Origin of the sequence: Fictibacillus phosphorivorans (assembly GCF_001619875.1) — a bacterium.
GTDB classification, from domain to species: domain Bacteria; phylum Bacillota; class Bacilli; order Bacillales; family Fictibacillaceae; genus Fictibacillus; species Fictibacillus phosphorivorans_B.
Genome location: NZ_LRFC01000001.1, coordinates 460203 through 847161, shown reverse-complemented (window position 1 = coordinate 847161; position 386959 = coordinate 460203). Strand labels below are relative to the sequence as shown.

403 protein-coding genes, 7 pseudogenes, 9 riboswitches and 3 other annotated features (1 of these 422 running past the window's edge) are annotated in these 386959 nt (G+C 39.6%); of the genes and pseudogenes, 134 read left to right on the top strand and 276 right to left on the bottom strand.

Going from position 1 to position 386959, the window contains the following annotated elements; genetic code table 11:
- Positions 1-129 precede the first annotated feature (129 nt).
- The 5 genes from AWM68_RS04285 to AWM68_RS04265 all read right to left on the bottom strand — a co-directional run bounded on the left by AWM68_RS04285 (position 130) and on the right by AWM68_RS04265 (position 4870).
- A complete protein-coding gene (locus AWM68_RS04285; protein WP_066237316.1) occupies positions 130-666 on the bottom strand; it encodes a 1,2-dihydroxy-3-keto-5-methylthiopentene dioxygenase in 537 nt (178 codons plus the stop codon).
- Entirely contained in the window at positions 644-1309 is a 666-nt protein-coding gene (locus AWM68_RS04280; protein WP_066237313.1) for a methylthioribulose 1-phosphate dehydratase, read from the bottom strand. The genes AWM68_RS04285 and AWM68_RS04280 overlap by 23 nt, the downstream gene beginning before the upstream one ends.
- Positions 1306-1977, bottom strand: a complete 672-nt coding sequence (locus AWM68_RS04275; RefSeq protein WP_066237311.1) for a 2-hydroxy-3-keto-5-methylthiopentenyl-1-phosphate phosphatase — start codon at positions 1975-1977, stop codon at positions 1306-1308. The genes AWM68_RS04280 and AWM68_RS04275 overlap by 4 nt, the downstream gene beginning before the upstream one ends.
- Positions 1974-3215, bottom strand: coding sequence for a 2,3-diketo-5-methylthiopentyl-1-phosphate enolase (locus AWM68_RS04270; RefSeq protein WP_066237308.1), 1242 nt, complete (start codon positions 3213-3215; stop codon positions 1974-1976). The genes AWM68_RS04275 and AWM68_RS04270 overlap by 4 nt, the downstream gene beginning before the upstream one ends.
- Positions 3216-3292: 77 nt before the next feature.
- A riboswitch (SAM riboswitch) is annotated at positions 3293-3414 on the bottom strand.
- 289 nt (positions 3415-3703) lie between these two features.
- A complete protein-coding gene (locus AWM68_RS04265) occupies positions 3704-4870 on the bottom strand; it encodes a pyridoxal phosphate-dependent aminotransferase (protein ID WP_066237305.1) in 1167 nt (388 codons plus the stop codon).
- Positions 4871-4976: 106 nt separating this feature from the next.
- Here AWM68_RS04265 and AWM68_RS04260 point away from each other — a divergent pair, with 106 nt between their 5' ends.
- From AWM68_RS04260 to AWM68_RS04235, 6 genes are all read left to right on the top strand, one after another.
- Entirely contained in the window at positions 4977-5759 is a 783-nt protein-coding gene (locus AWM68_RS04260; protein ID WP_066237301.1) for a carbon-nitrogen family hydrolase, read from the top strand.
- Positions 5760-5863: 104 nt separating this feature from the next.
- A riboswitch (SAM riboswitch) is annotated at positions 5864-6031 on the top strand.
- Between the two features lie 84 nt (positions 6032-6115).
- Positions 6116-7333, top strand: a complete 1218-nt coding sequence (gene mtnK / locus AWM68_RS04255) for an S-methyl-5-thioribose kinase (RefSeq protein ID WP_066237298.1) — start codon at positions 6116-6118, stop codon at positions 7331-7333.
- A gap of 3 nt (positions 7334-7336) precedes the next feature.
- The gene (gene mtnA / locus AWM68_RS04250; protein ID WP_066237294.1) at positions 7337-8389 is read left to right on the top strand and encodes an S-methyl-5-thioribose-1-phosphate isomerase; all 1053 of its coding nucleotides are present in this window, start codon (positions 7337-7339) and stop codon (positions 8387-8389) included.
- Entirely contained in the window at positions 8389-9522 is a 1134-nt protein-coding gene (locus AWM68_RS04245; RefSeq protein ID WP_066237292.1) for a sugar ABC transporter substrate-binding protein, read from the top strand. Before mtnA ends, AWM68_RS04245 begins: the two co-directional genes overlap by 1 nt.
- A complete protein-coding gene (locus tag AWM68_RS04240; protein WP_066237289.1) occupies positions 9519-11024 on the top strand; it encodes a sugar ABC transporter ATP-binding protein in 1506 nt (501 codons plus the stop codon). Before AWM68_RS04245 ends, AWM68_RS04240 begins: the two co-directional genes overlap by 4 nt.
- Positions 11005-12042: an ABC transporter permease gene (locus AWM68_RS04235; RefSeq protein WP_082820556.1), complete on the top strand. Its 1038-nt coding sequence runs from the start codon at positions 11005-11007 to the stop codon at positions 12040-12042. Before AWM68_RS04240 ends, AWM68_RS04235 begins: the two co-directional genes overlap by 20 nt.
- 232 nt (positions 12043-12274) lie before the next feature.
- Here AWM68_RS04235 and AWM68_RS04230 read toward each other — a convergent pair whose 3' ends face one another.
- Complete coding sequence (locus AWM68_RS04230; protein ID WP_066237286.1) at positions 12275-15211, bottom strand: bifunctional diguanylate cyclase/phosphodiesterase; 2937 nt, start codon at positions 15209-15211, stop codon at positions 12275-12277.
- Positions 15212-15403: 192 nt separating this feature from the next.
- A complete protein-coding gene (locus AWM68_RS04225; RefSeq protein WP_066237284.1) occupies positions 15404-15760 on the bottom strand; it encodes a DUF1516 family protein in 357 nt (118 codons plus the stop codon).
- A gap of 147 nt (positions 15761-15907) precedes the next feature.
- On the opposite strand from AWM68_RS04225, the gene AWM68_RS04220 reads away from it, so the two are divergent.
- Positions 15908-17116 (top strand): ornithine--oxo-acid transaminase, encoded by a 1209-nt coding sequence (locus AWM68_RS04220; protein WP_066237279.1) that lies wholly within the window; start codon positions 15908-15910, stop codon positions 17114-17116.
- 297 nt (positions 17117-17413) lie between these two features.
- On the opposite strand, the gene AWM68_RS04215 is transcribed toward AWM68_RS04220, so the two are convergent.
- From AWM68_RS04215 to AWM68_RS04205, 3 genes are read right to left on the bottom strand one after another with little or no spacing between them, the layout of a single operon-like run.
- On the bottom strand, positions 17414-18202 hold the full coding sequence (locus AWM68_RS04215) for an SDR family oxidoreductase (protein WP_066237275.1): 789 nt from the start codon (positions 18200-18202) through the stop codon (positions 17414-17416).
- A 29-nt stretch (positions 18203-18231) separates the two neighbouring features.
- On the bottom strand, positions 18232-19656 hold the full coding sequence (locus AWM68_RS04210) for an NAD-dependent succinate-semialdehyde dehydrogenase (RefSeq protein ID WP_066237272.1): 1425 nt from the start codon (positions 19654-19656) through the stop codon (positions 18232-18234).
- 36 nt (positions 19657-19692) lie between these two features.
- Positions 19693-20580, bottom strand: a complete 888-nt coding sequence (locus AWM68_RS04205; RefSeq protein WP_066237270.1) for a fumarylacetoacetate hydrolase family protein — start codon at positions 20578-20580, stop codon at positions 19693-19695.
- Positions 20581-20769: 189 nt separating this feature from the next.
- Between AWM68_RS04205 and AWM68_RS04200 the strand changes: the two genes are divergently transcribed.
- Positions 20770-22530: a B12-binding domain-containing radical SAM protein gene (locus AWM68_RS04200; RefSeq protein ID WP_066237267.1), complete on the top strand. Its 1761-nt coding sequence runs from the start codon at positions 20770-20772 to the stop codon at positions 22528-22530.
- A gap of 454 nt (positions 22531-22984) precedes the next feature.
- Here AWM68_RS04200 and AWM68_RS04195 read toward each other — a convergent pair whose 3' ends face one another.
- Positions 22985-24061, bottom strand: coding sequence for an efflux RND transporter periplasmic adaptor subunit (locus AWM68_RS04195; protein ID WP_066237265.1), 1077 nt, complete (start codon positions 24059-24061; stop codon positions 22985-22987).
- A gap of 15 nt (positions 24062-24076) precedes the next feature.
- On the bottom strand, positions 24077-24748 hold the full coding sequence (locus tag AWM68_RS04190) for a hypothetical protein (RefSeq protein ID WP_066237262.1): 672 nt from the start codon (positions 24746-24748) through the stop codon (positions 24077-24079).
- A gap of 162 nt (positions 24749-24910) precedes the next feature.
- Here AWM68_RS04190 and AWM68_RS04185 point away from each other — a divergent pair, with 162 nt between their 5' ends.
- Genes AWM68_RS04185 through AWM68_RS04170 form a run of 4 tightly spaced genes read left to right on the top strand, consistent with a single transcriptional unit; the run spans position 24911 to position 28678 of the window.
- Positions 24911-26461, top strand: a complete 1551-nt coding sequence (locus AWM68_RS04185; protein ID WP_082820555.1) for a spore germination protein — start codon at positions 24911-24913, stop codon at positions 26459-26461.
- Positions 26458-27552 carry a GerAB/ArcD/ProY family transporter gene (locus AWM68_RS04180; protein ID WP_066237259.1) on the top strand — a complete coding sequence of 365 codons (1095 nt, stop codon included), beginning with the start codon at positions 26458-26460 and terminating at the stop codon, positions 27550-27552. Before AWM68_RS04185 ends, AWM68_RS04180 begins: the two co-directional genes overlap by 4 nt.
- Complete coding sequence (locus AWM68_RS04175) at positions 27549-27926, top strand: hypothetical protein (protein WP_066237257.1); 378 nt, start codon at positions 27549-27551, stop codon at positions 27924-27926. Before AWM68_RS04180 ends, AWM68_RS04175 begins: the two co-directional genes overlap by 4 nt.
- Entirely contained in the window at positions 27878-28678 is an 801-nt protein-coding gene (locus tag AWM68_RS04170) for a Ger(x)C family spore germination C-terminal domain-containing protein (protein ID WP_066237254.1), read from the top strand. The genes AWM68_RS04175 and AWM68_RS04170 overlap by 49 nt, the downstream gene beginning before the upstream one ends.
- Positions 28679-28927: 249 nt before the next feature.
- Here AWM68_RS04170 and AWM68_RS04165 read toward each other — a convergent pair whose 3' ends face one another.
- From AWM68_RS04165 to AWM68_RS21975, 10 genes are all read right to left on the bottom strand, one after another.
- Positions 28928-32329 carry an AAA family ATPase gene (locus AWM68_RS04165; protein WP_066237250.1) on the bottom strand — a complete coding sequence of 1134 codons (3402 nt, stop codon included), beginning with the start codon at positions 32327-32329 and terminating at the stop codon, positions 28928-28930.
- Complete coding sequence (locus AWM68_RS04160) at positions 32326-33507, bottom strand: exonuclease SbcCD subunit D (RefSeq protein ID WP_066237247.1); 1182 nt, start codon at positions 33505-33507, stop codon at positions 32326-32328. Before AWM68_RS04160 ends, AWM68_RS04165 begins: the two co-directional genes overlap by 4 nt.
- Positions 33508-33519: 12 nt before the next feature.
- The gene (gene addA / locus AWM68_RS04155) at positions 33520-37257 is read right to left on the bottom strand and encodes a helicase-exonuclease AddAB subunit AddA (protein WP_066237244.1); all 3738 of its coding nucleotides are present in this window, start codon (positions 37255-37257) and stop codon (positions 33520-33522) included.
- Positions 37254-40757 (bottom strand): helicase-exonuclease AddAB subunit AddB, encoded by a 3504-nt coding sequence (gene addB / locus AWM68_RS04150; protein ID WP_066237241.1) that lies wholly within the window; start codon positions 40755-40757, stop codon positions 37254-37256. The genes addA and addB overlap by 4 nt, the downstream gene beginning before the upstream one ends.
- 372 nt (positions 40758-41129) lie before the next feature.
- Complete coding sequence (locus tag AWM68_RS04145) at positions 41130-42203, bottom strand: GGDEF domain-containing protein (RefSeq protein WP_066237238.1); 1074 nt, start codon at positions 42201-42203, stop codon at positions 41130-41132.
- Between the two features lie 65 nt (positions 42204-42268).
- Entirely contained in the window at positions 42269-43213 is a 945-nt protein-coding gene (locus AWM68_RS04140; protein ID WP_066237235.1) for a GGDEF domain-containing protein, read from the bottom strand.
- A gap of 202 nt (positions 43214-43415) precedes the next feature.
- Positions 43416-43504: riboswitch (cyclic di-GMP riboswitch) on the bottom strand.
- A 78-nt stretch (positions 43505-43582) separates the two neighbouring features.
- A complete protein-coding gene (locus tag AWM68_RS04135) occupies positions 43583-44230 on the bottom strand; it encodes a serine/threonine protein kinase (protein WP_066237232.1) in 648 nt (215 codons plus the stop codon).
- A gap of 93 nt (positions 44231-44323) precedes the next feature.
- Positions 44324-44683, bottom strand: coding sequence for a hypothetical protein (locus AWM68_RS04130; RefSeq protein ID WP_066237229.1), 360 nt, complete (start codon positions 44681-44683; stop codon positions 44324-44326).
- A 16-nt stretch (positions 44684-44699) separates the two neighbouring features.
- Entirely contained in the window at positions 44700-44909 is a 210-nt protein-coding gene (locus AWM68_RS04125) for a hypothetical protein (protein ID WP_066237226.1), read from the bottom strand.
- Positions 44910-45002: 93 nt separating this feature from the next.
- Positions 45003-45833 (bottom strand): STAS domain-containing protein, encoded by an 831-nt coding sequence (locus tag AWM68_RS21975; protein ID WP_066237223.1) that lies wholly within the window; start codon positions 45831-45833, stop codon positions 45003-45005.
- A 128-nt stretch (positions 45834-45961) separates the two neighbouring features.
- On the opposite strand from AWM68_RS21975, the gene AWM68_RS04115 reads away from it, so the two are divergent.
- Positions 45962-46324, top strand: coding sequence for a DUF2243 domain-containing protein (locus AWM68_RS04115; protein WP_066237220.1), 363 nt, complete (start codon positions 45962-45964; stop codon positions 46322-46324).
- On the opposite strand, the gene AWM68_RS04110 is transcribed toward AWM68_RS04115, so the two are convergent.
- Positions 46321-46977, bottom strand: coding sequence for an N-acetylmuramoyl-L-alanine amidase (locus AWM68_RS04110; protein ID WP_066237216.1), 657 nt, complete (start codon positions 46975-46977; stop codon positions 46321-46323). The two genes, AWM68_RS04115 and AWM68_RS04110, sit on opposite strands and share 4 nt — an antisense overlap.
- A gap of 329 nt (positions 46978-47306) precedes the next feature.
- Here AWM68_RS04110 and AWM68_RS04105 point away from each other — a divergent pair, with 329 nt between their 5' ends.
- Complete coding sequence (locus AWM68_RS04105; RefSeq protein ID WP_066237213.1) at positions 47307-47744, top strand: MarR family winged helix-turn-helix transcriptional regulator; 438 nt, start codon at positions 47307-47309, stop codon at positions 47742-47744.
- A gap of 71 nt (positions 47745-47815) precedes the next feature.
- Positions 47816-49432 carry an MDR family MFS transporter gene (locus AWM68_RS04100; protein WP_066237208.1) on the top strand — a complete coding sequence of 539 codons (1617 nt, stop codon included), beginning with the start codon at positions 47816-47818 and terminating at the stop codon, positions 49430-49432.
- 208 nt (positions 49433-49640) lie between these two features.
- Here AWM68_RS04100 and AWM68_RS04095 read toward each other — a convergent pair whose 3' ends face one another.
- The 11 genes from AWM68_RS04095 to yfcC all read right to left on the bottom strand — a co-directional run bounded on the left by AWM68_RS04095 (position 49641) and on the right by yfcC (position 60763).
- The gene (locus AWM68_RS04095; protein WP_066237206.1) at positions 49641-50468 is read right to left on the bottom strand and encodes a GNAT family N-acetyltransferase; all 828 of its coding nucleotides are present in this window, start codon (positions 50466-50468) and stop codon (positions 49641-49643) included.
- A 136-nt stretch (positions 50469-50604) separates the two neighbouring features.
- Positions 50605-51243 carry a response regulator gene (locus tag AWM68_RS04090; RefSeq protein WP_066237203.1) on the bottom strand — a complete coding sequence of 213 codons (639 nt, stop codon included), beginning with the start codon at positions 51241-51243 and terminating at the stop codon, positions 50605-50607.
- A 1-nt stretch (position 51244) separates the two neighbouring features.
- Positions 51245-53065: a GAF domain-containing sensor histidine kinase gene (locus AWM68_RS04085; RefSeq protein ID WP_082820553.1), complete on the bottom strand. Its 1821-nt coding sequence runs from the start codon at positions 53063-53065 to the stop codon at positions 51245-51247.
- Between the two features lie 244 nt (positions 53066-53309).
- The gene (gene mgtE, locus AWM68_RS04080) at positions 53310-54668 is read right to left on the bottom strand and encodes a magnesium transporter (RefSeq protein ID WP_231868362.1); all 1359 of its coding nucleotides are present in this window, start codon (positions 54666-54668) and stop codon (positions 53310-53312) included.
- Positions 54669-54841: 173 nt separating this feature from the next.
- Positions 54842-55243: a DoxX family protein gene (locus AWM68_RS04075; protein ID WP_066237198.1), complete on the bottom strand. Its 402-nt coding sequence runs from the start codon at positions 55241-55243 to the stop codon at positions 54842-54844.
- A 155-nt stretch (positions 55244-55398) separates the two neighbouring features.
- Positions 55399-56148 (bottom strand): type I methionyl aminopeptidase, encoded by a 750-nt coding sequence (map, locus tag AWM68_RS04070; RefSeq protein WP_066237195.1) that lies wholly within the window; start codon positions 56146-56148, stop codon positions 55399-55401.
- 97 nt (positions 56149-56245) lie between these two features.
- Entirely contained in the window at positions 56246-56851 is a 606-nt protein-coding gene (locus tag AWM68_RS04065; RefSeq protein ID WP_066237192.1) for a TVP38/TMEM64 family protein, read from the bottom strand.
- 122 nt (positions 56852-56973) lie between these two features.
- Positions 56974-57360 (bottom strand): hypothetical protein, encoded by a 387-nt coding sequence (locus AWM68_RS04060; protein ID WP_066237189.1) that lies wholly within the window; start codon positions 57358-57360, stop codon positions 56974-56976.
- A gap of 141 nt (positions 57361-57501) precedes the next feature.
- Complete coding sequence (locus AWM68_RS04055) at positions 57502-57957, bottom strand: pyridoxamine 5'-phosphate oxidase family protein (RefSeq protein WP_066237186.1); 456 nt, start codon at positions 57955-57957, stop codon at positions 57502-57504.
- A 98-nt stretch (positions 57958-58055) separates the two neighbouring features.
- Positions 58056-59228 carry a beta-aspartyl-peptidase gene (gene iadA / locus AWM68_RS04050; RefSeq protein WP_066237183.1) on the bottom strand — a complete coding sequence of 391 codons (1173 nt, stop codon included), beginning with the start codon at positions 59226-59228 and terminating at the stop codon, positions 58056-58058.
- A gap of 32 nt (positions 59229-59260) precedes the next feature.
- A complete protein-coding gene (yfcC, locus tag AWM68_RS04045; protein WP_082820552.1) occupies positions 59261-60763 on the bottom strand; it encodes a putative basic amino acid antiporter YfcC in 1503 nt (500 codons plus the stop codon).
- 174 nt (positions 60764-60937) lie between these two features.
- On the opposite strand from yfcC, the gene AWM68_RS04040 reads away from it, so the two are divergent.
- The gene (locus AWM68_RS04040) at positions 60938-63007 is read left to right on the top strand and encodes a sigma-54 interaction domain-containing protein (protein ID WP_066237180.1); all 2070 of its coding nucleotides are present in this window, start codon (positions 60938-60940) and stop codon (positions 63005-63007) included.
- A gap of 216 nt (positions 63008-63223) precedes the next feature.
- Here AWM68_RS04040 and hpaD read toward each other — a convergent pair whose 3' ends face one another.
- Genes hpaD through AWM68_RS04010 form a run of 6 tightly spaced genes read right to left on the bottom strand, consistent with a single transcriptional unit; the run spans position 63224 to position 69601 of the window.
- The gene (gene hpaD / locus AWM68_RS04035) at positions 63224-64207 is read right to left on the bottom strand and encodes a 3,4-dihydroxyphenylacetate 2,3-dioxygenase (protein WP_066237176.1); all 984 of its coding nucleotides are present in this window, start codon (positions 64205-64207) and stop codon (positions 63224-63226) included.
- 12 nt (positions 64208-64219) lie between these two features.
- Positions 64220-65695: a 4-hydroxyphenylacetate 3-monooxygenase, oxygenase component gene (gene hpaB, locus AWM68_RS04030; RefSeq protein WP_066237173.1), complete on the bottom strand. Its 1476-nt coding sequence runs from the start codon at positions 65693-65695 to the stop codon at positions 64220-64222.
- Positions 65696-65707: 12 nt separating this feature from the next.
- Entirely contained in the window at positions 65708-67222 is a 1515-nt protein-coding gene (hpaE, locus tag AWM68_RS04025) for a 5-carboxymethyl-2-hydroxymuconate semialdehyde dehydrogenase (RefSeq protein ID WP_066237167.1), read from the bottom strand.
- Positions 67206-67997, bottom strand: coding sequence for a fumarylacetoacetate hydrolase family protein (locus AWM68_RS04020; protein WP_066237165.1), 792 nt, complete (start codon positions 67995-67997; stop codon positions 67206-67208). The genes hpaE and AWM68_RS04020 overlap by 17 nt, the downstream gene beginning before the upstream one ends.
- Positions 67998-68921 carry a 2,4-dihydroxyhept-2-ene-1,7-dioic acid aldolase gene (gene hpaI, locus AWM68_RS04015; protein ID WP_066237162.1) on the bottom strand — a complete coding sequence of 308 codons (924 nt, stop codon included), beginning with the start codon at positions 68919-68921 and terminating at the stop codon, positions 67998-68000.
- A gap of 20 nt (positions 68922-68941) precedes the next feature.
- Complete coding sequence (locus tag AWM68_RS04010) at positions 68942-69601, bottom strand: GntR family transcriptional regulator (RefSeq protein ID WP_066237157.1); 660 nt, start codon at positions 69599-69601, stop codon at positions 68942-68944.
- 212 nt (positions 69602-69813) lie between these two features.
- On the opposite strand from AWM68_RS04010, the gene AWM68_RS04005 reads away from it, so the two are divergent.
- Positions 69814-70104: a late competence development ComFB family protein gene (locus AWM68_RS04005; protein ID WP_066237155.1), complete on the top strand. Its 291-nt coding sequence runs from the start codon at positions 69814-69816 to the stop codon at positions 70102-70104.
- 201 nt (positions 70105-70305) lie between these two features.
- Positions 70306-70506: a cold-shock protein CspD gene (cspD, locus tag AWM68_RS04000; protein WP_066237152.1), complete on the top strand. Its 201-nt coding sequence runs from the start codon at positions 70306-70308 to the stop codon at positions 70504-70506.
- 236 nt (positions 70507-70742) lie between these two features.
- On the opposite strand, the gene AWM68_RS21260 is transcribed toward cspD, so the two are convergent.
- Complete coding sequence (locus AWM68_RS21260) at positions 70743-70886, bottom strand: hypothetical protein (RefSeq protein WP_156488292.1); 144 nt, start codon at positions 70884-70886, stop codon at positions 70743-70745.
- Between the two features lie 175 nt (positions 70887-71061).
- Complete coding sequence (locus AWM68_RS03995) at positions 71062-71937, bottom strand: hypothetical protein (protein ID WP_066237144.1); 876 nt, start codon at positions 71935-71937, stop codon at positions 71062-71064.
- Between the two features lie 135 nt (positions 71938-72072).
- Between AWM68_RS03995 and AWM68_RS03990 the strand changes: the two genes are divergently transcribed.
- On the top strand, positions 72073-73548 hold the full coding sequence (locus AWM68_RS03990) for a methyl-accepting chemotaxis protein (RefSeq protein WP_066237141.1): 1476 nt from the start codon (positions 72073-72075) through the stop codon (positions 73546-73548).
- Between the two features lie 54 nt (positions 73549-73602).
- Entirely contained in the window at positions 73603-74103 is a 501-nt protein-coding gene (locus AWM68_RS03985; protein WP_082820551.1) for an NUDIX domain-containing protein, read from the top strand.
- Positions 74104-74129: 26 nt separating this feature from the next.
- On the opposite strand, the gene AWM68_RS03980 is transcribed toward AWM68_RS03985, so the two are convergent.
- Together AWM68_RS03980 and AWM68_RS03975 are read right to left on the bottom strand one after the other, a co-directional pair.
- The gene (locus AWM68_RS03980; protein WP_231868361.1) at positions 74130-74528 is read right to left on the bottom strand and encodes a collagen-like protein; all 399 of its coding nucleotides are present in this window, start codon (positions 74526-74528) and stop codon (positions 74130-74132) included.
- A 398-nt stretch (positions 74529-74926) separates the two neighbouring features.
- Entirely contained in the window at positions 74927-76033 is a 1107-nt protein-coding gene (locus tag AWM68_RS03975; protein ID WP_066237132.1) for a hypothetical protein, read from the bottom strand.
- Positions 76034-76115: 82 nt separating this feature from the next.
- On the opposite strand from AWM68_RS03975, the gene AWM68_RS22120 reads away from it, so the two are divergent.
- A complete protein-coding gene (locus AWM68_RS22120) occupies positions 76116-76322 on the top strand; it encodes a toprim domain-containing protein (RefSeq protein WP_156488305.1) in 207 nt (68 codons plus the stop codon).
- A 99-nt stretch (positions 76323-76421) separates the two neighbouring features.
- Here the strand turns inward: AWM68_RS22120 and AWM68_RS03970 are convergent, their stop codons facing one another.
- The 3 genes from AWM68_RS03970 to AWM68_RS03960 all read right to left on the bottom strand — a co-directional run bounded on the left by AWM68_RS03970 (position 76422) and on the right by AWM68_RS03960 (position 79037).
- Complete coding sequence (locus AWM68_RS03970; RefSeq protein ID WP_066237130.1) at positions 76422-76796, bottom strand: VOC family protein; 375 nt, start codon at positions 76794-76796, stop codon at positions 76422-76424.
- 18 nt (positions 76797-76814) lie between these two features.
- Complete coding sequence (locus tag AWM68_RS03965) at positions 76815-78038, bottom strand: MDR family MFS transporter (protein WP_082820550.1); 1224 nt, start codon at positions 78036-78038, stop codon at positions 76815-76817.
- 366 nt (positions 78039-78404) lie between these two features.
- The gene (locus AWM68_RS03960; RefSeq protein WP_066237127.1) at positions 78405-79037 is read right to left on the bottom strand and encodes a DsbA family oxidoreductase; all 633 of its coding nucleotides are present in this window, start codon (positions 79035-79037) and stop codon (positions 78405-78407) included.
- A gap of 136 nt (positions 79038-79173) precedes the next feature.
- Between AWM68_RS03960 and AWM68_RS03955 the strand changes: the two genes are divergently transcribed.
- The 3 genes from AWM68_RS03955 (at position 79174) to AWM68_RS03945 (ending at position 80555) form a co-directional block, all read left to right on the top strand.
- Complete coding sequence (locus tag AWM68_RS03955; RefSeq protein WP_066237124.1) at positions 79174-79407, top strand: hypothetical protein; 234 nt, start codon at positions 79174-79176, stop codon at positions 79405-79407.
- A 224-nt stretch (positions 79408-79631) separates the two neighbouring features.
- Entirely contained in the window at positions 79632-80291 is a 660-nt protein-coding gene (locus AWM68_RS03950) for a deoxynucleoside kinase (protein ID WP_066237492.1), read from the top strand.
- Between the two features lie 45 nt (positions 80292-80336).
- A complete protein-coding gene (locus tag AWM68_RS03945) occupies positions 80337-80555 on the top strand; it encodes a hypothetical protein (RefSeq protein WP_066237121.1) in 219 nt (72 codons plus the stop codon).
- Between the two features lie 19 nt (positions 80556-80574).
- Here AWM68_RS03945 and AWM68_RS03940 read toward each other — a convergent pair whose 3' ends face one another.
- The 7 genes from AWM68_RS03940 to AWM68_RS03915 all read right to left on the bottom strand — a co-directional run bounded on the left by AWM68_RS03940 (position 80575) and on the right by AWM68_RS03915 (position 85560).
- Entirely contained in the window at positions 80575-80907 is a 333-nt protein-coding gene (locus tag AWM68_RS03940) for a hypothetical protein (protein ID WP_066237118.1), read from the bottom strand.
- 169 nt (positions 80908-81076) lie between these two features.
- Entirely contained in the window at positions 81077-82012 is a 936-nt protein-coding gene (locus tag AWM68_RS03935) for a magnesium transporter CorA family protein (protein ID WP_066237115.1), read from the bottom strand.
- A 92-nt stretch (positions 82013-82104) separates the two neighbouring features.
- Complete coding sequence (locus AWM68_RS03930) at positions 82105-82479, bottom strand: cupin domain-containing protein (protein ID WP_066237112.1); 375 nt, start codon at positions 82477-82479, stop codon at positions 82105-82107.
- Between the two features lie 11 nt (positions 82480-82490).
- Positions 82491-82913: a DUF1992 domain-containing protein gene (locus tag AWM68_RS03925; RefSeq protein ID WP_066237109.1), complete on the bottom strand. Its 423-nt coding sequence runs from the start codon at positions 82911-82913 to the stop codon at positions 82491-82493.
- 105 nt (positions 82914-83018) lie between these two features.
- Positions 83019-83186 (bottom strand): hypothetical protein, encoded by a 168-nt coding sequence (locus AWM68_RS21250; RefSeq protein WP_156488290.1) that lies wholly within the window; start codon positions 83184-83186, stop codon positions 83019-83021.
- Positions 83173-84234: an MFS transporter gene (locus AWM68_RS03920; RefSeq protein WP_066237107.1), complete on the bottom strand. Its 1062-nt coding sequence runs from the start codon at positions 84232-84234 to the stop codon at positions 83173-83175. The genes AWM68_RS21250 and AWM68_RS03920 overlap by 14 nt, the downstream gene beginning before the upstream one ends.
- Before the next feature lie 366 nt (positions 84235-84600).
- Positions 84601-85560, bottom strand: coding sequence for an ABC transporter substrate-binding protein (locus tag AWM68_RS03915; protein ID WP_066237100.1), 960 nt, complete (start codon positions 85558-85560; stop codon positions 84601-84603).
- A 189-nt stretch (positions 85561-85749) separates the two neighbouring features.
- Between AWM68_RS03915 and AWM68_RS03910 the strand changes: the two genes are divergently transcribed.
- The 6 genes from AWM68_RS03910 to AWM68_RS03885 all read left to right on the top strand — a co-directional run bounded on the left by AWM68_RS03910 (position 85750) and on the right by AWM68_RS03885 (position 90480).
- Positions 85750-86760, top strand: a complete 1011-nt coding sequence (locus tag AWM68_RS03910; protein WP_197468121.1) for a FecCD family ABC transporter permease — start codon at positions 85750-85752, stop codon at positions 86758-86760.
- Positions 86757-87800, top strand: coding sequence for a FecCD family ABC transporter permease (locus AWM68_RS03905; RefSeq protein ID WP_066237095.1), 1044 nt, complete (start codon positions 86757-86759; stop codon positions 87798-87800). Before AWM68_RS03910 ends, AWM68_RS03905 begins: the two co-directional genes overlap by 4 nt.
- A gap of 16 nt (positions 87801-87816) precedes the next feature.
- Positions 87817-88635, top strand: coding sequence for an ABC transporter ATP-binding protein (locus AWM68_RS03900; protein WP_066237092.1), 819 nt, complete (start codon positions 87817-87819; stop codon positions 88633-88635).
- Complete coding sequence (locus AWM68_RS03895) at positions 88610-89368, top strand: IucA/IucC family C-terminal-domain containing protein (protein WP_066237089.1); 759 nt, start codon at positions 88610-88612, stop codon at positions 89366-89368. Before AWM68_RS03900 ends, AWM68_RS03895 begins: the two co-directional genes overlap by 26 nt.
- Before the next feature lie 89 nt (positions 89369-89457).
- On the top strand, positions 89458-89742 hold the full coding sequence (locus AWM68_RS03890; RefSeq protein WP_066237086.1) for a hypothetical protein: 285 nt from the start codon (positions 89458-89460) through the stop codon (positions 89740-89742).
- A gap of 15 nt (positions 89743-89757) precedes the next feature.
- Complete coding sequence (locus AWM68_RS03885; protein WP_066237083.1) at positions 89758-90480, top strand: hypothetical protein; 723 nt, start codon at positions 89758-89760, stop codon at positions 90478-90480.
- Positions 90481-90527: 47 nt separating this feature from the next.
- On the opposite strand, the gene AWM68_RS03880 is transcribed toward AWM68_RS03885, so the two are convergent.
- The 3 genes and pseudogenes from AWM68_RS03880 to AWM68_RS03870 all read right to left on the bottom strand — a co-directional run bounded on the left by AWM68_RS03880 (position 90528) and on the right by AWM68_RS03870 (position 91518).
- A complete protein-coding gene (locus AWM68_RS03880; protein ID WP_082820573.1) occupies positions 90528-90890 on the bottom strand; it encodes a cupredoxin domain-containing protein in 363 nt (120 codons plus the stop codon).
- Between the two features lie 112 nt (positions 90891-91002).
- Positions 91003-91320, bottom strand: a pseudogene (locus AWM68_RS03875) (redoxin domain-containing protein); the annotation flags it as partial.
- Between the two features lie 15 nt (positions 91321-91335).
- Entirely contained in the window at positions 91336-91518 is a 183-nt protein-coding gene (locus AWM68_RS03870) for a hypothetical protein (protein ID WP_066237074.1), read from the bottom strand.
- 125 nt (positions 91519-91643) lie between these two features.
- On the opposite strand from AWM68_RS03870, the gene AWM68_RS03865 reads away from it, so the two are divergent.
- Positions 91644-92351 carry a thermonuclease family protein gene (locus tag AWM68_RS03865; RefSeq protein WP_066237069.1) on the top strand — a complete coding sequence of 236 codons (708 nt, stop codon included), beginning with the start codon at positions 91644-91646 and terminating at the stop codon, positions 92349-92351.
- A 47-nt stretch (positions 92352-92398) separates the two neighbouring features.
- Here AWM68_RS03865 and AWM68_RS22170 read toward each other — a convergent pair whose 3' ends face one another.
- The 4 genes from AWM68_RS22170 to AWM68_RS03850 all read right to left on the bottom strand — a co-directional run bounded on the left by AWM68_RS22170 (position 92399) and on the right by AWM68_RS03850 (position 94483).
- Positions 92399-92680 (bottom strand): HesB-like (seleno)protein, encoded by a 282-nt coding sequence (locus AWM68_RS22170; RefSeq protein ID WP_425590562.1) that lies wholly within the window; start codon positions 92678-92680, stop codon positions 92399-92401.
- Between the two features lie 125 nt (positions 92681-92805).
- Complete coding sequence (locus AWM68_RS03860) at positions 92806-93000, bottom strand: hypothetical protein (RefSeq protein ID WP_066237066.1); 195 nt, start codon at positions 92998-93000, stop codon at positions 92806-92808.
- Positions 93001-93151: 151 nt separating this feature from the next.
- Positions 93152-93736 (bottom strand): DedA family protein, encoded by a 585-nt coding sequence (locus AWM68_RS03855; RefSeq protein WP_066237060.1) that lies wholly within the window; start codon positions 93734-93736, stop codon positions 93152-93154.
- Between the two features lie 324 nt (positions 93737-94060).
- Entirely contained in the window at positions 94061-94483 is a 423-nt protein-coding gene (locus tag AWM68_RS03850; protein ID WP_066237059.1) for a CBS domain-containing protein, read from the bottom strand.
- A gap of 324 nt (positions 94484-94807) precedes the next feature.
- On the opposite strand from AWM68_RS03850, the gene AWM68_RS03845 reads away from it, so the two are divergent.
- On the top strand, positions 94808-95776 hold the full coding sequence (locus tag AWM68_RS03845) for a metal ABC transporter solute-binding protein, Zn/Mn family (protein WP_066237057.1): 969 nt from the start codon (positions 94808-94810) through the stop codon (positions 95774-95776).
- A gap of 33 nt (positions 95777-95809) precedes the next feature.
- On the opposite strand, the gene AWM68_RS03840 is transcribed toward AWM68_RS03845, so the two are convergent.
- The 3 genes from AWM68_RS03840 to AWM68_RS03830 all read right to left on the bottom strand — a co-directional run bounded on the left by AWM68_RS03840 (position 95810) and on the right by AWM68_RS03830 (position 100172).
- Positions 95810-97621: an ABC transporter ATP-binding protein gene (locus AWM68_RS03840; RefSeq protein ID WP_066237054.1), complete on the bottom strand. Its 1812-nt coding sequence runs from the start codon at positions 97619-97621 to the stop codon at positions 95810-95812.
- Entirely contained in the window at positions 97621-99384 is a 1764-nt protein-coding gene (locus tag AWM68_RS03835) for an ABC transporter ATP-binding protein (RefSeq protein WP_066237485.1), read from the bottom strand. Before AWM68_RS03835 ends, AWM68_RS03840 begins: the two co-directional genes overlap by 1 nt.
- 251 nt (positions 99385-99635) lie before the next feature.
- The gene (locus tag AWM68_RS03830; protein WP_066237052.1) at positions 99636-100172 is read right to left on the bottom strand and encodes a copper resistance CopC family protein; all 537 of its coding nucleotides are present in this window, start codon (positions 100170-100172) and stop codon (positions 99636-99638) included.
- A 221-nt stretch (positions 100173-100393) separates the two neighbouring features.
- Between AWM68_RS03830 and AWM68_RS20960 the strand changes: the two genes are divergently transcribed.
- Positions 100394-100480: a YjcZ family sporulation protein gene (locus AWM68_RS20960; protein WP_082820548.1), complete on the top strand. Its 87-nt coding sequence runs from the start codon at positions 100394-100396 to the stop codon at positions 100478-100480.
- Between the two features lie 342 nt (positions 100481-100822).
- On the opposite strand, the gene AWM68_RS03825 is transcribed toward AWM68_RS20960, so the two are convergent.
- Positions 100823-102913: a peptidoglycan D,D-transpeptidase FtsI family protein gene (locus tag AWM68_RS03825; protein ID WP_066237049.1), complete on the bottom strand. Its 2091-nt coding sequence runs from the start codon at positions 102911-102913 to the stop codon at positions 100823-100825.
- A 144-nt stretch (positions 102914-103057) separates the two neighbouring features.
- Entirely contained in the window at positions 103058-104113 is a 1056-nt protein-coding gene (locus AWM68_RS03820) for an EAL domain-containing protein (protein WP_066237042.1), read from the bottom strand.
- 94 nt (positions 104114-104207) lie between these two features.
- On the opposite strand from AWM68_RS03820, the gene AWM68_RS03815 reads away from it, so the two are divergent.
- Genes AWM68_RS03815 through AWM68_RS03805 form a run of 3 tightly spaced genes read left to right on the top strand, consistent with a single transcriptional unit; the run spans position 104208 to position 106757 of the window.
- Positions 104208-104987: an ABC transporter permease gene (locus AWM68_RS03815; protein WP_066237039.1), complete on the top strand. Its 780-nt coding sequence runs from the start codon at positions 104208-104210 to the stop codon at positions 104985-104987.
- 3 nt (positions 104988-104990) lie between these two features.
- Complete coding sequence (locus AWM68_RS03810; protein ID WP_066237036.1) at positions 104991-105776, top strand: ABC transporter permease; 786 nt, start codon at positions 104991-104993, stop codon at positions 105774-105776.
- Between the two features lie 12 nt (positions 105777-105788).
- On the top strand, positions 105789-106757 hold the full coding sequence (locus AWM68_RS03805; RefSeq protein WP_066237033.1) for an ABC transporter ATP-binding protein: 969 nt from the start codon (positions 105789-105791) through the stop codon (positions 106755-106757).
- Positions 106758-106969: 212 nt separating this feature from the next.
- On the opposite strand, the gene AWM68_RS03800 is transcribed toward AWM68_RS03805, so the two are convergent.
- From AWM68_RS03800 to AWM68_RS03785, 4 genes are all read right to left on the bottom strand, one after another.
- On the bottom strand, positions 106970-107827 hold the full coding sequence (locus AWM68_RS03800) for a patatin-like phospholipase family protein (RefSeq protein ID WP_082820546.1): 858 nt from the start codon (positions 107825-107827) through the stop codon (positions 106970-106972).
- 305 nt (positions 107828-108132) lie between these two features.
- Positions 108133-109725 (bottom strand): SH3 domain-containing protein, encoded by a 1593-nt coding sequence (locus AWM68_RS03795; RefSeq protein ID WP_066237031.1) that lies wholly within the window; start codon positions 109723-109725, stop codon positions 108133-108135.
- 216 nt (positions 109726-109941) lie between these two features.
- Entirely contained in the window at positions 109942-110718 is a 777-nt protein-coding gene (locus tag AWM68_RS03790) for a Cof-type HAD-IIB family hydrolase (protein WP_066237028.1), read from the bottom strand.
- 72 nt (positions 110719-110790) lie between these two features.
- Positions 110791-111729: an EamA family transporter gene (locus tag AWM68_RS03785; RefSeq protein WP_066237024.1), complete on the bottom strand. Its 939-nt coding sequence runs from the start codon at positions 111727-111729 to the stop codon at positions 110791-110793.
- 330 nt (positions 111730-112059) lie between these two features.
- Between AWM68_RS03785 and AWM68_RS03780 the strand changes: the two genes are divergently transcribed.
- Entirely contained in the window at positions 112060-112263 is a 204-nt protein-coding gene (locus AWM68_RS03780; RefSeq protein WP_066237019.1) for an alpha/beta-type small acid-soluble spore protein, read from the top strand.
- A 176-nt stretch (positions 112264-112439) separates the two neighbouring features.
- Here AWM68_RS03780 and AWM68_RS03775 read toward each other — a convergent pair whose 3' ends face one another.
- Positions 112440-114875, bottom strand: coding sequence for a DUF6359 domain-containing protein (locus AWM68_RS03775; RefSeq protein WP_066237016.1), 2436 nt, complete (start codon positions 114873-114875; stop codon positions 112440-112442).
- 203 nt (positions 114876-115078) lie between these two features.
- Entirely contained in the window at positions 115079-115720 is a 642-nt protein-coding gene (locus tag AWM68_RS03770) for an SOS response-associated peptidase (RefSeq protein WP_066237014.1), read from the bottom strand.
- A gap of 72 nt (positions 115721-115792) precedes the next feature.
- Between AWM68_RS03770 and AWM68_RS03765 the strand changes: the two genes are divergently transcribed.
- Positions 115793-116023: a hypothetical protein gene (locus AWM68_RS03765; RefSeq protein ID WP_066237012.1), complete on the top strand. Its 231-nt coding sequence runs from the start codon at positions 115793-115795 to the stop codon at positions 116021-116023.
- Here the strand turns inward: AWM68_RS03765 and AWM68_RS03760 are convergent.
- From AWM68_RS03760 to AWM68_RS03735, 6 genes are all read right to left on the bottom strand, one after another.
- The gene (locus AWM68_RS03760) at positions 115983-117116 is read right to left on the bottom strand and encodes a GerAB/ArcD/ProY family transporter (protein ID WP_066237010.1); all 1134 of its coding nucleotides are present in this window, start codon (positions 117114-117116) and stop codon (positions 115983-115985) included. The genes AWM68_RS03765 and AWM68_RS03760 overlap by 41 nt on opposite strands.
- Positions 117113-118333, bottom strand: coding sequence for a Ger(x)C family spore germination protein (locus AWM68_RS03755; RefSeq protein WP_066237007.1), 1221 nt, complete (start codon positions 118331-118333; stop codon positions 117113-117115). Before AWM68_RS03755 ends, AWM68_RS03760 begins: the two co-directional genes overlap by 4 nt.
- Positions 118330-120000 (bottom strand): spore germination protein, encoded by a 1671-nt coding sequence (locus tag AWM68_RS03750; RefSeq protein WP_066237003.1) that lies wholly within the window; start codon positions 119998-120000, stop codon positions 118330-118332. The genes AWM68_RS03755 and AWM68_RS03750 overlap by 4 nt, the downstream gene beginning before the upstream one ends.
- 260 nt (positions 120001-120260) lie before the next feature.
- Positions 120261-120779: an acyl-CoA thioesterase gene (locus AWM68_RS03745; protein ID WP_066237000.1), complete on the bottom strand. Its 519-nt coding sequence runs from the start codon at positions 120777-120779 to the stop codon at positions 120261-120263.
- Between the two features lie 112 nt (positions 120780-120891).
- Positions 120892-121788 (bottom strand): phosphogluconate dehydrogenase (NAD(+)-dependent, decarboxylating), encoded by an 897-nt coding sequence (gene gnd / locus AWM68_RS03740; RefSeq protein ID WP_066236997.1) that lies wholly within the window; start codon positions 121786-121788, stop codon positions 120892-120894.
- 310 nt (positions 121789-122098) lie between these two features.
- Entirely contained in the window at positions 122099-122941 is an 843-nt protein-coding gene (locus AWM68_RS03735) for a DegV family protein (RefSeq protein WP_066236994.1), read from the bottom strand.
- A gap of 226 nt (positions 122942-123167) precedes the next feature.
- Here AWM68_RS03735 and AWM68_RS03730 point away from each other — a divergent pair, with 226 nt between their 5' ends.
- The 4 genes from AWM68_RS03730 (at position 123168) to AWM68_RS03715 (ending at position 125828) form a co-directional block, all read left to right on the top strand.
- Complete coding sequence (locus tag AWM68_RS03730) at positions 123168-123611, top strand: MarR family winged helix-turn-helix transcriptional regulator (protein WP_066236990.1); 444 nt, start codon at positions 123168-123170, stop codon at positions 123609-123611.
- A 281-nt stretch (positions 123612-123892) separates the two neighbouring features.
- Positions 123893-124846, top strand: a complete 954-nt coding sequence (locus tag AWM68_RS03725; RefSeq protein WP_066236986.1) for a helix-turn-helix transcriptional regulator — start codon at positions 123893-123895, stop codon at positions 124844-124846.
- 67 nt (positions 124847-124913) lie between these two features.
- Positions 124914-125102: a cold-shock protein gene (locus AWM68_RS03720; protein WP_066236983.1), complete on the top strand. Its 189-nt coding sequence runs from the start codon at positions 124914-124916 to the stop codon at positions 125100-125102.
- Between the two features lie 138 nt (positions 125103-125240).
- Complete coding sequence (locus AWM68_RS03715) at positions 125241-125828, top strand: YtxH domain-containing protein (RefSeq protein WP_066236981.1); 588 nt, start codon at positions 125241-125243, stop codon at positions 125826-125828.
- A gap of 181 nt (positions 125829-126009) precedes the next feature.
- On the opposite strand, the gene AWM68_RS03710 is transcribed toward AWM68_RS03715, so the two are convergent.
- From AWM68_RS03710 to AWM68_RS03700, 3 genes are all read right to left on the bottom strand, one after another.
- Positions 126010-127881 (bottom strand): heavy metal translocating P-type ATPase, encoded by a 1872-nt coding sequence (locus AWM68_RS03710; RefSeq protein ID WP_066236978.1) that lies wholly within the window; start codon positions 127879-127881, stop codon positions 126010-126012.
- 203 nt (positions 127882-128084) lie between these two features.
- Positions 128085-128891, bottom strand: a complete 807-nt coding sequence (locus AWM68_RS03705) for an ABC transporter permease subunit (RefSeq protein ID WP_066236976.1) — start codon at positions 128889-128891, stop codon at positions 128085-128087.
- Entirely contained in the window at positions 128888-129775 is an 888-nt protein-coding gene (locus tag AWM68_RS03700) for an ABC transporter ATP-binding protein (protein WP_066236972.1), read from the bottom strand. The genes AWM68_RS03705 and AWM68_RS03700 overlap by 4 nt, the downstream gene beginning before the upstream one ends.
- A 144-nt stretch (positions 129776-129919) precedes the next feature.
- On the opposite strand from AWM68_RS03700, the gene AWM68_RS03695 reads away from it, so the two are divergent.
- From AWM68_RS03695 to AWM68_RS03685, 3 genes are all read left to right on the top strand, one after another.
- Positions 129920-130516, top strand: coding sequence for a TetR/AcrR family transcriptional regulator (locus AWM68_RS03695; RefSeq protein WP_066236968.1), 597 nt, complete (start codon positions 129920-129922; stop codon positions 130514-130516).
- A gap of 477 nt (positions 130517-130993) precedes the next feature.
- The gene (locus AWM68_RS03690) at positions 130994-131611 is read left to right on the top strand and encodes a DUF47 domain-containing protein (protein WP_066236965.1); all 618 of its coding nucleotides are present in this window, start codon (positions 130994-130996) and stop codon (positions 131609-131611) included.
- A 12-nt stretch (positions 131612-131623) separates the two neighbouring features.
- The gene (locus tag AWM68_RS03685) at positions 131624-132622 is read left to right on the top strand and encodes an inorganic phosphate transporter (protein WP_066236963.1); all 999 of its coding nucleotides are present in this window, start codon (positions 131624-131626) and stop codon (positions 132620-132622) included.
- 115 nt (positions 132623-132737) lie between these two features.
- Here the strand turns inward: AWM68_RS03685 and AWM68_RS03680 are convergent, their stop codons facing one another.
- Complete coding sequence (locus tag AWM68_RS03680) at positions 132738-133991, bottom strand: dicarboxylate/amino acid:cation symporter (protein WP_066236960.1); 1254 nt, start codon at positions 133989-133991, stop codon at positions 132738-132740.
- A 122-nt stretch (positions 133992-134113) separates the two neighbouring features.
- On the bottom strand, positions 134114-135544 hold the full coding sequence (gene proS / locus AWM68_RS03675; RefSeq protein ID WP_066236957.1) for a proline--tRNA ligase: 1431 nt from the start codon (positions 135542-135544) through the stop codon (positions 134114-134116).
- 46 nt (positions 135545-135590) lie between these two features.
- Positions 135591-135806, bottom strand: a binding site (T-box leader).
- A gap of 212 nt (positions 135807-136018) precedes the next feature.
- Here proS and AWM68_RS03670 point away from each other — a divergent pair.
- Positions 136019-137422 carry a LysM peptidoglycan-binding domain-containing protein gene (locus AWM68_RS03670; RefSeq protein WP_066236954.1) on the top strand — a complete coding sequence of 468 codons (1404 nt, stop codon included), beginning with the start codon at positions 136019-136021 and terminating at the stop codon, positions 137420-137422.
- 163 nt (positions 137423-137585) lie between these two features.
- Here the strand turns inward: AWM68_RS03670 and AWM68_RS03665 are convergent, their stop codons facing one another.
- From AWM68_RS03665 to AWM68_RS03645, 5 genes are all read right to left on the bottom strand, one after another.
- Entirely contained in the window at positions 137586-138554 is a 969-nt protein-coding gene (locus AWM68_RS03665) for a sugar phosphate isomerase/epimerase family protein (RefSeq protein WP_066236951.1), read from the bottom strand.
- A gap of 1 nt (position 138555) precedes the next feature.
- On the bottom strand, positions 138556-139611 hold the full coding sequence (locus tag AWM68_RS03660) for a Gfo/Idh/MocA family protein (RefSeq protein WP_066236949.1): 1056 nt from the start codon (positions 139609-139611) through the stop codon (positions 138556-138558).
- Complete coding sequence (locus AWM68_RS03655; RefSeq protein WP_066236946.1) at positions 139608-140642, bottom strand: Gfo/Idh/MocA family protein; 1035 nt, start codon at positions 140640-140642, stop codon at positions 139608-139610. The genes AWM68_RS03660 and AWM68_RS03655 overlap by 4 nt, the downstream gene beginning before the upstream one ends.
- A 515-nt stretch (positions 140643-141157) precedes the next feature.
- Positions 141158-141880 (bottom strand): ThuA domain-containing protein, encoded by a 723-nt coding sequence (locus tag AWM68_RS03650; protein WP_066236944.1) that lies wholly within the window; start codon positions 141878-141880, stop codon positions 141158-141160.
- A gap of 90 nt (positions 141881-141970) precedes the next feature.
- Complete coding sequence (locus AWM68_RS03645; protein WP_066236941.1) at positions 141971-142987, bottom strand: LacI family DNA-binding transcriptional regulator; 1017 nt, start codon at positions 142985-142987, stop codon at positions 141971-141973.
- A gap of 154 nt (positions 142988-143141) precedes the next feature.
- Here AWM68_RS03645 and AWM68_RS03640 point away from each other — a divergent pair, with 154 nt between their 5' ends.
- Positions 143142-144230 carry an AI-2E family transporter gene (locus tag AWM68_RS03640; protein ID WP_066236939.1) on the top strand — a complete coding sequence of 363 codons (1089 nt, stop codon included), beginning with the start codon at positions 143142-143144 and terminating at the stop codon, positions 144228-144230.
- 19 nt (positions 144231-144249) lie between these two features.
- Positions 144250-145104 (top strand): DUF1206 domain-containing protein, encoded by an 855-nt coding sequence (locus AWM68_RS03635; RefSeq protein WP_066236937.1) that lies wholly within the window; start codon positions 144250-144252, stop codon positions 145102-145104.
- A gap of 137 nt (positions 145105-145241) precedes the next feature.
- Here the strand turns inward: AWM68_RS03635 and AWM68_RS03630 are convergent, their stop codons facing one another.
- The 9 genes from AWM68_RS03630 to thiD form a co-directional block, all read right to left on the bottom strand.
- Positions 145242-146480: an MFS transporter gene (locus tag AWM68_RS03630; protein ID WP_066236934.1), complete on the bottom strand. Its 1239-nt coding sequence runs from the start codon at positions 146478-146480 to the stop codon at positions 145242-145244.
- Between the two features lie 274 nt (positions 146481-146754).
- Entirely contained in the window at positions 146755-147336 is a 582-nt protein-coding gene (gene clpP, locus AWM68_RS03625) for an ATP-dependent Clp endopeptidase proteolytic subunit ClpP (protein WP_066236931.1), read from the bottom strand.
- A gap of 15 nt (positions 147337-147351) precedes the next feature.
- Entirely contained in the window at positions 147352-147564 is a 213-nt protein-coding gene (locus AWM68_RS03620; RefSeq protein WP_066236928.1) for a hypothetical protein, read from the bottom strand.
- Complete coding sequence (locus tag AWM68_RS03615) at positions 147561-148163, bottom strand: winged helix-turn-helix domain-containing protein (RefSeq protein ID WP_066236926.1); 603 nt, start codon at positions 148161-148163, stop codon at positions 147561-147563. The genes AWM68_RS03620 and AWM68_RS03615 overlap by 4 nt, the downstream gene beginning before the upstream one ends.
- Positions 148164-148329: 166 nt before the next feature.
- The gene (locus tag AWM68_RS03610) at positions 148330-148569 is read right to left on the bottom strand and encodes a hypothetical protein (protein ID WP_066236923.1); all 240 of its coding nucleotides are present in this window, start codon (positions 148567-148569) and stop codon (positions 148330-148332) included.
- A 73-nt stretch (positions 148570-148642) separates the two neighbouring features.
- Entirely contained in the window at positions 148643-149161 is a 519-nt protein-coding gene (gene thiW / locus AWM68_RS03605) for an energy coupling factor transporter S component ThiW (RefSeq protein ID WP_066236920.1), read from the bottom strand.
- Positions 149162-149836, bottom strand: coding sequence for a thiamine phosphate synthase (gene thiE / locus AWM68_RS03600; protein WP_066236917.1), 675 nt, complete (start codon positions 149834-149836; stop codon positions 149162-149164).
- On the bottom strand, positions 149833-150741 hold the full coding sequence (gene thiM, locus AWM68_RS03595) for a hydroxyethylthiazole kinase (RefSeq protein ID WP_231868360.1): 909 nt from the start codon (positions 150739-150741) through the stop codon (positions 149833-149835). The genes thiE and thiM overlap by 4 nt, the downstream gene beginning before the upstream one ends.
- Entirely contained in the window at positions 150728-151543 is an 816-nt protein-coding gene (gene thiD / locus AWM68_RS03590) for a bifunctional hydroxymethylpyrimidine kinase/phosphomethylpyrimidine kinase (RefSeq protein ID WP_066237479.1), read from the bottom strand. The genes thiM and thiD overlap by 14 nt, the downstream gene beginning before the upstream one ends.
- Positions 151544-151652: 109 nt before the next feature.
- A riboswitch (TPP riboswitch) is annotated at positions 151653-151759 on the bottom strand.
- A 372-nt stretch (positions 151760-152131) separates the two neighbouring features.
- On the opposite strand from thiD, the gene AWM68_RS03585 reads away from it, so the two are divergent.
- Entirely contained in the window at positions 152132-152362 is a 231-nt protein-coding gene (locus AWM68_RS03585) for an IDEAL domain-containing protein (RefSeq protein ID WP_066236915.1), read from the top strand.
- Between the two features lie 132 nt (positions 152363-152494).
- Here the strand turns inward: AWM68_RS03585 and AWM68_RS03580 are convergent, their stop codons facing one another.
- Complete coding sequence (locus tag AWM68_RS03580) at positions 152495-153409, bottom strand: DUF4349 domain-containing protein (RefSeq protein WP_066236913.1); 915 nt, start codon at positions 153407-153409, stop codon at positions 152495-152497.
- Between the two features lie 194 nt (positions 153410-153603).
- Between AWM68_RS03580 and AWM68_RS03575 the strand changes: the two genes are divergently transcribed.
- Positions 153604-154644, top strand: a complete 1041-nt coding sequence (locus AWM68_RS03575) for an SEC-C domain-containing protein (RefSeq protein ID WP_066236910.1) — start codon at positions 153604-153606, stop codon at positions 154642-154644.
- A 188-nt stretch (positions 154645-154832) separates the two neighbouring features.
- On the opposite strand, the gene AWM68_RS03570 is transcribed toward AWM68_RS03575, so the two are convergent.
- From AWM68_RS03570 to AWM68_RS03540, 7 genes are all read right to left on the bottom strand, one after another.
- Positions 154833-156152: an APC family permease gene (locus AWM68_RS03570; protein WP_066236908.1), complete on the bottom strand. Its 1320-nt coding sequence runs from the start codon at positions 156150-156152 to the stop codon at positions 154833-154835.
- Between the two features lie 198 nt (positions 156153-156350).
- Positions 156351-156533 carry a hypothetical protein gene (locus tag AWM68_RS03565; protein WP_066236906.1) on the bottom strand — a complete coding sequence of 61 codons (183 nt, stop codon included), beginning with the start codon at positions 156531-156533 and terminating at the stop codon, positions 156351-156353.
- A 160-nt stretch (positions 156534-156693) separates the two neighbouring features.
- The gene (locus AWM68_RS03560) at positions 156694-157482 is read right to left on the bottom strand and encodes a DeoR/GlpR family DNA-binding transcription regulator (protein ID WP_066236903.1); all 789 of its coding nucleotides are present in this window, start codon (positions 157480-157482) and stop codon (positions 156694-156696) included.
- Between the two features lie 363 nt (positions 157483-157845).
- A complete protein-coding gene (locus AWM68_RS03555) occupies positions 157846-158169 on the bottom strand; it encodes a nucleoside triphosphate pyrophosphohydrolase (protein ID WP_066236900.1) in 324 nt (107 codons plus the stop codon).
- A 64-nt stretch (positions 158170-158233) separates the two neighbouring features.
- Complete coding sequence (locus tag AWM68_RS03550; protein WP_066236898.1) at positions 158234-159268, bottom strand: YkvI family membrane protein; 1035 nt, start codon at positions 159266-159268, stop codon at positions 158234-158236.
- Between the two features lie 104 nt (positions 159269-159372).
- Positions 159373-160482 (bottom strand): GGDEF domain-containing protein, encoded by a 1110-nt coding sequence (locus AWM68_RS03545; protein ID WP_066236896.1) that lies wholly within the window; start codon positions 160480-160482, stop codon positions 159373-159375.
- A gap of 178 nt (positions 160483-160660) precedes the next feature.
- The gene (locus AWM68_RS03540) at positions 160661-160942 is read right to left on the bottom strand and encodes a hypothetical protein (protein WP_066236894.1); all 282 of its coding nucleotides are present in this window, start codon (positions 160940-160942) and stop codon (positions 160661-160663) included.
- A 206-nt stretch (positions 160943-161148) separates the two neighbouring features.
- Between AWM68_RS03540 and AWM68_RS03535 the strand changes: the two genes are divergently transcribed.
- Entirely contained in the window at positions 161149-161562 is a 414-nt protein-coding gene (locus tag AWM68_RS03535; RefSeq protein WP_066236891.1) for a phage holin family protein, read from the top strand.
- 1 nt (position 161563) lies between these two features.
- Here the strand turns inward: AWM68_RS03535 and AWM68_RS03530 are convergent, their stop codons facing one another.
- Together AWM68_RS03530 and AWM68_RS03525 are read right to left on the bottom strand one after the other, a co-directional pair.
- Entirely contained in the window at positions 161564-161821 is a 258-nt protein-coding gene (locus tag AWM68_RS03530) for a flagellar biosynthesis anti-sigma factor FlgM (RefSeq protein WP_066236890.1), read from the bottom strand.
- Entirely contained in the window at positions 161818-162075 is a 258-nt protein-coding gene (locus AWM68_RS03525; protein ID WP_066236888.1) for a hypothetical protein, read from the bottom strand. The genes AWM68_RS03530 and AWM68_RS03525 overlap by 4 nt, the downstream gene beginning before the upstream one ends.
- Positions 162076-162314: 239 nt before the next feature.
- On the opposite strand from AWM68_RS03525, the gene AWM68_RS03515 reads away from it, so the two are divergent.
- Positions 162315-163604 (top strand): purine/pyrimidine permease, encoded by a 1290-nt coding sequence (locus AWM68_RS03515; RefSeq protein ID WP_066236885.1) that lies wholly within the window; start codon positions 162315-162317, stop codon positions 163602-163604.
- A gap of 46 nt (positions 163605-163650) precedes the next feature.
- Here the strand turns inward: AWM68_RS03515 and AWM68_RS03510 are convergent, their stop codons facing one another.
- Complete coding sequence (locus AWM68_RS03510) at positions 163651-164532, bottom strand: alpha/beta fold hydrolase (RefSeq protein WP_066236883.1); 882 nt, start codon at positions 164530-164532, stop codon at positions 163651-163653.
- Positions 164525-164926 carry a hypothetical protein gene (locus AWM68_RS03505; RefSeq protein WP_066236879.1) on the bottom strand — a complete coding sequence of 134 codons (402 nt, stop codon included), beginning with the start codon at positions 164924-164926 and terminating at the stop codon, positions 164525-164527. Before AWM68_RS03505 ends, AWM68_RS03510 begins: the two co-directional genes overlap by 8 nt.
- Before the next feature lie 116 nt (positions 164927-165042).
- Between AWM68_RS03505 and AWM68_RS03500 the strand changes: the two genes are divergently transcribed.
- Positions 165043-165591 (top strand): DUF402 domain-containing protein, encoded by a 549-nt coding sequence (locus AWM68_RS03500; RefSeq protein ID WP_066236877.1) that lies wholly within the window; start codon positions 165043-165045, stop codon positions 165589-165591.
- Positions 165592-165726: 135 nt separating this feature from the next.
- On the opposite strand, the gene AWM68_RS03495 is transcribed toward AWM68_RS03500, so the two are convergent.
- Positions 165727-165954 (bottom strand): hypothetical protein, encoded by a 228-nt coding sequence (locus tag AWM68_RS03495; RefSeq protein WP_066236875.1) that lies wholly within the window; start codon positions 165952-165954, stop codon positions 165727-165729.
- Between the two features lie 115 nt (positions 165955-166069).
- A complete protein-coding gene (locus AWM68_RS03490; RefSeq protein ID WP_231868359.1) occupies positions 166070-166645 on the bottom strand; it encodes a cysteine hydrolase family protein in 576 nt (191 codons plus the stop codon).
- A gap of 143 nt (positions 166646-166788) precedes the next feature.
- Between AWM68_RS03490 and AWM68_RS03485 the strand changes: the two genes are divergently transcribed.
- Positions 166789-167424, top strand: a complete 636-nt coding sequence (locus AWM68_RS03485; protein ID WP_066236872.1) for a LysE family transporter — start codon at positions 166789-166791, stop codon at positions 167422-167424.
- Positions 167425-167471: 47 nt separating this feature from the next.
- On the opposite strand, the gene AWM68_RS03480 is transcribed toward AWM68_RS03485, so the two are convergent.
- Positions 167472-168200 carry a TraR/DksA C4-type zinc finger protein gene (locus tag AWM68_RS03480; RefSeq protein WP_066236870.1) on the bottom strand — a complete coding sequence of 243 codons (729 nt, stop codon included), beginning with the start codon at positions 168198-168200 and terminating at the stop codon, positions 167472-167474.
- Positions 168201-168530: 330 nt separating this feature from the next.
- Here AWM68_RS03480 and AWM68_RS03475 point away from each other — a divergent pair, with 330 nt between their 5' ends.
- The 3 genes from AWM68_RS03475 (at position 168531) to AWM68_RS03465 (ending at position 171203) form a co-directional block, all read left to right on the top strand.
- Entirely contained in the window at positions 168531-170027 is a 1497-nt protein-coding gene (locus AWM68_RS03475; RefSeq protein WP_066236867.1) for an HD-GYP domain-containing protein, read from the top strand.
- 15 nt (positions 170028-170042) lie between these two features.
- A complete protein-coding gene (locus AWM68_RS03470) occupies positions 170043-170603 on the top strand; it encodes a GNAT family N-acetyltransferase (RefSeq protein ID WP_066236865.1) in 561 nt (186 codons plus the stop codon).
- Between the two features lie 237 nt (positions 170604-170840).
- Positions 170841-171203, top strand: a complete 363-nt coding sequence (locus tag AWM68_RS03465) for a hypothetical protein (protein ID WP_066236863.1) — start codon at positions 170841-170843, stop codon at positions 171201-171203.
- A 40-nt stretch (positions 171204-171243) separates the two neighbouring features.
- Here the strand turns inward: AWM68_RS03465 and AWM68_RS03460 are convergent, their stop codons facing one another.
- Complete coding sequence (locus AWM68_RS03460) at positions 171244-171660, bottom strand: hypothetical protein (RefSeq protein WP_066236861.1); 417 nt, start codon at positions 171658-171660, stop codon at positions 171244-171246.
- A 194-nt stretch (positions 171661-171854) separates the two neighbouring features.
- Between AWM68_RS03460 and AWM68_RS22115 the strand changes: the two are divergent.
- Positions 171855-172398 (top strand): annotated as a pseudogene (locus AWM68_RS22115) (site-2 protease family protein); the annotation flags it as partial.
- A 900-nt stretch (positions 172399-173298) separates the two neighbouring features.
- Positions 173299-174318, top strand: coding sequence for an NlpC/P60 family protein (locus AWM68_RS03450; protein WP_066236857.1), 1020 nt, complete (start codon positions 173299-173301; stop codon positions 174316-174318).
- A gap of 49 nt (positions 174319-174367) precedes the next feature.
- Here AWM68_RS03450 and AWM68_RS03445 read toward each other — a convergent pair whose 3' ends face one another.
- Positions 174368-176047 carry a hypothetical protein gene (locus AWM68_RS03445; RefSeq protein ID WP_066236855.1) on the bottom strand — a complete coding sequence of 560 codons (1680 nt, stop codon included), beginning with the start codon at positions 176045-176047 and terminating at the stop codon, positions 174368-174370.
- A gap of 350 nt (positions 176048-176397) precedes the next feature.
- On the opposite strand from AWM68_RS03445, the gene AWM68_RS03440 reads away from it, so the two are divergent.
- Entirely contained in the window at positions 176398-176823 is a 426-nt protein-coding gene (locus tag AWM68_RS03440) for a PH domain-containing protein (RefSeq protein ID WP_066236853.1), read from the top strand.
- 57 nt (positions 176824-176880) lie between these two features.
- On the opposite strand, the gene AWM68_RS03435 is transcribed toward AWM68_RS03440, so the two are convergent.
- The 4 genes from AWM68_RS03435 to AWM68_RS03420 form a co-directional block, all read right to left on the bottom strand.
- Positions 176881-177795, bottom strand: a complete 915-nt coding sequence (locus AWM68_RS03435; protein WP_156488288.1) for a YitT family protein — start codon at positions 177793-177795, stop codon at positions 176881-176883.
- 24 nt (positions 177796-177819) lie between these two features.
- The gene (locus AWM68_RS03430; protein ID WP_066236850.1) at positions 177820-178380 is read right to left on the bottom strand and encodes a tyrosine-type recombinase/integrase; all 561 of its coding nucleotides are present in this window, start codon (positions 178378-178380) and stop codon (positions 177820-177822) included.
- Between the two features lie 150 nt (positions 178381-178530).
- Positions 178531-179292, bottom strand: a complete 762-nt coding sequence (locus AWM68_RS03425) for a Nif3-like dinuclear metal center hexameric protein (RefSeq protein WP_066236849.1) — start codon at positions 179290-179292, stop codon at positions 178531-178533.
- A 109-nt stretch (positions 179293-179401) separates the two neighbouring features.
- The gene (locus tag AWM68_RS03420) at positions 179402-179638 is read right to left on the bottom strand and encodes a hypothetical protein (RefSeq protein WP_066236846.1); all 237 of its coding nucleotides are present in this window, start codon (positions 179636-179638) and stop codon (positions 179402-179404) included.
- Positions 179639-179794: 156 nt separating this feature from the next.
- Here AWM68_RS03420 and AWM68_RS21665 point away from each other — a divergent pair, with 156 nt between their 5' ends.
- Together AWM68_RS21665 and AWM68_RS03415 are read left to right on the top strand one after the other, a co-directional pair.
- On the top strand, positions 179795-179944 hold the full coding sequence (locus tag AWM68_RS21665; protein ID WP_197468120.1) for a hypothetical protein: 150 nt from the start codon (positions 179795-179797) through the stop codon (positions 179942-179944).
- Between the two features lie 12 nt (positions 179945-179956).
- Positions 179957-180310 (top strand): DUF2512 family protein, encoded by a 354-nt coding sequence (locus tag AWM68_RS03415; RefSeq protein WP_066236844.1) that lies wholly within the window; start codon positions 179957-179959, stop codon positions 180308-180310.
- 47 nt (positions 180311-180357) lie between these two features.
- Here the strand turns inward: AWM68_RS03415 and AWM68_RS03410 are convergent, their stop codons facing one another.
- Complete coding sequence (locus AWM68_RS03410) at positions 180358-180906, bottom strand: class I SAM-dependent methyltransferase (RefSeq protein WP_066236842.1); 549 nt, start codon at positions 180904-180906, stop codon at positions 180358-180360.
- A gap of 337 nt (positions 180907-181243) precedes the next feature.
- Here AWM68_RS03410 and AWM68_RS03405 point away from each other — a divergent pair, with 337 nt between their 5' ends.
- Positions 181244-182650 (top strand): alanine/glycine:cation symporter family protein, encoded by a 1407-nt coding sequence (locus AWM68_RS03405; RefSeq protein WP_066236840.1) that lies wholly within the window; start codon positions 181244-181246, stop codon positions 182648-182650.
- Positions 182651-182836: 186 nt separating this feature from the next.
- Here the strand turns inward: AWM68_RS03405 and AWM68_RS20955 are convergent, their stop codons facing one another.
- Entirely contained in the window at positions 182837-183001 is a 165-nt protein-coding gene (locus AWM68_RS20955) for a Fur-regulated basic protein FbpA (RefSeq protein WP_231868358.1), read from the bottom strand.
- A gap of 255 nt (positions 183002-183256) precedes the next feature.
- On the opposite strand from AWM68_RS20955, the gene AWM68_RS03400 reads away from it, so the two are divergent.
- Positions 183257-184750 carry a potassium/proton antiporter gene (locus AWM68_RS03400; RefSeq protein WP_066236838.1) on the top strand — a complete coding sequence of 498 codons (1494 nt, stop codon included), beginning with the start codon at positions 183257-183259 and terminating at the stop codon, positions 184748-184750.
- 150 nt (positions 184751-184900) lie between these two features.
- Here the strand turns inward: AWM68_RS03400 and AWM68_RS03395 are convergent, their stop codons facing one another.
- The 10 genes from AWM68_RS03395 to AWM68_RS03350 all read right to left on the bottom strand — a co-directional run bounded on the left by AWM68_RS03395 (position 184901) and on the right by AWM68_RS03350 (position 195837).
- Positions 184901-185698 (bottom strand): mechanosensitive ion channel family protein, encoded by a 798-nt coding sequence (locus AWM68_RS03395; protein WP_066237474.1) that lies wholly within the window; start codon positions 185696-185698, stop codon positions 184901-184903.
- A gap of 129 nt (positions 185699-185827) precedes the next feature.
- Positions 185828-186814 carry a biotin synthase BioB gene (gene bioB, locus AWM68_RS03390; RefSeq protein ID WP_066236836.1) on the bottom strand — a complete coding sequence of 329 codons (987 nt, stop codon included), beginning with the start codon at positions 186812-186814 and terminating at the stop codon, positions 185828-185830.
- Positions 186815-186829: 15 nt separating this feature from the next.
- Complete coding sequence (locus AWM68_RS03385) at positions 186830-187432, bottom strand: biotin transporter BioY (RefSeq protein WP_066236834.1); 603 nt, start codon at positions 187430-187432, stop codon at positions 186830-186832.
- Positions 187433-187554: 122 nt separating this feature from the next.
- Positions 187555-188571, bottom strand: a complete 1017-nt coding sequence (locus tag AWM68_RS03380; protein ID WP_066236832.1) for a phosphotransferase enzyme family protein — start codon at positions 188569-188571, stop codon at positions 187555-187557.
- Positions 188572-188827: 256 nt separating this feature from the next.
- A complete protein-coding gene (locus tag AWM68_RS03375; RefSeq protein ID WP_066236831.1) occupies positions 188828-189652 on the bottom strand; it encodes a carbohydrate ABC transporter permease in 825 nt (274 codons plus the stop codon).
- A 12-nt stretch (positions 189653-189664) separates the two neighbouring features.
- Positions 189665-190555 (bottom strand): carbohydrate ABC transporter permease, encoded by an 891-nt coding sequence (locus tag AWM68_RS03370; protein WP_066237471.1) that lies wholly within the window; start codon positions 190553-190555, stop codon positions 189665-189667.
- A gap of 29 nt (positions 190556-190584) precedes the next feature.
- Positions 190585-191838 (bottom strand): ABC transporter substrate-binding protein, encoded by a 1254-nt coding sequence (locus AWM68_RS03365; RefSeq protein WP_066236829.1) that lies wholly within the window; start codon positions 191836-191838, stop codon positions 190585-190587.
- Positions 191839-191880: 42 nt separating this feature from the next.
- Positions 191881-193971 carry an amylo-alpha-1,6-glucosidase gene (locus tag AWM68_RS03360; protein WP_066236828.1) on the bottom strand — a complete coding sequence of 697 codons (2091 nt, stop codon included), beginning with the start codon at positions 193969-193971 and terminating at the stop codon, positions 191881-191883.
- Positions 193972-194043: 72 nt separating this feature from the next.
- Entirely contained in the window at positions 194044-195060 is a 1017-nt protein-coding gene (locus tag AWM68_RS03355; RefSeq protein ID WP_066236824.1) for a LacI family DNA-binding transcriptional regulator, read from the bottom strand.
- Between the two features lie 438 nt (positions 195061-195498).
- Positions 195499-195837, bottom strand: a complete 339-nt coding sequence (locus AWM68_RS03350) for a LapA family protein (RefSeq protein ID WP_066236822.1) — start codon at positions 195835-195837, stop codon at positions 195499-195501.
- Between the two features lie 125 nt (positions 195838-195962).
- Here AWM68_RS03350 and AWM68_RS03345 point away from each other — a divergent pair, with 125 nt between their 5' ends.
- Positions 195963-196643: a haloacid dehalogenase type II gene (locus AWM68_RS03345; protein WP_066236819.1), complete on the top strand. Its 681-nt coding sequence runs from the start codon at positions 195963-195965 to the stop codon at positions 196641-196643.
- Between the two features lie 63 nt (positions 196644-196706).
- On the opposite strand, the gene AWM68_RS03340 is transcribed toward AWM68_RS03345, so the two are convergent.
- The 4 genes from AWM68_RS03340 to AWM68_RS03325 all read right to left on the bottom strand — a co-directional run bounded on the left by AWM68_RS03340 (position 196707) and on the right by AWM68_RS03325 (position 199708).
- Complete coding sequence (locus tag AWM68_RS03340) at positions 196707-197276, bottom strand: hypothetical protein (protein WP_066236817.1); 570 nt, start codon at positions 197274-197276, stop codon at positions 196707-196709.
- Between the two features lie 8 nt (positions 197277-197284).
- Positions 197285-197896, bottom strand: a complete 612-nt coding sequence (locus AWM68_RS03335) for a hypothetical protein (protein ID WP_066236814.1) — start codon at positions 197894-197896, stop codon at positions 197285-197287.
- Between the two features lie 246 nt (positions 197897-198142).
- A complete protein-coding gene (locus AWM68_RS03330) occupies positions 198143-199063 on the bottom strand; it encodes a CobW family GTP-binding protein (RefSeq protein WP_066236813.1) in 921 nt (306 codons plus the stop codon).
- Between the two features lie 69 nt (positions 199064-199132).
- Complete coding sequence (locus AWM68_RS03325) at positions 199133-199708, bottom strand: thioredoxin family protein (protein ID WP_066236810.1); 576 nt, start codon at positions 199706-199708, stop codon at positions 199133-199135.
- 427 nt (positions 199709-200135) lie between these two features.
- Here AWM68_RS03325 and AWM68_RS03320 point away from each other — a divergent pair, with 427 nt between their 5' ends.
- Positions 200136-200642 carry a cupin domain-containing protein gene (locus AWM68_RS03320; protein WP_066236809.1) on the top strand — a complete coding sequence of 169 codons (507 nt, stop codon included), beginning with the start codon at positions 200136-200138 and terminating at the stop codon, positions 200640-200642.
- A gap of 57 nt (positions 200643-200699) precedes the next feature.
- On the opposite strand, the gene AWM68_RS03315 is transcribed toward AWM68_RS03320, so the two are convergent.
- From AWM68_RS03315 to AWM68_RS03305, 4 genes are all read right to left on the bottom strand, one after another.
- Positions 200700-201794, bottom strand: coding sequence for an MBL fold metallo-hydrolase (locus tag AWM68_RS03315; protein WP_066236807.1), 1095 nt, complete (start codon positions 201792-201794; stop codon positions 200700-200702).
- Between the two features lie 257 nt (positions 201795-202051).
- Complete coding sequence (locus AWM68_RS21245; RefSeq protein WP_156488286.1) at positions 202052-202219, bottom strand: hypothetical protein; 168 nt, start codon at positions 202217-202219, stop codon at positions 202052-202054.
- A gap of 39 nt (positions 202220-202258) precedes the next feature.
- A complete protein-coding gene (locus AWM68_RS03310; protein ID WP_066236805.1) occupies positions 202259-203263 on the bottom strand; it encodes a S8 family peptidase in 1005 nt (334 codons plus the stop codon).
- Positions 203264-203627: 364 nt separating this feature from the next.
- Positions 203628-204788, bottom strand: coding sequence for a S8 family peptidase (locus tag AWM68_RS03305; RefSeq protein WP_066236802.1), 1161 nt, complete (start codon positions 204786-204788; stop codon positions 203628-203630).
- 517 nt (positions 204789-205305) lie between these two features.
- Between AWM68_RS03305 and AWM68_RS03300 the strand changes: the two genes are divergently transcribed.
- Entirely contained in the window at positions 205306-205800 is a 495-nt protein-coding gene (locus tag AWM68_RS03300) for a peroxiredoxin family protein (RefSeq protein WP_066236801.1), read from the top strand.
- Between the two features lie 158 nt (positions 205801-205958).
- Here AWM68_RS03300 and AWM68_RS03295 read toward each other — a convergent pair whose 3' ends face one another.
- Positions 205959-206408: a PaaI family thioesterase gene (locus AWM68_RS03295; protein ID WP_066236800.1), complete on the bottom strand. Its 450-nt coding sequence runs from the start codon at positions 206406-206408 to the stop codon at positions 205959-205961.
- Between the two features lie 141 nt (positions 206409-206549).
- Here AWM68_RS03295 and AWM68_RS03290 point away from each other — a divergent pair, with 141 nt between their 5' ends.
- The gene (locus tag AWM68_RS03290) at positions 206550-206975 is read left to right on the top strand and encodes a DUF4395 domain-containing protein (RefSeq protein ID WP_066236798.1); all 426 of its coding nucleotides are present in this window, start codon (positions 206550-206552) and stop codon (positions 206973-206975) included.
- Between the two features lie 50 nt (positions 206976-207025).
- On the opposite strand, the gene AWM68_RS03285 is transcribed toward AWM68_RS03290, so the two are convergent.
- Positions 207026-207895: an STAS domain-containing protein gene (locus tag AWM68_RS03285; protein ID WP_066236796.1), complete on the bottom strand. Its 870-nt coding sequence runs from the start codon at positions 207893-207895 to the stop codon at positions 207026-207028.
- A gap of 122 nt (positions 207896-208017) precedes the next feature.
- Positions 208018-208782: a class I SAM-dependent methyltransferase gene (locus tag AWM68_RS03280; protein WP_066236794.1), complete on the bottom strand. Its 765-nt coding sequence runs from the start codon at positions 208780-208782 to the stop codon at positions 208018-208020.
- A gap of 295 nt (positions 208783-209077) precedes the next feature.
- Here AWM68_RS03280 and AWM68_RS03275 point away from each other — a divergent pair, with 295 nt between their 5' ends.
- The 3 genes and pseudogenes from AWM68_RS03275 to AWM68_RS03265 all read left to right on the top strand — a co-directional run bounded on the left by AWM68_RS03275 (position 209078) and on the right by AWM68_RS03265 (position 211560).
- Entirely contained in the window at positions 209078-209806 is a 729-nt protein-coding gene (locus AWM68_RS03275; RefSeq protein WP_066236792.1) for an ABC transporter ATP-binding protein, read from the top strand.
- A pseudogene (locus AWM68_RS22110) lies at positions 209796-210834 on the top strand (ABC transporter permease). The gene AWM68_RS03275 and the pseudogene AWM68_RS22110 overlap by 11 nt, the downstream one beginning before the upstream one ends.
- 69 nt (positions 210835-210903) lie before the next feature.
- The gene (locus AWM68_RS03265; RefSeq protein WP_066236790.1) at positions 210904-211560 is read left to right on the top strand and encodes a TetR/AcrR family transcriptional regulator; all 657 of its coding nucleotides are present in this window, start codon (positions 210904-210906) and stop codon (positions 211558-211560) included.
- A 38-nt stretch (positions 211561-211598) separates the two neighbouring features.
- On the opposite strand, the gene AWM68_RS21240 is transcribed toward AWM68_RS03265, so the two are convergent.
- The 3 genes from AWM68_RS21240 to AWM68_RS03255 form a co-directional block, all read right to left on the bottom strand.
- Entirely contained in the window at positions 211599-211742 is a 144-nt protein-coding gene (locus tag AWM68_RS21240) for a hypothetical protein (protein ID WP_156488285.1), read from the bottom strand.
- A 99-nt stretch (positions 211743-211841) separates the two neighbouring features.
- Complete coding sequence (locus tag AWM68_RS03260; RefSeq protein ID WP_066236787.1) at positions 211842-212129, bottom strand: hypothetical protein; 288 nt, start codon at positions 212127-212129, stop codon at positions 211842-211844.
- Complete coding sequence (locus AWM68_RS03255) at positions 212126-212557, bottom strand: VOC family protein (RefSeq protein ID WP_066236786.1); 432 nt, start codon at positions 212555-212557, stop codon at positions 212126-212128. Before AWM68_RS03255 ends, AWM68_RS03260 begins: the two co-directional genes overlap by 4 nt.
- A gap of 135 nt (positions 212558-212692) precedes the next feature.
- Between AWM68_RS03255 and AWM68_RS03250 the strand changes: the two genes are divergently transcribed.
- Entirely contained in the window at positions 212693-213070 is a 378-nt protein-coding gene (locus AWM68_RS03250; protein WP_066236783.1) for a glyoxalase superfamily protein, read from the top strand.
- A gap of 159 nt (positions 213071-213229) precedes the next feature.
- Here the strand turns inward: AWM68_RS03250 and AWM68_RS03245 are convergent, their stop codons facing one another.
- On the bottom strand, positions 213230-214387 hold the full coding sequence (locus tag AWM68_RS03245) for an acyl-CoA dehydrogenase family protein (RefSeq protein ID WP_066236781.1): 1158 nt from the start codon (positions 214385-214387) through the stop codon (positions 213230-213232).
- A 323-nt stretch (positions 214388-214710) separates the two neighbouring features.
- Here AWM68_RS03245 and AWM68_RS03240 point away from each other — a divergent pair, with 323 nt between their 5' ends.
- The 3 genes from AWM68_RS03240 (at position 214711) to AWM68_RS03230 (ending at position 217912) form a co-directional block, all read left to right on the top strand.
- Positions 214711-215757: a hypothetical protein gene (locus tag AWM68_RS03240; protein WP_156488284.1), complete on the top strand. Its 1047-nt coding sequence runs from the start codon at positions 214711-214713 to the stop codon at positions 215755-215757.
- A gap of 69 nt (positions 215758-215826) precedes the next feature.
- Positions 215827-216510 carry a response regulator transcription factor gene (locus AWM68_RS03235; protein WP_066236777.1) on the top strand — a complete coding sequence of 228 codons (684 nt, stop codon included), beginning with the start codon at positions 215827-215829 and terminating at the stop codon, positions 216508-216510.
- Positions 216476-217912 (top strand): sensor histidine kinase, encoded by a 1437-nt coding sequence (locus AWM68_RS03230; protein ID WP_231868357.1) that lies wholly within the window; start codon positions 216476-216478, stop codon positions 217910-217912. Before AWM68_RS03235 ends, AWM68_RS03230 begins: the two co-directional genes overlap by 35 nt.
- A gap of 155 nt (positions 217913-218067) precedes the next feature.
- Here AWM68_RS03230 and AWM68_RS03225 read toward each other — a convergent pair whose 3' ends face one another.
- Complete coding sequence (locus tag AWM68_RS03225; protein ID WP_066236775.1) at positions 218068-218316, bottom strand: hypothetical protein; 249 nt, start codon at positions 218314-218316, stop codon at positions 218068-218070.
- Between the two features lie 151 nt (positions 218317-218467).
- Positions 218468-221893 carry a S8 family serine peptidase gene (locus tag AWM68_RS03220; RefSeq protein WP_197468119.1) on the bottom strand — a complete coding sequence of 1142 codons (3426 nt, stop codon included), beginning with the start codon at positions 221891-221893 and terminating at the stop codon, positions 218468-218470.
- Positions 221894-222260: 367 nt separating this feature from the next.
- Between AWM68_RS03220 and AWM68_RS03215 the strand changes: the two genes are divergently transcribed.
- Together AWM68_RS03215 and AWM68_RS03210 are read left to right on the top strand one after the other, a co-directional pair.
- On the top strand, positions 222261-223502 hold the full coding sequence (locus AWM68_RS03215; protein ID WP_066236770.1) for a helix-turn-helix domain-containing protein: 1242 nt from the start codon (positions 222261-222263) through the stop codon (positions 223500-223502).
- A 76-nt stretch (positions 223503-223578) separates the two neighbouring features.
- On the top strand, positions 223579-224763 hold the full coding sequence (locus AWM68_RS03210) for a DHH family phosphoesterase (RefSeq protein ID WP_066236769.1): 1185 nt from the start codon (positions 223579-223581) through the stop codon (positions 224761-224763).
- Between the two features lie 40 nt (positions 224764-224803).
- On the opposite strand, the gene AWM68_RS03205 is transcribed toward AWM68_RS03210, so the two are convergent.
- The 4 genes from AWM68_RS03205 to AWM68_RS03190 form a co-directional block, all read right to left on the bottom strand.
- Positions 224804-225892, bottom strand: a complete 1089-nt coding sequence (locus AWM68_RS03205) for a Ger(x)C family spore germination protein (protein WP_066236768.1) — start codon at positions 225890-225892, stop codon at positions 224804-224806.
- Positions 225889-226980 (bottom strand): GerAB/ArcD/ProY family transporter, encoded by a 1092-nt coding sequence (locus AWM68_RS03200; RefSeq protein WP_197468118.1) that lies wholly within the window; start codon positions 226978-226980, stop codon positions 225889-225891. Before AWM68_RS03200 ends, AWM68_RS03205 begins: the two co-directional genes overlap by 4 nt.
- A 21-nt stretch (positions 226981-227001) precedes the next feature.
- A complete protein-coding gene (locus AWM68_RS03195; protein ID WP_066236763.1) occupies positions 227002-228519 on the bottom strand; it encodes a spore germination protein in 1518 nt (505 codons plus the stop codon).
- A gap of 106 nt (positions 228520-228625) precedes the next feature.
- Positions 228626-229072 carry a MarR family winged helix-turn-helix transcriptional regulator gene (locus AWM68_RS03190; RefSeq protein WP_066236762.1) on the bottom strand — a complete coding sequence of 149 codons (447 nt, stop codon included), beginning with the start codon at positions 229070-229072 and terminating at the stop codon, positions 228626-228628.
- 158 nt (positions 229073-229230) lie between these two features.
- Here AWM68_RS03190 and AWM68_RS03185 point away from each other — a divergent pair, with 158 nt between their 5' ends.
- From AWM68_RS03185 to AWM68_RS03170, 4 genes are all read left to right on the top strand, one after another.
- A complete protein-coding gene (locus AWM68_RS03185; protein WP_066236760.1) occupies positions 229231-229653 on the top strand; it encodes an organic hydroperoxide resistance protein in 423 nt (140 codons plus the stop codon).
- Between the two features lie 414 nt (positions 229654-230067).
- Positions 230068-231444, top strand: a complete 1377-nt coding sequence (locus AWM68_RS03180) for a sigma-54 interaction domain-containing protein (RefSeq protein ID WP_066237468.1) — start codon at positions 230068-230070, stop codon at positions 231442-231444.
- 84 nt (positions 231445-231528) lie between these two features.
- Positions 231529-232872 carry an aspartate aminotransferase family protein gene (locus AWM68_RS03175; RefSeq protein ID WP_082820538.1) on the top strand — a complete coding sequence of 448 codons (1344 nt, stop codon included), beginning with the start codon at positions 231529-231531 and terminating at the stop codon, positions 232870-232872.
- A 43-nt stretch (positions 232873-232915) separates the two neighbouring features.
- On the top strand, positions 232916-234349 hold the full coding sequence (locus tag AWM68_RS03170; RefSeq protein ID WP_066236758.1) for a sodium:solute symporter: 1434 nt from the start codon (positions 232916-232918) through the stop codon (positions 234347-234349).
- 33 nt (positions 234350-234382) lie between these two features.
- On the opposite strand, the gene AWM68_RS03165 is transcribed toward AWM68_RS03170, so the two are convergent.
- From AWM68_RS03165 to AWM68_RS03155, 3 genes are all read right to left on the bottom strand, one after another.
- Positions 234383-234856: a hypothetical protein gene (locus AWM68_RS03165; protein WP_066236756.1), complete on the bottom strand. Its 474-nt coding sequence runs from the start codon at positions 234854-234856 to the stop codon at positions 234383-234385.
- Positions 234857-234917: 61 nt separating this feature from the next.
- The gene (locus tag AWM68_RS03160; RefSeq protein WP_066236754.1) at positions 234918-235202 is read right to left on the bottom strand and encodes a hypothetical protein; all 285 of its coding nucleotides are present in this window, start codon (positions 235200-235202) and stop codon (positions 234918-234920) included.
- A 97-nt stretch (positions 235203-235299) separates the two neighbouring features.
- Positions 235300-235620 carry a hypothetical protein gene (locus AWM68_RS03155; protein WP_066236752.1) on the bottom strand — a complete coding sequence of 107 codons (321 nt, stop codon included), beginning with the start codon at positions 235618-235620 and terminating at the stop codon, positions 235300-235302.
- A gap of 141 nt (positions 235621-235761) precedes the next feature.
- On the opposite strand from AWM68_RS03155, the gene AWM68_RS03150 reads away from it, so the two are divergent.
- The gene (locus tag AWM68_RS03150; protein ID WP_066236751.1) at positions 235762-236628 is read left to right on the top strand and encodes a YwqG family protein; all 867 of its coding nucleotides are present in this window, start codon (positions 235762-235764) and stop codon (positions 236626-236628) included.
- A 1-nt stretch (position 236629) separates the two neighbouring features.
- On the opposite strand, the gene AWM68_RS03145 is transcribed toward AWM68_RS03150, so the two are convergent.
- Entirely contained in the window at positions 236630-236956 is a 327-nt protein-coding gene (locus AWM68_RS03145; RefSeq protein ID WP_066236749.1) for a hypothetical protein, read from the bottom strand.
- A gap of 120 nt (positions 236957-237076) precedes the next feature.
- On the bottom strand, positions 237077-237571 hold the full coding sequence (locus tag AWM68_RS03140) for a competence protein ComK (RefSeq protein ID WP_066236746.1): 495 nt from the start codon (positions 237569-237571) through the stop codon (positions 237077-237079).
- Positions 237572-237843: 272 nt separating this feature from the next.
- Between AWM68_RS03140 and AWM68_RS03135 the strand changes: the two genes are divergently transcribed.
- On the top strand, positions 237844-238638 hold the full coding sequence (locus tag AWM68_RS03135; RefSeq protein ID WP_066236745.1) for a cyanophycinase: 795 nt from the start codon (positions 237844-237846) through the stop codon (positions 238636-238638).
- A 15-nt stretch (positions 238639-238653) separates the two neighbouring features.
- A complete protein-coding gene (gene cphA, locus AWM68_RS03130) occupies positions 238654-241281 on the top strand; it encodes a cyanophycin synthetase (protein ID WP_066236742.1) in 2628 nt (875 codons plus the stop codon).
- Positions 241282-241326: 45 nt separating this feature from the next.
- Here cphA and AWM68_RS03125 read toward each other — a convergent pair whose 3' ends face one another.
- The 5 genes from AWM68_RS03125 to AWM68_RS20950 all read right to left on the bottom strand — a co-directional run bounded on the left by AWM68_RS03125 (position 241327) and on the right by AWM68_RS20950 (position 243631).
- Positions 241327-241620: a hypothetical protein gene (locus AWM68_RS03125; protein ID WP_156488283.1), complete on the bottom strand. Its 294-nt coding sequence runs from the start codon at positions 241618-241620 to the stop codon at positions 241327-241329.
- Between the two features lie 72 nt (positions 241621-241692).
- Complete coding sequence (locus tag AWM68_RS03120) at positions 241693-242079, bottom strand: hypothetical protein (protein ID WP_066236738.1); 387 nt, start codon at positions 242077-242079, stop codon at positions 241693-241695.
- 4 nt (positions 242080-242083) lie between these two features.
- A complete protein-coding gene (locus AWM68_RS03115) occupies positions 242084-242665 on the bottom strand; it encodes a hypothetical protein (RefSeq protein ID WP_082820536.1) in 582 nt (193 codons plus the stop codon).
- Positions 242666-242957: 292 nt separating this feature from the next.
- A complete protein-coding gene (locus tag AWM68_RS03110) occupies positions 242958-243353 on the bottom strand; it encodes a hypothetical protein (protein WP_231868356.1) in 396 nt (131 codons plus the stop codon).
- A 125-nt stretch (positions 243354-243478) separates the two neighbouring features.
- Positions 243479-243631, bottom strand: coding sequence for a DUF3934 domain-containing protein (locus AWM68_RS20950; protein ID WP_082820535.1), 153 nt, complete (start codon positions 243629-243631; stop codon positions 243479-243481).
- Positions 243632-243932: 301 nt separating this feature from the next.
- Here AWM68_RS20950 and AWM68_RS03105 point away from each other — a divergent pair, with 301 nt between their 5' ends.
- Entirely contained in the window at positions 243933-244901 is a 969-nt protein-coding gene (locus AWM68_RS03105) for a nuclease-related domain-containing protein (RefSeq protein WP_066236731.1), read from the top strand.
- Here AWM68_RS03105 and AWM68_RS03100 read toward each other — a convergent pair.
- From AWM68_RS03100 to AWM68_RS03090, 3 genes are all read right to left on the bottom strand, one after another.
- A complete protein-coding gene (locus AWM68_RS03100; RefSeq protein ID WP_066236728.1) occupies positions 244894-245280 on the bottom strand; it encodes a hypothetical protein in 387 nt (128 codons plus the stop codon). The two genes, AWM68_RS03105 and AWM68_RS03100, sit on opposite strands and share 8 nt — an antisense overlap.
- Positions 245280-245846, bottom strand: coding sequence for a GNAT family N-acetyltransferase (locus AWM68_RS03095; RefSeq protein WP_066236725.1), 567 nt, complete (start codon positions 245844-245846; stop codon positions 245280-245282). Before AWM68_RS03095 ends, AWM68_RS03100 begins: the two co-directional genes overlap by 1 nt.
- 175 nt (positions 245847-246021) lie before the next feature.
- On the bottom strand, positions 246022-246267 hold the full coding sequence (locus AWM68_RS03090; protein ID WP_066236723.1) for a hypothetical protein: 246 nt from the start codon (positions 246265-246267) through the stop codon (positions 246022-246024).
- A gap of 290 nt (positions 246268-246557) precedes the next feature.
- Here AWM68_RS03090 and AWM68_RS03085 point away from each other — a divergent pair, with 290 nt between their 5' ends.
- A complete protein-coding gene (locus AWM68_RS03085; protein ID WP_066236721.1) occupies positions 246558-246929 on the top strand; it encodes a cyclic-phosphate processing receiver domain-containing protein in 372 nt (123 codons plus the stop codon).
- Positions 246930-246962: 33 nt separating this feature from the next.
- Here the strand turns inward: AWM68_RS03085 and AWM68_RS03080 are convergent, their stop codons facing one another.
- From AWM68_RS03080 to AWM68_RS03055, 6 genes are all read right to left on the bottom strand, one after another.
- Positions 246963-247706: a protein phosphatase 2C domain-containing protein gene (locus AWM68_RS03080; protein ID WP_231868355.1), complete on the bottom strand. Its 744-nt coding sequence runs from the start codon at positions 247704-247706 to the stop codon at positions 246963-246965.
- A 46-nt stretch (positions 247707-247752) separates the two neighbouring features.
- Positions 247753-248214 carry an HIT family protein gene (locus AWM68_RS03075; RefSeq protein WP_066236718.1) on the bottom strand — a complete coding sequence of 154 codons (462 nt, stop codon included), beginning with the start codon at positions 248212-248214 and terminating at the stop codon, positions 247753-247755.
- Between the two features lie 42 nt (positions 248215-248256).
- Positions 248257-248483: a binding site (T-box leader), on the bottom strand.
- 82 nt (positions 248484-248565) lie between these two features.
- A complete protein-coding gene (locus tag AWM68_RS03070; RefSeq protein WP_231868354.1) occupies positions 248566-249081 on the bottom strand; it encodes a GNAT family N-acetyltransferase in 516 nt (171 codons plus the stop codon).
- 200 nt (positions 249082-249281) lie between these two features.
- The gene (locus tag AWM68_RS03065; RefSeq protein ID WP_066236715.1) at positions 249282-251459 is read right to left on the bottom strand and encodes an FUSC family protein; all 2178 of its coding nucleotides are present in this window, start codon (positions 251457-251459) and stop codon (positions 249282-249284) included.
- A 315-nt stretch (positions 251460-251774) separates the two neighbouring features.
- Positions 251775-252434, bottom strand: coding sequence for a pyridoxamine 5'-phosphate oxidase family protein (locus AWM68_RS03060; RefSeq protein ID WP_066236713.1), 660 nt, complete (start codon positions 252432-252434; stop codon positions 251775-251777).
- The gene (locus AWM68_RS03055) at positions 252418-252708 is read right to left on the bottom strand and encodes a hypothetical protein (protein WP_066236711.1); all 291 of its coding nucleotides are present in this window, start codon (positions 252706-252708) and stop codon (positions 252418-252420) included. Before AWM68_RS03055 ends, AWM68_RS03060 begins: the two co-directional genes overlap by 17 nt.
- Before the next feature lie 331 nt (positions 252709-253039).
- On the opposite strand from AWM68_RS03055, the gene AWM68_RS03050 reads away from it, so the two are divergent.
- A complete protein-coding gene (locus tag AWM68_RS03050) occupies positions 253040-253360 on the top strand; it encodes a hypothetical protein (RefSeq protein WP_066236709.1) in 321 nt (106 codons plus the stop codon).
- Between the two features lie 300 nt (positions 253361-253660).
- Here AWM68_RS03050 and AWM68_RS03045 read toward each other — a convergent pair whose 3' ends face one another.
- Positions 253661-254926, bottom strand: a complete 1266-nt coding sequence (locus tag AWM68_RS03045; RefSeq protein ID WP_066236707.1) for an MDR family MFS transporter — start codon at positions 254924-254926, stop codon at positions 253661-253663.
- Positions 254927-255029: 103 nt separating this feature from the next.
- On the opposite strand from AWM68_RS03045, the gene AWM68_RS03040 reads away from it, so the two are divergent.
- Positions 255030-256685 (top strand): ABC transporter substrate-binding protein, encoded by a 1656-nt coding sequence (locus AWM68_RS03040; RefSeq protein ID WP_066236706.1) that lies wholly within the window; start codon positions 255030-255032, stop codon positions 256683-256685.
- 43 nt (positions 256686-256728) lie between these two features.
- Here AWM68_RS03040 and AWM68_RS03035 read toward each other — a convergent pair whose 3' ends face one another.
- The 4 genes from AWM68_RS03035 to AWM68_RS03020 all read right to left on the bottom strand — a co-directional run bounded on the left by AWM68_RS03035 (position 256729) and on the right by AWM68_RS03020 (position 259438).
- On the bottom strand, positions 256729-257211 hold the full coding sequence (locus tag AWM68_RS03035) for a DUF5662 family protein (protein WP_066236705.1): 483 nt from the start codon (positions 257209-257211) through the stop codon (positions 256729-256731).
- A 193-nt stretch (positions 257212-257404) separates the two neighbouring features.
- A complete protein-coding gene (locus AWM68_RS03030; RefSeq protein WP_066236703.1) occupies positions 257405-257686 on the bottom strand; it encodes a hypothetical protein in 282 nt (93 codons plus the stop codon).
- A gap of 51 nt (positions 257687-257737) precedes the next feature.
- Positions 257738-258652, bottom strand: a complete 915-nt coding sequence (locus AWM68_RS03025) for an aminoglycoside phosphotransferase family protein (protein WP_066236701.1) — start codon at positions 258650-258652, stop codon at positions 257738-257740.
- A gap of 12 nt (positions 258653-258664) precedes the next feature.
- A complete protein-coding gene (locus AWM68_RS03020) occupies positions 258665-259438 on the bottom strand; it encodes a serine hydrolase (RefSeq protein ID WP_066236700.1) in 774 nt (257 codons plus the stop codon).
- Positions 259439-259599: 161 nt separating this feature from the next.
- Here AWM68_RS03020 and AWM68_RS03015 point away from each other — a divergent pair, with 161 nt between their 5' ends.
- A complete protein-coding gene (locus AWM68_RS03015) occupies positions 259600-260538 on the top strand; it encodes a sigma-70 family RNA polymerase sigma factor (RefSeq protein WP_231868353.1) in 939 nt (312 codons plus the stop codon).
- Between the two features lie 41 nt (positions 260539-260579).
- Here AWM68_RS03015 and AWM68_RS03010 read toward each other — a convergent pair whose 3' ends face one another.
- Complete coding sequence (locus tag AWM68_RS03010) at positions 260580-261140, bottom strand: AAA family ATPase (RefSeq protein WP_066236696.1); 561 nt, start codon at positions 261138-261140, stop codon at positions 260580-260582.
- Positions 261141-261226: 86 nt separating this feature from the next.
- On the opposite strand from AWM68_RS03010, the gene AWM68_RS03005 reads away from it, so the two are divergent.
- Positions 261227-261652 carry an NUDIX hydrolase gene (locus AWM68_RS03005; protein WP_066236694.1) on the top strand — a complete coding sequence of 142 codons (426 nt, stop codon included), beginning with the start codon at positions 261227-261229 and terminating at the stop codon, positions 261650-261652.
- Entirely contained in the window at positions 261649-261960 is a 312-nt protein-coding gene (locus tag AWM68_RS03000; protein ID WP_066236692.1) for a hypothetical protein, read from the top strand. Before AWM68_RS03005 ends, AWM68_RS03000 begins: the two co-directional genes overlap by 4 nt.
- Positions 261961-261998: 38 nt before the next feature.
- Here the strand turns inward: AWM68_RS03000 and AWM68_RS02995 are convergent, their stop codons facing one another.
- From AWM68_RS02995 to AWM68_RS02980, 4 genes are all read right to left on the bottom strand, one after another.
- Positions 261999-262256 (bottom strand): hypothetical protein, encoded by a 258-nt coding sequence (locus AWM68_RS02995; protein WP_066236689.1) that lies wholly within the window; start codon positions 262254-262256, stop codon positions 261999-262001.
- Positions 262253-262576 (bottom strand): hypothetical protein, encoded by a 324-nt coding sequence (locus AWM68_RS02990; protein WP_066236687.1) that lies wholly within the window; start codon positions 262574-262576, stop codon positions 262253-262255. Before AWM68_RS02990 ends, AWM68_RS02995 begins: the two co-directional genes overlap by 4 nt.
- 109 nt (positions 262577-262685) lie before the next feature.
- Positions 262686-262889 carry a helix-hairpin-helix domain-containing protein gene (locus AWM68_RS02985; protein ID WP_066236684.1) on the bottom strand — a complete coding sequence of 68 codons (204 nt, stop codon included), beginning with the start codon at positions 262887-262889 and terminating at the stop codon, positions 262686-262688.
- A 230-nt stretch (positions 262890-263119) separates the two neighbouring features.
- Positions 263120-263392, bottom strand: a complete 273-nt coding sequence (locus AWM68_RS02980) for a hypothetical protein (protein ID WP_066236682.1) — start codon at positions 263390-263392, stop codon at positions 263120-263122.
- A 372-nt stretch (positions 263393-263764) separates the two neighbouring features.
- On the opposite strand from AWM68_RS02980, the gene cyoE reads away from it, so the two are divergent.
- Positions 263765-264679, top strand: coding sequence for a heme o synthase (gene cyoE / locus AWM68_RS02970; protein ID WP_066236678.1), 915 nt, complete (start codon positions 263765-263767; stop codon positions 264677-264679).
- 38 nt (positions 264680-264717) lie between these two features.
- On the opposite strand, the gene AWM68_RS02965 is transcribed toward cyoE, so the two are convergent.
- Positions 264718-265080: a group I truncated hemoglobin gene (locus tag AWM68_RS02965; RefSeq protein ID WP_066237462.1), complete on the bottom strand. Its 363-nt coding sequence runs from the start codon at positions 265078-265080 to the stop codon at positions 264718-264720.
- A 160-nt stretch (positions 265081-265240) separates the two neighbouring features.
- Between AWM68_RS02965 and map (AWM68_RS02960) the strand changes: the two genes are divergently transcribed.
- Entirely contained in the window at positions 265241-265987 is a 747-nt protein-coding gene (gene map / locus AWM68_RS02960; protein ID WP_066236674.1) for a type I methionyl aminopeptidase, read from the top strand.
- Between the two features lie 334 nt (positions 265988-266321).
- On the opposite strand, the gene AWM68_RS02955 is transcribed toward map (AWM68_RS02960), so the two are convergent.
- Positions 266322-267563 carry an MFS transporter gene (locus AWM68_RS02955; RefSeq protein WP_066236672.1) on the bottom strand — a complete coding sequence of 414 codons (1242 nt, stop codon included), beginning with the start codon at positions 267561-267563 and terminating at the stop codon, positions 266322-266324.
- Between the two features lie 149 nt (positions 267564-267712).
- On the opposite strand from AWM68_RS02955, the gene AWM68_RS02950 reads away from it, so the two are divergent.
- Positions 267713-268141 (top strand): MarR family winged helix-turn-helix transcriptional regulator, encoded by a 429-nt coding sequence (locus AWM68_RS02950; protein ID WP_066236670.1) that lies wholly within the window; start codon positions 267713-267715, stop codon positions 268139-268141.
- A 41-nt stretch (positions 268142-268182) separates the two neighbouring features.
- Here the strand turns inward: AWM68_RS02950 and AWM68_RS02945 are convergent, their stop codons facing one another.
- A complete protein-coding gene (locus tag AWM68_RS02945; protein WP_066236668.1) occupies positions 268183-269046 on the bottom strand; it encodes a 5'-methylthioadenosine/S-adenosylhomocysteine nucleosidase in 864 nt (287 codons plus the stop codon).
- Positions 269047-269198: 152 nt separating this feature from the next.
- Positions 269199-269302: riboswitch (purine riboswitch) on the bottom strand.
- Between the two features lie 261 nt (positions 269303-269563).
- On the opposite strand from AWM68_RS02945, the gene AWM68_RS02940 reads away from it, so the two are divergent.
- Entirely contained in the window at positions 269564-269860 is a 297-nt protein-coding gene (locus AWM68_RS02940) for a hypothetical protein (RefSeq protein WP_066236666.1), read from the top strand.
- A gap of 20 nt (positions 269861-269880) precedes the next feature.
- Here AWM68_RS02940 and AWM68_RS02935 read toward each other — a convergent pair whose 3' ends face one another.
- Complete coding sequence (locus AWM68_RS02935; RefSeq protein ID WP_066236664.1) at positions 269881-270426, bottom strand: GNAT family N-acetyltransferase; 546 nt, start codon at positions 270424-270426, stop codon at positions 269881-269883.
- Positions 270427-270555: 129 nt separating this feature from the next.
- Between AWM68_RS02935 and AWM68_RS02930 the strand changes: the two genes are divergently transcribed.
- Positions 270556-271635 carry a nitric oxide synthase oxygenase gene (locus AWM68_RS02930; RefSeq protein ID WP_066236662.1) on the top strand — a complete coding sequence of 360 codons (1080 nt, stop codon included), beginning with the start codon at positions 270556-270558 and terminating at the stop codon, positions 271633-271635.
- 108 nt (positions 271636-271743) lie between these two features.
- Positions 271744-272667 carry a S66 peptidase family protein gene (locus AWM68_RS02925; RefSeq protein ID WP_066236660.1) on the top strand — a complete coding sequence of 308 codons (924 nt, stop codon included), beginning with the start codon at positions 271744-271746 and terminating at the stop codon, positions 272665-272667.
- Between the two features lie 58 nt (positions 272668-272725).
- On the opposite strand, the gene tyrS is transcribed toward AWM68_RS02925, so the two are convergent.
- From tyrS to AWM68_RS02910, 3 genes are all read right to left on the bottom strand, one after another.
- A complete protein-coding gene (gene tyrS / locus AWM68_RS02920; protein WP_066236659.1) occupies positions 272726-273970 on the bottom strand; it encodes a tyrosine--tRNA ligase in 1245 nt (414 codons plus the stop codon).
- Between the two features lie 405 nt (positions 273971-274375).
- Positions 274376-274608, bottom strand: a binding site (T-box leader).
- An 8-nt stretch (positions 274609-274616) separates the two neighbouring features.
- Complete coding sequence (locus AWM68_RS02915; RefSeq protein WP_066237460.1) at positions 274617-275129, bottom strand: MarR family transcriptional regulator; 513 nt, start codon at positions 275127-275129, stop codon at positions 274617-274619.
- Between the two features lie 98 nt (positions 275130-275227).
- Complete coding sequence (locus tag AWM68_RS02910) at positions 275228-276337, bottom strand: DUF3626 domain-containing protein (protein WP_066236657.1); 1110 nt, start codon at positions 276335-276337, stop codon at positions 275228-275230.
- 128 nt (positions 276338-276465) lie between these two features.
- Between AWM68_RS02910 and AWM68_RS02905 the strand changes: the two genes are divergently transcribed.
- Positions 276466-277041, top strand: coding sequence for a hypothetical protein (locus AWM68_RS02905; RefSeq protein ID WP_066236655.1), 576 nt, complete (start codon positions 276466-276468; stop codon positions 277039-277041).
- A gap of 3 nt (positions 277042-277044) precedes the next feature.
- Here the strand turns inward: AWM68_RS02905 and modB are convergent, their stop codons facing one another.
- The 4 genes from modB to AWM68_RS02885 all read right to left on the bottom strand — a co-directional run bounded on the left by modB (position 277045) and on the right by AWM68_RS02885 (position 280579).
- On the bottom strand, positions 277045-277701 hold the full coding sequence (modB, locus tag AWM68_RS02900; protein ID WP_066236651.1) for a molybdate ABC transporter permease subunit: 657 nt from the start codon (positions 277699-277701) through the stop codon (positions 277045-277047).
- A complete protein-coding gene (modA, locus tag AWM68_RS02895) occupies positions 277702-278478 on the bottom strand; it encodes a molybdate ABC transporter substrate-binding protein (protein ID WP_156488301.1) in 777 nt (258 codons plus the stop codon).
- 178 nt (positions 278479-278656) lie between these two features.
- Complete coding sequence (locus AWM68_RS02890) at positions 278657-279481, bottom strand: MetQ/NlpA family ABC transporter substrate-binding protein (protein WP_066236649.1); 825 nt, start codon at positions 279479-279481, stop codon at positions 278657-278659.
- A gap of 127 nt (positions 279482-279608) precedes the next feature.
- Positions 279609-279725, bottom strand: a riboswitch (SAM riboswitch).
- A 47-nt stretch (positions 279726-279772) separates the two neighbouring features.
- Positions 279773-280579 (bottom strand): alpha/beta hydrolase, encoded by an 807-nt coding sequence (locus tag AWM68_RS02885; RefSeq protein ID WP_066236646.1) that lies wholly within the window; start codon positions 280577-280579, stop codon positions 279773-279775.
- A gap of 242 nt (positions 280580-280821) precedes the next feature.
- A riboswitch (SAM riboswitch) is annotated at positions 280822-280941 on the bottom strand.
- A gap of 156 nt (positions 280942-281097) precedes the next feature.
- Between AWM68_RS02885 and AWM68_RS02880 the strand changes: the two genes are divergently transcribed.
- The 3 genes from AWM68_RS02880 to AWM68_RS02870 are packed head-to-tail and all read left to right on the top strand — an operon-like array spanning position 281098 to position 284788.
- Positions 281098-282606, top strand: coding sequence for a spore germination protein (locus tag AWM68_RS02880; RefSeq protein WP_066236644.1), 1509 nt, complete (start codon positions 281098-281100; stop codon positions 282604-282606).
- A gap of 15 nt (positions 282607-282621) precedes the next feature.
- Positions 282622-283716 carry a GerAB/ArcD/ProY family transporter gene (locus tag AWM68_RS02875; RefSeq protein ID WP_066236642.1) on the top strand — a complete coding sequence of 365 codons (1095 nt, stop codon included), beginning with the start codon at positions 282622-282624 and terminating at the stop codon, positions 283714-283716.
- Entirely contained in the window at positions 283709-284788 is a 1080-nt protein-coding gene (locus AWM68_RS02870) for a Ger(x)C family spore germination protein (protein WP_066236639.1), read from the top strand. Before AWM68_RS02875 ends, AWM68_RS02870 begins: the two co-directional genes overlap by 8 nt.
- Positions 284789-285075: 287 nt before the next feature.
- On the opposite strand, the gene AWM68_RS02865 is transcribed toward AWM68_RS02870, so the two are convergent.
- The 3 genes from AWM68_RS02865 to AWM68_RS02855 form a co-directional block, all read right to left on the bottom strand.
- Entirely contained in the window at positions 285076-285588 is a 513-nt protein-coding gene (locus AWM68_RS02865) for a hypothetical protein (protein ID WP_066236636.1), read from the bottom strand.
- Between the two features lie 91 nt (positions 285589-285679).
- Entirely contained in the window at positions 285680-286234 is a 555-nt protein-coding gene (locus tag AWM68_RS02860; protein ID WP_066236634.1) for a class I SAM-dependent methyltransferase, read from the bottom strand.
- Complete coding sequence (locus AWM68_RS02855) at positions 286231-287637, bottom strand: bifunctional metallophosphatase/5'-nucleotidase (RefSeq protein ID WP_066236631.1); 1407 nt, start codon at positions 287635-287637, stop codon at positions 286231-286233. The genes AWM68_RS02860 and AWM68_RS02855 overlap by 4 nt, the downstream gene beginning before the upstream one ends.
- Before the next feature lie 104 nt (positions 287638-287741).
- Here AWM68_RS02855 and AWM68_RS02850 point away from each other — a divergent pair, with 104 nt between their 5' ends.
- Together AWM68_RS02850 and AWM68_RS02845 are read left to right on the top strand one after the other, a co-directional pair.
- Positions 287742-288290: a GNAT family N-acetyltransferase gene (locus tag AWM68_RS02850; protein WP_066236629.1), complete on the top strand. Its 549-nt coding sequence runs from the start codon at positions 287742-287744 to the stop codon at positions 288288-288290.
- A gap of 5 nt (positions 288291-288295) precedes the next feature.
- Positions 288296-288475 (top strand): hypothetical protein, encoded by a 180-nt coding sequence (locus AWM68_RS02845; RefSeq protein ID WP_066236626.1) that lies wholly within the window; start codon positions 288296-288298, stop codon positions 288473-288475.
- A gap of 295 nt (positions 288476-288770) precedes the next feature.
- Here AWM68_RS02845 and AWM68_RS02840 read toward each other — a convergent pair whose 3' ends face one another.
- The 4 genes from AWM68_RS02840 to AWM68_RS02825 all read right to left on the bottom strand — a co-directional run bounded on the left by AWM68_RS02840 (position 288771) and on the right by AWM68_RS02825 (position 291939).
- Complete coding sequence (locus AWM68_RS02840; protein WP_066236622.1) at positions 288771-289553, bottom strand: class I SAM-dependent methyltransferase; 783 nt, start codon at positions 289551-289553, stop codon at positions 288771-288773.
- A gap of 28 nt (positions 289554-289581) precedes the next feature.
- Complete coding sequence (locus tag AWM68_RS02835) at positions 289582-290328, bottom strand: class I SAM-dependent methyltransferase (protein WP_066236621.1); 747 nt, start codon at positions 290326-290328, stop codon at positions 289582-289584.
- 244 nt (positions 290329-290572) lie between these two features.
- A complete protein-coding gene (locus tag AWM68_RS02830; RefSeq protein WP_066236619.1) occupies positions 290573-291103 on the bottom strand; it encodes a competence protein ComK in 531 nt (176 codons plus the stop codon).
- A 329-nt stretch (positions 291104-291432) separates the two neighbouring features.
- A complete protein-coding gene (locus AWM68_RS02825) occupies positions 291433-291939 on the bottom strand; it encodes a DUF3231 family protein (RefSeq protein ID WP_082820534.1) in 507 nt (168 codons plus the stop codon).
- Between the two features lie 111 nt (positions 291940-292050).
- On the opposite strand from AWM68_RS02825, the pseudogene AWM68_RS22105 reads away from it, so the two are divergent.
- Positions 292051-292429, top strand: a pseudogene (locus AWM68_RS22105) (glutathione-dependent formaldehyde dehydrogenase); the annotation flags it as partial.
- A 153-nt stretch (positions 292430-292582) separates the two neighbouring features.
- The gene (locus AWM68_RS02820; RefSeq protein ID WP_066236616.1) at positions 292583-293425 is read left to right on the top strand and encodes an MBL fold metallo-hydrolase; all 843 of its coding nucleotides are present in this window, start codon (positions 292583-292585) and stop codon (positions 293423-293425) included.
- Between the two features lie 80 nt (positions 293426-293505).
- Here the strand turns inward: AWM68_RS02820 and AWM68_RS02815 are convergent, their stop codons facing one another.
- Entirely contained in the window at positions 293506-293790 is a 285-nt protein-coding gene (locus tag AWM68_RS02815) for a hypothetical protein (protein WP_066236614.1), read from the bottom strand.
- A gap of 231 nt (positions 293791-294021) precedes the next feature.
- Between AWM68_RS02815 and AWM68_RS02810 the strand changes: the two genes are divergently transcribed.
- Positions 294022-294882: a TVP38/TMEM64 family protein gene (locus tag AWM68_RS02810; RefSeq protein ID WP_066236613.1), complete on the top strand. Its 861-nt coding sequence runs from the start codon at positions 294022-294024 to the stop codon at positions 294880-294882.
- Positions 294883-295249: 367 nt separating this feature from the next.
- Here AWM68_RS02810 and AWM68_RS02805 read toward each other — a convergent pair whose 3' ends face one another.
- The 3 genes from AWM68_RS02805 to AWM68_RS02795 are packed head-to-tail and all read right to left on the bottom strand — an operon-like array spanning position 295250 to position 297183.
- Complete coding sequence (locus tag AWM68_RS02805; protein WP_066236611.1) at positions 295250-295780, bottom strand: GNAT family N-acetyltransferase; 531 nt, start codon at positions 295778-295780, stop codon at positions 295250-295252.
- Positions 295781-295811: 31 nt separating this feature from the next.
- A complete protein-coding gene (locus AWM68_RS02800) occupies positions 295812-296630 on the bottom strand; it encodes an MBL fold metallo-hydrolase (RefSeq protein ID WP_066236609.1) in 819 nt (272 codons plus the stop codon).
- 13 nt (positions 296631-296643) lie between these two features.
- Complete coding sequence (locus tag AWM68_RS02795; protein ID WP_066236607.1) at positions 296644-297183, bottom strand: GNAT family N-acetyltransferase; 540 nt, start codon at positions 297181-297183, stop codon at positions 296644-296646.
- Positions 297184-297405: 222 nt separating this feature from the next.
- On the opposite strand from AWM68_RS02795, the gene AWM68_RS02790 reads away from it, so the two are divergent.
- The 6 genes and pseudogenes from AWM68_RS02790 to AWM68_RS02770 all read left to right on the top strand — a co-directional run bounded on the left by AWM68_RS02790 (position 297406) and on the right by AWM68_RS02770 (position 301539).
- Positions 297406-297897 (top strand): DUF2975 domain-containing protein, encoded by a 492-nt coding sequence (locus AWM68_RS02790; RefSeq protein ID WP_066236605.1) that lies wholly within the window; start codon positions 297406-297408, stop codon positions 297895-297897.
- A 9-nt stretch (positions 297898-297906) separates the two neighbouring features.
- On the top strand, positions 297907-298128 hold the full coding sequence (locus AWM68_RS02785) for a helix-turn-helix domain-containing protein (RefSeq protein ID WP_066236603.1): 222 nt from the start codon (positions 297907-297909) through the stop codon (positions 298126-298128).
- A 321-nt stretch (positions 298129-298449) separates the two neighbouring features.
- A pseudogene (locus AWM68_RS21835) lies at positions 298450-299157 on the top strand (alpha-amylase family glycosyl hydrolase); the annotation flags it as partial.
- Positions 299158-299187: 30 nt separating this feature from the next.
- Complete coding sequence (locus AWM68_RS21830; protein ID WP_231868366.1) at positions 299188-299607, top strand: IPT/TIG domain-containing protein; 420 nt, start codon at positions 299188-299190, stop codon at positions 299605-299607.
- A pseudogene (locus AWM68_RS21235) lies at positions 299517-300465 on the top strand (alpha-amylase family glycosyl hydrolase); the annotation flags it as partial. The gene AWM68_RS21830 and the pseudogene AWM68_RS21235, both read left to right, overlap by 91 nt.
- A 231-nt stretch (positions 300466-300696) precedes the next feature.
- Positions 300697-301539 (top strand): mechanosensitive ion channel family protein, encoded by an 843-nt coding sequence (locus AWM68_RS02770; protein ID WP_066236597.1) that lies wholly within the window; start codon positions 300697-300699, stop codon positions 301537-301539.
- A 524-nt stretch (positions 301540-302063) separates the two neighbouring features.
- Here the strand turns inward: AWM68_RS02770 and AWM68_RS02760 are convergent.
- The 9 genes from AWM68_RS02760 to AWM68_RS02725 form a co-directional block, all read right to left on the bottom strand.
- Positions 302064-302504: an NUDIX hydrolase gene (locus AWM68_RS02760; protein WP_066236593.1), complete on the bottom strand. Its 441-nt coding sequence runs from the start codon at positions 302502-302504 to the stop codon at positions 302064-302066.
- Positions 302505-302625: 121 nt separating this feature from the next.
- A complete protein-coding gene (locus AWM68_RS22100; RefSeq protein WP_066236591.1) occupies positions 302626-302814 on the bottom strand; it encodes a DUF6980 family protein in 189 nt (62 codons plus the stop codon).
- Positions 302815-302874: 60 nt separating this feature from the next.
- Complete coding sequence (locus tag AWM68_RS21230; protein ID WP_156488282.1) at positions 302875-303030, bottom strand: tRNA U-34 5-methylaminomethyl-2-thiouridine biosynthesis protein; 156 nt, start codon at positions 303028-303030, stop codon at positions 302875-302877.
- A 98-nt stretch (positions 303031-303128) separates the two neighbouring features.
- A complete protein-coding gene (locus AWM68_RS22095; protein WP_156488281.1) occupies positions 303129-303374 on the bottom strand; it encodes a DUF2651 family protein in 246 nt (81 codons plus the stop codon).
- A gap of 148 nt (positions 303375-303522) precedes the next feature.
- Positions 303523-303849 (bottom strand): hypothetical protein, encoded by a 327-nt coding sequence (locus AWM68_RS02745; protein WP_066236589.1) that lies wholly within the window; start codon positions 303847-303849, stop codon positions 303523-303525.
- 130 nt (positions 303850-303979) lie between these two features.
- Positions 303980-304315 (bottom strand): hypothetical protein, encoded by a 336-nt coding sequence (locus AWM68_RS02740; protein ID WP_066236587.1) that lies wholly within the window; start codon positions 304313-304315, stop codon positions 303980-303982.
- Between the two features lie 136 nt (positions 304316-304451).
- A complete protein-coding gene (locus AWM68_RS02735) occupies positions 304452-305693 on the bottom strand; it encodes an ATP-binding protein (protein WP_066236584.1) in 1242 nt (413 codons plus the stop codon).
- A gap of 173 nt (positions 305694-305866) precedes the next feature.
- Positions 305867-306382, bottom strand: a complete 516-nt coding sequence (locus AWM68_RS02730) for an SRPBCC domain-containing protein (protein ID WP_066236582.1) — start codon at positions 306380-306382, stop codon at positions 305867-305869.
- Positions 306383-306653: 271 nt separating this feature from the next.
- Positions 306654-307856 carry a metallophosphoesterase gene (locus AWM68_RS02725; RefSeq protein ID WP_066236580.1) on the bottom strand — a complete coding sequence of 401 codons (1203 nt, stop codon included), beginning with the start codon at positions 307854-307856 and terminating at the stop codon, positions 306654-306656.
- 303 nt (positions 307857-308159) lie between these two features.
- On the opposite strand from AWM68_RS02725, the gene AWM68_RS02720 reads away from it, so the two are divergent.
- From AWM68_RS02720 to AWM68_RS02690, 7 genes are all read left to right on the top strand, one after another.
- Complete coding sequence (locus AWM68_RS02720; protein WP_082820532.1) at positions 308160-308471, top strand: hypothetical protein; 312 nt, start codon at positions 308160-308162, stop codon at positions 308469-308471.
- Positions 308472-308813: 342 nt separating this feature from the next.
- Positions 308814-310703, top strand: coding sequence for a hypothetical protein (locus AWM68_RS02715; protein ID WP_066236578.1), 1890 nt, complete (start codon positions 308814-308816; stop codon positions 310701-310703).
- Positions 310700-312646, top strand: coding sequence for a TOMM precursor leader peptide-binding protein (locus tag AWM68_RS02710; RefSeq protein WP_066236576.1), 1947 nt, complete (start codon positions 310700-310702; stop codon positions 312644-312646). Before AWM68_RS02715 ends, AWM68_RS02710 begins: the two co-directional genes overlap by 4 nt.
- 23 nt (positions 312647-312669) lie before the next feature.
- Positions 312670-314217: a SagB family peptide dehydrogenase gene (locus AWM68_RS02705; RefSeq protein WP_066236574.1), complete on the top strand. Its 1548-nt coding sequence runs from the start codon at positions 312670-312672 to the stop codon at positions 314215-314217.
- Positions 314218-314515: 298 nt separating this feature from the next.
- The gene (locus AWM68_RS02700) at positions 314516-315823 is read left to right on the top strand and encodes an ABC transporter substrate-binding protein (RefSeq protein WP_066236572.1); all 1308 of its coding nucleotides are present in this window, start codon (positions 314516-314518) and stop codon (positions 315821-315823) included.
- Positions 315824-315869: 46 nt separating this feature from the next.
- Complete coding sequence (locus AWM68_RS02695; protein ID WP_066236570.1) at positions 315870-316847, top strand: carbohydrate ABC transporter permease; 978 nt, start codon at positions 315870-315872, stop codon at positions 316845-316847.
- Positions 316844-317716, top strand: a complete 873-nt coding sequence (locus tag AWM68_RS02690) for a carbohydrate ABC transporter permease (RefSeq protein ID WP_331710021.1) — start codon at positions 316844-316846, stop codon at positions 317714-317716. The genes AWM68_RS02695 and AWM68_RS02690 overlap by 4 nt, the downstream gene beginning before the upstream one ends.
- 61 nt (positions 317717-317777) lie before the next feature.
- Here the strand turns inward: AWM68_RS02690 and AWM68_RS02685 are convergent, their stop codons facing one another.
- Together AWM68_RS02685 and AWM68_RS02680 are read right to left on the bottom strand one after the other, a co-directional pair.
- Positions 317778-318761 (bottom strand): helix-turn-helix domain-containing protein, encoded by a 984-nt coding sequence (locus tag AWM68_RS02685; protein ID WP_066236568.1) that lies wholly within the window; start codon positions 318759-318761, stop codon positions 317778-317780.
- Positions 318762-318952: 191 nt separating this feature from the next.
- Entirely contained in the window at positions 318953-319123 is a 171-nt protein-coding gene (locus AWM68_RS02680) for an imidazoleglycerol-phosphate dehydratase (protein WP_066236566.1), read from the bottom strand.
- A 165-nt stretch (positions 319124-319288) separates the two neighbouring features.
- Between AWM68_RS02680 and AWM68_RS02675 the strand changes: the two genes are divergently transcribed.
- Positions 319289-320341: an NAD(P)/FAD-dependent oxidoreductase gene (locus AWM68_RS02675; RefSeq protein ID WP_066236564.1), complete on the top strand. Its 1053-nt coding sequence runs from the start codon at positions 319289-319291 to the stop codon at positions 320339-320341.
- Between the two features lie 219 nt (positions 320342-320560).
- On the opposite strand, the gene AWM68_RS02670 is transcribed toward AWM68_RS02675, so the two are convergent.
- Positions 320561-320932 (bottom strand): hypothetical protein, encoded by a 372-nt coding sequence (locus tag AWM68_RS02670; RefSeq protein WP_066236562.1) that lies wholly within the window; start codon positions 320930-320932, stop codon positions 320561-320563.
- 268 nt (positions 320933-321200) lie between these two features.
- On the opposite strand from AWM68_RS02670, the gene AWM68_RS02665 reads away from it, so the two are divergent.
- Positions 321201-321647, top strand: coding sequence for a hypothetical protein (locus tag AWM68_RS02665; RefSeq protein ID WP_066236560.1), 447 nt, complete (start codon positions 321201-321203; stop codon positions 321645-321647).
- 85 nt (positions 321648-321732) lie between these two features.
- Here the strand turns inward: AWM68_RS02665 and AWM68_RS02660 are convergent, their stop codons facing one another.
- The 10 genes from AWM68_RS02660 to AWM68_RS02615 form a co-directional block, all read right to left on the bottom strand.
- Positions 321733-322203, bottom strand: a complete 471-nt coding sequence (locus tag AWM68_RS02660; RefSeq protein ID WP_066237448.1) for a DinB family protein — start codon at positions 322201-322203, stop codon at positions 321733-321735.
- Between the two features lie 269 nt (positions 322204-322472).
- The gene (locus AWM68_RS02655; RefSeq protein ID WP_066236557.1) at positions 322473-322970 is read right to left on the bottom strand and encodes a DinB family protein; all 498 of its coding nucleotides are present in this window, start codon (positions 322968-322970) and stop codon (positions 322473-322475) included.
- Between the two features lie 90 nt (positions 322971-323060).
- Entirely contained in the window at positions 323061-323819 is a 759-nt protein-coding gene (locus tag AWM68_RS02650; RefSeq protein ID WP_066236555.1) for a kanamycin nucleotidyltransferase C-terminal domain-containing protein, read from the bottom strand.
- A 10-nt stretch (positions 323820-323829) separates the two neighbouring features.
- On the bottom strand, positions 323830-324735 hold the full coding sequence (locus tag AWM68_RS02645; RefSeq protein ID WP_197468116.1) for an aminoglycoside phosphotransferase family protein: 906 nt from the start codon (positions 324733-324735) through the stop codon (positions 323830-323832).
- Positions 324686-325138: a GNAT family N-acetyltransferase gene (locus tag AWM68_RS02640; protein WP_066236550.1), complete on the bottom strand. Its 453-nt coding sequence runs from the start codon at positions 325136-325138 to the stop codon at positions 324686-324688. Before AWM68_RS02640 ends, AWM68_RS02645 begins: the two co-directional genes overlap by 50 nt.
- Before the next feature lie 13 nt (positions 325139-325151).
- Positions 325152-325817: a uridine kinase family protein gene (locus AWM68_RS02635; protein WP_066236548.1), complete on the bottom strand. Its 666-nt coding sequence runs from the start codon at positions 325815-325817 to the stop codon at positions 325152-325154.
- A 26-nt stretch (positions 325818-325843) separates the two neighbouring features.
- The gene (locus AWM68_RS02630) at positions 325844-326446 is read right to left on the bottom strand and encodes a GNAT family N-acetyltransferase (protein WP_066236546.1); all 603 of its coding nucleotides are present in this window, start codon (positions 326444-326446) and stop codon (positions 325844-325846) included.
- A gap of 59 nt (positions 326447-326505) precedes the next feature.
- Entirely contained in the window at positions 326506-326808 is a 303-nt protein-coding gene (locus AWM68_RS02625) for a hypothetical protein (protein ID WP_066236544.1), read from the bottom strand.
- 41 nt (positions 326809-326849) lie between these two features.
- Positions 326850-327686, bottom strand: a complete 837-nt coding sequence (locus AWM68_RS02620; protein ID WP_066236541.1) for an aminoglycoside adenylyltransferase domain-containing protein — start codon at positions 327684-327686, stop codon at positions 326850-326852.
- Between the two features lie 16 nt (positions 327687-327702).
- Positions 327703-328398 (bottom strand): hypothetical protein, encoded by a 696-nt coding sequence (locus AWM68_RS02615; protein WP_066236539.1) that lies wholly within the window; start codon positions 328396-328398, stop codon positions 327703-327705.
- A gap of 151 nt (positions 328399-328549) precedes the next feature.
- On the opposite strand from AWM68_RS02615, the gene AWM68_RS02610 reads away from it, so the two are divergent.
- A complete protein-coding gene (locus tag AWM68_RS02610) occupies positions 328550-328969 on the top strand; it encodes an SRPBCC family protein (protein ID WP_066236537.1) in 420 nt (139 codons plus the stop codon).
- Positions 328970-329296 (top strand): ArsR/SmtB family transcription factor, encoded by a 327-nt coding sequence (locus AWM68_RS02605; RefSeq protein WP_066236535.1) that lies wholly within the window; start codon positions 328970-328972, stop codon positions 329294-329296. It abuts the gene before it with no gap.
- A 36-nt stretch (positions 329297-329332) separates the two neighbouring features.
- Here the strand turns inward: AWM68_RS02605 and AWM68_RS02600 are convergent, their stop codons facing one another.
- The 7 genes from AWM68_RS02600 to AWM68_RS02570 form a co-directional block, all read right to left on the bottom strand.
- Positions 329333-329929 carry a flavin reductase family protein gene (locus AWM68_RS02600; RefSeq protein ID WP_066236533.1) on the bottom strand — a complete coding sequence of 199 codons (597 nt, stop codon included), beginning with the start codon at positions 329927-329929 and terminating at the stop codon, positions 329333-329335.
- Positions 329930-329935: 6 nt separating this feature from the next.
- Positions 329936-331180: an MFS transporter gene (locus AWM68_RS02595; protein ID WP_066236531.1), complete on the bottom strand. Its 1245-nt coding sequence runs from the start codon at positions 331178-331180 to the stop codon at positions 329936-329938.
- Between the two features lie 30 nt (positions 331181-331210).
- Positions 331211-332719: a sodium:solute symporter family protein gene (locus tag AWM68_RS02590; RefSeq protein WP_066236529.1), complete on the bottom strand. Its 1509-nt coding sequence runs from the start codon at positions 332717-332719 to the stop codon at positions 331211-331213.
- On the bottom strand, positions 332712-332978 hold the full coding sequence (locus tag AWM68_RS02585) for a hypothetical protein (protein ID WP_066236527.1): 267 nt from the start codon (positions 332976-332978) through the stop codon (positions 332712-332714). Before AWM68_RS02585 ends, AWM68_RS02590 begins: the two co-directional genes overlap by 8 nt.
- Positions 332979-333041: 63 nt before the next feature.
- Positions 333042-333665 (bottom strand): 3-isopropylmalate dehydratase small subunit, encoded by a 624-nt coding sequence (gene leuD, locus AWM68_RS02580; RefSeq protein WP_066236525.1) that lies wholly within the window; start codon positions 333663-333665, stop codon positions 333042-333044.
- Positions 333665-335089 carry a 3-isopropylmalate dehydratase large subunit gene (leuC, locus tag AWM68_RS02575; RefSeq protein ID WP_066236523.1) on the bottom strand — a complete coding sequence of 475 codons (1425 nt, stop codon included), beginning with the start codon at positions 335087-335089 and terminating at the stop codon, positions 333665-333667. Before leuC ends, leuD begins: the two co-directional genes overlap by 1 nt.
- Before the next feature lie 18 nt (positions 335090-335107).
- Entirely contained in the window at positions 335108-336307 is a 1200-nt protein-coding gene (locus AWM68_RS02570) for a CaiB/BaiF CoA transferase family protein (protein ID WP_066236521.1), read from the bottom strand.
- A gap of 218 nt (positions 336308-336525) precedes the next feature.
- On the opposite strand from AWM68_RS02570, the gene AWM68_RS02565 reads away from it, so the two are divergent.
- Positions 336526-337200 (top strand): GntR family transcriptional regulator, encoded by a 675-nt coding sequence (locus AWM68_RS02565; protein WP_066236520.1) that lies wholly within the window; start codon positions 336526-336528, stop codon positions 337198-337200.
- Entirely contained in the window at positions 337193-338074 is an 882-nt protein-coding gene (locus tag AWM68_RS02560; protein ID WP_066236518.1) for a hydroxymethylglutaryl-CoA lyase, read from the top strand. Before AWM68_RS02565 ends, AWM68_RS02560 begins: the two co-directional genes overlap by 8 nt.
- Positions 338075-338113: 39 nt before the next feature.
- On the opposite strand, the gene AWM68_RS02555 is transcribed toward AWM68_RS02560, so the two are convergent.
- The 5 genes from AWM68_RS02555 to AWM68_RS02535 all read right to left on the bottom strand — a co-directional run bounded on the left by AWM68_RS02555 (position 338114) and on the right by AWM68_RS02535 (position 346957).
- Positions 338114-340594: a restriction endonuclease-like protein gene (locus AWM68_RS02555; RefSeq protein ID WP_066236516.1), complete on the bottom strand. Its 2481-nt coding sequence runs from the start codon at positions 340592-340594 to the stop codon at positions 338114-338116.
- A complete protein-coding gene (locus tag AWM68_RS02550; RefSeq protein WP_066236514.1) occupies positions 340563-342608 on the bottom strand; it encodes an McrB family protein in 2046 nt (681 codons plus the stop codon). The genes AWM68_RS02555 and AWM68_RS02550 overlap by 32 nt, the downstream gene beginning before the upstream one ends.
- Positions 342609-342721: 113 nt before the next feature.
- Positions 342722-343228, bottom strand: coding sequence for a hypothetical protein (locus AWM68_RS02545; RefSeq protein ID WP_066236512.1), 507 nt, complete (start codon positions 343226-343228; stop codon positions 342722-342724).
- 11 nt (positions 343229-343239) lie between these two features.
- Entirely contained in the window at positions 343240-344715 is a 1476-nt protein-coding gene (locus AWM68_RS02540) for a DUF2357 domain-containing protein (protein WP_066236511.1), read from the bottom strand.
- The gene (locus tag AWM68_RS02535; RefSeq protein ID WP_066236510.1) at positions 344690-346957 is read right to left on the bottom strand and encodes an McrB family protein; all 2268 of its coding nucleotides are present in this window, start codon (positions 346955-346957) and stop codon (positions 344690-344692) included. Before AWM68_RS02535 ends, AWM68_RS02540 begins: the two co-directional genes overlap by 26 nt.
- A gap of 207 nt (positions 346958-347164) precedes the next feature.
- Here AWM68_RS02535 and AWM68_RS02530 point away from each other — a divergent pair, with 207 nt between their 5' ends.
- Positions 347165-347845 (top strand): GIY-YIG nuclease family protein, encoded by a 681-nt coding sequence (locus AWM68_RS02530; RefSeq protein WP_066236509.1) that lies wholly within the window; start codon positions 347165-347167, stop codon positions 347843-347845.
- 53 nt (positions 347846-347898) lie between these two features.
- Here the strand turns inward: AWM68_RS02530 and AWM68_RS02525 are convergent, their stop codons facing one another.
- A complete protein-coding gene (locus tag AWM68_RS02525) occupies positions 347899-348720 on the bottom strand; it encodes an alpha/beta fold hydrolase (RefSeq protein ID WP_066236508.1) in 822 nt (273 codons plus the stop codon).
- A gap of 115 nt (positions 348721-348835) precedes the next feature.
- Between AWM68_RS02525 and AWM68_RS02520 the strand changes: the two genes are divergently transcribed.
- A complete protein-coding gene (locus AWM68_RS02520) occupies positions 348836-349030 on the top strand; it encodes a hypothetical protein (RefSeq protein ID WP_066236507.1) in 195 nt (64 codons plus the stop codon).
- 113 nt (positions 349031-349143) lie between these two features.
- Here the strand turns inward: AWM68_RS02520 and AWM68_RS21225 are convergent, their stop codons facing one another.
- The gene (locus AWM68_RS21225) at positions 349144-349287 is read right to left on the bottom strand and encodes a hypothetical protein (protein ID WP_156488280.1); all 144 of its coding nucleotides are present in this window, start codon (positions 349285-349287) and stop codon (positions 349144-349146) included.
- Positions 349288-349466: 179 nt separating this feature from the next.
- Here AWM68_RS21225 and AWM68_RS02515 point away from each other — a divergent pair, with 179 nt between their 5' ends.
- Positions 349467-350453, top strand: coding sequence for a Gfo/Idh/MocA family protein (locus AWM68_RS02515; protein WP_066236506.1), 987 nt, complete (start codon positions 349467-349469; stop codon positions 350451-350453).
- Positions 350454-350499: 46 nt separating this feature from the next.
- Here AWM68_RS02515 and AWM68_RS02510 read toward each other — a convergent pair whose 3' ends face one another.
- From AWM68_RS02510 to AWM68_RS02430, 19 genes are all read right to left on the bottom strand, one after another.
- On the bottom strand, positions 350500-350781 hold the full coding sequence (locus AWM68_RS02510; protein ID WP_066236505.1) for a hypothetical protein: 282 nt from the start codon (positions 350779-350781) through the stop codon (positions 350500-350502).
- A 12-nt stretch (positions 350782-350793) separates the two neighbouring features.
- Positions 350794-351186: an SHOCT-like domain-containing protein gene (locus tag AWM68_RS02505; RefSeq protein WP_066236504.1), complete on the bottom strand. Its 393-nt coding sequence runs from the start codon at positions 351184-351186 to the stop codon at positions 350794-350796.
- Positions 351187-351198: 12 nt separating this feature from the next.
- The gene (locus AWM68_RS02500) at positions 351199-351564 is read right to left on the bottom strand and encodes a DUF2089 domain-containing protein (RefSeq protein ID WP_066236503.1); all 366 of its coding nucleotides are present in this window, start codon (positions 351562-351564) and stop codon (positions 351199-351201) included.
- Between the two features lie 209 nt (positions 351565-351773).
- A complete protein-coding gene (locus tag AWM68_RS02495; protein ID WP_066236502.1) occupies positions 351774-352214 on the bottom strand; it encodes a YybH family protein in 441 nt (146 codons plus the stop codon).
- Positions 352215-352345: 131 nt separating this feature from the next.
- On the bottom strand, positions 352346-352936 hold the full coding sequence (locus AWM68_RS02490) for a histidine phosphatase family protein (RefSeq protein ID WP_066236501.1): 591 nt from the start codon (positions 352934-352936) through the stop codon (positions 352346-352348).
- 35 nt (positions 352937-352971) lie between these two features.
- The gene (locus AWM68_RS21220; protein ID WP_156488279.1) at positions 352972-353136 is read right to left on the bottom strand and encodes a hypothetical protein; all 165 of its coding nucleotides are present in this window, start codon (positions 353134-353136) and stop codon (positions 352972-352974) included.
- Positions 353137-353288: 152 nt separating this feature from the next.
- Positions 353289-353660, bottom strand: coding sequence for a hypothetical protein (locus AWM68_RS02485; protein WP_156488278.1), 372 nt, complete (start codon positions 353658-353660; stop codon positions 353289-353291).
- Positions 353661-353736: 76 nt separating this feature from the next.
- On the bottom strand, positions 353737-353916 hold the full coding sequence (locus AWM68_RS21655; RefSeq protein ID WP_197468115.1) for a hypothetical protein: 180 nt from the start codon (positions 353914-353916) through the stop codon (positions 353737-353739).
- Positions 353917-354252, bottom strand: a complete 336-nt coding sequence (locus AWM68_RS02480) for an AAA family ATPase (protein ID WP_197468114.1) — start codon at positions 354250-354252, stop codon at positions 353917-353919.
- Between the two features lie 78 nt (positions 354253-354330).
- The gene (locus AWM68_RS02475; protein WP_066236499.1) at positions 354331-354897 is read right to left on the bottom strand and encodes a GNAT family N-acetyltransferase; all 567 of its coding nucleotides are present in this window, start codon (positions 354895-354897) and stop codon (positions 354331-354333) included.
- A complete protein-coding gene (locus AWM68_RS02470) occupies positions 354897-355337 on the bottom strand; it encodes a VOC family protein (protein ID WP_066236498.1) in 441 nt (146 codons plus the stop codon). Before AWM68_RS02470 ends, AWM68_RS02475 begins: the two co-directional genes overlap by 1 nt.
- A gap of 110 nt (positions 355338-355447) precedes the next feature.
- Complete coding sequence (locus AWM68_RS02465; protein WP_066236497.1) at positions 355448-355891, bottom strand: GNAT family N-acetyltransferase; 444 nt, start codon at positions 355889-355891, stop codon at positions 355448-355450.
- A 92-nt stretch (positions 355892-355983) separates the two neighbouring features.
- Positions 355984-356493, bottom strand: coding sequence for a GrpB family protein (locus tag AWM68_RS02460; RefSeq protein WP_066237446.1), 510 nt, complete (start codon positions 356491-356493; stop codon positions 355984-355986).
- A 102-nt stretch (positions 356494-356595) separates the two neighbouring features.
- A complete protein-coding gene (locus tag AWM68_RS02455; RefSeq protein WP_066236496.1) occupies positions 356596-357027 on the bottom strand; it encodes a hypothetical protein in 432 nt (143 codons plus the stop codon).
- Between the two features lie 30 nt (positions 357028-357057).
- Positions 357058-357933, bottom strand: a complete 876-nt coding sequence (locus tag AWM68_RS02450; protein ID WP_066236495.1) for an SMI1/KNR4 family protein — start codon at positions 357931-357933, stop codon at positions 357058-357060.
- A gap of 138 nt (positions 357934-358071) precedes the next feature.
- On the bottom strand, positions 358072-358503 hold the full coding sequence (locus AWM68_RS02445) for a hypothetical protein (protein WP_066236494.1): 432 nt from the start codon (positions 358501-358503) through the stop codon (positions 358072-358074).
- A 44-nt stretch (positions 358504-358547) separates the two neighbouring features.
- Positions 358548-359018: a hypothetical protein gene (locus AWM68_RS02440; protein WP_066236493.1), complete on the bottom strand. Its 471-nt coding sequence runs from the start codon at positions 359016-359018 to the stop codon at positions 358548-358550.
- A gap of 130 nt (positions 359019-359148) precedes the next feature.
- Complete coding sequence (locus AWM68_RS02435; RefSeq protein WP_066236492.1) at positions 359149-359664, bottom strand: DUF2199 domain-containing protein; 516 nt, start codon at positions 359662-359664, stop codon at positions 359149-359151.
- Positions 359665-359667: 3 nt separating this feature from the next.
- The gene (locus AWM68_RS02430) at positions 359668-360432 is read right to left on the bottom strand and encodes a DUF695 domain-containing protein (protein WP_066236491.1); all 765 of its coding nucleotides are present in this window, start codon (positions 360430-360432) and stop codon (positions 359668-359670) included.
- Positions 360433-360663: 231 nt separating this feature from the next.
- A riboswitch (Lysine riboswitch) is annotated at positions 360664-360840 on the top strand.
- A gap of 88 nt (positions 360841-360928) precedes the next feature.
- On the opposite strand from AWM68_RS02430, the gene AWM68_RS02425 reads away from it, so the two are divergent.
- Positions 360929-362341, top strand: a complete 1413-nt coding sequence (locus AWM68_RS02425) for an amino acid permease (protein WP_066237442.1) — start codon at positions 360929-360931, stop codon at positions 362339-362341.
- Positions 362342-362562: 221 nt separating this feature from the next.
- On the opposite strand, the gene AWM68_RS02420 is transcribed toward AWM68_RS02425, so the two are convergent.
- The 4 genes from AWM68_RS02420 to AWM68_RS02405 form a co-directional block, all read right to left on the bottom strand.
- Positions 362563-363792, bottom strand: coding sequence for a cation:proton antiporter (locus tag AWM68_RS02420; protein WP_066236490.1), 1230 nt, complete (start codon positions 363790-363792; stop codon positions 362563-362565).
- Positions 363789-364289, bottom strand: a complete 501-nt coding sequence (locus AWM68_RS02415) for a cation:proton antiporter regulatory subunit (protein ID WP_066236489.1) — start codon at positions 364287-364289, stop codon at positions 363789-363791. Before AWM68_RS02415 ends, AWM68_RS02420 begins: the two co-directional genes overlap by 4 nt.
- 142 nt (positions 364290-364431) lie before the next feature.
- Positions 364432-364749, bottom strand: a complete 318-nt coding sequence (locus AWM68_RS02410) for a hypothetical protein (protein ID WP_066236488.1) — start codon at positions 364747-364749, stop codon at positions 364432-364434.
- 107 nt (positions 364750-364856) lie between these two features.
- Positions 364857-366236 carry an amino acid permease gene (locus tag AWM68_RS02405; RefSeq protein WP_066236487.1) on the bottom strand — a complete coding sequence of 460 codons (1380 nt, stop codon included), beginning with the start codon at positions 366234-366236 and terminating at the stop codon, positions 364857-364859.
- A gap of 226 nt (positions 366237-366462) precedes the next feature.
- Here AWM68_RS02405 and gltP point away from each other — a divergent pair, with 226 nt between their 5' ends.
- Entirely contained in the window at positions 366463-367716 is a 1254-nt protein-coding gene (gltP, locus tag AWM68_RS02400; protein ID WP_419865569.1) for a glutamate/aspartate:proton symporter GltP, read from the top strand.
- A gap of 58 nt (positions 367717-367774) precedes the next feature.
- On the opposite strand, the gene AWM68_RS02395 is transcribed toward gltP, so the two are convergent.
- The 5 genes from AWM68_RS02395 to AWM68_RS02375 all read right to left on the bottom strand — a co-directional run bounded on the left by AWM68_RS02395 (position 367775) and on the right by AWM68_RS02375 (position 374728).
- Positions 367775-369601 carry an APC family permease gene (locus AWM68_RS02395; RefSeq protein WP_066236485.1) on the bottom strand — a complete coding sequence of 609 codons (1827 nt, stop codon included), beginning with the start codon at positions 369599-369601 and terminating at the stop codon, positions 367775-367777.
- 137 nt (positions 369602-369738) lie between these two features.
- Positions 369739-369876: riboswitch (cyclic di-AMP (ydaO/yuaA leader) on the bottom strand.
- Between the two features lie 168 nt (positions 369877-370044).
- Entirely contained in the window at positions 370045-370863 is an 819-nt protein-coding gene (locus AWM68_RS02390; RefSeq protein ID WP_066236484.1) for an STAS domain-containing protein, read from the bottom strand.
- 289 nt (positions 370864-371152) lie between these two features.
- Positions 371153-373363 carry a sensor histidine kinase gene (locus tag AWM68_RS02385; protein WP_066236483.1) on the bottom strand — a complete coding sequence of 737 codons (2211 nt, stop codon included), beginning with the start codon at positions 373361-373363 and terminating at the stop codon, positions 371153-371155.
- Positions 373341-374033, bottom strand: coding sequence for a response regulator transcription factor (locus AWM68_RS02380; protein WP_066236482.1), 693 nt, complete (start codon positions 374031-374033; stop codon positions 373341-373343). Before AWM68_RS02380 ends, AWM68_RS02385 begins: the two co-directional genes overlap by 23 nt.
- A gap of 473 nt (positions 374034-374506) precedes the next feature.
- On the bottom strand, positions 374507-374728 hold the full coding sequence (locus AWM68_RS02375; RefSeq protein WP_066236481.1) for a cyclase: 222 nt from the start codon (positions 374726-374728) through the stop codon (positions 374507-374509).
- A gap of 155 nt (positions 374729-374883) precedes the next feature.
- Here AWM68_RS02375 and AWM68_RS02370 point away from each other — a divergent pair, with 155 nt between their 5' ends.
- From AWM68_RS02370 to AWM68_RS02360, 3 genes are all read left to right on the top strand, one after another.
- Entirely contained in the window at positions 374884-375849 is a 966-nt protein-coding gene (locus AWM68_RS02370; RefSeq protein WP_066236480.1) for a nucleoside hydrolase, read from the top strand.
- Positions 375850-376020: 171 nt separating this feature from the next.
- Complete coding sequence (locus AWM68_RS02365) at positions 376021-376677, top strand: DsbA family oxidoreductase (protein ID WP_269446775.1); 657 nt, start codon at positions 376021-376023, stop codon at positions 376675-376677.
- 143 nt (positions 376678-376820) lie between these two features.
- Positions 376821-377534, top strand: a complete 714-nt coding sequence (locus tag AWM68_RS02360) for a hypothetical protein (RefSeq protein WP_066236478.1) — start codon at positions 376821-376823, stop codon at positions 377532-377534.
- 72 nt (positions 377535-377606) lie between these two features.
- On the opposite strand, the gene AWM68_RS02355 is transcribed toward AWM68_RS02360, so the two are convergent.
- Both AWM68_RS02355 and AWM68_RS02350 read right to left on the bottom strand, forming a co-directional pair.
- Entirely contained in the window at positions 377607-378785 is a 1179-nt protein-coding gene (locus AWM68_RS02355) for a thermonuclease family protein (RefSeq protein WP_066236477.1), read from the bottom strand.
- A gap of 346 nt (positions 378786-379131) precedes the next feature.
- Positions 379132-379614, bottom strand: coding sequence for an NUDIX hydrolase (locus AWM68_RS02350; protein ID WP_066236476.1), 483 nt, complete (start codon positions 379612-379614; stop codon positions 379132-379134).
- A gap of 177 nt (positions 379615-379791) precedes the next feature.
- Between AWM68_RS02350 and AWM68_RS02345 the strand changes: the two genes are divergently transcribed.
- Positions 379792-380352: a hypothetical protein gene (locus tag AWM68_RS02345; protein ID WP_066236475.1), complete on the top strand. Its 561-nt coding sequence runs from the start codon at positions 379792-379794 to the stop codon at positions 380350-380352.
- On the opposite strand, the gene AWM68_RS02340 is transcribed toward AWM68_RS02345, so the two are convergent.
- From AWM68_RS02340 to AWM68_RS02305, 8 genes and pseudogenes are all read right to left on the bottom strand, one after another.
- Complete coding sequence (locus AWM68_RS02340; RefSeq protein ID WP_066236474.1) at positions 380353-381798, bottom strand: PQQ-dependent sugar dehydrogenase; 1446 nt, start codon at positions 381796-381798, stop codon at positions 380353-380355.
- Between the two features lie 131 nt (positions 381799-381929).
- Positions 381930-382649 carry a hypothetical protein gene (locus AWM68_RS02335; RefSeq protein ID WP_156488300.1) on the bottom strand — a complete coding sequence of 240 codons (720 nt, stop codon included), beginning with the start codon at positions 382647-382649 and terminating at the stop codon, positions 381930-381932.
- Between the two features lie 70 nt (positions 382650-382719).
- On the bottom strand, positions 382720-383292 hold the full coding sequence (locus AWM68_RS02330; protein WP_066236472.1) for a histidine phosphatase family protein: 573 nt from the start codon (positions 383290-383292) through the stop codon (positions 382720-382722).
- A gap of 182 nt (positions 383293-383474) precedes the next feature.
- Positions 383475-384299 (bottom strand): prephenate dehydratase, encoded by an 825-nt coding sequence (gene pheA / locus AWM68_RS02325; RefSeq protein WP_066236471.1) that lies wholly within the window; start codon positions 384297-384299, stop codon positions 383475-383477.
- Positions 384300-384388: 89 nt separating this feature from the next.
- Entirely contained in the window at positions 384389-385471 is a 1083-nt protein-coding gene (locus tag AWM68_RS02320) for a hypothetical protein (RefSeq protein WP_066236470.1), read from the bottom strand.
- On the bottom strand, positions 385452-385982 hold the full coding sequence (locus AWM68_RS02315) for an RNA polymerase sigma factor (protein WP_066236469.1): 531 nt from the start codon (positions 385980-385982) through the stop codon (positions 385452-385454). Before AWM68_RS02315 ends, AWM68_RS02320 begins: the two co-directional genes overlap by 20 nt.
- Before the next feature lie 436 nt (positions 385983-386418).
- Positions 386419-386708, bottom strand: a pseudogene (locus AWM68_RS21825) (VOC family protein); the annotation flags it as partial.
- On the bottom strand, positions 386695-386959 hold the 3' portion of the coding sequence (locus AWM68_RS02305; protein WP_066236467.1) for a GyrI-like domain-containing protein. The gene runs 212 nt beyond the window's last position; 265 of the gene's 477 nt are visible here — the last part of the coding sequence; the start codon falls outside the window, past its right edge — the gene reads right to left on this strand; it ends in the stop codon at positions 386695-386697. The gene AWM68_RS02305 and the pseudogene AWM68_RS21825, both read right to left, overlap by 14 nt.

The following is a 386959-nucleotide window of genomic DNA, read 5'->3' as shown; positions in this document are numbered from 1 at the left end:
CTTATTTTCCGCTCGTAAATCTTATTTTCCGCTCGTTCAGCGAGCATAAATGCCCGCTGAACGAGCTTCTGACATCTTCTGATTAAAAAAAGCACACCTTTCAAAAAGAATAGGTGTGCTTCCATATGATTATTTTGCTTCTTGAGGCTCTTTATCGTAGATCGGTACCCAGCCTTCTTTTGATTTGAAGATTCGAACGGCTACAACTTTTCGATCTGCTTGTAGTGTGAAGTAGTGGCGGAAGTTTTCTGGAACCGAAATCAAATCTCCTGGCTCAAGTTCTACATCAAAAAATCTTCCGTTTGGCCCTTCGATGGCAAATATACCGTGTCCAGAAACGATAAAGCGTACTTCGTCATCTGTGTGGTGGTGTTCTGCCAAGAAATTTTTTAACAGTTCATCTAAGTTAGGTGTTGCATCAGAGAGAGAAATCACATCTTCAGTCACATAACCTCTGCGCTTAGAAATATCGTCGATCTCACTGCGGAAAGTTTGAATCACTTCTGCTTTATCTTCGTCGCTTAACGCATAGTTCTCACGTAGATGTGCTGGAAGCTTTTCAATGTCCCACTTTTCGTAAATAACTTCTTGAGAGTTTAGGTAAGCTTCTACTTCGTTTTGATTTTCAATTCTTTCGTTGTTATCATGAAATCTTAGTTGTGCCATTTTTAATTCCTCCAATTGATTTATTTTTTGTAAGTAAAGACAAAGTTTGCAGCTTTATATGATACGAGAACAAAAACTCAAAAGCTTCTAAATGTTTTTTGGCTTCAAATGCATTTTTGCCCCATACGGTTATACCGTGATTCCGAATAAGGACTGCTTTTGTATCAGATTTTATTACCTCGCCAACCGCTTCAGAGAGTCTTGTTAAATCTGCATAGTTTTCCACGATGGGTACAGAAATACTGCCGTCTTCTTCCCAAATTCCGAAGGCTTTGATCAGCTCCTGGCCTTGGAAAGTAATCTCCCCTTCATCCCCATATAGTTCTGAGATTAAGTTGTTATCTACGGTATGAACATGTAAGCAGCAGCCAGCATCTGTTAGGCGATAGACTTCACAATGTATGCCTGTTTCTGCTGAAGCTTTCAGGTGAGTTTCTTCAACTGGCCTGCCATTCTCATCAACAAGAAGAAAGTCTTCAGAAGTACGTTTCGTTTTATCTTTTCCGCTTGCTGAAACATAAAATGCCAGCGGAGATTCACTGACCTTTATAGAAACATTACCGCTCGTGCCAGGAAACCAGTCTCGAGCAGCGAGTTCATCTTTTACATCAGCAAGCTCATTCCAGCGCTGTTGTTTGCTCAACTTCGTACACCTCTTTTCTCTAATGCATGGATAATGTCATGAAACGTTTCAAAAGGTGTGTATGGAATTTGATTTTCCTCACATTTTTCGATCAGGTAGTCTCTTGCAAAAACAGAGTCAGCCAGTTTGGATGCTTGCAGATCAGTAATTGAATCGCCGATCACGATTTTCTCTGCATCTTCGTACTGATGTTTTAATCGACGAATGACAGAAGGCTTGCAGCAGCCGCAATCGTTCGTACACAAATCATCACATGCGTTTGGCCACAGAATTTTTATCGTGTCACCTGAAAAGTCACTAGCATTACAGATGATGTTTTCACGCTTTATTTTGTTTTCCAGAACAGGAAAGACGAAAAAATCAATCCCCCCGCTTACAATATATAGCGGTATGTTTTCAGCTTTGGTAAAATCAACAAACTCTTGAAAGCCGTCTCTAATCTTGGAACGGGTTAACACGAACTCGATAATTTCTTGCTTTTTTTCTGAAGAAATTCTCGAGAACATCCTTCCTACTCCTTCACGAATGGAGATGGTTTCATTCAAAATATCCTTTACGATCGGTTGCCAGCCATCAGGCGAAAATTCCTCCATGATCGCGACGATATTATCTTTTTCTGTCACTGTGCCGTCAAAATCGCAAAAGATTACAGATCCATTTTTCGTCATTTAACTGGCACCCCTCCCCATAATTCAAGGGCTTTTTGAAGTTCATGGTGTTTCTCTGCGTATTGTTCAAAGTCTTCACCTTTCACAACCGCATCTACAGCTTGACGGAACGCTCGAGCACCACCAGCTGCTCCATCAGGGTGTCCATGAATTCCCCCACCTGCATTGATAACGCTATCGATACCAAAGTCATTATATAAAATAGGTGTTAAACCGGGGTGAATCCCTGCTGATGGAACCGGGAATGATTTTTTCAGTGAAATTGCGTCTGTCGTTAATGAATTTGCTATGCTTAATGTTTCATTGCGATCGAGCGCGACACTGCCATATGGAGATGGGAACAACACCAAGTCAGCTCCTGCATAACGCAGAAGTTTTCCTAGCAGAACTGAATACCCGATTCCGTAAAGGGAAGATGAGCCGATCGCTCCCGATAAGGCGGGGTGCGCCATGATCGGAAGCGGAATGTCTTTATCCTCTGCCAATTCTTGGAGCACGTCCGGACCATAGGAAAGGACGTTGAACAATAAAGCATTAGCACCTAATTCTGCAGCGCGTCTTGCTTTATCCCGAAGTTCACTCGTTCTGCCTGTCAGGTTAACGGCGTATAGCGTCTTTTCACCAGTACGTTGCTGTACGGAATTCAGCACATCTTTTGCTGCCTTAATTCGTTCTTCAAAAGGAGTAAGAGGATTTTCAAACAAGATCTCGTCGTCTTTAACAAGGTCCACTCCTCCTAATGCCTGTTCATAAAGCTGCTGCTCGAAGAATGAAAGGTCTTTACCAAGAACTCCTTTAAAAATACTCATTACAAGTGGTCGGTCATAAACTCCTAGACTTTCTCGTATGCCAGAGATACCATATTTCGGCCCAGGAAAACTTTGTTCTAATTGTCTATCAAACTCTAAATCAACGAGCTTGATCTCACCGTCTAATGAAAGTTTTCCAAAAACAGTTGTTAAGATAGCTGGGAGATCGTTAGAAAAATTTGCTGATGGGTACGAAATCTTTAACAAACCTTTTGTTCTTTTGCTGCCTAAAAACTGATCAGCAGCCGAATCTCCGGGAAGTTCGGTTACTTCTTCTACGATTCCTTTATGTTTTAAAAGCTGATCCTGCTCGAGCTGAGGAAGATCTGTCCAGGAACCAACGGTCAAACCGAGTGCAATTCCTTCTGCTTTTTTCTCTAGGTTTTCTTTTTTGTCATGTACCAGATACGTAGCTGTAATTTTACTCATGCTGATTTAACTCCTTTCAAACGCGCAAAAAGCCCCTTCACGAGGAAGGGGCGTCATAATAGTGACAGTTCCGCTTCCTCTTATCTCTCAGCCTGATTTAATCAGGCTGCAAGAATTAGCACCGTTTTCAGCTAATGTAAATAGCTGAATGGTTGCCGGGTTTCATCGGGCTAGTCCCTCCACCTGCTCTTAATAAGAGTGCAAATTGTTAGAATATAATTTTAATTGTGATTATGACAGGGTATGAAGAATCTGTCAACTAAAATCTTTAAAAACTCTAGTAGTAATCATTGATGCTAGTGAACGAGGTTGATTTCTGTTCCAGGTGCTCGCTTTCCGGGGGGCGTGCGGTGAGCCACCTCTGCGCTATGCACATAGGTGTCTCACCTGTCCCGCTAATCCCCCAGGAGTCTCGCTCCTTGCACGTCAATCAACTGTCAATGAAGAACTAAACTTAAGCTTAAAGTTAAGTTAATAAAATACTTCTCCTAAAACAATTTAGTGATCCTGTCTGCGGCTTCAATCAAACGTTCTTCTGACGTTAAAAGACCTGCGCGGACGTATCTGTCACCTTCACTTCCGAATCCGATCCCTGGTGCAACCACAACATGGGCTTTTTCCAGCAGATAATCTGCAAATGTTTCAGATGTGTAGCCTCCTGGAACCGGCAGCCAGCAGAAGAATGATCCTTTTGGCGCTTCCACGTTCCACCCGTTTTCATTCAAACGGCTAATGAATGCATCACGGCGTCTTTCATAGGTTTCGACTAAATCATCCACACATTGCTGTGAACCATTCAGTGCTGCGGCTGCAGCATGCTGAACCGCTCCAAACAAACTCACATAAAGATGGTCTTGAAGAAGATTGATCGATTCGATAACAGATTCGTTTCCAACCGCAAAACCTACGCGCCATCCTGCCATGTTGTATGTTTTTGAAAGCGTATAAATTTCAATTCCTACGTCTTTCGCTCCTTCAACTTGTAAAAAGCTTACTGGTTTATTTCCGTCAAATCCAATCGCACCATATGCAAAGTCATGGCAAACTAGAATATCATGCTTTTTAGCAAGATCGATCGTCTCTTCAAAAAATGATTCTGTTGCTACTCCAGCTGTTGGGTTATTCGGGTAATTTAAAAACATAAGTTTCGCGTCACCAAGCACCGATTCTGATAGTTCATCATATCGCGGCAAAAAAGCATTTTCTTCGCGAAGCGGCATTGTTTCCATTTTTGCTCCTGCCATCGCTACACCAGACCAATAGTCTGGATAACCCGGGTCTGGAACGAGCGCAATATCACCTGGATTTAAATAGCACTGTGATAACTCTACTAAACCAACTTTTCCTCCAAAAAGAACAGCTACTTCTCTTTCAGGATCTAACGTTACGTTATACTCTCTTTTATAAAAATCAGCAGCTGCTTGTTTTAAAAATGCGTGACCACGAAAAGGAGAATATTTGTGATATTCAGGTTTGTCAGCACCTTCTTTTAGAGCTTCAACAATATGCTGAGGCGTGGGCTGATCAGGGTTACCTTGTCCAAGATTTATAATGTCATAGCCTTGTTCTGCATAATAAGATACTTTTTTTACAAGCTTTGCGAAAAATTGCTCTGGCAGCTTCCCCATTACATCTGCCTGCTCAAAACGTTTCACAGCAATCACTTCCAGTCTAATTTGAATGTTCTTGAAATTCTAATCAGTTATGTTATACGCTTAAGGAAATTCTGTAAAGACTTTTTTACACGACGGAGGTCCAATTATGAAAATTGCCTGTATACAAGCAGATGTCCAGTATGGCAATCCTGATAAAAACTATGAAAACATTGAGAATAAAATTCGTGAGGCGGTAAACGAGTTTCACCCCGATACGATTATTCTGCCAGAACTTTGGGATACAGCATATGACTTAACACGATTAGATGAGATTAGCGATCACAATGGAGATCGTGCGAAAAACTGGTTAAGCAAGCTTTCAAAAGAGCTAAATATTAATATTGTCGGTGGATCTGTTGCGTTTCGCGATGGTAACTCTGTATTCAATACATCACTCACCTACAACCGAAATGGAGAGCATATCGGCACTTATTCAAAAGCTCATCTGATTACGCTAATGGAAGAAGAAAAATATATCTCACCTGGAAAAAACAGCAGTCTGTTTACAATTGAAGGCAATCTTTCATCTGCTGCCATCTGTTATGACATTCGTTTTCCTGAGTGGATTCGTGCACCGTTTGTTAAGGGCGCAAAGATTTTGTTCGTTCCGGCGCAGTGGCCAATCCAAAGACAGACACACTGGAGATCTCTTCTTATCGCACGTGCAATTGAGAATCAATGCTATGTTGTCGCTTGTAACCGTGTTGGCAAAGATCCGAACAACACGTTCGCTGGCCAATCTATGATTATCGATCCTTGGGGCGATATCATTGCCGAAGCCTCCACGCATAATGAGGAGATTCTGATGGCAGATATTTCTCCGAGTTTAGTAGATGAGGTTCGTTTGAAGGTACCCGTATTTAATGATCGACGAACAGACCTTTATTAATTTTTTAAAAAAATTGTTATTGACAGACTTTACTTCTACGTTGTAGTATAACGATTATGAATTGCGCGAATATTAACACGCATTAATTAATCGAATAATTTGGTCTCTTATCAAGAGCAGGTGGAGGGATATGGCCCGATGAAACCCAGCAACCGACCGTAATACCATTGTGAGATGGGGCGCCCGCAATATAAGGGGAGCCGCTGTAATGAATTTCAGCGTATGGCACGGTGCTAATTCCGGCAAAACAATATGTTTTGCTAAGATAAGAAGCGCGGGATAACTAACTTTCCGAGCCTCTTTTCTTATACGAAAAGAGGCTCTTTTTATTTACAAACATTCCGGGGGGAACAAAAATGAGCATACAAGTAAAACCTACATACGAACCGTTAAACGAACAAACAGTTCTTGATGTCGTAAAACCATTAGATTTCTTTGATGCAGTTGAACAAAAAAGCTTGTTGGTTAAGGAAATCGGTGATGGCAACCTAAATCTGGTTTTCCATATTGAAGACCCAAGTTCAAATAAAGCATTGATCGTAAAACAAGCACTTCCATATGCAAAAGTGGTTGGTGAAAGCTGGCCACTTACGCTTGACCGAGCAAGAATTGAAAGTGAAGCTCTCTTAAGAGAAGCTGAATCCGTTCCGCACCTTGTTCCTAAAGTTTATTATTCGGATTCAACATTAGCTGTTACGGTAATGGAAGATTTATCAGACCATGTGATTCTTCGCAAAGGACTCATTGAAGGGCAAACATACCCAAATTTGGCTGAGGATATTGGAACTTTTACCGCTAAAACCGCTTTTTATTCCAGCGATTTTTATCTGCATCCGTTTGAGAAAAAAGAACAAGTTGGACGCTTTTCCAACCCAGAACTTTGTAAGATTACAGAAGACTTAGTATTTACAGATCCTTTTTTTAACCATGATACAAACGATTTTCCTGCTGAACTCCAAAACGAAGTCGAAAAAATATGGAACGACAAAGAATTGCTTAGAGAAGTAGCTCAGCTGAGATATGCATTCTTAACAAAAGCTGAGATCCTGCTTCACGGTGATCTTCATTCAGGGAGTATCTTCGTAAAACATGATTCTACGAAGGTAATCGATCCTGAGTTTGCTTTCTATGGACCTGCTGGTTTTGACATCGCTCACTTTATAGCGAACCTTGCTCTAAACCACCTGTCACAGAATGCACATGCGAAAGAGCCGTTCAATCGTGAATCTTTACAAACTTATCTTTTACAAACGATTGAGAAGACGTGGAATACGTACAGTGAAACATTTACTCAGCTGTGGAACGAGAAAGCAACTGACCCTTTTGCTAAGACAGAAGGTGTTCTAGAGAACTTCTTACAAAAAACGTTCCAAGAAGCAATTGGTTATGCAGGCTGTGAGATCATTCGAAGAACAATTGGTCTTGCTCATGTTGCTGACCTTGACTCTATTCCGCAAAAAGAAGTAGAGCTGTTTTATAAGAAAAAAGCTTTAGAGCTTGGTAGTGCTCTTATTAAGAACCAAGAAAAGATTACAAACATCAAAGAATTAACTGACTGGATTAGAGGTGCTTAAGAAATGACTGTAGCTGAAAAATGGGTCCCTTCTGTTCGTTATAGAGGCGACCATCTGCTTATTTTGGATCAACAACAACTTCCCCATCACACCGTCTACTTAAATGTAACGACGATTGAACATGTATGGGATGCGATTTCTAAACTTAAAGTGCGCGGTGCACCTGCGATCGGAATTGCTGCTGCTTTCGGTCTGGCTCTTTGGAGCAATACAGAAAAAGAAAATGACCTTCAGCAATTTTTAACAAAACTGCAAACGCAAAGAGACTATCTTGCTTCTTCTCGTCCTACAGCTGTTAATTTATTTTGGGCGATCGATCGTATCGTCGAGGCCGCTCAAGAGGCAGCAACTGTTACAGAAGCGCAGAAAAGAATTGAAGCAGAGGCTCTTTCCATTCAAGAGGAAGATGAGAATACGTGCCGCAAAATCGGTGAGTATGCATTGTCCCTTCTGCAAAACGGAGATGCGGTAATGACAATCTGTAATGCTGGCGCTATCGCTACCAGTAAATACGGTACAGCTTTAGCTCCGTTTCATCTCGCAAAAGAAAAAGGCTGGGACCTATCTGTTTACGCGAACGAAACAAGGCCAGTACTTCAGGGTGCCCGACTGACAGCTTGGGAACTTCAAGCAAATGATATCGATGTGACGCTCATTACTGACAACATGGCGGCACATACATTGAAAACAAAAAACATTAAAGCGGTAATCGTAGGCTGTGATCGCGTAGCTGCAAATGGTGATACGGCAAATAAAATTGGCACGTTCGGCCTTGCTCTGCAAGCTAAAGCTCTAGGCATCCCCTTTTACGTTGCCTGCCCGCTTTCTACCTTAGATCTTGGAACAGCAAGCGGTGATGACATACCTATTGAGGAACGTCCTGAAGAAGAAGTTACCCACCTAAATGGTATCCGCATCGCACCTGAAGGGATTAAAGTATTCAACCCTGCTTTTGATGTTACGCCAGCGGAATACATCTCAGCCATCATTACGGAAAAAGGCATCATCAGCGGTAATTATACAGAAGCATTATCAACACTAAAGGAGCAAAAATAATGAAGCCATACAAAGTACTAGCAACCGCTTTCTTGACAGCATCTCTACTTTTAACAGGATGTACAAGTGAACAAGATGCACTTACAAACAAAACAGAAACAAAAACTGCGTCAGCAACAGAATCAAAATCTAACAAAGCTAAGTCAGCAGCAACGAGTGAAGTTCCACAACAGCTTCAAAAACCGTTAAAGATTGCTTCTATCAATCAATTTTCAATTGGAACATTTTCTTCTCAATACATTAGCGGTGTGAAGAAACAGGTTGAAGAATTTGGTGGAGAGGTCCAAATCTACAACGCTGACAATGATCTTTCAAAAATGGCTGCTTACGTTGAAACAGCTGTTAATCAGCAGGTTGATGGCATTTTAATCGATCATGGCCGTGCCGATGCAATCGCTCCAAGTGTTAAAAAAGCGATTAAAGCTGGTATTCCTGTTGTCGCGTTTGACAGCGACCTCAACATTCCAGGTGTTACCGTAATCGACCAGGATGACTATAGCCTCTCTTGGAATGCTCTAAGATCCTTGGCTCAAGATCTAAATGGTAAGGGTGAGATCGTCTACGTGTGGGTTGGCGGTTTTACACCGATGGAAAGAAGAAACGTGATGTATGAGGCGTTTAAGAAACGTTATCCTTCTATAAAAGAAATCGCACGTTTTGGTACAGCAACACAGAATACAGCTCTTGATACACAATCTCAAATGGAAGCACTACTTCAAAAATATCCAAACAAAGGAGATATTGATGCGGTCTTTGCTCCATGGGATGAATTTGCTAAAGGTGTAACTCGTGCGATTCAGCAGGCTGGACGAGATGAGATCAAAGTGTACGGTATTGATCTTAGTGATGAAGATCTTCAATTGATGCAAGAAGAAAATAGCCCGTGGGTGTCTACTGCAGCTACAGATCCTACTGATGTTGGAAAGCTGCAAGTACGCTTCCTCTATCAAAAAGTGGCAGGTGAAGAAACACCGCAAATCTATAGCGTACAGCCACATCTTGTTGAAAAAGAAGATCTGCCAAATTCTAAAGTTTCCATGGATGAGATCGGTAAATATGTGGAAGGCTGGGGTAAATCAGAAGCTGGCACTTCACCGTGGATGGATAGCTTAAAGAAGGCGAATCAAAAATGACCATACTCTCATTAACTTCTATACAAAAATCGTTTGGTGATCAAACTGTACTAAAAGGAGTGGACTTTACCGTAGCTAGCGGTGAGGTCCATGCTCTTTTAGGAGCAAATGGTGCAGGAAAAAGTACGTTAATGAAAATATTGTCCGGAGATTATGAACGAGATGGTGGCATCATCACGATCGATCATAAGGAAAAGCAATTTAAGACCCCTGCTGATGCAAAGGAAGCTGGCATTGAAATGGTTGTACAAGAAGTAGACACTGCACTTGTTCCTTCTTTAAGCATTGCAGAAAACGTTACAATGAATGCGTTTATCACAGGACCTCCATTTTTTTCATGGAAAAAACGCCATAAACGCGCTATGGAACTTTTAAGAAGAGTTGGTTTGGATCTTGACCCCTCCCTTCCCCTTTCTCATTGTTCATTAGCTGAGAAACAATTAGTTCTTATCGCAAAAGCTCTATCTCGTGAGATTTCGTTTATTATTCTCGATGAACCTACAGCGGCACTTAGTACGAAAGAAGCTCAGCACCTTTTCAGCGTCCTTCGCGAGCTTCAAAATCAAGGCGTGGGAATTATCTATATTTCCCACCGCTTGCCTGAAGTAATGGAGCTTTCTACTCAAGTTACGGTTTTAAAAGATGGCTATGTTACGCTTCAAAAAGAAACGTCTGAGTGTACAACTGAAGAAATCGTACGGGCCATGTTAGGAAATGAACTTGTTGAGCTTTTAAACGATGATGAAGACCGTGTTCTCGGGAATACACTGTTAGATGTTAAGAACTTTAAGGTACCCGCTACAAATGAACGTGTTTCCTTAACGGTTCGAGAAGGAGAGGTCGTTGGTATAGCTGGCCTTGTTGGTGCAGGAAAAACAGAAACAGCAAGAGCTCTATTCGGCGCAGACCCATCAGGCGACTCGCTATCTATTAAAGGCAAGAAGATAAGAATAACGAGTCCTCAAAAAGCCATCTCTTCAGGAATTGGATTTGTTCCAGAAGAACGCCGCAAAGAGGGCATACTTGTTGATTTTAATGTAGTGGAAAACTTAACACTGCCGGTATTAAAACAGTTTACGAAATATGGTTTTATTCAAAAAAAACAAGAAAAAACGGAAGCTGAAAAATGGATCAAACAACTTGGCATTAAGGCACAAAAATCTTCACTATTGCTTAATCATTTAAGCGGTGGGAATCAGCAGAAAGCTGCAATTGGAAAATGGCTTCTAAATGATGGTGATGTTTTCATTTTTGATGAGCCAACAAAAGGAATCGATGTAGGAGCAAAACAAGATGTATTTCAATGCATCAAAGATTTAGCGCAAAACAATAAAGGTATCCTTTATTTCACAAGTGAGATTCAGGAGCTGCTTGCTTTTTGTGATCGGATCCTCATCATGTACGATGGAAAAATCGCGGGGGAACTGAGCAAGAAAGAAGCTACAACGGAAAAAATTATGCACTATGCAACAGGAGGTCATTATGGCACAGTACGTTCCTAAAGAACATGCAGAGAATGATATAAACAGAACAAAATACACATTTCAAGAAAAGGTCTTTCCCTTTCTCTACCGATACGGAACACTTCTTGTTATTTTATTAACCATTATTGGCTTTAGCCTTGCAAATGACAAGTTCTTAAGCTATCAAAACTTTACAGATATTCTGCGTTCCGTTTCGATCATTACCTTGCTGGCGATCGGGGTAACCATATCTCTCATTGTTGGAGGTTTTGATCTTTCTGTAGGTTCAACCGCTAGCTTAGCAACCGTTACAAGTGCGGCTGCACTCGTACTTTATCGTCAAGAAACGATTATCGCCATTCTCATCCCAATTGCAATCGGACTTTTAGTAGGTCTATTAAACTCATTTTTTGTTGTTAAGGTAAGACTCCCTGATCTTCTTGCAACACTTGCCGTGATGTATATTATCAACGGATTGCATTTGACGTTCACAAAAGGCTTTTCTATCTATAACAACATGCCCCTAACAGAGGGTGGAACAGCACCTGGCGTCTTTCTACCTTCGTTTCTTTTTATTGGGCAGGGCGAAATCTTATCCGTTCCTGTTCCTGTTATTATCATGTTGATCGCCGTTGTTGTTGTTCATATCATTCTTCAGCAGAGCCGTTTTGGCAGATTGCTATACATTACGGGTGGAAATGAAGAAGCTGCTCGGTTGTCAGGTGTTCCGGTTCAGCGCTATAAAATGTATGCCTATCTATTATCTGCATTCTTTGCCACTCTAGCTGGAATCCTACTGGCAGCTCGAATCGGTACGGGTCAAGTGTCTGCAGGAGCTCCTCTATTAATGGATGGTGTTGCTGCTGCCTTTATCGGTTTCTCGGTATTCGGAGCAGGTAAACCAAACGTGATTGGTACTTTTATTGGGGCTGTTCTTATTGGAATTCTATTAAATGGTCTAACCATGCTGAACGTGCCTTACTATGCACAAGATATCGTTAAAGGTTCCATCCTGATCGGTGCTTTAGCGTTTATGTATTACGAGAAGAAAAAATAATAGCTCTTTGAAGAGGTTGATCTCCATTTCAGGTGCTCGCTTTCCGGGGGGCGTGCGGTGAGCCACCTCGGCGCTTTGCTCTTAGGTGTCTCACCTGTCCCGCTGATCCCCCAGGAGTCTCGCACCTTCCACTCCAATCAACTTGTCAATGATGCAGTTGGAAGTATACTCCAAAAGCAACATTAAGAAAAGTATTGAAAGAAAAGTGACTAAAATAAAAACAGCACACCCCTTATAAGGATGTGCTGTTTTTTGATGTCATATATTTTTCTAAGAATTCCCCTGCTTCACATGCTGGCATTGGCTTTGAAATAATATAGCCTTGTGCGGTATGACAGCCGTACTCGCGCAGCAGTTTCATCTGCTCGTACGTTTCAACGCCTTCTGCTACCGTTGAAAGCGAGAGGCCTTCACACATCATAATAATCGCCTTAATGATGGCAGCGTCACTTGTGTTGAAGTAATCATCGCTTAAATGTCTGATAAAACTTTGATCAATTTTTAAGGAATCAACTGGAAAATCTTTAAGATAGCTAAGAGAGCTATAGCCCGTTCCAAAATCATCGATAGATAAACGAACACCTAATTCTCTTAATTCTTCCATAATGCTAATGCTGTATTGTACATTCTGAATCATGGTACTCTCTGTTAGCTCTAAATGAAGGTATTCTGCAGAAATTCCTGCCGTTTCAAGGGCTTCTTTTACTTCATAAACAAAGGATAATCTTTGAAACTGTCTGCCTGAAACGTTTACAGAGATGGATAGATGAGGCGCACCACCATCATGCCATCGTTTTAACTGTTTACACGATTCCATTAGCACAAAACGGCCGATTTCATCAATAAGTCCTATTTCTTCTGCTAACGGTATAAATTGCATAGGAGATATGAGACCGAGTTCAGGATGATTCCACCTTACTAGTGCTTCAAATCCTATAACCTTATCTGTCTTCAAGCAATATTGAGGCTGAAAATAAGGTTCAAGTTCACCTTTTTGCACCGCTTTTCTTAAATACCCTTCCAGCTTAAGCCGTTCAAGAGTAAAGGCATTCATTTCATCTGTAAAAAACTCACGTTTCCCGCGCCCTTTTTCTTTCGCTTTATGAAGTGCGGTATCTGCATTCTTTATAAGCACATCAGCACTTGTACTATCATTCGGATAGATGCTGATCCCGATTGATGTACTCACTGTATACTCTTGGCCATCTAAATAAATCGGCACTTTAAGTGCGTCCACAATTCGGTTTGCCGTATCAATAATATCACTTGGTTTATGAACTGATGTTAAAATCAGCGTAAATAAATCACCTGCAAAGCGGCTTAAAAGATCTTGGCTGTTGATGACTTGTCTTAGCTGGTTGCTGACATGTCTTAACACGACGTCACCGATATGATGCCCCATGCTTTCATTAATGATTTTAAAGTGATCAATATCAATAAACATTACCGCAAGTTTGTCTCTTGATTGATCGCTCTCTGAAACAAGCTCACGAAGTCTTTTTTCAAACAAACCACGGTTTGGTAGTCCGGTAAGAGAATCATGAAAGGCTAACTGTTCAATTTCTTCCTCTGCTTTCTTCTGCCATGTAATGTTTTTTCCTATTCCAAACACGCCTACTACCTTCTGATTCACTACGATCGGAATGTTTGTAATGCTGCTTAAAATTTGACTGCCGTCTTTTTTCTTGATACTCGTTACGAATGTTTGTGGCTTATCATGCACAGCGAGCCTGAAATGTTCAACAACACGTTTATGATCTTCCTCACACACGAAGTCAAGTGCGTGAGATTGAAGCATCTCTTCTTGTGAGAATCCTAATGATTGAACAAGAGCATGATTGACACTTGTAATGTAACCGTCCATATCCATGGAATAGATCATATCTGGATTATGATCAAACAAAGATTTGTAGCGCTGTTCCGATTCTAGCAGATTATCGTTTAGCTCTTCCATCTCTTTTGTGCTCGATTGGATCAGGTGGGAAAGTGCGAGTAAGTCATCGATTTCTTTTGATTGTTCAGGAATAGTCGAATCGAACTTTTTTTGAAGTGTCGCATCATTCGACTCACTTACAACGAGTATCGTTAAAGCATGAGAGAGCATCTGTAAAGTGGTGCCATCATGAAAGTATTCTCCATATGTAAAGAACCCAACAGTTGGGACAAACTGATCAATGACTAGAAATTCTTCTTCTAATGTACTTTTTAAATATCTCCTTCGCGCCATACATGAATAAAGGAATATTGCTTCAGCAGGCTTGTCTTGAATCTCTTTCGTTACAAGATCAATACTTCTTAAAGAAAGTGCTGCATCTCTATATCCGATTTGAATCTTGGTACCTACATTTACTTTCTGATGAAATAGAATAGGTTCTCCAGGGTTCGATGTTTTAATAGATAACGGTTGATAAGTTTTACCTTTTTTAACGATTAAGGGGTATTCAATTGCAGATGCTGGAAGTTTATCTGCAATTTCCTTACCCATGTAATGTTTATAAAGGTTATAAACTGATTTATCTTCAATCATTAATTCACCATCAAGAGACACATCTGTTACGGTGAATACTTTTCCTGCTGGTTTCCATTCTGTGTAAGAATGGGTATGAAGGTATAGTTCTTCACTATCAATAGCAGCAGCGACCACGCCATTGTCATAAACACCCTTCTCTGTAAAAAGAACAGCATTTTCATATTGTCCGTTGTCACCACCGTTTCCACCTGCGAGATATACATTTGGTGCTGTCTCATGAAATGCTTTCAGAAATGATGAGCTTTCCATGTGCATTCCATCACCGAATGCAAATACAAGCTTAGTCGAATTCTGAATGACTTCGTTAGCTAATCTTACACCTAAATCTCTGCTATTGTTATTTTCCTCAAGTGGAAAATAGAATGTTCTCGGTACAGAATTATTAAATGTAGAAACAGAAATAACCGTTTCACCTGTCGTGACACGGCCACTTAATATCTCACCATCTGTTGTAACACCGATTATCTTAGCTTGAGGTAAATGAAACAAAAGCTGTATACGCAGTTCGTCGATCCACTGCTTATCAACTTTGCCAGTGAAAACTTGAATGAATATATTCTCATATTTTTTAAGTTTATTTTTAACAATCCACTTTTGTAGGTCGATCTCACTTTTAAATAAATAATTATAGGTTTGCATGCTTACACCTCATCTGCCAAGAAAACGCAATTTAAGAAAAGTTATACTTGTCCTCTTTAATATCGGTGTAAACTCCGCTTTGTTAACAAAAAGCCATACTGGTTATTTTATCCAGTTACCCATTTACCAAAAAGAAAAGCACCTTCAACTTTTAGCCTGTGCTAAAAATGGAAGATGCAGTTTGTTTGTTTTTTATCCAAGTACAGCATAACCATAAAACAATACTAATACTAAAGATACCCAGAAGAATACCCAGTTCAGCAGTCGGCCTTCACCACGTTTTCTTTGAACAAGGATGATTTCCATCAAGCCGATTAATACAATTCCAAGTGTACCTTTAATGATGAGCGGCCCTTTATTAACAATTCCTGGGTCCGTTAAGTAGTTCGCGAGCATATGTCCACCCGTTGCAAGGATGGCTAAGTACAAAACTCGCAGAATCATGTGAAAAATTTTTGATTTTTTTTCGGCATTTTTTTTGTATAAGATATACGTTACAAAAAACAAAATTAACGCCAGAAACCATGATGTAACATGAGCATGAATCATAAATATATCCTCCTATGTATAATTCTCCATATTACTATAACACGAACTCCCCAGAACTAGGCAATGAAAAGAGTTACCCCTGTAAAGTAAGCACTTTCATTGCTATAATAGCAATGTGAGAAATCTTGCAGAATAGAGGTGTTTCCTTTGAAACAGACAGAAACGAAGAATACGGAAACTGTAATATCTAAGACGGAACAATATGGTGCACAGAACTATCATCCGCTTCCAATCGTAATTTCACAAGCTGAAGGTGTATGGGTAACAGATCCTGAAGGTAATCGATACATGGACATGCTTAGTGCTTACTCTGCGGTTAACCAAGGTCACCGTCACCCTAAAATCATTCAAGCATTAAAAGATCAAGCTGACAAAGTAACGCTTACTTCACGTGCATTCCACAATGATCAACTTGGTGATTTTTATGAAAAAGTATCAGCGTTAACAAAAAAGGACATGGTCCTTCCGATGAACACGGGTGCAGAAGCTGTAGAAACGGCAATTAAAGCTGTTCGCCGCTGGGCTTATGATGTAAAAGGTGTTGCTGATAATCAAGCAGAAATCATCGTTTGTGAAGGAAACTTCCACGGACGTACGATGACCGCGGTATCCATGTCATCTGACCCTGACTATCAGCGTGGATTTGGCCCGATGCTTCCTGGTATCAAGCTTATCCCTTACGGTGATCTTGATGCATTAAAAGCAGCGATCACTCCAAATACAGCTGCATTCATTTTAGAGCCAATCCAAGGTGAAGCTGGAATCGTTATTCCACGTGAAGGATTCTTAAAAGAAGCCCTTGACGTATGTAAAGCAGAAAACGTTCTTTTTGTAGCAGATGAAATTCAATCTGGTTTAGGACGTTCTGGTAAGATGTTTGCTTGTGACTGGGAAGAGATCGAGCCAGACATGTATATCCTTGGAAAAGCACTTGGCGGTGGTGTTATGCCGATTTCCTGTGTAGCGGCTAACCGCGAAGTACTGGGTGTATTCAACCCTGGTTCTCACGGATCTACATTTGGTGGTAACCCATTATCTTGTGCTGTATCTGTTGCTTCAGTAGAAGTTCTTGTAGAAGAGAACTTAGTTGATCGTTCCTTTAAGCTTGGCGAGTACTTCTTAGGTGAGTTAAAGAAGATTAATAACCCGGTTATAAAAGAAGTTCGCGGAAAAGGCTTGTTCATCGGTGTTGAATTGAACGAACCTGCCCGCTCGTATTGCGAACGTTTAAAAGAACAAGGATTGTTATGTAAGGAAACACACGAAAACGTCATTCGCTTTGCTCCTCCTCTAATTATTTCTGAAGAGGACCTTGAATGGGCAATCGAACGCATTAAAAACGTACTTTCTGTATGATTTTTTATTAAGAGCTGACTCTGAGTAGTCAGCTCTTTCTTTTTTAGCTTTCAACGCCCCCGAAACTGCCTATTAAGTGATACCACTTGGGGTATTAAGCTGTATCAGGTCTTTTAAATCCACAAAAAATAAGGTCCAATCCACGAGTTTTGGATGTCAATCCACGAGAATAACCTTCAATCAAAAAGTTTTTGCGATTTATCCGCGAGTTTACAAATCTCGACAAATGCCACCTCGCCTTATACCCCTACATAAATAAAAAAGAAGCAGCAACTGCTGCTTCTTTTATCGTACAACTTATAAAGCTTTAACCATACCTCCATCAATTAATAACGATTGACCCGTAATATATGTGTTAGCACCAGAGCATAAAAATACGACCATCTTCGCAAACTCTTCAGGCTCACCATAACGCCCTAGCGGAATTCCGCTTTCCATAGCAGCTTTTATTTCCTCTGCTGAAACTCCCTTTTTCTCAGCAACCATCTGATCTAATTCACCAACTCGATCTGTTCCAATGCGTCCTGGGCCGATCGTGTTGATTAGAATGCCGTCTTTGCCCAGCTCTTGCGAGAGACTTTTGGATAGACCATTAATGGCTGTTCGGAAGGTGTTTGATAAAATTAGCCCGTCGATCGGCTGCTTAAATGAAGATGACGCGATGTTCACGATACGTCCACCACCATTTTTTTTCATGTTCGGTGTGACTGCACGAACTGATCGAACGAGACTCAACAATGTCAACTCGAAGGCACCCTGCCAATGTTCATCTTCAAAATCATTGAACGTGCCTGCTGGAGGTCCTCCAGCGTTATTCACGAGTACATCAACACTGCCTAGCTTATCAACCGTTTCTGCCACTAGTTCATCAATCTCATTACGCTGCGTGATGTCGCAAACTTTAAAATAAACAGCAGAACCTGTTTGACTTTTAATTTCTTTTGCAGTCTTAGAAAGCTGTGCTTCATCACGGCTTGTCAGCATCACGTTTGCGCCTTCTTTTGCAAACTCAAGTGCACACGCTTTTCCAAGCCCTTTACTAGAAGCAAGAACTAATACATTTTTTCCTTTTAACCCTAAATCCATATGTCATCACCCAATTTCTTAAATAGTTTTTATAATACGTAGCTTACGTATTTTGTCTCCAAGTACGCTTCCATTCCTTCTACTCCGCCTTCTCGGCCAAGTCCACTCTCTTTCATACCGCCGAACGGCGCTTGTGCAGCTGATGGAACGCCATCATTCCAGCCGATGATTCCATAATCTAATCCTTCAACAATTTGTGTTCCTTTGGACATGCTTTCGGTATACACGTATGCTGCTAACCCAAACGGACTTGTGTTTGCGAGCTTGATGCCTTCTTCAATAGAAGTGATTTTATGAATCGGAATAACCGGTCCAAACGTCTCTTCATTCATAATCAGCATATCTTGGGTTACGTTCTTTAGAACAGTTGGCTCATAATAATAGGCACGGTTTTCCGCTTTTCCTTTACCGCCTGTAACACATTCTGCACCATTTGATACAGCGTTCTCAACATGTTCAGAAATCTTTTCATAACCATCTTTATTAATAATCGGTCCGATGTCCGTACCTTCCTCAAGACCGTTACCCACTTTTAGTTTCTGTGCTTCTGCCGCAACAAGTTCAACAAACTCATCGTATACGTTTTCCTGGACATATACGCGATTGATACAAATACACGTTTGGCCAGCGTTACGAAACTTGGAAGCTACGATTCCTGCTACTGCTTTTTTGAGATCTGCATCATCAAGCACGATTGCAGGTGCATGGCCACCTAACTCCATGGATATGTTCTTAACTGTCGCTGCACTCTGTTCGATTAATTTTTTGCCGATCTCAGTTGAACCAGTAAACGTTACTTTTCTTACTTTTTCAGAATCCATGATGGCTTTTCCGATCACAGACGATGATCCTGTTACAAGATTGATAACGCCTTTTGGAAAGCCAGCTTGATCAGCAAGTTCTACTAGCTTAATTGCAGTTAGTGGTGTCTCTTTTGGCGGCTTCACAATAAACGTGCAGCCTGCAGCGAGTGCTGGACCTAGCTTTCTTGTAATCATCGCTGCCGGAAAGTTCCATGGCGTAATCGCTGCAACTACTCCAACAGGCTGACGTAAAACTTGCATTCGTTTATTTTCAGCACTAGAAGGGATCGTTCGGCCATATACACGTTTTCCTTCTTCAGCGTACCATTTAATAAAGGAAGCCGCATACATCACTTCACCGACGGATTCTTTTAGTGGTTTCCCCATTTCCAGCGTCATCAGTTCTGCTAGTTCTTCTTTTTGTTCAATCATTAAGTCATGTAGTTTCATGAGGTATTCAGCCCGTTCGTATGCAGTTAATTTGGACCAGCGAGGAAATGCATCGTGTGCCGCATCAATCGCCGCATCTGTTTCTTCTTTTCCACAAGACGGCACCGTTCCTACCACTTCACCATTAGCAGGGTTATATACCTCTATTTTTTCGAGTGAATTTCCTGTCCATGAACCGTTAATATAAAGCAGCTTTTCCATGTGAATTCCTCCTCTATGTAACTAGTTAATTCGACTTCATTCTACTATTTCATTACGAAGCGTCCCGATTCCTTCTATTGTAATTTCTACCCGATCACCCGCTTTTAAAAATACAGGCGGTTTCATTCCTTTTCCAACTCCTGCAGGTGTTCCTGTTGCGATTATATCTCCAGCTTCGAGCGTCATTCCTTTTGAAAGTTCCTCGATCATGGTCGGGATATCAAAAATAAAATCAGAGGTATTTCCGTTCTGTCTTACTTCTCCATTTACTTTTGTAACGATTCGAAGGTTCTCAGGATTTGGAACTGCAGAGTGATGAACAATCCATGGCCCCATCGGACATGTCCCGTTTAAACTCTTTCCAAGTAAAAATTGCTTATGTTTTTGCTGAAGATCACGAGCTGTTATATCGTTAATAATCGTGTAGCCAAAAACGTGGTTCATTGCTTCATCCTTCGTAATTCCTGTACCCGTTTTTCCAATAATAATAGCAAGTTCCCCTTCATAATCGAGTTGATTTGTAATAGAAGAATGACTTGGTATTCCTTCTTTGTGACCAATGACAGACGTTGGAGTTTTAGAAAAAACCATGATATCCTCAGGAATATCTGCCTCGCTTCCCATTTCAATTGCATGATCTCGGTAATTTTTCCCGATGCAAAAAACATTCTTACCAGGACGCGGAATAGGAGCTAGAAGTTTTACTTCACTCATTAAGTAAGTATGTTTTCCCGCTTCTTCCAAGCTAACCAACTCTTCTGCTCTACCTAAAAAATCAAATCCTAGGGTAATCGCTTCATGTAAAGTTGCCGGAAAGTCCACACTCTTGATGTCAGCAAGACTTGATAGATCAATCACTTGATCCTCCTCTTTAACCATCCCTATAAAGCGCTGCTCATTTCGTACTGCTGTTACAAATTTCATGTTTATCATTCCTCCTCTAAAACGCTTACACCATAATTAGTTCTACTATATAGTGCCAGGCTCTGAACCGTAAAGAAATTTGCTGTATGAATCGTCTTAAATCCAGTTTTTGATTCGTTAAAAAATATGATAAAATAATATGTCATCTAAATCGCCCTTATACAGGGTAACAATAATGAGGTTATTAACATGAAAACTGTACTAAGTACGCTTAATGCTAAATATATACACACGTGTCTTGCGCTTCGCTATTTAAAATCATATAGCGAGCCTGAATTTCCTATAACGATTCGTGAATTCACGATAAAAGACCCTTCTCTTAACATCGTAACAGATCTTTACAGTCAAGATCCCGATGTACTCGGATTCAGCTGCTATATCTGGAATATAGAAGAAACGATAAAAGTCATCCAGATGTTTAAGAAGATTAAGCCTGAAACGAAGATCGTCTTAGGTGGTCCTGAAGTTTCTTATGATGTCGCGCATTGGCTTGAAAGCATCCCTGAAGTGGATTTTATCGTTGTAAATGAAGGTGAGGAAACATTTAAACATCTGTTAACTCAGATTCAAAACGATGCTGGCTTTGACACCGTTGCTGGTCTTGCTTACCGAAAAGACGGAAAGCCAAAGATCAATGGACCACGAGAAAAGCTTGACTTAAAGACTGTTCCATCACCTTTCCGTTTTGAAGAAGATATTCAGTCTCTCTCAAAACGAATTACTTATTTTGAAACGAGCCGCGGCTGTCCATATTCTTGTGCTTTCTGTTTATCATCGATTGAAGTTGGGGTACGTTATTTTGATCCAAAACTTGTGAAGGATGATTTGATCTTTTTAATGGATAACGGTGCGAAGATTATTAAGTTTGTTGACAGAACGTTCAACATTCGCAGAGACTATGCACTTGATATGTTCTCTTTTCTCATTGAAAACAGAAGACCTGGCGTCGTTTTTCAGTTTGAGATCACAGCTGATATTATGAGACCTGAAGTGATCGAGTACTTGAATGAACATGCTCCAAAAGGATTGTTCCGGTTTGAGATCGGAGTTCAGTCAACAAATGACGCAGTAAACGAACTCGTGCAGCGCCGACAAAACTTCGAGAAGCTTACCCGTACAGTAACAACTGTGCGCGACGGCGGAAAGATTGTTCAGCATTTGGACTTAATCGCTGGATTGCCTGAAGAAGATTATAACTCGTTCCGTAAAACATTTAACGACGTATTTGCATTTGGAATTGAAGAAGTGCAGTTAGGGTTCTTAAAAATGCTGCGGGGAACAGGGCTTAGACTAACAGCTGAAAAACATGATTATGTGTATATGGATCATTCTCCATATGAGATCTTAGGAAATAACGTGTTAACGTTTGATGAGATTATCCGTATCAAACAAGTGGAAGATGTTCTTGAGAAGTACTGGAACGATCACAGAATGGATCATACGGTAAAATACTTGATTCATAATGTGTTTGAGTCACCGTTTGACTTCTTCCAAGAGTTCGGAACGTATTGGGAGACACGAGGCTGGTCGAGAATCGGTCATCAGCTTGAAGACCTGTTTAATCGTTTAATCGCTTTTCTGAAGGAAGCTGCACCTCATGCATTGCCTGTTGCTGAAAGTTTGATGAAGCTCGATTACTTAGAGCGTCAGCAGTTTAAGCCGCGTAAGCCTTGGTGGGAAAACACACAAATCAAAGAAGAAACATCTAAGGTTTTATCTGTGCTCGCTCAAAATCCGGAACTCATCGAAGGATTTCCTGCTCTTTCTGAAAAAGATCTGCATAAGCACGCATTTGTTACAGAAACGGCAGTTGACCCGTTGTCACAAGAGCTGAAGTTGCATCCAAAAGATGAAAACTTTTTGCTTATTGCTTTGTTTGATCCTAAACAGCAGAGTACGAGAATTTATAGTACTTCAAAAGAATCATTGCAAGTAAAAAGGGACGCGTAAATCGCGTCCCTTTTTGTTATATAGGATTGTTTATACTAGGTGCTTTTGAATGGGTTGATTTCCGCTCCAGGTTGCTCGCTTTCCGCGGGGCAGGCTTGAGCCACATTCGTACGTTTCACTCTTAAGTGTCTCACCTGCCCGCCTTAAGGGAAGTATTCTTGCTCCTGCGTCTAAAAGCAAATGCTATCGAGGTGAGTTTCCTCGTCGCATGCCCTGCTTAGAAGGGTTCTCAGGTGGTAGGCACGCACCTTGCGCTCCAATCAACTAGTCAAAGAAGAAATAAACCAAACAAGCGAGCCATAAGCAACAAGCTTCGAGATATAAGTTATTCCACTAAAGAGAGCTCACTTTGCTCTTATGGCCAATTGAGCTTTATAAAAAAATGCGGGATCTTACCTGTCCAACTGCAGCGCTAGCAGTTTTGTTCAATAAGCACAACATTTTAGAGATCAGCCTATTTTTTAAATACAGGCTGTCCTGATACATAAACTGGTGACGGATTTAAAACAATTACTTGACCTTTTTTGAGACCTTTTTTAATCTGTACGTAACCTTTTTGCTCGAGACCGGTAGTAACTTTTAATTTGTACAGCTTATCCTTCACAATGGTTAATACGTAGGTTTTACCATCGTCTTTTAGAATGGCTTGCTTTGGTACGCTAACTGCCTTTTCGGCCAGTTTTTCAGTAATGATAATCTTAGCTGTTTGGCCTTCTACCCATGCGGCTTCCTCTTCTACTAAAACTGTCATCTTAAAGCTTTTGTTTTGATTTGTCGGTAATAAAGTTTGAATGGTACCATTCAGCTTTTTGTTGTCCATGGAGATGATTTGTACCGAATCCCCTGTTTTTACAACAGCAGCAATATTTTGCTCAATTTCTGCTACAAGTTCAAAATTACCTTGACCTACAATGGTTAGAAGCGGTCCATTACTCCCAATTCCATTCACTTCAGAAACGATACCGTCTGCAGGACTTTTCACTGAAAGTTCATCCAATTGTTTTTCTAAATCTGCAATCTCGTCTGAAAGCACGGAACTTTCATTTTCAGCAAGATCGCTTTGCAATTCGGCTTCAGCTAATTCTTTTTGCAGAATTAGTTTAGCATCAGCGTTGTCTTTTTCTTCATCAAAATTTGAGAGTTCACTTTTCCATCTGCTTTCTTCATTTGAATAGTGGTCGCTTCGAACATCAGCAGCTTCTTTATCCCTTTTTAAGCTGCGAATTTCGCTTTTAATGTCTTCATTCTCATATGTAATTAGCGTTTGACCTGAAGTAACGGTCTCCCCTTTTATCGCCACAATTTCTTTTATTGTACCGAGTGAAGAATTTTGATAGATATCAAATGTGTTTTTCGATAAAGCAACACCTGTTGCTTCGTGTTCTTTCGTAAAGTCTTTTTGCTTTGAAAGGCCGGTCTCTAACCTTGGCGCTTCAACAGCAGCAGATTCTTGTTTATCAAAAATCATCACGTTCATTACGATCAGGAGAAGAACCATTAAAGCTGCGGCAAGCCATTTCAGTCTGTTCATAACCCATTCTCCCCCTTATATCAGCTGTCCGCTGGCTAACGCGGCATATAGCGAAAACATTAAAATAAAAAATACTGAAAAGGCAATGGCTACAACCAAACAGTACTTTCTCTCTTTAAAAGAAAGTTGTCTAAGAGCCACATAGACAACGACCGAACCCCATATTGTAAACACATTGATTAAGTTCAACAGTTCTTTCCAAAAACCATGTTTTAAGAACAGAACACCGACCATACCAAAACCTAACGGCTGAACAACCTCCTCAGCACCTGTTACAAACTGTAATGGCAGTTCAAAAAGCAATCCCACTAAAAAAAGAATGTAAACGACGCTCATTACGTAAAAAAGAGCTTTGTAGCCGATATCACGGAAAAAAAACCATAAAAATACCGTCCCTGACTGTATCACAAGCAAGGGGACGATTACTCCCCATGCCCCGCCTGCCAATGCTAGTAAATATCTAAGAAGCTCTTGTTCTGCTCCAGAAAGTTTTGCTGCTTCCACGAAAGATATGGTTTTAAACGATGGAAATGCTGCAAAAAATGATAATGCATGAAGCAATCCACTTACAGCTAAAATTGCAAAAAACCTGATCCAAAATCCTTCTTTATCTTTCCACTCATTATAAAACGCAAAATATGTATTAGGCTTTGTTAAAGCAGGAATGAATTGTGCTCTTCCTGACATGAGGCCACCCCTTCTCTCTCTTTATCAGTCTATGTTATCACAATTTTTTACTCATAATGACAATTTCTGACTCATTTAATAAAAAATATTAAGTTATTCGCATAAATAGATTTAGGTAGCAAAAACTAATCCAAATTATTGCGAATCGGGATGATATTCATCATGACTTTTTTTAAAAAACCAAAAAAGTTAAAACAAGAAGCAGCACCTGTGCACATTGAAGAAAAGGGTGTAAATACGGAAAATAAAACAGAAGAAAAAACAACGATAGATGATGTACTTTCTCAAGTCAAGAAACCGTTCGGTTCGACAGATGACTTAGTCACTCAAATCATAGAGCTGCCTGGAGATGAGTCAAAACTTGCTTTTCTTTATATCGAATCGATTATTGATAAACAATTAGTTCAAAGTCAGATCATTAACCCCGTATTCGAGATTTCTCATGAAAACGTTCAAGAATCCTTTGATCAAATGATGAATCTCGCCTTAAAAAAGCAGACAGATTTTACAAAAGCGCAATCTTTACTCTTACAGTCAAATACACTTGTGTTTACAGAAGACACTAGTTGCTTTTATTCATTAGCCACACCTGTAAAAACAGAAAGGGATATTACTGAACCCGACAATGAAACAATTATAAGAGGGGCACACGATGGTTTTATAGAAAGCCTGTCGATCAATCTTGCTCTGATTCGAAAACGTTTAAAAACACCTAAATTGACAATCAAGTATTTAAGAGTTGGAAATGAAACACATACTACCATAGCACTTCTATATGTGGATAATATTGCTAATATGGATTATGTAAAAGAAGTGGAGCGAAGAATTAGATCCATTGAAGCTGATGCCGTATATACGCCAGGAAATATTGAAGAAAGTATCGAAGACAAACCTTTTAGTTTTTTTCCACAGATATTGAGCACTGAGCGCCCTGACCGCGTTGCAGCAAACTTAATGGAAGGAAGAATTGCTCTTGTTTACGATACATCGCCAACAGCACATGTGATGCCAGTCAACTTTTTTACGTTCTACCAATCTGTAGATGACTATAATAAACGGTGGATTATCGGCTCTTTTTTCCGTTCGATCAGGCTATTTAGCTTTTTTATAGCAATGGGGTTGCCTGCCGTTTATATTGCCATTGTTTCCTTTCACTTTGAAGTCATCCCATTTGGTCTAATTCTTTTAATTAAAAGCTCACTGGAAGACATTCCGTATCCACCTCTTTTTGAAGCACTTTTGATGGAGCTTACCATTGAATTGATCCGGGAAGCATCAATCCGCCTTCCTACTCGTATCGGTTCTACGATCGCAATTGTCGGTGGTCTAGTAATCGGCGATGCCGTTGTTAAAGCAGGTCTCGTTTCAAACCTTATGATTATTGTTGTCGCTATTACAGCCATTGCTGCTTATATCGTTCCATCGAATGAAATGAGTGCTGCTGTCCGCATACTGCGCTTTCCATTTATGATTGCTGCAGCAACGATGGGTTTTTTAGGCATTATTTTTGGAATCATGATCTTGCTGTTTCACCTTTGCCGTCTATATACATTTGGTGCTCCTTACTTCGCACCACTTGCACCTTTTAAATGGAAGGATTTTAAAGATGCCATAATACGTGTCCCGTTTTGGATGATGAACCGGAGACCACAAGATCTGCAGACACAACAGGAGAGCCTCGACAACCAAACTCGAAAGTGGGATAAATCATGAGCAGTCAAAGTATTACACACAGACAACTGTTCTTTTTAATTTTTCAAACACAAATAGGGGTTGGCGTTCTATCTTTACCTTATTCACTGTTTGTAAAAGCAAAAACGGATGGATGGATCTCACTCATGCTTGCAGGAATTTTCATACAGTTCTCTTTATTAGCTATCTGGAAATTGTGTAACAGATTTCCGAAGAGTACGATTTTTGATATCCTTCCAAAAATAATGGGGAAACCGCTTGGGTTTGTGTTTAATTTTATATACACACTGCACTTTGCTTTTATCTCGATTTTAATTTTAGCTTTGTATAACCAAGTCGTCGGTAAATGGATTTTATTTGATACACCACACTGGGTTATTATTTTCATCATGGCTTTTACAGGTGTTTATTTCATAACGAGTACCCCAAGAGAAATGGCTAGATTTTTTACAATTGTAACGCCATTGCTCTTGATTTTATTAGGTTTGATCCTATACGCATATACTGACCTTCATTTATTGTATATCTTTCCTGTAGGTAGTGTTGGTGTATCTAACATCATTAGAAGTTCATCAGATGCAATGGTTTCATTGCTTGGATTTGATGTCGCTCTTGTATTTTTAGCTTACACATCTGGAGCTTCAAACAAGAAATTAAAGGTCCTTTCATTTGCATCCCTGTCCGTAACTTTAATCTATTTATTTATTGTTGTGACCACTTATATGTATTTTAATCCGCTGGAAATTGTCATTGTTCCTGAACCCGTGCTGTACATGCTAAAAGCATTTTCTTTCACAGTTATCGAAAGAACAGATTTAATATTTCTATCTATATGGATCATTTCAGTTGCTACCTCCTTTATCAGCTATTTGTATGTAGCATCAAAGGGTCTTCAAACTCTTTTCAAACTGAAAAAACACGAATCTGCGGCACCATTCATTGCGCTATTTTGTTTTTTGATCGCAATTATTCCAAATGAAAAATTAGAGATCTTAACTTGGAATAAATACATCAGTATGACTTCTCTTCTATTTTCAGGAATAGCTCCGATTTTTTTGCTGCTAATTGCAGTTATTAGAAAAAAACAAGAGAAGGGAACCGCATCATCATGAAAAAAATTCTGTATCTTGTTCCTATTCTTAGTCTTTTAACAGGGTGTTGGGATCAAAGTATGCTTAATCAAACAAAGCTTATCACAGCAGGAGGTTTTGATTATACAAAGAGCGGAAAAGTTATTACAACGGCGGCGATTCCTCAAGCCGTTGCAGCTGAAGCTGGTCAAAGAAATACGGAGAATCAAATTTTTTCTGCATCCGGTTTTACCGCTCGTCAAAGCCGGCTTCGATTAGATCGGAAGGTTTCAGAAAGACTGGAAGCTTCTAAGAATCAGATTATTGTATTTGGTGAAGATGCTGCAAAAAAGATATCTACCACTTATTGGATGTTTTTTATCGAGATCCTAAATCGGCACTTAATGCAAAATTAGCGGTTTCTGCAGGAAAAGCTTCAGATATTATTAGTAATGATTTTGAAGAGACTAAAAAAACAACGGGTGTTGGGGAATATTTAAGGGACTTAATTCGAAGTGCAGAAGAAGGAGCAACCATTCCAAAGGAAAACATTCAGACAGTTTGTCCAATTATGTTTGATCCCGGTCAAGATTTTGCACTTCCTTATTTAACACATGTTGGAGATAAGATAAAAGCAGTGAAAGTAAAAGGTGTCGCTCTTTTTCGAGGTCATAAGATGGTAGGAAGTATACCAGAACCATTATCTGTCGTTTACACAATGTTAACGGGTGAATCCGCTACGATTCAAATGTCTACAACAAAAAAAATATGGCACAAGAAAGATGAAGACACTTTAAATTATGCCACCATTAAAGTTAAAAAAAATAAACGGCATTTTAAAGTTTTAGTCTCACCAACAGGAGAGGTCTCGGCTGAAATTAAATTAAAAACTAAAGTAGTGATTTCCGAATACCCACAAGATAATTTAGCAAAATCTTCCGAAATTATAAAAGTAGAAAAACTGCTATCAAAAAAATTCTCTAAAGATGCTCAAGACGTCATTAACAGACTGCAGAAAATGAACAGTGATCCATATGGAGTTGGAAGAAAAGTAATGGCGTTCCACTATCCAACTTGGGAAAAATTAAATTGGGAAGAAGAATACCCTAATATAAGATTTAAAGCATCCATTGAAGTAGATGTCGTTGGAAGCGGGATAATAGAATAAGGCTGTTTCGTAAGCTATGTTGTTATTGGGAGTGATTGATTTCCGTTCCAGATGCTCGCTTTCCGCGGGGCAGGCGGTGAGCCACATTTGTACATTCCACTCTTAAGTGTCTCACCTGCCCGCCTGTCCTAGCCGAGAATCTAGCATCTTACACTCCAATCAACTGTCATAGAAGAAAAAGAACTATCTATAAAAAGCTTACAATAAAAGGCTTAAGGTTTTCACCTTAAGCCTTTTCTCATAATTCCTTTAAACCTCATCGAGACGGACCCTTGTTCCTTTACCTGAATGTTCGGCTGGTTCTACGATTAATCGTTTTGTTAATCGTGCTTTTAATTCAGGAACGTGCGAAATCACGCCGATTGAGAAGTTTTCCATCTGTACTTTTTCGAGTGCCGTTACAACTGTATCGAGCAACTCTTGATCAAGCGTACCGAACCCTTCATCTAAGAAGAAAAATTGTAGAGGAAACTTCCCTCTTAACTGGATTTGCGCTGACAGCGAAAGTGCTAATGATAGTGATGTTAAGAACGTTTCACCGCCAGATAAAGAAGTAACAGGACGTTTAATGCCACCATTTGCATCGTCGCGGATAACAAATCCACCACTAGAATCTACTTCAATGGCGTATCGTCCCCTTGTAAGCTTAGACAGTCTGCTGGATGCATCACGTGTTACATGATGAAGCTGCTCTTCTGCCATAAACTCGACAAAAGCATTTCCACGAAAAACACTTTGGAGTTTGCCCAACTGCTCCAATAATTGAGAAACTTTTTCCTTCTCCTCTTGCAGTTCGTTGTATCGTTTATGGTTATTTTCAATGGTCATGAAGCTTTGTCTTGCTTCACCTACAGCCTCACGTGTATCATTTGTTTCTTGAGTTAATGTTAATAGCTGTTCTTTTGCTTGCTGTAACTTCTCTACTGAAAGTAACTCAGGTGGCAGTTTTTCTTTGATCGCATCAAGTGCTGAAGCATTTGCTTTACATAGATCTTGATAGTGCGTAATTTGCTGCTCCCATTCACTTTGAACCTCTTCGTTTCTTAAGCAGCTTTTAAATTCTTCATATGAATGGAAATCTGATGAGCTTAAATGCTTGTTCCATTCGTTTTCTGCTTTTTCTTTTCTAATGCGAGCATCTTTTAACCTGTAAACAACAGAATGATAGGCTTTATCACATTCAAAATAATGGTTTTTCGCCTGTTCATAATTTTGTTCTGCCAACGAATAGTTACTTTTCAGATCGTTCAGCTGTTTATCTATATCTTCCAATGCGTTTTGAACGCTCTGATTTCCTACTCTTTTATAAATCTTGTCACTTAGGGCTTGAACTTCTTTCTGAAGCATCTCTTGTTGACTTAATGAGACGTTTAATGCGCTATGCAATTTCGAATTTTCTTCTTTAGCCGACTCTAATTTTTTTGCTTGCTGTTCCAAAAACTCTTCAGCTACGTTTAAGCTTTTGATAATCTCGGCTTGACGATTTTCTTTTTGCTGAAAAAGATCAAGTTCTTGAGTAAGCTTGTCTGGCTCAAAAGGTATCTTAGATTGTTTCCATTCTGAAAGATGCTCATTATTTTTTTCAGTTAAAATGGAGATTTGGTGTTTTAATTTTTCTTTTTGTTTTAAGCAGTTGTCAATCGTTGCAGAAAGACGCTCCGATTTTTTTTGTTCATCATCTAGTTGGTTCAACAATAAATCGACTTGTTCTTCAATTTGTATTTTATCTTGCTGAATCCCTTTCACTTTCGCTGTGTGGACCTCAAATTCAAGAAACGAAAACGCTAGTGTCTTTTCTGTTTCATCAATCGTCATACTCTGATTTGCTGCGGCTGTTTCTGCAGCTGCTAGATCGAATCGGTTCCACACTTTTTGAGATAACTTTTCGAGCACTTCGCTATTATGCTGTAACTCATGGTGCAGCCGCATCAATCCTTCATAAGCGGTTTCTAACTTCTGAATCTCTTCTCCATGTATTTCAGTATGCTCAAAAGTTTGCATAGGGGAAGGATGTACCGTTGAGCCGCAGACAGTACAAGGCTCGTTCTCTTTTAATTCAGCCGATAGCTGTGCTGCTAGATGACGGATGCGCAAATAATCCTGTTTTGCTCTTTGCTCTTTAAGTTCATTTTGAAGTGAGATGGCCAGCTGCTCATTCTTACGTACCGTTTCCCAGATCTCATCATAAAGATGCTGAATGTTAGAGGCTATTTTCTTTCCTTTATTAAAGTGATCTGAAAGAGAGGTCTGAATGGCTGTGTTATTCCCTTCATACACTTTCAATTCTCTTTCAGTTCCACTCAGTTCTTTTAAAATATTTTGATGCTCTTCCTCTACATCTTTTAACCGTTGAGATAAGAGTATGGCTTTCTGATAAATGCTTCGATCTTTTTGGGTAACCTCGATTTTGGATAACTCTGTTTTTAAAGCTGTCTGCTTGTCTTTACCTCGTTTAAGAATTTCAGACAAATGAGACTCTGCCTTTTCACTCTCTTTAAAGGCTTTAACAATTGCGAGATGTTTTTCAGATTCAGTCTTTAATGCTCGACTCTTCTCAACAAGCTCTTTTTCCCAGCCTAACGCTTCCTTAAGACTGCTGCGTTTTTCAATAAGGATCGGTTCTTCATGATTTCTTTTTATTTTAACAGCTTCATATTTTTCTTCTGACTCTGCTAATGTTACCTTCAAGCTCTCTGTACGTTTTTTTAGCTGTTCATGATCATCAGAAATCTTTTTTTCTGCAGAAACCGAAGCGCTCCACTCATTTGCATAAGGAAAAATCTTGTCCGCGTGTATGGCCCGTTTTAATTGAACCTGCAGATGTTCTATATCCGTTTGCTTACTCTCTAGATCGCTTTGTTCTTTTAGCAGTTTTTCCTGCTGAACTTGAGCTTCCAAGAACAACTCCAACGACTTAACGTTCTCTTCTTCTTTTTTCATACGCTCTGAGATATTCCTCAGTTTATCTTCTTTTTCTTTTAAAGCAGCTGCAGCGCTCTTTAATGCATCAGAAGAAGCATCACCTAGACCTGCCTGCTCGGCTATAATCTCATTGCTTCTGTTTTTTTGCTCATCAGACCGTTTTTTTAGTTTATGATTTAACACATCGCCATATTTTTCAAGCTGAAAAAGCCGCTGAAGCATTTGTCTTCGGTCGGCACCTTTTAATGATAAAAATTCAGCAAATTTACCTTGTGGCAATACAACTGCCCGGGTAAAGTCGTCGATCGTCAGTCCAATCAGCTCTTGCACAAGACGTGTAACATCTCTTTCCTTATCTGCATGCACGACAGACTCCTCATTCACAGTTTCAATCAGTCTGCATGTACTCGTTCGAATCGTGTGTTCTCCGTTTCTTTTAAAAGAACGTTCCACGGTATATTCCTTTAGCTGAACACCTTCACCTAATTGAAACGAGAAAGAAACAGAAAGCTTATCTTCAGCTTGATTCATGATCCCATGTGTTCCGCCTGCTGCACGTTCCACTTTTCCATACAGTGCTAATGTCACTGCATCAAGAATAGTCGATTTCCCGCTTCCTGTCGGTCCGAAAATACCGAAGACACCACCAGAACACAGTTCATGAAATGGAACATATTGTGCTTCGCGAAAGCTTTGCAATCCTGAAACAGTTAATGATATCGGTCTCATTCTGTTTCCTCTCTTTCTATGTTCTCTTCACTAATGAGATCTAAGAAAAGAGAAATCAATTGTTCATCTGGAACAGCTCCACCTGTCTGCCTCTTATAAAACGTTGTAAACAATTCATCTACAGGAAGTTTTTGTGCAGAAACCGCTATCTGTTCACCGAGCGTTTCTTTAAAAACAGGTTTAATGTGAACAATCCCGTCATGCGCTTTTCGAAGCCTCTGAATTTCCTCCATCGAGAGTGCATCTTCCACATGAATAGATAGATCAACCCAGCAATTTTGGTGCATTCCATCTTCAATACATTTAAATACTTCTGATACACCATTTTTCGCTTCCCAGGCAACAAGCGGTTTACCTGCAGCTAGATAGATTTCTTCCACTTTTGCTTTACCATTCGGTTCAACATCAATTATGGTGACTGATTTAGCTTGTCCACTTTCAGAAAAGCTGTAAGAAAGCGGTGAGCCAGAATAACGCGCTTCTGTTTTAGCACGTTTAATGATCTGTGGCCGATGAAGGTGACCGAGTGCTACGTATTGAGCAGATTCTGGAAGACTTTCTGCTGCTACCGTATAAGCGCCGCCAATGTGGACAGGGCGTTCTGATTCCGTTTCTTTGCTTCCTGCTACATAAAGGTGACTCATCGCAACATGCACGTTTCCTGGCTGAAAGTTAGACGTGATTTTTTTAAAATAGGAATCGACCCAATCATCATATTGATTTCTGACATCCAGTTCTTCTGCTGAATCACTTAACAGCATTTTAAGGCGTGATTCTGACGGATATGGAAGTGCTGCAATTTCAAGCATCTGGCCTGATTTTCGAATCGGAATTCGCTGCAATTCCATAGTTGGCAGTCCAACAAGCGTAATTCCTAGTTCCTTTGAAAGAGGAAACGAAGCAGCTAATCTGTCTGGATGATCGTGGTTTCCTGCTATTGCGATAAAGGGACACTCTCCCTTTCTGCTGAGCCTTGCAATAGCATCAAAAAACATTTGCTCTGCAGCTGCAGGAGGATTCACCGTATCAAACACATCTCCGGCCATAAGAACGGCATCTACTTTTTCGCTTTTCACGATCTCTACCAGTTCGTCCAAAAAAGCTTGCTGTTCTGCTAGCCTGTTTCTGCCTTCCAATGAACGCCCGAGATGCCAGTCTGCTGTATGAAGCAATCGCATTGTAATCCCCCTCTATTCCACTTGTAAGATGTACCCACCGTCAAAAAAGTATAGGTAACGTTCTTTAACTGGCTTCTTTAAAATTCGTTCAATCGCTTTTGAATATAGCGTAAGCTGCATTTCGTAGCGATTGAGAAGTGTTTCTTTTGCTCCTGAAAATCCTCCTGTAAAACGATTCGTGATTTTATCCGTTTTATAATCAATTAATATAAAGCCATCTTCCTCTTCAAGCAGGCAGTCAATCACCCCTTGCACAAGCACATGCTCTTCTTCACCATTCCAATTTCTTTGAATCTCAGATAAAGGAAGCGCCATGCTGAACGGGATCTCTCTCTTTACATCACCATTCTCTATTATTCTCTTTCCAAGAGGGCCTTCTATAAAATGCTGTATGTGAGGCAGTTGAATAGAATCGGCTTGTTCTGAAGTAAGAAGTTCCTTCGCTTCCATTTCAGCAAGCTGTTCCTGAAGCTCTTCAATTGAACTCTTTGTAAAATCAACGTGCTGCATAACCATGTGCATTGCCGTACCCACTTCAGCAGCATTCAACTGTGTTTCTTGCATGAATCTAGGGCGTTCATGAATCACTTGCTGAGCGGCTTTTACTAAATCTGTCGAGCTGTACTCATCTGCTTGATACTGTTTTTTAATTTCAGTAACGGATTGCTTTGAACGAGTAAGGGTTGAGAGATTATGGGTATATCCCCATTCTAAACGTCTCTTAATTTCATCAAAATGTTCACTTGCAGAATCCACTGGTTCGGAGTTTTCAAGTTTTGCTAATAACTCTTCTTGTTTCTGCTTCTCTTCAATCTCTAACTGTTCGTAATCACTTGCTGAAAGAATCGTAATCTTCCAATCGGTCTCATCTATATAAACTTCGCCTCTCCCTCTTTCTCCAGTACCAAGAAGAGAAAGAAGCGGATCAGCGTTTTTATGGCGAATGATCGCTCTTCCAATCCAATCAAGATAGCTTTTTACTCCGGCACGTTCAAAGTCAGGAAGCATCCAACTTTCTTCGTAAAGAGAATTACTCCAGTTGTTAGCGGATTTTTCAATGTCATTAACTGTGCCGACTAAGTATAATTTTTCCTTAGCACGTGTAAGAGCGACGTACAGTACACGCATTTCTTCTGCGATCAGCTCCATTTTCTTTCTGCCTGCAATTGCAAGTTTCGGAAGAGTTGGATAAGCAACGCGATATTCAGGATTAATATATTGAGTCCCAAGACCAAGTTCTTTATGAAGAAGAACTTTCTCGTTCAGATCTCTGGTATTAAACTGTTTGTTAATGCCTCCTACGAAAACGATTGGGAACTCGAGCCCCTTACTTTTATGGATAGTCATCACACGAACAACATCTTCCTGCTCACCTAGAGCTCTTGCCGCACCAAGGTCCTTGCCGCGTTCTTGCATTCTCTCAATAAAGCGAAGAAAGCGGAACAGACCCCTAAACGAAGTGCTTTCATACATTTTTGCTCGATCGTATAGTGCTCTTAAGTTGGCTTGGCGCTGTTTTCCTCCTGCCAATCCTCCAACATAATCAAAGTAACCTGTATCTCGGTAGATGTCCCATATAAGATCAGCTAAAGATCCTTGACGTGCTTGATGACGCCACGTTTCCAGCTGCTTCAAAAATTGCGAAACCTTCCCGCGAATTTCAGGATTCTCCCCTTCTGCAGCATACAGCTCGACTGCACCAAGGTAATTGTCTTGTTTCTGCTTTAACCTTACTACGGCAAGCTCTTCACCAGTCATGCCTACGAGTGGTGAGCGCAGAACTGCTGCAAGCGGTATGTCTTGTAAAGGGTTATCAATTACCTTCAACAATGACATCATGACATGGATCTCAGTCGCATCAAAATAGCCAGTCGAAAGTTCTGCATAAGCCGGTATGCCCTGCTGTTTAAATTCTTCTAGTATGACCGGTGCCCATACAGATGTTGCCCGAAACAGCATGACAATATCTTTATATTTAGCTGGACGCATTGATTTCGTATTTTTATCAAAAACAAGGTGAGGAGAATTGCCTGTTTTCCCCACAATCTGTTTGATTTTTTCTGCTATCACTCTTGCCTCAAGCTGAACGGTTTCAAGCTCTGATTTTTCTATCTCACCGCTCTCAAGGCCATCTTCATCTACAACATGCTGACTTTTATTTATTAAAATCAGCTCAGGCTCATTGCCATCTTGTTTTGGATAGTAGCTCGCACCATGCTTCAGTTCTGCATCCTCACTGTATTCGATCTCTCCAACCTTTTCGTTCATGATCTGTCTGAACAAATAGTTGGTAGCTTGCAGAATGCCATTTCGGCTTCTAAAGTTTTTAGCCAGATCGATTCGCAAGCCGCTTCCGCCTTCTTTTGAAAACTGCTTATACTTAGATAAAAACAGAAGAGGTTCAGCGAGACGGAACCGGTAGATCGACTGTTTCACATCACCAACCATGAACATGTTGCCACTGTCACCATCTTTAGACACTAAACGAACAATGGATTCTTGTACAAAGTTTGTATCTTGATATTCATCGACCAATACTTCTACAAATCGATCACGGTACTCTAGGGCTGCATCTGAAGGAACGGGGTGATTCATCGTTGACCCTTCACCTTTTAATACAAAAAGGCAATAATGCTCCAGATCACCGAAGTCAACAAGCGACTTTTCCCGTTTTGCTTCACGATATCTCTGTCCAAACGTTTTTACTAAAGTCGAAAGCTCCTTTACGATCGGCGCCATCTCTTCTATATGAACAATATAAGAATCAGGATGTCTCTCAAAGTAATCTGTCTTTAGAGCGCCGGTTCTTTTCTTAATGGTGTCTCTCATCGATTTAACTTTACTCTTTAGTTCTTCATCCACATCTTTTCCGCGAATAGCTTTTAACTTAGGAGAAGCATATGTCTGAAATTCTTCGTAAAGCTGATTCCAGCTATTCTTTGCTTCATACAGTCTGTTAATAAAAGCTAGATCATCATGCAGCGTTTCTGCATAAGCAAGAGGACCTCCAGGGGATTCTGCTAGTTCTAGTGCTCTTTGCGCCAAAGCCCGAAGCCCTTCGACCTGGATTGAGATATCAGCCAGTAATTCTTGCGTCCAAGGAAGGTCATCGATAGAAGATGCTTGCACTTGGTACGTTTCGGCCATCTGATCGAGCCAGCCGTCAGGATCAGGATGACTTCTTGCAAAATCATAAAGAGACAGCACAAGCTTTTGAAGTTCCATATCGTTTCTGTCAGAACTATACGCATCAACCACTTCATAAAAAATATGGTCTTCCCCTTTGCTGTACTCTTCTTCAAAAAGGTCTTCAATCACTTCTTGGCGAATGAGTTCCGCTTCCGTTTCTTCTGCAACGCGAAAACCTGGATCAAGATCCGTTTCATAATAATGTTTGCGAAGCACTTCAATACAAAAAGAATGAAGTGTTGAAATAGAAGCTTTATTTAATAGATTCAACTGTCTTCTTAAATGAAGAGAAGAAGGATTTTGAGATAATTCTCTATCAATCGCTTCTCCTATTCGTTTCCTCATTTCAGCTGCTGCAGCGTTTGTGAACGTAACGATAAGCAGTCTGTCAACATCTGCCGTCTTTTCACGGATCATCGTAATGATGCGTTCTACGAGAACCGCTGTTTTACCTGAACCAGCAGCTGCTGCGACAAGTATATTTTCGCCTCTCGCTTGAATCGCTTGCCACTGTTCATCCGTCCACGTGGCACCTTCAGGTTTAGGGATTAACGTTTTCAATTGCCGGTTCCTCCTTCCTCTTGCATTCTTTCTAAGATCACTTCATCTTTTTCCGGGCGAAGCTCTCGATATTGATTTTCCTCAAGCGTCTGATCAAATTGACAGACAGGTTTATACGAACAGAATGTACAAGGTGTTTTCTTCTTCATTTCATATGGCGAGATATCAATAACACCACTTGTTATGCCTGCACCGCTATTGACTGCCATTTTCCGTGCATGCTTTCTCATCGTATTAAAATGGTCTGCTGTAGCAACGGAAGAGTGGGATTTATGAAATCCTTTTTGCGTTAAAGCTACAGGTATGATGGAAGATCGGTCTTCCATCGTACGATCCATAAGATGAACCGCTTCTTGCTCAGCAAGCACAAGGCCTTTCATCTTAAATTTCTTCAGCACTTCTTTTTCTATCTCTTCGACACTTAGAAGTCTCTTTTCATTAAGAAGCGGATTATGAACATGAAAGTACAAGACACCTGCAGGCACGGATTCCTCACCAAGCCAATTTTGCGAATGTGTTACCGCAACATCCAGATACGTTAACATCTGCAGGGCGATTCCGTGATACAGCTCAGCTAAGTTCAGACCTGTAGAGCTCGATTTGTAATCAATCACACGCATAAGAAGTCCTTTAGAGCTCTTTGCAGTATCAACACGGTCAATACGTCCAATCACTTCCATCGTTGTTCCGTTTGGCAACGTATAGATCAATGGAGGCAATGTCCCACCCGCTCCGAATGCAAGTTCAAGACCAGCAGGAGTAAATCCACTTGCCTTTGCATGCTGGCTTAAAATGTGCGAGGCTTTTCCAACTACTTCTTTAAGCTTCTTTTTTATATAAAGATGACGGTTTGAACTTAATAAGATTTCATGCTGAAGTTGCGGTGCAAGCAGCTCTACAATATCTCCCGCCAGCCGGTAACAATCCCCTTTTGAAAGATCACCCCAAGAAACTCTTCTTTGCAAAAGGGCATCATTCATCTGTTTTAAGGCAGCGTGAAATAATTGTCCGATATCAGGAGCTTCGAGTTTGTACATTTGTCGTTCTCTTAGTTTTAATCCATACGACATAAACTGCGAAAACGGACATGACTGGAAAAGTTCCATTCTAGAGATACTCGTTAAAATCTTCTCACCATACAGATCCCGCGAAACAGAAGAACTAAGTGGTGCCTCACGGTTAAAATAAAACAGGCTCGATAATGCTCTTTTTGCGTAATGGCTATGTTTCTCATTTGTTATAACCCAGTTGTAAACATCCCACCAAACAGGTGAAATTGGATATCCTTTTTTCCATTCTCTCAGCTGTGAACTTAAAAAGGATACACTCTTAACAGGGTGCTGTATAAAGTCTAAACCCGATTGAATAGTTGGTTCGTTTTGATATAGCTCTTCTTTCAAAGAAGGAAAAAGGTCACGCAGCCGCTGAATAACCATTGAAGGCTGCAGTGTCTTACCTTCCTCATCTGCAAGGGCATACGAAACAAACAAATGATCACTACCATTTGTTAAGGCAAGATATATCATAAATTGTTCATCGAGCAGCTTTCTCCGTGCTGTCGGCGCAAGTACAAGGCCGTTTCGCTCGAGGGATTCCCGTTCATCTTCTGAAAGCAGCCCATCATCTTTTGGTTTAAGAGGTATTACGCCATCGTTTACACCAAGCACAAAATTTACTTTTACATCGGTAAATCTTGATCTCTCCATCGTCCCTACTAAAACTTGATCTAACGATGGCGGAACCAAGGCGAACTTCATACTCTCAAGACCCGTTTCAAGCATCTGCATCCATGTATCTTTTGATAGTTCTTCGTCGCCCGTAAGCTCTACCATTTCATCTAACAGATTTAACACCGCATTCCAAACCTGACCATGTTCAGACGCTGCTCTTAGTTTTCCGGAAGACTCTGCTTGCAGTCTTAAGCGCTCAAGTTTCATCGGGACATGCAGATCTTCTAAATACTGATAAAGGGTTTTACAATAATCAATAACGTTTCTGCTAGCTAAAAGCCCTTTTGACAGACGGTTTAAAGGCGATACAATCATGTCACGCAGATCATTAATCAATTGTTCTTTTTCATCGTCCCGGCTTGTTTTACCAAAGTCTTCTGACTCAAATCCTCTGAATCTTTTATATTTCCATGGCTTAGGATCTGTCCACCTCTTGCCTTGAATACCAAGCGCTAACACATAGTTTTCGAGTTCATCCATGCACCGTCTCATCTCAGAGGTAGTTTTTCTAATTTCATCAAGCGGATAGAGCATATCTGTTTTAACCGCACGAAAAACGGCTTCATACCGCCAATTTTTTAAAACAACATCTAGTGAGGAACGAATAAGTTCAATAAGCGGATGATGAAGCATAGATTTTTTTTGATCCAGAAAAACGGGAATGCCATAGTCTGAAAAAACGGTCTCAATAAGCGTCTGATAGCTACCAGCGTTTCGAACCGTAACAGCTACATCTCGGTATCTATATCCATGATCTCTTACAAGCTCTACTATCTTTCTTGCTGCACCTTCCACTTCTGACCTTACATTTACAGCAGCCGCAACATGAATACCTTCATCGTCCGATGATTGAACGGCAGGTCTTCTGTCATATTGCTTTTCGATATGAGCAATCGCTTGAGAAGTAAATTTAGGACTTTCGTTAAGAAAAATCGGTTCTTCTAGTTCCACACCAAGTTCCTTCGCCTGCTTACTAAGAACTTGAACCGTCTTCTTTGTCATGTAAAACGTATCAAGTTCATGCGGATCTGATTCTGGTTGACTGGATTCATCTGTTGTTAGTGAAATCGTGACTTTTTTTGCATGTGCCATTAAAGCTGCGACAACTTCAAGCTCTTGAGGTGTAAAAGAATGAAATCCATCTATGTAAATTTCACTATTTTTTATACTCTCAGCATAAGGCAGCTTTTCTTGAAGCAGTCTTAAATAATCTTCAGAATCCAGATATTTGCCAGCGAGTGATTGTTCAAGTGCACCTGAGATGATGCTGAGATCGGATAATTTATCTTGGAGCACCTTCTTATTATTCTCTTTTTGACCGAGGGCGAGAAGAGTTTCCGCGTTCCATGTAAGGTCATCTGTACTCACACAATAACGTTTCAGCTCTGTTGTCATTAGCTCCAGCAGTTCGTAAAATCCGCTTTGTTCTGATGCTTTCTTAAATATTTTCAGTTCTTCTTTTTTGTGTTCGATGATTTTACGAAGCATCATTCGTATTCCCGTAGAAGTGATATGCATTCTTGTCATGCCACCGGTCTCACCAAGAACACGCCAAGCAAGTCTTGAAAAACTGAACACTTGTGCTCGCATCATTCCTGCTAATCCAGGGGTGGATGCAAGTTTATATTCTGATTGAAAAGTCATCTGATCTGGAACCAGATAGACGATCGGGTTTCCGGTTGGATCGTCTTTAAGTTTACTTTGAATCTCCATAAAGACAGAGTGGGACTTTCCGCTGCCGGATCGTCCCATGATATATTGCAGACTCATTTTGTTCATCCCCTGTTCCGTACATATATTCTGTTTCTATTATCTCATAATCTAGCAGGACGGCAAAGGCTCGCATCCTCAAAAACGAGCCCTTACAGCTGGTATTTAAAGGATAGCTTTCTTAATAAAAGGCTGTTTTATCAAGGTTGCTCTTAATAGCGGTCGATTTCCGTTTCAGGTGCTTCGCTTTCCGCGGGGCAGGCGGTGAGTCACATTCGAACGTTTCACTCTTAAGTGTCTCACCTGCCCGCCTGTCCTAGCCGAGAGTCTCACACCTTACACTCCAATCAACTTACCAAAGAAGAGATTCATACAAAATCCTTTAGGAACAATTCTTTAATATTGAACCACCTTAACAAAAAAAGAAAACCGCTACATCATTAGCTGATTTTCCTCGATTTTGATTGTATCCAATTTTACTGTATTTCTTCCAGCTGACTTCGCTTCATACAAAAGCGTATCCGCTCTTTGAATGATTTCGGCAGGCTTTTCACCAGCTGAATAAATGGCTATACCGTAACTCAATGTTACGGGTAACGGTTCATTTCCTATCGTATAAGGATATCTTCTTAAGTGGATGTTGACGGATTCAATCATCTTTTTTACTTCATTTTTGCTAGCTGTATGCAAAATCCACGCAAATTCTTCGCCGCCATACCGATAAGCTTCTCCGTCTTTTAAAGAGATGTATCGTTTAAATGTAGACCCTACGAGCTTAAGCACTTCATCACCAATCAAGTGACCGTGCTGGTCATTAAAATTTTTGAATCGGTCAATGTCACAAAGCACAAGGGTGAATGGCTTATTTTGTTTTGTTTTTTCTAATACATCTTCTTGAAATTTTCTATGATTAAGCAAACCTGTTAAGTAATCTTGTTCGGATTGAAGCTGATACATGTTTTTTTCAAGATAATGCTGTCTTTCTTTAGATGCGATAATACCGCCATACAATGCGATCAGCCACAAGAAGCAGCTTTTCATAAAAAATTCAAAGGAAGCCATGGTGTCTTGATAACCGCTGTCTCGTATAAAAAAGAACAGCAGGATACTAAAGCTTGCTGCTCCTAACAAGAAAGCGCCCTTCAATCTCCAATAAAGCGCTGCGTGAATAACAATTAAATAACCAACTGAAACAAACGGACTTTCTGCTCCTCCAGATAACTGCATGAGCCACACGTAAGCAATATAGTCAAAAACAATGCCGCCTCTAGTAAAAAAGCGATAGTGCACGGATTTTTCATGACATTTATGTAGAACGATTTGCGTTGAGGTCATGTATAGTATTCCTATCGCCAACAGCAATGGAAACGTATCTGTTTCATAGTTCAATACATTTGAAAAAGGAGGATAGTAAAATAACGGGATGCAAAGAACTAGAAAGAACCATCGCAAAAAAGAGGATATGTTTTCAGACCTGTGTTCTGTTATTACAAATAAATCTCTCATGTAGGCATCTTCCTTCGCCTCTATGCTATATTGGAAAATCATAGCACAAGGTCCCTGTATATATTTTATGTTTCACACGTTTTTACTTCTCGTTTGTTCGTATACATCCGTTCGTCAGCCAGTTGAAGGTAATAATCAATGTTTTCACACGCATCTGCGAGTAGTTCTATTGCCCCGTAAGCAAGTGATATTGAATTGTTCCAACCCATCAATTGGCTCTCCATCTTTTCAACAAGTATATAGGCTTCCGCTTCTGTAATTCCTGGCAGAAGAAATACAAATTCATCTCCGCCAAATCTAAATCCGGAAAACAGTTTTAAGCGTTTTGAAAGCTCAGCGATCTGCTGAAGCATTTCATCTCCAGCAAGATGACCATACTCATCATTAATCTGTTTAAAGTTATTAATATCAAACATAACTAGTGTAAGCGGGAGGTTTAGTTTGTGCGTCTTCTTTAACTCTTTTTCCAAACAATCATAGAAGTAGCGCCGGTTATAAAGGTTAGTCAACGGATCGCGTATACTTATTTCTTTTAAATCTTTAAATTGCTCTGCTGAAAATCCGCTTAAGAATCCTGTAACGGATCGATGCGAAATTCGGTTCCATCTGTCCAGCATAAAAAGTTGAACAAAAAGCGATTCATTCATTGTTTGTTTTTTTACTTGCTGCAGAACAGATTCACTGATACTGTTTGTAAAGCAAGCTAGAACCTGATGTGGAATATGCTGATGTCTTAAAAAATGAATGCCAGACCGAAAAGCCATTTTCTCGGCTTTTCTTAAAAATAATTCAAACCGTTCTTCCGGTAAAAAAACCGCATGAACAATTCCCCGTAAAAACTTTACTAATATCTTTTCGTATTGCTGAACAAAACCATTTAGAAACGTATGAAAATCATCATATCGGTTAAGATGCTCTTTGTGGGTATGTATCATGTTTGGAATAGAACTCAGAAAGTCTGTAAACAAGTTTCTTTTGAGTGTGCGCAAGTCTAGTTGGAAGTTTTCCATTTCTGCAACCCCTCATATCTAGAAAAATTACATACAAAAAGCCATTACCCAATTAGGGAATGGCTTAATTAATGTTGGTAGGCATCGAATCGCTATGTCAGTTTTTGTTCCCAAGATGATTTTCGTGTTTCAATAAATGACACTTCATCTTCAAGAACATACTTTACGATTCAACTTCTAACGAAACATTAGTCCGCTTCCCTTTGGCAACCGGCTGCCATTGCATGTTTACCATACTTTAGGCCCATAGCTTTGCGTCCCAGCTTTTCAACTGGTTTGCCCTTAATAACAAAGGTTTCTATAGATTTATAGATATTATATCCTATAAAGGTAATTTTAGCCAATGTTTTTTATAGGTATTTCATCCTATTATTTGACTGCTTTATATGATTTTAACATTCTATAATACCTATACCCTACACGGATACCATTTAAAACAAAATATGGTATTTTTACAGGAAAGTGGTAAAGTGTTTTTTTGTAAAACGTGAAATACGCTTTACGCAAGTCTTTCCATTTTCGGCAATCTTCCATTTTATAAAAATCAGAAACATCCACAATAATCCCTTTATTGCCTGAGATCATTACATTCTTTCCATGTACGTCACTTGGTTTTAATCCTTTCCTTCTTGCATATCTCAACGCTTCATCGATGTCATAAATGATATGCTCAGGGATTTTAATTCCTTTATGTACACAGTCATAAAGAGTGACACCTTGGATTCGTTTTAAAATTAAGTACCTGCTTTCTGTGTAATAACAAATAGAAAATGACGGATGAGTCCCTAATCGCTCATATACTTTCTTTTCTTCCAGAAGACCGTGTTCATCCCTACCATAAATTTTAACGACATAATGAGGGTAGTCCGGATGTACAAAAACAGCCGCATAATTACCACAGCCTATCATTTGCCAAGGATGCGGAGTATGTACCGGACATACCGGGTCATACGGACTTTTGCTTTCAATCATGATCTCCTTATTCAATTGTCTCGCAAGCTGAATAAAGTGTTCCATTCGGTTCCTCAATTTCTAATGATCTATTATCATCAAATATTCTGCATTTATTGTATACAGTTGGAATAAAAAAGGAAACTAAATGTTTTTGATTTATTCCGCTAAAACGTGAAGGTATGAAAGCATCAGCGTTTCAGTTTTGTTTTTTAAATGAATGTTCGGAAATCGCATGATTTCTCGGTACCCTCGTATAAATATCTCGTATTCTGTAATATCTCCTTCACGCTTGCCATCCATCACCTTTATTCTTCTTTTTCTCAGTTCAACTCTTACATCAAATAGGTCTTTACTGATTTGATTCATAATCTGTTCGATTAATGCGACATATGGTTGCCTTAATTTAAATGGAGAGCCGTTAATAATTTGCAGGTCCCGGTTAAACACGGTGAGTAGGATCGGATACATTACAAATTTCTCAATGAGCGAACGCTCTTCTTCGCTTCCGTATTGCACGACAATTCCCCCGATCTTAAGAAGGCAAAAAACGATATTGGGCAGATAAAATATTTTGCAAGTGAAAAGTTCGGATTTCTTTTCTAATCGAACAGTAGCCCTTAATGATATCTCCGTGAAGTGAATATGGAATTACCAACCGATGTGAAATATCCCCTTTTCGGGAAAGATAAATCATCTCAACCGCAGCCCTTTCCTGGATGCATCTCAAAAACATGCTAGTCATGAAGCAACCTCCTTTTTTATATATTATATGCGAACAAACGTTCTTTTTATACAAGAAAAAAATACCTGTCAAAAAAACAGATATTTCTTCGTTCTATTTGGTTTGAGGGCCGATTCCCATCGCTTCTAGCTCTTGGTATAAGTTACCCGCGATCGAGAACCCTTCGAAACTGATTCCCAGTGATACCACTGTCTGCGCTAATTCTGGACGCATACCACTTAATGTTACCTTAACACCTAAAAGTTTGAGTGAATTAATCACTTTAAATAAGTTATGTGCCACCATCGTATCAATGACAGGTACTCCCGACAAATCGATAAAAAGATGTTCGACCTGCAATTCCATACATTTTTGCAGCGATGTTTCCATAATTAACTTAGAACGGTGTGTATCAATCGTTCCAACTAGTGGAAGAACAGCAATAGATCTTGTCAATCTAACAACCGGAACAGAGAGCTCTTCAATCGCTTCACGGGCCAATCCGAGTACTCGGTTGTTGTTTTCGACATAAGCTACACTAAAAGCATGAACCGTTTCATCTAAAAAAGGATCAATGATTGATGCGGCTTTTAAAACCGTTTCAACCGAAAACTGTTCATTTTTTATTTCGTTGCGTATAAATTCCCACAAAACAATCCGATAAAATCTCGTACTGCTTAAGGCCGTATCCAATGGGACTTCGTACTGTACCGCAAGTTCACCATTCTTCTTTCCCCACTTAATAAATCGTTCTTCGCTCACTTTAAAATCATCATAAAGCGCTTCTCCAAAATACGAGAATAATTCACCTCGAATTTCTTTCACAAAATCTGTTAGAGGTGACGGATTTTCTCCATGCTGTACTCGAACTTCATCAATCTTCTTCGCCAGATCATATTTACAATCAATGATCTTTTTCCCCAATTCTTTCAATTGGCGCTCCATTTTATCTATATCCCCCTATATAAACAAAAAATTATTGCAAACCTCCTACTTATATACCATTATTGAATAGATATGAAACCTATATTCATAAAATATGTCGTAATTTGTTAGGTAAAGAAGGAGCTGTCATGAAGATTTGGATTGGTTTTTTATTTGGTCTATTTGTAATGTCTCACTGGTCCATTAGAGTTTTTGCTTGGGAGCTTAAAGCCGTAACAGCAGGCGAACGAATAGGAGCTGTATTTTTTGGCGTGGTCATTTTATTTCTAATTCTGCTGTATATCTTCAAACGCTATAGCACATCATTTTTTCATGGATTTTTAGCTGCGATCGGCTTGTTTTTAACGGTCGATAACATCTTATTTCACTGGGTTTTCCAATTACATCGTGTAACAAGTGGTCCCGAAGCCAATATTCTTGAACCTTTGTTTGTTTTAATTGGAATGGCACTTGTGTACTACACATGGAAAAAAGAAAAAATAGCCGATTAAAGGTGATCGATATGAACAGCAAATCCCGCTGCTTTTGCTTTCAATGCAAGCTTTTCAGCGTTTTCTCGAGAAGAGAATGCTCCAATTTGCACCTTAAAAAGCTTTCCAGGTGAAGTTACGGTTTCTTTAAATTCTTCTGTTTGGACAGTTCGTTTCTTTTTTTCGTATTTAATATCCTCTATAAAAAAAGGGAACGTCTTATTATATTGATGAAAACTATTCAGCGGATCTGTTCGCCTCTTTGGATCTAGTTGGTAGTGGCCCTTGATATGACGTTCAGGGTCCCATTGATACAACTCACATAAATAAGCAAAAAACCAGACATACCGTTTATATGCTTCTTGAAATTGAATGGCACCACCGTAGCAAAGTTCAACGCCGATTCCCCATTCATTTGCATCAGATACATCAGATCGCACATGCCATGCTTTTTCATGTAAAGGAATGATTATAAGGATTTGTTTATCATCGATAAAGACATGCGCGGATGCTTCTAGGTTTTTGCTATTGAAATAATTATAGTTTTGCTGAGCCGTCGAACCAGCGTTACCCGTATCATGAGCTACAGCAAACTTAGGAATTCGATTCCCGCCTGGACGTTGTCTCCATTCTTTTTTTATGAATCGGTTGGTAATTTGATATTTTTCTTTCATCTTTACACCTCCATTACTATCACACCCACTTTATAAATGTTTTAAAGTACAAAAAAAGAGCCATGAGCGGCTCGATTTTTTTGTCTCTTTTCCAAAGTGTTTTTTATCATTAAAAGTTTCAAACAAGCTTTTACATCCCACCAGGCTGTGATTGCGTAGTAATTGCCCAAACCCAATATGCAATTCCGATTAAAAAACCAAATCCTAAAAGTACAAAAAACAACGTAGAATTCTTCATCATTTCCTTCTCCTCAAACCTTTTACTTTCTTTCTTATTAAATATAAATTATCATATACTAGTAGAAGAAACAAAAAGCAAGGGTGTTAAGATGGAGAACAGAGAGCAATCACAAGAAAGAAATGAATTAGAACGTGACCTTGAAATGAGTTTACGAAGACTTTTTCGGACGTTGCGAAAAGGTCTGAACGAAGTGTACTCGGATTATATACCAAGCAACGAATTTGCTGTATTGCAGACTCTATTTATTCAGAGTCCTTTAATGGCGTCTGAAATTGCTAATGAATTAAAGGTGTCATCCAGCCATATAACCGCTGTTACAGACCGCCTAGTTGGAAAAAACTATATACAGCGTGTTCGATCAGATTCTGACCGAAGAATTGTTTACTTGGAAATTACAGAAGATGGCAAAGATATCGCTAAAAAAATGGACGATATTAAAAACAAGTATTTAGGGGAAAAGTTTGCTAACCTTACTGATGAAGACATGAAACGCATGATAGCATCTTCAACAAAACTGCTGGATTAGTTAAAGCAGTTTTGCTTTTTGATGATACTTCACTTTATTAACTATTTATCACATGAATAGGAGGCGACATGATGGAACATTTAGAAATGCGAAGGAAAGTCATTATCATGCTTTCCATAATGGCAGCTATGCTTTTTGCTGCCTTAAACCAAACAATCGTTGGTACATCACTGCCAAAAATCATTGCTGATCTTGGCGGGATTGAATATTACAGCTGGGTTTTTACAATCTTCATGCTGACTTCTAGCATTACAGCCATCTTGGTTGGTAAACTGTCTGACATATACGGCAGAAAGCCTTTTATCCTTTTAGGGATTGGTGTTTTTAGTGTAGGATCGCTGTTGTGCGGTGTATCCGGAAGCATCCTTGAGCTTATTGCTTATCGAGGTATTCAAGGGTTTGGAGGCGGGATGATCATGTCAACCGCTTTTACAGCTGTTGGTGATTTATTCCCTCCTCGCGAACGAGGCAAATGGCAGGGAATCATGAGCAGTGTTTTCGGGTTAGCAAGTGTGTTCGGTCCAACATTAGGAGGATATATCGTTGATCACTTCCATTGGCATTGGGTGTTCTGGATCTTCCTTCCGTTTGGTTTAGTTGCTTTTCTGGCTATCCATTTTTTGTTTCCATCTGTACAAAGAAAAGAGAAAGAGTCCATTGATTACACAGGTTCTCTTCTCTTGACACTTACAATGGTCCCTCTTTTGCTTTCTTTTACTTGGGCAGGAAATCAATATGACTGGGTATCACCTGAAATCATCGGACTATTTGCCGTAACAATTGTTGCTTTCTTCTTATTTATTCGTACAGAAAAGCGTGTCACTAGCCCAGTGCTTCCGCTTGATATGTTTAAGAATAAGGTGTTTACGGTTTCTAACATCATCGGTTTCTTTTTAGGGGCTGGAATGTTTGGATCAATCATGTATATGCCTTTCTTTATTCAAGGGGTAATGGGTACTTCTGCTACTAAATCCGGATTTGTGATGATGCCTCTTACGCTCGCGATGGTTGCCGGAAGTACGATAAGCGGACAGATTGTAACAAAGACCGGAAAGTACAAAAAGCTTGCCTTGCTTGGACTTTTCATCATGGTAAGCGGTATGACGAGCATGCATTTTATGGATACCGAGACGACAAATACAACTGCTATTCTTAACATGATCTTAGTGGGTTCAGGATTAGGTATTGCTTTTCCTATCTTTACATTAACTGTACAAAATGCGATCGAACATAAATATTTGGGTGTTGCGACTTCATCCGTTCAGCTGTTCAGACAGTTAGGAGGGACAATTGGTGTTTCAATTATGGGAAGTGTTATGAACAATTCACTTACTGACCACTTTAACAAAGAAACTCAAAAATTAATTGCATCAACACCTAACATCTCACCTCAGATGGGTGAGCAGATTAAAGAACTGGCAAACCCACAAGTGCTTTTAAATCAAGGTGCAGTGCTTGAAAAGTTTAGTGCGCTGCCACCTGAGTCACTTGCTTTTATCAAACAAGTTTTAGAAATCTTGCGTGGGTCACTAAGTTATGCCTTAAACGGCGGTTTCTTAACGGGTGCTATCGTAATTGGATCTGCGTTCTTGCTTACTTTCTTTTTCTTAAAAGAAATTCCGTTAAGAACGTCCAATGAAGAGAAAACTGCATCAAAAGAACAAGCAGCGGAGCGAAAGCTGGGATAACTGGATAGAAAAGACGGCAGGGAACATTATTGTTCCCCTGCCGTCTTTTTATTTGCTTATTTCGTCTTTGGTTGTCGTATTTCTCGGATGGCGCTCGTCCAGCGTGCTTACCACCCGCTGAACGAGCACAAATCTTCATCAACAATGATATATTTTCCCTGTAGAACATGAAGTGCTGGCAATATAGCCATCTTTCAAAAACTGTCTTTTATTTCACAAGTGTAGTTTTCTGTTCTGGCAAGGAATGACGCAGTGGATAATTCATGCTCCAAAATCCGATATCCTGAAATCCTAATCGCTTATAGATGGATCCTGCTTTTGGATTATCGTAAAAAAGACAAAGTGCTTTCCCTTCAGCCAAGATGTCCTGACACAGCGCTTCCATGCATAGTGATGCAAGACCTTGATTTCTTTTATCCGGATGCGAACACACGCCCACAATCATGGCTGATAATGAATTCTCAGCCGTTGAAGATGCACAAGAAACGACCTTATCATGATCCTTTATTAAATAGGTACGGCCTGTTTTAGTAGATAACGCTTGTTCCAAGCTTTCTTTAGCTGTTGGCCGAATGTCAAACTCTTTTATCATGTATCTTAACTCCATAATGCTATCTACATCTGAGAGATCGGCTAGAAGAATATTTTCTCGGGAAATGCTTTTGTTTAAGTATTGAGCCTCTCTTAGTTCAGCAAAATAAGTTTCTTTTGTTCGCTCAAAAGCTACATATGGCCGAAACTGTTCGGTTATTTCCCTTTTGCCGGAAAGCATTTCATAATTGTGATCGTTATTAATAATCTCTGAAAATGCTTTGGCATTAATACTTCCTTTTGCATAAGGCAGATAGTTACCCATGTAACGGAGAAGAATACCTGTTATTGCCCCGTCTTCATCCACATCAGCCCAGATTTCCTGAAATTCAGTTTCATAGCCAAAGTTTTCAATGTCTGCAATAATAAATAAATTTAGAGCAGGCTCTTCACTTAGATAGTCGATTACTTTTTCATGCCAGGTTTGATCCGTCTTAATTATCATCTGTTCTTCTCCTCCCTATGTTTTTATATATTTTAGCTGACAATTGGAAAAATGCAACATTTTTTTCAATGTGATCTGATAGTTTTTTTTGACTATTGTACGCAACAAAAAAACCAGCCAAGCAGACTGGTTTGGTTTACATCGGTACGAGCTGATTTTGTACGGCATAGATAACAGCTTGAGAGCGGCTTTTCACTTCAAGCTTCTTAAATATCTTACTTACATGGATTTTTACTGTCTTATCACTAATAAACAGTTTATCAGCAATTTCTTTATTGCTTAAACCTTCGACTAACCCGATCAACACTTCCTGCTCACGGTCAGTCAAGTTGGATTCGTCTTGTTTTACTTGTGTCTGCTGAAGGTGGATGTTTACTAGTTTCTTTGTCATTCTTGGGGTAATCATTGATTCCCCTCTATAAACTGCATGTATGGCATCGACCACATGTTCGGATGGAGCATCTTTTAACAAATAGCCATCTGCTCCGGCTTTTAAAGCAGCAAGTAAATATTCGTCATGTGTGTACATAGTCAGAACAAGAATACGAATGTTCGGATGCTTCGCTTTTATAACAGATGTTGTTTCCACGCCGTTCATTCCTGGCAAGTTAATATCCATAATGATAACATCCGGCATTAATTCTTGAGCTGCAGTTAACGCTTCCTCACCTGAAATAGATTCACCTACAACCTTGATATCATCTTCAAAGGATAAGATGTTCTTTAATCCATCTCGTAAAATAGCATGGTCATCTACAAGTAATATAGAAATCATATTAAAAAGCCTCCTTGGATTCGATTTGAGGAATGTGTAATTTAATTTCGGTTCCCTTTCCTTTTGCAGAGTCAATGTGAAGGGATGCACCTAAACTCTCGGATAATTCATTCATGTTCAAAATGCCATAATGGGGTTCTTGCCTCGCTTTGATCATCGATTCAAAAAGCGAAAAACCTTTCCCGTCGTCTTTTATCTTAAAAGTGACTTGTTCTTTAGAGTAGCTTAAAAGAATTTCCACTTTACTTGCATCTGCATGCTTCAGCGTGTTATGAAGACTTTCTTGAAAGATATCAAAAATGACTTTCTCTACCATTGTACTAAGCGGATACCTAGTACCGCGCTCTTGGAACCGGATATGAACGCTGTGACCTTCATCTTTTATTGCTTTAACCTTGGCTCCAATGGCTTGATGAAGCCCAATTCGTTCGGTTGGATATGGACGCAGTGCGTAGATCGATTCTCGCAAGTCCTTTAAACTTCCCCTTAATTTCTCAGTACTAACCGCTACAAGCTGCTTTGTTCTCTCAGGCTTTTGTTCAAAAACGCGCTGAGCCGTTTCAAGCTGCATAACAGACCCGGCCAACGTTTGTGCAATACCATCGTGAATTTCACGGGCAATTCTGTTCCTTTCTTCTAACAGCACCCGTTTTTCACGTTCAGAGATCAGCAGTTTGGATTTCCACGCAACTGCCAGTTGATTAACAAGCGTCGCCATTGATTGCTCATCAACAGAGTTAAATGAATGTGTTCTGGTCCTTCCTGTTAGAAGGACACCTGTAACTTCATCCTCAATGGTCAGCGGCGCGATTACAACCGACTTTATGCTGTTATGAAAATAATGAAACACCCAGCCGTTCTCTTCATTCTTCTCATTAAACAAAACCATTCTAGATTTAGACTCAATATGTTCGAGCATCTTCTCTGATAGATCCTTCCTCGTAGAAAGAACACCATTTTCGTAGGCTAGTTTCCATGTAGTTCCGTCAAAGAGAAAAAGAAGAACAGCATCTGTTCCAAGAAACTCTAAGAAAGGAAGTTCCACTTGCTTTAACCAATTCTTAGAAGGCAGTTGAGCATTAAATGTCGTACTGATATCATAAAGTGCTTTCAACCTGTTTTGCTCCTGACGCAGCCTCGCTATAAAGGAACAGATAAGTGCAATTGCGACCAATGGTGAGAAGAAAAAGATGTAGGAAAAAGCATCTACAACCCCACGATTTTGACTGCCCAACAGAAACATTAACGTAATGTAGAGAACAGAAAAGAGCGTTACAAGTGTTTCTGAGATCGTTTTTGTTTTCCAATATTGAAAATGATAGACTTGCGGTCGTAAAAGAAGCACGATATCCACAATTAAATTATTGAAGAGATAATAAAAGATGGATATTCCGATCATCCGTATTTCCGCCGTCCAAAACGTACTCATTTGTGCGGTAAAAGTTGATAGTAAAAGATCTGTCAGATGAACAGCACCAAAAAAACTGATCATCAGCTGTGATGGATTGAAGAGCACGATCCTTAGTGGTCGCCGATTCAATGTATGAACAGAACAAACAATAAAACCAAAAACAAAAACCGCTATACCCCATCCGTAAAGAAGCTCGATCGTGTACAGCAAAGGAAAGCTCAATGCGCTAATCCCTTTCCAGATCGGAATTGGATAATATTCTGTTATAAATAGAAAAATCAATAGCGTTAAGAAAACGAGAAGATCAGGCGTTTTAGAGATTGAAAACAGACTTAGAATCCATATGACTATTCCGGCTGTAATATTAAGTGAAATAAATGAACTAGCTACTCTATCTCGGTTTATCTCCAATTTTCTCACCCGCTTTATCTAAATCATCGGTAAACCTATCAAAATAATCTGTCAATTTATTTTATTATATCATAGCGATTCAACCGCTCGATTCAGCCGTAAAAAAACCGAAATTAGTCGAATGGCATAGCCGCTGACCAATTTCGGAAAAACATATGTTTTATATCATTATCCCATTTGAAACGGTGTGTTTCTATTAAGCAAAGGATGTAGTTTAACTAGTACGAAAGCTCTATTCAAACACCTACAATAAATGAGATAAGAACATAGTTGCTGTACCAAAGTAGACCAAAAGCGAAAAAATATCATTCAGTGTTGTAATGAGTGGTCCAGACGCTACTGCGGGGTCAATCTTAAGTCTGTAAAGCAGCAACGGAATAAGCGTTCCTGCTAATGTTCCAATTATTAATGTAAAGAATAAAGAGCTTCCAACTACAAATCCTAAAATTAGATTACCTTTCCACAAATAAGCTACGATTGAAATGATAATACCGCATGTAACACCTATAATAAAACCAACACCAAATTCACGCAGAATTAATTTAAGAATGGTCTGGCGGTCTATATCATGTGACACGAGTCCGCGCACTACGACGGCGAGCGACTGTGTCCCCGTATTTCCCGTCATACCAGCAATCATAGGCATGAAATATGTGAGCGCTACTGCTTTTTCAATCGTTCCTTCAAACGTACTGATGATGCTTCCTGACAGAATTCCGATAAAAAGGAGCAAGATGAGCCAAGGAAGTCTTCGATACGAAGCGATAAGTGCACTGGTTTGAAAATCAATCGATTTACCAGTTGCTGATAATTTTTCAATATCTTCGTTTGCTTCTTCAATTAATACGTCGAGTACATCATCGACCGTTACAATCCCGATCAATCGATCTTGTTCATCTGTTACAGGAACTGCGATAAAGTCATAACGCTCGATCGTTCGGGCTACTTCTTCCTGATCAGTTTCTGCAGGAACGGAAATGACCCTGTTATACATGATATCTTCTATTTTTTCGTGCATCTCCGCTAGCAGAAGATCACGATAGGAAACTACACCAACCAGTTTTTTATCATCATCGATCACATATAAATAATAGATGTTTTCAGCGAAGCCAGCGAATGTTTTTAGTTTTTCAACCGCATCGCGCACGGTATACACTTGCGGAATCCAAACAAAGCGGTTTGTCATGATTCCACCAGCTGTATCTGGCTCATATTGCATCAGGCTTTGAACGGTTTTGGATTCATCTGCTTTCATTGATGATAAGAAATCTTGGATCTCATTAACGTCCAAGTTACCAAGAAGATCAGCAAGATCATCGTTTTCCATCAAGTTCATGATATGAGATGACCGTTCGATGCCAAGTTTATGCAGAATCTCCATTTGCAGATCACTATCAAGTTCTTGAATTAAGGAAGCAATCTGTCTCGTTGTTAAAAACGTTACGAACTTATGCCTGTGTTTCTCTGGCAGATTCTTATACACGTTAGCTATATCATAAGGGTGCAGTTCATCAATTAAGAGCTGAAATTCTTTCTTGCGCAGTTCTTTTAAGTTTTTAATTATATACAATAAAATCTGATTTTCTGACATCTCTTTAAACAAGGAACGTCACCTCCTTATAAAGTACTTCACTATTATAAATTATTTAACTACATGTGACTATTGTTTCGCGGCAACTTTGCTGTGCTCATTCTACTCATAGGATATGGTATTTGACAAAGAAAAAAACCACTTATCAAAAGTGGTTTTCTACTCGTAAGTTTTTATTCTATTCCCTATTTCAACCAGAGGTAATCCAGTGAATATTCCCCTGCACCTGTTAAGGCAACACCAATAACTACTGCGATTAAAATCAAGTTGAACTCATATCCGTTAGCTGTTACCCAGAACCCGTTTTGCAAATGCACTTTTAAAATGGCCACAAGCATCGTTCCAGCAATTAAAATCGCCCCGATTTCAGTAAAAAGTCCTGCAGCAAATAAAAGTCCTCCTCCAAATTCAGCAAGCCCTGCTAATAATGCCATTGTGTAGCCAGGCTTTATGCCGATTGATTCCATCCACCCACCTGTACCTTTTAAGCCATAACCACCAAACCAGCCAAATAACTTTTGTGCACCATGTGCGGCAAGTGCAAGACCAACAACTAATCGGATAATAAGCAATCCTAGTGATAACATTGAATAACTCCCTCTTTCTTTTTCATTTTTTAACTTACTTTATGTTAGTATATTACAATGAGTAACTTGTCTATGTCAAGTTACTTTAAAAAAATAACCTTATACCCAAAAAAATTTACCGCTTTCTTAATAAAGAATATGCGGCAAAAAATCTTTTAAGCTTGTTCTGTTAAAATAATTGGCCCCTCTTTTGTAATCGCAACAGTATGCTCATATTGAGCAGATAAACTCCCGTCGAAGGTAATTGCAGTCCATCCATCAGATTTCATGGTTATATAAGGCATACCTACATTTAATATGGGTTCTATCGTAATAACCATTCCCTCTTTGAGCGTTGTTCCTGTACTTCGTTCTCCAATATGATGTACTTGAGGATCTTCATGGATACGGCGTCCAATACCATGCCCAATAAATTCTTTTACGATAGAATAACCCTTTTTCTCAGCATAAGACTGAATCGCATAACCAATATCTCCCAATCTGTTGCCAACTTGCGCTTGATCGATTCCTTTATATAATGCTTTTTTTGCTGTATCCAACAACCGTTGAGATTCTTTCGAGATGGTTCCAACTCCATATGACCAAGCTGAATCCGCGAGCCAGCCATTTAGATCCACTACAAAATCGATCGTGATGATATCTCCATTTTTCAGCACTTTCTTATTAGGAAGCCCGTGACATACCTCGTGATTAACAGAGGCACATGTTGCATACTGATATCCCATATAGCCTTTTTGAGCAGGTGTAGCACCACGCTCCAATAAAAAATTTTCTACAAATTGATCAAGTTCCAAAGTAGTTATTCCCGGTTTTACTAATTTTTTTAATGCTTGATGACAGGATGCCAGGAGCTTTCCTGCCTCTCCCATCTTCTCAATCTGTTTATTTGATTTAAGCTTTATCAACCCGAATTCTCCCCTTCCTCTTTGTTATCTATATTCCAGTCCAAAGAGGTTCGTGAAACGGGTTAATTGGAAAAGAAACAAGCATCGAGCAATGAATCTATGCCCGATGCTCTGATTTTTTTAGTCTTGATTCTACCACTTTACCGCCCAACCATAGCACGAATATGCCAAACAAAATCAATCCGAGCTTAAGGGGACTTTTTAACACGTCAACAAAGTCATATCCGATAAAGGAAACAATGGCGATCATAACTAATTTCCCGAGAGCTAAAGCTAGCAAAAATGTCTTCGTATTAATTCTCGAAAGGCCGCCAACAACGTTTACTAATGCAGATGGTGTAAACGGAAAACAATAAATAAGAAACAGCATTCCAAAACCGTGCCGCTCCACCCAATTTAGCATCCGAGTTGTGTTCGTGTGTCTGTTCAAAAAATCCAGGAATTTTTTTTGGCCAAATTTTCGGACAAGCATAAAAACGATGATAGACCCCGTACATACCCCTATCCACGAATAAAGAAATCCTAACCAAAATCCATATGCAGCAGCATTTCCTGCTACAAAAATAAAAAGAGGCAGAATTGGCAAGAAGGATTCAAGCATTGGCAGAAGCACTCCCGGCAAAAAACCAAGGTCCTCATATTGATCAAGCAGCTGTAGTATTTTTTTTTCAGTAAAATAGCGTTCCCAATTTCTCCAGTCCATCAATCGTTCACCCTTCTCTTCCTCATATCCTCATCGTTGCCACTGTTAACTTGTTTAAAACAAACTCCCCTAAAAAATAAAAAGTTAGTTTTCTAATTTTATCACAAAGAAAGAAAAGCTCACTATTTACTGACTGATTTTGAAGGGGTATCTTCTATCCTCTTACCAATAATCATCATGCAGCATAAAGCGGCTACGAAGGACGCTAATGCATACAAAACACTACTGCTGTTCATCTCTCCTGCCCCCACATTTCCAGGGAAAAGGAAAGAATAGATTCCCTGTGAACCGTTAAGTAAAATACCTGCCGCTGCTAAAACTTTAATTAGCGCATTGTATTTGAATTGGTTGAGTGCACTCATAATGGCAGCGATTCCCCAGAAAAGCAGAATGTAGCCCCAAACATTTAACCCATCTGATCTAACCTCTAACAAACTTGTTACATTTACAATTCCGATTATTAAAGAAATCAGACCAGAAAAAAGTAATAAGCGCCATGTTATGGTCATCGTGAATCCTCCTTTTCTTTGTTGCCGTTTAATAAAAATGTACGTTAACTAGTAAATTTGATAAACAAAAACCGTCATCACTAAGTGTTTGACGGTTTCAACAATCAGTCTGCAGTTTTTCTTCGTTGTTAGATGCTAACTTTATTTCATTAAAGCTTTATATACTTGCACGTCTAGCTCTTTTGCTTTCTTTTCATTATATGTTTTTTCGTAAACAGGTTCTTGAACGATCTTTGCACCCCAGAACATACTTTCAAATACATGCTCAATATCAACTTCAATCTTTGCAAGCTTAAGAGGCACGCCTTCCATTGCAAATTCAAGAATATTTGCTTTTCCGTTAATGGAATACACGGTTTCTAGACCAACAACCGTGAGGACGACATTCGGGTTATCCTGGATATTCGTTACGATGCGGGAATTGTTCGTAACAGTAAATCTAATTTTTTCATCTGACAAACTTTTTACCCAGGAAATTGCGTTAATGGATGGTGCTTTCGTTGCTGCATCTACCGTTCCTAATAATACGAGTTGCTCGCCTTGCAGGTGTTCAAACAATTCAGGACTTAACGTTGTTGGTATTTCCTGTTTCGCCATGTGATCCCCACCTTTAATTGTTTAAAATATGTATGCTATTTATTTTACCATATATTTCTTAACTTAAAAGTGAAAAGGAAGCTGAAAATCAGCTTCCTTTACTCTTCAAATGTTCCCTTGATCACGGCTTCTCCGTCTTGTATCATTACTTGTCCTAACGCAATAACAGAATCTATGCTTAGGTCTTGGTTTAGCAGAACAAGATCAGCATCCAGACCTTCTTGCAGTCTTCCTTTTTGCTTCAGCTTCAAAACACGAGCTGGATTAGAAGTGATTGTCTGAAGTGCTGTTTGAAGAGGAACACCTTCCGTCTTAACGGCATCTTTCACTTCACCATACAGGGAATTCACTTTACCGATACGCAGTCCCGTAAATTCGCCAAATTCATTAAACGCAGGCAAACTTCCTTGTGCGTCTGATGTAAATGTTATTTGTTCAATAGCGACCCCTGCATCAAGCATTCTTTTAAGGCCGATGCTGCATTTAACTTCGCCTTCTTCTAAAAATTGCTTTGTCGTACTTGTTGTAAAATCTACGACGCCGCCTTTTTTTGCATATTCAATCCCCGCTTCAAACAAATAGGAATTCCGGTTAATATGCGTTGGGTAAAATTGAGAAATAGGCAGATCTGTTGTTTCCACAACTTCCTCAATTAAAGATAACATCCGTTTGCTATCGCCAAGGTGGATGTTTACAACACCTGCTTTTCCTGAAAGCATGCCAGCAACTCTTGCTTGTGAAGCGAGCCTGGCCAGTTCGGAAGCTTCCGGCTGGCTTGAACGATGATCAGCAATCGCAATTTCCCCCACACCAATGATCTCATCAACCATCATTATATCTGTTTCAATATTGCCAGTTAATGTTTTAACCGGTACTTGATAAGACCCAGTGTGAACATAACATGAGATCCCTTCTTCTTTTAACGCCTTTGCTTTTGCGATTAAGCTGGTCATTGTACGCGCTATCCCGTCCGTCCCAATGACACCAACAATCGTTGTCACACCTGCTTTCGTAACATCTGACAAATAGATTTCAGGAGTCCTCGTTTTATATCCGCCTTCTCCACCGCCTCCAGTTATATGAACATGAGCATCAATAAAGCCTGGGGTCACTATTTTTCCTGATGCATCAATAACATGGATATCAATAGCTGTTGCAGGCCATTCAATACCTTCAGAGATGCTTGCGATCTTCCCGGCAGCTAATAGAATATCCTTTTTACCGAGATAATGAGGCGCGTATACCTCACCGCCTTTTATAAGTGTAAACATGTGAATCATTCCTTTATTTTTTCAAAGATAGATTATTTAAAACCAATAAGTACTGCTGTAACGATTACAATAGAGGCTAAAATAAACAACAATAGCTGAAACTTAATCTGGAATTTGAACCATTTGGACCACTCGATACGTGCCGCACCCAAGGTACCCATCAATGCCCCTGAAGTCGGTACAATCATGTTTGTAAATCCGTCACCAAGCTGAAATGCTAGAACGGCCACTTGTCGAGTAACACCTGCCATGTCAGCAAGTGGAGACATTAACGGCATAGTAAGGGCAGCTTGACCGGAACCTGAAACGATAAAGAAATTGAACACGGCTTGGAATACATACATGATCCATGCCGAAACGGCTACAGGAACATCTGAAACCAGACCGCCTGCGGCATTAAGCATTGTGTTTAAAACGGATGGTTCAGCTGGATTGTCTCCACCTAACATGATGATAACCCCTTTTGCCATACCCACAATGAGGGCTGCAGGAAGAATATCTCTAGCTCCTTGCTTGAAACCATCAGATATACCGTTTACTGTCATGTTATTTAATTTGAAGATTACTCCAATTATACCCGCTACTAATCCGATTGTGAAAAATTGAGTTGCAATTTCAGGAATGTAATATGCTCTTTCAACAACGCCCCATACAATCCAGATTACCCCAGCTAATATAGTTAATAGGATAAGGATATGTCCTGTACCGAAGTTCGCTTTAATATCCGATTGTTTAAAATCTTCGCGGAAGTATGCATCGGATTCATAAGATAATGAACGTTTAGGATCTTTTCTAATTCTAGAAGCGTAGATCCATGTATAAATAATACCTATTAATGTAAAGAATGCCCACATCCCAATACGGAATGGTGCACCTGACAGTACAGGAACTCCAGCAATCCCTTGAGCGATCGCTACACCAAATGGATTCATCCAGGATGTTGCAAATCCAATCTGTGTAGCAACATACGTAATCATAACTGCTGTAATCGCATCATAGCCAAGAGCAATTACGACTGGCACAAGAATCATCGCAAACGCAATGGCTTCTTCACCCATACCAAAAACCGCTCCACCTAAAGAGAATAACAAGAACATGATCGGAATAATAAGGACTTCTTTCCCTTTCGTACGGTCAATCATCTTTAAAATACTATCTTCTATCGCACGCGTCTTCATAATAATTCCGAATGCGCCACCGATAATAAGGATAAACGCCACAACCCCTACTGCTGATCCCCACTTATCCCCAGTTACTAAGCCTTCAAAGATATAGTTCAAGAAACCGGCACCGCCACCTTCTTCAAACAAGCTAACACCTTGAGTAGCCGGTTCACCGTCTTCCCCTTTTACATACGAAAAGCTGTCAGGAACAAGTACTGTTTTAGTCTGCTCTTCCCCACCTTGCGTATAGGTCGTTTCTTTTGTTTCAAATTGACCCGCCGGAATGACATACGTCAATAACGCCATTAATGCTACAACGAAAAACACGATTACAAAGGTATCCGGCATTGTAAATCCTTTTTTCTTATTCACGTTAACTCCCCCTCTTCTGTATTTCACCTTTTATTAATTGCAAGAATTATGCCAAGATTCAGTCGCCCTGTGTAAAAGGTTTTTAAAGATATTGTTTCATAAATTGGATGTTTATAAGATAATAGTTTTATAGCCAATTAACGACCTAAAAGAAACCATTAAAAGAAGGTGTAGATGATGGAGAACCAAAAACAGATTGTTTTATTAGCAGGCACAAAAGAAACACGTATTGCACTATCACATCAACTTCAATCCATCTTAGGTGATTTTTTTCATATTAGAAGTTATTCTTCCGAAGAAATGCTCCCTTCACTTTTAGAGAATGAAATTGTTATTCTTTCATCTTATCTGATAAAACGGGAGGTAGCTCACTGCTTGAGTGACTCATGTAAAGTGATTACTGCAAGGCGTACCGTCAACTACGAATATATGGACCAGCTTCTGCAACTGCCAGAAGGTACAGATGTTATGTATGTGAATGACTTTCCACAAACCGTCGAACAATCCGTACAAACTCTCATACATCTAGGCATCGATCACTTAAACTACCTTCCCTATTACCCAGGGATTCCTCAGTATCAATATGCAGATATCGCTGTGACACCTGGCGAGATGCATCTCGTGCCGAAAGAGGTTAAGAAAATCATTAATATTGGCGTACGCCTAATTGACATTACTACTATAACAGAGATTTTGAGCGAACTTGATGTCTTAGATGACCGTGCAACAGGCATTTCTGAGCGGTTTACAGAAAAAATTATACAGCTGTCCAAGAAACTTGCACTCGCTAACCAAAAGGCCCTTCAACTTAACGAACATTTGGACAAAGTATTAAATGGTGTAAATGATGGTATTCTATCATTTGATCATACGGGAAAGATTACCGTATTTAACGAAGAACTGGAGAACATATTTTCAACCGCTTCAAAACAAGCCGTAGGCAAAAATATTAGACAAATTATTAGAGATAAAGAATTGCTACATTTTTTGATCGCTACGGAAAACGAAGAATCTGACCAATTTTTCACAATTCATGATACGAATGTAATGGTTCACCGATTTACATTGCCCGCAGATAACACGATGATTGCTACATTTAAGAATACAAGTACAACGATCTCAATGGAGAAAGCGGCACGACATGAACTAAAACGAAAAGGTTATATCGGGAAATATTTCTTTAGCGATATTATCGGCAATTCCGAAGAGATCGTCCGAACAAAAAATATTGCAAAGAAGCTTGCTGCAACAGATCTTTCTCTCCTCATACAAGGCGAAAGCGGCACTGGAAAGGAACTTTTTGCAAGTTCCATTCATAACGAATCAGGCAGAAGAAACGGACCGTTCTTAGCAGTAAACTGTTCTGCTCTTTCAGAGGATCTATTGGAGAGTGAACTTTTTGGATATGAAGAAGGCGCTTTTACGGGTGCCAAAAAAGGCGGAAAACAAGGGCTCTTCGAACAAGCAGAAGGCGGCACCATTTTCCTTGATGAAATTGGAGACATTAGCGTCAAACTTCAAACACGTCTCCTTCGGGTTCTCCAGGAAAAAGAACTGAGGAGAGTTGGAGGAACACGCGTCCTCCCAATTGACGTAAGAGTTATTTCTGCAACGAACAAAGATTTAGCATCCGACATTAAACAAGGTTTATTCCGTGAAGACCTGTATCACCGGTTAAACGTTCTTTATTTAAAAATCCCTGCACTGCGTGAGCGGAAAGGCGATATCCCACTATTACTCAATCATTTTTTTTCGATGCGTTCAACTAAAAAAATGAAAGTGGACAACGAAGTGATTGGTCATCTTATAAACCGTTCCTGGTCAGGGAATGTTCGAGAATTGAAGAATGCCATTGAATATATGCTTGCCGTATGTGACGGAGAGAGGATAACCGTATCAGATCTACCTCAGGAAGTGATGAGAATAAGAAGCTTTAAGGAGTCATTAGAGAGAGAGGCGATGCAAGAGATAGCAGCGACCACAGAGGAATTGCCGCTTATCGCACCAAATGAAGAGGCAACACTTATGGAGTGTATCTATCACAACCATATTACTGGTAAAGCATCTAGCCGGAAAAGTTTATTGAAGGAATTGGAATCAAAAGGCGTAACGCTGTCTGAAGCTCAAATCAGGCTGCGCTTAGATCTCCTAGAGCGGAAAGGGTACATCGTGAAAGCAAAAGGACGGAAAGGAACGCGGCTGACCGAGAGCGGACTAGTTTTTGTTAAAAGTGAATTGGTATGAAGATTTTTTAGCGGTTCGCTTGTAAATCTTGGATGGGGCTCTTCAGTGAGCAAAAAGCTTCATGAACGAGCATAAAGCTTCGTGAACGAGCATAAATCTCGTTGAACGAGCACAAGTCTCAACCAATATGCCCATTCCTTACTAAAATACATCAAAAAGCTGACTCCATCACACTTGGAGCCAGCTTTCTTTAACCTACTTATACTTTCCGCCTAATCAAGTCACAAAATCAGGCTTACGCTGCGCCAAAGTAGGACTTTTCAGCTCTACAGGCTCACCTTTTTCAAGATTCAAGAAGGAAGTTGCTTCATTAAACCAGCTGTCTGGTGCTTTGTGTCCCCAGAACGTCTGACGCCTCGGATCGTTAATGTCCCATTTGATCGGTTTAAAGTCAGGGTCACTTGTCAGATAATCCCCGTTATATAGTTCGATCCGATTTCCATCGGGATCACGTACATATAAAAAGAAGGCGTTCGATAAGCCATGACGTCCTGGCCCGCGCTCAATATTATCTGCATAACCCATGCTCGCCATCACATCACAGCAATGAATCAGGCTCATCGGGTCAGATAGCCAAAAGCCTACGTGATGAAGACGAGGACCTTCACCGTTCATAAAGGCAACGTCATGAACAGTTGGTTTGCGATGAAGCCATGCTGCCCATGTCCGATCATCTTCAGTAGCTGTATATTCCGAAACTCTAAATCCGAGTTCATCTGTATAGAACTGAACTGCCGCTTCCACATCTGGTACCATGCAGTTGATGTGATCAATACGCTGTACACGAGCTCCGCGGTAAAGGTCATATTTTTGAATGCAGCGCTCTACACTTTGCATCTCAACAAAAAACTCAAGGGGTATACCAGAAGGATCTTCAACGCATAAAGTTTTACCGATTCCAACTGAAGGGTCTGCATCTTTCCACAGCACTTTAGCCCCTTTTCCTTTAAAAAAGGTTTCCAGCTCATTCAAGTGGCTGTCTTCCCAAACTTTATAACTCACCACATGAACGCCAGGTTTATCTGCCTTTTTCAACAAAAGACTGTGATGCGAGTGTTCTTCCAGTCCACGTAAAGCCATCCACTCTGAAGTAGAAGCTGTTTCAATAAATCCTAGAGCATTCACATAAAAATCACGGGAAGCGTGGAGGTCTGTAACGTTCATGACAACACGTGCAATTCGAATAATGTTAAAATCCATGACGACTACCTCCTATACACTCGTGTAGTTATGGCTTTTGGAATTCACACGCTGCAGAAAATCCTTCACCATCGCTTTATAAGGTTCTTTGTTATATTGATCATAATAGATGTTCGACATACGGGCAGGATCACCAAAGAAGTAATACTCATAAAGTGCTTGGCGGCCGCCAAACGTACTGATGGAGATGTCCCATGCCAAGCGGAACAATTGCGTGCGCTCGTAACCATCAATGTTAGCTCCTTGTGTATAACGATGCACAAGTTCGCCAATATCGTCTGCGTTAAAGTCCGCTTCTGTCGGAATCCCCATCAATCCTGATGCTCCGAGAATTTTAACGATCTCAACGATACGCTGATACATTTTTGGGTACCAGTTACGCGCTGCGTTCAGCGGCGCAAAGTCTGGTGTCATGTTTCCGTATTTGTCAATCGAAGCGTTGTGTTCCGCACGATATAGGTGAGAACGCATCGTTTCAAGAATCAGCATGACTTCGGATGCCTTTTCTTTAACATGCGGGAATACATCGATGCCAATGGATTCCATCATGTTTAAAATAACGCCTAACACAAATTCCGTTTTCACGGTATTTTTAGCAATTACTTGATGCGCCATGTGAACAATCGCATTCGTCTCGACATACGTACGGTTACAAATATCGGAGCTTCCGCTTACAAAAACGCGCTCCCATGGCACAAGTACATTATCAAAAACTACGATTGCATCACTTTCCTCAAATCGCGAGCTTAGCGGATGATCCCATTGACTTCGTCCTGTATCAAACGATTCACGACATAAGAACTTTAAGCCTTCTGTATTGTTCGGAATCGCAAAAGCCATCGCATACGGATCATCTTCAGATGAGGCTTTATTCAATGTAGATGGGAAAACGACGATCTCATCAGTCACTCCACCAAGCGTTGCGAGCAATCTAGCACCTTTCACTACGATTCCGTCTTTGTTTTTTTCAACGATTCGAGCAGATAGATATGGATCTTTTTGCTCAGACTGCTTTTTTGATCGATTAGTCTGAGGGTGAATAAGCGTATGTGTTAAACTGATGTCGTTTTCTCGGCAATAGTCATAATATTTTCTGGCGTTCTCGGCAAACATCGGATCATTTTGCGCAAAAAAGTTGCCTGACGTACCAAATGCCATGACGCTTGTATTCAAGTAATCAGGTGTGCGACCCATCATCCCACCTGTGTAACATGCCCACTCAGAAATCATTTCACGGCGGCGGATGAGATCGTCTACCGTTTTAGGAGCAATAAAGGAAAGTCCGACTTTATCACCTGTTTGTTCAGAGGTGTATAACATCTTGTCTGCTTTTTCGTGCTGTAGGTCATACAGGTTGGCAATGGATCTTACGATGTTTCGAAATGCGGGATGAGAAGGTACATCATCTACTTTCTTACCATGAATCCAAACATTATTCTTAGCCTTTGAAATTCCTTGAATATACTGTTCTCCCGTGCGTGCAGGCAAAGAAATCCCTCCTTAATGTTTTGCTTCCGTCTGTAGCGTTTGTTTTTTCTTTCCGAACTGTTGAATATGATGATCCGCGAGTGCAACATGCACCACTTTCATCTCTGTATAAAACTCAAACGCGTAATGGCCGCCTTCTCGACCAATACCTGAATTCTTTGACCCTCCAAACGGAATGCGAAGATCGCGAACGTTTTGTGAATTGACCCATAACATACCCGCTTCTACCGCGTTTGCAACGCGAAGACCTTTTTTCATATCGTTCGTCCACACGTAGCCAGCAAGGCCATACTTGATATCGTTTGCGTAACCGATGACTTCTCTTTCGTCTTTGAACGTCATGACAGACAAAACGGGTCCGAAGATTTCTTCTTGTGCGACCGTCATTTCATTTTTCACGTTTAATAGAAGGGTTGGAGCTACAAAGTTTCCTTTTTTAAGCGATTCAGAGAGAGTCTGGCTGTATATTTCAGCCCCCTCATTTGCCGCAACATGCAGGTAACGTTTCACATTTTCATAGTGTTCTGTATGGATGAGCGGTCCAACTTCTGTTTCCGGATTAGATGGATCGCCAACGATAATGTTATCTACCCTCTCCTTCAAGCGGGCAACGAACTCATCCTTAATGGATTCTTGAACGAATAACCGAGAGTTTGCCGTACATCTTTCTCCATTAAAAGAAAAGATTCCCCATACACAAGCGTCAAGTGCGCGTTCAAAATCACAATCATCAAATACGATGATCGGCGACTTTCCGCCAAGCTCCATTGAGAAGCGTTTAAGAGTAGCAGCTCCATTTCTCATAATTTCTGAACCCGTCTTTGTCTCTCCAGTAAATGAGATAAGCTGCACATCTTCATTAGCAACAAGTGACGCACCAGCCGTTTCACCAAAACCATGAACGACGTTAAAAACACCGTGAGGAAGTCCTGCTTCATCAACAAGTTCTGCTAGTTTATTAGCCGAGAGCGGTGACCACTCTGCAGGTTTTAAGATAACAGTGTTTCCTGTTGCAAGAGCAGGAGCGATCTTCCAAGTTTCAAGCATGAACGGTGCGTTCCATGGTGTAATTAACCCTGCAACACCAACAGGCTTTTGAATGGTATAATTCATGAACTCGTCATCTACGTGATACGCTTCACCTGACATGCGGTTTTTTACCATTTCGGCATAAAACCTAAAGTTATCCGCAGCACGTCCTACCATTTTTCGCGTTTGAGCAATAGGAAGTCCTGTATCATACGATTCCAGCAAGGCAATCTCTTCGATATCACGGTCGATAAGCTCGGCAATCTTATAAATGTATTGAAGACGCTTTTCCTGCTTCATCTTGCCCCAAGGACCTTGTTTAAAGGCTTCTTTTGCGGCTTTAGCGGCTAGATTGATGTCTTCTTTCGTTCCTTCACTTACCGTGTTGATCTTTTCGTTCGTAAAGGGATTAACGTTAACAAAAAAGTCTCCTTTATGCCCCGAAACAAACTGTCCGCCAATATAGTGCTGAATCATTTCTTTAATTTCCGGCTTCATTACCCTTCCCTCCCGTTGGCACCTTTTCAGTTCGTCCATCAACGATCGTGTTTTCAAGTGATCCTAGATAATCAATCTCAAGCCGTACAACATCACCAGGGTGAACGTGAGAAATGCCTTTTGGTGTACCTGTCCAGATCACATCATAAGGTTCAAGCGTCATGAACGACGATACGAATTCAATAATTTCAGGGATTGAATACATCAGATCTTTCGTGTTCCCTTGCTGTCTTAACTCACCGTTTACATATGTGCGCAGTTCAAGGTTTGTAACATCCGGGATGTCAGCAGCATCTACATAATAAGGACCCATCGGACCAAACGTGTCATGTCCTTTTGCACGTACAGGCGGACGGTACCAGTTGTTAACAAAGTCGCGTACTGTTACATCATTCGCAATCGTGTAACCGCTTACAAAATCCATCGCATTTTCAGCTTTAATGTTTCTTCCCTCTTTACCAATAACGACTGCAAGTTCATTTTCATAGTGCATATAAGTTGCACCATCTGGATAGAACACTTGCCCTTTGTGTCCTACAAGTGATGAATTTGGCTTGATAAACAAAACAGGTTCAGCAGGCTTTTCAAGTCCTAATTCATCAGCATGGTCTGCATAATTCAGTGCGAGTCCGATCATCTTGTTCGGCTGAAATGGAGGCAGCCATGTTTCGATCTCGCTTATATTTGCTGTTTTACCAGATGAGAATGTAATCACATCATCAACAACCGTTCCCTTTTGTTCTCTTCCTTCAAAAATTACGCGTGCATGCTTCATTTATACTTCACTCCCTATTTTTTCTACTAAACCATAATCAGCAAGTACAGATCTGATCTCTTTTTGGAGGGACTCAGTTGGCAAGTCCATCGGCAGTCTTAATTTCGGATTGATTCTTCCCATCATTCCAAGTGCTGCTTTTAACGGAGCTGGATTTGTATCTTTAAATAGGACGTCGTTTAGCGGCATTAAATCATAATGAAGTTTCAATGCTTCTTCTACATTTCCTGATTCCCATGCGTTATACACTTCTGCAACTTTTGAAGGCAATACGTTCGCTGTTGCCGATATGTATCCCGCTCCGCCAATGGCAAGCATCGGATAACAGAGAAGTTCAATACCTGAATACAGCAAAAAGTCGCGTCCGCAGTTTAATAAAACACGGTTAATATGTTCAAAGTCTTTATTGGATTCCTTCACTCCAATAATGTTCGGGCAGTCCTCGTTAAGGCGTGCCAATGTTTTCACTTCTAGGTTTACGGCTGTTCTTCCTGGGATGTTATAAATGATTAGCGGTATATCTACTGAATCAGCGATCAGTTTAAAGTGTTTATATAAAGCATGCTGAGAAGGCTTATTGTAGTATGGGACGATTACCATAGCGGCATCTGCTCCCATTTCTTGAGCGAGTTTTGTTAAATGAAGAGATTCTTGATGATTGGTTGAGCCTGTTCCAGGTACGATTGGCACACGCTTGTTTACGGATTTTATCGCGGTTTCCATAACAAGCTCACGTTCTTTTAACGTTAGTGATGATGGCTCACCAGTAGTTCCGGTTACAGAGATTCCGTGGCTTCCAGACTGAATGTGCCAGTCTATTAAACTTTTAAGAGTATCAAGATCCAATGACTCATCATCATGAAAAGGGGTGATGATGGGCGCAATGGAGCCTCTCAATGATTTTTTTGCTTCTTCTACGTTCATTTTTCCATCTCCTTAAACCATTATTTTTGAGGTTTTTCTTCAAGAAAGGCTTTTAGCGTATTCAACTTATGATTCCTTGTAAAAGTCTCAATCGTTTTTGGATCTTCTCTCTTTTCGAGCATTTCAATCAGCTGATAATGTTCAGCAATCGAACGCTTCATTCTAGATGGCTTCATCGTTGTTCCTTGTTTGCGGACTGTTCCTAATCTTTCCCATGTTGAATGAATCTGTTCCATTAGAAATTGGTTCGTACAGTACTGATAAGTGAGTTTGTGAAATTCTTTGTTGTAGTTGGAGAAAAGAGAAAAATCAAGTTCATCAAGGGCATCTTCCATAAGTCTTGTATACGCTCTTAAATCTTCAAGCTTTTCATGAGGAAAGTGAGTAGAGGATTCTGCAGTTGCAAAACCTTCTAATACGGCTAAAACGGATAGGGTTTCTAAATATGCTTGTTCATCGAATGGGGTGACAATCGCTCCCGAGTAGGGTTTAAATGAAATCAAGGAATCCGCTTCAAGCAATCTGATCGCTTCTCGCACAGGTATTGCGCTCGTTTGAAGTTCCCTTGCCAGCTGGTCAATCACAAGCTTATGACCAGGCGGATACCTGCCATCTAAAATACGAGAACGGATGACTTGGTAAGCATATTGCTGTTTGTTTGGTTTATGTTGAGTCTTCATAATCCTATGTTAATCTCAAATCATATATGATTTCAAGTTATTTTTCAGAAAAATCATATATTACTGTCTATTTAGTCATATAGTATCTATTTCTAATAAAAAGGAAAATAACTATAGTTAAATAGTCTTGTTGCTTGTCGTATAAGTTTACATTTGTAGTAAGAATAAGCTATTCTATTCATATAGATTGTGAATAAAGGGGTAATTAGCCCATGAACGTAAAAAATGCTATGGAAATATTAGTAGATGAAGCACTAAAAAACTATTGGGGACAACTTCAACTTCCATGCAAATGTGAGATTTGTAAAGCAGATGTATTTGCCATTACACTCAACAATTTGCCTCCCCGCTATGTGTCAAACGAAGATGGCTATGCTTTTGTTAAAGCACAAAACTTCGATGACCAATCAAGGGTAAATATTCTAAATCAGATCGTAAAAGCAACTGGCATCGTAGCCACACGTCCTTCACACGAATTAAAACCATCACCTGCTACCGAGTAGAAGGAAGATGGTTTTTGTTTGTTTGTTCAATAAATTCCTGTCTCTTTATTCCTATTTTTCAGAAAAGTTCCTTGCGGGAGCATTACCAATTGTGATATATTTGTGACAACCATTCAGTACTGGATTTCGTCTTAGTTTAAGAGTTTGAAAGTAGTTTGGTAATTCCGGCACAAATGTGCAAACGTTCTAGGAGGCATTCACATGCAAACAGGTAAAGTAAAATGGTTTAACGCAGAAAAAGGTTTTGGATTCATCGAAGTTGAAGGTGGAGACGACGTATTCGTACACTTTTCTGCTATTCAATCTGAAGGATTCAAATCACTTGACGAAGGTCAAGAAGTAGAATTCGAAATCGTTGACGGAGCTCGCGGACCTCAAGCAGCTAACGTAACTAAAAAATAAGCTTAAACCATATATAAAAGCCCGGCATTGTTGCCGGGTTTTTTCTGTGTTTTTCTATTATTGAATACACACTACCCAGCTGTTTTCCGAGTCGCATATTTTAGTTGGGTTCCGCTGGTTACTCTACATGTTTGTTTATCTGATACTCATTCGCGCAGTAGAGCTTCCGTAACGCACACTTCCCGACAATTTCCACTACTGAACTCTCATATGAAAAGGCTCCCTTGAAGGAAGCCCTATTCTTTCATTCCGATCTTCATTTTATAACTATTTATTTTACCTAGTATGTCTGTCTTATCTTCTTGCGAGAATATCCCTAGTTTGTGAAGAATCAATGTGTACTGCTGAAGTTTAAATAAAGAACTCTCTTTGTACCACATGGCAATCACCTATCTTTCCTAAAGGAAACTTTTTTATCCTTTGTAAATATTATATGCCACATGCTACATTTATGATTCTTAAAATTTCGCTTTAAGTGTTACCTTTGTTGTCCTTGTAAGTGGTTGATTTCCGTTTCAGGTACTCACTTTCCGCGGGGCAGGATACCTCAAAACCTTATTTCGTTTGAAGCGTGGAAAGCATTGCCCAAATCCCTTGTTCCCATTTTGCAGCATTCTTATGCTGAGGTAAATTGACTGTGTATTTTACATGATCCCCATTACTTTGAGTCTGGATTACAATGTACTTTTTGAATGAGTCTTTTGAAGCTGTGATAAATAGTATAGAAGATTCAAATGCTGGCCCTGCTATCTCACCACCATCTAATTCTTTTACCTCACCAACAGCTTTTAATTCATCATTTGCCCAATCTTTTAGATCATCCATTGATGCCTCTTCTGATAGAGGCTCAATTCGTACAAAGGTTTCAGCAAAAGCTGTAGCAAAAAGCAGATCCTTACGCGGTTCTTCCGCGGTAAATTCAAAATCTCTTAGTTTATAAAAATGGTAATCCATCTGTTCACTTTTTGTAAGTGTTGCTTCTTCTTCTACGGAAGCACCGTTTACAGAGTAACTTAGCATTTTAGTTTCTGCCGCTTCATTTGAACCTGTTTCTAACGGCGTAATCTTCTCTAGCAGCCATTGACCGTTCTCATTCTTCTTATACGTAATGTTAACTTTAGATCCTTCTTTTACATTTGCTACAGACTCCCTTACGTCTTCCGATAAACGTAGGACGAGAGTCTCACCTGCAGCTTCAACTTCAATTGAATTATTATCAATCTGACCAATGTAAGTACCATCTTCATCAATAGAAGTTACAGGTTCTGAAGAGTGTTCACCTTTTGCTTCTTCTACTGCTTCTTTTTGTACAGGCTCGGCTGTTTTAGAAACGGGTTCTTTTGTTTCTGTTTGATTCGATTCACTGCTACATGCTGTGAGTACAACTACTAACAATGCTATTAAAATCATTGTCCATGGCTTTTTTGTCATTACAATCACCTCATAAAATTAGACGAAATAGTAAAAAAATTGTTACGGTCTTGAAAAAAATCAGCTTTAACTCTGTTAAGAGATTGTCGATATTATAAACAGCACTTATACATTCTAAATTGGAGATGACTAAATTTGAATCCATCATTTGCCTCAAATTTACAAACCAACAAACTTGTTACAAAAATGCTATGGGGTATGTATTTTCTAGGTCTAGGTAGTACCTATGCTAGCACTAAAACAATTGATAGTGTGATGTTCTATGGTATAGCTGGAATAGTTATCCTACTGTCACTTACAGTATGGACGTATCGAAAATGGGCTACCAGCGCTGTTCAGTATTTTGTTGTTATTGGCTTTACTTTGCTGACTGTTATAATGGCAGACTCCAATCCAAAGATTTCCACCTACCTCATGACTTATGTCTGCTTAGCTGTTATAACGTTATATCACAACTATATTTCTATCTTACTATCGGGTATTTGCGGTTTATTGTTAACAAATTTTTTCTTTATTCAATACAAAGATACAATGTTTGCCGGACAAGATCCAAAAATAATTATTTCACTAAACGTGTTTCTAACCGTTATTACTGCAGCTCTTGTCGCTCAGGCAAAGATTGGTCAACGAATGCAAGAGAATATTTTAAGCGCTGAAAAACAAGCTGATAGCGACAAAAAGAAGCTTCAGCATTTATTAGGAAAAATTCAAGATGCCTCAGAGAATCTGCATCGTTTCAGTCAATCGGTAAAAGAGAACGTAACCAGAACTGGCGAAATCTCAAGCAACATCACCTACGCTTTTACAGAAGTTGCAAAAGGTGTTGAATCCCAGGCTGTGAGTGTCGGCGGAATGAGTCAATCGGTGACAAGTACAAACGATGTTGCAAAGGGATTGTTTCAGCACTCTAAAGAGATGAAACACCTTTCTGAACAAACGGCATCTATTACAAAAGCTGGCGAGAACCAGGTATCCGAACTTACTTCAAAAATGAACGAAGCGAATAAACTTATGAATCAAACGAATACATTGATGCACGAGTTGAATGCTCAAAGTGAATCAATTGAAGGAATACTGACAACGATAGAAGAAATCTCATCACAAACAAATTTACTTGCTTTAAACGCTGCGATTGAGGCAGCACGAGCCGGTGATCAAGGCAGAGGATTTGCAGTTGTTGCCGACGAAGTTCGCCGTTTAGCTGAGGACTCACAGAACTCAACGAAACAGATCGCTAGTATTCTTGGTGAAATACGAAGCAAGGCTCAACAAGCAGCTGAATTTGTGGATGGCTCACAAAGTGTTGTCACTTCAAGCCTAGAAGCAACGCAAAAGACAGCAGAAAACTTTAGCCAAATCCTGATGAATACCGATCAAGTTGCTGTACAATCTTCACAAGTCCAAGAACTGATTAATCAGTTATATGAATCTACAGGTTATATTGTAGGAGAGATCCAGTCCGTTTCTGGAATCGCAGAAACATCAAGTGGATCTGTTGAAGAAGTTCTAGCATCTGTGGAAGAGCAGCACCGGTGTGTGGAAGAAGTAGTTAAAAGCTTTAACCAGTTCGAGGCACTTACCTCAGAACTAAATGAACTAGTAAAAGAATAACTGTTGATATGCCTTTTCATGTTACAGTGAAAAGGTGTTTTTGATGAAGGAGGTATTCCTATCCATACACATAGAGGCATCTATTGTATTTGTTTTAATGAAAACGGACACCTGCTTGTGATAGAAAAAAATGGCGGACCTTATAAGAATCGTCTTGATCTGCCTGGCGGAACACCTGAAGAAAACGAAACAGAATACGAGACTGTGACCAGAGAGGTTTTAGAAGAAACAGGATATTCCATAGTTAGTGGTGTGAAACTGGGAGAACGCCGTTACGAATTGCCTTGGAAATACAAACAGTGGAATCTTTCACAACATACTGCTGTTTATTACTTATGTACAATCGAACCAGATTCAAAAATACCCATTGCAGACATCCCTCTACAAGATTCAATCGGCTTACAATGGGTAGACCCACACAGATTAAAGGAAGAATGGTGTTCACCTCTCGTCTGGGAAGCCGTTCACTATGTAAAATCAAAAAGTTTGCCCGCTCGACGAAAAACGTATCATTCCTGGGAAGTGCTGAAACAAACGCTATATCCTAGGATATAAAAATAACCGCCCTTGGGCGGTTATTTTTAATAGCAATAAAACGAGCTGATTCGGCGTGTATCCATCCCGAAGTAAACCCAGCGGTAACCAATCCAGCGATATCCTGCAATTGATCGACGTCCAGCAAACGTAAGCCAAGCCCAGAAACCAGGTCCCCATGTCGGCCATATATATACGTATTGATACAAACAAGGTCTGATTGCACCTGGATCAACTGCATAAACCCCAACTTGGCCTGGCCCGCCTCCTTGCATGCTGTATCCCTGTGATTGGGACGGCGTGAATGAAGGTGGTGCTGATGTTGGTGCCATTCCACCGCCTCCTCCTGGAGGTCCACCCGGTGGTCCTCCCCCAGGTGGTCCAAATCCCTGCCCGCCTCCTTGCCCGCCTTGACCAGGAAAGAAAGGAAAACTTCTATTACTCAATCTACTCAACTCCTGAAAAATTTGTATTCCCTCCATGTTATTCATCAATCTTTGAAACGTATAGACAAGTATCCCGTAAAAAATTTAAAGGATTGCTGCTTGCCTTAATCGGGTATATTACATGAAACACCTATGTTTTTAAAAGGAGGACGAAAAGATGGGACGATTAAGCAAAGGAATCAAAGGCATGGCTTTCGCCTATTTATTGAAACAAGGAAAAAAGAGGCTGCTGCCTATCATAATGCGTAAATTAAAAAGCAGATAAAGAAATTGACCCCGGAATGGGGTCAATTTTTTGTATTATTGCTGGTACTACCGGGCGATCTTTGTCAACTCGCCAATATGTTAAAACTCGCCAGATAATAATGTGAATTTCTAGGATTATCGCGTTACACATTTCAGTCCCCTCTTGTTTCTCTGTATAGCCTCATTTCATCACGAAGAAAACGGACCTCAAATTCGATAACAGACATTCCTATTTCTTTTTGAAACAATTTGTAGAAGTTTTCTTTTTTGTTCAGCAAAAGGTTTTTCAATCTTGCTTCTTTACCGTCCCGTACTAGCTGATCAATTGCATAATAACTTTGCCGATACGGTAAATGTGGTGAGTTACGACGGTTTTCATATGCCCATTCTTCAACAGAATCTAAGCGAGAAAATGGTAGTAAGTTAAGCGGGGTAAAGTTCGGTACTTTTCTAACACTTTGTTTACCTGTATATTCAGCAATCCCTTCTTCAAACCACCTCGGTAAGTGCCGATTATCCATTCCATTTTCAGCTAGATAGCTGACAATCCAATGGTGTGTATATTCATGACCGATTAATTCTAAATAACGTGCTTTGTCAATATCCATTTGTTTTGTTACGAGCAGGTGGATCGTTTCTTCAGACGGAACATACAGTGCTTGAAGGTTTTCATACGAATGCCGAGGCAAGTGCTTCTGAAAGATTAATGGGTTTCGATATAAAATAATCGTGACTGGTACAGGTTTATGGTTGTCTATTCCCATATCAAGGTAAGCCTGCACTTTACGAATATGGACAGAAGCGGCTGCAGCCAGTTTATCGTCCGTTTTTTCATAGAAGATGGTTGAGGCAGAATCCGCTTTACTTTTAAGCGTCTTTAAAAATGAAATCCTTTCAAAGATCCTATCTTTTTCAACAAGAAGCGCTTCTACATAGTAGTGATTTTTCACACGAGCTGACAGAGATTGGGATAATGAAGAATCTAATATATAGTTCGTTACGGAAAAAAAGGTGGTTGAGAATGCGATAAGACTAACGATCAAGAAAGAACCTCGCCTTTTGTACTTGAATTTAATTGATATGTTTCCCTTCAGGAGGCCGATGAACCCCATACAGAATACGATAAAACATAAAATTAATAAGAGTACGCCGATTATTAAGCCTTGTATTTCATTGAGCATTAAAAACAAGCCATATATAAGCAGCGGCCAAAAGAAGGTATGAATGATTACTTTCAAGATGGATATCAGCTTATTCAATACATACACTTCCTTTTCTTTGTCCAAATAAATCCTTAGAAGTTGTACTATTATCGATATGCTCTCCATAAAATGATAATGAATAATTCTTTGTGATGAAGTTTATGTATTAACTGACCCTGATGAGCCTGGTGATAAAATCGCATTAAAGATCATGGAGACCTATCCCGAGATCAAGCGGATTCATATTGATCCATGTAAAGCCCGTAATGTAAGAGAACGCCGCTATAAGTATGGTGTTGAGTATTGCTCTAATCAGTATTTAAAAGAAACGCTGCCTGGGATCTAAGGATATCTATCATTTTCTTTGTGACTATTTCATAACCCTCTTCATTTAAGCAAACTTTACAAAAAAAGACTGCAAAGAAAATCTCTGCAGTCTTACTTTCTATTTGCTTTCAAAAAACTCCAGAGACTCTTCGTCAGGGCCATAAAAGAAAAAGTATTTTCCATTCGGGAGTTCTGTAATTTCTTTATCTTTCATGCCCACCCCTTTTTCTTTTAACCATTCATACTTCTCCTCAATGTTTGTGACAGAAAAGGCGATATGATGAACTTTCCCTTCATTCGTAACCTCACCAGTATAGCCAGCAATCAATTCTACAAGCACTTTTTCATTTACTCCCAAAAAGGCTAGCTCTACTGGAACACTTGTATGGTCGAAGCGATCTATAAGTTTCAGGCCAAGTACCTCCGTATAAAATGCGATTGAATCATCCATGTTTGATACCATAATTCCTGTGTGTTCGATTCCTGTTATCATGATTAACATTCTCCTCTCTTATGTTGAAACAGACTGTTGATCTGCGAGTGTTATCCGGATACTTTCTCCATACTGAAAAAACGGCAATGACAATAATGAAATAAGAGCTAAGCACCCAAACACATAAAATCCATGTTCAAATCCAAACGTACTTAAAAGTAATCCGCCTATCCATGGTCCTGCACTAAAACCAATAGAACGAAATGACATCGCTCCAAAATATGTACCCCTCATGTGATCTGGCGCTAAGTCGTCGAGAAGCACATCACTCATCACAAAAACGATAATTTCTCCAACCGTTAAAAAAATCATGGAGATCACAAGAAAAATCCAGCTCGTTGACAAACCGAAACCTAATAAAGCAAGGCTGAATGCAACACTGCCAAACCTTAGTGCATTCATCGGTTGAAACCTTTTTACATAGTTTGTGACAGGAAACTGCAAAAGCAAGACGGTTACAGCATTTGTTACGACCAGATAGGCAAAAAGCTTAACACCATTTTCAAATTGCGGCGCGTTTCCTATATATTGCGCAAGTGTCGTATCCATTTGTGACTGTGCCATCATAACAATCGTGTTCCCAATCAGAAAAAATGCGAGGACTTTGTCTTTTGATAGAACTAAAATAGCTGACTTCATTGAGAACTTTCTTTCTTCTCCAGCTTCTAATTCGGAAGATGATCCTTTTAACGTAAACACAATGAGCAAAGCGTATAAAAGATAAGCGAGTGCAGTGATGTAGAAGGCTTTTGTAGAAGATGTTGTTCCAAGTTGTGTTCCAACCACAGGACCGATTGCTGCCCCAACATTGATAGCAAAATATCGTGCGTTGAATACACGGAGACGGTTTTCCTTTGTTGTGACATCTGCTAGCAATGCCCTGGATATTGGTTCAAACCAAGAGCGGCAGAGCCCGTTCAGCATATTTAACAAAAAGAAATGCCACACCTGATCTGCGATTGCAAACCCAACAAACACTGCACTCCATGTAAAGATAGCGGCTGTCATTACAGGGAGCCGCCCGATTCGATCAGAAAGATAGCCTCCAAAGAAACCCCCAAATGTTCCAGTCAGGGCACTGATCCCAATGATTAAACCTACTGTAGCAGGTTCAATACCTTTTTCACTATATAAATAAATGGCAAGAAAGGGCATCGTCATGAAAAATGCCGCTCTTGTAAAAAGTGTACCTGCTACAATCACTAGTACAGCAGGATGCCACTTCGTTAGAAAACCTTTCATCGATCTATTCCTTCTCTCTTCTCTTTCTGTTTTTCTACTTTATCATTTTTTTAAAAAGATAGAAAAGAATATTTACAATTTTTGAAACTTATTTACTTTTCATTCGTCTTATAATGGTGTACCCCCCTTTCCCGAAAAAAGCCCTCCCCTAATGGGCTTTTTTCTTTTATATTGGAAAGACTTCAGTCCGTCAGCGCGACTTTGTCACAAAGTGATAACGTTTATCAAAAAATTCACATATTCGTCCATTTTTTTTATGGTCTTGCTATATTATAGACATCCCTATCAACAACCCCCTTTTTTCATTGTTAAGAACAAAAAAGAGCGCTAAGAAGGAAATCCTTCATAGCGCTCTTTTTTACTGAATTATTCGCATTCGTCACCTTCACAAAACTCAAACTTCGCATCTCGAATGGCTCCTCTTAAAGCTCGTTCAATATTTGCCTGAGGATGAAGGCCTTTTAATACGCGGTCACCGATAAAAATGGTAGGAACAGCTTTAATTTGCAATTCTTCGTTCGCTTGCTTTAAATACGATTCTCTTTCGCTTTTAAATTGTCGCGACTCCAAAGCTTGTTGAAATGTTTCTCCATCAAGACCTACTTCTTCAGCAATCTCTCGAAGTACGCTAACTTCTCCAATATTTTTTCCTTTTTGATAGAAAGCCTTGAAAACTTGATGTGAATATTCTTTTTCCTTACCATGTCTTTTCGCGAAAAGCAGACCTTCATGTGCAAAATGTGTATGTGGCTGAGGTGAGACATCCGACAGTATCATTTGAATCCCCATTTTTTTCGAAAGAGGCTGCACCGATTCCTGCCATGATCTTTGTAAATAGTCGCCTTCTGGTTTTAATGTTTCTTGTGGATATGGACGCAGTTCGTACGGCATCCACTCAATATCGACATCTTTATCTTTTGTTGCTTCAAGCAGTGGTATTTCTGCTAAATAGCAATACGGACATACAAAATCTGAGTATACTTTAATTTTAATCGTCATTTTAATCCCCTTTACGCCTCTATTTTATGAATAGCTGAGTTGATCGGTCATTTTTTAACGCTGTTTTCTAAAAGATTGTTGCTTCCGAATGTTGTCTTCTATGATTATTGATTGGAGTGCAAGGTGTGAGACTCCTGTGGGACAGGCGGGCAGTCTGAAAAGTGGAAGTGGCTCGTTCAGCCCCGACAAGCAAAAGGTGAACGGTAAGGAAGGCGCACTTTGCCTTCTTGGCCGTTCAGCTTTTGACCTCGAGGGGCTAGCCACTGCAACTAGACAGGTGAGACACTTAAGAGTGACACGTACGAATGTGGCTCACCGCCTGTCCCGCGGAAAACGAACACCTGAAACGGAAATCAACCACTTCCACTAACATCAAAGTTTACGAAAACAGCCCTTTTATATGACTGGTTCGCTGCTTGTCTGATTTTATTCTATTAGAAATCTGAACAAGAAGGTTCAAACAACCTCTGTTCACCTTTTGTTTTACATGATATATTTAGAAAGGCTCTAAAGCCCTACATACTATATATAGATTTTTTATTTTTATTCCTTACATAAGTAACGAATTGAAACGGAGGATATACCGTGATTTTAATGGCAGGTATGATCGGTACAGGTAAGTCCACATATGCTGAGTTTCTAAGTGATCAGCTTGGCAGCGAGATTTTTTACGAGAGCGTTGTTGACAACCCTATTTTACCCGATTATTACAAAAACCCGAAGCGATGGGCTTTCCCGCTTCAAATTTATTTCCTAAATACACGCTTTAAAACCATTCGCCAAGCGCGAACAAGTCCTGATAATGTTCTTGATCGCAGTCTATATGAAGACTTAATCTTTGCAGAACTTAATTTTGATTCTGGCAATATGACACAGCTTGAATTCGATACTTACAAAGACCTACTTGAAACCATGATGAATGAGATCGATAAAACGCCAAAATCACGTCCTGATTTACTTGTATATTTGGACAGTGATTTGGATACAGTTTTGAGCCGCATCCGACAAAGAGGCCGCTCTTATGAACAAGTGGATGAAAATCCTGAGTTATTCGCTTATTACAAAACGCTTCATGCAAAATATAAAGACTGGATTTCCGCTTACAACAAGACGGCGGTATTGAGAATTGAAAGTGATCAGTACAATATTTTTGACAAGCACGATCAACAACGCATTTTAGAGCTAGTGAAAAAAGAACTTCACCGCCTTGAATCATTACATGAACATTCTTCTGTTATGCATGAAACACACTAAATCCACAAAAACTAGGACAAACCATAATTGAAGGAGTGAAAACGATTGTTGACACTAATCCTGATTTTGTTGTCTGTCCTTGTTGCTGCAGGAGGACTTTGGTGGACGATTCAAATTGGAAGAAAACAAAAGACATATACCCAAGATAAAGTAAACGCTGCTGTTACGAGACATACAGCCGTTCTAAATCCCATCTTCATAGCATTAATCGCTTTTACGGTCGTGATAGCGATTATGATTTACATTGCCTATTTCGTTTATTAATAAAGTAAAGGCCAAGAGATTATTCATTCTCTGGCCTTTTTACTTGATTCCAATTGCTCATGGTCTCTATGAAATTCCGTGTTTCTTCCTGCCCTAAATCATGAATCAGCTTATAAACTTCTCTTAGCTTCACATCATATCTGTCGTTATCCGGATCATTGGAATATGGTACATAAGGAAGATGTGAACGAACAAATGTATCATTTGCCGTACTCTCCATTTCATCAAACATTTTAGCAAGCTTTCTAACATCTTCATCAGATGCAGAAATTTCAAACTGAAAAGTTGAAGCTGTTTTTACTGGCAGAATTTCACCTGACTCTACGTTTATATAGTAAGGCCTTTTTTCCATGCGTGCCGCCTCCTTTTCCTTATTTTCCGCGTCTTGTTGTTTTTTATGTGGCCGTTTTGTTTTGTCATTTGTTTTTTTAAAGATTGTTGAATTCCGTTGCTGGTTTTCGATTTCCACGGGCTGGCAGTTAGCCACATTTAAGAAGGGTTCACATTGTAAATATACAAACTTACCACCATTTTTTTATCTTAAAGTACCCAATGATGAGCACTGCCATGACGATGCACAGGATTAACATTGAAAAATAGCCGTAATGCCATTTTAGTTCTGGCATATATTCAAAGTTCATTCCGTATAGTCCTGCTAAAAATGTGAGTGGAATAAAGACAGCGCTAACGAGCGTCAGAGTTTTCATAATGGTGTTCATATGGTCAGATTTTAAAGACATTTGAAGGTCTAAGATCCCTTGCAGATTTTCTTTAAAACTGTCAAAAGCTGCTGTAACTCTAGAGAAAGAGGAAAGCAGGTCTTTAAAGTAAAATCCCGACTCCTCATTCGCGTATTCGAAGTCATCATGCCCCATCTTTTGGATGATACTCTCTTCTGCTTCAACGTATTGCCTAAGCTTATGCAAGCGGCTTTTCCACCGATAGACATCTCTGCCGATTTCCCTTTTTTGTGGATCAATGAAAACACTTTTCTCAAGCATTAAGAACTCATTTGACAGCTGATCAACAACTTCTAAATAAGAATTAACAATATCTTTCATGAAATAGTACAGCATATAGCTCACGTGTTCCATATGCTCAGGATTTTCTGAAAAGTCTTTTACGAGACGTTCCCTAAATGGAATCTCGCGCTCAGACAATGCAATTAAGTAGCTGTCACCTATCAACAGATTAATTCTTACTGGTTCAAGGCACTCTGTCTCTAAATAAAACGTAGAAACAACAGCATGGTTTGCGTAAACATTGATTTGAGGATGCTCTGAAAAGCTGGTAAACGCAGCTCTTGCCAATGGATGCAGCTGTATTTGCTGTAAAATACCATCGCTCATCATTTCTTTTGCTGAAGAATAGAACATCCAAAGTGTATTGTTTTGTTCCGGTATTTCAAAATGTTCAATTCTCTCTGTTTTATTTGTGGCTTTTACATATTTAAGCATCTAGTAGCTCCAATTGTTTTTTTACTATCTTTCCCTTTTATTGAGCAGGCATGACAAAAGATATTAAAGACAAAAAAAGACCCTTTTAAAAATTAAAGGGTCACCGTACTGATGCTTTTTACTTTTTTTACCACTACTCTGTCTCCATGAGCAGGCGGCTGAGATGTTACAAGAAACTCAGCAGGGTGAGCTGATTCATTACGAATTTGATGAGATGTTCCTGCCGGTATTTCTATTCCTTGATGAACACCAAGCTGTATTTCTTCTCCGTCTTTTTCAATGAGGAGCTCTCCGTTTAATATAAAGAAAAATTGGCGTGAAAACACGTGATAATGTCTGACTTCAGCTGATTGAGGGGGCATTTTTTCATGAATGATACTTAAGTCATCTTGCTTAAGAAGGTGCCATCCATCACATGCATCTCCCCATTTGTAATGTTCTGCATTTAACGTACTTATTTTCGACATACACCCTCCAATTATTTTTTCAAAATGTCCTCCAGTTTAACTTTCATCCGTTGAGCAGTGGGCGGACAAGTCAAGTTATGCTGAAACACTTTTTGGTTAATGGTTTCTACTGTTTTTTTGATGTTATATTCAACCGTATATGTTTTAAGTTCTTCTTTTAATACGTCTATCTCTTGACCAAGTTTCACCCAGCTTGGCAATATATGATTATCTTTCATAATTTTATGAAGACGCTTTTCCGGATTGTAGACAAGGTCTTGATCCAGCTGCAATGGTTTGCCAAACCCTACTAGATCGTCAAAAGCTCCTTCTTTTTTCGAACGGTTCACTATTGCTGTTATATGATCTTCGTAATACCAAGCATTTGTTTGCTCGTCCTTCATTAAGATCTCGCGTTTTTGTATTTCCTTTTCAAAAGACGGTTTTTTATTCATTTAAAAACCTCCAGGAATAAATTTATTTCTTACTTATACATTATGTTTAATTCTTTTATTCCCTTGGAAAAAATATGGCAGTTCTGTAGACAAAATGTGTACAAATTAAGAACGCTTCTCTTCTGGTTTAAAGTTGCGTATGAACGGAAATGAAAACACAACTAATGCTACTAACATTTCCATTGATCCTCCCCAGACAAAAACATCAGCTGCTCCTATTTTCTCAATAAGAAGACCTGCAGTTCCTGCTGCGATCGGTTCAGAAATCCCCATAATAATAACCAATAACACGGCCAAACAGTTTTGGAGGAATAAGAGCATGATTTACGCTTGGGGCAATGACGTTAACCGCTGCTTCAAAAAAGCCTACAAAGGAAAGAAGCAATAACAAAACGGCTAATTCCCTAGAGAAAAAACCTATAGAAACAATGCAGGCACCCTGTAGAAAACAAGTTAATAGTGTCATATATGGTTTTGGTTTTTGGATGACGAATAAAGAAAATACGACGGCTGCAAACACGCTTCCAACTGCAAGCGACGTTTGTGCCCATCCATACCCTTTAATGCCAAAGTCTAAATCTTTCATAAGGAATGGCAAGCTGACCATCACTGCACCAACAGCTGCGTTAGCAAAGAACGCAAATACTGCCATAGCGGCAAGTACAGGTGCATGGATAAAAAACATGAATCCTTCTTTAATACCAGCAAAAAAAGAAGAATGCTCTACTTCATTTTCGTCCTCTTTTACTTTTATAAAAAGAAATAAACCAGCAGCCACGAAGAATGCCACTGCATTGATCAAAAAAGCCATTTTGGCACCATAAATGGCATAAAGCATAGCACCTAATAGAGGACCAGCTACTCCAGAAGCCTGTCCTGCCATCATAATAAGGCTCATTGATTGTGTGTAATGCTTTTCAGGTACAAGACGTGTTCTAAAGGTAATACCCGCTGGCTCACTGATCGCATCAATCAGTCCAAATAGTACACCTGTCATGTAAAAAAAATAGATCGGCGGATTTGCGTTAGCGATAACAATAAACAGAAGAAGCAAAATAGCCCCTCTTCCAATAGCCGAACCGATAAGGAGTCTTCTGACTGAAAACCGGTCAACAACTGCTCCACCAAAAAGAATAAAAGAAAACTTTGTTAGTGTAACAAGCAATATGTATGTTCCTACAATAACAGGTGATCCTGATAATTGAACGAGCAGCCACATGAGTGTAATCATAAAAATACTGTCGCCCATTGCTGTTAAAATCGAACTTAACCAAAAGTAAAGAAAGCTTTTATTGCGAAAAATTTCCCCAGATAACTTCATAATGTTTCTACCCCTATAATTTCTATCTTTTTACATTCATTATAAGCAAGTTTCACATCAAAAACGATCACTAGTTGAAGCATCAAGGAAGGTTGCAGTTACGCAATGTAAATCTGGTGACAACCTGACAATTGGAGAGGTGTGAAGAATGTGCTGTACGTGCAAAAATGCTTTAACCGCACGTGAATTTAACAAACATGCGCGCAATCTAGAAGAACACGCGTGCAAAGAGGAATATAGGCTTTTCACTGTGCGGAAGTTACAGTAAACCTGCAACGGAAATCAACTACTTTAAAAGCATCAATGAAACTGCCATTCACAAAAAAGGAAGCGAAATGCTCGCTTCCCTCCCTCTTAAAACAACTATTATTTTTCTAAGAAATATTTCTCAAGGTCATCAAGCATTAAGTTCGCCGCTTTAACACCGCCAGCTGTGTTCCAGATTGCATCATCTACTTTATGTGCATTACCAGCTTTAACCACTTCTAAATTTCCCCAAAGCGGGTTGTTCGTCCATTCTTTTTCCGTTTCAGTCGCTTTTCCGTCCCCTGCTTCATATGTGAAGTAGAACATCATATCACCATTCATTTCAGGAATGCGCTCTTGAGTTACTTCTTCAGCGAAGTCAGGTTTGTTTTGATCACCAGGGCGAGCAAAGCCAATCTGCTTTAAAATAACACCAGAGAAAGAATCTTGGTGATAAATACGGGATTTTCCTGGCATGAAGCGCACCATTGATACTTCAGTCTTCAGCTTATCGCCCGCTTCATTTTTGAACTCCTCAATACGCTTGTCAAATGCCGCCAATACCTCTTTACCTTTTTCTTCTTTATTTAATGCTTTTGCATAAAGCGCGAAGTTAATCTTCCAGTCACCGCGAAGGTCTTCCGCGAAAACTGTTGGTGCAATTTTGTTCAATTCATCATATTGTTTTTCTTGACGCATTTTATTTCCAATAATTAAGTCTGGCTTTAGAGCTGCAATCTTCTCAACGTTTACCGCACTCTCGTCACCGACTACTTCTACGCCTTCCATATCACCCTTAATGTGGTCATACCAAGGATCACCCAACCATGATTTAACCGCACCAACTGGTTTTACACCTAAAGCAAGAACGGCTTCAGTACCTTCATTTGTCAAAACCACAACACGTTTGTTTTCTTTTACTTCTGTAGTACCCATTGCATGTTCTACTTTATAAGAAGCCGAAGCTCCTTCTGATTTTTCTTCTTCTTTCGTTTTATCTTTTCCGCCGCAAGCTGCTAATGCAAACATAAGAGTTAGAACAGCTGCAAACGCAAGCCATTTGTATGTAATCTTTTTCATTCTGTTTTTCTCTCCCCTTTTCTATTTGCGTAACTGATAATGATAATCAATTACAACTCGTATCATATTACGTTCTGAATCCGTTGTCAATAACCAAATGATAATGATTTTCAAAGTCATTGACAGATGCAAGGTTAACTCTTAAACTGGTAATTGAGAATATTTTTCATTATATAAAAAGAGGACTACATGAACGGAATATTATACGGAAATAAAAGCAAAGCAGCAGGTTTGATTCTAGGTGTCATTTTAGCGCTTATCATTATGATATTTAGTGTTGTGCTTGGCTACACGAATACCTCATTAAAACAAGCCATAGAAGCTTACACCGCTTTTGACGGCTCAAACGAACATTTAATTATTCAGCTTTCTCGAGTTCCCCGTTCTCTTGTTGGTATGGCAGTCGGCATATCATTAGGAATTGCCGGTGTTCTCATGCAAGCGCTCACTCGTAATCCGATTGCATCTCCAGATATCTTTGGTGTAAATGCCGGGGCTGGTTTTTTTATAGTATTTGGCGTTACTTTTCTCGGAATCTCATCCATTCAACAGTTTATGTGGATAGGATTTCTAGGAGCTGCGGTTGCAGCAGGGATGGCATACGCACTCGGTTCAGCAGGCAAAGGCGGACTTACACCTGTTAAGTTAACGTTAGCAGGTGCTGTAATGGCTGCACTTTTCGCTTCTCTCACACAAGGAATGCTCGTGACAAATGAGAAAGCGCTCGATGAAGTATTATTTTGGTTAGCAGGTTCAGTAGAAGGAAGAAAACTTTCTATGCTTGCAGCTGTTATGCCGGCACTTGCAGTGGCTTGGATCATCTCAATCTTATTGTCGCGTCAGTTAAACGCGTTTGCACTTGGTGAAGATGTCGCGGTAAGTTTAGGACAAAAAACAGTGGTTTTTAAATTGGCTGCCGCTTTTATGGTCATCTTGTTAGCTGGCGGATCGGTCGCGATCGCTGGACCCATTAGTTTCATAGGAATTGTTGTTCCGCATTTTGCAAGATACCTAGTAGGAAGTGATCATCGCTGGATTGTCCCGTATTCTGCTGTAATCGGTGGAATTATGCTCGTTGCAGCAGATATTGGTGCACGTTACATCATCATGCCAGAAGAAGCACCCGTTGGAGTCGTTACAGCTCTGATCGGAACGCCCTTCTTCATCTACATTGTTCGAAAAGGAATTTTTCAAAAATGAGAAAGTACTGGATTATACAGCGTAAATCATTTTCTTTTTTAGTAGATAAAAAATCAGCTTTTGGCATAGTTGTCTTATCGCTGGCCGCACTTCTTGCCATGCTTGTTAGCATCGGTGTTGGAGATATGTATATCGCACCTTGGGATGTTTTTAATGCATTACTCGGTACAGGACTTGATATCAATCAGCTGATTATTACTGAATTCCGGCTCCCGAGGGTTTTAGTTGCCTTTATCGCCGGAGCATCTCTCGCTCTTTCAGGGGCCATACTGCAAGGAATCATACGCAACCCGCTCGCATCACCCGATATGATTGGAATAACAGGCGGCGCTGGTTTTGCTGCAGTTGCTTTCTTAACGATGTTCAGCGACGACTCTAACAACCTTCTGTTAAGCATTAATTATTTGCCGCTTTTTGCATTTGCAGGCGCTACGATTGTTGCCTTTTTAATTTATGGTCTTGCCTGGAAAGACGGTGTAACCCCCATAAGGCTCATATTGATCGGCATTGGGCTTATGGCTTTATTACAAGCGCTAACAACCTTAATGATGTTGATCGGACCCATCTATAGAGCGAGCCAAGCGACCATTTGGCTTACTGGAACCGTGTATGGCACTTCATGGAAAGAAGTTAAAGCGATACTCCCTTGGTTTTTAGGATTGATGCCAATACTGGTCCTTCTTGTTAGACGATTGAACATTCAAGGATTTGGTGATGACCTTACAACAGGAGCAGGAATTTCTGTTCACCGTGAACGATTCATGCTTTTAATGATATGTACAGCATTAGCCGGTTCAGCGGTCGCATTTGCAGGAGCAATGGGATTTGTTGGTCTGATCGGACCGCATATTGCAAGAAGAATCACGGGATCATCGTTTGGAGGTTTGTTCCCTGCTTCCGCTTTAATCGGCGGAATTATGGTTGTTTTGGCTGATTTAGCAGGACGGACCCTTTTCTCGCCATTAGAAGTACCTGCGGGAGTTTTTACAGCGGCAATCGGCGCGCCGTACTTTATCTATCTTTTATTTAAAAACCAATAACAGGAGTGGATGACAGATGGCTGTTTTAACAACCTCAAACCTAACGTTAGCTTATGGAAAAGAACCGATTATTGACGAGCTGAATTTACAGATCCCAAAAGGTAAAATCACTGTCTTGATTGGAAGCAACGGCTGCGGTAAATCCACCCTGTTACGTTCGATGGCAAGACTGTTATCTCCTAAGAACGGTCATGTTTTGTTAAATGGAAAAGATATTGCAAAACGATCTACGAAACAAGTAGCGAAAGAATTAGCCATTCTGCCCCAAGGTCCTATAGCTCCTGAAGGTCTGACAGTGCTGCAGCTGGTGAAACAAGGACGCTTTCCCTATCAATCTTGGCTTCAACAGTGGTCACGTGAAGATGAAGAAGCTGTCATGAGTGCTCTTCATGCGACAAATTTGATTTCATTTATGGAAACACCAGTCGACTCACTTTCAGGTGGGCAGCGCCAGCGTGCATGGATTGCCATGACACTTGCACAGGGAACGGATACGATTTTACTTGATGAGCCTACTACTTACTTAGACATGACACACCAAGTTGAAATACTCGATCTTCTGTTTGAGTTAAATGAAAAAGAAAAGCGAACAATAGTGATGGTACTTCATGATTTAAACTTGGCTTGCCGCTATGCACATCATATTGTAGCCATTCAGGATAAAACGGTTTACGCAGAAGGTGCTCCTGAAGAGATCATGAACGAACAATTAGTTGAAGATGTTTTTCAAATGTCGAGTACTGTGATTCCTGATCCTGTTTTCGGCACACCGATGTGTATTCCATTTGGAAAGGGGCGAATCGTAAGACATGTCAATACTCCTCAGTACGCCTAAGTCAAACGGTTGGACAGCTGATGAAAAAAATCATATCAGTTCAAACTATCGCTTCTCTTTCCAAGCTCCTTATGAGAATGAAGTGGTGGTTTCGGCTGAACAACTGCTGAATCAAGATAACTTGCTGCAATTTTTAGATCAAACAGGGCCGCGTATCGGATCAGACAAACGCGCTGTTACAGGGTCTTTATTCTTTAAAAGATATGCTTTTTGCAGCTTAACGTCTTGTTTATATGGGATGACGATGCTTAATAAGTCGTTTGATATGAACATTAAAAACGTATACTTGATCGACCATAACTCTGAAAGCATGTGGCTGCCATCCTTCACATTGAAAGACGCATCTGCTCGTATTTCTACGGAATTGAGAGAGGATTGGCGCTCAAGTGTTATTGAAACCCTTTTTAAAGAGAATATCTCTATTATGCTAAACCATGTTGCAAGCACTGCCCGAATCTCAAAGGCTACACTTTGGGAAAATGCTTGGATCTACATACGATGGGTTTATGAAACATGGTTAAGTGAAGAGCATCCACCTGAAGTCAAGCAGCGTATTCAAGATGATTATGCATTCTTTATGGATGCATCACCCTTTCATTTTGGCGGAACCAAAAATCCGTTTCACCGTTTCAAGACACCCATTGGATGTGGGCCAACTAAGACTCGGAAAACGTGCTGCCTGTATTACAAAACTGAAAATGGGACTTGTTGTTCTACATGTCCAAAACGATAAAATCGAGGATTACTACCCTCGATTTTTTAGTTTTTTCTTTTGTATTTGCGGGTATTTTAATAAAGATAGACTGATTGGAGGCGATGGTAATGGTATGGTTATGGATTTTCTTAGCTGTATGTGCTGCTGCGGCAGTATTTATTCTTATTCCTGGCATTAAGGCAGTAAAAGATTCAATGGGAACGGTTCAAAAAATGAAGAGTACTGGTGACAGCATCAACGCACGTGTGAATGATGTAAAAACACAGCAGCAGCTTCTTCAAGAAAAAAAGGATTATCTGCGTTATGACATTTATCAAAAGAAAAATAGTTTTACAGCAGTTAAAGAAGGTTTCACTGGTTTAAAAGAGACTTTCCAAAAAATTAAAAACTAGAGGAATGTGACAATCTTGCAGATTACAATCTTTGTTATGACAGCAGTTGAAACGCCAGGGGAAGCAACAATGAATAAACTGATAGAGAGAGATCTTCCTCACTACGAGTTTTCAAAAAGGGGTTTGTTCACTAGCTTTTCTCTTGAAACGGGTGAACACATGTTTAAAGATGAAAATGATACGTGGTATGTTTGCTCTTCCTCTGAAAAAAAGACGCTTCATGAAATAAAATACGGAAGGCAAATCTTTCCCCCGCCTTATGCTGAGATTCCGTCTGAGCAGTTATCCTTTGTTGAAATGCTGGAGAGATATGACCTGAAACCGCTAAACCCTCATTATGATAAAGGGTTATGTCATGTCATAGCAGAGGTTGAAGATCTCGATTCCGTACCATTGGAATTTCAATCACGGTTAGCTCATGCTGATGGTGATGATGATCCACAAGTTGCCCATGCTGTACATTACATAGAATCAAAACTGAATGGCAAACGGTCTCGTTTTATCTCGGGATGGGAATCGCATTCATTTGCAACTATTACAGAGAGTCGTGAATTCGCAGAGGACATTTTGTTCCCTGTTTCTTCTTGGTTATATTTATTATATTTTCAGTACTTTCTCCAGCAAAATGGTACAATTCCTTCTCAGCAGATGATGCCTCGCTTGCTAGGAAACCTTTGGGCATCGACTATGAAAGATATTCCTTTCAACAAGGAACTGCTGCAGATTGAAAAATTATGATAATCACATAAAATAAGCCCCCGGCTAGATGCGCGGGGGCTTAATTCTTATTCTACTACTAATTTAGAAACCATATCTGCATGCCCGTTACCACAAGGAACGCTGCATCGAAGCGTGTATTCACCTGGCTTTAGGTTTACAACATCTGATGAACCACCAGAAATGTTTACTTTTTCGCCTTCGATCATTAATCCGTGATTCCCATCAACATTTTCCAATTTAAGGGCAACGTCTTTGTTGGCTGGAATTTTGTATTCTTCTTTATCAAACTTAAAGTTACTTGCTTCAATCGTAATCGTCTCTTCTGCATTTTTTGTGCTCTCTTTTTTATCTTTACCGCCACCACAGGCAGCCAAGATTCCAATGGCAAGAACTGCAATTGCTGCAAGCCATAATGATTTTTTTAACATATAATTTGCTCCCTTCCGTCTTTCTGATTTCATTATAACCTCATTTTGAACCAGCTAGTATGGAGAATCTGTGACAGTAGTCACATACAAAAAAACAGTCCGAGTATACGGACTATTTTTCAAGTTTTTTGTATTCGTTGTGTATTTGTTTTGACGTTTGATCAATCTGTTCTCCCCAATGGTCATTAACTTCTGTAAAAATGACCTTACCCTCTTTATCAATAAGTGCATAACCGCGTTTAGCTACACTTTCACCCCTCATATCAAGGTGATCGATCAGCTTAAATTCAGGATCTGATAAAAATGGGTACGGAGGTTTCATCTCTTGATGTAGAGCGGATAGATGCTCTACCGTGTCTGAACTTACTGCGTAAATGTTTACATCCATATTGTTAAACTTTTCTACATTCTCTTTCAGCTGAACCAGCTGAGTTTGACAGAGTCCTCAGCCAGCAGTTGTGAAAAGAAAAATTAGAGAAGGCTTGTTTGACGGAAAAACAGCAACAGGCTCTCCGTTCTGATTCTCTAGTTTCGCTTCTTTTAATTTTGAGTCATTTCCACAACCTGCTGCAACTAGGGTAAGAAGAATGGCTAAACAAATGGCTAATCCTTTATGTATCTTTTTCACACGATTCTCCTTTCTATAGATATCAACTTACACATGTATGATAATCTATAAGCTATTTTATCTATCATTTATTATAATTGAAAGAAGCATGACCTATACAATAATTTGATTGAGCGAGGTTCTATATGAAATTAAGGGTTATTCGATTGATTATGCTAGCCGCCATCATCTTTACCGGTGGATGCAGTTATTTTAATTCTGGTGGTGGAGACCGCATAGCGGTACAAGTCATTGATGTTGTAGATGGAGACACGCTAAAGGTTCAGGTTGGTGATAAAACGGAAACGGTTCGCTTACTGCTAATTGATACACCCGAAAGCGTCCACCCTTCAAAGCCAGTGCAACCCTTCAGTAAAGAAGCAAGCAAGTTTACAAAAGAACTGTTAAGTAATGCAAAAGTGGAGTTAGAACTTGGTATTGGCGAAAGAGATAAGTACGGACGCCTTTTAGCATACGTGTATGCTGACGGTAAAAGTGTACAGGAAAGTTTGCTGGAAAAAGGCTTAGCTCGTGTAGCTTATGTATTTGAACCAAACACCAAGTATGTTGATGAGTATCAAAACATTCAAAAGCAAGCTCAAAAGAAAAGTATTGGCATATGGAGTATAGAAAACTATGTTCAAGAAGATGGCTATGTTTCTGGTGAACCTGGAATTACTGAACGTGACATCGATCCAGGTGATGAATGCAAGATTAAGGGAAATATTAATTCATCCGGAGATAAAATCTATCATGTGGAGAGCGGCAGATATTATAAAATAACTAAGCCCGAAAAATGGTTTTGCTCAGAAAAAGAAGCGATTGTGGCTGGCTTCAGAAAGTCTCAACAATAAAAAAATGGCTAATGACTTGGTTACAAGTCATTAGCCATTTTAAATCGTTAACAGCATTCGTCCTGACCGAGCATTACAAGACCTGCACCATGTTTTGAATCTTCAAAGTCTAGCTTCAGGGTTGCAGTTTGGTCTTTAATTCTTGTATCAAATGCCACTCGAATTCCATTAATCTCTTCAATTACATCTGTATTTTCCGGCTCATCCAGAGCCAGGCCTAGCTTAGGACCGCCTCAGCCCATGCCTGCAAAATATACTCGAATACCGTTAGCGTTGTTCATCTCCAGCACTTCATCAATATATTTTTTTGCACTTAGCGTAATTTCCACAACTATCACCTCTTACTAAGAAGTATAACGTAAAAGTCGGTGCCTAGTCTAAGAAATGGGTTTTTTTAACGAGATGGCTGTTTGTGTCTTCCTGAGATGCACAAAAACAGTGAAAGTGTAATTGTCTAGGGTCTGTCCCCCCCTCTCAGCTGCTTAAGGACCTGCTCGATATCACAAGGGCTGAATCCGCATATCTCCATGGCTTCCGACACTCTCGCTGCCATGCTCTCCTTTTCGTTATGAGCTTTAATGCGCAGCAAAAGCTCATTCACTTTCGCTGCGTTATACGTTTCATGGTAATTTTTAATAAATGCTTCCATTCACCATCCCTCCCTATTTTTCATTTTTTTGCAGTAGCGATATATATGTTTCGGACATCCATCTTTAGAATTTGTCCCGCATAATCAAGACAATAATAAAAGGCCTGGCGATTCACCAGGCCTCACATAATTATAGAATCATAGTATAAACTTACTTCTTTTTTACTTTGTACAAAATAAATAAAAAGATAATTACCACTGCTGCGATCATAATGCCTCGAGTGTATGGAGCTGCAATGGTTTTGATGTCTTCCCAGTTAGATCCAAGTCTGCTTCCTAATTCTATAAAGAATATCGACCATGGAATAACCGCTAGTGTAGTGAACAGTGTAAACTTAGCGAATGACATTTTCGCGATACCTGCCGGAATACTGATGGCATGTCTCACAACAGGAATGAAACGCGCAAAAAAGATGACGCCTGTTCCATATTTATTAAACCATTTCTCGGACAAGTCAATCTGTTTCTTTGAGATTAGAATGTACTTCCCGTACTTTTCAAGAAATGGACGTCCCCCGTAATACCCCATCCAATACAAAAAGAGCTGAGCAAGTGTTCCTCCGATTGTTCCCGCAATAACACTTAGGGTGAAATTCAAGTGCCCTTGAGATACCATATAACCACCATAAGATAATACAAGTTCGCTCGGAATGACTTCAACCATCAATCCTAATGCAATACCAAAATGACCTAAACTCATAATCCATTCTAAAAGGGAAATCACTAATTCTTTCATTATGTCTCCTTAACGGTTTTATATTTGGCTGCTTCGTAATGTAATGTGCTCCTGCCTGCAAGTAAAATGTTGACTTCTACCTTCCTCGAACTACAACTATACTTGTCCAAACTTCAATCGGTCCTAATCTATATGTTTCATAATGAAAAAATATACTGTTATTGTTCATAAAGCATGTTGTCTTATATTGTACTGATAAAGCAATGTATGCAAAGCCACAAAAAACAATATGCTTTCATAAACACGTAGATAGAATGTTCCCAGATGAAATTCTCGCAGCGCATATATTCCCTGCTGTATTACAAAAAGATTAAGACATCTGCCTTAATCTTTTGTAACCTCTTTGTTCCAAATTAAATTTGCACAATACTTGATAATGTCCCGTCTTCTTATAATTCCAATAAAATGGCCGTCATCGTCTGTAACGGGTATAAAGTTTTGATCCGTAGACAAAGTAATAAGGTCTTCCATATTTGAATTGATGGAAACAGAAATATTATTGATTCGCTGCGGAACATCTGACAGCTTGGTTTTCAATACTTCATCATACCCTTTGTCAAAGGCTTCCCTTAGTTTCCATAATAGATCGCCTTCTGTTAACGTTCCTATGTAGCGGCCTTCTTCAGATACGAGAGGCACAGAAGTATACTTGTGATAAGATAACTTTTCAAGTGCCTGCCTCATCGTTGCTTCAGGGTTCAAGTACTTCACTTCATCTTTAGGCAACAAATAAAAAGCAATATTCATGTTAGTACGCGCTCTCCTTTTTAAGCATGATTCACGCTTATTTAAAACGCTTTAATAAACACCTTCTCTATTATAACAAAAAGAACATATGTCTGCTTTATTTAACACTATACATTATATTTCCCAGACCCCGTTATTTTGATAGTGGTGCAAAAATATTGTTGTCTAAAAAGGCAGTTGACCTGCGCCTCCTTTTTGCTCGCTACTTACAGAAAAAACAACAGTTAAAATTAGAAAGTAAACCATCATAATAAAAAATATTTTACAAATCGTAATCATTCCGTTTATAATGAGTAAGGATTGTTGGAAAGGAGACATCAAAATATGCGAAAACTTGGCTTACTAAGCGCTATTATATTATTACTCATATCATCAGCATGCGGAAACAACAACGCATCTGATAAAAAAGAAGGTACACTGAAGATATATACGACTATGTATCCATTAGAATATTTTACAGAAAGAATTGGCGGCAAGCATGTGGAAGTATCTTCTATTATACCTCCTGGTGCTGACGCACACACGTATGAACCTTCTACAAAAAAGATGGTGGAGATTACAGAAGGAGATGCATTTGTTTATAACAAACTCGAATCAGACGAATTCTCCTCTTCTGTTGCAGATACTTTAAAAGAAGAAGACATGCCGATCATTGATGGTGCAAAAGGTATTACGTATCATGACTCGGCAGAACACGAAGAACATGCAGAACATGAGGAACACGAAGCTGAGGAAAATGGTCATGAAGAAGAATCTCATCATGAACATGGGTCCCTAGACCCGCACATTTGGCTAGATCCGGTTTTAGCTCAACATATGGCCGATAATATTTATAATGGGCTGGTTAAATTAAAACCTGAATCGAAAGAGACGTTCAAAAAAAATCATGAAGCACTCATTGCTGATTTAAAAGAGCTGGACTCTTCTTTTAAAGCTAGTGTCGAAAATGCTCCGAAAGATTCGTTCATCGTGTCTCATGCAGCTTACGGATATTGGGCTGAGCGTTACGGCTTAGAACAAATTGCGATCAGCGGACTTTCTCCTTCACACGAACCTAGCCAGCAGCAGATCCAAACCATTATTGAAAACGCAAAAAAAGAAAAAACGAATTATATACTATTTGAAGAGAATGTGAATAATAAGGTAGCCGCTATGATCAAGAAAGAAGTAGGCGCCCAAACACTGACACTTCACAATTTAGAAACAAGAACGAAAACAGATATTCAAAATAACCGTGATTACCTTTCGATTATGAAGGATAACATCAATACGCTTTCAAAAGCCTTACAATAAGCAAAAACGCCGAGGAATTTCCCCGGCGTTTTTTTATATGGCATCAAGCATTTTAAATTGAGAAACGACAAGGTGATAATAGATTCCTTCAGCATTCATAAGCTCAGCGTGACTGCCTTGTTCCATAATTTCTCCATGGTCAAGAACAACAATATTGTCAGCTTCCCTTATGGTAGAAAGTCTGTGGGCAATGATAATTGCGGTTCTGTCCTTTAACAAAGTCTTCAATGCTTTTTGTATCTTTTGTTCTGACTCCGTATCGATGCTTGCTGTCGCTTCGTCCAGAATCAAAATATCTGGATCAGCGAGGAGGGCTCTTGCAAAAGAAAGGAGCTGTCTTTCTCCGACGGATAAAACGTTCCCTCTTTCTTCTACTTCTGTTTCATATCCATTTGATAGCCTCTCAATAAAAGCATGAGCACCAACCGCTCTTGCAGCACTTTTTACTTCTTCATCTGAAGCATCTGGTCTTCCAAAACGAATGTTATCTTTGATCGTTCCAGAAAAGATGAACGTGTCTTGAAGAACTACACTCACTTTTTCTCGCAAGCTTGCTAATTGTACGTCTTTTAAATTTTTGCCATCGATCAAGACCTCACCAGCAGTCGGATCATAAAAACGGCTGACTAAGTTTGCGATCGTCGTCTTCCCTGATCCAGTATGACCTACAAGTGCTACAGTCTGACCAGCTTTTATGGAAAGATCGATTCCCTTTAACGCTTTTCGGTCGGCGTTATACGCAAACTCAACATTTTTAAATTCAATATTTCCTTTAATCTGCGAGAAGGTATACGCATTATCTTTTTCATGCACATTCGGCTTCTCATCTAAAAACTCAAAAATTCTTTCCGAAGATGCCATACCAACCAATAGCTGATTGTACACTTGGCCAAGCCTTGAGATCGGCTCCCAAAACATGCCAAGGTAAAAGGCAAATGTAACAAACACCCCAATTTCCAACGCTTCCCCTTGAATCAAGTAAGAGCCAAACCAAAGCAGAATAGCTGTCCCGATCGCGTTCGACATCTCAACGAATGGACGGAATAACGCATTTTGCTGTGTAGCCGTCTTCCAGCTGTCATATGTTTCGTTGTTTACTCCGTTAAAAAAGTTCATGTTCTCTTTTTCTTGCGTATAAGATTTCGTAACCCGAATGCCTTGGATACTTTCGTTTAGATGCGAATTCAGCTTGGCTTGCTTAATTCGAACTACCTGCCATGATCGTCTGATTTTTTTTCTAAGGCTTGTTGAAATAAAGAACATCAAAGGAAGGATGACCATGATCGCCAAAGTGAGTTCTGGACTATAAACAAACATGATCACGATAATACCAAACAGCAAGATGATATCCATGAGGACATTGATTACCCCATTTGTGAACAAGTCTTGCAGTGAATTTACGTCATTAATGATCCGTACAAGGATGGACCCTGCAGAACGCTGATCAAAAAAACGGTGTGACAAACGTTGTATATGTTTAAACAGATGCTTCCGGATGTCATAAATCACATATTGTCCTAGATAGTTCATCCATTTTATGCGAAGTGTGTTAGCTCCCCAAGACAGCAGATAAAGACCTGCAATCGCGAAAATTAATGTGATTAGCAGATTTGTATCTTTGTTTTTAATCGCATGATCAAATGTCAGAACCCCGATGAACACAGGCACGACAAGTCGAACAGCAGTTGAAACGATCATAGCTAAAATTGCTTTCGGCAATAAGCTCTTGCTGTATGGCTTCATATATCCGAACAAACGAATGATCTGACCCCAGTTAAACGGCTTGTCGATGACTTGTTCAGATGAATAACGAAATCGCGTTTTTTTATTTGTTTCTTTCACCATTACACCCCCCTGCCGTTCATGTGAAACACTTTGTCTTTATCTTGATATTGAATGTTGTAAATTCTGCGATACGCTCCTGATTCATTATTTATAAGCTCATCATGTGTTCCTCGTTCAATGACTTCTCCTTCATGAAGCACAAGGATCTCATCCGCATGTTTTAGTGAGGAAATTCGATGTGCGATAATAAATGTCGTCCGGTCGCTCATCACTTCTTTTAATGCTTTCTGTATTCTGAATTCTGTTTCCATATCAACTGCACTTGTCGCGTCGTCCAGAATTAAGATGGTCGGGTCGATCAATATAGCTCTTGCAATGGAAATTCTCTGCTTTTGTCCTCCAGAAAGTCCAAGCCCTCTTTCTCCTAGCACCGTATCGTAACCGTCTGGCAGCTCCATGATAAAGTCATGTGCTTGTGCGCGCTTTGCGGCATCAATAATGTCATCCATCTCCGCATCGGGATTACCGTATGAAATATTGTCCTTGATCGTCGAAGAAAAGAGAAAAGACTCTTGCAGCACGGTGCCAATGTTCTTTCGGATCGTTCTTAGTGAGTACATTTCAAGCGGTTTTCCATCGATCAGAATGGAGCCTTCCTGTGGCTGATAGAATCTTGAAAGAAGCTGTGTAATGGAAGTTTTTCCTGAGCCAGTTGCCCCGATCAGTCCGATCGTCTGACCAGGCTTGGCTGTAAACGTTACGTGTTTAAGAGCATCTTTTTTCTCATTCTTATAACGATGCGTAACGTCTTCAAAGACTACTTCTCCATCAAAACGAATCATTTCAAGCTCACGGTCTTCCCCTTCCATCTCAAGAGGTTCGTCTAAGAGCTCTAACAAACGTTCTCCTGAAGCTTTGGATTGAGAAAAAGTATTGATGATAAACCCTAAATTCATGATAGGTCCCATGATGTACCAAACAAGACTAAAGAAAGCTACGAGCTCTCCTGCGGTCAGATTCCCTTGAATAACAAGATAACCTCCATAAGCAAGCAGCAGCACGACAGAAAGATTTCCGATCAATTCCATGATTGGAAAGTACCTTGCCCATATGTGTGAGGTTGTTAGGAATTGAGATTTATAATCTTCATTTGAACGATCAAATTTATCAATCTCAAAATCTTCACGAGACAGTGATTTTACTGTGTTTATACCGCTAATGTTTTCCTGCACCTTCGTGTTAAGGTTAGCCATGGATTTTCGAATTCCTCTAAAAGCGGGATGAACTTCTTTATCAAACTTGTAAACGACGATTGCGAGGAAAGGCATCATACAGAGTGTTATGATAGCCAAAGGAATGGAATAGAAGAACATAACAGAAAGACTGAAGCCAATGATTAATACAAAGTTGATAAGTTGAGAAAATCCAAACGATAGAAAGAAACGGAAACCTTCCACATCTGCCGTTAAACGGGACATGAGGTCACCTGTCTTTGCATTATCATAATAATCAAATGGCAGAAACTGCAGTTTTTCGTATAGCGATTCCCTAAGCTGGTAGACGGAACTGATGCCAAACAGATCTCCATAAAATTGATGACTATATGTAGCAGCACCTTTAATGGCCATCAGTACGATAAAACCAATTGCTACATAAGGGACGAGTGAATATTCCCCTTTAATAATGATTTCATCGATGGTAAATTGCAGAACCATCGGATAAACAACCGTAATTCCCGATACAAGAAACAACGTGATAATCGACCAATAAAAAAACTTTTTATACGGCCAATAAAAGTCTTTTAATCTCTTAAATGTATCCAGACCAATCTCCCTCCCCCTATTAAATAACAAAAGCTGTTTTCGCATACCTTGTTGCTGTAAAAGAGAGCAACAACATTTACGAAAAGAGCCAAAATTAAACACAATATACATCATATAACAGAATTGTTGGAAAAAACTATATTTTTGCTCATTTTATTTATAAAACACAAAATAAAATATCAACTTAGTTAAACAAGTTACTCTCTCCTATCGTACTAAAAAAAGTCTCGAAATATTCGAGACTTCTCACATTAACGTTTTCTTCTAAATGCAAAGAACGATACGATGGCAATTACAATCACTAAGCCAATCGTAAGTGGTGCAAAATAACTTGGATTTTTAGCCTGTTCTTTTTTCTCCGTATCTGGCAATGCTTGCTCAGCATTATCGTCTTGCCTGTCTTCTGGATTATCTTCTTTTGCTTGTTCTTGTTCAGGGCGATCTACAGAGAACGTATAGTCCCCTTCAATCACATGGCTGTCAGCACCAATAATTTTGTACGCTACTGTATAATTCCCATTCTCCAACGGATTACTGATTGCGCCAGTCATTTGGTCATCTTCAATACTTATTTGCAGAGGTATTTCTTTATCACCGTTTTTTAGCGTCATCGTACTTAACGATTCAATCTTTGTTGAAAAGGTTAGTACGACTGCTTCAAGGTCTGTTGTAACTTTCTCTCCCTCAGCAGGTGTGGATGATTCAAGTTCAGAATGAGCAAACGCCGATAAAGGCAGTTGTATACCCATCATAAGCACTAAAATAAAGGATAAGAGTATTTTTTTCATAACTTGACTCCCTGTTCCATATTTTCTTTCTCTCTTTATTAAAACAAAGAAAAGGTGGACTTCACAAGTATACAGTCTTTACAAAGACTTGACACTTTTGTGGTCAAACATACATTTAACGCCTATTTTACTGGAATCTAGGCTCATGCCCACTTCGAAAAGGAAAACAGGCATAGGATATATGGAATGAACAATTGCAAGAATTAAAGGAGGAAAAATCGATGGGTTATTCTTATGGCAATTCTTTTGCATTGGTAGTAGTGTTATTTATTCTATTGATTATTGTTGGGGCAGCTTGCTTCTGCTAATAATGAATAGCTTGAAGGATAAAACCGGCTTCGGCCGGTTTTTTCTATTGGATAATTCATATTGATATTGAACGCAGTTGATTTCCGCTGCAGGTGCTCGATTTCCGCGGGGCAGCCGGTGAGCCACATTCTTAACGTTTCACTTTTAAGTGTCTTACCTGCCCGCCTGTCCTAGCCGAGAGTCTCGCCCTTGCGCTCCAATTAACTTTTCAAAGAAGCAGAGCATTAAAGAAAATATATCTAAAACAACAATATCTTAGAAACGCATATAAACCCTGAATTTTTCAACAAAAAACAATCTTAGAAAACAACAATTTGTTTCGACAAGAAAAAGACTCAGCATCATTGTGCTGAGTCCTCTGTTTCCTCTTTATCTTTATCTAAGTTACCGTTAACTACTGCTGCGTTTTCACCGTATTTTTCTTTTAAATTCCAATACGCTTCTAGCGCACGCTGTCCGATGTACTTGTTGATTTTTTGATTTCCGTTTTGCGGTGTACCTTCTGGAACCACAACAGCGAATGCGATTTCAGGGTTTTCAAATGGTGCATATCCGACAAGTGTTAGGTTATGCTTTTCAACAAGGTTCCCAGTACGCGGATGTCTTATAATACGCTGGGCAGTTCCTGTTTTACCTGCTGGATTGTGGTACTTTTCAGGATCATCAAAATAACTCTTTGCTGTTCCTCCAGGTGCATGCATAACTTGCCAAAATCCTTTTTGTACGCGTTCAATATATTTCTCTTCAACATCAAGCTTGTTTAGAATTTCTGGTTCAAAACGTTTTAACAACTTTCCATTTGCCTCATTATTCGGAGCTGGTTCACGAATTTCACGCACCAATTGAGGTTTCACTCGGTATCCGCCATTCGCAATCGTTGATACATACTGTACCAATTGCATTGTCGTATACGTATCGAACTGTCCGATACCTAAGTCATATAGAGTACCCGACTCCCCTTCTGGTGGTTTCCCCTCATAACCTGTTGCCTCGTTCGGAAAATCAATCCCCGTTTTTACACCGAGACCAAACTGACTGAATGAATAACGTGCTTCAGCGTAGGTTTGTGTCCAGTGTTCAGGACCTATCATGCGATCCATAATGTTAAACATATAAACGTTTGAGGACATCTTTAGTGCATCTAAATCATTTATAGAGCCCATGTTTTTCCAGGAAGACTTGTTCATTCCATTCTTAGTAAATGGAGCATCATATATATATTCTCCCATATGAACGAGTCCTTTTTGAAGCCCCGTAAGCACAGTTGCTCCTTTAACGGTTGAGCCCATTTCATAAGAGTTGTAGAGTGCACCATATGAATCGTTGTGGAATTCTCCGTCTTCGTATGTTTTCCCCGCAATCCCTTTGATCTCACCTGTTTTAGGATTCATCATTACGATGTATGCGGATTTAAGCAAATCATTTCCGCCGAGCGGTTTTGCTTTTAAAATCTCTTCTTCTAAAATCTTTTCCAAGTGGAATTGAAGCTCCATGTCTAGTGTCAGTACGATATCTTTTCCGCGCTGCCCAGGGATGGTTTTAGGCTCACCGATTGTTGCCCCCGTTTTAGGATTCGTTAGATAAACAGATTTTTCTTTTGTTCCTCTAAGTACTTGTTCATATTGATCTTCAAGACCACTTACCCCTACTTGGTCACTTCTGTCATACCCCATACTCATAAAATAGTCAGTTCTCGATTTAGGGATTTGTTTTACCTGCCCAAAAATGGAGGATTCACCAAATGGGTAGATTCTTTTTGAATCAGCCATGATATCAATCCCTGGGAGGTCTCCAAGATTCTCCGAGATTATGGAAACTTCGCTATTGTTTAAATTTGTTTTAATACGTTGCGCAGAATACGCATACCCCGTATCCATTGCCCGTTTATATGCTAAAATCTTGATGTCTTCATCAGAGAGACTATTGATTTCTTCTTCGGTTATTTTATCAACTAGAGCCTTATATTGTTCCTTGTCGCTCAACTTCTTTTCTTTCTTGCTAAGACGTTCTTCTATTAATTCCGTTACATCATGTTGTGCAATAAAATAGTCTTTCTTGTCGCGAACGGTAATTTTCTTTTTTTGATCTTCCGTTACGCCAAGGCGTTCAGCAAGCCATTTTGCGATCCGCATCGTGTCTTCTGCTTTTGTATCAACTGTTTTCGTATATGTTAAAGAAAAGAATGGTTCGTTTCCAACAACTTCACGAAAGTTCGCGTCAAGCAGCTTTCCACGAGGTGCTTCTTTTCTTGCAATGACTTCTTCAACTGCTTCAGATTCTATTCGTTTTTCCTCTCCATTCACGATTTGAAGAACACCTAACCTTAGAATAAGAATAGAGAATAGAAAAAAGACGACCAAAAACAAGACATTTAAACGAAAGGGTACTTGTGTTTTTTTCTTCTTTTTTTCCGGATCCGCTTTCGTTACCATCATTCCGCTCCTTTTGGAATTTTTCCCTTTAATTTTACAATTATATTACAAAAGCTTCTACATATAGATTACTAGAAGTTGACCACAATTCCAAGATATTCAGCAAAAAAAACCTTATCTTTTTTTGATAAGGTTTTTACAATTTCAGTGTGCCGCTGCTGCAAGACGATCTGTCGGTACAGGTCTTCCGAAATAGTAGCCTTGTGCGAGCTCGACACCACATTTTAAAACGACGTCAGCTTCTTCTTTTCTTTCAATTCCCTCTGCCAATACTACTGCATTTATTTCCCTTGCTGTTTCTACAATCTGCTGAATCATCTCTCTTTTAGAATCGTCTTCATCGCAGAAAGAGATAATTTTCCGGTCGATTTTTACATAATCCGGTTTCAGTTCTCTTAATACAGCAAGCGTTGAATGACCAGCACCTAAGTCATCAAGGGCTACTTTCATTCCTTGATCTTGATATGCCTTTAAGATGCTCTTTAAGTGATCGATGTCAGCAATTTCTTCTGTTTCAACAACTTCAAATACCAAGTCATTCGGATCGACTCCAGATTCGGCTGCTGCTCTAAATGTTGTTGCCAAACAGTGCTTTGGATCATAGATGGACGAAGGAAGGAAGTTAATGAACCGTTTTACTCCTCTAGGCACTGTTCCAGAACTATTCTTTATGGAAGTCATTCGTGCATTACCGTCTAAAAGAGCTTGTAATCCTGATTTTTCAGCAAACTGAAAAAGTTCGTATGGCTTAAACTCAATACGATCTGATAACGGACGAAGCAAGAATTCGTACCCATAAATTTCTTCATTCTTCAATGAAACAATGGGTTGTGAATATGTAGTGAACATTTGCTGTTGGATGACTTCATAAAGGTCTCTGTTTTTTATTCTTTCCAAAAAGTGATGAAATGGATTCCATGTAATAAAGCCGTTTGCTTCATCAATAGTATGAGTAAGCGCACAATGAAACGATTGAACAGCTTGATCATTGAATGTGCTTAAAAGTCGTTCACATAATGATTGAAGGAAGGGAAGATTGTTATATTTTGCAGATACGCCGATTGGGGACGATATTCCCTCTAGTCCATCCTCAGAAAAAATGTGCTGCAAACTCTGTAAAAGAACGGGATGCTCTGAACGGATATGAATAAAACCTTCTAGAGGAAAATCTCCTGTTGGTCGACACTGAGAACATGACATTACAAAACCTCCAAAAAAGAATTGCAAACTTTTGTAAAATTTGCTATTTTATAATTCTGCGCTTTTAAAAAGATAACTACATAAAGGGGGACTTATGGTTTATTGGATTCTTCTACAAAAGAGCTTTATGCGCAATATGCAGTATAAAGTTGCCCATCTGATCAATAATGCGGCGAGTGCCATCTTTGGCTTCGTATTTATTGCAATATGGGTCGGTGTTTTGCAAGGCAAAGAACATGAAAGTCCCTATAGTGCTCTGGACATGACGTATTACATTGCTGCTGTTCAATGCATTCTTTGGCTCTCAGGATTTCTTACTGCAGGACTGAACATCCAAAACGGCGTAAGAAATGGCGCCATTTCCTTAGAACTTGTCAGACCTACTAATTTTTTTCTGTATGTTACCTCACAAGAAGCTGGTCGGTTATTGTATAACTTTTTCTTTCGCTCCATCCCAATTGGGCTTGTTTTTGCACTAACTGTCGGTTTCTATGTACCTCAACACTTACCAACTTATCTTATTTTATGTATTTCAATATTTTTAGCTGTCATCATATCCATTAATCTGCATTACTTGGTGGGAATCAGTGCTTGTTGGACAACAGAGATTGCTTGGGCACATTTTGTGAATTTCACATTACTAGTAGGTCTTGGCGGACAACTCGTTCCTATCGATTTGCTTCCTGCTCCCCTGTCCTTCATCACTCCTTACTTACCTTTTGCAGGAGCCATTTATTACCCGGTAATGGTATTTCTTGAAAAAGCATCGAGCGAGGTTTTATTCATTCAGCTTTTTTGGGCGATTTTCTTAACGCTCATCAATTTGTGGCTAACCGAAAAAGCACGCCACAAATTAGAAATACAAGGAGGATAAGGTATGAATCTTTATATAAAATTGATATCGGGAAGCTTGCGATCTCGCATGCAATATAAAATGAACTTTCTTGTATCCTCCTTATCATACGGATTGATTATGGCTGTGGATTTTGTGTTACTGGCTGCCATCCTGCAGCGTTTTGACGATGTTAAGGGTTGGAATCTTTATGAAGTGGGCTTGTTGTATGGAATCTCATCCGTTGCGATTACTCTCTACCGAGTATTTTGTGTTGAGGTACATAATTTTGAACGATACATGATTGAAGGCGAATTTGACAGCCTTCTGATCCGGCCTGTTTCTCCCTTATCTTTACTTCTAACGAGAAACTTGGATCTGTCACGTATCGGCGGAACGATTCAAGGCATTTTAATCCTTGTTATTTCTATTATCGGTCTGAATATAAAGAACGTTGAATTATTTTTACTATTGATTTATTTACCTATTTCCATTTTATCGGGTGTCATTATCTGTTTTTCACTTGGTCTTTTGACCGCAACCATTGCGTTTTGGACGCAGAGGATAAAAGACTTTCAAACCTTTACGCTGTATGCACCGTTTAATGCAGCGAATTATCCGATGAACATCTATCCAGGATGGTTAAAAATCATCTTTTTTACCGTTATTCCAGTCGGATTCATGAATTACACCCCTATTCTTTTTCTTTTGAATAAGGGCGGAACTCTTTGGAACTTAGCTTTACCGCCTGCAGTTGCTTTTGTTTTTCTGTTTCTTTCATTACGTTTTTGGCACTTTGGAATTCGTCACTACCACAGTACAGGCAGTTAAGGAGGTCAAGTCATGATTGAAGCTTACATGCTCAACAAGCATTTTAAAATCTATGAAACGAAAAAGGGATTTATCGGTTCTTTTGCCTCCCTTCTTTCTACTAAACATCACATTGTGAAAGCAGTAAACGATATTTCTTTTTCAATTGAGGAAGGAGAATTTGTAGGCTATATCGGTCCTAACGGTGCAGGTAAATCTACTACGATTAAGATGCTGTCTGGCATCCTTCACCCTACTAGCGGAGAGATTAAAGTCGGGGGTTTGAGCCCGCAAAAACGAAGAAAAGAAGTTGCTAAGAAAATAGGAATCGTCTTCGGCCAGCGCACACAGCTTTGGTGGGACCTTCCTTTAAGAGATTCTTTTGATATTTTAAAAGAGATGTACAAAGTACCTGACGGAAAGTATCAGCAGTTTTTAAAATTGTACGATGATATGCTTCAGATAGGAAAGTTCATGGATACTCCGGTTCGCAAGCTTTCTTTAGGTCAGCGGATGCGCGGCGATCTTGCAGCAGCTATGATTCATGACCCAGATGTACTTTTTCTAGATGAGCCAACGATTGGACTCGATGTAAACGCCAAAACAAGTATTCGTGCCTTCTTAAAAGAACTGAACCAAAAAGAAAATAAGACAATCCTGTTAACAACGCATGATATGGATGATATCGAACAGCTTTGCAGTCGAGTGATCGTCATCAACCATGGACAAATTGTTCTTGATGGAACATTAGAAGATCTAAGGCGAAATATCGGGTTGCCAAGTGTAATGGAGATTCTATATCGCGTTAAACCGAATATCTCGGAAATCTCGTTAAACGGCATTGAAAAAATGAAGTGGGAAGAAGAAAAGCTAGTGATTGACTATGACCGCTCGATTCTCTCCTCTCCTCACCTGCTGCAAAACGTAACAAAATGGGGAGAACCCGTCGATATTCAAATGAAAGAACCAGATATTGAAGAAGTCATTCAAAAGATTTATTAGTTTGTAAAAAAACTTACCGCATCTGGCCTGAATGTCAGAGTCTTTTGCGGTAAGTTTTTTACTATCCATGTAGGGATGATGTTTATTTTGCAGTTAATCTGTCCGTTTCAATGGATAATCTGTCGGATTGGTTCATTAATCTGTCCGTTTAAAGCAATAATCTGTCCATTTGAAGCATTAATTTGTCCAATCTAGTCGGTACCTCAAATCCTTCAGTTTGCAAGCCAGTTTTTTAAGTGTTCAAGCTGGTTCAGTGCATCTAACCTGCCTTGTTCATAAAGTACACCAAGTCGTTTTGGATCCCGCTCCACTCGTTTTACTTTCATCTTCTCTAACGGACGCAGCACGAATAGGTTGCCTTTTTCCTCTTCTTCCTCAATAAAATCCAGCGTCTCGTTATATTTTAAATAACGGCCGCGCAAGCTTTCATCAAGTCCTGTATATTCAGGATAAAACCGCTTTGTCACCCACGACATCTTTGGCTTTTTCTTACGATATCCTTGGTTTTGCGTTAAGACGACTACTCCTTTTTTAACCCCATCACTCATTGCTTTATGAACTGGGATCGGGTCGGAAATGCCCCCGTCCATCATGTGTCCCCCTGCAACTTCAACGACCGGGGCAATAAAAGGGATCGAAGAGGAAGCGCGCAGTACTTTAGAGATATCCATCTCTTCATAGTCTTCCCTGCTTAAATACACAGGTTTTCCTGTTTTAACGTCTGTAACAACCACGACAAAACGTTCTTCTGCTTGCTTGAACGCTTGATAATCAAAAGGAACTAACCGGTTAGGAAGCTCATCAAAAATAAAATCCATACCGAATAATCCCTTTTTCTTAAACAGCCAATTCTTGTATGAGATGTATTCGGGGTGAGAACTGAATTCCAGGTTAACCGTCCGATTTCTTCCATGTTGTCTGGAAAGATAAGAAACAGCATTACAAGCTCCTGCAGATGCTCCTATTACATATGGAAAGTAAAGATCGTTCTCCATGAAAACATCAAGTACACCAGCGGTATAAACACCGCGCATTCCTCCACCTTCCAGAATAAGTCCAGAGTTCTCCAAATTTTGCACCACCTATTGTTAACTAACTTTACTATTTATGATTTTAATTATATGTAAAAAGCGGGCGGAAAATCCAGTGAAGTGAATTAGGTGTGTCATCCACCAAAAAAGCTATCGTGAAATTATTGAAATTAACGTGAATATATCACCTTTAACGTGAAATTAATAATTTGAGGTCGCATCACACGGACAAATTATGCTTTTTGTAGTCTCTAAAAGTACACTCACATACTTTAGGATTGGGATTCTACCAAAAAGGCAGTATTTCAAAAGTTTCTTTACTTTTGAAACACCGCCCTTCTTTCTTATTGAAAATATTTAGCCAGCCCGCTCGTAATTCCTGCAGCGGCTTTTGATTGAAAAGAATTGGTCTTGATTGTTATTTCGTCAGTAGGATTAGATAAAAAGCCTAACTCGACCAACACGGCTGGCTGCTTGTTTTCACGCAAAACGTGAAAATTTCCAAAGCGAACATTTCCACCTTTCAGTCCTGTGTTCGCAGATAGCAATCCTGAGTGAACAGAGTCTGCTAATTTTATATCTTTCTGGCCGTAATAAAAAGTTAGAAGACCAGTTGCTGATTTATCTGCGGCCGAATTATAATGCAAACTTACAAATGCATCTGCAAAGTGATAATGGCTGATCTCTACACGTTTGTTTAATGAAATATAACTGTTGTCACTGCGCGTCAGTATAACAACGGCACCTGCCTTGCTTAGTTCTGTTGCTAACAATCTGGCACTCATCAGTGTAAGATCAGCTTCCCGCGTTTTAGATGAATTTCCGATAGCGCCAGGGTCATACCCGCCATGACCGGGGTCAATAACAATCCTTTTTCCTTTTAACCCCCCAACGGAAGGTTTAGGTGCGGGATTTTGATTTGGAGAAGATGTTTGCTGAACCGCGACTAACCATCCTGCCACCCAGGCACTGTTACCGTTTGGCAGCTTTAACTGTACCCAATCATTCTTGGATTGCAGATATGCAAATTCGTCCCCTTGATTTACTTTACCTACAATTAAGTATGATGTAGAAGGTCCCTGCCTGATATTCACGCCATCCGCCAGTACAACCACCTTTTTCAAAACAGATGCAGGAGGTGCTGCGGGTGGTTTTGGACTTGATACTACGGGTAAGCTGCCTTTATTAATGGATATATACTGACTTGATACCCATCCTTTTTTCCCGTCAGATGTTTGAATGGACAACCATGTGCCAGATTCAGAAAGGATTTGGACTGTTGTGCCATTCTTTAAAGAGCCAATAATAGGAGCGTTCAAATTTCCGGATGAACGAAAATTTAAGTATGTAGCGGTAACCGTTCCGGATTTTCCGATATTCACTGGTTTTGGTTCAGCGGGTTTGGGATTTGGAACAGCTGGTGCTTGTCCGGATTGAGTCAAGAGATAAGCATTGCTAACCCACCCTTTTAGAGAACCATATGTAATGTTAGACCACTTTCCCTCTTCTTTAACAACGGTGACTATGATTCCGTTTTTTAGGGAGCCCACTACCTTATATTGGGTACCAGCCCCACTTCGAACATTTAAGGAAGTCGCTGTCACTTTTGCATTCTTTGATAAACTCTTTCCGTTTTGAGATTGAGTGTTTTTTTCTGGAACATTACTTACGTTTAAAAACTCAGCACTTACCCAAGCCCTGCCCCCATTAAATGAAATGTTTGCCCATCCTTTTTCCGTCTTAAATACACTCACGGTAGAACCTTTTTTTAATGAGCCTAAATGTTTGGCAGATGTAGAAGGTTCTGATCGGACATTTAAGCTTGTTGCATTCACCGTAGCGGTTTTCGTTTCTGCAGATGCAGGCTTGACGTAATACGTAGTCATGATGAGGATCGCAATAAGGAAAATCTGAAAAAACTTCTGATTTACTTTCACCCGTTTCAACTCCTGTTAGAACGTTCTTTACTTTCTGTAAATCTTATATCGTCATTCCTTTAACTTTCATAACCTCTTCCTGAAAAATAGAAAGAAAAAAACCCTAACCAATGGCTAGGGCAATCTTACTATCTATTATTTTTGCTACCGCGGAATGCGAGTATCTTCAAACGGAAATCAACCACTATCGAAAGCATCAAGAAATACCAAAAGGGTTTAAATTAATCCAAAGTGCTTTAATCCGTGGTAAATCCCGTCCTCATCAACTGACTTTGTCACAAAATCTGCAGCATCTTTTGCTTCCTTCAAACCGTTACCCATGGCAATCCCCGTTCCTGCTGCCGTTAACATCTCAATATCGTTCAATGCATCGCCAAACGCGTATACATTCTCTTGTTTCATGTTCATCTGCTTCATGAAGGCTTCAATTCCTTTAGCTTTTGAACCGCCAGTTGGCAGGATATCCAATGCATTTTCATGCCAGCGGATAAAATCAAATGTTCCTTTGTATCCATCACGGTAAGCGTGTTCGTGTTGTTCCTGGCAGAACAATAAGACTTGATAGACTTCGTTCTCTTTATAAAAACCAGGATGATAGACAGGATAGCTCGGCATAAGATTGAACGTACAATTTTTAATGATCTCATGATTATCCGCATTGCTCGTTGCTCTTTCATGATCCAAATAAACAAGAGGATGACCAGCTTGTTCTGCTTCTTCTTCTATTTTAAGGATCGATTCTCTTGATAAAGGAGTCTTATGGATGACCTCGTCTTTAAAAACGACGTAGGATCCGTTAAAACTTACAAAAGAATCCACTTCTAACTCCTCACGAATCGGTTCAAACATAAATGGTCCTCTCCCAGTAGCTATGGCCACATGCACGCCATTCTTTTTTAACAGCCTGATCCCTTCTTTCGTGCTGTCAGGAATTTTTTTCTCGTCGTTTACAAGCGTACCATCTATATCGAAAAATACTATTTTGTCATTCATTTCGCATCGTCTCCTGTTGTAAGTTCTACCCTACCATAGTGGTACGATTCCGTGTAAATGTCAAATCATGTGTTACTTATTAACAGTGCCTCCGACTTTAACGAGTCCTTTTTCAGGCATCGAGAGTAAGAAAACAGTGAGAATGATGAGCATGCCCCCTGCTGTTTGAAAGCTACCAAAAGCTGTCCCCAACCAAACAACCGAAACGATCGTTGCCACTAATGGTTCAGCACTTCCAAGTAAACTTGTCTCTGTTGAAGTAATGTATTTTAAGCTGTCTAAGTAAAGATAAAACGGCAGCAGCGTTCCGAATACAACAACAAATGAAAGCATCCAAAATAAAGACAATGTCCAATCAATGTAACCAGCCTGCCATGGCTGCGTAAAGATCGAAACAGAGAATCCACCTAAAAGCATTGCCCACCCTACAATGGTTGCAGACGCGTATAGCTTTAGCAGCCGAACGGGGTAAACGGTATAAACCGCGACAGAAACACCTGACAATACACCCCAAAAAATGGCTTCTTTTGAAACCGTGATCTCGTCCAAACTTCCATTAGTTAAAAGTAAAAAGGTTCCTGAAAGAGCCATGATTACGGCAATCCACTCTTTGCGTTTTGGCCATTTTAAAAATTTTAGAGCAAAATAGATTGTGATAAACACCGGCCCTAGAAATTGAAGAAGAGTTGCTGTCGGTGCATTACCTGCCTCGATACTTAAAAAGAACGTAAGCTGTGCACCTAACATCCCAGTTAATGAAAAAATAATCAAATCTATTCTGTCTCTTTTGTTTTTCCAAACTTCAAAAATATTATGATGACTAGAAACAAGGATTAATAGCAGAGCACCTGCCATCACCATTCGAACTGAAACTAGCCATGTTGCCGTTACGGCTGAATGAGAGAAGATCCACTCTGCTGCGTTACCGGAGAATCCCCAAAGCGAAGCACCAGCTAACGCCAGTCCAATTCCTTTCCATCGGGAAAAATCTTTATTCTCTTGTTTTCCCATTACACCACCCGCTCTCTTATGTGCATGCATATTCTCTTTTTTCTATAAAAGTCCTTCTTCATTATAAAACGAAATTTATCCAATCCTATACTTTTTTGTATCAACTCGTTAAAGCCTAAACAGAAAAGCACTGAACCGGAAGCCAGTTCAATGCTTTTCTTGAAAATAAAAATAGGGGGATGCTTTATCATACGGCATGATCGAGTTTGTGTGTCGGTTTATCCAAAAATATGCGAATACCTATTAGCCGTACTTCTAAAAAAATATTTTTTCCCACTCGCATATTTTTGTAAAAGATATCCAAACTAGTAATACAAGGAGGTGATACATATGGCACGTAACAATTCTAATGAATTAGTAGTAGCTGGAGCACAAGCAGCCTTGGATCAAATGAAGTATGAAATCGCTTCTGAGTTCGGTGTACAACTCGGACCTGACACAACATCCCGTGCGAATGGATCTGTTGGTGGTGAAATCACTAAACGTCTTGTTCAAATGGCAGAACAGCAACTAGGTGGCGGATACCGTCGCTAAGCAAATTCTTTATAAGATGGGCTGACTCTACGCGGTCAGCCTTTTTCATATTTTAGGTTATTTACTATTTTCGTAATCGTAGTTGCTTTATTGAGGTGTTGGATTTTCTATTCCAGACTACTAAAAAAAGCTGGCTTATTATGTGCTATCACATAATGAGCCAGCTTTCATTCGAATTATTTTACTTTATCAAGTTTCACTTGAATCAACACTGGATCATGGTCACTTGCGCGTCCATGCTCTTCCATGAATTGAGAATTGATGTGAACGATATCTACTTTCGTTTTCTTAGCCATATTATTGGAAACAAGAATATGGTCTAGAACTTGAGCGTTTCCTTGGTAAGAGTACGTAAAGCGTTCTCTGAAAGGAACCTCTTCAATCATATTTGTTAACTCGTTACCTTTTACGGTTTGAAGTGTTTTTGTAAACTCAAAATCGTTAAAGTCACCAAGCAATACTACTTTTGCATCTTTATCCTCTTTCTTAACGTCTTTTACAAAGCCGTTCACGATCGATGCAATCTTCAAACGTTGAACTTCACTTTTTAAAATTGGCGGTTGATTTTTACCGAATAGCGGCTGATCTCCACCTTTAGAGTTGAAGTGGTTCGCAACAACGATTACACTCTCACCTTTGAACATAAATTGAGCAGCTAGCGGTTTACGGCTGCTAGCGAACGCGGGATTTGTTGGGTCAATACGACCAGGGTTAAGAGTGAGTTTTCCATCCTTATAGGCTACGGCTTGGTTCGCAGCCCCTTTCGTTCCTTCAGCAAGTGAAACGCGATCTGGATTATAGATGAATCCAACTCGAATGTTTCCTCCAGGCTCGCCGCCGTCTTCATTATTTTCTGGGGCAACATCTGTATACACATACGTTGGTCCGCCTTGTGCCGCGATTTCTGCAATCAAGCGATCGGCACTTTCTTTTGCATCTGTATAGCCGTTATTTGTATTCCCGTTACCATCTTGCATTTCAACAAGTCCTACGATGTCAGGAGATTTCAAGTTATGAACGATAGAATCTGCAATTCTGCCAACTTTCTCATCTGAAGTTCCTTTTACGTTCGCTGAGAAGTTTTCAACGTTAAAGCTCGCAATCGTAAGCTCTTTTTGTTTTTCATGTAGATTCGTTGTTTCACGTTCTGTCGTTCCTTCAACAAATGTCGGAAGTTCATCACGATCCGCTAACACCCTAAAATTACTAAATCCATAACTTACTACACCAGTAATGGACCCTACAAAATAATCTCCTGATTTTGCAACGAATGAAGAATCATCGATATCCACTGTGATACGTTCAGGATTGTAGTCAAGAGCTGTTATGTTAAGGCCGCCTGCAGAATTAAGTCTGCTGTACTCACCACGGTCTGGTACAACTACGAGTTCACCATATTTTTGAGGTGCAATAACAGCTGGGTTATTAATTTCAACAAGCATGCCTTCTAAACTTTCATAAAAATCAATACCATCTTCAGTTGGATCAAATTCTGTGAAATTGTCGTTATCAATCACTTGTGTTGGTTGTTGAAGACCGAACATGCCAATCACATTTGCTTCAGGTAGTTCTTGTCCTTCAGCTTTTAGTGTGATGTTACCTGTATCTGCATTAATCTCAGTAACGGCTAAGTCCGTTGTTAATTTATCCGAGTACCCTTCAAGCACCCACTCTTTAACAAGTCCGTTTACAGAAATAACATTTCCAACAGCTTGACCATGCCCTTTTTTGTAAACTAGAACACCTTCAGAAGTTTTTGAATCTGCATCTGGCTGGAGATCTTGCATGTAAAAATTGTTAGCATCTACTACTTTGGTTACGATACCTTCTACACCTTCAACTGTTTTATTTGCAACAGGTGAATGATGACCGGCACCTTGGATATCATGAATGCGAAGTCCTGATAGTGCTACTTGATATTTGAATGTAGCGATTCCGCTGTCTTTAAGACCATCTTTTATGGCAATCGCTTTAATCGTTACGTCTTCATTGATCGTAATCGGTGCGGTGTAACGTGTGCTTTCAGTAGTTGGGTTAGTTCCATCCAAAGTGAAATAGATTGCTGCATCAGGTGTTGCAGTTGAAAGAGTGATTTGAGTTCCTTTTGAAACAACTTGTCCTTCAACAGAAGACTTAACTTCTTCTGCTTGTGGTTCAGGTGGTGTTCCATCGACAAAAATAAACTCGTCGGCATTTTTATGTCCGGGAACTGCGAAGTATGCTTCTAAATCCCCTCTGATCTGAATTTTCTTTCCTAAGTTTTCTGGGTGATCTTTTAAATTCAAATCAGCTCTTAAAGCTGTATTTGGTAATTGAACAGGTATTATCTTATTTTTATCTGTTTCGTTTGGTGAATCTGCAATAGCTAGATTTGTGTTTGCGGTAAAAGGTCCTTCATATTGGTAGGATAAATTTGTTCCACTTGCGGTTCCCTTAACTGTCCCAACAATGAACCCCTCAACTGTTTGGTCTTTTTGTCCCTGAGCATTTATCGCTTCACTAACCGTTAAAACGTCTGCGGCTGATGCTGTCTGCATAGGTAAAATTAAACTGATTACAATTGCAAAGATGATACTTATATTTGTGAGTTTTTTCTTCTTTCTTTTTAACACAACCGTCCACCTGCCTATGTTTTTTTATGTAAAACTTCGTCAATCCATGAAAAATATAACATAATTATGTCGGTTCAATTGTTAGTTTTATGTTAAAACAGTTAGAAAGACTTACAAAAAATTTACACACTAGTTCTCATTTACCACTGCCTGTACAAAAAAACAGCCAACATCCTTCTATAGCTGGATAGCCCTTGAAGTAGTCAGCTTGTTTTTTGTACATTTAAATCTAACGTAACTTGTTCAACAAATACATCCGGATCATTTTTGTGCAGGATAGACAGCAAGTCGTCTTTTTCATGGGACCGGTTTAGCCAAGCTTCCCCTTCTTTAGGCTGGAGCATTATAGGCATGCGATGATGATATTTTCCCATTGAAGGATTGGATGCTTTTGTAAGAATGGAACACGTTATTCTCTCCTCTTCTTCTCCATTCACCTCACCTGCCCACCTTGACCATATACCCGCAAATGCAAACGGCTTTTTATGCTCTAAAGAAAACTGATAAGGCTGTTTTTTGTTTCCTTCTTTCACCCATTCGTAAAACCCGCTTGCTGGAATTAAGCACCTTCTTTGGTAAAAGGATTCTTTAAAGCTTGGTTTCTCATCAACCGTTTCGCTTCTTGCATTAATCAATTTATTTCCAATTTTCGAGTCATTGGCCCATTTCGGTATGAGTCCCCATTTCATATAACCTGCGCGGTTGCCGTTACTGGCTTTTACGATAGCAAGGATATTTTGACTTGGCGCAATGTTGAAACGTTCTTCATAATCAAACTCATTTATTATATTAAACGCATCAATGATTACGTCTTTGTCGTAATAGAGCATATATCTACCACACATAACCAAAACCTCATTTCACGATTGGATAAGGAAAGAAATACAGTGAAAACTAACTAAAGGAGGCGATATCCTTTGAAGAATCCTGTATTCATTTACATTATACTTCTTTTCAGCATGATTTCTTTCATGTTAAGTATCGACTGGTTTATGGGCATGACACCGATCAACGTGCTCAGAACTTCTATTTTTTCTTTTTTTCGCTATGTTGATAAAGTAGAATATGCCCTTGTTGTTTTTTTGATTTTTTTGCCGGTCGTAACCTTTATTTTGTCGAAGTGGATGGAGAAGAAGCAAAATGCTTAAGTTTCTTCCTTCTTACTAAGAATACAAGGATGAACAAAACCGGTAAGACAACCTGAAAAGGAATGTGAATATAGTGAGGAACAACATTCAATCCTTCTGTAATGTGCTCTACATAATTGGCTGCAATCATGATGGAAGAAAGAATGAGAACGATCCCAATCGGTCCGATCAGCTTTTTTTCTTCCTTAACACCAAATACATCTTGTGCGGCCTTAACGGCTACATAGAAAAAGACGGATATCTTAAAAAAACCTCCAATAATTAGAGTGAACACGACCAATGCATCCAACCTCTGAATAAACTCTCCTAGATTGATTTTCGATACAGCTGCAAGTAAAGGGAAATAAACATGAGTTGCGACATGTCCACCGAGAATCGCAATATCCATGGCAACTGTAGCGCTCAAAATAATCCCGCTTATCCCCATTGCCACTAAGCCTACCGTTAACGCCTTGCTTTTCTTTTTTGTTTTCAAATATGGAAAAAGCATCGTAAAAACAACCATTTCACCAAAAGGAAAAGTTGGTGTTACAGGAAAGGCTGCCTTTAAGACAGGTATAAAGCCTTTCCCGAGAATCGGGAGCAGATAATTGTATTCCATAAGATCCGCTGATAAAACGAGAATGGTCAATGACACTCCTAAAAGGACGACCAGTGAAAAAATAATTTCGCCAGTTCTTACAAGTACCTCAAAGCCTAGTTTCAAGACATATACAATGGTTGCTATCATTAAGGTATTTACAACTATAATCGGTGTCTGAACAAATACGGCAGATAATAGCAGACTCCCAAAGTCACGCAGTACCCTTGTAGCCAAGTACATAAAATACATTAAATAACAGAAGCCCAGTGCTTTTCCTACATACTTACCAAATAAGACTTGAAGATATTGCGTTAATGACATCTCTGGAAATTGATTGTACAAAAAGAAATAACCTAAGAAGAGGACCATCCCGCACAGCATGCCGAGCAGGATGGCAAACCAGGCATCTCTTCCTGCATCCATTCCAAGACCAACAAGAATGGCACTGCCTAGTTCAAACAAAACGATGATAATAAAGTATTGCTGAATATCGATCTTATACGTTTTCATTTTGGAGCCTCTTTCTTTTCTTCAAATAAAAACGGTGATGTTCGCATTCCTGACCTTCGAATACGTGAATCTACATGTACGTTCACTTTCAACTTTGGAAAGATTTGTTCGTATTTCTGTTTATAAACGTGACGCCATTTCTTTGGATTTTCTCGATATAATAATTCACCAAAACCTAAAATATCACTGTCAAATTTTTGAGCGGCCTCGATTGTTTTGTTAATTTCTTTTTCGATAACAGCATTAAAGGTTTTTTCGATCGTAGAAATCTCAGAAGGTTTCTCTAAATTTACGGCACAGTTTGCTTCTGCAATATTTGCTTCTGGGTAAACTCTTATGTTTATGGAAGGTTCATTACTTTTCGTATTTGCTGATAGCTCTGTGTTAGAGCGTACAACCTCAATCGAATACCCATTTTTGTTTCCCTGACAAGGTACCGTTATCGCAGAACTGACTAGCTTCCCTTTGATCCAGAGAATGCCCCTTGCTTCTGGCCCATCAATCCAACCTTTTAACTTACCTTCTTTAAATACTCCCATTCCTGATAATTGAATTCTCGCCGGATCTCCCACCTCATAGTTTTGGGCGGTTACAGCCAGTTCTTTATCACCCGTAAGCCGGATTCCATTAATAAGAGGCTGCCCTCCTTCATTAATAATGGATTGAAGTACTTCGTTAATATCTTGCTGCAAGTTTTCTCCCCAATTTTTTTCAGAGATCTTTAGTATCGTTGCTACTTCATCTGACGTTACTTTATCGATAGCCGTGAAAGTACGCAGAATTTTTGATGGTGTAGTATCTCTAGCTATGAGGACCTGAATCGTAGAGCGTACTTCAGGATCACGTGAGATCATGTCCAGTGCCTGATAAATACTGTCTTTAGCTAATTTTTCGCTAAAAACAAGCATCCTTGCATGGGCAAAAAACAAACGTCTTGAGGTTTGCTTAGTTGCTTTCCTGGTTGCCTCCATTAAGTTACGGCCTTTCGCTTCATATACCGTAAAAACAGGCTGTTTTCCGCCTCCCGCCCCCGTGATACCAGGAGCCACTTCTGTAGGATTCACCACTTGATAAGTTACGATGAGATCTCCTTTCTTATCAATATTTATTCCGATACCCATAACAATTGAAAGTTCGTCTAGCTCATTTTGGTCCCAGCATCCTGTTAAAAACAGCAGACAGATGAAAAGAGGAAGACTGCATTTTAGAAAATTCATCTTGTTGTCTCCTCTTCTCTTTTTTTCTTTACTTGGTAAGGCTGGGTTCGTGTTTCATTTTTCTTTGCTAACTTTTCTGGTCGTTTAAACAGTTTTGTAATGGGAAAGCGAAAGAGACTGTCTTTCAGATCCTGTGTTTGTATTGGTGCAAACGGACTTAAATAAGGATAGCCAAAAGATCTAAGACTCGTTAAATGAGCGATTATAACGATTAAAGCAAGTGTAAGACCATAAAAACCAAACACGGATGAAATAATCATTAATGGAAATCGCAATAACCGGGCTGAAGTTGCCACTGCAAAGGAAGGAATGGCAAAACTGGCAACTGCCGTAATCCCGACTACGATTACCATTGCTGGCGAAACAAGCCCTGCCTGCACGGCCGCTTGCCCCAATACGAGTGCACCAACAATTGACACAGCAACACCGACTGCTCGGGGCATCCTGATTCCAGCCTCACGCAATATTTCAAACGTGATCTCCATGACCAGGGCCTCAGCAATCGCTGGAAACGGAACACCTTCACGCTGGGCAGCGATACCAAAAAGGAGGGTAGTCGGAATCATCGCTTGGTGGAAGGTTGTTAGAGCAATGTAAATAGATGGTGCGATTAAGGAAATAAGGAATACGGAAAATCTTAATAAACGCAGAAAGGTACTGATGTCATACCTCATATAATAATCTTCTGATGACTGAAAAAATTGAATGAATTGAGTAGGTGCAATCAGTGAAAATGGAGTACCATTTACCATGATTCCCACCCGGCCTTCGAGCAGATTGCCGACAACCACGTCGGGTCTTTCCGTGTTCATAAACTGAGGAAAAACAGTTACGGTCTCATCTTGTATAAATTCTTCCAGCTGACCAGACTCTAGCAAGCCATCCGTTTTTACCTCATTAATTCTTTTTTTTATCTCTTTTATTAACAGTGGGTTCACGATGTTATCCAAATATATAATCGCTACATCCGTATGTGTTACATCACCAATTTTGTATTTTTCCACCCTTAAATCCGGAGATCTTACTCTTCTTCTTATTAATGAAATGTTCGTTTTCATTGATTCCGTAAACGAATCTTTAGGACCGCGGATAACAACCTCTGATGTTGGCTCTTCAATCCCTCTCATCCTGCCGCCGGTTGTTCCCATCTTAAGACCTTTTGTATTTCCTTCCACTAATAAAACGCTAAACCCAGCAAGTAGGGCTTCTAATAGTTCTTCTTCGTTCTCTACATCCAATACTCTACCTAAAGCAACTGCATTTTGTTTGATATAGTGCAATGCATGACTAACGGGTACTGGAGTGGATTGCTTGTCAGATGTTAGGGACATTAAAGGGGCTAATATAAATTCGTTTAAGAGCTGAGGATCATTCATCTCTTCTAAGAACAAGAGAGTAGCTGTAACTTTTTGTTGAAGTTCAAACTCAAACTCTCTTACGATTAAATCCACCGGGTTACCAAGGCTTTTTTTTACACTGTCAACCGTCACGTGTAAGACCGGACTTAACTTGCCTTCTTTTCTTTCTATTTTTTGTTCCACAGAGTGAATTTCTTCTGAAAAGGTTTCTGTTTGGAGGGAAGATGCTTCGCCAAAGCTTTTTTCGGCAACCATATCTGTTAATTTCTTATACGTCTTAATCATTGGGCGTTTTCTTCTGTTCCTCATAACCAACCGCCTTTTTACCATTCTTTTCATAGCATTTGCGGAACTTCCATTGGTTATGTAAGAAACTAAGATAAACTTGGGTAACGCAAAAAGCCCCTGATTGATTTCATCGATGAAAACAATCAGGGGCTCTAACAAATAACAGTTTTATTGCCAGGGTTCTGTATCCCTGGCTGGAAAAAGGTTAATTTCATTATAGCATCTTATTTTCAAAATGCGAATCTTAACAACTGTAATTTTTCAAAAATAAATCTTTATGCTCACATTGGGTCCCACGGCTTTTTGACACCAAACTCTTTTGCTAATTTCTTGCTTTCCTCACGCCGTTTTTTCCTCGCCACCGCACGCTCTGGTGCATGTTCGTTCAGCCATTTTTCTTCAGGTGTTTCAGGAATAGCTTTTGGTACGGGGGAAGGCTTTCCTTCTTCATCTAATGCGACAAATGTTAAAAAAGAAACCGCACAAACTTTGCGTTCTCCAGACAATAAGTTTTCTGCGATCACCTTAACAAAGACTTCCATCGAGGTGGTTTTTGTCCATGTCACAAACGACTCCAAACAAACAGAATGCCCCAATTTAATAGGCTGTAAGAAGTCAACAGAATCGGTTGATGCCGTTACGACATTTTTTCGTGCATGACGAATGGCTGAAATGGCTGCGACATCATCAATATAGGCCATCAGTTTTCCGCCAAACAAGGTTCCATGATTGTTTGTATCTGGTGGAAGCACGACAGACGATTTAACGGTTCGAGATTCACGAACATACTTTTGTTCCATAAAAAGCTCCTATCCCTATCTCTTTTTTACTAGTATATGTTGGCACACAATAAAATAATGAAAGACCCCTCGCTTAAGAGTGCAAGCAAAGAGGTCTTGAAAAAGTCAGCTATTATTTTTTCACTACTGCATGTCCGCCAAATTCGTTACGAAGTGCGGCAACTACTTTTCCGTGGAACGTATCGTCTTCTAGTGAACGGAAACGCATGAACTGGGATAGTGCGATAACTGGTGCAGACGCTTGATAATCAAGTGCTGCTTCAACTGTCCAGATCCCTTCTCCTGAAGAATTCATTACACCGCGAATATCTTCAAGTTTAGGCTGTTTGCTGAATGCATTTTCCATAAGTTCAATCAGCCAGCTGCGGATAACAGATCCGTTGTTCCATACTCTTGAAACAGCCTCATAATCATAATCAAAATCACTCTTATCAAGAATCTCGAATCCTTCACCGATCGCTTGCATCATACCGTACTCGATTCCGTTATGAACCATTTTTAAGAAGTGGCCAGATCCTGCGCGGCCTGTGATAAGAAATCCTTTTTCCACACAGATCTTTTCATATAAAGGAGCAAGGTAATTTACTGCATCGTCATCTCCGCCCATCATCGCACAAAGTCCGTAGCGAGCACCGTCTGTGCCTCCGCTAGTACCTACATCTACAAAGTGGATACCTGAAGCTTTAAGCTCTTCGTAACGGCGAAGTGTATGCTTGTACATAGAGTTACCAGCATCTACAATAATATCGCCTTCTGTTAGGTGTGGTTTCAGTTCATTGATTACTCCATCAACGATTTCACCAGCTGGTACTAATAGAATAACGGCTTTTCTTCCTGAGAATGAATTTGCTAGCTCTTCAACTGATTGTACGCCTTTAACACCTTGTTCAGAGATCTCTTTAACTGTGTCTTTGTTAACATCTGTAGCGAAAACTGTATATCCTTTGTCATTCATGTTAAGTGCCATATTAAAGCCCATCTTACCAAGGCCAATCAAACCGATTTCCATTGTTCATATCACTCCATTTTATGTATTTTATCTGTTTGTATTATTCCACAAAATAAAGGCTCTTAACCTCTACTTGTTACACTGTCTATTACCTTATCTAAAAATGAACAAAAAAACAATTATTTCAGTTCAGTTTTTAACTGAATAGCCTATAAAAATTCATAAACCTTGATGATCCGATGGGTGATGGGTGGTTGAAAAATGCATTTATTAGCAAAATGATATGGAAGCAGAAGAGCTTGAAAACAGCAAAAATGTCCATTTGGAATGGACATTTTTGCTGTTTTTGTATTTGTGTGGGGTCAGACCCCTATTCTTCAAACCAGAGAATGCCTAGCGTTCCTGCTCCTACATGCACACCGACTGCTGGGCTCAGCTGCCCTAAGTTAAATGTGATGTTTGGATATTTTTCTTTTAATAGATGAAGCCAATCTTCTGCTTTTTCAGAAGAACCGCTGTATACCACACTTACCCCGTAAGCGCCGTTTTGTTCAGCGGCTTCTTCAAAAAGAGAAAGTACACGTGACTCTGCCCTCTTTAGCGTTCTGATCTTTTCAAAAGGAACGAGTGAACCATCGTCAAATGTAAGAATTGGTTTGATCTGGAGAAGGTTTCCTACTAGAAAGCCTGCTCCTGATAATCTTCCACCCTTTCTTAACTGTTCAAGGTTTCCAATACAAACATAGCCTTTGACGTGATTGGCTGTTTCGCGAAGCACTGAGGCTATTTCTTCTGCTTCCAAACCTTCTTCCTCGAGCTTCATCCCTTTTAATAGAAGCTGTTTCATTGATTCGGATATGATTTTTGAGTCTACAATATGTACGGGAAAACCGGCCATTTCCGCACCGAGTCTAGAACCGTTGATTGTTCCGCTAAATTTCTCGGAAACGTGTATGGCGATTGCGCAATCATAATCTTGTTTAAGAACTTCGTAAAAATCTGAGAACTCCCCAACCGTAGGCTGGCTTGTTTTAGGCAATTCTGTGACGGTTTCTAATTTTGAATAAAATTCATCTGGTGTGATATCGACACCATCTTTGTAAATTTGGTTTTCCATGAAAATTGATACCGGAATAATATGAATACCTAGTTTCTTAGCTTCTTCTTGGGTAATACAGCTTGTACTATCCGTGACCCATGCAATACGTGCCATCTTGCATCCCCCTTTATCTCTCTATTTTTTATTAGATAGAAAGAAAACAAATTCCTCTTTTCTCTGTAAAAAATATTTTTATTTCTAAATTAAATCTATATTTCAATAGTTTAAATACTAGCACAGGGGTACACATTAAAAACTAGATACTTTATACTACACTTTAATGGAACTTATCGGAAATTTATATTAAAATAGGAGTAATGTAAGCTAAGGAGGCAGTACTGTGAAAGTGGTAGCAGATAGTAGAAATGTATTAAATGATGTAGAGCGCATAGAGAAAGCGTTTGTAGAAATCATGGATGTGTTAAAGCCCGAGATTTGGGAAGAAGCAGAGATTACCTCCACTCAATTCCAAATACTTAGGACACTTTCCACTCGCGAGAAATGGACGGTTTCTGAGATTGCTGATGCTATGAAAGTACGCGCAAGTGCTACTACCGTTATCATTGACCGTCTCGTAAAACGGGGATTAGTCGATCGTTATCGCTCTGACTTGGATCGAAGAATTGTATATGTGCAGCTAAATGAAATCGGTTTAGTAGCATTTACTGCAATTCAAGAGAAAAGAAACGGAGTGCTTTTGAAGTACATGTCCCAACTGACGGAAAAGCAGCTAGATGATATGGTTCATTGTATTGAACACCTTTCTTCAATTGTTAAGAACTAATTAACCTGCTAAAACAATAACCGCAGCTTAGTTTTACTAACTTTCATACTAAAGAATTAACACGTTTTCTATTTGGAAAAACGTGTTTTTTTATTTGTTCTTTTTAACGCCAAAGCAAAAGAAAGACTTCTTTCTTACATCCCTCTAATATCTCTTTTAGGGTGTAACAAGAAGAATTATTTTTGACTTTATTTGGATAAACCTTAACATTCATTAAAAAAGTACGATATAACAGACAAAGACTAGTACAAAAGTTTGAATATAAAAAATAGGGGTCAAACATGTCAAAGATAAAAAGGTTGGAAAGACTTTTACTTTCCATTAACTCAAAAAAGCATTTTACTTTAAAAGAATTAGCTGATGAGTTCCAAGTATCCACGAGAACGATACAGCGTGATCTATTAAATCTTATTGAAATGGGACTTCCCATCGTTTCAGAATTCGGTCCGCATGGCGGTTATCGCATTGAGAACGATCGAATCCTTCCACCGATTGGATTTACTGAATTAGAGGCATCGGCCATCCTCTACAGGATACAAATGTACAAAGAGGCGGCATTTCCGTTTCAGCTGCAAAGTAAATCCATTGAGAATAAATTGAATCACTATTTGCCAGATGATGCAAAGGAAAATGGGGAGCAGATCAAAAAGCGGCTTTCTGTCCACCTCCCCTTGCCTCCTCATCATTCACTTGCACCCATATTATTAGAAGCTGCTGTTAAGCAAAAAATTGTTACGATCCTCTATCAGATGGATAATCAAAAAATGTATTGCAACATTCAGCTGATTGGTATGTACAGCGAAAATGGTGAATGGTTCTGTCCGGCTTTTTGTTACTCCCTTATGGATTTTCATATTTTCAAACTTACAGACATTCAAAACGCGGTAATCAACTATGAGCCTATGGAAGTAAAGGACTTCTCAAATGTAACCATTCACAACTGGGCTGCAGAAATTTCACCTAAAAGTTATTTAAAGCTAGATGCTGAAATCACGCCTGGCGGATTGCCATACTGCAGGTCACACCCTTTTTTGAATCAATTTTTAAACAAGATCAATGAAAACCCAGAAAGTCTTAAAGGAAATATATTAGTTACATATTTAGAAAAGGTTGCAGAATATTTATGGCCTTTAAAAACAAACATAATCATCCATTCCCCAAAGGAAATTAAAGAACTTCATGCACAGTGGGCGAGAGAAATATGTGCTAAAGATGAAGCTATTTTAAATATGTAATCAAAATGATACATATTTTTCCTCTTTTAGGCGTATACTATAAGTAGAACAGAAAAGGGGGATATCTATGGCTTTTTTTTCAAAACAACCTGCAGAGCCGATTCCAGACGTAGAAACAAAGGTATGGGCATGTACGAGTGACGGTTGCTCATGCTGGATGCGCGCTGATTATTCTTTGCAAAAAGAACCGCAATGCCCCATTTGTCAATCAGCAATGAATGAGGAAATTCGTATGCTTCCTGAACTCAAAAGCTAATGAAATAAATAGAATTCTGCCGGGTGAAAATTGCCCGGCTTTTTCTATGTATAGGCTATTTCAGCTGAAGATAAAGGGTTTAGTTCTTCTTTTAACCGGGTAGGGTTTGTATACAGACTAAAAGGAGGATTTGATACTATGCCTAACAATACAACTACAACAACAACTACAGCGGAGCCGGTTTTCACACATTCTGATTTCCAAACACGTGACAATACTTATACAGAAGTTAACAAGAAAGGGAATGCTTCTGGTTTCACTACGGGACTCGTAGTCGGAAGTCTAGTTGGAGCTGCAGCAGCCCTGTTATATGCGCCTAAAAAAGGAAATGAATTCAGAAACGATCTGCGTGATTCTTCTTTAAAATTAAAGGAACGCACTCAGCAATTAAGAGATGAAACCAAATTAAAAGCGCAACTTGGAAAGATGGACGCAAAAGACACGGTTGCTTCCATTAAAGAAAAATCCGGCAACCTCTCTTTCTCTGCACGTCAAAAATTGCAAGAAGCAAAGAGTACCGTAGGCGAAGTAAAAAAAGAAACAAAATCTGCTATTGATGAAGCAAAATTAGAAGCGGAAAAAGATAGTGCTCAAACAAATGCACAAACTCAAACAAAAGCTGTGGTAACACCGCGAACAATGGATTCAACTGATACACATCAAAAAACAGGTACGGATTCAACTTACGAAAAGAAACAAACGGATATTAACAAGAGTTCGTACTAAAAAATAGTTTCTGTTACACTGCTGCTGATTTTCTTATCATCAATCTTTTCTAAATGTGGCTCACCGCCTGCCCCGCGGAAAGCGAGCAGCCTGAAACGGAAATCAACTACTTTCAAAAGCATCAAAGAAAATGACAACAGCAAAAAAATTAAAAGCCGGGACATGATGTCCGGCTTTTTTCTTAACCTTTTAATAACCTCAGACCATTTAAAATGACTAAAATCGTACTTCCCTCATGCCCGATTACCCCAAAGGGCAGGGTAAGAAATTCAAGATAGTTTGCACAAAGCAGTATAAAGATGACACTAATTGAAAACACAATATTTTGTTTAACTATTTTAGATAGTCGTTCTGATAACTTCATGGCATAAAGCAGTTTGCTAAGATCATTCTTAATCAATACAACATCTGCTGTTTCAATTGCTGCATCACTTCCCATGCCCATCGCTACACCAACGTCAGCCACAGCAAGTGCTGGAGCATCGTTTACCCCATCGCCGATCATCGCTACAACATTTTGCTTATCTCTCCAATTTTTAACGGTATTCACCTTATCTTCAGGCATACAGGAATAACCAACTTGATCTACTTTAGCCAGTCTGCCTATTGCTTCTGCCCCACGTTTGGAATCACCTGTCAGCATCAGCGTTAATATTTGTTTTTGTTGAAGTGATTGAATGGCCTCAACCGATTCTTCCCTTATCGTGTCTCCTATTAAAAAATAGGCTGCAAGCTCACCGTCTGCAGTTACATATACAACGGTATGACCTGCTTCCCCTTCTCCCTCTTCCATTTCAGACAAAAGCTCACATTCTTGTTTTTCAGAGATTCCGGTCCAACTTCGGTTGCCAATCTTCCAATTGACCTTCTCTATTTCAGCACTTACACCATTCCCGGGAAAATCTTCAAAACATGACAAGTCTTTTGGTAATCCCTTTGTTTCAGTTTGAAGGTTTTCCATGATTGCTTTCGCAAGAGGATGCGTACTATTTTTCTCAATTGTATAAATGATTGAAATCAATTCTTCTCGTTTATAGTCACTGTGAACATATTTCGCTATTTTTACAGAAGGACATCCTTTTGTTAATGTCCCTGTTTTGTCAAAGGCAACCACGTTCACTAAGCTTAATTTTTCAAGAAAAACACCGCTTTTAAAAAGGATTCCGTGCTTAGCTGCGTTTGACAAAGAGGCAAGAAGAGCGGGCATTGTTGAAGCGACTAAAGCACAAGGAGAAGCAACAACTAAAAGAACACACGCACGGTACAATGATTCAGAATAAGTCCAAATTCCAGTTGATCCAGGAACTAATACGGTTAGCGCCGCTGCTAACAGTACAAAAAGGACATATTTTGTTTCAAATTCTTCTATTTTTCGCTGTACAGGCGGTGCTTCACTTTGTGCCTTGTTCACTAAGTCTATCATTCTTTGAAAAACAGAATCCTTCATGAATTTCGTTACCTTAATCTCTAGAAGACCTGATTGATTAAGTGTTCCTGCCAAAACGTGAGAAGAGATTCCAACTTCTTTTGCAATGGGCTCCCCTGTCAGAGCTGATTCATTAACAAATGAGCTGCCTCTTAAAACGATCCCATCTGCAGGTATGCGTTCACCTGGTTTAACTTTTATGAGATGATCAGGTTCTAAGGATGAAGCATTTACCCTAAATTCTTTATCATCAGAGATCAGCCAAGCTTCTTCAGGCTGTAATGAAATGAGGGCTCTAATTTCTCTATCGCTTTTTTGAAGGGTGTACATCTCTAGAGCTCCTGAATAAGCAAAGATAAGAATCAGTACAGCTCCTTCACCCCAATAACCAATCGCTGCAGACCCGATTGCAGCAAACATCATCAAAAGTTCAACATTCAACTGTTTTTCTTTGAGACTTTCCTGTATTCCCTCAACCGCTTTTGCGTACCCGCCAATGACAAAAGCTAAAAGATAGAAAAGAACATAAAACGGGGAATCTGAATATTTTTCCATCATCCAAGCCGACAGTATGAATACACCGGCTATCGTTGCCATTATAAGTTGAGTCCGTGCAGAGAGTTCCACTGAACACCCCTCCCGTGTATTTGATAATAACTATCATCCTCAAGTACCCCTAAAAAAGCAGAAATGCTGCCGTCTTTTACGACAGCAGCCTGAAAACTATCCAATATTCGGTTCCTAGCTCTAACAGTGTATGTTAAAATTTTTAGAATGTGACACGGTTTTCTTACTTTATTATACACAGGAACTCACTTATTTAGAATCACTTAGAGCGGCAGATTTCTTCTTTTAAATACAATGATGCTTATGGCTAACAATAGAATCGTTGTTACAGCAAGAATGGATCCTGTCAGTAATGCATCTGTTTCATTATTGATCATCTTAATAGGATCGTACAGCTTAAAAATGGAAAGGTTTAACAGCCATTCTGTTTTCTCACTTAACTTCCCTGCCATATTGAACATATAGAAAACCAGTGTGATACCTGCTGATACTCCAAGTGCCTTTTTCTCATCGTTACAGATAGAGGAAATGAGGAAGCAATAAGCTGCTACGCATGAAAAGATAAGGAATGTCAGCACATTTAGTTTAACGAATGATCGAACATCCAATTCATAACCGCTGATCAGCCACTCGCTTGCTGCAATACCGCTCAAAGTCGTAAAAACAACGATACATGCAAGGCCCGTAATCAGGACAGCTGCTTGAGTTGAAGCAATCTTAACCCTTGAATTAGGTGTTGCAAGTAAATAGGCCATTGAGCCTTGATCAACGAGCCGTGCCATTAATCGGGTGGATGTTAAAATTACATATACCATTAGAATAATTAAAAATAGCATGCCATAAAACTCACCAGCTATATAGTCTGATAACGAGTTAATGCCATTTTCCATTCCGATCAGCTTTCGCATTCCTTCTGGTAATGCGGCAATCATTTCGTTAAAGCCCTTCATATCTGCAATGGATGGATAGATCCATATAATAAGTACGATATACGCTACAGCACCATAAATGAATCCACCGAGCATCTTTGCGTGACTTTTCATCATCGAAAGGTAAAGAGGCCAGCTCATTTTGCCACTTCCCTTCTATCGTAGTAATGCATGAAGATATCCTCTAAGTCCTGTGGCCTTGTATCTAGATGTTGTACTTCACATTGACTTAACAATTGAATAAACTCCTGATCATTTCCCTGAACCGTAATGTGAACAGTTCTCTCCCCTATAACTTCAGTTAAAAGCGATGATTGTACCATTTTTTCTATATCCGCGTCCGTTCTAACCTTCACTTCAAAAACTCTCCGCTGAACAGTTCTTAGCGAATGCATGTCTTCATATGCGACTAATCTGCCATCCTTAATAATTCCTGCTGAATCGCATGTACGCTCAATTTCATGAAAACTGTGTGAGGACATGAGAATGGTTTTGTTTTTCATTTTTTCTTCTAAAATCAGGTCAATAAACACTCGTTGCATAAGGGGATCAAGTCCTGATGTAGGTTCGTCAAGGATAAGCACCTCTGGCTCATGCATAAATGCTGCAATAATTCCAACCTTCTGTTTCATCCCTTTCGACATCTTGCGTATCGGAGTTTTCACATCCAACTGAAACCGTTCAATCAGTTCGTCTCTTCTTTTAGTTTCTTTCTGCTTTCTCATTTGCTGGATCAATGTCAAAAAACTCAAACCAGTCATTCCTTCTAAGAACACAATTTCACCAGGGAGATAGCCTGCAAGTTTCTGAATCTGAGCAGAATTCTTCCAGCAATCTAATCCATGTATGGAGGAATGACCGCTATCTGGTTTCATAAATCCCATCAAGTGACGGATTGTTGTTGACTTCCCAGCACCGTTTGGCCCAATGTATCCAAAAACTTCACCTTTGTTTACTTCAAAGTGCAGATCAAACAATCCTTTTTCTGATGTGAATGCCTTTGTAAGTCCATCTACTTTAATCATTGTCCCACCCTCTTTTTGAAATATTTTTATATTTATATTTCAAAATCATCATATACTTTTTCTCATTTTGTGACAATACTTTTTGAAATATCTTATTTGTTATTTTTCAAAATATGATTTATTCTTATAAAGAGGTGAAGGAAATTGAACGGATATGAACGTCGTAAAAAACAAAAAAAGGCTGATATTAAACAAGCTGCTTTTTCCCTCTTCCAACAACAAGGTTTTAAGGATATAAAAATTGAAGATATCGCAAAACAAGCCGGTGTATCCCAAGTCACCATCTACAATCACTTCGGCAGCAAAGAAGCTTTGTTTCGAGAAGTGGTTAAAGACTTTACTGAACAGCAATACGAGTTCCATAAGAACCTATTCAATAAAGACCTTTCCTTTCAAGAAAAAATGAAGGCAAGCATTCTTCATAAGACAAAAGAGGTGCTGAACATCCATCCTGAAGTTATTCAAGAGATGATGTTAAACGACGAAGAATTAAGGACCTATCTAGCTGAATTTCAGTCTAAATATGCCCTTCCGTTAATCGTCGGCTTAATAAAAGAAGCTCAGCGTAACGGTGAGATTAATCCTAACCTTTCAGAGCAATCCATTATGCTTTATATACAGCTATTCAATAACGACATGCTCATTTCTATGATTACAGGCGAAAACGGCAAAAAGCTTGCTGCTGATATCTTTCAAATGTTTTTCTATGGATTATCTATGCCTGCAGAAAATGAAGGTTGACGTACGGATCATTTTTTTCCGTTCTTTTTTTATAGGCTGGGTTGATTGAATAAAGATGCTTTAACTTATTAAATTAGCAACAGCTAAAACACAATAAAAAGGTCTCTTAAAGGGAGCTTTTCTAAAAGATTGTTGCTTTATGATCTCTCGTTATTTTCTTCTGTGACAGTTGATTGGAGTACAGGTGGGAGCCTCCTGCCCCACGGAAAGCGAGCATCTGAAACGGAAATTAACCCTTCACAAGAACAACAAAGCAGTTCTAAAAGTTCTTTTCAATAGGAATATTCCAATAAAATTAGCAATACCCCATTTGTAAAAAGTTTGTAAATTTTAGATTACAAAATAGACAAATTCGACAAAAACTATCAATTTATTTCAACTTTATATATAATGTTTTGGATGGGCAAAAAGCTTATAAAGAGAAGAGCTTCCATCTTTATAGAAAAAGGATTAAAGACATTTCTTTTGGAGGGTACTATGTTTACAAAGAAAAAGGATAAGTTCATGGTCATGCTAACAGATATTGCCAGCAACTTAAAAGAATCTGCAGGATACTTTCACGATTTCAAAATCAATAACAGCGATGACTTGCGTGAATTTGCAGATCACCTGAAACAGCTTGAATCAAAAGGTGATTCTTACGTTCATACCGTAATCATGGAACTGAACAAAGTGTTTATTACACCTATCGAGCGAGAAGATATCTTGTCACTTGCAATGAGCATGGATGACATTTTGGATGGCATTGAGCAATCATCTGCTTTGTTTGACATTTATGCGATCACAAACCCTGATCAATACATGGTTAAGTTTGTTGAATACATCAAGCTAAGCGCTGATGAAATACTTTTAACCGTTAACCTGCTATCTGAGAAAAAACTTCTTGATATGCGTGAACATGCTATTAAAATTAAAGATTACGAATCAAAGTGTGACGATTTATACCGTGAAGCACAGCGTGAATTGTTCGCATCTCAAACAGATCCGATCAAAGTAATTAAGTATAAAGAAATGTATGAAGTGCTTGAAGGCATTGCCGACAGCTGCCAAAACGTTGCAAATACTTTAGAATCTATCATCATGAAAAACGCGTAACGGGTGACTGGCATGGATACAGTATTACTCATTACCATTCTTGTTGTATTTTGTGCGCTAGCGTTTGACTTCATAAATGGTTTCCACGATACAGCAAACGCGATTGCCACATCCGTATCAACAAAAGCACTAACACCAAGAAGAGCCATTATTCTGGCTGCTGTTATGAACTTTGTCGGAGCCATGACATTTACTGGTGTTGCAAAAACAATTTCTAAAGACATTGTGGATCCGTTCACATTGCAAAACGGATCTGTTGTTATACTAGCTGCCCTTATTGCGGCCATTACATGGAACTTGATTACATGGTACTACGGTATTCCAAGTTCATCATCACATGCTATTATTGGGTCTATTGCTGGTGCTGCGATTGCAGCTGCCGGTTTTGGAGCTTTGCATTATTCTGGATTTCTTAAAATCATCTATGGTCTACTGCTTTCGCCAATCTTAGCGTTTGCAGTTGGATTTATCTTTTATAACATTATTAAAATGCTGTTTAAAAATAGTAATTTAACGAAGACAAACAATGGTTTTCGTAAAGTTCAAGTGGTTACTGCAGCTTTCCAAGCCTATTCACATGGAACGAACGATGCGCAAAAAGCGATGGGTATCATTACGATGGCGTTAATCGCGAACGGCTATACAGACAGTACAGACATTCAATTATGGGTACAAGTTTCCTGTGCGCTTGCAATGGGTCTTGGAACATCGGTAGGTGGATGGAAAATCATTAAAACAGTAGGCGGAAAGATTATGAAAATCCGTCCTGTTAACGGTGTTTCTGCCGATCTAACAGGTGCTTCTGTTATTCTTGGGGCTTCCGTTTTAGGGATTCCTGTAAGTACCACTCATGTTATTACCTCTTCTATTCTAGGCGTTGGAGCTTCTCACCGATTAAAAGGGGTTAAGTGGGGTACGGCAAAGACCATGTTAATCACGTGGTGTATTACGCTGCCGATCTCTGCATTATTAGCTGCTTTAACTTATTTTGTATTGAATCTATTTCTTTAATTAGCAAAGCCTGGGGCTCATCCTAGGCTTTTTTTGTTATACGTAAAGACAGAGAGAAAGTTTCAAAAATAATAAAAAACCCCCTAACTCGGGCTGGAGTTAGAGAGTTTTGAACTTATGCCCCTTTTTGCTGAGTTAATGGAGCTGTCTTTTTTAGAAGCCAGTTCTTCCCTTCAACTAAGCGCGCTGTCATCATACTCGCTACATTATCCCCTGTTGCGTTCAGCAATGTGGCTGGCGGGTCAATAATAGCTGAGATCGCTGCAATGATAGGAAGCGCTTCAGGAGGAAAGCCGAACAGAGACAAGATCAGCATTTCGGCGATTAAACCACCTTGAGGAATGGCTCCCATTACCATACCTACTAAAAGGGCCACACCGCCAACTAGCAGATACGTGTTGATGCCTGAGAAATCCATACCGAAAATCCCAAAAAGGAATGTAATTTTTAAAACTCCACCGATAACCGAACCATCTTTGTGAAGTGTTGCACCAAGTGGAATGGTCGTTTCGCTGATATCATCAGGCACTCCCATTTTCTTTGCTGCTTCTAAGTTAACTGGGATGCTTGCAGCAGAACTGCACGTTGCAAGACTTGTAACAGATGGCGAAAGCATGTTTTTCCAGAATGTACGAATTCCAAGCTTTCCATGTGCCATAAACGCATACAGCGTAAAGAAACCAAAGAAATACAGAATCGAGAACGGATAATAGAATAAGACCGCTTTAAAATAAGATCCTAGCAATGTTGGACCAAACTCTCCAACTAGTGCTGCGAAATACGCACCTAGCCCGATTGGTGCATAGTACATCACGTACTTCACCATCTGGAGAGTAACTTCGCTTCCAGCTGATAAAAAGTTTGCGAGTGGCTTTGCTTTTTCTCCGACTTTTGATGTTGCGAGTCCTAGTAGAACGGAAAATAGAATAAGTGCTAACATATTTGCACGGCTTAATAGATCCACGAAGTCTGGAACTGTTACCGTGCTGACAAGTTGATCACCAATCGATACTTGTTCGCTTGATGCCTCAGGTTTTACAAGGTCGATGTTAACTCCCTCTGATGGTGGAAAAACTTTGATTCCTGCCATACTGATGATTGCAGCAACCGTACCTGTAAACAAAAAGACAATCAGCATAGAGCTAATGATCTTGCCAAAACGTTTTGCTCCAGCCATGTTTGCCACACTCGATGAAATGGAAAAGAAAACGAGTGGAACAACAATCATGAACATCACGTTTAGAAATAAGTCCCCAAACGGCTTTAGCACCGCTGCATCCTTGCCCATCGTTGAACCGACGATACTTCCGACAATAATAGCCAAAAGTAAAATAATAGGCGAGCGGTAGGCTTTCCACGTATTTTTCATATTACATTCTCTCCTTAAATAGAATCATAGCCACTTCATCTATTTTATACGGAAAAAATATTTTTCATAGGGTTTAATCAAAAAAAGATTGGGGACAGACCCCGGGTCTGTCCCCAAACCATTTAATATGCTTTTGCCCAATAGACGAGGTGCTTGCCTTCTTGCTCGCAGCAAACACACTTTTCTGAGATCTTCTCTTGATCGAATGGCAGACATCTTGATGTTGCGCCTGTTTCGTCTTTAATATAGTTTTCACACGCTTCATCTCCGCACCACATCGCTTTAATGAAGCCGCCTTTTTGAACAAGCTGATTCTTAAACTCATCAAATGTTGTTACAGCTGTTGTTTTGTTTTCTCTATGTGTTTTTGCTTTTTCAAACAAGCTATATTGGATATCGTTAAGAATTTCCTGAACTTGTGTTTCCAAATTATGCAGAGATACGGTCTGTTTTTCTCCTGTATCACGGCGAACTAAAATAACTTGCTTCTGTTCAATGTCCCGTGGTCCAACTTCTAAACGAAGCGGTATTCCCTTCATCTCATACTCATTAAATTTCCACCCTGGTTTTTTATCGCTGGCATCAATTCCTGTCCGGACGGTTTTAGATAGCTTATCCTTTAGGTCGTATGCAAAGTCAAGAACCCCTTCTTTATGCTGAGCGATTGGTAAGATCATAAGTTGAGTTGGAGCTATTTTTGGAGGAACGACTAACCCTCTGTCATCACCATGGACCATGATCATTGCCCCTATGATTCGAGTCGTAAAGCCCCATGATGTCTGCTGCACAGTCTGAAGTTTGCCTTCTCTGTTCGTAAATTCAATACCAAACGCTTTTGCAAATCCGTCGCCTAAATGATGAGAAGTTCCAGACTGCAACGCTTTTCCGTCATGCATTAGACTTTCGATCGTGTACGTATATTTTGCTCCAGCAAACTTTTCTTTTTCTGTCTTCTGACCTTTAATGACAGGAATGGCGAGATATTCTTCGCATAGTTTGGCGTATACGTTAAGCATGCGAACCGTTTCTTCATGCGCCTCTTCATCTGTTTCATGGCACGTATGACCTTCCTGCCAGAGAAATTCAAGTGTTCGAAGGAAAGGTCTTGTTGTCTTTTCCCATCTCACAACGTTTGACCATTGGTTGTATAGCTTTGGAAGATCACGATACGAATGAATAATGTTCTTAAAATGCTCTGCAAAAAGAACTTCTGATGTCGGGCGGACACAGAGGCGTTCTGTCAGTTTTTCTTCACCGCCATGCGTCACCCATGCGACTTCAGGTGCAAACCCTTCGATATGATCTTTTTCCTTTTGAAGCAAGCTTTCTGGTATAAAAAGCGGCATGTATACATTCTCATGTCCTGTTTGCTTGATTTGGCTGTCGAGCTCCTTTTGAATGTTTTCCCAAATCGCATAGCCGTATGGTCTTAAAATCATAGATCCTCGCACGCTAGAATAATCAATAAGTTCTGCTTTTGTGACAACATCGGTATACCACTGTGCAAAATCGTCTTTCATGCTTGTTACATCTTTTACGAAATCCTTTGACATGGTTTATGCCCCTTCCTATTTAGAAAATAAAAAAAGCCAGCTTATCGTTAGGGACCAAAAATTTGGCGGTACCACCCTAATTCAAAGCATAGCTTTACACTCTTTCATGATAACGGTTTTGAACCCGCTGATATCTTAATCGCGATTTAAGATCCAGAACTCAGAGGCAGGTTCGATCGGATGTCAGTAGGAACCTTTCACCAAGCAGTTCCCTCTCTATAAATGACAAAATCAATGTACTAATCCTCTTCCATGTTTCATTGGATATATGTTTTTTTGAAATTATATGTGATATTGGGATGAACTGTCAAATTTTAATTAAAGGTTATTTACATAACAGCAGCATGCGCTTTTTCGCTGTATAACGTTGAAGTGGAAGGGGGGGGTCAGACCCGGGTCTGACCCCCTTTCTACTTTTCATAATTCACCGTAAGTTTAAATACATTAGTGACAGAGCATAAGGAGGCGAATTTTATGGATATTCATGTGGTTCAACGAGGTGATTCTCTTTGGAAGATCTCTCAGCGCTATGGCGTTTCTATAACATCACTAGTAAGAACAAATGGAATTGAAAACCAAAATGTGCTTGTTGTTGGGCAGGCACTTGTTATCCCCAACGATTTTCCTGCTTATAGAATTCAATCAGGAGATACTCTTTATGAAATAGCTAGCCGCTACGGTACCACTGTTGAAAGTTTGATAGGATGGAACAATATTCCCCTTGCTTCTGTAATTTATGTTGACCAAGTGATTGATATTCCGATCCATGTGGTCAAACAAGGTGAGTCATTATATAGGATTGCTAATCGATACGGAACATCGGTTGCTGATCTTCAAAAAGAAAACGGGATCGCAAATCCAAATCTTATTTACGCTGGAATGAGACTTTCCATACCGTATAAGAGGCCTGTAAAAGAAGTAAACGCTTATGTGACGAACATGGGAGAGGCTAATCAGACAGAACTTAGAAATGTAGGCTCATATTTAACCTACATCACACCATTCAGCTATTCTGTAACTCGCACTGGCGGATTAACATCTCTGCAGGATGAAGGAATTATCTCTGCTGCTAGAGTCAACCGTGTTGCTCCTCTTATGGGAGTATCCAATATAGAAGGAAATATGTTTAATTCCGATTTAATCAAGACGATTCTAGACAGTGATACACTTCAGGAAACGGTATTAAACAATATATTAAACGTTATGCAGGCGAAGGGTTATCGTGGTGTTAACTTTGATTTTGAATACGTTTATCCTGAGAATAAAGAAGACTATAATACTTTTTTACGGCGTGCGGTCGCAAAATATAAACCATTAGGCTATTCCGTGTCTTCTGCACTGGCACCCAAATATAAAGAAGATCAGCCTGGGTTGTTGTACGAAGCGCATGACTATAAAGCACATGGTGAAATTTTAGATTTCGTGGTAGTCATGACATATGAGTGGGGATGGTCTGGCGGCCGTGCAATGGCGATCGCACCACTTGATGAGGTAAAAAAAGTTTTAGATTATACGGTTTCTGTAATCCCACGCGAAAAAATAATGATGGGCGTACCAACGTACGGACGTGACTGGACACTTCCATTTGTTCAAGGAACACAAGCCAAAACGTTAAGTCCTGTCGCAGCTGTTAATCTCGCAGCGAAGATGAATGCCTCGATTGAATTCGATGAAGACGATGCTTCACCTTGGTTTAATTACCGCGACGATCAAGGGAAAGAGCATGAAGTATGGTTTGAAGACGCAAGAAGCATGCAGGCAAAATACCAAACAGCTATTGATTATAATTTACGAGGAGTAAGCTTTTGGGTACTTGGTATTCCCTTCCCCCAAAACTGGCCAGTCATCCGAGACTCGATGCGGGTGAGGAAGATTTAGTTTTTTTAGTTGTTAGTTGGTTATAAGAAAAAAAGCCAGAAATCTGAAACTCAGATTTCTGGCTTTTCTTAATTTCATCTTTCGTTTACCAAAGGGGTGTGCACCCCACAAATACAAATTAAGGTGATTTGTATTTGTTTGGGGTCAGACCCCTACTTTTGTACTACACCCACCACATCTCGGCCGGCTGCTCTGCAATCAGGATCGACTGCAAGTTCTTCACAGCGCGAGCAAATCCTTCTTCGATCGACATGATCGGATCTTCATGCTCGATGCTAACAACATAGTCATAGCCATACGTACGAAGCGCACTCATCATGTCAGACCAGTCTTGAACAGAGTGACCGCATCCAACAGAACGGAAACTCCATGCACGGTTTTGAACTGCGCCATATGGCTGCATGTCTGTTAAGCCGTACATGTTGATGTTATCTTGATCTAAATAGGTGTCTTTCGCGTGGAAGTGATGGATCGCTCCAGCTTTTCCTAGGATCTTGATTGCTGCGACAGGGTCAATCCCTTGCCACCAAAGGTGGGATGGATCAAGGTTTGCACCAATTGCATCACACGTTTCCTCACGAAGTTTTAACAATGTATATGGGGTGTGTACTAAAAAACCACCGTGAAGTTCTAAACCGATCTTCACGCCATGCTCTTTAGCAAATTGCCCCCACGTGCGCCAATAAGGAATGAGCTTTTCTTCCCATTGCCACTTCAGCACATCGCTGTATTCGTTCGGCCAAGGAGAAACCGGCCAGTTCGGATATTTAGCGTTTTCTGAATCTCCTGGAACACCAGAGAAACAGTTTACAACCGGCACATTCATTAATCCAGCAAGTTCTACTGTTTTTACAAACGTATCGTGTGATTCTTTAGCAAACGCTTCATCAGGTGATAACGGATTTCCATGACAGCTAAATGCTGAGATCGTCAATCCGCGCTTTTCTACTTCATGAAGATATGCTGCACGCTTTTCTTCACTTTCAAGCAGTTCGTCAAGAGGACAGTGAGCGTTCCCAGGATAGTTTCCTGTGCCGATCTCAACCGCTTGAACCCCAGCTTCTTTTACATAGTCGAGCATTTCTGTAAATGATTTTTGTGAAAAGAGAACAGTGAATACTCCTAATTTCATGCTACTTCACTCCTTTTTCATTCTGCAGCTGAACACCTTTACCCATCAAGCTGCTTGCATAGATCGCTTCAATCACACGAGACGTGTTCATCGCTTCTTCTGCCTTCACAAGTGGCTCTGCTTTTCCTAAACAGCTATCCACAAAGTTTTGAGCTTGAGGCAGACCTGGGTCATCTTCCCCATGAATCCAGTCGGCTTTTGTGGTTGTCATCATTCCGTTGCTTGCTTTATTTACCGCAAATGGGAATACATCAAGGCCCCCTTTGTCTCCTGAAATACGAAGCAATTCGGCATCATCCGGAATGTTTGCAGCCCATGATGTTTCAAAAAGGATGGTTCCACCGTTTGCTAGACGAATGTAAGCCGTCACGTGATCGTCCACTTCAAACGTTTCCGCATCAAAAGAACCCCATTGATTCACTTGCTCTGCTTCACGGCTTACCGTGTTATACGTTTGGCCAGTCACTTCACTTACTGTCGGATTATCCATGAGCCAAAGTGTCAAATCTAGTAAATGGCAGCCATAGTCTATTAAACTGCCTCCACCTTGTAACTCTTTGTTCGTGAACACTCCCCAGCCTGGCACTTTGCGTCTTCTCAGTGCCTGTACACGAACGACAAGCGGATTACCCACTTCGCCCGCTTCCATCACACGCTTTGCCGCTTGAGATTCCTTCATGTAGCGGTAGTGATACGCGATCGAGAGCACTTTGCCAGAACGTTTTTCGGCTTCCACCATCTCCGCGCATTCTTCAACAGTCATTGCCATCGGCTTTTCACAAAGAACATGCTTACCAGCATCAAGAGCTGCAACGGTTATCTCTTTATGAAACTTGTTTGGCGTACAAATGACAACAGCATCCACATGCGGCCACATTTCTGTATAGCTTGTAAAATAGTTCGGTACGTGAAATTTTTCTGCAGCCATTTTTGCGACATCTACATTCACATCGCTTATGGCTGTTACTTCAGCTGTATCACTTAACTTTTGAAAAGCGGGGATATGGCGACCTTGTGCAATGCCGCCAGCCCCGATGATCCCAACTCTTAGTTTCATGCGTGAACTCCTGTTTTCACTTTTTCGATCGTTTTCTTTTCGTTTGATTCTAATGCAGCAAGAATGACAGCTAAGGAACGCTTGCCTTCTTCTCCTGTAATAAGCGGCGAGCTTCCAGTTTCAACTGCTTCAATAAAGTGGTCAACCACATGTGAATTTGACTGGTTCTCGTTCGTTTGGATCGCACCAAGTTCATATCGAACGATCGAACCATTCGTGTATTGTGCCACAAGTGAATATTGCGGATCATCTTCTAAACGAAGAATTCCTTTTTCACCATAAATAATAGTTGAGTTGTCTTCTTTTGCTGTATAAGACCAGCTTGCTGCTAATGTCCCAATTATGCCGCTCTCAGTTTTCAGCACACAAACAGCTGTATCATCAACAGATGCAAACTCTTTTGCACTCGTTTCTACAAAAGCACCTACTTCTGCAATCTCTTCACCTAAAATATAGCGGATCAAGTCTGTTTTATGAACGCCAAGGTCACCCATCGCGCCGATAAACGCTTCATCCTTCTTGAAGAACCAGCTGTTCGCACCGTCAACACTCCAGCCTTCAGGTCCCGGATGTCCAAACGCGGTACGGAAGCTGTATACTTTTCCTAGCTCACCGGACGCAATAATCTCACGCGCTTTTTGGTGAGCTGGAACGAAACGCTGGTTATGACCGATCATTAGCGTTTTGCCGCTTTTTTCAGCAGCTTCAATCATCGCTTCTGCTTCTTTTAGAGATGTAGCCATCGGTTTTTCACATAAAACGTGTTTCCCTGCATTCAGAGCCGCGATTGAAATGGGTGCATGCAGGTAGTTAGGCGTACAAACACTCACAGCTTCTACCTCTTCAAGTGCAAGAAGTTCATTGAAATCTGTAAAAATCTTTCCTCCATACACCGCTTGTGCTGCCTCAGCACGTTCTTGAACAACGTCACATACAGCTACGATCTCAACATCCTGATTCGCTGCATATTCTGGCATATGGCGGTGCTGTGCAATACTTCCGCATCCGATAATTCCAACTTTAACTGTCATGTTTAGTTCCTCCTTGTGATATAGGGTTTATATTTTTTGGCTGTTTTTATAAAATTTTGTTTTTTAAAAATGTCTAAACTGCTCCATTGCTTGTTGATTAGAGCGTAAGATGCGCGCCTACTACATGAGAACCAACTCGCAATACATACGACAAGGAAGTTTACTTCGCTTAATTTACTTGTAGCCGCATGAGCAAGAATACTTACTTTGAATTTCAATCTTCTTTCAAGACTCAATAGACGTAGCGAGCATTCTAGAGCATTGAATAAATACTTACAAAAACATTGGACTCTCTGAAGAGATTCTTGTTACTAAAGAATTTCAAAGACAGCTCCATTGCTTGTTGATTATAGTGCAAGGTGCGAGACTCTCGGCTAGGACAGGTGGGGTGGTGAGACACTTATACGTGAAACGTCCAAATGTGGATCACCGCCTGCCCCGCGGAAAGCGAGCATCCTGGAGCGGAAATCAACTACTCTCAAGTGCATCATAGTTACTACAACAGTCTTTTGTTTTTATTTAGCTCCAATCGCTTCAAGAGGTTTTGCGTTCCCGTACTTTGGTGCTTGGCTGCCAGACGGAGCTAAGAATGAAACAGCGTTCGTAATTACTTTTTGCACATCTTCGTTATAATACGTTGGATACGTTTCGTGTCCTGGACGGAAATAGAAGACCTTCCCTTTTCCACGGTTGTAAGCAGCACCAGAACGGAACACTTCTCCGCCCTCAAACCAGCTCACAAATACAAGATCATCTGGAGCCGGAATATCAAAGTGCTCACCGTACATTTCTTCTTTCTCAAGTTCGATGTACTCACCAAGTCCGTTTGCTACAGGGTGGCTCGGGTTCACGATCCAGATGCGTTCTTTTTCATCAGCTTCACGCCACTTCAGGTCACATGAAGTACCCATCAGCTTTTTAAAGATCTTAGAAAAGTGGCCAGAGTGCAAGACAAGCAAGCCCATTCCGTCCAATACACGCTGATACACTTTATTTACGATTTCATCTTCCACTTCGTCGTGTGCTAAGTGCCCCCACCAAACAAGAACATCTGTGTTGTTTAATACTTCTTCTGTTAACCCGTGTTCTGCTTCATCCAACGTCGCTGTGTTCACATCATGACCTGCTTTTTCAAGGAACTCTTGGATTGCACCGTGAATTCCTTTTGGATAAATTTCCTTTACGACCGGATTTTTTTGTTCGTGTCGATTCTCATTCCAAACTGTAACTTTAACCATTTATGATTTCCTCCAATGTGTGTGTAATCGCTTTACGTAAACGTTTACGTATTTCTCAAATAAAAATGAAGCTTGTGTATGATCCGTTTTTTATTTGTCATTTAATGCACTGACGGATTGCCTTTCAATGATCGTAAAAGGCATATAACGGCTTTCTGCTTCTTTTTGTTCACCTTTAATCAAATTGACTAATATTTCTCCTGCTGTCTGCCCCATATCTTTTAGCGGCTGAGATACCGTTGTTAATGCCGGGTAACACATCTCCGCAATCTTTAAATTATCATACCCGATGATCGATAATTCCTCAGGCACTTTAATGCCCAGCTGATGTGCTGCTGACATCGCGCCGATTGCCATCTCATCACTAGCTGCGAATAAGGCGGTCATGTTGGGAAGCTTTTTAAGAAGCAGCGGCAATGATTCTTTTCCGTTTTGAAAACGGTAGCCTTCATTTGTTGTCACATGATTCTCTGAAAAGGGCAGACCATGTTTTTGAAGTGCTTCTTGAAACCCTTGCATTCTCGGAACTCCCGCGATCGGATCATGATGACTACCGCCGATCATTCCAATCTGCGTATGTCCTCGTTGAATTAAGTACTCAGTCGCTTTAAAAGCGCCTTCATAATCGTTAACCCGAACAAATGGCAGGTTGTAGTGAGTTGATGCTGTTGAAACAAGTACGACGGGCACCTGCATCTCTTCAAAGATTTTATAATACTCTTCCTTCACATCCTCTGAAGCGAATATGATGCCATCTACCCTTTTTTCCTGAAGAAGCCTGAGATATTTAACAGTTCTCTTTCCACTCGAAGTTGTGTTGCACACGATCACGCTAAATCCTCCGTCGTGCGCGGCGTTTTCAACACCTTCAAGAACTTCTGAGGAAAGCATTCCAGACACCTCGGGAAACAACACCCCGATTGTTTGCGTGCGCTTGTTTATGAGTCCGCGCGCAATGGCGTTTGGCTGATATCCAAGGGCCTCGATGGATTGCTGAACTTTCTTCTTCGTTTCCTCCGAATAGCCTGGCAGCCCGTTTACAATCCGAGAAACAGTAGCAATTGAAACGTTTGCATGTTTGGCCACATCTTTAATTGTCGGATTCAAAACATCTACCTGCTTTCTTGTTACGTAAACGTTTACATTTACACTTACAATCTATCAGCGCATCGCAAAAAAGTCAATTATTTATTCATAAAAAAAGATTACAGTTTTTTAAAAAGGGAAAAGACTACTAATAAGAAATGGAGGTCACTTTCATATGTGGTATCAGCACTCATTCTTTAAGTACGCCGCAGGATCCGCTCTAATACTCATCATTCTTTTCCTACTTGGAAAAATCGATTACCTGCTTGACTTCCTTTATCTCGTTATTTCAAGTGTTTTCTTTCCGGTTTTTATCGCGAGTCTGCTTTATTATCTTTTAAGACCTCTGATTCGCTATTTAATTAAGAAAAGAATTCCAAAGTTTATTGCCATCTTAGCTGTTCTGCTTGGATTGATCTTATCATTCTCGGGAATTGCAGCGCTTGCTGTTCCTGTTATTGCCGATCAGCTTACGAACATAACGGATGATTTTCCTAAAAAAATCGGGGAAGCAACAGAGAAAACAGGAACGATGATCACAGGAACCAAGAAATCTTTTATCGACAGTACGCATGTTGCCAAGTTAGCCACACAGCGCCTTGAAAAGTTTACAAGTTCTATTTCAAAGGATGTGATCGCTCTTGTCACAACGCTGACTAATATTGCCCTCGTGCTATTAGTTGTGCCTTTTATCCTTTTTTACCTATTGCTTGATGATCGGAAGTTCTTTCACTATTTCTTAAGACTTGTGCCTCATCACATGGAACACGATGTTGCAGCCATATTAAAGGATATTGATTCCACACTGTCATCTTACATTAAGGGACAAGTGTTAGTGGCCTTTTTTGTAGGCATTTTCATGTATGCCGGCTATTTATTGATCGGACTTAAATTTGCGCTGGTTCTTGCTCTTTTTGCCGTCTTAACAAATGTAATACCGTTTTTAGGACCCTTTATCGGTGTATTTCCTGCGCTTTTAGTCGGCTTGATCCAAGACCCATTCATGGCCATAAAAGTTGCACTTGTCACGCTTGTGGTTCAGCAAGTGGAGGGTAACATCTTATCACCGCAGATTATGGGAAAACAGCTTCGCATCCATCCCCTTACGATCATATTAGTTGTGCTTATGGCAGGTGCTGCTTTTGGTTTTATCGGCTTACTATTAGCCATCCCGGCCTATGCCGTGACAAAGACAATCATAAGCAACCTGTACCGCATATACCTGTTATACAATCCACCAGAGTCGAGAAGCAATCTGCTCTGAAAGGAGAAACGTGTCTGCCGTGAAACAGCCATTTGTTAAGGAAATTACGTTAAAAGATAAGATCTGGAAGTATTTTGAATCATGCCGGCCATGGGTGCATCGGTTTGCCCGTGTCGGTTATCTTTCCAAAGGCATTGTTTATGTCATTATTGGTATTCTTGCTTTGATCATGTCGACTGGAAAGCACCCGAATGAAGCAAGTTCAAATGGAGCACTTTATACGATTGCTCAGCAGCCTTTTGGCCCTTTATTATTAATCGTGCTCTCCATTGGCTTAAGTGCTTATGCATTTTGGCAGATCGTAAAAGCGGTTTTCGATCCAGAATGTGTTAACCATAGCTGGAAAAGATGGTTCAGCAGGCTAGGTTTTCTGTTCATAGCGGGCGTTTATATTGCGATGTGCATCAGTTCCCTAAGAATCTTGTTCCGCGCAAGAGCCGAATCTTCGGATAAAACCTACCAGACTCTATCTGCAGAGATGTTATCTCAGCCCTTTGGACAATTATTAATCGCAATCGGTGGTCTTGTGTTCGGTATCATTGGAATTATATTTTTGAACCGTGCCATCTCGCACCGTTTCAAGCGAGATTTGAAGAAAAATGAGATGAACCAAAAAGAATGGAAATGGAGCGGGTATATTGGGACATTCGGAATGGCAGCGCGGGGCATCGTATTTATGATCATTGCGTTCTTTCTTGTCCGAACCGCTGTTCTGGCAGACCCTGAAGAGACACGAGGGTTGGACGGTGCCCTGCTTGAACTAGCTGCCCAGCCGTTTGGTCCCGTGCTGCTCGCTATTGTTTCTCTCGGCTTCGTCTCATACGGAGTTTTCATGTTTGCTAGTGCCAGGTATAGGCGGTTGAATAGCGAGTAATTTGAGTAATGTTGGTAATGTTTATAAAGTGGGTAAAAGAAAAATCCTTGTCTCCCATAGCAGAGACAAGGATTTTTTTGTGTTTCTGACAAATACAAAATTGGAGAATTTGTATTTGTTTGGGGTCAGACCCCCTTTTATTCGTTCGACCACTTCTCGAGGGTCTTATCTGTTGGCAGCATAACCGTTAAAAGCCCTAACAACGGCAGGAAGCTTATTAAGAGCATCGTGTTCGAGATACTCGTAAGGTCCGCAACTTTACCGAGTACAACGGAACCTAGCGCACCCATACCAAAAGCTAAACCTACGATTAACCCTGAAACCATCCCGATCCTTCCCGGTACGAGTTCTTGAGCATATACAACAGTCACTGAAAAGCTCGTGTTTAAAATAAAGCCAATCACGAAAAATAAGGGTATGACAGCCCATAAACCAACGTGCGGCAAAACAAGAGCGAGTGGTGCTGTACCGACCATCGACCAAAAGATCATGTTTCTTTTTCCTAATCGATCTGCAATCGGCCCGCCAAAGAATGTTCCAAGTACGCCTGATGCCATAAAAACAAATAAATAAACTTGAGCTTGCCGTATGGATAAACCGTAATCTTGAATTAAATAAAACTGATAATAGTTACCGATTCCTGAAAAATACCACGACCGGGCAAACACTAAAAAGACAAGGAGTGCCATCGCTCCGATCACTTGATTCTTTCTCTTCTTATCGATCGCCTTTTTCTCTCCCGTTTGTTTTTTTACACGGGGGAAATGTACAAGCTGCTTTGCGTACCAGCCTGATACATAAAACAGTACGAAAATCGCTATTGCCGCAAGTGACGTAAACCATACTGCTCCAAACTGACCGAGCGGAACAAATACAAGTGCTGTCATAACAGGCGCGAGTGAACTTCCTGTATTTCCTCCAACCTGATAGATAGATTGTGCTAGTCCGCGGCGGTTACCAGCTGCCATATAAGCAACTCGAGACCCTTCTGGATGGAAGACGGCACTTCCAAGTCCAATGCCTATTACAGATAGGATGATCAAGTAAAACGAATCCGCAAATGCAATACCAAGCATACCTATTAAGCTAGCCATCATCCCAAATGGCAATAAATAAGGAGATGTGGTCCGGTCGGTATACCAGCCGATAACAGGCTGCATGATGGATGAAGTGATATTAAGCGTAAAGGCAATCCAGCCTAGCTGAGTAAACGTTAAATTCATAGATTTCTCTAAAATAGGAAAAATGGCTGGAATCACGGCCTGCATTGAGTCGTTTAACAGATGGACAAAACTAATGGCAAAGAGGATGGAATAAATGGTTTTCTGCTGTGAAGACGCTAAGCTTGGCGTCTTTTCTTCTGTTGGTGCTGCCATGCTGCATTCCTTCTTTCTATAATCGTACTCGGTAAGTAACTTAAATCTATGTAACTTACAATAGATTACCATAATCAGCGTGTCCAATACTAAAATATAGGATTTCGAACCGTATAATGGAGCAAACACCCTTAGAGAGATCCTGAAAAGCGCGCGGGAAATAAATTGTTTGGGGTCTGACCCCCTGACCCCCTTTCCTCAAAACAAAAAGCCAGCTCCAAAATGGATACGCTGGCTTCTTCTCTCATTATTTCAACCTATTGATTCCCTCGAATTAGATCTTCTCGATTACCTTATCAATGATTCCATATTTTAATGCTTCTTCTGCTGACATGAAATAATCACGGTCGGTGTCTTTTTCTACTTTTTCAATCGGCTGGCCAGATCGATCCGAGATGATTTTATTCAACAGTTCGCGCGTCTGCAGGATACGCTTTGCGTGGATCGCCATATCTGACGCCTGGCCTTGTGTTCCTCCTAAAGGCTGGTGAATCATTACTTCAGCGTTTGGAAGTGCATAACGTTTTCCCTTAGCGCCAGCTACCATTAAGACTGCTCCCATTGATGCTGCCATCCCGATACAGATCGTTGACACATCTGGCTTGATGAACTGCATTGTGTCATAGATTGCAAGACCTGCCGTAACGGAACCACCCGGGGAGTTGATGTAGATCGAAATATCTTTTTCAGGATCTTCTGCCGCCAAGAACAGAAGCTGCGCGACGATCGAGTTTGCCACGTTATCATCGATCGCGCTTCCCAGCATAATGATACGATCCTTCAATAGTCTGGAATAGATATCATAAGACCGCTCTCCGCGGTTTGTTGATTCAACAACCATAGGTATTAAGTTCATATTGTTTCCTCCTTGTTATGCCGCGATTGCCATCGGGCTAGTATTTGAAGTATGTGGTACATGTATTTTTCCAAATCCTGATGTGATAAAAATGATTTTAGCCGGCTCTTGCTGATTTTCTGTTCCTTGCACCTGTACTTCGGTTTTCATTGGAAGTGAATTCGACTCTTCACCAGCTGCTGCATCTCGTTTATTAGGTGTAACCGTGTTTTTGTTGTCCTTTTTCACGTTGTGCCGCCTCCTTCAGGTTTTGGATACATAGCCATTGACACATGAAACGTTTTTGCATCTTTTTGATTCGGTTTGTGATGCTTTTGAATGAGAGCTGTCAGCATTTCTGCATAGTCTTGCAAAAATGCAGTCCGATTCTTAACACCTGAAAGCGAGAGCTCCATCTCCATTACAGCACTCGGGATTTCTTCGTTGTCGACCTGCTCCATTAGAGAAACGGCATCACGTTTTATTTTTTCTGTGAGTGATAACACGTGAGCGAGAGCGGTTTGATCTTGAAGTTTCTGGATGGTTTCTGAAGAAAGTCCTAGTGAATCTGATAATAAAAACGATCTTCCGGCACTTACATATAGAATTTCTACAAGGTTTCTTACATTCCTTGTACCTGCACGAACAACAAGCCCTACTTTTTCCAAAGCTTTCAGATGGTAGTTCACCTTTTGAGCGGAATCGTTCATTTTCTTTGATAGCTCTGTCGCAGATTGCGGATCTCTCAACAAGCTTACGATTTCTGATCGGACTGGATGCAGAAGGGCAGCAGCTTGCTCAGGCTCTGTGACGATAAACGTTTCTGGGATGCTTTGATTCCTCTTCACTTTCATCACCTCACTTTAACTGTATGACCACAACGTAAAAATTATTCTTTACGTAAAACCATTTTATTACGTTACACCTCATTATGTCAAAGATTTGAGCAAAATATACGTATGCCTATAGACACAAAAAAACAGACTGTCTTGATCTCCAGCCTGCTTTTTCTCGCTATAAAAGCGGTATTATACCAAGTACCAAAAAAATCATTGCCATACCAGCATTTAACCAAAATTCAGTTTTTTGCTTAAATATTTTTCGTTCCACCGCACGAAACGAAAAGATCACGGTTAGGATTGAAAACAAAACGGTGGGGCTCTCCCATGTTTTTCCGTTATAGATGGCGAGCAATAGTCCTATAAACATGAGCAGCATCTCAGTATACACCCAGTGTTTTGGTCGTTTTTTCATGAAACTAAAAGGCCCCCTTTCACCGGTTGATAGTATACAGTGTACGGTGTGGAGACCTATTCGGTGCTTATCTTTATACGGTTTTTCCTTGTTTTTCCTCTAGCCAGTTGCCTGCTGCTGCATTTTTATGAAGGACACGCAGCACGATCCACCCCAGCAATCCACCAACTACAGAACTCACAAGGAAAGGTGCTACAAAAAAGAACGCTCCTGTTTTCGAACCTAATACGTATGTTGCGACTGGCACCGCAGCAAGAGCTCCAATAATGCCTGTCCCTATCCATTCTCCGATTGCAGCAAAAACATATTTTCTTCCCTTCCTATAAAAATACCCCGCTGCAAGTGCGCCGATCATCCCCCCTGGAAAGGCAAGCAATGAACCGACGCCGAACAAGTTGCGCAGCAAACCGATGCTAAATGCGACGAGCATAGCTGGTATAGGTCCGAGTGTTACACCAGCAATAACATTTATTGCATGCTGAACAGGAAAGGCTTTCGCAACACCAGCAGGAATCCAAAAGATATGAGAAGACAGTGTACCGATCGCAACCAGCATCGCCATAAGAGTAAGTTTCTGAACAGATATCTTCATTTAGACATCTCTCTTTGCTGATTGTATAATTTTGGACATTTTCCGTGACGCTTCTTCAGGGGAATCCACACCGCTTAATGCCGAAATAACTGCTGCACCATCAGCACCCGCAAGGATTACTTCACTCACATTCTTAATCGTGATACCGCCTATACCAACAAGTGGCAGGTTGATATGATTCATAAGAAACTCTTTGATCCGTGCTACACCTACAGGTTCTTCCGCATCCTCCTTTGAAGCAGTTTGATAGATTGGACCAACCCCAATGTAGTCTGCCCCTTTAGAAACAGCATCTTCGGCTTCAGCAAGTGTATGAGCAGAAACCCCAAGTATTTTTCCTTTTGTTGCTTCTCTTATCGTCTTTAAGTCTCCGTCTTTTTGGCCCACGTGAAGTCCATCAGCATCCACGGATTTCATTAACTCCAAATCATCATTTACGATAAAAAGCACCCCGTGTTCCCTGCAAATCTGCTTTGCACGGTTAGCTATTTCAAGACGCTTTTCACCACGTAAACTCTTTGCTCCTTTTTCCCTAAATTGAAAAGCCGTAACACCTCCTTGAATGGCTTGTAAAAGAATGCGTTCAAAAGCTTCAGGCGAATCACAGTTCATCGTTCCTGCTACAAAATAAAGAGAAAGTTGCTGTTTTAAGTCTTTTATAGCAGAAGTTCTCATCTTCTTGCACCTTCCTTTAAAATGTGATCTTGCCAGTGGATTGAACCTTGCCAGATTTGTGGCGTAGTTTCTAATATAAACAGCTGGTCGATAAGGTTTTGCTGAAAACTCCCGGGTCCCTTTGCAGTCTTCACCGCTTCTTCCGCTGCTTTTGTGAGCATCAGAATCGCTAAGGCTGTTCGTTCTAAAATAGATAGAGCCTGTCCTCTCGATTCTTCGCTTTTTTGTTCTGCCTGATACAATGCCACCATAGAGGTTGCAAAGCAGCCCGTACTTGTAACAAAAGCTAGCATGGGATCGCCATGTGAAAGTACGATTGATCTTTCACCATCAGAAATAACATCTCTTTCTCCAGTCATCGCGATAAGACAACTTGTTTGGTTTGCAGCCGCTCTAGCAAGCTTAATCAAATCTTCTTCTGAGCTTCCTAGTTCACCAAGTTCACCATCAACACCCTTACCTGTCCAATCTCCTTCTGCAAGGAATCGCATCTCTGCTGCGTTTCCGCAAATTGTCAGAATTGTTTGGGGCCAGACCCCCTTCAATTGTGAATATTCTGACAATATTTCCTTAACTACTTCTTGACGGAACGCGGATAGTCCTATTCCTACTGGGTCAAGTACAACGGGTACACCCTTCTCCATCGCTTTTCGAAAAGCAAGAATCATAGACTTTGCCGCTGGTTCATCTAGCGTTCCGATGTTCAGCACTAGTGCATCGGCAAACCCCACTGCTTCTTCCACTTCACCTGCATCGTGAACCATCATCGGACTCCCTCCTGCTGCAAGCACTCCGTTAGCCAGAAAATTCATCGTGACGTTATTTGTAATGTGATGAATAAGCGGCTTTTCTCTTCTAACTTCTGCTACAAACTCTTTCCATTTTTGTACTCTAGTATTGTTCAAGTGCAATCCTCCTATAAACAAAATGATTAACCGGCCCATGACCTGAGCCGACATCTATCCTATGTGCTATCGCATTTTGAATAAACTTTTTCGCATGTTCAATAGCGCTCTCAGCTGTCTTCCCGTAGGCAAGTTCTGCTGTAATGGCTGCAGAGAAGGTGCATCCTGTTCCATGTGTATTTTTTGTGTCAATGCGCTTCTCTACAAGTTCAGCCATCTCAACACCGTTATACAGAAGATCCGATACATACTCTCCACTGCCGTCGTAATGCCCCCCTTTTATTACGACATAATCAGCACCGCCATCAAAAAGAACTTTTGCCGCTTCTGCTCTTGCTTCCTCACAATCTATCTTAATGCCAGTTAATGCTTCTGCTTCAGGAATGTTAGGTGTGATGATTTTCGCGATCGGCAGCATATACGTTTTCATTGCGTCCGTTGCTTCTTTACCTAAGAGAGTGGCACCTCCTTTTGCAATCATGACAGGATCGACAACCACGTTGTTCCATCCGAATTTCCTCATATAATAAGCCGTTCGTTCGATGTATTCTCCAGAGTACAGCATCCCGGTCTTTACAGCATGAGGGTTCAGATCACTTCCGATCGATTGCAGCTGAGCCTCAATTCCCTCTAAGAGAACAGGAAATACCCCTTGAACACCAGTTGTGTTCTGGGCCGTAACAGCTGTAAGAACAGACATGCCATAAACACCAAATTCTTGGAACGTTTTCAGGTCAGCTTGTATACCTGCTCCTCCCCCGCTGTCTGATCCTGCGATTGTTAGTGCTTTGCTTACTTTTATCAGTTGTCCCAAACGATCATCCTCCTCGTTATATACAAAAAGCCACCCGCCAAATAAATAGCGGGTGGCCATTACAGATTCATTAACAATGAAATGAAAGACAAGCTTGTAATTTTCCACACCGCTTCCCTACGCCAGTATGATCTGGATCAGGTTCAAAGGGTCGAAGGCTGTTACCTTCTCTCAGCTTTTAAAAAAGCACCCCTAGCGGAACTGACTATATTGAATTAACTCAATCCTACCCACACACCTTAAGAAATGTCAACGTTTTTTTCAAATAAGTGTTTTATGTGTGTTTAATCCACTTCAATTACGGGGAAATAGTAATTAACATACAATAACAACATAAAAGATACAGAACAAAAACCTTTGTAACAAAATGGAGAAATCAAAGGAATAAAAATGACAAACCATTAACAAATTTACCAAAAGGTGGTGAAAAATCAGTACATTGGAAGGAATATATAAAATTTTTTCAGAATTTTCAAATAAAATGGTTGTCATTAGGCACATCGCTCAGTATACTAGTAGAAACCTAGAAACATAAAAGGTTAATTGGATAGGAGATAATCTAAGGAGGGAAACAGGATGAAAGACAAAAACACTTCTTTTAACAAAAATCAAAATGAGATGGTACAGTACAAACATCAAAAAAGAGACCCATTTGCCTTCAGCCTTATTGCTCAAATGGTATTGGATGAGGCCCTTCACAATTATTACAAAGAGTATTATGAAAGAGAAATCGACAATGCCTTGGATGCAAAAGATAAAGAACGTTTTATGAAACTAACCTCTGAATATAAAGCTTTTCTCAGTTAAGGCTTCATAAACGGTACACCTTTTTTTCTAAAGGTGCCGCGAAAGCCAAAACACCCTTTCAGCTGACGGATCATATCCTCGCTGCAGAGGGTGTTTCTGACGTGCCCATTTGAATTTTTACTAATGAATAAATTAATCCAACGTTGTCGGTGATTCCGGCTTTTTCTTTTGCCCTTTTTTACTTCTCAACCAAACCCAGTAGAGTATAGCGATTAAGATTAGCCATAGGGGAGCTAGACCAAACAGCGCAACGACAACAAAGGATACAGCTGAAACCAAGAAATTCACCGTTTCCATAAACAGCATTTTCGTTTTTGCCCACGTATTCAATTGTTCGGTCTGAAGCTTTTCTGCTTGTAGATTTTTCACTTCGAACTGGATCGTTACCGTAGAATAATCACTTTGATTTTTCAAGAAGTTTAACCTTCCTTCAATCTGTTCAATCTCTTCCTGAACAGAAGCAAGGTCAGCAGAAATCTTTAATAAGTCTTCTGTTCTCTGTGCATCCTTCATGAATGATTCCAAACGGTCTCTCACTTGCTGTTTAGCTTTTAATCTGGAAGAAAGATCTACATATTCTTCTGTAACATCTTCTCCTCTTATGTTTTCGTGTGGTGTTCCTTTACTTAGTTTTCGAACCTCACCTAAAAACGCGCGAAAACCATCCATTGGAACACGTACAACCATCGTGCCTGATTCATATCCCCTCTCCCCTGCACTTGTGTTTGATTCCACAATATAGCCGTTCTTGTCCTCAACCATGTTTCGAACGCTTTCCATCGTGTTCTCCAATTTATCTACAGAAATCTGCATATCTGCGTTATAGATGACTTTTCTTTGATTTTTTATCTGCTGCTTTTGATCTCCATGGTTTGCCGAATCAGATTCCGACTTATCCTCTGCTGTGGCTTTGTCCATTTTTGCATTTGAACTGCTTCCAGCATATTCTTGATCAGTAGCCATCTTACTTTCAGATTTATCATTGCTGCTGCAAGCGCTCAAAAGGAGCACAACGACAAATACCCACACTTTCCATTTTTTCCACATATCGTAATTCCCCCTTTTCACCTTAGACGCTTTGATAGAAAAAAAGGTTTCAACCCCCATAAAATCAACATATTTAATGTTTTTTTCTCATCTGGTTTTATGCTAAAATGTTGTCTGATGATACGGAAGTATGAAAAAAAGCCGATTTATGCTAGTATGTACAGGATAAGTAAGTGGTTTACTGGAGGAATAGCATGTCAATGATAGGAAGAAACGATCCGTGCTATTGTGGCAGCGGAAAAAAATATAAAAAATGTTGCTTACATAAAGAAGAGCAAACACGCGAAGTATCCTTCCACCAAGAAGGACTCATCAAGTTCGCGCTTGAGAACTTTCAACAGGATTTAGCAGCACGCACATCACAATATGTGAAAAAGTATCCTGTTGCCAAAGATCAAGAACAAACATATGCAAATATTGCGGTATGCTGGGAAATCTTCTGCTCTAGAATCCAGGATGGAAAGACACCTGTAGAACTTTATGTTGAACAAGTCAAGGGCACGGTTAAACCGGAAGTGGCAGACATTTTGGCTAGCTGGATTACTGCGGCGCCTTCTCTTTATAAAGTTTTAGAGCAAAAAACAGGATTCATCTTTACGGTTCAAGAAATTTGGTCAAAAGAAGTATATGATGTAACCATCAATGCTGCAGAAAAACCAAAACTTGAGAGTGCATTGCTTGGAACCCTCGTATCAAACGGCATCAATCATGAATTTTATGTTGGTTATGTAGAAATGCCAATGTCTGAACTGCCACCTTTAAAAGCGGCTGTAGAAAAAATTCAGCCACTTGCTGATGCGAAAGAAATCTTCAAAAAAGAGTTCCCAGCTGTTCTTCAGCTCTCTTTAATTGATATTTCGGAAGGTGTTCCTCAACCATCAAAAGAGGATAAGCCTGGTGATGAAGAAAAAAAATCTGCTGTGACTGAGAACAGCAAAACAGCAGAAGTATCCGATCAACAGGAAGAAAAGTACACGGCTGTAACGGACCTCGTTAAAGCGAATGCTGAAACAGAAGTGATTGAAGAAGCGGAAAAACTCTGGAGTGAATATATCACAGAATCCAAACCCGCGATTCGAAAAGAAGAAATCTATGCAGCAGCACTAGATTATCTCGTATCAAAGGATATTAGAGGAATTGCATCTACACAAGCTGAAACAGCTAAAAAGTATGGCGTTTCACCTGCAAGCCTTTCATCACGTTATCGCGAAATGAAAGAACTATTGAGCGTATAAGTCATCATACATCCTATTACCCGTCAGGACATCCTGGCGGGTTTTTATTATGGCTGAACTTGTTATCTAAAAGATTATTGCAACTTACCTCCCGGATAGCGAACAGCCTGAAACGGAAACTAACCACTTTCAAGAGCAACAAAGTTTCGCAAAAGAAACATACCGACAAAAAAACAAGACCCCTCTTATTAGGAGTCTTGCTTTTCATTGCGCTGAAGCCAATAGTAGACCGGTAAGCCTGCAACTGTAATGAAGATCGCGGTTAAACTGTCGAACGGATCGTTCAATATCGTTGCACCCACAATGTACACAGAACCTAAAATCGCAAAAATAGGTATCACTGGGAATAATGGTACACTGTACACTCTTTTTTGACCTTTATGTCGTTTGCGCAGTTTAAATACCGCATAAAACGCGAAGATATAAAAGATATAAACGGCAAAGATCGCCATCTCTGACAGATAATCAGGATCTGTGACCAACATCATAATGATGGCAATAACAACTTGTAAATACGTTGCCGCGATCGGCGTACCGTACTTATCGCTTACTTGGCTGAAAATATGTGACATTGGAAGCTGATTGCGTTCAGCCATCGCGAACGGTACACGCGGAATGGTTAAAATTTTTCCATTTAAACATCCGAAGATAGATACAGCAATACCTACAGCAATCAATTTTCCGCCTAATGGACCGAAAAGAATCGTTGCGGCGGATGCTGCAGAGTTCTCACCAAGTCTAACGATCTCTGAAGCAGGCAAAATGTGAAGCAATGCAATGTTAACGAGCAAATAGGCTGCCATTACGATTAATATTCCGCCGATGATTGCTTTCGGCAGCGTTTTACCAGGATTCTTCATCTCTCCTGCAACAAAACCTACCATCAGCCACCCATCATATGCAAAGAGAGTAGCTAGTATGGCTGCACCCATTGATATTTCTACTACCGTCCCACTAGATGCATCTAATATTTGTTCATTCCCATGCCAAATTCCGAAGATAATAATCAAAGCAATCGGCACAAGTTTACCTAGCGTAAATAAATTTTGTACGAAACCACCGTATTTTGTACCAAAGTTATTAACAATCGTAAGAAAAAGGACGGTTCCAATTCCAATCCATGGACCAAACGACTTTTCCCATGAAAATAAGTTGACCATTAATGACCCAAAGTATAATCCCAGTGCACCAATGACAGCCGGCCCATAGATAACCGTCTGCACCCAGCCGCTAAGATAGCCCCATAGCTTCCCATATACTTCTTCCATATATACATAAAGTCCGCCCGTCTTAGGTATCTGTGTCGCCACTTCAGCAATCGTTAAACCGCCTGCTAAAGTGATGAGTCCCCCAAGCGCCCAAGCTAAAAGAGCAAGGTTTGAGTTTCCTGTGTACTCAAGAACACTTCCAGGTTTCATGAAAATCCCCGAACCAATTACCGTTCCAATAACAATGGACATCGCTACAGAAAGCCCAATGTCTTTTTTCAATGCTGCTTCTTGATTCATGCTGTGTCCACTCCTTAAAGAAAACCTGGATGACGCCAAGCGTTTGGCGTTAGCAGTTGTTGCTTATTTAAGAAACGTTTGTCCATCTGAAAAAGACTAATGTCACCTTAACATAAACAGGATTAAATTGTCACTACCTACCAAAATAGACAGCCTATTCAGTTATTTGCAAAGGTTTTCTTTAGGGAATTTAAAGGTTTAAAGCTCCTTTCGCCTAAGCAGCTGTTTTTTTATAAAAGCTTTTTCCATAATGATGTTTAGCTGCCGTTCAAGATCTTTTCTTGTTTCTGAGTCATCTTCATTTCTTATTTTGTTTTTCAGTTCCCGAATCATTAGTTTTTCTTCTAATGTAAAATGAGAAGAATCAAGAATTGAAATCACCTCATTTCCTAAATTACATGGAAAAATACCTTTTTTATAAGAATAAGTAAATCAAACCTTTTCAGCATGATGTTTGTAAGCAAATCTGACACTCTTTTTGGTGAGAATAAGAAAAAGACCTCTTTGGTCTGAGGTCTTTTGAGGTAAAAATATAAAACTTTTATTCTGCTTCTGATTGTGTATCTTGATGTGAACTTGCGATTATGATTTTAACTCCTTGCTGTTCGATTGCAGACAAGTGATCTCTAGGTGCTTCATCATCCGTAATGATCACATCCAGGGTTGATGCAGGTCCAACATGGGCAAATGCATTAACACCAATTTTGTAATGCGGAAATACTCCAATTCGCTTGCGTGACACTTTCCCCACGGCGCTTATAAAAGCAGCAACTTCTGGATTTGCCGTGCTGATACCACGATCTGAAATGCCTCCTCCTGTAGTGAACGTCAAATCAAATGAATATTGACTGATAAGGCTGGTAACTAAAGCGTCTGTCATGTTTCCCGAATTCTTCACTTTTCCACCAACTACGTAAAGATCAATATTCTCTTTTCCTCTAAGGACATCAGCGGTTACGAGTGAGTTTGTTACAATTGTTAGCCGGCAGTCAGGCAGATGCTTTAAAATCTCATGGTGCATCCCACCGCCACTTAGAAAGATCGTATCATTTTCTTGGATGTACTTTACCGCTTCTCTAGCGATTGCTTTCTCATATTTTGAACCTTCACCAAAGCGGACCTCATTGGATGCAGGACCCTTTTTTACTTCTGTTACAGCAATTGCTCCGCCATGCGTCCGCTTTAAGAGCCCATTGTCTTCGAGCGATGATAAGTCTCGGCGGATGGAATCAATTGAGACTTGGAGGGCATCTGATAACTCTTTTGCAAGTACACGGCCTTCATTTTTAAGCACTTCTAAGATTTTTTCTCTTCTTTCTTCAGAAAACATAAATATTTTCCTCCATTACCTCTTATTTCCACGTGGTACATTCATCATATGCTGTATTATGCTTGTTTGTCAAACAATACTTGCATGTTTTTTCCTGATTTATTTAAAATTTATATTAAAACAAGCAAGAACAAGCGTGTTGAGCGTGCCTGTTTTTGCTTGTTAAAGATTAATAGCGGCAGAGATGAATAATCATATAATTTTGATCCTTCATCACATAAAAAATCAATGCAATCACATAAAAAATCGATGCAATCACATAAAAATAACCTACTATCACATAATTTTAATCTAGTACTATATTATGTCTTTCTGACAAATACAAATTTCATCAATTTGTATTTGTCTGGGGTCTGTCCCCCCCTAGTCCTCCACCTTAATCAAGAACAAGCGCTCGTGGAAGCGGCCATGTCTTCTTGCTTTTTCCTGTCGAATCTCATCTAGTTCGCGTAAGGTGAGGTCATGCACTTTCGTTAAGGCAATCAAGATCTCAAACAGCTCTGCGAGTTCTTCAGCTGCATTCACTTCATTACCCGCCTCACGATACTCCTTCACGCCTTCTGCAAGCTTTTTCTTTAATTCACTCTCAAACTCCTGATTCCCGAGAATTCGAAAGGTTCCTTTTTTCCCCGCCTGCTCTAGCAGTTCAGGTATCTTATCACGAACTAATTTATTGTAATACACCATTGGCTTTTTTCCCTTCCAACAATTTCACAGCAACACAAAGCGATGACCCTACTTAAAATGATATTCAGTCCTTTAGTTTTTTAGCCGAAATGACAACTAAAAATAAAAGAGCAATCATGCCAAAAACCGGATATAAATAATGAAGAAGCTCTGAATAGCCTACTTGACTCAAAAGATAGCTTCCTGCCATTAAAACAAGGATAATGATTTGATTGGATAACCTGAGATTTCGACTCAATGCCCCAGCCAGTCCGAATATGTTGCCTATTAATGTGGAGAATATCTCACCATAGATCACAAATACAAAAATGTAATGTACAGCTATTCCCAAACCTCCAACAATTTCGGCAATTGGTATTTCATAACTTAAAACACGAGGAACCGAGTACAGCACGTATTGGCTGTTTAAGAGAATGAATGTTAACCCTAGACCACCTAAGAATCCTCCCCATTTGATCACCGATTCATCATCAGCCTCTCGGGATAGCGGGACAAGAACAGCCTGAGCTAATGTTAAGTTAAAGGCTGCATAAGCAAAAGGACTGATAACCCACTTCCAATGCCCGACAAAATCACTGGCCACGAAAAGCTCTCTCCCGCCCGAAAAATCAAACATCGAAATCGATAGAACAACGGAAAATAAGATCATTACGGGCACAATCAATGAATTTGTCCAAAGAATACCTTCAATTCCACGTTTCATCACCAAATATGTGATGCATAAAGTCAAGAGTATACCAGCTTGAAACGGCAAATGAAGCTGCTCCCAAAACAGCGCTCCTGCTCCTGACAACATAACACCTGTAACACCAAAAAGCATAATGAGCATCAATACATTAACAACTTTAGATACAGTTGGTCCGAATAGATACAGATTCATCTCATCAAAAGACGAGGCTCCGAGACGTTTCGCCATAATCATTAACTTTGTACCAATGAAAATAAACAGGAAACCGCTGATTAGAATCCCTGCAAATCCTGCTGAGCCATGGACCGTAAAAAACTCAACGATCTCTCTGCCCGTTGCAAATCCAGCACCTACCACTGTGCCGATGTAAGTGGCGGCTATTTGCAATATTTGTTTCATCCGTCCACTCATACCCTCACCTCCATGGCCATATCTTTACAAACATATGCATGGACAAGGATTTTAGAAGAAAGAAAAAACAGCAAGGAGCATTCCCTGCTGTTTAAGCATTTTTATTATATTTGCATAGCACTATTACATTCCTGTATGATAACCCGATTCTTTCCTTGTCTTTTGGCTACATACAGACTGTTATCTGCTCCCTCAAAAAAAGCCTGTTTGTGCATGCCTGCCCTATACGTTTGCAGTCCTACACTTATTGTTACATGTTTCTCTTCGATTTCAGGGTGTTCCAAGTTCTGTACAACACGCCTTACTTTTTCTAGCACTGCAAATGCTTCTTCTTCATTAATATCATTAAGTATGACAACAAACTCCTCACCGCCATATCGTGCAGCAAAATCGTCGTTTGTTACATTATCTTTAATCGCCGCGGCAATCCGTTTCAATACGATATCGCCTATGCCGTGCCCATATGTATCATTGACCTTCTTAAAATTATCAATATCCATCACGGCTAAGTGAACGGGATATTGGTAGGTTTCAGCCTGAAGCAATAAGACATCCATATATTCATAAAATGCCATATGATTATAGAGACCAGTCAGCGCATCTGTTTTTACTTGTTTCTCCATGATCGTTGATTTTACCATAAGATCTTGATGATCTGCTTGAGCTTTGTTTAAATGCTTTGCAATTTCGTAGCCTCTGCTCATTATACCTATGCAAATTGCAGTTGACGTAATCAAAATACAGATCATAGAAAGCTGATCCATAAGATCATTCAATTCCTTTGCGACAGGGTGAAACGTTGAAATTCCAAGATAGATCATTGAGCTTAGGACGAAAGACAACCATACTTTTTTCTTTTTAAAATAAATCGTAGAGATTAGCATCGGAAAGAACAAACTCGTGTACATCACATACATCTCAGAATGAACACTGATTAAAATGGCAGAAAACATACTTGCTGCACCGATGATTATATAATCTACATATTTTGCTTGCGTTCTAAAACTATATTCCGCAATTAAAGTCGTAAGTATTAATAGAACGGTCGGAACAACCAAATAATCTATTAAAAATTCCCCTATTGGCTTTAGCGTTAAAAAACTGTTCATAACCTCTACACACACAGACACAAAGATAACAACCCAAAATACATTCAATATTTTTCGGTTCCATGCGATGTGATTCAAGTGTGCAGGCAGGTGTGGTTTACCCAAATTATTCACCCCATCTACACGTTCAACTTCTTTATTATAACATTATTTTCCTGTGCCAAGAATTTTTATCACTAAACTTTTTTTAAAAAGAATGGCTCTTTTCCCATCAACTGTTTTTATATATACATTGAAAACGCACAGCAGGAATTAACCAGCTGTGCGATGATATAATTTTTATTTATTTTATTTTTACTCGTTTTTTCTTTGGTAATTTATCCAACAGCCAGCCTCTGCCCACTTCACAAAAACGAATTGGCATTTCTAGAGTTGCCAATATCTTATCCTTTCCATGTATGGTGAGTAATCCTGTTTCTTCATTTACTTGATCGACTACAGCATTCTCGGTCCCGGAGAGCGGGAACGCCCATTTGTTGTTACCAGAGTCTTTAATCTTAATCATTCTTCCGTCACAAGATACTTTGTGGCAATGTGGAGGCAAGCCTAACGTAATTTTGTTCATTGCATTTCTTTCCTCCCTTTCCGGATTTGTTTCATTGTAACAGATTTAGTGCGTGTCTGACTTGTTATTTTTTAAATTTTTTGACTATTTAACACATTTGAAATAAACCTTCTATTAATTAGGAGGACAAGTTATGGGCATGTGCCATTTCGAGTTTGCTTGTACATGCATATACTATACTAATGAAGTGTTAGGGGGGATTTTCAGTGGGAAAATGGACTTTGTTTTATCATACAAGTACCATTTCAATTGGAGCGATATCCAGTTTTTTATTTGGAACGCCAACAATGTTGTTTAAAACGCTTGTTCTTTTTATTGTATTAGACTATTTAACAGGAATGGCTGCATCTGCGTATGAAGGAAGACTGAACAGCAGAGTTGGCTTTAGGGGCATACTTAAAAAAATTATGATCTTCGCTCTTGTAGCAATCGCCCATTCTCTCGACCAATTACTAGGCGGCTATTTCATTCAATCCTCAACCATCTTTTTCTATCTTTCCAATGAATTGCTGTCTATTATTGAAAATGCAGGCAGGTTGAATGTCCCGATACCGCCGTTCATAAAAAATGCCGTCTCTCTGTTAAAACAGAAAAGCGGCACTCAAAACAAAAATCATTAAATTAATTCGAATAAAACTGTGAGATTTTTTTAGCGATCTCTTGTGCATTGATCTGGTATTCCCCAGCATCAATGCGCTTTTTTATTTCTAAAAGTTTCTTTTCTCTTATGTTTAATTGAGCATTTTCATGCAGCACTTTAGCTTCGTTAGATATGTATAGTTCGTCTTTTGCAAACGATGGCGGTTTAACAGGAGGCTGCTGATACAATTTATTCGTATCGTATTTACGTTGCACGGGTTGCTGTCCATCAATTCTCATGATTTCACCTCTTCAGTAAAATGTATCGTACCAAGCCATTTCCATTGATCATCATGATCCAGGTTGTCCAACAATCTGAAAAACAATTCCTGGCCAGATAAATCCCATTTCACTTCGAACTCTTTTCCGTTTTCCTTATCCTTACAAAAAGAATGAATCCACTTTGAAGTAAACAAGTAAGGTGTAAACTGTTCAAAGTCTAATAGATGTTTCTCTAACCATTGAATGACATCATCATTTGTAAGTTTATGCATCACTAGAATCGTCCTTTGTTAGTGGTCGTATTTACCTGTTCCAATATAATTCGGGGCTTCCCCATTCTTTTTGGGTATACCTAAAAAATATTTCACAGCTTATTCTGACCTCTTGATGTTCTTTCTGAATTACATAAAATTTATCCGTCAAACTCTTTCTTTTAAACATCTTTCCTTTCTTAGAATCTAGCATAAGCGCTATAATGGAATGGAAGAAATACATAACAGTAGGTGTTTTCATGAAATTAACGTTTTCCTCGCTTCAATGGATGGTTTTTATTCTAGCCGGCAGTTTAGTTGCTCCCATTGCCATTGGAGATGCTTTTGGTATGACACAGGCAGAAACGGCAGATCTACTGCAGCGCTCATTTTTAATTATTGGTGCGTCTGCTATCCTGCAAGTCTTATTTGGCCACAAATTGCCGATTAACGAAGGACCGGCTGGATTATGGTGGGGAGTATTTACCGTATATGCAGGAATCGTGGCGTCTGGTGCATTAACTGTTTCGGACGGTTTGCAGCAGTTGACTGCAGGCATGCTGATTAGTGGCGTTCTCTTCTTTTTACTCGGTGCCTTTCGCATCATTAACTCTATCAGAGCTTTGTTCACCCCGTTAGTTACTGGAACTTACTTAATATTGCTAGTCTCTCAGTTGAGTGGATCTTTTATTAAAGGGATGCTTGGAATCGGTTATCTTCAGGAAAACGCGGATGCCAAAGTAGCCATCGCCTCCTTATTTATCCTAGTTTTGTCTATCGTTTTAGGAAAGTCACGTGTAAAATGGCTTAGAAGTTATTCTATTCTCATATCTTTATTACTGGGATGGGGCCTTTTTAAACTATTGAACTTAACAAAGGAAACCATGCATACAAGCAATACCTTTGCTTTTCCAGAACTATTAGCATGGGGAATGCCGCAATGGTCAGCAGGAACCATTGTGACTTCCCTTTTCGTCGGAATGCTGCTTCTAACGAATATGGTGGCAAGCATTAACGTTGTTGAGAAAGCATATGAATCTGAAAACCAAGATTACAAAACTATTCATTACAACCGGTCATCGATCATGATGGGTCTTAACACATGGTTAGCAGGCTTGTTTTCAGCTGTTGCAAGTGTTCCCATCTCAGGAGCATCAGGATTTATATTAACTACTAAAATGTTCAGCCGGTTGGCGTTTATTTTGGGAAATGCACTTATTATTTTGATCAGTTTTTTCCCGCCTCTTACTTTTTTCTTTGCCGGCATTCCAGCACCAGTAGGATACGCAACAATATTTCTGCCCTTTTCGAGCATGATCGGACTGGCGTTTAAAGAATACAAGAATGCCATAAAGTCAGAAACAAATTTATTCATTATTAGTACTTCACTAATGGTTGGAATCGGAAGTCTATTCATCCCAGCTGCGGCATTAAAAGAATGGCCGAATATTATTGTCACTCTACTAAGCAATGGTTTAATTATGGGTATGCTAACATGTATGGCACTCGAACAATTCTTCAAGCGAAAAAAATTACGAGCAAATCAATAATAATAGAATGAAAAAGGGCCCCCTTAGTTAGGAGGCCCTTTGTCTATTACATGCTGCTTTTTTGTGAAACGGGAAGTTGAGCGTGGAACTCTTGAATCGCTTCTGCTAATTCTTTTTCATGATCATACATCATTAAATGTGTCGTGTTAGGAATCAGGACTGTTTTGCTATATGGCAATCCTTTAGACGCTTTTTCAATGAAGCGTATGGACTTTTCAAAATGACTTTCTTTTTCAGCTGGTAAAAATAAGACAGGGCATTCTGTTTTTTCGTACCAAGTTAAGAAATCAACATAGTAAATTTCAGAGATGATCGCCTTCATCGTTTCCTCTGTCGTAATCGCACCAACTTTTCCGTTTTCTTTTACACGCGGTTTAAAATGGTTTACATAATTAGCTCTGGCCTCATTCCAGGGCTGCCAGTTTTCACGGTAATACTGCTTAAATGCATCTATCGATTCATAATCAGGATCAAATTGACCTTCAAATTTAGCAAGATGTTCTTCCAGCGATTCATCATAAAGACCATCTTTACCTGTATCATTTATCATGGCACCGTCTATATTTACCAGTGACAACACACGTTCCCTACGCATAGCTGTAAAATACAATCCAACCATACAGCCATATGAGCTTCCAACAAGGTGGACTTTATCCCGTTTAAAATGGTTTATAACACTAACTAAATCGCTTGCAGCGTCCTCGAAGGTATAGCCTTTTTCCGGTTGCCCAGATTGGCCATGCCCCCTCAAATCATACGTCAACACTTTATATTTATCCGTAAAGTACTTAATTACTGGGCCCCAAGCTTGTGCTATACCTCCTAAATAATGAATAAATAGTATTGTGTCACCATTACCTCCGTGGTCATAAGCTGTAATTTTCGTTCCGTCTTGTGAAGTTAGCACGTGTTTTTCAGCTTTAAACATTTACCTTACCTCCTTTCATCCTTCTCTGCAAATTGGGTTTATCCCGCTTATCGATTTCATCCAATTTGTTTCTTATATCTTCCTCCATGTCTCGTTCAAAAAAAGTGGCGAATTTACTTAAATAGGCGATGCTATCTGCAATCTCTTTTCCAATATCTTCTGCGACCTCATGTTTCGCCATAATAAAAGCGTCTTCTTGCCCTACCCCATCTTTATTCAAAGAATAAGCTCTGTTTAACATTTTTCTAAGTTCTTCAGCGATTTCAGCGATTTCAGTCGTTAAGAGCATATGATTAAGCAAAAGCGATTCTGTGCTTTTATCTGGACTTTCCTGGCTGATCTCCCAGTTCTTTCTCAATTGAAACTGCTCTAATTCTTTTTGGGTGTTTTTCATACCTGTTTTCCCTCCGTTTTTACTGCATACCTTTTACAAAGTTCTACTCATTTCTTTATAATCCTTTCTATTTTAAGTAGAAACTGTTATGCTTTTTACAAAATCTGGAGGTGTGTATGGAACATAAAACCGCTGACCGACCAAATTGGAAAAGAGTGTTAGAACGTAATTTTGAAGTTACACATAAACAGAATTTCTGTTTTAATGGCAAAGTAACTGCCATTCATCTTGAGCAAGTTTCAGAACCGCTAATTGTTCATTACAAATACCATAAAGTTTGTATTGCTGATAGTGGTTATACGTGGCTTCAACATTTTCCTGAAGATGAAAAATATACGATTACCACCGTTCTGGACACAAGCGGAGAAGTTGTGCAATTTTACATTGATATTTGCCTGGATCATGGAGTGAGTGAAGAGGGAATTCCGTGGTTTGATGACCTTTACCTGGATATTGTGATTCTTCCTGACAAAGAGCTATTTTTACTTGATGACAATGAATTAATGGAAGCTTTCGATAAAGGTGCTATCACAGATAAAGAAATGAAGCTAGCCCACAAAACGGCACAAAAGATTATCTCAAAGTATGAAAAAGGAGAGTTTGAACATCTGGAAACATGCTTAGAGCACGCTCTTGAATGGTACCGCGAGAAGAAGTTTGTTTAATATACGCAAATGGTGCTCAACGTCTGCCACGCAAAAGTGAGCTGCTTGGAGTCAAAACCAATCACTCTCAAGAGCAATAAAAGTTACTAACATATAAAAAACCAGAGGAAATGCCCTCTGGTTTTATTCTTTACTTTACCGGTTGATCTTTTCTAAGAAACGCAGCGCATCCTCAACTTCGTCTAAAACTTGTGAACCCACAATACCTTCTTCTTCATCTAAATAAGTAACCTGAAAATAGCCGCTTTCACCTTGTGGCACATATCTCATTCTAACAAGTTCACGCTGCTGATCTTCTTCTCTCCAAAATTCTAATTCTTGTTCAGGATTATTCATCAATTTTTCAATTTGATCATTATTCATCTGTAAGACACCTCTAGCTCACGCTGTTTAATTTTATACTCATTTTTACCCTAAAATAAAACCTCTAAACCATTTGCAGTTTCCGACATTTCCTGGGGAATATTGTCTATGTCTGTTATTGCATGTATTGAGAAGTTGTGACCCATTTAGCCAGAACATCTCCTGTACTCAATATTTCTGCAAATTCATTGTGCAGATGGGAAAGGGCAGATTCATGAACTTCTTGAGCCGTAAATTTACGACCGTCATAAGAAACAGTCGTAAAAGCAGCTGTTGCGTCATGAATAAAAGATACACCAAACCCATAGTTCGCTGCCATTCTAGCAGTAGTAGAAACACAATGATTGGTTGTCAAACCTACAATGATTATTTGTGCAATTTCTTGCTTCTCTAACTCTTCTTTAAGATCTGTGCCAATAAAAGCGCTGTTCACACTTTTTATGAATAGTGGTTCGTTCTCTTTAGGCTCAAAACCTGTTTTCAGCTGATAACCTAATTTTGTGGGATGAAGTGGAGACATTTCATTTTCCGATTGATGCTGCACATGGAAGACAGGTAATCTTGCCTTCCTAAATGCATCAAGAAGAACAAGCATATTGTCTTCCGCATCTGGATTATTGCGCTCTCCCCAAAAATCAGAATCATCAAATCCCTTTTGGACATCAATTATAAGCAAGCACGCTTTTTTCACGATACGGACTCCTTTGTTCATAATAGGCTGTCTTACTAAATTACTTTTTCGATCTATTTTTTATTTTTCCTTCCGTAATATTGAAGATTAGTTTTACATATTTTTGAAGTAGAATAGACAAGCAATAGGATGGAGGGGCCCTTTTGAATCATTATATGCTATTAAGCGTTCATTTCATCATGCTTGGCATCAGTTTGGCAGTTCCTGTTGGACCCATTAAATTAGAGATGATTAGAAGGGGATTTAGTGACGGATTTTGGCCGTCATGGCTTGTAGGACTTGGAGCAGTAAGTGCAGATTTTATTTTCATGTTATTTGTCCTGCTTGGCCTTTCTCCTTTTCTGCATTATTCAGCAGTACAGATCGCTATGCTTTCTATAGGCATTTTACTGATTGGTTATTTAGGTACCACTTCCATTAAAAGCGCATTTTCTTCAAAAGCCTTGCTTCTTTTCAACAATAATACGAGCAACAAAAATCCTTTTTGGACGGGCTTCATCATTGCTCTAATGAACCCTTACAATTTTATGTTTTGGTTTGGGGTGTATGGCGGTGCACTTCAAAGCATCCCTTCTTCATCAGGTGAAATAATTAAGATCGGGCTTAGTTTATGTATACTAGCAGGCATCATTCTCTGGAATCTAAATGTTGCTTTTACTGTGAACTTCTTTCGCTCTCTTGTTAATGAAACCGTGATAAGATGGGTTACAGGTTTTGCTGGCGTTGGTTTAATCGGTTTTTCAGGCTTCCTCCTATATAAATTAATCACATTAACATAACAAAGGCGCTAACTCCAATGAAGTTAGCGCCTTTAAAAGGCATCATCTTAATTATCGTATTTGTCTTTGTCTAACTGTCTTTCTTCTTCACGATCCAACTCTTCCTCGTATTCTTCATGATTTCGGTTGTGGATGACATTTCTTTCATTTCCCGTAATGTCTGTTGCCACAAAACTCTCGTACTCTTCTACATATCCGTCATCATCATCTGAGTCTTCATACATTTCGTTATAATCCCTTTTATCAGGGTCAGTAAAATCTGATGGCGTTTCACTTGTTCCATACTTTGCAACGGATTGCCATGTATCTTCTGCATCAAAGAAAGTAGCATCTTTATCATCGTTGCTTCTTCTCTTATAGTCAGGGCCAGATACCGCTTCTTCTACAGGTCGATCGTCTGATGAGTTCTGGCCAGGACTGTGCTCTTTACAATAAAGTGTTGAAGGAACGGCTTCTAAGCGTTCTTTAATGATGTCTTGTCCGCATGTTTTACAGACGCCGTAACTCCCATCATCTATACTCTTTAATGCCGCATTTATATCTTCTAATTCCTTTTCATGAAGATCGTTTAAAGCGATATCTTTTTCTCTTTCAAACAACTCTGTTCCTAAATCCCCTGGGTGATTGTCGTAATTAGACAGTTCACCTGTTGATTCTTTTGGAAATTCAGTATCACTTCCAAAAGAGTCGTTTCTTTCTCTCATTTCTTTTATCTCATTTTTTCGTGTTAATAAAATTTGTTTAAAATGGTCCATTTCTTGTGTAGTTAATGACATGTTTTAAGCTCCCTTCCTACATCCGTATACCATTTCATACCCGTTTTTCTTAATAATTATCCATCCCGTGTATTTTGCACCATTGCTGCTCATGCTATACTGAAGAAAAGTAATCATCTCTCCTGTTTTTAGCCCATTCATAAACCTCACAAAACTATTTCTTCCCTTAAATAAACTGTAAAATCTCATGACCATCTTTCTTTTGGACCTTTTTACCTATATTTCAGCAAAAAATGTAAAAAAGTGTTGAAAAATTGCTTTTTTTCCAAGTTTTTGTAAGGTATGCTATTAGTATGTCTTTAAAAGTAATAGTAAGAAAGGCGGGTGAACATGAAGATTTTTGAACAGTTTGAAAGACGCTTATTAAAGAACTATATTGTTGGTTCCACTGCTGCTGTACTGGGGGTAGGTAGTGTCTTTCTTTTTACTACTCTCCGTTTTTCAACTTATGAATTTTTTGTCTTGTGCGCAATTCTTGTTTCTTCAAGTATTGTTATGTTCTCATTAGAGTATGTATTTTTCAGAAGACACATTGCGGTTTTCCGAAATTATTTCTCTAAAAAACATCCTGGCTTGCAGCTTGCTGAAAAAGCATATTTTCATGCCCATCATTTTCCTATAAGAACGGTGAAACGAATACTTGGCCCGCACTTATTAGGGTTATCAGTTCCTGCTGTGTGCTTAACAGCTGCAGCGATTTATCTCGATTACTTAACGCTTCCCTACTATTACATCTATCTTGCTTCACTCGGGGCCATTTTAATAGCAGGCATGCATGCAATTATTGAATTCTTTTTAACGACAAAAGCTGTTCAGCCTGTTTTGCGGAACATTCAAGAGCGAACTCTAAAAGATCATGGGAAAATCCTTTCCTTAGCAGCTTCCAGACACATCTCTATCCAGCGCAAGATTCAATGGAGCACGCTTTTTATCGGAACTTTTCCTCTTCTATTGTTTGCACTTGCCAATCAGGTTCGCTTATATAACCAAACTGCTCCAATAAATGGATCGTATTGGACTTGGGCTTTTTTTGTATTATTAATCGGTATTTCCTTTGCAATCTATGGTGCTTACCTTTTATTCAAAGATATTCAGCAGCCAATGAACGAACTTCAAGCCGGGATGTATGAGGTTCGTACTGGAAATTCAAATGCAAATGTTGCAGACCTGTATTCAGATGAATTTTCCAGGCTGATTAAAGGGTTCAATCATATGGCACAGGCGATTCAATCACGAGAATACGAAAATAAGCAGCTATTAGAAAGCTTTTTTGCTACAATGGCAGCAACACTCGACGCCCGTGACCCATATACTGCAGGTCACAGTTTGCGTGTTGCTGATTATTCGATGAAGATCGGCCAGATGGCTGGGCTGCCCTTTCAGCAGTTAATTCAGCTGAGAAAAGCAGCATTGCTGCACGATATTGGCAAGATTGGTATTCCAGACGTAGTCTTGTTGAAAGAGGAAACGTTAACACCAGAAGAGTTTGAACATATTAAAAGGCACCCTGTAGTAGGCGCAGATATTCTTGCTCAAGTACAGCCTTTTGATGCGATGCACCCATTATTACCAGGGGTGCGGTACCACCATGAACGATATGATGGAAAAGGCTACCCAGAACAATTAAGCGGTGAAGACATCCCCATCTTCGGGAGGATTATTGCCGTTGCAGATGCTTATGATGCGATGACCTCTGACAGACCTTACCGGAAAGGTATGACTCATGAAAAAGCATTAGCCATTTTAGAAGATGGAAAGGGTACGCAGTGGGATCCTTATTTAACCCATCTTTTTGTTGAAGATATGAAGCTAAAATCGATTTCTTAGCCAGGAGGTTATACATTGAATACATACGATCACTTCCCTATCATTGAAACAGAAAGACTTCGGCTCAGACCTGTCGTTGAGTCGGATGTGAGGGAAATCTTCGAAACGTTCTCAGATCGGGATGCGCTTCAATACTATGGTATGGAACCATTAAAAACGGAAGATGAAGCTCTTGAGTTGATTGCGGCATTTGAAGAGGGATTTACAACGGGCAGTGCGATTCGCTGGGGGATTGTGCGGAAAGAAGAAGACAAACTGATCGGCACATGCGGTTTTCATAATTGGAGCAAGTCTGACCGCCGAACAGAGCTAGGGTATGAATTGGGTCGCAAGTATTGGCACAATGGCTTTATGAATGAAGCGTTAATGGCCATTATTCATTACGGCTTTAATGGAATGGAATTTAACAGAATTGCTGCTGTAATCAGACCAGAGAATACCTCTTCGCGTACACTAGTTAAAAAACTAGGTTTCAATGAGGAAGCACTTCTAAAAGAACACCAAAGAGTAGGCGATCAATTTTTTGATATGTACATCTATTCATTGTTAAAGAGAAACGCCCAACTATCTAACTAATCGTTCAAAACGGGAACTGGATCTCTTAAGATCCAGTTCCCGTTTGTTTATGAACGTTTTAGGTCGTGCTCTATAGAACGCTTTCTAGTAGGCTCACCTCACGCCCTCCGGAGCGGAGCATCCTATAAATGAAATCAACCATTTTCGCCACCAACACTGATTTCCTCACTTTTATATTCTCTTCATGTTTCAAAAAGCTTTTCAAGAGGTATGAAAAGGAAAAAGGAGGTATTTCAGATGGAACAAAAAGAAACGTTCTTTGTAACAGCAAAAGGCGACATTCAGCCCCTGCCTACAGATGATCACGTTCACTATTTTGAAATACAAGCAACCTATGACGAAAAGCAGCAGCTGGAGCACCTATTTACTCAGATGCACGCAAACAACAAACAAGAAGGTTTGGATATTTTCTCGCCAAAACGGCATTTTTCAGAGTCCCATGCTGAATACCATAGGGGCAAAGACAGCAAGCTTGTTTACGAATTATTTAGATATATCTATTTGTTAGGAACAGAAAAAACAAAGCGGGAAGTAGAAGAAATGAATGTTTTGCCTGAATTATATGAAGCAAGTCACTCTACAATTGAAAAAGTAAAATAGCACCGGAACTTTTCGTCTCCGGTGCTTTTCTTATATAATTTTAATCCCACTCTATGGATCCGTCCTCTTTCACCCAAAACCGTACAATACGTAAATCGTCCAACGCTTGTTTAATTTTTTCAGTTTTCTTCCGGTTTAGAGGTGTGTCAGGATTTGCGAGCACCAAGGTTTTGGCAGGATTTTTCTCGTGACTGCTCAATAGATCTACAAACTGCTTACAAAAATCATCCTTATTTCCACTCGCCAAATCGTCTTCAAGCTCTGAGATGTTTCCTTGAGCTGCAATGAACAAGGTATGATATTCATTAGCTGCCGTTAAATCAACGCCTTCTATTTCACCCGCACTTCCAGTTTCATAGCCTTCATGTTTTAAATAAGCTTTCACTGCTGTTATAACGTCTGATTTATTCATAACAAATGCGTCTGCACTTATAAATGGATGGTTTTGCAAAGCCAAAATCATCACTCCTTTTCAGATACAGCTTTCGAATCGGTTCAATACTGATAGAGGGGTACTACTTTTCGTTTACCCTTATTTTTTTAACAAAAAACCGCTTGATGAGGAATATTCTCCAAACAAGAAACTTCTTTCCCCTTTAAACGTATTTCATTTAATATAGAAATAAGAAACTATACTTGGGGGATTCACAAATGGCTCAAAAAGCAGAAAAACAAAACCAATCCCGAATATGGACCATTCTAGCGGGTGTTGGATTGTTTTTAATGAGTAAATTAAAATGGGTGTTCGGCCTTTTAAAGTTAGGCAAGTTCGCAACACTCATTTCGATGTTTATATCACTTGGTGCCTACGCGGCATTTTATGGCTGGAAATTTGCAGTTGCCATCGTTTATTTAATTTTTGTTCATGAGATGGGCCATTTAGTCGCCGCAAAACAAAAAGGGATTAAAACATCACCTGCGATATTTATACCGTTTATGGGTGCGGCAATCGGCATGAAAGAAATGCCAAAAAACGCTAAAGATGAAGCCTATATCGCATATGCTGGACCTTTATTCGGACTTCTCTCGTTCTTGCCAGCGGTATTTCTTTATGAAACAACAGAGCAGCCGTTTTGGGGACTCGTTATCTTTTTAGGGGCATTAATCAATCTATTTAACTTATTCCCTGTTTCGCCGCTTGATGGCGGCCGAATAGTTGGTGTGTTATCAACTAAAATTTGGTTTATTGGTCTTTTAATCGTTATACCTTACTTATTTATCTCACCTGACCCGATTATTTTCTTAATTTTCTTGTTCGGTATTTTGACGTGGTGGAAACGGGTTCGTGAAGACTTTGAGCAAAACAAGACAAAGGAGACGCTCGCATTATTTGAAGCTGAGCAAAAAAAACTTGCTGACATTCAACAAGAGATGGATGAATATCGTGAAATGCCGAACTTCGGCTATATTATCGGTACCTATCTGGAAGATGTACGTGTAGCAAAAGACAGATTAAAACGAAATATCCCATCTGGGTATGCGTTCCCTGTTTTACAAGATAAGAAAAAGGTAAAAAAACATCGTACATTGGTAGAGATTGAAATGTTGAACAATCGTGAACGTTTCTTACAAACAGTGCAGGAGGAATATGAGAACAATCGCCGCCAAAGAGAAACTGTGCAGAAAACCTATCGTGAAGTTGACCCTGATGGTGTTGCCAGCATCCCTGAACTGCCATTGTTCAATCATGCCGCTTATTTTGATGCTTATGAGAAAAGCTTGTTAGAAGAAAAAGCAAAAACAGAAAAACTTTATGATCAAAGAAAAAACTATTATGTTTCTACTACCAAAACGAAAATTGTCGTGCTGATCATGTACCTCTTGTTAGCTGGTGTTTTATCCGCATTTGTTGTCTACGGAAACCATCTTATGGATGCCAACAGATTTTTAATAAGCTAAATTCTGATAACACCTCGTTCTTGAGGTGTTTTTCATATGACCTCCTTTTGACCTGTGTGCTTTTCTTTTTTAGTTCATTGGATAGAGAGCCCCTTTTTTCTTAAGTGATATTTGGCTTATCTTTATGACGTTTTACAGGAAAGCGTAAAAAAAGCACGAATTGTGAAGAAAACAAGAAAAAGGAGCGACATAAGAAATGGGAAATGTATTAAAAATCCTCTTTTCGCTTGCGATGTTACTTGGAATGTTCACAAACACCGCTTCTGCTGAAGAAGGAACGAACGCTAATGTTGTTGGACAAGATCTATATGTTGATGTTGCAGCTGCTACACTCTGGGTAGGACCGAATGCTGCACGACCTTTAGATGAGCCATCTCTTTCAAACCCAGTAGATCTTCGAAGCTGGACAACGGGAATGACTTATGATGAAAAACTATGGTTAGTCGGTGAGCTTGAAACACAAGCACTTTACGGACAAAAGGTACGTGTATTAGAACAGCAAGGCGATTGGGTAAAAGTCGCAGTCTATGGCCAGCCAACACCTCGCAACACGCTAGGTTATCCAGGTTGGATGCCACTTGCACAACTGACATCTTCTGATCAATTTAAACATGCAGAAGGAAAACCTTTTGCCCTGATCACTAGTCCTACAGCTTGGCTATCAAAAGCACCTTTTGGACATAAGAATGACCTTGAGCTAAGCTATAACACGAGACTTCCTGTTTTAAAGGAGCTGTCAAACACAATAGCTGTTTTAACACCACAAGGAAAAGTTCGCTGGCTTGATGCGAAAGATGCAAAAGTGTATACGAGTGAAAGTGCTATTCCAGTTCCAACAGGTGAAGCACTTGTAGAAGAAGCGAAAAAATTCCTCGGATTACCGTATCTTTGGGCAGGTGCTGCTGGATTTGGGTTTGATTGCTCGGGATTTACACACAGCATTCATAAAGCAAACGGCATCACGATTCCGAGGGATTCAGGTCCTCAGTCTAGAGATGGACTGATCGTTGATAAAGATAAGCTTCAGCCTGGTGATTTAATGTTCTTTGCCTATAACCAAGGTAAAGGCAGCGTTCACCATGTAGCGATGTATGCTGGAAACGGAATGATGATCCACTCACCAAACACGGCATCAACCGTACGTTTGGATCCGATCTCTACACCTGCATATGCAGTTGAGTTCTCAGGCGCAAGACGCTACGTCCCACAACAATAGTTCAAAGTAAAAAGCAGAGCACATTTGAACATGTGCTCTGCTTTCTTGTTTATTGCAATCCTTCAATTGTCATCTCTGTAACTGGGAGGAACGCTTCACCTGTATTTTGGTAGGTTACGCTCACTTTATCCTCTTCTTTTAAATAGATTGAGAGTGGATTGCTCTCAGAAGATACGATATAGCTTTGGCGATTATCCAGTAAGAACGATACTGTGGTGTAATCTCCTGCCTTCTCTTTATACACACGAAGCACAGTGCCACTCACCTTCTTCTCTTCCGCGTCAGATGTTCCATCAACTGAACCGCCGCCTCTTTGCAATGCGGTTTTGTATTGTTTTAATGCAGCATTCGGTGTGTTGCCAAAGACTGATATTTCAGGATTAGCAGCTGATACAATAAAATAGTTTTGCAGAAATCCGTTTGAATCTAAGACAGGTGTCAACCAGCTGGCTTCTCCATAAAAGTTGTACAGAATCGGCATTTCGCCGCTCCATTTCTTTTCAATAAACTTTTTCTCTATGATCTCTAATGCACCTTCTGAATCCATGTACGATTCTTCAAGATTACCTGTGTAGTACGTCGCTTTCCCACTTCTTGCATGTGTTATCGAGTAACCGAGCATAGAGTCTACGCCCTCTTTTGGGCTCGTAAAATCCGTAAAGTAGTACATGTCTCCATTTTCATCGAAGATCGGACTTACATTTGCTTCAGTTCCTTCATCAGAAGGCAGTTTTACATCTTTTTTGCCAAAAATACTGTTCAGAAATCCGTGGACGTAATTACCAAAATAACTGTTCTGCAGACTTACGGTTTCAGGTGATACGGCTCCATCGATAAATGACGGAACATCTTTTAAACGATAGTCTTGTGTCTTTCCGTTCTTCGGGTCTGTAACGACAATTCCTTCAACTTTAAACCCATTACGTGCAGAAATGAATTCTCCATATGATCGGATATAGTATGGTTTACCTTCATCATCAATTTCAAGCTGTGGATCACCATAGAAGATGTATGTCGGAAAGCTTGAACGCATGTGACGTTCAATGTTTTTATTAAAGTATGAAGAAGGTGTATATGCCATTTCTGATTTGATAAACTTTGGATTTGCTGTTGAATCGGTAGCACTTAGAGTGAAGTAACCTGGCGTCACATCGCCGTTCCACCATTTAAAAAGACCTGAAAATTCAACGGGCGCAATATAGACATATTCCCCGTTCACTTTCTGGATCTGTAAGTTACCTAATTCATAAAAGCTGGTGTTTGGCACTTGACCAAACGATTTCCTCATTTTGTTTCGTGCAAACTTAGGCGGAACACTTGCAGGTGTCTCTTTCTCATCAAACGACTCAATCTCTGTTTTTTGTGCCATTTTAGCAGATTGAAACTTTTCCTCTGCATTAAACAAGCCAGCTGATAGAAAATAGATTCCGATAATTAAACTTAATACAAAAAGAGCTGCTTTAATCAGCTGCTCTTTGCCCTTGGCAAGGAAAGCACCTAGTGCAGTTATGATAATTGCCAAAATCCAGATGGAAGAAAAATTACGGTCTAGATTCGTCATATAATAGAAAACAAATACAACGGGAACCGTACAGATGATAATTCCAATCATCGCGGCAGTCAGATTGTTTTTCTTTTCTTTTTTAGATGGCTTCGCGGTGTTTGAGATCGGAAGGATCACGAGTGCAGCCGCAAGCCCAACTATGATGGAAAATAACAAGATGTTCATAAACTATCCCCTTTTTAATCGTTTACTTCCCTACCCTATAAAGCAATACGATTGAATATGTAAAAAGTTCCAATGCTTTTTTTGTGTGGTACGCCTGGTTTGTGATGAGGCAGAGATGACGAAAGGCCTAATAATCATTGTTAATCTGCTAACGTGAATATATTTGAATTAACGTGAAATTATTTAAATTAATGTGAATATATACGGATTAATGTGAAATTATTGAAAATAACAGGAATATAAGTGAACAGCGTTTAAAAGCGTCCACGTAACACACGCATCAATGGGTCTATTTTATTTCTTCAGCTTTTCATTCTAACGCTTAAACTTTTTATAGGGAGCTGATTGGTATGAGATATCCATCAAAAAAAGATCTATGGCTCGGAGTTATTCTTTGGGGATGTATCGGTTATGCGCTATACATTAGTAAAATGGCTCTTTTTGAGGAGAAAGCAAGTGTTAATGGGATAATGATAACGTTGATTATCAATCTACTTTTCATTCTCTTCATCACCTGGCTTTGGTTTACAACTTATTACATTCTGGATGAAAAGGAGTTAGTCATCCGGTGCGGGCCAATCAACAAAAGAATTCCTTACCGCGAAATATACTCTGCTCATAAAACGTGGAATCCGTTATCAAGCCCAGCGTTATCTTTAAAACGAATCAACATTACGTATCAGTTTGGCATGACTCTTATATCACCAATAAACCGTGACGAGTTTTTAAGACAGCTGAGTGAACGGTGTCCGAATGCAAACATCAAATATGACTAGTACTTTTAATACGAAAAACGCCCCTTTTATCAGAGGCGTTTTTCAAAATTAAAGTACTTAGTGGATTCCTCTCTTTTTAAACCTACCGCCTTTAACTTCGGCGATATCGGCAATCGCTAGGAATGCACTTGAATCAAATTCGTCTACAATGTCTTTAAGTTTTGCTTCTTCAAGCCTCGTAATGACACAGAATACAACGCCTTTTTCATCACCCGTATAAGCGCCTTCTCCTTTTAGATACGTAACACCGCGTCCAAGTCTATGAAGAATGGCATCACCGATATCTTTGTGATTCTCACTAATGATCCAGGCTGATTTGGATTCTTCAAGTCCTGTGATGGTTAGGTCAATTGTTTTATACGCAATAAAATAGGCGATTAAAGAGTACATCGCTCTGTCCCATGTGAAAACAAAACCTGCCGCTCCAAGAATAAAAATGTTAAAAAACATAATAATTTCACCAACAGAGAACGGCAATTTACTGTTTGAAAGAATGGCTAGAATCTCTGTCCCATCAAGAGATCCACCGCTTCTAATCACCATACCGATTCCAACACCAATAAAAATTCCGCCAAAAACCGTAGCTAATAATAGATCATCTGTAAACGGTGGTACAGGATGTAATAATGTGGTTGCGATAGAAAGGATAATAATTCCGTATAAAGTGGATAAGGCAAACGTCTTTCCAATCTGTTTATAACCAATAAAAATAAAAGGTAAGTTTAATGCGAATAGAAAGATCCCTAGCTTATAGCCTGTTATGTGGGATAGCATGATCGATATCCCTGCTATTCCACCGTCAATCACATTGTTCGGTACTAAGAAAATCTCAAGTCCAACGGCCATTAAGATGGCTCCGAAAGTAATAAGTATGGCTCTGGCAGCGAGCTTTCCTTTTGTAAGTTTACGATGCTGTTTCTTTAACTGCTCAGTAATTTGAGTATTGGTCAATGCTTCAGTTTCACCTGTCATAAAATGTCCTCCCATTTCGATCCCTTATAGTCTTACATCGATTTGCGTTCGAATGGGTTCTTCTTTAGAGATCCCAAGATATTTTAGCGTTTCAGAAGGACTTGAATGGTTGAAGTGTCTTTGTAAAAGAGATATGGCAACTCCTCGTTTGTATGCATGATATCCAAACGTTTTTCGCATGGAGTTTGTACCGATCTTACCTGTTATGCCAACTTGCCCCGCGGCTTGATGAATCACTCGATAGGCCTGCTGACGCGTAATAGGCAGCTTCGTTTTTTTGGATAAAAACAAATAATCATCACTCTTAAGGTTCGTGCAATGAATGTATTGCAAAAGTACTTTTTTTACCGTTTCATTCAGAAAAACTTCCTTAACTCCTTCTTTTGTCGGTAAGGAATAATAATCGTTTATTGCTGCTTGATCAGTAAGAAGGTCCTCCACCTTGATTGAAAGCAATTCAGTCACTTTCAGTCCAGTGTTTATACCCAAAACAAAAAGCACGTAATCCCGCTCAGAATTCTTCTTTAAATAGCGTTTAATCGCGTTGATTTGTTTGATATCCCTCAAAGCTTCAACATATTCCATCTAAAAATCCACCTTGTATGATGTTACTTAATACTATTCTATCAAAGGATTATGTAACATTAAAAATATATGCTCACAGATAGACATATATAATATGTACATTTTTTCAAAAATAAAAAACCTCCCAGCTTCAGGAGGCACTCTATGCATTTAAAAAGATTCTATATGTTCTTCCTGAATCATAATTAACTCTACTTGGGGATATGCTCTTTGGATCTTCTTTGCAAAATTTTCAACACCAAATATTTCTGTATAGGTGTGGCTTCCTACATATAAATGGATGCCTACAAATTTTGCATATTGAACAGAGTACAGTGTTCGTTCCCCTGTTATAAATGCATCACATCCTTGTTCTTTAGCGTATCGAATAAGTGCTGAGTTGTTGCCTGCACCTGTTAGTATCGCTACCTTTTTCACAGGGCGATTATGATTTTCCCAAGCTTTCACAGGTTCATTCAGTACATGTTCAAGTCGTTTGTGAAGCTCTTTAAAAGATAAAGCTGAATGAAAAATACCGATACCCGGGAACTCTTTATTATCTCTAAAACTTGAATTACTCGTAATCTCATCAATTGCAATCTTTTCGAACAATGCCGTACTCGTCCCAAACTCTACAAAATCAAGAGGCGAGTGAGTGAAGTAATGTGAGATCTGATGATTCTTCAATTTCTCCACACATACTTCTCTCATGCCGTACACAAAATCCCATGCATCATGATGCGTAATGAAGAGATCTGCACCACTTTCCGCTGCTTTTTCAACGGTTTCAGGTGTTAGATTTGTCGCATATGCTATTTTTTCAATTTCTTTTTCTGCTTTATAGGTAAAACCATATTCCCCATCATCTTTAAACACCTTCAGCCATTCCCCGAATAGTTCCGGCAACAGTTCCTCAAAATCACTCGTCTTCATATTTGTGTCTCCTATCTTTCTATTTCACTCATTATTACACATTTTTCCATTCCAAACCATAAGAAAAGTCCTGTGCTTTTTCTGCACAAGACCAACCAAAGGTATATTTTTATTTCACTTCATCCTCTAACGAATGCTCAAGGTGCTTCATTAGATCGTAATAATCATCTGGTCTTTGAAACTGATCAACGGACCAATGCTGTTTAATCCACTGAGCTACTTCACTGGCACTGTTGAACACTTCACCTGTTGTGTCGCTATCTCTGACTGTAAAGACCATATTGTCGTAATCGACTGTAACGTCACATGGAAACTTACCGTCTTTCTTATACAGCGAATATTCCACCTCTCCCGCCTCCTCAAAATTACTTTCTTACAGAAGTAATACCCTCTTCTCTTCCTTTTTATGACACTTCCTTTGAGAACTTTTCTTATCAGGTATAAAACGCTTGCCCTACGTTCATTCTGATAAATGAATGAATTTCTTAAGGAGTGATTTTGGATGAGTAAAGATAAACAACGAGAAAAGAGAACAGTTTCTGCCTTAGAAAATAAGGAGCGCGGAGAATCAGTGGATAAGCATCAAATACTTGAAGACGCTAATCTTTATTTAAACGAAGGCGAGATCAGCCAGCAGAACAATAATTTATAAGGAGGAGTAACCATGCAAAGTTTGATGATAAAAATCTTAGGAATTCCTTTAGCTCTTATTCTAGCTAATTTTCTTTTTAAAAGTGTTGATTTTCAGTTTGTTCAGCCCTTTATTTGGATAACGGCAGTATTGGCTCCTATAGGAGTGCTGATGGAATATATCATGGTCCCGCGCATTTCTTATAACAAACAACTAGCCGTTGATTTTGCATCCACTTTTATTCTTGTATACCTCCTAGGTTTAATACTCCCTGGAGTCAGTATTTCTCTTTGGGGAGCATTACTGGTTGCCATTATTATTACTTTAATGGAAGCGTTGGTTCATAAACATTTGATCTCGGACCACCTTGACCACTCGTACCGCTAAAAAAACGTGATTATCTCGAATTCCGAGGTAATCACGTTTTTCTTCTTTTATTTTTCGCAAATATACACAAAAGCTGGCGGGAAATTTTTAATCACAAATGAAATATCCACTGTTTTAAAATAGCGCTGAAAGGTCTTCTTCATTTGAGTCGTGTACTGAAATGCTACTAAAATTCCTCCTGGTCTGAGGGAGCGATACACTTCCTCGACAATTTCAAGACGCGTACTTTTATGAAAATTAGTGAAAGGCAGACCAGAAAAAACCGCGTCAAGTTCACCTTCGCACTTATTGATACTTCTTAAGATCTCACGAGCATCTTCATATACCAGGATTTCAGGAAGTTGGCTTTGAAGCTTCTCTCTCATCTCTTCGTCTTTTTCAAACACGTGAAGGTTTGTTCCAGGCTGCATGGATCGAATGATTTCCTTCGTGATCACCCCTGTACCTGCACCGAGTTCAGCTGCTTCACTTATATTTTCCCAGCTTATGTTATCAGTCATTTTTTTGGCTAAGGATACAGAGCTTGGAAAAAGGCTTCCGATCTGCATGGGAGATTGTATAAATTTTTGGATAAATAGGGAGGATCCGCCTTCCATACTCAACACCTTCTTTAATTCCGATTATTTCAATCGACTTTATCTATAATATTCAAAAAAGAAAATGTTGTGAGTTGGTTCTTGGGTAGCTGAACCTGTTTATGCTTATTTTTTGTTTATTTAGCTTTGCTAAAGGGAATATTTTATTTGGTATGAACACTTATTTTGCTGAGTCTTTACCTGCAGTTTTATAATACGGACCAGACAATATTCTAAAAAGACGAGTACATATGCGTTTATCTGGTAAAAAATTATAATTGAAATGCATGTAAGGTTTTGTTACATTTAAAAATGGTGTACAGCTGAGATAGACATAAGATTAAATGAGGTGTATGGAATGGATTGGATTAACAATCTGATAGGAAGCGTCAACAATTACTTATGGTCGTATATTTTGATTGTGATGTTAATTGGACTCGGTATTTATTTTACGGTACGTACAAAATTCGTACAGTTCCGTATGTTTGGTGAAATGGTTCGATTGTTAGGAGAAGGTGCAAAAGCAGATAAGAAAGGCGTTTCATCGTTTCAAGCTTTTTGCATTAGTACCGCTTCTCGTGTTGGTACAGGGAACTTAGCAGGTGTAGCCCTTGCTATTACTGCAGGAGGTCCAGGTGCTGTGTTCTGGATGTGGCTCATTGCATTGATCGGTTCTGCTTCTGCTTTTGTAGAAAGTACATTAGCTCAAATTTATAAGGTGCGTGATGGAGATGCTTTCCGTGGTGGCCCTGCTTATTACATGGAAAAAGCATTGAACGCACGCTGGATGGGTGTTATTTTCGCGGTCTTGATCTCCATTACTTTCGGACTTGCTTTTAACTCCGTTCAATCCAACACGATTGCGAGTGCATTTGGACAATCTTTTGATATTAAGCCTGTTTACGTAAGTATTTTCTTAGCTGTTGTTACGGCTATCATTATTTTCGGCGGTATAAAAAGAATCGCTAAGGTCTCAGAAGTGATTGTTCCAATCATGGCTGGAATCTATATTTTAATTGCTCTATTTGTTGTGATTACGAATGTTAGTGAACTGCCTTCCGTGTTCAGCATGATCTTCAAGAGTGCATTCGGAATTGAAGAAGTTGCAGGCGGTGCTTTAGGTGCGGCTATGATGAATGGTATTAAACGCGGACTTTTCTCGAATGAAGCAGGTATGGGTAGTGCGCCGAACGCTGCAGCAACAGCGGATGTCAGCCACCCGGTTAAGCAAGGGCTCATTCAATCTCTAGGTGTTTTCGTTGATACCCTTTTGATTTGTTCTTCAACAGCCTTTATTATTTTATTATCAGGTATGTATCGATCAAATGAAGCAGACGGAATTACACTGACGCAAGAAGCCTTAAACACAGTGCTCGGATCATGGGCTGGTCCTTTCCTAGCCATTATCGTATTGCTGTTTGCTTTTAGTTCTGTCGTTGGTAACTATTATTACGGAGAATCCAACATTGAATTCATCACTACGAATAAGATGTGGCTTGTTATCTACCGACTGGCTGTAGTTGCTATGGTAAGTTACGGAGCTATGGCTTCTCTCGACTTTGTTTGGAGTCTAGCTGATTTGTTCATGGGGCTAATGGCTATTATTAACTTAATTGCTATATCACTACTTGGAAAAATCTCATTTGATGCCCTAAGTGATTATCGAAAGCAGAAGAAAGAAGGAAAAGACCCTGTTTTCCGTCCGTCGAGCATCGGGCTTAAGAACACGGAAGCCTGGGGAGAAGATTCTTCAGAGAAGAACTAATTTACGATAAGGAAGACTCTATCTTGGAGTCTTCTTTTTTCTTTTTCAACGGTGATTCGGATGCACCATTCTTAAGAAAAACGTATGATTTATGAAACTTTTTTGGCTGCTAATCGTATGAAATGAGTAAAGCCAAAATAAAAAAACTGGCTATTTAGCCAGTTTGTGTTGTATCACACTACATATTTAAGTTGCTTCTTCTTGTGCAGGCGGGGAAAGTAAATCCTTAAATTGTTGTTCAAGATCCTGCAAAGAAAGCTCGTATAAATGACGTCCATCTGCTGTCTTATAGATGTTATGTAGCAATAGATCAGCTATTAAATTTTCTCTTTTTTGATGGTCCGCTGACACGTTCAATCCCTCCTGTAAATCTCTTCAACATTCTACTTACCCGTAAATGATGGAGAAAAAACTTTTTCAACATTAGTTTATGTTCTAAAATTGTTTATGGTGATGTGAATTGGTAACTTTTATCTCACGTCAACATTACCCGCTTTTGGTTAAATTGTCAATTGTTTCAAGACATAAATTGTCGTCGATACTGTAACAGAATTCATCAGTAATGATGACAATGACATCAACATCATAACGAAAAGGAGAGCTGATATGTTCGAAGGTGGTCTTAACGTAGATTATTTTATTTTATTACTCGCAATCCTTCTGCTTTTAGGCGTCATAACCACGAAGTTCTCTTCTCGGTTTGGTCTGCCTGCCCTTGTTTTATTCATAGGCATCGGAATGCTAGTCGGAAGTGATGGCCTTAATTTCATTTATTTTGATGACCCGCACCTTACCCAGCTGGTCGGAGTACTCGCACTTATTATTATTTTGTTCGAAGGTGGATTACAGACGAAATGGAGCAATGTTAAGCCCATTTTGTACCCTTCTCTTTCCCTCGCTACGTTCGGTGTATTTCTTACCACAGCAGTTGTAGCAGTAGCTGTAAAATTTCTGCTAGATGTCAACTGGCTCGAAGCGTTTCTTTTCGGGTCAATCGTCGGTTCAACTGATGCTGCAGCTGTATTCTCTGTTTTAACCGGAAAGAATGTTAAGGAGAAACTCTCATCGACTCTTGAAGCAGAATCTGGCTCCAATGACCCGATGGCAGTATTTTTAACGATCACATTTATTGAATTACTCACAAAAGATTCAACATCAATTCCTGGCCTTATCTTCTCTTTCTTTTGGCAGATGGGAATGGGAATTGTCTTTGGTTATCTTTTCGGTAAGCTGGCTGTATATGCGATTAACCGTATACAGCTCGAATCAAGCGGCCTTTATCCCGTATTCGCTTTATCGTTTGCGATCCTATCATACGGTGTGACGATGCTTGCTGGTGCGAGTGGATTATTGGCAGTCTATGTAGCAGCCGTTCTTATGGGGAACAACCATTTAACCTATCGGAACTCAATCGTTCGATTTAACGAAGGCTTTGCGTGGATGATGCAGATCCTAATGTTCGCTATCCTAGGTCTTCTCGTTTTCCCTAGTGAATTGTTTCATGTTGGAATTATGATAAAAGGTTTAATTATATCTGTTGTTCTCATTGTGGTCGCGCGTCCGATCGGTGTCTTTTTAAGCATGTATTTCTCTTCTTTTACAACAAAGGAAAAGCTCTTTATCTCTTGGTCAGGACTGAGAGGAGCAGTTCCGATCGTACTCGCAACATTCCCATTGATCGCAGGTGTTGAAAACAGTCAATTATTGTTTAATCTTGTGTTTTTCGTTGTTCTTACTTCTGCTTTAATTCAAGGTTCTACCATCCCATGGGTGGCTCAAAAACTAAAATTAACAGAAAAAGAAAAACCAACATCACCGCATGTCTTGGAGCTAGTTTCGATCGGGAAAGCAAACGCGGAGATTGTGGAATTCTTCGTTCCTGATAACGCGAAGATTATTGGACAATCACTTGAAGAGCTGACCTTTCCGAAAGAGTCCATTATAAGTGCCATGATTAGAGGAGATGAACTGATTACACCAACTGGTAAAACAAAGATATTTGCTCATGACATCCTCTATATCATGGCTAATAAAAATAAACTGAAGAAGCTAACAGATTACTTATCTGAACAAAACGTGGAAAAAAATTCGTCGATGTGAAGATGATCACGGGAAAAATGACATGCATCACGGAAAAACTTGTGTGAATCAAGGAAAAAACACGACATATCACGGAAAAAACATCTTAAATCACGGAATTTCATAAGCCACAATAAAAGCCGGGGACAATAATCCCCGGCTTTTCCTTTATTATGCTCCTTTTTCCACATTCACTTGGTGAGGATATGGAATTTCAATGCCATTCGCATCCAGTGCTTCTTTCATTGCCTTACGTAATTCGCGTTCAACAGCCCACTGTTCACCGTTAATTGTTTTTGAAATCACACGGATTACAACATCTGATGAACCGAGCGTCTGAACACCCAGCACATTCGGTCCTTCCATAATGCTAGGCATTTTTTCTTTGACTTTGTCACAAGCTTCCTGAAGTACGACGATTGCTTTATCAATGTTCTCCTCATAAGCGATGCTAATATCAACAAGTGCACGCATGTTACCACGTGAATGGTTGGCGATCGTACTGATCTCACGGTTTGGCATGTAGGAAAGGGTACCATCAAATGCACGTATGTGCGTTGTTCGTAATCCCACTTCCTCTACGATTCCATCCACACCTCCAATTGTTACATAGTCCCCTACTTCCATCTGCTTTTCGAGCAGAATAAAGAATCCCGTTACAACATCACTAACTAATCCTTGTGCTCCAAAACCGATTGCTAAGCCAACAACCCCGGCACCCGCAATCAGGGTCCCAATCTCTAAACCGAACTGCTTAAACAGAATACCTGCAAAAACAAAGATCAGAACGTAAGAGAATAGGTTCACGACAAGCTTTTGCAGTGTAATGATACGGCCCGTAGACATTTTTCGGTGCGAAGCCGCTTTATCAAACATACGGTTGATCACACGTCTGCCGATGGAGCGAATCACTATAAACATAACGATAATCAGTAAAAATTTTGCAGCCCATAAGCCAACTGAAAGCATCAGCTCAGCCCAATTTATTTTTTCAAACCATTTTCCCCATTTATCCAAAAAAAACCACTCCCACTATGTACGATAGAATAGTATCTATTGTACAAAGCTTGGAGCGTCTTTTCAATCTTAAACCAAAAATTATGGCGCCATAACAGGTGAACGGTCGATTTTAAAGCCCATATCTTCCAGCATCTGATGGTCTTCTGTTGATTCTTGTCCAGCAGTCGTAAGATAATCTCCTACAAATATGGAGTTTGCGGCATAAAGTCCAAGTGGCTGCAAACTTCTTAAATTCACTTCGCGTCCCCCTGAAATACGAATTTCTTTTGAAGGATTAATATAACGGAATAACGCCAGAACCTTTAAGCAGTATCGTGGATCCAACTCGTCTGTACCCTCAAGCGGAGTTCCATCGATTGCATGCAAAAAGTTCACTGGAATTGAATCCGCATCTAACACTTTAAGACTTCTTGCCATATCGATGACATCCTGCTTCGTTTCTTTCATGCCGACGATAACACCCGAACAAGGCGAGATGCCGCTTTCTTTTACAACATTTACCGTGTTGACTCGATCGTCATATGTATGTGATGTCGTAATATTCTCGTGATTGCGCGCAGAAGTGTTTAGGTTGTGATTGTAGCGGTCAACACCTGCTTCTTTTAAACGAGCTGCCTGTTCTGGCTTCAAGATGCCGAGGCATGCACAAACTTTTAATCCGTATGTATCTTTGATCTCTTTAACAGCCTCTACTACTCTATCCACATCGCGGTTTGTTGGTCCTCGTCCGCTCGCAACGATACAGTAGGTTCCGACATTTAGGTTGTATGCTGTCTCAGCACCTTTCACCATCTCGTCTTTATCCATCATCCTATACGTCTCGATCGGAGCGGTTGATACGATAGATTGCGAGCAATACCCACAATTTTCTGGGCATGCACCTGATTTTGTATTGATGATCATATTAAGTTTTACTAGATTTCCGTAATAATGTTTTCGAATTTGATACGCACCGTGGAGCAACAAGAGCAGATCTTCATCTGGACATTCTAAAACAGAAAGAGCTTCTTCGTTTGAGAGTTCTTCTCCGTTCAATACCTTTTCAGCGAGTGCACTCCAAATCATCGTATGTCCTCCTTATTATGATGCGTGTCTTGTGTGATGTGACATTGACTTTTTACGTGCAAGGTTTATACGAGGAGCAAGCATGCCAGCACAGACTCCTAGAATAATATCTTTTGGCAGCGGAACCATCATCCATGCCCAAGCCATGGAATAGGTGAACCCTTCTGGTGCATCTGCCCACATTTTATACGCCATGAACATCAAGTTTGTCCCTACTGCATAGTTGATCGCAGTACCAACTAGTGTTGCGACTACATAAGACACCTTACCGCCATTCTTCTCAATGATTAGTCCTGTTACATAGGCTACTAGAATAAAAGATAATAGAAATCCGAAAGTCGGGCTTACAACAGTCGCAAAACCACCTTTAAACTGGGCGAACACCGGTGCTCCGACCAAACCAACTACTACATAGACGCTCATTGCGATCGCACCTAATCTGCTTCCTAAAAGTGCCCCGGCAAGGATACAGAAAAACGTTTGCAAGGTAATCGGTACTCCTCCTACAACCATGAACGGAAAGATGGTCGTAATGTTTGCACCAATTGCCATGAGGGCAACAAACATTCCAATCAATGTAATGTCAATCGTCTTTAAACCGTTTTTTCGTGCTGTCATTTTAACTACCTCCAAATGTTTATAAGGACTTTATAAAATTAAGAATATCGAAGGTTTTCATTTGCGTCAACTTGAATTATTTTTTAGTTAACATATAAAAGAGAAAGAAACCACTCTATTGGCTAGAATGGTTTGTTAACTTGCTGTTTAAGTTTTTGAAGAAGTTGATCGTCTAAGCCTGCATACACCGTATTGTTCTCAATGTTCTTTTGTAAGTTTTCAATCGTGTAGCTCTGCCAATCTTCAAGTTTGTCCATGTCCCATACTTGTAAAAAAAGAACATATAAAAAAAGTTCACGAAGCTTAAGAAAATAAGGTAAATGATCTACCGTATTTCGTGTCAGTTTATTTGCCTCCGAATAACCATTTAAGAAGTGAGTAAGAAACTCTGTGATAAATTCATCTTCTTTTGTGTTAAAAGAGGTGTGCTGCCAATAGGCATGATAAAAGGCAACAGCTATATCATACGCATAATAAAAATAAGCACTGTCATCAAAATCAAATAGCGTAATATTGCATCCGTTCACAAAAAAGTTCCCCTGGTGGAAATCGTTATGAATCAGTCCATAATGATGTTTATCGACAGGCATACGCATCATTTGTTGCATTAATTCATGATACTTCTTCTTACATAAATCAGAAGGTAGCCTCTTAAAAAGTTCATGGTTATAGGGTTGTTCGTGACTCCAATAGAGTCTGTTTGGATTTCCTTTAATACCCTTATATTGCCTCCCAGCATGATGAACCTGCCCCAATAATCTCCCCCACCGATGAAAAAAATCATTGTTCCACTGATTTGGATTTTGAAGATTTACAAGTCCACCTTCTGCTTTTTCAAATACTGTGATATAAAAATCACTAACTTCTTCAATAAAGAGATGATTACCTGATTTGACTGCTCCGCTAACAGACACTCCACTACTTTTTAAAAATTGAATCCAAGATATCTCCTCATGCAGCTCCTCTTTCGTTCGTTTTCTCTTTGGTGTTAGCCGCATTATGTAATTACGATTGCTTTTACTATAAACAAATACTTTATTTTGAAACCCTCCTGAAACCGAACATAAATCATCTGATGTTATACCATAACATTCCGCAGCTTTCTTAAGAACGGTATGGTTTAGTTGCTGCTGCTTCATATTTTCACCTGTTCTTATTTTATCATTCCTTACTCATAGTTCTATAAAAAGCTTTGTTCTCCCTTCCGGCAATATCGGCAATTGACGAAAATCGTTTAAATATTTTTATGCGCGGAATTATTTCCAATTACCTTGGATAAAAATTCAATTACCGCGGATAAAAAATGGATTACCGTGGAATTATTCTTCTCACGCAAAAAAACTGGCCACAGGGATAGTTTCGTTATCCCTAAAAGCCAGTTTTTCATCAAATATGCTATTTGTCTCCTGTAAACTTAATTCCTTTTACAAAATATCGGTTAAAGAATGCGTAAAGAACGAGAATTGGCAGTGTAAAGACCATGGATGCTGCCATGATGTAGTTCCAAAACGAGATGAATTGTCCTTTGAACGAGTTTAATCCGAGCGGCAGCGTGAACATATCTTGATCTGACAAGATGATTAACGGTCTCATAAAGTCGTTCCAGAACGCCATGAACACAAAGATCGTTTGCGCCGCAAGTGCCGGCTTTGCAAGCGGCAATACGATGCGGAAAAAGGTTCCGAAACGACCTAGTCCATCGATTGCTGCAGCTTCTTCCACTTCTTTTGGAAAATTGATAAAGAACTGTCTCATCATGAAGATGAACGTCGCGTTCACCGCACCTGGAATGATCATCCCCTGATAGGAGTTTAGCCATCCGAGTTCTTTTAGAATTAAGAAGTTTGGTATAAGCGTCACTTGAAATGGAATCATCAATACTGCCAAAATCATCAGGAAGATGCTCTTTTTTCCTGGAAAGCTAAGTCTTGCGAGCGCGTATCCAGCCATGGAGTTGAAAAGTAAATTCAGCAGTGTTCCAATTGTAGCAATGAACAAACTATTAAACAGCCATCTTCCGAATAAAGGTTCTCTCGTAAAGATTTGTTTGTAGTTATCAAGCGTAAAATCTTTCGGTATAAAATTGATCGATCCGCTCACGATTTCACCTAGTGTTTTAAAAGAAGAGGACAGAGCCCATAAAAACGGAATAACGGTGATGATCGCGTATACAATCAATATGACATATAAAGCTTTTCTTCCAGCCGATCGTTTTTTCATGGTATCCCCTCCTTAGTAAAGTGATTCTTCTTTTGAAAATTTGCGCTGCAAAAGTGTAGCGACAAGGATAATAATGGCAAGCATGAAAGCGATCGCAGTTGCATAGCCCATCGTACCAAGTGTCTTGAACGCATATTGATAGATTAATAGTACAACCGTCAAGGTCGAGTTGTTTGGTCCACCTGATCCGCCTGAGAATATATACGATTGGTCGAATAGCTGGAATGTTCCAATCAGCCCCATAATGACAACGAATGATGTTACGGGTCGTAAGTTTGGCACTGTTATGTGCCAGAACTTTTGAATCGGACCCGCCCCATCCAGTTCAGCTGCTTCGTAATGGCTGTCTGGAATGTCTTGAAGAGCTGCCAGATAGATAACCATAAAAAACGGAGCCGTTGCCCAAATATTCATAATCATGATAGCGATCAAAGCGACATCCGGGTCACCAATCCAATTATAGGTCGGCAAGTTCAAGAATTTTAACACGTAATTGATCAAACCGTTCTGATTGTACATCCACATAAAAATCAGCGTAAGTACAGCTGAGGATGTTAGTGTCGGTAAAAAGTAGACGATTCGGAAAAACTTTTGTCCCTTTAGCCCCGCGTTGAGTGATGATGCCAGGACTAGCGCTAGAAAAGTCTGTGTCGGCACAACGATTGCCACATAAATCGCCGTATTCTTTAATGCAATAATCGCCCGGTCATCAAATGTTACTTTCATGAAGTTATCCAATCCCCGAAATTCATAGCTCGCCCCGCCGATCAGCTCAACCTTATGAAACGACAGGAAGACCGCATACAGGATAGGAGCTATGACAAAGACACCTAACACGAGGAGTGCAGGAAGCAGGAAAAGATAGCCTTGTCCTGCTTCTCTTCTCTCTTTTTTGGAAAACATCTTCACGTTGTTCACCTCTTTCCTTTGCATTATTCCGTAACTTTTATTTCTCTGTTCGCTTGTTTTTCAGCATCCTTTAACGCTTCCTTCAGCGGACGGTCACCCAAGTATGCGCTTAGAAACTGGTTATTAAAGTTATTCATGACAATCGGTAACGTTGGACCGTCCTGCCAAACCGTTGCGTACTCTGCGCCGCTAACGAGTGACCCACGAAGTTCGTCTGAATCATATCCCAACTCTGCTGCAACTGATTTTCTCGTTGGTAGAGCAAAACCTTTACTTGTCCATTTTTCCATGCCTTCTTTTCCGGTCAGGTATTGAATCAGTTCCCAAGACTCCTTTTTGTGCTCGGATTCTGCATTCATCGCGTAGCCTACTGTAAAAGACATCGTACCTTTCTTTCCATTTACAGTCGGCAGTTCAGCCGTTCCATAGTCTAGATCAGGGAACGTATCTTCTAGAAACGGAATGTTCCAGTTCCCTTCCATGACCATTGCCGCTTTACCTCTTCCGAACATCTCACCTGCCGATTGCCCTGCTCCTACTTCTGAAGGTGAAGCTGCCGTCTTGTCCTTAACGTGCATATCAACAACTGGCTGAATAGCGTCAACCACCTTATCGTCTGCAAACGTAGCGCGACCATCTGTGATCACTTCTCCACCACGTGACTCAGCCATATAATACATTCGCTCGATTTGCGGAAGCATGCCAAGTCCATATACCTGCTTTTCATGATCTGTCAGCTTTATTGCGATTTTCTCCATCTCTTCCCACGTCTTAGGAGGCTCTTTGATTCCTGCTTCTTTAAACATTTTTTTATTATAAAAAAGAGCTAAAGTTGAATAATCTTTTGGCAAACCGTATAACTCTTCGTCATTTTTAAATGCGTCAAGCATCGGTTTTTCAAAATCATCAAGATCAAAATCTTCGGTTACATATTTATTAAGGGGTTCAACAGCACCCGTTTCAATTAAGGCAGGGGCTTCGAATGCATCGAGATAAAATACATCAGCCGCCGTGCCGCCTATTAGACGAGTCTTCAGTACATCCATATATTGATCACTGATCGTATTCAGTTTTACGTCGATATGCGGATGCTCTTTTTCAAAGTCAGCTAGCACTTCATTCAATAGCTTTTGCTCTGTCGGATTTCCTCCCCATCCGCTAAGAACGATCTCGGTTTTACCTGAACTACTGTTTTCTTCATTTCCACAACCAGAAAGAATCGTTGTTAAAAGGAGTGAAGATAACCCAAATGCAGACAGCCACTTTTTACGTTTCATTTTTTAAGCTCCCTTCTTCAACTAAGTAAGTGAGGCTCTCAATTATTGAACAACATCATATCCCGTTGTATTTTCTAAAATGGTTACCATTGTTTTTGACCCATCTCTCTGAACATCAACCGAAAGATAGCCTTCACCAATCTTGATACGCTCTACTTTTAGGACATTCATATTTTCCAGCAGCTGTGGAGAAAGTTGGATTACTTTGTTTAAGCTATCAGGAAACAATCCGAGAAGCGCTTGAATAAATACAAGCGGCGTTCCTGCAGCCCAAGCTTGTGGTGAACAGGCTACGGGATATTTTACAGCTCGTCCGATCTTAGAATCGTATCCGCAAAAAAGCTCAGGAAGTCTGTCATATTCAAAATGATTTGCCGCTTCAATCAACCCGTTAATGACTAGGTTTGCTTCATCCTGGTGTTTAAGCTTACTCATCCCAAGCAGAATCATACTGTTATCATGCGGCCAGATGCTTCCGTCGTGATAACTCATCGGATTGTAACCTGCCTCTCCTTCAGCCATTGTGCGAATTCCATATCCTGAGAAGAAAACGGGATCCACAAGCTTTTCCATCACTTTTTCAGCTTTATCTTCCTCAAGCATCTCAGCAAAAAGCACATGGCCAGGGTTGGTTGTTAATGTACCTACTTGCTGTTTATCTTTATCTAACGCAATGGCATGGAACTGTTGATCCTCCATCCAAAACTTCTCGTCATACCGTTTCTTTAATTTATCTGCTTGTCCACGAAGTCTATTAGCTTCCTCTCTTTTCCCTTGTGCTTCAAAAATGGCTGCAACACCTAATTTTGCTTGATAGACATACCCTTGAACTTCAGAAAGTGCGATAGGCGTTTCAGCATAATCACCGTTTCGATGAACGATAGAATCACCTGAGTCCTTCCAGCCTTGGTTCGCTATTCCCTTGCTCGATTCTTGATGATACTCTACAAAACCATCACCATCACGGTCTCCATATTCGTCGATCCAGTTCAGTGCAGCTTCAATATTTGGCAAAAGCTGTTCTGCAAGTGTTAAATCACCTGTCCACTTTGTGTATTCAGATAACAGAACTATAAAGAGCGGTGTCGCATCAATGGTTCCGTAATAGGGCGTAAATGGAATTTGGTTTGTTGCTGCAAGTTCACCGTAACGGATTTCGTGCATGATTTTACCTGGTTGTTCATCACGCCATGGATCTACTTTTGTTCCTTGCTGTGAAGCCATCGTTAACAATGTTCCTTTTGCGATTTCAGGATTAAAGGCAAGCATTTGAAGGGCTGCGATCAAGCTGTCTCTGCCAAACGGAACACCAAACCAAGGCAGACCTGCAACAGGAAATGACCCATGTCCGATATCTGTTAAAAGAACACGAAGGTCCATAATTCCACGGTCGACCAAGCGTTGAAGCGGCTTATAATCTGTCTCCACTCGTGTTGTATCAGCTCCCCACTTTTCGTATGAAGAGTGCAGGTTTTGGAGTGCTGTTTCTGGATGGATCACAACTCCTGATTCACCGTTGATTTCAGGAGAAACAGATAGTGTTACAGACTGTGCTTCCCCATGTTCGAGTTGGAACTGAAAAGCAATGTCTCCATCTTTATTGACTGATTTGGCTTCTCGATTCCATTGAATTTTTGTTGCACGTTCTACATCATCTGATCCTTTATAAAAATAATTTAACGATGTTTTAGTAGCTTCTTCCCCAGTACGGCTTCCAACTTCTCCTGATTGAAACCCTCTTACGATGAACATATCTGTAAAATCAGCGTCTACATGAATACTAATCTCAAACTCTACTGGTTTTGGATAATAGTTTTTAACTTGAAGTGTTTCGTACAAAACGCCGTCATAAATTAAGCGCTTTCTTTCTATTTCAACGGATTCCCTCCATAAAATCAGTTCACCGTTTTCTTCCATATGCGGATTTGTCAGCAAAATTTTCGCCATATAATTTTCATCTGCAGAAGAAGATAAAAGAATAGGATCCTGTCCATTGATCTTGACATCAAACTTGCTTAAAAAACGTGTGTCTTTCGTGTATAGACCGAGTCCATAGTCATTTTCTCTTGGAATATTGCCTTTATCGTCTGTTAAAAAAAATAAATCATTCTCTTTAATCACGCGGTAATTCATCGTTCGTTTCCCCCTGCTCTCTCCATTTTTGATTTTCCAAAACGTTTTCGGTCACGACCTAATGAAAAACCACTATCCGTGGTTTTCTGTTGTTGATTCTCTTTTAATAAATTCAGTAGGAAGCACTTTACTTTTTTCAGCCGTCTTCCCTTCTAGTATATTTGTTAACAGAACCGTTGCTTCAACTCCTAGCTGATAACGATTTTGAGCGACTGTCGATAGTGATGGTGTACAGTAAGAAGATAAAATAATGTTATCAAACCCGACAATCGATAGATTATCAGGAAGATTTTTCCCAAGCTGCTTTGCTGCACGTATCGCTCCCATCGCCATTAGATCACTTGCACAAAATAACGCTGTGATCTCGGGATGTTTTTGGAGGAGATTTGTTGTAACTTGTTCTGCGGTTTCCTCTAAGAAAGCACCGTCCACTACATAATTTTCGTTAAACCGAATGCCATTTTTCCCTAGTGCTTTTTTGTACCCTTCTAATCGTTCCTGACTGACAAAAGCCTGACTATGCCCATTGACCATTCCTATGTTGCGGTGTCCGAGCTTTGTCAGATGCTCTACTGCGGTCTTAGCCCCAGCAATATTATCCGTTGTGACATATCCAACGGAATCACTTTCCATCGGAACATCAATTAAGATGCATGCGATCTCACTGTTTAATACTTCATCTAAATACGGATCATCTGTTTTGATTCCTTGCAGGATTACACCTTCTACTTTTCTTTCTTTACAAAGTTGCTTATATGTTTTCTCCTGCTGTTTTTTTGAATCCGTACTGATCAAAACGAGCTCATATCCAAGCTCACCTGCACAATCATTGACACCGCATAACACTTCAAACGTAAAGTTGTCTTTACTGCCCTCAATCCGAAGTCCTGAAACGAGAAGTCCAATGGTTTTTGTCTTTTTCATCACAAGACTTCGTGCCAATAAGTTAGGACTGTAACTCAGTTCTTGTGCAATCTGCTTAATCCGTTCTCTTGTTTTTTCATTTACATCAGAGTACCCGTTCAACGCTCTCGAAACCGTTGTAACCGATACACCTGCTTTTTTAGCGACATCTCTAATCGTGGCCATTTTAAATCCTCCAAAACGTTTCGGATATGATTAGTTGTTATCTTAACGTGTTTTGTACACGCTTTCAAGTATAAAGTTTAAAAAGGCTTTTTTGTTATACAATGTGGTTTTTTTGTGGGTGGTTGATCTCCGCTCCAGATGCTCGCTTTCCGCGGGGCAGGCGGTGCGCCCCTTGCCGCTTTGCGCCCTTAAGGGTCTCACCTGACCGTTTGTCCCGCAGGAGTCTCGCATCTTGCGCTCCAATCAACTTGGCATATGAAGAAATACAAAAAAACGCACGATAGATAAACTTTTGGTAAATAATGCAAAAATTTTAATAATAAACTCTAATGATATGGCCTTAGAATACACCTGTTTCTATAGGTAATAATGACAAATTGTTCAAAATAAAAAACCTGTGATAAGCCAATGGATGACTCAGCACAGGTTTTATTGAACCTACTTCGTTTCTTCTACTTTCTCATGATGAACTTCTTCTGTTTGATCGAATGGTTCTGTTGAGATTTCTTTCACTTGCTCTTCTTTCCACGATTGTTTTTCATTGTGAATCTGGTGCAGCTTTTTAACTTGACGCTGCAGTTGAATGACTTTAATCAGTCCGAATAAACCAACTGATAGACCGCCGATTACGGCTGAGCCTAAAATAACGAGAACCAAAGGCCATGTAGCTGTTCCAAAAAGATAGTTGATCTCAACATCACCAACATTAATGACTGCAAACGTTGCAATAATCAATGCAAAGATAAAACCGAATAACAGATACAATTGCATTTTCATTATTATCACCTCATTGTTATCTATTCCCGTAATTACAGGAAATTCACTTGATGTACAATTTTTTTTATTGTTAGATTTGAGCGATCAAGATTTCGGGTATCCTTCTTAACAAGGTGGTGTTAGATTTGACGATAAAAGCCTATATTTATGATGCATATGGCACCCTTTTCGATGTCCATTCGGTAACTGAAAAAGCAGAATTTCTTTTTAAAGGTCACGGAAAAGAGATCAGTGAAGAATGGAGAAAAAAACAGGTGGAGTACTTTATGCTTCACCAACTCACTGAACGTTATATCCCTTTTTCTGAAATCACGCGCAACGCTCTTTTATATACTTTAAAAAAATTATCTCTGCCATGCAATGAAGATGCTCTTGATCATTTAATGACGGCTTATTTAGAACTTCAAACGTATGAAGACGTTCACGAAACACTTCAGCAACTTCAGAACTCTGATGTGAAGCAACTTATTTACTCGAACGGGACAAATGACATGCTACAGCCATTGGTAAAGAAGCGAAAACTAGATGGTTTGTTACATGTTTTGTCTGTAGATGACATCAAACAATATAAACCCTCTCCTGCTGCATACAAGTATGCTCATGAAGAGCTTGGTGTAAACCGAGATGAAGTTCTTTTTATGAGCTCTAACTTTTGGGACATAACCGGTGCCGCATCCTATGGTTTTAAGACGGCATGGATTAATCGAGCAAAACTACCCTTGGATTTACTGGGTATAAAACCTGATTTCGAATTCAGAAATCTATCCGAACTTTTAGAGCATAAAACAAAGCGGTCTTCTCAATGAAGGCTGCTATTATTTGTTCTCTGTTTTATTAGGTGAGGTAAAGAAATAATCTGTATGAATAATTTACAAATTAAAAAGTTTCACTATGATCGACTTTTTCTCTTCCAGCTCTTTTTCTTGATCTTCTGATGTTGGGATTTGTACCCTCTCAATACCATGTATCAAAGGTTCTGCCATTGTTTCAGAAAACTGAATGTGAGGGACTACCCATCCGATCTCTTCTTTTCTCACCCTAACCCAAACATCTTTCTGACATTCTTCACAGTTCTTCATGTTGTAATAGTGAAACTTGTATACATACTCATTGCGGGTTATCTTCCACTGAAACATATCCTTATTCTTAAAAGAATAGGTAGGTTGGTCGCCCTTATTGGTCTCTGAAACAATATCAACATACTTGACCTTTTCTGAATCTGATAACAAACGATATTTCATAGGTTCATTATTTTGTAATTCTGCCTCTCCCCATTCACTAGCCGTTATTTGGGCATAAATCATTGATTGATCAGAACCCGCAAACAATAAAACAAGTAAACTGAAAATCGACCCGACAAATATGACGATTAAGATGAAAGAAAAACTTTTATTTTCCTCTTTCATTTCAAGTTTAAACTCCACTTTGCTGATGCTCATGATCGCTCCTAATTATGGATTTCTACACTCACAACCGTTCTCCATGTTTCTGGTTTATGGCACATCATTGCAGGTGTTAAATAGATTTCTCTGTGACTTTTATTTAGCTTATGACCACTTTGTTCTGCATAATTCAAAACTTCATTCAACGTTTGAGTCGTTTCCCGATAATGTCCGACATGCAGCTTTTGCACACACATCACCGGCTCTGCATGTAAGAGGTTCATTTTAGGAAGATTCCTTTTCAGGCTTTTGGCTACATGAAGTTGTGCTTCATCAAACATCTCGTGGGTGATACAATCCGGTACTTGCATCATTTGTGTAACAAGTGAGTTCTCACCCTTTTTTTCATGCCAAAGAATTTCATGCGGCATTAGTGTAAATTTGTAATCCAAGTTGTTTTTCGTCATTTTTTTTAGCTGGTTCACAACTTTCCAAACCAACCAAGCTTCATCAATAGGCTCAGGCCGACCTGCCCAATCCATACGATAAGCTGTATTCATCTCTTGTGCGATATAACGCATTGCTGGTATTTTACGAACAGAAACAGGACCAGGTTTCATTCGATAAATATCAGAATGAATTTTCCGGTGATCATGAGTCATTATTTTAGTTTTCACGTAAACACCTCTACATTTATATTTGGAAAATTATGATAATATTAGAGTAACACAAAATTTTAGCTTCTTGTTCTTAAAAATAGGCGGGTGCTTCTTTTGAAGAAAAATCTGTTTTTAGGAAGTGTATGCATAGTCGCTTGCTATCTATTGGTACTGCTTTTCATGAACACTTATATAAATAGATTTACGAAAACAGACATAAAAAACACCTGGCTCAATTTGGACCAAGTGTTTTTCGCTATTTACTTACTTACTCATTCTCTCAACGTCCTGCAATCCTTTTGTTAATGTTTCAACGTCTAAATTCTCACCGATAAAAACGAGTCTAAGCGGCATCTTCATAATCTCTTTTTCATAAGATGGCAATCCGTATGAATATTGAAAAAGGTAGATCTGCTGATCCTCGTATTTGATATACCCTTTAATCCGATAAATAGAAGACGGTGCCTCACGCAGCCAATTTTCAAACACGTCTTTTTTTACAGGCCCTTGAAACGTATACATCCACGTTTTCACCTTTAATTTTTCAGCTGTTACAGGTTGATGCTCTGACCGCTCCTTAACCGATAGTGAGAAGAGCTGTGACAATTCAACAATGCTATAGTCTGTTAGTACGTAAGGCGTTCCATCATTCAATCGTTTTGCATCACTTTCAAGCACACTCTTTTGTTCAACAGATAAGCTGCCTGTTTTGTTCCAAATAATAAAATCTGCATGCTTAATTTGTTCGAGCATCAGCATTTTCGCTTGAACATTCATCTTGTCTCGATCTAACCATCTTGTAGCATCCATGATAGAAATAATGCCTGATACATGTAGGTCTTCTAACAAATACGGTGATAAACAGGCATCTAAAACATCAATCGGATGCGCAGCACCCGTCGCTTCAATGATCAGCGTATCTAATTCATTTTCTTTACATAGTGACCAAAGCTGCTTTTCAAGCTGATCAGATAACGAACAACAGATGCATCCGTTTAGCAGTTCTTTTAGCGGCACATCTCCAGGCACCGCATCGGAATCAATGGACACGGTACCAAGTTCATTCATCAATACACCCGTTTTATGATTGTGCGCTTTTTCATATTTTAGCAACTGCTTAAGCAATGTTGTTTTTCCACTGCCTAGAAATCCAGCTAGAATAATTACATTCGTTTTCTTTTTCATCGTACACCTCAAGCTCAATAGGAATTGATTGTTCTATTTTATCACAAAGAAAAAACAGCCTGTTTATCGTTACAGGCTGTTTGCGTTTAACTTAACTAATAATTTCTTAATAATATCCAAACTTACCTCTTCCCATAGAGCATGGTCAGTTGTAAATAAGCTGGAGATTTTCTCTGCAAAATGTTTAAATGCTTTTTCATAACGTGGATCATCTTTTGATGGTATTTTTTTCTTTCGTTCTTCAACAATCTGCTGAAGTTTTGGTGCACGCGGTCCCCATTTCAAAATCTCTTTTCCATTTTCATCGATTAATATGATGATAGGTATCGATTTTGCTTTGTTAGTTAAATAACGATCCATCAGTTCTGGATGCTGGTCGCGCAAGATAAAACGAATATCAATAAGCGCTTCATCTGCCATGCGCATAAATACAGGGAGATTTAACATCGCATCACCACACCAGTCTTCGGTTATTACAATGGCTCGCAACCGGCTTTTTTGCATACCTTGCAACGCATCTTTCATCGGGTCTGGCAGTACAAATGAATTGTAGATCGTAAGCAAGTTTTCCTTGTGTGTTTTCATAGAGTTTATATATGCATAGCGAGTCATGCCTTTATCGAACCATATATTGAGGTCTGTCATCCTATGTTCCTCCCTGTTTATCATCTATTCTTATTTTAACCAAACAAGGGGGAGTTGTGGCAATGAAAACGGCTTAAATATATTTTTTTGGTTCCTTTTAACCTGCTCTAAGTTTTTTCTGGAGTTGGGAAACAGCGAACAAAAGCAGGTATCTCTCATTCGGCGTTAACCGGAGCCAGTCCTTCGCTTTGTACTTCATACTGATTTCCACCTTTCGCTAACATTTATAACTCGGTACATACTTATTACCTCTTTTTACACAAAAGAAAACTTTTTTGAACACATAAGTTTTCGTCATAAAATGAGCTATTTCGCAATTTTACTTTTATTTTCATTTCACTTTGTCTGTTTTTTAGAAAGTTGACAGGTTTCTTTTCATAAAAATAAGGGAATGGATACGAAAAACGGGGGGAGGAAACATACGGATATGAAAATGTTAAGTGAAGATGTGAAAACGTTGTTCTTTACGGACGATGGACAAATTCCGAATCATCCTTCATGGCCAGTTTTGTTGTATGTCGGTCAGTTAAAAGAACCACAAGATACTTTGCACGTATTTGAGCAGAACGGCTGGAAGAACGGCTGGAAAAATGGTGTGTTTGATTATCATCATTATCACAGCAATACACATGAAGTTCTTGGGGTGATCAGCGGTGAAGCTGTCCTGAAGCTTGGAGGAAAAGATGGCGTTTCGGTCACTGTTTCTAAAGGTGATGTTATCGTTCTCCCTGCTGGAACGGGACACAAGTTAATCGGATCCAGCACAGATTTCAAAGTGGCGGGTGCATATCCAAACGGAATGGATCATGACTTAAAAAAAGGTGAACCTGATGAGCGGCCAAAAGTCTTAGATGACATTATGCTCGTTCCCCTTCCTGATTCAGATCCTCTTTTCGGCAGTGACGGCCCATTGTTGGATTTATGGAAAAAGTAATGGAAAACAGCGAAGAGCGACCTCAAAGGTCACTCTTTTTTATGTGTTGTTTTAAATTTATTTTCTCCACCATTTCTGTTTGGACAGATTATTAGAGTGGACGGCGACTGTCTCACCAATCATTGGAGTACATACCTCCACACCTTGTTCATCTGCTGCTATTAAAGTTCGTTCAACCGGGTCTGTCCAATCATGCAGTGATAATGTAAAAGCACCCCAGTGAATGGGAATCATCACCTTACCTCTCACATCGATATGCGCCTGCACCGTTTCTTCAGGCATCTTGTGGATGGCAGCCCACTTCTCGTGATACTGACCACATTCCATCAAAGTCAGATCAAAGGGACCGTAATTTTCTCCGATCTCTCTAAAGTGTGGACCATATCCGCTATCACCGCTAAAGTAGATTTTCGAAAGCTGGCCTTTTAAAACCCAAGAACACCACAGTGTAGCATTTCGGTCGGACAGACTTCTTCCGGAAAAGTGTCTGGCAGGTGTACAGATAAGAGTGATTCCCGCCGTTTCTACTTTATCCCACCAGTTACACTCTGTGATCCGTCCACTTTCAACACCCCATCTTTTTAAATGCCCGGCAACTCCAAGGGGAACAACAAACTGTTTCACTTTATGTTTTAATTTTTTTATTGAACTATAATCTAGATGATCATAATGATCATGCGAAAATACTACAAGATCGATTTCTGGCAAGTCCTCAACCCGAAAAGGCAAGTCTTTGCTGTACCGTTTGTTCCCAAACCACGGTACTGGTGATGGTGCTCTGCCAAACATCGGATCTAAAAGAATTCGTTTACAGTCCATTTCAAGTAAAAATGCAGAATGACCGAACCATGTAACTTTAGCTTCAGTATTAATACTTTGTTCAGAAAGCTGAAATGGCTTGAGAGGAACAGCTTCTTTAGGCTGTCTGTTCGGATTGCCCCTTAAAAATTCTTTTAATACAGGAAGCATCGAACGGAAATCCGTCGCCATTTCAGTAGGAATTTGATTCATGAAAGAACCGTTAGAATAATGTTGGATTGTCTTGTAATGCTGTATCGTATTCTTTGAAGGCTTTTGTCCGAAAACGGGGTGAAAAATGATAAAGAACATAATCGCCAGTATTACTGTAAATAAGATACTTATAACGAGCATAGATAGGATCCTCTCTTATGTAACTAGGTGTAAATATACTACTCCTTCTGTTGACTTTATAGCAAGTTTTAAGGAGTGGTCTGAAAAATACCTTTTCTTTTATATCGGCAAGTCTACACAAATTCATCTAGCACAATACCCAACATTTACGTCTACCTCATCAGTTTCCACTCTATTTTCCTAGAGTTGACAACAAAAAGCTGATCCACCCAGACTTACTCTTGTCCGGGAGATCAGCTTTCATTACTCATATTCATTTAAGCACTTTCCTTTTCCTTTTTCTTTGTAACTTTTTTACGTTTTCGCTTCTTCTTTTCCAGCTCTGCTTTTTTTGCTTGGTTTTTCGCACGCCTTCTCATTTCTTCGTAAATTCTGACACACAGTGTCGCAAAGCTGATTAGAAGGGCAATAATTTTATACGCCATCCCCAAACACGCCCTTTCTTCCTAAGAAACGGGGCAATTTTATGATGATTCTGGCTCTTTGGCTGCAGCCGTTTCGATAGGAGTTCTCATTACTCTTAGCGTCTCCTCATCACACACTGCTTTTTCTTGTGCATTCAAGACTAGCAGTCCATTTCCTTCTGCTTTTTTTGTCAATCCTATGCTTAACGTATTTTTTACTAATTGTGCATATACCTCAGCTTCACTAAGCTCACGGCCAAACAATTTTTCCTCGCGTTCAATAAGCAATGCGGCTGCTCCTGAAACGTGTGGAGTAGCCATCGATGTTCCAGATAGCTTTGCGTATTTATTTCCAGGGTATGTTGAAACAACATCTACTCCCGGGGCCACAAGATCAATCTCATCATTTGTGTTTGAAAACGGAGCAAGTTTCATTTTCGAATCAACTGCTCCAACCTGTACTACTTCTTTATAAGCTCCAGGATAAGCATGTTCGTTCGTATCTTCTTTGTTGTCCCCCTCATTTCCAGCCGCACAGACTACAAGTACATCATTTAATACCGCTCGTTGAACGGCTTCATGAAGTTCTGGAACATCCGTTGGACCACCTAGGGACATGGAGATGACACGCACTCGTTCACCGTTCTCTCCTCGCCAATTTACGGAATAATTGATAGCATCAATGATCCCCTTATACGTTCCCCCTCCATCCTTACCAAGAACCCGGCAGATCAGAAGCTTCACATCTGGAGCTACGCCTGCTACTCCAGCATTATTTAAAGTGGCAGCGATCGTACCTGCAACATGTGTTCCGTGATAATGTGCATCACGATAATCATTTTCATCTCCATCTACAAAATTACGGCCGCCAGCAATACGGTTCACTAACTCTGGGTGGCTCGTGTCACATCCCGTATCGAGTACCGCGACAACAACACTTTGGCCTTTCTCTCCTTCCCGCCAAAAAGCTGGGGCGTTGATCATCTCGACTCCGTATGGAATTTCCTCTTTGGATTCTTCTATTACTTCTTCAAGTACAAAGGGAATTAAACAAATTTCACTCATGATTCTTACCTCCTTTTAATTAAAAAATAGGATTCATCATGTTGAGTGCTCGTGTGGATTATTAAAGTAGCAAAATGAAAAGCGAACCTCCTTTCTTATACCTTGTGTGTACATAAGAAATAAAGATTCTAGTTGTGGGGTTATATTGCTATTCTACCAAACTGTTAAAAGTTGCCACAAGTCCTGACTTTAAAGATGAGCTATTACGTCTACATCGACATTTTACGCAAGGCGAACATATGTCCTTATCCTTACCTTTCTTCACGATTCGACGTTTTTTTCTAGTCTTTTAAAACTAGATCACAAAGAAACTCTCAAGACTGGGCATTGGCCCATCCTTGAGAGTTGTTTTTTGGTTTATAGATTAATAGCGTACAGCGTCTGCTGCATTCACACGGCCTTTAGAGTAGTATGAACCTGTTCCAGGCACATAATCAGCTGTGTTTTCAATGGCTGCACGGATGTTTGCTCCGCTACGGCCTTGTGATGCTAGCAATCCAGCAATTCCTGCAACTAGAGGACAAGCCATAGATGTTCCAGACATGTAAGCATAACCGCCGTTTCGTACAGTTGAAGCAATGTCTACACCAGGAGCGGCAACGTCAACCCATGATCCATAGTTTGAGAAAGAAGCTCTGTTGTCATTACGGTCAGTCGCAGCTACAGCGATTGCGTTTGAATAGTATGCAGGGTAGCTTGGTGCAGATGTATTTTCGTTACCTGCAGCTACTACTACTACTGCACCTTTAGATACAGCATAGTTTACAGCGTTTTGCAGTGATGTAGATCCACTTGGTCCACCAAGGCTAAGTGAAACTACTTTTGCTCCGCTATCTACAGCATGGTAGATTCCGTTTGCAATGTTATCTAGTGAACCACTTCCGTTTTGGTCAAGAACACGAACAGCGTAGATTGATACGTTCGGTGCCATACCTGCAATACCTGATGAATTATTCGTTTGTGCAGCAGCGATACCTGCTGCGTGAGTTCCATGGTCATGACGGTCCATCGGATCCCAATCACGGTCTACATAGTCATATCCTTTGATTACTTTCCCTGCTAAATCTGGATGGTTATAATCAACCCCAGTATCTAGAATTGCAATTTTTGTTGAAGATGATCCGCGTGTGATATCCCAAGCCGATTGTGCGCTTACTTTTTGTGGTGCGTATTGTACTCCATTATTAAAGTAATAATCATTCGGCGTCCAAGAAGCATGGTATGTATAGTTCGGTTCTGCATACTCTACATCTCCGCTTGCTTCATACTCAGCAATTGCAGCATCCACATTTCCATCTTTTACTTTGATAACGTGGAACTTAGGCGTTTTTTCTTTCACTTCGTCATTTGCTTTCACTGCGAATGACTTTGCTTTTGCTTCTGAGACGTTATCTTTGAATTTTACGATAATTTCTTGTGGTGTTACGTTTGACTTTACCTCTGTACTTTTTGCAGCTGCTGCAGGTGATGCAAGAGAGACTACTAATGGTAAAACCGCTGCCATAGTGGCAATCTTCTTAATCATTTGCTTCACTCCTCTAATTTAGTATTGAACTACAATTTCTAATATAGAGAGGAATTAACAGAAAATAAAGAAGAATTTTACTATTCTAGCAAAAACAAATAGATACTACCAATTTTTAAAAGTTTTAACTAAAAATAGTAAAAAGGTCATTTTATTCGTTTTATATTTTTTAAATCTTTTTACATAGAGACGTAGTATTTACCTATAGCCAAGTCTAATACTTAACGAAGAGAAATTTTAACGATATCCAAGTTCTTTTAACAACTTTTTGAAATGTATAAGAAAATTTGTTTGTTTCGCGGTGTAAATTCTTTTCTTCATTCACCGTTTTTGCCTTTACGAAAGGTACCGGATTCTGCAAGATTATTTGTCTTCATAAGAGATGAATGATTGCTTTATGATGAGGTGTTTTGCAATTATTTTATTCAATCAGTCAGAACGGCTTGAACAATTTGGTTTAAATTTCTTAACAAGAGGTATACCTAATGAAGAGACCTATTATTGGAGGGATGTTCAAATGTTAAAAATAGGCGACACAGCCCCAGACTTTGCACTGAAATCAGAAACTGGCGAGTCTTTCTCTTTTCACAACCACTTAGAAAACGATGATCGCTTTCATTTGCTAGTCTTTTTTAGAGGAGAGTGGTGTCCTGTCTGTAATGATCAGCTAAAAGAGTTAGAACAGAACATTGACACGTTCAACGAATTAAATACTCATATACTAGCCATCTCTACAGATGAAGAACAAAATCTTACCAAAATGAAAGAAAAACATTCCCTTTCATTCCCGGTTTTCAGTGATTTAGAGCGCACAGCTGGGGAACCGTACGGTGTTCAATACCATAACGGGAAGCTGTATGATGATCATGGAGAACACGGTGAGCCTGCACTGTTTTTAGTGGATAATCAAAAACGTGTGGTCTATTTTGATATTCAAACTGGACCATTTGGAAGACCTACTGCAGAAGATTTAAGAAAAACGATTAAATACATTAAGAAAACGTTGAGATAAAACGAAGAACGGAGCACGGCTAAGATTTGCCGCACTCCGTTTTTTAATTTATTTTTATGTGATGATCTCCATTTTTTATGTGATGACGACCAATTTTTATGTGATGGTAATTACTTTTTATGTGATGTGACCTACTTCTTATTTGATCAGATCTACAGCTATTCATCCCCGCCTACAAAATAGTCATTTTTACGATACGATAAGGCACTCACATGAGCAACAAGCTCTTTTCCGTTCTCCACTCTCACCTCATACCACGAAGTACGGTGGTTTCGCTTGATTTCTGATGCGATCGCTGTAATTTTGTCTCCTTTTTGACATGCAGCTAAATATCCAATATTTACAGAAAGCCCGACAGAAGTCTTTCCATATGAATTACAAGCTACTGCAAATACAAAATCAGCAATCGCAAATAATGCCGCTCCGTGTGCGGTTCCATGTGCGTTTAGCATGTTCTCCGTTATCTTCATTTCGGCGATAGCTGTTCCCGGTCCGATTTCCGTTAATTCAATCCCTAGCCACTGTGCAAAAGTGTCATTCTTCAATTTTTCCTGAATCTCTTCTGCATATTGAAAGTGAACTTCTGCATCTTCTCGTTTCGTCTTCATTTTAATCACCTCGCTATAAAACATTCTTTTTTTACTGATTAATCCCTTCTCCTAAATTTACACAGCGCTTAACACTTCACTTTTCATGAGAATACAATTAAACTATAATAACTAAACCTATAAGAAAGGTCGGATATTAACATGTCACATCCCGTATCTTCTATTCCTAGACCTTTAGTTCGTACCAATCAATGGTTCATCTTTTTGTCAGTCGCAGCTACATGGATTTCTGGTCAAGCTTGGGTTCTATTACTCCCTTTAATTGCTGGACTTCTGGGAATGTTTTTTGATTACAATCCTGTAATGAAGGTTGCTAAACGCTTCTTAAGAAAGAAGCCTTCAGCCTATATCCCGGAAGATAAGGATCAGCAAAATTTTAACCAGCAGATCGCGATCTCACTCCTTGCTATTGGGTTTGTCGGGTACACGTTGCATTGGAATGCGCTTGCTTTAACAGCTACAATCATGGTTGCAACGGCATCTTTTGTCGCCATATTAGGCTTTTGTGTTGGCTGTTTTATCCGATTCAGATGGCAGCAGTACCGTTACAATAAATCACGAAATTAAGAAAGAACCGTTTGCAAAATCTATTGCAACCGGTTCTTTTACTTGTTTTTCTATAATGAAATCTTTTCTATAATAATTTTATTGCTCTTCAGCGCTTGTTTGAGAGTGCTCTGAGTTGGGATTTGACTAAAATCAATTCCTAACTGAACGCTCGTCTGAGCAACTTCAGGACGAATTCCACTGATGATGGACTGCACACCAATCAACTTCAGTGTGTTTACCACTTGAAAAATTTCGTTAGCCACCATCGTATCCATAATTGCGACTCCTGATAGATCAATAAAAAGCTGTGTAATATTGGTGTCCGTACATTGCTGTAACGTCGATTCCATAATCGTCTTTGCTCGGTGGGTATCAATCTCTCCCACCAGTGGTAAGATACCGACTGAATCAGATAAAGGAATAACAGGTGAGCTCAGCTGATTGATCATTTCTTGTTGAGCCTGTATACGTCTGGAAGAAAAAAAGTTGTATTCTTCAGCAAACCTCTCAATAACTGTGTCAAAGGTAGAGTGCAGAAGACTAGTCCATATCAATATGTCAGATTGATTGGTGTTGTTTAAAGGTTCGTCGATAAATTCTCTAATTTTATCCCAGAAGATTTTTCTAAATCTCTTAAACTGCTGAATGATCTCATGAATGGGAGTATTTGATCCCGCTCGATCCTCTGCCACTCTTTTTGCCCATGCATCAATAACTTCTGTTTGTTCATTTTTTTCATAAAAGACGGATGCAATCATTTTAATAAAGAATTGGTTCTGTTCTCGAAGTCTAACTTCAACTTCTGCACCCATTCTTTTTGAATAAATTCCATGACCATCTGCATCCCTGGAAGCAAGCCAAGAATCTGTCATATCAGAAGAATGCTGGATAATAAATTCATAAAGAGCTTTGCTTCGGTCTTGCGTTAAATTGGCCATTTCTTCTCCCCTACTTTTTTAAGTTGATATGTGTGGATGAACATATTTCAACTATACTGGACACACCTGATTTACACAATAAAAAAGACCATTTGCATGAAAACAAATGATCTTATTCTTACTTATTTACTAGCTTCAAATACAAAGCTTTGTCTTGCATGAGACGGTTTTTTCCCAAATTCAAAGTCAGCGCTCACACTAACCTCTTTAAAGCCCACACTTTCCAATATGAGTTTAAATTCATCGATTCCATACCACCTAATAGCAAACCGCTGAAGTTCTGTTTGAATTAAACTTCCTTCGCGCCATTTTTCATATTTTAGATAAGAAACTTTGTATTGTTCTAAAAAGTTCACCTCTATTTGCTTATCTTCCATCGTGATGATATCTCCATTAGGACAATTTACTGTTAACGTTCTGATAACTCTTCCCGCTTCAAATTGATCTGTCGGTAAAAAAATATCTAAAATCAGCTTGCCGCCATCTTCTAAATGGTTAAAAATTTGCTTTAGCGCTTGCAAGGATTCTTCTCTCTTTTCAATCAATAAGAAAGAGCCACCTGGTATGATGATATTTGAATATTTCTTTTGCAGGTTAAGATTTTGCAGATCACTTTCAAAAAGCCTTGCAGCTAATCCTTTTTCATGTAGTCTATGTTGACAAGAAGCAAGCATCTCGCCTGAATAGTCCATCCCGTCTACGTCTAAACCAGCTTCCAAAAGGGGAATAATCACTCGGCCAGATCCGACCATAACTTCTAAAGTACGTCCGCCGTTCTCCTTCAGCCTGTTTGTGTAGTATTCAATATCGCCGCCAAATGACTGTCCAACCTTTTTTGTTTGATCATATACTTCCGTACATAGTGGTCCATAATTTTTAAAAGACATTCTGTTATTCCTCCATTTGTTATGATACACGGAGGTTTATAAAACGTTTAAACCTTCCGCACCGTATTGCTTTGAATGTGAATTTTTTTGTTTTTTGACATCTTAATCCCTCATTTCTAATGAATTAACCTAATTATGTTTTTTTCTGAAATGTTCGTCAATATTATTTTAATATCCTTTGAAAGTTAGAAAAATGAGTGAGTACTCACTTGACACACTTTCGTCCTCTGTCATATGCTATTTATATAAAAATGAGTGAGCACTCACTTTATTCTGAACTCAGAGGAGGTTACTTATGAATACGGTCATACAGGTTTCCGATGTTTCAAAGAACTTTGGATCTCACATTGTACTAGAAAAGATTTCCTTACAAGTAAACAGGGCTGCGATTTATGGCCTGCTCGGTCCATCTGGTGCCGGAAAAACAACTCTTGTTAAGATGATTGCAGGGATTGAGACACCAACCAAAGGAAGTATCAAAGTCCTGGATACACTCATGCCCAATCTTCATAACATGACAAAAATTGGATTCATGGCTCAATCTGATGCATTGTATGGAGAATTAAGCGGCAAGGAAAACCTCGAATTCTTTGCTTCTATCTATGGATTAAAAGGAGAGAAACAAAAAGAGCGCATCGAGCATGCCGCTTCCCTTGTAAACCTGACTGAATTCTTGAAAAAACAGGTTCATCAATACTCTGGTGGTATGAAGAGACGTCTTTCGTTAGCAGCTGCTATTCTGCACGAACCTCAAATTCTTATTCTGGATGAACCTACTGTTGGTATCGATCCCGTTCTACGCCAATCCATCTGGAATGAACTTTACAAGTTAAGCGAAAACGGCACAACAATACTTGTGACCACACACGTTATGGATGAAGCAGAAAAATGCAGTCAGCTCGGGATGCTTCGCGATGGAAGATTAATAGCTTCGGGTTCTCCAAGACAGCTTAAAGAAAGTACATCCAGTGAAACGATTGAAGAAGCCTTTCTTTATTATGGAGGTGTTCGCCATGAGAATTAGAGCTCTAGTAAAACGAATCATCAGGCAATTCATTCGAGACAAGCGGACTCTAGCTATGATGTTTATTGCTCCACTGCTTATTCTTACACTTGTGAACCTCGTTTTTTCAAACAACGATTATGAGCCAAAGATAGCAGTCGTCAGTGATCAGACGATGATTATCAATAAATTTGAAACAGCAGACAAGGCATTCACTGGATACAATACTAGTAAAACAGCTATTGATGACCTTAAAGATGAAAAATTGGATGCGATGATTGAAGTTCAGTCACAATCAGCCACGATCACACTAGAAGGCAGTAATCCAACAGCCAACAAAGCTTCTATGCTGACCATTGAAAAAGCATTAAAGAAATTGAATACCCATGCGAGCGAACAGTCATCCATAAAAACCTGAAATCAACTATCTGCACGGTTCAGCTGACATGGAAACTTTTGATTACATCGGTCCATTTTTAATTGGATTCTTTATCTTCTTTTTCGTTTTCTTAATTGCAGGTGTTTCATTCTTACGTGAACGAACAACTGGAACACTTGAAAGATTACTAGCAACCCCATTAAGGCGATGGGAAATGGTAGCGGGTTACGTGTTAGGCTTTGGGATATTTACCGTAATCCAATCCGCGATCATCGTAGCGTTCGCGATATTCGTTCTGGATATCATGATGGCTGGCTCTATTTGGTTTGTGGTACTCATCACTTTGATGCTTGCGGTTACTGCTCTATCACTTGGAACATTGCTTTCGGCTTTTGCGAAGAACGAATTGCAGATGATTCAGTTCATTCCAATTGTTGTTGTTCCACAAGTGTTTTTCTCTGGTCTATTCAACATTGAAACAATGGCTGATTGGCTTCAGCCGTTAAGTTACATCATGCCATTAACATATGGCGGCGAAGCAATTCGCGATGTGATGATACGAGGTGGCGGTTGGGGGCAAATTTATGATGAAGTTCTTATTCTTGCTGGATTCTCATTACTATTTATGACGTTAAATGTCTTGGCATTAAAAAAGCACCGCAAACTGTAAGTGGTTTGTTTGGCCGTTCAATTGTGACTATAATAGAGAAAACGCACGTTTTTTAAAGGAGAAACACTCATGTCTGATTCTGAATGGATTACCGAATTAATTAAAGATACAGAGCACGCAACCATGAGCGACAAACAGCGGAAGATCCTAGAAGCTGCCATTGATACCTTTTCTGAAAAAGGGTATTCTGGCTCGTCTACAAGTGAGATCGCAAAAAAAGCAGGCGTAGCTGAAGGTACGATCTTCCGGCATTATAAAACGAAGAAAGAACTGTTACTTGCCATTGTCACGCCAACGGTGGCAAAGTTTGTAGCTCCCTTTTTCATAAAATCCTTTGCAAAAGAAGTATTTGAAAATGAGTATGAAAGGTATGAAGACTTTTTAAGAGTGGTCGCAAAAAACCGGCTGGAGTTTGTACGAAAACAATTTCCCGTCTTAAAGATCTTTATACAGGAGATCGCTTTTCACGATGAGCTTCGCGAACCATTTCAAAAGCTATTTGCAGATCATGTTTATGAAAAGTTCAAAAGAATTATTGAGCATTTTCAGGAAAAAGGGGAGATCATTTCTTTGCCTCCCCAAACGATCATGCGAATGACGGCATCGAGCATCATAGGATACATCCTTCCCCGCTTCCTTCTTTTTTCGGATATGGATTGGGATGATGAGAAGGAAATCGACCAAATCGTGGAGTTTGTTATGTACGGACTCAGCGGTAGAAAATAAGATATGCATAAACCCGCCTGTACGAGGCGGGTTTATATTTATTCACTAAGTTTGGGACTGACAGGAGTAAAGTGAGAAAGATTATCCAGGGTATCAGAAGTTGTGGGTGAAAGTGCGATTGAGGAAGGGCCAAGCAATAAATAACCGCCGCATATGAATACGAGTACGAGCCCTTTTTTCATACACTCACCTCCCACCGGTTATTAATAACGAAAAACCAAAGAGAGATTCTCATTGGCTTTATCTCGCTATGCTATACAATTTCCCTCTCTGACTAAAGCTCAAGCAGGATTTTTTTTGTGAATCGGTTTTAATGTGCTTTTTTCTTTTAGTAATATAAAAAATAAACACACGGCAAGCAGCAAAAAAATGGTTCCGGTCCCTAAGAAGCCGTTTGCATAGGACTGAAGATCAGCACGCGCTACTTTTTCATTTATCTCCATTCCTAAAAAATAAACGCCAATACCATTACCATCGACTTCTTCTATACCGATGGATCGTAGATGAAGACCTTGTGTTAACAATAGGACACCTAACAGTGAAAAGAGGATGCCCATCACCCATCTCATTTTTTTACCTCGGCAGTTTGCTCGATTATTTTTTTATAACTTGGACTTAACTCACTCCACACATCAAATCGGTTACCGTCAGGGTCAGAAAAAACAAAATTCTCTCCTGCGTGACCACGATCCTCGATATCCTCTGTCTGGATGCCAAGCTCTCTAAACTGCTGATGCAGCTTTAAAAGATTGCCCAATCCGTCCACTTCGAACGTTAAAGAGAACCGTTTTTGGCCAGTATAGTCCGTAAAATTGGAATTCTCGTTTTCTTGTGATCTAACAAGAAAAAAACTTTGATTGGCAAGATCCAGAATCGCTTTATCATCATCTTGATAGTTCAGGTTTGCACCTAGTTTTTCAGTGTACCATTTAGCAGATACATCAACATGCTGAACAGGAATATACGTTGTACCAACACGAACTAGTTTTTCATTCAAAGCAATTAACCTCCTCTAAATTTTTTATAAATATACATTCGGTTATTGGAATAAAAATCCTGCAAAAAATCAAAGGAACTGCTCGGTTAAAATCGAAATACTAGTAGAACATAAACATCTGGAGAGTGAGAACTAATGAAGAACTATCATCTTAAAAACACGGTCCCCGTCCTTCGCATATTTGATGTAGAAAAGGCAAAGGAGTTTTATCTTCACTTTTTAGGATTCTCATTAGATTGGGAACATCGATATGAAGAGGATTATCCCTTATATATGCAGGTTTCCCTAGGTGAATGCTGTTTGCACCTCTCAGAACATCATGGGGATTCAATACCTGGAGTTAAATTGAGAATACATATAGAAGGTATAGAGGCTTACCTTCATTTCTTATCAGAAAAAAAGTATAAATTTGCAAGACCTGGACTGGAAGAGGCACATGGGTTTAAGGAAGTAAGAGTTGGGGATCCATTCGGAAACCGCCTTTGTTTTGTTGAACGGGATGAATCACGATAATCTGTCCGTTTATGAACATAATCTGTCCGTTTGCAAACTTAATTTGTCCAATCTCCTCCTGAATCTGTCCATTTGCAATGATAATCTGTCCATTCTTCTTATTCATCTGTCCAATTAAAAATAGGACACCATACTTAACGTTTGGTGTCCTCAGTTTTACTATTCCAAAGCTCTTTTTGCGAGCGTATTAATGACGATGTCATCCATCGGTGGATTATGGAGCCCTGCACGTACATCACGATAATGACGCTGCAACGGACTCGATAGGCTTAAGCTTCTTGCCCCAACTATCCGCATAGCTAGATCAACCACTTTTGCCGCTGCGTTTGTTGCTACATGTTTGACAGCCATTAATGATGGACCCATTTCCATTCTCGACTGGGGTTCGTTCACCCATTTTGCTGCGACAGAATACAGCAACTCTCTTGCTTTGAACAGCTCTAACTCCATTTCCCCAATCTTGCGCTGTACTTCCGGGACGTCACCGATCGGTCCTGGCAAACTGTTAGGCTTGTATGTTTTTGCAAAGTGAACGGCTTCGTTACGTGCAGCGACCGCTACACCGATGTAACAGGCAGGAATATGAAGCAGCCATGCTTTTGGCAGTTCACTTTTTCCACGGTCTTCTTCTACTAGCGCGCTTTCGGCAACCTTAACATCCTTCAGCACCAAATCATCACTTCGCGTTCCCCTCATCGCAACGGTATCCCACGTTTCTTCTATTGAAACACCTTCTGCATTCATAGGGATTAAGTAGTTTCCTTTTTTGCCTGAATTCCCGACTTGAGCTGAAACAATGGCATAGTCGAGTGCAGGTGCCATGGAAGTAAATGTTTTTGTACCGTTAATGATCCATTGATCTCCTTCCTTCACCGCTTTCGTTTGAGGCATTCCACCACGAGTTGGACTACCTGTAGTCGGTTCTGTGGCAGCACGGTTCACTAAGGCGTGTTCGTTAACGACTTTTTCACAAAGCGACCTCAACATATCATCATCCCACGTTCGTTCTTCAGCAAGTTCCAAAAAACAGCCAAGATGCCAGCCAAGACATAAAGCTGTAGCAGCATCTCCTGCAGCAATTCTTTCTTGTAGGAGTACAAACTCATACAAACTTAAGCCCTCTCCCCCATACTCTTTTGGAATGGTCAATGAGAGGTATCCAGCGTTTTTTAGTTCATCAACATTTTCAAATGGAAAACGGCCTTCTTGGTCGTATGTGTCTGCTCGTTCAGCAAACTTATCAGCGAGTGCATCAATCCTCTCAAACCAATCCCGCTGTGTCTTCGTTTTTATATATGTGTCATATAAATAATTCATAATACGACAATCCCTTCCTAACAAATCAGAACACTATGAATTTAAAGTATAGTGTATGCCTTTCACATAAAAAACGGCAAGGTATTTGTCCTATCTTTCCCCTTTGACTTCTTCCTGACACATTCCTTTTTTATGATGATCATATGAGATGGCTTGTTTTATTTATCCTAATTGGTTTAAATTCTGCTCCAGAAAATTTTTTTCTTTTTACCATTATGTCTCTCCCTGACATGTTCCTGACATTTTCAATGGTTACATTAATTGTACAAGGTTCGAACCTTACAATCTTAATCAAAACGATTCAATTAGGAGGAAAACATTTTATGAAAAAACCAGTAATCGGCTTTACCCTTGCAGGTGCATTGTTAATAGGCGGCTATGCTACAACATCACTTGCAGCAGATAATAACAATTCGAGCTCAAAAGCAGCTGTTACAGAAAAATGGAATTTGAAAGTAAAAGGCTTCGGGCATTTTGGAGGATTCTTTAAAGGAAACTCTGAAGATCTTTTAGAAAAAGCAAAAGAGCTTGGTATTAGTACGAGTGGTAAAGATGCAGAAACTCTAATGAAGGAAATTCGCGAAGCACAATTAATAAAAGAAGCGAAGAAGTTAGTTGTTAAGACTTCTGGCAAGGATATCCAAACACTAGCTGAAGAGGTACAGTTAGCTAAACTGCAAGAAAAAGCCAAAGAACTTGGAATCTCAACCAAAAATAAAGATGTTACTGCCTTACAAGAAGAAATTCACCTTGTACAGCTTAAGAAAGAAGCAAAAAAACTAGGTGTCTCAATTGATGGAAAAGACGCACTAACAATAAGGAAAGATATTCATACGGCAGCACTTAATAAGAAAGCAAAAGAACTAGGCATACCAACAGAAGGCAAAAATCTGCAAACTCTTCAGCAAGAAGTGATGGCCGCATCCTTAAAAAAGGATGCAAAGACATTAGGGATTTCAGTAGACGGAAAAGATATTCGTGAACTCGCTCATGAAGTTACATCTGCCAAAGTGAAAGCAGAAGCGAAAAAGCTCAACATTACAATCGATGGAAAAGCGATTCCTGAAATTGCGTTCGAAGTTAGAGAGAAAAAGATTCAGAATCTAGCAAAAGAACTTGGCATTTCAACAAAAGGTCAATCAACACCAGAATTAATAGAAGAGATTGAGAAGAAAGATGCAGATAAACTTGAAGCTTTGAAAGAGGATAACTTTTTTCCACTAATGGGTAAAAGAGGTTTTGGCCCAGGAGGACATCACAGGGCTGGCAAACCTCATGATGACAGACCTCGCTTTGAAAATGAAGCACCATCAATCAATGAGATCCATCCACAATCTGACGAACAAATTGAGTTTGGAAACGACATCTAAATCCAACCGTCCCCAGTCTATAAAACTGGGGATTTTTAAAGTATAGTAATGATAACAGGAGGGTCAGCCATGAAAACCATTTTGTTAGTTGAAGACGAAGTAACCATATCAAGAGTATTAACGGTTTACTTAAAACACGAAGGCTACGATGTCATCCAAGCATTTGACGGTAAAACAGCACTTCAAGCATTTAAAGAGGTTTCTCCTAATCTAGTACTTCTTGATGTGATGCTTCCCAATCAAGATGGCTGGTCCATTCTTCATGACATCCGTCAAAACAGCTCATGTCCTGTTATCATGCTTACTGCGCTTGGAGATATTGATTACCGGCTAAAAGGATTGAATCAAGGTGCTGATGATTATATAACAAAGCCTTTTATTGGTGAAGAAGTCATAGCGAGAGTAAATGCAGTCCTTCGAAGATCTTCAAATGTTTTAGAATCTGAAAATATAAAACAATATGGCAATCTGAGCATGAACTTTGATTCTCACGTTGTAAAAATAAATGGTGAACCAATCGTTCTTACACCTAAAGATACCACCTTGTTACTCTTTCTCGCTGCCCGGCCAAACCGGACGTTTACAAGAGACAACTTGATCGAACAGATATGGGGATTAGATTATGAAGGCAGTGAGCGAGCGGTCGATCTCGCCATTAAACGGATTCGCCAAGCCCTTATAACCTGGCCAGACACACAAGGAGAAATCCGTACACTTCGTGGATTGGGGTATCAGTTCTGTGTTTACGAATAAAAAGACTCGAACAACATTATTAAAATATTGGACTACCCGATATGTGCTCACCCTTTTTGTCGGTCTTCTTATACTTGGAATATGCTCATTATGGTGGATTCGACATACTGCACTTGAAAACCGCTTAACCCTTATGGAATACATTGCAGCTGATACAGCAGACCGCATTGAATCTGGGGACAGAAAGAATGATTTAGGGCGTTTTAATCGCAAACTTGATGACCGCGCTCAAATTTTACAAATGAATAAACCACCAGAACTGTATATAACTGACTTAGATGGTACCATTCTGAATCCCAGATCGCTTCAAAGAGGACCTCAGCCCAACGAACAGCCTATTTTTAGCCTGTATTTTATGCCAGATGAAATTTTGGAAAGTAAGAAAACCGTCGAGAAGTTTAAAATAGAGAGAACTTCTGTCTACGCTGTTAAAAAACCAGTAATGTATGCTGAAGAACAAGCGGGTTGGGTTATTGTCATGCAAACATCTTCAAACCTGACTGATGTAAATCAAGAGTATCGGCTACCCATTTTTTTATTGTTAAGTCTTGGCCTTCTCGGGTGGCTAATCATCTATCTTTTGTTGAAACAAATTCTTAGACCTATTCAAGATGTTGCAAATGCTGCTTCACAGATTAAAGACGGAAACTATGAAATTGACTTAAATACTGTTGCAAAAGAAAAAGAGATCCATGAGTTATTAATTTCATTTGAACAGATGAGCACAAAGCTGAAACTTTTAGAAAAACTGCGGGCTGAACTCCTGGCAGGTGTTACACATGATTTGAAAACACCGGTTACTTCAATTAGCGGCCTTGTACAAGCCGTAAAAGATGGAATCGTTTCTGGAGAAGAACGTGATGAATTTTTGGACATTACCATGAAAGAAATTCATCGTCTACAAAGAATGATAGAAGATTTATTAGATTACAACGCTCTATCTGCTGGAGCATTCACCATTCGAAATGAAACATGCAATATGAATGAACTTGTTCAGGATGTGGTTTATCAGTGGGAAATTACCTTGAATGATAAAGTGAACTGCAAAGTGGCTGTTCCTGATGTTACGATTTATAGAGAAACAGATCCGCTTCGCTTACAGCAAATTCTGATTAATCTTTTGAATAATGCTTATCAGGCATTAAGTTTTGATGGAACAATCACAGTAACTTTAAGCAATAATGAAATTCAAGTAATCGATACCGGTCAAGGCATCCCCGAAAAGGAACAGCGTTATATTTTTGAACGTTTTTTCCGTGGCGAACAGAAAAAGTTAAAAGTTCGCGGGTTAGGACTTGGTCTGCCGTTTAGCAAAATGCTTTCAAAAGCAATAAGTGCAGAGCTTATATTAAAGAAAAGTTCAGCACAAGGAACCACTTTTTCGATACTTTGGAAAAAATAAGTAAAATCCATTTACAAGAACACTTGTTCGTGTTACTCTTAATGTAGGTTAGATAATCCAACAACTAACCTCCCCACCAGTGAGACCGGCCTACCCAGCCGGTCATCTTTTCATAAATAAAAAAAGCTCTGCAAATTCTTATTTGCAAAGCTTTCTTAAAACGATCTAAAATCCAATCTCTGTCTTTTTGTCCAAAGCCAAACACCTGTTGCAAGGTGAATCACAATCACTACAAAAACAGCACCGTATTTTTCTGTAATCCAGCTAACAAACCATACGAGCGGCAGTGTTAGAAATAAGTTAACGAGCATCAACACCCATGATGTTCGGGCAATTGCTACAAAAAACAAAACAATCGGCATGATTAGGAATATCCAGAATATAACACTTTGAAATACAGCCATGACTTCCCCTCCGCTTACCATTATATAAGGGGTTCGCCGCAATCTCCACCTTTAAACGAGTACTTTTTCTACTAATTTCTGTTTTCATCAAGTATGACTAAAAACAAAAGAACCCTATGACTGTTATTCATAGAGTTCTTTTAACCTTCTATTAACGTTTGATCGTTATTTTTCTAGCTTCTGATTTTAATGATAAACCCGTTTCATCCTTAGCTGTCACCATGATGAAATAATCTCCATTCGGATAATCGCTGTCTGGAACCCATGGCAGGTTATAGATCGAATGTTCATTTAGAATATCCGCTTCTTCAACCGTATTACCTTGTGCATCCATTATTTCGAAGTGCCAATCAAGTCGCTTGTATCCAAATGCTCTTATAAGTAAAGGCTTTGATTCACTTATGTTCGTTGCATTATTTAGACCCAGATAGTTAATAAAGGGTTCAGCGTTTAAGAAGTTTTGATTTCCTTCATAAGTAACTCCCACATTTCTGGCATGATCGAAAGCAGAAATCGTCACCAATTCTGGTTTTACTTTTGAAATAAACTCATTTACACCATTCTGTAATCTTTGATATGTGCCGTTGATCCAAAGCATGCTTCCCATGTGGTATGTGCTGTTCTCCTTCACATACCAGGTTACACGGTATCTTCCATCTGGCAGTTCAGCCACTTTAATGTTCTCTGCTTTTGGTGCTACCGAATCTACTTTTATAGGAATCTTTGTAACTTGTGGTTTAGCACCTTCGTAATTAAGCGTACTTTTATATACATAGTAATATTGACCATCTTTTACCGTGTTGCCTTCATCATCCGTAGAGTTCCAATTGAACCCTTCCATGTTATAGGAATAGTCTCTATAGCTCATAATGTTCTTTCTAAATGGATATGGGCTTCCATCTTCCGTAAACTCATTGAAATTACCAAGATTCGCCACCGTATTCCCTTTGTCATCTTGTATACTGAGTGACATCTCTTTTAAATTGCGAAGAGCGGTAAATGACGGATACGCACCAGCACTAACGGAAAGCGGAGATACGCCAATCTTTCCAGGATCAAATGTGCCATTAGAAGAATTATATCCTAGCGGAAACGAATCCATATCGTTAAATAAAACTGTATAGCCTAAGAAAGCATCTCCTGTTACAGGACTTTCATCCACGTTTGCAATCTGATCCCAGTCACCGTAATACCCCATAAGTGGTACAGAAAGCGTTGTTAGTTCTTTTGCTGAACTTCCTTTAGGTACAAAGCGAACAAAGCCTTCTATAAAACGGCCTTCACTTAATTCTTCAGGCAATGTAACAGAGATCGTTACTTCTTGATCGCGTTGCGGTTTATATGTGTATGATTCCGCAGGATCATAGGTCTTGCCATTAATCTTAATGATAGCTCCTTTTACTGGAACAGAATGCAGTGTTAAGTACTCTCTTTCCACTCCTGCATGCGTTTGTTTTGTTGTTTCATCCGTAATGAGGTTAACTTGGATCTCATATTGATGCTGAGGTTTTACTTGATTTTGCTTTAAAGGTTCAACATTTAATGTGAAATCAAAGTTTCGACCTACTTCTTTTAGGGCAACAGATGCTGCTTGTTCTAAAGGTACACCAGTTCGTTCAAGCAAGTATGGTGTTTTAATGGCACGTTCAATCTTCATCATTCCTGAACCTTGTCTTCTTGGAGAATAAAGTGTGTTATCGTGCTTCGGATTTGATAGCGTTTCAGACGTGTTCATTAACGCATTCTTTGCTTTTAACACCGTCTCCATTTCTTTTTGAAGGCCAAGCTCTTGATAATAATGTTGTAGAAGCAATGCCCCTCCACCGGCAACATGCGGACTTGCCATAGATGTACCGCTCATCGTTTCGTACTCATTGTTAATAACCGTAGAAAAGATCTTTCCACCTGGTGCAGTGATCTCCGGTTTAAAGCTAAGATCTGTTGGAGAACCGAATGATGAGAAGACTGACATCGGTTCTGTTGCTGTATTTTGAACCTTTAACACTTCATCTGTAAGCTGGACCGTTACTTTCTCTCCAGCCTTTAAACGTTCTACTAATTGATTTCCGTTCACTTGATCAGTTGTTACTGCCGGAATGAAATAAGGGCTGAAAAATAAACTTGAATAAGCAGGAACTTGTGGAGGGGGAACTACCATTGCTGCTACTGCACCCTTGCCACCTGCTCCGGTTTGAATATGCGTAAATGTGGAATAGTTTTGCAATGGCTGTGCGACTGCAATCTTTCCTTGTAGATCAAGGTTCTTGAAATCTGCCGAGCTTCCTTCTCCTACAAATACTAACTCATATTGCTTTGCCGGGTCTAACGTACCGATTAATTTCTTTATACCTGGCTGAATTTGATAGCCGAATAAGCTGCCATCCGACAAACGTAATCCATCAACTGTCATGGTGTCGTTTTCGGAGGAAGCTACTTGTAAAGCGTAAGGTGTTACACCTGGATCTCCTACCAAACCGATATCCGGATTCTTCGCCAACGGCAGCTGGGATTTAGCAAGCAGATTATTCTTCGTGCTGTAAGCTGCGTTCCCAGCGGCTGCTACAACCAACACACCTTTTTCAGTCGCATATTGAATGGCACGCTGAACTGGGTCATTTGGATCAACGTTCCCTGCTTCTGAACCTAAGCTTAGGTTAATGACGTCAGCTCCCATTTCTACAGCATGGTAGATACCTGCAGCAATATCATCATCGTACGCACCGCCGCCTTTATCAGAAAAGACCTTTTCCGCGATGAGCTGAACATCTGGCGCTACACCTACCGCTTTTTTCTGTGTTTCTTCATAAGCGCCCACAATACCTGCTACATGTGTCCCATGTGAATTTTTTGAAGGGATAACGTTTGAATCCTTGTCAGCCCAATCGTATCCTGTTGGTACTTTATCGGTGAACCACACTTCGTTAACTGGTGTTCGATCAAACGCATCTTGCAGGGTTTCTTGTGATAGTTTTGCAGCTTTTTTCCCTTTTTCTGAAAGCTGCATAGCATCATGGCGGTGATCGACACCTGAGTCTACAACCGCTACAACCATACCTTCTCCGCGAGTGTTATAGGTTGTCCACGATTTCATCGCTTCAACAAGCTCTTTGCTGTTCACAACCGTATGTTCATATTGCTTAGCTACACGAACATCTTTTACTCCATCAAGATTTGCCCACTTTTGTGCTTCACCAAGCGTCGTTTCTACGCTAAAGCCGTAAAAGCCTTTTGAATAGGTATGCCTGACTTTTGTCGCAGCACTTCTCTTTTCAGTAACAGCCTTTTTTACCTTTTCTACTTGAGCTGTAGGCAGTGCTTTTGCCTGCTTGTCTACTTCAACTTCTACAACGATTCTTACCACTTCATTTGGATTAAAAGAACTCTTTTGTAAGCCGTAAAGTGGATCATTGCTTGTATCTGAAGTAAATTGAAAATTTTTTAGCTTTTCAAGTGTTTCTGAAATGGGAAGCTGTTTTGAATCCTGCTTTGAAAACTGAAAGTCTGCACTGACAGACGAACCAAACGTACTTACTGCAATTATTCCTGCTAGAAATGACGGTAATACCTTTCTCTTCATATCCCTCATCCGATCACCCTCTAATTTCCTTTAAATTTCAACTATTCCTACTTTTTATCTTAGAGAGTCAAATTTAAGAAGTAAATTGGGGTAATTTTTAAGAGAAACCAAAGGAAAAGGCAGACTTTTTTACCATAACTTGATTTAAGGGTCGTTATTTGCATTACTTTTAACCTCTAAAAAAGGAATTAAAAAGATAATATGTCAATAACTTTAAATCCAATTAACCCAAATCATACTTTCCCTCTTGTTTTTATCAATTTTTAAAAGGTAGAGAATAGACATCCTACCACTTTGAATCATCTATATTAGTATAGAAAATCGTGCTACTATAGGTAAAATAACCTATAAACGGAGTGGTTGATACATGAAGGAAGGTTTAATCATCAAACTGTATCGTGAAAGGGCTGGTTTAACTCAAACGCAGCTTGGAGAAGGAATTTGTTCAGTCACTCATATCAGCAAAATTGAAAGAGGCATTACTCAATATTCCTCTGAAATAATATCATTAATCTGTAAAAGGTTGAACATTGACCTGAACAAAGAAATGAAACAATACAAACTCTTAGAAAAAAAGCTTCACGAATGGTTAGAAGTGATGGTGAAGCAGCAGCTAGAAGAACTTGAGATCCTAAAAGAAGAAATTGAAAACAATGCTTATATTTATCTCTCAGAGGTACAAAACTCGTATCAAATCTTGCTCGCAAGGTACTATTTTACAAAAGGCAACCTACAAAAGGGAAAAGAGATACTAGATGCCTGCCAGCAACAGCTAGGATTACTTGATCGTTATGAGAAACATTTACTCGAGCATACGTTGGGCATCTATTATTTGAGCCTTGGAAAGATAAAAGAAGCTATCCATCATCTTACAAATATTAATCCGATTGAATATAACAATCATGAATTTTACTATCACCTTGCCTCTGCATTTCATATGATTCAAGCCAAAGTAAAAGCGTATCATTTTGGGAACCTAGCACTTTCCTATTTCAGAAAGACAAATAATTTCAAACGCATGCTGGATACTGAGACACTTATGCTGATTCAGATGGGATACAATGACGTTTATCATTTTGAGGACACTGTCGAACGTTATCAAGCTTTGATCAAAAGCTGTAAAACGTATAAAGAGGATGTTAAGGTCGTTAATCTATGGCATAACTTAGGTGTGGATTTTGCTGCGAAAAATCTCTACATAGAAGCAAGAGAAGCATATGAAAAAGCATTAGAAGGGTGTTATAGTCTTTCCCTTCCCCACATAGAATTAGGCGCAAGACGAGGACTTGTGCATTGTTCCATTCTGATTGGTGACACAGAAAAAGCGATACTTAAAAAACATATACAGTTAGGTAATGCGCTAGCGAACCAAATGAAAAACGAGACTTACTTGCATGTTTTTCACTTACTCGAAATCATGCTGAATCATTCTCAATCAGATGCCTATTATCAGTATTTAGAACAGACTTTTCTTCCCCACTTGCATGAAACAGGACAGGAATCACTATTGTTGATTTATGAAAAAGAGATTTTTCACTATTATCGAACAACTTCTCAATATGAAAAAGCAGCTGAGCTTGCAAGTAAATATATGAGTGCATCTTTATAGGAAATATTTTTTAAGGTTGAACTTTATCCTTTATGACGATACTCTAGACAGAGAGCATAATAGAGAGGATACTGACATGATTCATTTATTTTCACACAATGATTTAGACGGAAAATCGTGCGGCTATTTGGCACAACTGGCATTTGGAGACAACTGCAAAATCTCATATTGTTCACACGGAACGATTAACGACCGAGTGGAAATGCTGCTTGATAATCCAAAGGAACGAAAAACAGAAATTATTATTACAGATATCGCGGTCAACGAAGACTTGATGATGCGTCTTGATGAACGTTCGAATGCTGGCGGAAAAGTAAAACTGATCGACCATCACGCAACCGCTCTTCATTTCAACGGATTTGACTGGGGACATGTTCAAGTTCGTTATGATGATGAACGTTTAACGTGTGCCACTTCCCTTTTCTACGAATATTTGATAGAGAATGGCAAACTCAAACCTACAGGAGCTCTTGATGAATATGTAGAGCTTGTTCGTTTGTACGATACGTGGGAATGGTTTGATCAAAAGGTTGAAGCTAAGCGATTGAACGATTTGTTCTTCATCCTTCCTCCTGATAAATTTGAAGAACAGATCATGGAACGTTTGAAAGGTGATTCTTTTCAGTTCTCTGAAACAGAAACGACGATTCTTGATTTAGAAGAAGAAAACATCGCTGATTATATTAAAAAGAAACAGCGTCAAATGGTTGAGATCTGGGATACGTGGTCTTTAGGTGAAGGCACAGAAGAAAAAACGTACAAGATTGGTGTTTTGCACGCAGAACGCTATCACTCAGAACTTGGAAACGAGATCAATCGTGAGAATCCTCACCTAGACTTGATTGTGATCTTGAACATCGCCAACAAGCGCATTGGATTACGCACCATTCATGATGAAGTGGATTGCTCGATCTACGCGAAACAGTACGGAGGTGGCGGACACCCGAAAGCTTCTGGCGGAAACATGACTTCTGAAGCGTTTGAAAAGTTTGTTGTTGCTGCATTCCATGAACAGCCTCGACGAATCGATGCACCGAAGAATGAGCACAACGTGAAGGAAAATCCGGATGGAAGCTTGTATGTGAACAACCATCGTGAAGTTTCTAAGATCTATTCGGAAGATAATCAAACATGGCTGATCACACATAAAACACATCCAGTAGATGAAACATTTAAGAGCTACCAAGATGCTGAAAACTACGTAAAACGCCACTTTGAAGGCTGGCTGATGCGTGATGATGAAGCAAATAACAACAATTAATCATGAAAAAAGGACTGCTTGAACGGGCAGTCCTTTTCCTTTATTCAACAACGCCGGTGTGTACCATTTCTATGTCTGCATTTACTTTTACTTCTACATTCGGATATTGCTCTTCCCATTTTCGTAAATCAAAATCTCGGTAATGCGCTTCATATTTAGAACCAAGACCAATTGGATCAACACCATTTTCCTGAAGAAACATAATGATTCTTGCAGCGTCTTGTTCGATCTTGTTCTTTATTTGCACCTGAAGTTGCTTTACTTTCTTTTTGTCTGTTGGCCCTCGATCAATACTTCTGTACTCTTGAAGCCTCGCATCCATTTTTATGGTGATAGTAAATTCAGGAATACCTTTGTTTACTTTAACCTCATAGTGTGGTGTTGACTTGATATTGCTGATTACAACAAATTCATCCTCACTTAACTTATATTGATGTGTTCCCAATTTAAAGCGTTCTATCAACATTTTTAGCGTGAATACATCTTTTACAGGCAACGTCGTTATTAATCGATCATCCTTAAGCAAGCCAATACCGTTTATTTTAATCTTGTCTTTCTCTTTTTTTAGCAAGGGCAAGTATGGATCATTTCCGTCATTATGATAGTTATAAGAGAAGATAGCCAGGTCAGTAGTAGGCAGTTCTCCTATTCTGGCGTTTTGCCTAATCATATCTGATAGATACAACGCAATGTTTTCTTTTCCATATTTTTTTATCGATAATAATTCCGAAGCTTCCCCTTCTATAACAGCAAGCTGTATCGTGTTGGCAATTTCAGGCGTGCGTCTTATCGTATCAATTATTGGATATAATCCTTTTTCTGCAAGTTTTTGACCAAACAATACAAGACGAAGCTGGCCGCTAACCAAGGGATATTGAACTTCATTTTGAGATCGATCGATGGTCTCCTGAACGGTATCACCTTCCGCTTTTAATATTTCTACTTTTGATGTCTCATCTACCCGATATTCTGGATATACAATGGTTCCCAATAATTTTTCATCTGAAGTTAAATCAAAGCCTACCCCTTGAATAATACTGATTTCGTTCGTATTTTGTGTAGGAACAATCTGACATCCTGATAACACAAAGAGTATGACGATAGAGATGGTTAACAAATAATACTTCATCTTGTTACCCTCTTTTTCTTTTTCACCATTATAAAAACAAGCCACACTAAAGGAATATAAAGATAAAACAACCCCAGTGAAATACTAGAGACCGTATTCAAGAACGAATGAAGAATGTACCGGTTATCGAGCAGTTGGCATAGAACGAGAGTTAAAACCATCAAAACAAGTAAAGGTGCTTTTTGTTTTTTATTAAAAATCTTCTTAAAACCTCTGCTCGATGCCCAAAGCATCAGCGATATGATTGTCACGATTTTGATTAGATACAATGAAATGAGAATATACTCAATCCTCTGGATAAAGGAAAAAGTTGTTAACGTATTGATATTAATTCTTGCCCAAATGTTACTCTGTATCTGTTTTTCACTTATAAATAAAAAAGTTGTAAACGCTCCTACTGTATAAAACAAAGTCGTATACGCTAGACCAAGATGTGCAAACTTTCGGGAAGTCTTTGCATTTTTTATAAAGGGAAAAACCATCAAGATGATTTCAAATCCTGCCATCGAATAACTTGTTTCTTTAGCAGAACGTAACAGGTCAGCAAAAGAATGATCCAAAATAGGTAGTAAATTATCAAGATGAATATAATTTCTAGGCAGATTAAAATGGTTAAAGAAAAGAAGGAACGTATATAAGACTGCAACAAAACAAATGCCTGCCACTACACGAAATCCCCCAGAAATAATGTAATAACATAATAAAAGAATCAGTACAGCCATTACCCATGTCGGTAATGTCGGAAACAACCATACTTGGATAATCTCAATATACTCCCTCAATACACTGACAGCCGCTAACCAAAAGTAGACCATAATGATTCCGCTCATGATCGATCCAAGGATTTTACCGTATAACTGGTTATGTACATCCACAATATCTCCGTTTGCAGAAGACAAAAGATGGATCATAACGAACATGACAAGTTGAATGATTACGCCTGCAATCAGTACACTGATCCATGCATCGTAGCCTGCATGTTTTGCAATAATTCGATGAAAACCCAGTATACCTACTCCTGTTTGTGCACCTATTATGATAAAGAACAAGAAATAAGGTGATACTTGGTGCCTGATATTAACTTGCAAGATGATTCAACCTCCTTTCTGCTATTCATCAAAATCTGAAGGCGGACCTGGACTTCTTCTATCAAACACCGCTTTTTGCTTTACTTGTGGACGTAGATTATCCGGATTTTCTTTTTGCATCCAAAACGGCAAGCGTACCCACAGATCCTTAAACATGTTCTTACGAAACGGGTAAAAACCAATATATGGCCTTCCGAGTGACGTTAAACGCAATAGATGGGCAAGAAGAAAATTCAATCCGATCACGATTCCGATCAAACCAAGAAGTTGGGCCATTACAATAATCGGATATTTAACAAGCCTCACTGAGTTATTGAACTTATAAATCGCTGAAGTATAGGAAGCTAATGTACTTAAGCCCACTAAAATGATTAAGATACTGCTTGTTAGTTTGGCTTCTACGATTGCCTGTCCAATGACAATCCCGCCTACTATCCCTAGCGTGGTGCCGATTTTTGTCGGCAAACGAAGGCTCGATTCTTTTATAAATTCAACACTGATTTCTAAAATGAGAACTTCTATAATAGGCGGAAATGGCACTGCTGCTCTCGAGGCGACTAATGAATCGAGTAACTTTGCCGGAATCAATTCATAGTGATACGTTAAAACAGCGATATAAAGGGGTGAAATGATAAGCGATACACATAGGCCAAATAATCGAATGAGCCGCAAATAGTTTGCAATTAACCAAGGTACATAATAATCTTCCATCGCTACAACGGATTCTGCTAATGTAATCGGTGCGATTAACACGTCAGGCGATCCATCAACAACAATGACGATCTTGCCTTCAGTAAGTGCGGCAATGGTGCGATCTGTTCGTTCAGTTGGAATAATCTGCGGGAAAAGAGAATTTGTATTATCTTCAATCATCGATGCTAAGTAAGAACTATCTGAGATATGATCGTATTGAACATCGTTTATTCGCTGCAAGACTGTTTCAACGTTATCTTTGTCCGCAATCGAATCCATATAGATGACAGCGACTTTTGTTGAAGATAATTTACCTATCTGCATTTCTTTGACATGCAGATCAGAGGATGGTAAATGTTTTCTTATCAAGTTGATGTTTGTGTCCATCTCTTCCACATAGCCGGCTTGAGGACCAAGTGCTGTACTTTCCATCATAGGAAAAGAAATATCTCTGAACTTATTATTTGCTACATTCACCAATAAACATTTTGTATCTTGTTCTGTTAGGCGAATAGCAGCAAACCCTTGCAATAATTTCTCTTTTATTAATTTTTTGTCAGATGTTACGATGGTTTGCTGAATGGGGATGTTATTTTTCACCCTATCTAAGGAATGACTTTCAGAAAGGTATGGAACGACATCTCTATGAAGAGTTTCTGACATAACAAGCGTTCTAAAGTAAGAGATCCAAAATGGCTCTGTTTTTTCGGAGGATGTATGATCATTAACAAAATCGTTCGATCGTGAAAGTTCCTCTACCCAATTGGTTTTCTCAGGGCTTGTATTCGGTTGTTCTTCGATGTTCTTTGTGTCCTCAACTTTTTTCTCTCGCCATTTTTTGAACATACTTATCCCTCTAGGTGATTTTTCCTTATTGTTGATTTGAAACACTTAATGTATTCATGAGAATAAAGAAAAAAGCGCTTAGGTGAGTTTCTCTAAGCGCTTTTCATTATTCTGAATTTGACTGATTTTGCAGCACATCGAGCATCGATGTGAGTGTATGACTCAAGTGGATCAATTCTTCTTTTGTCATCGCCATGTTCTGTGTTAGCTGATTTGGAATACACGCTGCTTTTTCTTTAAGTGCTTCCCCTTTTTCCGTTAGTGTGATAATCACACTTCTTTCATCTTCTACTGACCGCTTCCTTTCTACCAACCCGTTTGATTCCATCCGTTTTAGCATAGGCGTAAGTGTACCTGAATCCAAAAACAATCGCTTTCCCAATTCTTTTACGGAGAGTGAATCTTTTTCCCATAATAAAAGCAATACTAAATATTGTGGATACGTCACATTTAATTCTTGCAAAAGGTCGCGATACAGCCTGGTAATTTCACGTTCTGCTGAATAAATTTTAAAGCATATTTGATTCTCGAGTTTTAGTAGATCGTTACTCATAACAATTCCTTTCTCGTACAACTTTTAACTACATTATAACACAATATAGTTTTACACAATTAAATCGTTTGACAGTAATTGTAGAGTGCGTTATTATAAAGAAGAATTATTTATATTGTACACAATTTAATTTTACACAAACAAGGAGAGTGTTACGAATGGAAGCATTATATACGGCAAAAGCAACAGCTGAAGGCGGAAGAGCGGGTAAAGTCAGAAGTGACGATGGGGTGCTAAACCATGAGCTCGCCATGCCAAAATCCCTTGGAGGATCTGGAAATGAGAACGCGACAAACCCAGAACAACTATTTGCAGCAGGATATGCAGCTTGTTTTGATTCAGCATTAAACTTGGTCGCACGACAAGCTAAAAAGCGCATCCAATCAAAAGTAACGGCTGAAGTCTCAATCGGAAAAGACACAGATGGCGGATTTAAGTTAGCTGTTTTGCTGAACGTTGCGGTTAACGGAGTAAGCCAAGAAGAAGCAGAAGAACTCGTGAAGACAGCACATGGTGTTTGTCCGTATTCAAAAGCAACAAGCGGAAATATCGATGTGGCATTAAAAACAGAATTATTTTAACTTCTCTAAGGACCAGTAAAATGGTCCTTTTTTTGTTTGTTGTTTTTATAGTAGCTGTGCTTTTAGGTGATGTCTTTTTGACACGTACACTGTTGAAGCTCATATATAAGAATTCCGTGATAAGCAACATTTTTCCCGTGATGATGGACCGTTTTTCCGTGATTCGTCCCTATTTTCCCTTGATTGGTGTGGTTTTTTCCGTGATGTCTCAAGCATGTGTCTTACACAAGTGGAATAAGGAGTTTTCCGCTTTCATTCACCGCACAATGATGTAATCAGTCCAGACCTTTATTTTAAAAATAATCCCTTAGCCAGTATCCAACTTCCCATTCTCATTGTATAATTATTCAAAAATAAATAATTATTCAGAATCGAATAATTTGTAAAGAGATAACTGGAAAAGGACTGATCATGATGAACCCTACTGACTATTGGAACGAAAATGAACAGATTCTTCATTCTTTAAAAGATGATATTTTAGTAACAAACGTTGACGGAATTATCCTTAAAGTTAGTGAAGTCACCGGTAAAATTTACGGTGTCGATTCTGAGAGTTTAATCGGAAAATCCGTTTATGATCTTGAAGCACAAGGTTTATTTACTCCCATACTTACTCCGATGGTCGTAAAAGAAAATAAGAAAATCACCTTTGTCCAAACGACGAATAAAGGAAAAAAACTGCTCGTTACTGGAATTCCCGTTTATAACGAAAAAGGCGAATTATACAGAGTTGTCAGCTACTCCCACGATATAACTGAACTCGCCGAATACAAAGACTTTCTAATTACGATGGAAGAAGAAATGCAACGAGTTAAAACTGAGCTCGATCTTCTAAGAAGTAAGCAGCTGCATGATGCTGGGATCATTGCGAACAGCGAAGATATGAAAAAGGTGGTCTCAACAGCACTTCAATTATCGGAAGTGGATGTCAATGCGTTGATCCTCGGTGAATCTGGCGTCGGAAAATCATTGTTAGCTAAATTTATACATAATAAAAGTCACCGTGCGAAAGGTCCGTTTATTGAAGTGAACTGTGGAGCGATCCCGGATTCTCTATTCGAAGCTGAATTATTCGGCTATGAATCAGGTGCGTTTACGGGAGCTCGTACAAAAGGCAAAGTAGGACTAATTGAACTTTCAAACGGAGGCACACTTTTTTTAGACGAGATTGGAGAACTTCCCCTTTCCCATCAAGTAAAAGTCTTAAAAGTCATACAAGAAAAGCAGTTCTATCGAGTCGGTGGAACAAAGCCGATAAACGTTGATTTTCGTTTAATCTCGGCTACCAATAAAGACCTCAAAAAAGCGATACAGGATAAGCAGTTTCGAGAAGACCTTTATTTCCGGTTAAATGTAGTCCCCGTTACCATTCCCCCGCTTCGAGCAAGAACGGAGGATATTGTACCACTAATACATATGCTGCTCGAGCAGTTCGAGAAGAAATATAACCGAAGCAAGAAGTTAGATGAAGCAGTCATCCATCATCTCTTGCATTATGATTGGAGAGGCAACGTACGAGAATTAATCAATATCATGGAACGATTAGTCGTTATCTCCCCTTCTACATTAATTACGATCGAACAGCTTCCAGATCATCTAAAAGAAGAGTTTACTCCTCCCGCTCCTTCTTTAGATGAAGCACAAACGCTGAAAGAAATAATGGAGAAAACGGAGCGGCAAGTGTTACTAAATGCTCGAAAAAAATACAAAACGACTGTACGCATGGCAGAAGCACTTGGCACGAGTCAGCCTTCAATTGTGAGAAAAATGAAAAAATATCAGATTATTTAGTTTTTTGGCACAGTACTTGCATGGATATTCTCTGTAGAAAGTTTTTATACAACATGAGAATGGAATATCTAGGAGGTCATACACGTGTCAACAAACAACTGGATCAACCTTGTAAATGAAATGCCTGACTTATTAGCACCAAGTATGGCAAAGGATCACCCAAACCTGCCCGTCGTAAAAGCAAAAGGCTGCTATTATTATGGACTGGATGGAAAGAAATATCTTGATTTCACGTCTGGAATCGCAACGGCCAATACCGGCCATCGTCACCCAAAGGTAGTTCAAGCGATAAAGGATGCTGCTGACCACCTTATGCATGGCCCTTCAGGAGTCATCATGTATGAATCGATCCTGAAACTATCAAAAGAACTCTCTCACGTCCTGCCTGGTAATCTGGATTGCTTCTTCTTTGCCAACAGTGGCACGGAAGCGATTGAAGGAGCTCTTAAACTAGCAAAACACGTGACGAAAAGACCTTATGTCATCTCTTTTACAGGCTGCTTTCACGGACGTTCTCTTGGGGCATTGAGCGTCACGACATCTAAGAGCAAATACCGCAAATTTCTACAGCCAAACGGACTTGCATATCAAGTTCCATATGCAGATGTGAAAAGCGCTCCGGATGGAATTGATCCTGAAACGTATGTAATTGAGAAGCTTGAGCGCGATTTCGAATCACTTTTTAATCATCAAGTAACACCTGAAGAAGTCGCTTGCATGATTGTGGAGCCTGTTCTTGGTGAAGGCGGATATATTGTTCCGCCAAGTGGATGGCTGAAGAAAATCAGAGAAATATGCGACGAACATGGCATTCTTCTTATTTTTGATGAGGTGCAAACAGGTTTTGGCCGTACGGGAGAATGGTTTGCCGCTCAAACTTTTGGTGTTACCCCTGACATTATGGCAATTGCTAAAGGAATTGCATCTGGTCTGCCTTTAAGCGCGACAGTTGCTTCTAAGGAATTGATGAAACAATGGCCGCTCGGCAGTCATGGTACAACGTTCGGCGGAAACCCTATCGCCTGTGAAGCGGCACTTGCAACATTAGAGGTTTTAAAAGAAGAGCAACTTGTCGAGAACGCCAAGAACATGGGTACTTATGCGTACGAAAAGCTAATGAAGTTAAAGGACGAGCATCCTGTGATCGGAAGCATCCGTGCAGTCGGTCTCATGATTGGAATCGAAATTGTAGATCCGTTTACCGGCAAACCTGATGGCCCTGCTCTCATGACGATTTTGGACAAGTGTTTAGAAAAAGGTGTTCTCTTCTATCTTTGTGGAAATCACGGAGAAGTTATCCGTATGATTCCTCCACTTACGGTCAATACAGATCAAATTGATCAAGGTCTTGCTATCCTTGAAGAATCTCTTTATGAATATCAAGCTGAACTTCAGTCGCCAAAGAGCGAACAGTTCCAAAATGCGTAAATCTACAGCGCTATTTTCTTAAATAAAAAGGAGGTTTTATAACATGCAAGCACTTGATACAGTTATTATTCTATTATATTTCTCGGTATTGATTGGTGCGGGTATTATCGGTTCTACGAAGGCGAAAACATCTGAGGATTACACTCTTGCTGGACGAAATCTTGGCATGTTCATGTATCTTGGCTGTTTATCTGCTGTTATCCTGGGCGGTGCCGCTACGATTGGAACTTCAAAGCTTGGGTATCAGTTCGGAATATCCGGAATTTGGTTCGTATCCATGATAGGTCTAGGCATTATACTTCTTGGAACGATTTTTATTAAAAGAATTGATTCACTAAAAGTTACGACAATCAGTGAGTTATTAGGAAAACGTTACAAATCGGAGACACGTCTTTTAAGTGCAATCGTTGCAGCCATCTACACCCTTATGATTGCGGTTACTCAAGTAATCGGTATGGGAACCATTATTAACGTTCTTTTAGGCTGGAGCATCACCACTTCAATGCTTGTTGGAGGCGGTATCGTACTCTTTTACACGATCCTTGGCGGTATGTGGAGTGTTACCGTAACAGATATTATTCAATTTGTTGTAATGACGGTCGGGATTTTCTTCATTATGGTCCCTATGAGTCTTTCAAAAGTAGATGGTTTAGGAAATTTATTATCTAAACTGCCACAGTCTCACCTAGATTTCACTGGAATCGGTTATCAGCAGATCTTTCAATACTTTTTGTTATTTGCGCTTGGAATGGTCGTTTCTCAAGACATTTGGCAGCGCGTGTTTACTGCAAAGTCTAGTAAAATTGCAAGAAATGGTTCAATCTTCGCTGGAGTGTATAGCTTCGCGTATGCCATTGCGGGAAGCATCATCGGGATGTGTGCGTTCCTAGTACTTCCTTCTTTAGATAATCCGCAAAACACGTTTGCAGAGATGGCTCTTACTATTCTGCCAACAGGAATCTTGGGGCTAGTTTTGGCAAGTGTATGTTCTGCTTTGATGTCGACAGCTTCTGGATCGTTGCTTGCATCATCTACACTGATTACTAACGACATTTTAAAACAATACTTTTTAAAGAACCCTTCAGATAAACAATTGATAAGAGCATCTAGAATCACGACATTCTTAATCGGTTTAATTGCGATTACGTTTTCCATATGGATACAAGATGTTCTCGTAGCACTTGATGTGGCTTACGCGATTCTTTCTGGTGCCATCTTTATTCCGCTTGTGATGACGTTCTTTTGGAAACGTGCAACACCTAGTTCTGGATTTTATGCCATCTTAATCTCAACCATCGTTGTTTTGGCTGGTCTATTTTTTGAAGGTTTAACAGCTACGAATCCAATTCTTTATGGCATGTCTGCAGGGCTGATCAGTATAGTCGGAATTTCTCTATTCACTGCGTCTCCATCCGAGTTTGATACACCGTTTGATGAGGATGAAGAAGACGTCGAGGAAGAGAGAAAACAAGCCTAAAAATAAAAAAAGTCTTCCTTTTGGAAGGCTTTTTTATTTCACTTCAAGAGCAAATGCATACAGTGCATCTCCATCTGAAACATCCTTTTCGGTTTCAGACATCCACCAAACACTATAACCATAAATGTATGTTCCTTTTTCTAAAGGAGCTTTAAAATGGTTCTTATTTATTTTCAGTGTGGTTTCCTGATTATTATTGAACTGAGAAACATGAATCTCATTTGGTTTACGATCCAAACTTATTTCCACAAAGATCTCTTCTCCAGGCATAACTTCTATAGGTTTTTCCCCTTGGACAAGATCAATAGGGCCCGCCGTATCCGCACAGATAGCAGAAGAAATCGTTTCCCAGCAATAAGATCCCAGTTTTGTTTCGTACTTTTCATCCCCTATTGAAACATATGCAACTGGTGGTTTTTTCCCTGTCATACCTGTAGAGTTCCCCTCAGCACAACCCGCCAAGAGGATGACCATCAACCACAACAATACTTCTGTACATCTTTTCATGTTCTTTGCCTCCCTTTTAAATACTAGACGCTTAGTGAGGAAGCAAAGTTACCAAATAATTCTATTGTTTACCACCGAGACCTAAAGATAAAAGCAATTGTCCCAGTATGGAGATAACAGCCATCAATAAAATAAAAAATAATCCGAAATATTTAGCTTTTCCACTTTCTTTTTTTACAATGGCTACGACACTGAAAATCACGCCAATAAAATAGAGCATGATTCCACCGAATAGGAAAATCGCCACCTGCTGTGCGACTTGATCACGTACGATAAAAGGCCAAGCTGTGACAATAATACCTGCGATACACATCCATAATGACAAACGACCAAAACGTAAATTCAATTTCCTGGCACACTCCTGTTCAATTTCTTCAAAAGAAGTTCATTAACATTGTTGCCATTTTCATATAAAAAATCAACTGTGATGTTGTCTATTCGATTTAAATAAAATAATCTTTGTAATAAATGATAATGGAGATCAGTGAAATGAGTGTATACACAATTGCCGTATAATAGGCGAAAGTCGGTTTGAATGTTTCTTTTTCTTCTTCCACCTTTATACCTGTCATCGACTGTACTTGTACACGCACTGCGTTGGAGGACAACCCGCCTGATGAGGTAAAAAATCGAATCCCTAGAGCAACACACAAACCTACAAATAATGAAAGATCAATAAAAGACCAGTTCATCATACTAGCTGCAACATAGTTGATAACAAGCATTAAGGCAAGCGTTACAATAGACACAATGGCATTTTTCATTTCATCTCCCCCTCTTTTATGTACATGCGCTACAAAAGGAAGAAAGTTCCAATGAAATAAAAATACTATCTTTAGACACTACTTTATTGCGATACAAGTTTCGTATACTAAAATTATCAATAAATGAGGAGATGGGTTTAGATGAACACAAAGGAATATTTAGAAAAACGGTTAGCTTCTTATGAAATAGAGGACGAATTTAATGCAGACGATTTATTACCTCTTGTCCAAAAAGCAATTGGAATGATAAAAACTAAAAAAGAGTGTGAGGTCGGCTTCTCAAAATTTGGAGGAGAGCCTGACTTACCTCTAGGAACATCTTTTCCCGTTCACAACGGTGCTCCTTTAACTTTTTTATGCCAGATTAATCTTGGTGAACTTAACTCTTTTGAGGCAGCGGATTCACTTCCGAACGACGGAGTTTTGTCATTTTTCTTTGAGGCGATAGATCTTCCTTTTGTTGAAAGTAAAAGTGAATACAGCAGCTGGAAAGTGTTTTACTTTAAAGATAACGAGCAGCTTGTACGCACCCAGTATCCTCCATATGAACGTGAGGATGACATCGAATATGGACCTTTACCGGAATTTAACATTCAGTTCAAAGAAATCTTAACACTGCCTGAAGAACCTGATGATTTGGAGTTAGACGAAGCTGCTGCAGAAATGTATTGGGATTTTTCTTACAGTCTTCCTATGTCCCTTCATCATACAGTTGAAGAACTAGAGGAAAGAGATGATGATAGCGATGACGGACTTCCTTATCATTATTTATTAGGCTACCCCATCGCTGTTCAAGAAAGCCCTATTGAAGAAGTGACCTATACGCATTCTAATGTTACAAGGACACCTGTAAATGAACTAGACTATACCTTGCTATTACAATTAGACTACGACGAAGAGTTAGATTACATCTGGGGTGATGTAGGCAAAGTTTACTTTATTATCAAGAAAGAAGACTTGAAGATTGGTAACTTTAATGAAGTACTCGTAACTTGGCAGTGCCACTAACCTACCTAGCATTCAATAACTTCTCAAGCCGCTCGATCTTTTTCGTCAAATCTTCAATCTGCTCTTGCATTTTTTCTGTTTCTTGGTCTTTTTTATAGTCGTCTACTTGAGAAGTAAAATCATCTTGAACGTCTTGATTTAATTGAATAACTGCACCTATCGTAGATAAACCGTCGCCAACAGTGGCCAAAATTCCTCCGATAATCCCCAATATCGTACCTGTATTATTCGGAGGCTTGTATTGGAAGCCGTTTGAGGGATCGGGATCTGGAGGTGAAGTTACAGAATAATCTTGTGGCACAACAAACGGATCTCTGTTTTTTTTCATTTTCCAATCCCCCTACATCTCTAGCCTTCATATTCATCATGATATGCTAGTGAACAGTAAAAGGTAAACGCCCGTGCATAAAAATTGCATCGGGCGTTTTTTCTGGTATTCTACTTTCTTTTAGTATCTTGTAATTCGTTCACTGACTCGCTCACTAAGGATGTATCGGTACTGTGCGGTTCGAAAGAGTTTTGCCTCTAATGCATATTTGGATTGGGGTAATATTAAGTTTGCGGTGTTTTTAAAGTGGACACTGCACGTGTCAGAATCTATAGAATCTATACGTTGAACATGTGATTGGGATAACCAGATACACGTTTCATTCTTAGGAGATTCTACAGGAAAAAAGAAAATGCCAAGTTCGAGGTTAATCATGATTGGGGATAAACTCACATAGCCCATCGAGCGGCGAACGGCTTCTCTTCTGCCTTCGTAACTCGAACCGAAAAACAAACAGCTCTCATTGATAATCTTGATAGGACTTAGTGCAACTCTTTCGTTTTTCTCAGTTTCTAAGATTTCGGTTTGCACTTCCCCATATTCATTATAAAAAGGTAAAAGTGCCATCGTGCTCGTATTGATTTCGTAAGAACGAAGAAGTAATGTTTTTTCCATTAATACATCCTCCCTTTTCATCTATAAAATAATCCCCTGGCTCCTCCCTTTTCACAAAATACAGAAAGTAAAATACTTCCAATGGGTAAATTATACTAAGTATTCTGACAATAATCTATATTTTTTTACAAAAAATTTAACAATTTAAATAATTCACAAATTAAATCCTCGAAACAGGTTTGAAAGCTGGCGAAATGTGGAATATATAGCAAGTCGAAACGGACGATCGTTTCGATCTATTTTCCTACTAAATGATAAGAGGCTGATGAAAGATGGCGAAAGGTGATCTATTGATCATTGGTGGCAACGAAGATAAAAAAAACAAGAAAACAATCTTATCCAGATTCTCTGCTCTATGTAAAAATCGTCAAGGACCGATTGGAATCTTGACAACAGCATCCGGCTATCCGGAAGAAGTAGGCAGTGAATACTATCAACTGTTTCAAGCGTTGCATGGTACTACGCCACTGTTTTTCCATTTGGATTCCCGTGAGAAAGCGGAAGACCCTGCATTACCTGAACAGCTATCCTCCCTGTCAGGGCTGTTTATGACAGGCGGCGATCAATTAAGATTGACGAGCATCTTAGGCGGAACCACTTTTTATAAACACCTTTTTCAAGAATGGAAGGGCGGATTAACCATCGGCGGAACAAGTGCCGGTGCTGCTGTCATGAGCAGATTAATGATCATCTCCTCCAAATTGTTTGAAAAAGAAGATGTTTCTGTCCTTGAAATGGGTTCAGGCTTTGGTTTTTTAGAAGACGTTATTATTGACCAGCACTTTTCTCAGCGCGACCGTTTTAGCAGACTCATGCGAGCTATTGCGTTAAATCCCCAGATCATTGGCATTGGTATCGATGAAAACACGGCCATTTGGGTACATAATGGCGGCAATCAGTTTGAAGTGATCGGCGAATACAACGTGAGCATATTTGACGGCAAGACATCAACATATATAGACGTTGCTGAGAACAAAGGGAACATGACCATTTCCGATATCCGCTTCCATACACTTGGTGCGGGTGCTGTTTTCGATTTGCACAAACGAGAATTAATCAACACTTAAGGAGCGAGCGTCTTAATGAAAATCAATCGCGTTAATTACTTAACGGGCCCAAATCTATACAGCTTCAAACCAACAATTTGTATTGAACTTGATATTGAAGAATTTGAAGAAAAACCATCAAACCTGTTACCAGGTTTTACAGATATATTATTAAAAGTAATTCCTAGCCTGCAGACACATACGTGTTCAAGAGGCTATGCTGGCGGTTTTGTAGAACGTCTTCATGAAGGTACGTGGATCGGGCATATTTTAGAACATATCGCACTTGAAATTCAGCATCTTGCAGGCATTTCAGTTAAACGCGGCAAAACCATCACGAGTGAACGAAGAGGTATTTATTTTGTAACCTATGATTATGTGGAACCTAAATCAGGCTATTATGCATTTGAAGCGGCACTGGAGATCGTAACCGCTATCTTAGAAGGTAATGAAATCAGTGCAGAACCCTATATCAAGCACACTTCTGACCTATATCATCTTCATAAACTAGGTCCTAGTACGGAAGCGATCTATGAAGCAGCAAGAAAACGCAAGATTCCAGTAGAGCGTATTGGTACGAATAGCTATTTAAGACTTGGAACGGGTAAAAAGCAAAAATCGGTTCAAGCAACCATTTCTTCACAAACGTCATACTTGGCAGTTGAGAATTCATGCGATAAAGACATGACAAAGACTTTGGTGAAAAGTGCAGGTCTTCCCGTACCATCAGGTGAAGTTGTATCTAATGAGTATGAACTGCTTCAGTCTGCTGAAAGAATTGGTTATCCGCTTGTAATCAAACCGCTAAACGGCCGACAGGGACAAAACATTGTTACAAATATACAAAATGACACAGATTTAATTGCTGCATTTCGCTGTGTGTACAGTGAAGGCACATCATACGTTCTAGAGCGTTATTATGCAGGAAACGATTATCGACTATTTGTTGTAAACAACGAGCTCGTTGCAGCAAGTCTCCGTCTGCCTCCTTTCGTTATTGGCGATGGATATAAAACGATTGGTGACTTGATTGATGAAGAAAACCTGAATCCGCTGCGCGGTGAAGGGCATGAAAAAGCGATGAGCAAGATTCCGCTTGATGAACGTACAGTCGTCCACTTAGAAAAAAGCGGATACTCTCTTCAATCTGTCCCAAAAAAGGGAGAGTCTGTAGAAGTACTTGGTAATGCCAACCTGTCTACAGGGGGGTCAGCCATTGATGTTACAGATGAAGTTCACCCTGATTATTGTATGATGGCCATTAAAGCAGCAGCGGCTGTTGGATTGGATATTGCAGGCATCGACATCCTTTCAACAGACATCACCGTTCCTTTTGTAGAAGGTGATGCTGCAATCCTTGAAGTGAATGCTGCTCCTGGCATCCGTATGCACCTTTATCCCTCTCAAGGAAAGAGCCGGGACGCTGGCGGAGCTATCGTAGATTATCTGTTTTCTTCACGTGAAGAAGCAGCGATTCCCGTTGTTGCGGTAACGGGTACAAACGGAAAAACGACAACAACACGTCTCGTTTCACATCTTTTACAAAAAGAAAACGTGACAGTCGGGTTTACCTGTTCAGACGGTGTTTGGGTAGGTGATCAGCAGCTTGATTCTGGAGATTGCAGCGGACCAAGAAGTGCTCGTAAAGTGTTGTCTCATCCTTCTGTTGATGTAGCCGTGCTGGAAACCGCCCGTGGCGGCATGCTTCGTGAAGGACTTGCTTTCCGTTATTGCAACGTTGGAATTGTAACGAATGTCAGTGAAGACCACCTCGGGTTGAATGGTGTTGAAACATTAGACACATTAAAAAGACTGAAGCAGACTGTAGCTGAAGTGGTACTTCCTGAAGGCACATGTGTCTTAAATGCTGATGATCCTCGATGTGTAGATATGGCGAACCACACAAATGGTGAAGTGATTTTCTTCTCTTTGTCTGTGATGAACCCTGTTATTCAGGATCAATTAAGTAAAGGCATGAAGGTTTGGTATCTAGAAGACGATTGGGTTATGTTTAGTGAAAAAGGAAAAGCAGAAAGATTTCTACCTGTCTCCCATATCCCAATCACGATTAATGGTGCTGCCCGGCACAACATCGCAAACGTTCTAGGCGCACTTGCTGCTGCTCATTCACTAGGAAGACCATTGTCAGAGTTAAGAAGCAAAGTGATTACGTTCCTATCGACTGAAAATCAAAATCGGGGACGTTTTAACGTGGTTAACATTCATGACCGCACCATTGTCATTGACTATGCGCATAATCCTGCTGGTCTTAAAGCTTTGTTTGAAACCGTTGGCCACCTAAAAAGTGGTCGTGTGATTACCGTTGGATCGGCAGCAGGCGACAGACAAGACCATACAATACAAGAAATGGGCCGCATTTTCGGCACGCACTCAGATATCTTCATCATTAAGGAAGACGTGAATTTAAGAGGACGCATACCAGGAGAAACCGTTCATCTTCTATATAAAGGTGTAAAGGAGGCAGATGGCATAACTTCTGTCTCTGTCTACCCGAAAGAAGCAGAAGCGATGATTCAGGCGTGGGAATGTTCAGAGCCTGGCGACACACTCGTCTTTTTGTATGATGAATACACATCCATACAAGGGATTCTTCAAAAAATAAGAAACTCCAAAGCAGTCGGTGTACTGCAGAAGGCAGAATAAAGAAAAGGTGCGGCTTCCTCTTTACGGGAGCTGCACCTTTTTCGTTTATTCCGTAGATTCTAATTCTTGTTCATGTATCAAACTGATGCGGTCGTAGTTTCCTCCACTGGAAAATCCTCCACCGCCAATAGAGCGTTTTGAGTAGATGTCTTCTTCATTTACTTTTTGAAACACTGGCTGCCAAGCAAAGGTAAATTGCTGATTAGGATCCATTTGCCAAAACATGTTATTCATGCCATCAGTTTTTTGTACGCTGTTTGCAAAACGGATGATTGAAACCCAATCACTTGGAAGTTTCTCAAGTCCGTATGACGTGTGTGATGGGTTTACTTTTTTCATTAACTGTACTTTCGGATAATAATACTCTATTCCCTGCGTAACTTCATATCCTCGATTACGCAGCAAATAAAACTAAGCAGACTGAAATTTATCTTCCGGATGAAAATTCCAAACTATTTTATAAGATGACGGCTCATCACTATCAATCTTCCATAGGATAGGATGGCCAACTGCATTCACAGCTTCTAGCTCCCAATTGCGTTTCTTCCAAACAAAGAAACTCGTACCATAATCATTATTTTTAGAGATATATGGAACAAATAGATGGCGTTTATCTACTAAAATGGTTTCTTGAATCTTAGCAACCTCTGCTTCTTCATACGCTTGATTAATTCGCGTCATCATTTCCCCGTGACTTGGAATTGTTTTTGGATCGGAGTTATAATACCAATACAGAAATCCACCAATCATTATTATCATCATTGTGATTAGCAGCATAATAACTGTCTTTTTGTTCATCCCCTTATTCCAGCCCCTCTACAAAGGAAACGTCTGAGCGAAAATAGTACTGTTTTTTCTGTGTAGTCAGCAGAAGCCCTTTTCCATCTTGTTCAACAAAAAGAGTAGTGTTCAAGCCGCTTCCCCACTTCGGTTCAGTCCCTGTGATTTGATACGGAAACTTTTCCTTTCGCTCTTCCTGTGGCACATCAATATTTACAATCTCGTTGTACCATCCCATACTGTTGATTGGTTTAGCATTCATTTTGGATAACTGTTCTACAAAAACTTCTTTATTTAGTGTGCTTTCTTTTGCCCCAGTGTGTAGAGGAAAAAGACGTGCTTGATCGGTTTTTGCAATAAAGGTTGATAGTTCCTGTTCGGGATACAGTGCATGATGTAAGGGGATAGCAGCAAAAGTGGCTGCAAGAAAAATAAAGTTAGCAAAGAAACCGAGCCACGCAAAACGGCGGTAAATTATCCACTTCTCCACTTTATTGCGGAAGATAAAATACAGTATCCACACACCTAATGGCAAAATCGGAATTTTTACAAAGGTATTAAAAAGTGGAAGATCAATTGAAAAACTAAATAAGCCAAGAAACAAAATGAGCAGGATTTTCCAGATCGCTGGCTTTACTTCTCGTTTTTTATAAATACGGAATGTCAGGATTCCGATAATGAGATGAGATATGCAATGCTGTCCATTAAAACAGCTGGAAAATGATTGATAAAATTAAATGTGATGATGATCAGCACTCCCTTTTCATAAAACCGCTTATATACCAAACTATGTATTAAATTCAATATAATAACAATTATGACATACGTTGATTTCTAGAGCTATCCTCAATTAGAAAAAGCTCAAAAGGCATGTGCGCCAGTTGAGCTTTTCATCCTTATTTAAGGGTTTTTACTATAATTGCTTGTGACGCACTTTTAATGAGACAACCTTCTAAATCTTCTTCTGTTAATAACCCCAGCGTGATGGCGGACTTTACCTTTTCCTCATCCGGTTTTGGAACGTGGTGAATGAGGTCGGTCATGTTCAGTTCGGTGAGCCGATGCACTGTCTTTTCTTCGTTTAATTTTTCAGATTTCCGAATCTGCCTCTGCAGCTTATAGTTGTTAACAGCGATTTCCCCTTTTTGATTCGGCCCCACTAAGTTATCAAAATAAATGTGAAAGACTTTCTTCAGTTCATCCAGTTCCTTTTCCAGCTCTTTTTTCTTTTCGTTGAGTGTGTTGTATTTGATGATCAAATCTTCTGAAATGGTGTAGTTTTGAGTCGTCACAGCTCGTCCCCCCGTTACCGATAGATAATTCATCTTATGGCGGGAGTAAGTTGATTATGCCATAATAAAAACCACCTTTTCATGTGAAAAGACGGTTTGCTTTCATCGCATTTTGGGGGCGATATCTATTTTGTTTCATTTTCGCTCTCAGGCTTATTTTTCCCTTTGCTTACATAAGGTTTCGGACCCTTTTTCTTGCTGCTCGCTTTCCAACGGTTCCAGCCTTTTTTCCCCGTACCCTGGCCAACCCCGCTTTTCTTGCCTTTTGCTTTACTCATCTTATCACTCCATGAAAGTCAGTAGTTTGAATTATACTACATTAATGGCGGGGAGGGTAGCTTGAGTGTGGATATAAGCAGCTAATCCGAATTCCGTGATTAGGCAGGCTTTTTCCGTGATTGACCCCAATTTTTCCGTGATAATCCCTATTTTTTCCGTGATGAGCATCATTTTTTCCGTGATTATAAGATTGCGCACCAGTAAAGCCCCTCAAAATAACCCTTATTTTGCTCCATTCTAGTATTTTGAAGTCTCTCATTTAGAAGATATGATTAATGAAAAAAAGGAGATTGTTTTAAGATGAAAAAACAACTTAATCCACCTTTATTTTTTCAAAAACTTGAAACTTTGTTGAGAAGGCTCCCAAACCAACATGTTAAAAGAGCAACAATTGAAAATCAACTGGGCAAGTTCAGGTCAGGTATGATGGGCGAACAATCGTTAAATTACTTTTACAGATATTTGCCTAATAATGAGATCATTTTCTTACATAATATCCGAATATTGCACATGGATTACTACTTTCAAATTGATACACTAATCATGACAACGAAATTCTTTATAATACTCGAAATAAAAAACTACACTGGACATTTATACTTTGATGATAAGTTTGGTCAACTAATAAGATCCACACCTGATAAAAAAGATTTCTTCGAAGATCCCATCCAACAAGTAAAAAGACAAAAATATCACCTTAATCAAATTTTAATTAAATATAACTTTCCTCAAATCCCCATTGAGCCTCTTGTTGTTATAAGCAATAAGAATTCACATGTAGATTGTTCAACAGATTATAAAGAAGCATTAACTCTACTAATAAAAAGTCATAAATTACACCACAAGTTTAATGAATTTACTAGAAAACATAACAAAGTCTTGCTAACTATAAAAGAAATGAAAAAAATACATAAACAATTAAACAAACTAAACGTACCGTATGATACAGATATATTAAATCACTTTGAGATCAAAAGAGGTGAGATAATCGTAGGAGTGTTATGTTTGGATTGTAATAATAAGATGGAGCGAAAAAGAGCAGGATGGATATGTATTAAATGCTCTAATTATTCAAGGGATGCTCATGTAGCAGCGTTGAAAGATTACGGACTGCTTATCTCTAATCAAATCACGAATAAGCAATGTAAAGAGTATTTAAATTTATCTTCAAGTGATCAAGCTTACTACCTGCTCACATCTCTAAACCTCCCATACACTGGAACATCGCGCAGGACAAGAACCTATCACCTAGACTCCCTCATCACTTAATCTGCTTCTTTAGCTTTTCAGCATCTTCCCTACTCAGCTTCCCGTACCTATGGTTAGTAGCATCCACAAACTCCGCTGAACGATCATCATGAAACCAAATTTTATATTTTTCCAATCGCTCAGGCATGTTCGGATCATACAGATAGAACAGGGTTAATGTCATATCTTCTTTTCTCGACATTTCCACTTTTGCGTTTTCCCACTTTACTTTTTCAAATAGCGCACCTATCCCTTTCACCTGATCCTCATCCGCTATAATCCCATCATCGTCCGTTTGCATATCACTTAGTTGATAATCAACGCGGACCAGCTTTTCATCCTCATTACATCCAGCTAAACTCATCATCACAAAAAAGACCAAGACCAGCCATTTTTTCATCAGTCCGCTGGATTAACGATCGCCATCTGTTGGTGATCTTCCCATTTCCCGTTGATTTTCACGTTTTTGCGAGCTAGTCCCTCTTTCTCAAATCCAGCTTTCTCCAAAACGCGAATGGATCCGATGTTGTGAGGCATAACACCTGCCTCAACTCGGTGAAGCTTCAGTTCATCAAACGCATACTTCACGATGAGTCGAACCGCTTCTGTCGTGTAGCCTTTTCCATTATGTTTCTCATCCAAAAAGTAACCAAGCCAGGCACTTTGGATTGAACCACGCATCACTGCAAACAGATTAACCGTTCCAATGAGTTCATCGTCGCCTGTTGTAAAAATACCAAAATAGTAATCTAAATCTTGTTTTGCATTCTCCACCAGCATCTGAAGACGCTTTTGCTGGTTTTCCAATGTATAAAAATCATCATTGCGTTCCATTGCAAACTGACTAAAAAACTCTCTGTTTTCCAATTGAAGATTAACCATTGCCTCAGCATCATCAACGGTCAGCAGCCTGATATAAATATTCTGGCTAGATAAATTCGCATTCGCTTCGATACTTTGATTCATACTCTATTCACTCCATTTCTTATGTATAGGTTCATCGACTTTTTTACTTTTTTGTTAGCTTCACACTTTAATTCCTCATGCCTATTAGATTTCCTTCATACATTGGTTATCCATTCCAAACTTCCAGCAGCAGACCTGCCAATTAAAAGATGCATGATTATTTTCTGGCTCAACCTCATTTTTTCGTTGAGGTATCTTTTTCGTTCCCACGTTTAAAATTCCCGGTTACTTTTGCCAAAATCAGTTGAACGTCTTTCTCAGTTGAAGCTTGGTCAATTCGATTCATTATTTTCTCCGCTTCTTTCCCTTTTAACACCATGACCTGCTTACCTTGATACTCAATAAAAACGGAGTTATTTTTCGTTATGCGATATGTAAAAACTTCCTCTTCCAGCCGTTTACGTTTATCAGTATTCCCCATCAAGCCACCCCTTTTTAAATTCACACCTAACAATTACACATTTTATTTGAAAAATCCTTTTATGTTCGGGAGGAAAAATCGATTATATAAAGAATTTAATCCTTTAATAATTAATTAAGAAAAATACTATTTTCTACAAAAAATGTTAAAATGCTTTATTACCGACGTTATTAGTATTGCCCCCTGCCAATGCATGGATTAACGTAGTATGTTATAATTAATATATTAAAATAACTTAGGGCTCTCGACTTTTCTTAGTCACCCTCCGTTTATGGAAGGGAGTGCAAGAAATGGAGAAAATCAGTGTATTTATGGATGATTACCGTAGCCCGCCTGAAGGTTACGTTTACGTCGAAACGATAGATGAATGTATGGCACTGTTAAGGAATCACGACATCGAACATTTATCGCTCGATCACGACCTGGTCAGCAATACCAGGAATGGTCTCATGCTCGTTCAGATGATGGTCGATGAACAACTTTTTGCCAATCGCATTACGATTCACTCTGCCAATTCAGTAGGCGGTAAAAACATGTACAACTGTCTTAAACAAGCCCAAAAAGACCTCATTATGCCCCAAGCTATCATTGTTTCCTTACGCCCATTGCCACTCAAGTATATTCCGCCACGAGTACTTCAACACTATCTAGATATCAAATAGATCCCAGCATTTGTTTTACAGGAGGGAGCAGCTTTACACATCACTCGGCATACTGGCTGTTTCCTCTATTTCAACAGACCAAGCGATGATTGTTGTGCTGTCTCTTACACTGTTTTCTTTTACTTCATACAAAAGCTTTCGTACCCCTTCTTTAATCCCATTTTCAAAAAGTACGGTCTGTATAGTCTCCGGATCCTCAAAAGGAACATTAGGGCATTCTGTTAAACCGTCGGTTGTCATGAAGATACGGTTCTCCCCTTGCCTCATCTCTTTTTTACCCGTTCTATAACAAGGAACCGGTAGTTCAAACGTGTTCACTTCACCGACCCATTCGTAAAAACTTCTCTGCACAAGCTGCCTTTCTCCAAGTGCAATCAATTCAGGATGAAATAAATGGACAATGCAATCTCCAACGGAAAACCACCACAAATATTTATCTTTTCTTACCACAATAAGACAAGCTGTTTCACCAGTAGTTTTGCGGCATGCCTCCATAAACTTGGGTTCTTGAAAAATGTCGAGTACGAGGCTGTCCATCTTTTTTAGCGCTGGCCCTGCGGATCCTTTGAGAGCACTCGTAATGTCGTTCTTCATTTTTACAAAGTGACCAACAACTAGCTCAACACTTTGTGCAGTCTTATGACCATCGAGAATCATAGTGAATTCCCAGTTTTCGTCTTCATTCGTCCAAACCAAGCATCCGTCTTCGTTCTTGTACGAACCTGCAGCAGAGTTACCGCCAAACCTTCCAATTGTAACTCTACCAACCTGCACCACATCTAATTAATCAACAAAGTTCTTTTCACTGCCAATCCACTTAAGTTCATGATGAAACATACGAATCTTCCTCCAAGAACCTCTTAACCTGTTCGCACACTTTCACGATCTCTTCGTTCATCCCAAACGGAGCATTTGGCCAGTCGTATACTTCGTTCGGTCCCCAATATTCCGCAGGTGTTTTCGGATAACGCGGCACAATATGCATGTGCAGATGAGGAACTGAATTCCCTGAAACTAGCGCATAAATGTGTTCCGCACCCTGTGTTTCCTTAACCGCTTTACTCACCCTCGCCATGATCTGGCCGAATGCACCCGCCTCATCAGGAGTCATGTCCCCAAGTGATGCTGCGTGACGCTTCAGATCGATCATGATATGTCCCAAGTAAGATGGTCCACCACCTCTATCAATATGACCTACATAGACGAAATCATTTTCATAAATCTTGATCCCAGCAGTATCAATGCTCCCTTGATGCTTATTGCAAATAAAACAATCCTCACTCATGCGTCATCTCTCCTCTAAAATAATTAAAAGCCCATCATCTCATAAAGAGACGATAGGCTGATCCTAACGTGGTACCACTCTTCTTGGTTTGCTTGCACACGAAAAAGCAAACCTTCTTAAGACCTAATCACGGAGGTGATCCGTCCAGACTTCATTCTCAGCCTGGCCACTCCTAGGCGAGTTCAGGATTTCCATTGACTGCTTTTCACCAATTCAGCAGCTCTCTGAACAACAGACTCTTCCTTACTGCTCCTAATCAAAGCGTTTATCCTATGTATGGAAAACTTTTACTTATCATAGGGGTTTTAGAAAATTCTGTCAAGTTTTTTTGTAACTTGTTGTCTACAAAACTCAAGCTCTCCTAACCAGCACTTTTCTATATTTGCTATGATTATCGGTTTCACCCAAATATTCAAAACCATTATCTTGATAAAATCGGTTGAGCTTTACATTATCAGCTACACAATCTAATTTAATATACTTCTTTTCTTTCCCCATATTTTCTTGGATCCAATGCAGGATTTCCTTTCCGATTCCCTGATTCATATACTCCGGCACAACTGCTAACCGATGTAAATACATGGAATCAGAAAATGCATCCTTCCCGAAAATGTGCTGATCCCATTCACTTTGCTCGGGTGATAGAGTAAAAGTGGCGATTAGAGTATCGTCCTTTAATACTTTGTATGTATGATCGTGCTGAATGGCATATATAATTTCTTCATCATCACCGCCAACAAGCAGATAACTCCACTGATTGATTTTGTGATCCTTCAGCCATTGAGCTATTTCTTTTAAAAGGCTTATGATTACTTCATGATCATCGTGAGAAACTTTTTGCACAACTATTTGTTTCAAATGATTCACTATAACACCCCTTATTTAAGTCTTTATCAACTAACTTCTTTATCCGCCTAATACATTCCTTCTTAGATAATCTGTCCATTACAAAAGCAGCAACCCTAAAAAGTTGCTGCTCACTTTAGATTTCCACCTAAGATATTCCTATTCTACCCTTTAAAAATGACATCTTCTTTCATAGTAAAGTGAAAAAGAAGGAGTATTCACTACTCCTTCTCCCCTCCTAGCTCATATCCTAAATCCACAAAAGATCGATTCATTCGCCATACATAATAGAGGTGATGGACCAAATCACGATGTGACTGTTTTCGGCTCGGTGCAAGCCTTTCAATCTTTTCACGCTCTTCTTCCAATGAATGAAGGACTCCTTCTGCTTCGTTTCCTTTTACGAGTTCAGTTAAATAATCAATATTTTCTTTAAGCTTTTTCTCAATCTGTATAAATACCTCAACAAGCTCTTCAGGATAATCAAATCCCTTTCGATAAGCTGAAGCAACGAGATGCCTTGCATAATAGTTGATTGCGGCAAGCATCGTCATCCATCTAACCATATCCGAATAGATGGGTGAGCCTCGACGCTGCAGGAATGATTGTGCTTCGTCTCTTATTACCTGAAGCTTTTGATCCAGCTGAAACGCACTTTCTGAAAGATTCTTCACGTTCACATCTTCTCTAAAACTTCTTACATACTCGGTCACAAAAGGGGACAGTTCACCTAAAAAATCACCGATAGATTCAGCCACTTTATCCTTTGTTTTCTTTGGAAAAATAATATAAGATACACCTAGCGCAATGACTGCACCTGCAATCGTATCAAGGACACGTGCTCCAATGAGTGTAAGTGTAATGCCACCTAATAAAAGGTCATACATAAAAGCGATCAGCATGGTGATGAACACACTCATCAACGTATATGAAACGGTAAACAAATAAAAAGCCAAAAAGACGACCACAAAAAGAAAGACAATCTCCAATACCGTATGACCCGAAAGGAGTTTGGCAAGAGCAAAGCCCAACACTGCCCCAATGATCGTACCTAAAGAACGCTGGTAACCTTTTGTATAGATTCGGCCGATTGATTCCGTCCCAAGCAGCACGACAAACGCCGTAAGAAGAACCCAGTACGGCTGTGTTGGCGAAATGATCAAGCCAACGATGATTGAAATAATACCTGCGACCAACGCTTGATACGCTTTTTTGGTGGACGGTTTTAAGGAATTATCCTTCTCTGAAGCTGAATCCTCATCTTCTTCATTCTCTTCAACTACATCATCTGCCCTATTTAGCGTTTGATGAGAGTGAAGAGATTGCTGAATGCTGACAGCTCCCTCAATAACATGATTCGCAATGGATTCAATTCGGCGGATGAGATAGATCCATCCTTTTGGCGGCTCTTCCCGTTCGAACAGCTCCATGATCAATAGTCGCAGTTGCTGAACCGCTTTTTCGGCAGGTTGTAAATTTTGTTCTTTTACATTTGGAGCGAGTACTTCCGCATCCCGAACCGCCTCAGTTACTGAAATCAGCAGCTGTTTAATTTTTTCAACTTCTAGTGCCTCTGCTTTTTTAAGTCCTCGTACAGAATCAATCAGAGTTTCAATCAGCATGCCTGTGTCAAAAACATACAGCCTCAGCTGGTTCGGCAGCAATCCTGGCCACATCTTTTGAACATCATCTGCATTAATGTAACCCGATACAATGAGTGCATATTCTCTTAATTTTAAGACATTCTTCTCTAACTCCTTCTTACGCAAAGGGTCCGTTTTTTTATCTTTCATCGCTTCAATTAAGAGGTTAAGTGTTAAATTGCTCTGAATATGAAAGGATCTGATGCTGCTTCTGAGGTTTTTTGCCGTGTCTTGAAACAAAAAGAAATTAAAGATAAAGGCATAGATCACGCCACACCAAACTCCTAAATAAAACCAAGGCAGCTGTTCACTTAATAATTTTAAAACAGAAGAAAAATAAACGGTCAGAAAGAAAATCATGAAAAGGGAAAAATAACGTGTACCAAATCTCGAAAAGTAAAAGCTGCTAAAAACACTGAAAATCAATACCAAATCAATATAATAAGCATGTCCCGCAACGATCGATCCGATTGTGATTCCGAGCATGGCTGATATTCCAAGCAAGATTGTCGTAACCTTCATTTGTTTTTTCGTATCATCCATCACAACCATAATACCCATTAACCCGAGCATTCCTGAGACAATTGCAGGGGTAATACCGCCTGGATGGCCAGTATAACGTATTAACAAAAGTGTTGAAAAAATGGAAAAAATTAAACTTGCCGTTGCCCGACCCGCTTTTTGCAGCCGGACATATCCAGGGTCAGAAGCCATTAACCTCGCTAGCCATTGATGTTTTCTATGTAGTTGCCGCACTGTCTCCCCCCTTAAAAACTATAATTTTCAATGATAGCATGTGTCATGCCGTATACAAAGCGAACAGCTTACTTTTAAGGCAGATCCTTCAAGCTACAGTATTTCCGAAATCTTATACTTTTCTTCATTTCTGTTGAACAGTCTCTCCCGCCTTTCACTGGGAATGAAACGTAAGAATGCGGTTGACCACCTGCCCGCCGAAAGCGAGCAACTAAAACGGAAATTAACCACTTGCAAAAGCAAAAAAGTTTGCAAGAAGAACCTTTAAAAAAGATCATATACAAAAAAGACCTGATCCAACTCAGGTCCTTCGTGTTAATAAAGCCTATTCTTATACCCTTCCTCAAGATCAGCGACAATTCTTTCTTCTGTCATCTCCGGCATGTTAACGTGTGCAGCTAAAATCTTTGCAGCACTAGGCAACTCTTCTTTCCTGTTCCAGCTCTCTGGCTCCCATAGACCTGAGCGTTTAAACGCTTTGCCACAATGCATGTAACATTGATTCACTTTTACGAGGATGCCAAGCTGCGGTGACTTTCCGTTGACTGCCATCTTCATTAAAATATCTTCATCTTTTATTATGGCTGCTTCCCCATTGATCCGCATCGTTTCACCCATGCCAGGAATGATAAACAATAATCCGATATTAGGATTAGAAAGAATGTTGAACATAGAATCAACCCTTTTATTACCCGGACGATCTGGAATGATAAGGTGCTGATCATCTAGAACATAAACAAATCCAGGGGCATCTCCTCTAGGGGAACTGTCACAGTTTCCATCAGCATCTGATGTTGATAGGACTAGAAAAGGAGATTTTGAAATAAAGTCTTTGCAATGCTCATCAATCGTAGCGATTACTTTGTTTTGCCCTCTAAGACTAGGACTTCCAAGCATTTCTCGTAGCTCTTCATGACTTCTTACATAGCTCATCGTTCTTTTCACAAACTTCATCCCCTTATTTGCGTAACGCATCCCCAGCTCGGTGTGCTTCTTCTTTTTTAACAAAAATATCGTACTGCGTGTTATCGACGATCGATCTTTCTCTAGCTCCCATTCCTTGCATCGGTACTTTCACCTTATACGGGACGTCTGCGCTATTTAATTTGGATATAATGTTAAAATAGTTTTCCTGTCCGAATGCTGTGTAAATAAGCTTCAATTTTCGATAACGATATCTCTGAATCAATGAACCTATTATGATTCCGCCTAACACGATTGCAACGAATAGCCATCCTATTGTTGGCATCTGACACAGCACCTTTCTTTTTAAGAGATGAGTGACTTGAATCTTCTAACGAAGAACCACTTCTATCCACTCGATAAGAGACCCACCAGTGACCATCTTCAATATTTGTTCTCGTTTCTTTAAATCTTTCTTTCTAATACATTTTCTTGCATGTAACTGTTACCCATCCCTTTTAGATTTCCATTTTTCATTTCTAATCCAATCATAGTCTGATGGAAAAATTTAGTCAACGCATGAAAATACCCCCATAAATGAGCGTTTCATTATAAATAGTGTATAGAGTACATAAAAAAGAAATGACAGAAGAACGAACTTTGTAAGGGGGCAAAACATGGAGCCGTATGTAAAAGATGCTCTGCTGGAATGGAAAGATGAGATTGAGCAACAAAAGAAAGAGATAGACGAAGAGTATGATAAAGTAAAAACCGAACTTCAACTCTATTCGTATAAATTTGGTATTACCAAACAAGTCATTCAATCTACTATTAATGAAGAAATGATTAAGAATATCAAGAAAACCTATCAGCAGCCGTTTGAAGAAAAGTACAACGAACTGAAACAACAGCTGAAGAAGCTGGAAGAAAAACGAAGTGTCTTTAACATGTTTGTTGAAAAGATTGAGATCGCTTCTGTAAAAGAACCGAATTCGTAATGAGAAAAGCTTGGAGTTGGAATTCCAAGCTTTTTTCTTTTACTTACTGTTTCGTCTCCTGTGTGAAATTGTCAAAAATCGGATAAATCAATTTATGTACGTAATTATGGGAGTTATACACGTAATTATTTAGTATTACCTCGTAATTATTATGAATTACCTCGTAAAAAAATAAAGTGTATCCTCTAAACGTACAACTAATGACATTTTACACTCCAGAAGGACAGTCTATTATCCTTTTATGACACACCAACAAAAAAGAGGAATGAACTCAACGTTATTGAGTCATCCCTACTCCTTTTACTTCGCTATTGGTGCAGCAACTTCATTCTTCCCTACTTTTTCTGAAACCCGCTCTCTCACGAACAACCCTGTATACATGAAAAACGCACCGATCATAATCACAACTCCCATATACACTGACATCATCACAGGAACCAAGAAAGCTCCGAGAATAATGGTTGATCGCGCCAGCATATCTGCTCCGCTGAAAGAAACGTTGGCAAATGCGGAATACGAACCACGCTTATCACTTGGAATCATGTTCGCCTTCTCAGCTTCTTTTATTGGTGAATAAATCAACTCACCCATCGTCGCGATAATGTTGAATAGAAGCAAGATGTACCACGTATTTGCAGAAGTGACCGTCACATAACCGATCCCATATAAAAGGAGTCCGATCAGCAACGCATTTCTTTTGTCTAACTTGTCCGTTATTCTGTTGATCAAAAACGTGAAACATACAACCATAAGCATGTTTTGGATGTTCAGCATACTCAGCATACGTACACCGCTGATTTCAAAGTTTCCGATATAAAAAGAATCGAACGTTTCAGCCAGTCTGATTCCAATGTAACTGTTCAGCGTAAATTCGGCTGAAAAGATAAATGTTCCACCGATTACGACTTTTACAAAAGCAGAATCTTGTAATGCCACTTTGTAGTTTTGAAATAAATCCATAAACACATTGGCGTGCTTTTTTTCTAAAAATCCGCTGAACTCGTCACGCAGCCAGATTCCATACGCGATCGGAATACTAATCGATGTCACAGTCAACAAGATAAATAACTCTTTCTGATGACTCACATAAAGCAAACCGCCAAGTGCTGCACCAATTGCCATGGAGAGGTTAACCATCCAATAATCGAGCGTATATACTTCTTTTCTGTTTTCAGGCGTTGTGGAATCCATAATAATCGCGTGCATCGCTGGTCTGCCAAGGCTGCTTGTTACGATAAACCCAATATAAGCAGCAGCAAAAAGCATGATCCATTTCTGATCCGGAAACAAACTAATAGTCATGAGCAAGAACATGACGGCATTTAAACAAGATGTTGTCATTAACACTTTCTTCCGGGGAAAACGGTCAGATATGTAGCCGCCGATTAAATTCACTATAAACCCAATGACAACCGTTAAGATCAAGAACGTCCCTGCCCAGACTTTATTCTTTTCTTGTGCGAAAAATAGTGCCATAAACGGCATAACAGCCGATGAAACGGCCCGGTTAAAGAACGATGTAATCAACCGTACTTTAATGTTTTGGGGGTAATTTTTCCATCCCATATTGTCCCCTCCTTCTGTGTATTGTAATATTAAACTAGACTTACGAATCTAAAAATAGACATTTAAATAAAGAGTGTCTACTTTTATAAATTAGGGGAGCTCAATGGATAATAAACTGCTTATTCTTTGGAGGTATTTTTCATCTGGAAGCATTCGAACAGAAGAGATTGCCGAAGCGCTTCAGATCAGTCAGAAACAAACGACCCGCTACCTAAAAAAGTGGGCAGATGAAGGCTGGCTGTCATTCACTTCTGGGCGTGGAAGAGGAAACGTTTCGAAGCTTAAATGGCTGAAAGATGTAGAAGACATTTTTGAAGAGAACGTATTAAGATTAATAGATTCAGAACCTGTAGAGAAAAGCAGTAAATATTTAATGTTCGATTGGTCGACTGACACAAAAATGCGGTTGATGAACAAGTTCCATGCGCATTTCGGCTTTGTTCAAAAGACACAGGACAAGCTTGTTGTGCCTAAGCGTTTTCCCTTTCGAACGATCCATCCATTAGAAGCGGCAGATGCGCACAGCGCTCATATGGTAGCAAACGTATTTAACCGCCTTGTCTTCCTTACAGATCAAGGAGAGATTCTGCCTGAACTCGCACACAGCTGGGATGTTTCTTCTACAAAACTGCGGCTTTATTTAAGAAAAGACGTTCACTTTCATGATGGATCTGTTCTAACAGCTGATGATGTGGTGAATTGTTTAGAAAAGCTACGGATGCATGAGGAAAACAAAGAATTATGGTCACCCGTTGAAAAGGTCTTTGCTAAATCATCGCTCGTTGTGGATATTCTCTATCCAGGAGGCTGCAGTTACATTCTACAGTTGTTAAGCACGATGACCGCGAGCATCTACAAAGAAAACAAAGGTCGGATTTACGGGACGGGGAGCTTCATTTTAGAAGAAAACACCGATCAAAAGACTACGTTAACTGCTTTTACCGAACACTTTCAAGAACGTCCCTTGTTAGATGCTGTAGAGTTTGTTCTCGTTCCAAGAGAATTTCCAATCGTCTATCATTCAACACTCGAAACTGAGAATTCAGATACATTTCAGGTTGAAAGTGACTCTGGTTTCGGCGTGCTTATCATGAACGCGTATCGTGAAGGATCACAGATTGCCAGGAAAGAAATTCGGCAATACATTCATCAATTGGTTAACTTGAACCGACATAAAATTCAAGTGTATGATCCACGGGCAACACCAAACGATAACAGCTGTCTCATTGGACAGAACCAACGTATTACGATGACAGAGATTGAGCGTCCTGTGTTTACAGAACCACTTATTGTAAGAGTCGCTGATCACACGGAAAAGACAACCCGTTGGTTAATCAATATGCTCGAGCAAGACAACATACCCTTTGAAATAAAGAGGATGTCGTTTGAAGAAACGATTTTTAACCGAGAGCAAAGTCAAGACGTTGATCTTTTTATTCATGGTGAGATCTTCGAGTTGAACCAAGATCTTTCATTTTATTTCTTTTTAACAAACGGCTTTGCCCCATTGCCCATCATCTTAGACAAGAATCAAAAATGGCGCGAACGCATCAGTCAATATATTCATACACCATTTGAAGAATGGACTGTGTTAAACGTTGCATTCGAAAAGGAACTGATTCAAGAAGCCATCATGATTCCATTGTATTATGAAAAACGTTACATCCCCTTTTCAACGGAGCTTATGAACGTGAACATCAAGCACTTTGGTTATGTGGATTTTTCAAAATTGTGGGTTCGGCCGGTGATAGAAGAATGAGCATAGAAAAAAGGATCTGAATTTTGATCATTCAGGTCCTTAGTTATGTGGCCTTACTATTTTTATTTTCCATTTTCATTTTTCGAATAAAGAATTCACACTCTCTCCTTGTATCTGGGTGCAGAATTACTTTTTCAGTCTGCAAGTTCAGAATAAGCCGTTCGGAAATATTGGTGTCTGTCCTTTTTCTTCCCCATTTTCTTGATAAAGAACGATAATCACAGATCATTTCGAATATGTATTTTCTCGGAATAGGAACGGCTTCTCTTTTAACCTGATCAACAACCCAATAGTTCCAATGATGTTTATTATGATGCTGATGATGCAGCCAGGCTTTCTGCCATTCAACCTCATCCACCTTTTTGTTCGAGTAAAACTTCCTGGCATATGGAAAGAACTCAACAGGATGAAACTTAGATATATCATGTGTGAATGCTTGTAAGTATAGCCCTTCTCTCCAGCATTCTATGAAAACATTTAATTTGTGTTCGATGATGTATAGAAAGTACTTCCAATAAGCTGACAATGTTCTTCACCAACTAGCTTAATAGTTTGTCTATAAAGTAAATAAGAAATGACATGATCAATAGTTCAACGGAAAGAATGTAAACTTTTCTTAATAAAGGCCCCTTGTACCTTTCTTTTTCAAATAGAACAAAACACAATACAATTGCCGCGGCTGTAAAAAAGCTATCTAGAATGGTCAAAGTAATGTTCTCCTAGCCAATATACGTCGTCACGATGATAAAGAGGAAAATGACAAAAAAGTATGAGCCTGTTCCAATCACTTTGTTCTTATTACCTAGTAACTGATCAAACCATGTATCGCATATTCTAAAGATTACAATGATACTTAAAATAAGCGGGATAAAAAGTAGAAGATTGTTTCGTATTACAGTGTAATTTACGAATTGTAGGCCAGAAAAAACGACTAAGAGACTTAACAGCTCTCCGATGTTATTTTTGCCGCGCTTAAAGAAAAAGCTTTTTAACCTTCTCATCAAACCATCCCCTTTTCAATCACATATTAGTGAAAGAAATATCAATCTCTTTTAAAAGCTTCTTCTTAAATTGTATGTATCACACAGGTCTCTAAATAAATGAATGGTCCTGAAAAAATTCTCGCTGTAATTGCCATCTTCCACCGTCCAGCAGGTTGCTAATACAGCATGAGAATACGTTCTTAATAAAACCCTCTCTTTGTCTAAATTTAAATTCTCTACGAAAATATCAATTCTTTTTTCTGTAATCTTTTCCACTTCATTTTCTGGCAATTTATTGAGAAGATATTGCACCACTTCGTATTCACGGTCGCCAATCAACCCCTTTGGATCAATCGCAACCCATGATTCCTCACTCTTCAAAATGTTGTAATGATGAAGATCTCCATGAAGTAAATACTGCTTATCGATTGACGCGTTTAGATGTGCAAAAATGTGCAGCGCCTCTTCAATCGTTTCTTTTGGGATAGGACCATAGCCATTGTTTTTGTAAATTCTTTTCAGGCTATTTTCTCGATCTAATGCTGTCGGAAGATTCGAGTGAAGTGGTGCTGGAATCATGTTTTTCTTCATAACGTTTGCAGCAATTTGGGTTGCATCTTCGTCATCCTGTAATTCGGCCAATGTATGCCCTGGGTCCAACCGTTCTAAAATCATAATCCCGCGTTCTACTTCATACTCCAACACTTTAACAATGCTTTTTCCTTTCATCAGCTGAAGCGCTTTTTGTTCAGCTTGGAATTTATGACGGGAAAGCACGATTTTCACAACTACCTCTTTACCATCATTTCGGATAGCAGGAGCAACAAAATTGTATGAAAGGGCAAACGGTGTTTGAATCTTTAGATGATAGCGCTTTTCGCAGTCTGTAATCAACTGTTCAAAATTCTCCAGCCACGCTGAAGCTTTGTCTCCGTGGATGCCTTTTATCGTCTTAATAAATGTTTCAGGAAGTATTCCGCTCATTCCATTTCCCCTTTAGATAATTACTTTTCTTTGTTTGTTGTATTCTTTGTACAGTAACTTTATAGACTCTACTATTCTTTCATCTGAATAGGTGTCTGTATAACGATTAGGAAGACCACTTGCACCTAGTACATAGAGAAAAGGATGTTGATTAAATTCACCTAGCAGTCCGATATCCACTACCAGATTATCTAGGCCTCCACTCATATGATTCAAATAATGGTCTGGGATACCTTCAAGATGATCTATAGGACGCACAAGCCCATTCACAATGGGTTTCCATATTTCAGGATCTGTTTGATAACCTGAATAAATCGAACTTAATACCTTAAGTATTTGTCCAATTTCACCTTTATTTTCTAAGTCTCTTGGATTGGATGTGATCTGTATATTGTTATAAGTTCTATTAATTTCATAATTCATCTTTTCCCACCCACCGCAAAATTTAACTATACTATTGGCAGCCATACTATCGTGGCAAGCGATCATTACTTCAACGAGATCACCTAAAGGAATAGAATCTCTATCTTGGAAATGGGGATAAAACATAGCACTATTTTCTTCTGGGTCGAGCTGATACTCCTCAATCATATCATCCCAATGGTACATACCGTTTTCTACCCATCTAGCCACGCAGAAGCCAACAATAACTTTGGCGGCTGAAGCTAAAGGTAAAATTAATTCAGGATTTAATGAAAGTGCAATTTTCTTTTGTTTAGTTGAATAGATAATTATACCTACTTGATCTGTTTTAACGTTTTTTAGTGTTTCAAGTACTTTATGCATATACCTTTCACTCCTTCATAATTCACATTGTAACTTTTATCCAATTCAGCTACCACATTTCCCTTTCAACTTCTCCCAAAAAAATTTCTGTAAAAGCGTATAATTAACAGTAGAGATTTCGTTGTACATAGTGAAAGGTAAAAATGAAGGGAGTTTTTTATTTGTCACAATCTACAACCAACACACTACATGCTCAATCTAATGAACTTCGCCAAAGATTTGATAAAGAGATTCAGGAATTCAGTGACGCTTTATGGAAATATTGCAGATATCTCACTGGTTCCCCATGGGATGGCGAAGACTTGTTCCAAGAGACAATGCTTAAAGCACTTGGCGGTTTATATACGAGGTGGCAACCTACTAATCTTAAGTCCTATCTTTATCGAACGGCCACAAATGCCTGGATTGACCATTGTCGTAGAGAAAAGCGATCTCTCGGTGTTTTAGATGAAGAACATGAACCGATTGAAGAGTTTGCGGACTCACTTGACTTAGTAGAAGCGCTCGAAAAGCTTTATGAACTTTTTACACCAAGGCAGACTGCTGTATTTTTGTTGATGGAGATCTTTCGCTTTAAAGCTGAAGAAGTGGCGAGTATCATTAAGACGACTCCTGGAGCTGTTTATGCTACAACTCGCAGAATGAAAACAAAGCTTCAAGAGAATAAGCACGCACCTAGAAAACCAAAATCCAAAGAAACACCAGAAAAATCAAAGGTTATTCAAGCTTACTTGAACGCATTTAACGATGGTGATTTAGAAGGAATGCTCTCACTAATCAGTGATCATGCTCATTACGAAGCATCGTTAGGCTTTTTAGAAGTGAACAAGAACGAAATACGCGAGGGCTCTCTCGCATATGGCCTGCCAGGTCATCAGGCTATCCAGTTACTATTATGGGGTAAACCAGTTATCGTTGTGCTCGCTTCATCAGATCAAGGTCCACTCATTCATGACATTCAATATCAAGAAGTGGAAAACAACCAAATTGTCTATCACAGAAGCTTTTTCTTTAGAAAAGAGTTCATCGTGGCTGCTGCAGAAGAACTAGGGTATGCACCGCAGTTAGTCAAGCCACCATTGAATTGGGAAAATGAGTAACCACATTATAAGACATAAAAAAGGACCCATTCAGGTCCTTTTTATAGGTTAAATGTTGCCTTAATCTGTATTCCTACTTCTTCAGCACTTAAATGTGTATTATTTATTCGCAGGTAGTTTTTCTTTTGAATCTCTCCATCATGAGAGTTCAACCTGTATTTATCCATAGATGTTTTTAGGTCATTCTCTGACCATTCAATATTTCGTTTCGTCGGCTTGTGTTCAAGTCGATGTGGCGTAATGTTTCGTTCGAGTCTAGTATGTAAATCCGACTCTAGTTCCACAAAGAAAATCTCTGCTCCTTCTTGCTCAAACACCTGACACACATTCTCAACAAAGTCCCAGTCACTTTGAAAGTTGAACGCCCATACATATGTAAAAATCATTCCATATTGATTACTCTTAGCAAACGCCTCAAAAATTTCAGAGCGGAATAAATTGACCAACCTTTTTCCCTCTTTTGACCCATAATCAAAAAAAGGAGTAACAAGATCAATGGTCATATGATTGTGAAAGAGTTTCAAATCTGTCAACTTCTCTAATTCATGTCCGACTGTCATTTTTCCCACAGCTTGTGGTCCAAATAATAATACGAGTTTCATTTCTTCACCCCGAAAATGATAAAATCTGTATTCCCATATGCTACTATGAAAAAGAAAAATATTCCATAAGAATCGGGGATCTAAAGATGACACTAGAAAACGAGATTCATGTTGTAGTAAAAGCTGTTATCGAAGCAGAGGAGAAAGTATTAATCGTAAAACGTTCAGATGATGACGAGATCGGAGCGGGAACATGGGAATTCCCTGGTGGTAAGATTGAGTTTGAGGAAGAGATTGAAGCTGCACTCATTCGTGAAGTGAAGGAAGAAACCGGCCTTTCGGTAACTGTCGATCACATCTTGTACGCCACATCTTTCTTTACAGATCCTTTGAGAAAAGTAGTATTAATCACGTATTTCTGCCAGTCCTCTTCCTCAGATGTCTTGTTGTCTGAAGAACATTCGAATTATATGTGGGTTTTAAAAGAAGAAATGCGGAACTTGCTTCCTGTTGCTATCTTAGGTGAATTAGAAAAAGTAAAATTCCTTCAATCTTTATCCGTTAATCAATGAAAAAGAGAACAGAGATTAAAATTTTTTTGTCGATAGCCATTATTTTTATCGCATTACACCTATCACCACAACTTGCTTTACGTACCCACGTGTTTTTTATGGGATATCCTATTAAAGCAATTGTTACCGAGATAGAAGAAGATAAACTGGTGAGTAAGGATGATAAGGAAGAATTTGAGCGAGCCAACAAGAAGGTTTACCTCTTAACAGATCCTCCTGTTGAAAAAGCCACACAGGGGGAACTCAGAAGATATACAGTAAAGAAAGTATGGTTGCTTTATTTTGCTGAGTTTTTGGGTGAGGGATAATATACAAAAAGTTGGTCCCTGACGAGGACCAACTTTTACTATTGTATTTGTGGCTCGTGTAATTCGGCTAGATAGATCGAACCAAAAAATGCTGCTATTATCATTGATACACCTAGCCAGATTGGCACAGTTTTCTTATCAAGACCTATTTTATAAAATCCCCAGATCAGGATACCTACTGTAACACCTGATAATAAAGCATATTGCCATACTTCCCAGGTCTTTGGAATAAAGAATTTCATAATAGGGCCAACAAGCATAAATAAAGCAAAGATAATAGGGAAACGCAAAGTCATCGGTTAATGGCCTCCTTTTCACGACCATCTTTTATAAGAAAAACAAACGTGTTAAAGACAGATAACCCTACAATAGCCATCCACATATAAAATGAAATCTCGTCACCACCTAGGTTATAATCGTCGACGATATAACCTGATGCGGTCAATGTAATCGTTGGAATAATCAAACAAATTAATGTAATGCTGTAGAAACTGAAATGATTAAGAAACTTATTTTTTCTTTGAATACTTATCGCAGCTAATACTATGAAAAGAATAATAATGAATGCTATAAAAATCGGACGTAAGTAAATAAATTCTGGGTATGGATCATTCATGGTTTGTCCCCCGTTATTTCATTTTGCTGGACTTATAATCAAATTTAAGAAGTCCCTCAACATCGATATTAATTTTCAAACCTGTTGATATTTTGTATATAGCACTTTCTTACTTTTTAATCGATAGTCCTTTTTCTTCTAGTGCATCCAGCAGCTGTTTCAATGCTTTTGGACCCATTCCGTGTAACTTCATAAGGTCTGTTTCAGTCCAATCAGCTAATTGTTCGAGGGAAACGATCCCCGCAGAAGCAAGTGCTCGTTGAGCAGGTTTTGCTAATTTTGTCGGAAAGTTTGTGTTTTCGTCATGCGGCATGCTCTCACCTCTTTAATGCATTTAGTTGTTATTCACTTTTTAATAAACGGCATACCTCTTTGGTTTATAGCAATCATAAAAAAACTTTCTGAGATGAACAATAACCGAAAATTTAAAAATGCATGCGTAAATTAATTTCACGTTCACGTTAATTACATTAATTTCACATTAATCTCAATATATTCAAGCTATACCCAAAAATTTCACGTTAGCTATGTATCAGCTACCTATCAGGCACTCCCACTATCTTTCGAGTGAGCCGGGTGCAAATACTTTGTAAAATACGCACCTAACAGCAGCAACCCTATTGTGCTTACCCAGCTCCAAATGCCAAGGAAATCAAACCAGTATGCCAAAAGGTTCGTAATCGCGACTAAAAAGAAACAGATTGATGTTAAAGCTGTTTTCAATCCGGTTATACCCTGTGCCTTTCTTTGCCGAACTACATATATTATCGAGAAGATCAGGGATACCAGAACAAGAACAGATAAGATGGATTCCATGTGTACTTCACTCCCATTAACTATCTAGCTAATAATACGACAAATAGAAACGAAATGTTTCAAAATTTTCCAAATGACAACTTTAGTCTCATATTTGTTTTTTTCGAATGGTTTACTACTATTGGTCGAGTAAATCCCGTTTTTATTAAGCAGCAGCAAAAATTCCAGACACCTCAAGCGTCGTAAGCGTTTGTATCACATTTCCATCACACAACCCTCACAAAACGTTCACAAAAGTCTTTTGTAATGTGTCACCAGGTGTTCTATTATTTGTACTGGGAAAAGATTTAGTGCTTTAATAGAGGTGGATTTAAGGTTACACTATATGGATAATATAGAGAGAGAAATATTGTGAAGATGGTGTCTTATAGTATGGAGAGAACTGTTAGTTTAGAAAAACAAAAACGGTCAGAGGTCTTGTCACAAACGGTAAAAACAGGGATTATTAAATCAAACCTTGTTCCCATGTTTGCGGGACTTACACTGGCTTTATATACGTACGATATCGATCCTGGCACGAAGATTTTAGATGTCCTTTTTGTTTTGATCGGTACGATTTTAGTCATTGGTGCTGCCGGTACGTTTAACAACGTTTACGACCGGGACATCGATGCCATTATGGAACGAACAAAAGGAAGACCTACTGTTACGGGCGAGATTAACATTAAATCAGCCATAACACTTGCTTCTGTTATGGCTATACTTGGAATTTGTGCGCTCGCATTCACAACGCCGCTTGCTGCAGTGCTGGGTTTTCTTGGTCTGTTCTTTTATGTCGTTCCCTATACAATGTGGACGAAGCGCAGAACAATCTACAACACAGAAGTCGGCAGTATTTCTGGAGCAATGCCTCCGCTAATTGGCTGGGCGGCAATGACTGGTACTCTTGCACATCCAGCAATCGTAGCATTATTCATCATCCAGGTGATCTGGCAAATGCCACACTTTTATGCGATTGCGATTCGACGTCACGATGAATACAAAGCGGCTCGAATCCCAATGCTTCCTGTCGTAAAAGGTATAAAAAGAACATACACGCAAACCAATATCTATCTCGTGCTCTTAAGTTTAACTAGCTTTTTATTTCTGCCATTAAGCTTAGGTTTAACGTTAGTTGCCCTGCTCATGAACGTTGGCTGGCTCGTGCTCAGCATCTATGGTTACAAGAAAAACAAAGATTCAGAGAAATGGGCAAAGCTCCTTTTCATCTATTCTCTTATTCATATGACAATCTTGTTTTCAACAGTAATCGTCTACTCGCTTGTTGGGATCTTTATACTGAAATAAAAAATGCTCAGAGTTTGCTCTGGGCATTTTTTTCGTTCCTATTTATAGAGAATATCATCCTTTAAAGTAGCGACTTTCGACAGTGCTGTTTGGATATCAGCTTCTGGTACTCCAAAATGAGCGAGTGCGTCATGCAGATGTGTGGCAATGCTATTGAAATGTTCAGGCTGAAGGTTTAAGCCTTCATGCGCTTTTGCCATAGATTTTCCACTATATTGCTTAGGGCCACCTAACGCAAAACTGATGAATTTGGTTTGGTGACTTTTTTGTTTTTCCATATCGGTATGTTCAAAGAAATGATTAACAGATTCATCCTTTAAAACGAGCTCATCATAAAAATAATCGACTACCTTCGAGACGGCTTCTTCCCCGCCAACTTTTTCATAAAGAGTTTGTTCCATGATTATGTCTCCTTTACCTGTTTGTTCGTTCTCTTCTTCAATCATAACCTAATTACCAGATTATAAATCCTTCTAAAGTTGTAAATCTCAAACTTTGGTGATAAAGCACCACCCATGTATAATAAACGTTATATCATTTAAAAGTTAAGAGGGATAGAACATGATCCATTTTAAATCTGCTCGAGAGATTGAGCTTATGCATAATGCGGGCAAGCTTTTAGCCTCAACCCACCGGGAGATCGCTAAACTCATTAAGCCTGGTATTACAACACAAGAAATTGACGAGTTTGTTGAAAAATTCTTAGCTGAACATGGGGCAACACCAGAGCAAAAAGGATTTCACGGCTACCCATACGCAACATGTGCTTCTATAAATGATGAAATCTGCCATGGTTTCCCGCGCAAGCAACCTTTAAAAAAGGGAGACATCGTGACGATAGATATGGTTGTAAATCTTCGTGGAGGATTAGCAGACTCAGCTTGGACGTATGCTGTCGGAAGCATTTCGCCTCAAAAACAAAAATTGCTCGACGTTACGAAAGAATGTCTTTATAAAGGAATTGAGCAAGCTTTTGTCGGAAACCGCCTTGGGGATATCGGACACGCGATTCAGACCTACGCTGAGAGAGAAGGTTTTTCCGTTGTTCGCGATTTTACGGCTCATGGGATCGGGCCAACTCTTCATGAAGATCCACAAATTACGCACTATGGTGAACCAGGAAAAGGTCTGAAACTTAAAGAGGGCATGGTTATCACGATTGAGCCGATGATCAATGAAGGTGCATGGCAGAGTAAGATGGATATGAACGGCTGGACCGCCCGGACAATAGACGGCAAGCTTTCCGCTCAATACGAGCACACACTTGCCATTACGAAGGATGGTCCGATTATTTTAACAGAGCAGTAAGCAAGTTCATCGGTACTCATTTCGCACACCTGAATGTCGATTTCTGCCGAGGATTGTAGACTCGTGGATATACGGCCAAAACTTTTGGATTCAAGACCAAAACTCGTGGATTGAATGCAGAAACTCGTGGATTCAGGACCAAAACTTTTGGATTCATCTTGCGAACGCGTGGGATTCACGAGTTGCCGGCCACTTTTCTGCTACCAAATGCTGCTTCAAAACCGTCCGGAATACCGCAAAGAAAAATCAGAACAGTTATGGTACCAAAACTGCCCAATCTTATAAAAAAGAGCTCTAAAAAAGCCTGTTCCTTACTCGGAACAGGCTTTTCTTATTAATGCGATGTATCCATTCGATCTACGTGCGCGAGATGCTTATAGTTCCACCCAATAAACACGATGGATAAGAATACGAATCCTGCAGCAATAAAAAACGGAACATGCACGTTAAAGATCTCGGCTAACTTGGCTGCCATATAGGGTGAGATCGCTGCGCCTAAAAAGCGGAGAAAGCTATATGCGGCTGATGCTGTTGAGCGCTCAACGGGTGCGGCTTCCATTACTGCAGTAGTGATGAGTGTGTTGGTGTTACCCAAGATAGCTCCAGCAAAAACAATGCTAGTTATGATTACCCATTGTGTCGATGTGAATAACCCCATTACAACAAGGTCTGCCACAAACAAAAATAACATCATGGCCATTGATTTCACGGTTCCAAATCTGCGCTCCAATTTTGGTGCCATAAAAACAGAAGTAATCGCGAGGAGTGTTCCCCATCCTAAAAAGACATAACCTAACCCTTTTGGATGAAGGCCCATCACGAATGGCGCGAATGCCATAATCGTAAAGAAGCCGATGTTATAAAGTGCCGCTACGATTCCGAGTACCAAAAGAGAGCGGTGCTTCATCGCTTTAAAGGGCGCAGATAAAGGGGTCTTCTTCTTAATAGCAACAACGTGCGGATTGGGTTTAGGCATTAAAAGCATCAGAATCAAGAAAGCCAAAGCCATTAAGACAGATACACCTATAAAAGGTGCTCGCCAAGTTATAGAACCCAAAGTACCACCGAGCAACGGACCGATTGAAATGCCGAGACCCACTGCTGCTTCATACAAAATGATTGCTTTGGCGGTCCCGCTGCTTGACACGGAGACGATTGCAGCAAGAGCCGTTGCCACGAACAATGCGTTTCCAAGTCCCCATCCTGCACGAAGTCCGACAAGGGTCCATATGTTATCGGCAAAACCACCAAGTGCAGAAACCGTTGCGATAATGAGCACTCCTGTCAAAAGGGTCCCCTTATTTCCAAGTCGCGATGAAACTGTACTTGTAATTAACATCGCAAACGCCATTACAGCATTATAGCTTGTATAAAGCAGTGTCACTTCACTAGGTGATGCCTGCAGGTTGTCAGCTATTGTAGGCAGTACAGGGTTTACAAGCCCCATGCCCATGAAAGCCGTGATACATGCGAAAAAAACAGCCCATACAGAGATCGGCTGATGAAATAGACTTTGTTTATCTAAAGTAACTCCCGAAACTTTTGCCGAGCCAACGGTTTGTGTGTTCGATGCCATTCTCACATCTCCTTACATGTAATTGTATAATACAACTACATTATTGTATAATACAACTATATGCGTGTCAATGCGTAGAGACGTTGTTTAGAGTAACCTTCTTCGGTTATCATGAAGATAGAAGCTTTGAACGAAAAGGTGGAAAAAAGATGGGAAATCCCCTATTAGAAAAAATTGAACTAGAGATGGCAGTACTCGTTCGCCGCGTTACATCCATCACCTCAAAAAATAAGATCGGTAATCTAGATAGATCTGCCTATCTCCTCATGCACGAATTGTCAGTGGAGGGCCCATCGGGTGTGAAAACACTTGCGGAAAATTTACAGCTCGATACGTCTACTGTAAGCCGTCAAGCAGCGTCACTCGAGAAAAAAGGATATGTGAGCAAAATACCAGATCCAACTGACCGCCGTGCCTATTTCCTTCAACTAACCGAATCAGGTACGAGTGATTTTAACGAATATAAAAAAGCTCGATTGGATCGATTTGAGATTTTAACGGAGGATTGGACGGACGAGGAACGGAAGCAGTTTGGCAACTTGCTGAAAAAGTTTAATCAAGCGATCTCCGAAAAATAAACCCCGCTGAAGCAAGTTCAGCGGGGTTTTTCGAACACGGATTATTTACCTTTTTTCATAGAAATGTATTGTTTAACGACTTCATACACATAGTCTTGGTTTGCAGCAGCAGTTGTCGGATCGTATTTGCCGCCGTTTGTTTTGTTGTTCGAAAGTACGCGGATTCCTAAGAACGCAACATCATATGCTTTGGAAATTTGTGCAGCTGAAGCGCCTTCCATCTCTTCTACTGACGTGCCAAAGTTCTCATGGAACCATTTGATGCGATCCACTTCATTGTTCCAAACATCTGCAGAACCGATTGTCCCTTCAACGACTTTACCTTTTGTATATTTGTCCTTTACCGCATGAGCTGCCGCTAGCAGCTCTTCGTCTCCTTCGAAGTAACGCGCTTTTTCAGCATTCGGATCTTCTCCAGCACTACCTTCAGATGCCATTAAGTCCATTGGAATCCAAGATGTTGGGTGGATCCCTTCGTTTGATTCTTTATGAGGCGTTTTTAATGAACCTAAATTTACTGTGCGCTTGCCAAGGACGATATCAAACACGTTTAAACTTGGATCATGTCCACCAGACGTTCCTTGGTTGATGATGGCAACTGGCTTGTATCTTTCAATCGCAATGGCTGTTGCCGCTGCTGTGTTCTCCATTCCCTTACCCGTTTTAGCAACGATTACCGGATAGTTATCAAGCGTTCCTTTGTAAAATACAAAGTTTCCTGACTTCTCTTCTTTTACATTCTTTAAACGCTTTGCAAAATTCTCCGCTTCAATCGGCATCGGTCCTTGAATGATAATCGGTTTTTTCGACTCTTCTTTTCCTGCTGCAGTTTGGTTAAAGTTGAACCCTGCAAGTGCTGATAAAAATAGTATCGCAGCGATTGCAATCAAACCGTATTTCTTCATTATGTACTCTCCTCCAGGTGTCGTATTTCACTCGAAATGTTCAAATAAAAAGGTCTAGAGTGTAGAATGCGTTCTACCTCTAGACCTATTGAGTCAAAGTATAGTAATTAGCGGATGCCTAATCACAGCGCTGCGAGACAGAAAAACTGAACCAACAATTTACTTTAACTCGTAGTCCAGTTCTTTCATTGGGAACCGGGTAGAAACACTCAGACCTTATTACCGAGCATATACGAGTAATTCGTTTTTTATTATACTACCTTGATAATATAACAACATAAGTAACTATTTTCAACTAAAAACTTAACTTTAAGTATATAAAATTATTAAAATGTTCGTTTTTAAAGGAAAATCATTTGATTGATCAAACTAAAACAAGTGGTTCTTTAATTACTCTCTGCTTCAACAAAGTGAATTACAAAAACATTTATCGAGAGTACAATAATAATATACTTCCAAATTAAACTAGTTTAACCATCTACCATTCTTTACTCTAATAATAAGTGAGGATATTAAAATGCACATTCAAACAAAATCCAAAATTAAAGTCTTTTTGCACTTTTTAGCCCCATTCATGCTATTTGTATTAATGGGTATAGATCTACAGGAAAGTTTTCAAGTGAGTTTCAAACAACTAACAGCTAGAGATTTCTTGCAGTTAATTGTGTTACTAATGGTAAAAACAATTTGTGCGATCGTAGTGATTGATACGTATGTAAAGCATGATGAAATGAAAGCGCGAGAAAAGAATGGGTTGATTGTAATCGCTATTATCAGTGCATTAATACTAGCATTTGTCCTTTCTGCTATTTAATCTTCTTAGCAATGTTCGTTTTAGGTAAGATCACCTTTTAAGATGGAGTATATTAAAAGATCATCAAACTTTCCGCACGTATATTCATAGTGTCTAAGCAAACCTTCCCTCACGAAGCCGGTCTTCTCTACCAGCATTTGTGATGAAGTATTACCTGGTTCAATAAGCGCCTCGATCCGTTCTAGCTCCATATGTTTAAAGCCAAACTTCACAACAGCTTCTAACGCTTCTGAAGCAATTCCTTTTCCCCAATATTGTTTGCTCAGTTCAAATCCCACTTCAGCTCGAAAATGCTTTGGGGCTCTATTTAAGAAACCACAGCTTCCGATCACTTTACCGGAATTTCTTAGCGTAATTCCCCACCTCACACCTGAACCTTCTTTTACAATAGATTGATACCACTGAATTTCACTTTGTACGTCTTCAACGGTTTGGTAAGGTTCAAGTCCCATATGTTTGACTACGTCAGGATCAGACAAATAAGTAAGCATGTCTTCAGCATCTTTCAATGTTACTTCTCTTAAAATTAATCGTTCGGTTTCAATGATAGGAAACTTTTCTTGCATGAATGTTTCTCCCTTCGAATCTAATGTTTTTTCAAAAGCTTATGTACCTATTTTGTAACACTTAAATGCGGTATTTCCGTAAAAACTCGGCTATTATAAGAATACACTTATTTTGTTGGGGGCTTTACTTTGGAAACCAATCTTTTACATGAAGCAACGGAATTCATTACTTCCTGCTACATTGAATTAAATAAAACACAAGATGAAATTAAGAATAGGATCAACGAGATTACGAGTGAGATCCTTGAACAAGGTACATACAAACACACACATCTTGAATTAGAGTACGGTGCAAAAGTCGCTTGGCGTAACAGCAACCGCTGCATCGGGAGACTCTTTTGGGACCAGATGCATACATTCGACAAACGCCATCTGGAGACAGAAGAAGAAATCTTTCAAGCTATTATTGAGCACATGACGTATGCCACGAATAACGGGCGCATCCGTCCAACCATCACGATTTTCACACCTGAAACAGAGAATCACCGAGTTCGCATCTGGAACCATCAGATGATTCGTTATGCGGGGTATGTTGTAGAAGATGGTGTGATTGGTGATCCAGCATCCATTGAATTCACAAAAAAATGTATAGAGTTAGGTTGGGAACCAAAATACGGAAGGTTCGATATCCTTCCGATCGTGATCCAAATCAACAACAATCAGCCTAAATTCTTTGAACTGCCAGCATCGGCAGCACTTGAAGTAGAAATTCAACATCCGGAATACGAGTGGTTTCAAGATCTTCAGCTGAAATGGTACGGTGTCCCTTTCATTTCTGATATGAAACTTGAAATTGGCGGCATTCATTATACGGCAGCACCTTTTAACGGATGGTACATGGGAACGGAAATTGGCGCTCGTAACTTAGCAGATGAAGATCGATACAACATGCTGCCGCAGATCGCATCACTTATGGGGCTGGATACGAAAAGTTCCATCTCCCTTTGGAAAGATAGAGCACTCGTGGAACTGAACATTGCCGTGCTGCATTCGTTCAGAGAAGACGGCGTTAGTATCGTCGACCATCATACCGCAGCACAGCAGTTTAAGAAGTTTGAAGAAAAAGAATCAGAAAACGGCCGAAAAGTAACTGGAAACTGGGCTTGGCTCATTCCACCGATGTCTCCGGCCACCACCCACATTTTCCATAAGCCTTATAAAAATGAGATCATAAAGCCTAATTACTTTTATCAGCCTAAGCCTTACTAGGCCATGTTAAAACGTCCAAGAACGATTAGGACGTTTTTTTCATACCAAACTCTCTAACAAAATATAATGGTTAGAGGGTTTTTGGTTTGATGGAGGGAGTTGTGGTGTATGGCGATTAAACCGCGTCAATTGCAGCGGGGTGATACGATCGGAATTGTAACATTAGGCAGCCCGCTAGAGGCGAACATTATCAATGAAGGAATCAGCACATTAAGAAATATGGGGTTTCAAGTCATTGTTGGTGATTATGTATATACTGCTAACGGATTTTTAGCTGGAACGCCAGAGCAGCAGGCATCAGATTTAATGAAGATGTTTCAAAATCAGCAAGTAAAAATGATCCTGCCAACCCGAGGCGGTGTGGGCGTTGCGAGTATCCTTCCCTACTTGGACTTCAACATCATAAAAAGTAATCCAAAGATCGTTTCGGGTTATAGTGACATTACCATTCTGCTTAATGTCCTCTATCAATTTGCTGATCTAGTATCCTTTCAAAGCCTGATGCTTCTGGATTTCCGTCCAAGAACGCCACCTTATAACTACAATCAATTTTTTAACGCTGTTACCCAGTTAAGCGCACCGTGGACGATTAATAATCCACCGGAAATACCACTCGTTAGTAAAGTTCAGGGAAATGTTACAGGCCCTGTTGTTGGCGGCAATCTTACGTCATTTGTAGGCAGTTTAGGAACCCCTTACGAAATGGACACGAAAGGAAAAATACTATTGCTTGAAGATACACATGAGCCAGTTAATACGATTTTTCGGTATTTGAATCATTTGAAGCTCGCAGGTAAATTTGACGATTGTATCGGAATCATCATGGGTGAATGTACAGAATGCCAGCCGGCTTATGGAAAAACGTACGAAAATTTAATCGATGAATTTCTCGTTCCACTAGGGAAACCATTGATAACAAACTTGGCAAGTGCGCATGGTTACTATAAAGCAGCAGTCCCTCTAGGCGTAAACGTGAACATGAATACGTTTAACCGTACTCTTACCGTTACTGAACCGGCAGTTATTATATAACTCTTATTTAGTGAAAAACGACCACTTTTGGTCGTTTTTACATTTTTTCAACTCTACCCTATTTTGCGATCTTCACAAATTTTCTTTTCCCTACTTGAACAATCAAACCCTCATTAATTTGAACCACCAGATTCGTATCTTCCACTTTTTCACCATTGATTTTAACACCACGGTTGGCAATCATTCGGCGAGCTTCACTTTTTGACGTGAGCAGCTCGAGCTCAACAATTAGGTCAATAATAGATACTTCCTCTACACCATTCCACTTGATCACTGGAATCTCTTCAGGCATGGTACCTTGCTGAAACACAGTAATAAAATGCTTTTCGGCCGCTTCAGCTGCTTTCTTGCCATGGTACATCTTCACAATTGTATTGGCTAAAAGCATCTTCGCATCACGGGGGTGCATTTCCTCACTCGCGATATCACTCTTCAATCGTTGAAGTTCTTCAGGCGTGAAGTTTGTCACGAGTTCAAAGTATTTAATCATAAGCGAATCAGGAATAGACATCGACTTGCCGTACATTTCTTCTGGCGCTTCATCAATTCCAATGTAATTCTTTTTAGACTTCGACATCTTTTCAACGCCATCTAATCCTTCGAGTAGCGGCATCAACATGGCAACTTGTTTTTCTTTTCCGAACTTTTCTTGGTAGTGTCTTCCCATTAAAATGTTAAAATGCTGATCCGTTCCCCCGAGCTCAATATCACACTCCAACATGACTGAATCGTAGCCTTGCATGAGCGGGTAAAAGAACTCATGCAGCGAGATTGGTTTACCTGTTGAGATCCGCTCATCGAAATCGTCACGTTCTAGAAGCCGTGCCACCGTTATCTTTCCTGCAAGGTTAATCACATCTTCAAAGTTAAGCTGCGAAAGCCATTTAGAATTGTAATGAAGCTCGACCTTTTCCATGTCGACGATTTTACCGAATTGTTCGAAGTATGTCTTCGCGTTATGCTCCACTTCTTCTGTTGTTAGTTGCTTGCGCGCAACAGACTTGCCAGTCGGGTCGCCAATCTTTCCTGTAAAATCTCCAATGATCAGCTGGATGATATGACCGTTCTCTTGAAACTGTCTGAGTTTATTTAGGACCACCGTATGACCGAGGTGTACATCTGGTGCTGACGGATCTAGTCCAAGTTTGATTTTTAGCGGGCGGTTTTCAAGAATGGATTTCGCCACTTTTGCTTCTAGATCTTCAACAGGAATAATATCCTGAACCCCTTGGCTATAGAGCGCCATCTGCCTCTTTACTTCATTTCGTTGTTTATCTGTTAATTGTTCCATAACCTGATTCATCTGATTTTTCCTCCTTTGATTTAATAAAACTGTTGTCTAACCGTGTTTTTGTAAGCTTTTTTGATCTGTTGGTGGTTCATTTTTGCTTTATGGGACAGAAACCCTTTAAAAAGGAGCCACAAAAGTGTCACTAGGGTGAAAATTGAGTCTCGAAATGGGACTACTATCATACCTGGAGGGGTATCAGCACAACGAATTCGAGAATTTCAGGACTTAATTCAGCGAGTTTGGTACTTAATTCGGCGAGTTTCAGCTATAATTCAGCGAGTTTGGTACTTAATTCGGCGAGTTTTACCCATATATTGACGAGTTTACATAAATCGACAAATCCCGTGTACCCGATACCCCCTATCGCGTCTAATCCTCCTGGCCGTGAAATAATCAGCAAAAAGACCACATCCCAAACAAAGGGACGTGGTCTAACTATTACACGCGGTACCACCCTAATTGAAGAACACACGATTCTTCCTCTCAAAAAATAACGGTTTCCCGTTCTTTGCACCTGAACTCTAAAAGTCAAAAGCAAAGAAAGCTCATGGAAATGTAATTCACATGATCTTTGTTCCGGTTTTCACCCACCACCGGCTCTCTGGTTACAGGGAGATCCTTGCTACTTCGTTTCCAGTCATTGCATGTTTATATAAAATTAAAAGTTATTTTCTCGGATGACACGTCTAAGCATGCCCGATATTACTTTTTGCTCCTCAACCGTTAAGGAAGATACCACTTCAACTTCACCTTGATGGAACTGGGGATACAGCTCTTCCATCACTTTTCTGCCTTTATCCGTCAGCACGACACACGTGATGCGTCTGTCCCGATTATCCACTTTTCGATAGCAAAGCTCTTTTCTTTCTAATGTATTCGTAATGTTGCTGATCGTTGCTTTCGAAACCCCAGCAGACATGGCGAGCTTTTTCGTCTCTACCGATTCCCAGATCCAAAGATCGTACAAAATGGAAAAAGACGTCCATGATAGACCGTGTTTGGCCAAAACTTCCCGCTCCATCTTATTCCGCAATCCCTGTGCTGCACGGTAAAGATTGGTTACGACCGTAATAGCGTCCAAGTGGAGTGACTCGATGGGTGCTTTAGCTAATTTGTTGATGGTATCCTTTTCTTCCGGCAATAGTTCACCGAACTCATCAAAAGAATAGATGCTAACCACTCCTTAAAGTTTTCATAATCGTTAGCGTTGAAACGATATTAACAAAATTACAATATAAATGCAAGTTTGTTTTTTTCGTTTCTCTATTGTTAAGTTGTCCATTTTACCTTGTCACCATTATAGTGTGGTTTTCCAACCTTCACTAATACATGCCAAAGCAATTTCAATTCTTGAAGAACTTCACTATATGTTCCACGTTCGCTCCAAGCATCTGGATTTTGCTTCAGATCCATAATGGCACGGCCAATAACACTCGCATTAACCACATTATTTTTTGCGATTCTCTTTGCCAATGACGGCATTGCCGGACCTCTAAAATCAGGCGGAACCTCATCTACTGACAGTTCAAAGCCCATATGCCAATAAAGCTTAATAGCGTATTTCAAACATAGTTGTTCCAATGTTTTCCCCACTTCCGTATTCCGAAAAGAAGGATCAGCAACTAGCACTTCAACGTCTTTTTCCAAAGAAATTTCACCATGAACTTGCGCTTCAATATAATGATTAAGATTCCGAACGGCCTGTTGGTCTGCTAGATCAACCATTGGCTGATTTAAGTTTGAAAGAAGATGATGGATTAGTCTTCCTGGTGTGAGTTCCCGTTCACCGAGGGCAAAGTCTCTTGTAAATATCTCTACCAATAAAGCAGATAAAACCATATCGAACTGAGACAACGTTCCCTTTTCTTTAGGATCTTGATGAGAATCTAAATAGGTAAAGGTTGAGCGCTCGGAGACTTCAGGAGACAGCAGAAAATAACAAGAGCCAAAACGAGGAGCTGGTCCGTCTGGATGAAGCATCAAATTCAAAGCACCATACTTTGGACGTTGGCTATTTGTTGTCCCCTCCAACTGATACGCTCCTCCAAAAATTCTTTCTTCCCACGTATCACGCAATCCGCCAGGGTATGCTGAAACGCTTCCGTTCGAAAGCTGCGTTTCGAACTGGCTTTTATAAACGCTGTCCAGCAATAAAGCTTCGGCAACCGTTCTTAAATCCGAATTTGGTCGATCTGGATGAAAGTGCAAAGCGATTCTTGCGTTCTTTTTTATTTTCAATACAGCTTTTTCGTATAATTCGACTGAGATATTCCCCATTTTTAAAATGTGTTCTATAGTCTCACACGCTTCCTCTTTATGTTTTTTAGCATACTCTTCAAAGAACTGGATAGCTGCACGTTGTGATCGAGAAAGTTTCATAAGCACTGGTTCTCCTTTAATGATTTCTTCAGCTATTCGCCATAGTTTTGTTTTATCCTTTGAATTTCTTAGAAAAGGAATAGGGCGAATTCTATTTGGAATATATTCAATCTAAGGAGTGATGAGACATGGAAAAGGCAAGAAAGCGAAGGATGACGAGAACAAGAAGCTTTCGTACACCAAAGACAATTACTCTTGTAACGATGTTTTTCCTAATGGTCATTGCAGTGATTAGTTTGTTTTTGTCCACTTCTGTTTATAAAGAACACCTCGTATTGTCTGAAGGGTACTTTTGGATGGGTGGGGCGAGCTTTTCACTGTTTATGTTCCTCTTCCTGCTGCATTCTAAAATGGAGAAAGGCATCGAAAAAATTTTCGTGCCCCTTCTGATTGCCGGTTCTCTCATTTGTTCGATTGTTTTTGCACATACAGCCTTTCAGCTGTTTCAGGATAAAGCCGCTTATGAGCATAAGGAATTTCAAAGTGTTGTAGGCGTTCCCTCTAAAATTACGTACGATGGTTCAAAAAATGGCAGTGATTATGTTTCAACGATAACCATACAAGGAACGACCATTCATTTTGCACATCGATTTATTCTAGAGTCACATTTTTTAGAGGCGTATAAAAATAAACCTCTAAAGCTAACGTACCTGCCCAAAAGCAAGTATGCCGTAGCGATAGAGGTATTTAATGAGGAAGAATAAGAATCAAGCTCTTACTCGATTTACAGCAATTAACATGAGAAAAGAAATGATAATAACACTTCCTACCCACATCCAGGCGAGATCCATATTCCCGGAGTCAATGGCCATGTAGATGGCAGTAGATACTGTTTGCGTTTTTCCGGGAATATTGCCTGCAAACATTAGCGTTGCACCAAACTCTCCCAATGCTCGCGCAAAACTTAAGATGGCACCGGATATGATCGCCCGAAGTGCTAAAGGAATGGATATTCGCATAAAAACATGCCATTCATTTGCTCCATCAACTCGTGCTGCATTTTCTATATCACCGTCAATGGACTCAAAACCCGCTTTTGCTGATTGATACATGAGAGGAAACGCAACGACCGAAGAGGCAATGACAGCGGCCCACCACGTAAACATAATCGGCTGGTGAAATAACCATTGAAAAAGTTGCCCGCCAGGACCATTTCTCCCAAATAAAACGATCAGAAGAAAACCAACAACGGTTGGCGGAAGCACCAATGGCAGTAAAAAGAACGTTTCAACAATGGATTTCCCTTTAAATTTCTTATGAGCCATCATCCGTCCAAAAAATAAGCCTGTAACGATAACGAGAAGGGCAGCGACAAGTGCAATGCCTAACGATAGTTGAACTGGTGACCAAAAGTCGATAGCCATCTAATTTTCTACCCGCTTAAATCCATAGTCTTCAAAGGTTTTTAATGACTCTTCTTTTTTCAGAAATTCATAAAACGCTTTGGCTTCTTTCTTGTGTGAACTGTTCTTAATCACACCAACAGGGTAGACGATAGGTGCATGGAATTCCTCATTTGCAGCTGCTGCAATCTTTACTTTATCCGAGTTGACCGCGTCTGTTTTATAAACCATCCCAGCATCTACATTTCCTGTTTCTACATACGTCAGAACTTGACGTACATCTTTGGCATAGACGATTTTACTTTCAATTTCGTTCCATAGATTTAAGTTTTCCAGCGTTTCTTTCGCATATGTCCCCGCTGGCACAGACTCAGGTGTACCGATCGATATACGTTCTGTTTTTGATAAATCTTCAAACCCTTTAAGTTTGGAGTTGGCTGGAACGATTAGGACCAATTCGTTTTTTAATAAATCTGTTCCTGTTTTTGTTTCCATGAAACCCTTCTTTACAAGCTCATCATATTTATCTTCTGCAGCTGAGAAGAACAGATCAACAGGTGCACCTTGTGCGATCTGCTGCTGCAGTGCGCCTGACGCTCCAAAGTTATATGTAATCTTTATGTTGGGATGTTTTTTTTCATATGTAGCAGCAATCTCATGTAATACATCTTGCAAACTAGCTGCAGCTGATAGGGTAAGTTCCACTCTGTTTTGAGATTTCTGTTTGTCCGATTGATTCTGCCCTTGTTCTTCGCATGCCGTTAAACATATCAAGAGCAAGGTTAAGCCAATCATCATAGAATAGCTTTTTCTCACTTCATTTCTTCCTTCCACAGCAATGTCTCATTACATTTGATTATAGCAAAGCATCAGCCGAAACTCTTCTAAAGTTCATGCCTTTCATTTCGCAAAATCACTTTCAAACAAAAAAGCCGCCATAAAGGACACTTCACCCTTATGACAGCTTCTCCATTTATTACTCTGTTACTGCAAGAACAGAGCCTTTGTATTCTTTATCAATAAAATCTGTAATTTCTTTAGAATGAAGCACTTCTAGCAATGTTTTAATTGCTTTTTTGTCTTTGTCTCCTTCACGAACTGTGATGATGTTCGCAAATGGTGATTCTGATCCTTCAAGTGCGATAGAATCTTCTTTCGGATTCAGATCCGCATCAATCGCAAAGTTTGTGTTGATTACGATCGCGTCTCCTTCATCATGCTCATACGCTTTTGTTAAAAGACCTGGATCGATGTCTGCCACAAATTCTAAGTTCTTCGGATTCTCAACAATATCGCTAAGCTGCGCTTCATAGCCTTTTCCTTCTTTAAGCTTGATGAGTCCTTCTGCTTCAAAGATTGAAAGAATACGTCCGTGTTCAGCAACAGAGTTACTTAAGATCACTTTTGCACCGTTCGGAAGATCCTTCAACGACTTATGTCTCTTTGAGTATACGCCCATTGGCTCAAGGTGGACAGCACCAGCGTTTTCAAACTTGTATTTCGGGTTATCCTTCACTTGCTGTGTTAAATATGGAATGTGCTGAAAGTAGTTCGCATCGATTTCTTTTTCATAAAGTGATTTGTTCGGTAAGATGTAGTCTTGGAATTTTACGATCTTCAAATCAATTCCTTTTTCCTTAAGAAGCGGCTTGGCTTCTTCTAAGATCTCAGCATGGGGTACGTTCGATGCCCCAACGACCAGCTTTTCTGTTTTCTCTCCGCCATTTGTTGCTGATGATCCACAAGCTGCTAATACAAACACTGCCAAACTCGCGAGTAAAACTTGAATGATTCTTTTCATTTTTGTCTCCCCTATCCACTTGTTCTCTATATTTGGTCTGATAAAAACTCTTCAAGAGGCAGTATGCAAAAAGCCTTCTGTGCTCATAAAAGAGACAGAAGGCTTCTCGAAAAATAGTTCCGATATCCTCTCATCTCTCAGCGTGACCACTGTTAGATTTAGCACCGTTTCCATACTGGCTATTCAGTACGAATGGTTGCCGGGCTTCATAGGGCTAATTCCCTCCACCTGCTCTTAATAAGAGTATTCCTATCAAATTACTTTGTATTATTACAGGAAATCCATGTAATGTCAAACACTTTTTTTCAAATTATTCTGAAACTCAAGGTTAGCATGCTTCAACAGCCATTTAGAAGTGGAGGAGATGAGCTGTTTAAAATGCGCGATTGAAGAGAAGGTGTGATTTGCGCCTTCCACAAGCACCATATCACTGCTCCATTCTTTTCGGTCAACTGCTCCTTCAAAATAGTTTCTGCAATAATCTGAAGAAATGACAGGGTCTGCTGTTCCATGGATGGTGAGTACGTTACCGTGATATTTTTGAATTTCTTCGATGGGCTCAAACGATTGAAGCGACAAGAGAAAATCTTCCGTGATCGCATATCCCAAATGGTCGATTACCGGCTGTTCACCGTCATATCCTACGATCCGCTTGATGTCTTCGAACGGATTTCCCACAGCTGACCAAAGTACAACATTCCCGACGCGCTTGTCTTTAGCTGCTGTACAAGCGGCTACAGCACCGCCCAAACTATGGCCGATCAGTGTTATAGATTTTGGGTCCACATTCGGAAGCTCGCTGCCAAATGAAATCACTGTTTTCGTCTGGTCAATAAAACAAGCAAATTCATTCTCACCATATTCCCCATCGCTTTCCCCACAGCCAGCATAATCAAATCGGAGGACAGCAAACCCGAGTTCCGCTAACGCTTGAGCCGTTTTTACAAATAAACGATCCACTCCGATTCGTGTACTCGTAAATCCGTGACAGATGATAACGAGTGGAAATTTGTCTGTGCAACCTTGAGATGCCGCTGGATAATGAACGGTGTGAGCTAATTTTTTTCCTTTCCACTGAATACATCCCGTTAAGTCCATCTCACCCACTCCTTTTTCTTTTTTGTGGTTCACATTAAGTCTAAATAGCTACTAATTAAGTCAAAACAGGTCCTAATTAAGCCGAAAATGAAAAAACTAAGTCGTTTTACAGCTCAATTAAGTCTTAATCGCAAAATATAGGCGATTCGACAACAAGCGACAACCGGACACTACACTTGTACCAAAAAAGAAAAAAACCGTGTTCATCAGAGAACACGGTTTGCTCATATAATCCGTTCGTTCTCTCATCTTTCAGCGTAACCGCTGTTAGATTTAGCACCGTTTCGGAAAAAACGTACATGTTTCTCCGATGGTTGCCGGGCTTCATAGGGCTAATTCCCTCCGCCTGCTCTTAATAAGAGTTTGAATATTTAATTTAAAGATAATCATAGGCTACCTGTCATAATTAGTCAACGAAAAAATTTCAGTTGCACTGCAAAAGTGCCAAACAGAATATTATTAAATTCAAAGGAAATGCTAGGAAAATAACTTACTTTAAAAACGAGTGGGTGCTTCACGTGAACTTTTTTAAGAAAAAGAAAAAACAGCCAGAACCCGAACAGACCCAGAATCGAGGTTCTTTAACCTTTCAAGAGTTGATGCAAAAATTAAGTGCTTCTGCCGACTTTTCTACCGTTAAACAGTCATCTGTAAGTACATTTTACATCTCCTATTTTAAAACTCTCGTAAACCCGGAATTTGTTCATCGTGATTTATTACGTTATATCACAGATATCCCCCTTCAAGACCTGGATGATATTCAGAAACACTTGCCATTAGATGACATAACGAAAACAAATGATGTTCATGATATCTCAAACAAGGTAACAGAAGGCTATATTTTGATACAGATGAATAAAGAGGATACAGAGTGTTTGTTAGTTCCCAGCCTTTCTACAGAAAACCGGCAGATCTCCATTCCAGAAACAGAGTTCAGTGTAGTTGGTCCTAAGGAAGCTTTCGTAGAATCACTCGATACGAACTTGAACCTCATCAGAAAAAGACTGCCGATCCCAGAGTTCACAGTTAAAGAGGTGCGCGTAGGTAAACTCACGAAAACAAGAGTTGCCATTATCTACATAGATGGAATCGCAGATAGCGAAAATGTGAATACGGCCATACAACGAGTGAATGACATTGAATATGATCATATAGTAGACAGTTCTTATATCAACCAAATGATTTCAGACAACGGCAACTCACCTTTTCCACAGCTGATTGATACAGAACGTCCCGACCGTGTGGCGAGTGTACTAGCTGAAGGGAAAATTGCCATTATGGCGGACGGTTCACCGCATGCTCTCACTGGACCCACAACAATCGTGGAGTTTTTCTCAGCCTTTGAAGACTACTTTCTAAACTGGGTACTTGCTTCCACTATTCGGTTGATTCGGTTGATGGGCGTCATGTTTTCCGTATTGTCTTCACCTCTTTATGTAGCGGTTTTAACGTTTCATTATGAGATGATTCCTGAAAACCTGTTAGCGACCCTTGTGGCATCAAGAAATGACATTCCGTTTCCACCTATACTTGAAGCAATCATACTAGAGCTTTCTATTGAGCTTTTGCGTGAGGCAGGAGCGAGACTGCCTACTAAAGTTGGTCAGACGATCGGGATCGTAGGCGGTATCGTTATTGGAACGGCTGCCGTTCAAGCTGGACTCACAAGTAATGTTCTGTTGATCATTGTCTCGTTAGCCGCACTCGCATCGTTTACAACACCAGTCTATCAGATGAGTAACACGATCCGCCTATTGCGCTTTCCGTTCTTATTGTCTGCTCAATTCTTAGGTGTTCTTGGTGTCGTGATTTGCTTTGCCTTTATCCTTTCTCACCTTTTGAAGTTAACTTCACTTGGAAGACCCTATATTGCGCCGCTTTATCCGCTGCGCACGAATGATTTAAAAGATGCACTCATTCGTATGCCGTTCAGTTCGCAAAACAATCGCCCAATCTCATTAAGAACTAGCGATAAAAAAAGAATGAACAAGAAGCGCGCAACTGAAAAGCACGATATTGAGGACTAAATAAGAGGGGTATGTATGTCTCAGATTAGTGAAAACAAACAGATATCACCCTATATGGTGTTTTACATGATCACAACGATGCAAGTAGGTGTGGGAATTCTCGGATTCGAACGGTATATCGCAAAATCTGCTGGTCACGATGCCTGGATCGCAGTTGTACTTGGCGGCCTATCATTCAACATCATTATTTGGATGATCTATCGTATTCTTTTAAAAGAAAAGACCGATATTATTGGCGTTCATCGAAGTTTGTTTGGAAGATGGATAGGTGGTCTGTTAAGCGTTTTATTGCTGCTGTATTTCAGCTCAATTGTGATCACCATACTCAGAACCTATATCGAAGTCATTCAAATCTGGGTTTTCCCACAACTTGGAACTGAAGTGATCGCAATTATCTTTCTGTTTCTTGCTTATTCATATGTAATTGGAGGGATACGAGTTGTTGCTGGTCTAGCTGTATTAGGTTTTTTCATTACAATCCCTTTATTTTTATTGAAGTATTACGCTTTAAAAAGTGGTCACTATTCAAATCTGTTGCCATTTTTTGAGCATTCAATAACTGAAATCTTGGCGGCAACAAAAGGGGTTACTCTTAATTACGTAGGATTTGAATTGATCTTGATATACCTACCATTTCTCAAACAACCAGAAAAATCTCAAAAATGGGCGCATTATGGCAATTTTTTTACGATTTTCACCTATTTGATCACCATAGTCGTTTCGTTTGTTTATTACAATCAGGAACAGCTTCAGCATACTATTTGGGCGACACTTACGCTATGGAAGATTGTCGACCTGCCCTTTGCACAGCGTTTTGAATATGCAGGAATCGCACTCTGGCTTTTCGTTATCTTGCCTAATGTTTGCATTGGGCTATGGTCTGTCAGCCGCGGCTTACACCGGTTATTTAAGATCAAGCAAAAAAGTGCATTGCGGGCTTTACTTTTAGTTGTTTTCACAGCATGTATCCTTGTTATCGATCGTCAGCAGATTGATATGATGAACAATACGGTTTCGAAAGTGGGCTTTTACATCTTGTATCTCTACATTCCGTTTCTTTTTGTAACCCAGCTTATTTTTACAAAAGTGAGGAAAACAAAAAATGGTTAAAAAATATGTTGTCATCATCCTTTCAATAACTTTACTTACCGGTTGTTTTCCAAGCAAGAAAATTCTAGAAGACATCCAGCTCATTACGGCGGTCGGCTATGATTATCACTCTAAAAATAAAGTGAAATTAAACGCCATGGCGGCCATTCCCCAAAGGGGAGAAGATGTGCCACCGATCACCGAAGTTTTTACTGGAATTACACATACAAGTAAAATGGCTAGAGCTCTCGAACAAGCCGAATCGCCAAAGCCATTTCAAATCGGCCGTCTAGAGGTTGCCTTGTATGATAAAAAGTTAGCGGAAAAAGGAATCTATAAGCTGATCGACACTTTGCAGCGTGATTCAGCTGTAGGACGTGATCTATACCTTGCTGTTGTCCAGGGAAGCACGAAAACGCTGCTTGAGAAGAAGTACCCGCTAAGTGAAACACCATCTAAGTACTTGTTTCAGCTTTTAAAGCAAAACATGAAATCAAATATTCCCGCTACAAATCTTCACCGTTTTCTGTACACCTATTACGGAAAAGGTATGGATCCTAACTTGCCATTATTAGAGGAAACAGATGATCGCATTAAGGTGAAAGGAACAGCTATCTTAAAAGGGGATAAAATGGTAGGCCAACTATCCTTAAGAGAATCCTTCATGCTTAAGCTGATGACAGAATCATTTGAACAGGGCTTATATGAAGTGAAATTCAGCAAGGATCGATTCTTTACTATTCAGAATATCTCGTCAAAACCTAAATACCGTTTTAAAAATGTGAAACAATCTCCTGAAATCGAAATTGAAATTAACATCCAAGGTCTTGTGAGTGAAGCGGCTAAAATTCCAGTAAGTAAACCTCCTCTTGTGGAACAGCTTGAAAAAGCAACAGAAGAAGATATGCATAAGAAGCTTCACAAAGTCGTAGCAAAGCTCCAAAAGTGGAATGCTGATCCCATCGGCTTAGGCGATCTGGCACGAAGTCGAACAAGAGGCTTTGACATTAAACAGTGGGAAAGGCAGTATCCCACTATCCCGATTGATGTAAAAGTTAAGGTGGATATCGTCCAGGCAGGGATTACGGAGTAGCAGTAGCGGTAGTGGAAATTTCGCGGAAGTAGACGGGAAATCAAGCTAACGTGAATATATTTAAATTAACGTGAAATTATTGCGATTAACGTGAATATATCCCGTTTAATGTGAAATTATTAAAATTAACGTGAAATTATTTTATAGGGAGCAAATGCGTTCGTATGAAACGAACATTTACTTTATCGTGTTCATTTCACACGTACAATAAAACACAAAAAAGAAGCAATCACTCTGAAATAGTGAGTGAAAGCTTCTTTTTATGGCATTTTATAATTAAAAAGGGGTTATGCCCCGCCATTTACTCCGCCTGCACTTGATTGGTTCCGTTTTTCAATGGCGTTAACGCCCATAACTACCGCAATTAGTTCTTCGGTTCGCAATACATCTGAATGATTCGTTAATTCAAATGCTGCGGATTGAAAGAATCCATTTATTTTTCTGAAGGTTGCCACTTCCGCTTTATTGTCATCAAGAATTGTGTATTCTTTTGAAAAAGCCGGGGACTCAATCTCGTACGTATGGTCATTTGTAGAATATCGAAAACGCTTCGAGAAAAACGCAAATGAAGACTTCACCTCACCCAATTCGGTCCCATCAGCCTGGGTGATGATCCATCTGCTCGAAAAAAACGGAAAGCCACCTTCAACAACGATCTCCCCTTTTTCATTCTCCACATTCACACTGGAAGAGAATGCACTTTTCAAATCAAGTTCCCCAAGCTTTTCTTGAGAAGCATTGTATATTTCTGTTCTTCCCGAAGAGAAAAATGAATCATTGAAGTACACACACTTTTCCATACGTAACCCCCCTTGATAACTTATATGAACCATATCATTATTTTATTTAGTCTGTTATTTAATTACTTTGTGTTGTTGCGGAAAATGAATGTTATCGTTTAATAGCATCTACAAGGAGTGAAGGAAACTTGAGACTTTCCCCTTGATTCCTAGGGTCATAGCGTTTTGAGCGAAAAATCACACCGTCTTTTCCATCCCATTCTTGTTCATGAAATATACCTTGCTCATCAAAGTATTCCAGCAACTGAACTTCAAACCCCGCTTCAACAAAAAGCTTTTGCAAAGTGTGGTAGTTATGAACGATCTTATGAGAGCTGGCAGGATGATCTGCCGGTCCAGGACCTCCAATCTGAACCATGTTCTGATATTCAGCATCCTGAAAAAATCCATCAGGGACTGCACAGCGAATGTAACCGGATGGCATTAAAAAGTCATGGCAAAGTTTTGCTGCTTGTACTCCTTCTTCATACGTAAGATGCTCCCACACATGTTCAGCGAGAATAGCAGAGATTGAATTTTTCTCAAACTTCACTGCCCACTTACTCTCATCCAGAAGATTCAATTCCTCTTCCTGCGTGTGAAGCCAGCCGGGATTGTTATTGTAAACGCCAGCACCAATGACGATTTTGATATGTGGTCTAGTCATCTTCGTGATCTCCCCAGGTCCACATATTCTTGTTGCTCGGTAAATCTCCTTACGTGTGCACGTTTTACAAAATCTGGCTTGTTGGCATAGATTTTGATCACTTCTTTTATCTCTTCTGGTCGGTAAAACTCGTTTTTATTGTTTGCAAGAGAAGGATAGCCAGACCCGCGCTGCAGATAATCTGACGTTGCCACCGTATACCATTTTTCCTCATCAAGCGGCGTGTCACCGACATTAATCTCCAGAACTCGTACACCATCATGTACGACTGTTGCTCCTGAAACATGCAAACACCCGACATACTTCCCACGAAAACCAGGTCCTCTTCCATCAAGCAAACAATGCTGCACATCAAGTGACTGCTGAATCGCGATCCATATGTCCTTTCCTTGAATCTCGAATGAAGTTGGGTTAAGTGGTGAAGGACAAACTTCAATCAACTTTTTATCGGAAACATAATGAAAGACACCCGCGTTCGCGATCCCACTGTTCATTAGTCCTAAGTCCGTGTTCATCATGTCCTTCAAACCATCTGCGATTAAGTTAGTGATGGGATTCTCCTCTATCACATCATGCCAAAGAGGCTGGTCCAGCTCATAAAGCGGTTTCCTCAACGTCTCAATCGCTTTTTCTTTATTTACTTGTAAAATAGCTGTGATCTCTTCGTCTGCCTCAATGTCCTTGGTGCTTATGACCCCTGAATGAAGAAGCTGCTTACTTTTTCCGTCCACTTCAAGTTCCAGCACGCCAATGTGTTCACCATAGTTACCTGCACTCACGATAAATGTATCATTCACGATCTTCGCTTCAGAAAACAGTTGGTGGTCATGTGAAGAAACGATAACATCAATGCCTTCAATTTCCTTGGCAAGGTCGATATCCGCCACTGTTCCAATATGGTTGAGGAGGATGCACAAATCATAGTTCCCACGGTTTTTTTCCAATTCATTTGCGATCGCGATAATATAATTCTCATTATGTACCCCAAGTCCATCGTTAAATGCCCCAAGATCAGGCGAGGCACCTGTGATTAAAATACGCAATCCGTTTTTATGTAAAATAACGCTGGGATGAATACCTAGAATTTCAGTCGTATCACTTTTAAAAAGGTTGTTGCTGATAAACGGAACGGAGCTTTTTGTGGCCATATACTGAAGCGTATCCACACCGTTAAACATCTCGTTATTGCCTACTGTAATCGCGTCATAGCCTGCAGCCTCTAATAATTCAACAGCAGCTATCCCTCTTGTTCCTTGCAATTCGATACTTTTAAAGTCTGCAAAATCCCCAGCTTCTAGCAGAATCGTATGTTCATCTCTATGCTGCTTAATAAGAGGTACGGCCTTTGCAAAATTTTCGAAGCTGCTATGAAGATCGTTCGTATGTATGATTTTAAGTTTCATTGTTTTTCTGCTCCCAAAATGTGAAATGAATCGTTCTGCATCTTTACAAATAATGGTATCATAAAAGATATAAATTTGTTTATAAAATTAGACGGAGGAACGAAATGTCTTATCAAGATAAAGACTTAACCATTCGGCCGATCACAGAAAAGGATCTAGCCAAACTATGGGAACTCCTTTATAAAGATAAAGCCCCAGAATGGAAAAAGTGGGATGCTCCATACTTTGAGCATAAACAGGTTCCATATGAAGAATTTATGCGGAACAAAGGGAACTACGTGAACCAGCAGGAACGGTGGGCGATCGAAGTAAACGGCGAACTCATTGGAACCGTTAGTTATTATTGGGAGCACAAACCTTCCAACTGGCTTGAGATGGGGATTGGCATATACAATCCAAATTTTTGGAGCGGCGGGTACGGCACAAGAGCCCTTTCGTTATGGATCAACCATTTGTTCAGCACGATGCCGTTAGTGCGTGTCGGTTATACCACATGGTCAGGTAACGAACGCATGATGAAAGTTGGCGAAAAATTAGGCATGACGATGGAAGGCCGCATGAGGAAGTGCCGTTATTACAACGGTGAATACTACGACTCTATTCGAATGGGCATTCTTCGTGAAGAGTGGGAATCTACTAACTCAAGGGGATAAAAAGTATGGAGATCTTATTGGTAGTATCCGGGTTTTTCTTGTTTTTTGCGGTTATCCATTATGCGGTGAGGACGGGCATCGATGACTCAAAAAAAGTGAATGCAATTCGTAAAGAGTTGTCTGAGATTAAAAAGCAGCTTGCCATTTTAGGAGAAAATAAGAAAAGGAGCGATGAACGGGAGTAAGGAAAAAGCTGGTTGAAGTGTAATCTCGCAAAACCCATTATCAACTATACAGCGTGAGGTATCTGAATCAATATTTCATGAGATAAAGAGAATAATCCCGCAAGTTTTGGGCTTAATTCCGCAGATTCTTTACTTATTTCCGCGAGTTTCGGCTATAATTGGGGCGAGTTTATATATATCCAAACAACCGACTAGGCTAATACCCCCACCCCACCATTTATTAGTCCACAACAACCTGCACAAATATTAACTAAAAAATAACTTGGACTTAACCCCAAGCTATTTTTAATGTTCCCTATTCTATTCTCATCTTCACTGCCCTTGTCGCAATAAATGTATTAATGTAGGAATCAAGCATTCGATTTCCGCCAAAGTCATCTTCATACAAACCGGTAAGGACAAAGCCTGCATCCAACTGCCCCTGGATTTGATCTTCTAGAGTATGACTAAACTCAATGGTTTCACTAGACTGGCTGAATACTTGTAATTCTTCTTCTGTTAAATGAGAAATAGATGAAGATGGAACAGAGTGTCTTACTTCCAGATTCCCTTGCCTCTCTTGTTCATCGTCAAAAATGTACAGAAGCGGATTTACAAAACCTGCAATCAGAACACCACCTTCTTTTAAAACGCGAGCCGCCTCTTTCCATAAAGGTTTTACGTCTTCAATAAATAGATTGGATACAGGATGAACAATTAAGTCGAACTCTCCATCCTCAAAACATGACAAATCTGTCATAGTTCCTTGAACAGTCTTAAGCTTCAGTCCATCGCGTTTTGCAACAAACTTATCTTGCTCTAACTGTTTAATAGATAAATCTACGACCGTCACATCTGCTCCCGCTGCAGCTAAGATTGGTGCCTGCTGACCTCCGCCAGAAGCTAAGCATAGAATTTTCACACCATCTAAAAGGCTAGGAAACCACTTTCTCGGTACACTCTTTTCGGTTGTAACGGTAATCTGCCAAACTCCTGCTTTACTTTTTTGAATAACCTCTTTACTTACGCACTTCGTATAATCCGCTCCGTTCTCCACTTTCTTGTCCCATGCACGGCCGTTTTGATTAATCGTATCCATTCTCTAACTCTCCTTTGTTGATTACCCTTTAACGTTTACTGCTCTTTATGATCAATGTTGTCGGTGCCGTTTCTGCTTTTTCGCAGGAATACCAGGAGTTTGTATATTTATCACGATTGTTTTCAGGCAAGACTACTTCTTCAACCACTTTTTCAATTGTAAAGCCGGTGCTAATGAGTGCGTTAATATATGTGCTAACTTTAAACTGCTGCATGATGGCAGTCGTTTTCCAAGCTTCATGATCGTATGGCCCTTCTTCAAGATAGGACTTGTTAACAAGAATGTTTCCTTCAATTTGATTAAATCGGCTGTACAACGGATGTTCCCAACTAAAAACGAAAATTCCGCCAGGTTTTAGATAAGAGTGTATGTTGGACAAGGTTTGCTCCAGGTTTGTAGTCCATCCTAATGCAAAAATAGAATACACAAGTTCAAAGTGATTCAACGGGATTCCAGGATTACTCTCCATCGGTGATTCAAATAATTTTACTTTTGCAGCCGTATTACTTAGTACATTGTGAGCTACCTTAATTTGTTGATGACTTAGATCTAATCCCCAAAGCTCAGCTACCCCTTTTTCATCCATATATTTAAGAGAATGACCGCTCCCGCAACCAATATCTAAGACTTTTAAGCCTTGTAGATCTCCCAGCAAGTTTAAATTGTCTTCAAGTGGAGCAAAAGGTCCATACTCTGGTAAAGCAGTTCTCCCAAAAAAACGCTCTGCTGCCACTTCCCAGCTTTTTTTGTTCAAAGAAATAGTTTCAATATTCATCGTAATACCCCCATTTATATCTACAGAAATAATTTCCCTACATCTGTAAATTTCCCTGCAACGAAATTGTTAGTGTACTTTGGAGTGCACATGTATCGTATTTAGACTTTATAGGAACCGGTTTAGACTTAATTCATCCACCTTCAGACTCAATTTATTTAAACTTATCCAATCTTCCCACTCTAAAAAATCACACACATAACAAAAACGCCTGACTTCGCATCAGGCGCTTACATTTTTATCACTATGTAAGGATCAGATCACGACTTCTTAGGCGTTCTCGTTCCTTATCTGTTGTTCGATTCATTAAAACACTTCGGTAATGTGCGGCTCGATGGAGTTTGCCTCGTAAGGCTGCGCGGGTACTTTCGATGGGTAGGTCCATACCGTTAGAAAAAATCACTCTAACATTCTTATGGTCAATGGATTCAATGTCCTCGATGTGGGGCTGTGATAGCCAGATGCAGGAATCTTTTCGTGGTGATTGCGTAGGAAAGAAAAATATATCAAGCTTGGTGTCAATCATAATCGGAGCAAAACACATTCTCCCCATATTGATACGTGCAGCCTCTTTCTTCCCGTCATACGTATTGCCATAATAAGGACAAGTATCTTTTATAATTCGGAAAGGCTTTTTTTCAACTAGGATGATTGCGTCTCTTTCATAAACTTCTGCACATACGGCTCCCCATTGGTTAATAAACGGATGAATGGCCATTGTCTCACTTTTGATAAAATACTCCTCAACCTTATCGTGCACGATTTTGTACTTCATTCAATACCTCCTAAATTGTATTTAATTCCCCAATAACTCTAATCTTCTATAGTACAAATAACCCCATATCTATACTATATAGTAATATTTTACCATTTAATATTACACACATCTACATTTTTCACCAAAAATTATCAAAATATTTAGTTAATTAAAAAAGCAAGTAAAATATTCTTCTTCACTCGCTTCTCACAATTATTTTGTAATCTTAAAACTCCTCGATTAAATGCGAAATTTTATTCTTATACTAATGAAATAACGAAAACACGGTGACCCATCTCATACATTAAAAACGTTAAAAACCCTGCTAGGGTTTTTAACGTTATGGATTATTCTATACTTTTTACTTGTAAAGGTGGAGGAATGATCCAGCCTTTTTCTTTATTCAATTTTAGCATTTTTGCCCCAAACTGTGCTTTTGCTAAATGGAATTGACCATACATGACTGCTATGTCTTCACGGATACTTTGTCCCATCATCGTACTGCATGCCACAAGTCCAGCTGCCACATCTTTAGAAACGGATGCACTAATTTCCGGATCAAGGAACCTTGCTCCTGGAGGGATGTCTTCTAATTTTGCAACCGGGCGTTCAGGTGGAGCTGGAGGTAAACCGATTCCATTTACCTTAAGCAAATTCTCAATTTGAGTATTTTCATTCTTCAATCCTTCAATGGCTTCTTCTACTAACTTTTTCAAGTCACTGTCACCCGTGTGGTTTATATACACCTGATAACCTGCAATCATTCCATGGTTAGTTAGAAGGTTCGTCCATGCACCATAAATTTCACCGTAATGCATAGGCTCGTCTTTTGGATTTCCATTTAATATTCCCATTATAACGCTCCTTGCTTTATTTATATTCATTTTGAGTCTCCTTAAAGGCATAACTTCATTATTTCAATAAATTTATCTTTGTATTCACAGCTCTTTATAAATGGTACAAAGGTTAAGATTTTTGATTTTACTCAGATGATATGGGAGAAAGCTGATGTCGTTATTGGCTGTGTCGGTATGGAAGGAAAGAAATCCCCGCTTGAGTTTGTAGAACAGAAGTTAAAACTTCAAGGAGCACTCTTGGTCCTATACAGATTGCGACAAAAGCTATACGCAATGTGAAACCCTTCAACTTACTGGGTTTTATGCGGTCTATATAACATGTCCGATTAGGTACTTTCTTTTAAAGAAACAATACCATTAAGATGGACAAGCACCGGCAAGAAGTTACATGTAAATCACACATACCATGCCATTAGATGAAGCAGCCAAAGGATATGAATAATTAATAACACAAGATGATTGTATGAAAGTCATACTAAAACCCTAAAAAGACTGTTATAAGACAGGTATATTCGTCAATACTAACTCATAACTAAATTCACCGTATGCTTACAAATCGTAAATTTAGTTTAGAAAAGAGCATAGTTTATATGCTCTTTACTCTTGTTCATCTACTTAATCTTTAGTAAGGAGCTATAAAATGACGCACATCCAGAATGAGCCTCCGGATATGGGATTTTTGCCTATGACGAGTGTTGCAAACGGTATAGGAGAACAGATCGCCCCGGATGTCTACGGTCTCACTACTCAAATTGTTAATGTCTATTTTATCCGATGCCAAGAAAACCCTTCTCAGTATGTATTGGTTGATGCAGGAATGCCTAAATCTGAGGATACTATTTTGAAATGGGCAGAAAAATGGTTTGATGGGCCGCCCACATCTATGATTTTAACTCATGGACATTTTGACCACATCGGAGCCGCTGTTACACTTGCTGAGGAATGGAACATTCCGGTCTACGCTCACCCATTAGAAATTCCTTATTTGAATGGAGATAGAAACTATCCAAAACCTGATCCAACCGTTAATGGTGGTCTCGTGACCGAGCTATCCCCGCTATTCCCGAACCACGGCATCAACCTTAGTGAACACATCAAGGAACTGCCGAGTGATGGATCGGTTCCTGGATTACAAGGCTGGCGATGGATTCACACACCAGGACATACAGAAGGACATGTTTCGTTCTTCCGAGATTCTGATAAAGTCTTACTAGCAGGGGATGCTTTTGTAACCGTTAAACAAGAATCTCTATTTAAAGTCCTCACTCAAAAACAAGAAATTAGCGGTCCACCGAAGTATTTCACTACAGATTGGACAGCTGCAAAAGAATCAGTAATCAAACTCGCATCACTAGAGCCCGAAGTTGCGGCAACCGGACACGGAATTCCGATGAATGGTGAGCAACTTCATCAAGAATTAAATAAGTTAGTAACTGAATTTGATCAAATCGCTAAGCCTAAACACGGAAAGTATCTAAACTAATTGTTTCGTTTATTTTTGCTTCTCACTAAAACTCTCCATCTCGTAGTACGTTATTACGAGTGGAGAGATAACCTTTATTGTTATTGAACTTTTAAAATCACTTTTTCTTCAGCATGTACAATGTATATGCTATACCGTTTATATTTCAATTTTTGTCTCAGTTCCAGTGGGATCGTTAACGCACCTCTTTTACTGATTTTCTGAATAAATTCCCTTGTGGTGTCTTTATCAATGATAACCACTCCATCCTCACAATCTATGCCTACCATTGATCCATTGCTAATATCAAACTCTTCTCTCCAGCGAATTGGTATGTAAATATAACCTTTCTCGTTGTCATAATATTTATCTTCCAGCTTATACATAATTCACCTGCTCTTCAAGAATCGGGAATCTTTATTTTACTATAATGCGATGCAGGGTTAAAGCCTCTATAGATGTCTTTTTTTTAATTATTTGTAAATTACATCTATTGATGCTCTTTTAGCTTTCAATACGCCTCAAGTCTTACTCAAATTACATCTGCAGAAGCTGTTTGCCTCTTCATTCATTGTTTAAACTAATTACATAAACACATATGAACGGAGACATTCGTTATGACAGACACTTTTAGCAGAAAACAACTCACACTCGAACTTTTACTTCACATCACACTAACGTCATTAACCCTTGTAACCTTATTTAAGCTGCTGCCGACCATACAGCCAGTTTTTAAGTTATTCGGCATCGGGCTTGCAGTCGTTATCGTAACTTTTGACTTGGTCTTTTTATGTAAACGCAATTTGCAGATCTTTAAAATCACCCGCCTGATCGCACTCTATTTCTTTGCAATCAGCATGATCGTGTTTGCGATTTTCTATGTGACAAAACTGTTGGTTTTAACAGACATGTACGGATTTGAAAACCTATTACGAATCCATGAGTCCGCTGCAAAATCCATCTACTTGGCCATTTGTTTCGCCCAGCCTATCATCCTGCCTCTGCCAGAAGTTGTAACGGTTGCGGCGGCGAGTGCTGTATTTGGTCCATTTACAGCGCTCTCCTTAGGGTTTCTAGGCACTCTTGCTGGAATCATCACGATGTATTTTTTCGCCAGGTTTGGCGGACAGCATATTGTTTCAAGGTTTGTAAAAGAGGAACATCTCTCTAAATACAAAAGTTATGTACAAAGAAATGAAGTCCTGTTTTTGGCGATTATGTTCATCATTCCTGTTTTACCGGATGAGATCATCTGTATTGGTGCTGGACTTGGTGGAGTTGCATTTCGAAGGTTCTTACTTATTGCTGCACTATCGAAGCTATTTACGGCAACGATCTTTGCTTACTCTGTTGAACTAGCGAAGATTTTCTCTTTAACCACAACTGAGTTGATGGTGTATGCTTCCATAATTGCGGGGTTTGCATTTATCGTAACAACGTTGATCAAGAAAAATGTGAGGCAGAAGGAAGAGGGTTGAGGGTTTAGTTCATAGGCTGAACAGCTAAATAACATAAACACATTAAATCGCAGCGAAATTCGGTGCGGTTTTTCTTTGTATATTACTTGTTATTTTATTTTTGCTCAGGTGACCCTTTGTTTTCGCTCAATGACCTCCTGTTTTCGCTCAATGAACCCTTGTTTTCGCTCAATCACCTCCTGTTTTCGCTCAATGAATCCTTGTTTTCGCTCAATGACCCTCTGTTTTCGCTAAATGAGTCCCTCTTTTCGCTCACAACACGTTCTTTAGCAAGTTATGAACTCATCATCAAGCTAAAAAATTCGATACAAAAGGAAAAGCTGACTACAAAGGCCACTATTTCACGCCTTTCTGTCAGCTTCCTTTATTATTTCACCCACTTATACATTAAAACATCATCTACGTATTCATCATCACCGAACTTAAACTCTTTTACTTTGCGTCCTTCCTCAACAAAACCTAACTTTTTATACAGCTCGATCGCTCTTGTGTTCGTTGAGAATGTACCTAATGTTATCTTTTCAATCACCGGGTGCTGTTCGGCCCAATTCAACAACTCTGCAATCAACAACTTCCCGACCCCTTTGTTTCGGCAGTCTTTTTGCAGCATGATCGCAAAAGATCCTGTGTGATGCATCCGCTTTCGCTCTTGTGATCGAAACACGATCCAGCCCACTACTTTATTGTCTACTTCTGCGACAAGCATGGTTTCGCGGTCATGATCTAACGTCTTCTGAATCCATTCAGCATGCTCTTCAGTCGTTTTATTAAATTCTTCAGAAACCGCGATAAAATAAGTTGATTCTTCAATAACTTCCCGATGTATAGCCAGAACAGCTTCAGCATCTTCAATACGGGCGGTGCGGATAATCGTTTTATTCATTTGTTCGATAGACATAATAGATTCCTCGGTTTCTGCAATATTTTTTTTAGATATGACTCTTCTCATTTACAATGGAAGTAACAATGTGAAGTGAATCCCATTCTCCACGAGAAAATTTGATAATGGGGAACTTTTTCGGAAATAGCTTCTGACGGATTGCCTCTGGAGTGTCACCTTGCTTTTGTAAAGTTAACACTTCCTGTTGAAGAGTAACTAAATAGTCGCGTTTACGTTCGAGAGCTGCCCGCCCATCCCTTACTAATCCAGCATGACTGCAAAAAACATCCTGAAATTCGTAGGTTAATACACGTTCTAGTGACCGAATAATGTCAGGGATGCTTTCTTCTTCTAAAACAACTTTTGTGCGCTCACTGACAAACAAATCACCCGTGAACAGTTGGCCTGTTTGTTGATTCAAGAATGCATTGTGATCGAGAGCATGACCAGGTGTGGGGATTACTTCCCAAGTTGCATTTCGTGACTGAAACGTTGCAGGCATCGGCTTCGCATGAAATGGTTTCCTTTTTCCCCAAAAGAACTTTCTGTACAGCGGATAATCTGCTCGCTGTGTGCAATAATCGATTGTCTTTTGATCTAAGTAAATCGGTGCTTCCTTTGTTCTTTCGATATAAGCGGCACAACCTGTGTGGTCTTCATGAAAGTGGGTAATCATGACTTGATCAAAGTCAGCCGAATCAATGAATGGTTCAAAATAGTGATGTAACGATTGTGCTCCCGTATCAATCAATACGCCATCAACTAAATAACTATAGACGTTTAATGCAACACCTTGAAACGTAATCGCTCCATTTAAATAGGCAACGCCGTTCTTTTCACCGGCATGGGATTTCTTTTTTACGAACATCTCTTCATCCCCTTCAATAGTTAGGATTAATGAGGGCAAGTACTTGATGATCTTCCCACTTTCCATTTATCATTACGTTCTGCCTAGCAATTCCCTCTTTGTGAAAACCAGTCTTTTCCAGGATTTTAATAGAACCTATGTTATGCGGCATCACTTCGGCTTCAATTCTATGAAATTTTAGCTCGTTGAATCCATAGTTTACCATTAATTCAAGAGCTTCTGTCATATAACCATTTCCGTTAAAGGCTTGATCTAATGAATACCCGATCATCCCCTTTTGGGCAGGGCCTCGTTCTACCTTAAAAAAACCAACTTGTCCTATTAGTTCATGAGTGTCTTGAAGAAAAATTCCAAAAGAGTAGCCTATATCCTTCTCTCTATTTTCCTCCATCTTTTGGATTCTGTTCATCTGACCTTCCAACGTATAAAAATCTGAATCTCTGTTTGGAGCAAATTGACTAAAGAACGGTTTGTTTTTTATTTCAAGATCAAATACCGAATAAACATCTTTTGTCTTGAGATGATCTATATAAATGCGGGCCCCTTTTATCATAAACAAAACCTCCAAAATGGCACGTTTACCGTTTAACCTGCTTGTTAAGTTCCATATCAAGTGCATTTCTCCTTCTTGGACACATGAACAGAACTAAGAGTATATGCAGCTCTCCCCTTAAAACAAATTCATATTCAATAAAAATACAATAAAAATTTATTGTAATTCAATAAATAATTATTTATAATCCAAATAAAATATGAATTTAGCGAGGTGCTTTTTATGAAAAATGGGTCAACGCTTTTATTGAAGATCTCTGTTTTTCTTATCGGGACTCCCGTTCTGGCTTTGTGTATATTTTTGTTGCCCCAACTGGCTGTTAAAGCAACGGAAGAAGCACAAAAAGGTTCAGAGTTGGCCTATGTCATTTTTGGCATTTTAATTATTGTGTATCTGTCGACCGTTCCTTTTTACTTTGCACTTCATCAGGCTTTTAAACTTTTACAGTATATCGACAAAAATAAGGCGTTCTCAGAATTATCTGTTCGATCGTTAATGAAAATAAAAAAATGCGCACTTACAATCAGTGGTCTATATGTTCTAGCTTTACCATTGGTATATATCATTGCAGAGTGGGATGACGCGCCAGGTCTCGTTTTAGTTGGTATGGTCTTTATTGGGGCATCCGTTGTTATAGCAGTATTCGCCGCTGTACTCCAAAGACTTCTGAAAGATGCAATCGATCTAAAATCTGAAAATGATCTAACGGTCTGAGGTGAGGATATGGCTATTATTATTAACATTGACGTGATGTTGGCTAAAAGAAAGATGAGTGTAACCGAACTATCTGAAAGGGTCGGAATAACGATGGCTAACCTTTCTATATTAAAAAACGGAAAGGCAAAAGCCATCCGACTTACTACTCTAGACGCTATTTGTAAGGCATTAGACTGCCAACCAGGGGATCTTTTGGAGTATACACCTGACGAAGAAGAAGGAATTTAATAATTAAAACACAAATTGTAACCCGAATAAAAGACTCTTAAAAAAAGTCTCTTGTTCGGGTTTTTGTCTAATAAAAAAAGCACTTCTTCTTCTTGAAGAGTACTATTTTCACTTCTTTTCCGTAACCCTTATTGATCAAGGGTTGGCGTTTCGTAAGCCTATTTTCAAATTGACAACGCTTACATTTTTTGAATAATTAAATGTAATAGAGCGCGCACTATAAGGTGAAAAAATTTGAGGGCAATGTTCTTTTACAGACAACCCCGTTATTCATTTATGAATAGCGGGGTTTTTTATATTTTAAAGGAGTGAATGATACGTATGAAAAAAAGCTTATTGGTCTCAGCTGCACTTAGTTTGTCTCTAGCGTTCTCGAAACTCCCTTTCGAGGACAACCAACAAATAGCTGAAGCTGCTAGTTTCAACAAGATCAACTATGGTCAAGATGTCATTTATCAGATCATGACTGATCGTTTCTCAGATGGTAATGCCGCAAACAATCCGACCGGCAATCTGTTTAGCAGTGATTGTTCCAATCTGCGTAAGTATTGCGGTGGTGACTGGCAAGGAATAATCAATAAAATCAATGATGGTTATTTGACCAATATGGGTGTAACTGCGCTTTGGATTTCTCAGCCTGTTGAAAATGTTTACACTGTTTTAAATGATGCCGCCGGAACAACGGCTTATCATGGTTACTGGGGCAGAGATTTCAAGAAAACGAATCCTTATTTCGGAAGCATGACAGATTTTCAGAACTTGGTTAACACAGCACATGCTAAAGGCATTAAAGTGATTATCGACTTTGCGCCAAACCATACATCACCCGCTTCCGAAGATACTCCAAGTTATATGGAGAACGGCAAACTTTATGATAATGGGACACTTGTCGGTGGGTATACAAATGACACGAAAGGACTGTTTCATCACAATAAAGGGACGAACTTCTCCTCTATAGAAGATGGCATTTATCGAAATCTTTATGACTTAGCTGACTTTAACCACCATGTAGGAGAAGCAGCAGTTTATGGGTATAACGGAAGCAGTTCTAGTCCTGTTATCGGCCAGGTCGGTCCCGTCCAAGCGAAACCAGGCAATACGCTAACGATTAACGGTGATGCGTTCGGATCAGCAACAGGTTCAGTAAAAATCGGGACAGCCAATGCAGCGGTGCAATTTTGGAGCAATGATGAAATTAAGGTCACGGTTCCTGCTGCTACTGCTGGAAGCTATCAAGTTACGGTTACCAATTCTTCGGGTACGGCTAGTGCCGGATACGGACCGATTGATCTTTTATCGGGGTCTCAAAGTTCCGTACGCTTCTTAATTAATAACGCTTATACGAGCCCGGCCGTAGGAAACACGGAAGAACTCGGAAACTGGAACACAGCAAACATATGCCGTTCGGCTGGCAAAAAACATTTATGGAAACCATCAACTCTCATCAGCCTGTCTTTACGTTCGGCGAATGGTTCTTAGGTGAAAATGAAGTAGATCAGAACTATTATGACTTTGCGAATAAATACGGGATGTCACTCTTAGATTTCCGTTACGGCCAAGAATTGCGTCAAGTGCTTCGTAACAATTCTGACAGCTGGTATGGTTTTGACAGAATGATTTCTGAGACTGAAACGAAGTATGAACAGCCGATCGATCAAGTCACATTCCTTGATAATCATGACATGGACCGTTTCCATACGATTGGCGCAGATACGAAGAAGACAGATCTTGCTCTTACGGTTATGCTCACATCACGCGGTGTTCCGAACATCTACTATGGTACGGAGCAGTACTTAACGGGCAATGGGGATCCAAACAATCGAGGCAAGATGACATCATTCAGCCAGACGACAAAGGCTTATCAGATCATCAAAAAGCTTTCAACACTTCGCAAAACCAATCAGGCACTCGGGTTTGGAAAAACGAAACAGCGTTGGATCAACAATGATGTATATGTGTATGAAAGACAGTTCGGGAACGATATCGTTTTGGTCGCGATGAACAAGAGTACGACCGCTACCTATAATGTTTCTGGTGCTGCTACCTCCCTCCCGGCTGGGACTTATACAGATCAATTAACGGGGCTCCTAACAGGTGGTTCTGTTACCGTTTCTGGTGGTACGATTTCTGCGTTCGATTGGACCTTTCTACAATCAAATTATCGCAGCCTACCCAACATGGTACTATGACATAAGTGTTCCTTCTGGTAGAGCGATTGAGTTTAAATTCATTAAGAAAGATGCTGCAGGAAATGTAGTTTGGGAAAGTGGAACGAATCATACATTCACCACTCCTTCTTCAGGCCCTGGAACTACGATTAGTAATTGGCAAAACTAACAAACAAGCAGCTACCCGTTGGGTGGCTGCTTGTTTATTCTCCTTTAAAAAACAGCAATTTAAGCAGTATTAATCGTAAACATAAGCTTTAGGACATAAGAACATGGGAACAATGAGTATAGCAATCTTCATTAGAAGATCATTGACCTTTTTCTCTTTATCTTTTAAAATCCTTTCAGCAGCATGATTTGCTAGATTACATAACAGGCAGCAAAATATGGAGTTGATCGCATGTTTAACTTAGATTTGTTTCAGCAGTTACCGGTTAAGATTTTAACAGTGGCTGTGCTGATTATAGTGACAGCCTATTTTATTCGTAAATCCATTCAGCTTTTCTTTGACAAGACCAGTTTCTTGGATGAAAACCGGGAACAAACGTTGATGCATTTTTCCAACCAGGTTCTTAAAGGGCTTGGACTTGTGTTCTTTTTCATCTATGTCCTTAGCCATTTCTTCGACCTAACGAGGCTTGTTACGGGATCAGTCGTTGTGGCTGGTGCCCTCGCACTAATTTTCCAACATATTATCCGTGATTATATTATGGGGCTTGCCTATCTGTTTGAGCGCCAGATTCATCTTGGTGATTATGTCATCATCAATGGCAATAGACAAGGAAAGATTGAGGAGATCAGTATGCGTCACCTGAAGATTCGCCAGTATGACGGTTATGTCTACACGGTCTCTTATAGCAATATTACAGAACTTCAGAACGGGAACCGAGGGATGCGCAGAGTAAACGAAAGCCTTATCCTCAACTATAGGCAAAACCCGGACGTAGCGTTTAAGGTGATGGAAGAAGTAGCAAGAACATGCAATGAGAAATACGAGGAATTTCTATTAAAAGATTTTCACGGAGCGCCCGTTGAAGGTTTTAAATTCAACCAGATTACCGAATTGAATGTAGATTATAGAGGTCACCGATATTCTCTTTCAGGTTTAGTGAAGGAAGCAAATTTTGTAGATGCAAGCAAAAAAGTAAGATATGAGCTAGCAATGGCAGCGTATTTGAATAACTTGATGATGGCAGAAAGCGGAGAATTCGAGAACAAGAAGAGTTTTGATCCTCAGGGTTAATAGAGGATATGTAAATGACATGACAAACTGCACCTCCTATTAATGGTGTTTAGCAATTGGGGTGCAGTTTGTTTTTTCTGGTCGTTTGACTTATTGCTTTATTTCGAAAAAGAACTCCCAAAATGAATCCTTTACTCATAAATAAAGTAACACACACATAGAACGCATAACCCTAAAAAAAGTAACATCAAAGATAGTTTCTTTAAATACCACGGTAGTAGATTAATGATAGACATCAATATTTCCCCTAAAATACTCCCAGGATCCACATTCGTTTCATCTTGATAAAACTCCTTATCTTTAACTGAAAAATAGATCAAACCCAAAAAAGAAAAAACGGCTAATATAATCATTAAAATAGTCATATAGATTCCTCTGCAAACCCCTCAATTTTACTAATTTCTTATTATCTAAACTGCACGTTTGTTTATGAGTTCATAAAAAAGCATTAACCTTTTTAGATCAATGCACCTGATTGTTGAATCAGAACCTATTCTAAATCCCTCATCAATAATGACGTACTATTAATATTTCAAATACATACTATCTTGCAGCATTTTATCTGCTATTCTGATGTTTTCCTTTAAAAATGCAGGTAATTTTGTATGTGTTAGAATCTCAGTAGTAGTCATCCAAATAACATCATCTACCTCTTCTCTGCTTTTTGCATAAGGTTCACCCGATTTATAGTGACAAAGAAAAACAATATCAATGACATTTATCCCTGATTCAGTGACAAAGGAAGAACTATTTACATATTTTAGATCTGCAACTTCGGTCCCTACTTCTTCAAGAATTTCTCTTTTTAAAGTCCTTTCAAGAATATCAGAAGAAACACCTTCAACCTCACACTTTCCACCAACTAGTGAAAGTGACCCACCAGCGTGCTCTTCCTTTTTACTTCTAAGGATTAAAAGCCATTTATCTTTTCGGTGTATAGCACCTTCTACATTTACTACGAACATAAAGCAATCTCCTTTAAATATAGTTTCGAACTCCATCAACATGCCTTTACTTCAATAAAATAGAGCGCATCTCCTTCTTGAAAGAAATGCACCCAATAGTAAAAAAGAAAGTATCACAAATTTATAGTTTCGTACCACACCATGGACAAAAATCTATGCCGATACTTGAGGTTCCTCCATCATGAATTATTAATCCATAGTCCTTATCATTAAAAATGATGAGTTTGTCGGGACATTCAAAAGAAGTATTATGTATATCGCATTTAAAATTTGCATGATAAGCCATATCCTCACAACAATGTTTTTTCATATTTATATATCTCCATTTCTTCTTATGCACCCGATAATTGAAAATAGAAAATTTGCTTCTCTATGTAGAAGAGACTTCCTTTTTTCCAATACTATGTCCTATAAAAATGCCAAAGATGAGCAAAAGAAGGGAATCTGTTTCGAAATCTTTTGTAAATAATCCCCAAAGCAACCAACCAACAATAGCACCTAAAATTGCTAATAGTATACCCTTCAAAAATCCACATCCTTAGTAAAATTCAATAAAATATTAATATCTCATTCTTAAAAAAACGCCCAAATTGCTGCAAAAGGTGTATATAAATATTAATTAGGCTAAGATTCTTGTTTTCTAGTTGAAACAATAGTTTTAACAGCAAGTCCAGCGATATAGGATAAGAGTGTATAAATAACCACCCACATCAAAAACGATGAATTGAACACTGTATAAGTAGCAATTAAAGAAACATTTAATAATGCCCCTGGAATTAAATAAACATTTCGAGAAATTAAATAACCAAGTCCACCTAACATAATTGAAAGTAATGGGAAAGCGTAGATTACTAATCCTACCAAATACACATAGCCTCACCTCTTAAATACCAATAATTTTAAATACTCCCAATCCACCTTACTCGTTTGCTTAATGTTTTCCATAAAAAAGGCGTTAATCCTTATTTAATCAACGCACCCGATTGTTGAAGATTACCCTTTGCAGCTTTTCATAATGTTAAATGCCTTTTACCTCTATTTCTTTCTTTTGCTCTATAGCTTCGTGACATAACTTTAATAATCTTAAACATACCTTTCGTACACAATTGTGTTCCCAGTCATACTCATCCTTATATCTTTTATATAACTCCTCACAAATAGTTAATAACTGTTTAACCTCATCAATTTTAAAGGTGCGAGAATATGTATACTTATCAATATTAAGTAACAAGCTATAATCAAATTCCGAATTTCTTTCGTTTCTACAAAGGTATTCAAAAAGCTTTTCCTCAAATTCGACACCTCTTTGTTCCTTCCCGACAATATTAAATATAATACTAGGCATAATTTTCTCTCTCTTCTTTTTTTGATAAAAGTACTTCTATAAAAAAATGCACTTCTCCTTCTTGAAGAAATGACCAATTGCGAAAGAAGAAATCAAAAAACACCTTATCGTTTTTTCTAAACGTCTACGTTCATTCAATGCTTAGAGATAAATAATCCGTTAATGATATGACGCCAACCTGTTCTCCGTTTTTCTCGTAGGTGGTAAGGGCACCCATTTGGTCTACTTTCTCCCATCCCCAAAGCTTAATCATAAATTGATAGCCTAAAGGAAGTCCATTTTCCTCAGAAGCTGAATCCCATTTGTATTTTTCTAATTTGCTCTTTTTCTCAGTCAATTCAGCGGTCTTCGGAACAGGAAACCCTTTAAATTCTTCTGATTCTCTAAATGAAAAAAGAAAGATGAAGGTAATGCTAATTAATAATCCTGCAAAAATAATTAACTTCCCTAACTTCTTTATTGTCACTTCATACACCTCGTCAATTTAGTTTCATTTTATCTAGGCTATTCCACAATCCTCCCCGCAAAGAACAGCACGTTTTCCTTGAGATAAAACAAAAATCAAAGTCATTAATTGCCAAAATCCCTAATTGTCTTTTTTCTTACTTAACAGTTGGCAAATGAATTGTAAAACAAGTTCCTTTATTAAGTTCGCTCTCGATTACGATCTGTCCGCCCATCTGCTTTACGATTTGGTGACAAACCGTTAATCCCAGTCCGGTTCCTTTTTCCTTAGTAGAATAATAAGGGCTGCCTAGTTTTTTGATCTGCGCATCGGTCATGCCGACACCGTTGTCTTTGATTTGGATGGATATGAAATCAGCAGATTGTTTCGCAGCGGTAATCCAAATTTCCCCTTCGCTTTTAATCGCTTCAACCGCATTTTTTATCACATTGATTAACACTTGCTGAATTTCGAGTTTAAGACCATGAATGATAAGAGACGACTCCACTTGTTGTGTGATATGTATGCTGTTTAATATGGCGTATGACCGCATGACGTCAATGGATTGTTGAATGACAGAAGATAAATCAACCACTTCATACTGCTCGGTTTGCGGTTTTGCGAGAGCTAAATATTGATTGATGATTTCCTGTGCTCGGTCTAATTCCTCAATTGAGATCCTGATGTACATTTGCTGTTCTGTTGTTAGATTTTCCTTTTGCATTAATTGCATAAATCCTCGAACAGATGTCATCGGATTACGGATTTCGTGGGCAACGGACGCCGCCAGCTGGCTGACAACATTTAATTTTTCCGCACGGATCAGCTCTTGTTTCATTTTTATCTGCTCGTTCATGTTCTCAATCAAATAGATAATCACAATAAGAGTGGCCAAAACAATAAGAGATGAGCTTAGTTCAAATATGGTTTGTCTGTCATCCCCTTTTATCTGTAGAGAAATCCCTCTTGTAATCGGAATGCTCATATAAAACAAACTTATTACAATAATTTTGCCTCTTAGTCGGTACCGATGAAACAAACTCGTTATTGGCAGCAGTAAAAGACAAAACACCGTATAATTTCCGGCTAAGACCAACAGCCTTTGGTCTGTGAAATAACCAGTGATCAGCAGGGCTAAAAAGGCGGCGAAACCTACTCTTTTTCCTCCGTATAAAAAGGATAGAATAATTGCTACTGCTTTAAAATCATATTTATAGATGTCAGAATAAAGGACAGGCTGGCTCATTGTAAAAACTAAGATAATGAGCATAAATAGGAAAAACTTTGATTGTATGTTCTTCTGTTTCTCTTCTCTTTCATTAAAAAAGACTTGATAGATTAGGATTGTAAATAGAATAAACACCACGTGCAAGCACATGTCTTGAATAGATTCCCACATACCGTTCCCTACTTCCTGGATATACCTCACTCATTTTAAATTTTCGACAAGTTTAAAGAATTTCCTTGTCCACGTAACAAAATGCTAGGTCATTCTATCTATACGTTTGGAAGGGTGTGAGTTAAAGAAAAAAAGTACGCTTATGAAATAGCGTACTCCGAATCCAAATATATCTATTTTTGCTTCTTAAGCAGCTCTTCTAGTCGATCCCACGTTTCGGTAATTCCTTGAATCGCACCCATATCCAATATCGTTTTGAGCTCTTCGGCAGAAGCATATTCACAACGATTTACTAGTTTTGTCTTACCATCCATTTCAACAAAATCAGCCGTCACACGTGTAGCAGGCATGATGTCATTCGTGTTGCCATCTTCATCTGAAAAATAATCGACATAGACTATTTTTTCTGGTTCAACAATTTCCTTGTAAAAGGCTTTCCCCCAAGATTCCATGCCATAAAATTCATCTTGGTTTTGATCCATACACTTCATACAATAATGATAAAAACCACCTGGCTTGAATTCCATGTTGCAAATCGGCAGCTCCCAGCCTCTCGGACCCCACCATTGTTTGAGGTAGTCAGGTTCTTTGAACATCTTATATACTTGGCTACGCGGTGCATCAAAGACTCGTTCAAGAACGAGAACTCGATCATTTTCAACCTTGGACATCATAGCGTTTTTAGACATTTTGTTACCTCCTAAAACCGAATAAGTAGAATAAAAAACATTTCACTAACCCTATTCACTATGCTTGTCACAATTCCTGCTGTTTTTATAACTCTATGGTGCAGACAGAAAACGAATAAAAACTATTTTAAAAGTTTCTGTCTTGAATGGACCTTTAAACAATGAAGAACAGGTGACTCTATTCAATTTCTGCTTTTGTATAAATAATGCTCTTCTAAAATGAAAAACCGAGAAAAACCACAAAGGTTTTTACTCGGTCAGTCCAGAACAATTAATTTTTCACCGTCTGTTTCTTTTCTGGCAATGGTGCAGGATCAATACTCTGGTCATTCGGTGAAAGATCGATGCCATAATCTTTTGCAAACACCATGTGCGTTTCAGAGAGTACATTTTCGTGATTCAGATCAAGGTTGAAAACACGCGCTCCACGCAGTTTGTTTTTATCCGCCCCAGCAAGCCCATACGTTCCAAACCCTGTGCTGCCACTGTAACCGAGCATGATGCCGTAATAGTTCCCTGCATAGGTGTTAATGTGATCGTGTCCGCAGAATACGCCTTTCACATCGCCGCGATGCTGGATGGCAGAAAACAATCCTGAGTTGATCGGGCCTGGACACTCTTCTTCATTTCTCTCACCCGTTATTTGGTGCTTATCCAATGCTCGCTTGTGGTCAGCTTCTGTTCGACTGTCCACACTCGCATACCACATGTAACGATGCTCCCATAATGGAATGTGAATGAACATGAGTGAAGGCACCTTATAGCCAAACCGGTTCTCAATCTTCATAGACGTTTCGTTATACCAGCTTACTTGGTCAAAACGAAGCCAGTCCCATGTTGGGTAACCATCAAAATTTTGTCCGGCGATCGTTTTCGGTGCATAACGTCCACTGTCTAGCAGCCAGAAGTTAAATGCAGCTTTCTTTGCTTGTGCATCCCAAACAAGAAGATTCATATTCCCTGTCCCGGTAATCTGTTTAGCACCTTTGTCGTTTAGATTATGTTTATAAGAACGATAGAACTCCAGCATCTTACTCTCGTCTACTCCGCTCTTTGTGGTAGAGTCTTCGTCATGGTTTCCGAATGTAACCGCCCATTTTATGCCTCGGTTTTCCATCGGCTGTGCAATATTATTCATCGCTTGTTTCATTTCCAGCTCCGTATCGCAACCACCCGTAATGTTGTCCCCGTTTAGCACAACAAAGTCTGGTTTCTCTGAATCTAGAACTTTTTCCATTAACTCTATCGTTCGGCGGTCAATGCGTTCATCATCTTGCGTATCGTTGAATTGAACGACTTTAAACTTCCCATTTGGATGAAAACGAAGAACTTTTTCTTCATTAGCATCAGCATGTACAGTCCTATTTTTATCAAAGAAAGAAGAAGCGTCACCTAGCGAGCCAAGTGTTAAAGCAAGTGTGCTCGCTCCACCAATCTTAATAAAATCGCGACGGTTAACTTGTTTTGAACTCATATCCAAACCCCTCCGTGTTATGTATTTATCACTGATAGCGTAGCAATTGAATTTATAGGTAGTGTTTGGCTGATGTAAAGGTTGTATTTAAAAAGGATTTGAGAGGTTTTACAAATCAATGCCCCCATAAATTCCTCAAGACCCATTCCTGTAACGGTGGACAAACACATTCCATATTTTAATATGAGACATTTGAGTTAGAGGACTCCTCTTTATCGAAATTTGCGATGATCTCTATAAAATAAACGTCACGGATTCTTCCTAACTCGTTCTAGAAAAGTAAACAATGAGGAGGTGTTTGTATTGGATAATAAACACCAATGGGATCTTAACGGATTAAATACAGGTGACTTTCAAGTAAGTGGCGGTACCCCTCGTTATCCAGACGATCAGCATGCACAAGATCAACGTATATTCGTTGGTTTCTGCGGAATCGGAATCTGTTTTGGTTTTTGCGCAGGAGTTTGTGTTGGCTTTTGTGGAGGATGCGGTGGATGTGGCGGTTGCGGTGGATGCGCTGGTCGATGTGGAGGCTGCGGCGGATGCGGTGGCTGTGCTGGCCGTTGCGGAGGTTGCGGTGGACGCTGTGGTGGTTGCGGCGGACATGGCCGATAAGTGGGCAATTTTTATATAAAAAAGTGGGGCATGGCTCAAAAGTAGAAGTTACTTTTGTCGGTCACGCCTCTTTCTCATTTGTTTTATAGGCAAGCTGTAATTATGGAACATACATATCTATTATTTGTTCGTTCCCCGTAAACACCTCAAAATATATTCACATTAATTCCAATAATTTCACGTTAATCGCAATAATTTCACGTTAATTCGTTTTTATTCACGTTAATCACAATAATTTTTACGTTAATGCAAAAACAGCTCCTAAAGCCTACAAATCAAAGACATAACAGACAAGCAGACTCCATACAAATAGATGATGAGCATTTGGTAAGGAGGGGTATCATGCAAACGATTCATCCAGCGATGCGATTACAAGTGAAAAGAGATACATTCATCTATCCTGAATCCAATCAAGGCGTGTACCTGCGCAACAACGTGACTTCTATTCGGATGGAAGGAAGCACGATCGAGAAATGGCTTGAACGACTGATTCCCATGCTCGATGGCACGCTCACCCTTGACCATATAACGAGTGATTTACCGGATTCATTTAAAGAGCAGGTATACAAAATCACGCAAGTTCTTTATGAAAACGGCTTTGTACGTGATCTCAGCCAAGATCTTCCGCATCAGCTTTCGGATCAAATTCTCACAAAATTCGCTTCTCAAATCGAATTTATCAATCATATCTGTGATTCAGGTGCGCACCGGTTTCAGAAATATCGTGAGTCAAAGGTGGCAGTGATGGGTGCAGGCCAGCTTCTCCAATCACTTGTTACTTCACTCGTTGAATCCGGTCTTTCTGCCTTCACCATTATCCCAACACATCATTTCCAAAAAGAAGATGAAAAAAAGCTGCGAGAAAGGATTACAAAGGCAAGCGAATCAGATTCCACTTTAAAAATTACAATGATAAAAGCAGAACCGGATATATGGAGCGAAAATCTAGAACACTATGATTATGTCATTTTTGGTTCACTAAACAGCGAAACTACACAACTTGTTACCGTTCAAAATATCTGCAAAGAAAAACAAAAACATTTTCTTCCGATTACGATTAAAAAGGATCTGGCTTTTGCAGGACCATTCGTGTCACCAGATTCCCCGTCGAGCAGCTATGAATCGGCTCACCGGCGTATGCATCAGCCAGCATCTGAAAATAACAGTTCACCAACAGCTTGTGCTCTCTTAGCAAACGTTGCTGTTTTTGAATTGTTCAAAGAAATTACAGGTGCAGAAGATCAGAAAAAGGATCATTTCATTTACAGACTGAACTTGGAAACACTTGAAGGAAACTGGCATAGTGTTCTTCCCCACCCGCTTGTGAACGGCAGTGTTCAAGCAGAACAGATCAAAGACCCACTCACCTATTTAAAAAGTACCAACAACCAGCAACAAAAAGATCTGCATTCGTTGTTTTATAGCATCACGTCAAAAGATACCGGCATTTTTCATACGTGGGAAGAAGAGGAACTGCTGCAACTGCCATTATCTCAGTGCAAAATCCAGGTGGCTGATCCTCGTTCTGAGGGACCAGCTCCCCCACAGCCTGTGATCATCTGCTCTGGTCTTACACATGAAGAAGCAAGGCTAGAAGCAGGTCTGTCTGGAATTGAGAACTATGTGAGATCACTGTATGCCGATTTTCCTCACTCCATGAGCATCGGAACCGGCCTAACCGCTGCTGATGGCTTATGCAGAGCACTGCAAAACGAACTTCATGAGATTTTTCTCAAGTCACAAAACACAGATCTTGAAATATCAGCAGAGCTGGATATCCAGTCGTTACAGGATAACCACATTCAGTTTATGGTTAAATCACTTTCTGCCTTATGCCCTGAATTTAAGCTTTATTACGGGAAGAAGCTTCTTGGTTTTCCTGTTGTTTGGTTGCAGTGTAATGATGAATGGTACGGAAGTGTCGGCTTACATGACACCGCCGCAGTACGCCGGGCCCTAAAAACAGCCATTATGAATAACCAAAATAAAGAAAAAGCCCTTCACGTTTACGGCGTTATGGTCTCGTCTATTGAGCCAACAACTATATCTAGTCAGGTTCAACTTTCTAGCAGTAAAGAAGAAACTCCTGAAGTTACACTCTCTGCTGCACTCAACATCTTAAAAAAGCACGCTACACAAGCAAAGTTTTATTCCCTGCAAGCAGAACCTGTTCTAAACGACAACACAAACGGCATATTCGGCATAACGCTCATACAGGAGGAACAGTCATGACGCACTCTATCGCTGTTATCGGAAATGGTAACCTTGCAGACTATGTTTGTAAAGAACTGTCCAGTGACTATCACATTACACGCTATCATTCGGCAGATGAAGCGTCGCCAAACAAAGAAAGTCTAGCACTTCTGCTGCAAGATTCATGGGATCCGGCTGAACAGATAAGAGCAGAAGAAGTTTTTCGCGCGCACTCTATTCCTTGGCTACGAAGTTTCCTATTTTTTGGTGAAGTGAACATCGGTCCTTTCGTTTATCCTGACAAACCAGGCTGTTCTCAATGTGCCGATCTGCGCCACTTTATGACGAGGCAAGAGCGGCGGGAGCATTTTCAACTAAAAGACTATGTCAAAAATAATCGTGACACCAAACAAGACCGTGACCCATTTGTAACCAATCTAGCATTCTCGCAAACTTCCCTTTTGATAAGAAATGAGGTTGATTCCTTTATAAAAGGAGAAACACCGCGTACATTCGAGCATGTCCTATTTCTTCAACTCACATCGTTCAAATTGGCTCAGCATTTCTTTTTGCCAGACCCGTATTGCCCTGTGTGCGGTGATCTTCCTGTTGATACGGATGACAACGCATGCATATCACTCAAGCCAAGTCCGAGGACCTCTACTGATAGCTACCGCTGCCGCTCGTTAGACGAATTAGAAAAAGTGTTAAGTCGTGATTATTTAGACAGCCAGACAGGGCTTCTCAATTTCAAACGATATGACTTGGTGTCACCTTTTGCCGATACGGTTGTGAACCTGCCGCTCCTTTCTGGCAATGAATTGAATGCCGGACGCACTCATTCCTACAAACAAAGTGAACTTGCGGGTATTTTAGAAGGTCTTGAGCGATATTGCGGTTATGCACCAAGAGGGAAAAAGACGGTCGTGTATGAGCCGTATTCCAAGGTGAAGAACGTTGCACTTAATCCTGTTACGCTCGGCATGCATGCACCTCATCAATATAAAAAGCAGCGGTTTCCGTTTAAACCGTTTGACCCCGACCGTTCCATTCATTGGGTTTGGGCGTATTTGTTAACAGAGGACCGTCCGCTTCTCGTGCCAGAGACATTCGCGTACTACAGCTTAGGCGGCGGAGAAGGTTTTCTGTACGAAACGTCCAATGGCTGTGCGGTCGGCGGCAGTTTAGAAGAAGCCATTTTGTACGGAATCTTTGAGATTGTCGAGCGTGATGCGTTTTTGATGACGTGGTATGGCGAGCTTCCGATTCCGCGCCTCGATCTAAAGTCGATTGATGATTCGGAGTTGCAGCTCATGGTTCAGCGTATCCAAAGTGTTACGGGCTTTGAGGTCCATCTTTTTAATGCAACGACGGAAAATGGCATACCAAGCATTTGGGCGATGGCGAAGAATACGAAAGAAGATGGTTTGAACCTTCTATGTGCAGCAGGTGCGCATCTCGATCCACTTCGTGCGGTAAAAGGAGCGGTGCAGGAACTATCAGGCATGCTTCTAAATATGGAAGATTCATTTGTAAAAAACCGCAAGAAATATAAAGAGATGTACCGCGACTCTGATCTTGTACGCCATATGGAAGATCATTCGATGGTGTATGGTTTGAAGGAAGCGGAGAAACGCTTATATTTCCTGCTCGATAAACGCAAAGTGAAAAGCTTTGAAGAGGAGTTTCGCGCTCGAAAGAAAACAACGGATCTGTTAGATGATCTAAAAGCGGTTCTAACCATTTTTCAAAAACTGAATCTTGAAGTCATTGTGGTGAACCAAACCGGTCCAGAACTAGAACGAAACGGACTTCATTGTGTAAAAGTGGTGATTCCTGGCATGCTGCCGATGACATTCGGACACCACCTTACTCGATTAGAAGGACTGGACCGCGTGCTGACCGTTCCAGCAAAACTCGGGTATGTGAAGCAGCCTCTTTCTGCGAGCGACCTTAATCCATACCCACATCCATTTCCATAACCAGTGTGGCAGGGGGAACTGTTATGAACCTTGATGAATTTTTGTATAAACTTCATTATAAGTCACACGAAATCACTCCCCCTGACTGGGAGGTGAACTGGGAAGATGCCCCGCTTCCCTACAAAATTTACCGAGGGTTGCCTGCAGTCGAACTGAGCTCCGAGATTCCTCAAGATTTAAAGCAAACCGCTAAGCCAACGTTAAAAGAAGTAAGCCAACTTTTGTGGTACACGTTCGGCCTCACCCAAGTGAGCCAGTCGTTTGCTTTTGGTGATGGACCTGATACGTGGACAACATGCCGGCGCTTCGTTCCGTCTGGCGGTGCCCTGTATCCGAACGAACTGTATCTTTACTTAAAAATAGAAGATGCCGCATCTGGTATCTATCATTATGATGTGGCACACCATCGCCTGATTTGTTTGAGGGAAGGTAATTTTGATGATTACTTGAAGCAGGCACTCGGCAGCCGCTGTGACATCTCTTCTTCCTTTGCCACGGTTTTTATCTCAACTTTTTTTTGGAAGAACTTCTTTAAGTATCATAACTTCTCTTACCGGCTGCAGGGCTTAGATGCCGGGTTTGTGATCGGACAGCTGCTCGAAGTCAGCAAGCGGTTAGGTTTTGAAACAGGCGTCTATTATCAATTCCTGGACCCTGCCGTAAACCATTTGATTGGCATTGATGAGAAGGAAGAAAGTGTGTATGCAGTGATTCCTCTTTCTGTCGACCGCGAAATGAGCTGGTTTTCTGATGAAGAGCAAAACAGCGTGTCAGCTAAAAAATTATGTACTGAACTTCCACCGCTTCACCACCAGCATTACGTACGTTCCAAAAGAATAATGGATTACCCAATGCTGCATAAGTTGAACGATGCTTGCATGCTGGATTCTTTCACATCACCGCGTAAAATGCTCGAGCAACCAAAAGAAGTTTGCGGAAGTCCAACCGTTAAACTGCCTGCGGTTAATGGGCTAACTTATGATTTCTTAACTGCCTGTCAAACACGATATTCGCCTGGGTTGGATTTTGTACTGAAGCCGCTAAGCCTTCACACATTGTCTGCCCTTTTACATGAAACGGTGACAACGCGTTCATACCGCAATGATCTGGATCAGGGTTTCATGCAGTTCGCTAACCGGATTTCTATTACCATCAGTACGTATAACGTAGAAGGCTTACCTAACGGATTGTATCGATACGATGAATCTCAGCATACGTTACAGCAGATAGCTTCTGGTGATTATCGAAACAGGCTGCAAGACGGACTGTTATCAGATTTTGTGAATATGGCTCAGATTCCGCTTTCCATAAATATCGCTGGCAGCAGAAATCATTACAAGACGGCTTTCGGATATAGAGGTTATCGCATTCAGCACATGGAAGCTGGCATTCTTTCTCATCGCTTACTTGTGGCAGCAACAGCATGTAAGATGGGTGGTCACCCTGTTTTGGGGTTTCATGTCCCTTCTTATGATGAGCTTCACCAACACAAAGACATAACCAGTCTGCTGCAGGTACCAGTCGGACACTACCGGCCACATCCTAGATTACAAGGCAGTATGCATACCTAGAGTGGTGATTACTCGGAATACGTTATGAGAAGGAATAGTAAAGAAGTCATTTTTTTGGAATGCTTCCTTATTTTTAAAATGTTGCGATTAAGAGTGAAGGCAAATGGCTGAAAAGCCGTGCGCTATCACTCTTTTTTATTTTTTAAACATAATAATGTGCTGAAAACAGCAAACAGGCTTTTTCAAAAATTAAACCTATTTTCGGGCAAACACAACGAAAGACCTAGTTTTAACCCACTAAAGCAAGGGAACTGAGTTATTACTTCACAATATTAATTTTACACAAGGGGGAAACAGCATGAAGAAGTGGTTCACGTGGGCGCTGATGGCAGTCCTGATTATTAGTCTGTTCTCAGGATGCTCTGGCTCCGATGAGAAGAAAGCAGAAGCCAAGAAAACAAAGGACGGGAAAGTGGTTGTGGATTTCTGGACATTTTGGGGTTCAGAAACAAGAAGACCGATCATCGAGAAGATTATTGATGATTACAATGCTTCACAAGATAAAGTGTTTGTTAAACATACATTTTTGCCATGGGGAGATATTTGGACGAAGAACCTAGCGGCGATCGCAGCAGGAAATCCTCCTGACGTGATCATCAATGATATTAACGCAGTCGGACACCGAGCGAAGAATGACCAAGCGGAAAATCTATCGAAATACATAAAAGATGATTCGTTTAAGGAAAACTTCTACCCGGAACTTTGGAAGACCGTTGAATACAAAGGTGACCCATATGCGGTGCCGTTCAATACGGATACACGCCTCTTATTTTATAACAAAACAGCGTTCAAAGAAGCTGGTTTAGATCCAAACAAACCACCTCAAACTTGGGAAGAGTTAGAAAGCTATGCCGAAAAGCTCGATAAGAAAAGCGGAAAGAAATACGACCGCATCGGCTTCTATCCACTGTGGGGATCTTTCGGAGCAGACAGCTGGATGATGAATGCGGATAACGGCCAAAGCTATATCGATGAAAATGGCGATGTGAAGATCGCAACAAAAGAAAAAGTAAAAGCCCTTAACTGGATCAAAGGATACAACGACCGAATTGGTGTCGAGCAAGTCAACGCGTTTAAAGCAGACTTTGGCAGTGAGCAGTCGAACCCCTTTATCGCAGGTAAAGTGGCGATGATGGTAGATGTGGCCACGTTCTATACACAGATCAGGGATTACGGAAAAGATATGGAGTTTGGTGTTGCCCCTGTTCCGGCAGTATCAGAAGGTGAAAAGAATTGGAGTGCAGGCGGAGGTTTCGTAGCCGAGATTCCAAAAGGCTCGAACAGTCCGAAAGAAGCGTATGACTTTATCAAGTACCTCACTGGGACTGAGGCACAAACATATTGGGCAGCCCAGAACTTTGACAACGTAGCCAATAAAGAGGCTGCTGAAAAAGCTCTTTCTGAACTTAAAGGAACAGATAAGGAAGTCTATCAAGCGGCAGTCGATAATATGGAAGTTACGAAATTATTTCCGGTGCCTGTCGATGCACCTGATTATCAATCCAAGATCAATCCTATGATTGATGCCGTACTCCTTGGACAGCGAAAAGCCTCAGATGCACTAAAAGATGCTCAAAAATCCGTTGAAGGAAGTATACAGAAATAAGGAAATGGGAGCTTTGTCTCCCTTTTTCAATGCAGGGGGGATATGAATGGAATCGGTTTTTGTAAAAAAGAAAGACAAAGTAAACGTTAAGTACCGTCAAAAGGCGGAAAATAAGCACTTGATCAAGTCACTCCGAAGACGAGAAGAACTAGCCGGCTATCTGTTTATCGCACCCTGGATCATTGGATTTGTTTGCTTAATGCTCGGCCCTCTTCTTTTCTCTTTATATGTAAGTTTTACAAACTACAACATTACTTCAAGCATGGAGTTTACAGGGTTTGATAATTACAAGCGGATGTTTACAATGGATCACCTTTTCTGGACCTCGCTTTGGAACACCCTGTATTATGTCCTTTTCTCCGTGCCGGTTACGACAGCAGGCGCGATCCTTTTAGCCGTATTGTTGAATCAGCGGGTGCCGGGAATGAAATGGTACCGGACGCTCTATTATCTGCCTGCTGTGTTATCAGGTGTCGCGGTCTATCTGTTATGGATGCAGCTCTTAAGCCCATCAACAGGACTAGTGAATACAGCATTGTCCTGGTTTGGGATCGACGGTCCTGCCTGGCTGTATGACCCAGAATGGACAAAGCCTGCCCTAATCCTCATGAAGCTTTGGAGTGTCGGTGGCGGAATGCTTCTTTATCTGGCAAGTCTTCAAGGCGTTCCGAAGACGATGTATGAAGCAGCGGAGATCGATGGTGCAGGATCGCTTCAAAAGTTTTTTCATATCACGATCCCAATGATCACCCCTGTTATATTCTTTGATATCGTAACCAGTTTGATCGGCGGGTTTCAAATTTTTCAAGAAGCGTATGTGATGACAGAGAACGGCGATGGCGGCCCGGTGAATTCGCTTCTGTTCTATAACCTTCACATGTGGAACAATGCGTTTGAACTGTTCAATATGGGTTATGCGTCTTCTATGGCTTGGGTGCTGTTCGTTGTTGTAATGATCCTGACAATGTTTAACCTGAAACTAGGAAAGAAATGGGTCTATTACGAAGGCGGTGATCAAAAGTGAATACATCAATGAAAACCACACCTCGCTATCAATCGCGGTCCTTTCGCACTAAAATAAAAAAGGTCCTTGTCTCACTGATTTTGTTAGCCGGAAGTCTTGTTATCTTATCACCCGTGCTTTGGATGGTATCCACATCGCTCAAGACGCCTGGTGAAATCGCTCAGTTTCCGCCCTCTTTTTTGCCTGACAAGTTTCAGTGGAACAACTATATCGAAGCGTGGAATACCGCTCCCTTCACGAGATGGGCACTCAATACCCTCTTTATCACCGTCTGTGTGGTGATCGGCAGTGTTCTCGTAAACTCGCTTGTAGCCTATGGGTTTGCGAAAATTCGTTTCAGAGGAAAAAATATTCTTTTTGTGATCGTGTTATCCACGATGCTGATTCCCGGGTTTGTTCTATTAATACCGCAGTACATGCTCTTTTCGAAGATCGGCTGGGTGAATACGTATCTGCCGCTCATCGTTCCTGCATTTTTAGGAAATGCCTTTTTCATCTTTCTGCTTCGCCAGTTCTTTATGACCCTGCCGAACGAGATGATTGAAGCCGCTAAAATCGACGGAGCCAACCATTTTCAGATCTGGTGGAAGATTGCCATGCCATTGATGAAGCCAGCCATTATTACGATTGCTATCTTTTCTTTCAATGGTGCATGGAACGACTTTCTAGGTCCGCTTCTCTACATTAATGATGAGAACTTGTACACCCTCCAAATCGGACTACAAACTTTTAAAGGCACCGTTCAGACACAGTGGCATTATTTGATGGCCGCCTCTGTTCTCGTATTGCTGCCGGTTGTATTGATCTTTTTCTTCTTCCAAAAGTACTTTATTGAAGGCGCGAACATTACCTCTGGGACTAAAGGATAATCCGATAACGTTGAAAACGACCAGATTTCATTTAATCTGGTCGTTTTCTTTGTAAAGCGATTTATTTTTCGACTAACAAGTTTTCAATGGTAGAATTACTCAAAAATGGAGCAAGAGCCAAGACATCCTGAATGGTGAGTTCGTTTGGTTTCAACGATGAGATCAACCTTTCGAGCAGCGATTTGCTCACAAACGGTGCAAGTGCCAAAACGTCATTCTTAGAGATCGAAATAGATTCTGTCTGTAAGAAGATACTTTCGATATGCTCTTTCTCTAAAAAAGGAGCAACGGCAACAAGTTGTCTCATGGTCTCAATTGAATCGTTACATTTTTGAATGATATCGGTCAGTTGATCACTTGAAATAAACGGAGCAAGCCTTTCGATGTCATGCCAATTTATTTGTTCGATGTCTATCTGTTGCATCAAGGATTGAATCTCACCTGCCAAAAAAGGAGCGAGGTGTAAGAGGTTGGCTAGTGTCACAGGTGCATTTACTTTTGTTAATAGATCACTTAAGAAAGGCTTAGGAAGAAAAGGAGCAAGGGATTCGACTTGTTCCCATGAGCATTCTTCAATCTTCAGTTTGGTGAGAAGCTTCCCTAAAAGCGTTTCATTCACAAATGGAGCTAGTTGAATGACATGTTCTAAATTTAATCTTTCTTCGTTCACGTGCTGAATCACTTCTTCAATCACTCCTGTTTTCAGTAATGGAGCAATCGCGATGAATTCGTAAACATCTGTATCCCCAGCGTTCAATAAGCTTGCTGCACCTTCAAGTTGATGAGTAGCCAATTGATTGACCATCTGCCCAACGTGATTCGATGAAACAGTTCGACTCCCACCCGATAGCAGGACATCCACTGAAGTTTGAAAGAGAGCAGCAAGGGAAACAAGGGTACCGATATCAGGAAGAGATTCCCCTCTTTCCCATTTAGAAACCGCTTGATGACTAATGTTCAGTTGCTCGGCTAATTCTACTTGTGTGAAATCTTTTTCTTTACGAAGCTTTGAAATGTAAGAACCAATTAATTGACTGTTCAGCATGAAAGTCACCCCTTGAAATTTTACAGTGCGCCCTGTTAGTAAAAAGGATAGCACTTACGGAAATGGGGTGTCTATCTACCGGTAGTTGAACCGTTCTACCCGTGATTGAAATCGGTAAAGATCACTCATTGAATCAAGATGTTTCTTGCATTAACGTAAAAAATCGTGAGGCCTGCACCTCACGATTTTTCCTATTCTTTACTTTGTTTCGGTTTACTCTTTGATTTACTCCCAATTTTAGAACGATATTCGTTGCCTTTGTTATTGTCGCCACTCATGAACTCACTGCTGAATTCTTGATCATGCTGCGCTTTAGGCGATCCTTGATTCTTGCTTCCTTCACTGCCGTTACGATTTGTCATCACATTTACCTCCTTAAAATTAACTCTTTTCTAGTATTGTGCTTATCCAATTGCTTTTAGTCATGGTTCATCATATATCTAAAAAGTGATTGTAAAATGAGACAATTCGTTATATTCTTAATGAGAATGATAATCACTACTACTGCTTCCTGAGGAGGAACGCATATGGATAAACACGAAATATTTGATGTGACCATTATCGGTGGAGGCCCAGCTGGTCTGTACTCTGCCTTTTATAGCGGACTACGAGAGATGAAGACGAAGATTATTGAATATCAGCCACAATTAGGCGGAAAGCTCCATGTCTATCCTGAGAAAATGATCTGGGATGTTGGCGGTCATACTCCTCTCCCAGGAGCAAAGCTTATAGAAAAGCTCGTTGAACAAGGATTAACGTTCCATCCAGAAGTTGTGTTAAATGAAAAAGTTGAATCGATTTCGAAAAACGATGAGGGTCTCTTTATTTTGCAAGGATCTAGCGGTGAAAAGCATGTTTCAAAAACCGTTATCGTTGCGGTTGGAAGCGGGATCTTAAATCCGCAGAGACTTGATATTGAGGGTGCTGAGCGATTTGAAGTTTCGAATTTGAACTACACGGTAAAATCTCTTCAGCAATTTAAAGATAAGACAGTTGTTATTTCAGGCGGTGGAAATACAGCCATTGATTGGGCGAACGAACTCGTACATATCGCCAAAAAAGTGTATCTCACGTATCGAAAAGGAACACTAGCTGGTCACGAAGCTCAAGTGACACAACTCATGAACAGTTGCGCCGACTGTATCTTTAACACGTCGATCTCTAAGTTGTTTGCTTGTCCGAACCATGAGGTGATTGAACAGATCGAACTCACCAATCATGTGACAGGTGAAATTTCGTACTTGCCTATTGATGAAGTCATCATCAACCACGGGTATGAACAAGATACATCATTACTCGGAAACAGCGACTTGAATATCGAGCTTGCGGATAACTTTTATATTGCAGGAAATGCGAACAGTGAATCGTCAGTCCCTGGCTTGTATGCAGCAGGAGACATATTGAAGCACGAAGGCAAACTGAACTTGATCGCAGGAACATTTCAAGATGCAGCGAACGCGGTGAATAAAGCGAAACAATTCATCCAGCCCGACGCTCAAACCGTTGCCATGGTTTCTTCTCATAACGAAGTGTTCAAAGAGCGAAACCGTGAACTCGTCAAAAAATTGATTCATTCGTAATGTAAAAAAACGGGGGTGAGGTGACCCCTAAAAGGTTTCGTTAGGCAACTAGGAAGGCATGAGTCCGGTATTATACTGGACTCATGCCTTTTAATTTCCCCTTAATTCGATTGTTGTTTTGTTTGCAATCCATATTTATCCATAGGAAAAGCACCTCCAATTTTTAGACTGTGTCTAGATTTTTGGGTGCCGTTCATTAAAAGCTTCTTTTACTTTTTATTAATAACCCCAAGTACCCCAGCCGCCTGGGGTGCCTTGACCTCCCCATGGTGAAGGAAAAGTTTGACCTTGTCCGTATCCTTGGCCGCCCATGCCGCCTGGAAGTCCGCCTTGGTGTCCGAATTGAGGAGGTATTGGGCCGGTATATGGAGTCCAGCCTGTCAAATATTTTATTGCTGTTCCGGCTTGGATATCTTCAGTCGGAGTATATATTGTTAAAACCACTGATCCCGTATTTTGTTGTAGGTCCAAATTAACACTCGTTATTTTAACAATTGCTTGACCATAACCAGTTATATTAGTTATCCCATAAGGGTTCGTTTGATAAATGTTATTCACTTCTTGAGCACTCAATCTTGTGTTTTGAAACAAAAACAACGATCCTTTCTAAACAAAGTCTTTTCGTTAAAGTATATGAACTTAGCCAAGCCTATGTATAGACATTCATACAGGCAATAAAGAATTCTACATACTTAAAGAACTAGGCGTGAAAACCAGTAACTTTTCATTTTTTTAATTCCCTTATTTCAATAATCCTATAATTTTCATATTCGCCATCATTTTTAGGTTCTTGTCCAAACTAATCATCGAGATAAACATATATATATACGGAATAAAACTAATTGAAGGATGGATTTCTTTGTTTCAAAATAAAAGAGCGTATTTAGTACCAGGACCAACTATTGAACAGTATATCGGCCAATATATTACGACGGCCATCACTGGCTACGGCCAAGTTGTGGCACAAGTTGTTAAATACGATAAAGCAACCAAGATGGCAACTCTTAACGTGTTCACCCCTAGTGGAGTAAGAGCGCTGCAAGTACACGAAACAGATATGTACGGAATCGCTCCATATCAAGGACCTATCCCTCCTGTCTTCGGATCTGGCATGGGCCAAATGGGTCAAGGTGGACAGATGGGGCAACCTGGGCAAATGGGTCAGATGGGCCAGGGCGGACAGATGGGTCAAATGGGCCAAATGGGCCAAATGGGTCCTTGGGGTCCAGGTGGTCAACAAGGATGGCCGTGGTGGCTTCAACAACAATATTTTGGTGGATGGGGTGGATGGGGTCCCGGGCGTTAATATAACCCTTCCCCTCTTCTCATATTGAAAAAATCGTGAGGCCTACACCTCACGATTTTTCTTATGAGTTCTACTTAGTATTCATTTAACGGTGCGATGGCCAAGACCCTTGCATCTTTCTAACTTGCATAATCTGACCAGTATGGTAGGCATCATGAAGAAAGATATCCAGCAATTTTTGTGAATGTTGGCCAAGCACTTCATCTGTAGTATTGCTCAGTATCTCTCTTAACCGATTATGCACATTTTCAGCACGCTCAACGACTTTTTGCCATTCTTGGTCGTCATTGGTTTGTTCCGTGAGATCGAAGGTTGCATCACCGTCAAGATGATTGGTCCATTCACGATTTTCCAGGTTCGCAACCAGTCTTTCTTTGTAATAAATAAGATGATTGAGGTTCTCCCAAATGCTTTTCATCGCCTCGCCTGGTGGTGTCCAACTCGCTTGTTCTGCCGTAATCCCATCAATGGCAGGCTTGAGCGGAGCATACCAACTTTCCTTATCAAATGTTGAATCTAACACCGTTAAAAGCAAGTCCGATCGACTCTTCGTCATTTCCAAAGTGGTTTTCCTCCTTAATTCTTTGAATTAGGTGCCTTTTAGCGTGATAACCTGTATGTTTATTGATAACCAGCTGGGTATCCCTGCTATTCATTCATTAAATTTTGGTGTTAATTCGGCGAGTTTTGCCTATAATTCAGCGAGGTTAACCGATAATTCGGCGAGTTAGGATCATATATCGGCGAGTCGACATCGCTCGACAACACGGAGTCTCGGAATACCCCCACCTCATCTACCTATCTATCACACCAACTTCAATAACACTAAACTCTCGCTGATTCCTTTACCTCTGGTTCAATAAGGTCTGTATCACCCGGAACATAGCCGAGCTGTCTTCCGATCTTAACGATTTGCCCTTTATGATGAAATTCGTGAGTGGTTGTATGGGTGAATAGCCATAGTGAGGTGAAGTCAGCTCTATCCCCATTTCTAAACGTTACTTCTACGGATTGATCCCACTTGTCTTCAAACTTCTTTAGAAATTCTTCTACCAATTCATCCGTTTTTCTAAACACTTCCCGCATTTCCTGTACGTTTTGAATGGACTCTGGTGGTATTGGAGGAAGCGACTTGCCTAGTGCCCGAGCTCCTAACCATCCGTGATAACATTCCGCTACATGAACATGAAGGCTGCGAATGGAATCTCCACCAAAGCTATCAAGCTCTTTCACATAGTCTTCAGACGAAATCGATTCGCAATACGTGAATAATGATTCTCTTGTACGGCGAACCCAGTCATATTGCGTCTTAAATAAACTCATTTTCTCACTCTCCTTATTTTCTGCTTTCCCCCTACTTCAACAAAAAAAGCACTTCTCCTTCATGAAGAAATGCTCTTGAGCGTTTTTGGACTATAAAAATGACAAATCACTTTCCTCAAGTGTTATACCGTTTAATGCTGCCCATTTGTTTGTGGAAACCCACAGATCTCCAACATCGCTTTTCAAACGCTGCACGTCTGTATTTAAAGACAAAATACGTTTTATAGACTGTTCGAAATCATGAGGCAATGATTCTAGTTGAAAGCTTTCATGATACATGGAACGACTTGATCGAAATTTGTGCCGATTCTTCAATCCAACACACATGGTTGCCCAATAAGCAATCTGCCTTGCTTCATGTGCACCTGTTACAACATCACTTTCATGAATCGTATATATCTTATATACATGTTCATACAAATCGGCTAAGGCATCTCTTATTAATCCATCAAAATCTGCCTGTTCCTCAGCTGCTTTTGCTTTTTCTCTTAACGTGTCATAGAGGTTTGTTGGGTCATGAAGAATTTTAGAGGAAAAGAGTACATCGCCTTTTACACACCATTCATAATCGATGTTTGTTGATTTTACGTGAATTTTATCTAATGAGCTAAAACTAATTCCCACAAACATTCCCTTATAAAAGAACGGATACCATCCGCTAGCTCGTCCGTTTACTACTACCCTCAACTCAAGATCGGATTCAGGACAATCTGTTCCTTTGGCTGTTGAACCTTCAATTGCTGCTGCAATCAAATCTTCTCCATATTTGTTTTTTAATTCACAAAGAATTTCATTTGCCATATGATAACGATCTTCAGTTTGGAATCTACTCGGTTGCCAATTGGTCACTTTTTTCCCTCTATTCTAAAACGATCTTCTTCCAAACGTGCCAAGCGTTTAAATATTCCTTTAAGTCTGAAGGGTGATGTTTCACACAAGCGGCTAATCGGTGATACAGCCCAATCAACACGTTTTCGTATAAGTTTGCATTCACCTGTTTGCCACCAACCTTTAAGACATCTGCTGCAGACTCTATGGTTTGTTGTGTTAAATCATCTGGTGATGAACAGAAAGCATAAATTAAATCATAAAGAGGGTCTCCAATAACAGGAGTTGGATCAATTACCCCACATAGATGGTCATCGTTAAAGATAAAATTATGAACACCCAGATCACCGTGCAATAAATACGGTTGTACCTTCATACCTTCTACTTTTTGCACAAGATCAAATAAAAGATCATGATCATCCTCACCTAAATAGGGATCTAACACCTTTTTGGCATCCATCGTTCGATTCAATAGATAAGCGTACCAGGAATCTGTAGGTTCATCCGCCCAGCCCCAGCCAATCGTTTCAGGAACTGTTTTATAGTGTTTGATAAGATCATGTACAAGTGTTACGAGCAGTTCTTGTTTGTTGTTCCTCACATAGTTGGTAGAACCTTCAATAAAAGAATAGACAAGATACTTATTGGATGGTTCGACATAATGAAGATTCGGTAACAGTTCCAGCTCTTCGTAACACTTTAGATAATATGCCTCAGATTGAGTAATTTCCGGCCCGTTTGACTTTACGACATATTGTTTCCCATCATTGGTTTGAAGGAGGAATAATTGACTGACAGTACCACCAGTTAAAGGCTTACATTCTATGATTTCGGAATCTAGTATTTTCTCTTGAATGATCTCTTTTATTTCCATCTTTCTCTCCCTATCAATCGGACCTTCTCCATTCATAAAGAAGGTCTGGCAGATTTTCTTCATTCTCATGCCCTCTGCCTATCACACTAAATCCATTTTTTTCATAAAAGCGTTGTGCGTTTTTATTAACTTCAAATGTGTATAGTGTCAATCTCCCAGTCGAATTCTTTTTTGCCCGTTCAAGCAATGTGTTACCTACACCCTTATTTTGATAGCCGATATGAATGTATAGTTGGTTTATTTGCGTTTCATTATAAGCGATCATTCCAATTACTTCTTCGCCCATAACCGCCAGTTCAATTTTATGATCCTCAGAGAGAATATGATTAATAAAATGTACATGATTCTCAAAACTATGAGACTCTTTTTGTCCGATCGCCTCATATTTGCTATCACGCCACATTGTGACGGTTTGTTCCGCATACTGAGGAGCATAGGGAATAATGGTTATTTCACTTTGGTTCAAGCCGCACATCCTCTCATTCGTGTGATGATGCAAGGCTTGTGATCGTATCCTTTTCAACAATAACCTCTTCATCCGAACTTTTAATCACCATATCAAAATTCTGATGGTAAGGATGCATGAATACCTCATATTGAATCCTACGCTCATTATGAGAGTGCATTAGGAAATCCATATCCATACCACGTTCATTGACATCCCGGATCCCTCTTCTACTCAACTCGGTGTCCCCATCTGTATAGAAGTAAAGCTTCAAATCAAACAAATTCGGATCAACAAAAGCTACACTCATACCTTCAACGATATTTATTTTCTTTTGAGAAGAAATCAACGAGCTTTCTACATAATTGGTACCAATTGAATAAACATCTAAGCCATCTCTGATCATATTGAGATCCCGCTCTAAAGCAAATGTTTGATGAGCGTCTGGGTGACACGCGGTCATTTTATACTGATGCTTTTCACCTTCATACTCATAATCGATAACTGTGTTCTTTCTGAGGTAGGATCCAACAATATAGGTATCTGTATTTATGTAATTTACATTTTCTTGACCAAGCAAGGTTATCAGCTTGGTTGCAAACGTTGTCTTTCCAGAAGCACCATGGCCTGAAATTCCAATAATTATTCTTCCTTCACTACTTTTAATCCACTTTTCAATGTCATGTAAAATCTTATCCATCGTTTTCCCCCACTTTGTAAATTAAATCAAGCTTCAAGCTTAAGTATATCGTTTTCGGGGCTTGCGTTGTACTTCAGATAATCTTCTTGAAGGATTCCACAAACCGCACAGTCCTTATACTGACCCTTTGAATTGCGGATCATATGTCGGATTATTCCTTCTTGCCTCATTCCCACTTTATGCATGATTCTACCTGAAGCCGGATTGTCGGTGTTATGTGCTGCGGATATTTTATGAATGTTCATGTGCCTGAAGCCAAATTCCACAACCGCACGCAACGCTTCCGTTCCATAGCCTCGATTCCACCAATCGTACCCGAGCGAATAACTTACCTCACCATTTTCTGTAAGTTTGTCAAAATTATATAAATCAATTTCTCCAATCAGTTCACCTGTTTCCTTTAATTCGATTCCCCAATAACAAAATTCTTTATTTTCATATTGACTCACAATCTTCGCGACTCTTTCCATCGTTTGAGAAACACTATGATGTGCTGCGTTTACTCGATTGTTAGAGACACGATCGTCTGAAAGCCAATGATTAAACACACTTTGAGCGTCTTTAAGCTCCAATTTTCTAAGGATTAGTCGGTCGGTTTCTAACTTCGGCGTTCCAAAAAAGCGTATCATTTTGCACCTCTCAAAGAGATCTCTTAATCTTGTTGTTAAGATGGTATTTAAATTAGAATTTATAAGCTGATTAAAGGGGCTATGACTAGTAACAAAAATGAACAAAGTATAAGTGCAGCAGAAACTTTTCTCGGAAGTTTCTCTTTTTTATTATCTTTATAAAACCCTGAAAATTGAAGCTTGTTTCGATATAGAACAAATACCAATAAAAAAATAGAAATTCCTACTAACCATCCACCGTTTGTATTTTCAAGATTGAATCCCAGCTGTGTGTGTATGGCTTTAATGACAGCTCCCATTACACCACCAAACACGAACACAATCACCATTATCCTGATCAATTCCAGAATTGCTCTAACCATTTTGCATCTCCTTGTTATCTATTTCTTCTAAACACATCCACTCAACTTACCAATTGATTACATTCTGTCATTACATACTTCATAAACTTCAACGTGTCATCTCTTCTCTTGAATACTGATCCATAGCGAGAGAATTTACTTCCGTTTCGAATGCGCAGCGCTTCTTTAAGGATACGATGATATTCTTCTGGAACAGTAAGGAGCGCATATTCCCCTGCCCCCACTTTGGATGTGATATCTTCTTCTCGAATAGAGTAATACAGCCGAGTCACCCCGAGCACTCCCCACTCGATCATACTAGGGCTCATATATAGTCCGAAAAAGGAGAGTGATGTGACACGTTCACAGTTTTTCACCCAATTCAGCCAATAGCCATTGATGTTTTCCACCAAGTTCGTTTTGAGCAGATCCCAATCTACGGGGACGTGATACGTCTCAATTGGTAGTCCTTTTATCACGATGCCGTAAGTTCTCAGCTGATAAGCATCAATCCAGTTTCGATGGAATGACTTAAACATCTGAAGTTTGCCATCATTAAAATACGGACAAGTCGACACTTCTTCATTCCGACCCTCTAGATCTTCACGTGTTACATACATCCCATCTAAACTCGGCTTCCGAAACTGTTTTTTCATGCCTAGATGAACCTCTTTTAACACGTCAACATCGTTTTCCGTCAGAGGTCGTTTAACAACGGTATAAAAGTCTATGTCACTAATTCCCTCTTGATAAGCATCTAACGAAACAGAGCCGAAAAGATAGAATGATTCCAGCACGTTTGGCAGTCGCTCCTCTATCTTCTTCAAGTAAACGTCTATTACATTCTGCACTTCTTTTGACAGATGGTTTGTATCACTCGTCGATTGCAGTTGAGTCATCGTTGTTCCCCTTCTTTCATTTATGAATCAGTGAATATTCTTTTTCAATCGTTTCAGCAAGCCTCTCGGTTCCGACAGCCCCTACATGAAAGGTTTTGTTATCCCGCCAATAGGTTTCTCGAAACGTAATGCCATTCTTTAGTTCAATTTCTAAAAAGATGCTTTCTCCATCATCTTTGTTGTCCTTCGCTAGTTGTTCTCGATCATGCAGTGATAGTGCCAGCCATTCGTCGAGAAAGACTTTAGTAGAAGCATCCGGAAACGTACGAAGTCTCCTGCCGTCTAGTGTGCTTTCGATGTGTATTTTTTTAACGAGATCCTTGATTGGATAATATTCTCCTACCGTTTTCGCTTTTGTATTTTGTTCCACAACAAAGACCTGGTCATTCGCTAAAACAGCAAGTGATGTTGGGGTATCTTTTATCGAATAAATAGGAGTACCCTCATCTAAATAAGTGGCATCACCATTTTTCATCTTATAGTTGCTACAAGCGTCATCCGCCATTTTGTACCCTACTTTTCCAATCTCATCACCTTGTACAATATTAAGTTCAACCATATCGTGTGGTTCAGGAAAATGGTGTTCATACTTCACATCCTTGATCTTAACAGCATGAATCCACTCAATCTCTCCATCCGGACAGCCGCCGACTGGAAGATTGCTGCAAGAAGTTAGTACAAATGCTAAAAATAATTTCACTAGGTAATTCATCTTTTCCCTCCAAGATACACATTCTATCAATGTAAATATTCTCCACTTGTGAGATAAGGTCCTCTTTTACCTATTGACATACAACCAAAAGGTGTTATATTCTTAACGTGCAACCAAATGGTTATATATTATTTCTAGGAGATGAACATTCATGGCAACATTACCGGATATTAAACAAACGGCGCTCTTTAACGCACCGATTCAAAAAGTATGGAATTCTGTATCGACTGCAGAAGGCATGTCTTCTTGGTTCATGCCAAATGACTTTAAAGCAGAAGAAGGACACGAGTTTCACATCCAGTCCCCTTTTGGTCCTTCACCGTGTAAGGTGCTCGTAATTGAGGAGCCGCACAAGCTTTCGTTTGCTTGGGACACAGACGGCTGGGTCGTTACGTTTCTATTAGAAGAAAAAGGCGATCAGACAGAGTTCACTCTTATCCATAGCGGATGGAAAGAAGAAGATGCGATTGTTGGAAAAGCCAATCAAAAGGCGCAAGATGTGCGTGACCGCATGAACGGCGGATGGGTTGGTATTGTGAATGAAAGATTGAAAAAGGTCGTTGAGGGCTAAGTGGCAGCACCAGCAGAAAAACACGATGTGTTTAAAGCGATTGCCGATCCAACTAGACGTGAAGTATTGAGGCTGCTCGCAGAAAATGATCGGCCGATCTCAGAGATTGCCGATCATTTTGATATGAGCCGAACCGCTGTGACGAAGCACCTTCAGATTTTAACGGAGGCTGAACTCATTTCAGGGCGTAAGGAAGGCCGGGAAAAGATTTATCAGCTGCATCCAGAGCCTTTAACTGAAGTGAAGCAGTGGCTAGGTTATTACGAGAAGTTTTGGGGTAATAAGTTGGCTATGTTGAGGCACCTTGTTGAAGATGATAAGAAGTAAAAAAGCTTAAGGATATTTTCCTTAAGCTTTCTCTCTTTAGCGCGGCAGCGAAAAGAATTCTCTGCTCTCACTATAGTTCCCTGCAAACCTACCAAGCGGCTGCAATTTCTCTAGATCCACTTTATAATTACCAAGGTAATAATCATCATTGATATGATAACGGACCATTCTGCCGATCACCAAATGATCACTTCCAAGCTGGATAATCTGCTCCAACTGACATTCCATCTGGATGGGCGTTTCTTCAACGCGCTTTGGTTTTACAATTGTACTGTCTAATGTTGTGAGCCCAGCCGCTTCAAATTCATCCACTTCACTCGGAAGGTTCTCAGACGTTTTCTGCATCTCATTCCCCAAGGTTGACGTGACCACATTGATCACGAACTCTTTTTGGTTCCGTATGTTTACAAGTGTATCTTTTTCCGTTCCTTCTCTTTCTCCCACTCCAGGTCCTATCGATATACAAAGCATAGGAGGGTTTCGGGAGGCTACGTTAAAAAAACTGAACGGCGCCAGGTTGACCACTCCCTCTGTTGAAATGGTCGATACCCAGGCGATCGGTCTTGGCACGACTGAGCCAATCAATAGTTTGTATACATCCTTTTCTGTCAGCTCTTTCGGATCAAATTGCATGTTCACTCACCCTCGCTTCTCTCTTTTATTAACATTTAACAAAACTAGCAGAATCGCAAACACGATACATAACAATCCTGTGATAAAAAACCATCCTGATGTGTAGCTGCCATTCAGATCTACCATAAAACCGAAGACAGGCGGTGCCGCGATAACCCCAAGTGACCCAATTGTGATGCTCAACCCACTCGATATTCCAGCCTGTTCAGGTGGAACAAGTTCACTCGCCAGGTTCATCCAGATACCGTTGAACCCTGAGACCGCAAAGCCAAAGACGGCGATGATTGGAACAAGCAATCCAAACGGCGTATGTTCAGGTAACAGTGCCAAGGTGCTGCTTGATAGTGCAGAAATAATGACGATCACGATGACAATAATCACACGTTCTCCGTTAAACACCCGGTCGCTGATCACGCCCCAAGCGACTCTTCCAAATGATCCGCATGCTTCTGAAATGACGAGCAACAGCCCCGACAGAAACAGCGAGATCCCCATCTTCTCGTAAGCAAAGAGTACGAGATACGTGTTCAGGCACATTTGTGCTCCGTTCAAACCGAGTGCACTTAGACTTACGAGCAAGAGCGGTTTGTTCTGAATCATTTTCCACATGGCTTTATAAAAAACAGACAACCTCTGATCACTTTTCCCTTGTGGTGCGGACTCTGAATCGCGGTACTGAAAAAAGGACAGGACCCCGATCAGAATCAAAAGTAATGCTGCGCCGATTACAGCTGTCCGCCAGCCATAAGATGCTGCGATTGGAAGTAAGATCACGGCGGATAAAGCAGATCCGAGTGTGACGCCCATCTGTTTGATGCCCATGGCTGTGCCGCGCTGTGTTTGTGTGAACCAATAGATGATGCCTCTGTTCGAGACCGGGTGCATGGCTCCGTATCCGACACCGCCGATGACCACGAATAGGAGCATCGACCAAAAATGTGTAAAAAAGGTCGAGAACATGAACCCGACCCCTAAACACATGGACAAAGCAAGAAGCAGCCTCCTCGATCCGAGCCGGTCCACTAAGAAACCGGCAGGAATCGAAGCAAGTGCCTGTCCTAAAAAGAGACCCGCCGGAAGCATGCCGATTTGAGCTTTTGAGAGCGAAAGATCTGCTCCAATTAATACTCCTAGCGGTACAAGTCCGCGCCCTACAAAGGCAACCAATATTTGAACAATCAAGAGCCAGATCAGCATCTGCCAATGTGGCTCAAGACGACTACGCTTAACGCTCAAACTCAAATTTGCCATGTCAGCTTCAACTCTTTTTTATTGATTGTATTATGCTTCAAGCTCCAACACTGCAATTTCGTCCTTTTTCAATGATTTTTCAGCAGAAACCGTAACGAGCATCGAACCAACGGTACAAACAACAAAGTTTATCGTAAGCCCGATCACTCCACCATGAATGCCGAACACCGTCTTATGTCCTGTTAACGTTAACAACCCGGCTACGATAGCTCCGATAAGCATTCCCCAGAACACCGGTTTAGCCGCGAGACGCTTCCAATAAAGTCCTAGAACAAACGCCGGGAATACTTGAACCAATAGCTCAAATTTCAGGACGAAAATTTGGTAAAGTGTACCTGGTGGATTCCATGCGATCATCAACAGGAAGAAGATTGCAATGATTCCTCCGATTTTTCCAACCATAACTTTCTTGTGTTCAGTAGCTCCTGGATTTACGAACTTACCATATACATCATTTGATAACATCGATGAAAAACTAAGCAAAACAGAGTCTGCTGTAGAGATGATCGCCGCAACGATTCCACCGAAGAAGATGATCATCATCCAATAATAAAACCCGTTGATCGCAGCGATTTTATTAGCCATCAAACCAACTAATTGTTCTGACCCCGCTGTATCTAACCCTGGAAAAAGCATGATTCCAACGATACCGACAACAAATACGAGACCTGTTGTGATCGGAGGCATCCACGCCATGCGAGCGAAAGACTTCTTCAACGTTCTTTCACTTTCAGCAGAATAGATACGCTGAACGGCATGCGGGTAAATGGATGCCCCAAGTCCTACAAGCACGAGCATACTGAACCAGTTCACTGACACTTCCATCTCAGGAACACCGAGTTTTGCAGGTTCATTGTCAGCGATGAACCGTGTTACTTCAGCAAAGTTCCCTCCAACCAAATAAAGAGCTCCAGCTAAGAATACAAAGATTCCGACCATGAGCACGATTCCTTGCATAACATCCGTGAACGCAACGGCCTTCATGCCTCCCATCCACTCATATGCAAGCATAACGAGAACGAAAACGACAACGGCGATCTCATAAGGAATCGTTCCTCCTGTCATTCCAGCTACCGCTTGTCCGATCGCGACCAGCTGCTCCAACAGATAGTTTCCTAGCCCCCAAAGCATCAAGAAGATAGAAAGCAGTGTAACAGCCTTCGATTTAAAACGGAACTCCAGCCAATCCGTAGGGGTTACAAAGTTACGACGTTTCGACACCACGTAAAGCCTTGGTGCGAACAACAGATAGATCCCGATGATGATCGTCATGAAGGAAATCGACTGCAGCCATGAGAACCCGGTCCGGTAGCCTGTCGGCGCATAACCGACGATCGTGTTTCCGCTGTACTGTGTCGCGTAAAGGGTGAAGAACAAAGCGATAAAACCAAGGTTACGACCTGCCAAATAGTAGCCTGATAGACTATGATGAAGATTCGTATCTCCTTTACCAGAGAAATACCCGATTACAAGCATAATAATCGCAAAAACACTTAATATGATAATGCCGTCCATGCCGGCGAAGGTTAAATTATCCATGCTTCACATCCTCCTTTCTCTTGGCATTCTCCTCTTCCTCCTCAACGATGTTCCATTGAGAGATACAGAGCCAGCTTAGATAAGCTCCCATGATGAGTGTGAAAAAGGTAGAGATAAATGCCCAGAGCGGGAATCCAAGAACAAACGGTTCAACCGCTCCCTTCGGAAAATACCAGGGGACGATCAATACAACGTTAATAAACAACAGAATCCAGATCCACTTTTTACGGATCGGTTCTTTCACTGACTTGGTTTTCATATCATATCCTCCTTAAAAGAAAATAAGTTCTATGGAGCTGATAATCTATGATGCAGTACAGCCTTAGATGGAAGCCTTTTCATTTCTTTCTATTGTGTAATAGATGCGGTGTTTTTCTTCAAAACTCGTAATCTTATCCTTAAATTCCAGTGTTGAACCGATCTCATCAAGACCCTTTTGAAGGAGCCGCTTCCGATAAGGAGTAACCTCGAAATACGCTTCAAAACCATGTGAATCTATCACTCTTTGACTCTCTAGATCAACAGATAACTGGTATCCTTTTTTTTCATTCGTCCGCTGAAACAACAGATCCACATCATCTTCAGATAGAACGATGGGCAGGATCCCATTCTTAAAGCAGTTGTTGTAAAAGATGTCTGCAAATGAGGGGGCGATGATCACCCGAAAACCATAGTCAGATAGAGCCCATGGTGCATGTTCACGGGACGAGCCGCACCCGAAGTTCTTTCTTGCTAGCAGAACAGAAGCTCCTTGGTAACGGTCCTCGTTCAGGATGAAATCTTGTCGTTCCTTCCCAACTTTAAACCGCCAGTCATAGAACAAAAACTGCCCGTAGCCGGTTCGCTCGGTTCGTTTTAGAAACTGTTTCGGAATGATGGCATCCGTATCGACATTATCTACATCGAGCGGTACAGCCGTTCCGGTAAATGAAGTAAAAGGTTCCATTAAGAGCCCACCTCCTCACGTTCTTTTGTCACCCAGTTCCTCACATCCACAAAATGTCCTTTGATCGCTGCAGCTGCTGCCATCTCTGGACTTACCAAATGTGTACGAGCCCCTTTACCCTGTCTGCCTTCAAAGTTTCGGTTCGACGTTGAAGCACATCGCTCCCCTTCGAGCACGACATCCTCGTTCATCCCAAGGCACATGCTGCATCCCGATTCTCGCCAGTCAAAACCAGCTTTTATAAAAACTTGATCTAAGCCTTCTTTCTCAGCCTGTCGTTTTACCGTCTGAGAACCTGGAACAACGAGTGCATGTAGTGAATCCGCCACTCTGTAACCGCTTACGATTTTAGCCGCTTTTCTGAGGTCTTCAATCCGGCTGTTCGTACACGACCCGATGAACACTTTATCGAGTTTGATTGAGTCAAACGGTGTTCCTGATTGAAGTCCCATATATTGAAGCGCTTTTTCTGCGGCTTTTCTTTGGGTGATCGGTAAATTCTCTGGTGATGGAACGACATCTGTAATTCCAGCTCCCTGCCCTGGATTCGTTCCCCACGTTACTTGCGGCACCACTTCACTAGCATCAAATTCTACTGTTTGGTCAAAAACGGCATCGTCGTCTGTGTACAATAACCGCCATTCAGATAAAGCCTCTTCCCATTGCTCACCTTTAGGCACGTACTGTTTATCTTTCAAATAGTTAAAAGTAACTTCATCAGGCTGGATCAACCCGGCGCGTCCACCCATCTCGATCGACATGTTGCAGACCGTCATTCTCTCTTCCATCGTTAAGTTTTGGATAACTTCTCCTCTGTACTCGATCACGTGACCTGTCGCATAGTCGTGACCATATTTACCGATGATAGAAAGAATCAAATCCTTAGCCGACGTTCCCTTTGGCAACTCACCCGTAATGTTGATCGCGAGTGTCTTTGCCTTATCCTGTTTAAGAGTCTGTGTCGCTAAAACGTGCTCCACTTCACTCGTTCCGATTCCGAACGCCAATGCTCCGAACGCGCCATGTGTTGACGTATGGCTGTCACCGCATACGATTGTCTGACCTGGCTGCGTTAGCCCGAGTTCAGGTGCGATCACATGGACGATTCCTTGCTTCTCGCTCTGTAGGTCAAACAGCTGGATCCCAAACTCCCGGCAATTTTCTTCTAATGTCTTCACCTGTTTCTTCGCCACTTCGTCCCGAAAAGGAAGTAATCGGTCTGTTGTCGGAATGCTGTGATCCATCGTCGCCAGTGTTCGATCTGGACGACTGACAACACGGTTGTTCATCCGCAGTCCTTCAAATGCCTGCGGCGACGTTACTTCATGAATGAGGTGAAGATCAATATACAGAATAGATGGCTGATCTTCTCCTTGGTAGACCACATGCCTGTCGTAAACTTTATCGTAAAGTGTCTTCCCCACGTTCTTCCCACCTCCGAATTAGATAACGCTCGTTTCTTTTAACCTCTCTACTTCCTCTTCACTGTATCCAAGCCAGTTTCTATACACTTCATCGTTATGCTTGCCCATCACCTCAGGACCAACGTGATTCACTTTCCCTGGTGTACGGCTAAGCTTTGGCACGATTCCCGGCATCGGGAATTCACCAAGTTCTGGATGCTCCACGTTCACGATCATCTCGCGTTCTTGATAATGAGGATCTTCCAGGATTTCTTTTGCTGTATAGATGAGCCCAGACGGTACACCTTTTTCATCTAAAATCTCTAAAGCGTCTTTCGCATCAAGCGATTTCGTCCAATCCTCGATCAGCATATCGAGCACCTTCATGTTCTCGCCTCTTGCGTGATGAGTGGAGAATCTCGGGTCGTCTGCGAGATAAGGCTGCTCCATCGCTTCACATAATCGCCGGAACACACCGTCCGCGTTGGCTCCAATCACGATATAGGTCTTGTCTTTCGTAAAATAGATGTTAGATGGCGCTACACCTGGGAGGATGTTGCCCATTCTTTCCCTAATATAGCCGGCAAACAGATAATCAGGAATCAGACTCTCCATAACAGAGAAGACCGACTCATAAAGTGCAGTATCTACAACTTGCCCCACGCCTGAACGCTCTCTTTCATGCAATGCAACTAAACAACCCACTGTTGAAAAGAGTGCGGCGAGTGTATCTCCGATTGACACTCCGATTCGTGACGGCGGCCGGTCTGGAAAACCAGTCACGTTCCTTAAGCCCCCCATCGCCTCTCCAACACTTCCAAATCCAGCACGGTGCTTATATGGTCCTGTCTGTCCATAACCGGACGTCCTGACCATGATGAGTTTTGGATTAATCTTTGATAACTCTTCATAGGAAAGGTTCCATTTCTCCATCGTTCCCGGACGAAAGTTCTCGATGATCACGTCCGCGTCTTTCACCATCTCTTTTAAGATGTTCTGACCTTCTTCTACTCTCAAGTTCAGCGTGATGGACTTTTTATTACGCGACTGAATCGGCCACCATAGTCCAACACCGTCTTTTGATTGTCCCCAATTTCTCATCGGATCTGATTTGCCCGGCGGCTCCACCTTGATTACTTCTGCCCCAAAGTCCGCTAACAGCCTTCCGGAAAAAGGACCTGCCAAAAGGGTTCCCAGCTCAATAACACGTATATTAGCTAAAGGAAGTTGATCGGACATGTTATCCCTCCGTTTGTCTTATTTTTAGAAGAATCATAATTTTCTTAATCTTTATACCAAATTAACGCTTTGTATACAAAAGGTCAATGGGTAATTTTAATTTTATTTTAAAAATGTTCAATAAACGTTGATTTAACAACATTTAAATTATTTATTGTCAGAAAATTATTGCAACTTAAATTCCATTTGTATACAATACGAATTAAGGAGTGGTTATCATGGATGCCTATAAATATATAAAAGAAGCCATCATACACGGAAAATACGAGCCTGGGATGAGGCTTGGAGAGGAATACCTCGCGAAGGAACTAAAGCTGAGCCGGACACCGATACGTGAAGCTATTAAACAGCTCGAGTCAGAAGGTCTTGTCACTCCGCTTAAACGCGGCGTAAGTGTCCGTCATTTCACACGAGAAGATATTCAGCAAATCTATGATCTTCGTACACTATTAGAAGGTTACGCAGCGAGTCAGGCAGCTCTTCACCGAACAGATGAGGATATTGAAAAGATGAAAGAAGCGAACTCCCGTTATGAAGAGGCGATCGAACGTTATAAGGAGGCAGACTTAAACTCTATTAAAGAGATCGTGAACTTCAACCAGCAGTTTCACGAAGCGATTATTTCAGCATGCAACAACCCACACATCTACTTTCATCTATCAAAAGTAGTCGTCGTCCCTCTCGTCTTCCGTTCGTTCTACTGGTACGATGAGTTTGAACTGAAGCGTTCTTTAGAGGTTCATAAGACAATTCTTTCAGCGATCCAGAATCAGGACTCAGAACGCGCACGTGTTGCGATGACAGAGCATATCTATCAAGGCCGTGATCAAGTACTTGCGCATTTAGAAGAAATCAAGAAAATCCATGTGTTGAAGGAGGATACTCATGATTGAAATCTGTGAAGTAGGACCACGCGACGGGCTGCAGAACGAACCAAAGCTCGTCTCCACTGAAACGAAGGTTGAACTCATCAACAAGCTTATCGACTCAGGTATACGAATCATTGAAGCTGTTTCGTTCGTGAACAAAAAAGTCGTCCCTCAGATGGCAGACGCCGAAGAAGTGATGCGTCTCGTTCCAAAACGAGATGACGTCCGATATGCAGGACTCGTCCTTAGCCGCTCAGGACTCGAACGCGCACTACATACAGACGTCGATTTCCTTCATGTCGTCACAACAACAAGCGACTCTTTTAATCAACGAAACGCTAAAAGAACGGTGGATCAGGCGGTTGAGGAACTGACGAAGGTTATTGAGGAGGGTGCAGCATCCAAAGGAGTAGCCGGTGTACTCGGAACCGCATTCGGATGCCCGTTTGAAGGTGAAGTTCCGCTCTCTAAAGTTTTAAATGTTGCGGAGTCGTTTTTAAAAGCAGGGTGTACTGAGATTACACTTGCAGACACGACCGGAATGGCGAATCCATTGCAGGTGCAGAATGTTGTTGCTTCTTTTCAACAAGAATTCGGCAAAGAATTGAAACTTGGTCTTCACTTCCACAACACACGTGGACTAGGGTTAGCTAACATACTTGCCGGTTATCAAGCTGGTGTCACCCGTTTCGACTCATCAATCGGAGGATTAGGTGGCTGTCCTTTTGCTCCAAAAGCCGTTGGCAATGTGTGTACTGAAGATATGGTGAACATGTTTAAAGGGATGAATGTGGAAACCGGGACAGATCTTGAGGGACTTGTTGAATCAGCTAAGTGGTTAGAGCGAAGTATGGAACGACCACTTGATGGGATGTTAATGAGGGCAGGAATTGCATAATTGTATATAATAAGCCTGTCCTTTTCAGGACAGGCTCTGCTATGCATTTAAAATATCCACTACTCCCTTAAATAACCGATTGGGATTGGAAACAAAGTCCTGTCTATCAATTGATATTAAACGTATACTCCCTATACGTTTCACTTGGATTTCATACTTGCCTACAGACACTAATACTTCACCTGACTGTATCTGTATTATTTCTGACGCGTGATCAAGGCTGGTATTATTTAAATCAATTTTAGGAGTGTTTGTTAACCTCCGCATTGTTCTCCAAACGGTTAATTCATCTTTATTTTTCATATAAAGTTCAGGTAATTCTCTGGCTTCCTTCAAAGTATTTAGTGTAGTTAGCATATATGAAGAAATACCATAACCAACTGGTTTGATGACTTTCTTTAAGGATTTCCAAGCTACAACAGTAAAGATTACCACTTGTTCATTGCTTGCACCCATACCGAAATTGATATCATCAATCTTACCGAAATACTCTACCCCGTTATTATTAGACACTTTACTAGAAAGGTATAGCGCAATATATCCTGCCTCTTGCCACCCTTTTTTCAAATCCTTCATAGCAATCATATATTTCTTTTGTTGAATAAATCTTTTAAGGATCTCTTCATTACTTACTAACCCAACTAAAACTTTTTCATCTAAAGAAGACTGCCAACGGTCAAGTGTACCTCTTGGCAGTATTCCTTCTTCTTGTATCTCTTCAGGACTTTTTTCTATAAGATGTTCTACAAATTGCTCGACTAACCTCGTTGCATTCGGTAGGAAAGGTAAGCCCCCGATATTAACGGAATCAATACTCTTATAAAAAGCATGCTGTTCATACAATTCTTCTTCAAACCACGGAAATAATACATATGCGCCAAATGCCGTACGTTCATATGGCCCTTTATGTTGAACAACTAGCGCATCTCGGTAACGATGCATCGTGTTTATATCATCCTCCATGGGACCAGGGCTCTTATATCGTTTTCCGTAATAACTATCCTCTACAGCAAAATCAATACGGTACTTGGCATCAAAGATATAGTTATAGCTGTAATCTTTACCTTTCTTCTCAATACTCAGCATCGTATCTGGTTTCTGTGTAATTGTAGGAAGATGTCTTTCTTCCTTTTGATATTGAAGAATAATCTTCTCCCCTGTATGTGGGTGCTGGTATACTCGTTTAGCCGAATTACTTCCATCGAGATTTACAAACAGTCCTTCTCGATTCACCTTCACCACATCTTGAGAAAGAAGTACATATTTTTTATCCAATAGTGCACCAAGCTTAAGGTAAGTCCAATACTCATAAAGCTGAGCAACATCCTTAACAGACATTCTATAAATTTGGCCATGAAGTTCCAATCCACGAGAAAGTAAAACATAGATTTGAAATGCTTCTCTATAACCAGGTGCCATTTGAATGACTAAGCTCATCACTGAACGGTCCAATTTACTAATCGTCTTCCAAAATGGATTTTTTATTCTTTGTTGAAATAGCTTTTGCATGTCTTTTATCGTCTTAACCACTTCTTGATCTGGTTCTGTTTTATATCTTCCAATAGGTGACTGTATTTTTTGCAGCAGATTTTTCAACTTATCTTCAATTCGAATCATCAACCACTTAATTAGACGGTTTTCCATCGTATCATATGAGTGTTCTTTTTTAACCTGCCATCCCTCTATAGGCATAAGCTCTTTGTCCCTTAACTTAATTCCATTTGAGACCTCTTGAAACAACGAGGCTTTTTTTCTAAGCTGATTTCGACCAAAAGAGTCCAACTTCTTTAGTTGGTCCCCTCTCACCTTTTGATGAGAGGTTATTAAGTTGCGATGCGGTTGTTGCTCAATCCTTTTGATTGCTTGTAGAAATGTCCTGAAATGATGTTGAATCAATCGATAAAATTCAGCAGCACTTGCCTCCCCCTCTACCCTAGTTCTCGCACCAAGATACGTTTTTCGTAAAAAGTGAAATGCTAAATTATAGATTTCTTCATTCACTTCATCTAGGAGCTTTCGATAATCTTCTTTATAATCAAGCTTTGAAGGAAATATCTCAAAAGTCACTGATAATAAGGCTTTTCCTTGCGTACGAATTTCAAATGTTGTTAAACCGACTTCATTTTGAAATTGAAGATTGCCCATTAGAACTTGTTTTGGACCTACTGGCACACTGCTCACAGCGTTTCGTAAAAGATGATGTTCGTGATAGAACTCTAACTCTAAATCTATTTTTGATGTAACGATAATTTGATAGTTTCCATTTTCAAAAAAGATAGGTCTAAAAGTTGAACCAGCTGCTAACACTTGTTGATCTACATCAAAAACTTTAACAGACTGAACCGACTCCCCCTCAACGTTAAATTCCATCGTTTCATTCTGAAGTTTTTTCTTATACTGAGACAATCCTTCAAACCTCTGATGATACGGTTTCCCCTTCATAAAAAGAGTGAATTCATCCGTTTCAATTAGAACAAGTTCAACATCTTCACGAACCAATCCAGAAGGAAGTGAAGCCATCTAGCTGATACCTCCTAATCATATCCACAATCTTTTGTGCTGATTTTGGATACATTGAGTTATCAAAATTAGGTAGGACATCTCCATCGTAGACTTGACTTGTGCAAATCTCATAGAGTCCTTTAAGAGTATCCCATACCCGCTCATCACTACCTGAAATTCGAGGCAGTATCTTTTGTAAGATCGATTGATCCATCGCTTCTTCAAATGTCAGTAAGTTATCTTTCTCACTATAAATTACATAAAAACAAATTTCATCTCTTACTCGATAACCGACCTGAGCTCCAATACTTTCAAGTTGATTGTTAATAATGACTAGCACTTCTGTTACCTTTTTAATTAACGCTATGTTATCTTTGTACGCATCTTTTAAATGCAAGAAGTCACCCGCTAAAGACTGATTCCTGATAGATAAAGGTTCCTGTTCTTCAAGATCTTCTAAGAAAGCAAAATGATCCAATTGAACTCTATTAAACTCGATTGTATTTGCACGGTCCAACACCTTTTTGCTAAAAGGGTGCGTTGTTTCATCCATGTTAACTGTTCCAACAATATAAACATTTGAAGGAAGAATAATGTCTCTACCATCCACCTCAAAAGGCAATACAGGTGTTGTTACAATTCCTCCATTTTCCCAGCGCCTACTTTCCATTACACTTAATAGATCACTGAAGTAATATTCAACTCGGGCTAAGTTCATTTCATCCAATAAAACAAAGTAAGGTTTTTCCGGGTCATCCATTGCCTTTTCCAGAACAGAAGTTAATGGCCCTTTCTTAAAGTCACCTTTAATATCTACATATCCTAACAGGTCAGATCCATCACTCCAGTCAGGTCGAACTGGAATTAAAGTAAATTGACCATTTTTCTCAGTAGCTCCTAAACTCTCAGAAAACCATTGGACCAATTTTGTTTTCCCAGTACCTGATATTCCCGATAGTATGACAAAAGGTTTTGTTTTTAATGATAAGTAAAAGTTGATAACCTCTTCCTTCTTATAGAAGAAGCCTTTATTTTCTATGTAAGAATGAATGTGGTTTGTAACATTTAAACCGTTTATATCACTTTTTTCTTTTATAATTGGTTTTTTATCTAAAAATGCATCTGTTATTTCCATAGGAAAACCCTCTCCAAACATGGAATACAATTGATTAGCAAAGCCCTTTGAGACAGAGTAAAAGTAGCCTTGTTTGATGTCCCCATGCTTATCAAAAGGACCTTTTTCTTCAATTCTCCAAATTTCAGGTATTTCTACTTTCGGAATTGGTTTATTTAAATCAAAATAATTAACTTTTAATAGATTTCCATCAATTTGCCATTCATCAGTTTGTATTTCTTTTGGTTTTGCATGATGTTCAGCTTCTTTATCCACAATTCCAATACACCTGATGTGCATGTTGCTGTATACAAAGACAATATCTCCTGCTTTTGCTTTTAATAAGTCAGTATGATGGGCTAACGGTGTTCCATTTTTCGCTCTTTGTGGCGCCCATAGATAACCACCACTTCTCTCTTGAACATGGGTTTTACCCTGGTTTACCCACCAGAAATTATTATTAGCAATTCCCTTAAAAGAATCTAATTTTATTGTATAAATAAAAGGATTCTCTGTTTTATAAAATTCAATATATTCTGCTTGATCCTGTGGAACATGGACCAGTTGTTTTTCGTTTTCTAACTTTCTTTCTCTAATGTATTCATAACTTTTATTAAATGTAGTTAATAGAACTTGTTTTAACGCGGCATTATTGTCATACCTTATTTGTAAAGAATCTACATTAACACCTTTCCTATCAACATTTGTTAATTGAGCATCATATACTTCATCCTCTAGAATTAACTTGATTTTATATTTTTCTCCTCTATTAACATGCGTCCCATGATTTGCTTCCTCAAAGTCTTTATGAAACTCAATAGGGACATGAGATCCATTACTAAAAATTGACCAGTCAACTTTTTTTCTTGCAATCATTTGTGGATGTAGTTTTGACCAACTTCTCTTTTCTTTTATCATCATTTACTCCTGATGGATTATCATAAAAGATAATTATTTTTATTATTTTCCGGTTGTAGACAAAGCTTCATATCTACAAATTTTTTTGTTGAGTTAACCTAGGTATACTCATACTATTCTTCTAACCACGTTGTAAAAAAACTCCAATCTCTTACGGTTCCATCTTCATTTAATAAACCAAGGTAAATACCATCACCCTTACCAACTTGCCAAATGGCTTGGGCTGTATTATCTTTTTCAGAAATTCCACTGCTCTTTATGTAATCAAAAAAGATATTTTTACCTGGACCATAATTCTCAGCGACATAAGCTACCAAGTAAATGTCCACACAGCTAGCACCCAGTTCCTTTGGATGGAAACTGAGAATATGAGATTTAAGTATCTGAATACCTTCTTCATTAGAAACAGTTAATAATTCATCTTTAATTTTATCAATATGATAAGATTGATAACTTCTTTTTTCCCACTGTTTTAATTGCTCATAATCTCCATTTACTATTACAAGCTTTTTAAGCATATTTTTCAGATTACACACAGTAGGAATGATGTTAGTATGGATACTCCTACCCCGAATATTATCAGGTAGTGTATATATAATAATATCTTTTTTGATATCCATGCTCGGCCCTCCTAGATTGAGTACCTATTGTGTTCTTCGGTTACCCCAGGCATCATCTTTACTGCACCCATCTTATATCGTTGGTGAAAACGATCAGAATAGTATCTTAGTTCTTCTACTGACTCCTGAAACGGGGTCATGATATATACTTCTTCAACAACGTTTTCATCCGTAAAGATGTTTCTGATCCCATCCCTGTACTTGTGCATTTCTCCAAGAGCAGTTCCCACGTTATTTGGCACTCTGTACTTCGGATCATAGATAAATAGCTTTTCTCCTCGCTGAATGACAATGTCGGGAATCATCCTTTGGGTGAAGGTGTAAAAAAGTGCTTTTGTGTTAGCTAGAACATGTTCAGGATTTCGATACTGAAAAACCCGTTGAAATGCGATGGTGTCTCCATTTTCCAGTTTAACAGTACTCTCTTTGTTTTCAGCTAATGAAAGAAAGATTCCGTCTGATGTAGTTTTATAAAGTTGTGATGTTTCTGCCAGCTCCCCGTTCTGTCTCGCTTGGTTGATCAGCTTCATAAAGCACCACATCTCATATACTTGAAATGTATCTTTTAGCGGTATGTGATACTCAAATCCAATCTCATACTTCTGGTGCTGATACAGCTTTTCAAACCAAGTGTTCCATTTTCGGTAGATAGGGTGCTTTCTTAACCGTTGTGTGATGGACACCTGGCCGTTATGAGGTTTGACACCAATCAAGAATGAATGGTTCAGCCAGTACAACACCTTATTTCTTAGTTTTTCTGCTTCCTCTATTAACACACCATCCCCATAATCACGGTATTGGGAAAGAAGGTGTCTTAGTTCAAGAAGTTGCTTCTTAACTAAGCGGTTTTCATACAGGTCATTCGTTTCCTGTCGTTTAGACGTCCACACTTTTTTAGGAACAAGCTGTTCTGTTCGTCCATGGTTTCGTTCCAACCAGAGTGACGTTGATGTATGGACTTGCTGAATCTTTTCACGGTTCGTTATAAAGTTTTCCTGCTTAAGAACAGATAATGGATTGCTATTGATCTTTTGAAACAACAGAGATAACTCGTGAAAGCTCCTTTTAATGTACGACCATTGTGTCCATGACAGCGTACGTTCTCTTCCACTAGTATTGAATCCATTATTTAAGCCGCTGTAATCAAAACAAACGGCTGCTTCCTCAAGTATTTCTTTCAGCATGATCTCATACTGCTCGGTCGTCATCTTTCTTTCATCGGTGTAGATGTAGGTTTTTAGGTGAGTTCCATTGATTTCAATAGTTGCTTCACCTGATTGAAAGGGCGTCTGCAGCGTTCCTCTAACTCCAGTATCATTTGGAACGAACGGAAGAGGCATTCCGTTAAACAAAATAACCGGATTGCTTTCATCCTCCAGTTTCCACTCATAAGAATTGGCTTCTCTTAAATAGGTTTCTTCAAGCGTCAGCCAGCCTTCTTCATGACTTTGGATGAAGAACTTAGCGCCAGAACTGGGTTGCTCCATAACGTTCCAGCTCCTTTTCCATTCTCAAGATATGACCATATGATTGAGATTCTTCGCCAAAATGACCTTGGAATTTTGTTTTAAGCGTTGAAAGTAAGTCGGTAATCCGCTCGTCGCCTCTTAATTTCGGCAGCATTTTTTCACTGATCACTCGATCCAGTGCAGACATAGAATCGAGATTGAACTCCTCATCCAATTCCTTATTCCGCACAAGCTTCTGAATCATCTCGTTCATCGTTCTGTAGCCAAAGTGAAGGTCGAATGATTTTAGATCATTATGGATGTCACAAAGAATATTATATTCATTACTGACCTTTGATTTAAGCGACTGATCAAGTGTTGACCAGTAATGATCAAAATCAACATCTGATAGAGTCATCACAAATGCACGATCCAATACTTTATCAGATAAGCTGTGTGTGGTCTCGTCCACGTTAATTGTTCCCAACACATACACGTTTGGAGGAATACTGATTTTTTGTGGAATATCCATTACATCCTCACGGATATGAAGCAAGATTTCCTTTCGTGACTCAACAGCACTTAAGTAATCGCTCAAGTAATATTCCACACGAGCTAGGTTCATCTCGTCTAGCACAATAAAATGAGGTTTTTCCCGTTCCTTATGAGCTGAAATTAATACCTGTAGAAACTCCGTCATTACATACTTTTTTTCGAACGAACTGTAATATCCAAATAAAGCTGTGGCATCCATCCAGTCTGGACGAACGGGAATAATTGTTAAATAAGGATTCTCAGACTCATAATCAAGGCCATAAACAGCATTTGCGTACAAACGGCAAAGCTGCGTTTTCCCCGTACCAGAAATGCCGTTTAAAATAACGAAGTGCTTGTCATCCAAGGCTGTAAGGTTTAGATGGAAGTCACGGATGATATCAATTGAAAAAGCGAACTGGCTGTTAGCTATTGTTTCGTAAATGCCTTTGAAGGAAAAATTGCTGATGTACTTTGAATCTGGAGTTTCTCCAGTTTCACCCTCATCCTCATTATTAGAAGATGTAGCTGGATTCGTATCTGGAAGCTCTAACTTTTCACTGACAAAGGCAAATAATAAACTTGCTGTCACTAATTCCTTTTTGATTATACTAATCTCTTTATTAAACGATTTTGTTTTATTGCTGTAAGTACCAAGATAATAAGAACTGCCTTCTGTTTCGATTCCATGTTCATTCAGCAGTTCCATTGCTTTTCTTGTAACTTCAATATTATCCAGATGATGGGTAGTAAAGGATTTCTTAATCCACCATTGCACCTCATCTTTTAAAACCAGATCCCGAACATTTGAATACATGTGCTGGTGACCTTCTATTGCTACACAAAGGACTTGGTTCGGGGAAATCGTTTGATCAATTTCAAAATAAACAATGTAACCTTTTGTTATTAATTGATCTTGATCATAAATAGAAAATGCTTGCCGTCTGGCTTTAGGCTTATAATTCTCGGCTTCTCCATAAATAAGGGAATAAGAATGATCTAATAATTGAATAGAATCTTGTCTACTAGGGTCATTAGCGAAGAGGTCTAAAAATTGATTCCCCTGATTATCCAATTCTTTTTCTTCAATAAGCTTTTCTCTAATCAATCCAGAGAGTTCCCATGTCTTTAATAAATCCTTCTCTAATTCCTCTTTACTGATTTTTCCGTATAATGGGAATTCCATACCAAAATGATAGAAAGGACGTTTTCTTTGCTTTTTGAAGTCAGTAAATACAGACTTGAATACCGTTCTTGAAACCCTTTCTTTTTTAAACCACTCTGTTTGGAAATAGATCAAGAGATCCTCAGGTGATTGTTGAATAGCAGGCATTAATTTATCTATTCTCATTAAATACCAAATGGGAAAAAAGTTAGAGTCAATCGAAATATAAAGCTTTTGATCTACACCGTTTAACTCAAGTGTTAACAAGTTTACTTCTTGTTCTCCGATTTTCTCATTAAGAGATACATGATACTTTCTTCCTGTATTTGAAGTTTTCTTTTGTTCAGCAAATTTAGGGTTTTTAGAATCACTGTATGTAGTTTGTAATGTAACTGAATAATCTCTTAAAAATCTGTTTGCAGTAAGCAGATTATGTTCATGGCAAAAATTCTCAAAAAACGTCTTTATTTCAGGGTGGATATTATCTAATACAATTCGACATCTGTCTGAGGTGTCATTTTCATTAAAGATATTTTGATAGCTTGAGAGATTGAATGTGGTTGTAGACGTGTTATTCACCATAGCTCAAATTCCCTTCTCATTAGATTTTTTAATAGCTTTCCAGAATTAACAATCACCATTAAACTTTAATCCCATTATGATGAAATTGATACACTTATCTTGAAAATCCACTAATTATATAATATATCATTTGTAATGTTTTCCATATTTTATTATTCTACTAATATAGATATCATTTAACTATTTTTTGGAAATGAGTGATTAGTAATGCTTAAAGGACTTTTATCATTTTTAAACAAAAAGAGCAATAATGAGCCACCTATACAAAATGTTCTATTTTCTCCTCAAAAAATTTACTTATACCAACCAGATCAGAATGAAATTCAAAAAATAATAGATTCACCTTTCCCAAAAGGAGAAGCTCCGGGTTATGTTTATTTTGTGCAAGAACATATGAATGGAAGCTTTAAGATTGGAAAGACAAAACATATAGAAAAACGTATGAATGTTTTTGGTGTTAAACTACCATTTAAGAATGAACTTATTTACCTGATTAAAACTGGTAATCATCATCAAACAGAAATGGCTTTTCACAAACATTTTTCTCATAAACGACTTGAAGGAGAATGGTTTGAGTTAAATCAAGATGATATCAATTGGGTCAAGGAACAAAAATACACGCATGGGATAATTACTTCCATTCATTCGAAGCTATTAGAAGAGTTGCCTGGTCAATCTAATTCGGAAAAAATATATTTAACACCTAAACAAATTGATTACGCCAAATCAATGATAACTAAATTAAATAGATACGAGCTTGTTATCAGTGATGCCGAACTTACTAAAAAAGACCTTGATCGCTTAATCATGTATTTCAAGTTTAAAAATAAAGGTACACTTGCTAATATGGTTAAAGAAGGTATTTTAAAAGAAAAAGTAATTACATAATTACCAAAAGCTGCCCAGGTTGGCAGCCTTTCTTGTTTAAACATTCAATTTACTTAAAGCTTAGTATTTAAATTGACCCGGTCCAGCCAGTCACCAACATGAGTATTTAAAAGCTCACCCTGGTCAATCTGCAAGTTATGCCCTGCAACATCAAATACGGCAAACGTAGCTCTCGGATATTTATCAAGTATGTCAAACACGTCTTTATAACCTGTAATATGGTCTTGCCTACCCGCTATGAAAACACTTGGTTTCGGAAACACTTCTTGATCGATGCTGAACGAGAATTCATAAGCTCCTGAGATTTTTTCTAAGAACGCTGGATCTGCTATCTTCATTCCAGCTACGACTTCTTCGTTGTACCTTTTCCATGTGTATTCATCTAACTTCACATGAATTCCTTTGAAGTCTTCTCTTTTTTCTTCTGTTAAGGTAGTAAGAAATTCGTGGTCGACTTGTATGTTGGCATGCTCTGGCAGTGTTCTTGCGTTTTTATCCGGAATAATCATCGGACAGATAAACGCTGCACCCATTACACGCTCAGGCATTTTCGCGATAACTCCCCTTGTGATATATCCGCCATATGATTCTCCTGCTATTAAGAAAGAGTCCTCCTGCAATTTCGTATCAATGAACTGAATAACCGCCACTAGCATCTCATCAGAGTTTTGAATAGATTCGTAGTCTTTCGTCTGCCCCATTCCTGGCAGGTCGATATAGATCCGTCTGTATCCATCTCTCTCTTGAAAGATTGGTTCCATGCAGCCTTTCATCAAACGATGGTCGGGCGAGAATCCATGGATCATGACGATCGGTGTTCCTGATCCGATTTCTTCATAATAGATATTGGCTTTCTGAACATTACAATAAGGCATCGTTTACCACTCCTTCTTCTATCTTTTCCGTTCGGCAAAAGATGGCAGAATCCTTCAACGTTTGCTATGTATGGTAAAATGGAGTTATTCAATTTGGTTTAAGGAGCGTTTTCTTTTGAAAAATTATCTTATTCGGTTAGCGTTTAGCCTGATGACGATGGTCATCCTTTATGGCGTCTTTTATATGGTTGGCCTACACACCAAAACATTTGCCCCATTCATCATCTTGCCACTCGGGATTGCTGGTGGTTATGGTGCTTTGTATGTTTATAAAATGATTCAAGATGCTAAGAGGAAAGAGAACTTTTAGTGGAAATAGATGCGAAAAAAGAGCTGATTCCCATTCAGCTCTTTTCTTCTTATTCTCATTTAAAAAAAGCGAAGATCCCCTAAGGTCTTCGCTTTCTTCATGTATGGGTTCTATTATTTCGGATTCAGCGACGTAAGTTCGAATTCTGGTTTGCGTTTTTCTTGTTCGACGAGTGACTGTTCTTTTAGCACATATCGTGATACTGGCAGTTCTAAAGGCTTTGTTGTTAGCTGTTCATGGTTTGTCATTGTAAGCATAACACATTCCTCCTCACCAGGTTTTGTTCTATCTTTACCCTGGATATTATCTTAAGAAACCTTTTTCAACAAAAATAGTGCAACAGTCCTCATTATTTGTCTAAAACATGACGATAGGAGTAGAATACATACTATGAAAAGCTGCAGGCTTTTGCCTACAGATAATGAAAGGATGTTGAATGTTGAATTTTGGTGTGATTGGAACGAACTGGATTACAGAAAGCTTTATATCTGCAGCCCGTGAAGTAGAGAGTTTTACATTAAGTGCGGTCTACTCCCGTACAGAAGAAAAAGCGAAAGAATTTGCGGAGAAAAATGGTGCGGAACATACATTTACGGATGTGGAGGAAATGGCAGCAAGTTCTGTCATCGATGCGGTGTATATCGCAAGCCCGAACTCGTTTCATGCTGAGCAAGCAATAACGCTTATGAAGCACGGCAAGCATGTGATTTGTGAAAAACCGATCGCGTCTAACGCTGCTGAAGTAGAAAGAATGATTGCTGTCGCAAAAGAAAACAAGGTGCTCTTAATGGAAGCGATGCGTTCAACCGTGACCCCGAACTTTAAGAGTATTCAAGAAAACTTACATAAGATCGGAACCATCCGCCGCTATTTTGCGAACTCGTGTCAGTACTCTTCCCGCTATGATAAGTATAAGGAAGGAACTGTACTAAACGCATTTAGACCCGAATTCTCAAACGGATCACTGATGGATATCGGCATTTATTGTCTGTACCCAATGGTCGTTCTGTTTGGAGAGCCTAATGAAGTTAAAGCTAACGCGTATTTGCTGGAGTCTGGAGTGGACGGTGAAGGCAGCATCACATTAAACTATGGTGATAAAGACGCAGTTGTGATGTACTCGAAGATCTCGAACTCGTACGTGCCGTCTGAGATTCAAGGCGAGAACGGAAGCATCCTGATCGACCACATTCAGGACATGACGAAAATCGAAATCCGTTATCGTGACGGAAGAACCGAAGATATTACGGTGAAGCAAGACAAGCCGAAGATGTATTACGAAGCGAAGGAATTTATTGAATTGATCGAACGTGGTGAGCTGGAGTCCAAGGTGAATTCACATGAAAATTCACTCGCTGTGATGAAGATCATGGAAGAAGCGCGTAGACAAGTAGGATTGGTGTATCCAGCAGATCAGAAATAAGATGATAACGACCAGATCATATCTGGTCGTTTTCTTATTTGAAACCTTATAATTTAACAATCACTTCCGTTCCATCTTGTGCTTTCACATTCACAATTTCTAGGCCTCTATGCTTTTTTAGCTCTTTAATAATACGATTCAGTTCTCTTTTATCAATAGAAGGAATGGTAAAGTCTATGTTCTTCTGCTCTAGGTGAGGCTTCGACCATTTGTTTGCGTGTCGAATGAGCAGTTTGGAAGTGATGATTGACGTACAGATGTTTAATAGGATATATGGAACTGGTATGGAGAATTTCGCCCCTTTTGTTTTCACACGAACATGTAGCATAGGCTGTGTCTCCTACTCAATAACGACAGATACGGTATCACCGTTTGCCGATTTCACATCAACAATCTGGCCGTCCAGTTCATGATCGATGGCTTCTAAGATCAAATCGATATTAATATCTTTTACATACTGCTCAGATTGAGGAATCTTTGAAGCAATGTTATGGCCAGCTGCTAAAACAAGTTTTACGAGTTTAATCGGTACGTTTACATTCACGTTGTCACTTTCAGCCGATACCACTCGGATTTTTAGCATTTTGTCGCTGTAACTAGCAGGCGTCTTTAATGGTCTAACCGTTGTCGTGCTTTCTTTTTCTTTTAGAACTTGAATCAATTCTGATCCCTTTTCCGTGTCGATCTTTCCTTCTTGAACCATGGTAAGCACTTTTTCAATCTCACTTTTCATGTCACATTCCTCCTATTCATCTTTTAACATTTTGATTGCTTCATCTGCAGAGATCTCTCCACGTTCAAGCATCATTACGATCTTTTTCTCGTCTACCTCATTCTTCTTTTTTTGTTCATAGCCTAATGAAGAGGCAATGTCATTCAGCTTGCCTCGAACCGTTGGGTAGGAAATCCCCAGTTCTTTTTCAACTTCTTTAATATTGCCTCTGCATACGAGAAAGACTTCCACAAAATGAAGCTGTTCTTTCGTTAGTGAGGCAAACTTAGATAACTCGAATTCGTTCTCGATTGTCGTATGGCAATGCGAGCAATGCAGTTTCGTAATCTTGAGTGTTTCGGTACAAACCGGACAATTCGTAAGTAAAGGATGAGCCATATCAGATTCCTTTCTTTGTTAATTTAATTTGATTATATACAACAAAGTTAAAAAAGTGAACAGAATTTATTAATATTTTTAATTTTACTTTTAATAATATTTATTTACAGATTAAATATTTGTTCATTTTTGTGAGTTTTTATCGATTTCTTTAAACTACCATAAAAAAAGACCTTTCTTTATAGAAAGACCTCATTACTACATGTATATTATTTTAGCTCAAACATCCCTTTTCCAGTTTGCATATCTATTGGCAATGATGAATGTTCGTGTGTGATGAACCATGACTCATTTACCTTTTTTAAGCCAAACGTAAAACGATTTGTTATTTGACGAAGTTTCTCTCCTGAGTCCCCTTTGTAAGCAGCGAACGTAACAGCACAATAAACAAATGCAACGTTCGTCTCTTCCTCAATCCTTAAGTCATTAAAATCTACTTTTAATAATTCTCCGTCTTCACTCAAACCAGTAAACCACTTTATCACGTTTTCTCTCCATGAAGAAATACCCTTACTCTCCCATTTTCCCCAGCAATCATAAATATGTACATCAGAGGCATAGATCGATAGGAATTTTTCAGCATCTTTTTCATAAACAGCACTTTTATAATTTTCGAGAACGTCCTGAACTTTACTAATACCAATCATCATTAAGTCATCTCCTTTATAAAAGGTTAGGTTCGTTTATTATTTCCCTATATAACCCTTACTTCCTTCTACAACAAAAGCTTGAGTCAGAGTTATAATAAAAAACGCGTTGATCCTTCTTAGATCAACGCATCCTATGATAGAGTATGATTTAAATGTCGTGTACAGTTATAAAGCGAACAATCCCATTTGTCTTCAATATGGCTTAAGATAGTAATGGATGTATGATCGATATAGGTCTGCTGGAATTTCTGAGGAAGTAACTTTTGTAAGGTTAATCCGATTAAAGCACCGTGACTGACTACCAATATTCGATTACCTTTATATGTACAAACGATATCTTTCAAAAAGTCTATGCCTCTGTTAGCTACATCCTTAAAGTTTTCCATACCAAGTTCTACCTTACGCCATTCGGTACCCCACTTTTTAACCCTTTGTTCTTCGGTAGTGCCTTCAATCTCACCGCAATTTATTTCTCTTACCCTTTCATCCATATGACGAATGGGCAAGCCTATTATACTTCCAATAATACTTGCAGTTTCAAATGCTCTCGATAAGTCACTCGTAATTATCATATCCCAAGGTTCTTCATGAGATAGCCGTTCTCCCATGTTTGTGGCTTGTATTCTGCCGTTATCATTTAAAGGGATATCACTTACTCCTTGAGCCTTACCTAATGAGTTCCATTCAGTAATTCCGTGCCGAATCAGCCCTATGGTAGTCATCTTTCCACCTTTTCTTATCCCTTTGATTTGTTGAACTATTTTGTTGAACGTTTAGCCTCAGGAGGTTCCTGCATACACATATACTTAATATCACTGTGTTTTACATTTGTTTTAAGACCCTTACGTTTATTTTTTCTATCAATAAAAACAGCTAAACCAATAATCAGGACTAGTGGTACAAACAGATACAACCAAAACATACAAATATCCCCCTCAAAATATATTCAATTTCCATAATTTACATTTCGGGATATATCTTCAAAAGTCCTTTATTGCTACCTATAACGGTACCTGCTTCATTACAGATGACATCATCAACGTTACACGACTCCGACCCTAACATGTCCCCTAGCTAAATCCCCTCTGGAAAATAAAAAATCGTATAGTTCTCATTCCATCTATCACGATGTACACTGATATTTCCTTGAACACTTTCAAAATAGTAAGTATCACTACTACTTTTCTTTTTGTAAGACCATCCCTTATCTTTCATTAACATTTTGAGATTATCATCTGCCTTTTCGTTAATTGAAATATACCATTGATAACCCTGATGTTTTGAAGGAATCTTCACCATTTTACCTTCTGATTGATTGACCATCTTTAGTACTGCTTCTACATTTACGTTCTTAACTGGAAACGGCTCATAAAATATATTAAATATTACAATACCAATAATGAAAACGGACGATACGAGAAAGACGTACCTTTGTCTTTTATTCAATACCTTAGTCCTCCCAATCAATTGATCCTCCCAAAACTACAAGCTCTTCTAAAAATTCGGTTGTTTAACCATCAATTTAGTAACTTTCATGGTTTTTTTCAGTTTGACGTATGATCTCATCAACAACGTGATCGATTGGTGCGGCAGCGTCGATTATCATCCCGTTCTTGGGAACGCCTTCTTTCGTTTGATGCAAGCGCGTAATGAGTTCTCGTTCCTCTGGTCTGCCACCCCAGTCAGTTGGGTCCAGTGCCACTCACTCATCAATCCGCCCGAGACATGTTTCCAGATCGACCTCAAGTAAAAACACGCCATCGAAGAGATCGATAAACTTGCGGAAATTTCGCGAACCGCCACAGAAAAATGTTACAGACTGATCCTGATTGGCGACCAAAGCTTTTACTTTATCCACATGCCAAATGTGGTGTTCGGGTTTAGAGCCATTCGTAGGAACCCCTGTATCAGGATCGCCTTGATAAGCCAATTCACGGTCACCATGAATAGCATGGTAGCCTCGCCGCTGTAATTCGTTGCAAACCGTCGTTTTGCCGGCACCGGAAACGCCTTCAATCAGATAATTTCGAATGCCCACGATTTGACCTCCTTCCCCTTAGAATTGCTCTTGAAGACTTGCATTAGAATATTTTTCCTGACTTTCATTTAAACATTGTTAATTTATTTTAGAATAAATACAAGTATCAGCCAGCTTGCTGCCATCTGCGGAAAGATCCTCATTCCTTAAAGTACCTTCAAGTACAAAACCAAGTTTTTCAGGTATGGACCGACTTTTAAGATTACTTGAGTCACACCTTATTTCAATTCTCTTAAATGCGAGGTGATTTAGGCCGAAGTTAAGTAACTCTTTTACTGCTTCTGTCATATATCCATTCCCACTATATTTTGTATTCATCCAGTATCCCATTTCACCCTTTGGAATGTCCCAGTCAATCCTATGAAGGCTTATCGTTCCAATTACGTCCTTCCCACCGACTTTATCAAAAATAAGAAAACGAAAACTCTCTCTTTTTAAAAAACTTATATGAGCATTCCTTAACAGGATCTCTGTTTCTTCAACAGTAGGAAGCTCTTGGAAAAGTGACAACCATGCTTTTAATTCATGAAAGGAATCTCTAATAGCTTTATTCACAATTTCTCCTTCTCCAGTTTGAAGGGGCGCTCGGAGAATTAGCCTTTCTGTTTCTAGTTGTAAAGGAATATCTAATAACAAAGGATTCATTATTTATTTCTCTCCTCCGCTAACTCTAAAATAATTCCCTCTGGACCACGAACATAGCATAACTTATAACGATCTTCATATTGCTCGATCTCACTAAAGATTTCCGTACCCTTACTTTTCAAGTTTGCAACAATCGCTTCAATATCTTCAACAGCAAAGCAAATGTGCCGGATCCCGAGCGTATTCGCAAGAGGTTGTTGAGTATCTAATTCACTCGGCGGCGTATGAAATTTGACGAGCTCTATCCATACTTCACTCTCTGGCATCCCCAACCCTACGCATGCCGTTTTAACACCTTTAAGCCCAACAATCCTGTCCAACTGTTCTCCTTCCATTTCCCATTCCGCTTTTACTTCAAGTCCTAAATCAAGAAAGAACGCCTTAGCCTCTGAAAGATCGTTTACATTTATACTCACATGATCGATTCTATTAATCTTCATACTCTTTTCCTCCTCTTAAAACGGAAAATAAACTCATTTGTTCGATAAGTTCAATAAAAAAGAGCACTTCTCCTTCTTGAAGAGATGCACCCATTGTTGAATAGGAAAAATCATAGATCCTTCTTTACTACTAACCTATGCTCGTTTATTTGATAGTTATTCTTCAGATAAAACGCTTCTGCAAGCCCTCCGTTAGCTGTTAATAAATACAGACTTTGAATCTTTCTTTTCTTTAATTCATTTTCTAAATGCTGAAGTAATTTAGAGCCGTAACCTTTCCCTTGTATTTGGCTATTAATGCACAATTCAGCTAAGTAAAAAGTCAACCCTGAATAGGATTGTTTACCATTCCCAGCAATAAATCCTATTAAGTCATTGTCCTCATATAGCAAAAAGCCAAGGAATTTAGGTGTATGTACTAAGTCTGTAAGTCTTTCTTTAGCACTTTCATAGGTCCAAGCCTCATTCCAAGGGGAACTGTTAAAGACATTCATATATAGTTGGATACACGGTTCTATATTATCAGTTGTAAAAGGTACAATCGTTTCTGTCATGATAAACTCCTATCTATGTTCCTCAAACATAAGTTGTTTACTAGTAAGTATAGAAGAATTGCATCCAATTGCGGAAGAACAAGATTCATTGTTTACTTCCAATCAACAGCTTTCTTAATTAATTCATCAACAAATTTCTCTTTAACTTCTTGATATTTATGTGTATCATCAGGGAACTGTTTTGCCAAAATCTTTTTAAGATCTCCGTAATTTTTTGCATCCTCTGGATGATTGATTAAGTAATCTTTAAAGGATAAATGTGCGTTAATGTTTTTATTTCCAAGTTGAAAGATATGAATGTGATGAGACCTTTTATTTTTACCTTTTGTAAAATATCTTCTTCCTTTTATTCCGTGTTCACCCCTTGGTTCATAGCCTAAACACGACATTTCTGCATTGAACGTATTTACTTTGTCGATATCTTTTACAACGATTAAGATATCTATTATTGGTTTTGCATAGCCTACTGAAGGTATTGATGTACTCCCTATATGATAAATCTCAATGAGCTCATCTTTAAAAATATCTTTGAGTTTACTTTCTTCTTTCGCATATACTTTTCCCCATTCTTCTGTCCAAGGAAGTATTTCTGTCTTTCTCATCACCACTTGCTCCTCCTGCGATATTTTTCACCTCTTTAAAACTTGTGATTTATTGCCCAATCTTGCTACATGAAAAAAAGGCACAAAAAAATAGTAGCTGATCTAAAATAAACCTACTTTTATATGATTCTTATAAATATCTACTTTGTTTGCCGTAACATTTAAAGATTGCAGCTTCCCATTGATTGTAAGGCGAATATTGAACGCTAATGGGAATTCAATTTTTTTAACCATATCTTCCAATGCAAAGTATTCATCTAGTTTCTCTTCATAATAAACAATGGAACTAATTACTGCTTCGTCGTCTTCAAGATCAAGGCTGCACATCATAGGATAGGTATCCCCATTATTTGTAGTTAATTCCCCTAATACGATCGAACCGTTTAATTCTTCTGTAAAGTTTTTGGTTTTCGATGGTCTTACCCAGGTCTCATCTTGTTCTTCATTTTCTTCTTCATCTATTACCCATTCCCATATAGGATTTTCTTTTAAATCTTTAATGGATAATTCTTCGACTGGTTTGCTAGTAGCCATTGTGTACATCCTCCATTTACTGGACAAATATTATTCCTCATCATCAAAGTCAATCATGACTCCAACAACCTTTTTTGAGATGTTATATTTTACTTTTACCTCGTACATTCCGTCACCATAACCAGACATGGAAACCGCACCACCTGATACAACTCCTCCCTGTGCATCTGAAGCAGTTAACTCGTCAAACATGATGATTTCGTCTCTACCGAATGTATTAAAATCAAAAATTCCTGCTTGTGCAGAGTCAACTCCAATCGGTTTTTCACAAACATGCCATTTTCCACTTGGTTTCTTTTCCTCGCAGAATACAAATAAGTTTTTAACAACTTCATCAGGAGTATAGGAAATGGAAGCTGTCCAATTCCCATTTTTCACATTGAGAAGTACGATTTGCAAATCAGCTTCATCATCCACTTTATAGTAGGGGTCAGTAACTATTAGCTTTCCGCTTTCAACCATAAAAGTGCCAAGTTTATTTGGTTTATTCGCATTCTCTTTCGGCACATGCCAATCAATAAATTCACTTAATGATGAAGATGGGTACTTGCTTATCCCCGTTTTGTCATTCCACCTATAAATGAGTTCCTGCATAAATCTTTTCCTAATTCGATAGCAAAGTTTGTCACCATTCATTTTTTCACCAATACAGACCATATCACTCGGTAGATTTTTTGGTCTGTTTTGATTTTTTGTTTCTATATCAATCGTTAGCTCCGTTTGTTCATTCGTTGGAATCGGGTACAACGTCCAATCTCCAAATTTTGCTCCATTCGTTTCTATGAAAAGTTCCTTGTATTCATCTGGAAAAATAGCTCCAAGTGCTTTTTCTGTTTTCTTCAAATCAACTAACGACACACCAGCTACTTTCGATGTTGGATTAATCATGTTTATTACTTTCTTCATCTCTTCCTCCATGTTAAATACCGATTACTTCTTCATACTTCATAGCAATAAACTATGAGGGGTTTTAAGTACTTTCAATAAATAAACTGGACGGTTGCAGAATAAAAATAGCGTTTAGCAGCTGTTGTTAAACACACTTTACGAAACTAGAAACCGTTCTTTCACTCTGCTAATATCTGCCCATAATTCTGCTTCATTTACAGCAAATAATTCTTTCTTCAAGCGCTTTATCATCAGTTCTAAAGAGAGAACGAGATGACTTATAAGAAAATCCCTGATACTATTTGGCATTTGGTTTTTCCATTTTGACTCGGGCATCCCAATATCCATTGTTATGTAACCCTGTTTTTTGCTTAATCTGAGTTTGTCACACCCTTCAATGCCAAAGTGCCATAGTTCGCCGTCGACTCTTAAGATTAGAGCTAATTCATTGAGTTCTTTACAATAGGATTTCTTGCAATATCGATCTAGTAATAAGTTTAACTCCTCTAAGTGCGGTCCTACTGCTTGATCCGCATTTGCATCTCCCATTTGTGCACCAAAAGTAATATATGAGTTCTTACTTTCCAATTCTCCCACCTCATACTAACTGGTTCTATCTATTAGCATAAAAGCTAGTTAACTTCTACGCCAAAAGTGTAAGATACTTCTCCATCAGACCATTTGGCTAATACTTCATATATGTACCGGCCTTTACTTGATGGAACTGCCAGTTGGTTGTTCTTTACGTTGACTTCTTTCTCCCTGCCGCTCTCATTCCACTGGTAAACCGATATCTTAGGATTTTCTTCAATCTCAATATTTACTGTAGCATTCGGCTGTACCTTGATAGCTCGAAAGCTTTCCCCGATCTGGTTTGGAGATGCGGCATCTGTTGTTACCACCTCCGTGTCTGATCCCTTTTTTCTTTCCCAACGATAATTCCCTTGCTGCATTTCATACTTTTTTCCTTTCACATCCATGTATCCTGCCATCACTGGAGGAAAATCATCAAACTCTTTATCCTTTCCTGCTGTATTAATTGTACAGCCCGTTAGCCATAGTAAGGTAAAGACAGTGAACAAGCGTATAAATTTGGTTTTCAATAAGATTACCCCTTTAATTGCTTACTTTGTTATATCCTTTATCTTCCATAAAATAGGCGTTAATCCTTTTGGATTAACGCACAGGTTGCAGAAAAATATTCAATAACACTACTAGTTTGACAGGGTAAATCTATTTAAAATTACAACAGAATTGAGCAATTTCTTTAACACGATCAATCGTAATTCCTTCTCTTTGTTCAATAGAAAGCGGGTGATCGGTTGGTTCCAGCTCTATATATGGCCGTAAATCTACTGAACGGGTATGCACATAGGTTTTAAGGTTAATTGTCTCCGGGTACATAGGAAGTGCTGTAGATAACCATCCAAACATAGGATCAAGCTTTTCTCGATCAGGATCATCCCAATGTTCCAGTGTGAGTTCGAAATTCTCCTCGCTGAGTGAAACCCATACACCCCAAACAAACGGTTCATCGGATCCAATGACCGGTATCTCTATACAACCACGAATAAAGAAATGTTCACCATCCATAACACAAAGATCATCGTTTATTTCAAAACGCTTTTTACGTTCTCTTCTCGTCGCTTCTTCGTAATATACAGGTGCAGGACTTCCATAGTTAAAGGGCAGTTCGTCATGATACTCATCGCAGCAGCTGCATATGTATCCTTCCGTTACATTCGTCATTTTTTATCCCCTTTTAGCTAAAATAACCGGCGATTCCCATCCGTCATATTCACCATTGTGTTTTTGTGCAATTTCAATAATTAAATCGGTTACACCATCAATTATGGGATAATCGACACCATCTTCACGCGAAATAGTGATGCTGTATGATCCATCTTCATTTCTTTCCTGTTCTACGTATTCTGTCTTGAAGTTTTCATTTTGGATGTCTTGTTCAAACGCTTTTAGGTCATCCAAGCTTTCAAACTCTATCCAATGTTCAATTTTCCTTGGTTCTTCTAAATGATCTTTCTCGTTTTCTAGCAGTTCAACTAATTCACGGTTTGACATATGTTGAAAATGATACGCGTTTGGGTATAGAAATTCGTAGTAAAATGACCATGGTTCATCTTCTTCAATACCTGAAGTTTCTGTTTTGTATCCATTCTTCTCAAATATAGCTAATGCATGTTGATCAATGATTTTGGAATGCTTCTCTTTTTTTGCATAATAAAAAAATTCACGTGTGACGTTCGTGGTCAGCCTTCCCACTTGAATGATCTCTTCATCATTCAACCTTTCCATCAGATCATATTCCCACTCACCAAGAAGTTCATCTTCTTGTTCCTCAGGGAAACCTAGCTCAGTTGGTTTTTTAATAGCAATAGTTACAGAAAATAACCATTTATATTTTTTAATATTCACTTCTTCTGATACGTCTAAATCCACAACGATAGAAGCCAAATGTTCATCTAACTCATCCATATAAAAGTTCCAGTTATCAGACATGATTTCTCCTCCTTAGTCTCTAGTATAAAAATGGAAGAGCATCAAAACTATGCATAGATATTACTATTTTTCCACGTTGCACTGGATGGCCTACTAAAGAAGAGAAATTAACATTAAGCACCGTAATCCATATAACTGCAAACAAATTACCCATTACCTTCCATTGACGAAAACCTATTCTTTTTGCTAAGCTTCAACATGGAAATTAAATATAAGTCCTCACATTAATCTCGGTGAGGTAGAGGTCGCATTAATTATGAGTAAACTGTTCGAGGCAAGTGGTGCTGTTGACAACCGTTTGAAAGGAATTAATGCCGAAATGAGTTTTATCCACTAAAAAATTCATTGGGGCTGCATTGAACAAATGCAGAACTGTCGCAGAATTTTCTGCGTTGAGCTATGAGGGATTATGTGGGAAGCTGATTATAAACACGTATGGGCTGTTACCATACGTGTTTTTTTTATTGGCATAAAATCAACAGGAGGTTGTTACAGCATGAAAAATAATAATTGGAGTGTATGGCTTTTAACGGCGTTTGTCGTTGGAAATATGGTAGGATCCGGTATCTTTATGCTTCCAAATACATTAGCACAAACAGCTAGTCCATTGGGAGTTACGGCTGCTTGGGCGGTTACTGGATTTGGGGTATTAATGATTGCCCTCGTTTTTGGTTCGTTGTCTATTCGAAAACCAGAATTAACAGCCGGTCCACAAAGTTATGCAAGAGCCCTGTTTACAAATCCGAAAGCGGGAAATGTCGCAGGATTCAGTATGGTTTGGGGATATTGGGTAGCGAACTGGATAAGCAATGTAGCCATTATCACTAGTTTTGCAGGGTATTTATCAACATTTTTTCCTATGATGCAGAGTACAAAGGTAATAGCGACTGTATTCAACCAAGAAATACCGCTAGGAAAAGTAGTTACATTTACGGTTTGTACTTTATTATTATGGTTTACGCATTTTATTCTCGTTAAAAGTATGAACGGGGCAGGTAAGCTTAATTTTGTAGCAACTGCTTCAAAAGTTATCGGATTTATGTTATTCATTGTCGTTGCACTATTCGCAGTGGAATCCACCTTGTTTGCGGATGCTTACTTTCCTGTAGTCGACGAGACAGGTGTATCTCATGGACTTGGCAGTCAAATTAACATGGCTGCTATTGCAACATTATGGGCATTCGTTGGTATAGAGTCAGCTGTTGTATTATCAGGAAGAGCTTCTTCTCAAAGAGATGTTAAAAAAGCTACTATTATTGGACTACTTATTGCATTGAGCATCTACATGATTACAACTTTACTAACGATGAACGTTTTGCCACGAGAAGTTCTTATGACTTCAGACAAGCCATTTGTTGATGTATTATCCGTATTAATCGGAAATACAGGCGCATCTCTTATGGGTCTATTAGCTGTTATTTCGTTGTTTGGGTCCACCATTGGATGGATTCTATTAAGCTCCGAAGTTCCGTACCAAGCAGCTAAATCAGGCGTATTCCCGGCTTTTTTTGGTAAAGTGAATAAGAATGGAAGTCCTGTTAACGCATTAGCTGTTACAAATATTATGTCTCAGATCTTTATCTTCTCTACAATATCAGGGACGATTGGTGAGGCGTACTTGTTCTTAACAACTTCAGCTACACTTGCCTATTTAATTCCGTATTTGATATCAGCTGTTTACTTTCTTAAACTTGTTTATAAAGGTGACACCTATGATCAAATTAAAGGGTCTCGAGTATTAGATGGAGCGATTGCAACACTCGCATTGATCTATTCGAGTTGGGTGATCATTTCAGGCACAGCGGATGCCAAAACCTTCACATTAGGTATTGGTCTGTTCTTTTTAGGGTTTGTTGTATATCCTGTATTCAATAAATATACCGATAAACAAGTAAAAACCTCTCGCTAAGTCATCCATAATCACCTGAACTATATGAAAGATATATTTACTATTGAAATAAGCACAGCTTTTAAAAAAAGCTGTGCTTATTACTATACATTCTTTAAAAATTTTAATAGTTCCGGGTATTTATGATCAGGAATTAAATCATTATAAAAATGAGTAAACAATAAAACCATCACTATTGTAATGATAATAAACAAAATAACTTCTTTCATCAACCAATCTCCTTATCCATTGATTTTCTTTTTAAAATACGGCTTATCATCGGTTTTCCATTTGAAAATCTCGTTTAAAAAAATGTATATTTTTTTCGATTCTTTAGTAAGCAAGGGACCTAATATAGCAAGAATCAATACATATAATGCAGAAAAAGGTTTTAAAACAGAAGCCAATCCTCCAGCCATACCAATGTTTGCTACAATAATAGAGAATTCTCCACGGGAAACAATGGTCAGACCAATGTTGGAGGAAGCTTTATGAGACAAACCAGCTTTTCTGCCTGCAATCATACCAGCTATAAAGTTTCCTATGATTGTAATAACGACAGCTCCTAAAGCTAGCCAAACTGCACCACCTAACGTGAACGGATCTATACTTAAACCAAAACTGAAAAAGAAGATCGCTCCAAAGAAATCCCTAAATGGGATCACCATTTTTTCGATTCTTTCACTATGTTCAGTTTCTGAGAAGACAAGTCCTAACAGAAGAGCACCGATTGCTTCTGCTACGTGAATAGTTTCTGAAAACCCGGCAATAAAGAACAAAGAAGCAAAAATCACAATGATAAAGATTTCGTTTGATGTAATGTTAAGTAGCCTGTTTAAATGTTTCGTACAGGTCCTCGCTATGACAAAGAATAAAATCATATAGCTAAACGCAATGAGAATAGATTTGGTTACGCCAATTATAGAAGTCGTATCTCCTAAAACTAACCCCGAGATAATGGACAGATAGACAGCTAGAAATATATCTTCAAACATGATGATTCCCAGAATTAGTTCTGTTTCTGGATTAGCAGTTCGTCTTAGGTCAACGATGATCTTGGCTACAATTGCACTAGAAGAGATGGTTATGATTCCAGCGATGATCAGAATCTCTAGAAGCGGAAAGCCTAAGATATAAGCGTATAACAAACCTAACGAAAAATTGATAAGAATATAGATGCTGCCGCCAACAGCGATGTTTTTTCCAGAGCGTACTAATTTACCTACCGAAAATTCTAAACCGAGATAAAACAATAGAAACAAGACACCAATCCTGCCAAAGAAGGTAATGATCTCGTTGCTATTGATAAACGTAAAATCCAAAACCCCAATAACTGGAGCATGCGGTCCAACAATCATTCCAAATATAATGAGAAATGGAATGATCGAAAAGTTTAATTTGTTAGCTAGCAGTGCTGCAAATGCGATGATAACCAGTGCTGTACCCACTTCTAATACAAGATGACCTGTCATTCACTGCTCACCTCAGCTGAAAACATTTCCCTGATGATTCTTTTAACACCTGATCTTTCTCCAGAAATAACAATCATGTCGCCAGCATCAATCATCGTGTCGGGTCCTGGGTTCAATACCTTTTCATTTCCTTTAAGGATGGCTATGACTGATACCTCATACTTCTGACGGATATCCAGCTCACCAATCGTCTTCCCAACACTGAATGCTTTTGTATCAATGCGATACCACTCGATCATGAGTTCATCAAATGCCATCTCAATGGTCTCTAACGCTTTTGGTCGATAGATCATCCCTCCAATGATGGCAGCAAATTGCCTAGACTCTGTGTCGCTTAATGTTACCGAGGACAAACTTTCCTCGTAGTCGTTTTTATCAAAATGATAGATTTCTCTTCTCCCATCATCATGAACAATCACAACCACTTTATCTCCATTTGCAATCTCTATTTCAAATTTTCTTCCGATTCCAGGCAATTCTATTTCTTTAATTATCATACCTATCTCCTTTTTTCTGTTTTTTTGCACAACAAATAAACGTTTGAAAACCGATTTTTTCAAAACGTGCTATAAATAAGTGGTTTAGCTAAATAAACCATCTGTCGAAGGCTTTTTAAAAAAGGTTTAGGGATTGTTAGAGTTAGAGGTAATTCGATTGAAATTTAAAGGGGGTAAGACGTAATATCTTAGTGTTAAATGGATCAATCGTTGGAAGTACTAGATTCTCACGTAGTTCTTCAAATGGCATTTTAGGACTGACGAAAAATGCTTGAACTGAACTTATTAGCTTTTTACTTTCGGTTGGATATTCGCCAATAATCGTTGACTTATCGATTGACGCAGAGGATAATTCATAAACGTATTTTTGAGGTGTGAATAGGTTTTCCAAATTGTAGTTTGGAAAAAGAGATGTAAACGCAACTACCAAAAATAAAACCAATACCAAAAATTTCTTCAATTTCTTACTCCCCCTTTCTTTACGTCTTTTAAAATTTTACCACAATTCTAAATAAATCAGAAGTTAAAGCATAAAAAGCCACCTTGATAAGGTGGCTTTTTCTGACACTATTTGGTTGAATGTAACTTGCTGTTGCGATATCCGTAACTAAAGTAGAAAACAAGCCCTAGTACAAGCCATATTACAAACCCTTTCCACGTAAAAGCAGAAAGCTGAAGCATGAGATATACACAGAAAATAATCGCTAATGCAGGAATGACTGGTACCCATGGTGTTTTGAAACCACGTTTGATGTCTGGTCTTGTCTTTCGAAGAACAGCAACACCAAGAGAAACGCTAGCAAATGCAAACAACGTCCCAATGCTTGTCAGCTCAGCTAATTTGTCTAATGGAACAAATCCTGCAAATAAGGCGACGAGTAACCCTGTCGTCCAAGTACTTGGAAGCGGTACTTTGGACTTTGGATGAACCTGTGAAAGTTTACTTGGAAGAAGTCCATCGCGGCTCATTGCGTAAAACAAACGAGTCTGTCCAAACATCATAACGATTAAAACTGTTGTAATTCCGACAATCGCCCCTAATGAGATAAAACCGGCTGCCCAATCTTGACCAATAAATTGAAGGGCAAACGCTACAGGGTCTTTTACATTAAGCAGTTCATAAGGAACGATTCCTGTAAGAATTAATGAAACAGCGATATAGATGATTGTACAAATGGCCAATGCTGAGATGATACCTATTGGCAAATTTCGTTGTGGATCTTTAACTTCCTCCGCCGCTGTGGAAACAGCATCAAACCCAAAGTAGGCAAATACGACAACCGCTGCTCCTGTAACAACACCCGAGAACCCAAAAGGTACAAAAGGCTGCCAGTTAGCAGGTTCTACATACCAAACGCCTACTGCGATGAACAAAAGGACAACGGCAACTTTTACAATAACCATGATTCCATTGAATTTCGCAGATTCTTTAACACCTCTTGAAAGCAGTAGTGTCACGAGTAAGATAATCATAACTGCCGGCAAATCAATGTACGTACCTTTTTCCGGATTAAATGCACTGGTTATCGCGGTTGGAAGGTGTATTCCAAACCCCGTTAACAAGCTTTGAAAATACCCGGACCAACCGCTCGCAACTGCGGATGATGCAAGTCCATATTCCAAAACGAGATCCCACCCGAGAATCCAAGCAAAGATCTCACCAAATGCCACATAACTATAAGTGTACGCACTACCTGATTGAGGAATCATGGAAGCGAATTCTGAATAACAGAGTGCAGCAAACACACAGGCAAGTCCGGCAATAATAAACGATAAAATGAGAGCTGGCCCTGCATATTTAGCAGCAGCTACTCCAGTAAGCACGAATACACCGGTTCCAATGATGGCACCCACACCCAGCATCGTTAAATCAACGGCACCAAGTACTCGATTTAAAGGTTGATCTGTATGTTGATTGGTTAATAACTTCTTTCGAAATAAGTTCATAAGGCCTCCCAATGATTGTCGATATAAGTCGAATAGACATAAGTTATTTTATAAGGATTTTAATTTTTTGTAAACATTAAAATTTTCTCACATTTCAAATAAAAAGAATCGAACTTACATTCTTTCCAGTTTTTTAATTTGACAAACACTTATTTTGATAACTAAAATGTTTATCATGTGTACATCATCTTAGAAAAACAGAAGCAGGTGATTCAAAATGAAAAAAATGAGAATTAGTTTAGCTTGGCAAATCCTTATCGGACTAGCATTTGGTATCCTAATCGGTGCTTTATTCTATGGAAACGAAACAGTCCAAGGGTATCTGCAGCCTATCGGAGACATTTTCATTCGACTTATTAAAATGATTGTAGTACCAATTGTTATTTCCAGCCTGATCGTTGGTGTTGCAAGTGTGGGAGATATTAAACAGTTAGGCCGTCTTGGCGGAAAAACCATTTTATATTTTGAAATCGTTACAACTTTAGCTATTGTAATCGGACTATTTATAGCGAATATCTTCCAGCCAGGAGCAGGCGTGGATATGAAATCACTATCTAAAGGTGATATCTCAAGCTATGTCGAAACGACTGAATCTGTCGAAAGTCATGGATTCGCCGATACATTCATAAATATTGTTCCCACAAATCTATTTGAATCTTTAGCTAAAGGGGATATGCTCGCAATCATTTTCTTCTCCGTTTTGTTTGGTTTAGGAATTGCAGCCATTGGTGATAAAGGTAAGCCTGTTTTAGCCTTTTTCCAAGGAACGGCTGATGCGATGTTCTATATCACTAACCAGATCATGAAGCTTGCTCCTTTTGGTGTTTTTGCACTAATCGGTGTAACTGTTTCAAAGTTCGGTGTTGAGTCTCTTATACCATTGAGCAAACTCGTTCTAGTCGTTTATGGCGCTATGTTCTTTTTCGTCATCGTCGTATTAGGTGGAGTCGCCGCAATGGTTAAAGTGAACATTTTTACGTTGATCAAAATCTTAAAAGACGAATTAATTTTAGCTTATTCAACGGCCAGCTCAGAAACAGTATTGCCAAAACTCATGGAAAAAATGGAGAAGTTCGGATGTCCGAAAGCGATTACGTCTTTCGTAATCCCAACAGGATACTCGTTTAATTTGGATGGATCCACGCTGTACCAAGCCATTGCAGCTCTTTTCATCGCTCAAATGTATGGAATAGAACTTTCCATTGCTGAACAAATATCGTTATTGCTTGTATTAATGGTTACTTCTAAAGGTATCGCAGGTGTTCCAGGTGTATCCTTCGTTGTACTTTTAGCAACCCTGGGCTCTGTAGGTATTCCTCTTGAAGGATTAGCCTTTATTGCTGGAATTGACCGTATCCTTGATATGGCACGTACAGCTGTTAACGTTGTAGGTAACTCACTAGCAGCTGTTGTAATGTCTAAATGGGAAGGTAAATTTAATCCGATGAAAGCACAACAATATGAGTCTGAAGTAAGCTAAGAATTAATGTAAAACCGTGTCAGCGATTAAAGCTGCACGGTTTTTTTGTGTGCCCGAATTACTTTTTCAAATGATACGGAACAGTCGTAATAACGATGTCTCTTTTGTATAACAAGTACGCACGAATCAACAGACTTGATTGATTATGCAAGATATTATGCCAACCTTTTTTCGGAATGAATTGTGGAATGACAACTGTTACTTGATAATCGCCTTCCTTTGCTTTGTGTGCGACAGTATCCACGAACTTCGTGAGTGGTCCGAGTATGCTTCTGTAATGGGAGTGCAAAGTAACAAGCCGGATATCAGGCTGCCATTTCTCCCATTTCTCTTCAAACTTCCTCTCATCTTCCCTTTCAAATGCTACATAAACAGCAATGATTTGATCTGGGTTTAAGGATTTTGCATATTTCAAGGAATTCTCCACCACATGAGTGATTCCCGCAACAGGCAGAATCATGACATTCCCTTTTATGTCTGGTGATCTTTCACACGTTGTGAGTCTTAATTGGTCACCCACTGCGTCATAATGTTTTTTGATTCTATGGAAAATGAGCACGATGATCGGCAGGAATATAAGGATTGACCACACTTGTGAAAACTTCGTCAAAAAGAACATCATGGTAACGATGAAACTAATTAATGCACCTGTTGTGTTGATCACAAATTTCGGAACCCATCCATCGGGTTTTTCTCTAAGCCATTTCAACATCATCCCCGTTTGTGACAGCGTGAACGGAACGAATACGCCAACGGCATATAGCGGGATGAGGTGTTCCGTCTCAGCGTGAAATGCCACGATCAGAAGGATTGAGGCCAACCCAAGTATGATAATTCCGTTCGAATATCCTAGACGATCTCCTCTAACTAAGAACATTCTTGGAATAAACTTATCTTTTGCCAAGTTAACAGCGAGCAGCGGAAACGCAGAATACCCCGTGTTTGCTGCCAGAATCAAAATTAATGCTGTTGTGCCTTGAATAAAGAAATACATAAAGTTACGCCCAAAGGTTTCTTCTGCAATTTGGGAAACAACTGTCACCTCTGCTTTTGGAACAATTCCATAGAAATAAGCTAACGTAACAATACCAGAGAATAAAATGGCTAGTAGACCACCCATCATCATTAGCGTTCTAGCTGCGTTAACTGGTGCAGGCTGCTTAAAGTTTGGAATCGCGTTTGAGATGGCTTCAACACCTGTCAGCGCAGAACTTCCTGAAGCGAACGCCCTAAGTAGAATGAATAGGGATATACCAGCGACTGGCGTTCCGATCGGTGTGTGCAAGGTTTGAGGCACTTCTCCGGTCAAAATGTTATAAATTCCTACAGCAATCAGGATAAATAAAGCCAATACAAATAGATAAACGGGATATGCAAGAATTGAAGCAGATTCGGTAACACCTCTTAAGTTCAACAATGTAAGAAAAACTACAAACATAATCGCAATTTCAACATTAAAGTCATGGAGAGTCGGAAAAGCAGACGTTATCGCATCTGTCCCTGCAGACACACTAACCGCAACAGTTAATATATAATCTACGAGGAGTGAACCTCCAGCAACTAATCCGGGATTAACGCCTAGGTTTGTTTTTGAAACAACATAAGCTCCACCACCATGTGGATATGCATAAATAATCTGTCTATACGATAAAATGAGTGCTGTTAATAAAAATAAAACCCCAATTGCAATAGGGATAGAATACCAAAACGCAGCCATCCCCACGGTTATGAGCACAATCAAAATCTGTTCCGGACCATAGGCAACGGATGACAGAGCATCAGATGACAATATTGCCAAAGCTTTTGTTTTATTTATTTTTTGCTCCCCTAATTCGGCCGATTTTAGTGGTCGCCCGATTAATAGTCTTTTAATGAATGCTAACATGATTCTCTCTCCGTCCGGAAGTATTGTTGTTTTTAAATGTTTACAAAGTTAACTTTTTCAAATTCATAAAAAAAAGCCTGCAAGTCATCAAGAAATAGACCTGCAGGCCCTATATTTTTAGGCTCTACAAGCTCCACCTTCCTTCTCATAAACGCTTACGGAGTTAGCTGTCGGATTCGGGCCTTTGAGTAGCCCTACCTAAAAGGATTCACCCCATGGATTTTTAATCCATTCGTTGGTTCCCCCGCACCAGTTGGTTTTAGCGATTAAGAAATTTGAAACTGAACTAATAATACTCCCGTTAATTCAAAATGTAAATATTATTTTCAATCGGTAAGATTGTAATCATTTATATCATAAAAAAAGCGTTATTCCTTTATGGAATAACGCATCAATCATTAAAGTTGTATTCGCATTCAATTTTTTTACTTCATCTTAGAAATCTATCTAAGGTAATCCTCTAAAGCTTGCTGAAGAGTTGCTTTTGTTTCTGCTTTGCTTTCAAATGTTAATCCGAGGCTTGTGATTTTGCGCACGATCTCCGGACGCAGACCTGTAATGACACACTCACAGCCCATCATGTTCGCACCTTCGATGACTTTCATCAAGCGTTCGATCACTTCTGTTTCCATTTGCGCAATACCCGATAGATCAATGACGAGTGTACCGATGCGCAGTCTGCAGATTTCCAAAAGAACCTTTTCTTCGATTGTGTCTGTTCGATATGTATCGAGGTTACCTATAAGAGGAAGGACACAAACCGTTGCTGTGATCGGAATAATGGGTACAGAAAGATTTTCAACGAGGGCTTTCTGAGACTCGATCAGCTGATCTTTGTACTCAGAATAACTTAAGAATAATCCGTTTAGAAACTTATCAATGCGGTCATTAACTTCTCTTTCAGTGTAGAAAAACACTTCAGCTTCTACTTCTAAATGATTTTCTTTATTAAATTCCTGCAAGTATTTCCAAATCGTTCTTCTTATGGCTTGTACCCATTCCAGTTTGAATGCAAGCGTTAGGCTATGCGATGCCCACGATACACCCTCTATTTTCGCAAATGCTTCTAATTCACTGTCTTTTCCCTGGATGGTGTACATCACAAGTTTATGGGCATTGGACAATAAATCAATATTACCAATCAAAAGTATTTCTTCAATTTTCCCACGAACATTTCGGGCTTCATTTAATAATGATTCCTGGAACTCTTCTCGATTATTTGTAAAATATTCGATATAATCCTTTTCCATGGTTAAACCCATAGTGTTCACTCCTATCAAAATTTTTACAACTCCTACCCCTCTACTATTGTACCATCTACACAAAATTTAGAAAGAATTTTGCACTTAAAACTGTTTACAATGTTAACCAAAAAAAGTGCACTTCTCCTTTTTGAAGAAATGCACCCAATATCGGAAGCTATTTAGTTCGTATCAGAGATTTTGGGGAGGTTGCTCTTTTCTTTCACGTGAGGACTCCCTGCATTCTCTGCAAATCCAAAAATGCTATACAAAACAATCGTTATGCCTAAAAGCAGTTTCTTGTTCACTCTCATGATTCTATCGCATCCAATTCAATGGTCACTTTGAACAAATCGCCGTCTACATCAATATCCATGCTTCCTTCGTGAAGATCAACGATGGATTTTGCGATGGCCAATCCTAAACCAGATCCGTCAGTATGGCGCGACGTATCACCTCGTTTGAAACGCTCAAACAATTCTTCAATATTTCCGCCTAGTTCATATTTCGATACGTTTTTAAATGAGATCTGAACTTTATGGTCAACATGAGCGACCGAAACGTACACTCTTGTGTTTTCCATCGAGTATTTCAGAACATTCCCTATCAAGTTATCAAATACGCGCCACATCTTCTGACCATCCACATACGCGAAAAGGGGTTTAGTTGGTTCTGATGTTCGGAAAGTTAACGAAGATTCTTTGATTGTTTCGTTGTATTCGGCCATCGCCTGTTGAAGCAGCTGCACGATATCTACACGTTGTTTAGTAAGTTCAAGATTGCCGCTTGCCATTTTGGATACTTCAAACAAATCATCGATTAAAATCTTCAATCGCTTTGATTTTCGGTCAATGATCTCTAAGTAAGCATCATGGTCTTCTTTCGTTAACTCTTGTGACTTCATGAGCTCTGTGTACGTGATGATTGAAGTTAAAGGTGTACGGAGATCATGACTTACATTTGTGATTAATTCTGTTTTTAATCGTTCACTTTTTGCCTCAGCTCGTTTTGAAGTTTTCACACCATGTTTTAAGGCATTCAGATTCCCAGCAAGGAGCGCTAATGCTGAATTCCCCTTGTGTGGGAGGTCTTGCTCCATTTGTCCTGCCGCAAGTTCTTTGGAATGCTGAATGATTCGATTGAAAAATCCGATTCGTTTAAACAGATAAATCAGAACAGGGATGGTGACGATTACAAACAAAATCGCATAAAACGGAAAATGGATAGGATCCAAGAACACAACACCAGCACCAAATCCGGATAAAAAGATGACGATTAGTAGGAGCAGAATCTGAATCCCAACACTTCTGTTGTAAAAAGCCTCTGATCCTAATCGGTAAAACCAGCGTGACATTTTTAATAGAAATGCCTCTTTATACAAATGTTTCTGGCCAACCTCACGATAGATCCATACGAGTTGTACAAGGGTTAACCCTGTCATGAGTACCGCAAGCAGAAATTCGATGATTCCGCTACTAAACATAAAAGAGAAGTACAGGTTATCGTAGTTCTGCGCATTCGAAAACAGTGCAATCATCATAAAGAAAAAAGAAAGCAATAGACTTACAAGTTTGATATCAATCGGAATCACTTTGTATAGATCTCGTTTTTCTGAAGCCGCGATCACCTGTAGAGGGTGCAATCTTTTCGACCAAAACCATAATAGGACAAGCGCGAATAAACTCGCAATAGAGGTTACATAAAAGAATAGTTGTCTACTCTCATAATCTCTCTTTTGCTCTTTGATCCAGTTCCCTGCTGAAGCCGTATTCGGTATGGTAATGACACCTGAAAGCAACCTTGGCTTTTCGGCGATAAATTCGTACTCTGGATAATCCAAAAAGGAATAAGAACCATACACTTGCAGCGAGCCATTTCCTGATGAAGAATAATGTTTCGTAAACAAATTAGAAGACTTCTCTAGATCTTTCTCGCTGTTTGCATTCTTAACATTTGTAAAAACTTCTCCCGTTTTCACATCTTCTAGATAGTAGCTAAAACCGAGTAAGTTTGTATCGTAATTGGCGATGAAATCCTCTCTTTTGTTGAGAAAAGTGTCAATTTGTTTTTCCTTTTCTTTTATGACCTTCGCTTTGACATGTTCATCGCTTTTGAAGTTCTCCATGATATCATCAATTTTCTCGTCTCGTTCTTTTTCATAGAGCTTAACGACACTATCATTTCCTGCCGCATTCGCGTCATCAATTCTTCCCTGGTACTGATCTTTTAGGTTCGTAACTTGTTCAGATAATGTGCCATAGCGCGTCCGATGCTCCTCGATCTCTTCTTTCGACACCTTTATATCACGCTTTAATTCTTGTTCTGAAGAATGATTGAGATCAGCAACAGAAATGTATTCAATGTATTCATTCAAATGCATGTTGAAATCTTCTGTATGAAAATAATCTTTATTCAAGTACCAATGACTGTTGTCTAAAATGGATAGAATGCCGCTAACCCCAAAGGTCAACACCATAATCCACGCTATCATTTTTGTTCTACTTTTCCATCTTGTATCCAATTCCCCATACCACCTTTAAATACCTTGGATTTTTCGGGTCGATCTCAATTTTCTCTCTGATTTTACGAATATGCACCGCAACGGTATTTTCCGCGTTATAACTTGGCTCTTTCCATACCCGCTCGTAAATGTCTGTGATGGAAAAGACTCTTCCTGGATAACACATCAAGAGCTCCACGATCTTATATTCGATCGGCGTTAATTTGACAGACTCTCCGTTAACCGCAACTTCCTTCGCTTCTTTATCAAGCGTCAGTCCGTTCAGATTGATGAGCTCGGTCTTCCCTTCATATGTACCGAGTGTGACATACCGCCGAAGCTGGGATTTCACGCGAGCGATCAGCTCCAACGGATTAAAAGGCTTTGTGACATAATCATCTGCACCAATCTGCAGCCCCAGCACTTTATCTGTATCTTCACTCTTTGCACTTAGTATGATAATGGGTATATTTTTTTGTTCGCGAATTTTAAACGTGGTTGAAATGCCGTCTAATTTTGGCATCATCACGTCCATGACAATCAGATGGATCTGGTGCGTATCGAGCATCTCAATCGCTTCGATCCCGTCTTTGGCCTGGACAACCGTCAATCCCTCGTTTTTCAAATAAATCTCTATAGCATCTCTTATCTCTTTCTCATCATCTACAACCAGCACTGAAAACTCATTCATGTTCTCACTCTCCCTTCTGCATTATAGCATGGCATATATTTGAAATTACCTTCATTCTACACAGCATTCCTTTACAATTACTTAGCATAAATCTTAAGACTTTCTTAATTGTGATAACGAAAAAAGAGCACCTGGCCAGGAGCTCTTTCTTTACGATTCAATGGACTTATTAATGAACTTTGTGAAATAAGTAAAAAGTCCAATCAAATAAGACAAGTTTTCATATAGTAATAAAGAATAGAGACAGCGTATACTCTATTCCAAAATGATTTAATTATAGGGGATGTCGTGTATGAAAAGCTTAATTAGTATTTTGGATAACTTCTTGCAAAACAAAAAGGTTCGTAAAAGCAAGAAAAACAAAAAAAGAATCGGCTAAGTAAGTACTAAAAAAAGCTGCCCATGATTGGGTAGCTTTTTTTATTGTTTACATTCATTTACTTCTTCCATCTTCATGTAGAATTCATTGTGGCCTATTCTTCTGACGGTTTTCGTTTATGCTTTTCTTCAATGATCTTCTTGTTAAGAATTCTGACTTCACCAACCATTAACAGCCTCATGTCCTCCACGATGTACTTCGCTAATTCCTCATCAGATAGGTCATCTCCATCAAGATCCAGTCGAAATTCCTGTCCCTGAATCCCACCCCCATTTGTAAAATCAATTTCAAAGTCGAATTGAACTCTTTTGTCCATCATGAATCCTCCTTTTTTCCATTAAGTATACGTTATCGTTGTACAAACCCTTGTCATGTAAAGAAGATGTCACACATAAAATAACTTGTCTATCTTTTTTCTAATTAAGGTATATTCCATAATGTTATCTATGCTCTTTCATGAGGGGTGATTCCATGTATAACGTTTTGCTGTTTTGCGATCCAGGTGTTGATGATTCATTAGCCATTATGTATGCCCTTTTGAATCCCAAAATAAATGTGGTCGGCATTGTCTCAAGTTATGGAAACGTTACTCAACAACAAGCGATCCAGAATGTTGCTTATCTTCTTGAGCTTGCCGGAAGAAATGACATTCCGATCATCGCGGGGGCCAGAAGTCCGCTTAGCGGTGAGATCGCGATATTCTATCCTGAAATCCATGGCGAAGAGGGTTTAGGACCCATTCGTCCGCCAGATACGGTCCAACGTGAAGTCGTTAACTTTGATGAGATTTTTAAGATCATTGATAACTACGCCAACAATCTAGTGATTGTAGATGTAGGTAGATCTACGTCCCTTGCCATTGCTTTTTTATTGGGCGGTGAAGAAAAATTACAAAAGGTGAGGGCGTTTTATTGTATGGGAGGCGCGTTTTTGGTACCTGGGAACGTAACTCCTGTTGCGGAAGCGAATTTTCACGGCGATGCGATCGCGGCTAATATTGTAGTAAGCAAGTTGCGAAATGTCTTTATTACCCCGTTGAATGTTACGAATTATGCCATTATTAAACCTGAAAACATCCAGCAAATTACGTCTCAGCCCTTTAACAGGTTTACTCATCTGATCAAACCTATTTTTGATTACTACAACGCTGCATATAAAAAGCTCGATCCTAGCCTGACGGGCAGTCCTTTACATGATGTCTTCACCATATTTGCCTTAGCGAATCCAGAACAAGTACAATACGTTAAGCGCGAGGTTTCTGTATCTATTAATCTTGGTCATACAAAAGGAGAAAGCATCGCCGATTTCCGAGCAAGATCAAGCGAACAGGTGACACCATCTACCGATCATATCGCCATATCTTTCAATTACGAAGCATTTGTACAAGATTTCACGAATGTTATGACTAGCAGAATTAATCGGTGGGGTGCCTATTGAGGCAAAAATGAACTTTCATTTTTGTCTTTTTTTATTGGGCTTTTTATCCAAAATCAAACTGCGTGTAAAATCCCCTCCAACCTTTTATAATATAGAAGAAAACTGGTTTTGGAGGGATTGACGATGTTGCATATTGAAATGTGGACAGACTTTGCTTGACCATTCTGCTATATTGGCAAAAAGCGTCTGGAGGACGCTATCAAACAAGTTGATTATCCGATTGAAGTAACGTACCGATGCTTTGAACTGGATCCACACATGGACCGTGATGTAAAAGAAAGTATTTACGAAAAGCTCGCCAAGAAATATGGGATGAGTATAGATGATGCAAGAGCCAACTCACAAAACGTGGCTCAAACGGCAAAGGCTGCGGGGTTAGATTTTCAGTTTGATACGATGATTCTAACCAATACCTTTGATGCTCACCGCGTAACGATGTATGCTAAAAAGCATGGCAAAATGCGTGAGATGACAGAAAGGCTTCTTCAGGCTTACTTTACAGAATCCAAACATATTGGGAATCATGAAACATTAACTGAGCTTGCAGCAGAAGTTGGACTGAACCGTGATGAAGTGGCAGCGATGCTTGCAAGCGATGAGCTGGCAGACGATGTTCGTGCTGATGAAAAAACAGCCCAGCAATATGGCGTTACAGGGGTTCCGTTCTTCCTACTGAACAAGAAATACGCTTTAACAGGAGCCCAGCCAACCGAGGTGTTTGTTCAAGCACTGAAACAAGTCATTGCAGAAGATGGCATCACCGTTTTGAATGGTCAAGACGGCGGAGCTATTTGTGATGATGACGGTTGTGAAATCCCTGAAAAATAGGGTTTGTCTAGTCGTAAAATAAATAGCAAAAATGCTCAAGGTTCACAGTGATCCTTGAGTATTTTTTTATGCAGTACTGTTAAGTCCATTCGTTATAATAGCATTAATACTTCTACGCCATAACAGGATAAGGAGATTGAGCTATGCCCAACATAAAAGATATTGAATTGTACGTTCCAAAGAACAGAAAATTAAACTGGGCTTTTTTTCAAGAAACTAGATGTATGGCCTTTTTATATAGCCGCCTGTTGCCAAAACTAAATGGAAAAGAAAATAAGGGGATTCAGGTTTTTTGTGTTGAGAGCCTAGTATACAAAGAGCAAATTGATCGATTTGACTCTATCACATTTAACTACTTACCTGTTTTTGTTGAGGCAGATGTTGAAGCTTTCTTAGCGAATACCTCTGAGGAAGAAAAGAAAGAACACGCGCTCGAGATTGTACATAGAGGAATGAAACTCGCTGCTCATGAATTGAGCTGGGATCTTTCTGTTTTAGAAGACATCTATTATACGATTAAAGATCTAAAATATGAAAACATTTATCCCCTTTTGAAGAAGAGCAGTCCTAACAAAAAATACACGTGCACCATACTTTGTCATCATGAAGTAAAGAGCATTGATGTCTATTTGGAAGTTAAGAAAAGAAACGGAGGGGTTATCAAAAAAGAAAAACTCTTCTCTGTTGATAACACCTATGAACAGAATCTCTTTAGTGATTACGGCAGCCTGAAATGGATTCTTAATCATAAAGTGGAGTTTGCGGACAAGGATTACAAAACCGTGTATACGCTGACATTTCTTGAAAAGGATACACCTGAAGATTTGGTGTGGAGGATAGACAAAACTCGAAAGTAAATTATTGTTTGACCAACATTACTATGCAAGAATGCTCAAGGTACAAGTGACCCTGAGCATTTTTTAAATCCATTAACGTTCACACGCAAAGTTATCTTTGTCTCGATCATGCTTTGGTGCATAAGCAGGGTGTGTGGAAGGTACACCGTTCGGGTATACTTTACGCAACTCTGTGCAGTTTTGATAATATTCTGCTTTAGGAGCTGGTGCTGGTGCTGGTTTGGGCTGGCTCGTAGACGTTGAATTAGAACCTGAAGAACTTGGCTTAGTTGGAGTTGTCGCAACAGCCGTTGACTTTTGTTCTTTCGGATCTAAATCCCCTTTAGTTGTTCCGTTCGCACCGAATGCCCACAACCCAACATTCTTCCCTCGAGCTTCTCTTGCAAACTTCACGAAAACATCGCTGTACTTCACGTCTGGTGCGTACGTCGATGGTTCTGCGTAACCATTCAATACTAACTTCGCATTAAACATCTTATTGCGGATTTCATTTTCATCTCTATCGTTACTTGGAACGGCTAACCAAACAAATCTTAAATAGCGGCTGTATCGATCGGTTTCAGAAACATCTTTTTGAATCCATACTTTCTTACCTTGTAATTCTTTTGTTGTGTAATTGCTGGCTTCTTTTCCATACTCTTCGTGTCTTGTTGTGGACTCAGGTGTATTCACACCAATCAGTCGTACCTTTCTTCTGTCTGATAACTCAATCGTATCTCCATCCACAACTCGTGAAACTGTCACAGCTTCCAAACCAAATTTTTGAGCAAGATTTTTTTGCTCGTTCGCTTTTTTCTCAGCAGCTGCTTTTGCTTCAGCTTCTTCCTTCGCTTTAGCTTCTGCTTTGGCTTTTTCTTCAGCAGCGACCTTTGCTTTAGCTTCTTCTTCTTTTTTCTTAGCTGCCGCTTCTTCCTCTGCTTTTTGATCAGCTTCTTTTCTAGCTTCTTCTTTCTTCTCTTTTTCTTCCGCTTTTTTCGTTTCTACACTCGCAAGTTGACTTTTTTGACTCTCAGATGCCGTTTGTTCAACAGGCTCACTAAGCGCAATTCCAAGTATAAACGTTAAGATTAAACCTGTAGCTGTCATCCAACCTGGTTTTGAAAAGATCAAGTTTCCTTTTCGTTTTTGTGAACCCAAATATAAACCTGCAGCAACGATCAACGTTCCAATCAACGCAAATGGCGTAATGATGGCCATAAATAAGGTAAAAAGAATCGCTAACACACTTAAGATTAAACGGATTATTCTCATTACTAACCTCTTTTATTATGTTTTATTTTCTCGGTATAACCTAACTCATTTATATGAAAAAGGACTCAATCAAACAACAACTGTTTATTAGTAAAAAACACCGATCTCCTTCCTAAACTTCCAATTAAGTTTCGTTAACAAAGTTTACTAGAATAATATACCAGATAATTATTTACTATAACACCCTAAAACTACTAAATATTACCGAAAATATTTAAGTTATCATTTATTATTCAAAGAAAGCCTTGATCATTTAAGATTCGAGATTAAATGTACCTCTTCTTCATAAAAAAAGAGAAGGCGACTCAATGTGAGCCACCTTCTCCTCAAGGGTACAATCGTTCAACTAAACCGTTCTTTCCACCTTCACTTCAAAATTCGGCTTTGTCACATATTCCTTATAATGAACCTGTCCATCTTTGTTCAAGTAATCCAGATACCGTGTGTGGTACGCCTCACCTGTAAGCAAATCTAGTACTTCATCTTTCGCCACCCAGCGGCTGTCCGTTGTTTCGTCTGACACGCTAAGTTTTCCTCCGACCGGTTTACAAACAAAGTCGAACATTACTTTCGTCGGAATGTCTGTTACCCCATCATGCCATTTGTATTGTGCTGTGTTGGAATACACTCCGACCAAATGCGAAACGGTCACATCCATTCCACTCTCTTCTTTTACTTCTCGAACGAGAGCATCCATCAAGTTTTCTCCTGCTTCGACCTGCCCGCCAGGAAACACCCATCCGTTATGATGCGTTTTTACCAAAAGAATGTTTCCGTTATCATCCTCAACAAGTCCGCCTACTGCCACAATATGTGTTGGCATTGCCATCATCATGACCTCCTATCGATCTTTAACATCCTACTTCATCATAGCCGCATTTAGTATATTTTCCCATAATAGAAAAATGATAGATTCATGATACATGGATAAAAAAGTAGTTCCACCTCTTATGTCTGAATAATGTATTGTATGGAATAAAAACCGTCTTCAAGAAGAGGTGGATATATGTGTATTTTTCGATCCGTTACAGAGGAAGTTCGATTAGCTCGTATTTCATTTCGAAAACAAACTCGTGTAAAGAGACTCGTTTTAGGGTCTTTTCTTGCCTGTATCGCTGCTACCCTTCAAACAGCAGGTGGCTTCTTACCTGGGATCGGCTATTTTATCAGTCCATTTGCCACTTTACCTATTTTGTTGGGTAGCTTGTTTTCCCTGCAGATGGGGATAATGTCTTATTTTCTTACCATTCCACTGCTGCTTATAGTATTTCCAAGTGAACTTTTTATTTTTCCATTAACTACAGGATTGTTAGGAGTTGGAATTGGCGCTGGGTTTTACTTTTTTAAAAAGAGATGGAGCGTCATTTGTATAGGTGCCCTCACCTTAACGTTAGGCATTATGATCCTACTGTATGTTTTCCACTTTCCCGTTCTTGGTCCTGTCGCATCCCATTCCTTTTCATTCCTTACAGCTGGAAGTATTTTGATATTTTCATTTCTTTATAGCTGGTTATGGGTGGAATTGGGTATACTCTTTTTCAAAAAGTTCAAGCCCTTCATCCTATAATCATGGAACAATCTCAAAGACCGTGCCTTTGTTATAATCGTTGACACTATTAGAACCGTAAACTCCTAAAAATAATCTCGTTTGGTTCATGTTACTTCCCAAACTTACGTAGAACGAGGATTCAGATCCATAATTATATTGAGTGTCTATTATGCTGTAATCATTGAATTGACCATCTGCTCTTACCTTCGTATACGCTAAAGTCCCACTAACTGGTGGCGTGGAGTCTTCCAGTGCAAAATCGGTAAACACAACACTTCCTGTTAACTGAGGAATGCTATTTCCCATATAAGACTGAACGCCTGTAAGGGCACTTCCGCTAAATTTACCGGGCCGAGGATCTTCATGAAAATAACTCGTCAGAGGCTGCAGTCGCTTTACTAACGTTTTTATCGCGTCATCGTAATAGGCGATTGTTTTCTTTTCTATGGATGAATTTGTCGAGCAATCATTTATAAGTGTAGTTGGAAAAATACCTTCCCATCCTCTCCAGCCCAAGTTAATAAAACCTTCATTGTGCTGTTGGGCATTCATTAAATAAGCTTGAACAAGCTGAGTAACCGGAATGGGTTGATAATGAACAAAAGAAAAGATGGATTCTACCAGATCCTGACCGACCTGGCCTACATATTTAATAAATTGATTGTGATAAGACCGTTGGTAGGAGATGCCAGGAATATTGCGTACGCCTTTTGCCATTACAGAAAGCGTACGCTGAATCGGTTCGGGAAGTTCATGAAAACGTGTTACGACTGGCGGATTCATTGTGAATACTTGCTGATTCACATCCATTTCTATGATTTTACCTGCAATCTCCATATCATCTTGGCTTAAATGAAATGGATCATAACCCGATCCACCATCTCCAGTTGTTAGAACAAGTTTTCCTGTCTCAGGTGAAAAGTTTAAGCTATTCACACCATTATGATTAAAAAATGGCCTTCTTATGTTAAGCAATGTTCGCCGTTTTTGAGGTTGCCCAGTTGATTGTAAAGTCCATTCCTCAACCGTATCCACATGATCAAAATTTGTTTCTCTGTTGGTCCACTTTAAATTTAAGGTTTCAGGGTTACATGGGTCTGGACTGAAAAACTTAGGAAGAGCATCTCGACCATCACCCGAAGTAGAAAACGCACCCGGGCCTTGTGTCCCTGCTACTGAATAATGAAGATAAAACAGACCATTGTAAGAAAAACGAGGATGAAACGCTAAACCGAGCAATCCTCTTTCATCATATTTACCGCCAGCAACACCCAGCTTTATGATTTGGGAACGTATATCTAAAAATGTGTTCATCCGTCCGTTTCCTACGTAAAAAATCTCTCCTACTTGGGTTGCAATAAATAATGTTTCCACCGATTCACCTGGCAGTATGGCTGTTTTGATGACAACAGGCAAATTTATGTTACTCACGATAGGCCGTAATCTCACCTTCACTTTTTCCATCTAATCCTTACACTCCCCCCTTATTGTTTCTTTTTAAGAATATTGTTTGCACGCTTCGAATAGTCCATATTCTTAGTTGCTTTGTAAGCCTCTTAGTCACAAAAAAGAAGATTCTCTAGCTTTACTAAAAGCTATGAATCTTCTCCTTGTATGCTGGTATACTTCGTTAAAGCATCAAACAAAAATTCCTTGTTATAGTTCGCTTTTTGATGGATTACATTTACCCAATGATGGATATCCTCTGTTTGATCCTCTTTATGTAACCCTATGTTGGTGCTTAAGAAGCTCTCCCAATTGTAAAATTCCCAGTGAGCGGTCTCTTCTTGATACGGAACTCTGCATTCAAATAACGGCTTTGGGCGGATTAGATTCTGTGAATACTCTGCACCAAGTAAAAAATCATTCATTTCAATGGGATGAAGATTAAATACTTGTTTAGAGAACTTACCATTTGGTCGATGATATAGAATTTCCACCGAATTGTTCTTTTCAGGTTGTACTTGAATGTCAGCTCCTGGAAAGAATCCTCGCAATCTATCATTCGTATAATCTTCATTTCTCGTTTCAATCATTATCGGGCACAGCCATTGGTCACCTAAATCGCACAGAAAACGATTGCCTTGATTATCTAGCGCAACAACAGCCACATGTGCGTGTTCTGTATGAAATCGTGAGCCAATAAGAAATGCGGAAATTCCGTCCTTCTTAAATTCATCAAGTAACCAGAGAGCAAGATCAAAGCAGTTCCCTGTAATGCCATACTGATGTCTATGTTCTTTCATGAGAGATACTTCCCTTTGCTTGGTGGATGTTCCTTTATGGAAATACCAAGCCTTCGTTAATGTTTCCATAGGAAAATCATTGAATTTACGCCATGTTTCCAGTATTTCAGCTGAAGGAATCACCACTATTCACCTCCTTTTATTGCACATCCCAAAGTCTTTTCACATCTACTAAATCCTTTTCTTTGAATTCCAATCTATAGAGATCTGGTTTTGTTGTACGCTGTAAAAACTCCAAGTCAAACGTGCTATCGAAATAACCCATGATCAACGTCATGACAGCTCCGTGAGTACCTATTACGATATTTTTATCACGATATTTGTCTAATAGCTCATTTATAACTTCTATAGCCCTTTTTTGACAGTCATCATTGGATTCGCCGCCTTCTAAGGCGAAAGTAGATTCCTTAAACGATTTCTCCAATAGTGGAGCCAATTGTTTATCAGAAATACGATTATCTTCAGAAGAAAACTTTCTTTCTTTTAAGTCTTCATATATTACAACTTCTTGTCCTAATTGATCAGCTATCTTTTTGACTGTTAAGATGGAACGTCTATATGGACTTGAGACAACGGCATTAATTTTTTCAGATTTCAAAATGTCTGTTATCAATTGAGAATCTGAATAACCCTTTGGCGTTAATCCTCTTGTACGTTCATTACCTTCTTTTGGCGAATCACAGTGTCTTACCATATAAACGTATGTACTCATCATTTCTTACCTCCGTACATTTATAAAATCAGGAAAATATGATCGAGCTTATCTACTAATTATATCTCAAATGGAAGATAAATACAGAGTTTCCAGCACTCCAACTACTTCAGTCATTATCTAAAAAGCAGTGCGGATTCATTTACGAATCGCACTGCTTTTTAGATTTACTGAAAGCACACTCATAGCTTTGTCGTATTATAGCTTCCTAACACTCGTACATCGTGTCCGAACGCCTGCAGAATCGTGATCGCTTTGTTCATCTTCTCTTCATGTAGACCGTTTTGCGCTTCTACAAAAAAATGATACGTGCCTAATTGTTTCTTCGTTGGACGCGATTCAATCCATGTTAAATTGATGGAGAGCGCCGTAAACACGTTTAAGATGGATGATAAGACACCTGAATAATCTTCTGTCGGTGAGATCAGCAGCATGGTTTTCGTTTTCGGCTCACTGACTTCCGTGTTTTCTTTACTGATTACCACAAAACGCGTGTGATTGTTGGCGTTATCTTGAATGCCGCTTTTTGTGATTTGCAAATCAAACACTTCGGCTGCATATTTAGAGGCGATCGCCGCCACGTCTTTTCGTTCTTGATTTTTCACAGCTTGTGCGGCGGCAGACGTACTGTCGAACTGTCTGCTTTTCACTTTGGATTTTCTAATAAAATCTCTGCATTGCGCGAGTGCTGGTACGATCGACCACACTTCACTTATTTCATCTAAGGCAGCTCCTTTTAATGTAAGAAGATGAAGAGAAACAGGAAAAATGATTTCCGCTTCTACAAAAAGGTCATGCCTGAGCAAACCGTCTGCCGTGATGTTGATCGTGCCTTCTATCGAGTTTTCGATTGGAACAATTCCTTTATCTGCGATGCCTTCCTCAACTGCTTCAAGAACATCAACAATGGAATCACACTTGTGCCAATCGTTCTGTTGATCAGCAAAGTAACGCAAGGCAGCTTCTTCTGAGAAACTTCCTTGTGGACCTAAATATGCTACTTTCATTTCGAGGTAACGCCTGCCTTTTAGTTTTTCATATCAGTATACAACGATTGAAGCGATACACCAACCGTTATTACCTAAAAGGAACTGAATTATTTCACATCAACGACTACGTAACCGAATCTTTTTGTACCGAAATATGCATCTAGCCGCCAGATTCCTGGCTTACTGAACTTCAGATTACTCGGAACAGAATGAATCGAACCGACTTCTGCATCCCCCGTCAATGGGCTATCTTTTGGCATATCATACGACCACACCAGCCTTTCTTGATTCGTTCCAGCACTTTGAACGAGCACCTTTTCTTTTTCTCCAGTCTCTTTATTTGTCGCTGTTACTTTAAAGTCGCCATTTGATAAGGTTTCGACCTCGTTAGAGCTTCCAAAGAAATGCCAAATATACTTATCTGTTTTCCCAGCGTTAAAGTCAGGTCCCGAAATGCCGAGTTTGTCTTTTTCACCAAGCAGTACGGCAAACGTAGGGGTTGCAAATTCAGTGGACAGTGACCAATGCTCTGTACCTTCAATCCATTTTCCATCTTTATAGATTTTAAATGACCGCGCCAGATCATCTGCCGTTTCTTCATTAAAGAAAGGGGTATGAAAGTACACGTGGTAGTTTAATTGGCTGTTAGGCGATGTAAAGTAATAATGAAGGATTTGCGTCACTTCCATTGTTTTTTGATGATCTACCGTGAAGGTTGTTTGGTAGTTATAACTATCCAGCTTTTCACTCGTAAAAATATGCTGCTTATTCATACTTTTAACCATTTCGTCCTCATTTAATGGCTCAATGCCGCCTACTGTTTTCCCATCCGTCTTAAAAAGTACAGATCCATTCTCATTTTCTTTTAGCGAAAAATCTTTGCTCTCCTTAATACTAAACGTCTCATCTCCATTCATAAACTGCTCAATTCCAGATTGAATTCTGGTATTTGTTCCCGCTGGAGCTTCTGTTGTCTGATTCATCACAAAAAAGCTTGCACTCAATAAAAAGATCAAAAGCACAAACACACTCAATACGGGTTTGTAGAATTTTAAAAAGTGAAACGGTATTTTTTTCTGTTTTAATTGAGCAAGTTCTCCCGCTATTAATCTCTTTTTATCATCTTCCATTTGATAGGTTTTAAAGTTCTTCAGTTCACTCATTACCCGTTCATCCGTTAATCGTTTCAATGTAATCACTCCACTTCTCGAGCTTCAGCTTTTTCTTTAGCGACTGAATGGCCCTGTGATAGGTAAGATTCACTTTGGCAGTTTTCCATTGCAGAATTTGAGAAGCTTCTTCAGGAGAATAGTCCAAGATCCCCCTTACAATCACAACGTCTCTGTACGATGACTTCAATTCATTTATGGCTTTATAGAGCTCGGTTTTTCGTTCATCTTCTAACACCCATTCTTGGGGAAGTTTATCTTTTTCGGTAAAGAGATTCAAAAGATTTGAAAGAAGTAGCTGTTGTCGTTTCTTTTTGCGGATGTGGTCGATCGCGATATTTCTTGCAATAGAGATCAGCCATGTTTTTGGATCAGAACGCCTCTCAAATTGGTGCATATGCTTATAACCTTTTATAAAAACTTCCTGTACGATGTCCTCGACGTCTTTTGTGCCCAGATAATAAATGAGAAAATTATAAATGTCATTGTGGTAATCATGAAACCACCTCTGTATCATGTCATGGTTTTTCATGGCCTCTCTCCCTCTGTACGAGATCTTTCAATTATTAGACGTCTGCACGCTCACTTAATTTCACCTGTCTATCATAATTTTACATAAATTATCCAGTTATTGTCTGTGCCAAAAAAAAGAACCAATTCGATAATTGTAACGAGTTCTCTTTTGGATCAGAAAATTGTAATTCGCAAGCCTTCTAGCAGGAGAAATCGTACAATAATATGTAAATGACCAAAAAAAACGACCAGATTTTTGTCTGGTCGTTTCAGTCTTCTTTGACTTTACAACTAATACTTTTAATAATCATTTGTTGTTATCCAGTTCCATTCCCATAATCACATAAGATTTTCCTGTTGCTCCGTTTGGTAAGAAAGGTTCTTTAATAACCCTCCAATTCAAAGTTCTATACAATGATTTAGCAGGGATATTATCTCGTTGTGTAGTTAGAATGGAATTCACGATGCATTGTCTCTAACGCTTCAATCCCATTCACTTCAAACTTAACGAGAAACGTTCTTCTCCGTTGAAATCATTAAAGTTAGAGGTTTGTCCCTGGTGCAACCTTACTAAAAAAATGCTTTGATCTGCAAGGTTAAGAATCGCCTTATCTTCATCTAGGTTCAATCCTGCACCTAGTTTATTAACATACCAATCTTTGGAGCTAATAATGTCATAAACTGGAATATAGGTTGTACCCACTCTTTGTAATTTTTCTTTATAATTAGCTTTATTTGATCGTATCTAGCAGCTCTACCTTAAGATTATTCGAGTCTTCCCAAGATTGAAAGATCTCGATGTGCCAGGAGTTTTTTAGCCTTTTATGACCGTTTTCCTCAGCCCATTGATGCAGTTCATCATATGCTTCAAATATTTGTTGATTTGATCCTTGAAAGTTTGCAGCAGCATACCTTTGAGGTGGAATTGTTTTGATTACCATATCTTTTGGAATATCTTCAAACTTCTCCACTTCCACACAGACCCAATACCCGTCT

Coding starts and splice junctions, on each gene's coding strand:
- AWM68_RS04285 (WP_066237316.1), bottom strand. CDS start 666: ATGGCACAACTAAGATTTCATGATAACAACGAAAGAATTGAAAATCAA.
- AWM68_RS04275 (WP_066237311.1), bottom strand. CDS start 1,977: ATGACGAAAAATGGATCTGTAATCTTTTGCGATTTTGACGGCACAGTG.
- AWM68_RS04270 (WP_066237308.1), bottom strand. CDS start 3,215: ATGAGTAAAATTACAGCTACGTATCTGGTACATGACAAAAAAGAAAAC.
- AWM68_RS04260 (WP_066237301.1), top strand. CDS start 4,977: ATGAAAATTGCCTGTATACAAGCAGATGTCCAGTATGGCAATCCTGAT.
- mtnK (WP_066237298.1), top strand. CDS start 6,116: ATGAGCATACAAGTAAAACCTACATACGAACCGTTAAACGAACAAACA.
- mtnA (WP_066237294.1), top strand. CDS start 7,337: ATGACTGTAGCTGAAAAATGGGTCCCTTCTGTTCGTTATAGAGGCGAC.
- AWM68_RS04245 (WP_066237292.1), top strand. CDS start 8,389: ATGAAGCCATACAAAGTACTAGCAACCGCTTTCTTGACAGCATCTCTA.
- AWM68_RS04240 (WP_066237289.1), top strand. CDS start 9,519: ATGACCATACTCTCATTAACTTCTATACAAAAATCGTTTGGTGATCAA.
- AWM68_RS04235 (WP_082820556.1), top strand. CDS start 11,005: ATGGCACAGTACGTTCCTAAAGAACATGCAGAGAATGATATAAACAGA.
- AWM68_RS04230 (WP_066237286.1), bottom strand. CDS start 15,211: ATGCAAACCTATAATTATTTATTTAAAAGTGAGATCGACCTACAAAAG.
- AWM68_RS04225 (WP_066237284.1), bottom strand. CDS start 15,760: ATGATTCATGCTCATGTTACATCATGGTTTCTGGCGTTAATTTTGTTT.
- AWM68_RS04215 (WP_066237275.1), bottom strand. CDS start 18,202: ATGGATTTAGGGTTAAAAGGAAAAAATGTATTAGTTCTTGCTTCTAGT.
- AWM68_RS04210 (WP_066237272.1), bottom strand. CDS start 19,656: ATGGAAAAGCTGCTTTATATTAACGGTTCATGGACAGGAAATTCACTC.
- AWM68_RS04205 (WP_066237270.1), bottom strand. CDS start 20,580: ATGAAATTTGTAACAGCAGTACGAAATGAGCAGCGCTTTATAGGGATG.
- AWM68_RS04200 (WP_066237267.1), top strand. CDS start 20,770: ATGAAAACTGTACTAAGTACGCTTAATGCTAAATATATACACACGTGT.
- AWM68_RS04195 (WP_066237265.1), bottom strand. CDS start 24,061: ATGAACAGACTGAAATGGCTTGCCGCAGCTTTAATGGTTCTTCTCCTG.
- AWM68_RS04190 (WP_066237262.1), bottom strand. CDS start 24,748: ATGTCAGGAAGAGCACAATTCATTCCTGCTTTAACAAAGCCTAATACA.
- AWM68_RS04185 (WP_082820555.1), top strand. CDS start 24,911: ATGACTTTTTTTAAAAAACCAAAAAAGTTAAAACAAGAAGCAGCACCT.
- AWM68_RS04180 (WP_066237259.1), top strand. CDS start 26,458: ATGAGCAGTCAAAGTATTACACACAGACAACTGTTCTTTTTAATTTTT.
- AWM68_RS04175 (WP_066237257.1), top strand. CDS start 27,549: ATGAAAAAAATTCTGTATCTTGTTCCTATTCTTAGTCTTTTAACAGGG.
- AWM68_RS04165 (WP_066237250.1), bottom strand. CDS start 32,329: ATGAGACCGATATCATTAACTGTTTCAGGATTGCAAAGCTTTCGCGAA.
- AWM68_RS04160 (WP_066237247.1), bottom strand. CDS start 33,507: ATGCGATTGCTTCATACAGCAGACTGGCATCTCGGGCGTTCATTGGAA.
- addB (WP_066237241.1), bottom strand. CDS start 40,757: ATGAGTCTGCAATATATCATGGGACGATCCGGCAGCGGAAAGTCCCAC.
- AWM68_RS04145 (WP_066237238.1), bottom strand. CDS start 42,203: ATGAGAGATTTATTTGTAATAACAGAACACAGGTCTGAAAACATATCC.
- AWM68_RS04140 (WP_066237235.1), bottom strand. CDS start 43,213: ATGGAAAACTTCCAACTAGACTTGCGCACACTCAAAAGAAACTTGTTT.
- AWM68_RS04135 (WP_066237232.1), bottom strand. CDS start 44,230: ATGGAACACTTTATTCAGCTTGCGAGACAATTGAATAAGGAGATCATG.
- AWM68_RS04125 (WP_066237226.1), bottom strand. CDS start 44,909: ATGACTAGCATGTTTTTGAGATGCATCCAGGAAAGGGCTGCGGTTGAG.
- AWM68_RS21975 (WP_066237223.1), bottom strand. CDS start 45,833: ATGGAGCGCCAATTGAAAGAATTGGGGAAAAAGATCATTGATTGTAAA.
- AWM68_RS04115 (WP_066237220.1), top strand. CDS start 45,962: ATGAAGATTTGGATTGGTTTTTTATTTGGTCTATTTGTAATGTCTCAC.
- AWM68_RS04110 (WP_066237216.1), bottom strand. CDS start 46,977: ATGAAAGAAAAATATCAAATTACCAACCGATTCATAAAAAAAGAATGG.
- AWM68_RS04105 (WP_066237213.1), top strand. CDS start 47,307: ATGGAGAACAGAGAGCAATCACAAGAAAGAAATGAATTAGAACGTGAC.
- AWM68_RS04100 (WP_066237208.1), top strand. CDS start 47,816: ATGGAACATTTAGAAATGCGAAGGAAAGTCATTATCATGCTTTCCATA.
- AWM68_RS04095 (WP_066237206.1), bottom strand. CDS start 50,468: ATGATAATTAAGACGGATCAAACCTGGCATGAAAAAGTAATCGACTAT.
- AWM68_RS04090 (WP_066237203.1), bottom strand. CDS start 51,243: ATGATTTCTATATTACTTGTAGATGACCATGCTATTTTACGAGATGGA.
- AWM68_RS04075 (WP_066237198.1), bottom strand. CDS start 55,243: ATGTTATCACTAGGATTGCTTATTATCCGATTAGTTGTTGGTCTTGCA.
- AWM68_RS04065 (WP_066237192.1), bottom strand. CDS start 56,851: ATGGACTGGAGAAATTGGGAACGCTATTTTACTGAAAAAAAAATACTA.
- AWM68_RS04060 (WP_066237189.1), bottom strand. CDS start 57,360: ATGACCATAACATGGCGCTTATTACTTTTTTCTGGTCTGATTTCTTTA.
- AWM68_RS04055 (WP_066237186.1), bottom strand. CDS start 57,957: ATGGCGAAACAGGAAATACCAACAACGTTAAGTCCTGAATTGTTTGAA.
- iadA (WP_066237183.1), bottom strand. CDS start 59,228: ATGTTTACACTTATAAAAGGCGGTGAGGTATACGCGCCTCATTATCTC.
- AWM68_RS04040 (WP_066237180.1), top strand. CDS start 60,938: ATGATGGAGAACCAAAAACAGATTGTTTTATTAGCAGGCACAAAAGAA.
- hpaD (WP_066237176.1), bottom strand. CDS start 64,207: ATGGATTTTAACATTATTCGAATTGCACGTGTTGTCATGAACGTTACA.
- hpaE (WP_066237167.1), bottom strand. CDS start 67,222: ATGAAGCCGGAAATTAAAGAAATGATTCAGCACTATATTGGCGGACAG.
- AWM68_RS04020 (WP_066237165.1), bottom strand. CDS start 67,997: ATGAAGCATGCACGCGTAATTTTTGAAGGAAGAGAACAAAAGGGAACG.
- hpaI (WP_066237162.1), bottom strand. CDS start 68,921: ATGAACGTAGAAGAAGCAAAAAAATCATTGAGAGGCTCCATTGCGCCC.
- AWM68_RS04010 (WP_066237157.1), bottom strand. CDS start 69,601: ATGAAGACTCAACATAAACCAAACAAACAGCAATATGCTTACCAAGTC.
- AWM68_RS04005 (WP_066237155.1), top strand. CDS start 69,814: ATGAACGTAAAAAATGCTATGGAAATATTAGTAGATGAAGCACTAAAA.
- cspD (WP_066237152.1), top strand. CDS start 70,306: ATGCAAACAGGTAAAGTAAAATGGTTTAACGCAGAAAAAGGTTTTGGA.
- AWM68_RS21260 (WP_156488292.1), bottom strand. CDS start 70,886: ATGTGGTACAAAGAGAGTTCTTTATTTAAACTTCAGCAGTACACATTG.
- AWM68_RS03995 (WP_066237144.1), bottom strand. CDS start 71,937: ATGACAAAAAAGCCATGGACAATGATTTTAATAGCATTGTTAGTAGTT.
- AWM68_RS03970 (WP_066237130.1), bottom strand. CDS start 76,796: ATGATAACAGGAATCGAACACACAGGAATTATGGTATCAAACATGGAT.
- AWM68_RS03965 (WP_082820550.1), bottom strand. CDS start 78,038: ATGAAAGGTTTTCTAACGAAGTGGCATCCTGCTGTACTAGTGATTGTA.
- AWM68_RS03960 (WP_066237127.1), bottom strand. CDS start 79,037: ATGACGATTAAAATTAAAGTATACTCAGATTTTGTATGTCCGTATTGC.
- AWM68_RS03950 (WP_066237492.1), top strand. CDS start 79,632: ATGGCAGGTATGATCGGTACAGGTAAGTCCACATATGCTGAGTTTCTA.
- AWM68_RS03940 (WP_066237118.1), bottom strand. CDS start 80,907: ATGGAAAAAAGGCCTTACTATATAAACGTAGAGTCAGGTGAAATTCTG.
- AWM68_RS03935 (WP_066237115.1), bottom strand. CDS start 82,012: ATGCTTAAATATGTAAAAGCCACAAATAAAACAGAGAGAATTGAACAT.
- AWM68_RS03930 (WP_066237112.1), bottom strand. CDS start 82,479: ATGTCGAAAATAAGTACGTTAAATGCAGAACATTACAAATGGGGAGAT.
- AWM68_RS03925 (WP_066237109.1), bottom strand. CDS start 82,913: ATGAATAAAAAACCGTCTTTTGAAAAGGAAATACAAAAACGCGAGATC.
- AWM68_RS21250 (WP_156488290.1), bottom strand. CDS start 83,186: ATGGGGATTTCTGAACCGATCGCAGCAGGAACTGCAGGTCTTCTTATT.
- AWM68_RS03920 (WP_066237107.1), bottom strand. CDS start 84,234: ATGAAGTTATCTGGGGAAATTTTTCGCAATAAAAGCTTTCTTTACTTT.
- AWM68_RS03915 (WP_066237100.1), bottom strand. CDS start 85,560: ATGAAAAAGATTACATACAAATGGCTTGCGTTTGCAGCTGTTCTAACT.
- AWM68_RS03910 (WP_197468121.1), top strand. CDS start 85,750: ATGAACGGAATATTATACGGAAATAAAAGCAAAGCAGCAGGTTTGATT.
- AWM68_RS03905 (WP_066237095.1), top strand. CDS start 86,757: ATGAGAAAGTACTGGATTATACAGCGTAAATCATTTTCTTTTTTAGTA.
- AWM68_RS03900 (WP_066237092.1), top strand. CDS start 87,817: ATGGCTGTTTTAACAACCTCAAACCTAACGTTAGCTTATGGAAAAGAA.
- AWM68_RS03895 (WP_066237089.1), top strand. CDS start 88,610: ATGTCAATACTCCTCAGTACGCCTAAGTCAAACGGTTGGACAGCTGAT.
- AWM68_RS03890 (WP_066237086.1), top strand. CDS start 89,458: ATGGTATGGTTATGGATTTTCTTAGCTGTATGTGCTGCTGCGGCAGTA.
- AWM68_RS03880 (WP_082820573.1), bottom strand. CDS start 90,890: ATGTTAAAAAAATCATTATGGCTTGCAGCAATTGCAGTTCTTGCCATT.
- AWM68_RS03865 (WP_066237069.1), top strand. CDS start 91,644: ATGAAATTAAGGGTTATTCGATTGATTATGCTAGCCGCCATCATCTTT.
- AWM68_RS03860 (WP_066237066.1), bottom strand. CDS start 93,000: ATGGAAGCATTTATTAAAAATTACCATGAAACGTATAACGCAGCGAAA.
- AWM68_RS03855 (WP_066237060.1), bottom strand. CDS start 93,736: ATGAAAGAATTAGTGATTTCCCTTTTAGAATGGATTATGAGTTTAGGT.
- AWM68_RS03850 (WP_066237059.1), bottom strand. CDS start 94,483: ATGAATATTGCTTTTTATTTGTTGCCTAAAGATGAAGTGAAGTACTTG.
- AWM68_RS03845 (WP_066237057.1), top strand. CDS start 94,808: ATGCGAAAACTTGGCTTACTAAGCGCTATTATATTATTACTCATATCA.
- AWM68_RS03840 (WP_066237054.1), bottom strand. CDS start 97,621: ATGGTGAAAGAAACAAATAAAAAAACGCGATTTCGTTATTCATCTGAA.
- AWM68_RS03830 (WP_066237052.1), bottom strand. CDS start 100,172: ATGAAAAAAATACTCTTATCCTTTATTTTAGTGCTTATGATGGGTATA.
- AWM68_RS20960 (WP_082820548.1), top strand. CDS start 100,394: ATGGGTTATTCTTATGGCAATTCTTTTGCATTGGTAGTAGTGTTATTT.
- AWM68_RS03825 (WP_066237049.1), bottom strand. CDS start 102,913: ATGGTAACGAAAGCGGATCCGGAAAAAAAGAAGAAAAAAACACAAGTA.
- AWM68_RS03820 (WP_066237042.1), bottom strand. CDS start 104,113: ATGTCATGTTCTCAGTGTCGACCAACAGGAGATTTTCCTCTAGAAGGT.
- AWM68_RS03815 (WP_066237039.1), top strand. CDS start 104,208: ATGGTTTATTGGATTCTTCTACAAAAGAGCTTTATGCGCAATATGCAG.
- AWM68_RS03810 (WP_066237036.1), top strand. CDS start 104,991: ATGAATCTTTATATAAAATTGATATCGGGAAGCTTGCGATCTCGCATG.
- AWM68_RS03805 (WP_066237033.1), top strand. CDS start 105,789: ATGATTGAAGCTTACATGCTCAACAAGCATTTTAAAATCTATGAAACG.
- AWM68_RS03790 (WP_066237028.1), bottom strand. CDS start 110,718: ATGAATGACAAAATAGTATTTTTCGATATAGATGGTACGCTTGTAAAC.
- AWM68_RS03785 (WP_066237024.1), bottom strand. CDS start 111,729: ATGGGAAAACAAGAGAATAAAGATTTTTCCCGATGGAAAGGAATTGGA.
- AWM68_RS03780 (WP_066237019.1), top strand. CDS start 112,060: ATGGCACGTAACAATTCTAATGAATTAGTAGTAGCTGGAGCACAAGCA.
- AWM68_RS03770 (WP_066237014.1), bottom strand. CDS start 115,720: ATGTGTGGTAGATATATGCTCTATTACGACAAAGACGTAATCATTGAT.
- AWM68_RS03760 (WP_066237010.1), bottom strand. CDS start 117,116: ATGAAAACGTATAAGATCGATATTCAGCAATACTTTATTATCATCGTT.
- AWM68_RS03755 (WP_066237007.1), bottom strand. CDS start 118,333: ATGAATTTTCTAAAATGCAGTCTTCCTCTTTTCATCTGTCTGCTGTTT.
- AWM68_RS03750 (WP_066237003.1), bottom strand. CDS start 120,000: ATGAGGAACAGAAGAAAACGCCCAATGATTAAGACGTATAAGAAATTA.
- AWM68_RS03745 (WP_066237000.1), bottom strand. CDS start 120,779: ATGGAACAAAAGTATGTTCGTGAATCTCGAACCGTTAAATCGTCTGTC.
- gnd (WP_066236997.1), bottom strand. CDS start 121,788: ATGGAAATCGGTTTGATTGGCCTTGGTAAGATGGGCTTTAATATGGCA.
- AWM68_RS03735 (WP_066236994.1), bottom strand. CDS start 122,941: ATGGCACGTATTGCATGGGTCACGGATAGTACAAGCTGTATTACCCAA.
- AWM68_RS03725 (WP_066236986.1), top strand. CDS start 123,893: ATGTCAAAGATAAAAAGGTTGGAAAGACTTTTACTTTCCATTAACTCA.
- AWM68_RS03720 (WP_066236983.1), top strand. CDS start 124,914: ATGGCTTTTTTTTCAAAACAACCTGCAGAGCCGATTCCAGACGTAGAA.
- AWM68_RS03715 (WP_066236981.1), top strand. CDS start 125,241: ATGCCTAACAATACAACTACAACAACAACTACAGCGGAGCCGGTTTTC.
- AWM68_RS03705 (WP_066236976.1), bottom strand. CDS start 128,891: ATGAGCTGGCCTCTTTACCTTTCGATGATGAAAAGTCACGCAAAGATG.
- AWM68_RS03700 (WP_066236972.1), bottom strand. CDS start 129,775: ATGATTAAAGTAGATGGACTTACAAAGGCATTCACATCAGAAAAAGGA.
- AWM68_RS03690 (WP_066236965.1), top strand. CDS start 130,994: ATGTTTACAAAGAAAAAGGATAAGTTCATGGTCATGCTAACAGATATT.
- AWM68_RS03685 (WP_066236963.1), top strand. CDS start 131,624: ATGGATACAGTATTACTCATTACCATTCTTGTTGTATTTTGTGCGCTA.
- AWM68_RS03680 (WP_066236960.1), bottom strand. CDS start 133,991: ATGAAAAATACGTGGAAAGCCTACCGCTCGCCTATTATTTTACTTTTG.
- proS (WP_066236957.1), bottom strand. CDS start 135,544: ATGTCAAAGGATTTCGTAAAAGATGTAACAAGCATGAAAGACGATTTT.
- AWM68_RS03670 (WP_066236954.1), top strand. CDS start 136,019: ATGGATATTCATGTGGTTCAACGAGGTGATTCTCTTTGGAAGATCTCT.
- AWM68_RS03665 (WP_066236951.1), bottom strand. CDS start 138,554: ATGAAATTAGGAGTATTCACTGTTCTCTTTTCACAAAAATCATTTACA.
- AWM68_RS03660 (WP_066236949.1), bottom strand. CDS start 139,611: ATGAAACTAAGAGTTGGGATCATCGGGGCTGGCGGCATTGCACAAGGT.
- AWM68_RS03655 (WP_066236946.1), bottom strand. CDS start 140,642: ATGACAGTTAAAGTTGGAATTATCGGATGCGGAAGTATTGCACAGCAC.
- AWM68_RS03650 (WP_066236944.1), bottom strand. CDS start 141,880: ATGGTTAAAGTTACAGTTTGGAATGAGAATCGACACGAACAAAAAAAT.
- AWM68_RS03640 (WP_066236939.1), top strand. CDS start 143,142: ATGTGGTATCAGCACTCATTCTTTAAGTACGCCGCAGGATCCGCTCTA.
- AWM68_RS03630 (WP_066236934.1), bottom strand. CDS start 146,480: ATGGCAGCACCAACAGAAGAAAAGACGCCAAGCTTAGCGTCTTCACAG.
- clpP (WP_066236931.1), bottom strand. CDS start 147,336: ATGAACTTAATACCTATGGTTGTTGAATCAACAAACCGCGGAGAGCGG.
- AWM68_RS03610 (WP_066236923.1), bottom strand. CDS start 148,569: ATGAAAAAACGACCAAAACACTGGGTGTATACTGAGATGCTGCTCATG.
- thiW (WP_066236920.1), bottom strand. CDS start 149,161: ATGAAGATATCTGTTCAGAAACTTACTCTTATGGCGATGCTGGTTGCG.
- thiE (WP_066236917.1), bottom strand. CDS start 149,836: ATGAGAACTTCTGCTATAAAAGACTTAAAACAGCAACTTTCTCTTTAT.
- AWM68_RS03585 (WP_066236915.1), top strand. CDS start 152,132: ATGAAAGACAAAAACACTTCTTTTAACAAAAATCAAAATGAGATGGTA.
- AWM68_RS03580 (WP_066236913.1), bottom strand. CDS start 153,409: ATGTGGAAAAAATGGAAAGTGTGGGTATTTGTCGTTGTGCTCCTTTTG.
- AWM68_RS03575 (WP_066236910.1), top strand. CDS start 153,604: ATGTCAATGATAGGAAGAAACGATCCGTGCTATTGTGGCAGCGGAAAA.
- AWM68_RS03570 (WP_066236908.1), bottom strand. CDS start 156,152: ATGAATCAAGAAGCAGCATTGAAAAAAGACATTGGGCTTTCTGTAGCG.
- AWM68_RS03560 (WP_066236903.1), bottom strand. CDS start 157,482: ATGTTTTCTGAAGAAAGAAGAGAAAAAATCTTAGAAGTGCTTAAAAAT.
- AWM68_RS03555 (WP_066236900.1), bottom strand. CDS start 158,169: ATGGTGTATTACAATAAATTAGTTCGTGATAAGATACCTGAACTGCTA.
- AWM68_RS03550 (WP_066236898.1), bottom strand. CDS start 159,268: ATGAGTGGACGGATGAAACAAATATTGCAAATAGCCGCCACTTACATC.
- AWM68_RS03540 (WP_066236894.1), bottom strand. CDS start 160,942: ATGAACAAAATTACGTTAGGCTTGCCTCCACATTGCCACAAAGTATCT.
- AWM68_RS03530 (WP_066236890.1), bottom strand. CDS start 161,821: ATGAGAATTGATGGACAGCAACCCGTGCAACGTAAATACGATACGAAT.
- AWM68_RS03525 (WP_066236888.1), bottom strand. CDS start 162,075: ATGCATAAACTTACAAATGATGATGTCATTCAATGGTTAGAGAAACAT.
- AWM68_RS03515 (WP_066236885.1), top strand. CDS start 162,315: ATGAAATTAACGTTTTCCTCGCTTCAATGGATGGTTTTTATTCTAGCC.
- AWM68_RS03510 (WP_066236883.1), bottom strand. CDS start 164,532: ATGTTTAAAGCTGAAAAACACGTGCTAACTTCACAAGACGGAACGAAA.
- AWM68_RS03505 (WP_066236879.1), bottom strand. CDS start 164,926: ATGAAAAACACCCAAAAAGAATTAGAGCAGTTTCAATTGAGAAAGAAC.
- AWM68_RS03500 (WP_066236877.1), top strand. CDS start 165,043: ATGGAACATAAAACCGCTGACCGACCAAATTGGAAAAGAGTGTTAGAA.
- AWM68_RS03495 (WP_066236875.1), bottom strand. CDS start 165,954: ATGAATAATGATCAAATTGAAAAATTGATGAATAATCCTGAACAAGAA.
- AWM68_RS03480 (WP_066236870.1), bottom strand. CDS start 168,200: ATGTCATTAACTACACAAGAAATGGACCATTTTAAACAAATTTTATTA.
- AWM68_RS03475 (WP_066236867.1), top strand. CDS start 168,531: ATGAAGATTTTTGAACAGTTTGAAAGACGCTTATTAAAGAACTATATT.
- AWM68_RS03465 (WP_066236863.1), top strand. CDS start 170,841: ATGGAACAAAAAGAAACGTTCTTTGTAACAGCAAAAGGCGACATTCAG.
- AWM68_RS03450 (WP_066236857.1), top strand. CDS start 173,299: ATGGGAAATGTATTAAAAATCCTCTTTTCGCTTGCGATGTTACTTGGA.
- AWM68_RS03445 (WP_066236855.1), bottom strand. CDS start 176,047: ATGAACATCTTGTTATTTTCCATCATAGTTGGGCTTGCGGCTGCACTC.
- AWM68_RS03440 (WP_066236853.1), top strand. CDS start 176,398: ATGAGATATCCATCAAAAAAAGATCTATGGCTCGGAGTTATTCTTTGG.
- AWM68_RS03435 (WP_156488288.1), bottom strand. CDS start 177,795: ATGACAGGTGAAACTGAAGCATTGACCAATACTCAAATTACTGAGCAG.
- AWM68_RS03430 (WP_066236850.1), bottom strand. CDS start 178,380: ATGGAATATGTTGAAGCTTTGAGGGATATCAAACAAATCAACGCGATT.
- AWM68_RS03425 (WP_066236849.1), bottom strand. CDS start 179,292: ATGAAGACGAGTGATTTTGAGGAACTGTTGCCGGAACTATTCGGGGAA.
- AWM68_RS21665 (WP_197468120.1), top strand. CDS start 179,795: ATGAGTAAAGATAAACAACGAGAAAAGAGAACAGTTTCTGCCTTAGAA.
- AWM68_RS03415 (WP_066236844.1), top strand. CDS start 179,957: ATGCAAAGTTTGATGATAAAAATCTTAGGAATTCCTTTAGCTCTTATT.
- AWM68_RS03410 (WP_066236842.1), bottom strand. CDS start 180,906: ATGGAAGGCGGATCCTCCCTATTTATCCAAAAATTTATACAATCTCCC.
- AWM68_RS03405 (WP_066236840.1), top strand. CDS start 181,244: ATGGATTGGATTAACAATCTGATAGGAAGCGTCAACAATTACTTATGG.
- AWM68_RS03400 (WP_066236838.1), top strand. CDS start 183,257: ATGTTCGAAGGTGGTCTTAACGTAGATTATTTTATTTTATTACTCGCA.
- AWM68_RS03395 (WP_066237474.1), bottom strand. CDS start 185,698: ATGCTTTCAGTTGGCTTATGGGCTGCAAAATTTTTACTGATTATCGTT.
- bioB (WP_066236836.1), bottom strand. CDS start 186,814: ATGATTTGGAGTGCACTCGCTGAAAAGGTATTGAACGGAGAAGAACTC.
- AWM68_RS03385 (WP_066236834.1), bottom strand. CDS start 187,432: ATGACAGCACGAAAAAACGGTTTAAAGACGATTGACATTACATTGATT.
- AWM68_RS03380 (WP_066236832.1), bottom strand. CDS start 188,571: ATGAAGCAGCAGCAACTAAACCATACCGTTCTTAAGAAAGCTGCGGAA.
- AWM68_RS03375 (WP_066236831.1), bottom strand. CDS start 189,652: ATGAAAAAACGATCGGCTGGAAGAAAAGCTTTATATGTCATATTGATT.
- AWM68_RS03370 (WP_066237471.1), bottom strand. CDS start 190,555: ATGTTTTCCAAAAAAGAGAGAAGAGAAGCAGGACAAGGCTATCTTTTC.
- AWM68_RS03365 (WP_066236829.1), bottom strand. CDS start 191,838: ATGAAACGTAAAAAGTGGCTGTCTGCATTTGGGTTATCTTCACTCCTT.
- AWM68_RS03360 (WP_066236828.1), bottom strand. CDS start 193,971: ATGAATTACCGCGTGATTAAAGAGAATGATTTATTTTTTTTAACAGAC.
- AWM68_RS03355 (WP_066236824.1), bottom strand. CDS start 195,060: ATGGCCACGATTAGAGATGTCGCTAAAAAAGCAGGTGTATCGGTTACA.
- AWM68_RS03350 (WP_066236822.1), bottom strand. CDS start 195,837: ATGAAAATGCAATTGTATCTGTTATTCGGTTTTATCTTTGCATTGATT.
- AWM68_RS03340 (WP_066236817.1), bottom strand. CDS start 197,276: ATGAGCATCAGCAAAGTGGAGTTTAAACTTGAAATGAAAGAGGAAAAT.
- AWM68_RS03330 (WP_066236813.1), bottom strand. CDS start 199,063: ATGAAAAAGAAAACGAATGTAATTATTCTAGCTGGATTTCTAGGCAGT.
- AWM68_RS03325 (WP_066236810.1), bottom strand. CDS start 199,708: ATGACAGACCTCAATATATGGTTCGATAAAGGCATGACTCGCTATGCA.
- AWM68_RS03320 (WP_066236809.1), top strand. CDS start 200,136: ATGAAAATGTTAAGTGAAGATGTGAAAACGTTGTTCTTTACGGACGAT.
- AWM68_RS03315 (WP_066236807.1), bottom strand. CDS start 201,794: ATGCTCGTTATAAGTATCTTATTTACAGTAATACTGGCGATTATGTTC.
- AWM68_RS21245 (WP_156488286.1), bottom strand. CDS start 202,219: ATGGCGTATAAAATTATTGCCCTTCTAATCAGCTTTGCGACACTGTGT.
- AWM68_RS03310 (WP_066236805.1), bottom strand. CDS start 203,263: ATGAGTGAAATTTGTTTAATTCCCTTTGTACTTGAAGAAGTAATAGAA.
- AWM68_RS03305 (WP_066236802.1), bottom strand. CDS start 204,788: ATGATTAAGAAGATTGCCACTATGGCAGCGGTTTTACCATTAGTAGTC.
- AWM68_RS03300 (WP_066236801.1), top strand. CDS start 205,306: ATGTTAAAAATAGGCGACACAGCCCCAGACTTTGCACTGAAATCAGAA.
- AWM68_RS03295 (WP_066236800.1), bottom strand. CDS start 206,408: ATGAAGACGAAACGAGAAGATGCAGAAGTTCACTTTCAATATGCAGAA.
- AWM68_RS03290 (WP_066236798.1), top strand. CDS start 206,550: ATGTCACATCCCGTATCTTCTATTCCTAGACCTTTAGTTCGTACCAAT.
- AWM68_RS03285 (WP_066236796.1), bottom strand. CDS start 207,895: ATGGCCAATTTAACGCAAGACCGAAGCAAAGCTCTTTATGAATTTATT.
- AWM68_RS03280 (WP_066236794.1), bottom strand. CDS start 208,782: ATGTCTTTTAAAAATTATGGACCACTATGTACGGAAGTATATGATCAA.
- AWM68_RS03275 (WP_066236792.1), top strand. CDS start 209,078: ATGAATACGGTCATACAGGTTTCCGATGTTTCAAAGAACTTTGGATCT.
- AWM68_RS03265 (WP_066236790.1), top strand. CDS start 210,904: ATGTCTGATTCTGAATGGATTACCGAATTAATTAAAGATACAGAGCAC.
- AWM68_RS21240 (WP_156488285.1), bottom strand. CDS start 211,742: ATGAAAAAAGGGCTCGTACTCGTATTCATATGCGGCGGTTATTTATTG.
- AWM68_RS03260 (WP_066236787.1), bottom strand. CDS start 212,129: ATGAGATGGGTGATGGGCATCCTCTTTTCACTGTTAGGTGTCCTATTG.
- AWM68_RS03250 (WP_066236783.1), top strand. CDS start 212,693: ATGAAGAACTATCATCTTAAAAACACGGTCCCCGTCCTTCGCATATTT.
- AWM68_RS03245 (WP_066236781.1), bottom strand. CDS start 214,387: ATGAATTATTTATATGACACATATATAAAAACGAAGACACAGCGGGAT.
- AWM68_RS03240 (WP_156488284.1), top strand. CDS start 214,711: ATGAAAAAACCAGTAATCGGCTTTACCCTTGCAGGTGCATTGTTAATA.
- AWM68_RS03235 (WP_066236777.1), top strand. CDS start 215,827: ATGAAAACCATTTTGTTAGTTGAAGACGAAGTAACCATATCAAGAGTA.
- AWM68_RS03225 (WP_066236775.1), bottom strand. CDS start 218,316: ATGGCTGTATTTCAAAGTGTTATATTCTGGATATTCCTAATCATGCCG.
- AWM68_RS03220 (WP_197468119.1), bottom strand. CDS start 221,893: ATGAAGAGAAAGGTATTACCGTCATTTCTAGCAGGAATAATTGCAGTA.
- AWM68_RS03215 (WP_066236770.1), top strand. CDS start 222,261: ATGAAGGAAGGTTTAATCATCAAACTGTATCGTGAAAGGGCTGGTTTA.
- AWM68_RS03210 (WP_066236769.1), top strand. CDS start 223,579: ATGATTCATTTATTTTCACACAATGATTTAGACGGAAAATCGTGCGGC.
- AWM68_RS03205 (WP_066236768.1), bottom strand. CDS start 225,892: ATGAAGTATTATTTGTTAACCATCTCTATCGTCATACTCTTTGTGTTA.
- AWM68_RS03195 (WP_066236763.1), bottom strand. CDS start 228,519: ATGTTCAAAAAATGGCGAGAGAAAAAAGTTGAGGACACAAAGAACATC.
- AWM68_RS03190 (WP_066236762.1), bottom strand. CDS start 229,072: ATGAGTAACGATCTACTAAAACTCGAGAATCAAATATGCTTTAAAATT.
- AWM68_RS03185 (WP_066236760.1), top strand. CDS start 229,231: ATGGAAGCATTATATACGGCAAAAGCAACAGCTGAAGGCGGAAGAGCG.
- AWM68_RS03180 (WP_066237468.1), top strand. CDS start 230,068: ATGAACCCTACTGACTATTGGAACGAAAATGAACAGATTCTTCATTCT.
- AWM68_RS03170 (WP_066236758.1), top strand. CDS start 232,916: ATGCAAGCACTTGATACAGTTATTATTCTATTATATTTCTCGGTATTG.
- AWM68_RS03165 (WP_066236756.1), bottom strand. CDS start 234,856: ATGAAAAGATGTACAGAAGTATTGTTGTGGTTGATGGTCATCCTCTTG.
- AWM68_RS03155 (WP_066236752.1), bottom strand. CDS start 235,620: ATGAAAAATGCCATTGTGTCTATTGTAACGCTTGCCTTAATGCTTGTT.
- AWM68_RS03150 (WP_066236751.1), top strand. CDS start 235,762: ATGAACACAAAGGAATATTTAGAAAAACGGTTAGCTTCTTATGAAATA.
- AWM68_RS03145 (WP_066236749.1), bottom strand. CDS start 236,956: ATGAAAAAAAACAGAGATCCGTTTGTTGTGCCACAAGATTATTCTGTA.
- AWM68_RS03140 (WP_066236746.1), bottom strand. CDS start 237,571: ATGGAAAAAACATTACTTCTTCGTTCTTACGAAATCAATACGAGCACG.
- AWM68_RS03135 (WP_066236745.1), top strand. CDS start 237,844: ATGGCGAAAGGTGATCTATTGATCATTGGTGGCAACGAAGATAAAAAA.
- cphA (WP_066236742.1), top strand. CDS start 238,654: ATGAAAATCAATCGCGTTAATTACTTAACGGGCCCAAATCTATACAGC.
- AWM68_RS03125 (WP_156488283.1), bottom strand. CDS start 241,620: ATGAAAAAAGTAAACCCATCACACACGTCATACGGACTTGAGAAACTT.
- AWM68_RS03120 (WP_066236738.1), bottom strand. CDS start 242,079: ATGAACAAAAAGACAGTTATTATGCTGCTAATCACAATGATGATAATA.
- AWM68_RS20950 (WP_082820535.1), bottom strand. CDS start 243,631: ATGAGTAAAGCAAAAGGCAAGAAAAGCGGGGTTGGCCAGGGTACGGGG.
- AWM68_RS03105 (WP_066236731.1), top strand. CDS start 243,933: ATGAAAAAACAACTTAATCCACCTTTATTTTTTCAAAAACTTGAAACT.
- AWM68_RS03100 (WP_066236728.1), bottom strand. CDS start 245,280: ATGAAAAAATGGCTGGTCTTGGTCTTTTTTGTGATGATGAGTTTAGCT.
- AWM68_RS03095 (WP_066236725.1), bottom strand. CDS start 245,846: ATGAATCAAAGTATCGAAGCGAATGCGAATTTATCTAGCCAGAATATT.
- AWM68_RS03090 (WP_066236723.1), bottom strand. CDS start 246,267: ATGGGGAATACTGATAAACGTAAACGGCTGGAAGAGGAAGTTTTTACA.
- AWM68_RS03085 (WP_066236721.1), top strand. CDS start 246,558: ATGGAGAAAATCAGTGTATTTATGGATGATTACCGTAGCCCGCCTGAA.
- AWM68_RS03075 (WP_066236718.1), bottom strand. CDS start 248,214: ATGAGTGAGGATTGTTTTATTTGCAATAAGCATCAAGGGAGCATTGAT.
- AWM68_RS03060 (WP_066236713.1), bottom strand. CDS start 252,434: ATGCGTTACGCAAATAAGGGGATGAAGTTTGTGAAAAGAACGATGAGC.
- AWM68_RS03055 (WP_066236711.1), bottom strand. CDS start 252,708: ATGCCAACAATAGGATGGCTATTCGTTGCAATCGTGTTAGGCGGAATC.
- AWM68_RS03050 (WP_066236709.1), top strand. CDS start 253,040: ATGGAGCCGTATGTAAAAGATGCTCTGCTGGAATGGAAAGATGAGATT.
- AWM68_RS03045 (WP_066236707.1), bottom strand. CDS start 254,926: ATGGGATGGAAAAATTACCCCCAAAACATTAAAGTACGGTTGATTACA.
- AWM68_RS03040 (WP_066236706.1), top strand. CDS start 255,030: ATGGATAATAAACTGCTTATTCTTTGGAGGTATTTTTCATCTGGAAGC.
- AWM68_RS03030 (WP_066236703.1), bottom strand. CDS start 257,686: ATGAGAAGGTTAAAAAGCTTTTTCTTTAAGCGCGGCAAAAATAACATC.
- AWM68_RS03025 (WP_066236701.1), bottom strand. CDS start 258,652: ATGAGCGGAATACTTCCTGAAACATTTATTAAGACGATAAAAGGCATC.
- AWM68_RS03020 (WP_066236700.1), bottom strand. CDS start 259,438: ATGCATAAAGTACTTGAAACACTAAAAAACGTTAAAACAGATCAAGTA.
- AWM68_RS03010 (WP_066236696.1), bottom strand. CDS start 261,140: ATGAAACTCGTATTATTATTTGGACCACAAGCTGTGGGAAAAATGACA.
- AWM68_RS03005 (WP_066236694.1), top strand. CDS start 261,227: ATGACACTAGAAAACGAGATTCATGTTGTAGTAAAAGCTGTTATCGAA.
- AWM68_RS03000 (WP_066236692.1), top strand. CDS start 261,649: ATGAAAAAGAGAACAGAGATTAAAATTTTTTTGTCGATAGCCATTATT.
- AWM68_RS02995 (WP_066236689.1), bottom strand. CDS start 262,256: ATGACTTTGCGTTTCCCTATTATCTTTGCTTTATTTATGCTTGTTGGC.
- AWM68_RS02990 (WP_066236687.1), bottom strand. CDS start 262,576: ATGAATGATCCATACCCAGAATTTATTTACTTACGTCCGATTTTTATA.
- AWM68_RS02985 (WP_066236684.1), bottom strand. CDS start 262,889: ATGCCGCATGACGAAAACACAAACTTTCCGACAAAATTAGCAAAACCT.
- AWM68_RS02980 (WP_066236682.1), bottom strand. CDS start 263,392: ATGGAATCCATCTTATCTGTTCTTGTTCTGGTATCCCTGATCTTCTCG.
- cyoE (WP_066236678.1), top strand. CDS start 263,765: ATGGAGAGAACTGTTAGTTTAGAAAAACAAAAACGGTCAGAGGTCTTG.
- AWM68_RS02965 (WP_066237462.1), bottom strand. CDS start 265,080: ATGGAACAAACTCTTTATGAAAAAGTTGGCGGGGAAGAAGCCGTCTCG.
- map (WP_066236674.1), top strand. CDS start 265,241: ATGATCCATTTTAAATCTGCTCGAGAGATTGAGCTTATGCATAATGCG.
- AWM68_RS02955 (WP_066236672.1), bottom strand. CDS start 267,563: ATGGCATCGAACACACAAACCGTTGGCTCGGCAAAAGTTTCGGGAGTT.
- AWM68_RS02950 (WP_066236670.1), top strand. CDS start 267,713: ATGGGAAATCCCCTATTAGAAAAAATTGAACTAGAGATGGCAGTACTC.
- AWM68_RS02945 (WP_066236668.1), bottom strand. CDS start 269,046: ATGAAGAAATACGGTTTGATTGCAATCGCTGCGATACTATTTTTATCA.
- AWM68_RS02940 (WP_066236666.1), top strand. CDS start 269,564: ATGCACATTCAAACAAAATCCAAAATTAAAGTCTTTTTGCACTTTTTA.
- AWM68_RS02935 (WP_066236664.1), bottom strand. CDS start 270,426: ATGCAAGAAAAGTTTCCTATCATTGAAACCGAACGATTAATTTTAAGA.
- AWM68_RS02925 (WP_066236660.1), top strand. CDS start 271,744: ATGGCGATTAAACCGCGTCAATTGCAGCGGGGTGATACGATCGGAATT.
- tyrS (WP_066236659.1), bottom strand. CDS start 273,970: ATGAATCAGGTTATGGAACAATTAACAGATAAACAACGAAATGAAGTA.
- AWM68_RS02910 (WP_066236657.1), bottom strand. CDS start 276,337: ATGAAACTTTCTCGATCACAACGTGCAGCTATCCAGTTCTTTGAAGAG.
- AWM68_RS02905 (WP_066236655.1), top strand. CDS start 276,466: ATGGAAAAGGCAAGAAAGCGAAGGATGACGAGAACAAGAAGCTTTCGT.
- modB (WP_066236651.1), bottom strand. CDS start 277,701: ATGGCTATCGACTTTTGGTCACCAGTTCAACTATCGTTAGGCATTGCA.
- modA (WP_156488301.1), bottom strand. CDS start 278,478: ATGATGATTGGCTTAACCTTGCTCTTGATATGTTTAACGGCATGCGAA.
- AWM68_RS02890 (WP_066236649.1), bottom strand. CDS start 279,481: ATGAAAAGAATCATTCAAGTTTTACTCGCGAGTTTGGCAGTGTTTGTA.
- AWM68_RS02885 (WP_066236646.1), bottom strand. CDS start 280,579: ATGGACTTAACGGGATGTATTCAGTGGAAAGGAAAAAAATTAGCTCAC.
- AWM68_RS02875 (WP_066236642.1), top strand. CDS start 282,622: ATGTCTCAGATTAGTGAAAACAAACAGATATCACCCTATATGGTGTTT.
- AWM68_RS02870 (WP_066236639.1), top strand. CDS start 283,709: ATGGTTAAAAAATATGTTGTCATCATCCTTTCAATAACTTTACTTACC.
- AWM68_RS02865 (WP_066236636.1), bottom strand. CDS start 285,588: ATGGAAAAGTGTGTGTACTTCAATGATTCATTTTTCTCTTCGGGAAGA.
- AWM68_RS02860 (WP_066236634.1), bottom strand. CDS start 286,234: ATGACTAGACCACATATCAAAATCGTCATTGGTGCTGGCGTTTACAAT.
- AWM68_RS02855 (WP_066236631.1), bottom strand. CDS start 287,637: ATGAAACTTAAAATCATACATACGAACGATCTTCATAGCAGCTTCGAA.
- AWM68_RS02850 (WP_066236629.1), top strand. CDS start 287,742: ATGTCTTATCAAGATAAAGACTTAACCATTCGGCCGATCACAGAAAAG.
- AWM68_RS02845 (WP_066236626.1), top strand. CDS start 288,296: ATGGAGATCTTATTGGTAGTATCCGGGTTTTTCTTGTTTTTTGCGGTT.
- AWM68_RS02840 (WP_066236622.1), bottom strand. CDS start 289,553: ATGGATACGATTAATCAAAACGGCCGTGCATGGGACAAGAAAGTGGAG.
- AWM68_RS02835 (WP_066236621.1), bottom strand. CDS start 290,328: ATGAATATTGAAACTATTTCTTTGAACAAAAAAAGCTGGGAAGTGGCA.
- AWM68_RS02830 (WP_066236619.1), bottom strand. CDS start 291,103: ATGAAGTACAAAATCGTGCACGATAAGGTTGAGGAGTATTTTATCAAA.
- AWM68_RS02825 (WP_082820534.1), bottom strand. CDS start 291,939: ATGGGAATATTAAATGGAAATCCAAAAGACGAGCCTATGCATTACGGT.
- AWM68_RS02820 (WP_066236616.1), top strand. CDS start 292,583: ATGACGCACATCCAGAATGAGCCTCCGGATATGGGATTTTTGCCTATG.
- AWM68_RS02815 (WP_066236614.1), bottom strand. CDS start 293,790: ATGTATAAGCTGGAAGATAAATATTATGACAACGAGAAAGGTTATATT.
- AWM68_RS02810 (WP_066236613.1), top strand. CDS start 294,022: ATGACAGACACTTTTAGCAGAAAACAACTCACACTCGAACTTTTACTT.
- AWM68_RS02805 (WP_066236611.1), bottom strand. CDS start 295,780: ATGTCTATCGAACAAATGAATAAAACGATTATCCGCACCGCCCGTATT.
- AWM68_RS02800 (WP_066236609.1), bottom strand. CDS start 296,630: ATGTTCGTAAAAAAGAAATCCCATGCCGGTGAAAAGAACGGCGTTGCC.
- AWM68_RS02795 (WP_066236607.1), bottom strand. CDS start 297,183: ATGATAAAAGGGGCCCGCATTTATATAGATCATCTCAAGACAAAAGAT.
- AWM68_RS02790 (WP_066236605.1), top strand. CDS start 297,406: ATGAAAAATGGGTCAACGCTTTTATTGAAGATCTCTGTTTTTCTTATC.
- AWM68_RS02785 (WP_066236603.1), top strand. CDS start 297,907: ATGGCTATTATTATTAACATTGACGTGATGTTGGCTAAAAGAAAGATG.
- AWM68_RS02770 (WP_066236597.1), top strand. CDS start 300,697: ATGTTTAACTTAGATTTGTTTCAGCAGTTACCGGTTAAGATTTTAACA.
- AWM68_RS02760 (WP_066236593.1), bottom strand. CDS start 302,504: ATGTTCGTAGTAAATGTAGAAGGTGCTATACACCGAAAAGATAAATGG.
- AWM68_RS22100 (WP_066236591.1), bottom strand. CDS start 302,814: ATGAAAAAACATTGTTGTGAGGATATGGCTTATCATGCAAATTTTAAA.
- AWM68_RS02745 (WP_066236589.1), bottom strand. CDS start 303,849: ATGCCTAGTATTATATTTAATATTGTCGGGAAGGAACAAAGAGGTGTC.
- AWM68_RS02735 (WP_066236584.1), bottom strand. CDS start 305,693: ATGTGGGAATCTATTCAAGACATGTGCTTGCACGTGGTGTTTATTCTA.
- AWM68_RS02730 (WP_066236582.1), bottom strand. CDS start 306,382: ATGTCTAAAAACGCTATGATGTCCAAGGTTGAAAATGATCGAGTTCTC.
- AWM68_RS02725 (WP_066236580.1), bottom strand. CDS start 307,856: ATGAGTTCAAAACAAGTTAACCGTCGCGATTTTATTAAGATTGGTGGA.
- AWM68_RS02715 (WP_066236578.1), top strand. CDS start 308,814: ATGCAAACGATTCATCCAGCGATGCGATTACAAGTGAAAAGAGATACA.
- AWM68_RS02710 (WP_066236576.1), top strand. CDS start 310,700: ATGACGCACTCTATCGCTGTTATCGGAAATGGTAACCTTGCAGACTAT.
- AWM68_RS02705 (WP_066236574.1), top strand. CDS start 312,670: ATGAACCTTGATGAATTTTTGTATAAACTTCATTATAAGTCACACGAA.
- AWM68_RS02700 (WP_066236572.1), top strand. CDS start 314,516: ATGAAGAAGTGGTTCACGTGGGCGCTGATGGCAGTCCTGATTATTAGT.
- AWM68_RS02695 (WP_066236570.1), top strand. CDS start 315,870: ATGGAATCGGTTTTTGTAAAAAAGAAAGACAAAGTAAACGTTAAGTAC.
- AWM68_RS02685 (WP_066236568.1), bottom strand. CDS start 318,761: ATGCTGAACAGTCAATTAATTGGTTCTTACATTTCAAAGCTTCGTAAA.
- AWM68_RS02680 (WP_066236566.1), bottom strand. CDS start 319,123: ATGACAAATCGTAACGGCAGTGAAGGAAGCAAGAATCAAGGATCGCCT.
- AWM68_RS02675 (WP_066236564.1), top strand. CDS start 319,289: ATGGATAAACACGAAATATTTGATGTGACCATTATCGGTGGAGGCCCA.
- AWM68_RS02660 (WP_066237448.1), bottom strand. CDS start 322,203: ATGACGAAGAGTCGATCGGACTTGCTTTTAACGGTGTTAGATTCAACA.
- AWM68_RS02655 (WP_066236557.1), bottom strand. CDS start 322,970: ATGAGTTTATTTAAGACGCAATATGACTGGGTTCGCCGTACAAGAGAA.
- AWM68_RS02645 (WP_197468116.1), bottom strand. CDS start 324,735: ATGAAGAAAATCTGCCAGACCTTCTTTATGAATGGAGAAGGTCCGATT.
- AWM68_RS02635 (WP_066236548.1), bottom strand. CDS start 325,817: ATGGATAAGATTTTACATGACATTGAAAAGTGGATTAAAAGTAGTGAA.
- AWM68_RS02630 (WP_066236546.1), bottom strand. CDS start 326,446: ATGATACGCTTTTTTGGAACGCCGAAGTTAGAAACCGACCGACTAATC.
- AWM68_RS02625 (WP_066236544.1), bottom strand. CDS start 326,808: ATGGTTAGAGCAATTCTGGAATTGATCAGGATAATGGTGATTGTGTTC.
- AWM68_RS02620 (WP_066236541.1), bottom strand. CDS start 327,686: ATGACTCAACTGCAATCGACGAGTGATACAAACCATCTGTCAAAAGAA.
- AWM68_RS02615 (WP_066236539.1), bottom strand. CDS start 328,398: ATGAATTACCTAGTGAAATTATTTTTAGCATTTGTACTAACTTCTTGC.
- AWM68_RS02610 (WP_066236537.1), top strand. CDS start 328,550: ATGGCAACATTACCGGATATTAAACAAACGGCGCTCTTTAACGCACCG.
- AWM68_RS02600 (WP_066236533.1), bottom strand. CDS start 329,929: ATGCAATTTGATCCGAAAGAGCTGACAGAAAAGGATGTATACAAACTA.
- AWM68_RS02595 (WP_066236531.1), bottom strand. CDS start 331,180: ATGGCAAATTTGAGTTTGAGCGTTAAGCGTAGTCGTCTTGAGCCACAT.
- AWM68_RS02590 (WP_066236529.1), bottom strand. CDS start 332,719: ATGGATAATTTAACCTTCGCCGGCATGGACGGCATTATCATATTAAGT.
- AWM68_RS02585 (WP_066236527.1), bottom strand. CDS start 332,978: ATGAAAACCAAGTCAGTGAAAGAACCGATCCGTAAAAAGTGGATCTGG.
- leuD (WP_066236525.1), bottom strand. CDS start 333,665: ATGGAACCTTTTACTTCATTTACCGGAACGGCTGTACCGCTCGATGTA.
- AWM68_RS02570 (WP_066236521.1), bottom strand. CDS start 336,307: ATGTCCGATCAACTTCCTTTAGCTAATATACGTGTTATTGAGCTGGGA.
- AWM68_RS02565 (WP_066236520.1), top strand. CDS start 336,526: ATGGATGCCTATAAATATATAAAAGAAGCCATCATACACGGAAAATAC.
- AWM68_RS02560 (WP_066236518.1), top strand. CDS start 337,193: ATGATTGAAATCTGTGAAGTAGGACCACGCGACGGGCTGCAGAACGAA.
- AWM68_RS02555 (WP_066236516.1), bottom strand. CDS start 340,594: ATGGCTTCACTTCCTTCTGGATTGGTTCGTGAAGATGTTGAACTTGTT.
- AWM68_RS02550 (WP_066236514.1), bottom strand. CDS start 342,608: ATGATAAAAGAAAAGAGAAGTTGGTCAAAACTACATCCACAAATGATT.
- AWM68_RS02545 (WP_066236512.1), bottom strand. CDS start 343,228: ATGGATATCAAAAAAGATATTATTATATATACACTACCTGATAATATT.
- AWM68_RS02540 (WP_066236511.1), bottom strand. CDS start 344,715: ATGGAGCAACCCAGTTCTGGCGCTAAGTTCTTCATCCAAAGTCATGAA.
- AWM68_RS02535 (WP_066236510.1), bottom strand. CDS start 346,957: ATGGTGAATAACACGTCTACAACCACATTCAATCTCTCAAGCTATCAA.
- AWM68_RS02530 (WP_066236509.1), top strand. CDS start 347,165: ATGCTTAAAGGACTTTTATCATTTTTAAACAAAAAGAGCAATAATGAG.
- AWM68_RS02525 (WP_066236508.1), bottom strand. CDS start 348,720: ATGCCTTATTGTAATGTTCAGAAAGCCAATATCTATTATGAAGAAATC.
- AWM68_RS21225 (WP_156488280.1), bottom strand. CDS start 349,287: ATGCTTACAATGACAAACCATGAACAGCTAACAACAAAGCCTTTAGAA.
- AWM68_RS02515 (WP_066236506.1), top strand. CDS start 349,467: ATGTTGAATTTTGGTGTGATTGGAACGAACTGGATTACAGAAAGCTTT.
- AWM68_RS02510 (WP_066236505.1), bottom strand. CDS start 350,781: ATGCTACATGTTCGTGTGAAAACAAAAGGGGCGAAATTCTCCATACCA.
- AWM68_RS02505 (WP_066236504.1), bottom strand. CDS start 351,186: ATGAAAAGTGAGATTGAAAAAGTGCTTACCATGGTTCAAGAAGGAAAG.
- AWM68_RS02500 (WP_066236503.1), bottom strand. CDS start 351,564: ATGGCTCATCCTTTACTTACGAATTGTCCGGTTTGTACCGAAACACTC.
- AWM68_RS02495 (WP_066236502.1), bottom strand. CDS start 352,214: ATGATGATTGGTATTAGTAAAGTTCAGGACGTTCTCGAAAATTATAAA.
- AWM68_RS02490 (WP_066236501.1), bottom strand. CDS start 352,936: ATGACTACCATAGGGCTGATTCGGCACGGAATTACTGAATGGAACTCA.
- AWM68_RS21220 (WP_156488279.1), bottom strand. CDS start 353,136: ATGTTTTGGTTGTATCTGTTTGTACCACTAGTCCTGATTATTGGTTTA.
- AWM68_RS02475 (WP_066236499.1), bottom strand. CDS start 354,897: ATGAATCCTTTGTTATTAGATATTCCTTTACAACTAGAAACAGAAAGG.
- AWM68_RS02470 (WP_066236498.1), bottom strand. CDS start 355,337: ATGAAGATTAATAGAATCGATCATGTGAGTATAAATGTAAACGATCTT.
- AWM68_RS02465 (WP_066236497.1), bottom strand. CDS start 355,891: ATGACAGAAACGATTGTACCTTTTACAACTGATAATATAGAACCGTGT.
- AWM68_RS02460 (WP_066237446.1), bottom strand. CDS start 356,493: ATGAGAAAGACAGAAATACTTCCTTGGACAGAAGAATGGGGAAAAGTA.
- AWM68_RS02455 (WP_066236496.1), bottom strand. CDS start 357,027: ATGGCTACTAGCAAACCAGTCGAAGAATTATCCATTAAAGATTTAAAA.
- AWM68_RS02450 (WP_066236495.1), bottom strand. CDS start 357,933: ATGAAGAAAGTAATAAACATGATTAATCCAACATCGAAAGTAGCTGGT.
- AWM68_RS02435 (WP_066236492.1), bottom strand. CDS start 359,664: ATGACGAATGTAACGGAAGGATACATATGCAGCTGCTGCGATGAGTAT.
- AWM68_RS02430 (WP_066236491.1), bottom strand. CDS start 360,432: ATGTCTGATAACTGGAACTTTTATATGGATGAGTTAGATGAACATTTG.
- AWM68_RS02425 (WP_066237442.1), top strand. CDS start 360,929: ATGAAAAATAATAATTGGAGTGTATGGCTTTTAACGGCGTTTGTCGTT.
- AWM68_RS02420 (WP_066236490.1), bottom strand. CDS start 363,792: ATGACAGGTCATCTTGTATTAGAAGTGGGTACAGCACTGGTTATCATC.
- AWM68_RS02415 (WP_066236489.1), bottom strand. CDS start 364,289: ATGATAATTAAAGAAATAGAATTGCCTGGAATCGGAAGAAAATTTGAA.
- AWM68_RS02405 (WP_066236487.1), bottom strand. CDS start 366,236: ATGAACTTATTTCGAAAGAAGTTATTAACCAATCAACATACAGATCAA.
- gltP (WP_419865569.1), top strand. CDS start 366,463: ATGAGAATTAGTTTAGCTTGGCAAATCCTTATCGGACTAGCATTTGGT.
- AWM68_RS02395 (WP_066236485.1), bottom strand. CDS start 369,601: ATGTTAGCATTCATTAAAAGACTATTAATCGGGCGACCACTAAAATCG.
- AWM68_RS02390 (WP_066236484.1), bottom strand. CDS start 370,863: ATGGGTTTAACCATGGAAAAGGATTATATCGAATATTTTACAAATAAT.
- AWM68_RS02380 (WP_066236482.1), bottom strand. CDS start 374,033: ATGAATGAGTTTTCAGTGCTGGTTGTAGATGATGAGAAAGAGATAAGA.
- AWM68_RS02375 (WP_066236481.1), bottom strand. CDS start 374,728: ATGGACAAAAGAGTTCAATTCGACTTTGAAATTGATTTTACAAATGGG.
- AWM68_RS02370 (WP_066236480.1), top strand. CDS start 374,884: ATGTATAACGTTTTGCTGTTTTGCGATCCAGGTGTTGATGATTCATTA.
- AWM68_RS02360 (WP_066236478.1), top strand. CDS start 376,821: ATGCCCAACATAAAAGATATTGAATTGTACGTTCCAAAGAACAGAAAA.
- AWM68_RS02355 (WP_066236477.1), bottom strand. CDS start 378,785: ATGAGAATAATCCGTTTAATCTTAAGTGTGTTAGCGATTCTTTTTACC.
- AWM68_RS02350 (WP_066236476.1), bottom strand. CDS start 379,614: ATGGCAATGCCAACACATATTGTGGCAGTAGGCGGACTTGTTGAGGAT.
- AWM68_RS02345 (WP_066236475.1), top strand. CDS start 379,792: ATGTGTATTTTTCGATCCGTTACAGAGGAAGTTCGATTAGCTCGTATT.
- AWM68_RS02340 (WP_066236474.1), bottom strand. CDS start 381,798: ATGGAAAAAGTGAAGGTGAGATTACGGCCTATCGTGAGTAACATAAAT.
- AWM68_RS02335 (WP_156488300.1), bottom strand. CDS start 382,649: ATGGAAACATTAACGAAGGCTTGGTATTTCCATAAAGGAACATCCACC.
- AWM68_RS02330 (WP_066236472.1), bottom strand. CDS start 383,292: ATGAGTACATACGTTTATATGGTAAGACACTGTGATTCGCCAAAAGAA.
- pheA (WP_066236471.1), bottom strand. CDS start 384,299: ATGAAAGTAGCATATTTAGGTCCACAAGGAAGTTTCTCAGAAGAAGCT.
- AWM68_RS02315 (WP_066236469.1), bottom strand. CDS start 385,982: ATGAAAAACCATGACATGATACAGAGGTGGTTTCATGATTACCACAAT.